The 461,373-nt window shown below is 52.6% G+C and carries 385 protein-coding genes, 9 tRNA genes, 3 rRNA genes, 1 pseudogene, 3 riboswitches and 2 other annotated features (2 of these 403 running past the window's edge); of the genes and pseudogenes, 96 read left to right on the forward strand and 302 right to left on the reverse strand.

Annotated features, from left to right (window positions below):
• Window positions 1-938: the 3' portion of an NAD(P)-dependent oxidoreductase gene (locus NSS83_RS11960; RefSeq protein ID WP_341348302.1), read on the forward strand. The gene continues 10 nt to the left of window position 1, outside the view; the window shows 938 of its 948 coding nt (coding positions 11-948); its start codon lies off the left edge, out of view; its stop codon occupies window positions 936-938.
• 71 nt (window positions 939-1,009) lie between these two features.
• Here the strand turns inward: NSS83_RS11960 and NSS83_RS11965 are convergent.
• From NSS83_RS11965 to NSS83_RS12195, 47 genes are all read right to left on the reverse strand, one after another.
• Window positions 1,010-1,088: transfer RNA gene (locus NSS83_RS11965), tRNA-Leu, on the reverse strand.
• Window positions 1,089-1,275: 187 nt separating this feature from the next.
• A tRNA-Arg gene (locus NSS83_RS11970) sits at window positions 1,276-1,352 on the reverse strand.
• A gap of 6 nt (window positions 1,353-1,358) precedes the next feature.
• Window positions 1,359-1,433 (reverse strand) — tRNA-Gly (locus NSS83_RS11975).
• Window positions 1,434-1,496: 63 nt separating this feature from the next.
• A tRNA-Asp gene (locus NSS83_RS11980) sits at window positions 1,497-1,574 on the reverse strand.
• A gap of 76 nt (window positions 1,575-1,650) precedes the next feature.
• Window positions 1,651-1,724 (reverse strand) — tRNA-Met (locus NSS83_RS11985).
• Window positions 1,725-1,764: 40 nt separating this feature from the next.
• A tRNA-Val gene (locus tag NSS83_RS11990) sits at window positions 1,765-1,840 on the reverse strand.
• A gap of 87 nt (window positions 1,841-1,927) precedes the next feature.
• Window positions 1,928-2,002, reverse strand: a tRNA-Glu gene (locus tag NSS83_RS11995).
• Between the two features lie 150 nt (window positions 2,003-2,152).
• Window positions 2,153-2,671, reverse strand: coding sequence for an AAA family ATPase (locus NSS83_RS12000; RefSeq protein ID WP_341184301.1), 519 nt, complete (start codon window positions 2,669-2,671; stop codon window positions 2,153-2,155).
• Between the two features lie 72 nt (window positions 2,672-2,743).
• Window positions 2,744-2,860: ribosomal RNA gene (gene rrf, locus NSS83_RS12005) — 5S ribosomal RNA — on the reverse strand.
• A 147-nt stretch (window positions 2,861-3,007) separates the two neighbouring features.
• Window positions 3,008-5,934 (reverse strand): 23S ribosomal RNA (locus NSS83_RS12010).
• Between the two features lie 293 nt (window positions 5,935-6,227).
• Window positions 6,228-7,788: ribosomal RNA gene (locus NSS83_RS12015) — 16S ribosomal RNA — on the reverse strand.
• Together the 16S, 23S and 5S rRNA genes form the textbook arrangement of a ribosomal RNA operon.
• A gap of 486 nt (window positions 7,789-8,274) precedes the next feature.
• Complete coding sequence (locus NSS83_RS12020) at window positions 8,275-9,804, reverse strand: LysM peptidoglycan-binding domain-containing protein (RefSeq protein WP_341184300.1); 1,530 nt, start codon at window positions 9,802-9,804, stop codon at window positions 8,275-8,277.
• A 214-nt stretch (window positions 9,805-10,018) separates the two neighbouring features.
• A complete protein-coding gene (ilvE, locus tag NSS83_RS12025) occupies window positions 10,019-10,900 on the reverse strand; it encodes a branched-chain-amino-acid transaminase (RefSeq protein WP_340752117.1) in 882 nt (293 codons plus the stop codon).
• Between the two features lie 4 nt (window positions 10,901-10,904).
• Window positions 10,905-11,792: a prephenate dehydratase gene (pheA, locus tag NSS83_RS12030; RefSeq protein WP_209877018.1), complete on the reverse strand. Its 888-nt coding sequence runs from the start codon at window positions 11,790-11,792 to the stop codon at window positions 10,905-10,907.
• On the reverse strand, window positions 11,789-12,769 hold the full coding sequence (thrB, locus tag NSS83_RS12035; protein WP_341184299.1) for a homoserine kinase: 981 nt from the start codon (window positions 12,767-12,769) through the stop codon (window positions 11,789-11,791). The genes pheA and thrB overlap by 4 nt, the downstream gene beginning before the upstream one ends.
• 64 nt (window positions 12,770-12,833) lie before the next feature.
• Window positions 12,834-14,120, reverse strand: coding sequence for a homoserine dehydrogenase (locus tag NSS83_RS12040; RefSeq protein ID WP_341184298.1), 1,287 nt, complete (start codon window positions 14,118-14,120; stop codon window positions 12,834-12,836).
• 8 nt (window positions 14,121-14,128) lie between these two features.
• A complete protein-coding gene (locus tag NSS83_RS12045; RefSeq protein ID WP_036698990.1) occupies window positions 14,129-14,566 on the reverse strand; it encodes an ACT domain-containing protein in 438 nt (145 codons plus the stop codon).
• Between the two features lie 169 nt (window positions 14,567-14,735).
• Complete coding sequence (locus tag NSS83_RS12050) at window positions 14,736-15,494, reverse strand: hypothetical protein (RefSeq protein WP_341184297.1); 759 nt, start codon at window positions 15,492-15,494, stop codon at window positions 14,736-14,738.
• A 15-nt stretch (window positions 15,495-15,509) separates the two neighbouring features.
• Window positions 15,510-16,256: a hypothetical protein gene (locus NSS83_RS12055; protein ID WP_341184296.1), complete on the reverse strand. Its 747-nt coding sequence runs from the start codon at window positions 16,254-16,256 to the stop codon at window positions 15,510-15,512.
• Window positions 16,257-16,261: 5 nt separating this feature from the next.
• On the reverse strand, window positions 16,262-17,437 hold the full coding sequence (locus NSS83_RS12060; RefSeq protein ID WP_341184295.1) for an SPFH domain-containing protein: 1,176 nt from the start codon (window positions 17,435-17,437) through the stop codon (window positions 16,262-16,264).
• Window positions 17,438-17,662: 225 nt separating this feature from the next.
• Complete coding sequence (obgE, locus tag NSS83_RS12065) at window positions 17,663-18,970, reverse strand: GTPase ObgE (protein ID WP_341017233.1); 1,308 nt, start codon at window positions 18,968-18,970, stop codon at window positions 17,663-17,665.
• A 15-nt stretch (window positions 18,971-18,985) separates the two neighbouring features.
• A complete protein-coding gene (locus NSS83_RS12070) occupies window positions 18,986-19,726 on the reverse strand; it encodes a Spo0B domain-containing protein (RefSeq protein ID WP_341184294.1) in 741 nt (246 codons plus the stop codon).
• A gap of 252 nt (window positions 19,727-19,978) precedes the next feature.
• Window positions 19,979-20,290, reverse strand: a complete 312-nt coding sequence (gene rpmA / locus NSS83_RS12075; protein WP_020429282.1) for a 50S ribosomal protein L27 — start codon at window positions 20,288-20,290, stop codon at window positions 19,979-19,981.
• A gap of 17 nt (window positions 20,291-20,307) precedes the next feature.
• Window positions 20,308-20,643: a ribosomal-processing cysteine protease Prp gene (locus NSS83_RS12080; protein ID WP_036698984.1), complete on the reverse strand. Its 336-nt coding sequence runs from the start codon at window positions 20,641-20,643 to the stop codon at window positions 20,308-20,310.
• Window positions 20,644-20,655: 12 nt separating this feature from the next.
• Window positions 20,656-20,967: a 50S ribosomal protein L21 gene (gene rplU / locus NSS83_RS12085; protein ID WP_036698983.1), complete on the reverse strand. Its 312-nt coding sequence runs from the start codon at window positions 20,965-20,967 to the stop codon at window positions 20,656-20,658.
• Between the two features lie 205 nt (window positions 20,968-21,172).
• On the reverse strand, window positions 21,173-22,414 hold the full coding sequence (locus NSS83_RS12090) for an Rne/Rng family ribonuclease (protein WP_341184293.1): 1,242 nt from the start codon (window positions 22,412-22,414) through the stop codon (window positions 21,173-21,175).
• A 34-nt stretch (window positions 22,415-22,448) separates the two neighbouring features.
• Window positions 22,449-23,291, reverse strand: coding sequence for a M50 family metallopeptidase (locus NSS83_RS12095; RefSeq protein WP_341184292.1), 843 nt, complete (start codon window positions 23,289-23,291; stop codon window positions 22,449-22,451).
• Window positions 23,284-24,150: a M23 family metallopeptidase gene (locus NSS83_RS12100; protein ID WP_341348303.1), complete on the reverse strand. Its 867-nt coding sequence runs from the start codon at window positions 24,148-24,150 to the stop codon at window positions 23,284-23,286. Before NSS83_RS12100 ends, NSS83_RS12095 begins: the two co-directional genes overlap by 8 nt.
• 165 nt (window positions 24,151-24,315) lie before the next feature.
• Window positions 24,316-25,110: a septum site-determining protein MinD gene (gene minD / locus NSS83_RS12105; RefSeq protein ID WP_076079452.1), complete on the reverse strand. Its 795-nt coding sequence runs from the start codon at window positions 25,108-25,110 to the stop codon at window positions 24,316-24,318.
• A 5-nt stretch (window positions 25,111-25,115) separates the two neighbouring features.
• The gene (minC, locus tag NSS83_RS12110) at window positions 25,116-25,775 is read right to left on the reverse strand and encodes a septum site-determining protein MinC (RefSeq protein ID WP_341184290.1); all 660 of its coding nucleotides are present in this window, start codon (window positions 25,773-25,775) and stop codon (window positions 25,116-25,118) included.
• A gap of 81 nt (window positions 25,776-25,856) precedes the next feature.
• Window positions 25,857-26,387, reverse strand: a complete 531-nt coding sequence (gene mreD, locus NSS83_RS12115) for a rod shape-determining protein MreD (protein ID WP_340752103.1) — start codon at window positions 26,385-26,387, stop codon at window positions 25,857-25,859.
• Window positions 26,387-27,256, reverse strand: coding sequence for a rod shape-determining protein MreC (gene mreC / locus NSS83_RS12120; protein ID WP_341184289.1), 870 nt, complete (start codon window positions 27,254-27,256; stop codon window positions 26,387-26,389). The genes mreD and mreC overlap by 1 nt, the downstream gene beginning before the upstream one ends.
• A 67-nt stretch (window positions 27,257-27,323) precedes the next feature.
• Complete coding sequence (locus NSS83_RS12125) at window positions 27,324-28,358, reverse strand: rod shape-determining protein (protein ID WP_036698969.1); 1,035 nt, start codon at window positions 28,356-28,358, stop codon at window positions 27,324-27,326.
• Between the two features lie 39 nt (window positions 28,359-28,397).
• Window positions 28,398-29,087 (reverse strand): DNA repair protein RadC, encoded by a 690-nt coding sequence (gene radC, locus NSS83_RS12130; protein WP_341184288.1) that lies wholly within the window; start codon window positions 29,085-29,087, stop codon window positions 28,398-28,400.
• A gap of 26 nt (window positions 29,088-29,113) precedes the next feature.
• The gene (locus tag NSS83_RS12135; RefSeq protein WP_341348304.1) at window positions 29,114-29,716 is read right to left on the reverse strand and encodes a Maf family protein; all 603 of its coding nucleotides are present in this window, start codon (window positions 29,714-29,716) and stop codon (window positions 29,114-29,116) included.
• 35 nt (window positions 29,717-29,751) lie between these two features.
• Window positions 29,752-29,997, reverse strand: coding sequence for a DUF4321 domain-containing protein (locus NSS83_RS12140; RefSeq protein ID WP_036698966.1), 246 nt, complete (start codon window positions 29,995-29,997; stop codon window positions 29,752-29,754).
• A gap of 227 nt (window positions 29,998-30,224) precedes the next feature.
• On the reverse strand, window positions 30,225-31,580 hold the full coding sequence (locus tag NSS83_RS12145) for an SPOR domain-containing protein (RefSeq protein ID WP_341348305.1): 1,356 nt from the start codon (window positions 31,578-31,580) through the stop codon (window positions 30,225-30,227).
• Window positions 31,581-31,656: 76 nt separating this feature from the next.
• Window positions 31,657-32,844: a glycosyltransferase gene (locus NSS83_RS12150; RefSeq protein WP_341348306.1), complete on the reverse strand. Its 1,188-nt coding sequence runs from the start codon at window positions 32,842-32,844 to the stop codon at window positions 31,657-31,659.
• Window positions 32,845-33,019: 175 nt separating this feature from the next.
• Window positions 33,020-34,201: a glycosyltransferase family 4 protein gene (locus NSS83_RS12155; protein ID WP_341348307.1), complete on the reverse strand. Its 1,182-nt coding sequence runs from the start codon at window positions 34,199-34,201 to the stop codon at window positions 33,020-33,022.
• A 160-nt stretch (window positions 34,202-34,361) separates the two neighbouring features.
• Window positions 34,362-35,561 (reverse strand): GGDEF domain-containing protein, encoded by a 1,200-nt coding sequence (locus NSS83_RS12160; RefSeq protein ID WP_341348308.1) that lies wholly within the window; start codon window positions 35,559-35,561, stop codon window positions 34,362-34,364.
• A gap of 55 nt (window positions 35,562-35,616) precedes the next feature.
• Window positions 35,617-36,774: a GGDEF domain-containing protein gene (locus NSS83_RS12165; protein ID WP_341348309.1), complete on the reverse strand. Its 1,158-nt coding sequence runs from the start codon at window positions 36,772-36,774 to the stop codon at window positions 35,617-35,619.
• 195 nt (window positions 36,775-36,969) lie between these two features.
• Window positions 36,970-38,346 carry a UDP-N-acetylmuramate--L-alanine ligase gene (gene murC / locus NSS83_RS12170; protein ID WP_341348310.1) on the reverse strand — a complete coding sequence of 459 codons (1,377 nt, stop codon included), beginning with the start codon at window positions 38,344-38,346 and terminating at the stop codon, window positions 36,970-36,972.
• A gap of 7 nt (window positions 38,347-38,353) precedes the next feature.
• On the reverse strand, window positions 38,354-39,730 hold the full coding sequence (locus NSS83_RS12175) for a folylpolyglutamate synthase/dihydrofolate synthase family protein (protein ID WP_341184280.1): 1,377 nt from the start codon (window positions 39,728-39,730) through the stop codon (window positions 38,354-38,356).
• 5 nt (window positions 39,731-39,735) lie between these two features.
• On the reverse strand, window positions 39,736-42,372 hold the full coding sequence (locus NSS83_RS12180) for a valine--tRNA ligase (protein ID WP_341348724.1): 2,637 nt from the start codon (window positions 42,370-42,372) through the stop codon (window positions 39,736-39,738).
• A 159-nt stretch (window positions 42,373-42,531) separates the two neighbouring features.
• Window positions 42,532-42,816 (reverse strand) — a binding site (T-box leader).
• A gap of 92 nt (window positions 42,817-42,908) precedes the next feature.
• Entirely contained in the window at window positions 42,909-43,571 is a 663-nt protein-coding gene (locus NSS83_RS12185; RefSeq protein WP_341184279.1) for a stalk domain-containing protein, read from the reverse strand.
• 201 nt (window positions 43,572-43,772) lie between these two features.
• Window positions 43,773-45,026, reverse strand: coding sequence for a LysM peptidoglycan-binding domain-containing protein (locus NSS83_RS12190; RefSeq protein ID WP_341184278.1), 1,254 nt, complete (start codon window positions 45,024-45,026; stop codon window positions 43,773-43,775).
• A gap of 138 nt (window positions 45,027-45,164) precedes the next feature.
• Window positions 45,165-46,583, reverse strand: a complete 1,419-nt coding sequence (locus NSS83_RS12195) for a glycosyltransferase family 4 protein (RefSeq protein WP_341184277.1) — start codon at window positions 46,581-46,583, stop codon at window positions 45,165-45,167.
• A 196-nt stretch (window positions 46,584-46,779) separates the two neighbouring features.
• On the opposite strand from NSS83_RS12195, the gene NSS83_RS12200 reads away from it, so the two are divergent.
• Window positions 46,780-48,021 (forward strand): GGDEF domain-containing protein, encoded by a 1,242-nt coding sequence (locus tag NSS83_RS12200; RefSeq protein WP_341348311.1) that lies wholly within the window; start codon window positions 46,780-46,782, stop codon window positions 48,019-48,021.
• Between the two features lie 349 nt (window positions 48,022-48,370).
• Here the strand turns inward: NSS83_RS12200 and NSS83_RS12205 are convergent, their stop codons facing one another.
• The 11 genes and pseudogenes from NSS83_RS12205 to hemA form a co-directional block, all read right to left on the reverse strand.
• Complete coding sequence (locus tag NSS83_RS12205; protein WP_340752088.1) at window positions 48,371-49,231, reverse strand: neutral zinc metallopeptidase; 861 nt, start codon at window positions 49,229-49,231, stop codon at window positions 48,371-48,373.
• Window positions 49,232-49,425: 194 nt separating this feature from the next.
• Window positions 49,426-49,977 (reverse strand): hypothetical protein, encoded by a 552-nt coding sequence (locus NSS83_RS12210; protein WP_340752087.1) that lies wholly within the window; start codon window positions 49,975-49,977, stop codon window positions 49,426-49,428.
• 836 nt (window positions 49,978-50,813) lie between these two features.
• A pseudogene (locus NSS83_RS12215) lies at window positions 50,814-51,533 on the reverse strand (RNA pseudouridine synthase); the annotation flags it as partial.
• 125 nt (window positions 51,534-51,658) lie between these two features.
• Window positions 51,659-52,960 carry a glutamate-1-semialdehyde 2,1-aminomutase gene (gene hemL, locus NSS83_RS12220; protein WP_341348312.1) on the reverse strand — a complete coding sequence of 434 codons (1,302 nt, stop codon included), beginning with the start codon at window positions 52,958-52,960 and terminating at the stop codon, window positions 51,659-51,661.
• 18 nt (window positions 52,961-52,978) lie between these two features.
• A complete protein-coding gene (hemB, locus tag NSS83_RS12225) occupies window positions 52,979-53,977 on the reverse strand; it encodes a porphobilinogen synthase (protein WP_036698946.1) in 999 nt (332 codons plus the stop codon).
• Window positions 53,978-54,138: 161 nt separating this feature from the next.
• On the reverse strand, window positions 54,139-55,686 hold the full coding sequence (cobA, locus tag NSS83_RS12230; RefSeq protein ID WP_341348313.1) for a uroporphyrinogen-III C-methyltransferase: 1,548 nt from the start codon (window positions 55,684-55,686) through the stop codon (window positions 54,139-54,141).
• Window positions 55,687-55,787: 101 nt separating this feature from the next.
• Window positions 55,788-56,735 carry a hydroxymethylbilane synthase gene (hemC, locus tag NSS83_RS12235; RefSeq protein WP_341184272.1) on the reverse strand — a complete coding sequence of 316 codons (948 nt, stop codon included), beginning with the start codon at window positions 56,733-56,735 and terminating at the stop codon, window positions 55,788-55,790.
• 397 nt (window positions 56,736-57,132) lie between these two features.
• Window positions 57,133-57,780 (reverse strand): NAD(P)-dependent oxidoreductase, encoded by a 648-nt coding sequence (locus tag NSS83_RS12240; RefSeq protein WP_341348314.1) that lies wholly within the window; start codon window positions 57,778-57,780, stop codon window positions 57,133-57,135.
• 81 nt (window positions 57,781-57,861) lie between these two features.
• Window positions 57,862-58,137, reverse strand: coding sequence for a hypothetical protein (locus NSS83_RS12245; RefSeq protein ID WP_341348315.1), 276 nt, complete (start codon window positions 58,135-58,137; stop codon window positions 57,862-57,864).
• A 13-nt stretch (window positions 58,138-58,150) separates the two neighbouring features.
• Window positions 58,151-58,978 (reverse strand): cytochrome c biogenesis protein CcsA, encoded by an 828-nt coding sequence (gene ccsA, locus NSS83_RS12250; protein WP_340950627.1) that lies wholly within the window; start codon window positions 58,976-58,978, stop codon window positions 58,151-58,153.
• A 5-nt stretch (window positions 58,979-58,983) separates the two neighbouring features.
• Window positions 58,984-60,375 carry a glutamyl-tRNA reductase gene (gene hemA, locus NSS83_RS12255; RefSeq protein ID WP_341184270.1) on the reverse strand — a complete coding sequence of 464 codons (1,392 nt, stop codon included), beginning with the start codon at window positions 60,373-60,375 and terminating at the stop codon, window positions 58,984-58,986.
• 331 nt (window positions 60,376-60,706) lie between these two features.
• Window positions 60,707-60,809: riboswitch (purine riboswitch) on the forward strand.
• A 124-nt stretch (window positions 60,810-60,933) separates the two neighbouring features.
• Between hemA and NSS83_RS12260 the strand changes: the two genes are divergently transcribed.
• Genes NSS83_RS12260 through hpt form a run of 3 tightly spaced genes read left to right on the forward strand, consistent with a single transcriptional unit; the run spans window position 60,934 to window position 63,599 of the window.
• Entirely contained in the window at window positions 60,934-61,494 is a 561-nt protein-coding gene (locus NSS83_RS12260; protein WP_341348316.1) for a phosphoribosyltransferase, read from the forward strand.
• A 32-nt stretch (window positions 61,495-61,526) separates the two neighbouring features.
• Window positions 61,527-63,041, forward strand: a complete 1,515-nt coding sequence (locus tag NSS83_RS12265) for an IMP dehydrogenase (protein WP_341348317.1) — start codon at window positions 61,527-61,529, stop codon at window positions 63,039-63,041.
• Between the two features lie 30 nt (window positions 63,042-63,071).
• Complete coding sequence (gene hpt, locus NSS83_RS12270; protein WP_341348318.1) at window positions 63,072-63,599, forward strand: hypoxanthine phosphoribosyltransferase; 528 nt, start codon at window positions 63,072-63,074, stop codon at window positions 63,597-63,599.
• Between the two features lie 81 nt (window positions 63,600-63,680).
• Here hpt and NSS83_RS12275 read toward each other — a convergent pair whose 3' ends face one another.
• The 5 genes from NSS83_RS12275 to NSS83_RS12295 form a co-directional block, all read right to left on the reverse strand.
• Window positions 63,681-63,947 (reverse strand): hypothetical protein, encoded by a 267-nt coding sequence (locus NSS83_RS12275; RefSeq protein ID WP_340752076.1) that lies wholly within the window; start codon window positions 63,945-63,947, stop codon window positions 63,681-63,683.
• A gap of 128 nt (window positions 63,948-64,075) precedes the next feature.
• A complete protein-coding gene (locus NSS83_RS12280) occupies window positions 64,076-64,408 on the reverse strand; it encodes a DUF3139 domain-containing protein (protein WP_341348319.1) in 333 nt (110 codons plus the stop codon).
• Between the two features lie 295 nt (window positions 64,409-64,703).
• Complete coding sequence (locus tag NSS83_RS12285; RefSeq protein ID WP_076162166.1) at window positions 64,704-65,483, reverse strand: glucose 1-dehydrogenase; 780 nt, start codon at window positions 65,481-65,483, stop codon at window positions 64,704-64,706.
• 117 nt (window positions 65,484-65,600) lie between these two features.
• Window positions 65,601-65,918 (reverse strand): hypothetical protein, encoded by a 318-nt coding sequence (locus NSS83_RS12290; RefSeq protein WP_341348320.1) that lies wholly within the window; start codon window positions 65,916-65,918, stop codon window positions 65,601-65,603.
• 783 nt (window positions 65,919-66,701) lie between these two features.
• Entirely contained in the window at window positions 66,702-67,889 is a 1,188-nt protein-coding gene (locus NSS83_RS12295; RefSeq protein ID WP_341348321.1) for a hypothetical protein, read from the reverse strand.
• Between the two features lie 204 nt (window positions 67,890-68,093).
• Between NSS83_RS12295 and NSS83_RS12300 the strand changes: the two genes are divergently transcribed.
• Complete coding sequence (locus NSS83_RS12300; RefSeq protein WP_341184254.1) at window positions 68,094-68,273, forward strand: hypothetical protein; 180 nt, start codon at window positions 68,094-68,096, stop codon at window positions 68,271-68,273.
• A 72-nt stretch (window positions 68,274-68,345) separates the two neighbouring features.
• On the opposite strand, the gene NSS83_RS12305 is transcribed toward NSS83_RS12300, so the two are convergent.
• From NSS83_RS12305 to NSS83_RS12325, 5 genes are all read right to left on the reverse strand, one after another.
• Window positions 68,346-69,242: a sugar phosphate isomerase/epimerase gene (locus tag NSS83_RS12305; protein ID WP_341348322.1), complete on the reverse strand. Its 897-nt coding sequence runs from the start codon at window positions 69,240-69,242 to the stop codon at window positions 68,346-68,348.
• A gap of 43 nt (window positions 69,243-69,285) precedes the next feature.
• Window positions 69,286-70,308 (reverse strand): LacI family DNA-binding transcriptional regulator, encoded by a 1,023-nt coding sequence (locus NSS83_RS12310; protein ID WP_341348323.1) that lies wholly within the window; start codon window positions 70,306-70,308, stop codon window positions 69,286-69,288.
• 65 nt (window positions 70,309-70,373) lie between these two features.
• Window positions 70,374-71,945, reverse strand: a complete 1,572-nt coding sequence (locus NSS83_RS12315) for a DUF3502 domain-containing protein (RefSeq protein WP_341184252.1) — start codon at window positions 71,943-71,945, stop codon at window positions 70,374-70,376.
• Between the two features lie 78 nt (window positions 71,946-72,023).
• Window positions 72,024-72,920 carry a carbohydrate ABC transporter permease gene (locus NSS83_RS12320; RefSeq protein WP_340938624.1) on the reverse strand — a complete coding sequence of 299 codons (897 nt, stop codon included), beginning with the start codon at window positions 72,918-72,920 and terminating at the stop codon, window positions 72,024-72,026.
• Window positions 72,921-72,947: 27 nt separating this feature from the next.
• Window positions 72,948-73,883 (reverse strand): ABC transporter permease subunit, encoded by a 936-nt coding sequence (locus tag NSS83_RS12325; protein ID WP_036725975.1) that lies wholly within the window; start codon window positions 73,881-73,883, stop codon window positions 72,948-72,950.
• A gap of 385 nt (window positions 73,884-74,268) precedes the next feature.
• On the opposite strand from NSS83_RS12325, the gene NSS83_RS12330 reads away from it, so the two are divergent.
• Both NSS83_RS12330 and bglX read left to right on the forward strand, forming a co-directional pair.
• A complete protein-coding gene (locus tag NSS83_RS12330; RefSeq protein WP_341348324.1) occupies window positions 74,269-77,619 on the forward strand; it encodes a cellobiose phosphorylase in 3,351 nt (1,116 codons plus the stop codon).
• Window positions 77,620-77,648: 29 nt separating this feature from the next.
• Window positions 77,649-79,814, forward strand: coding sequence for a beta-glucosidase BglX (gene bglX, locus NSS83_RS12335; protein ID WP_341184250.1), 2,166 nt, complete (start codon window positions 77,649-77,651; stop codon window positions 79,812-79,814).
• A gap of 158 nt (window positions 79,815-79,972) precedes the next feature.
• Here the strand turns inward: bglX and NSS83_RS12340 are convergent, their stop codons facing one another.
• Entirely contained in the window at window positions 79,973-80,743 is a 771-nt protein-coding gene (locus tag NSS83_RS12340) for a DeoR/GlpR family DNA-binding transcription regulator (protein WP_341184249.1), read from the reverse strand.
• A gap of 1,203 nt (window positions 80,744-81,946) precedes the next feature.
• Between NSS83_RS12340 and NSS83_RS12345 the strand changes: the two genes are divergently transcribed.
• From NSS83_RS12345 to NSS83_RS12355, 3 genes are all read left to right on the forward strand, one after another.
• A complete protein-coding gene (locus NSS83_RS12345) occupies window positions 81,947-82,915 on the forward strand; it encodes a metallophosphoesterase family protein (protein WP_341348325.1) in 969 nt (322 codons plus the stop codon).
• Window positions 82,916-82,939: 24 nt separating this feature from the next.
• The gene (locus tag NSS83_RS12350; protein ID WP_341184247.1) at window positions 82,940-83,818 is read left to right on the forward strand and encodes an EamA family transporter; all 879 of its coding nucleotides are present in this window, start codon (window positions 82,940-82,942) and stop codon (window positions 83,816-83,818) included.
• Window positions 83,819-83,887: 69 nt separating this feature from the next.
• Complete coding sequence (locus NSS83_RS12355) at window positions 83,888-87,040, forward strand: ATP-binding protein (protein ID WP_341348326.1); 3,153 nt, start codon at window positions 83,888-83,890, stop codon at window positions 87,038-87,040.
• A gap of 91 nt (window positions 87,041-87,131) precedes the next feature.
• Here NSS83_RS12355 and NSS83_RS12360 read toward each other — a convergent pair whose 3' ends face one another.
• The 31 genes from NSS83_RS12360 to lonB form a co-directional block, all read right to left on the reverse strand.
• On the reverse strand, window positions 87,132-89,321 hold the full coding sequence (locus NSS83_RS12360) for an S-layer homology domain-containing protein (RefSeq protein ID WP_341348327.1): 2,190 nt from the start codon (window positions 89,319-89,321) through the stop codon (window positions 87,132-87,134).
• Window positions 89,322-89,491: 170 nt separating this feature from the next.
• On the reverse strand, window positions 89,492-89,644 hold the full coding sequence (locus NSS83_RS12365; RefSeq protein ID WP_341348328.1) for a hypothetical protein: 153 nt from the start codon (window positions 89,642-89,644) through the stop codon (window positions 89,492-89,494).
• Between the two features lie 359 nt (window positions 89,645-90,003).
• Window positions 90,004-91,404 carry a helix-turn-helix transcriptional regulator gene (locus NSS83_RS12370; protein ID WP_341348329.1) on the reverse strand — a complete coding sequence of 467 codons (1,401 nt, stop codon included), beginning with the start codon at window positions 91,402-91,404 and terminating at the stop codon, window positions 90,004-90,006.
• A 513-nt stretch (window positions 91,405-91,917) separates the two neighbouring features.
• On the reverse strand, window positions 91,918-92,382 hold the full coding sequence (locus NSS83_RS12375; protein ID WP_341184240.1) for an immunity protein YezG family protein: 465 nt from the start codon (window positions 92,380-92,382) through the stop codon (window positions 91,918-91,920).
• A 7-nt stretch (window positions 92,383-92,389) separates the two neighbouring features.
• Window positions 92,390-96,325 (reverse strand): DNA/RNA non-specific endonuclease, encoded by a 3,936-nt coding sequence (locus NSS83_RS12380; protein ID WP_341348330.1) that lies wholly within the window; start codon window positions 96,323-96,325, stop codon window positions 92,390-92,392.
• A 380-nt stretch (window positions 96,326-96,705) separates the two neighbouring features.
• Window positions 96,706-97,353: a YdcF family protein gene (locus NSS83_RS12385; protein WP_341348331.1), complete on the reverse strand. Its 648-nt coding sequence runs from the start codon at window positions 97,351-97,353 to the stop codon at window positions 96,706-96,708.
• 3 nt (window positions 97,354-97,356) lie between these two features.
• Complete coding sequence (rfbB, locus tag NSS83_RS12390) at window positions 97,357-98,352, reverse strand: dTDP-glucose 4,6-dehydratase (protein WP_341348332.1); 996 nt, start codon at window positions 98,350-98,352, stop codon at window positions 97,357-97,359.
• A gap of 41 nt (window positions 98,353-98,393) precedes the next feature.
• Entirely contained in the window at window positions 98,394-98,954 is a 561-nt protein-coding gene (gene rfbC / locus NSS83_RS12395) for a dTDP-4-dehydrorhamnose 3,5-epimerase (protein ID WP_341348333.1), read from the reverse strand.
• Window positions 98,955-98,974: 20 nt separating this feature from the next.
• Complete coding sequence (rfbA, locus tag NSS83_RS12400; RefSeq protein ID WP_341348334.1) at window positions 98,975-99,853, reverse strand: glucose-1-phosphate thymidylyltransferase RfbA; 879 nt, start codon at window positions 99,851-99,853, stop codon at window positions 98,975-98,977.
• Window positions 99,854-99,870: 17 nt separating this feature from the next.
• Complete coding sequence (locus NSS83_RS12405; protein ID WP_341348335.1) at window positions 99,871-100,896, reverse strand: GDP-mannose 4,6-dehydratase; 1,026 nt, start codon at window positions 100,894-100,896, stop codon at window positions 99,871-99,873.
• Window positions 100,897-100,941: 45 nt separating this feature from the next.
• Window positions 100,942-102,291: a UDP-glucose/GDP-mannose dehydrogenase family protein gene (locus tag NSS83_RS12410; protein ID WP_341348336.1), complete on the reverse strand. Its 1,350-nt coding sequence runs from the start codon at window positions 102,289-102,291 to the stop codon at window positions 100,942-100,944.
• A 57-nt stretch (window positions 102,292-102,348) separates the two neighbouring features.
• The gene (locus tag NSS83_RS12415) at window positions 102,349-103,770 is read right to left on the reverse strand and encodes a hypothetical protein (protein ID WP_341348337.1); all 1,422 of its coding nucleotides are present in this window, start codon (window positions 103,768-103,770) and stop codon (window positions 102,349-102,351) included.
• Window positions 103,763-104,428 (reverse strand): CatB-related O-acetyltransferase, encoded by a 666-nt coding sequence (locus NSS83_RS12420; RefSeq protein ID WP_341348338.1) that lies wholly within the window; start codon window positions 104,426-104,428, stop codon window positions 103,763-103,765. The genes NSS83_RS12415 and NSS83_RS12420 overlap by 8 nt, the downstream gene beginning before the upstream one ends.
• Before the next feature lie 33 nt (window positions 104,429-104,461).
• Window positions 104,462-105,673 (reverse strand): O-antigen ligase family protein, encoded by a 1,212-nt coding sequence (locus NSS83_RS12425; protein WP_341348339.1) that lies wholly within the window; start codon window positions 105,671-105,673, stop codon window positions 104,462-104,464.
• A 20-nt stretch (window positions 105,674-105,693) separates the two neighbouring features.
• On the reverse strand, window positions 105,694-106,629 hold the full coding sequence (locus tag NSS83_RS12430; RefSeq protein WP_341348340.1) for a glycosyltransferase family 2 protein: 936 nt from the start codon (window positions 106,627-106,629) through the stop codon (window positions 105,694-105,696).
• Between the two features lie 39 nt (window positions 106,630-106,668).
• Window positions 106,669-107,691 (reverse strand): glycosyltransferase family 2 protein, encoded by a 1,023-nt coding sequence (locus tag NSS83_RS12435; RefSeq protein WP_341348341.1) that lies wholly within the window; start codon window positions 107,689-107,691, stop codon window positions 106,669-106,671.
• 14 nt (window positions 107,692-107,705) lie between these two features.
• Window positions 107,706-108,815 carry a glycosyltransferase family 4 protein gene (locus tag NSS83_RS12440; RefSeq protein ID WP_341348342.1) on the reverse strand — a complete coding sequence of 370 codons (1,110 nt, stop codon included), beginning with the start codon at window positions 108,813-108,815 and terminating at the stop codon, window positions 107,706-107,708.
• Between the two features lie 79 nt (window positions 108,816-108,894).
• Window positions 108,895-110,031 (reverse strand): DegT/DnrJ/EryC1/StrS family aminotransferase, encoded by a 1,137-nt coding sequence (locus tag NSS83_RS12445; RefSeq protein ID WP_341348343.1) that lies wholly within the window; start codon window positions 110,029-110,031, stop codon window positions 108,895-108,897.
• The gene (locus NSS83_RS12450; RefSeq protein ID WP_341348344.1) at window positions 110,031-110,669 is read right to left on the reverse strand and encodes an acetyltransferase; all 639 of its coding nucleotides are present in this window, start codon (window positions 110,667-110,669) and stop codon (window positions 110,031-110,033) included. Before NSS83_RS12450 ends, NSS83_RS12445 begins: the two co-directional genes overlap by 1 nt.
• A gap of 27 nt (window positions 110,670-110,696) precedes the next feature.
• The gene (locus tag NSS83_RS12455; RefSeq protein ID WP_341348345.1) at window positions 110,697-111,317 is read right to left on the reverse strand and encodes a sugar transferase; all 621 of its coding nucleotides are present in this window, start codon (window positions 111,315-111,317) and stop codon (window positions 110,697-110,699) included.
• 98 nt (window positions 111,318-111,415) lie between these two features.
• Complete coding sequence (locus tag NSS83_RS12460; RefSeq protein ID WP_341348346.1) at window positions 111,416-112,468, reverse strand: stalk domain-containing protein; 1,053 nt, start codon at window positions 112,466-112,468, stop codon at window positions 111,416-111,418.
• Window positions 112,469-112,470: 2 nt separating this feature from the next.
• Window positions 112,471-113,151: a hypothetical protein gene (locus NSS83_RS12465; protein ID WP_341348347.1), complete on the reverse strand. Its 681-nt coding sequence runs from the start codon at window positions 113,149-113,151 to the stop codon at window positions 112,471-112,473.
• A 23-nt stretch (window positions 113,152-113,174) separates the two neighbouring features.
• Window positions 113,175-115,007 carry a nucleoside-diphosphate sugar epimerase/dehydratase gene (locus NSS83_RS12470; protein ID WP_341348348.1) on the reverse strand — a complete coding sequence of 611 codons (1,833 nt, stop codon included), beginning with the start codon at window positions 115,005-115,007 and terminating at the stop codon, window positions 113,175-113,177.
• Window positions 115,008-115,048: 41 nt separating this feature from the next.
• Window positions 115,049-115,735 (reverse strand): CpsD/CapB family tyrosine-protein kinase, encoded by a 687-nt coding sequence (locus NSS83_RS12475; RefSeq protein ID WP_341348349.1) that lies wholly within the window; start codon window positions 115,733-115,735, stop codon window positions 115,049-115,051.
• Entirely contained in the window at window positions 115,716-116,492 is a 777-nt protein-coding gene (locus NSS83_RS12480; RefSeq protein ID WP_083678063.1) for a Wzz/FepE/Etk N-terminal domain-containing protein, read from the reverse strand. Before NSS83_RS12480 ends, NSS83_RS12475 begins: the two co-directional genes overlap by 20 nt.
• A gap of 93 nt (window positions 116,493-116,585) precedes the next feature.
• A complete protein-coding gene (locus NSS83_RS12485) occupies window positions 116,586-118,601 on the reverse strand; it encodes an S-layer homology domain-containing protein (RefSeq protein ID WP_341348350.1) in 2,016 nt (671 codons plus the stop codon).
• A gap of 92 nt (window positions 118,602-118,693) precedes the next feature.
• Window positions 118,694-119,476, reverse strand: a complete 783-nt coding sequence (locus NSS83_RS12490; RefSeq protein WP_341348351.1) for a CpsB/CapC family capsule biosynthesis tyrosine phosphatase — start codon at window positions 119,474-119,476, stop codon at window positions 118,694-118,696.
• A gap of 101 nt (window positions 119,477-119,577) precedes the next feature.
• Window positions 119,578-120,165: a non-ribosomal peptide synthetase module gene (locus NSS83_RS12495; protein ID WP_341348352.1), complete on the reverse strand. Its 588-nt coding sequence runs from the start codon at window positions 120,163-120,165 to the stop codon at window positions 119,578-119,580.
• A gap of 30 nt (window positions 120,166-120,195) precedes the next feature.
• A complete protein-coding gene (yihA, locus tag NSS83_RS12500) occupies window positions 120,196-120,861 on the reverse strand; it encodes a ribosome biogenesis GTP-binding protein YihA/YsxC (protein ID WP_341184217.1) in 666 nt (221 codons plus the stop codon).
• Window positions 120,862-120,873: 12 nt separating this feature from the next.
• A complete protein-coding gene (gene lon / locus NSS83_RS12505; protein ID WP_341348353.1) occupies window positions 120,874-123,267 on the reverse strand; it encodes an endopeptidase La in 2,394 nt (797 codons plus the stop codon).
• A 232-nt stretch (window positions 123,268-123,499) separates the two neighbouring features.
• The gene (gene lonB / locus NSS83_RS12510) at window positions 123,500-125,209 is read right to left on the reverse strand and encodes an ATP-dependent protease LonB (protein ID WP_341017106.1); all 1,710 of its coding nucleotides are present in this window, start codon (window positions 125,207-125,209) and stop codon (window positions 123,500-123,502) included.
• A 184-nt stretch (window positions 125,210-125,393) separates the two neighbouring features.
• Between lonB and NSS83_RS12515 the strand changes: the two genes are divergently transcribed.
• Genes NSS83_RS12515 through NSS83_RS12530 form a run of 4 tightly spaced genes read left to right on the forward strand, consistent with a single transcriptional unit; the run spans window position 125,394 to window position 129,445 of the window.
• Complete coding sequence (locus tag NSS83_RS12515; protein ID WP_341348354.1) at window positions 125,394-126,857, forward strand: spore germination protein; 1,464 nt, start codon at window positions 125,394-125,396, stop codon at window positions 126,855-126,857.
• A 40-nt stretch (window positions 126,858-126,897) separates the two neighbouring features.
• Window positions 126,898-128,103: a Ger(x)C family spore germination protein gene (locus NSS83_RS12520; RefSeq protein WP_341348355.1), complete on the forward strand. Its 1,206-nt coding sequence runs from the start codon at window positions 126,898-126,900 to the stop codon at window positions 128,101-128,103.
• Entirely contained in the window at window positions 128,100-128,309 is a 210-nt protein-coding gene (locus tag NSS83_RS12525; RefSeq protein ID WP_341348356.1) for a hypothetical protein, read from the forward strand. Before NSS83_RS12520 ends, NSS83_RS12525 begins: the two co-directional genes overlap by 4 nt.
• Window positions 128,310-128,341: 32 nt before the next feature.
• On the forward strand, window positions 128,342-129,445 hold the full coding sequence (locus tag NSS83_RS12530; RefSeq protein ID WP_341348357.1) for an endospore germination permease: 1,104 nt from the start codon (window positions 128,342-128,344) through the stop codon (window positions 129,443-129,445).
• Between the two features lie 2 nt (window positions 129,446-129,447).
• Here NSS83_RS12530 and NSS83_RS12535 read toward each other — a convergent pair whose 3' ends face one another.
• The 6 genes from NSS83_RS12535 to NSS83_RS12560 all read right to left on the reverse strand — a co-directional run bounded on the left by NSS83_RS12535 (window position 129,448) and on the right by NSS83_RS12560 (window position 136,901).
• The gene (locus tag NSS83_RS12535) at window positions 129,448-130,872 is read right to left on the reverse strand and encodes a VanZ family protein (RefSeq protein ID WP_341348358.1); all 1,425 of its coding nucleotides are present in this window, start codon (window positions 130,870-130,872) and stop codon (window positions 129,448-129,450) included.
• 233 nt (window positions 130,873-131,105) lie between these two features.
• Entirely contained in the window at window positions 131,106-132,260 is a 1,155-nt protein-coding gene (gene ispG / locus NSS83_RS12540; RefSeq protein ID WP_341348359.1) for a flavodoxin-dependent (E)-4-hydroxy-3-methylbut-2-enyl-diphosphate synthase, read from the reverse strand.
• A 130-nt stretch (window positions 132,261-132,390) separates the two neighbouring features.
• Complete coding sequence (gene clpX, locus NSS83_RS12545; protein WP_341184213.1) at window positions 132,391-133,647, reverse strand: ATP-dependent Clp protease ATP-binding subunit ClpX; 1,257 nt, start codon at window positions 133,645-133,647, stop codon at window positions 132,391-132,393.
• Between the two features lie 12 nt (window positions 133,648-133,659).
• Window positions 133,660-134,250 (reverse strand): ATP-dependent Clp endopeptidase proteolytic subunit ClpP, encoded by a 591-nt coding sequence (gene clpP, locus NSS83_RS12550; RefSeq protein ID WP_036697575.1) that lies wholly within the window; start codon window positions 134,248-134,250, stop codon window positions 133,660-133,662.
• Window positions 134,251-134,532: 282 nt separating this feature from the next.
• On the reverse strand, window positions 134,533-135,876 hold the full coding sequence (gene tig, locus NSS83_RS12555) for a trigger factor (RefSeq protein WP_341184212.1): 1,344 nt from the start codon (window positions 135,874-135,876) through the stop codon (window positions 134,533-134,535).
• 95 nt (window positions 135,877-135,971) lie between these two features.
• Window positions 135,972-136,901: a hypothetical protein gene (locus NSS83_RS12560; protein ID WP_341184211.1), complete on the reverse strand. Its 930-nt coding sequence runs from the start codon at window positions 136,899-136,901 to the stop codon at window positions 135,972-135,974.
• Between the two features lie 153 nt (window positions 136,902-137,054).
• On the opposite strand from NSS83_RS12560, the gene NSS83_RS12565 reads away from it, so the two are divergent.
• Window positions 137,055-137,128: transfer RNA gene (locus NSS83_RS12565), tRNA-Arg, on the forward strand.
• A 1,817-nt stretch (window positions 137,129-138,945) separates the two neighbouring features.
• Here the strand turns inward: NSS83_RS12565 and pstA are convergent.
• The 5 genes from pstA to NSS83_RS12590 all read right to left on the reverse strand — a co-directional run bounded on the left by pstA (window position 138,946) and on the right by NSS83_RS12590 (window position 143,821).
• On the reverse strand, window positions 138,946-139,827 hold the full coding sequence (pstA, locus tag NSS83_RS12570) for a phosphate ABC transporter permease PstA (RefSeq protein WP_341184210.1): 882 nt from the start codon (window positions 139,825-139,827) through the stop codon (window positions 138,946-138,948).
• Complete coding sequence (gene pstC / locus NSS83_RS12575; protein WP_341348360.1) at window positions 139,827-140,771, reverse strand: phosphate ABC transporter permease subunit PstC; 945 nt, start codon at window positions 140,769-140,771, stop codon at window positions 139,827-139,829. The genes pstA and pstC overlap by 1 nt, the downstream gene beginning before the upstream one ends.
• A 90-nt stretch (window positions 140,772-140,861) precedes the next feature.
• Window positions 140,862-141,725 (reverse strand): phosphate ABC transporter substrate-binding protein, encoded by an 864-nt coding sequence (locus tag NSS83_RS12580; RefSeq protein WP_341184208.1) that lies wholly within the window; start codon window positions 141,723-141,725, stop codon window positions 140,862-140,864.
• 44 nt (window positions 141,726-141,769) lie between these two features.
• Entirely contained in the window at window positions 141,770-143,206 is a 1,437-nt protein-coding gene (locus NSS83_RS12585) for a stalk domain-containing protein (RefSeq protein ID WP_341348361.1), read from the reverse strand.
• Window positions 143,207-143,377: 171 nt separating this feature from the next.
• Entirely contained in the window at window positions 143,378-143,821 is a 444-nt protein-coding gene (locus tag NSS83_RS12590; protein WP_341184206.1) for a hypothetical protein, read from the reverse strand.
• A gap of 184 nt (window positions 143,822-144,005) precedes the next feature.
• Between NSS83_RS12590 and NSS83_RS12595 the strand changes: the two genes are divergently transcribed.
• The 4 genes from NSS83_RS12595 to NSS83_RS12610 all read left to right on the forward strand — a co-directional run bounded on the left by NSS83_RS12595 (window position 144,006) and on the right by NSS83_RS12610 (window position 149,925).
• Window positions 144,006-144,737 carry an ABC transporter ATP-binding protein gene (locus NSS83_RS12595; protein WP_341184205.1) on the forward strand — a complete coding sequence of 244 codons (732 nt, stop codon included), beginning with the start codon at window positions 144,006-144,008 and terminating at the stop codon, window positions 144,735-144,737.
• Entirely contained in the window at window positions 144,734-145,771 is a 1,038-nt protein-coding gene (locus NSS83_RS12600) for an ABC transporter permease (RefSeq protein ID WP_341184204.1), read from the forward strand. Before NSS83_RS12595 ends, NSS83_RS12600 begins: the two co-directional genes overlap by 4 nt.
• Window positions 145,772-145,828: 57 nt before the next feature.
• Window positions 145,829-146,515 (forward strand): helix-turn-helix domain-containing protein, encoded by a 687-nt coding sequence (locus tag NSS83_RS12605; RefSeq protein WP_341184203.1) that lies wholly within the window; start codon window positions 145,829-145,831, stop codon window positions 146,513-146,515.
• Window positions 146,516-146,580: 65 nt separating this feature from the next.
• Window positions 146,581-149,925, forward strand: a complete 3,345-nt coding sequence (locus NSS83_RS12610; RefSeq protein ID WP_341348362.1) for an SNF2 helicase associated domain-containing protein — start codon at window positions 146,581-146,583, stop codon at window positions 149,923-149,925.
• Window positions 149,926-150,405: 480 nt separating this feature from the next.
• On the opposite strand, the gene NSS83_RS12615 is transcribed toward NSS83_RS12610, so the two are convergent.
• Window positions 150,406-150,765, reverse strand: a complete 360-nt coding sequence (locus tag NSS83_RS12615; RefSeq protein ID WP_341184201.1) for a hypothetical protein — start codon at window positions 150,763-150,765, stop codon at window positions 150,406-150,408.
• Window positions 150,766-150,958: 193 nt separating this feature from the next.
• On the opposite strand from NSS83_RS12615, the gene NSS83_RS12620 reads away from it, so the two are divergent.
• On the forward strand, window positions 150,959-151,264 hold the full coding sequence (locus tag NSS83_RS12620) for a hypothetical protein (protein WP_076086516.1): 306 nt from the start codon (window positions 150,959-150,961) through the stop codon (window positions 151,262-151,264).
• A 234-nt stretch (window positions 151,265-151,498) separates the two neighbouring features.
• Window positions 151,499-151,720: a binding site (T-box leader), on the forward strand.
• Between the two features lie 54 nt (window positions 151,721-151,774).
• Window positions 151,775-153,880, forward strand: coding sequence for an arginine--tRNA ligase (gene argS, locus NSS83_RS12625; protein ID WP_341348725.1), 2,106 nt, complete (start codon window positions 151,775-151,777; stop codon window positions 153,878-153,880).
• 745 nt (window positions 153,881-154,625) lie between these two features.
• Here the strand turns inward: argS and NSS83_RS12630 are convergent.
• Window positions 154,626-154,699 (reverse strand) — tRNA-Arg (locus NSS83_RS12630).
• 190 nt (window positions 154,700-154,889) lie between these two features.
• The gene (locus tag NSS83_RS12635; protein ID WP_076083164.1) at window positions 154,890-155,246 is read right to left on the reverse strand and encodes a hypothetical protein; all 357 of its coding nucleotides are present in this window, start codon (window positions 155,244-155,246) and stop codon (window positions 154,890-154,892) included.
• A gap of 148 nt (window positions 155,247-155,394) precedes the next feature.
• On the opposite strand from NSS83_RS12635, the gene asnB reads away from it, so the two are divergent.
• The gene (gene asnB, locus NSS83_RS12640) at window positions 155,395-157,239 is read left to right on the forward strand and encodes an asparagine synthase (glutamine-hydrolyzing) (RefSeq protein ID WP_341184199.1); all 1,845 of its coding nucleotides are present in this window, start codon (window positions 155,395-155,397) and stop codon (window positions 157,237-157,239) included.
• 192 nt (window positions 157,240-157,431) lie between these two features.
• Here asnB and NSS83_RS12645 read toward each other — a convergent pair whose 3' ends face one another.
• From NSS83_RS12645 to NSS83_RS12680, 8 genes are all read right to left on the reverse strand, one after another.
• Window positions 157,432-158,268 (reverse strand): aldo/keto reductase, encoded by an 837-nt coding sequence (locus tag NSS83_RS12645; protein ID WP_341184198.1) that lies wholly within the window; start codon window positions 158,266-158,268, stop codon window positions 157,432-157,434.
• A gap of 190 nt (window positions 158,269-158,458) precedes the next feature.
• A complete protein-coding gene (locus NSS83_RS12650; protein WP_341184197.1) occupies window positions 158,459-158,917 on the reverse strand; it encodes a cupin domain-containing protein in 459 nt (152 codons plus the stop codon).
• Window positions 158,918-159,062: 145 nt separating this feature from the next.
• Window positions 159,063-159,998, reverse strand: coding sequence for an SPFH domain-containing protein (locus tag NSS83_RS12655; RefSeq protein WP_341184196.1), 936 nt, complete (start codon window positions 159,996-159,998; stop codon window positions 159,063-159,065).
• Window positions 159,998-160,432 (reverse strand): NfeD family protein, encoded by a 435-nt coding sequence (locus NSS83_RS12660; protein ID WP_036694816.1) that lies wholly within the window; start codon window positions 160,430-160,432, stop codon window positions 159,998-160,000. The genes NSS83_RS12655 and NSS83_RS12660 overlap by 1 nt, the downstream gene beginning before the upstream one ends.
• Window positions 160,433-161,128: 696 nt before the next feature.
• Window positions 161,129-163,081 (reverse strand): glycosyl hydrolase family 18 protein, encoded by a 1,953-nt coding sequence (locus NSS83_RS12665; RefSeq protein WP_341348363.1) that lies wholly within the window; start codon window positions 163,079-163,081, stop codon window positions 161,129-161,131.
• Window positions 163,082-163,562: 481 nt separating this feature from the next.
• A complete protein-coding gene (locus NSS83_RS12670) occupies window positions 163,563-164,204 on the reverse strand; it encodes an XTP/dITP diphosphatase (RefSeq protein WP_341348364.1) in 642 nt (213 codons plus the stop codon).
• A gap of 1 nt (window position 164,205) precedes the next feature.
• Window positions 164,206-164,964 carry a ribonuclease PH gene (rph, locus tag NSS83_RS12675; protein ID WP_340938506.1) on the reverse strand — a complete coding sequence of 253 codons (759 nt, stop codon included), beginning with the start codon at window positions 164,962-164,964 and terminating at the stop codon, window positions 164,206-164,208.
• 191 nt (window positions 164,965-165,155) lie between these two features.
• On the reverse strand, window positions 165,156-166,277 hold the full coding sequence (locus NSS83_RS12680; protein WP_341348365.1) for a GerMN domain-containing protein: 1,122 nt from the start codon (window positions 166,275-166,277) through the stop codon (window positions 165,156-165,158).
• 263 nt (window positions 166,278-166,540) lie between these two features.
• Here NSS83_RS12680 and NSS83_RS12685 point away from each other — a divergent pair, with 263 nt between their 5' ends.
• Both NSS83_RS12685 and NSS83_RS12690 read left to right on the forward strand, forming a co-directional pair.
• Window positions 166,541-167,140 (forward strand): phosphatidylglycerophosphatase A, encoded by a 600-nt coding sequence (locus NSS83_RS12685; protein ID WP_036694809.1) that lies wholly within the window; start codon window positions 166,541-166,543, stop codon window positions 167,138-167,140.
• Between the two features lie 42 nt (window positions 167,141-167,182).
• Complete coding sequence (locus tag NSS83_RS12690) at window positions 167,183-168,025, forward strand: hypothetical protein (protein WP_341184192.1); 843 nt, start codon at window positions 167,183-167,185, stop codon at window positions 168,023-168,025.
• 40 nt (window positions 168,026-168,065) lie between these two features.
• On the opposite strand, the gene NSS83_RS12695 is transcribed toward NSS83_RS12690, so the two are convergent.
• Window positions 168,066-168,650 (reverse strand): TetR/AcrR family transcriptional regulator, encoded by a 585-nt coding sequence (locus tag NSS83_RS12695; protein ID WP_341184191.1) that lies wholly within the window; start codon window positions 168,648-168,650, stop codon window positions 168,066-168,068.
• A gap of 543 nt (window positions 168,651-169,193) precedes the next feature.
• Between NSS83_RS12695 and NSS83_RS12700 the strand changes: the two genes are divergently transcribed.
• Both NSS83_RS12700 and NSS83_RS12705 read left to right on the forward strand, forming a co-directional pair.
• Window positions 169,194-169,490, forward strand: a complete 297-nt coding sequence (locus tag NSS83_RS12700; protein ID WP_341346726.1) for a transposase — start codon at window positions 169,194-169,196, stop codon at window positions 169,488-169,490.
• Between the two features lie 11 nt (window positions 169,491-169,501).
• The gene (locus NSS83_RS12705) at window positions 169,502-170,359 is read left to right on the forward strand and encodes an IS3 family transposase (protein WP_341348716.1); all 858 of its coding nucleotides are present in this window, start codon (window positions 169,502-169,504) and stop codon (window positions 170,357-170,359) included.
• A gap of 703 nt (window positions 170,360-171,062) precedes the next feature.
• Here the strand turns inward: NSS83_RS12705 and NSS83_RS12710 are convergent.
• The 15 genes from NSS83_RS12710 to nifB form a co-directional block, all read right to left on the reverse strand.
• Window positions 171,063-172,058: an MBL fold metallo-hydrolase gene (locus NSS83_RS12710; protein WP_341184190.1), complete on the reverse strand. Its 996-nt coding sequence runs from the start codon at window positions 172,056-172,058 to the stop codon at window positions 171,063-171,065.
• 41 nt (window positions 172,059-172,099) lie between these two features.
• Complete coding sequence (locus NSS83_RS12715) at window positions 172,100-172,837, reverse strand: class I SAM-dependent methyltransferase (protein WP_341184189.1); 738 nt, start codon at window positions 172,835-172,837, stop codon at window positions 172,100-172,102.
• A gap of 280 nt (window positions 172,838-173,117) precedes the next feature.
• Window positions 173,118-174,824: an alpha-glucosidase gene (locus NSS83_RS12720; RefSeq protein WP_036699929.1), complete on the reverse strand. Its 1,707-nt coding sequence runs from the start codon at window positions 174,822-174,824 to the stop codon at window positions 173,118-173,120.
• A 257-nt stretch (window positions 174,825-175,081) separates the two neighbouring features.
• The gene (locus NSS83_RS12725) at window positions 175,082-176,272 is read right to left on the reverse strand and encodes a collagen-like protein (RefSeq protein WP_341348366.1); all 1,191 of its coding nucleotides are present in this window, start codon (window positions 176,270-176,272) and stop codon (window positions 175,082-175,084) included.
• 312 nt (window positions 176,273-176,584) lie between these two features.
• Entirely contained in the window at window positions 176,585-177,355 is a 771-nt protein-coding gene (locus NSS83_RS12730; protein ID WP_341348367.1) for a Cof-type HAD-IIB family hydrolase, read from the reverse strand.
• Window positions 177,356-177,623: 268 nt separating this feature from the next.
• Window positions 177,624-178,766: a homocysteine methyltransferase gene (locus tag NSS83_RS12735; RefSeq protein ID WP_341348368.1), complete on the reverse strand. Its 1,143-nt coding sequence runs from the start codon at window positions 178,764-178,766 to the stop codon at window positions 177,624-177,626.
• On the reverse strand, window positions 178,763-179,515 hold the full coding sequence (locus tag NSS83_RS12740) for a HesA/MoeB/ThiF family protein (protein WP_341348369.1): 753 nt from the start codon (window positions 179,513-179,515) through the stop codon (window positions 178,763-178,765). Before NSS83_RS12740 ends, NSS83_RS12735 begins: the two co-directional genes overlap by 4 nt.
• 36 nt (window positions 179,516-179,551) lie before the next feature.
• Window positions 179,552-180,118, reverse strand: a complete 567-nt coding sequence (locus tag NSS83_RS12745; RefSeq protein WP_341184184.1) for a DUF269 domain-containing protein — start codon at window positions 180,116-180,118, stop codon at window positions 179,552-179,554.
• Window positions 180,102-180,512 (reverse strand): nitrogen fixation protein NifX, encoded by a 411-nt coding sequence (gene nifX, locus NSS83_RS12750; protein WP_341184183.1) that lies wholly within the window; start codon window positions 180,510-180,512, stop codon window positions 180,102-180,104. Before nifX ends, NSS83_RS12745 begins: the two co-directional genes overlap by 17 nt.
• Window positions 180,487-181,815: a nitrogenase iron-molybdenum cofactor biosynthesis protein NifN gene (gene nifN / locus NSS83_RS12755; protein WP_341184182.1), complete on the reverse strand. Its 1,329-nt coding sequence runs from the start codon at window positions 181,813-181,815 to the stop codon at window positions 180,487-180,489. Before nifN ends, nifX begins: the two co-directional genes overlap by 26 nt.
• Entirely contained in the window at window positions 181,805-183,169 is a 1,365-nt protein-coding gene (nifE, locus tag NSS83_RS12760) for a nitrogenase iron-molybdenum cofactor biosynthesis protein NifE (RefSeq protein ID WP_341348370.1), read from the reverse strand. Before nifE ends, nifN begins: the two co-directional genes overlap by 11 nt.
• Window positions 183,170-183,383: 214 nt before the next feature.
• Window positions 183,384-184,943, reverse strand: coding sequence for a nitrogenase molybdenum-iron protein subunit beta (nifK, locus tag NSS83_RS12765; RefSeq protein WP_341348371.1), 1,560 nt, complete (start codon window positions 184,941-184,943; stop codon window positions 183,384-183,386).
• Window positions 184,940-186,397 (reverse strand): nitrogenase molybdenum-iron protein alpha chain, encoded by a 1,458-nt coding sequence (gene nifD, locus NSS83_RS12770; RefSeq protein WP_341348372.1) that lies wholly within the window; start codon window positions 186,395-186,397, stop codon window positions 184,940-184,942. Before nifD ends, nifK begins: the two co-directional genes overlap by 4 nt.
• 33 nt (window positions 186,398-186,430) lie before the next feature.
• Window positions 186,431-187,297 (reverse strand): nitrogenase iron protein, encoded by an 867-nt coding sequence (gene nifH, locus NSS83_RS12775; protein ID WP_036695744.1) that lies wholly within the window; start codon window positions 187,295-187,297, stop codon window positions 186,431-186,433.
• A 6-nt stretch (window positions 187,298-187,303) separates the two neighbouring features.
• Window positions 187,304-188,671, reverse strand: coding sequence for a nitrogenase cofactor biosynthesis protein NifB (nifB, locus tag NSS83_RS12780; RefSeq protein ID WP_341348373.1), 1,368 nt, complete (start codon window positions 188,669-188,671; stop codon window positions 187,304-187,306).
• A gap of 635 nt (window positions 188,672-189,306) precedes the next feature.
• Here nifB and NSS83_RS12785 point away from each other — a divergent pair.
• Entirely contained in the window at window positions 189,307-190,134 is an 828-nt protein-coding gene (locus NSS83_RS12785) for a TerC family protein (protein ID WP_341184177.1), read from the forward strand.
• A gap of 236 nt (window positions 190,135-190,370) precedes the next feature.
• Here NSS83_RS12785 and NSS83_RS12790 read toward each other — a convergent pair whose 3' ends face one another.
• From NSS83_RS12790 to NSS83_RS12800, 3 genes are read right to left on the reverse strand one after another with little or no spacing between them, the layout of a single operon-like run.
• Window positions 190,371-191,123 (reverse strand): ABC transporter permease, encoded by a 753-nt coding sequence (locus NSS83_RS12790; protein ID WP_341184176.1) that lies wholly within the window; start codon window positions 191,121-191,123, stop codon window positions 190,371-190,373.
• The gene (locus tag NSS83_RS12795; RefSeq protein ID WP_341184175.1) at window positions 191,117-191,899 is read right to left on the reverse strand and encodes an ATP-binding cassette domain-containing protein; all 783 of its coding nucleotides are present in this window, start codon (window positions 191,897-191,899) and stop codon (window positions 191,117-191,119) included. Before NSS83_RS12795 ends, NSS83_RS12790 begins: the two co-directional genes overlap by 7 nt.
• Window positions 191,880-192,851: an ABC transporter substrate-binding protein gene (locus tag NSS83_RS12800; RefSeq protein WP_341348374.1), complete on the reverse strand. Its 972-nt coding sequence runs from the start codon at window positions 192,849-192,851 to the stop codon at window positions 191,880-191,882. The genes NSS83_RS12795 and NSS83_RS12800 overlap by 20 nt, the downstream gene beginning before the upstream one ends.
• A gap of 280 nt (window positions 192,852-193,131) precedes the next feature.
• Between NSS83_RS12800 and NSS83_RS12805 the strand changes: the two genes are divergently transcribed.
• Together NSS83_RS12805 and NSS83_RS12810 are read left to right on the forward strand one after the other, a co-directional pair.
• Window positions 193,132-193,698 (forward strand): hypothetical protein, encoded by a 567-nt coding sequence (locus NSS83_RS12805; protein ID WP_341184173.1) that lies wholly within the window; start codon window positions 193,132-193,134, stop codon window positions 193,696-193,698.
• Between the two features lie 252 nt (window positions 193,699-193,950).
• Window positions 193,951-194,136, forward strand: a complete 186-nt coding sequence (locus NSS83_RS12810; protein WP_036695723.1) for a hypothetical protein — start codon at window positions 193,951-193,953, stop codon at window positions 194,134-194,136.
• A 104-nt stretch (window positions 194,137-194,240) separates the two neighbouring features.
• Here the strand turns inward: NSS83_RS12810 and NSS83_RS12815 are convergent, their stop codons facing one another.
• Genes NSS83_RS12815 through NSS83_RS12825 form a run of 3 tightly spaced genes read right to left on the reverse strand, consistent with a single transcriptional unit; the run spans window position 194,241 to window position 195,960 of the window.
• Window positions 194,241-195,077 (reverse strand): alpha/beta hydrolase family protein, encoded by an 837-nt coding sequence (locus NSS83_RS12815; RefSeq protein WP_341184172.1) that lies wholly within the window; start codon window positions 195,075-195,077, stop codon window positions 194,241-194,243.
• A gap of 52 nt (window positions 195,078-195,129) precedes the next feature.
• Complete coding sequence (locus NSS83_RS12820; RefSeq protein ID WP_341184171.1) at window positions 195,130-195,552, reverse strand: MarR family transcriptional regulator; 423 nt, start codon at window positions 195,550-195,552, stop codon at window positions 195,130-195,132.
• Window positions 195,553-195,600: 48 nt separating this feature from the next.
• A complete protein-coding gene (locus NSS83_RS12825) occupies window positions 195,601-195,960 on the reverse strand; it encodes a helix-turn-helix domain-containing protein (protein WP_341184170.1) in 360 nt (119 codons plus the stop codon).
• Window positions 195,961-196,153: 193 nt separating this feature from the next.
• On the opposite strand from NSS83_RS12825, the gene NSS83_RS12830 reads away from it, so the two are divergent.
• Window positions 196,154-196,684, forward strand: a complete 531-nt coding sequence (locus NSS83_RS12830; RefSeq protein ID WP_341184169.1) for an NAD(P)H-dependent oxidoreductase — start codon at window positions 196,154-196,156, stop codon at window positions 196,682-196,684.
• A gap of 7 nt (window positions 196,685-196,691) precedes the next feature.
• Here the strand turns inward: NSS83_RS12830 and NSS83_RS12835 are convergent, their stop codons facing one another.
• The 10 genes from NSS83_RS12835 to NSS83_RS12880 all read right to left on the reverse strand — a co-directional run bounded on the left by NSS83_RS12835 (window position 196,692) and on the right by NSS83_RS12880 (window position 208,669).
• Window positions 196,692-197,453, reverse strand: a complete 762-nt coding sequence (locus tag NSS83_RS12835) for a SagB/ThcOx family dehydrogenase (protein ID WP_341184168.1) — start codon at window positions 197,451-197,453, stop codon at window positions 196,692-196,694.
• A 246-nt stretch (window positions 197,454-197,699) separates the two neighbouring features.
• Entirely contained in the window at window positions 197,700-199,421 is a 1,722-nt protein-coding gene (locus tag NSS83_RS12840; RefSeq protein WP_341184167.1) for a beta-N-acetylglucosaminidase domain-containing protein, read from the reverse strand.
• Window positions 199,422-199,435: 14 nt separating this feature from the next.
• Window positions 199,436-201,169, reverse strand: a complete 1,734-nt coding sequence (locus NSS83_RS12845) for a family 10 glycosylhydrolase (protein ID WP_341348375.1) — start codon at window positions 201,167-201,169, stop codon at window positions 199,436-199,438.
• A 56-nt stretch (window positions 201,170-201,225) separates the two neighbouring features.
• A complete protein-coding gene (locus tag NSS83_RS12850; RefSeq protein WP_341184165.1) occupies window positions 201,226-202,860 on the reverse strand; it encodes an extracellular solute-binding protein in 1,635 nt (544 codons plus the stop codon).
• Between the two features lie 34 nt (window positions 202,861-202,894).
• Complete coding sequence (locus NSS83_RS12855) at window positions 202,895-203,785, reverse strand: carbohydrate ABC transporter permease (protein WP_341184164.1); 891 nt, start codon at window positions 203,783-203,785, stop codon at window positions 202,895-202,897.
• A gap of 94 nt (window positions 203,786-203,879) precedes the next feature.
• Complete coding sequence (locus NSS83_RS12860; protein WP_341184163.1) at window positions 203,880-204,806, reverse strand: ABC transporter permease subunit; 927 nt, start codon at window positions 204,804-204,806, stop codon at window positions 203,880-203,882.
• Between the two features lie 24 nt (window positions 204,807-204,830).
• Window positions 204,831-206,129 carry a 6-phospho-beta-glucosidase gene (locus NSS83_RS12865; RefSeq protein ID WP_341184162.1) on the reverse strand — a complete coding sequence of 433 codons (1,299 nt, stop codon included), beginning with the start codon at window positions 206,127-206,129 and terminating at the stop codon, window positions 204,831-204,833.
• On the reverse strand, window positions 206,114-207,103 hold the full coding sequence (locus tag NSS83_RS12870; protein WP_341184161.1) for a BadF/BadG/BcrA/BcrD ATPase family protein: 990 nt from the start codon (window positions 207,101-207,103) through the stop codon (window positions 206,114-206,116). The genes NSS83_RS12865 and NSS83_RS12870 overlap by 16 nt, the downstream gene beginning before the upstream one ends.
• Window positions 207,104-207,122: 19 nt before the next feature.
• On the reverse strand, window positions 207,123-208,112 hold the full coding sequence (locus NSS83_RS12875; RefSeq protein WP_341348376.1) for a LacI family DNA-binding transcriptional regulator: 990 nt from the start codon (window positions 208,110-208,112) through the stop codon (window positions 207,123-207,125).
• 332 nt (window positions 208,113-208,444) lie between these two features.
• Window positions 208,445-208,669 (reverse strand): LuxR C-terminal-related transcriptional regulator, encoded by a 225-nt coding sequence (locus NSS83_RS12880; protein WP_019908812.1) that lies wholly within the window; start codon window positions 208,667-208,669, stop codon window positions 208,445-208,447.
• 422 nt (window positions 208,670-209,091) lie between these two features.
• On the opposite strand from NSS83_RS12880, the gene NSS83_RS12885 reads away from it, so the two are divergent.
• The 5 genes from NSS83_RS12885 (at window position 209,092) to NSS83_RS12905 (ending at window position 215,121) form a co-directional block, all read left to right on the forward strand.
• Window positions 209,092-210,069 (forward strand): LacI family DNA-binding transcriptional regulator, encoded by a 978-nt coding sequence (locus tag NSS83_RS12885; protein WP_341184159.1) that lies wholly within the window; start codon window positions 209,092-209,094, stop codon window positions 210,067-210,069.
• A gap of 407 nt (window positions 210,070-210,476) precedes the next feature.
• Window positions 210,477-211,391 (forward strand): iron uptake system protein EfeO, encoded by a 915-nt coding sequence (gene efeO, locus NSS83_RS12890; protein ID WP_341184158.1) that lies wholly within the window; start codon window positions 210,477-210,479, stop codon window positions 211,389-211,391.
• A 4-nt stretch (window positions 211,392-211,395) separates the two neighbouring features.
• Window positions 211,396-212,745 (forward strand): iron uptake transporter deferrochelatase/peroxidase subunit, encoded by a 1,350-nt coding sequence (gene efeB, locus NSS83_RS12895; protein ID WP_341184157.1) that lies wholly within the window; start codon window positions 211,396-211,398, stop codon window positions 212,743-212,745.
• Between the two features lie 12 nt (window positions 212,746-212,757).
• Entirely contained in the window at window positions 212,758-213,075 is a 318-nt protein-coding gene (locus NSS83_RS12900; RefSeq protein ID WP_341348377.1) for a hypothetical protein, read from the forward strand.
• 156 nt (window positions 213,076-213,231) lie between these two features.
• Entirely contained in the window at window positions 213,232-215,121 is a 1,890-nt protein-coding gene (locus NSS83_RS12905) for an FTR1 family protein (protein WP_341348378.1), read from the forward strand.
• A gap of 284 nt (window positions 215,122-215,405) precedes the next feature.
• On the opposite strand, the gene NSS83_RS12910 is transcribed toward NSS83_RS12905, so the two are convergent.
• Window positions 215,406-215,669: a hypothetical protein gene (locus tag NSS83_RS12910; protein ID WP_341184155.1), complete on the reverse strand. Its 264-nt coding sequence runs from the start codon at window positions 215,667-215,669 to the stop codon at window positions 215,406-215,408.
• An 84-nt stretch (window positions 215,670-215,753) separates the two neighbouring features.
• On the opposite strand from NSS83_RS12910, the gene NSS83_RS12915 reads away from it, so the two are divergent.
• The 3 genes from NSS83_RS12915 to nagA are packed head-to-tail and all read left to right on the forward strand — an operon-like array spanning window position 215,754 to window position 218,541.
• Complete coding sequence (locus tag NSS83_RS12915; protein ID WP_341184154.1) at window positions 215,754-216,632, forward strand: MurR/RpiR family transcriptional regulator; 879 nt, start codon at window positions 215,754-215,756, stop codon at window positions 216,630-216,632.
• Window positions 216,632-217,360: a glucosamine-6-phosphate deaminase gene (gene nagB / locus NSS83_RS12920; RefSeq protein ID WP_341184153.1), complete on the forward strand. Its 729-nt coding sequence runs from the start codon at window positions 216,632-216,634 to the stop codon at window positions 217,358-217,360. The genes NSS83_RS12915 and nagB overlap by 1 nt, the downstream gene beginning before the upstream one ends.
• Complete coding sequence (nagA, locus tag NSS83_RS12925) at window positions 217,348-218,541, forward strand: N-acetylglucosamine-6-phosphate deacetylase (RefSeq protein WP_341184152.1); 1,194 nt, start codon at window positions 217,348-217,350, stop codon at window positions 218,539-218,541. The genes nagB and nagA overlap by 13 nt, the downstream gene beginning before the upstream one ends.
• A gap of 201 nt (window positions 218,542-218,742) precedes the next feature.
• On the opposite strand, the gene NSS83_RS12930 is transcribed toward nagA, so the two are convergent.
• The gene (locus NSS83_RS12930; RefSeq protein WP_341348379.1) at window positions 218,743-219,486 is read right to left on the reverse strand and encodes a YhcN/YlaJ family sporulation lipoprotein; all 744 of its coding nucleotides are present in this window, start codon (window positions 219,484-219,486) and stop codon (window positions 218,743-218,745) included.
• Between the two features lie 191 nt (window positions 219,487-219,677).
• On the opposite strand from NSS83_RS12930, the gene NSS83_RS12935 reads away from it, so the two are divergent.
• Window positions 219,678-220,748: a glycosyltransferase family 4 protein gene (locus NSS83_RS12935; protein WP_341184150.1), complete on the forward strand. Its 1,071-nt coding sequence runs from the start codon at window positions 219,678-219,680 to the stop codon at window positions 220,746-220,748.
• 110 nt (window positions 220,749-220,858) lie between these two features.
• Here NSS83_RS12935 and NSS83_RS12940 read toward each other — a convergent pair whose 3' ends face one another.
• From NSS83_RS12940 to NSS83_RS12990, 11 genes are all read right to left on the reverse strand, one after another.
• Window positions 220,859-221,902: a glycosyltransferase family 4 protein gene (locus NSS83_RS12940; protein ID WP_341184149.1), complete on the reverse strand. Its 1,044-nt coding sequence runs from the start codon at window positions 221,900-221,902 to the stop codon at window positions 220,859-220,861.
• Window positions 221,899-222,621 (reverse strand): glycosyltransferase, encoded by a 723-nt coding sequence (locus tag NSS83_RS12945; RefSeq protein ID WP_341184148.1) that lies wholly within the window; start codon window positions 222,619-222,621, stop codon window positions 221,899-221,901. Before NSS83_RS12945 ends, NSS83_RS12940 begins: the two co-directional genes overlap by 4 nt.
• 25 nt (window positions 222,622-222,646) lie before the next feature.
• Window positions 222,647-223,222: a class I SAM-dependent methyltransferase gene (locus tag NSS83_RS12950; protein ID WP_341184147.1), complete on the reverse strand. Its 576-nt coding sequence runs from the start codon at window positions 223,220-223,222 to the stop codon at window positions 222,647-222,649.
• A gap of 71 nt (window positions 223,223-223,293) precedes the next feature.
• Window positions 223,294-224,010, reverse strand: a complete 717-nt coding sequence (locus NSS83_RS12955) for a glycosyltransferase (RefSeq protein WP_341184146.1) — start codon at window positions 224,008-224,010, stop codon at window positions 223,294-223,296.
• Window positions 224,007-225,005: an NAD(P)-dependent oxidoreductase gene (locus tag NSS83_RS12960; RefSeq protein ID WP_341348380.1), complete on the reverse strand. Its 999-nt coding sequence runs from the start codon at window positions 225,003-225,005 to the stop codon at window positions 224,007-224,009. The genes NSS83_RS12955 and NSS83_RS12960 overlap by 4 nt, the downstream gene beginning before the upstream one ends.
• On the reverse strand, window positions 225,002-225,841 hold the full coding sequence (locus tag NSS83_RS12965; protein WP_341184144.1) for an SDR family oxidoreductase: 840 nt from the start codon (window positions 225,839-225,841) through the stop codon (window positions 225,002-225,004). Before NSS83_RS12965 ends, NSS83_RS12960 begins: the two co-directional genes overlap by 4 nt.
• Window positions 225,838-226,824: a polysaccharide biosynthesis protein gene (locus NSS83_RS12970; RefSeq protein WP_341184143.1), complete on the reverse strand. Its 987-nt coding sequence runs from the start codon at window positions 226,822-226,824 to the stop codon at window positions 225,838-225,840. The genes NSS83_RS12965 and NSS83_RS12970 overlap by 4 nt, the downstream gene beginning before the upstream one ends.
• The gene (wecB, locus tag NSS83_RS12975) at window positions 226,814-227,908 is read right to left on the reverse strand and encodes a UDP-N-acetylglucosamine 2-epimerase (non-hydrolyzing) (RefSeq protein ID WP_341348381.1); all 1,095 of its coding nucleotides are present in this window, start codon (window positions 227,906-227,908) and stop codon (window positions 226,814-226,816) included. Before wecB ends, NSS83_RS12970 begins: the two co-directional genes overlap by 11 nt.
• 51 nt (window positions 227,909-227,959) lie before the next feature.
• Entirely contained in the window at window positions 227,960-229,495 is a 1,536-nt protein-coding gene (locus NSS83_RS12980; protein WP_341184141.1) for a glycosyltransferase, read from the reverse strand.
• 196 nt (window positions 229,496-229,691) lie between these two features.
• Window positions 229,692-230,825 carry a glycosyltransferase gene (locus tag NSS83_RS12985; protein ID WP_341184140.1) on the reverse strand — a complete coding sequence of 378 codons (1,134 nt, stop codon included), beginning with the start codon at window positions 230,823-230,825 and terminating at the stop codon, window positions 229,692-229,694.
• A 32-nt stretch (window positions 230,826-230,857) separates the two neighbouring features.
• Window positions 230,858-231,946, reverse strand: a complete 1,089-nt coding sequence (locus NSS83_RS12990) for a DUF3880 domain-containing protein (RefSeq protein WP_341184139.1) — start codon at window positions 231,944-231,946, stop codon at window positions 230,858-230,860.
• A 346-nt stretch (window positions 231,947-232,292) separates the two neighbouring features.
• On the opposite strand from NSS83_RS12990, the gene NSS83_RS12995 reads away from it, so the two are divergent.
• On the forward strand, window positions 232,293-233,039 hold the full coding sequence (locus tag NSS83_RS12995) for an AAA family ATPase (RefSeq protein ID WP_341185217.1): 747 nt from the start codon (window positions 232,293-232,295) through the stop codon (window positions 233,037-233,039).
• Between the two features lie 81 nt (window positions 233,040-233,120).
• Here the strand turns inward: NSS83_RS12995 and NSS83_RS13000 are convergent, their stop codons facing one another.
• The 9 genes from NSS83_RS13000 to NSS83_RS13040 form a co-directional block, all read right to left on the reverse strand.
• Entirely contained in the window at window positions 233,121-233,294 is a 174-nt protein-coding gene (locus NSS83_RS13000; RefSeq protein WP_341017000.1) for an aspartyl-phosphate phosphatase Spo0E family protein, read from the reverse strand.
• A gap of 116 nt (window positions 233,295-233,410) precedes the next feature.
• Window positions 233,411-234,823 carry a hypothetical protein gene (locus NSS83_RS13005; protein WP_341348382.1) on the reverse strand — a complete coding sequence of 471 codons (1,413 nt, stop codon included), beginning with the start codon at window positions 234,821-234,823 and terminating at the stop codon, window positions 233,411-233,413.
• A 9-nt stretch (window positions 234,824-234,832) separates the two neighbouring features.
• Entirely contained in the window at window positions 234,833-236,734 is a 1,902-nt protein-coding gene (locus tag NSS83_RS13010; protein WP_341348383.1) for an LTA synthase family protein, read from the reverse strand.
• Between the two features lie 310 nt (window positions 236,735-237,044).
• Window positions 237,045-238,382, reverse strand: a complete 1,338-nt coding sequence (locus NSS83_RS13015) for a 5'-deoxyadenosine deaminase (protein WP_341348384.1) — start codon at window positions 238,380-238,382, stop codon at window positions 237,045-237,047.
• Between the two features lie 62 nt (window positions 238,383-238,444).
• Window positions 238,445-238,543: riboswitch (purine riboswitch) on the reverse strand.
• 156 nt (window positions 238,544-238,699) lie between these two features.
• Window positions 238,700-239,176, reverse strand: a complete 477-nt coding sequence (locus NSS83_RS13020) for a GNAT family N-acetyltransferase (protein WP_341348385.1) — start codon at window positions 239,174-239,176, stop codon at window positions 238,700-238,702.
• A gap of 247 nt (window positions 239,177-239,423) precedes the next feature.
• A complete protein-coding gene (locus NSS83_RS13025) occupies window positions 239,424-239,825 on the reverse strand; it encodes a hypothetical protein (RefSeq protein ID WP_341150401.1) in 402 nt (133 codons plus the stop codon).
• A 19-nt stretch (window positions 239,826-239,844) separates the two neighbouring features.
• Complete coding sequence (locus NSS83_RS13030; RefSeq protein WP_341184134.1) at window positions 239,845-240,132, reverse strand: hypothetical protein; 288 nt, start codon at window positions 240,130-240,132, stop codon at window positions 239,845-239,847.
• Entirely contained in the window at window positions 240,129-240,464 is a 336-nt protein-coding gene (locus tag NSS83_RS13035; protein ID WP_341184133.1) for a restriction endonuclease subunit S, read from the reverse strand. The genes NSS83_RS13030 and NSS83_RS13035 overlap by 4 nt, the downstream gene beginning before the upstream one ends.
• Before the next feature lie 33 nt (window positions 240,465-240,497).
• Complete coding sequence (locus tag NSS83_RS13040) at window positions 240,498-240,785, reverse strand: nucleoside-diphosphate sugar epimerase (RefSeq protein WP_036701568.1); 288 nt, start codon at window positions 240,783-240,785, stop codon at window positions 240,498-240,500.
• A 274-nt stretch (window positions 240,786-241,059) separates the two neighbouring features.
• Here NSS83_RS13040 and NSS83_RS13045 point away from each other — a divergent pair, with 274 nt between their 5' ends.
• On the forward strand, window positions 241,060-241,584 hold the full coding sequence (locus NSS83_RS13045; RefSeq protein WP_341184131.1) for a GNAT family N-acetyltransferase: 525 nt from the start codon (window positions 241,060-241,062) through the stop codon (window positions 241,582-241,584).
• A gap of 795 nt (window positions 241,585-242,379) precedes the next feature.
• On the opposite strand, the gene NSS83_RS13050 is transcribed toward NSS83_RS13045, so the two are convergent.
• The 5 genes from NSS83_RS13050 to NSS83_RS13070 form a co-directional block, all read right to left on the reverse strand.
• On the reverse strand, window positions 242,380-243,111 hold the full coding sequence (locus tag NSS83_RS13050; RefSeq protein WP_339220012.1) for a sugar phosphate nucleotidyltransferase: 732 nt from the start codon (window positions 243,109-243,111) through the stop codon (window positions 242,380-242,382).
• A 47-nt stretch (window positions 243,112-243,158) separates the two neighbouring features.
• On the reverse strand, window positions 243,159-243,896 hold the full coding sequence (locus NSS83_RS13055; protein ID WP_341184130.1) for a glycosyltransferase family 2 protein: 738 nt from the start codon (window positions 243,894-243,896) through the stop codon (window positions 243,159-243,161).
• Window positions 243,893-244,885 carry a glycosyltransferase family A protein gene (locus tag NSS83_RS13060; protein WP_341184129.1) on the reverse strand — a complete coding sequence of 331 codons (993 nt, stop codon included), beginning with the start codon at window positions 244,883-244,885 and terminating at the stop codon, window positions 243,893-243,895. The genes NSS83_RS13055 and NSS83_RS13060 overlap by 4 nt, the downstream gene beginning before the upstream one ends.
• A complete protein-coding gene (locus NSS83_RS13065) occupies window positions 244,882-245,727 on the reverse strand; it encodes a glycosyltransferase (protein WP_341184128.1) in 846 nt (281 codons plus the stop codon). The genes NSS83_RS13060 and NSS83_RS13065 overlap by 4 nt, the downstream gene beginning before the upstream one ends.
• Window positions 245,728-246,628: 901 nt before the next feature.
• On the reverse strand, window positions 246,629-251,563 hold the full coding sequence (locus tag NSS83_RS13070; protein WP_341348386.1) for a WIAG-tail domain: 4,935 nt from the start codon (window positions 251,561-251,563) through the stop codon (window positions 246,629-246,631).
• A gap of 220 nt (window positions 251,564-251,783) precedes the next feature.
• Here NSS83_RS13070 and NSS83_RS13075 point away from each other — a divergent pair, with 220 nt between their 5' ends.
• Window positions 251,784-252,881: a YheC/YheD family protein gene (locus tag NSS83_RS13075; protein WP_341184126.1), complete on the forward strand. Its 1,098-nt coding sequence runs from the start codon at window positions 251,784-251,786 to the stop codon at window positions 252,879-252,881.
• Window positions 252,882-252,972: 91 nt separating this feature from the next.
• The gene (gene asd / locus NSS83_RS13080; protein WP_341184125.1) at window positions 252,973-253,764 is read left to right on the forward strand and encodes an archaetidylserine decarboxylase; all 792 of its coding nucleotides are present in this window, start codon (window positions 252,973-252,975) and stop codon (window positions 253,762-253,764) included.
• A gap of 146 nt (window positions 253,765-253,910) precedes the next feature.
• On the opposite strand, the gene NSS83_RS13085 is transcribed toward asd, so the two are convergent.
• The 5 genes from NSS83_RS13085 to NSS83_RS13105 form a co-directional block, all read right to left on the reverse strand.
• Entirely contained in the window at window positions 253,911-254,417 is a 507-nt protein-coding gene (locus tag NSS83_RS13085) for a DUF2569 domain-containing protein (protein ID WP_341184124.1), read from the reverse strand.
• Between the two features lie 58 nt (window positions 254,418-254,475).
• Window positions 254,476-255,321 carry a DUF1629 domain-containing protein gene (locus tag NSS83_RS13090; RefSeq protein WP_341184123.1) on the reverse strand — a complete coding sequence of 282 codons (846 nt, stop codon included), beginning with the start codon at window positions 255,319-255,321 and terminating at the stop codon, window positions 254,476-254,478.
• A 61-nt stretch (window positions 255,322-255,382) separates the two neighbouring features.
• Window positions 255,383-256,213: a DUF1629 domain-containing protein gene (locus NSS83_RS13095; protein WP_341184122.1), complete on the reverse strand. Its 831-nt coding sequence runs from the start codon at window positions 256,211-256,213 to the stop codon at window positions 255,383-255,385.
• A gap of 149 nt (window positions 256,214-256,362) precedes the next feature.
• On the reverse strand, window positions 256,363-257,112 hold the full coding sequence (gene gpmA / locus NSS83_RS13100; RefSeq protein ID WP_341184121.1) for a 2,3-diphosphoglycerate-dependent phosphoglycerate mutase: 750 nt from the start codon (window positions 257,110-257,112) through the stop codon (window positions 256,363-256,365).
• Between the two features lie 417 nt (window positions 257,113-257,529).
• Window positions 257,530-258,315 carry an AraC family transcriptional regulator gene (locus NSS83_RS13105; protein WP_341184120.1) on the reverse strand — a complete coding sequence of 262 codons (786 nt, stop codon included), beginning with the start codon at window positions 258,313-258,315 and terminating at the stop codon, window positions 257,530-257,532.
• A gap of 223 nt (window positions 258,316-258,538) precedes the next feature.
• On the opposite strand from NSS83_RS13105, the gene NSS83_RS13110 reads away from it, so the two are divergent.
• On the forward strand, window positions 258,539-259,840 hold the full coding sequence (locus NSS83_RS13110) for an aminotransferase class I/II-fold pyridoxal phosphate-dependent enzyme (protein ID WP_341184119.1): 1,302 nt from the start codon (window positions 258,539-258,541) through the stop codon (window positions 259,838-259,840).
• Between the two features lie 155 nt (window positions 259,841-259,995).
• On the forward strand, window positions 259,996-260,109 hold the full coding sequence (locus NSS83_RS13115) for a YjcZ family sporulation protein (protein WP_209875980.1): 114 nt from the start codon (window positions 259,996-259,998) through the stop codon (window positions 260,107-260,109).
• Between the two features lie 213 nt (window positions 260,110-260,322).
• On the opposite strand, the gene NSS83_RS13120 is transcribed toward NSS83_RS13115, so the two are convergent.
• The 5 genes from NSS83_RS13120 to NSS83_RS13140 form a co-directional block, all read right to left on the reverse strand.
• On the reverse strand, window positions 260,323-261,543 hold the full coding sequence (locus NSS83_RS13120) for an ABC transporter permease (protein ID WP_341184118.1): 1,221 nt from the start codon (window positions 261,541-261,543) through the stop codon (window positions 260,323-260,325).
• Between the two features lies 1 nt (window position 261,544).
• Window positions 261,545-262,291 carry an ABC transporter ATP-binding protein gene (locus tag NSS83_RS13125; protein ID WP_036701580.1) on the reverse strand — a complete coding sequence of 249 codons (747 nt, stop codon included), beginning with the start codon at window positions 262,289-262,291 and terminating at the stop codon, window positions 261,545-261,547.
• Window positions 262,288-263,775, reverse strand: a complete 1,488-nt coding sequence (locus NSS83_RS13130) for a DEAD/DEAH box helicase (RefSeq protein ID WP_341184117.1) — start codon at window positions 263,773-263,775, stop codon at window positions 262,288-262,290. The genes NSS83_RS13125 and NSS83_RS13130 overlap by 4 nt, the downstream gene beginning before the upstream one ends.
• A 174-nt stretch (window positions 263,776-263,949) precedes the next feature.
• On the reverse strand, window positions 263,950-264,726 hold the full coding sequence (locus tag NSS83_RS13135; RefSeq protein ID WP_341348387.1) for an SDR family oxidoreductase: 777 nt from the start codon (window positions 264,724-264,726) through the stop codon (window positions 263,950-263,952).
• 28 nt (window positions 264,727-264,754) lie between these two features.
• Entirely contained in the window at window positions 264,755-265,210 is a 456-nt protein-coding gene (locus NSS83_RS13140) for a chemotaxis protein CheX (RefSeq protein ID WP_036701585.1), read from the reverse strand.
• Between the two features lie 386 nt (window positions 265,211-265,596).
• Between NSS83_RS13140 and NSS83_RS13145 the strand changes: the two genes are divergently transcribed.
• Both NSS83_RS13145 and NSS83_RS13150 read left to right on the forward strand, forming a co-directional pair.
• The gene (locus tag NSS83_RS13145) at window positions 265,597-266,499 is read left to right on the forward strand and encodes a LysR family transcriptional regulator (protein ID WP_036701586.1); all 903 of its coding nucleotides are present in this window, start codon (window positions 265,597-265,599) and stop codon (window positions 266,497-266,499) included.
• 45 nt (window positions 266,500-266,544) lie between these two features.
• Window positions 266,545-267,354 (forward strand): histidinol-phosphatase, encoded by an 810-nt coding sequence (locus NSS83_RS13150; RefSeq protein WP_341184115.1) that lies wholly within the window; start codon window positions 266,545-266,547, stop codon window positions 267,352-267,354.
• Between the two features lie 217 nt (window positions 267,355-267,571).
• On the opposite strand, the gene NSS83_RS13155 is transcribed toward NSS83_RS13150, so the two are convergent.
• The 8 genes from NSS83_RS13155 to NSS83_RS13190 form a co-directional block, all read right to left on the reverse strand.
• The gene (locus tag NSS83_RS13155) at window positions 267,572-268,312 is read right to left on the reverse strand and encodes an NADPH-dependent oxidoreductase (protein ID WP_341184114.1); all 741 of its coding nucleotides are present in this window, start codon (window positions 268,310-268,312) and stop codon (window positions 267,572-267,574) included.
• 334 nt (window positions 268,313-268,646) lie between these two features.
• Window positions 268,647-269,189 carry a GNAT family N-acetyltransferase gene (locus NSS83_RS13160; protein ID WP_341348388.1) on the reverse strand — a complete coding sequence of 181 codons (543 nt, stop codon included), beginning with the start codon at window positions 269,187-269,189 and terminating at the stop codon, window positions 268,647-268,649.
• Window positions 269,190-269,241: 52 nt separating this feature from the next.
• On the reverse strand, window positions 269,242-270,174 hold the full coding sequence (locus NSS83_RS13165) for a metallophosphoesterase (RefSeq protein ID WP_341348389.1): 933 nt from the start codon (window positions 270,172-270,174) through the stop codon (window positions 269,242-269,244).
• 37 nt (window positions 270,175-270,211) lie between these two features.
• Window positions 270,212-270,898 carry an ion channel gene (locus NSS83_RS13170; RefSeq protein ID WP_341184111.1) on the reverse strand — a complete coding sequence of 229 codons (687 nt, stop codon included), beginning with the start codon at window positions 270,896-270,898 and terminating at the stop codon, window positions 270,212-270,214.
• 99 nt (window positions 270,899-270,997) lie between these two features.
• Window positions 270,998-271,831: a DUF3891 family protein gene (locus NSS83_RS13175; RefSeq protein WP_341184110.1), complete on the reverse strand. Its 834-nt coding sequence runs from the start codon at window positions 271,829-271,831 to the stop codon at window positions 270,998-271,000.
• A 374-nt stretch (window positions 271,832-272,205) separates the two neighbouring features.
• A complete protein-coding gene (gene sdhB, locus NSS83_RS13180; RefSeq protein WP_341184109.1) occupies window positions 272,206-272,970 on the reverse strand; it encodes a succinate dehydrogenase iron-sulfur subunit in 765 nt (254 codons plus the stop codon).
• A 38-nt stretch (window positions 272,971-273,008) separates the two neighbouring features.
• Window positions 273,009-274,751, reverse strand: coding sequence for a succinate dehydrogenase flavoprotein subunit (gene sdhA / locus NSS83_RS13185; protein ID WP_036701593.1), 1,743 nt, complete (start codon window positions 274,749-274,751; stop codon window positions 273,009-273,011).
• 207 nt (window positions 274,752-274,958) lie between these two features.
• Entirely contained in the window at window positions 274,959-275,624 is a 666-nt protein-coding gene (locus tag NSS83_RS13190) for a succinate dehydrogenase cytochrome b558 subunit (RefSeq protein ID WP_036727089.1), read from the reverse strand.
• A gap of 414 nt (window positions 275,625-276,038) precedes the next feature.
• Here NSS83_RS13190 and NSS83_RS13195 point away from each other — a divergent pair, with 414 nt between their 5' ends.
• Entirely contained in the window at window positions 276,039-276,938 is a 900-nt protein-coding gene (locus NSS83_RS13195; protein WP_036701597.1) for a LysR family transcriptional regulator, read from the forward strand.
• Between the two features lie 114 nt (window positions 276,939-277,052).
• Here NSS83_RS13195 and NSS83_RS13200 read toward each other — a convergent pair whose 3' ends face one another.
• The 6 genes from NSS83_RS13200 to NSS83_RS13225 form a co-directional block, all read right to left on the reverse strand.
• Window positions 277,053-278,702 (reverse strand): ABC transporter substrate-binding protein, encoded by a 1,650-nt coding sequence (locus NSS83_RS13200; protein ID WP_341184108.1) that lies wholly within the window; start codon window positions 278,700-278,702, stop codon window positions 277,053-277,055.
• A 65-nt stretch (window positions 278,703-278,767) separates the two neighbouring features.
• Entirely contained in the window at window positions 278,768-279,667 is a 900-nt protein-coding gene (locus NSS83_RS13205) for a carbohydrate ABC transporter permease (protein ID WP_341184107.1), read from the reverse strand.
• Window positions 279,668-279,681: 14 nt separating this feature from the next.
• Complete coding sequence (locus NSS83_RS13210; RefSeq protein WP_209875949.1) at window positions 279,682-280,641, reverse strand: ABC transporter permease subunit; 960 nt, start codon at window positions 280,639-280,641, stop codon at window positions 279,682-279,684.
• 564 nt (window positions 280,642-281,205) lie between these two features.
• Window positions 281,206-283,473 (reverse strand): AraC family transcriptional regulator, encoded by a 2,268-nt coding sequence (locus NSS83_RS13215; RefSeq protein WP_341348390.1) that lies wholly within the window; start codon window positions 283,471-283,473, stop codon window positions 281,206-281,208.
• Between the two features lie 245 nt (window positions 283,474-283,718).
• Window positions 283,719-284,387: a TrkA family potassium uptake protein gene (locus NSS83_RS13220; protein ID WP_341184105.1), complete on the reverse strand. Its 669-nt coding sequence runs from the start codon at window positions 284,385-284,387 to the stop codon at window positions 283,719-283,721.
• Window positions 284,388-284,399: 12 nt separating this feature from the next.
• On the reverse strand, window positions 284,400-285,770 hold the full coding sequence (locus NSS83_RS13225; RefSeq protein WP_341348391.1) for a TrkH family potassium uptake protein: 1,371 nt from the start codon (window positions 285,768-285,770) through the stop codon (window positions 284,400-284,402).
• Between the two features lie 241 nt (window positions 285,771-286,011).
• Between NSS83_RS13225 and NSS83_RS13230 the strand changes: the two genes are divergently transcribed.
• Complete coding sequence (locus NSS83_RS13230; RefSeq protein WP_341184103.1) at window positions 286,012-287,715, forward strand: CPBP family intramembrane glutamic endopeptidase; 1,704 nt, start codon at window positions 286,012-286,014, stop codon at window positions 287,713-287,715.
• Between the two features lie 60 nt (window positions 287,716-287,775).
• Here the strand turns inward: NSS83_RS13230 and NSS83_RS13235 are convergent, their stop codons facing one another.
• The 7 genes from NSS83_RS13235 to NSS83_RS13265 all read right to left on the reverse strand — a co-directional run bounded on the left by NSS83_RS13235 (window position 287,776) and on the right by NSS83_RS13265 (window position 301,067).
• Window positions 287,776-289,545, reverse strand: coding sequence for a histidine kinase (locus NSS83_RS13235; RefSeq protein ID WP_341348392.1), 1,770 nt, complete (start codon window positions 289,543-289,545; stop codon window positions 287,776-287,778).
• Window positions 289,546-289,551: 6 nt separating this feature from the next.
• Window positions 289,552-291,108 (reverse strand): helix-turn-helix domain-containing protein, encoded by a 1,557-nt coding sequence (locus tag NSS83_RS13240; protein ID WP_341184101.1) that lies wholly within the window; start codon window positions 291,106-291,108, stop codon window positions 289,552-289,554.
• A gap of 64 nt (window positions 291,109-291,172) precedes the next feature.
• On the reverse strand, window positions 291,173-292,936 hold the full coding sequence (locus tag NSS83_RS13245; protein ID WP_341184100.1) for an extracellular solute-binding protein: 1,764 nt from the start codon (window positions 292,934-292,936) through the stop codon (window positions 291,173-291,175).
• 11 nt (window positions 292,937-292,947) lie between these two features.
• Window positions 292,948-297,516, reverse strand: a complete 4,569-nt coding sequence (locus tag NSS83_RS13250) for a discoidin domain-containing protein (RefSeq protein WP_341348393.1) — start codon at window positions 297,514-297,516, stop codon at window positions 292,948-292,950.
• 345 nt (window positions 297,517-297,861) lie between these two features.
• Window positions 297,862-299,910: an excinuclease ABC subunit UvrC gene (gene uvrC / locus NSS83_RS13255; RefSeq protein WP_341348394.1), complete on the reverse strand. Its 2,049-nt coding sequence runs from the start codon at window positions 299,908-299,910 to the stop codon at window positions 297,862-297,864.
• A 178-nt stretch (window positions 299,911-300,088) separates the two neighbouring features.
• A complete protein-coding gene (gene trxA / locus NSS83_RS13260; protein WP_036701616.1) occupies window positions 300,089-300,406 on the reverse strand; it encodes a thioredoxin in 318 nt (105 codons plus the stop codon).
• A 220-nt stretch (window positions 300,407-300,626) separates the two neighbouring features.
• Window positions 300,627-301,067, reverse strand: a complete 441-nt coding sequence (locus tag NSS83_RS13265) for a GNAT family N-acetyltransferase (RefSeq protein WP_341348395.1) — start codon at window positions 301,065-301,067, stop codon at window positions 300,627-300,629.
• Between the two features lie 185 nt (window positions 301,068-301,252).
• On the opposite strand from NSS83_RS13265, the gene NSS83_RS13270 reads away from it, so the two are divergent.
• Both NSS83_RS13270 and NSS83_RS13275 read left to right on the forward strand, forming a co-directional pair.
• Window positions 301,253-301,414 carry a YqzM family protein gene (locus NSS83_RS13270; protein ID WP_143803803.1) on the forward strand — a complete coding sequence of 54 codons (162 nt, stop codon included), beginning with the start codon at window positions 301,253-301,255 and terminating at the stop codon, window positions 301,412-301,414.
• 205 nt (window positions 301,415-301,619) lie between these two features.
• Window positions 301,620-302,993 (forward strand): glycoside hydrolase family 43 protein, encoded by a 1,374-nt coding sequence (locus tag NSS83_RS13275; protein ID WP_341348396.1) that lies wholly within the window; start codon window positions 301,620-301,622, stop codon window positions 302,991-302,993.
• A gap of 114 nt (window positions 302,994-303,107) precedes the next feature.
• Here NSS83_RS13275 and dnaI read toward each other — a convergent pair whose 3' ends face one another.
• From dnaI to NSS83_RS13290, 3 genes are all read right to left on the reverse strand, one after another.
• On the reverse strand, window positions 303,108-304,067 hold the full coding sequence (gene dnaI / locus NSS83_RS13280; protein WP_341184095.1) for a primosomal protein DnaI: 960 nt from the start codon (window positions 304,065-304,067) through the stop codon (window positions 303,108-303,110).
• 18 nt (window positions 304,068-304,085) lie between these two features.
• Window positions 304,086-305,636, reverse strand: a complete 1,551-nt coding sequence (locus NSS83_RS13285) for a helicase DnaB (RefSeq protein WP_341184094.1) — start codon at window positions 305,634-305,636, stop codon at window positions 304,086-304,088.
• A gap of 268 nt (window positions 305,637-305,904) precedes the next feature.
• The gene (locus NSS83_RS13290; protein ID WP_025707684.1) at window positions 305,905-306,201 is read right to left on the reverse strand and encodes a YuiB family protein; all 297 of its coding nucleotides are present in this window, start codon (window positions 306,199-306,201) and stop codon (window positions 305,905-305,907) included.
• A 268-nt stretch (window positions 306,202-306,469) separates the two neighbouring features.
• Between NSS83_RS13290 and hemQ the strand changes: the two genes are divergently transcribed.
• Complete coding sequence (hemQ, locus tag NSS83_RS13295; protein WP_341184093.1) at window positions 306,470-307,228, forward strand: hydrogen peroxide-dependent heme synthase; 759 nt, start codon at window positions 306,470-306,472, stop codon at window positions 307,226-307,228.
• 166 nt (window positions 307,229-307,394) lie between these two features.
• Entirely contained in the window at window positions 307,395-307,481 is an 87-nt protein-coding gene (locus NSS83_RS13300) for a putative holin-like toxin (protein WP_282705064.1), read from the forward strand.
• Between the two features lie 78 nt (window positions 307,482-307,559).
• Here NSS83_RS13300 and ltrA read toward each other — a convergent pair whose 3' ends face one another.
• The 3 genes from ltrA to NSS83_RS13315 all read right to left on the reverse strand — a co-directional run bounded on the left by ltrA (window position 307,560) and on the right by NSS83_RS13315 (window position 311,718).
• Window positions 307,560-309,365 (reverse strand): group II intron reverse transcriptase/maturase, encoded by a 1,806-nt coding sequence (ltrA, locus tag NSS83_RS13305; RefSeq protein ID WP_341184092.1) that lies wholly within the window; start codon window positions 309,363-309,365, stop codon window positions 307,560-307,562.
• Window positions 309,366-310,250: 885 nt separating this feature from the next.
• Complete coding sequence (locus NSS83_RS13310; protein ID WP_341184091.1) at window positions 310,251-310,523, reverse strand: hypothetical protein; 273 nt, start codon at window positions 310,521-310,523, stop codon at window positions 310,251-310,253.
• A 1-nt stretch (window position 310,524) separates the two neighbouring features.
• Window positions 310,525-311,718: an NAD(P)/FAD-dependent oxidoreductase gene (locus NSS83_RS13315; protein WP_341348397.1), complete on the reverse strand. Its 1,194-nt coding sequence runs from the start codon at window positions 311,716-311,718 to the stop codon at window positions 310,525-310,527.
• Between the two features lie 325 nt (window positions 311,719-312,043).
• Here NSS83_RS13315 and NSS83_RS13320 point away from each other — a divergent pair, with 325 nt between their 5' ends.
• The gene (locus tag NSS83_RS13320) at window positions 312,044-313,018 is read left to right on the forward strand and encodes an NAD(P)/FAD-dependent oxidoreductase (RefSeq protein ID WP_341348726.1); all 975 of its coding nucleotides are present in this window, start codon (window positions 312,044-312,046) and stop codon (window positions 313,016-313,018) included.
• A 132-nt stretch (window positions 313,019-313,150) separates the two neighbouring features.
• Here NSS83_RS13320 and sda read toward each other — a convergent pair whose 3' ends face one another.
• Both sda and NSS83_RS13330 read right to left on the reverse strand, forming a co-directional pair.
• Window positions 313,151-313,294 carry a sporulation histidine kinase inhibitor Sda gene (sda, locus tag NSS83_RS13325; RefSeq protein ID WP_036721967.1) on the reverse strand — a complete coding sequence of 48 codons (144 nt, stop codon included), beginning with the start codon at window positions 313,292-313,294 and terminating at the stop codon, window positions 313,151-313,153.
• A gap of 327 nt (window positions 313,295-313,621) precedes the next feature.
• Window positions 313,622-314,284, reverse strand: a complete 663-nt coding sequence (locus NSS83_RS13330; protein WP_341348398.1) for a YheC/YheD family protein — start codon at window positions 314,282-314,284, stop codon at window positions 313,622-313,624.
• A 199-nt stretch (window positions 314,285-314,483) separates the two neighbouring features.
• Here NSS83_RS13330 and NSS83_RS13335 point away from each other — a divergent pair, with 199 nt between their 5' ends.
• The 3 genes from NSS83_RS13335 to NSS83_RS13345 all read left to right on the forward strand — a co-directional run bounded on the left by NSS83_RS13335 (window position 314,484) and on the right by NSS83_RS13345 (window position 323,332).
• Window positions 314,484-314,693, forward strand: coding sequence for a hypothetical protein (locus NSS83_RS13335; protein ID WP_036701644.1), 210 nt, complete (start codon window positions 314,484-314,486; stop codon window positions 314,691-314,693).
• Between the two features lie 344 nt (window positions 314,694-315,037).
• Window positions 315,038-317,833, forward strand: coding sequence for an O-antigen ligase family protein (locus NSS83_RS13340; protein WP_341348399.1), 2,796 nt, complete (start codon window positions 315,038-315,040; stop codon window positions 317,831-317,833).
• 264 nt (window positions 317,834-318,097) lie between these two features.
• Window positions 318,098-323,332 (forward strand): bacterial Ig-like domain-containing protein, encoded by a 5,235-nt coding sequence (locus tag NSS83_RS13345; RefSeq protein WP_341348400.1) that lies wholly within the window; start codon window positions 318,098-318,100, stop codon window positions 323,330-323,332.
• A 319-nt stretch (window positions 323,333-323,651) separates the two neighbouring features.
• Here the strand turns inward: NSS83_RS13345 and NSS83_RS13350 are convergent, their stop codons facing one another.
• From NSS83_RS13350 to NSS83_RS13405, 12 genes are all read right to left on the reverse strand, one after another.
• Window positions 323,652-324,197: a GNAT family N-acetyltransferase gene (locus NSS83_RS13350; RefSeq protein WP_341184087.1), complete on the reverse strand. Its 546-nt coding sequence runs from the start codon at window positions 324,195-324,197 to the stop codon at window positions 323,652-323,654.
• Between the two features lie 23 nt (window positions 324,198-324,220).
• On the reverse strand, window positions 324,221-324,700 hold the full coding sequence (locus NSS83_RS13355; RefSeq protein WP_341348401.1) for a DinB family protein: 480 nt from the start codon (window positions 324,698-324,700) through the stop codon (window positions 324,221-324,223).
• 123 nt (window positions 324,701-324,823) lie between these two features.
• Window positions 324,824-325,600 (reverse strand): VOC family protein, encoded by a 777-nt coding sequence (locus tag NSS83_RS13360; RefSeq protein WP_341184086.1) that lies wholly within the window; start codon window positions 325,598-325,600, stop codon window positions 324,824-324,826.
• Window positions 325,600-326,409 carry a pyrroline-5-carboxylate reductase gene (locus tag NSS83_RS13365; RefSeq protein WP_341348402.1) on the reverse strand — a complete coding sequence of 270 codons (810 nt, stop codon included), beginning with the start codon at window positions 326,407-326,409 and terminating at the stop codon, window positions 325,600-325,602. The genes NSS83_RS13360 and NSS83_RS13365 overlap by 1 nt, the downstream gene beginning before the upstream one ends.
• Before the next feature lie 22 nt (window positions 326,410-326,431).
• On the reverse strand, window positions 326,432-327,265 hold the full coding sequence (locus NSS83_RS13370) for a MetQ/NlpA family ABC transporter substrate-binding protein (RefSeq protein ID WP_341184084.1): 834 nt from the start codon (window positions 327,263-327,265) through the stop codon (window positions 326,432-326,434).
• A gap of 12 nt (window positions 327,266-327,277) precedes the next feature.
• Window positions 327,278-328,297 carry a uroporphyrinogen decarboxylase family protein gene (locus NSS83_RS13375; RefSeq protein ID WP_341184083.1) on the reverse strand — a complete coding sequence of 340 codons (1,020 nt, stop codon included), beginning with the start codon at window positions 328,295-328,297 and terminating at the stop codon, window positions 327,278-327,280.
• A gap of 27 nt (window positions 328,298-328,324) precedes the next feature.
• Complete coding sequence (locus tag NSS83_RS13380; RefSeq protein ID WP_076081622.1) at window positions 328,325-328,984, reverse strand: methionine ABC transporter permease; 660 nt, start codon at window positions 328,982-328,984, stop codon at window positions 328,325-328,327.
• Window positions 328,959-330,002, reverse strand: a complete 1,044-nt coding sequence (locus NSS83_RS13385; RefSeq protein WP_341348403.1) for a methionine ABC transporter ATP-binding protein — start codon at window positions 330,000-330,002, stop codon at window positions 328,959-328,961. The genes NSS83_RS13380 and NSS83_RS13385 overlap by 26 nt, the downstream gene beginning before the upstream one ends.
• Before the next feature lie 42 nt (window positions 330,003-330,044).
• On the reverse strand, window positions 330,045-331,205 hold the full coding sequence (locus NSS83_RS13390) for an amidohydrolase (RefSeq protein WP_341348404.1): 1,161 nt from the start codon (window positions 331,203-331,205) through the stop codon (window positions 330,045-330,047).
• 21 nt (window positions 331,206-331,226) lie between these two features.
• Window positions 331,227-331,889, reverse strand: a complete 663-nt coding sequence (locus NSS83_RS13395; protein ID WP_076161480.1) for a GntR family transcriptional regulator — start codon at window positions 331,887-331,889, stop codon at window positions 331,227-331,229.
• Window positions 331,890-332,169: 280 nt separating this feature from the next.
• Window positions 332,170-332,769 (reverse strand): hypothetical protein, encoded by a 600-nt coding sequence (locus tag NSS83_RS13400; protein WP_341348405.1) that lies wholly within the window; start codon window positions 332,767-332,769, stop codon window positions 332,170-332,172.
• A 170-nt stretch (window positions 332,770-332,939) separates the two neighbouring features.
• Window positions 332,940-333,299 (reverse strand): iron-sulfur cluster assembly accessory protein, encoded by a 360-nt coding sequence (locus NSS83_RS13405; protein WP_341016897.1) that lies wholly within the window; start codon window positions 333,297-333,299, stop codon window positions 332,940-332,942.
• A gap of 399 nt (window positions 333,300-333,698) precedes the next feature.
• Between NSS83_RS13405 and mqnE the strand changes: the two genes are divergently transcribed.
• Window positions 333,699-334,805: an aminofutalosine synthase MqnE gene (gene mqnE / locus NSS83_RS13410; RefSeq protein ID WP_341348406.1), complete on the forward strand. Its 1,107-nt coding sequence runs from the start codon at window positions 333,699-333,701 to the stop codon at window positions 334,803-334,805.
• A gap of 78 nt (window positions 334,806-334,883) precedes the next feature.
• Window positions 334,884-335,945, forward strand: coding sequence for an NAD(P)/FAD-dependent oxidoreductase (locus tag NSS83_RS13415; protein ID WP_341348407.1), 1,062 nt, complete (start codon window positions 334,884-334,886; stop codon window positions 335,943-335,945).
• 26 nt (window positions 335,946-335,971) lie between these two features.
• Here NSS83_RS13415 and NSS83_RS13420 read toward each other — a convergent pair whose 3' ends face one another.
• Window positions 335,972-336,226 (reverse strand): YuzB family protein, encoded by a 255-nt coding sequence (locus NSS83_RS13420; RefSeq protein WP_341184078.1) that lies wholly within the window; start codon window positions 336,224-336,226, stop codon window positions 335,972-335,974.
• An 82-nt stretch (window positions 336,227-336,308) separates the two neighbouring features.
• On the opposite strand from NSS83_RS13420, the gene NSS83_RS13425 reads away from it, so the two are divergent.
• A complete protein-coding gene (locus NSS83_RS13425) occupies window positions 336,309-336,557 on the forward strand; it encodes a NifU family protein (protein WP_036701687.1) in 249 nt (82 codons plus the stop codon).
• Window positions 336,558-336,740: 183 nt separating this feature from the next.
• On the opposite strand, the gene NSS83_RS13430 is transcribed toward NSS83_RS13425, so the two are convergent.
• From NSS83_RS13430 to NSS83_RS13495, 14 genes are all read right to left on the reverse strand, one after another.
• A complete protein-coding gene (locus NSS83_RS13430; protein ID WP_341184077.1) occupies window positions 336,741-337,616 on the reverse strand; it encodes a MetQ/NlpA family ABC transporter substrate-binding protein in 876 nt (291 codons plus the stop codon).
• 58 nt (window positions 337,617-337,674) lie between these two features.
• Window positions 337,675-338,343: a methionine ABC transporter permease gene (locus tag NSS83_RS13435; protein WP_341184076.1), complete on the reverse strand. Its 669-nt coding sequence runs from the start codon at window positions 338,341-338,343 to the stop codon at window positions 337,675-337,677.
• On the reverse strand, window positions 338,343-339,359 hold the full coding sequence (locus NSS83_RS13440) for a methionine ABC transporter ATP-binding protein (RefSeq protein WP_341184075.1): 1,017 nt from the start codon (window positions 339,357-339,359) through the stop codon (window positions 338,343-338,345). Before NSS83_RS13440 ends, NSS83_RS13435 begins: the two co-directional genes overlap by 1 nt.
• A gap of 102 nt (window positions 339,360-339,461) precedes the next feature.
• Window positions 339,462-339,597: riboswitch (SAM riboswitch) on the reverse strand.
• A gap of 92 nt (window positions 339,598-339,689) precedes the next feature.
• Window positions 339,690-340,436 carry a Cthe_2314 family HEPN domain-containing protein gene (locus NSS83_RS13445; protein WP_341348408.1) on the reverse strand — a complete coding sequence of 249 codons (747 nt, stop codon included), beginning with the start codon at window positions 340,434-340,436 and terminating at the stop codon, window positions 339,690-339,692.
• Between the two features lie 25 nt (window positions 340,437-340,461).
• The gene (locus NSS83_RS13450) at window positions 340,462-342,234 is read right to left on the reverse strand and encodes a UbiD family decarboxylase (protein WP_341348409.1); all 1,773 of its coding nucleotides are present in this window, start codon (window positions 342,232-342,234) and stop codon (window positions 340,462-340,464) included.
• A gap of 61 nt (window positions 342,235-342,295) precedes the next feature.
• Window positions 342,296-343,231: a COX15/CtaA family protein gene (locus NSS83_RS13455; RefSeq protein WP_341184072.1), complete on the reverse strand. Its 936-nt coding sequence runs from the start codon at window positions 343,229-343,231 to the stop codon at window positions 342,296-342,298.
• Between the two features lie 109 nt (window positions 343,232-343,340).
• Window positions 343,341-343,685, reverse strand: coding sequence for a thioredoxin family protein (locus tag NSS83_RS13460; RefSeq protein WP_341184071.1), 345 nt, complete (start codon window positions 343,683-343,685; stop codon window positions 343,341-343,343).
• A gap of 114 nt (window positions 343,686-343,799) precedes the next feature.
• Window positions 343,800-345,428 (reverse strand): polysaccharide biosynthesis protein, encoded by a 1,629-nt coding sequence (locus NSS83_RS13465; RefSeq protein WP_341184070.1) that lies wholly within the window; start codon window positions 345,426-345,428, stop codon window positions 343,800-343,802.
• Window positions 345,429-345,454: 26 nt separating this feature from the next.
• The gene (locus tag NSS83_RS13470; RefSeq protein WP_341150362.1) at window positions 345,455-345,940 is read right to left on the reverse strand and encodes a DUF456 family protein; all 486 of its coding nucleotides are present in this window, start codon (window positions 345,938-345,940) and stop codon (window positions 345,455-345,457) included.
• A gap of 298 nt (window positions 345,941-346,238) precedes the next feature.
• The gene (locus NSS83_RS13475) at window positions 346,239-347,024 is read right to left on the reverse strand and encodes a Cof-type HAD-IIB family hydrolase (protein ID WP_341348410.1); all 786 of its coding nucleotides are present in this window, start codon (window positions 347,022-347,024) and stop codon (window positions 346,239-346,241) included.
• 95 nt (window positions 347,025-347,119) lie between these two features.
• Window positions 347,120-349,234, reverse strand: a complete 2,115-nt coding sequence (locus tag NSS83_RS13480) for a penicillin-binding transpeptidase domain-containing protein (RefSeq protein ID WP_341348411.1) — start codon at window positions 349,232-349,234, stop codon at window positions 347,120-347,122.
• 33 nt (window positions 349,235-349,267) lie between these two features.
• Entirely contained in the window at window positions 349,268-351,331 is a 2,064-nt protein-coding gene (locus NSS83_RS13485) for a penicillin-binding transpeptidase domain-containing protein (protein WP_341184067.1), read from the reverse strand.
• A 143-nt stretch (window positions 351,332-351,474) separates the two neighbouring features.
• Complete coding sequence (locus tag NSS83_RS13490; RefSeq protein WP_341184066.1) at window positions 351,475-352,614, reverse strand: transglutaminase domain-containing protein; 1,140 nt, start codon at window positions 352,612-352,614, stop codon at window positions 351,475-351,477.
• 51 nt (window positions 352,615-352,665) lie between these two features.
• Entirely contained in the window at window positions 352,666-353,109 is a 444-nt protein-coding gene (locus NSS83_RS13495) for a hypothetical protein (protein WP_036722049.1), read from the reverse strand.
• Between the two features lie 253 nt (window positions 353,110-353,362).
• Between NSS83_RS13495 and NSS83_RS13500 the strand changes: the two genes are divergently transcribed.
• Both NSS83_RS13500 and NSS83_RS13505 read left to right on the forward strand, forming a co-directional pair.
• A complete protein-coding gene (locus NSS83_RS13500; RefSeq protein WP_341348412.1) occupies window positions 353,363-354,541 on the forward strand; it encodes an MFS transporter in 1,179 nt (392 codons plus the stop codon).
• A gap of 110 nt (window positions 354,542-354,651) precedes the next feature.
• Entirely contained in the window at window positions 354,652-355,011 is a 360-nt protein-coding gene (locus NSS83_RS13505; RefSeq protein WP_341184064.1) for a DNA primase, read from the forward strand.
• A 108-nt stretch (window positions 355,012-355,119) separates the two neighbouring features.
• Here the strand turns inward: NSS83_RS13505 and NSS83_RS13510 are convergent, their stop codons facing one another.
• Complete coding sequence (locus NSS83_RS13510; protein WP_341184063.1) at window positions 355,120-355,737, reverse strand: SCO family protein; 618 nt, start codon at window positions 355,735-355,737, stop codon at window positions 355,120-355,122.
• A gap of 31 nt (window positions 355,738-355,768) precedes the next feature.
• Window positions 355,769-356,701 carry a heme o synthase gene (cyoE, locus tag NSS83_RS13515; RefSeq protein ID WP_341348413.1) on the reverse strand — a complete coding sequence of 311 codons (933 nt, stop codon included), beginning with the start codon at window positions 356,699-356,701 and terminating at the stop codon, window positions 355,769-355,771.
• Between the two features lie 206 nt (window positions 356,702-356,907).
• Between cyoE and NSS83_RS13520 the strand changes: the two genes are divergently transcribed.
• Window positions 356,908-357,912, forward strand: a complete 1,005-nt coding sequence (locus NSS83_RS13520; protein WP_341184061.1) for a metal-dependent hydrolase — start codon at window positions 356,908-356,910, stop codon at window positions 357,910-357,912.
• Between the two features lie 382 nt (window positions 357,913-358,294).
• Window positions 358,295-358,486, forward strand: coding sequence for a hypothetical protein (locus NSS83_RS13525; RefSeq protein ID WP_340938264.1), 192 nt, complete (start codon window positions 358,295-358,297; stop codon window positions 358,484-358,486).
• A 1-nt stretch (window position 358,487) separates the two neighbouring features.
• Here NSS83_RS13525 and trpS read toward each other — a convergent pair whose 3' ends face one another.
• Window positions 358,488-359,477, reverse strand: a complete 990-nt coding sequence (gene trpS, locus NSS83_RS13530; RefSeq protein ID WP_036722062.1) for a tryptophan--tRNA ligase — start codon at window positions 359,475-359,477, stop codon at window positions 358,488-358,490.
• 447 nt (window positions 359,478-359,924) lie between these two features.
• Here trpS and NSS83_RS13535 point away from each other — a divergent pair, with 447 nt between their 5' ends.
• The gene (locus NSS83_RS13535) at window positions 359,925-360,896 is read left to right on the forward strand and encodes an aldose 1-epimerase (RefSeq protein ID WP_341348414.1); all 972 of its coding nucleotides are present in this window, start codon (window positions 359,925-359,927) and stop codon (window positions 360,894-360,896) included.
• Window positions 360,897-360,997: 101 nt separating this feature from the next.
• Complete coding sequence (locus tag NSS83_RS13540) at window positions 360,998-361,231, forward strand: alpha/beta-type small acid-soluble spore protein (RefSeq protein ID WP_036701727.1); 234 nt, start codon at window positions 360,998-361,000, stop codon at window positions 361,229-361,231.
• A gap of 115 nt (window positions 361,232-361,346) precedes the next feature.
• Here the strand turns inward: NSS83_RS13540 and NSS83_RS13545 are convergent, their stop codons facing one another.
• Both NSS83_RS13545 and NSS83_RS13550 read right to left on the reverse strand, forming a co-directional pair.
• Window positions 361,347-361,721, reverse strand: a complete 375-nt coding sequence (locus NSS83_RS13545; RefSeq protein WP_341348727.1) for an O-methyltransferase — start codon at window positions 361,719-361,721, stop codon at window positions 361,347-361,349.
• A gap of 392 nt (window positions 361,722-362,113) precedes the next feature.
• Window positions 362,114-363,913, reverse strand: coding sequence for a M3 family oligoendopeptidase (locus NSS83_RS13550; protein WP_341348415.1), 1,800 nt, complete (start codon window positions 363,911-363,913; stop codon window positions 362,114-362,116).
• Window positions 363,914-364,018: 105 nt separating this feature from the next.
• On the opposite strand from NSS83_RS13550, the gene NSS83_RS13555 reads away from it, so the two are divergent.
• Complete coding sequence (locus NSS83_RS13555; protein WP_341348416.1) at window positions 364,019-364,210, forward strand: YycC family protein; 192 nt, start codon at window positions 364,019-364,021, stop codon at window positions 364,208-364,210.
• Window positions 364,207-364,437: a hypothetical protein gene (locus NSS83_RS13560; protein WP_340938257.1), complete on the forward strand. Its 231-nt coding sequence runs from the start codon at window positions 364,207-364,209 to the stop codon at window positions 364,435-364,437. The genes NSS83_RS13555 and NSS83_RS13560 overlap by 4 nt, the downstream gene beginning before the upstream one ends.
• A gap of 121 nt (window positions 364,438-364,558) precedes the next feature.
• Here the strand turns inward: NSS83_RS13560 and NSS83_RS13565 are convergent, their stop codons facing one another.
• Window positions 364,559-365,263 (reverse strand): DUF2225 domain-containing protein, encoded by a 705-nt coding sequence (locus tag NSS83_RS13565; protein ID WP_341348417.1) that lies wholly within the window; start codon window positions 365,261-365,263, stop codon window positions 364,559-364,561.
• Window positions 365,264-365,292: 29 nt separating this feature from the next.
• Window positions 365,293-365,676 carry a globin gene (locus tag NSS83_RS13570; RefSeq protein WP_036722077.1) on the reverse strand — a complete coding sequence of 128 codons (384 nt, stop codon included), beginning with the start codon at window positions 365,674-365,676 and terminating at the stop codon, window positions 365,293-365,295.
• Window positions 365,677-366,182: 506 nt separating this feature from the next.
• On the opposite strand from NSS83_RS13570, the gene ylbJ reads away from it, so the two are divergent.
• The 4 genes from ylbJ (at window position 366,183) to NSS83_RS13590 (ending at window position 371,225) form a co-directional block, all read left to right on the forward strand.
• Window positions 366,183-367,454 carry a sporulation integral membrane protein YlbJ gene (gene ylbJ, locus NSS83_RS13575; RefSeq protein ID WP_341184055.1) on the forward strand — a complete coding sequence of 424 codons (1,272 nt, stop codon included), beginning with the start codon at window positions 366,183-366,185 and terminating at the stop codon, window positions 367,452-367,454.
• Window positions 367,455-367,586: 132 nt separating this feature from the next.
• On the forward strand, window positions 367,587-368,384 hold the full coding sequence (locus tag NSS83_RS13580; protein WP_341184054.1) for an NAD kinase: 798 nt from the start codon (window positions 367,587-367,589) through the stop codon (window positions 368,382-368,384).
• Window positions 368,385-368,556: 172 nt separating this feature from the next.
• Entirely contained in the window at window positions 368,557-369,735 is a 1,179-nt protein-coding gene (locus NSS83_RS13585; RefSeq protein WP_341348418.1) for a stalk domain-containing protein, read from the forward strand.
• Window positions 369,736-369,770: 35 nt separating this feature from the next.
• A complete protein-coding gene (locus NSS83_RS13590) occupies window positions 369,771-371,225 on the forward strand; it encodes a S41 family peptidase (RefSeq protein ID WP_341348419.1) in 1,455 nt (484 codons plus the stop codon).
• Between the two features lie 483 nt (window positions 371,226-371,708).
• Here NSS83_RS13590 and NSS83_RS13595 read toward each other — a convergent pair whose 3' ends face one another.
• Window positions 371,709-372,446, reverse strand: a complete 738-nt coding sequence (locus NSS83_RS13595; protein WP_341184051.1) for a YutD-like domain-containing protein — start codon at window positions 372,444-372,446, stop codon at window positions 371,709-371,711.
• Window positions 372,447-372,869: 423 nt separating this feature from the next.
• Window positions 372,870-373,775: a lipoyl synthase gene (gene lipA, locus NSS83_RS13600; protein ID WP_341184050.1), complete on the reverse strand. Its 906-nt coding sequence runs from the start codon at window positions 373,773-373,775 to the stop codon at window positions 372,870-372,872.
• A 232-nt stretch (window positions 373,776-374,007) separates the two neighbouring features.
• On the opposite strand from lipA, the gene NSS83_RS13605 reads away from it, so the two are divergent.
• On the forward strand, window positions 374,008-375,123 hold the full coding sequence (locus tag NSS83_RS13605) for a M23 family metallopeptidase (protein ID WP_341184049.1): 1,116 nt from the start codon (window positions 374,008-374,010) through the stop codon (window positions 375,121-375,123).
• 60 nt (window positions 375,124-375,183) lie between these two features.
• Here NSS83_RS13605 and NSS83_RS13610 read toward each other — a convergent pair whose 3' ends face one another.
• A complete protein-coding gene (locus tag NSS83_RS13610) occupies window positions 375,184-376,884 on the reverse strand; it encodes an alpha amylase N-terminal ig-like domain-containing protein (RefSeq protein WP_341184048.1) in 1,701 nt (566 codons plus the stop codon).
• 116 nt (window positions 376,885-377,000) lie between these two features.
• On the opposite strand from NSS83_RS13610, the gene NSS83_RS13615 reads away from it, so the two are divergent.
• Window positions 377,001-378,029, forward strand: coding sequence for a LacI family DNA-binding transcriptional regulator (locus NSS83_RS13615; protein ID WP_341184047.1), 1,029 nt, complete (start codon window positions 377,001-377,003; stop codon window positions 378,027-378,029).
• 170 nt (window positions 378,030-378,199) lie between these two features.
• Here the strand turns inward: NSS83_RS13615 and NSS83_RS13620 are convergent, their stop codons facing one another.
• The 3 genes from NSS83_RS13620 to NSS83_RS13630 form a co-directional block, all read right to left on the reverse strand.
• Window positions 378,200-378,871, reverse strand: coding sequence for an alpha/beta fold hydrolase (locus tag NSS83_RS13620; protein WP_341184046.1), 672 nt, complete (start codon window positions 378,869-378,871; stop codon window positions 378,200-378,202).
• A gap of 217 nt (window positions 378,872-379,088) precedes the next feature.
• Window positions 379,089-379,667 (reverse strand): hypothetical protein, encoded by a 579-nt coding sequence (locus NSS83_RS13625; RefSeq protein WP_341184045.1) that lies wholly within the window; start codon window positions 379,665-379,667, stop codon window positions 379,089-379,091.
• Window positions 379,668-379,690: 23 nt separating this feature from the next.
• Window positions 379,691-380,227 (reverse strand): hypothetical protein, encoded by a 537-nt coding sequence (locus tag NSS83_RS13630; protein WP_076161517.1) that lies wholly within the window; start codon window positions 380,225-380,227, stop codon window positions 379,691-379,693.
• A gap of 273 nt (window positions 380,228-380,500) precedes the next feature.
• Between NSS83_RS13630 and NSS83_RS13635 the strand changes: the two genes are divergently transcribed.
• The 4 genes from NSS83_RS13635 (at window position 380,501) to NSS83_RS13650 (ending at window position 388,475) form a co-directional block, all read left to right on the forward strand.
• On the forward strand, window positions 380,501-381,844 hold the full coding sequence (locus NSS83_RS13635; protein WP_341348420.1) for a DUF6385 domain-containing protein: 1,344 nt from the start codon (window positions 380,501-380,503) through the stop codon (window positions 381,842-381,844).
• 159 nt (window positions 381,845-382,003) lie between these two features.
• Window positions 382,004-384,076 carry a glycosyltransferase gene (locus NSS83_RS13640; RefSeq protein WP_341348421.1) on the forward strand — a complete coding sequence of 691 codons (2,073 nt, stop codon included), beginning with the start codon at window positions 382,004-382,006 and terminating at the stop codon, window positions 384,074-384,076.
• On the forward strand, window positions 384,073-385,944 hold the full coding sequence (locus NSS83_RS13645; RefSeq protein ID WP_341348422.1) for a glycosyltransferase: 1,872 nt from the start codon (window positions 384,073-384,075) through the stop codon (window positions 385,942-385,944). Before NSS83_RS13640 ends, NSS83_RS13645 begins: the two co-directional genes overlap by 4 nt.
• Window positions 385,945-386,387: 443 nt before the next feature.
• Window positions 386,388-388,475 carry a glycosyltransferase gene (locus NSS83_RS13650; RefSeq protein WP_341348423.1) on the forward strand — a complete coding sequence of 696 codons (2,088 nt, stop codon included), beginning with the start codon at window positions 386,388-386,390 and terminating at the stop codon, window positions 388,473-388,475.
• 128 nt (window positions 388,476-388,603) lie between these two features.
• Here the strand turns inward: NSS83_RS13650 and NSS83_RS13655 are convergent, their stop codons facing one another.
• From NSS83_RS13655 to NSS83_RS13715, 13 genes are all read right to left on the reverse strand, one after another.
• Window positions 388,604-388,987: a hypothetical protein gene (locus NSS83_RS13655; RefSeq protein WP_341348424.1), complete on the reverse strand. Its 384-nt coding sequence runs from the start codon at window positions 388,985-388,987 to the stop codon at window positions 388,604-388,606.
• A gap of 268 nt (window positions 388,988-389,255) precedes the next feature.
• On the reverse strand, window positions 389,256-390,146 hold the full coding sequence (locus NSS83_RS13660; RefSeq protein ID WP_341348425.1) for a glycoside hydrolase family 43 protein: 891 nt from the start codon (window positions 390,144-390,146) through the stop codon (window positions 389,256-389,258).
• Window positions 390,147-390,557: 411 nt separating this feature from the next.
• A complete protein-coding gene (locus NSS83_RS13665; RefSeq protein WP_341348426.1) occupies window positions 390,558-392,414 on the reverse strand; it encodes a beta-L-arabinofuranosidase domain-containing protein in 1,857 nt (618 codons plus the stop codon).
• 18 nt (window positions 392,415-392,432) lie between these two features.
• Window positions 392,433-393,203 (reverse strand): carbohydrate ABC transporter permease, encoded by a 771-nt coding sequence (locus NSS83_RS13670; protein WP_341185215.1) that lies wholly within the window; start codon window positions 393,201-393,203, stop codon window positions 392,433-392,435.
• Between the two features lie 56 nt (window positions 393,204-393,259).
• Complete coding sequence (locus NSS83_RS13675) at window positions 393,260-394,147, reverse strand: sugar ABC transporter permease (RefSeq protein ID WP_340751821.1); 888 nt, start codon at window positions 394,145-394,147, stop codon at window positions 393,260-393,262.
• Window positions 394,148-394,160: 13 nt separating this feature from the next.
• Window positions 394,161-395,564, reverse strand: a complete 1,404-nt coding sequence (locus tag NSS83_RS13680; protein WP_341184036.1) for a sugar ABC transporter substrate-binding protein — start codon at window positions 395,562-395,564, stop codon at window positions 394,161-394,163.
• A 128-nt stretch (window positions 395,565-395,692) separates the two neighbouring features.
• A complete protein-coding gene (locus NSS83_RS13685; RefSeq protein ID WP_341348427.1) occupies window positions 395,693-397,459 on the reverse strand; it encodes a sensor histidine kinase in 1,767 nt (588 codons plus the stop codon).
• On the reverse strand, window positions 397,456-399,051 hold the full coding sequence (locus NSS83_RS13690; protein WP_341184034.1) for a response regulator: 1,596 nt from the start codon (window positions 399,049-399,051) through the stop codon (window positions 397,456-397,458). Before NSS83_RS13690 ends, NSS83_RS13685 begins: the two co-directional genes overlap by 4 nt.
• A gap of 275 nt (window positions 399,052-399,326) precedes the next feature.
• Window positions 399,327-400,163, reverse strand: coding sequence for a sporulation protein YunB (gene yunB, locus NSS83_RS13695; RefSeq protein WP_341185214.1), 837 nt, complete (start codon window positions 400,161-400,163; stop codon window positions 399,327-399,329).
• Window positions 400,164-400,752: 589 nt separating this feature from the next.
• Window positions 400,753-401,367, reverse strand: coding sequence for a VTT domain-containing protein (locus tag NSS83_RS13700; RefSeq protein ID WP_339311509.1), 615 nt, complete (start codon window positions 401,365-401,367; stop codon window positions 400,753-400,755).
• Window positions 401,368-401,587: 220 nt separating this feature from the next.
• Window positions 401,588-402,472, reverse strand: a complete 885-nt coding sequence (locus tag NSS83_RS13705; RefSeq protein WP_341184033.1) for a glycine betaine ABC transporter substrate-binding protein — start codon at window positions 402,470-402,472, stop codon at window positions 401,588-401,590.
• Between the two features lie 15 nt (window positions 402,473-402,487).
• The gene (locus tag NSS83_RS13710) at window positions 402,488-403,324 is read right to left on the reverse strand and encodes a proline/glycine betaine ABC transporter permease (RefSeq protein WP_341184032.1); all 837 of its coding nucleotides are present in this window, start codon (window positions 403,322-403,324) and stop codon (window positions 402,488-402,490) included.
• Complete coding sequence (locus NSS83_RS13715; RefSeq protein ID WP_341016834.1) at window positions 403,321-404,520, reverse strand: glycine betaine/L-proline ABC transporter ATP-binding protein; 1,200 nt, start codon at window positions 404,518-404,520, stop codon at window positions 403,321-403,323. Before NSS83_RS13715 ends, NSS83_RS13710 begins: the two co-directional genes overlap by 4 nt.
• A 256-nt stretch (window positions 404,521-404,776) precedes the next feature.
• Between NSS83_RS13715 and NSS83_RS13720 the strand changes: the two genes are divergently transcribed.
• Window positions 404,777-405,331 carry a GbsR/MarR family transcriptional regulator gene (locus NSS83_RS13720; protein ID WP_341184031.1) on the forward strand — a complete coding sequence of 185 codons (555 nt, stop codon included), beginning with the start codon at window positions 404,777-404,779 and terminating at the stop codon, window positions 405,329-405,331.
• A gap of 686 nt (window positions 405,332-406,017) precedes the next feature.
• Here the strand turns inward: NSS83_RS13720 and NSS83_RS13725 are convergent.
• Entirely contained in the window at window positions 406,018-411,201 is a 5,184-nt protein-coding gene (locus tag NSS83_RS13725) for a carbohydrate binding domain-containing protein (RefSeq protein WP_341348428.1), read from the reverse strand.
• Between the two features lie 293 nt (window positions 411,202-411,494).
• Here NSS83_RS13725 and NSS83_RS13730 point away from each other — a divergent pair, with 293 nt between their 5' ends.
• A complete protein-coding gene (locus tag NSS83_RS13730; protein WP_341184029.1) occupies window positions 411,495-412,520 on the forward strand; it encodes a LacI family DNA-binding transcriptional regulator in 1,026 nt (341 codons plus the stop codon).
• A 240-nt stretch (window positions 412,521-412,760) separates the two neighbouring features.
• Here the strand turns inward: NSS83_RS13730 and NSS83_RS13735 are convergent, their stop codons facing one another.
• Window positions 412,761-413,771: a ketoacyl-ACP synthase III gene (locus tag NSS83_RS13735; RefSeq protein WP_341184028.1), complete on the reverse strand. Its 1,011-nt coding sequence runs from the start codon at window positions 413,769-413,771 to the stop codon at window positions 412,761-412,763.
• A 203-nt stretch (window positions 413,772-413,974) separates the two neighbouring features.
• Between NSS83_RS13735 and NSS83_RS13740 the strand changes: the two genes are divergently transcribed.
• The 4 genes from NSS83_RS13740 (at window position 413,975) to NSS83_RS13755 (ending at window position 416,456) form a co-directional block, all read left to right on the forward strand.
• Window positions 413,975-414,544 (forward strand): TetR/AcrR family transcriptional regulator, encoded by a 570-nt coding sequence (locus NSS83_RS13740; RefSeq protein ID WP_341184027.1) that lies wholly within the window; start codon window positions 413,975-413,977, stop codon window positions 414,542-414,544.
• 12 nt (window positions 414,545-414,556) lie between these two features.
• The gene (locus NSS83_RS13745) at window positions 414,557-415,066 is read left to right on the forward strand and encodes a flavodoxin family protein (RefSeq protein WP_341184026.1); all 510 of its coding nucleotides are present in this window, start codon (window positions 414,557-414,559) and stop codon (window positions 415,064-415,066) included.
• Complete coding sequence (locus tag NSS83_RS13750; RefSeq protein ID WP_341184025.1) at window positions 415,063-415,701, forward strand: hypothetical protein; 639 nt, start codon at window positions 415,063-415,065, stop codon at window positions 415,699-415,701. Before NSS83_RS13745 ends, NSS83_RS13750 begins: the two co-directional genes overlap by 4 nt.
• A 335-nt stretch (window positions 415,702-416,036) precedes the next feature.
• Entirely contained in the window at window positions 416,037-416,456 is a 420-nt protein-coding gene (locus NSS83_RS13755) for a hypothetical protein (RefSeq protein ID WP_341184024.1), read from the forward strand.
• Between the two features lie 298 nt (window positions 416,457-416,754).
• On the opposite strand, the gene NSS83_RS13760 is transcribed toward NSS83_RS13755, so the two are convergent.
• The 6 genes from NSS83_RS13760 to NSS83_RS13785 form a co-directional block, all read right to left on the reverse strand.
• Entirely contained in the window at window positions 416,755-418,098 is a 1,344-nt protein-coding gene (locus NSS83_RS13760; RefSeq protein ID WP_341348429.1) for a glycoside hydrolase family 28 protein, read from the reverse strand.
• 92 nt (window positions 418,099-418,190) lie between these two features.
• Window positions 418,191-419,300 (reverse strand): glycoside hydrolase family 88 protein, encoded by a 1,110-nt coding sequence (locus NSS83_RS13765; protein ID WP_341348430.1) that lies wholly within the window; start codon window positions 419,298-419,300, stop codon window positions 418,191-418,193.
• A 68-nt stretch (window positions 419,301-419,368) separates the two neighbouring features.
• Window positions 419,369-420,244 carry a carbohydrate ABC transporter permease gene (locus NSS83_RS13770; protein ID WP_341184021.1) on the reverse strand — a complete coding sequence of 292 codons (876 nt, stop codon included), beginning with the start codon at window positions 420,242-420,244 and terminating at the stop codon, window positions 419,369-419,371.
• Between the two features lie 21 nt (window positions 420,245-420,265).
• Window positions 420,266-421,192: a sugar ABC transporter permease gene (locus tag NSS83_RS13775; RefSeq protein WP_051494095.1), complete on the reverse strand. Its 927-nt coding sequence runs from the start codon at window positions 421,190-421,192 to the stop codon at window positions 420,266-420,268.
• Between the two features lie 155 nt (window positions 421,193-421,347).
• Entirely contained in the window at window positions 421,348-422,910 is a 1,563-nt protein-coding gene (locus NSS83_RS13780) for an extracellular solute-binding protein (protein WP_341348431.1), read from the reverse strand.
• 729 nt (window positions 422,911-423,639) lie between these two features.
• The gene (locus tag NSS83_RS13785; RefSeq protein WP_341348432.1) at window positions 423,640-423,900 is read right to left on the reverse strand and encodes a hypothetical protein; all 261 of its coding nucleotides are present in this window, start codon (window positions 423,898-423,900) and stop codon (window positions 423,640-423,642) included.
• Window positions 423,901-424,065: 165 nt separating this feature from the next.
• On the opposite strand from NSS83_RS13785, the gene NSS83_RS13790 reads away from it, so the two are divergent.
• Together NSS83_RS13790 and NSS83_RS13795 are read left to right on the forward strand one after the other, a co-directional pair.
• Entirely contained in the window at window positions 424,066-424,245 is a 180-nt protein-coding gene (locus NSS83_RS13790; protein WP_341348433.1) for a ribbon-helix-helix domain-containing protein, read from the forward strand.
• Between the two features lie 141 nt (window positions 424,246-424,386).
• Window positions 424,387-424,671, forward strand: coding sequence for a DUF6809 family protein (locus NSS83_RS13795; protein ID WP_341348434.1), 285 nt, complete (start codon window positions 424,387-424,389; stop codon window positions 424,669-424,671).
• A gap of 101 nt (window positions 424,672-424,772) precedes the next feature.
• Here the strand turns inward: NSS83_RS13795 and NSS83_RS13800 are convergent, their stop codons facing one another.
• The gene (locus tag NSS83_RS13800) at window positions 424,773-425,045 is read right to left on the reverse strand and encodes a GNAT family N-acetyltransferase (protein WP_341348728.1); all 273 of its coding nucleotides are present in this window, start codon (window positions 425,043-425,045) and stop codon (window positions 424,773-424,775) included.
• A gap of 226 nt (window positions 425,046-425,271) precedes the next feature.
• Here NSS83_RS13800 and NSS83_RS13805 point away from each other — a divergent pair, with 226 nt between their 5' ends.
• On the forward strand, window positions 425,272-426,414 hold the full coding sequence (locus NSS83_RS13805; RefSeq protein WP_339251029.1) for a Fic family protein: 1,143 nt from the start codon (window positions 425,272-425,274) through the stop codon (window positions 426,412-426,414).
• A gap of 217 nt (window positions 426,415-426,631) precedes the next feature.
• Here NSS83_RS13805 and NSS83_RS13810 read toward each other — a convergent pair whose 3' ends face one another.
• The 7 genes from NSS83_RS13810 to NSS83_RS13840 form a co-directional block, all read right to left on the reverse strand.
• Window positions 426,632-427,951, reverse strand: a complete 1,320-nt coding sequence (locus NSS83_RS13810) for a helix-turn-helix transcriptional regulator (RefSeq protein WP_341348435.1) — start codon at window positions 427,949-427,951, stop codon at window positions 426,632-426,634.
• A gap of 250 nt (window positions 427,952-428,201) precedes the next feature.
• Entirely contained in the window at window positions 428,202-428,645 is a 444-nt protein-coding gene (locus NSS83_RS13815; protein ID WP_341348436.1) for a GNAT family N-acetyltransferase, read from the reverse strand.
• A gap of 343 nt (window positions 428,646-428,988) precedes the next feature.
• Complete coding sequence (locus tag NSS83_RS13820) at window positions 428,989-432,744, reverse strand: S8 family serine peptidase (RefSeq protein ID WP_341348437.1); 3,756 nt, start codon at window positions 432,742-432,744, stop codon at window positions 428,989-428,991.
• A gap of 10 nt (window positions 432,745-432,754) precedes the next feature.
• The gene (locus NSS83_RS13825) at window positions 432,755-433,681 is read right to left on the reverse strand and encodes a WG repeat-containing protein (protein WP_341348438.1); all 927 of its coding nucleotides are present in this window, start codon (window positions 433,679-433,681) and stop codon (window positions 432,755-432,757) included.
• Entirely contained in the window at window positions 433,678-434,568 is an 891-nt protein-coding gene (locus NSS83_RS13830; protein WP_341348439.1) for a hypothetical protein, read from the reverse strand. Before NSS83_RS13830 ends, NSS83_RS13825 begins: the two co-directional genes overlap by 4 nt.
• 529 nt (window positions 434,569-435,097) lie before the next feature.
• Window positions 435,098-435,421 (reverse strand): DUF3969 family protein, encoded by a 324-nt coding sequence (locus NSS83_RS13835; RefSeq protein ID WP_341348440.1) that lies wholly within the window; start codon window positions 435,419-435,421, stop codon window positions 435,098-435,100.
• A 109-nt stretch (window positions 435,422-435,530) separates the two neighbouring features.
• Window positions 435,531-437,042, reverse strand: coding sequence for an extracellular solute-binding protein (locus NSS83_RS13840; protein ID WP_341348441.1), 1,512 nt, complete (start codon window positions 437,040-437,042; stop codon window positions 435,531-435,533).
• A gap of 185 nt (window positions 437,043-437,227) precedes the next feature.
• Between NSS83_RS13840 and NSS83_RS13845 the strand changes: the two genes are divergently transcribed.
• A complete protein-coding gene (locus tag NSS83_RS13845) occupies window positions 437,228-439,567 on the forward strand; it encodes an AraC family transcriptional regulator (protein WP_341348442.1) in 2,340 nt (779 codons plus the stop codon).
• Here NSS83_RS13845 and NSS83_RS13850 read toward each other — a convergent pair.
• From NSS83_RS13850 to NSS83_RS13860, 3 genes are all read right to left on the reverse strand, one after another.
• Window positions 439,542-440,309, reverse strand: coding sequence for a hypothetical protein (locus NSS83_RS13850; RefSeq protein WP_341348443.1), 768 nt, complete (start codon window positions 440,307-440,309; stop codon window positions 439,542-439,544). The two genes, NSS83_RS13845 and NSS83_RS13850, sit on opposite strands and share 26 nt — an antisense overlap.
• A 161-nt stretch (window positions 440,310-440,470) precedes the next feature.
• The gene (locus NSS83_RS13855) at window positions 440,471-442,300 is read right to left on the reverse strand and encodes an APC family permease (protein WP_341348729.1); all 1,830 of its coding nucleotides are present in this window, start codon (window positions 442,298-442,300) and stop codon (window positions 440,471-440,473) included.
• Between the two features lie 279 nt (window positions 442,301-442,579).
• Window positions 442,580-442,996 carry a MarR family transcriptional regulator gene (locus tag NSS83_RS13860; protein ID WP_341348444.1) on the reverse strand — a complete coding sequence of 139 codons (417 nt, stop codon included), beginning with the start codon at window positions 442,994-442,996 and terminating at the stop codon, window positions 442,580-442,582.
• A 189-nt stretch (window positions 442,997-443,185) separates the two neighbouring features.
• Between NSS83_RS13860 and NSS83_RS13865 the strand changes: the two genes are divergently transcribed.
• Window positions 443,186-443,659: a DUF2798 domain-containing protein gene (locus tag NSS83_RS13865; RefSeq protein WP_341184007.1), complete on the forward strand. Its 474-nt coding sequence runs from the start codon at window positions 443,186-443,188 to the stop codon at window positions 443,657-443,659.
• 152 nt (window positions 443,660-443,811) lie between these two features.
• Here the strand turns inward: NSS83_RS13865 and NSS83_RS13870 are convergent, their stop codons facing one another.
• From NSS83_RS13870 to NSS83_RS13885, 4 genes are all read right to left on the reverse strand, one after another.
• The gene (locus NSS83_RS13870) at window positions 443,812-445,254 is read right to left on the reverse strand and encodes a glycoside hydrolase family 32 protein (protein WP_341184006.1); all 1,443 of its coding nucleotides are present in this window, start codon (window positions 445,252-445,254) and stop codon (window positions 443,812-443,814) included.
• Between the two features lie 67 nt (window positions 445,255-445,321).
• The gene (locus tag NSS83_RS13875; protein ID WP_341184005.1) at window positions 445,322-446,941 is read right to left on the reverse strand and encodes an extracellular solute-binding protein; all 1,620 of its coding nucleotides are present in this window, start codon (window positions 446,939-446,941) and stop codon (window positions 445,322-445,324) included.
• A 17-nt stretch (window positions 446,942-446,958) separates the two neighbouring features.
• A complete protein-coding gene (locus NSS83_RS13880) occupies window positions 446,959-447,840 on the reverse strand; it encodes a carbohydrate ABC transporter permease (protein ID WP_341184004.1) in 882 nt (293 codons plus the stop codon).
• 12 nt (window positions 447,841-447,852) lie between these two features.
• Window positions 447,853-448,791: an ABC transporter permease subunit gene (locus NSS83_RS13885; RefSeq protein WP_341185212.1), complete on the reverse strand. Its 939-nt coding sequence runs from the start codon at window positions 448,789-448,791 to the stop codon at window positions 447,853-447,855.
• Window positions 448,792-449,124: 333 nt separating this feature from the next.
• On the opposite strand from NSS83_RS13885, the gene NSS83_RS13890 reads away from it, so the two are divergent.
• From NSS83_RS13890 to NSS83_RS13900, 3 genes are all read left to right on the forward strand, one after another.
• Window positions 449,125-450,165: a LacI family DNA-binding transcriptional regulator gene (locus NSS83_RS13890; protein WP_341184003.1), complete on the forward strand. Its 1,041-nt coding sequence runs from the start codon at window positions 449,125-449,127 to the stop codon at window positions 450,163-450,165.
• A gap of 20 nt (window positions 450,166-450,185) precedes the next feature.
• Window positions 450,186-451,154 (forward strand): carbohydrate kinase, encoded by a 969-nt coding sequence (locus NSS83_RS13895; protein WP_341184002.1) that lies wholly within the window; start codon window positions 450,186-450,188, stop codon window positions 451,152-451,154.
• A gap of 257 nt (window positions 451,155-451,411) precedes the next feature.
• Window positions 451,412-452,110 carry a DUF6710 family protein gene (locus tag NSS83_RS13900; RefSeq protein WP_341184001.1) on the forward strand — a complete coding sequence of 233 codons (699 nt, stop codon included), beginning with the start codon at window positions 451,412-451,414 and terminating at the stop codon, window positions 452,108-452,110.
• A gap of 5 nt (window positions 452,111-452,115) precedes the next feature.
• Here the strand turns inward: NSS83_RS13900 and NSS83_RS13905 are convergent, their stop codons facing one another.
• The 6 genes from NSS83_RS13905 to NSS83_RS13930 all read right to left on the reverse strand — a co-directional run bounded on the left by NSS83_RS13905 (window position 452,116) and on the right by NSS83_RS13930 (window position 457,690).
• Window positions 452,116-454,194 (reverse strand): ABC transporter permease, encoded by a 2,079-nt coding sequence (locus tag NSS83_RS13905; protein ID WP_341348445.1) that lies wholly within the window; start codon window positions 454,192-454,194, stop codon window positions 452,116-452,118.
• On the reverse strand, window positions 454,191-454,829 hold the full coding sequence (locus tag NSS83_RS13910) for an ABC transporter ATP-binding protein (protein WP_341348446.1): 639 nt from the start codon (window positions 454,827-454,829) through the stop codon (window positions 454,191-454,193). Before NSS83_RS13910 ends, NSS83_RS13905 begins: the two co-directional genes overlap by 4 nt.
• Window positions 454,793-454,948 (reverse strand): hypothetical protein, encoded by a 156-nt coding sequence (locus NSS83_RS13915; protein WP_341348447.1) that lies wholly within the window; start codon window positions 454,946-454,948, stop codon window positions 454,793-454,795. The genes NSS83_RS13910 and NSS83_RS13915 overlap by 37 nt, the downstream gene beginning before the upstream one ends.
• A gap of 130 nt (window positions 454,949-455,078) precedes the next feature.
• Entirely contained in the window at window positions 455,079-456,062 is a 984-nt protein-coding gene (locus tag NSS83_RS13920) for a sensor histidine kinase (RefSeq protein ID WP_341183998.1), read from the reverse strand.
• Window positions 456,037-456,717: a response regulator transcription factor gene (locus NSS83_RS13925; RefSeq protein ID WP_341183997.1), complete on the reverse strand. Its 681-nt coding sequence runs from the start codon at window positions 456,715-456,717 to the stop codon at window positions 456,037-456,039. The genes NSS83_RS13920 and NSS83_RS13925 overlap by 26 nt, the downstream gene beginning before the upstream one ends.
• 1 nt (window position 456,718) lies before the next feature.
• Window positions 456,719-457,690 carry a LacI family DNA-binding transcriptional regulator gene (locus NSS83_RS13930; protein ID WP_341348448.1) on the reverse strand — a complete coding sequence of 324 codons (972 nt, stop codon included), beginning with the start codon at window positions 457,688-457,690 and terminating at the stop codon, window positions 456,719-456,721.
• 139 nt (window positions 457,691-457,829) lie between these two features.
• On the opposite strand from NSS83_RS13930, the gene NSS83_RS13935 reads away from it, so the two are divergent.
• The 3 genes from NSS83_RS13935 to NSS83_RS13945 form a co-directional block, all read left to right on the forward strand.
• Window positions 457,830-459,251 (forward strand): glycoside hydrolase family 1 protein, encoded by a 1,422-nt coding sequence (locus tag NSS83_RS13935; protein ID WP_341348449.1) that lies wholly within the window; start codon window positions 457,830-457,832, stop codon window positions 459,249-459,251.
• A 575-nt stretch (window positions 459,252-459,826) separates the two neighbouring features.
• A complete protein-coding gene (locus NSS83_RS13940) occupies window positions 459,827-461,299 on the forward strand; it encodes a hypothetical protein (protein ID WP_341348450.1) in 1,473 nt (490 codons plus the stop codon).
• Window positions 461,300-461,313: 14 nt separating this feature from the next.
• On the forward strand, window positions 461,314-461,373 hold the 5' portion of the coding sequence (locus NSS83_RS13945; RefSeq protein WP_341348451.1) for a response regulator transcription factor. It continues 627 nt past the right edge of the window; the window shows 60 of its 687 coding nt (coding positions 1-60); the start codon lies at window positions 461,314-461,316; its stop codon lies beyond the right edge, outside the window.

A 461,373-nucleotide genomic window follows, 5' to 3' on the forward strand; every position in this document is an offset into this window, starting at 1 on the left:
TCATCGTTGGTCATTTTAACGAAACTGCACAATCAAAGATTACCGGGTATTTTCCGCAAGACTGGAACGTTGTCATTGTCCCGCCCGGACAAGATATGCTGCATCACATTGAAGATTGCCAGGTTCTCATTCCTGAGCATATCAAAGTAGACTCTAGCCTGCTCGCCAGTGCCAAAAAATTAAAATTGGTACAGACGGGTGCAGGCTACGATAATGTCGATATCCCTGCCTGTACACAGCTCGGCATTTGGGTGGCCAATGCGGCAGGAGTAAATGCACAGGCCGTGGCCGAGCACGTAATGGCCCTAATGCTGGCTTATTATAAAAACATACCGTTTCTTGATCATTTCATGAAAACCCGGATGGATGAACATCAGTTGGAGTACACAGGGAGTGAACTAGAGGGCAAAACCATTGGGATTATCGGGCTGGGTGCTATCGGAAAAAAAGTGGCTGCGTTTTGCAGCGCTTTTGATATGAATGTGCTGGCTTATGCGAGAAAGACCGTAGTACAGGCTGATGGTTTGATGACAATGACGGATCTCGATAATCTTCTAAGCACATCGGACATCGTCAGTGTACATGTACCCTTGACTGAGCAGACCAAGCACCTGATCAACCAGACGGCACTTCAGAAAATGAAGAGTAGCGCTCTGTTCATCAACACGGCCCGCGGCGGGATTGTTAACCAGACAGATTTGATAGATGCCTTAAAAACCGGGGTTATTTCCGGCGCCTGCCTGGATGTGTATGAATCTGAACCGCTTCCCCTAGACAGTGAGCTCCGCACTCTAAGTAATGTGGTCCTTACTCCCCATACCGCAGGAATGCCTGACGGCCGGAAATTTCACAAAAAAAGATATGATTTCTTCATTAAGAATATACAACGTGTACAAAAAGGGGAAGAACCTGAAAGCAGGCTAAATCAGTTAGTATAGTTTCGGTGCAATAAAAATACAAAAAAAGCTTTATGACATTGTACAAAATACAATGTCATAAAGCTTTTTAATACCGGCGAGAGGACTCGAACCTCCACGGTTTCCCACTCGATTTTGAGTCGAGCGCGTCTGCCATTCCGCCACGCCGGCTTAATATTATGTATATCCACTATGGATAATTAAATTTTAGATGAAATACTCTCAATAAAATAATAATGGCGCGCCCTGAGAGATACGGATGCTACGCATCCGATTGCGAAGTTGTGCTATCGAAGCGTAGGCTCCAACGAACTCGTTCGAATCTGAAGGACACTTTGTTAAATCAGAGAAGTATTAATGGCGCGCCCTGAGAGATTCGAACTCCCGACCTTTTGATTCGTAGTCAAACGCTCTATCCAGCTGAGCTAAGGGCGCAAAATATGGAGCGGACGACGGGAATCGAACCCGCGACCCTCGCCTTGGCAAGGCGATGCTCTACCGCTGAGCCACGTCCGCACACGGTATGTATTCAACTGCTTCAATAAATCCAGGGACTTCTCATCCCTTGCACCAGTAAAATGGCGGAACCGACGGGATTCGAACCCGCGATCTCCTGCGTGACAGGCAGGCATGTTAGGCCAACTACACCACGGTTCCAAGATAAAAGGTTTTAGGGCCCCCGGAAAGTATTCGGAATATGCTACAGAGCATCTCTTCACTTTGTGGGGATTAATTGCGGGGGCAGGATTTGAACCTGCGGCCTTCGGGTTATGAGCCCGACGAGCTACCGGGCTGCTCCACCCCGCGTCAGTAATAAAATATTCTCTTCTGGCTTGCAAAGTCTGCATGGTGGAGGCTGAGGGGTTCGAACCCCCGACCCTCTGCTTGTAAGGCAGATGCTCTCCCAGCTGAGCTAAGCCTCCATCGAAGAAGCAACTTAATGATCATAACACATTTACATGAGATATACAACCATTATTTATTTCCGCTTTAGAGATTAAAGAAGTGAATGGTGACTCGTATGGGATTCGAACCCATGTTACCTCCGTGAAAGGGAGGTGTCTTAACCCCTTGACCAACGAGCCAGATCAACAAGCATTCTTTCGACAACAAAATATATTATATCAAATATATGAGAATAGTGCAACAAGAAACAACATTATTATTAAAAAACTAATGAGCCTCTAGTTCCACTTCAATGCTAACCTGAACAGACGATTCCCGCTCTCACTGTCCTAATCCTGTGTTTCTATCATAGCTATAATAACCTCAGCAACCTGTGAAATCGACTTATACTCCGTATCCACATGATGTTCGAAGACCTTGTTCTTAAGCCCTTTAAGACATCTCTGCATCTGTAGAGCAGCCCAGGAGTCTCTGCCATCTCCACGGCTCTTAAGTCTGTCAAGCAGGGTCTCAGGTGAAGCAAACAACGTAAAATGACGAACTTGCCGGCCCTCACTTCTTAGTCTACCCACTATCTCTATAAAATAATCCGGATCCACTAGAGTCATAGGTACAATAATCGTTCCTTCATACTCTGAGTCAATACATTTAAGCATCGAATAGGTAAACTCGCGCCACAGATAGTGTTTCTGGAAATCATCCTCTGCCATTTCAGCAGGAATATTATCACGGATGTAATAGCCTGCATTCTCCGGATCGAATACATAAGAATCTGGAATTCTCCGGTGGAGTTCAGCCGCCGTCTGCGTCTTTCCCGAACCAAAGGTTCCATTCAGCCAAATAATCACACCCGCACCTCCTTCATATTCAGCTTACCCATAACAAAAAACCACCATTGATAATCAACAGTGGTCTTGTGTGCTTGGCAACGTCCTACTCTCCCAGGACCCTTCGGTCCAAGTACCATCGGCGCTGGAGGGCTTAACGGTCGTGTTCGGGATGGGTACGTGTGGAACCCCTCCGCTATCGCCACCAAACGGGCATTTGAGTATCAAATGCTATTATTCAGGTCTCAGCATCGCCAAATGCTGAAAACAAATCTTCTTTACCGAGCTACTTGAGCTCCATAAATTACAATTTGATTCCTGAAAACTGAATCCGAAACGAATCTGCGTGATAGAAATTTGGATAAGCCCTCGACCGATTAGTATTGGTCAGCTCCATGCATTGCTGCACTTCCACCTCCAACCTATCTACCTCGTCGTCTTCAAGGGGTCTTACTAATTGGGAAATCTCATCTTGAGGGGGGCTTCACGCTTAGATGCTTTCAGCGCTTATCCCGTCCGTACGTAGCTACTCAGCCATGCTCCTGGCGGAACAACTGATGCACCAGCGGTACGTCCATCCCGGTCCTCTCGTACTAAGGACAGCTCCTCTCAAATTTCCTGCGCCCACGACAGATAGGGACCGAACTGTCTCACGACGTTCTGAACCCAGCTCGCGTACCGCTTTAATGGGCGAACAGCCCAACCCTTGGGACCTACTTCAGCCCCAGGATGCGATGAGCCGACATCGAGGTGCCAAACCTCCCCGTCGATGTGGACTCTTGGGGGAGATAAGCCTGTTATCCCCAGGGTAGCTTTTATCCGTTGAGCGATGGCCCTTCCATGCGGTACCACCGGATCACTAAGTCCGACTTTCGTCCCTGCTCGACTTGTAGGTCTCGCAGTCAAGCTCCCTTATGCCTTTGCACTCTGCGAATGATTTCCAACCATTCTGAGGGAACCTTTGAACGCCTCCGTTACTCTTTAGGAGGCGACCGCCCCAGTCAAACTGCCCGCCTGACACGGTCCCCGTACCCGATAAGGGCACTAGGTTAGAACCTAGATACGATCAGGGTGGTATCCCAACGGCGCCTCCGCAGAAGCTTGCGCTCCTGCCTCCACGGCTCCCACCTATCCTGTACAGATCGTACCCAAATTCAATATCAAGCTGCAGTAAAGCTCCATGGGGTCTTTCCGTCTTGTCGCGGGTAACCTGCATCTTCACAGGTATTAAAATTTCACCGGATCTCTCGTTGAGACAGCGCCCAAGTCGTTACGCCATTCGTGCGGGTCAGAATTTACCTGACAAGGAATTTCGCTACCTTAGGACCGTTATAGTTACGGCCGCCGTTTACTGGGGCTTCGGTTCACAGCTTCGGACTAAGTCCTAACCGCTCCCCTTAACCTTCCAGCACCGGGCAGGCGTCAGCCCGTATACTTCGCCTTACGGCTTCGCACAGACCTGTGTTTTTGCTAAACAGTCGCTTGGGCCTTTTCACTGCGGCCCCCTCGGGCTATTCACCCTACCGAGGCACCCCTTCTCCCGAAGTTACGGGGTCATTTTGCCGAGTTCCTTAACGAGAGTTCTTCCGCGCGCCTTAGAATTCTCTTCTCGCCTACCTGTGTCGGTTTGCGGTACGGGCACCTTCTCCTGACTAGAGGCTTTTCTTGGCAGTGTGAGATCATGACCTTCGCTACTGTAATTTTCGCTCCCCATCACAGCCCAGCCTTACGGTGTGCGGATTTGCCTACACACCAGCCTCACTGCTTAGACGGACATCCATCAGTCCGCGTCACTACCCTCCTGCGTCACCCCATCGCTCATAGCGGATTACGGTGGTACAGTAATTTCAAACTGTTGTCCTTCGACTACGCCTTTCGGCCTCGCCTTAGGTCCCGACTTACCCTGAGCGGACGAGCCTTCCTCAGGAAACCTTGGGCTTTCGGCGGATCAGATTCTCACTGATCTTTTCGTTACTCATACCGGCATTCTCACTTGTATACTCTCCAGCGCTCCTTACGGTACACCTTCAACGTATATACAACGCTCCCCTACCCCAGATACAAAGTATCTAGCCATAGCTTCGGTGGTGTGTTTAGCCCCGTTACATTTTCGGCGCAGAGTCACTCGACCAGTGAGCTATTACGCACTCTTTCAATGGTGGCTGCTTCTAAGCCAACATCCTGGTTGTCTGTGCAACTCCACATCCTTTCCCACTTAACACACACTTGGGGACCTTAGCTGATGGTCTGGGCTGTTTCCCTTTTGACAATGGATCTTAGCACTCACTGTCTGACTCCCGGCAAGAAGTAAATGGCATTCGGAGTTTGACTGAGCTTGGTAACCCTTGCGGGCCCCGCACCCAATCAGTGCTCTACCTCCACCACTCCATTCACCGAGGCTAGCCCTAAAGCTATTTCGGGGAGAACCAGCTATCTCCGAGTTCGATTGGAATTTCTCCGCTACCCCCACCTCATCCCCGCATTTTTCAACATGCGTGGGTTCGGGCCTCCAGTGCGTGTTACCGCACCTTCACCCTGGACAGGGGTAGATCACACGGTTTCGGGTCTACGTCCACATACTTAGTCGCCCTATTCAGACTCGCTTTCGCTGCGGCTCCGGCTTCTCACCTTAACCTTGCATGTTAAACGTAACTCGCCGGTTCATTCTACAAAAGGCACGCCATCACCCATAGAAAGGGCTCTGACTTTTTGTAAGCACACGGTTTCAGGTTCTATTTCACTCCCCTTCCGGGGTGCTTTTCACCTTTCCCTCACGGTACTGTTTCACTATCGGTCGCCAGGTAGTATTTAGCCTTAGCAGATGGTCCTGCTGGATTCATACGGGGTTTCACGTGCCCCGCACTACTCGGGATCCGTCTCGGAGAGAATACCATTTCGGCTACAGGGCTTTTACCTCTATCGCGGGCCTTTCCAGACCTCTTCGCCTACCATATTCCTTTGTAACTCCATGTGAGACGTCCCACAACCCCAAGAGGCAAGCCTCTTGGTTTAGGCTGTTCCGCGTTCGCTCGCCGCTACTGACGGAATCACTATTGTTTTCTCTTCCTCAGGGTACTTAGATGTTTCAGTTCCCCTGGTCTGCCTCTGCGTATCCTATGTATTCAGATACGAGTAACTGCGAATTACCACAGCTGGGTTTCCCCATTCGGACACCCCCGGATCAAAGCTTGCTTACAGCTCCCCGAGGCAGTTTCGTTGTTCGCCACGTCCTTCGTCGGCTCCTGGCGCCTAGGCATCCTCCGTGTGCTCTTAGTAGCTTAACCTCGATTTTTCCGTCAGGAAACTATCGGACAATGAATTTCTTCAACGTCTATATTTCCATCAAGATCATCGTAGCATCGCCATTAATTCAAAACTTGTTTACACAAGTTCAGCTTAAAGGAATGTTCTAAAACGCAAATTCGTTTCGGTATCCAGTTTTCAAGGATCAAAGGTAAAGATGAGAGCTTAAACTCTCAAAACTGACCAACGAGTGAGTAACAGGCCTAAACCTGATTGGTTTGGAAGTTAAACTTCCGATTTGAATGTCTTCATTGCAGAAGACGATTCTCCATAGAAAGGAGGTGATCCAGCCGCACCTTCCGATACGGCTACCTTGTTACGACTTCACCCCAATCATCTACCCCACCTTCGGCGGCTGGCTCCCTTGCGGGTTACCCCACCGACTTCGGGTGTTGTAAACTCTCGTGGTGTGACGGGCGGTGTGTACAAGACCCGGGAACGTATTCACCGCGGCATGCTGATCCGCGATTACTAGCAATTCCGACTTCATGCAGGCGAGTTGCAGCCTGCAATCCGAACTGAGACCGGCTTTGCTGGGATTGGCTCCACCTCGCGGCTTCGCTTCCCGTTGTACCGGCCATTGTAGTACGTGTGTAGCCCAGGTCATAAGGGGCATGATGATTTGACGTCATCCCCACCTTCCTCCGGTTTGTCACCGGCAGTCACTCTAGAGTGCCCAGCTCAACCTGCTGGCAACTAAAGTCAAGGGTTGCGCTCGTTGCGGGACTTAACCCAACATCTCACGACACGAGCTGACGACAACCATGCACCACCTGTCTCAACTTTCCCCGAAGGGCACCTGATGCATCTCTGCTTCGTTAGTTGGATGTCAAGACCTGGTAAGGTTCTTCGCGTTGCTTCGAATTAAACCACATACTCCACTGCTTGTGCGGGTCCCCGTCAATTCCTTTGAGTTTCAGTCTTGCGACCGTACTCCCCAGGCGGAGTGCTTACTGTGTTAACTTCGGCACCAAGGGTATCGAAACCCCTAACACCTAGCACTCATCGTTTACGGCGTGGACTACCAGGGTATCTAATCCTGTTTGCTCCCCACGCTTTCGCGCCTCAGCGTCAGTTACAGCCCAGAAAGTCGCCTTCGCCACTGGTGTTCCTCCACATATCTACGCATTTCACCGCTACACGTGGAATTCCACTTTCCTCTTCTGTACTCAAGTCACCCAGTTTCCAGTGCGACCTCAGGTTGAGCCCAAGGTTTAAACACCAGACTTAAATAACCGCCTGCGCGCGCTTTACGCCCAATAATTCCGGACAACGCTTGCCCCCTACGTATTACCGCGGCTGCTGGCACGTAGTTAGCCGGGGCTTTCTTCTCAGGTACCGTCACTCCGGTAGCAGTTACTCTACCGGACGTTCTTCCCTGGCAACAGAGCTTTACGATCCGAAAACCTTCATCACTCACGCGGCGTTGCTCCGTCAGGCTTGCGCCCATTGCGGAAGATTCCCTACTGCTGCCTCCCGTAGGAGTCTGGGCCGTGTCTCAGTCCCAGTGTGGCCGTTCACCCTCTCAGGTCGGCTACGCATCGTCGCCTTGGTGGGCCGTTACCCCACCAACTAGCTAATGCGCCGCAGGCCCATCCCCAAGCAGCAGATTGCTCCGCCTTTCATTCTCTCCTCAGGAGAAGAAAGAAATTATCCGGTATTAGCTACCGTTTCCGGTAGTTATCCCAGGCTTGAGGGCAGGTTGCCTACGTGTTACTCACCCGTCCGCCGCTAAGTTTGAAAGGAAGCAAGCTTCCTCTCAAACTCCGCTCGACTTGCATGTATTAGGCACGCCGCCAGCGTTCGTCCTGAGCCAGGATCAAACTCTCCAAATTGGTATTTAGAAAGAGCGATTGCTCATTTTGAAACATCTGACGAGAATTGTTACATTCTCATTTTTGGATCTCACCGAAGTGATTTCCGATACTCACTCGTTGTTCAGTTTTCAAAGATCAAGCTCGTTGTTAGCGCCGCTTACCGCGTCACCAGCAACTTTTATAATATAACACGTTCATCTTCTGAATGCAACACTTTTTTTTGATGAAGCGAAATCTGTATTCAGCAGAGCAACATGTCCAATCTTCTTGCAAGGCACCCGCCTTGCGACTGGATATATAATATATCATGATATGTACCTGCTATCAACCCTTAATTTTATACCATTTATGAGATAGTCCTATAGCTATGAGATAGTCCTATAGCCTTTCATAGATATCCTATACCAGCCTCTGTACCTGCATAACATTGCCCGAAAAGCACATGCCGGCCCTCATATCTAGCAGGACCTGCATGTGCCACTCTCTCCTAAGGGGACTCCTCTCTTAATTCGGAATCCACGGAGTCTGATTCTTCTTAGCTGTACTAGAACGTCCGCTTGAGTTCGAATGCGGCTTGGCGTGGGCTTTATCCTTGGCAGCAGAACCCTGGCTGGAGGTTTTCGCTTTTGCCGCTGCCGGTTTCGACTTCCCTGGTTTTGTATCCTTTGCTGCTGTGGCTTCAGTGCGCCCCTTATCCGGCAACTCCTCCGCTTCCTCCACTACAGGCTCAGGAATCTGAATCTCGGGTACGCGGTTGTGAGCGAAGTTCTCCATGCCCGGATAAGCAGGATATGGTGGAATGTTAGATACCATAGGCTGTTCATACATGGGTGACACAGCGTTAGGCATGGCATTCATTCCTCCGGCATATGGAGAAACCATCCCCATCTGCGGCGGCATGCCGTATACCGGATACCCGTTATACATCGGCTGCTCATAAGGATAGGGCTGAATCGACATTGCGCCGCACCCGCAGGAAGGCCATGGAAGGTTAACCTGCTCGCTCTGGTACTGCGGAGCAAACGCAGCATTGTCACTGACAGGACTGACTGCAGACATATTCACATTATTATAATCCGGTGCTGCATTAGGATACCACGCTCCCGGATATTGTCCAGGCGGACAAGGATTAACCGGCTGAGCATAGAAAGGCGGGCAGTCCGGCATAAACGCTGCAGGCTGAACATAACTCGGAGCGTTATTCATATTGTTCATATCCATATTGGCCATGGGCTCATATACAGGATACACGGGTGCATAATTCATAAAATACGGATTCTCGCTGAGGCCGGGATAGCCATCGGTCTTTCCCCAGGGCGAGGTTTTACCCTCATCCCAAGTGGCAGGCTGAACCTCTGTCTTATTATGATGCACTTCTTTGGACTTCTCTTCCTGTGCAGGAACAGAGATTTGCACATACAAGCTTTGTTTCTCATGGACGACTTCCTGAACCGGCTTGACTTCCGGCGCTTTGTTAGGTGCAGGGTTAGGTGCAGGAACCGCCAACGGGATAGGGACTGCTTCTGCAGCAGGTGCAGGAGCTGGCGCAGGAGCCGGCTTTTCGATGACACCGGTGTAGGTTTTACCGCCAATCGCCGTTTTATCGACCACTGCCGGTGCGGTTGACTGAGCCTGAATCGGGGTCGTATTAGCTTTTACCGGATCGATGGATTGGGCCTGGATTGGAGAAGTACTAACCTTCTTAGGGATATTCACGACTTCACCTGTCATCAGTGCGTTAGGGTTCTTAAGCTGCGGGTTGGCATCAATCATATCCTTGAGTGTAATGCCCCAAGCCTTGGAGAGCTTCCATAAGGTATCGCCTTGCTTGACTGTGTGCTTATAGTAGATATCGTTGTTGTCCGGAACAGGCAGAGCCACGGGCGCAGCCGGGATCTTAACCTTGTCTCCAACCGCAAGCACATCTGGATTGGTGATTTGCGGATTGGCCTCGATTATTTTTTGCAGCGGCACTCCATACTTCTGTGATAACGCAAACAGCGAATCACCTTGCTTAACAATGTGTATTTTCACGCAGCATTTACCTCCTAAAAGTATCTATTGATCGGCACTGCACCCCGGTTCAGGGATGATAGCCCTCCAGATTCGGTAGTTGCGGTACAGCCGCCTCCTTCGTTACTACATCTTATGCAGCCCATGGGCGAATGACATCCCTATATGCAAAAAAAATCCTTCCATGCTTGGCATGAAAGGATTTTTCTCTATTCGCTCCCGGGAAATTAATGTACTATTCCCAAACCTTATAACCGTCTTTATCAACCACATTGCGGAATTCTTCCAGCAATTGCAGGGTAATCGGCCCGGCCTGGCCGGAACCGATGACTCTGCCGTCGATCTCACGGGCAGCAATAACTTCAGCCGCTGTTCCGGTGAAGAAGACTTCATCGGCAATATAGACATCATGCATGGTGAACGGCTCTTCCTTCAGCGGCAATCCCAGCTTCTCACACAGCTCAATGATCGCCAGACGGGTGATTCCCTCCAGGGCGCCCAGGTAACAAGGTGGTGTATAGACTACGCCTCTTTTGATAATGAAGATATTATCGCCGGAGCCTTCGGTTACATAGCCCTGAGCGTTCATCATGATCGCTTCATCGGCTTCCGCCAGATTCGACTGAATCTTCACCAAAATATTGTTCAGATAGTTCAGCGATTTGATCTTAGGATTCAGGGCATCCGGGAGATTGCGGCGCTGGGAGACCGAAACGGCACGAAGTCCATTCATATAAGCCTGCTCCGGGTAGATGGCGAGCTGCTCCACAATGATGATTACACTTGCTTTGGGGCAGCGGCGCGGATCAAGACCCAGGTTGCCGGGACCGCGTGATACGATCAGCCGGATGTAACCGTCCCGCATGTCGTTCAGGCGGATTGTCTCAGCCATAGCCTCCAGCATCTCATCATAGGTCAGCGGAATGTCCAGCATAATCGACTTTGCCGAATCATACAGCCTGTCCAGATGCTCCTTACACTTGAAGATATTGCCGTTATAAATACGGATACCTTCAAAGATTCCGTCTCCATATAAAAAACCGTGATCGAATACGGACACCATTGCCTTGTCCTTCGTTACATGTTGTCCATCCAGATAGATCCATTGCTCAGCCATGAACTTACTGCACCTCCGCTTTCTCTTCCTCATAGGTGTATGTGGGATAGGACCCCAGAATCCGTACCTGACAGCCCAAGGCTTTGATCTCTTCGATCGCACCCGGGAGCAGTACCGATTCTATCGGTTCCAGCACATCAATATAGAAATAATAAGTACCCAGCTTCTTCTTCGTCGGCCGTGATTCAATACGGGACAAGTTCAGCTTACGCCAGGCAAAAGCAGCCAACACCTGATGCAGGGCACCAGGGAAATCCTCAGGCAGCGTAACAAGAATACTCGTCTTGTCTCCACTGCTCTTCTGCGGAAGCTCCAGCTTCTGCGGGCCCACCAGGACAAACCGCGTGTAATTGTTATTATGGTCTGTAATCTGGCGCTCCACAACCTCGAGTCCGTGCGTAGCGGCTCCAAGCGCGGTACCGATGGCAGCCCAGCCTTTGCCGGGATTGCCTTTTACAATCTCCACCGCTTCAGAGGTGCTTCCCACAGACTCCAGCTCAGCCCAGGGCATAGCCTTACGGATAAACTGCGTGCATTGCGCCATAGCCACCGGATGGGACAGAATCTTGACAATCTTCGTATAATCCTTGTCCCCGTTCTCCTTCGTGAATTCCTGCGGACAGCTGATCAGATTCTGTATCGACGGGAAAATCCACTCCGCCTGCATCGGCAGGTTCACTTCATTAATGAGCCAGTCGATATGCAGGCTGACCGAGCCTTCTATCGTGTTCTCAATCGGAATGACACTGTAATCGGTAACTCCGCCGGCCGTGGACAGAAAAACATCGGATATGAGCTTATGATGCTCCAGTTGAACAGGGTTACCGCCAAATAAATGCAGCAGCGCTTCATGCGAGACGGAGCCCTGGGGCAATAACGCTATTGATTTCATGGCTGTAATTCTCCTTTTATCATATCCAAAAATGATTCGTTTTGCATCCCGTTTCTTTCAAGCAGCTCTGCCGTGACACCAGTGGTGCAAGGAGGCAGCCATAAGGTACGGGCAGAGATTCCGTTCTCCTGCATGGTCTCTGTCAAAAACAGCTCCAGCTCCTGCTTCCGCTGCTCGCTGCGGTCCACCATACATAACAGAGTCGGGCCTGCACCGCTAAGCGCAATCCCCAGCGCGCCGTGGCCCGGAGCTTCAGCCAGCAGCTTCTCCATCCCCGGCACCAGCGGTGCGCGGTAAGGCTGATGCAGCCGGTCCTGCATCGCTGTGCCAATCAGGTCCAGCCGCCCTGCGGCTAACGCTGCGGTAAGCAGCGAGGTGCGGCTGATATTATGAACCGCATCGCTCATGGTAATCTCCGCAGGCAGCGCCTCTCTGGCCTTGACGGTCTCCAGCTCGAATTCAGGAATGACCACCAGGAATTCCAGCTCCTGCGGCGGCTCGATCCGGATATAATCGGCATGCTCGCCGTCCCATACGGCCGTAATAATTCCCCCGAACAGCGAGGCTCCGACATTGTCGGGATGCTTCTCTATAGCTGTAGCCATATCGAACAGCTTCGCCTGACTCAGCGGTGAACCTATCATAGCATTCGCCGCAGCCAACGCGCCAATAATGGCCGTAGCACTGCTGCCAAGCCCGCGGGTGAGCGGGATTTCCGAATACATGGAGATGGACAACTCCGGAACCTGAACCCTGGCCTCTGCAAATACCATTTGTGCAACCTTGTAGAGCAGATTGCTTTTATCCCGGGGAACTCCAGCCATCTCATCTCCATACAGATGAAACACCGTTTCAGCAGCTTCCTCCATTTCAATCCAGGCATACAGCGACAGAGCCATGCCCAGCGTATCGAAGCCCGGACCGAGATTGGCGGTACTCGCAGGGACCTTCACTCTAGACCTTCCGTAAATACTCATGGCGGGTAAATCTCCTTCGTTATATTTGCGCGCAGGGCCCTGTGTTCCAGGGAACCCGCGATATTTAGCCTTCTACACGATAATGGCTTTTGATGCGGTGAATGACATTCAGTTGCTCCAGGTGGCGCAGCACTTTGTTCATACTGGCTCTGCTGGCGTTATGCGTTACAATAATAATTTCGGCGTCCGGATTATTAGGATTGGCCTGCTGCACCACAGAATCCAGGCTGACATCATATTCGGCAAACACCTGGGTAATCTTCGCAAGGACCCCGGCCTTGTCGTCGACATGGAGCAGGAGGAAGTTTTTGTAATAAATATCCTCGTCGCTCTTCAGCTTCTTCTGCTTATACGGCACAATTTGCTTAAGCCCGTTGACACCCAGCTTCAGGTTCTTAATGACCGCCACCAGATCCGCCACAATCGAGGTTGCCGTAGGCATCGCCCCTGCCCCCGCACCGTAGAACATCGTCTCACCTACAGCTTCACCATATACATATACCGCATTAAACACGCCGTTCACGGAGGCAATCGGGTGGTTCGTACGGATCATCGTAGGCTGAACGCTAATGCTGAATTCTTCATCCTGGCGCTCAGCGATTCCGAGCAGCTTCATCTCGTACCCCAGCCGTTTGGCAAAAGCCATATCCTCCTTGCTGACGCCGGAAATCCCGCTTACACTGACGTCGCTCAGCTCCACATTGGTCCGGAAGCCCAGCGTGCCCAGAATGGCCATCTTGCGGGCCGCATCCAGTCCCTCCACATCGGAGGTCGGATCAGACTCGGCATACCCCAGCTCCTGCGCTTCCTGCAGTGCGTCCAGGTAAGACGCGCCTTCCTGGCTCATTTTGCTGAGAATGTAGTTGGTTGTCCCGTTCACAATCCCCATAATCTTCATAATCTTATCCGAGGAAAAGCCTTCGATCAGGGTGCGGATAATCGGAATGCCTCCCGCCACACTTGCCTCATAGAACACATCACACTGCTTCTCCTGCGCCTTCGCCAGAATCTCCGAGCCGTGCAGGGCCATCAGATCCTTATTGGCGGTTACGATATGCTTGCCGCGCTCCAGCGCCTCCAGAATGTATTCCTTCGTCCCCGCGATTCCGCCCATGACCTCAACAATGACATCAATCTCCGGGTCACGGATAACGGCCCACGGATCATCGGTTATCTTGGACGGGTCCACTTCAATATCACGCGGCTTCTCGGTATTCTTCACGGCAATACGTTCAATCAGGATCGGCGAGCCCACCTGGCTGCTCAAATCCTCCTGATTTCCTTCCACAATACGGACAACGCCCGTACCTACAGTTCCCAGACCCAGCAGACCTACTCTAACCGGCTTCATTCGTATTCTCACCCCTGACCAATAATTAACGCACGCTTCACACCGGGAATTGCCTTGAGACTGTCCAGCAAGTCGCCCAGCTCTTCATTCAGGTGGGAGATCTCAACAGAGATCACCACGTTGGCCCGCCCCTGCAGCGGGATACTCTGATGGATTGTCAGCACATTCGCCCCGTGGACAGCCACGGAACCGAGCACCTTGGACAGCATGCCGGATTCGTGCTCCAGATCAATCGAGATCGTCACAATGCGCTCGCGCTCCAGCTGATGAATTAAGTGTATCCCATCTTTGTATTTATAAAAAGCACTGCGGCTAAGCCCAACCTGTTCCACGCCCTCGTGTACGGTTTTGGCATCTCCTGCTTCCAGCAGCTGTTTGACCTGCATGGTCTTCAGCACCGCATCGGGCAATATGTCCTCCCGGACCAAATAATAGCGTTCTTTCACGAACGTCCTCACCCCAAAGACTTTTGTATGTACATAGTGGACATTATACGGGATTGAAGGCTTTTATGGCAATAACTTTCTGCAAACAGCGGAAAAGGCTGTTCCCCTATCATCTAGGAGGAACAGCCTTCACTACAGAAATGAAAACAGTTGTACTTGCCGCGCATGCTCAGCTGTAAGCAAGGGTTGTCCCGCAGTAATCACAGCTTGTGGACTGGTTAGGAGCTACTGTATTCTGTGCCCCGCAGCCCGGGCAGCGTACCGATTTCGGCAGTTGCTGCGGACCGCGCTGCTGATGTTGCGGTCCGCCGGCAGGCGGCGAGAACGGAGATGACGCCGCCTGGCCTCCCTGCGCCGCCGGAGCTGCTTCATCCGCCCCTTCTTGAAAGAGGAGGCCGGAGTCCAGCACCCCGTACTTCTGCAGATAGAGAAGGTCTCTGCTCACATCACCTTCACTTTGCCCGGTACGGTCCGCCAGATTCCCGGTATAGCGGACTCTCTCCACTGTGATCAGTTGTACATACTGATTGGCGAGCTGCGAGAAGCGGAATCTGGCTTTGGCTGCGCTCCTCGCAAATACGGCCGCAGGCAGAAGAGAAACCAATGCGCAGAGGATTAGCATAGTAATCAGCGTTGCCGCGTCAATCCCGTCTTCACTGAAGATGGAGTAGACGACAATTCCCATCAACTGCACGAAGCCGCCCACAAACACATGATGCATCAGACTATAATTGACTGCCTTGCGGTAATTTTTATAGTGTGTACTCAGCATGCGTACCAGCGCAAGCACAAACCCTAGCGGCATAAACAAATATCCGGCACCGATAGTTACAATATCAAAAGTAGTCCGCTCATACTTAGGCAGACTATCAGAGGGCTGCCCTTCCCGGCCCGGCAGTAGTCTGCCTGGCTGATTCCCTATCCCCATTGCTGTCTACTCCTCCTATTTAAGCCCCGCCAGCTCCAGGTTACGCCGCTGGAGCGTGCCGGCAATACTCTCGGTTAATTCCTCTGTCTCCGTGTCCCAGCTGGCCGGCAGCTCCTTCAGAACAAGCAGCAGAGCCACATGGTCATGCAGCAGAGAGATCTGCTGCCTAATGATGTCTTCGGTTGCATACAATCCGGGTCTCGATACCGGGTCACTGTAGCGGAACTTCTCCTCCAGAGCCTCAATCAGCTCCACCAGTCTGCCTGCCTCAGGATGCTTCCAGGTACCTGCAATCCCTCTGATCTCCTGAAGCTCCTGCATGTGAGTACGCAGGCTCCGCGAAGCGTCCGCAGCCCTGCGCTCCCCGGAGGCGGCATTCCAGCCATATCCCGCTGTAGCTGCAAGCACGATCACAGCCATAATCAGGATAAGCAGCTGCTCTCCAGCATACCAGAGCGGGCTCAGCTCCAGAATCCAGTCCAGCAGAATAGCCGAAGCTAGTACCGCAGCCAGATAGAAGGCTATAATTACAACTCCGCTGATGAATACTGGCGAAGTCCTGCCTGCTTCAGGAGCACGGCGCAGCCATAGCATACAATATAGGTAAACCGCAGTCTCTGCCATACCTACAGCGAGCAGAGTCACTACGAAGCGCAGCAGCGATTCCGAGAATCCAAATGTGAAGAAGGTGCCCGCAGTAACTGCCAGAACAGCAACATAAATGCCAGTGACAAGACCCGTATATGACCTCTGCCTCTGCATTCCGCTCACCCGTTAGCCGCTCTGGTACCGCACTCTGGACAGAATTTCTGTCCGGGCTTCAGCTCATGCCCGCAGCCTGCACATTTCAGGATCAGGCCTTCTCCGCAATGAGGACAGAATTTGGCACCAGGGATGACCGCCTTGCCGCAGCTAGGACATAGCTTATTCTCCGCTTCCGGCGGCGGTTGCAGACTGCGGCCGCAGCCGGTACAGAAGCGTGCATCTGCCGGATTAAGGGTTCCGCAGCCCGAGCAGGATTTAGAAGCAGCAGATGCCGGCTGGCTGCCCGTACTGCCGTCCAGGGACATGCTCCGGGTCATCCGGGTGGCTATCTCAGCCGCAGGTCCGGCCAGCCCGAAGCCCATGCCGAGCCCCAGCCCCGCATTCATCATGCCCACGCCTGCGTTGCCCGGATTGCCTGCGGCCTCCTCCATAGCATCGAAGCTACGTTCCTGCTGATAGGTGAAGCCGATAATGTCCATCTCCGCCTTTTTGGCCAGGGCTTCCTTCAGGCGCTGCGTTGCCGGATCATCATCGGGAATATTGATCGAGTCAATATAGAAATTATTAAGTTCAATACCGCTGTCCAGGAACGAGGAGGCCAAGCGCCCCTGAATATGCTTGGAGATTTCAACCACGTAGGCGTTGATCTCCAGGATGCTGATTTTTTTGTGCACCAGATAAGAAGAAATGAGTTCATTGATATTAGACATCAGCAGGCCGCGGAAATAATTAATCATCGTATCCTGATCGAAGAGCGGCAGCGTTCCTACCAGCTTCAGCAAGAATTTGCGGGGATCTTCGATCCGCACGCCAAATTGCCCGAAGGCACGTACTGCGACCATGATCTTGTATTTAGGGTCCTGTAGCTGCAGCGGTGCACTAGTCCCCCACTTCACATTCATGGAGTTCAGCTTGTTCACAAACCATATCTCTGCGGTGAACGGTGACTTGCCGCCGAACGGCAGGTTCACCACATTCGACAGAATCGGAATATTCGCTGTGCTTAAAGTGTGGCGTCCGGCTGTGAAGGAATCCAGTGCCTCTCCACCCTTGAACAGAATCGCTTCCTGGGATTCATTTACGATCAGCTGTGTCCAGGTCCCCAGCTCCTGATTCGGATACTTCCAGGCGAAGACACCCGGAGGTCCGTCATATTTGACTACTTCAATAATTGCCATCTGTCCATTCCCTCTTTCCTGACAGGTATGTATGATATACGCAGATTACACCCTTTGGATTCAACTTAACATCACTTATATAATGATTGTAGTAAATTAATCCAGATATATAAAGAAAACTTTATTAATATAAATGGCTAAACCCTCTGTGAAGCCCACCTGACTCCCATTAAAAAAGGCCGCATCCCCCTCTCGGAAGATACAGCCGGTATACTTGCTTCTCTATTAATAGTAGCTGCTGTTCTCGACAAATTCGAATTCAAAATCAGCAATGCGCACGATTGTGCCTTCGACAGCGCCGCGTCTGCGCAGCTCGGCATCCACACCCATGTGACGCAAAGTACGGGCCAGCCTAAGAATGGCATCATGTGTGCTTAGCTGCATTCTCTTAATCATCCGCTCAATGCGCGGACTGTTGACTACAAACGCCTCGTTGTCACGGGTAATCGTGAATGAGTTATCCTCTTCTGCTTCCAGCTTATACACCTTGCGCTCTTTGCCAGCCACTTCTTCAACCACCGGAGCCACAGGAATACTGTCAAGAATATCTGTAGCACGGTAGAGCAGCTCCTGAACGCCCTGACGTGTCAGGGAAGAGATCGGCATAATCTCAAGGTCCGGACGAAGCTCCGCGATACGCTCACGGAAAGAAGCCAGGTTCTCCTCGGAATCAGGCATATCCATCTTGTTCGCCGCCACGATCTGCGGACGGTCAATCAGCGCCGCATTGTATTGCTTCAGCTCATCGTTAATCAGTACCCAATCTTCAAAAGGATCGCGGCCTTCCGAGCCGGACATATCCACGACATGAATGATGATACGCGTGCGTTCAACGTGGCGCAGGAACTCATGCCCCAGGCCCACTCCTTCACTCGCGCCTTCAATCAGTCCAGGCAGATCCGCCATTACAAAGCTGCGGCCATCCCCGACATCAACTACACCCAGATTCGGGGTAATGGTGGTAAAGTGGTACGCTCCGATCTTCGGCTGGGCAGCAGATACGACCGACAGCAGCGTAGATTTACCTACGCTAGGGAAGCCTACAAGGCCTACGTCGGCCATGACCTTCAGCTCCATTACGATGTACCGCTCCTGGCCCTCTTCCCCATTCTCAGCCAGCTCCGGCGCTGTATTGTTCGCCGTCGCAAACCGGGTATTCCCCCGGCCCCCCCGGCCGCCGCGGGCCACTACAACCTGTTGTCCATGACGGGTTAAATCGGCAAGGATCTCCTGGGTATCATCATCAATCAACACGGTTCCTGGTGGAATCCGCACGATCATATGCTCGGCGTTTGCCCCGTGCTGGCTCTTGTTGCGTCCCTTAACTCCCTTATCGGCCTTGAAGTGCCGCTGATAACGGAAATCCATCAGAGTCCGCAAGCCTTCATCCACGCGGAAAATCACATCTCCCCCACGGCCGCCATCGCCGCCGGCAGGACCGCCATCCGGTACATATTTCTCCCGGCGAAACGCTACGAGACCATCTCCGCCGTCTCCGCCTTTTACATAAACCTTAGCCTTATCTACGAACATAAATGTTCACCTTCCTTACATCTCCAGCGGTAACCGCAGCTCCAAATAACCCTTGGCAGGCTGAACCTGCTCCGCCTTCATGATTTTTCCTTGTACTATATTATAAATTTGCCCCTGAAGCAGTTCGGGATTACCTTGCTCTCCCTCACCTTTGAAAGAGATCAGAATGTCCCTTCCCTCCTGTGAAAAGCTAAGCTCAAGCTTCCGCGTGTCTCCATGCTGTGTTATTCCGCTGTACTGGTACGCCCTGACCGTCTGCATAATGACCGAAGTCAGCTCAGCCCCTGCTTCAGGACTCAGCTTGTCCTCCAGCTGGAGCCCTTCCTCCACCTGTATGTCCAGCTCCAGACTGCTTCTGAACGTACGGAAGGATTGCAGGTAGAACACCAGGGAAGGTACTCCCAATTTGGCAATACGGCTGTCGAGCGCAATACGCTCCTTTATTCTTTCCACACATTGTACGGATTTATCAGGCTTGCCCAGCTGGATATATCCGTAAAGCACCTGCAGATCATTCATCCAGTCATGACGATGATGATTCAGTGTCCGGTTTGCCGCCTGCTGCAGAGTGTTCTCCTGTATACGCAGTTCCTCTTCATATTGACGCCGGTTGTAAACAAAGCTGAATGCAAGCACTGCCGCTACCCAGACTCCGAGCAGCAGGCATGTGAAAAGGGAGGTTTGCCAATACACGAGCCCTAAAGGAAACACTGCGGATAACATGACTGCCCAGACCTTACTTTTCCAGGATTTCATTCTTTCTCCCCGTCCCTTGGTTCGCAAAATTGATTCCAATGTAAGCACTGCTTATCTTGCTTCATATTCACCATTTCCCAGTATAACACAGGCTTTCTCTGCAATCACCAGAATCCCGCCACAAAGTGAGGCTTAAGCTTTGATGCTTACTCAGGTACTTTGCGGGGACCCCGAAGCATATGGACTCTTAACTTCAAAAAAAGCCCCCGGCACTGATGCCGGAGGCTTCTCATCTTCATAGGTTCCGTAAGCTTACGCTTCCAGTGCCGCTGCTACCGGAGCGACATCCACCGGATACACGCTCACTTTTTTGCGGTCGCGTCCCCAACGTTCGAACTTCACTACGCCGTCCACAAGCGCGAACAGTGTGTCATCTTTACCGATGCCCACGTTCGTGCCCGGGTGGATTTTGGTTCCGCGTTGGCGAACCAAGATGTTGCCGCCGGTTACTGCTTGACCGTCAGCCCGTTTCACGCCAAGACGCTTAGAGTGGGAATCACGTCCGTTCTTTGTGGAACCAACACCTTTTTTCGATGCGAATAATTGAAGATCCAATTTCAACATGTTGTCAACCTCCTTCTTCAAATGATGACTTCCTGTATCTGAATATATTTCCTGTAGGATTTAGCAATATCCTTGAGCATCAGCACCATGGATTCCAGCAAAAGCTGTACCTTGGCGGAGACTTCGGGATCATTCACGGGAACCAGAGTTCCGCTTAAGAATCCATCCTTCATCGAAGTATCCAGAACCACTCCGGTCAGGCTCTCAATCGCATTCACCGTTCCAACGGTAACCGTCGAAACACCCGCGCAGACGATATCCCTGCCATTCCTTGCGTATTCCGCATGCCCCTTGACGGCAAAACCGACAATGACACCCTGAGCAGAAGCCCGTGTAATCCGCACGTTAATCATTAACGCACCTTCTTACGCTTGAATCTTCTCGATAGTTACTTTGGTGTACGGTTGACGATGGCCTTGTTTCTTGTGGTAGTTCTTCTTAGGTTTGTATTTGTAAACTACAACCTTATGTCCCTTACCATGTTTCTCGACTTTGGCTGTTACAGACGCGCCGCTTACCAGCGGAGTTCCTGCAGTCAAACCACCTTCGTTAGAAACAGCCAAGACACGGTCAAACGTTACGCTTGCGCCGTCTTCAGCTTCCAGCTTCTCAATGAACAAAACATCGCCCTCTTGGACTTTGTATTGTTTACCGCCAGTTTCGATAATTGCATACATTGTACTTGCACCTCCTCATGTCTCAGACTCGCCTAGTCAAGGTGGCAATCCCCGGAGGAATCACGCTTCATCTACCCGATCGGAGCGGTTACAGCATGTGCAGGAATGGAACAACCAAACACATACTTGAAGATATTATCACACATATGGGTCCTAGTCAATATCCCCTCACAAAAATAGAGCTTTGGCTCCGCTCTTCTCTTCCCTACTCCAGCCAAGTCCCAACCTTGCCTGTACCGCCGCAGCACTGGCAGATCACCGGGGCAAACCCGGCGGAATCATGTCTCGCCTTCTTACGGGTCATCTCCAGCAGACCGAGATGGGTCCAGCCGAGAATATGCGTCTTGGTCCGGTCCCGGCTGATAATGCTCTCCAGCTTGTCCGTCACCTGCCTGCGGTGCTCTTCCCGTTCCATATCAATGAAATCAACAATAATAATACCGCCCGTATCCCGGAGCCGGACAAGGCGCCCGATCTCTTCCGCAGCCAGCAGATTGGTCCGTGTTACCGTATCTTCAAGGTTCGTCCCGCCGGTGTACTGCGCTGTGTTAACATCAATCACAGTCAGGGCTTCTGTCTCGTCCCAGATCAGCGTAGCGCCGCCCTCGAGGATGATTTTACGGCTGAAGCTCTTGTGCAGCTGATCCGTCACTCCGTAAGCAGAGAAAATGGGCTCTTGTCCCCTGTAGAATCCCACAGGCTTGTACCCTTCTGGAGCCATATCCGTCAGGAAGGCTTCCGCTTCCTTAACCGCCTTAGCCGAATCAATCATCAGCTCATCACGCTGCGGATTGAAGGCATCCCGGATGAACCGCTGGACGATGCTCAGATCACAGTGCAGCAAAGCCGGTGCCTCCACTTCCTGGGAACGCCGGGTAATCACCTCCCACTGTGCCCGCAGAAAAGCCAGATCTCCCTCCACGGCTTCCACCGGCTCATCCTCGGAGACGGTGCGCATAATGAGTCCTTCCTCACCCTGGCGCAGCCGCTCGCCGATGCCTTTAAGCCGGCTGCGCTCGGATTCCCGGCTTATTTTCTTGGAGACCCCGACATATTCGGCAAAGGGCATGTACACCATCCAGCGTCCGGGCAGCGTATAATGCGTGGTTACCCGCGCGCCCTTGCCGCCCCTCGGTTCTTTTCTCACCTGAACGACAATCTCCTGACCGGGCTGCAGCAGCGTCTCAATCGAAGGCTTGACGGCCGGCTGCTTGTCCAGATGGGGATGCAATACATCATCTACATATAGGAATGCATTCTTTTTCTGTCCGATATCTACAAAGGCCGCCTGCATACCAGGCAGCACATTCATGACCCGGCCTTTATAATAACTCCCGACCAGACCTTGCTGCTGATCGCGTTCAGCTGCATATTCCACCAGCCTCCCGTTCTCCAGAAGTGCCATGCGGGTAATATGCTGTGTACAGTGAACGATCATTTGTTTCATGGCTTCACCTCTGGTTTGAATCGTTTCTCGCTTGTTACTTTCCGAAATACGAAGCAATCAGACGCTGCTCCGGCACAACGGTAACGATATCCCCATCGTTGTTCATCACATAGATATAATGATAATGGTTACGTTTAAATAGACGCAATATCTCATCCAAAGGTTTCGCGAGCGTGGCAACTATTGGGCGGGCAATGTTCTCTGCCACTAGATACCGCTCATAAATCCGCTCACGGTTCATCAAAAAACCGACAAACCTGTACGGCAAATTACGCTGGTCCGTCCAATTAGAATAGAGCAGAAACGCTCCGATCATGAGGAGATTAAGCCGGAGACCGTCCCCGTTCCCAAGCGGAAGCAGGGCAAACCCTATCACAAGCAGGCTGGCCGCAATGCTGACTCTGCCGGTCCACAGCAGTGTGTAATAATACGGAAGCAGCAGACTCAGGGCTGCCTGAAGGATTTTGCCGCCGTCCAGCGGAAGCACCGGGAGCAGATTGAACAGAGCGATCATGGCATTGGCTCCGATAAAATAATCCAGATAGGCGATATTTCCATACTGCACCTGCTTAAGCGCCAGCGCCATCAGAATCATAATTCCGTTCTGCAGCGGACCGGCCAGGGCAATCCCGATCTCACGGACAGCTGTAAGCCGTCCATGATCCTCTATAACCGCAACGCCGCCGAATGGCAGCAGTTGGACCGATCTGACGGTAATGCCGGCCAGCAGCGCCGCACATACATGTCCAAGCTCATGAATGAATACGATCAGGAACAAGGTGAGCAGCTCCAGGAACTGTCCGGTAAACACGGAAACCATGAGAATCAGCACGAAGAGCGGATGCAGAGACAATTCAATGCCGCAGACCCTAATCAAACGATACCACTTCGGCCGGATCAATATAAGTCTTGTCTTTCATAACTGCAAAAAACAGCAACGGGACACGGGCATCCTCCGTCCCCTGAATCCAGCCTATTTCGTCTCCGCTCTGTACCCAGTCATCCACCGCGAGCCGTGTCCCGCTCAAATGACCGTATTCTGCCGTGATCTCCCCGGTATGGCGGACCGTAATACGGATGCCTCCCCGGGCTTCCTTCGACACGGCCAGGACACGGCCCGTATCTACACTTTTCACCGTGACGCTGGCACTTGAATCGTCTGCCGGTATAATTTCGACGCCATTAAGCGAAGTAGCAAAGGGACGTACAATGCTTCCTGCAAGCGGAGCGCTAAGCTCATGAGCGGCTGTCACCTTCTCCGCCGGCACCTGTTCATCTCCAAAGATCGGAATGAAGGACGGGGCTCCATTGAAATGTTCCTCGTACCACACCTGTGCCGCTGCAAAATCCATATCATTGCTAAGGATGTCTGTAACAAAGTACTGTGCCTTCACTGCCCACGGCTCCTGCACGGCAAAAATGCCCCATACAGCGCCGAAGACCAGCAGACTGGCCACCGTCCGCCGCAGCAGACCAGCACGGAAGCCCTGCCCCGGTCCCCTGCCGCCTTCATCTTCCCAGTGGTTACGCTGCTGCTTCCACATCGCCTCGGGGTCAGGCTCAAGGGAAGAGTCAAATTCATTCCTGTCCCCAGCCCCCCGTTCTCTGAATGAGGGAGGACTGCCTGGCAGACGAAACCGCTCTGGTGCTGGTGCTGCTCCGGTTGCCGGCTTCTCCTCCAGCAGATTTTCTATACGTTTCTTGCGGCGGTTCTTGGACTCTTTCGGGTATTTCATATCGATCCCTCCGGCGGGCTTGTTTTACTTCCATTTTATGAGTGGCGGAAGCCGCTTTAGAACAAGCCCTGTCCAAGTTACTGCACAACAAAAATAAGCCCGCCAGCGATTTCTCGTCAGCGGGCTCTTACGGAAGAATGCCATATATAAGTGCGTGGCCGGGATTCAGCCCATTCCAAAAAATTTCTTGAGCTTCTTGAAGGCGCCTGTCTTCTGGTCAAGCTGCATCAGCGGCACCGCGTCGCCCAGAATACGCCGGGCAATATTACGGTAGGCAATCGCAGCCAAGGAGTCCGGGTTCATCACGGTAGGCTCTCCGTTGTTCGCCGCCCGGATGACCTGTTCATCATCGGGTACAATCCCGATCAGATCGATGTTCAGCACCTGCAGAATGTCTTCAATATCAAGCATATCCCCCGACTTGATCAAGCCCTGACGAATCCGGTTGACCACCAGCTTCGGAGATTCCACTGATGACTGCTCCAAGAGACCGATAATCCGGTCTGCATCCCGCACCGCAGCATGCTCCGGAGTGGTGACTACAATTGCTTTGTCGGCACCGGCAATCGCATTGCGGAAGCCGTGCTCAATACCGGCCGGACAATCGATCAGAACATATTCGTACTCTTTCTTGAGCTCCAGAATGATATCCTTAACCTGCTCCGGTGTAACTGCTGTCTTGTCCTTGGTCTGGGCAGCGGGCAGCATGTACAGCTCATCGAAGCGCTTGTCCTTGACCAGCGCCTGATTCAGCCGGCAGCGGCCCTCCGCCACATCGACCAGATCATAGATAATCCGGTTCTCCAGCCCCATGACAACATCCAGATTCCGCAGTCCAATGTCCGTATCCACCAGACATACTTTTTTGCCCTGCAGGGCAAGTGCGGTCCCAATGTTGGCTGTTGTGGTTGTCTTGCCAACTCCGCCTTTACCTGAGGTTACGACAATCGCTTCTCCCATGGAGGCTACACCCCTTTAAACACATTTAAATCCTGACGTAACTTCACTATATTATGAATTTTGTCGATTTGCATAGCACCGCCTGATAAATAGGCAAATTCCATACTGCTCTCCCGGGTTCCCCATTCATCCGGCGGTCTGCTAATAATCTCAGCAATCCGGAGCTGGGTAGGCGCCAGGAGGGAAGCGGCAATAATGGCCTCCTGGTTACCGTTGATTCCGGCGTGTGCCATTCCTTTGAGTGCTCCAAGAATATAGATATCTCCTGAACAGGTAATCGTGCCTCCCGGATTCACATCACCGAGGAACAGCAGATTGCCCTCATGATGCAGCACCTGGCCCGAGCGGAGCATTCCGCTCATCATGAACAAGGCCTCTGGATCCTTCTCTTCAGGATCTTCAACAGCTTCAACCGAACGGATTAACAGATTCCCCTGACTCTTGAGGATCTCCAGTACCGCCTCTTTATCTTCTTCAGTAACAGCACGGTTGCCAAGCTTAATATCCACATGCACAATCGGTCCGGTCAGAATATTTTGATGGCTGTGCTCCAGCTTGTAGCGAAGCTCGCTTAAGAGATCTTCAAAGGGACACTTGTCGTCTAGCAGGAATACCAGGCCATCCTTGATGCCCTTAATCCTTACGTGCTTGGATTTAACTGTCATATGCCTGTCCCCCTATCCTCATTCATTCGTGCCGGGCCGGGCAAACTCCTTCTTTGGGCGATAAGAAAATACCGCTGCCGCTTAGGCAGCTTCCTCATCAAGTGTCTCTTTCTTCAGCAGTTCCAGCTGTCGCCGGAGCGGAATGTAGAGAAGCAGGCCTGCAGCAAAATGAATGAGCATGGTAGGCAGCATATGATGCAAGAGCGCCCAATTATATGGCTCCTGGCTTAAATTAAACACATTATAAATGGCAAAAAGAATACTGTCTTCCAGCAGACTGCCCAGTAACACCACTGTCATCATGAGCGGCAGCGGCGCGCGGGGAATCTGGAATATCAGCCCGATCAGGTACGCAGATAAGCCCATAGCGAAGGAATGAGCACCCAGTATGCGGCCGTAAAAGACCACATCATGCAGCATACCAAACGACAAGCCCAGAATAAGTGCTGTATGCCGGTGATGGTATACCGTTACGAACAGAATGACGATGAAGACGAGATTAGGAATAATCCGCATCTGCCAGCCGTCAGGAATCAGCCAGGGAAGCACTGTGCCTTCCAGAATAAATAAAATGAATAACAAAAGTACCAGGACAGGTCTGCGCATCCTCACTATTCTACACGCTCCTCCGTATAGACAACGAAGAGTTCCTTCCAGTCCTGGAATCCTGCCGCCGGCTTGATAATCGCTGTAGAGGTTAATCCGAACTGTCCGATCTTCACTTCTTCCACCGTACCGATAGTCATACCACGCGGATATCGTCCGCCAATCCCAGAGGAGATAATAACATCGTCCTTGGCAATCGGATCGCCTACGGGGATTTTGTTCATCAGCAGCATTCCGGTCTGCTGGTCATAGCTCTCAATCATTCCAAAGGTCTTGCCCTCCTTGTTAACAGCGGTTGCTGCTATAGGAGGCTGAGAGTTGGGGTCGTTGATATCCATCATCGTCATCAGCTTCACGGTAGAGGTGAAGTTACTAACATTGCTTATAACTCCTACAAGCCCCTCGATAGAAGTTACGGACATATTCAGTCTAATGCCATCTTTCGCACCCAAATCAATAACAAGTGTGTTATTGCCCGGTTCTGTCGTTACACTGACCACATTGGAGATCAGATATTCATATTTATACATGTTCTTTTGAGCTTTAGTGAATTGAAGATCCTTTTCATATTGTTCATTCTTGGCTTTAATGAAATTAAATTGCGCCTTATCCCGGGCGTACTGTGCAGCCAAAATCTTAAGCCGCTGGTTCTCTTCGGCCATTTCGCGGAGATTGCCAATATCTTCGAAGAAGCCCGCTACGTATCCAGCGGGCTTGTAGAACAATTTCTGCACGAATCCGGTCGTATCTCTGAGGAAGTTCTCCGGCCAGGACAGGGTCTTCCTCTGCCCCAGGCTGAAGCCCATCAGAACGATAAACGTAACCAGCGTAATCAGCAATATAAACAGTCGTTTATTGTTAAACAGCTTGAACAATCTCGAGCACCCTCTAATAACCGTATTTCTCCAACCTCAGGGGTTGACGTTCACAGTCCGCATGTTCCTAGCGTTTGGAGCGGAGGCCCGAACTGCTGCGGCTCTTGAACAAGTGGATATTCTCCAGCGCCTTGCCTGTGCCGATCGCAACACAGTCCAGCGGATTCTCGGCCACAATCACCGGCATTCCGGTCTCGCGCGCCAGCAGCTTGTCCAGGTTGCGCAGAAGCGCACCGCCGCCCGTAAGCACAATGCCGCGGTCCATAATATCGGCAGCCAGCTCCGGCGGACATTTCTCCAGTGTAACCTTCACGGCTTCAACAATCGCATTCACAGTATCGGACAGAGCTTCGCAGATTTCATCGGAGGTAATGGTCAGCGTCTTCGGCAGACCGGTTACCAGATCGCGTCCTCGGATCTCCATCGTCTCAGCCTTCTCAAGCGGCAGGGCGGAGCCCACATCCATCTTGAGCTGCTCGGAAGTGCGTTCACCGATCATAAGGTTATACTGGCGCTTGATGTATTGGATGATAGACTCATCCGCATCATCCCCGGCCACACGTACAGAACGGCTGGTAACAATACCGCCGAGTGAGATTACCGCAACCTCGGTAGTCCCGCCGCCGATATCTACAACCATACTGCCGGTTGGTTCCCATACCGGAAGATCTGCACCGATGGCAGCAGCAAATGGCTCCTCGATAATGTAAGCTTCCCGTGCTCCGGCCTGCTTCGTAGCATCCTCAACTGCACGCTGTTCAACGGCTGTAATTCCGGAGGGTACACACACCATGACATTCGGATGGCGCTGGAACATCGAGCGCTGCTTCTGGGCCTGGCGGATGAAATATTTGATCATAGTTGCTGTAGTATCGAAATCAGCGATGACCCCGTCCTTCATTGGACGGATGGCACGGATGTTGCCCGGCGTGCGTCCGATCATTTTTTTGGCAGATTCCCCTACGGCTTCAATCGTCTTGCTATCTGTATTAATGGCTACCACGGACGGCTCTCTGACAACGATCCCCTTACCGCGCACGTAGACAAGCGTATTCGCTGTCCCCAAGTCAATTCCTAAGTCTTTCGTAAAACCACCTAACATCTTGTTTGCTCCTTTTCCATGTGAATCTAGACAATTGTATTACATGTAGCCTTTCTCTTTCAAACTTACGTAGCTGCTGTCTCCGATCACCAGATGATCCAGCACATCAATGCCGACAATTTCGCCTGCCTGCATAAGCCTTGCGGTCAGGGAGATGTCTTCAGGGCTCGGCGTAGGATCACCGCTCGGATGATTATGTGCGCATATAATTGCTGCGCTGCTGCATTTCATGGCTGCCCGGAACACCTCGCGGGGATGCACAATGGAGGCATTAAGGCTACCCATGGACAATGTTTCCTGCGCAATAACATGATTCTTCGTATTCAGGAACAGGCAGATAAAATGCTCCTTCTGCAAGTAACGCAGCTGTTCAGTCAAAATCTCCGCCGCATCCTGGGGACTGCGGATAATGACCGGTTCGGTAAGCCGGGAATTCGCCATGCGTCTTCCCAGCTCTATGCCTGCTTTGAGTTGCACGGCCTTGGCAGGGCCGATGCCGTTGATTGTTGTCAATTCTTCAATGCTCAGATCCGCCAGTCCGCGGAGACCGCCTGCATGGCTCAAGAGCCGCTGGGCGATAAGAAGGGCTGATTCACGGTGCGCACCTGTGCGCAGCAGAATAGCCAGAAGCTCCGCTTGACTTAATGATTCCGCCCCATAATGCATCATGCGCTCTCGTGGTCGTTCTTCATGGGGGAGGTCACGCAGCATAAATGTTTGCGACTCCATCCCTAACCTTCTTTCTTCGGCTACCCTTACCGGTTCAGCACTGAAATGCCAAACCCGGACAACATACCGCTCAGCAGTGACAGCGGCAGACCGACCACGTTAAAATAGCAGCCTTCAATTTCTTCCACCAGGGTGGCGCCCAGTCCTTGTATCGCGTAAGAGCCGGCTTTGTCGGCAGGCTCCCCGGTCGCTATGTAGGCGGAGATTTCCTCTTCGCTCATTGCTCTCATAGTTACAGAGGTTACCCTATGATCTACCAGGGTACGTCCCTCTGCGGAACCGATGCAGGCCACCCCGGTGTATACCTGATGCGTCCGGCCTTGCAGCATCTCCAGCATTCTGGAGCTGTCCTGCTCATCCGCCGGCTTGCCGAGCACCATTCCGTCAAGCACAACAATCGTGTCGCTGCCGATGATAACAGCATCACGGTCTCCGGCAACAGGAATCACAGCTTCTGCCTTACGCAGAGCCAGATTCCGTACAATAGCTTCAGGACTCCATTCGGGCGGTGTACTCTCATCAGCATCGCTGGACAGCACCTCGAAAGGCAGTCCAAGCGAGGCTAACAGCTCACGCCGCCGCGGTGAACCTGAGGCCAGAATAATATGCCGTGAATTGTCATGCTCCACTGTAATTACGTCCCTTCCTGTGCTGCCAGCTAAGGCTACAGCCTGCGGTACAGCCATACGGCTGTAATAATTCCGGCAAGACTGAGCAGGCACAGTTTCAAATGGATTGTGATGTCATAGGTTATGATGTCTAAATCGGCTTGCGGCGACCACTTGAGAACAGTCGAAGCTGTAAGAAAAGACAGAGCTTGTACAGGTTCCAGCAGCTTGGCAATCCAGGCTCCGGCCAGCCAGCCCAGAATAAGAAATAACAGCAGTGTTCCTACATTTTTCTTCTTCATTCAAGTCTTCCCTCGCCATTTTTTGACACCCTATTTATTATACGGTGAAACGGAGTGCAATACAAACTCAAAATCCATCCAGGGAATGTTTACCACGATAGAAGCCTGCGGATCTTATCACACCGCATGAGTACCTCTGGAAATACAGCAATCCCCCGCCGGGCACATGCCTGGTACGGGGGATCATTTATTTAGCCTATAGTCAGCGGTTCGTTACGCCTCTGCTCTCAGCTCATGGCGGACAACAGGCTTTTCTGGCCGGTCAGGAAGCTCATCATGGCTTCCTGCACCTCCCAGAGCAGCCCCTCCGCCTTATTCTTATTGTATTCGTTCAGGGCGGCTATCCCCTGGCTCATGGATTTCTCCAGCCCGTCAGCGATTCTCTGCCCTTCCGGTGTGAGGCCCGGCTCCAGTGCCTTGACTGCCTGGGTCCACTGCATATGGAGATCGCTTACCGCTGCGCCAGCGTCCCCGCTGCTCCCCCCGCCAAGCAGGGAAGCAGACAAGCTGCTCAGCTCGCTTAACAGCTGGCTGCTGAGCGTGAAGTAGCTGTCCACCTCAGCTGCCGTTCCGGTGTAGCGGACCTGGTTCACAGCTGGCAGAGCCACTTCTCTCACGTACAGCTCGATGCCTTGCCCCTTGAGCCCATTGCTAAGCAGCTTGGCCTGCTCACGGTCAGGAGACATTCCGGCGTACACACGGTTGCCGTCTGCCGGATCAAGACCGGCGGCAAGGCCGGCGGTCAAGAGCTCCTGCCGGGCTTGTTCCGCTCCTGCCGCTGTACTGAAGACGCCATATTGCAGCAGATAATAGCTCTGTGGCGCAACCTCAACCGGAATCTGCGCGCTCACCGCTTCTCCCGTCTGCTCAGCAGGCACACCCGTTATGTCTGCTGAGTTACTGCTGGTTGTCGCCTTCTGCCCCTGGGTGATTCCCGCCTTAACCTCCGCATTGCCGGGAGCTTTAGCAGTCTCCCCCGCCCCTCCTGTGATGAACGACAAGGCTGCATATCCGAGCAGAATCCCCGTTCCCAGCGCTCCAGTTATGGACAATGCGAACTTCCACCAGTACGAGGGACGGCGGGTATGATAAGAGCCGCCGTAGCTATCCCGGTGAGCGCCGGATTGCTCATAACTGTCTGTAGCGGATTCACAGTTATCTTCATACAGCGGGTAGTAGTCATCTGCTGAATGCAGACCTTCTTCATCCGCCCCTCCATAGGAGGAATCCTCCTCCGAGTCTTCACTCTGTTCCCATAGATTCCTTGCAGAAGCAGGACGGACAACAGAATACAGCCCCAAATCATAGTTATCCTCAGGAGCTTTCGGTTTCCGGCGGCTGGCGCCCGGAGGCTTCATGTAAGCTGTCTCTAATGGCCGGGGCAACTCCACCTTCTCCAGATCCACAATATATTCATCGGCCTTGGAATAGGAGGATGTCTTAATCCCCCCGCGCTGCACCTTGTCAGTATCCTTGTCCTCCAGAACCACACCGGTTTCGTTCGCCGCCCGGAGCTCTGCCGTCTCTGTCCGCTGCCTGCCCTGGTCACCGTCGAAGCGGAATGTCATTCTTCCGTTATTCAATACCCTCACCTCGCGATCTTCAGTTCTATACTGAAAGATATGAAAGATGCGAGAGAGATATGCTATTTTAATATATTTACACCAGACTAAGCAGCTTCGCCTTAACTCCCTCTGCGGCATAATGCCTGCTGAGCGTCCTGTAGGCCTGATCCGCAATAATAGAACCAAGCTCCGGCATCGTCAGCAGCCTGATCAGATGATCGGCAGTGCCCGCCGTTGTTCCTGCCAGCAGAATATTCCGCCCCGGCTCACACATCAGCTCCTCCGAGCCCTTCAGGCTGCTGACCACCGGCGTGCGGAGGGCCCAGGCCTCCAGAATGCTGCTCTGACTGCCGCAGTCCTCACAGCATGAAGCAACCACAGCTCTGGCCTTGCGGATATAATCGGCTGTCTGCATAGCTTCTCTGATGAGTACAACAGAAGAGTCCTTCTGGGCGGCAGCTGCGACCTCTGCATGCACCTCACTGCTGATAATGCAGCAGCGGATATCCGGCACTGCCGCCCGAATCAGCGGATATACCTTCTTGAAGAACAGCAGCGCTGCATTCTTGCCGTCAGTGGAATACATGTTCCAGTGCAGAACGATGGAGTTATCCTTGGCAGTTTCTCCGGGAGCCGCATAGGGTAGGGCAGTCAGATCAATGTACGGCGGAACTACATGCACCTTGCCTGCGTCGGCAAAGGATAACGCCTTAAAGGACAGGGCCTCTTCTTCTGAAGCGGCCAGCAGGAGGCTGGCCTTGTTCATTAAGCGGCGCTCTTCCCGGCGGATCAGCGCATCGTTCAGCTTGCGGTAGCCTGTGCCGATTCCCCGCTTGCCGGCCGCCCGGCTCTGCACCCGTATGCCACCTGCACGCCGGGCGTCGGTGACGATAACAGCTCCGGGAAGCAGTGAGGCAACCAGGTCCAGTACGTTACCGAGCATGGCATACGAGACAAACACATGACTGTAGGCGTTCTGGCTGCACATCTCGCTAATTACCGCCCGCAGCGACTTGTCATTGCCGAGCATCGAGGCATCCGTGCGTAGCCTGTTCAGCGGAAACAGCAGGCTTCTGCGGGTGGACGCAGGCCGCTTCACCTGATGAACGGTCAGGGCAGGACTGCGTAGAATCTGCGTCTCGCGGCGGTGGTGGCAATACTCCAACAGATCAATATCAAACCGCTCCAGCAGCATATCAAGGAAATTCTCTGTTCTGATGTCTCCCTCCCGGTCTTCCGGCATGTGACTCCGGGCAGAAAGGAACAACATTCTCTCTCTCATGGCTATAGCTCCTTGGTTCTATGTAAATGTGAATGAATGTGTACGAAACAAAAAAGGCCGGATGACATCCAGCCCAGAAATGTGAAACTATCGATGTAGATCTATAGTAACGCAGTCCTCCTGAGAAGGTTGTCGATTTATGGGGAAAAATAATTATTTTACATTCCATATCCCTTCAGACCAGACGAAGCAGCTTATCCTTGACACTTTCCGCCTCATAATTTGCCAGCAGAACCTCGTATGCACGGTCCGCAAGCACTACTCCTCTTTCATGATCCTGAAGCAGAAGTGTCACACTATCGGCAAAGGAAACCGGGTCATCGGCAATCATAATATTCTGCGAATGCTCATAGAACAGCCCTTCTGCCCCTTTGGAACTGGATACGACAGGGGTTCTCAGCGCCCAGGCCTCCAGAATTTTCAGCCTTGTTCCGCTGCCTTCCAGGAGCGGAGCTATGACCACCTGCGCCTTGCGTATATAATCCGCCACACTGTCCACATACCCGGTAATGACGATAGAGGAATCCTTCAAGGCGAGCGCCGCTACCTCCGGATGCACGTCCCGTCCGACAATATACCACTGGATATCCGGTACGCTCGCCTTAACCAGAGGATATACCTCACGGTAGAAGTAGAGGGCTGCGTTAATGTTAGGGAAGTAGTTCATATTACCCGGAAGAATAATCCACTTCTCCTTGGGCAACTGCGTCTTGGTCCGGTAATCCTCCATGCGTATGAAATTGGGAATGACATGGACCTTCTGTGACTGGCTGGGGGCCAGTGCCTTGAAGGCCAGAGCATCCTCTTCCGAAGTGGTCAGCAGCAGATTCGTCTTGTCCATCAGCTTCAGCTCATCCTGGCGCGTCCATACAGCATTAAGGGAATAATAGACCTTGGCGATCCCCTTTTTCCCGCCTGCCAGCTGTGCAGACAATCCGCTCTCGAAATTATGCGCATCGGTAATAATCACAGTACCAGGCAGGCAGCGCTGTACAATGTCGATGCAGCAGCCCAGCAGACTATGCGAAATAAATACATGACCGTAGGAATTCCGGCTGCAGAGCTCTATAATCTTCGCCCTCATGTCCACATCAACATGGCTCATATAAGAACAATTCCGCCAGGTATACAGGGAACGGAGCAGCGCTCTGCGGTAGCTGACTGTACGCTCTACTTCATGCACCGTAAGTGACGGAAGTCCCTCCGGCGTCCCTGTCTTCCGGGGATTGGCATAGGTGATGAGCTCTACCTCATATTTGCCCTGCAGAAGCTTCAGAATATTGCCCGTTCTCAGCTTGCCCCCGCTATCCTGCGGATATGGATTCTCTGCGGAAATGAATAGCAACGGTTCCTTCATGGCCTCTTCTCCTACTCTCCATTGATCAATTGGCCCTGGACTGCCCGGGGCATCTAGGATCTATTACCCAAGTTAAGGTGGTACAGTCATACAAAAAAGCGGCTCCCCGATAATATGGAGAATCGCTGTCATGCGGCATACTATTGATAATCGGCCCTGTCTACTTCGCAAAAGAACCAGCTTCCGGCACCTTGCCCTTGTAGCTGTCACTCCTGACCACGCAGTTCCTTCCCCGCTGCTTCGCCTTATATAGAGCGTTGTCGCTCAGTTTGTACAAGGTGCCGAGCGGCACGCGTTCACCGGAGAGAATCGTAATCAGACCGATGCTGACCGTATAGGACAGCGGCATGCCTTCGACCGTCGCACCAAGCACAGAGCAGCGCAGCCGTTCCGCTATTCTCTCACCGTCTTCCTCATCCGACCGGTGCAGCAGCACCGCGAATTCCTCGCCCCCGAATCTTCCGAAGAGATCCCCGCTGCCGAGCTGACGCTCAATTCTGCGGGCGAAATCCTGCAGCACCCGGTCTCCCGTATCATGGCCATAGGTGTCATTAACCTGCTTGAAGTGGTCCACATCCAGCAGCATGAATGAGAAGGGCACCATCTCCTTGGCGGCAGCAGCAATCAGAGGCTGGGCACGCAGCACGAACGCCCTGCGGTTCAAGACGCCTGTCAGTTCATCATAAGTTGCCACACGCTCCAGCTCCGCATAGGACTGTTCCCGGGAGAGCAGCATGAAGCCCGCAGTTCCGAGGAACATCAGCAGATAGATTCCGGCGTAAAAAAAGCTCTGCAGCCACGCCGCTGCAATCGAGCCTCCCGGCGGAAGATAGAACAGGCCGCTGGCCTTACTGAGCAGAGAGAGGATCGCCACACCGTACAGCATACCCGTAATTTCCTGCAGCGGGGTCTTTCTGACCTTCCAGGATAACAGATAAGCCGGATAGAGCAGCAGAATCGCACCCGTAAGTGCAGATGCTGCGATCAGCCGGGGAACATCCGGATGCAGCAGGTAGGGCAGAAGCAGACCTAACGCAGATATCGCAGCCAGCGTGTAATACCGCTGCTTCATTCGCTGAGAATCGGCTTCCAGCTTCTTCAGCAGGGCCAGAATCTCCGCAGTTCCTGCAGCCACGCTCAAGAGAATAATACTTGGAAGCACGAATGGACAATCATGAACTCCCTCTAATAACAACAGCTGCAGAATAGCGAGCTGCAGAATTTTGGCTGTCAGGAACAATGGGGTTGTCTTTTCTTTCGGATAACTGGGCCGGTATGCCAGAATAAGCAGAACCGTAAATAGATTGCCGAAAAAAAGACAAGCCAGCAAAGTCTTCAAATCCAAGCCGGCTGTCATCATGTCCACCCCTTTGTTTAACGATATGTCTATGTATGCTATGTATTTGAGAGTCCGTTTACCCGGACCTGACCACACGGTCCCGGCCTTCCTGCTTCGCCTGATAAAGCGCCAGATCACATAGCTTGTAGAGTGCGTTCAAGCTGGTCTGCTGATCAGGCAGCACAGAGACTATACCAATACTGACCGTATACCCGCAGGGCAGGCTGTGCACAGAAGATTCTTTGAGCGTCTCCCGCAGCGCTTCTGCCTGATGGCTGCTGCTCAGCGCATCCTGCCCGTACAGCAGAATGGCGAATTCCTCACCGCCTACCCGTCCGAGCAAGTCACCGCCCGCAAGCGTACTCTCGGCAGTAAGGGCGAAATCCTGCAGCACACTGTCGCCGGTGTCATGACCGTAGGTATCATTCACTCTTTTGAAATGATCCAGATCCAGCAGCAGCAGGGAACAATATTCCCTCTTCTTGGCGGCAAGCGCCAGCTTCAGTTCGGCTTCCAGCAGGAAGGCCCGGCGGCCCAGAATCCCGGTCAGGCTGTCATAGGTGGCGATGCGCTTCAGCTTCTGGTAGGAATGCTCATTGGAGAGCAGGATGAAGGCGGCAATGCCTCCAATCAGCATCAGGAACATCCCGAGATAATACAAATACTGCGCCGGATTAGCCGTCAGCGGGCCCATATCCGGTTCCACCGCCAGAGCAACGAACGACCTGAGTAACATCACCGCTGCGATCGCATAAAATACGGCGGCGAGTATCTTCTGGAGCGGAGAGCGCTCCGGGCTCGCTGTCAAGCGGCAGCCAGGGTAGAGCACAAACAGCATGACCCATAACGAGGTCGTTGCGACCCGTATATTCGGATGGTTGAAGAACAGGGTAACGATAACAAAGCTGAGTATGCTCCCTGCCGTGATTGTCAGATAATAGAGCTTCGAACGGCGGTCCAGCATGCCCATCATCATCAGCAACGCAGCGATCTCCAGCCCTCCGCCGGCCAGAATGAGCGCATTGCTCAGAGGTACAGCGATTCTATGGGGAATATAGTCCCACAGCAGAATGGAGCTCCAGAAGATCACCTGAATCCACTTGGAGGCAATGAATAGACTGGAGGCAATGTCTTTGGGAAAGTGGTAGCGGTAAAACGTAATCATCAGCCCGGAAAATAAATTTCCCAGAATGAACAAGTATAACAGCGACTTAATATCAAGCTGAAAGCCCATCAACACACCACCGAACTATGCGGATATACCTGCTCTATCCGAACGATAACATTCACAGCTCATATCGGCAATATCATTATTATCTATCACCTCTAACTTCTTGTTCGCCGGATGCAAAAAAGGGGCGGTCCCATAAGCCATAAATGGCTAATTGGGACCGCCCCTTTTTTAAAAAGTTTAACGGTTCCTGAAATCTTAGCGGTTCTTCAGGCTGTCTGCCAGCGCATAACCGACCTTCCAGATATCGCCCGCACCCATGGTGATGACCAGGTCACCGGGAGCAATGCGGTTCTGCAGATCGGCCAGCACAGCTTCCTTCGTCGGCAGATGCCGCGCACCGGCGTTGCTGTTCTGCACAATCAGCTCTACCAGCTTGGCGGAGGTGACACCCTCTATCTGCTTCTCACCCGCAGGGGAATAGATATCGGTAATAATCACTTCGTCTGCTTCGCTGAACGCGCGGCTGAACGCATCCAGCAGGAAGAAGGTACGCGTGTAGCGCTGCGGCTGGAACACGGCGATAATGCGTTTGCCGGTTGCCTTGGCGGCGCTGATCGTAGCCTGAATCTCTGTTGGATGATGCGCGTAATCATCAATGACGAGAATCTCGTCAACCTCGCCCAGCACCTGGAAGCGCCGTTTGGCGCCGTGGAACTTCACAATCGCAGCCGCAATGGCCTCAAAGGCAATGCCCGATTTCAGACAGGAAATCACTGCAGCCATGGAGTTATACAGATTGTATTTTCCCGGAATAGAGAGCTCAATACGGCCTAGCACCTCGGTTCCATGGTTCATGGTATAAGATACCTGGCGGTCGCCGAGGACAATATCTGTTGCAATATAATCGGCCGTCTCTGATTCAATCCCGTAGCTGATTACTTTACCTTTTACCTTAGGCAGCAGGGATTTCAGGTTCTCATCATCTGCACATACGATAGCTGTTCCATCCTCGCGAAGCTGATTCATGAACTGAACATAAGCATCCTTCAGCTTACCGAAGTCGCCGCCGTAGTTCTCCAGATGGTCCGCTTCAATGTTCGTAACGATTCCCAGCCAAGGATGGTATTGCAGGAACGAGCCGTCGCTCTCATCGGCCTCTGCCACGACGAATTCCCCTTGTCCCGCTTTGGCATTCGTGCCGACATTCATAATCTCCCCGCCGATAATGTAGGTAGGGTCCACGCCGCAGTCTTCCATAACCAGAGCAATCATGGATGAGGTGGTAGTCTTACCGTGCGCTCCGGCCACCGCTACGCCCTTGCGTTCATTCAGCAGCCGGGCCAGCATCTGCGAGCGGTGAAGAACCGGAATCTTCAGGCGCTCTGCCTCCACCCATTCCACATTATCCGCGGCAAGCGCCGTGGAATAGACGACCAGATCCGCACCTTTCACCTGCTCCGCCGTATGCCCGATGAAGACCTTGGCACCTTTGGCTATCAATTTCTCCGTTAACTCCTGGGCAGCTACGTCAGAGCCTGTAACTGTATATCCCATCTCCAGCATCACCCGGGCAATCGCGCTCATACCATAGCCGCCGATCCCTATAAAATGCACACGTTCAGTAGTATCCAACAGTTCGTCACCAGCCTTTTTCAGAATCGGGTTGCCGTAAAAGCGTACTGCGCACATCAGAAATCAAATACAGCGTTCCGGACACAACTGCGAGGTCATCGTCCGCTGTGATCGTCTGCAGCTTCTGCAGCGCTTGGCCCCAATTACGTTCTACTATGATTTCCAAGTTTTCCTTGGCATATTTACTCCGCAGACTTTCTGCGATCGCCTGCAGATCTTCCGCGTCCATTTTCTTACGGAAATCCGGTTCGGTCAGGATGAGCGTATCCACTATAGGCAGTATATGCTTGAGATACGACTCGTGATGCTTATTTGCCAGCATCCCCATCAGCAAATTTAATTTACCGTAAGGCTGGAACTGCGGAAGGCTCTTCGCAAGGCTCTCAGCCCCTTCCGGGTTATGCGCGCCGTCCAGAATAATTCTGGGCGCAGTGCTCACTTCCTCCAGTCTTCCGGCCCAGAATGTGCCGCGAAAGCCCTCCAGCACATCCTCGTCCTCCAGCATGAAGGCCATATACTGCCGCAGCACCTCAAGCGCCATCATTGCTCCGGCTGCATTCTGCAGCTGGTGTTCGCCTTTCATGGCAATATCCAGCTCAAGCCCGCGGAACGGCCCGTTGAAGGTGAAGTGCTGGTAGCCGTCTCTCTGCTCTACCTTACTATAGCTGAAATCTTCTCCGGCTAAATAGAGTGTCGAACGGGTAGCCGCCGCCTTGGCTTTCAATACAGCTACAGCTTCGGGTTGGCTTACACAGCTGACTACAGGAACGCCCGGCTTAATAATCCCGGCCTTCTCGCCGGCAATCAGTTCCAGCGTATCTCCCAGCACATCGGTATGGTCATGTCCAACATTCGTAATGACCGACACCACCGGAGTAACGATATTCGTTACATCCAGCCTTCCCCCAAGCCCCGTCTCCCATACGACTACATCGGGATAACAAACTTCGCCGTAATAGAGAATCGCGAGCGCCGTCGCCACCTCGAACATGGTCGGTGAGCCCAGCTCAGTGCCCGCAATCTCCTCCACCAGCGGACGCAGCTGATTGGCAAGCGCAAGCAGCGTCTCTTCAGGAATATCCGTCCCGTTGTACTGGAACCGGTTCGTGAACTTCGTGATATAAGGAGAGGTAAAGGTCCCCACCGAATATCCGCTCTGAATAAGGGCCGAGGTTAAAAAGGCGCAGGTTGAGCCCTTGCCGTTCGTCCCCGCCACATGAATGAACTTAAGCTTCCGGTGCGGATGTCCCAGCTTCTCCATTAGAAGCTCTATCCGCTCCAGACCCGGCCGGATTCCAAAAGGAATCAGGCTGTTGATCCAGTCTACGGCTTCTGTATAAGAACTTAAGGGAGCGGCAGCGCCGCTCCGGGTGATCTCTTCCATGTCAGTTATCCTCTCAGCTCTGCAATACGGGCCAGCACTTTCTCGCGTCTGTCGGAATAATCCGCCTGCTTCGCCCGTTCCTCTTCGATGACTTTCGCCGGAGCTTTGGCTACAAAGCCCTGATTACTGAGCTTCTTCTCCACACGCTCCACTTCGCTGTTCAGGGTCTGGACTTCTTTCTCCAGACGGATAATCTCCTGATCGATATCGATCAGACCGGACAGCGGGAGAAGCAGCTCCGCTCCGGTAACCACGGCGGACATCATTTTATCCGGCGTCTGCGGCGCAAGGCCTGCTTCGAACGAAGAGGTGTTGCAGAAGCGCCCGATGTAATTGTCGTTACGGGAAATAATGTCCAGGGTGTCCTGGCTGCCGGCCTTGATAATCAGCTCGACCTTCTTGCTCATTGGCGCATTCACTTCCGCACGGATACCGCGAACAGCCCGGATGATATCCATCAGCAGGTTCATCTCTGATACCGCCTGCGGATTCTCAAGCGCCGCATCGTACTTCGGCCATTCAGCCAGCGTAATCGATTCTCCTTCATGCGGCAGATGCTGCCAGATCTCCTCGGTAATGAACGGCATGAACGGGTGAATCAGGCGCAGTGTGCGGTCCAGCACGTAAGCCAGAACAGACTGGGTCTTGGCCTTGGCGGCTGCGTCCGCTCCGTACAGCGAAAGCTTGGCGAATTCGATATACCAGTCGCACAGATCATCCCAGATGAAGTTGTAGAGCAGGCGTCCGGTCTCGCCGAACTCGTACGAGTCAATTAGACGCGTAATATCACGGGAAGTTTCGTTCAGGCGGTGCAAAATCCAGCGGTCTGCTGTGCCAAGCTCACCTGTAATGTCAATATCTTCAAAGGCTACGCCTTCCAGATTCATCAGCGCGAACCGGGAGGCATTCCAGATCTTGTTGGCAAAATTGCGCGCCTGCTCTACCTTTTCCATACGGAACCGCAGATCCTGGCCCGCTGTACTGCCGGTAGTAATCATATAACGCATGGCGTCAGCGCCGTACTGCTCGATAACATCCAGCGGATCGATGCCGTTGCCCAGAGACTTGGACATCTTGCGTCCTTCGGCATCGCGTACGAGTCCGTGCATCAGTACATCGGAGAACGGCTTCTGGCCTGTGAATTCCATGGCTGAGAAAATCATCCGCGCTACCCAGAAGTAAATGATATCGTACCCGGTAACCAGTACGTTGTTCGGATAGTAACGCTGATAGTCACTGCTCTCCCCGTCAGGCCAGCCTAATGTAGCGAACGGCCAGAGGTTGGAGCTGAACCAGGTATCCAGAACATCCTCATCCTGCTTCAGGTCGGACAGCCCGCTGATGCGGCGTGCTTCTTCTTCGTCGTGCGCAACAACAAGCTCCCCGGTAGATTCGGAGTACCAGGCCGGAATCCGGTGACCCCACCACAATTGGCGGGAGATACACCAGTCGCGGACATTCTCGATCCAGTTCAGGTACGTCTTCTCGAAGCGGTCCGGCACGAAGTGGACCCCGTCACCGTCCTTCTGTGCAGCGATGGCCGCTTCTGCCAGCGGCTGCATTTTGACGAACCACTGGGTGGACAGATAAGGCTCTACAACAGCCCCCGAACGCTCACTGTGCCCAACCTGGTGTACATGATCCTCAATGGAGATCAGCACGCCTTGCTCCTTCAGGTCGGCTACGATGGCCTTACGGCAGTCGCTGCGGTCCATTCCCTGGTAAGCGCCTGCTTCCTCATTCATCACTCCGCCTTCGTCCATTACATTGATCTGCGGAAGGTTATGGCGGACTCCCATCTCGAAGTCATTCGGATCATGCGCCGGTGTAATCTTAACCGCACCGCTGCCGAACTCCTTATCTACGTATTCATCAGCAATAACCGGAATCTCTCTGCCTATAATCGGCAGGACCAGTGTTCTGCCAATCAGATGCTTGTAACGGTCATCCTCCGGGTGTACCGCTACCGCTGTATCGCCCAGCATCGTCTCGGGCCGCGTGGTAGCCACCGTAATATGGCCGCTGCCATCCTTAAGCGGATAACGCAGATGGTACAGATGCCCGTTCACTTCCTTGTATTCAACCTCGATATCCGACAGGGCTGTACGGGCAGCCGGGTCCCAGTTAATAATCCGCTTGCCGCGATAGATCAGGCCCTTCTGGTACAGCTCCACAAATACCTTGCTTACCGCCTTCTTCATTCCATCATCAAAGGTAAAGCGTTCGCGGGAGTAATCGAGGGACAGGCCCACCTTGGCCCACTGGTCATGAATGGTCTTGGCATACTGGTCTTTCCAGTCCCATACCTGCTCCAGGAACTTCTCGCGCCCCAGATCATGGCGGGAGATCCCCTGCTGGCGCAGCTTCTGCTCTACCTTGGTCTGTGTAGCAATCCCTGCATGGTCCGTACCGGGCAGCCACAGGGTATCATATCCCTGCATCCGCTTGGTGCGGATCAGCACATCCTGAAGCGTAAAATCCAGCGCGTGTCCGATATGCAGCATTCCGGTTACATTCGGCGGCGGAATCACGATGCTGTACGGCTCCGCATCCGGCCGCTTGCCGGCTTCGAAGAAGCCCTTCTCCATCCAGTACGCATACCATTTCTTCTCTGCCGCTCCCGGATCATATGTAGTCGGCATATCGCTCTGCTTGTGATTAGCTGAAGCGGTAGCTTCTGCCGCTTCCTGCCCGTTCGGCAGCTCTGCTGCTGCATTGTTGTTATCAGCCATTGTGAACCCTCCACTGTTAAATGTATTGAGTAGCTAGCGGTTTCTGAGAATACAAAAAGGCCCTTCGTCTCAAAGGACGAAAGGCCATTCTTTCGCGGTACCACCTTTGTTTCGCGCCAATAAAAAATAAACCACTGCCTTAAGTTCCCTAACAGGTTCCTAAAGCTCAGCGCGACACTCATGCAGGGTAACGGCTGCAACCGGCCGCATCCTAACCGGTCTTCATGATGAAGACAAGCTCAGAAGGGCAACTCCGGGGCGACTTCGGGGGCTGCGTCCTGCGGGAATTCACACCAATAATAATCCCGCTCTCTGAAGGGCTGACCGCCTACTCTTCCCGTTCCCAGTCTTTATGCTAGTTATTACTTAGTTCAATAATACATTCAGTGTTATCCCTAGTCAACCAGCATATACACAAAGGGCGCGCAGCAGACGAACCTTGGCGCTTACTCCCCGCTCCAGATCACTTGAACCACGTTGAAGCCCTGGCGGCTGCCCGTTCCGGGAGCCCCGTCCACGGTAACAGCAAACGTGCTACCTGCATCAATAATCTGGAAGGCGGCTGCAGAGACCTCCTCCGATTTGGAGGTGGCTCCTTTTTGCGCGAAATAGTCCTTATACGTATTGCCCAGCGTCTCCAGCCCCTGCTTCGTGGTATAGCTGAAGGTCGCGGACGGCTTGCCGGTCGCCGAGCCTTCGATCAGATCAAAGATCTTCGCGTCCGCCGGAAGCGGGAAGTCCGCCGGCAGGCTCTTCGGCCGCTTCACAGAATCCGCTGGTGTTCCTGCGGACGAGCCGCCGGAGGAGACAGCCGGAGCAGCCCCATTACCGATGATGACCCGGCTGGTTGCAGCATCGTAAGTAACAGCGGTGTTCAGCGCTTCGCCTATGGAGCGTACAGGCAGATAAGTGATGCCGTTGTAGGTAATCGGGGCGAGGGTTTTGCCGTTGCCGTCTTTGGGCGTGTACGCCTGGCCATTCACGACGATCCCGATTTTGTTGTTCAGGAGCGCCTTGATCTCCTGCAGATTGCTGGCGGCATAGACACCGGCCGAGACTGTGAGCGTCAAGCTTAGTGCGGCCGCAGTGGCTGCCACTTTTCTCTTCATGTGAATGATCATCCTTCCAGAAGTAGTGTACCAGCGCATAGCTGCCTGAATGTGTAATGTATGTAGGCCGGTAGTGACTATTACCCCCGGCTGAACGGTTTGTAAACCAGAAGCGGAAATCATATACAGAAACAGGAACAGCCCCATCCGTAAGGCAAGGGCTGTTCCTGTTAAGCCTGAATTCTCCGCGCATCATCAATCTCAAGGGATGTATAATACCTGTCCCTCTTCTACAACCTGACCGGACAGCCGGTTATACATGGTCAGCTCCCGGGTGCTTAGCTGGTATTTCTCGGCTATGGTGTCCAGCGTCTCTTCCCGCTGTACAATGCAGAGCCTTACCTTGCGGAACAGCTCCGTTCCGCCCATGCCGCCGATGAACCGGCTCTTCCACGCTGTGTCATTGCCGGCCTCAGGAACAGCCTCCGCTACAGAGTCTAAATTGCCCGATAGCAGTTCTTCCTGCTCTCTGTTGGCGCGGCTTGCGCTGAGCAGCGAGGAGAAGGTGAGCGGCTCCCGCTCGGCGGCTCCAGGTTCTTTTTTGCTGCCAAGGGCAACCTTGAGATCCTGCTTCTCCTCAGGGGGAGCCAGAGATTCCGCAGACAGGAAGACTTCATTGTCTATGGCCTGGATCTCCTCTGCCGCCTCCCCTTCTTCGTTCCCGGCAAATAGCGCAGCAGCGTCACTGGCAGCGGAGGTTAACACCGGCTCAGGCTGCGCGGCGGCTTGAAGCTTCGCATTACCCCAATGATCCACTGTGTTCAAGGCGGCGCTGCCTGCCGAAGAAGCCGTATCCAGGCTATGGGTCCTTGCTCTGGGTTCCTTGTCCTTCAGGGGTGGGGAGAGATAGGCGGCGGGCTGGGTGTACGTAGTTTCTTCCGCATACAGAGGTTGGACTACAGCCTCAGCCGGATTAGCAGAGTTCTGATCTTCTTCAGAGCCCTCGGCCGCCCCCTCGCCATAGGTCCAGAGCGAATTCTCATACAGGGTATCATTCTCCGGACTGCGGAATTTCTCCTCAGACGTATTGCTGTCTCCTGCCTCCGGCGAATACGCTACTGTGTATTCCTCCTGCTGCCAGGCCGGCTGTGCATCTGCACTTCCGATTCCCCGCAGCGAGAGCACTCCGGTAATGTTGACGGTTCGCATCGTCAGCAGATCAATATCGAAATTCTCGATCTCCACCCCTATGTCATCAAGTGAGCTGACCCGGGTCAGCGGAACAGTGATTTCAACGGGAATTGCATGCTCCAGACGCTGTGTAAGGTCATCCTCCCCCCGGTAGAGTCCGGTGAGCAGCAGTTGTCCGTGCAGTTCAGCCCGGTCCTCCCGCTGGATGACCTGGATGTCGGGAACCAGCTCGACTTCCTCCAGCTCTGCTATTCCCGGAAGCTCTTCCGAAAGGTGAATGCGTTCATAAATATCAAACCGCAAGCCATGGGACTGGTCAAACACGGGAAATGTCCTCCTTCTTGGCATAATCTATCCCTGAGACAAGCCCAGAGTATAAGCCCAAAATGTTACTCCCCTCATGTATATGCTTCAATCAGGCAGGCATGACAACTTTGCCGCTTCAATTGCGGACAGCGCCTATTACAGGGGAGGAAGAGCCGTACGTGCATCAGGAATAGAGTAGTGCTGTGGAAGCTTCACACGCAGCGTTACGGCAAGCGGATTCCCTGGACTACACTCGTTAAGCACATCCGCCGGATGAAAAGCTGCCGGCAGCGCACCCGCGCCCGGTTCTTCCTCAAACCGGAGGTGGTCCGGAATTCCCGGACGGCCCGCCCGCAGTCTGACTGCTCTCTGGTATACATTCAGCGTACCCGCAGCCATAACATCCAGCGAACGGGTCTGCTCTGCCCACTGTTTAGCCTGGAGGCCGGTGCGTCTTCTCAGCTCCTCATCCCCCAGCAGCTGCTCGATTTGCAGGGCAAGCTTCGCGGCATCTCCGGGAGGAACAATCCAGCCCGTCTCTCCCTGCCGGACCATCTCCGGCATGCCTGCGGTTCCGGCGACAATCGGCGCGATCCCGGCAAGCTGCGCTTCCGTAACCGAGAAGGGCTGCGTGTCCTGGAGAGAGGGCTGAACATAGATGTCGGCAGCCCGGAGTGCAGCCGGAATATTGTTCAGCTTCCCGGTGAAATGGACCTTCCCTGCGATACCCAGCAGGCGGGTCTGCTCCATGAGCTCCTCCAGGAGGCTGCCGATTCCGGCCACCGCACAGATCCAGTGCTGACAGCGCTGCTGCAGAATGCCCAGCGCCTCTATCAGCACATGGACGCCTTTGATATATTCAAGACGTCCGGCATACATGATCACAGGGATTCCCGCTGCAAATTGAAGCGGCGGTGTCTCTGCGGCCCTGGCTGCGTATTGATGCAGGTCCAGCCCGTACGGCAAGGTATGGATACGGTCTTGGCTGACCCCCAGGCTCTGCGTAAGCTGTCCGATCCACTCCGAAGAGACCAGAATCTGGTCGGCCGCCTGGGCCCCCAGCCTCTCAAGCCTGCGGAAATATCTCCAGATCGGCCGCTGCTCATAGGCCTCCCGGGTCAGTCCCGGCTCAAGTCCCTTGTACTCATAGTAGGTCTCCTTGGTCAATGCCCCATGCACACTTGCGACCAGCGGAACAGGACGGCGCATGATCCGCCGCAGTGCATAGGAGGCGATAGGGTCCTGGGCATGAATGACATCGTATTCCTCCAGGCCCAGCACAGCGGCGCCGCCCTCGAACACGTAACGCCCCAGCTCAAAGCTGAAGATGCCGTGCTCCAGATGCAGCGAGGGGAAGCGGCCGATATCCAGCTGGGGCAGCAGCAGCGAGTAGAACGCTTTTTTATCAAAAGACTCTGTCCGGTTCAGCAAATACAATGTATTGTTCTCCACATGGCTGCCCATCAGTGTAACGGAATGGCCCTGCTCGCCCAGCTTGTCAGCCAGCTGCTTCATATATGTCCAAATTCCGCCCATATTGGTGAGGCCCCAGTAGGTGACTAGCAATATCTTCATGCATTCCTCTCCCCGGCTATAGATTTATTTAGACACAGGTGCAGTCTGCTCCACCTTAAATCAGAATAGTATATGTAGGCTGCGGGCAGGCGGAAAGGGATATATGGTCATTCCCTGCAAATTTCAAAAATATCTTTTAATCAAGAATCATCTTTTCGGGTATAATCGGTATAAATCCTGAAAGGAAATTTCCGACATGTCAAAAGCGAGGGTATTTGACCTTTTCCTATTCGTCGCAGCCCTGGCTATAGCCTTCATTCCCGCGCATGCTGTAGTCCTGGACGCTACCTATATAAAAGCATTACTGCTATACACTATCTTCTCAAGCATCTATTTCCAATTGCGGATTGTGACCCGGAGCGGGAACTCTACAATCGATTATGCGATCAGCTATACCTCCTCCTTCGGGATTTTTGCCGGTCCGCTCGGCACGCTCCTGTTCGAGACAGTATACCGGTTCATCGTATATTTCTATAAAAAGAAAACAAAGACCGCCGATCCCGGAGAGTTCCTGGATACCTTCTACAATATCGGTTCGTTTACACTGGGCGGCTCTGCTGCGTACTATCTGTATACGGCGCTCTCTCCTCTGGCGGACAAGCTTCCGCTCGGATACTGGCTGCTGTTCCTGCTCGTTGTCTGCGTCACCACCCTGCTGTCCTCCACCTTCCTGGTGCTGACCTTCGCCCTGTCGGGAGATATCAAGACACGCAGTGAAGCACGGAACCTGTTATTTCGAAGCCGGAATCTGCTGGACTTCAGCAAGGTGGCCCTGAGTAACGCTCTGCTGCTGCGGCTGCTGCAAATGGAGAAGTGGGAGATGCTGATCACCCTGTTCGTGCTCAATTATGTGGTCAGTATCTCGTTCTATTCCAAATCGCAGAGTGCCCAGCACAAGTATGAACGCGACAAATTCGAGCAGATGGCCTACCGCGACTTCCTCACCGGAACCTATAACCGGGCGCATATGGACAAGATGATGAAGGAGCTCAACCAGAGCGGCGAGTACATCGGAATTGTAGTGGCGGACATCGACCGGTTCAAAAAGATCAACGACACTTACAACCACGCCGTCGGCGACCGGGTCATTGTTCATTTTGCGCAGACGCTGCAGAAGCATCTGCAGGAGGGGGACATCCTATTCCGCAGCGGCGGGGAAGAGTTCACGCTGCTGCTGAGGGACAAGACCTTCGAGGAGTGCAGGACACAGATTCAGGAGATTCTGGACAGCCTTCACGATCACAGCGTAAGTGCGGAATTCGAGGAGCAGATGATCCGCGTGCCGTATTCGGCATCCTTCGGGCTCTTTTACTATAAGGCGGACCCGGACCAGAAGACTTCTATGGAAAAAGGGTACGTCTACGCCGACCAGCTCCTGCTGGAGTCCAAGAAGCTTGGCCGCAACCGTCTCTCTTACCGGAACGATGTGCAGCCATAAGCACATGTTCCCGCGCAGGGGGACGGCCTGTCAGGGCCGGGCAGACCCAGTCGAATGTATGCTGTTTTTCGCATACATTTGGACCGGGCGCCTGCGCGTCAGCACAATGTATGCTGTTTTTGGCATACATTCGGGCCGGGCGCCTGCGCGGCAGCACAATGTATGCTGTTTTTGGCATACATTCGGGCCGGACGCCTGCGCAGCAGCACAATGTATGCTGTTTTTGGCATACATCCCAGCTTCCCGACGGAGCAGAAACGGCTCCTCATACTAATATCCCCAATAACAACAAGAGCCGCCCTCCGGCAACCGGAAGAGCGGCTCTTGTTGTTCCTGATGCAGGCGGCGGCTACAGTTCAGCAGCCTTGAAAGTATCTCCGCCGGCAATCGTGCCGGAGTTGAAGCCCTTATAGAACCAGCGCTTGCGCTGTTCGGACGTTCCGTGCGTGAAGCTGTCCGGCACCACATAGCCCTGCGCCCGCTTCTGGATCGTATCATCCCCGACTGCGCTTGCCGCAGTCAGTGCCTCCTCGAGGTCCCCTTCCTCCAGCAGATTCTGGCCCTGGACATGATGCGCCCAGACCCCAGCATAATAATCGGCCTGCAGCTCGAAGCGGACCTGCACCTTGTTGAATTCGGCCTCGCTGAGGCGCTGGCGTTCTGCATTCAGCTGCTCGGAAGCGCCCAGCAGCGTCTGCACATGATGTCCCACCTCATGAGCAATCACATACGCCATGGCGAAGTCACCCGGCGCCTTGAACTGCTGCTGCAGCTCATCATAGAAGCTGAGATCGATATACAGCTTGGCGTCTCCCGGACAATAAAACGGGCCTACGGCTGAGCTTGCGGTTCCGCAGGCAGAGTTCACACTACCGCTGTAGAGCACAAGCGTCGGGTCCTGGTAAGTCATCCCCTGCTTTTTGAAGATATCGGACCAGACATCCTCGGTATCGGCCAGCACCACAGATACGAACTCGGATAGCTCCTTCTCCTGGGCACTCTGTTCATAAGGGACACTTGAGTTCGTACCCGAACCGGTTGAGGTCAGATTCCCCATAATATCGCCGATATTCCCGCCGCTCAGCAGCGTAACAATCACTATAATCACGATCCCGCTAATTCCGCCGCCGATCAGCTTGCCCCCGCCGCCCCCGCCGCGGCCTCTGCGGTCTTCCACATTAGAACTGCCTCTTCTGCCCTGCCATTTCATGGCCTTCCCCCCAGTTATGAATACTCACGAATACTGATGTCTTTGTACTTATTACTGTTATACCCATAATTGCAGGGGTGCCACTCTCTTGAACAGCGGAGCCGGTCTGGTGACAAATGGAAACCGCATAGCAAAACCCCTCCACAGCCGCAGCCATGAAGGGGTTAACATCGGTTAAATGATGGAACAGTTGTTTATTTTGCAGCCTTAGCTGCGCTTAGAATAGCCTTCAGGTAACCTTGGGTATCCACCAAAGTTGCACCGCTTACAGCATCAACGACTTGCTCTTTGCTTTTGTTAGTCAGTGTAGCTTCAAGGGATTTAATCGTTTTGCCAGTGGCGAATTTCTCGATCGCTGCCAGGTTCTTGTCATAGGCTACTGTCGATTTGGCTTCTTCCTTCATGTGCTCACTGTAGTATTTGGCATTGGTCTTCTTGGAGGCCAGCACCATGTTCGGATCTTTGTAGTTCTGGCCGAAATCCTTGTCCGAGTTCGGTACGCCAGTGGCTACATCGGTGCCCAGGAACTGATAATCATCCAGCGAAGCCGCAACGATTACGCCATTTTGTACTACAGCAACCGCTACAGTGAAGCATTTGGTGCCATGGGCAGCCGCTTCCACCCGGCCTACCTTAAGCGGTGCGCTCGCTGCCGAAGTGACATTGTTCAGGGCGCCGCTGTTCCCTACCCCGACAAGTGCCAATGAGATGCCGGCCACGAGCATTAACTTAGTAACTTTTTTCACAAATATTCCCCCAGTTCATGAAATGAGCTTCGCTTACATACTATATTTATCAATATATTGGAAGCCCGTCAGTTACAAATGTTACTAGGAATCTGCAAATATATGGATCACTTATAGATTAGCTGCAGTTTTGTTCGATTGTCACCTTGTCATTCGTAATAGCTTCAATTAATTAAGCGGAAAAAGGGCAACTATTGATCAGTAAATCTACGAATATCCAGCAATAGTTGGACAAACAACACTTATATAAGCTGAAAATAAACATATAGGGCATATTGAGAAAATTAGATGCCCTAAATCCACTTAGCGCTCCTCGGGGAGTAATGGTTCGTAAATTAAATAGCATAAATCCGCTTATTGTTCGATGTTCCGGCTGGAGGGAAGGTCGCCTGAACAACAACAAAAAAGCCAAGCCGCATCCTCCAGAGTTCAGAGAGACGCGGCCCGGCTGGGCATGACATCTATGGAGTTGTCTTAACTTCACAGGCTCCATTAGTTAATGGCTACTCCTGGTCTACGCCGCCGATTTGCCCGCGCAGACGGCGCATATCCTCCGGCCAGGGATCGGCTACTTCAATCTTGTTGCGGGTCCAGGGGTGGGCGAAAATCAGCTTCTCGCCATGCAGCGCCTGGCGGCCGGAGCTCTCCGGCTTTGCCTTGACTCCCGGCCTCAAGGGAGGAGCCGGCTGCTTGCCGGAGATTTGCAGACCAGGGGTAAGGCCTGCCTTCTCCTGCTCTTCGAACCAGGCCGTAATGGCAGATTTCACCTGACCAGGCTTCGTGCGCGGCTGCTTCTCATCATATAAAGAGGGAATACCCGCGGTATGCCAGCCCGCTCCGCCGTAGAGGTCATCCCCGAAGAGCGGATGCCCCGCGTGGCTGAGGTGGACACGAATCTGGTGCGTCCGGCCCGTCTCCAGCTCCAGCTTCACTACGGTTCCGCCGGGCAGGGCTTCGCGCCCCACAATCCGTGTTACCGCCGCCTGCCCTCCAGGGGATACCCGTCTGCGCGCCGCATGATGGCGGTCACGGCCGATGGGGGCATCAATCACTGTAAGCTCAGGCGGCACTGTGCCTTCAACAATCGCGGCATACAGGCGGGATACCTTCTTCTCACGCATATCATCATCCAGCACAAGCTGGGCGTATTCGTTCTTCGCATACAGCACAGGTCCGGTGGTATCCTTGTCCAGCCGGTGGATATGACGGACGGCAATGCCGCCGCCGGAAGCCGCATAATGCGCGGCTACAAGATGATCCAGCGTCACCTCCGTGCTGGTGCCGTCCGGATGAACTGCCATACCCGCAGGCTTGTGGACCACAAGGCAAAAGTCGTCCTCGAACAGCACCTCAGGCGCAGCTTCCTGCCATACCGGCTCTATTCCCGCTTCCCGGTGCGGGAACAGGGCCAGCCGCAGCCGGTCGCCCCTCCACTGGATGCCGTCCTCGAGGCGCAGCCGGGCATGCAGCTTCTCCGGCATGCCGGCTACGCCCAGCAGCCAGGCATCGATGGCTGCCGGTCTGTCGGCAGCCGACGTAATAACCCGGCCAGGCATGGCTTCCAGCCATTCCCCGCGCCGGGTCCACTTGCCGCCGCCCGCGAAGGGGGCGCTGGCGGTATCACTTCCGTCTTGGCCCGCGCCGCTGCCATGCTGGCCGGACAACTCCTCCGGTCCGGCCGTCATAGCGATTTCAGGGCCTGATAATGGCCCGCAATTGTATCGTCAATATCCTGCTCGCTATGCGCAGCGGATACGAACATTCCCTCGAACTGGGACGGCGGAACGCTGATGCCCTGATCCAGCATTTTGCCAAAATAACGCTTGAACAGCTCCAGGTTACTGGTCTTGGCCGTCTCGAAGTTAATGACCGGCTCCTCCGTGAAGAACGGACATACCATCGAGCCCACGCGGTTAATCGTCAGCGGAATTCCCGTCTCCTGCGCATTGCGCTTAAGTCCGGCTTCCAGCCTTGCGCCAAGCGACTCCAGATGGGTGTAGACCTCAGGGGTCAGCAGCGCAAGCGTGCTGTAGCCCGCCGCCATCGCCAGCGGATTTCCGCTGAGTGTGCCTGCCTGATAGATCGGGCCGGACGGGGCGATCTGCTCCATGATCTCTCTTTTGCCGCCATAAGCCCCTACAGGAAGCCCGCCGCCGATAACCTTGCCGAAGCAGGTCAGGTCCGGGTCCAGCCCGAACAGTCCCTGCGCACATCCCCGGTCCACACGGAAGCCGGTCATCACCTCGTCAAAAATCAGCAAAGCCCCGTACCCCGTAGTCACCTTACGAAGCCCCTCCAGGAACCCCGGAAGCGGAGGCACCACGCCCATATTTCCGGCGATCGGCTCAACGATGATAGCGGCAATCTCGTTGCCGTAACGTTCAAAAGCGGTTTTGACCCCGTCCAGGTCATTATAAGGTACCGTGATCGTATTCACCGCCACACCTTCCGGCACGCCCGGACTATCCGGCAGCCCCAACGTAGCCACCCCGGAACCGGCTTTAATCAGCAGGCTGTCGGCATGGCCGTGATAGGAGCCTTCGAATTTGAGGATTTTGCTGCGTCCGGTGTAGCCGCGGGCCAGTCTGATCGCGCTCATCGTCGCTTCCGTCCCCGAATTCACCATGCGGACAATGTCCACCGAGGCTACGCGTTCCACCACGGTTTTGGCCATTGCGGTCTCAAGCAGGGTAGGCGCGCCGAAGCTTGTCCCTCTGGCCGCAGTCTCCTGCAACGCCTTCACCACCTCAGGATGGGCATGCCCCATAATCAGCGGTCCCCACGAACATACGTAGTCAATGAAGCTGTTGCCGTCAATATCGTAGATCCGCGAGCCTTCGCCCCTCTCGACATACACCGGGGTCAATCCTACGGATTTGAATGCCCGGACCGGGCTGTTCACCCCGCCGGGAATATATTGTTTTGCCTCTTCAAAAGCGGTGCGGGAAGCCTCTTCCCGGCGGTTCAGCGGTATATTGCCCATGCTTGTTCCCTCCTGATCCTAGCCGCGCAGCCAGCGGGCTGCGTCCTTGGCGAAATAGGTAATGATTACATCTGCTCCGGCGCGCTTCATGCCGGTCAGCATCTCCAGCACAACCGCCTGCTCATCGATCCAGCCCTGCTGCGCAGCCGCCTTGACCATCGAGTACTCACCGCTGACATTGTAGGCTACGAGAGGCAAATCGAACTGGTCGCGGATCGTACGGATTACATCCAGATAAGCCAGTGCAGGCTTCACCATCAGCATATCCGCGCCTTCCAGCACATCGGAATCCGCTTCGCGGATAGCTTCCCGCAGGTTGGCCGGGTCCATCTGATACGTCTTGCGGTTGCCGAACTGGGGAGCGGAATCCGCTGCTTCGCGAAACGGGCCGTAGAAGGCGGAGGCGTATTTTACCGAATAGGACATGATCGGCACCTGCTCGAAGCCATTCGCATCGAGTCCGGCACGGATCGCCTGCACGAATCCGTCCATCATGTTGGACGGCGCGATAATATCCGCCCCTGCCCGGGCCTGTGAGACCGCCGTGCGGGTCAGCAGTTCAAGCGAAGCATCGTTGATTACATCCCCATGCACCACACCATCCACCGTATGGGTATGCACCATGCCGCAGTGGCCGTGGTCAGTGAATTCACACAGGCAGGTGTCGGCGACGACCAGCAGGTCGGGATACCATTTTTTGATCAGACGCGTGGCTTCCTGCACAATGCCATCATCTGCGAAGCCGGACGAGCCAACCGCATCCTTCGTCTCGGGGATACCGAACAGCAGTACCGCCGGAATGCCCAGGGAAGCAATCTCATCCACCTCCGCCTTAAGCGTGTCCAGCGAGAAATGATACACGCCGGGCATGGAGCTGATCTCATTCTTCACACCGGTTCCATAGGTTACAAAAATCGGCTGGATGAAATCCAGCACATTCAACACCGTCTCGCGCACCATGCCGCGAATACCGGCCGACCCGCGCAAACGGCGGTGTCTGGTTATTGGAAAGCTCATTGCTGTAAACCTCCTGTTCAGTAAGTAGTTAATAAGCAGTTAAGTAGATACGCACATCTAATCGTCTTAAGCCGTATTGAGATGTTAAAATTAACGAAGATAATAGGCCGGACCCGATTGTAACGCTCAAAGGAAGCGCTGACAGATCTGGAAGGAACAGGCTATCTCAGCCTTGTCGTTTCATTCCAGCGGCACAGCTCCTGCACCAGTCCTTCGATGGTGGCTTCCTCCGGGAGCAGTCCCGGAGTGAAGCCTGCTTCGACTGCGGTCTGTTCGGTAACCGGACCGATGCAGGCAATCTTAACGCCTGCCAGCAGCGCCAGCGGATCTTCCAGGCCCATCCGCTTCAGGATGCCGAGGAAATTGCGCACTGTAGACGAGCTGGTGAAGGTCACCGCATGAATGCGCTTCTCCTCCAGCAGCTTCACCAGTTCAATATCATCCTCGCCGGTGACCACCGTCTCATACGTATCCACTTCCGTCACTGCAAGTCCCAGCTCCCTCAGCTTGCCGGGCAGCCATTCGCGCGCCAGATCGCCGCGCGGAAGCAGCACCTTCTGCCCTGGCTTAAGCTCCGGGCCGAACGCTTCAATCAGCCCTTCCGCCTGGAAGCGGCCGGGCAATTCTTCGGAGATCAGCCCGCGCTCTGCGAGCGCTGCAGCCGTACCCGGTCCCACTGCGCATAGACGCGCCCTGTGCAGGCTGCGGATATCCAGCTTCTGTTGCGTCAGATGCCGCATGAAGAAGTCTACGCCGTTCGGACTGGTGAAGAACACCCAGTCATACGCCGCAAGCCCGCCAAGTGCCGCAGCGATCTCCGCCTGCTTGTCCGCATCCCGCTGCATCACCGTCTCAATGACCGGGAACTCATACGGCTCGCCGCCCAGCTCCTCGATCCGGTCCACCAGTTCGCTTGCCTGTGCGCGCGCCCGCGTCACTACAATCCGCTTGCCGAACAGCGGCAGCGCCTCGACCCACATCAGGTGCTCCCGCTGGAGCACAACGTCACCGACCACAATAACCGCCGGCGGCTGAAAATCGGCCGCTGTAACCTTCGCCTCAATATCGGCCAACGTGCCGGTCAGCGTCTCCTGATCTGCACGGGTCCCCCAGCGCACCAGCGCCACCGGAGTCTCCGGCGGACGGCCATGCTTCATGAGCTGGGCGCTGATGTAACCGATTTTGGCGACACCCATCAGGAATACCAGCGTGCCTGTCGCATTCGTTACTTTATCCCATTGAATGGAATGATCCAGCTTATCCGGGCTCTCATGGCCCGTAATAATCGACAGGGAAGACGACGCCTCCCGGTGGGTTACCGGAATACCGGCATACGCCGGGACGCTGATGGCTGAGGTAATGCCCGGCACAATCTCATAGTAGATGCCATTCCTGCGCAGCAGCTCTGCTTCTTCACCCACCCGGCCAAAAATCACAGGGTCCCCGCCCTTCAGCCGCACCACCGTTTTGCCCTCAAGCGCGAGATTCACCAGCAGCTGATTAATATCCTCCTGCTTCATCGTATGGCGGTCCGAGAGCTTGCCTACGTAAATTTTCTCACCGCCGGGCTTCATCCATTTCAGCAGCCTTGGACTGGCCAGTCTGTCATAGACCAGCACATCGGCCTTTTGGATACACTCCAGCCCCTTAACCGTAATCAGCTTCGCATCCCCCGGACCTGCACCTACCAGATATACCTTCCCCGCCATCTCCGTCATCCCCTTATCCCTATACACATACTATTCAGGCCTGCATAAGCTTCTCGGTAACCTGCGCTGCTCCCCTGTATAACCCGTACCCCATGTACTCCTTATTCCCTTACATCGGCCAAAATCTTCTCCGCACCTCGGGCCACCAGCTTCCGTGCAACCTCCGCACCCAGCTCCACCGGATCTTCACCGGTGCAGGTCTCCTTCAGAATGACTGTGCCGTCCGGTGTTCCGACCATTCCGGTTAACGTTATGGACGGCCTCGCAGCTGTTCCGGCTTCTGATTCAAGTACCGCATAGGCGCCAATCGGCACCTGGCAGCCCCCGTTCAGAGCGCCGAGGAAGGTCCGCTCCGCCGTAACAGTAAGCGCCGTGCGCTCATCGTTATACAGCGCCAGCAGCTTGCGCAGCTCGTTGTCGTCCTTGCGGCATTCGATGCCGAGTGCGCCCTGGCCGACAGCGGGCAGGCAGACCTCAGGCGGCAAATATGCCGTAATCCGGTCCTGCCACCCCATTCGCGACAGCCCCGCCGCTGCCAGCAGAATCGCGTCATATTCGCCGCTCTCCAGCTTCTTCAGCCGGGAGTCGATATTGCCGCGTACCGGCTCAATGAGCAGATCCGGTCTCAGCGCAGCCAGCTGGCTGGAGCGCCGCAAGCTGCTGGTGCCTACGCGCGCGCCTTCCGGCAGCTCCTCAAGGCCCGCTCCGCTGCTTGAGATCAGCACATCGCGCGGATCTTCGCGCTTCGGCACCGCTCCATTCATTAAGCCTTCCGGCAATTCGGAAGGCATATCCTTCATACTATGTACCGCCATATCAATGTCCTTGGCGAGCATCGCCTGCTCAATTTCCTTGACGAACAAACCTTTGCCGCCCACTTTCGACAGGGTCACATCGAGAATCCGGTCACCCTTGGTCACAATCTTATGCACCTCAAAAGTAAAATCAAACCCATGCGCTCCGCTAAGCCGCTCCAGATCGGCAATCACATGCCCCGTCTGCGTTAAAGCCAGCGCACTTTGTCTGCTGCCCACGATAATCTTCCGCATGCCCAATTCCCCCTGTTTAAGTCAGTCCCTTATTCCAGCCGCCGCCGTGCAACTCTCCCGTGGATAAACACGCCCGGGCCGCCTCGGTTGAATTCAAGGGTATTTATACACCTCATTCGCTCGATTGAGCCACTTTCGCTGAATTCAAGGGTATTTGTACACCTCATTCGCTCGATTGAGCCGCTTCCGCTAAATTCAAGGGTATTTATACACCTCATTTGCTCAATTGAGCCGCTTCGGCCGAATTCAAGGGTATTTATACACCTCATTTGCTCAATTGAGCCGCTTCAGCCGAATTCAAGGGTATTTATACACCTCATTTGCTCGATTGAGCCACTTTCGCTGAATTCAAGGGTATTTGTACATCTCATTCGCCCGCCTCAGCCACTTCCGCCGCCTATTCCTCCCGGTTGCGCGCCACCCAAGCCTCAATCTCCCCGCGTGTCCATGGTATAAAGGTGCCCTGCCGCAGCTCATTCAACACATCCAGCTTCCCCAGCCGCCGCAAGAGCCGCGCCCGGGTCTCTGCCGCCGGCTCCAGCTGCTTAATCGCTGTCCGCAGCTCATGCAGGAAATCCAGATACGGCTCGTATTCCTCGCCGAGCAGCCCCGCAATCTGCTGCGTAATCTCCGCAGCCGCCGACGGTCCCGCCCCGGAGGTCGAGACCGTAACCGTCAAGCGCCCGCGGCGGAGCACGCCGGGCGTAATGAACGTGCCCGCCTCTGCATGGCTGGCCACATTAACGGGCAGCCCCAGCTGCCGGGCTTCCGCGGCAACGGCCTCGTTCACCGCCCTGTTATCGCTGGCGGCATAGACCAGAACAGCTCCCTGGAGATCCCCGGGAGCATAGGGGCGGCTGATCCATTGCAGCCGCCCCTCATCAGCCATCGCAGCCAGCGTCCCGCTGAGCGAGGGGCTGATCACCGCCAGCTCCGCACCCGCTTCCAGCAGCGGAGCCGCCTTGCGCACAGCCACCGCCCCGCCGCCAACGATCACCACCCGCCGTCCTTCCACATCCAGCATAATCGGCAGATACTTTTTCATCCCACTCACTCCAGCTCCCCAGCACTTTCAACTCGCTCTCATCCATCGTCCATCCCACTGGCAAGCTATTCTCCATCCCGCTCACTCCAGCTCTCCCCAGCACTCCAACTCGCTCTCATCCATCGTCCATCCCACTGGCAAGCTACTCTCCATCCCGATAACTCCAGCTCTCCCCAGCGCTTCCAACCCACTCTCATCCATCGTCCATCCCACTGGCAAGCTACTCTCCATCCCGCTCACTCCAGCTCTCCCCAGCACTTCCAACTCGCTCTCATCCATCGTCCATCCCACTGGCAAGCTACTCTCCATCCTGCTCACTCCAGCTCTCCCCAGCGCTTCCAACTCGCTCTCATCCATCGTCCATCCCACTTCATTCCCCGCCCCAGCCATGGAACTCCGACCAGGAATTCAGCAGGAAATTAAGAATAATGAAGCCGTACCCCGCAATCGCCCAGCGGGCCATGACTGTACCGCTTCGGCGGCCGGAGAACTTCAGCACAAGGTAGACGATGTAGACGCCCAGGCCCGTAAGCGTAGTCAGGACCTTCGTATCCTGAAACAGCGGTGTCCGCCCTTCCGCTACAATCGACAGACCCGCCAGAATCAGCGAGGCCAGCAGCAGTGGTACTCCGGCCAGGATCGCCGTGTAGGAATATTTGTCCATCGTCTCCAGGCTGGGCAGCCTGCGGACGCGGTCATCCCACTTCTTATTCTTCAGCTTCGTATGCAGGAACAGATACATTATCGCAAATACCGTCCCCAGTGTCAGTGCGGCAAAGCTCAGATTCGCCAAAATGACATGCATCGCCAGCCACCCGTGCACCGCACTCCAGCTCTGCAGCGTATGATCCTCTGCCGTCAGCCATACCCGGTTCAGCAGAAATACGCTGAAGCCCGCCATGCTGAGCAGCAGCACCGTGAACTCACCGCCGCGTGTATACGTCACGGCAAACGAGGTAACCACCATGCTGAAGGAGAACCAGAACAGGAAATCATAAGGCGTGAAAATTGGCAATCCGCCCTCCTGGGAGAAGCGGATCGCAAGGCCGGTCAGCTGAAGCAGGCCTACGACAGCAAGAAGCCCTGTGCCCAGCCGCTTTCCGCCCGGATTACGCCGAAGGCAATCCGAGAAAACAAACAGCAGGCTCAGGGCATATAGCAGCAGAGCGGCATCATATATTCCGTTCAGCAGTAGCATGTGGCTCACCCGCCCAGCAAACCGGCTGGGGTAAGCACCGCTCCCGGCACACGGATCTCTCCGCCGGAGGGCCGTTCAGCAGCGCTGCGCTGAAGCGGTTCAACACTTTCACCGGCCGGACCTGCATCCAGCTGCTCCTGCAGGGCGAAGATTTGAGTGAAATATTCCAGCGCTTCATTCCCCTGCTTGCCGCCGGACATCTCCTTAATCACGTTGATCGGATCGTGCATCATCTGGTTGACGATGCTCTTGGTCAGCCGGCGGATCACCTTGCGCTGATGCTCATCCAGCTCAGGCAGCTTGTTGAACAGACTATCCATCGTTTCTTCATAAATTCCGTTTGACTTGTCCTGCAGCGCACGGATCACCGGTCTGACTCCCAGCGTCTTCAGCCATTGCTGGAATTCCTCCATCTCACCTTCAATCATAACCTCAATCTTGGCGGCTTCACTGCGGCGCATCTCCAGATTGCTCTCCACAATGCCCTCCAGATCATCAATATCATAGAGGAACACATCCGGCACACTGGCAGCGGCAGGATCAATATCCCGTGGCACAGCAATGTCGATCATGAACAGCGGCCGTGAAGGGCGGCGCTTCATGCCCTCGGCTACCTGGGCTGCCGTCAGCACATAGCCGTCCGCACCCGTGGAGCTGATCACAATATCCACTTCATCCAGAGACTTCAGCGCCTCTTCAATCGTGCGGGGTTTACCCGAGAATTTCTCGGCCAGCTCTACAGCACGGGACAAGGTACGGTTGGCGACAATGACTTCCGCCGCGCCGCTGCTGTAAAGATGCTTGACCGTCAGCTCGCTCATTTTGCCGGCGCCGAGAATGAGCACTCTTTTGCCGGTGAACATGCCGAAGATTCGCTTCCCCAGCTCCACTGCCGCATAGCTGACCGACACCGCACTCTCGCCGATCGAGGTCTCACTATGCGCACGCTTGCCGAGCGTCACCGCCTGCTTGAACAGCCGGTTGAACCAGGTTCCGGTAACCCCTTCCGCCTGAGCCGTCAGGAAGGCGCTGCGCACCTGACCCAGAATCTGTGTCTCGCCAATCACCATGGAATCCAGACCGCAGGTGACACGCATCAGATGGGCAATCGCCTGCTCGTCTTCATATATATACATATGTTGCGTAAATACATCACTTCTTACTCCGAACCACTGCTCCATGAAGCTGCGGATGAAATATCCGCACATATGAAGGCGGTCCACGACCACATAAATTTCCGTCCGGTTACAGGTGGCGACAACGACCCCTTCCAGAACGCTCTTCGTCTGCAGCAGCTGATGAAGCGCAGCAGGCAGATCTTTCTCGGCAAAAGCGAACTGTTCCCTCACCTCTACGGGAGCCGTACGGTAATTCAGGCCAACGACGACAATATGCATCGCTTGTTCACCATCCTAATCTATATTCATTGGTGTAGGCGCTGTTACTGCTTATCAGCAAATAATAGAATCAATTTCACAAGATCTCAAAACGCTGTGTTAAGTATATCACATCAAAATACGGCTTTTAACAAAACCTTTGAACTATTTATGAATTGCAGATAATAATTATTATAAATAAGTGCATAAGTAATTAAATATAACATGTTGATGAAACATTGACACACTTTATTGCGGATGATAGCATATAACAAATGATCTGAGTTAACTTTTATAACATATGTAGCAAAAACGACCTAATTCTCCTTTCCCGAGTTAACATTGTGTCAGTTATGTCCTTTCAAACCTCTCTTGTATAAGCCCGTTAATCCGGAATGGGCGTATCTACAGGCAACCGTAAATTGCCCCAGGCTACAAGAGGCCAGACCCCTGCTGGATAAATCAGTGTGAGCTTACGGGTGAAACCGGGCTTTTCTCTGCTGATGTATCCTGCTCTGGACTGCGCCTCCTTTAGCCTGGGGTTTTTAGCATCCATTATAATAGAAGGAGTGAGGGCAAATGAGTGCATCCTACGCAAGCTTAAGTGAATCGATCCGTAAGGCCAGAAATGTGAGGATCAACAAGAACAAGGACACCGCCTATGACTTCAAGCTCTACCCCTTCGGAGAACGCGGAACGTATATCGCCCCCGAGCTGATCCGTGAAATCACTCACAATCTGGCGGATGCTGTAGCGGAGCAATTTCCCGATTTTGATTACATTGTCTCCCCTGAACCCGGCGGTCATACCTGGGGTATGCTGGCTGCCTACAAGCTGATGAAGCCGATGAATATTCTGCGCCTCAGTACGGAGCTGTATGAGAATTATGAGGTTAGTGTCCGGCGCGAGACGGCGTATAATGAGAATTATATCTATTTTGACGGCTTCTCTTCCGGTGACCGCGTGCTGCTGCTGGATGATGTGATTAGTTCAGGCGCTACGATCCGCTGCATTGCTGCTCAATTGTCTGTGATGAACATCGAACTTGTCGGCGTGCAGGCAATTCTGGCCAAAGGGGAGCATTACAAGCAGCTGGAAGCGGACATTGGAGCACCCGTCAGGTTCCTGTCCCAGGTATGAATTGTCCAAAAATAGCAGGGGAGTGACAAGCCATGGCTTATTATTACGAGCAGCCTTCAAGAACCTTCAGTGAATTCCTGCTGGTACCCAGCCTGACCACCAAAGATTGCATTCCCGGAAATGTGGATCTTAGCACACCGGTAACCAAATTCCGCCGGGGAGAGACACCGGCATTGACTATGAACCTCCCCGTGACTTCGGCGGTCATGCAGGCGGTATCCGACCACAACATGGCGATTGCGCTAGCCAAAAGCGGAGGCATCTCCTTCATCTATGGTTCCCAGTCTATCGGACAGCAGGTCGAAATGGTCCGCCGGGTCAAAAAATTCAAAGCCGGATTCGTTCTCAGTGACTCGAACCTGCGCCCGGAAGATACGCTTCAGGATGTGCTGGTGTTGAAGGCGCGCAGCGGCCACTCCACCATTGCGGTTACAGACAACGGAGAACCAACGGGCAGACTGATGGGCATCGTCACCAGCCGGGATTACCGCGAGAACCGCCTCCCGCCGGATTGCCCGATTACGGAATTCATGACCCCGCTCGCTTCGCTGATCTACGCCGAAGAAGGCATCACGCTCACAGAAGCGAACGACATGATCTGGGATCATAAGCTGAACTGCCTGCCGATCGTGAATGCCAGCGGCCATCTCGTGCATCTGGTCTTCCGCAAGGATTATGACAGCCATCAGGAGTATCCGCTGGAGCTGCATGACGACAACAAACAGCTCATCGTGGGTGCAGGAATCAATTCGCGGGATTACAAGGAGCGTGTACCGGCGCTGGTGGAGGCTGGAGCAGATATCCTGTGTATCGATTCCTCTGACGGGTATTCGGAGTGGCAGGCGGAGACTATTCATTATATTAAGGAGACTTTCGGGGAGAGCGTGAAGGTCGGCGCAGGCAATGTTGTCGACAAGGAGGGCTTCCTGTATCTCGTGGAGGCAGGGGCCGATTTCATCAAAGTCGGTATCGGCGGCGGCTCCATCTGCATCACCCGCGAGCAAAAGGGCATCGGCCGGGGCCAGGCCTCCTCCGTTATCGAAGTGGCGGCGGCGCGCCAGGAATATTATGAGCAGACTGGTATCTATGTCCCCATCTGCTCGGACGGCGGAATTGTTTATGACTATCATATTGTGCTGGCGCTGGCGATGGGCGCTGACTTCGTGATGCTTGGGCGCTATTTCGCCAGATTCGATGAGAGTCCCGGACGCAAGCTGCTGGTCGGCGGGAACTTCGTGAAGGAATATTGGGGCGAAGGCTCCAGCCGGGCCCGCAACTGGCAGCGTTATGACTTCGGCAATGCCGATAAAGAGAGCAAGCTGGAATTCGAGGAGGGGGTAGATTCCTTTATCCCCTATGCCGGACGGCTGAAGGATAATCTTGATCTCAGCATCAGCAAAATCAAGTCCACCATGTGCAATTGCGGCGCGCTAACCATCCCGGAATTGCAGCAGAAGGCCAAGATTACCCTGGTCTCCTCGACAACGATCTTTGAAGGAGGCGCACATGATGTTATGCTTAAGGAAAAGGACAGATCATCTTCCTGATCCCATCCTGATCCATAAGGAGCGTCAGTCATGAGCCAAATTACCAAAGTTCTGGTCAGCAAGGACCAGCTACAGCAGCGAGTACAGGAGCTGGGCGCTGAAATATCGCGCGACTACGAAGGCAAGGAGCTTGTCCTTATCGGTATTCTTAAGGGCGGTGCTGTATTCATGTCCGACCTGATGCGGGAGATTACTTTTCCGGTTGGCATCGATTATATGTCGGTCTCCAGCTACGGTGCCAGCGCCACCTCTTCCGGTGTCATCACGATTAAGAAGGATATCGACATTGATATCCGGGGCAAGCATGTCCTGCTCGTCGAGGATCTGATCGACACCGGGCTGACACTTCAGCATCTGCAGCAGCTGTTCGCCCTGCGCGAAGCCGCCAGCGTACGCATCTGTACCATCCTCAGCAAGCCTTCCCGCCGCCTGGTCGATGTCCCCATTGACTACAGCGGGATTGACATTCCGGACGAATTCGTCGTCGGCTACGGTCTCGACTATGCCGAGCAATACCGTAATCTGCCGGAGGTCTGGATCATCAAGACTGGTGAATAGGCAGCCACCGCGCAATGAAACACCCGCAGCAGGAGATCATCTCTCCGCTTCTGCGGGTGTTGTCTTGTTCTTTATAAATAGCTAGTAAGTGCGGCTATCCTGGACATGGATATAATTTACGCCCTGCGCCGTCAATTTGGAGCCGCTCGTATCCACGACACGGACCGCTTTCTTTCCTTTGCCGCTGAGCGAGAAGCTGATGTTATTCGCCAGCTTGTTCTCAACAATCTGCTCAAGCGCACTGTGGAAGCCCCCAACCGTCACTCCCTCCAGGTTCTCCAGTACCGGTTCTTTGCCCTCTTCAATCGTCTTGAGAATTTGATAGATTAACGACTTGCTACCGTCCATCCTGTTCGCCTCCTGCATCTATTGTGAGCGTTTACAACACATCCGCCTTGCATGCAAGCTTTTCCATCCTTATGTATATTCTCTTATTCGACAGCACAGAACAATTACCTCTTACCTGGAAACAATCTTCAATAAAATGTTTCATCTATATGTCTTCCGTACATGCTGCTGACTCCGATGAGTCTGAACACTCCATTCACTTTGGCATAGGTGTAATGCTGGTCAGGTTCATCCTTATACCTTACCTCCGCTTCATAATCGCCCGATTTCAGGCTATAGACTCCCCGGACCGCTTGAATATTTGCTTCGGGATATGCTCTGGTATGAATCAGGTAGGCTTTGACCTCATTAGCGATTTGACTTCTTTTATAGGGTAACCCGGTTAGCGACAGGTAGATCCCTCCTGCTAAGACAACGAGTACCACAACAGCAATTATCGTACCCCGGTTAGTAAGCCTCATGCGGATAACCTCCATTCAAAAATAGGATTTTAGCTGAGAGTGAGAATAACATATTTTTACATATGCCAGTTCATCTTATCACACTGGTGAATGCCGGCAAACAAATTGTATCCGGTTTTTCGCATACATTTCGGACTACTCCTATACTCTTTCAGCCTGCGTCCGGTGAAATCAGATATACTCCCACTCCCTTTGCCCTTGCTTCACTCTTAACGCAAAAAAGCACCTTCAAGGTGCTTCCTGCCACTAGCCACTTTTTCCTGCCATTATCCGCTTTCCCTGCCACTCGCCATCCTTACGCGTTCTGGCGGTATATTGGTGCGCCCAGCGGAGAGCTGCCCGCTCCGCCGTCGACGGCGATATCTGCGCCCTGGATATACGACGAATCCTCGGAGGCCAGGAACAGCGCTACCTTGGCGACCTCTTCCGGCACAGCCGCGCGGCCCAGCGGAATCGAAAGAGCCATGCCTGCCTCAACCTGCTTCCAGTTATCCATCGCTGATTCTCCCCAGATCGGAGTGCGCGTTACGCCGGGCGCAATGTTGTTGACGCGGATGCCCAGCGGGGAGAGCTCGGAGGCCAGAACTTTGGTCATGCTGCTAACCGCTCCTTTGCTGGCGGCGTAGGCCGAGTTCCCGGGTCTTCCGGCCTTGGCCAGTACAGAGCCGGTCAGAATGACGGAGGCTCCGGCCTTCAGATGAGGCAGCGCAGCCTGGACGGTGAAGAAGGTACCGGTCACATTGACCCGGAGCACTTCCTCGAAGGCGGCAAGCTCTGTGCTACCCAGCGGTGTGTAGCCCGCGATTCCTGCATTCGCGTAGACCACATCCAGTCTGCCGAAAGCCTCTATCGCTGCATTCACAGCCTTCACCGCACTCTGCGGATCAGTCGCATCCCCCTGCACAGCAACCGCATACTCCGCACCCAGCTCTTCTACCGCCGCATGCAGGGATACCGGATTACGGCCGGTAATGACCACTCTGGCGCCCTCCGCCACAAATAACCTTGCGCTAGCCAGCCCAATCCCGCTATTCCCTCCAGTAATCAATGCAACCTTCCCGTCAAGCTTCCCCATCGTTACCACTCCTTATCGTTTTTATTTGAGACCAATCGTTCTAATATTGTCAAAAAAATAATTTCTTTCGTATCAGGATCTTAGCATATTCGAGAACGATCAGTAAAGTATTATTTTTTACCGGACGTTCTCGAATGTCATCAGCCACGCAAAAAGCAGAAAATATCCCCCAATCCACAATAACGCTCCTATCATGATGAAGATTCCTATGTACCCCGCCCAGCCTGGCGGTTTCCTTGTGTACTTCAACAGAAGAAGCGATGCAACAACCAAAACCGCAGAGGGGATGCCTAATATCTGCAGCAGCAATATATTTATGACATCCAGGATGAACCCTTGGCTGAACCCTGGGCTCGTCAGCAGGACAAAGAGGGCCAAGCCTACAATATTCACCACAACAGCGCTGATCCACAGTATTCTCACAGGTCTAACCATGCTTCACCCCCTATGCTATCCCATTACCCGCTCCTCCCAAGTATTACACCAAAGCTAACGTTATTCTCCACAATACCTGTCATTCTGCTGCACCACAGTAGAAACGGCTTTCCCGTCCATTTTAAAGACGGTATCGTTTCAGCCGAACACAACGCATACTGTTTTTCGCATACATTCAGGCCGGTTGCCTGCTTGTGAGCACCGAATGTAATTGAAAAACCGATTACAACGGGTCGGCAAGCGGCGCGTGGGCCGAATGTAGTCGAAAAACCGATTATAATGGGACGAGGAGCGGCACGTGGGCCAAATGTAGTCGAAAAACCGATTACAACGGGACGGCGAGCGGCGCGTGGGCCAAATGTAATCGAAAAACCGATTATAATGGGACGAGGAGCGGCACGTGGGCCAAATGTAATCGAAAAACCGATTACAACGGGACGGCGAGCGGCGCGTGGGCCAAATGTAATTGAAAAACCGATTACAAAGGAACGGCGAGCGGCGCGTGGGCCGAAAGTAGTCGAAAAACCGATTATAATGGGACGAGGAGCGGCACGTGGGCCAAATGTAATCGAAAAACCGATTACAAAGGAACGGCGAGCGGCGCGTGGGCTGAATGCTCCTATTAGAATAAGCAAGACGGGCCCGCCCCCATAGGGAGAAGACCCGTCTTTGTCCTTGACCTTCGTCATTTGTCAGTCATCTTTGTCATTCATCTTCGTCACTCTTCTTCGTCACTCTTCTTCGTCAGTCACCTTCGTCATTCATCATTACCTTAAGAACAACCTACCGCCCTGCCGTCTCAAAAGAAAACCGCGCTGTCCAGGTAGCGCCTGCATCCTTCGTCACGTAGAGGGTGGAGCTGTTCATCCCCTTCACAGCCATCCAGCCTTGGTTGGCATCAGTGAACGAGATCGTTCCTTCGAAGCCGGGAACCGTCTGCTGATTCTTCCAGCTCTGTCCGTTGTTCTTGGTGACCCCGATACCCACTTGCTCTGCTGCCGGCTGGTATCCTGCCAGGAAGGCAGTCTGTGTGCCGGTCAGCACCATATTGCCGGGGGTGCCCGAAGCGGGCCCCTTCTTCGATACGGCTGCTCCGCTGCCCGGAGCCGGACCGCCGCCCGCGGTCTCCTGGGCAATCACCCGGGTCCAGCTGCCGCCGGAATTAGAGCTTCCGTAGAGGGAATAAGAGGTCTGCGACATGCCGACGCCGCCGTACAGCAGCGCATATACCTGACTGTCCTTGGCGTAGATCTGTCCGTAATTCGCCTCTGGGGTGGAAGCGCTAAGTACCTGCTTCCAGGCTGCTCCGCCGTTAGTTGTCTTCATTACCCGATAGCCGCTGCCGGGAACAACCACCACAGCCCAGCCGTTATTCCGGCTGGTGAATTCCGCTCCGCGTGTGTTGGCAGGCGTCTTGATCAGACTCCAGCTCTCCCCGCCATCCGTCGTATAATATATAGATGCGCGGTTGTAGCCGAAGCCCTGGCTCTTGTCCAGGAACTCTATCCGTTCAAAGGTTACTGCCTGGTTCGACAGCCTTGTCCACGTAGAGCCGCCGTCTGCCGTTCTTAGCAGGTATTTAGCCTGCCCGTCCTTGACGGCAGCAAGCGCCCAGCCGTGAACATTATCCGGGAAATCAATCTGCTGGAAGCTCCACTGTCCTTCATAGATCTTCTGGAAATGGCAGCCGCCGTCCGAGGTTCCAATCAGGAAGCCGTTCCCGGCGGCGCGCCCGACATTCGCGTTCAGAAACTCCACATCCGAGAAGGTGAGCGGAATGCTGTCAGCTCCGCTATGTGCCTTTTGCAAATCCTGAAGCAGCCCGTGATCTCCAGTCCCGCAAGCCGGTGCCGCGGCCGAAGCTGCCGCCGCCTGAACCGGGGAAGCCGCCGCTCCCCAGCCTGACAGGGCAAGTAGACCTGCGGTAAGAAGAGTTACGGTTATCTGCTCTAATCTGGTCGTTCTATTCATCGGTAACACCTCCTAAATATATATTACCCTCTCTACAGAACGTCACTCCGAAGGCACATGAATATGTTACTCCATCTGAGGCCGACTATTCAGGTGTGAAATGGTACAAAACTGTAACCAATTTTGCTGTTAAAATGTCCTATCCATGTTTAATAATAAGTATAGAGATTTACAAGCAATGCATTCAAGGAGGAAGTGGACGGTATGATTAAACAGGATATTCAGCATGCACTTCTCTCCAATCTATGCCAGCGTGTGCACTTGATCAGCGGAGAAACGTATACCGGAAAATGCCAAATCGACCACTCCGCAGATAAACTGCATATTGAAACGAATAAAGGGACCTTCACCGTCCCCTATTGGACCATCAAGCGATTCATCTAATCACATCACTACAACCAAAAAGACCTCACGGCCACATCAGGAGATGTGAATCATGAGGTCTTTCTTTTACACTCATACAACCGGATTGGGTGTCATAGTGCCGCCCCGGCAATGTTTCAGGTAATTCAATGCATGAACCTGGCCTGTCATTTCCAGCTCGTCCCGGTAGACCGGATCATGCCAGCCTTCAATATCAATCGTGCCCTGATAGCCGCCCTGCCGGAGAATCGTGATAATATCCGTCCAGTTCGTATCCCCGAAGCCCGGCGTCCGGTCCCACACATAAGGCTTCGGACCATGAATTCCGTACTCCTTGACTATATCCCAGGCAATCGTCGCGTCCTTGCCATGAACATGGAAGATCTTATCCACCCATTTGCGCAGTTGCGGAACCGGATCAATCAGCGCGGTCAGCTGGTGGGCAGGCTCCCATTCAAGACCCAGGTTATCTGCTGTAACCGCGTTGAACATTTTCTCCCAAGCTGTAGGGTTATGGGCGATATTCCAATCCCCCTTCTGCCAGCTCCCGCCCATCGCACAGTTCTCAAAAGCAATCCGCAGCCCCTTATCTGCTGCCCGCTTCGACAATTCCCCGAACACCTCGGCGAATCTCGGAAGCGATTCGTCAATCGACGAGCCGGGCAGCCGTCCGGTGAAGCCGCCGATAAGGTCCGTCCCGAACAAGTGGGCGTGCTCAATCAGCTGCTCCCAGCCTGCCAAGGTGGCCTCCGTCTCAGCCTCCGGCCCGCCGCCAAGCGGATTGCCGTAGATCCCGACAGCAGAGATGACGAAGTGATGCTCCGCCGCCAGCTCCCGGACCCTGGCTGCGGTCTCCACCAGATCGATTCCGCCTGTCGTCTGCCAGAAATTCAGTTGAAAGGATTCGAAGCCATGCTCCACAATCTGCGGAATGACCTGGACGGCTTCGCCGCCGCGTACAAGCGTCCCTATTCTCAGTGAATCTTGCATGTAGTTGTCAACTCCAGTTGATTTTATAGTCAGCGCCCTGCTGTTACCGGCCCTTAATCATCTTGCAAGAGCCCCGTTTGAGCAATACCGCATCATAGACAATGTGCTGATGGGAAGAATGTTTGGTAATCAGGTCGAACAGCACGCCCACACTGGACAGTGCCATTTCAGTGCCCGGCTGGCTGATCGTATCCAGCGCAGGATGATAGTACTCAGCCATCTCAATACCGTCGAAGCCAATGATGGAAATATCATCAGGGATAGATAAGCCTGCGGTAAGCACAGCTTTGGCCGCACCGATCGCAATCGTATCGGAGGCCGCAAAGATAGCGGTTACCGTTCTGTCACGGTTAAGCAGTCTGCGTGCAGCATTGAAGCCTGAGCTTGGACTGTATTCACAATCCTCTACAAATCCCGGATTATAAGGTATGTTATGTTCTTCCAGCGCCATTTTGTAGCCAAGAAGGCGGCGGCTGCCTGTGGTGTCTTCCAGTAAGGGGGATTTGGCGAGAAAGCCGATGTTCCGATGACCAAGTGAAAGTAAATAAGAGGTCGCCTTATAGGCTTCCTTGGATTCATCGATCGTTACGCTTGAGAAGATGGACGGGTCCACTTCCTGTGAGGTAGTGATGGTCGTAAGTACGAATGGAACCGTTAACTGCTTGAATTTCTCTTCGGAGTGATTATAGGTACCGCCCATGAAAATAATTCCGCTGAGATTCTTCTCCTTCACCAGCTGAATAGCCGCATTAATCTCATCGGTGCCGTCCTCAACCTGATGGATAAGAAACGGATAGCCGCGCAGATTGACCTGACGTTCAATCTCCTTAATCATAATGGAGAAGAACGGGTTAGTGATCCCTTTGACCATGAGTGCAATATTCTTGGATTGGGTTGTTTTCAGATTTCGGGCATTGGAATTGGGAATATAGTTATATTCCTTGACGACACTCAGTACCTTCTCCCGGGTGGCATCGCTCACCAGACCCTTGTTATTAATGACTCTGGACACTGTTGAGATGCCGACACCGGATATCCTCGCGATATCCTTAATGTTTACGTCCACTCTACTCCCCCATTTACAGGTAAGGGAGCTATAAGATATAGCTCCCCTGTAACCTATACATTCTTTTAGTTAACAGGTGTAAATTCTGCCAATTGTTTCTCTACTTCGGCAATGACCTTGTCAACTCCTGCTTTTTTCAGCTGATCGCGGTATTCAGCTACAGCCGTTTTTGGATCTTTGTTTGTTTTACCCAGCATGAGCTGGATACCAAGCTGTGCATTCACGTTAGAGATCGAAGCAATTTCAGTAGTTACATTAGCCGGGTCGAAGCTGAAGCCGTTGTACGGATCATCGATCGCTTCTTTATCCCATGCAGCGAACAGTTCTTTACGGACCGGGTTCTCAGTATCACTAGGGATCACGAACTTATCGTTTCTGAGCGACCAAGCCGAGAAGCCGCCGCCATCTGTTTTCTCATTGAAGCCTGGAGGCTGTTTCTTCACGCCGTCTTCAATGATATAGTGCTTGCCTTCAATACCGTACTGCATCAGATCGTAGTAGCTCTTATCTGTCATGAACTTCTCAATAACCATCAGAGAGCGCTCTGGATTATTGGAATTGGCGCTGATAACGGTTGAGTTGTCTACACCCATTTTACGTTTGATTTTCTTGTTGGCTTCAGCAAAAGTATAGAAAGCTGTAGGAGCATCAGGCAGCGCCTTGATATCTCCGCCATACTGGCCGATCCAGTCCTGGGCATGAGTCAGATAACCTGCAGAGTTCGCGGCTCTGAAGTTGTCTTTGCTGCCGAGGGAAGCAGACAGAACATCTTTACCCCAGTAGCCCTTGTCGCCCCACTCACGCATTTTCACAGCCCAATCCTCGAATTCCTGGGTGAAGGCCGGATGGAATACAGTCTTGTAATCCTCTGGGCTCTTAGTGACCAGGTTCAATTCATTGAGTGAGATACCAGGTGCGTTCAGCCACATGCCTGTAGTATCAACGAGCATTCTGTACATGTTCTGTGCATCCTCAGCCTTACCGTTAATTGGCGGGAAGGATTCATTGGCAACCACATTATCCATGTATTTAACCATATCATCAACAGACTTAATGTCAGTCATGCCGTATTTCTTCAGCAGATCGGTACGGTAGGCATAACCGGCAGGCGTATATTCACTGAAAAGACTCGGTACGCCGTAGATTTTGCCGTCCACCTTGGTGTTCTGCCAGGAGGATTCTGGAACCTCAGCCTTCAGCTTAGGCGCTACCTTATCCAGCATGTCGGTAATGTCAGTCAGCGCACCTTCAGTAGCCAGGGTGTAGTAAGACACAGGAGCACCCGGAGATGCATGCGACAGATCGAACGATTCGCCGGAAGCGAACAACAGCGGATACTTGGTTGCTACGTCTCCCCAGTCAATATATTTGATTTCAAGCGTAGTATTCAGATCAGCCTTAAGCTTCTTGTTAATCTCAGCCAGAATGTCTTTATTGGTAACTCCCTCACTGCCCCACAGGTAGTACGTCAGCTTCGCTTCCTTAGAAGTGTCTACGCCTCCGGAATTAGTGGAAGAGGATGGAGTATTCGACGAACCCGTATTTCCATTTGCATTATTGCTTGACGAACAAGCGGATAGCACTCCAGTAAGCATGAGGACAGCAGCTAGAGAAGAAGCAATCTTTTTACCTTTCATTCGGTAAGCCTCCCTTTTCTTTTCTATATTGGATCTTGCATCTATAACAAACACCCTTCAAATTGAAGCAGGCGTCCATTAACCCTTAACAGCACCGATGGTAAGACCGGTTACGAAGTAACGCTGAATGAATGGATACAGGAGAATGATCGGGCCTGTGGCCAGCACGGCTGTAGCCATTTTGATCGATTGGGTCGGCAGATCGGCTGTATTAATGACCGCCCCCGAGTTGATGAGACTGCCCATATTCGCCTGATTGATCATGCGCTGCAGGAAGTACTGGAGCGGGAATTTGCTCTGAGTGTCCATGTACAGCATCCCGTTGTACCACTCATTCCAGAAGCCCAGTGCCGAGAACAGACCAATCGTTGCCAGTGACGGAACCGCCAGCGGCATGAAGATCCGCCAGTAGATGCGGAAATCGCCTGCGCCGTCAATCGTCGCTGATTCATACAGGGAATCCGGGATTGCCTTCATGAAGTTACGCATCAGGAAGATCGACCACGCCCCTACCACCGCCGGCAGGATCATGGCGAACAGGTTGTCCTTGAGGTGCAGATGCTTAACCATCAGGATGTAAGTCGGAATCAATCCTCCGCTGAACAAGGTGGTGAAATAGATCAGGAAGGAGAAGAAGTTACGGTATTTGAAATCCTTGCGGTTCAGGACAAATCCGGCCATGGACATCATGAACAGCCCGAGCACCGTACCGACGACTGTGATAAAGATCGTTACCTGATAAGCATCCACCAGTTTGGAGGAGTTACTGAGCAACAATTCATAGGCCTTGAAAGAGACCTCATTCGGTATCAGCTTGTACCCCTCGCGGATAATCTCCTGCTCATTCATGAAGGAGGAAGAAATCATCAGCGCAAAAGGAAACACACAGAACAGGGCAAATACGGAGATGCAAATGTAGCTGATCACCTTAATGAAAATGCTGCCTGAATCCTGTTTAATAGTATTACTTGCCATATTAACACCCCTGTTTCTTATCTTGTCTTAGAACAACGCACTATCCGGCTCAACCTTGCGCACAATAAAGTTAACGACAAGCACCAGCACCAGACCGAATAAGGATTGGTAGAAGCCTACTGCAGCACCCATGGAGAAGTTAAATTGTCCCACGAGCGACCGGAAGACATACGTATCTATAATATCCGTCTGCGGATACAGCACGGAGTTTGTTCCAATCAAATTGTAGAAGAGGTCGAAGGAGCCTTTGAGAATTCCGCCCATACCGAACAGGAGGAGCAGAATGAAGGTTGGCTTCAGAATCGGCAGAGTCATATAACGGATACGCTGCCAGGTAGTGGCGCCATCCATATACGCTGCTTCGTAGAGATCATGGTTAATCCCCGTAATGGCTGCCAGATAGACAATCATACCGTAACCGGTACTTGCCCAGATCTTGAACGCTACAATGATGTATTTCCAGATTCCAGCGTCGGAGTAGAACTCAATCTTGTCTAAGCCCGTACTGGTAAGCATCGTATTGATAAACCCGGAGTTGAAATTGAACAGGTTATACGCGAACACGCCGACGATAACCATCGAGATGAAGTTCGGAAGCAGAATAACCGACTGGGAGATCTTCTTGAACCACTTGCCTGCAATCTCCGACAGCATGATGGCAAATACAATCTGGATGATGTTACCTAGTGCAAGGAACACCAGATTGTAGAGCAAAGTATTCTTGGTGATATTCCAGAGGTCTCCGTTCTGAATCAGGAACTCGAAATTCTTGAGTCCGATAAAGTCACTGCCGAAGATCCCTTTGTTGAGCTTGTAATCTACGAATGCAACGTAAGCGCCAGGCATTACCGCATAATGAAACACAGCAAAATACACAATGACAGGCAGCAGCATGAGATACAACACTTTGTTCTTCAATAATTCCCGGACAACATTTCCGCCCGATTGTACAAATCTTGCCAATGAACCCACCTCCAAATTAAACATTGCATTCCACTGCAACTAATTAACCCTTTTCGACCATATAGAAACGTTTCCATTATTTCTTTGTGTTTCCCCTTGCTCAGAGCATACTCCTTCCTTGTATACGCTGTCAAACATTTTTTATTTTTAAATAACAAGTAATAAAATTACATTTCGCTGTACATAATAGATGAAAAGGCGTTTTTTTTATAGATAATTGACTTTTTTCAGTCAAAAGTCTAAACTCGAAATGTATCGCCTATGGAAACGTTTCTATTTATTCTTTACATGGACATGTCAGCCCTTTTTGTGACATCTGATGATGAATTCCCCCGTTCTGATCGATTTCATGTCCTAACTTAAGCACTGGAAAGCGAGGCACGATATGATATTCAAACAACAAATGAACATGATTACCTTAACCCGGGATGACCTGTCGTATACATTCCTGCCTACAGGAGATATTTTTGAATTCACGCAGGGCTCCACTCTAATTAATCTGTTCCAGGGTAATCCGGCAGATGGCTCTTCCAATAATATCTATCTGCGCGTATATAAGGAGCAAGGAATCCAGAGCTATCCGCTGCTGGGTATTAAGGCGGGCTCCAAGCTGTCACGTACCGACGACAACCTGATTTTTGAAGGTTCTATAGAAGCAATCAGCTACCGCGTTACCTTCGCACCGGCCAAGGATGGCATCTGGTTCTGGCAGCTTCAGCTCTCCGGCAGCGGTGAGACTGTAGATGTAGTGTATGGCCAGGATGTCGGCATTGCAGACAAAGGCGGCATTCTCGCCAATGAGCTCTACATGAGCCAGTATCTGGATCACAGCATCTGGGAAGGCCCGCAGGGCTACGCCGTCTGCTCGCGCCAGAACCAGCCGCAGGGAACAGACTTCCCGTATCTCCAGCAAGGTGTAGTCGGCTCACGGGCTGTAGGCTATTCCACGGATGGTATGCAGTTCTTCGGCATTTCCTATAAAGGCAATTATGTGCCTGAAGCGCTTAACGGCAATCTGCAGAACCGTAATTATCAATACGAGCTGGCTTATACCGCTCTCCAGACCGAGACTATGGTCCTGTCGGCTCCGGTAGAATTCGCCTTCTACGGCCTATTCCGTCCGAATCATCCCGCTGCTGTAACTGAGCTTGAATTCCAGGCTGAGCTGCAGGCAGCTTACGCAGAGATCGACTGGAGCGGCAAGGAAGCCGTGCCAAACCGGGATGTCCCTGTACTGAGTGACGATATCGGCAAGCCTTATGTCTCCGCGCAGTGGTCACAGGCCGAGATCGATGCTGCCTTCCCTAACCGGAAGCTTGAGGAGATGGAGAACGGCCAGCTGCTCTCCTTCTTCACAGACGGGCATGTCCATGTGGTTCTGCAGCCTAAGGAGCTGCTGGTGGAACGTCCGCATGGCCATATCATCACCTCGCTGCTGGGCGACAAGCAGGTAGACAACAACCTGATCTCATCCACTAACTATATGTACGGTATTTTCAATGGGCAGACTGTGGTGGGGAATACCTCTTTCCATAAAGGGCTCTCCACGCCGCGCGGCCTGCTGAATATTCAGCGGAACAGCGGTCAGCGGATCTACGTCCGCATGGACGGGGTCTACCGGATTCTTACGCTGCCTGCGGCTTACGAGATGGGCGTGAATTTTGCGAAATGGCACTATCAGCTTGAGGATGATGTACTGACCGTTACCTCAATCGCCGCAGCGGGTCAGCCGGATGTTGCCCTTCAGGTTCAGTCGAAGCTGGGCAGATCCTATGATTATCTGATCACGAACCAGCTGGTCATGGGCGAGCATGAATTCCAGCATCCAGTACGGGTAGAAGAGAAGGACGGCATCCTGCAGTTGCTTCCTGATGAAGCATTACTTCAGAAGCTTCCTTATCCGGGCCTGCATTTCGATATCCAGCTGCCGGAAACTTCCTATACGTATAGTGACGACCGGATGTTCTATGCCGACAAACAGCCGCGCAACGGCACTCTGCTTACCTTGTCGGTAACGCAGTCCTCCGGCTTCCAGCTCGTGCTTCAGGGCAGACTTACAGCAGCAGAGGCTCTTCCGCTGACTGCCCCTTACACACTGGAGAAGGAGCAGGCACAGTATAACGAATTCTACGCTTCGTTCACTTCCGGCTTCCAGCTTGAACTGGATGGAGCCGAGCAGTCACGGATCGATATTCTGAATGAGACCGCATGGTGGTACACCCATAATGCGATGACCCACTTCATCATGCCGCATGGTCTTGAACAGCCGGGCGGAGCAGCCTGGGGTACACGCGATGTCTGCCAGGGCCCAATGGAATACTTCCTGATGACCCAGCATTATGAGCTGGCCCGCAATGTTCTGCTGAAGATCTATTCGCATCAGCTGTGGGAGAGCAAGGAATGGCCGCAATGGTTCATGTTCGACCAGCACCCGGTCCAGGCCCATGAATGGCATGGCGACGTAGTGCTCTGGCCGCTGAAATGCATCAGCGATTACATCATGGCTACCGGAGACTACGCGATTCTTAACGAAGAGATCGGCTATCACCATCTGGCTGACGCTCAGCCAAGCCAGCAGACTGAGACTGTCCTTGCCCACGTGAAGGCTGCCGTAGAGACCATCCGTGAACGCTTCATCCCGGGCACGGCCCTGATCAACTATGCCGGCGGCGACTGGGATGATACCCTGCAGCCTGCCAATGAGGCGCTTAAGACCAAGCTGGTCAGCGCCTGGACAGTAGCACTCGCCTTCCAGGTGATCCGCAATCTGTCCCAGGTGACTTCCGCCGATGCTGAATTCTCCTCCAGCCTGGCAACTATGGCCGAAGAGATGAAGGAATCATTCCGTACCCTCTTGATTAAAGACGGCGTGATCGCCGGCTTCGCTTACTTCCAGGAGGACGGCAGCATTGACTACATGCTTCATCCGCTGGATCAGCAGACCGGCATTCAATACCGGTTATTGCCGATGACCCGCAGCATCATTGCCGAGCTGGTTACACCGGAGCAGGCCGCAGCCAATCTGCGCCTGATCGATGAACACCTGAACTGCCCGGACGGCGTGCGCCTGATGGACCGTCCTGCCCGCTATGAAGGCGGCGTAAGCACCATCTTCCGCCGTGCGGAGCAAGCAGCCAGCGTCGGCCGTGAGATCAGCCTGCAATATGTACATGCCCATATCCGCTATATTGAAGCTTCAGCCAAGCTGGGCGAAGCGAAGCGGGCCTGGGACGGCCTGTTCCAGATCAACCCGATCAACATCCGGCAGAGCGTGCCTAATGCCCAGCTGCGCCAGAGTAACATGTACTTCAGCAGCTCGGACGGCGACTTCCCTGACCGTTACAGCTATCAGGAGAACTTCGACCAGCTGCGTGACGGCAGCGTTGAGGTGAAGGGCGGCTGGCGGCTGTATTCCAGCGGTCCGGGGATCTATCTCAATCAGCTGATCTCAGCCGTGCTGGGTATCCGCTTCAGTGAAGAAGAGCTGATTATCGATCCGGTCCTTCCGGCCAGCCTTGACGGTCTGCGCTTCACTTATGAGTGCTTCGGCAAGAAGATGACCTTCGTCTATCACATCAGCGCAGGTGAGGCCCGCACCCCGGAAGTGCAGGCAGCAGGCGTTGCTGTTACCGGCCAGGTTCTGCCGAATCCATACCGCCCGGGCGCGGTAAGCATTGCCAAGAATCACCTGCTGAGCCTGCCCGGCGATGAGCTGCATATCTATGTAACACAATAACTTTCAGTACGCTTACGAAGGAGTTAGCCATGACTAAACCGTTTATCCAGGATCTCGTGAACGATATGACACTAGACGAGAAGTTAGCCCAGCTTACCCAGCTTGGTCCGTACTATTGGGGTCTGGATGATACCGTGGATTTGACGGGTCCATTCAAAGAACTTAATATCGAGCCGCAGGTGATCAAAAGCATCGGAAGCGTTCTGAACGGCATCGGCGCACGGAACGTCATTGAGCTGCAGACCCGGCATCTGGAATCCAGCCGCCTGAAGATCCCGCTGATCTTCATGGCCGATGTCATTCACGGCTACCGGACCATTCTGCCGATTCCGCTCGCCATGGGCTGTTCCTTCGATCTCGATGCCTGCGAGCAGTTCGCTGAGGTAGCTGCGCGGGAGAGCGCTGCCGCCGGCATTCACCTCACCTTCTCTCCGATGACCGACCTCGTGCGCGATCCGCGCTGGGGCCGGGTCATGGAGACCTCTGGTGAGGACCCTTACCTGAACGCCCGGGTGACCGAGAGCATGGTCCGGGGCTACCAGGGCAAGGACCTGAAGGAGCCGGGGCGGATCGCTGCCTGCGTGAAGCATTTCGCCGGCTACGGCGCGCCGGAAGGCGGCCGTGAATATAACACGGTGGACATGTCCACCGGCGTACTCCGCGAGTTCTATCTGCCAGCCTATAAGGCGGCAGTAGATGCCGGTGTCGCTATGGTGATGGCTGCGTTCAATACCATTGACCGCATTCCCTCCAGCGGCAACAGCAAGCTCCTGCGCGGCATTCTCCGCGAAGAATGGGGCTTCGATGGCGTAACCATCGCCGACTTCAACTCCGTGAATGAGCTGGTGCCCCACGGCGCAGCGCAAGACGGACGTGAAGCAGCGCTGAAGAGTCTGGTAGCCGGACTCGATATCGAAATGATGTCCACCCACTATCTGAACCACGCTGCCTCGCTGGTTGAGGAAGGTCTTCTCGACCTCCGCCTCATCGACGAAGCGGTTACGCGGGTACTGGAGCTTAAGGATGCCCTCGGCCTGTTCGACAATCCGTTCAAGGATGCAGACCCTGTAGCTGATGAAGCCGATAAGCCAAGTCCCGAGCATCTTCAGGCAGCACGCGAGCTGGGCGCCCGCTCGATCGTTCTGCTGAAGAACGAAGGCGGAATCCTGCCGCTTACGCGCGGCATGAAAATCGGCCTCGCCGGTCCTTTCGCTACCTCAATTAATGTTCTTGGCGGCTGGGCCGGTACCGAGAAAGACCCGGCGGTCTCCCTCTACGAGGGCATCACCGGCAAAATCCCGGCAGCGGACCTGCTCACAGCAATGACCGGCGAGCTGGGAAGCATGCTGGAGGGTGTATTCGATGTGGAGGATGCTTGCGAAGCGGCTTACGAGCAGCTGAAGGACTGTGATGTGATTCTTGCTGCAGTCGGCGAGAATCAGCAGGATACCGGGGAAGGCGGCAGTAAAGCCAGCCTGCGGCTGTCCGCCAATCAGGAGAAGCTGATCCACCGTCTCAAGGCAACTGGCAAGCCGGTGGTCACCATTGTGTTCAGCGGCCGTCCGCTGGAGCTTGCGCCAGTGCTTGCGTCAAGTGACGCGCTGGTACAGGCCTGGTTCCTCGGCACCGAGTCAGGGAATTCCATTGCAGACGTGCTATTCGGCGACTATAACCCGTCCGGACGCCTCTCCATGAGCTTCCCTTACTCCGTGGGACAGATTCCGGTGTACTATAACGCTTATCAGACAGGACGCCCTTATGATCCCCAGTATCCGAATGTGCGTTATGTAACCCGCTATCTGGATATTCCGAATGATCCGCTGTTCTGCTTCGGCTACGGCCTGAGCTATTCTACCTTTGCTTACAGCGGCTTCACGGTAGAAGCTGCGGCAGACGGCAAGGTGCTCGCTTCCATCCAGGTGGAGAACACCTCAGAGGTTACTGGCAAGGAGACTGTTCAGCTCTATATCCGCGATGTTACCGCAAGTGTGGTCCGTCCCGGCAAGGAGCTGAAGGGCTTCAAGCAGATTACCCTTGCCCCGCATGAGCAGCAGACGGTATCCTTCGAGATCACCAGAGACATGCTCATGTTCTACGGCCAGGATGATCAGCTCGTGTTCGAGCCTGGAGACTTCGATATCATGCTCGGTGCAAGCTCCGGCGACCATAGCACGCAGCGGATCTGGATCGGCTGATCCTAGTTTTCGCTCCATGGGAAGCTACCCGATAGACATAAGTAGAAACGGCTTTGCCTTCCTTTTGAAGGGCGGCCACCCGTTTCAACAAGAAATAGCGCCAATCCTCCACTTCACAAGTGTAAGGATTGGCGCTATTTATAATGTGCAGCTCTGTGTTACGCCCCGGTCAGCAGCTCGATATCCAGCCGGGCAAAGGTATCTTTCCATTCCGCCGAGCAGCCGCTGTCGGTCAGCACCATGGAGATATGCTCGAGCGGAGCGATCTGGGCAAAGGTAGTCATGCCGAATTTAGAATGATCCGCGACCAGAATAGATTCCTCGGCCCGTTCCATCATTTTGCGGGAGATGAGGGCTTCTTCCAGGTGGTAGTCAGTAATGCCCTCCGAGAGCGAGATCCCTCCGGCAGAGATGAACGCCTTATTCACCTTGAACTGCCCCAGCAGATCATGCGCGGTGCCCCCTACTGCCGCCTGATACCCTGCATTCACCTCGCCCCCGGCAAAAATAACCTTCCCCGCAAACTGCTCCAGCGCACAATTCAGCACGGGAACAGAGTTCGTAATCACCGTCACCTGTGTACGGTCCTTCAGCGCGCGCATAATCTCAAGGGTCGTTGTCCCGTTGTCGAGGATGACCGTCTCGCCGTCTTGAATGAGTGAGGCGGCCAGCCCGCCGATAGCCTGCTTGTCTTGGAGATGTGTCTGGGCGCGCTTCATGAACGCAGGCTCATGGTTCTCCGAGCGGATTCGTACCGCTCCCCCGTACACCTTGCGCAGCCGCCCTTCCTTCTCCAGCCGGTCCAGATCGCGCCGGATCGTCTCCGTCGTCACCCCGAACCGCTCCGCGAGAAAATGCACCTGCACCTTCCCCGCAAGCTCCAGCTGGGCGAGAATCGTGTGCTTGCGTTCTTCATAGGTCAGCGACATCCATGCTTCCTCCAGTTCGTTGTGGATTTTATATAGATTGTACTTGAAATTTGTTCTGTATTGGGATGGCCGTGTCTCCAGAGAGCCGTGTCTCCAGAGAATAGTTGGCCCTCCAGCCACTTTTGTCCCAGATTCCCATGATTCAGCCACTTTTCGCGGGAGAAATCCGGTGACGGCTGCTGCACGAGGTAGACAGGGCAAATGTATGCGAAAAACAGCATACAACCTGCATACGCGAAGGTATCAGGCCTAATGTATGTTAAAAACAGCATACGATCCGTCTACGCGAAGGTAAGCAGGCCCAATGTATGCGAAAAACAGCATGCAATCTGCTGCACGAACTAGTAGAGCATCCGATTAAAAAGGATGGATGAGCATGTTAAACCCTATCCACCCAAAATCTAACGGACCGGAGAGATCTTATCCCCGCGAAAACGCCACTTTTTGCAGCTTAACGGACTCAGGCGACCTTATAGTCTCTCTATAAGACGTTTCGGAGCTGACGTGCAAAGAATAAGGCCTGTGGAGTCCGTTACTCGCCCAATTGGCGACTTTCTTCCCAAATAAGAGTACCTCAGTCCGGTACGCTAAGCCAAACGCCCTTAAGAACAAGGCCCGCTCGGAAAAAAGATGTAATTTGAAGAGGAATTGCGTCTGCTCCACTATTTTCGGTACTATTAGTAAATTCATTTTTTGGTTGCGTCTTCCAAAATGTTGTTTCTAGTGTATTGATGTTGTTTTCACCAGTATATGAATCTGAATTCCACTTGTCAATGCGAGACCCCTGCTACAGAAACATCCTTGGTAGATATGTGAGTTGATATGTGAGTTGATACATGGGTATGGCACACATTGTATTTTATACAGCAGATTACTCCAAAATCGTCCGAAAGGTAGCGCCTGCTGCACTTTGTACACTAGAATTCTGCTAAGAAGAGGTTTTGAAGCTATATTAGTAAAAACTATTGTATGAACTACAGCAGAATGAGTTTTTGCCTAATCTCGCGCTAATTCTATTGCAGAGAATACAATCAGCCATAAAGGAAGCTTGACAGAATAACCAAACGAGCCTAAAATCAACATGAAACAACACAAAGAGACACGAATCAACAACACATCAAGTCGACAACTCTGCACTATTAGATCACCACACGTATTACTGCCATACCCATAATCGGATTGAAAAGAGAGGGGATTTCCCGCATGAACAGTAAATTATCATTTCGGCCAGACGGTACCTTCACCATCGTACAGTTCACCGACCTTCACTGGATGGATGGAAGAGCAGAGGATCAGCAGACCCGGGAGCTGATGGAGCTGGTGCTGAAGGCGGAGCAGCCGGATCTGGTTATTTTCACAGGGGATACGATCTATACGGGTCCGGTCCGTGAAGGCGAGCTGCCTTGCCAAGACCCCAAGCAGGCCTTCCGCGATGCTGTGGCTGCTGTTGTGAATTCCGGTGTGCCGTGGGCGTTCGTATTCGGCAACCACGACACGGAGAACGGAGTGACCTACAGCGAGCTGATGGAGATTGCGCAAGAGTCTCCCCAGTGTCTGGCAGAGGCTGGTCCGGCGGAACTTGCCGGTTCAAGCAATTACGTCCTGGAGATTGAGGGCGCGGGCAACCATGCGGGAGCCATCCTCTATATGCTCGATACGGGTGCCTACTCTCCGCTGGAGCAGATTCCCGGGTATAGCTGGGTCCGGCGCAACCAGATGGATTGGTTGGCAGAGCAGTCTGCGCGGCTGAATCCCGGAGAAGATCAACCGAAGCGGCCTGCACTGGCGTTCTTCCATATCCCGCTGCCCGAATATGACGAGATGTGGAACACGAAGGTTTGTTACGGACACAAGTATGAACGGGTCTGCGCTCCGGTTCTGAATTCAGGGTTATTCGCTGCGCTCGTAGAGATGGGCGATGTGGCAGGCACTTTTTGCGGACATGACCATATCAATGATTTCACCGGCACACTGCATGGCATCCGTCTCAGCTATGGCCGGGCAACGGGCTATAACACTTACGGGCACGACAACCTCAAGCGGGGCGCACGCGTCATCCGTCTAGAGCAGGACCATCCGTCCTTCGATACCTGGCTCCGGCTGGCAGACGGCTCCCGTTGCACAGAACAGCCTGCCCATACACCTACCCCTACTGCCGATTCACAACACTAACTACTCTTGAGGGGCTGACAATCCATGCTGCTGCCAATTCTTTTGGTGCTGGCTTCCGGAATGTGCCACGCGGTGTGGAGCATGTTCACCAAAAGAAGCCTGAATAAAAGCATCTTCCTGTGGTCGATCATGATGGTCTCCACGGTGCTGCTGCTGCCGGTGCTGCTTATCGAGCTGTGGACACAGCCGCTGGCCGCCGGCGCTTACGCTCTGCTGCTGCTGTCTGTAGCGCTGCAGGCCTTGTATTCCTGGCTTTTATCCATAACCTATGAGATGGGCGATCTGTCCCAGATCTACCCGGTGATGCGGGGGACAAGCACGCTGCTTATCCCGCTGATCGGGGTTATTTTCCTGAAGGAATCATTGTCTGTCTATGGCTGGATCGGGATCTGCTGCATGCTCGGCGGCTTCGCTGTCCTCAGTGGAATAGGCGCAAGAAAAAGCCTCCCGGCTTCCTCTGGCTCCGGCCCCGGCACCGCCTTAGGCTACTACACACCGATACTCATGGCCCTCTGCGTGGGATTATGCACTACCTGCTACGTGTTCGTCGATAAGCTGAACCTTCAGCATATGTCGCCGCTTGCGCTGCTTGAGGTGACCAATATCGGCTTCGTTGCCGGACTGACCCCAGCGGTCCTGAGATCGCGGAAGCTGCTTGAAGAGTGGCGCCGGGGCACATTTACCATCCTGCTGGGCAGCGTGCTGAATCCGGGCTCCTATCTGCTGTTCCTGTTCGCGCTTCAGCAGGCACCGCTTGCCCACATCAGCCCGCTGCGGGAGATCGGAACCATATTCGCTACGCTCCTCGGTGTGCTGCTCTTGAAGGAGCGGCAGGGCCTGCGGCGGATGATATGCTCGGTTGTCATTTTTTGCGGAATTTTGCTAATTGGCATCTGGGGGTAAGCAGGATAAGGATCACAGATGTCGAATTGAAACCGTATGATGAAGATAACCTCGATGAGTACACACCTAATGAAGGCACGAGCCAGATTCAACCCCAAGCAGGCTCTATTGCTGCTTTTCTATCTAATGATTCTAATCAGTCTGCGCTATCTGTGGTTCAATGCCAATACCGCGTCTGAGCATCCCGAAGCACAGCAAGGTGTGCTGGATATGCGGGGCTGGGATTTCATGAATTCCCCGTCCATCCAGCTGGATGGAGAGTGGGAGTTCTATCCCGGCCAGCTCCTGGGCTATGAGGATTCCGCCCTACTTGCTGCGGGCACACCGCATGTGGTCCAGGTTCCCGGTGACTGGAGCAGCGGCTTCCCCGAAGGAGAGCAATCCTCTCTGGGCTATGGTACATACAAGCTGCGTATACTCGTAGACCCGTCACAGACCGAGTCTTACGGCTTCTGGATTCAGCGGATTCAGGCCGCCTCCAGCATTGATATTAACGAGCAGAGAGAGACCAGCTTCGGGAAGCTGGCGGTGAATAGCGGGGACTATATTCCTAAGGCGGTCTCTTACACCGCAGCCTACGAGAACCCGGGAAGGCAGGAGATTGTTCTCCTCGTCCGGGCAGCCAACTACGACCATCCGCTGGAGGGCGGGATTGTGAGGTCGATCCGCTTCGGCTCCCAGGCCGCGGTGGATAGCGAAAGGATGTATTCACTCGGCTTCCAGCTGGTGGCGTTCATGATCATGCTGCTGCATGCGCTGTATGCTGGGATTTTATTCTTTTTTAACCGGAAGCAACGGGCGTTCCTGCTCTTCTTCCTTCTGTTGATGGCAGTAGCAACCACCATTGTAGCCGATAACGATACGATTCTGCTGATCTGGTTCCCCATTAACTATACCTGGGCACTGAAGCTCAAAATGCTGGCCTATCCTGCGTTGTCTCTATTCATGTTGATGCTGACGCGCAGCTTCTCTGCCTACGAGCGCCCGGGCCGATTGTTCAAAATCTATCTGCTGGGTCTCCTGCTCTATACCGCCTATGTCCTGATCTTACCGGCACATTACGTGGTCTATGCCAGACTGTTCTTTTCCGTCTTCTACCTGCTTCCGGTAGCCGGAGTCATCTTCTATATTGGCCGGATGGTGATGCGGCAGGAACAGGATTCCTTCTTCCTGCTGTTTGCTGCCGCCGCTATCGGCTCCAGCGTTATTGGCGGGGCTATGGAATCCAATGCCAAGGGAAGTATCCTGTATTATCCTGTAGATGTCATTGCAGCCATCATTGGCTTCTCCTCCTACTGGTTCAAGCGGTACTTCCGCAATGCGGAGGAGAACCGGCTGCTCAACCTGCAGCTGAAGGAGAGCGACCGGAAGAAGGACGAATTCCTGGCGAATACCTCCCATGAGCTGCGGACACCGCTGCACGGTATTATCAGCATTGCCCAGACTGTAGCCTCCAAGGAACAACACATGCTGGACGAACAAAGCTATAAGGATCTGGAGCTGCTCATTACGATCAGCCGCAGAATGTCCCTGATGCTTAACGATCTGCTCGATGTGACCCGTCTGCAGGAGAAGCGGATTGTGCTGCAGCGTGAGCCGCTGGCCATGGGTTCACTGGTCTCGGGCGTACTGGGGATGTTCGAATTCATGATCGAAGGCAAACGCCTGCAGCTGCGTAATGAGCTGCCCGCTTCATTGCCACCGGTCTGGGGTGATGAGAAGCGGATTGTGCAGATTCTGTATAACCTGCTGCACAATGCCATCAAATACACGCAGGCCGGAACAGTCACCGTCTCCGCCGTTAACGACGGCAAGCTTGCTTGGATTAGTGTAGCCGATACCGGGGCAGGGATCGACAAGGAGACGCAGGCGCGGATCTTCTCGCCCTATGAACAGGGCAGCAAAGGCATCATTGACGGAGGCGGCATCGGTCTGGGCTTAAGCATCAGCAAGCAGCTGACGGAGCTGCACGGAGGAGACCTTACACTAGACTCTGAGCCGGGAAAAGGGTCCGTGTTCACCTTCACTCTTCCGCTGGCCTCCTCTGCTGGGGCCCGGGAGAGGACGGGTCAGGATACAGCCGCCGGGCAACCGGACAATCCTGATCTGCAGGGGCTGCTGCTTGAGGAGAGCCGGCTGCTATTACAACAGTCCGATATCCGCAATCTCACAGTCCCTATAGAGTTAACGGCTCCGCCGCAGATACAGGACGCCTCTCAGTCGGCCAAGTCTCTGATCCTGGCTGTCGATGATGATCCGGTCAATCTGAAGGTGCTCTCCAGCATGCTCTCGGCAGAGCATTATCAATTGGTCACCGCCACCAGCGCCGGGGAAGCCTTGGAGCTGCTTGGCACCGAGCCGTGGGATCTGCTGATCGCCGATGTGATGATGCCGTATATGTCCGGCTATGAATTAACACGGATAGTCCGGCAGCGCTTCTCCCTCTCGGAGCTGCCGATCCTGCTGCTCACCGCCCGCAACCAGCCGGCGGACATCTACACCGGCTTCCTGGCCGGAGCCAACGATTATGTCGCCAAGCCGGTGGACGCGCTGGAGCTGAAGTACCGGGTCCGCTCGCTGACCGGACTGAAGCAGTCCATCAACCAGAGCCTGCGGATGGAGGCAGCTTACCTGCAGGCTCAGATTCAGCCGCACTTCCTGTTCAACACGCTGAACGCGCTGATGGCGCTGAGTGAATTCGACCAGCCGAAGATGCGCGATCTCGGAGAAGCCTTCTCCTCCTACCTGCGCATCAGCTTCGATTATATGAACTCGCAGCAGCTCGTCGGATTATCCCATGAGCTGGAGCTGGTAGAATCCTATCTCTTCATTGAGAAGGCCCGCTTCGAGGAACGTCTGCAGATCGAATGGGAGGTTGATCCCGGCATCGAGCTCCTGCTTCCTCCGCTCACCCTACAGCCGCTGGTGGAGAACGCGGTCAGACACGGCCTGCTGAGCCGCAAAGCCGGAGGCAAGCTCCAGGTCCGCATTCGCCGCCAGAAGGGATACACCTCCTTCGAAGTGGAGGATAACGGCAAGGGCATGAGCGGGGAACAGGTGGCCCGTCTGCTCGACGACACCTTCCGGGCCCACCGCGGCATCGGCCTGCTGAACACCAATCGCCGCCTGACTCAGCTCTACGGCGAAGGCCTCGTCATCCGCAGCCAGCCCGAAGTTGGCACTACGGTATCCTTTGTGATTCCTGAGCGGAGGCGGGAGTGATCCGCCCGCCTGCTCTATAACGGCAGCACGAATAACCCGCAGTTCAGGAGAAGACTCCAGAGCTGCGGGTTATTGTTGTGAGCCTTATAATCTACTCTTTGTCAGGTTCCGGCGTATAAACCACCGTCTTCTCAACCGTAACCACCTTGCCGAAGCTGTTGGTCACCTTGAATACAAATGTATTGCTGCCCTCAGTCAATATCACCGACTCATAGAAGCTGCCATAGCTGCTGATCAGTTTGTCATTCAGATAGATTTTGGGGCTGCTGTCGTTCGCATCCGTGGCTTTCCCGGTTAAGGTTAGCTGCTTTGACTTGGTCGTCTCAGGAATGTAATCCAGAACCAGCACAGGCTCACTGACATTGAACGTAATGGTCTTGGTTACAGGCTCCGAGCTTTTGCCCAAGCTGTTCACAGCCTTGAAGGTGAAGGTATTCACTCCCTCTTTGAGGGTTACCGACTCCCTGAAGGGCCCGTAGCTACTCACCAGTACATCGTTCATGTAAATCTTCGGGCTGCTGTCATTCTTGTCGGTGGCCTTTCCGCTCAGTGTAACTGTCTGGCTGCTGCTGGTCTCCGGGATCAGATCAAGCGTCAGTACCGGGCCGTCTACTTTAAAAGTAATTGTCTTGGTGATCGCCTCCGAGCTTTTGCCCAGGCTGTTCACAGCCTTGAAGGTAAATGTATTCACTCCCTCTTTGAGGGTTACCGTCTCTCTAAAGGGCCCGTAGCTGCTCACCAGCTCATCGTTCATGTATATCTTCGGGCTGCTGTCATTCTTGTCCGTCGCCTTCCCGCTGAGGGTAATCGTCTGGCTGCTGCTGGTCTCCGGGATTAGATCCAGAGTCAGCACAGGGCCGCCCACATTGAACATGATCGTCTTGGTGATGACGGAGCTTTTGCCCAGACTGTTAGTCGCCTTGAAGGTGAACGTATTCACTCCTTCTTTGAGGGTTACCGTCTCTCTAAAGGGCCCGTAGCTGCTCACCAGCTCATCGTTCATGTAAATCTTCGGGCTGCTGTCATTCTTATCCGTCGCCTTCCCGCTGAGGGTAATCGTCTGACTGCTGCTGGTCTCCGGGATCAGATCAAGCGTCAGCACCGGTCCGCCCAGGGTAACAGTTATCTGCTTCTCGACTACCGCTTTTTTATCATTTTTATTGACTGCGGTCACGACAATCTTGTTAACGCCTTCCTTCAGCGTCACATCCGCACTGAATTCTCCATTATAAGATACGTAGGCCGTCTTATCATTAACTGTAACCTGCGGATTCGTGTCACCGCTGTCCTTCACCTTACCGGTAATCTTAGCTGTAAGCTGATTTGACGTCTCAGGAGCCTGCACCGTAAGCTGTGGCCCGGAGATCTGATAGGTCACCTGCTTCGTAACTGTATTCGAGCGTCCGTTCGGCAGAACCGCCTTGAAGACGAATTCGTAGACCTTCTCTCCCCCATCCAGATCATATGCCTCGGCAAAAGAGCCATCCACATTTTCTACTTCTTCATCGTTGATGTACACCTTGGCATCCGCATTCACTTTGCCCGTAAGCTTAACCGTTCTGTCCGACACCTGCGCCGGCACCTGTACGTCCAGCTTCACATCCTGTGTAGCGGTAGTATAGGAGGACTTCAATACACGGTACAGCAACGTAGCTACAGAAGCCCGGTTAATCGGACTCGTCGGTCCGAAGGTTCCATCCGGAAAGCCCTGAATCAGCTTATTCTCCACAGCAACCGCTACTTCCTTCGCCAGCTGAGGGGTCACATCCTCATAGTCATCGAATCTGTACCGCAGAATATTGTCCGCGTCTACACCATCCGTCTCCAGCCCCATCGCACGTACCAAGGCAACCGCCACATCTTCACGTGTAGCACTCGCCTGAGGATCGAAGAACGGCTTGCCCTTCATTGGAAAATATCCGGTGAGATAGTCTTTGGACGCTTCTACATATTTATAAGCCCAGGAGGAGGGAGCCACATCCGAGAATGTCTGCGTTCCATCCGAGACCAAATCAAGTCCAAAGGTCAATGTAATCAGCTTGGCTAGCTGCTCTCTGGTAATTGCCGCTTCAGGCTTAAAGGACCCGTCCGGGTTCCCCGTAATAATGCCTTGATTCGCCATACTTTGTATCGCTTCATTGGCCCAGTATGTGGTCTTCACATCCACGAATACATAAGATGACGTCTGTTGTACAACTGTTGCCGCACTAGCCACTCCCCCGAACAGCATACTCAGCAGCATCACCCATGCCGATACTACTCTCCATCTTCTCGCCTTCACACTCATCGCCCCCAACCATAGTAAGCAGCCCCGGCCGTCAACTCTTCTATTACTATACTAAGAGAACAGCCTGCTAGACTCGCAGAGACAATTATACCTCAATTAGTACCAAGGTAATAGTTCCTAAGACATAAACATTTTCCCATGAAAAAAGAGACCCTCAGGTCTCTTCAACTCTCCGTATTCTCCGCTTCGGAGCTTCTTACCAGCTGCCGCCGCTGCTTCCCCTTCTTGATCCACAGCCGGTCCTGGTCATCCCGGTAGAATCTGATCCCGAACAAGCGTAACGGGGTCCACACTTCCCTAAAATAATAATTAGGCATGGTCCATTTCTCCCAGACTATAAATAGATTTGCTCCTAATTATAGACCGGGATACCTGGTTTGTTTGTCGCATTGTGGAAGGAGAGCCTTAAGGTTACCGCCTATTTCCCAAAATCGCCTTATCTGCGGAACCAGCACATGATCTGCTCCAGCGAACCCTTCGCTTCAAATCAAAATAACGCTCCCGATATACCGGGAACGTCATTTACTCTGTATACTTACTTGAAATCATACCTTTACTGCCCGGTAAGCATCAACCACCACCGAAACCGTGCCCCATAGTTTGAATAAAAGATTGAATGCTGATGTTTGCTACAGGCTCAGCAGTACCAACAGTTATAATAATTGCAATAGCCAGACTACAGGAAGCTAGGAGTTTGAACAATTTTCTTTTCATGTGAGTCCTGCACCTCTCTAATTAGAAGTTTGTATTGCTCTTTCTCTTCTTCATCTGCCAGATGCCGATGCTGTTCGAATAGATCAACACATTTAATGATATTGCTCTCATCATTGATTCTAGCAGACGATTCCAAACTTTGCAGGATGAATCTAATACCTTCTTTACGCTCACTATGTAAATAATAGGCTGCTATTTCAGCGAGGAATTGAGTGTGTTGGTCTAACATGACCTGCCGGTTATAATCGCCGAATTCTGTAGAATATGTCCGGTAAGGAATATAGGAAGCAAATCGCTCCAGAATAGAATCAACATTCCAGTCATAGCGGTTAGCCGACGAGATAATATTGTATAATGCTATAAATATCTCATCTGACCGGTGGGAGATATAGTCAACATATTCAGAGAGCGACTCGTATTCTCCTCCCATCACCCGATAGAGCATTCTATTCGCAGTACCCCATTCCTGGAACTGAGCTACAGTCCGCTTTACTTCTTCATTGTCTTCCTGTATCCAACTTCCATCCATATAGAGGGACACCCAATCTAATGCCGAATTGTAGTCTCCTAATTCCTCGCATACAGTTGAACGGATAAGCTGTGCGTACAGGATATAGAAGTAAAGAGGTTTCTCGGTTTTTTTCTCGTTACTCTCTCTGCGGCCCGACTGGCGCTGGAGATTATAACGAAGAGTCGCTAATTGCTGCATTTGCTTCGCCAGTTCATCCACCTTATGCCACCGATGCATTGTAGCATAGACATGAGCAAGATGCTTCAATCCTTCCAATTGATCCGCTTCATCCAGCCGGTCGAGATAACATTCGAAGAGATGTGCCGCCTGTAAATTCCGCGTCTGGTCGTCACCAATGGCGATACGGAACAGACGGTATTGGCATACCGCAAGTCTCTCGGAATTCTGATACTTCTCACTGACACTCACATTCTTATACAGCAACTCGGCAGCTTGCCACACCCCCTCTTGAAACAGTCCTTCAGCCACTTCGAACAGCATGGGGGCATAGACCAGATTCTCCAGCAGATTCTGAACCACCTGTTCAACGCAATCCAGACGGCCCAGCTCAGCTGAGCGCACAAGAAAAGGCCGCAGACGCCGCCAGGTAGGTGACGAGAAATAGAAACATTCATCCACGTATAAGCTGTAGAAATGATCCTCCGGCAGATCCATTGCCTTGGTAATTCGCTCCAGATGGTTCATAGCAATGGGCTGGTGACCACTAAGTATCCGGCTGAGCGTTCCTGAATTAATTCCGGATTGTCCCGAGAATTGATTAATAGGCATTCCCTTCTGCGACAAATACAACGCTAATTGATCGCGAATCATAGTTCTAGTAGTAGGGACCACGCAAACACCACCTAACTGGAATCCAATATAATTTCTTTTATAGTTGTAATAATATGTCACATTATACCAATGGTCAATAACATAGAGTACTACAGATTAGTCTAATCCGTGAACTACAGGCAACCCGTTTGCCATATGAGGGCAAAAAAATAGAGACTCTAGTAGTCTCATAAGGTCTCTGTCGTCCCGATATCACATTTGCGAAGCCGCTGTCTCTGCTGCTGTCTCTGATGTTCCCCCCGCTTCACCTACTGCCGATCCGCAATATTCCGCTAGAACCGATCTGTATCCATCACGAAGGTGTCGTGCCTTATCGGCGGAACCAGCGCTTAACAGCTATAAAATAGCAGAGTAAAAATCTATTTAGAAGACTTTTCGCTCTGCCTTATTTTTAAATTAAGTGCTACTGGAAACCAAACAAAATTTACAAGACACTTAATTATATATCTCATACAACAAACAGGAGGTGTCCCGTTCAGCTTTATTATAGCTAAACGGGACACCTCTGAAGGATTAATCTGTTTTTCTTTTGAGATATTCATCTAAATACGATTGGGCAAATTCGTCCGTAGGATGTAGCCCTAAATTTTCATACTTCCAAATTGTAAATTGTTCAGCAGGGGAGAACTGAACTTCATCGTAACTATAATCAATATTAAATTTTCCGGATTGATCTAAATACATTGTAAGATTCGTCCAAGGTTCAGGAGAACTTTTAAGTGATTCTTGATTTAGCTCAACGAAATATTCTACCAACTCTCTGTCCAACCTATTATATATTTGATCGTCTACCCCATATATCTCAGGAATAGATTGACCAAATATCAACTCGTTTCGAGTGGTAGAATTGTAATAAAAATAGACTATTCTTGATCCTGGCAATATCTCAGCATAGAGATAAATTTTATCCCATTCATCAGGAATTATTCCTACGAGCTTATTCCCTATACGCTGATACAATTCTTCAATCTTATTCACAGATAGGTTAACCTCCAACTTGATTTAAGATTGTTACTTTAGGATATGCAACATTATTAATCTTATATATAACTTCAAAAGAAGATGGTCTTTGTGATATAGCAGAATAAATTGGCATTATTTTAACATTAACACTCCCATTTGATTGTAGCGCTTTCCTCCAATCTTCCTCCATTTTGTACCACTTTCCTGATGCTCCATTAATTTGTGCATTCATAGCAACCAGATTATCCAATTCACCAGATCCATTAAATGAAGAAGCTATTAAATGCCCTCCTACATCAGGATTATCCAGTTCTCGTACACGATCTTGTCTGCCCACTATACCTTGGGCATATTCATTTCTTGGCGCTGCTTTTAGTACAAGATCTCCTTCTACTTTAGCAATTCTACCAAGATTATCAGTGGAATAAGTATATCCATTTACTTTATAAGTTGTACTCGCTTTAAGCACTTTGATTCTACCACTCTTCGTAAAATGCTGTCCAGTCATTGCATCTTCATAAGTTGTATTAATTTGTGGAGTTGTTTCAGCCCATTTTGTCTCTAAGAAGTTTTTATATCTAGCCTGTGCAACTTCATTAGTTCCTTCAATTAATTGAGCTTGATTAAAATTCATTCGTCCAACGTCAGCGAACTCAAGTTCTATTCTTCCATTATACCCTGAGTAAACATTAGTGATTAATGAATTCAAGTCACTTGACGTATTTTTTATGGCCGACTTTAAATTACTTATCGAGCTTCCTGCTTTTTGTAGAATCGTATTCACTTTTGTTGAGTTATAAACTCTTAGTATAGCGCTTCCTGCATAGTTGGTGAATTTCCCAATGACTGGACCAGCAGCAGTAAAACCAGCCGCAAGAGCAGCATCTTTTGTGTTTCCTGATACGAAACTAATGATTATACTTCCACTTCCCGCAACAACACCAACTAATGGAAAAACAGAAATTAAATCAAGACTTTTCTGAAGATCTCTTAACGCATCTGAATTGGTATAAGCAAGATATTCTGTTTCCCACAAGGGGCCCATGGAATTTATAAAAGTATTGATATCAACCGAACTACCATTTCTATTACCACCAAAAACGTTAAATTGCGACATACCATCTACCTTATAGAAAGTCCCTGACGATTCAGCCCCCCATTGTCTTACATAGATACCACTATTCTTCTTCTTTTCAAAGTATTTTGCTAATGCTGCTTTAATACTCTGCGGGGTAGCAAAATATCCTGCTTTGTATAGAGTCATCTCCATAGGTATTGTGATATCTTCATAGGTTTTCCCTGTGAAAGTATTATTAATCCAAGCTCTTATAGTAAGCTGATTGTTTCCGACAAATTGAACTTGTCCCCAACCATTTTTAAATCTATTGATTGAGAGATACGTTCTGATGTGTACCATTCCTGCTGGAGCTTGCTGAGTTGATGTCTTTTTTCCCGTCGTATCTGTTTTCATATGTTTCGCAGACATTTCGATATTATCATAAGGGTTAATTGTTGCACCCATAGGAGTGATAGTATTTAATGAGTTAAAAGTTGCAGCCTGGGTTTGTGATGTAAACATTGGCTCATTATCTATTCTTTTTAATTCTCCATTATCTAAAGCTCGTAATACTTCGTCACGCAGCACAGGCATATAAAAGATAGATAACGGTAAAGGTTTACCATTCAAACTATTTACATATTTAAGCCCAATCATTCTTCCTGCAAAGTTATTATATAAATCCATTATTTTCTGATCTTCAGGATTATTAGGTTCTCCCAACTCATGGGCTGTGCCCCATCTACCTGCCCAATTGTAGTTAGTTTCTACTACCATTAGAGCTCCCCAAAAAGCATGCCTAAATGCATCTCCATTGCCGTCAGTTAATTCATTTTTATCAAACTCACTTAGAGAATAAGCGTATGCCCAAAAACCTGCCCATATAGATCCGGATGCATTATCATAGTTATCATTCATTAGAGCCAATTCTTGAGGGTTTAACTGAGGATCAAATTCATCAGGGTCATAGCTACCGGATGATGAAATACTCTCTGTATTAAATGAACCTGCGTTCATTTCAACATCTTCATTTATCTCTGTAATTTTTGATCTAGAGTTTTCTTTCGCCAAAATAGATTCATAATATTCTTGCACCTGTTCCATTTTGAAATCGGGATGTTCATCCAAATAGGCATACATTTTCTTGACTTTATCGATATCATCGAACGTGGAGACACTTGTCAAAGAATAAACACTTTCAGAGACGCTTGTAATATTATAAACGTTTTTGGTAACAGATAATGAATTCACTTTATCCATAGGTGCAACTGGTTTTGAAGTAAATACTACTTTGTCACCTGTTACAGTTACATTCATCCGTTGTGATAAATAATTTGTCGAGTACCAGTAATCCGTACCTTCTTTAATGTAATCATTACCTTCAACTAAAACATCGACATCACCTGATAAGCCAGAAATCATTACAAATGTTTTACCGTTCTGGTAGGTTCTCGCGTTATAAGGCCCCTCATTAGTTAAGAGACCATTCTCAATAACCTCTATACTTTTGTTAATATAACCATCAGTCGTGACTTGAAGTACTTCACTAGTATGTGATCTATTCCCTAGGAGGTCAAATGCAGTTACTGCATAGGAATAGGTTGAAGAACTTTTCAAATCATTGATGGTGTATTTAGGTTCAGTTGATATGTATGCTTTGCCTGTCTTTTGATCATGAATTATATATTTACTAATTCCCGAACTATCAGTTGATGGTGTCCAATATAATGTAACACTATTTAACTTAACATCTCTATAAGCTAAATTGGTCGGTGTAGTTGGACGCGTGGTGTCGCTAAAATCAATAATACTGATATTACTTGCCAAAGATATATTATTTGCTTCATCAACTGCCTTTACCTTGAATCTGTTGATAGATGGCACACTAATGTTAGGGACTAAAAAATTCGTATTTGGTGTCACCCCAATCAATGAGTCACCATTGTAAATGTTATACTGCTTTATACCTACATTGTCTGTCGCTGCATTCCAAGATAGGTAAACGTTAGTATAATCAAAGGTTTCTGACACTAATCCCGTTGGAGCACTTGGAGCTTCTGTGTCTCCATAAGAAGTATTTAAAGTTATAAGTTTCTCATGACGATTCCAATCACTAGTACTATCTGCATACCACACCTGCTGAATTGTGTATATAGTGTTAGGCTTCAAGTCATATATTTCATAAAATCCGCTAGAAACGCTCCAACTCTTACCTATATCAGACCAAGTATTTGTACTATGGTCAAGTAGAAATAACCCATTTCCGTGCTGATTTGGTATGGGATAATTAACGAAAACAATTAATGAAGTTGAACTAGAACGCATTACAATTAATTCTGGAGCAATAGTCTTAGTTTTTGCGTAAGCAAAATTCTCTTGTCTAGTCCAAGAGTGTGTGTCATCTGTATACCAATACATCTGTGCAGCATAGGATCTTCCTGGGATAAGACCTGTAACCTTATATGTACCTGTTTTGGCATAATAAGAACCATAAACATCTTTCCATTCCATTGTGGTTTGATCTTGAATTGCCAATCCATTTCCGAACTGACCATCAATTGGATATGTTACATTAATATTAAGGGAGTACTCTGTTACATCACTTACACTTATTGTTGGGGTGGATTGTAAAGTAGACACTCCTTTTAAAGACATTTTTTTCACAATATTCTTCGGTTTAACTGGAGCACTCAATGGCGCAGCCGTTTCAACCTTTTTTTTCGCTTCCTGTTCAGCTTTTTTTAGTCCATCAAGAATTTCTTTTGGATACTCAGGGAGGCCTGAAGTGGGGAGGTCCGAGGACGCATTTGCCAAGTTCGGAACAATAAGCATAAATACCAGGTTCAATACTAAAAGTACTTTTAATAATTTAAAATTTCTATTACCTTTTTTAAATTCCATTTACAATCTCCTTTTATATGTTTTTAACAAATCAAAAGTCAATAGTTAATTACTCACTAATATCTCCTCCTTTAGTATCCATTAGGCCAACTTTTCCAATATACAGCATAGTATAATTTTTAGTAAAGAGTTTTTTTACATATCTTTTGTATAATTTCTTTGATAATTAATAGTATTTATATTAATCATTCGTCTTTTGTAAATCCAAACCAAGCTAACATGGTGGCAAAAAAATAGAGACCAAGTGGTCTCGTAAGTATCCATCGTCTTGATATTACGTTTGCGAAGCCGCTGTCTCTGCTATTTCCCCCGCTTCACCCAACGCTGATCCGCAACTTCCCGCTAGAACCATCCAGACTTCTTTTGTTGTCAGAACTACCTTACCTGCGGAACCAGCGCTTAATCTGCTCCAGCGAACCCTTCGCTTCCGGGCCATTATAGCCGAAGGCATTGCCAATCATCTTAATATATTCGTTAAAAGTCGTCTCCCGGCTATACCGGTCACTCCACCACGCCTTCGCGTTATAGCCCGAGTCCGCCCCGATATAAGTCAGCTCAATCCCCGACTTCTTATACACATGATCAAATATAAACTTCACCCGCCGCATATGAAAATCCGACGACACCACGATCGCCGACTTAAAGCCATGCTGCTTCATGATCGGGAGCGTAAGCTGGGCGTTCTGGTAAGTACTCTCGGCAGCGTCTTCCGTCAGAATAGCGGATTCCGGGATGCCCAAGGAAAGGGCTGTTTCACGCATGTCACCTGCGGGGCCGGTGATCTCTTTAGCGTTAGACAGCAGGAGCTGCGGCGCATAGCCTTCTTTATACAGCTTAACCCCTTGCTCCACCCGCCCTCCCCCGCCGCTGAGGATGATGATAACATCTGCTTGCTTCGGAGACTCGGATACGGGAAGGAAACGCCCGGCGCACAGGAGCAGCAAGACGATTAACAGAAGGGGCAAGTACAGAAAGAGAATTCTTTTTCTGCGCTTGCCCATCTTAGTTCTATTTAGGTTACGGCTCATAAGCTACTTCCGGTACTCGCCGCTAAGAATCTGTTCCCACCACTGTGCATTCTCCGTATACCACAGGATGGTCTGGGCAATTCCGGTCTCGAACGTATACGTAGGCTTCCAGCCCAATCTCTCCAGCTTAGCCGGATCAATCGCATAACGTTTATCATGACCCAGCCGGTCGGCAACGAATTCAATCAAATCCTCAGATTTCCCCAAGGTATGAATAATCGTCTTCACAACCTCAAGATTGGTGCGTTCATTATGCCCGCCTACGTTGTACACCTCACCGCTTACGCCCTCATGCAGCACCAGGTCAATCGCAGCACAATGATCCCACACATGCAGCCAATCGCGGATATTCGCGCCATCTCCATAGACAGGAACCTTCTGTTCATTCAGGACCTTAGAGATCGTAAGGGGAATGAGCTTCTCCGGGAAGTGGTACGGGCCATAATTATTGGAGCAACGGGTAATGTTCATCGGCAAGCCAAAGGTCTCGTGATACGCACGGACTAACAGATCGGACGACGCTTTGCTTGCGCTATAAGGGCTGTTAGGCTGCAGCGGGGTCTCCTCCGTGAAGAATACAGCAGGGTCCCAGTCCAGTTCGCCATACACCTCATCCGTAGACACATGAACGAACTTGGTCACTCCAATCGCACGGGAAGCATCCAGCAGCACCTGGGTTCCCATCACATTCGTTCGGACGAATACCGCCGGATCGGTAATAGAGCGGTCCACATGACTCTCGGCTGCGAAATGGACCACATAATCAAAGCGCTCTTGTTCAAAAAGAGACTGAACAGCCTCACGGTCAGCAATATCCGCCTGGATGAAGTGGTAGTTATCCCGATCTTCAATCTCCTTGTGCTTGGAGAGGTCACCCGCATAGGTCAACAGATCCAGGTTATAGACATCGTAATCAGAGTACTTATCGATCATGTACTGTACGAAATTCCCGCCAATGAAACCGGCACCTCCGGTAACCAGCAATTTCTTTCTATTCATCAATTACACCTCAGAATCATTCAATTTGATTTCGACCTGCTTCAGGGAGTGTAGGTAAAATTCAGAACAGCGTCTTGCAGCAACGGAGCCTGCTCATCTTTGCCAGAGAGAACGGGTGTAACGTGAAGGGGCCAGTCAATCCCGATAGCCGGATCATTCCAGAGAATGCCGCCATCACAGTCTGGAGCATACAGCTCATCACACTTATACTGAACTTCAACATCCTCGGTCAGCGTCATGAACCCGTGGGCGAACCCTTTGGGAATCAGCAGCTGCTTCTTATTCTCTGCGCTTAGTTCAACACCGAACCACTTGCCGTAAGCGGGACTGCCTGCTCTGACATCCACGGCCACATCAAAGATGACTCCACGGGTGCAACGCACCAGTTTGGTCTGAGCTTTGGGATTGAGCTGATAATGCAGGCCGCGCAAGGTACCCTTAACCGCAGAATAGGACTGATTATCCTGTACAAAAGCAATATCGATACCCTGCTCTCTGAACTTCGCATCACTGAACGTCTCCATGAACCATCCCCGGTGGTCCCCGAATACCGCAGGTTCAACTATATACACGCCTGGAAGCGCTGTTTCTGTTAACTTCATATCCTCTACACCTCTACTGCTTAATATTGAATTTTCCCGGTAGCAACCTTGATCAGGTACTGGCCGTAGCCCGTCTTGCTTAGCTTCTGCCCGCAACTGTGCAGGTGCTCCTTCGTAATCCATCCGTTAATATATGCAATCTCTTCAAGCGCGGCAATCTTAATCCCCTGATGATCTTCAATCGTCCGGACAAAATTAGTGGCATCCACCAGACTCTGATGAGTCCCCGTATCCAGCCAGGTAAAGCCGCGGCCCAGGAGTTCCACATCCAGTTCTCCCATCTTAAGATATGCTTCATTAATAGAAGTGATCTCAAGTTCCCCCCGGGAAGAAGGCTGCACGTTCTTGGCAATCTCCACAACACGGTTATCATAGAAGTAGAGACCCGTAATCGCATAATTAGACTTAGGCTGTACCGGCTTCTCTTCCACACTCAGTACCTTGCCTTCATCATTGAACTCCACCACACCGAACCGTTCCGGATCATGGACATGATACCCAAACACAGTCGCCCCCTGCGCCTTCCCGGAAGCACGTTGAAGCATCTTACGAATGCCATTCCCATAATAAATATTATCGCCAAGAATCATTGCCACAGCATCATTCCCAATGAACGATTCGCCCAAAATAAAAGCCTGAGCCAAACCGTCAGGACTGGGTTGTACTATGTATTGTAGAGATATCCCGAACTGAGAACCGTCCCCCAAAAGACTCTCAAACCTCGGAGTATCCTCAGGTGTAGAGATGATAAGGATATCTTTGATTCCCGCAAGCATTAGAGTGGATAACGGGTAGTAGATCATGGGCTTGTCGTAAACGGGTAGGAGCTGCTTACTGGTGACCATGGTTAACGGATAGAGCCGGGTGCCGGAGCCACCGGCTAGGATTATGCCTTTCATAAGGTTCACCTCACTTATTATTTGGCTTCATAATATTTAACATACCAGTCAGTAAATTTCTGCAATCCTTCTTCAATAGATGTGCTCGGCTTAAACCCCACCGCGGCTTGCAATAGCTCAGTAGATGCATAGGTTGCTGGTACATCTCCAGGTTTGATGGGTTCAAATATTTTATTAAATTCAACCTCTCTGCCCAGACTCTTCCCTAAACACTTCTCTAAGGTCTCTATGAAGAACATCAGCTTCTCAGGATTGTTATTACCTATGTTAAAAATCTTATGTGGTACAGCATCCTCAGGAGCCTTACTCAGAATTCTGCGAATCCCTTCAACAATATCATCAATGTATGTAAAGTCACGATACAAATCATGGTTGAAATCTCCGTTATTAAATATTCTTATCGGTTCTCCATTAAAGTATTTCTGGGTAAATCCGAAGTAAGCCATATCCGGTCTCCCTAATGGACCATAGACAGTAAAAAAGCGCAGGGCTGTTGTTGGTATTTTATAGAGGTGACTATAGGTATACGCCATTAATTCATTCGATTTCTTAGTAGCAGCATATAAAGATTCTGGATGATCTACTACATCCGTTTCTTCAAACGGGACCTTCTCATTCGAACCATAAATAGAACTGGATGAGGCGTATACCAGATGATTGACGGGATTATATCTACAAGCTTCAAGGATATTAAAAAAACCTACAACGTTACTCTGAATGTATACATCCGGATTATCTATGGAATGTCTAACTCCAGCTTGAGCTGCCAGATTAATGACAATGTTGGGCTTATGCTCTTCAAATAGACTTAATATCAATTCTTTATCAGCAATATCACCTTTAATAAAGCTAAAATCCTCATAAGGTGTAAGTTGCTCAAGCCGTGTGTACTTTAGATTGATATCATAATAATCATTGATATTATCGATACCAATGACCTGACACCCGTGTTCAAGAAGTTTCTTAGCTAAACTTGATCCTATAAAACCTGCTACTCCGGTTACTAAGTATTTCTTTCCTGTATCTAAAGGAATATAGTCCAACTAACTCGTCTCCTCTATATTTATATGGATTCATGCAAAGGCTGATTACCTCCCGATAGAGTAGTATTCAATACCTGCTTCTTTCATCTCATCAACATTGTAAATGTTTCTGCCATCATAAAGCAGTGGTGTTCTCATCAGCTTTTTAAACTCTCCAGGTGGAACAGCCTTAATTGATGCCCATTCGGTCATAATGAAGCAGACATTGGCACCATCAAGTGCTTCATCAATATTCTCGACATAGTGGATCTTTCCAATTCCATGGCTACCTTCAGGATATTGTTGAGCAAAATTATCTTTCCCCACAGGGTCATATGCATAAATATCTGCACCTTGTTCTAGCAATAAGGGGATATTCTCTAATGAAGCAGCCTCTCTTAAATCATCTGTTCCTGGTTTAAAGGTAAGTCCCAGCACTGCCACTTTTAGGCCATTAAAGGTAATCAGCCTTTTAGATGCCTTCTTAAATAGAACGGTTTTTTGACTAGTATTCACATCTATAGCAGCCTTGACTGTCTTAAGCTCATACCCATGTTGCCGGGCAAGATACTCCAGAGCCTTCGTGTCCTTAGGAAAGCAGCTTCCCCCGTATCCGATGCCCGCATTTAAGAACTTGCTGCCGATGCGCTCATCAAAAGACATACCTCTGGCAACATCCTGAATATCGGCACCTACTAACTCACAGAGATTGGCGATATCATTCATGTAAGATATTTTCAATGCCAAAAAGTCGTTAGACGCATACTTGATCATCTCTGCCGATCTACGTCTTACAGGAACAATAGGGATATTGAATGGCTCATAAATGCGCATTAAAATATCTTCTGCCCATTTACTTTCAGTTCCAATAATAATCCTTGCAGCTTGTAGGGTATCCTTGACCGCTGTACCTTGAGCAAGAAATTCAGGATTAGAGGCCACTTCTACTCTGATCTTCTGTCCAATTCCATTACCAATCAGTTCTTCACCATTATGTGGCAGGAAGTCATGAATGAATTGCTCTACCTTATCATTAGTTCCAACAGGAACTGTAGATTTCACTACAACCAAACAATCCTTCTCTATGGTTTCTGCAATTTGTCTGGCAACAGTTGCTATGTATGATAGATTGGCTGATCCATCCGGTTGCTCAGGCGTACCTACACCTATAAAAATAGCATCTGCATTTTTATATGCTTCAGCATAATTAGTAGTGTAATCGATTCTTCCAGCAGCGTAATTCTTCTGCATAAGTTCTTCGAGATCAGCTTCATATATGGGCGAAACTCCAGATTTCATAAGCTGAACCTTATCTTCATCAATATCTACACATACGACTTGATGGCCCACTTCTGCGAAGCATACGCCGGCTACTAAGCCGACATAGCCAGTTCCGGCTACTGCTATTTTGTACATGACTTATTCCTCTCTTTAGTAACAATCTTTTCCCTATTATTTTCTGCTATTAAACTATCAGTTTGAGTTAAACTGAGACTTTAGTAGGATTAACAATTTATTTATATCCTTCTTTTTTAAGAGCATATAAATTGTGTAAATAATAACATATACAAAAAATCCGCTAATACTGTTTAAAATCCAGCCAACAAGCATAAAAGTAATAGTCATAAATAATTCTAAGACAATATCTTTTTCTACTGATATTTTTAAGTATCTTGCTAATAATATCTCCGAAACAATGCATCTAAATGCGAGTAAAAAAACAATTGAAATAACAGTAGTTGTTAAATCATTTAGTAGACCTATTGTTATCGCGATTGATACCACTGTTAAGATTAACGTATAGATATTTGCTTTTAGAATTAACTTTTCTTTACGTAAGGTCTTTAGATAAGTGTTAATTAGTAATGCCACTTTACTCTCAAAGATACACATAGGAAAAAGTAATGCCATGTATTTTAGACTTTCAGCATAATGAGGCAACCAGTTTGTAAGAATTTCCTTCATAGGATAGTACAATACAAAAAGCGAGAATAAAGGAATCATCAACATGTCTCGCATAGTTTTATACATTTTTGGTAGTTTTCCCTCAGGTATTTGTCTTAACAAGGGGAACATAATAATTCCAGCAGCATTAATAAAAACCATAAATAGATTAGATATACTCATAGTTAGAGAGATTTTTCCAAAAGTTTCAATATTCCAATTTCTTTCTATCCCTAACCGCACTAAACCAATAATAAAAAGACCAACTAAATTTGCAATTAGCAACTTAATTCCAACCTTTATATTATCAAAAGTTTCTCTCAAACCTTGTTGCAATGAAACAAATTTCAAATTAATAATTTCTTTACATATTATTAATGAGATAATAGTAGTAATTATTTTTGAGATAAGATCTATATAGATCAAGCTTTTATAATTGACAAAGTTAAAAGCAAATGCTAGTACTAAAAATAGACAATAGAGTAATCGATCTAAGATCATTATTTTAGAAAACTTTTTTATTTCATTTGTAGCTTGTAAAACAAACAATAAAAACCCTCTTGGTACAGTCAATAAAATATAGATAGAAACCATATACATTATAAATTTCTTATCGAAATTATCCATCCTAGCATATATATAAAGAACTAAAATCAAGCTAATTACTGCAATATAAATTGTAAAATACCAAAATTGTGTGCTAAAGATTCTTTTATTTAGATCGGAGTATTTTAATCCGCCATATTTTAAATACACTCCCTCAACCCAACCTATATTAAACAAACCTACATAGGATGTATAAAAAATAAATAATTGCCAGTAACTATAATCTCCTAAATTTATTATTTTCGGAATAAACAATACCATTAATACTGATATAAGCATAGAAATAAGATTAGAAGTAAGTGTGTATGAAAAATTTTTAATTATCTTGCTAATTCTATTATTCATATTTCTCATACTCTTTCATATACTTTTGCAACCTAGGGTCTTTCAATTTTTCATCATCTAAATTACTATAAAATAAGTCTTTATTTTCAATCACAAAGTTAAAATCTAATTTCGAGAAATCAAATTTAATTAATTGTTTAATTATTTCAGTTGAGAATCTATATTTTATGATCCTATTTGTGGCGTAAACAGCATAAGGAGGAACATCTTTAACAACTGTACTTCCGGCAGCTATAATAGCACCTTGACCAATATTAACACCTGATAGTATCATACAACCTGCTCCAATCCAAACATCATCAGAAATAACTATTGGCCCTTTTGTAGCCTTATCTTCTAGTGGATTATTTTCTGATGATGAGAAAAGCATAAAAGGATAATTCGAAATAAATAATGGGTGATGTTCTCCTCCCAATATAAAAGTCACATCATCTGCAATAGAACAATAATTCCCTATTATCAATTTCTCAGAAGGATTACCATAATGCTTTATCTTTAAAGCGCCATATGTAAAATTCCCAACATTCACAGTATTAATAGGGAAAATATTAATGGCTTTAGTATAATTATGTTTATTTTTTGATCTCCATTTATATTTATGAACATAACTTTGTATTACATAGTTTAATTTACTCCATAGCATTTTTAATAACGACATTTTGCCTCCTAGGTACAAATAAAATTAGTTCTCTTATCTTTTGTTAAGGGCTAACAGAAAAAAATACAACGATGTTAATTGTGTTACTGAAAAAATTGCAGCTCCAAACATATTTATTATAAGTGCTACTGTCGTAATAAACGTGAAAAAATACACTTTTTTCTCTAAATCATCTTTTTCCTCTCGGAATAAACGGAACCTTGTAATTAGCAAATAGAACAAAAGAATTAAAAATAATAAAAAAACCAGAACTCCTGACTCCATTAATAACTTCCCATATTGGTTATCAATCGAACTATATGCATCATTTTCTGGTCCTACACCCATTAAAGGATTTTTCACAAAAAAATCCAAAGCCCCTTGTGTCATATTAATTCGTCCTACAAAATTCACTTTAATATTTTCATAATTAAAAAATCTTGTATTCAAATTACTAAATGTCAAGGTATCTAAATTTGTTGTTAACAAAAAAGAAGTTAAGAAGACACTTGCTATTATTAAAAAGAATATACTTAAGTTTTTCAAACTGATACTTTTCTTTTCATTTAAGAAAAAAGATATAAATAAGACTAAAACACTTAAGAAAACAAACGATATTAAAGCACTTCTTGATCCACTTATATTAATTAAATATATAATCACAAATAGATATAATAAATGTGAAATTTTTTTCTTTTTTTCATTTAATAATTTTATAATTACAAATGAACCAATAACCGAAAAAAACACTCCGAAAAAATTAGGATTTGAAAAAGTTCCTGAAAATCGCTGATATGTACTACCAATAATAGCTGTTTTAGATGTTTCGAATAAAACATTAAAGATATTAAAGAGACTTTCATTCATATAAGATAACAACGAAATAGCTATATTTAATATAATAATTAAACTAAAACAGTTAAATATACGTTTTTTATCAAGATTATTATTTTTTAGTATATTTACGATAACTACATATAATAAAAAATATAGTAACCAATTAAACTGTTCTTTAACATCTATTTGAAATCCAAAATATAATCTTATCCATAACAACTGGGATAAGAATATTAAAGTCAATAACATCCATGCGACTTTATTCAAATTATACCTGAACTTCATATTAACAAAACCCATAACTATAAGACTAAGGAATATAAATATCTCTGTAATTGTATTAGCCCATTGATCTCCTATAAAACTACGTGGGGTAAATTTAAAAACCATAAGAAAAAATATTAAAATCAGAAAATTTTCATTGATCAATCTCTTACTAAGAATATTTATCACCTATCTTTTTTAATAATATATAAAGTGATCATTAACATGCTATAAATGGAATACTTATTAAGCTGAAAATTTTTAATAAAGAACTTTTTATTTGATAGATATAATCCTTTAATATATTCACGATTTTTATTTTTTGTAATGTCACCTTTCAACCATATCCAAAAAAACCTTTTTCTCAATTTATTATTTTTCTCATTTTGATTTAGCAACCAATAGAGGGAAGGTATTTTAGACAATTCGCTCTTGTTGGTGTTTGTCTTAAAAGTAGAGTTTTTATCATAATTAATAAATATAGTATCTTTAGAATAATAAAAAACTTCAGTTATTAAATAAATACTCATAAAAAAAAGCCAATCTTCAAAAAGTGGTTCATTTTGATCAAATCGTGCATTCTTAATACATTTCACTGAAAGAACTGCAGACCCACTTCCTCCAAATGGAAAATTATTTTCTTCAGCAAATAGTTCTTTCTCTCTTATTTTATAAAAATCCGTCTCTAGTTCATCAATATTACCTGTTAAATGTGGGCTTGGTTTTAATACTTTCCCATAATAATTTCTTGTTAATAAAATATAATGAGCTCCATATTTTTCTATAAAAACATTTATACTTTTGAATAGATTTTCATCACTAATTTCATCATCAGCATCTAAAAAAAATATGTAATCTCCATTTGCTATTTCAATTCCTTTATTTCTTGTATAACTTACGCCTTTATTAATTTCATTTTGATATACTTTAAATGAGCTATCTCTAGCTTTCCCTGATTGCTGAACTTGACATGCTTTTAGGTATCCATTATCAGTACTCATATCATCAATTATAATAATTTCATAATGTTTATACGTTTGATTCAAAATACTCATTATAGTTTTTTCTATATATTTTTCTTTATTATAAAGCGGTATAATCACGGTTATAAAATTCCCCATACAAACCCTCCCTATAAGCAACAAATAAAAAAATTAACCTTAAACGTTAACTTTTTTGGTTAATTCCATCTTTACCTCATTAAATTCTTTATTATCAACAAATTTCTTATTCAAGTTACCTTTATAATATTCATATAACATCTTTTTAAGTTTATTATTATAAATTGTATTATTGTATTTTTTCTCCAACCTCTTAAAAAGAACAAATTTAATATACAACCTCGACAGCCCCTCCCATATCTTAGCTACTAAATAACCTTCATTAGATACTGTAAGAATATATTTATTTCTCATGCTATTGTACACGTAGATGAGATCTCTTATATTGTGACTTGATCCATTTCCATCCATTATTTTAACTTTATGATATATTTTCGAATCAGGTACAAACTTTAGCCTATAGCCGAATTTAGTCAATTTAATACTATAATCATATTCTTCAGTCCCAAAGAAGTATCTTTCATTTAAAAGTTGAATATTAATTAATGCTTCCCTTTTAAACATTACATAACATCCAGAAAGAAACCTAGTATTTTGTTTTTTTAAGTTTAATTCATTATAATTTTTTCCATAATGGTAATGAACCCCTTTTGCTCTTAGTCTAGAAATATGACCTCCTGCGTACCAAACTTTTGATTTTGTTGAATTTTCAATTATTAATCCTGATGCAGCACCGACATTTTCCTCAGAAAATCCTTTCAACAATTCAGTAATACTATTTTTCTCTAAAATGGTATCATTATTAAGAAGAAGATAGTAATCTACTTCAAAATACTCTTCGGCAAATCTGATGGCTTTGTTATTCCCTGCAGCAAAACCTATATTTAAATTACTTTTCAATAAAAAATATTTACTTTTTTCATCAAAGATATCTGGGTGATATTTTTGGTTTTCTTTTAAATAATTTTCTAAATTGATAATATTTTCATTTTTGCTATTATTGTCTATAACAACGACTTTTAAGTTAATACCACTATGATCAGTTTTTTCTATGCTTTCTATACAATCTATTGTATCCTCAGTACCATTGTAATTTAGAAGAACTAAACAAATAGTTACCATAGTTTTTCACTCCATTATTTCGAAATCGCAGTTCCACTAATTTTATCAATTAATTCCACATATTCTTTAATTACAATTTCCCTATCAAAATCTCGCTCAACCCTTTGTCTTCCAGCTAACCCCATTTTCATTTTTGAATTAGAATCTAATTCCAAAAACATTTCTATTTTCATTATCAAATCATTGCTGTTTTTTTCTTCAATTATATATCCACTTACCCCCGGATCTACAATTTCTTTACAACCTGCTCTATTTGTAGTTATTACAGGTTTTCCACAAGCAGCACTTTCAAGCAAAACATTTGACATCCCTTCCGGATAATACGTAGGATGAATGGTACAATGAGATATTTTATGAAATTCTAAAATATCACTTTGCATACCATGATATAAAATAACCCCCTTATCCTGCATCTCCTTAAGTTTCCTTTCATAATCTTCTTCGCAAAAGCCTAACACATGAAAAACAGTGTTAGGATATTTACCTTTTATGTATTCTGCTGCTTTTAAATACTCGTCTATCCCCTTCTCTTTCATTATTCGAGCTATAAATAAAAAGTTCACTTTCTTATCATATGATGGATATTCTAAAATTCGAAATTGATTTAAATTCACTCCAGATCCCGGGATAACCTTGTAATTTTTTGAAACAATTTTGTTTTTCACAAAGAAATCCTTATTCTCATTATTTTGAAAAAACACACATTCGGCTCTTTTTAATGAGATTCTATAAAGAAATAATGTGATTTTTTTAATGAAACTTTCGTTTTCTATTGCTGAACCTAGACCAGTTATATTAGGTATAAAAGGAATTTTTCTGAGTCTACATCCGATTCCTCCATATACATTAGGTTTAATAGTGTAAGATAGCACAACATCAGGCTTAATTTTTTTAAGCATACGTCCATATTTTAAAAATAATTTCAGATCATCTAGAGGGTTGATTCCTCTTCTATTGACAGGAGTATCAATAAAATTGCACCCCATCTTTTTTAATGACGAAATATTATTTCCATCTGGTAAAGAAATGTATACTTGATGAGTTTGAAGTAATTTTTGAATTAACTCTTTTCTGAAATTATATAAACCAATATCACTATTTGCCAAAATTAAAACAGTAGCCATAACGAATCTCCTTAATTAAAATCATAAAAATCGTATTTAATTAAAACTTCATAATATTTATAATGTTCAATAAAATCCATTAACTTCCTAACTCTTCTGAAATAAGTTTAGTAATTAAATTCAGTTGTACTTCGTTCAGAGTACTTCCAGATGGCAGACAAACTCCAAGTTTGAATAGCCTTTCTCCTACAAACTCTTTTTCTGAGTGAGAAAAAAATCCACTTTCGTTAAACAACGGTTGAAGACTCATTGGTTTCCAAACAGGTCTTGATTCTATATTCCCCTCTTCTAGTTTCCCAATAATATCAAAGGGTTTAACAGTTGCGTTTGATCTTAACAACATTACTGTCAGCCAGTAGTTAGAATCGCTGTTATCAGGAATAGGAATAAACTCTATTGGAAAATCCTTGAGTGAATTAATGTAAAAATCTCTAATCTTCTTTTTCGATTCAATGCGCATGTTTAAATTCTCCAGCTGCCCCCGCCCAATCCCAGCACAAATATTAGACATCCGGTAATTGTATCCTACCTCTTTATGCTCATAATGCTTCGCTGGCTCTCTAGACTGTGTCGCCCAGAAGCGCATCTTTTTAATAGCCTCTTCGTCATTAGAAACAATCATTCCACCGCCAGAGGTAGTGATAATCTTGTTCCCATTAAATGAAAAGATACCAATGTGACCAAATGAGCCGCATTTCTTTCCTTTATATGAAGCTCCAAGTGCTTCTGCTGCATCCTCTATTACGGGCACACCATAATGCTCACAGATCGGAAGTAATGCATCATAATCTGCGCTTTGACCATATAAATCTACTATAATAACTGCCTTCGGCATTTTATTTTCGTTTTTGGCCCATTCAAATGCTTTTTCTAAAGCTGTGGGTGACATATTCCAAGTTTCCGGTTCGGAATCAATGAATACCGGATTCGCATACTGGTAAAGAATCGGATTACAGCTTCCTGCAAAAGTTAAATCTGAACAGAATACATAATCACCAGGACCTACCCCAAAGTATTTCAGTGCCAGGTGAATTCCTGCTGTACCTGATGACAAGGCAAGCCCATGCTCCATGCCAACATAGTCACAAATCTCTTCTTCGAACTTATCAACGTTAGTACCTAAAGGGGCTATCCAGTTACTATCGAATGCCTCCTGTATGTATTTCATTTCATTTCCACTCATATGTGGAGGTGACAAATAAATACGTTCCTGCATTACGATTCATCTCCAAAGCATTTTTTTGTTTGTGCTGGTACGCCTGCTACCATTACACTATCAGGAATATCATTAATTACTACAGCGCCAGCGGCAACAATCACATTGGAGCCTATAGTGATATTATTTACAATTTTCGACCCTACACCTAGCCAAGAGAAATCATTAATTGTAACTGTTCCGCTAATATTGGTGCCAGGAGAAATATGTACCCCATTCCCTATCACACAATCATGATCAATAGTACTTGAAGTATTAAGGATGCATCCCTTTGCGATCCTAGCGTTTGCATTGACCACAACACCCGCGAGAACTACAGTACCGGACTCAATTTCACAGAATCCACTTAATATGCTGGAGGGATGAATTATTACAGGGATTTTGTAGCCTGCTTGTTCAAGTGTAGTAAGCCAAGTCAACCTATTGTGATTATTCCCGATGGCAACGATCGCATTAGAATATGTCTCTTTATGGTTATGATAAGTATCGAAAGTTCCAATAACAGGAATCCCTATCACCCTATTAAGAGTACTATCATTGTCCAAAAAAGCTATCTCGTCCCATAGACCAGTAAGCATAGCTGTTTCTGCGACAACCTTACCATGTCCTCCAGCCCCCAAGATCAATAACTTTCCCAATGAAATCACCTGGCCTTGATAGAATAATCAACTTTCAAATGTCTTGCCACCAGTAAAGACTGGCATCGTATCTGTCTGAGAATTGTTAACCCCTTCTCTAATCAAAACATTCTTAACCGTTTTCCAGAAAATTTTCATATCGAGCTTTAAATTAATATGATCAACATACCAAACATCATAATCAAACTTTTCTTCCCAGCTGATTGTGTTTCTTCCATTCACTTGAGCCCATCCTGATATCCCTGGTGTAACTTCATGTCTACGGTTTTGTTCAGGCGTATAATATTCAAGATATTTGACTAGCAGAGGACGCGGTCCTATGAAGCTCATATCCCCCTTAAGAATGTTAAACAACTGGGGCAGTTCGTCAATGCTCGTCTTACGCAAAAAAGAACCTACCTTAGTCATTCTTTGAATATCGGGCAAAAGCTCTCCGAGCTCATCCGTCTCTAAAGACATTGTCCTAAACTTGTAAACCGTGAAGATTTTGCAGTTTTTCCCTGGGCGTTTTTGCTTAAACAAGACAGGCCCCTTAGAGCTAATCTTCACAGCTATAATTGCTGCTATCATAAAGGGGGAACTTAATACAACAAGCACACATGCAATGAGCCAATCAACAACCCTTTTTACTACTACGTATGGCCTCATTCACTATCAACCTCTGTTTTCAGATAATGAAAATAGCGGATGTTAACCCGCCATCTTCTAGACAATGCCTCTTTTTTGTTAAAGCTTTTCAACGCCTATTATTTCCCCAAACCCTCAGCCGCAGCTCTTCCATTATCCAATTCAGCCTCAAAAGCTGCTCTATACTGAGCAATAATAGCTGTGCTATATCCATTAGTGTTTAGTTTTTGTTCAGCGTCAGCGATTATACTGTTAAATGAGGCTTTAAAAGAAGCTAGTTGCTCTATCCCTTTGGCCTTGATACTTTGCTTAGTTGCAGCATCTGTAGCATTCACATATTCCAAAGCAATTCCAAACAAAGTAGAAGTACTTTGTGATTTTAGCGCATTTAACTTCGCCTCAGTCTCACTAGTGATACTCTCATAAGAAACCTTACCCGACCCTGTTCCTGCCGCTCCTGAACCGCCTGCTGCTCCACCTGGTTCAGCCGCTGGGGTTGCTGCTGGTGCCGGTGTTGCACTTGCAGATGGACTAGTTCCCTTGTCGGTTGGTTTCGCAGAAGCTGTATTTTCTTCGTAGTTCTTGGAATTTGCAGTGATGGTTTTTGTTTTCGAATTCCAGCTAATGGAATTTCCTGCAGATTCCGATAAGAATCTTAGGGGGACATAGATGGAGCCGTTCAACAGGTAACTGGACTGTCCTTTGGGTAACGCCTTGGTGCTCCCGCTAAATACATAACTTGCATTAACGTTGTTGAGGGTAATATTCTTAGCTGCAAAAGAAGGACTGGAAGTCGCATTCATCAGGTATTCCTTGATGACTACCATCTCTGAGCTGCTTGGCTCAGCTACGGTTACCTTCAGATTCTTGGCATCCCAGCTCACGCTCTTCTGCAAGGCATAAGACATGAAGCGCAAAGGAACATAGGTAGTGTTATTGTACATGAACACATGTTGTCCAGCTGGCGGCTGTAGTGCAACACCATCGAATAGCATGGTTACATCCACATTCTGAACTTTGATAGAATTGGATGCTTTGATAGGCGCTGCTGTTGTAGTTGCTACAGGGGTAGCAGCTGCTACGGTGGTAACTGGAGCCGATGCTGTCAGAGGCTCACAGCCCATTAAGGCTACGCTCAGAAGTGCTGCTGCGGGAATCTTGATCTTGAACATGCCTATTCACTTCCTTTTTCTTGGGCTTTGAGTTGTTCTTCTTCAGCTAAGATCTGATCCCGGGTCTTGCCTTGGCTGACGCCATACTTCTTGGCAATCTGAGCAAGCTCGTTATACTGCTCTTCTGAGACCTTACCGAGGAGAATACTGCGGGCTTCCCGCTTCTCTTCTGTTGTTAGACCGCCTTGTGCTAGCTCTTGCAGTCTCTTGATATCTGATACACTCAGCTGCTTGGCTACGATGGCTGCCACATTCGCTTTATCTGTGATCGTTACGTTCTCTTGAACTTCCTTGGCCTTGTCCGTTGAAATATGGGCTAATCCATCCACACCCGCAGGGGTTGGCGCAGGAGTGCTTGCAGGCTTGTCCTTACTTCCCGGATTGTCCGTGCTGGCGGCTGCCGGCTTGGCGTCATTATCGGATGCAGTTGTACTCTCTGGTGCAGCACTTGTAGCCGGGGTAACAGAAGCTGCTGGCTCCGCAGACGGGTCGCTATCTGCTACCGCAGGCTCAATCACTTGTCCCTGAGGTACAGGGGACGTATTACCGGCTTCCACATCGAAACCTCCTGCCATGGAGTTCATCAGCTTATCGACAGCATAATTGGCCGCGAATGCTCCGCCAACACCCAACACCACGATGACCGACAGCGTCCAGATCAATACTTTTTTCCATCTTTTCAATTCAGGTACCTCCAACTCTCTATTTAGCTAATGGCTGCCTGGATGACTGGCTGCATCGGTACGATCTGGTTGATCACTTCACGGATGGCTTCCGCATCTTCAGTGACCACCCGTTCTAACCGTTTGAATTCAAGCTCCATCTGGCTCCGGGTGAAGACATTAGGTCTGCCGATGAAGATCCGGTCATGCTGAGTAGAACCCAGGTTCTCCTCATCGGTCAGCAGTTCTTCATACAGCTTCTCGCCTTCACGAATGCCTGAGAAGGTGATGTCGATGTCCTTGTAAGGCTCATAACCGGACAGTGTGATTAAGTCCTCGGCCAGAGCGAGGATCTTAACCGGTGCTCCCATATCCAGGACAAATACTTCTCCGCCATTCGCGAAGGAGCCGGACTGGATCACCAGTTGAACCGCCTCAGGAATAGTCATGAAGTAACGGACCATCTCTGGATGCGTGACGGTGACAGGTCCACCGGCGGCAATCTGCTGCTTGAAGGCGGGAATGACACTGCCCCGGCTGCCTAATACGTTACCGAAGCGTACCGCAGAGAACTTGGTAGGGCTTGCTACATTGAGACTCTGCACATACATCTCGGCAATCCGCTTCGTAGCCCCCATAACGCTGGTAGGGTTCACGGCCTTGTCAGACGAGATCATCACGAAGCGCTCTGCACCATACATGTCTGCACAGTCGGCTACATTGCGTGTCCCGAAGACATTATTCTTGATCGCTTCGGAAGGATTGCGCTCCATCAGAGGAACGTGCTTATGTGCTGCCGCATGAAAGACCACCTGCGGCTTGTAGCTCTGGAATACATCCATTAACCGGGTTCGGTCCTGAACGTCAGCAATCACGGTCACGATCTCCAGGTAAGGGAAGCTCTTGCGCAGCTCCATCTCAATCGTATAGATACTGTTCTCACCGTGCCCTAGAATCATCAGCTTGTCCGGTGCAAAAGGAGCGATCTGGCGGCATAGCTCTGATCCGATCGAACCGCCCGCGCCCGTAACCAGCACGGTCTTGTTATGAACATAGCCTAGAATACTGTTCATATCTGCAACAATCGGCTCACGGCCCAGAAGATCCTCTACGCTGACATCGCGGAGCTTCTTGACAGAGATCTTGCCTGCGATCAGGTCATTCAGAGCCGGGATAATCTTCAGCTTCGCGCCTGTAGCCTTAGCCAGATTAATAATCTCGGATATTTGGGTTCTGGAGACCGAGGGCATGGCGATAATAATCTCGTGAATCTCCTTGTCCTTCACAAGCCGCGGAATGTCATAACGGTTACCCAGTACGGGTACACCCAGAATGGACAGGTGATATTTATCTGCGCTGTCATCAATGAATCCAACCAGCCGGGTGCTTGCGAAGGACGGACCCATCATCTCTTTGGCAATTAGAATTCCGCAATCTCCGGCCCCTACAATAAGTGTATGAGTCTCCGTGTCCTTATTGTTGCTCCGGTCATTGCGGAAGACTCTCCAGAAGAACCGGGCTCCCCCAACCAGTAACAGAATCGTCTCCATCGACCTTATTTGTATACTGAAGGGTACACGCTCCGGCAGAATGATATAGGCTGCTGCAAAAGATAGTACTGAGCCTACCACAATAGCTTTGAGGACGGATATAATCTCGTTAATACTGGCATATTGCCACATTCTGCGGTACAGCCCGAAGTAGACCAGGCTCCCACCGATAGCCGCTGTTGAGATCATTCCGAAGACGATCATCTGCACCACGTAGTCCGGTGGAATCTCATTGTAGAACCGGAACAGGTAAGACGTCACGATGCTGAACCATATGATCGCAATATCGATCATGAATAAGACCAACACTCTGGTTTTTGCTGTCATTTTCAGTGCCTCCAAAAATAACATTTTATCTATTAAACAATTCAATTGCCATAGTAGTAATAGTAGTAGCCCTCACTGGCCTTGCGCTTCACGTTGTTAAGGACCACGCCCAGCATCTTAGCCCCGACCCGGTCCAGATTGTCCTTGGCCTTCGCTGCAATATCGCGCTTCACTTTACCGTAGCTGACCACCATGATTACGCCATCACTCTTGGACGCAACAATCTGTGCATCTGTAACAGCCAATAGCGGCGGAGTATCAATAAGAATTACATCAAATAACTGGCGCAGCTCCTGAAGCACCGCACTCATCCGGTTGGAGGCCATCATCTCCGCAGGGTTCGGAGGAATCGGGCCGGAGGTCATCAGTGAGAGGTTGTTCACACCGGATTCCTGAATCACCTCGGACAGATTCGCCTGCTGCGAGAGCAGGGAGGACAACCCGTACCGGTTACTCAGAGAAAAAGTCTTATGCGCCGTTGGCTTACGCAAGTCACCGTCAATCAGCAGCACCTTCTTATCGGCCTGCGCGTATGCAGCCGCCAGGTTAGCAGTAACGGTTGATTTTCCTTCCTCCGGTCCGGAAGAAGTGACCATAATAATCTGGATCTGTTCATCTACAGAGGAGAAATCAATGTTCGTACGCAGTGCCCGAAAGGCCTCAGATACCGGCGAACGCGGGTTGGTCACGGTGATCAGATGGCGCTGTTTATTTGGCTGCTGTGACATGCTCTAGTTCCCCCGCCTTTCTGCTCTGTGTCTGAGCCTGCTGCCCGGTAGTCTTGGTTTCTTCCTGGCCCAGCCGGGTAATCATAGCTATAGTCGGAAGTCCAAGGTATTTCTTAATGTCGTCTTCTGTCTTCAGCGTATCATCGAGATACTCCAGCAGGAAGGCAATCCCCAGGCCGATCATCAGGGATACGATAAAAGCAATCGCGAGGTTCATGACCACATTCGGCTCTACCGGTCCGGGTGCGACTGGCGGATTAAGCTTGGCTTCGTTGAGGATGGACACATTCTGTACGTTGAACAAGGACGGAATCTCCTGCTTAAATACAAGTGATATGGCATTCACGATCTCTGCGGCTCTCTGGTATGAATTATCTCGAACGACAAGTGTCATCACCTGCGTATTATTTACAGAACTCACGTTAACCTTCTTCAGCATTTCCTCTGCCGTAATCCCGAATTGCGGATAGTTCTTGGCCACAACATCGAGGATCGCCGGAGTCTTGATAATTTCCTTGTACGTATTGATCAGCTGAATGTTGGTATTAATCTGATTCAGATCCAGCTGCGCCGCCGTAGCTTGGGTAGGCGTCTGATTAACAATGATCTTCGTTGAAGCTTCATAGACCGGATTCTTGATATATAAGCTGTAGATCCCGGCAAGAACACAAGCCACGATAACAATGCTGATAATCATCCACAGTCTCTTCCTGACAATCTGGAAATAATCGCGCAAATCCAATTCTTGTGCTGACAAGTGCATTTCCCTCCAAGCTGTAAATTCTTATATTCTCCAAAAAAGTGCCCCCTCTCTAAACGACGAGAGGAGGCTCTCCACAATACTATTTACTTACTTGAAGTTGATGGTGCGGTAGATAATCACTGCAGCTTCAGCACGTGTAGCTGTGTTGTTAGGGTTGAACTTGCCGGCGTTGCCGATAACCAGGTTATTGCTGGCAGCAAAGGCTACTCCGTCTTTCAGGGAAGCAGCGATCTTGCCTGCATCGGAGAACTGGCTCAGGGAGCTGACACTAGTTGCAGCATCTGGCTTCTGCGACTTCACGGCACGGGCAATCATTGTTGCCATTTCTGCGCGCGTAATCGTTGCACTAGGATCGAACTGGGCTGCACTGCGTCCAGTAATGATGCCCTTCTCAGCAGCAACAGCTACATAAGGAGCATACCAGGCAGTGGAGCTTACATCGCCGAAGCTCTGCTTCGCGGAGTTGTTCTCCAGGTTCAGTGCGCGGATCAGCATCTTGGCGAATTCTGCACGGGTTACATTGCTCTTCGGAGCAAAGTTACCGTTGCCTACGCCTTCAATAGCGCCCTTAGCTGCTACAACCGAGATCTGTCTTCCAGCCCAGGCTTGAACACTTGCAACATCCTTGAAGCTGACTTTGTTCTCCAGTACAGCGTAGGAGGAGAAGCCGTCACGCGGTTCAGTGATGTAATCACCATCTACAACACCGCCCTGGTATTGCAGTTCTTTGTAGACTACCTTCGCAACGGACAGCAATTCTTTGTCAAGGCCTTCTGTATTCTTAAGCGGCAGCTTGATGATGATTGGCTGCTTGAAGGTGGATGTAACCACACCGCCCACAGTCAATTCGAAATCATACACGCTGGATGCCAGCTTCATGCTGGACAGGGAAGTTACGGTTGTATCTGCTACAGTGGAAGTAGTCAGTGTAATAGCTTCACTGAACTGTCCTACTGGAATCGTTACGGTCAAGCCGTTGAAGGTAATTGCAATGTTGGCAATGCCTTTGGCCTTGGCTGCTTCGATGATTGCTTTGGACAATGGTACTTCTACTGTTGCCGCATTCACTGTACCCAGGTTCAGGGTCAGTGTAAGACCTGTCTTACCGGCATTAGCTGCAACCAGTGCATCAAAGGCTTTCAGTACGTCAGCATCTACGAGCTTCAGGGTTGCTTTGTCGCCAACAATCGTTACCAGCTTGGATACATCGTATACTCCTGGTGTAGCTGTAGGGTTCGTAACTGGAGTTGTTACTGTGCCGTTGCCGCCGCTAGTATTACCACCAGGGGTTCCCGGCTCAGTAGTTCCGCCACTAGTCGGGTAAGCTCTCAGATAAGCTAAAGCAAGGGCCTTCACAGCAGGCGTAGTTGTTGGAACTGTATCCTTCAGGTTCTTCAGACTGCGCTTAATATCAGCAGGAGTAATATTCAAGTTGTATACCACTTGACTTACTGTTAGTCCACCCTCAACTGTGTTATGGTTCAGAACTTTGGTGATGGCTTCATCCAGCAATGCATTGAAAGCCTCATTAGTGCTGGAAGCATTCGCAAGCAGGTTCACCAATTCGGCACCGGACTTATTGCTAATCAATGTACGAAGTTCAGCTTCAACACCTTTGTCGCCGAACAGGAATTCAGTGAAGTCTTCAGCTGTAAGATTCTTTACGCCAGCCTTATCTGCAATCTTCTTCAGCAAGGTAACGTTGTCCACATTGTAGCGGATTTCCTTAATTGCAGTGTAATCCTTGTCATACACATCATAAACTACACTGGATACGCTCGTGAACGCTTTATGGGCAGTTGCTAGATCAGCAGTATCCAAGGCAAGCTTGGAAAGCACTGGTTGGAAAATCTGTTCAAAAACTTCAGCGCTGATATTGCCTGCTTCCTTCTCGTATGCAAGAAGATCTTGTCTCTCTTTTTCTGTCAGCTGAGCATAAATCTTCTCAACCTTCGCCTTCACATCTGCCTGCGATACTGCTGCTGCGGAAGCTGTACTCACTCCAAAATGTTCAGCCAGCCCCTTGCTGCTGAACGGGAATCCGGCAACGGATGCCGCTGCCATGCTTACTGCTAGTGTAGATACTGCTAGTTTTTTCTTCAAAGTCACTTGTCATCCACCTCTTATTATGTATTTGTATTAATACTAGTGCAAGAATCCAGTAATACCCATTCTACCATTAATGACACAGCAGGTCACCCTTTACGAGAAAAAAATCCGAACAATCTATGAAGTTTGCTGTTAGATTGAATAGAATTAACTCGATTAATCTCCTTATTTGCAAGGATATCGCGCGAATTTTGTAGAAAAAAGTCGACTGACTCTGCTCCTAATTCCCGCCGCACCACCTCGTAAGCCTGGCTTAATCCAAAGGGACGGTTCACAGAATCATGCGCATCGGATGCAATAATATGCACGGCTTGCTGCCGACATAATTCGAGCGACAGCTTCTGCAGCTTACTCCCGAAGACGCCGGCTATACTCTGTGCAGTGACCTGTCCCATGGCACCGAGCTCTATTAACCGCAGCAGCTTGGACGGATCGGCAGCAATCTCCGCGTTACGTTCAGGGTGGGCGATAACCGGCACCATTCCCTGGATGACCAGCTCATGGCAGGTCTCTTCCATCGTGCGGGGCACCCGGGAAGAGGGCATCTCCAGCAAAATATACCGGGAACCGGCAAGCGCCAGCAGTTGTCCGCGCTCCAGATCATCGAGCAGTTCTCCGTAAAGGCGGATCTCCTGCCCCGGCAACACCACCAGCGGATTGCCTGCCTCCTGCAGCTTCGCATTCAGCACCTTCACCGCCGCTTCAATCTCTGAAGCCGGATTCATATAGACTCCGTTCGCATGGTGGGGGGTAGCTACTACAGTTGTAATACCATCGTTATGGGCGTCAAGCGCCATGGCGAGAGCGGCGTCGTAATCAGCGGCTCCGTCATCCATGAAGGGTAGAATGTGGCTATGGATATCTATCATATGTTGTTTATCGGTCCTTTCGTAGAGGATATGTATAGTTTTCGCAAAAAAATACAACCATTCCACTAGGAAATGATTGCCATATTTTAAAACAATATCACCTACGCTTCCAGTCGGAACAGCCGGCCGGCCGCCTCTGCAAGTCTCTCATCTACTTCATTAATCACTGCCTGTTGTTGGCTACGGTTGCGCAAATCGAGCAGTCTATTAATCTCTTGACGGAGCTGCTCAATCTCACCTTCTACCCTCTGACGCTTGAAGACAGCCAGCATCTCTGCCACTGAATATTTATGCTGATAGATCAGCTTGATGCCTTCCGGCCTCACTTCCGAGATCCGGCGCACCGAGCCGCCTTCATAGTAATACATCATCGTTAGATCCTTATAAATGCGGTTTACGGTTCCCGTGCCCTTATACATGAAGAATAATTTGCGGACTGCATTAATCAGATGAGGATTCACCACCCTGCAGGACAAGGAACCCATATAGATGCCGCCTTTGCGTTCAAAAGACAGATGGACCTCCTCGCCTCCGGCCTCCTCCAGCACAATCTCCTGTTCGCCCGCGCCAAGTACCTTGACACGGTGACTGATATAGCTGGTATCGGCGGTCAGCAGGAACTGGTTCAGCTGAAATTCGGTCATTTGCATCGTTGCATTCACATATTCCATCGCCAGACGCTGAGCCATAAACATCCCTCAATTCTTAATGACAAACCCTTAAGTCTCGGAAGGCGCTTCGTGCTGCGGTTCATCCCCGGAATTCGGATCATCCGGTTCTGCCGGAAGCTCTTCTTCGGTGGGTAGAGTATGTCTATCTATAAGTTCCCATAATTCGTCTTTGCCAAGTCCAATCTCTGATGAATACGCAATGAAGCTGTCTCCCGGCAGCACACCGAGCTCCTGCTTCATTACCTTGATATGCTTCGGCCAGCGGGTCTTCGGAATTTTGTCCGCTTTGGTAGCCACTACGCAGAGCGGCAGATCATAGTGCTTCAGCCAGTCAAACATCATTTTGTCATTGGCCGTCGGCGGGTGGCGCAGATCCACGATCAGCAGGACCATCTTCAGCGTCTCGCGCTCCGCCATGTACTTCTCGACCATTTTGCCCCAGGAGGCGCGCTGTGTCTTCGAGACCTTGGCATAGCCATAGCCCGGGAAGTCAACGAAATACATGCTCTCATTCACACGATAATAGTTCATATGCTGCGTCTTGCCCGGTGTAGAACTGGTACGGGCCAGATTCTTGCGGTTAATCATCCGGTTGATCAGAGAGGACTTCCCTACATTGGAGCGCCCTGCCAGAGCAATCTCCGGCAAGGCATCCACAGGGTATTGGTCAGGGCCTACGGCACTGATAATAAATTCGGAGCTAATAACTTTCATAGGACTTCCTTTCTAATGCACACTACTCGGCGCTTCAATGCTTATTTCTGTATCTGAGTCTGAATCGGTATCGATGCCTTCTTCATGATCTACGAGCGCGTGCTTCAGCACCTGGTCCATATGGGATACCGGCACGAACTCGACATCACTCCGAACACTCTCAGGAATATCCTTGAGGTCGCGTTCATTGTCCTTCGGGATCAGAATCTTCTTGTAGCCTGCACGGTGGGCTGCCAGCGATTTCTCCTTAAGGCCACCGATAGGCAATACGCGTCCGCGCAGCGTGATCTCGCCGGTCATGGCCACATGCTTGGAGACATAACGCTTGGTGAGCGCAGAGATCAGCGCCGTGGCGATTGTAATCCCTGCGGACGGGCCGTCCTTGGGAATCGCACCTTCGGGAATATGGATGTGAATATCGTTCTTCTCGTGAAAATCAGGGGCAAGCCCTAGCTCCTCCGCCTTAGAGCGGGTATAGCTGAAGGCGGCCTGCGCCGACTCCTTCATCACATCGCCGAGCTGTCCGGTCAGCGTCAGCTTCCCGGTGCCCTGGACTACCGTTACTTCAATCAGCAGCGTATCGCCGCCAACCTCTGTCCAGGCCAGCCCGGTAACGGTCCCGATCTGATCCTCCAGCTCTGCCATTCCATAGCGGAACTTGGAGGCTCCCAGGTAATCCTTGATCTCCTCCGGAAGAATGCTGACGCGTTCCTTCTCTTCGGAGACAATCTGCTTCGCCGCCTTGCGGCAGAGAGCAGCAATCTGCTGCTCCAGATTCCGCACACCGGATTCGCGGGTGTACTCGCGGACAATCTTCAGCAGCGTATCGTCGCCGATGGACAGCTGTTCTTCCGCAAGGCCGTGGCTCTTACGCTGCTTCGGCAGCAGATAACGGCTGGCAATCTGAAGCTTCTCCAGTTCCGTATAGCCGGGAATGAACAGCATCTCCATCCGGTCCAGCAGCGGACGCGGAATGTTGTGTACGGCATTCGCCGTAGTGACGAACATGACGTTCGACAGGTCGAACGGCAGCTCTACGAAGTGATCGCTGAACGTATTGTTCTGTTCCGGGTCCAGCACCTCCAGCAGGGCCGCCGACGGATCGCCGCGGAAGTCCGCCGCCATCTTGTCGATCTCATCCAGCAGGAAGACCGGGTTGATGCTGCCTGCCGTCTTCATCCCCTGGATGATCCGGCCCGGCATTGCGCCGACATATGTCCGGCGGTGACCCCGGATCTCCGCTTCATCCCGCACGCCGCCCAGCGAGATGCGGACGAACTTGCGGTTCAGGGAGCGGGCGATGGAGCGGGCGAGCGAGGTTTTTCCGACACCCGGAGGACCTACCAGACACAGAATCGGCCCCTTCAGCCCCTTGACCAGCTTCTGCACGGCCAGGTATTCCAGCACCCGTTCCTTCGGCTTCTCCAGACCATAGTGGTCAGCGTCCAGCACCTCTTCGGCCTTGCGGATATCCAGATCATCTTCCGTGGCTTCGCTCCAGGGCAGACCAAGCAGCCAATCCACGTAGTTGCGGATGACGCTGCCTTCGGCCGAGCTTGCCGGCATTTTCTCCAGACGGTCGATCTCCTTCAGAATCTTCTCCTGCACCCGCTCCGGCAGATTCTTCTCTTCCATCTGGGTGCGCAGCTCATCGGCTTCACCGGCCCGGCCTTCCTTCTCGCCAAGCTCCTTCTGGATCGCCTTCATCTGCTCGCGCAGGTAATATTCCTTCTGGGTCTTCTCCATCTGCTTCTTCACGCGCTGGCTGATCTTGCGCTCGAGCTCCAGCACTTCGCGCTCATTATTGAGGATATCGAGCAGCTTCTCCAGACGCTTGCTGACGTCAATGGTCTCCAGAATCTCCTGTTTGTCCTTGATCTTCAGCGCCAGATGACTGGTGATAACATCGGCCAGCCGCCCGGGCTCCTCTATATCAGAGACTGCAGCGAGTGTCTCTGGCGTTACTTTTTTGGACAAAGTGATGTAGTGTTCGAACTGGCTCAGCACGCTGCGCATCAGGGCATCGCTCTCCTGGTCCACATCCTCCTGCTCCGGCAGCTCACGCGCCATCACCTCATAGTACTCCTCGTTGTCCGTATAATGAATAATCTCGGCCCGCTCTACGCCCTCCACCAGCACACGAATCGTACCGTTGGGAAGCTTCAGCATCTGCCGCACATTCGCCACCGTACCCACGCGGAATATATCCTCTTGCCCCGGCTCCTCAATATTAACTTCCGACTGGGAGCAGAGGAGAATCAAATTATCTTCAACCATAGCTTTCTCTAATGCCCGGACGGACTTCTCACGGCCTACATCCAGATGCAGAACCATACTGGGATATACAAGAAGACCTCTAAGCGGTAATAAAGGAAAACGACGACCTTTGGATTTACTTTGTATCATCGCTTTCGCACCTCCCATGGTTCATAAGTAGTGTCATATGCATTCATTCTAACAAAAGCCGCATGAAAACACCAACAACCGTGTCCGCAATTGGCGTTATTGGCACGCTCACCCATCGGTAGGTAGTATTCGCTGAACAATCCTGTCCTATGCCGCTGCTCCTCCCTCCTCCTCCACTAAAAAAATCCCCCGGCAGCTGCCCGCCAGGGGATTCCTTCATACCATGCCTGTCTTAACCGGGCAACCCCTCGCCCGAAGCGTCCGCCTTCAGCAATGAAGGCGCTGAAGAGAAGGTCTCGCCGGATACGGCGGGCATTCTGATGTCTGCCGTATCGGTGCCGAACAGGTGGCGGAAGACCTCCTCCACCGTGTCCACCGGGATCACCCGCAGCGCACCGAGATCGGCGAACAGCGACTGCCAATTCTCCTTCGGGATCAGCACGGTCGTTGCTCCCGCCTGAAAGGCCGCCTCCACCTTAGCGACCACGCCGCCGACCGGCTTCACCCGCCCATGGATGCCAACCTCCCCGGTGATTGCCACCGTGTTGTCCACCGGCAGCTGCCGGATGGCCGACACGATGGCCACCGCCATAGCCACCCCGGCGGACGGCCCGTCAATCGGCGTCCCGCCGGGGAAGTTAATATGCAGATCATACTTGTCCGGCTCCAGCTTCATGGAGCGCAGGACGGTCAGCACATTCTCAATCGAGCCCCGGGCCATGCTCTTGCGGCGCACAGTCCGCGAGCCGCCGCGCGTCTCCTCTTCATCGACTACCCCGGTGATATTCAGCCTGCCCGGTCCGTTAAGGGCAGGTGCAGCCGAGACCTCGATCTCCAGCAGCGTGCCCATGCCGGGTCCGTAGACGGCAAGGCCGTTGACCAGCCCGACCTGCGGGGCGGAAGGGATCTTGCGCTCGGTCCGCAGCGGCAGCTGGCTGCTGCTGGCGACCCATTCCACTTCCGCAGCGCTCAGCGTGTCCCGGCCTTCGGTCAGCGCAAGACCCGCCGCCAGCTGAATCATATTCACCGCCTCGCGGCCGTTCGTAGCATACTGCTGCACGACCTCGACCGCTTCCGGGCTTGGCTTCAGCCCGATCTTCTGAACGGCATCCCGGCCAATCACGGCAATCTCCTCCGGCAGCAGCGGACGGAAATAGATCTCCATGCAGCGCGAACGCAGCGCTGGCGAGATCTCGTCCGGTGATCGTGTCGTGGCTCCTACCAGCCGGAAATCGGCAGGCAGGCCATTTTGGAAGATATCATGGATATATGCTGGTGTATTGCTGTCCTCTGAGTTGTAATAGGCGCTCTCCAGCAGCACCTTGCGGTCTTCCAGCACCTTCAGCAGCTTGTTCATCTGAATGGGATGCAGCTCACCAATCTCATCGAGGAACAGAATTCCGCCATGCGCTTTGGTCACCGCTCCCGGCTTCGGCTGCGGGACTCCGGCCACGCCCATGGCCCCTGCTCCCTGATAGATCGGATCATGCACGGAGCCGATCAGCGGATCGGCAATTCCGCGCTCGTCGAAGCGTGCCGTAGTGGCATCGATCTCGGTGAATTTGGCGTCACGCTTGAACGGCGACAAGGCATTCTTCTTCGCTTCCTCCATAACCACCCGCGCCGCTGCCGTCTTGCCCACACCCGGCGGCCCGTAGATAATCACATGCTGCGGATTGGCGCTGCATAGCGCGGCCTTCAAGGCGCGCAGCCCGTCCTTCTGTCCGACGATATCGTCGATGGAGGCGGGGCGTGTCTTTTCTGAGAGCGGCTTGGTCAGTGAGATCATCCGCATCTTCCGCAGCTTATCCAGCTCCTTGCGCGATTCCCGGTCCACCGCCGTCTTGTTCGTCTTCTGTCCCCGCAGCAGATTCCAAAAATAAACGCCGATGACCAGCGCGAAAAAAAGCTGCACGACCATCAGCAATATACTTAGTTCCATAGGTCACCCTCCTGTATCCTTCCGTCTATCTGTTCTGAGCTACTACTAGGTAGTATAGCCTTTTCAACCATTCGTAAACTCCGGCGGCAAAAAAACAGAACCCGCACCGCCCTGCCGGGCAGTCTATTGCATATGATTTTCCACAACCGGAGAGACTATACGCGATGACAGGAGGCGAATTCATATGACACAACTAGAGAACGCAGGCTCGCCGCAGGAGAAATTGCCGGACTCTCTGTCCGCTTTTATAGAGGGAATCAAAGTCCGTCTGGGTACAAGCACAGATATCATCTACCGGTTCATTACACTGGGGACCTTGTCCGCAGTAGTTATCTATATTGAAGGAATGGCTGATCCGCAAGCCCTGATGATGGCCATTCATGAAGATGCCGGCTATTTCAATGCCCTCAGCGAACCTCAGCCGGAGGTCTGCCTGAAGCTGCTGCAGGAACGAACACTCTCCCTAGGCAAGGTTGGGGGGATCACGAATTATACGGAGATCGAGACGGAGCTCCTGGCCGGCAACTCTATCGTATACATTAACGGAAATGCGCAGGCGCTGTCTGCCGGTACAGAAGCGCTGAAGCAGCGTGCAGTGGAGGATGCCGTCTCGCAATCCGTAGTACGGGGCCCTCGTGAAGGATTCACCGAATCTCTCCGGGAGAACAGCGCTCTGATCCGCCGGAGAATCCAGAACCCCAAGCTGCGGGTAGAACAGCGGAAGCTTGGAACGCAGACCCAGACCAACGTCGCGGTGATGTATATCGAAGGCAATGCCGATCCCGAAGTGCTCCAGGAGCTGCGCAGACGGCTCGATGAGGCGAAGCTCGACAGCGTGCTGGAGAGTAACTACGTTGAAGAGATGATTCAGGACCGGCGCTATAGCCCCTTCCCAACCGTTTATAATACAGAACGCCCGGACGCTACCGCCTCCGCACTGCTGGAAGGCCGGATCGCCATTCTGGTAGAGGGCACCCCATTTGTCCTGGTGGTTCCAGCACTAATGGTTCAGTTCTTTCAGTCCAGTGAGGATTATTACCAGCGGAGTGATTTTGCCAGTCTGGTCCGGCTGCTCCGGTTCTTCTGCTTTGCCGTCGCTCTGCTGACCCCTTCCTTCTATATTGCGATCACCACCTTCCACCAGGAGATGATTCCCACCACCCTGCTGATCAGTCTGATCGGACAGCGCGAGGGGATTCCTTTTCCCGCCTTCCTGGAAGCCTTCATCATGGAGATTACGTTCGAGATTCTGCGTGAGGCCGGCATCCGTCTGCCCAAATCCATCGGCCAGTCTGTGTCCATCGTAGGAACACTGGTAATCGGTCAAGCGGCGGTGGATGCCGGACTCGTCTCGGCGGCCATGGTCATTGTCGTATCCATTACAGCAATTGCCAATTTCGCCCTGCCTGCCTTCAATGTAGGAATCTCCGTGCGGATGCTGCGATTTGTCCTGATGGTGATTGCGGCCTCTTTCGGCTTGTTCGGGATGATTATTGCGCTCATTATTCTGGCCTTACATCTGTGCAGCCTTGAATCTATGGGCATTCCTTATATGACCTCCTTCGCCCCGATCCGCTGGCAGAGCCAGAAGGATACGTTCATCCGCTTGTCCCGGCGCACTATGAAGAAGTATTTCGGGCAGAATTAGCAGGGTGACATGAACTCTCTTAACGAAAGGAGTGCTGGCCATGTGGAGAAGATTCCTGTGTATCCTTCTGATCATAAGTCTTATCCCGCTCAGCGGATGCTGGAGCCGTAAAGAACTGAACGATCTGGCCCTCGTCATGGCACTCGGCATTGATCTCGTGCCGGAAGGCTATGCCGTGACTGTTCAGGTTATGAATCCCGGGGAGAGCGGCAACCAGAAGGGCGGTGCCTCCGGGGGGATGCCCGTTGTTACGTACCAGGCTATGGGCAGAACCGTTCCCGATGCGCTGCAGCGTATGCTAAGCGTGACTCCGCGTATACTGTATCTGGCTCATATCCGTGTGTTGGTTATCGGGGAAGCGCTGGCCCGCAGCGGGGTCAGTGATGCGCTGGACTTCATCTCACGGGACCATCAGCTGCGTACAGATTTCTTCCTGCTGGTCGCCAAGGATTCCAAAGCTTCGAAGATACTGGAAATCATCACTCCCTTCGAGCATATTCCTGCGAACTCCCTGTATTCTTCTATATTGGCCTCCCACAAGAAATGGGCTGCTACCGGAAAGGTTACTCTACAGCAGTTCATTACCGAGCTGGAACGTGGCGGCTCCAACCCCGTGATGTCCGGCGTGCAGTTGAATGGGGACTTGCAGGACGGAGGCTCCGTGAACAATGTGGATAGCATCCGCCCGAAGACTCTGGTCCAGCATGCGGGAATCGCTGTATTCAAAAAAGACAAGCTGGTCGGCTGGCTGGGCGAATCCGTCAGCAAGACGGTCAACTATGTTCTGGATGAGGTGGACTCTACCGTCAGCAATGCCCCCAGCCCCGGAGGCGGGCTTGCAGGCTTCATACTGACCGGATCAGACAGTACGCTGGATGTCCGGATTAATGCACAGGGCAAGCCTGAATTTACGGTGAAGCTCAATATGCAAGCCAATCTGACCACGATTCAGGGCAGGCTTGATATGAACAATCCGGCCAGCATCGAAGACCTCCAGAAGAGTATAGAGCAGCGCTTCGACCTCAGGCTTACACAGAATATCCGGGAAGTTCAACAGAAGTACGGTACTGACATCTTCGGCTTCGGCGAAGCCCTGCACCGGAAGTACCCCCGGCTGTGGCGGACGTACCGGGAGCATTGGGATGACAGCTTCAGAACCGCCAAGGTTAATGTACGCTCTAACGTTGTGATCCAGCGCATTGGTTCGGTCATCCAACCTATGAAACGGGAGATGGAGGAGAAATGAACTGGAACCTGATTCTGCTGTTCTTCCTGTTGTTTGTATTGATCCTGAAGACACCTGCTGTAATTAAGCTACGTTCACCGCGGGATGCGGCTGCTTTCTATGGCGTCTGGAGCCTTACTGTTGCGGTGACCATACTTGACATGGCAGACCTGCCCCAGTTCAGGCCGCTCGACTGGGTACGCAGCCTTATGCAGCTTCTGACCTGAATAACTTCAACAAGAGAGGGAGTGCATCATCAGTGAAAGATCGTTCGGGGATTTCCTTACGGCAGTTCTATATCATGACCTTTGGACTCACCATCGGGACCTCCATTCTGGTTATCCCGAGCGGACTTGCGCATACCGCCAGAGAGGATGCCTGGATCGCCGCACTTTGCAGCCTCCTGATCAATCTGGTTATGGTCGTACTGTATCTCGCGGTAGCCCGGCTGTATCCCGGCAAAAACCTCTATGAAATGCTTGAAGCCGGCTTCGGCCGGTGGCTTGGCAAACTCATCTCGCTGCTGTATCTGTTCTATTTCCTGATTCTCACCGGCACACTGCTCGGCGACCTCGGGTTCTTCATGACCAGCGAGATTCTGCCTGAAACCCCGGTTGAGGCGATTCAGATCGTCTTCCTGACCGCTGCCGTAGTGTGTGCCAGCCTGGGGATCGTCGTGCTTGCCAGAGTAGGGGAATTACTATTTCCGTGGGTGCTGTTTCTGTTCCTGATTCTTGTACTGGCCCTGATCCCGAAGATCGAATGGAATCATATCAAGCCTGTCCTGGAAGGGGGCTTCCGCCCCGTGCTCCTGGCCGCCTATCAATCCTCCATGTATCAGGAGCTTATTGTGCTTTTGACATTCCTCCCCCTAGTCAAGAAGCCGCGAAGCGGAGAGCGGGCCTTTCTGCTCGGTACGTTCGGAGGCGGCGTGATCCTTACCGTCATCGTGCTGCTCAGCCTGCTTATTCTTGGTATTGAACAGACGGAGAATAGCACCTTCCCCGCCTATGCACTCGCCAAAACGATTAATATCGGGAATATTCTGCAGCGGGTTGAAGGGATTCTGATTACGATTTGGGTGCTGACCTTTTTTATCAAAATCTCTTTGCTCTACCTCTCGATCCTGAAAGGACTGCAATCCGTCTTCCATCTGAAGAAGCAGGACTATCTAATCTATCCCCTGGCTGTATTGTTCGTCATCATCGCCTGGAACACCTATATCAACACCGTGTATGTCAACGAAATCATTGCAAAGGTATGGGGGAATTTCGCATTCATCTACCTCGTATTTTTCCCGCTGCTGGTATATGGGATTGCGCTGATCCGGCGCAAGCTGGCTGCCTCCGCAGCCAAATCATAACGTTACATAGCCGGGATTTGAGTACCCCACTGCTCTCCGTTCACCGTTCCGGTGAAGTTGTAGACCGGCTGGTAATATCCTTTCGAGTCATAGGTGTACGCGAGATCAACTTGTTCAATGCGCAGCACATCGCCTTTCTTCAGATCCATATACATGTTGAAGTTCCCCTGAAGGACTTCCTCATAAGCCTGTGCGGGGCTGATTAACTCCACTTTACGTACATACTTATTCTCGTTTACAGCATAGAACAGATCCAGAGGAGCCTGCTGACCCTCAGAAGGCGGAACCAGCATGATCATTCCCTTCGCAAAATCCTTCGCGTTCTGCGCGATCCCCGCCACAGGCTGACTAAGCTCCCATCTCAGCGTATTCCCGTTCTGTATGCTGAAAACGGCATCCGCCGGAAGAATATGGTTGGACAGCATCCAATCTTCATAGAATTCTTTATGCTTCGCAGCTTCTTCTTCACTCAATGTGGAATTCCGATCGCCCTCGCTATACAACTGCCATCCGCCGTCCATTAAGTTATAGTTGAAGGTGTATGGAATTCCGTCACGGTCCACGAATGACCAGATCCGGTTCATTCCATCTATTCGATTCCCCTCCTTGCGCTGCAGATCAAAAGACCGCTCGACAAGTGCCGCTATCTCCTGTCCATACGCCAAATCATAGATCCTTTCACTGACATAAAGGGATGCTGGCTCAACCTCTTTCGGAAGCCCGGCACTAAGTTCCACCTCAACACCGCGCATATCCTGCTTAATGGCCGGACGAATAGATAGATTTCCAAGCTCCTTGGACTGATAAACGGCCAGCGCACTGGTGAACAATAGAACAAATATCAGTGGAATACATAGCGCAAGTCCTGCCGAACGAAAAGCCAGCTTTCGCTGCTCCACACTGTCTATTATCGCGTTCATTATCAAGTAGCCTGCTATACTGCCGATTGTGTTGTGCAGGATATCATCCAGCTCAAATATACCTCTGCGGCTAATCATTTGGATAAGTTCAATCCCGATGGTAACCGCCAGAGAAGTCAGAAGCACAGGCATAAAACGCCGGGTTCTCTTCCCGAGAAGCGGAATTAGAAATCCAAGCGGCAAGAACATCAGCATATTAAAAATAATGAGTTGAAACTCGCTTAGCGACCATTGATGCCAGGCGCTCAGGTAACCGCTGAACAGCCGCAAATTAATCCAGCCCTCAAAGTTCTGTCCCCTGCTGAAGGTGGTCAACACCATTACGATGCCAAACCACATGATGAGCAATAGAACCGTTATGCCCTTCTTTAGCGGGAGTTTTCTTTTTCCGCCTTTCTTGCGATATATAGCATAAGAGAGACCAAATGCTCCTATAACCGCTAGCCCGATCATCAATACCTTGGACAGGATCGGCAGCAGCGCGCTAGTTATACCTTGAAAATCCATGTTATATTACCTCCATCTTTGCGTAGGACTGGTCGTATGAGATTCTTCATTAAGAAACCTACTATATAAAAGACAGAGATAACTCGGATTATGTATCATTCTTTGAATGAATTTTTAGCACATAAAAAAGCGCCCCTTATGCAGACAGTCAAATAGAGCTGACTTCTGCGTAGAGGCGCTTCGTCTATACGGGAGCGCAGGTATTATTAGAAATTAGGCCGGAATGTGATAGATCAGTTCGGTTCCTTACCGCTCTCTGAATTCCCTGCGGTTACTGCCGGAGCCAGTCCGGCGTGGCTGCGGCCGGGAATCTCGCCGGTCGCCTCGAAATGCTCGACAATAATGTCAATCTCCTTCTTCAGCTCGGAGACGAGCTCTGCCTCAGGCACCTTGCGGATCATCTTGCCGTAACGGAACAACAGCCCTTCTCCGCGCGCACCGGCGATGCCGATATCTGCTTCTCTGGCTTCCCCCGGACCATTCACCGCACAGCCGAGAACGGATACCTTAATCGGCACCTTCAGCTTGGAGATATACTCCTCCACTTCATTCGCAATCGAGAAGAGATCAATATCCAGGCGTCCACAAGTCGGGCAGGAGATCAGGGTAGCGGCATTCGAGATCAGACCGAAGGTCTTCAGCAGCTCGCGAGCTACCTTCACTTCCTCTACCGGATCGGCACTCAGGGAGATGCGCACGGTACTGCCGATCCCCATAGAGAGCAGCGCGCCGATCCCGGCGGAGCTCTTCACTGTTCCGGCGAATAGAGTACCGGACTCGGTAATCCCCAGATGCAGCGGATAAGGAATCACTTCTGCCGCTTGACGGTAAGCCTCGATGGCCATCGGTACATCGGATGCCTTCAGTGACACGATGATATCGTGGAAGTCCAGCTCTTCGAGAATGCCGATATGGTACAATGCACTCTCAACCATAGCCTCCGGTGTAGGATAACCGTATTTCTCCAGCAGGTGATTCTCCAGTGAACCGGCATTCACGCCGATCCGGATCGGTATCCCCTTGTCCTTACAGGCCTTAACGACAGCTTCCACCTTATCACGGCGTCCGATATTGCCGGGATTGATCCGCACCTTGTCGATGCCGTTCTCAATCGCCAGCAGAGCCAGCTTATAATTGAAATGAATATCCGCTACGAGCGGGATATGAATCTGCTTCTTGATTTCCTTAATCGCTGCTGCCGCTTCTTCATTGTTGACCGTTACGCGCACGAGCTGACAGCCGGCTTCCTCCAGCCGCAGAATCTCGGCTACGGTTGCCTCCACATCGGCGGTCTTGGTCGTACACATGCTTTGAATTGCAACCTCGTTGTTACCCCCGATAATCACTCCGCCAACATTGACGGGACGGGTCTGGTGTCTCAGGAACATGATTTTTCTCCCCCATAACGATCAAAGCTCCACCCTCTCCGCCCCCGCAGGTCATGCGGGATGTGCGGGAGAAAGTGGAGACCCTGAGCTGTATTGTTAAGCCGGGTCAGGCCGGGTAATGAAGCCTGACTTACGCGCTTTCTTCTTTTTTCTTATCCTTCTTGAGACTAAGCTCCGGCAGGGACTTCTCGTTAACAACCTGCTCAGTAATGACACAATCCTTTATGTCATCACGTGAAGGCACCTCGTACATCACATCAAGCATAATGCTCTCAATGATGGCACGCAGTCCGCGGGCACCGGTGTTGCGCTTGATCGCTTCCTTGGCAATTGCTTCAAGAGCAAGCGGCTCGAACTTCAATGCTACATTATCCATCTCCAGCAGCTTCACATACTGCTTCACGAGCGCATTCTTAGGCTCGGAGAGAATACGCACCAGTGTTGCCTCATCAAGCGGCTCCAAGGTCGAGATAACCGGCAGACGGCCAACGAACTCTGGGATAAGGCCGAACTTCAGGAGATCCTCAGGCAATACCATGGACAGGTATTCACCCGCCTTAAGATCCTTCTGTCCTTCAACCGCAGCGTTGAAGCCGATGACTTTTTTGCCGATACGGCGCTTGATCATTTGCTCCAGGCCGTCGAAGGCACCGCCCACGATGAACAGGATGTTCGTTGTATCGATCTGGATGAATTCCTGATGAGGATGCTTGCGTCCGCCTTGCGGTGGAACCGAAGCAACCGTACCTTCCAGAATCTTCAGCAGCGCCTGCTGAACGCCTTCACCGGATACGTCACGGGTGATGGACGGGTTCTCGGATTTACGCGCTACCTTATCAATTTCGTCTATATAGATAATGCCGCGTTCGGCTTTCTCCACATCATAATCAGCCGCTTGAATCAGCTTCAGGAGAATGTTCTCGACGTCTTCACCCACATAACCGGCTTCCGTCAGGGAAGTGGCATCTGCAATGGCAAAAGGCACGTTGATAATCTTCGCCATCGTCTGCGCCAGCAGGGTCTTACCTGAGCCTGTAGGTCCGAGCAGCAGAATGTTGCTCTTCGTCAGCTCCACATCTTCAATCTTGCTCTGGCTGTTCACACGCTTGTAGTGATTGTATACAGCAACGGAGAGCGATTTCTTCGCTTGCTCCTGGCCGATCACGTATTGATCCAGAATATCGCGGATTTCCTTCGGTTTCGGAATATCCTTCATATCCAGCTCTTCTTCGTGGCCCAGCTCCTCTTCCACAATCTCCGTGCACAGCTCGATGCATTCGTCACATATATAAACGCCAGGTCCCGCTACGAGCTTACGAACCTGCTCTTGTGATTTGCCGCAAAAGGAACATTTCAACTGCCCTTTTTCATCATTAAATTTAAACATCTTACCACCCCTTTAAGATATGATCGGTGAAGAGAGAACCTGGTCAATGAGCCCGTATTCCTTCGCTTCTTCCGCGCTCATGAAGTTATCGCGGTCTGTATCCCGTTCGATTTTGTCAAGGGGCTGACCTGTGCGCTCTACATAAATCTGATTCAGCTTCTGCTTCGTCTTGAGAATCCAGTCGGTGTGAATCCAGATGTCGGACGCCTGCCCCTGAACGCCGCCGAGCGGCTGATGAATCATGACCTCGCTGTTGGTCAGCGCATATCTCTTGCCGGGCGCTCCGGCTGTCAGGAGCAATGATCCCATACTGGCTGCCATCCCTACGCAAATCGTTGAAACATCCGGTTTGATATATTGCATCGTATCATATATACCCATGCCGGCTGTAACAGAACCACCGGGCGAGTTGAGGTACAAGTGAATGTCTTTTTCGGGGTCATCTGCTGCCAGGAACAGCAACTGCGCAATAACCAGATTGGCGACATCATCGTCAATCGCACTGCTCAGGAAGATGATGCGATCCTTGAGCAATCTGGAATAGATATCGTATGAGCGTTCTCCCCGGCTTGTCGTTTCCACAACCATTGGTACCAGACTCATGCCACCAACCTCTTTTCTCTATACAGATTAGTCTTTCCGTTTCAGAAATATTTTAACACGTTCAAAGCGGGATGTCATTTATTCACTGTGCCATTAAACCGCATTGCTCATGTGCATGCCATTATAACGCAATTCCGCGGACAATGCCAATTGAAGGGTTCATGATATGTACTGATAAACGCCCGGCCCCCGATAAAAATAAGGCACGTAACAAAAACTTACGTGCCTTATCAAATCTCTATGGAGGCTAATGGATAGCCGTTCTAGGTAAAGGAATGAAGCTTACTCAGCCTTTGCTTCTTCTGCTGCCGCTTCTTCTGCAGGTGCTGCCGGTGCTTCAACTTCCACGCTGTTGCTAACGAGGAAATCGATTGTCTTGCGCAGGGAGATCTCATCATTCAGGCTGCTCAGGGAACCATTGGCTGCCAGGATGCTGCGGATTTCTTCAGGAGTACGCTTGTAAGCTTCAGCCATAGTAGCCAGCTCTTGCGTAACTTCTTCTTCCGACACTTCGATGTTCTCTTCCTTGGCAATAACTTCCAGAACAAGATTGTTACGAACGCGCTTCTCAGCATCGCCCTTCATTTGTCCCTGCAGGTCTTCACGGGTCTGGCCGGAGAAGCTGAGGAACATGTCCATGTTCATGCCCTGCTGGCGGAGACGGGTATCGAAGTCACGAACCATGTTCTCCACTTCGCTGGCGATCATCGCCTCAGGAATTTCCACTTCAGCATTTGCTGCTGCTGCGTCAACTACTGCGGATTCACGAACGCTCTTCAGTTCTTCCTGCTTGCGGGATTCGAGCTGTGCCTTCAGGTCTGCTTTGTATTCTTCCAGTGTATCGAATTCACTAACGTCCTTGGCGAATTCATCATCCAGCTCAGGAAGCTGTTTGCGCTTGATTTCATGCAGCTTCACTTTGAATACAGCAGCTTTGCCTGCCAGTTCAGCAGCGTGGTAAGTCTCAGGGAAGGTTACTTCAACATCCTTGAAGTCTCCAGTGGACATGCCCACTACCTGCTCTTCAAATCCTGGAATGAAGGAATTGCTGCCCAGCTCCAGGGAATGACGCTCAGCCTGTCCGCCTTCGAATGGAACGCCGTCAACCGAACCGTCAAAATCAATGATAGTGATGTCGCCGTTCGCTGCTGCTCCTTCTTCGATAACAACTAGCTCAGCGTGACGCTCTTGCAGACGCTTCAGTTCGGCATTCAGCTCTTCGTCAGTTACTTCTGCCTTCTGTACTGGTACTTCCAGACCTTTGTACTCGCCCAGCTTCACTTCCGGCTTAACTGTGATCTTCGCTTTGAAGATGAACGGCTGGCCCTTGGCGAATTGCTCGATGTCCACTTCCGGACGGTCTACAGGGAAGATGTCAGTCTGTTCAACGGCTTCGCCGTAAGCTTCAGGAAGAAGAATGTCGATAGCATCCTGATACAGGCTTTCAACACCGAAACGGGATTCAAAAATCGGCCGTGGCACTTTACCTTTACGAAATCCAGGAACGTTTGCTTTCTTTACCACTTTATTAAAGGCTTTGTCGAGTGCTGCAGCTACGCGTTCCGCTTCAACTTCGACTTCAAGAACTCCGAGGTTCTTCTCTATTTTTTCCCAAGTTGCTTTCATAATATACTTTTCCCTCCAAAAATAGGTTACATGTTTACTTAAATAGTCCAACATTTCACGCACAGAATAACCACTATATTATATACAACATTACTTTATTTATCAAGTAGAGAACTCTTCACGAATCCCCTGAGCGAACGGTAAGCTCCCTCAAATTGGAAGCGCATGCTATCGGTGATGCCGTACATACCCCGTGTTTCCTCTTCTTTGCGGTCCCCGTTCAGGCTCTCCGACACCATCTGATGCAGGGCTCCCGCCCAAATATCCAGCTGCGAATACTCCCCGTCCAGCAGCTTGCGGTAATCCGCCGTCCCGTAGATGGACATGACGAACTGCCCCCACAGCTCCTGGGCAAAATAATACAGCGTCGGCTCATGCACCTCCGCCTGCTCGGCCACCCGTTCCAGCACCTGGCTGATCTGCGGCGGGAACTCGTCGTTCTGCAGCGGCACGGTCTCGATCTCCACCTCAGCGGCCTCATGGCCCCGGCTCAGCCTGATTGCCCCCTGCGCCCCTCTGCGCCGCAGTGTCTGCAGTGTACGGAATTGCAGCAGCGGATGCACCTCGGCCTGCTGGAGCCACCCGGTCAGCGCTTCATCTACCCCGCTCCCCTCCAGGTAGGAGAGCTGCTCCAGCGCCAGCACCGTCGCTTCGGACAGTGGTTCATTCATGACCCGCTTCAGCAGCTTATCCGGGTACTCCGCATCCTCCTCCAGCTTGGATCTGGCCAGAATCCGGGCCATATCCTCTTCCCCCAGATCCATCTCCTCCGCATCCGGGGCAACGTTCCCTTCCCCGCCCTGCGCCGCGTGAGGGAAGGCCGCCACCAGCCATTCCAGCAGCGACCGCCATTCCTCGTAGTGCCGCTCTTCCTGTCCCTGGCACTGCAGCAAAAAACGCAGCAGCTCCATCGCTTCCCCGTAGCGTTCACTCTCCAGCATAACTGTGAGCTGAATCTGATAGTAATCCAGGGTCTTGGGAAACAGCACGATGTTCTCTTTGGCGGGGGAATTGAATTGATTCATGAGGGCACCTCCTTTTCTCCGAACTGTAATCGCTTCTGAACCTTAATCAATTGTAGATTATAGCATATCCCTGCACGGTTTCAAAAAAACAAGTTGAAAAAGTTAACTATGTATGATAACATAATTTTTGCTTGCTTTTCAGTCAGTCTTCATGTCCCGGTAGCTCAGTTGGATAGAGCATGCGCCTTCTAAGCGCACGGTCGGGGGTTCGAATCCCTTCCGGGACGTCAAAGAAACAGCCTTCCTTCGGGAGGGCTGTTTTGTTGTCCGGAGGATGAGAACCCGGCGCGTCAGCGAGGGGACGTTGGAGCATACACTTCGACAGCATTACTTCGCAATCAGCCCGAATGGGCTGCATCCCTTCCGGGACGTATACGAAACAGCCTTCCTTCGGGAGGGCTGTTTTGTCGTTCGGGGTGGATTTTTTTGAGTACGATCCACTTGGGCGCTTGGGTGGACGCTGCGCGAACGGACCGTTGTTCCAATCGCTGTGTTTTCCAGATTTTTTTCATTCCCCTTAGCGGTGAAAATCCGGAAACCAAGGCGAACGCTATCGCTTTTACACAATCGTTCCATCCTCTCCGCTGTTTGAGCGGGAAATGAATTTCCAAAGAAACCACTACTCTCTTAGTAGTGGAAGAGTGGAACCGTGCACGTACAATGCGGACTGGAAATCCCTTATTCCGGCGGATCACTCCTGTCCGCAGGGTCATGCGGACTCAGGGGCCGTTAAGTAACCCGATTCTTCGCTTTTTCTGCTCGACTGCACAGTTTAACGCCCTCTGAGTCCGCTAAAGACAGAAAAGTTGGTTTTTTCGACGAATAGCGTATCCTCAGTCCGGATAGCTCTGCTGGTGGCTACATTCTATCCGTTCACCTTGTCGTCCACGTTGAATCGGCTACCTGGGAAGGATGTCCGAGTAACAGCGAACCCTGCACGAACCCTGCACGTACTATGCGGACTGGAGATCCCTTATTTCGGCGGAGCACGCCTGTCCGCAGGTTCATGCGGACTCAGGGGCCGTTAAGTAACCCGTTTCTCCGCTTTTTCTGCTCGAATGAACACTTTAACGTCCTCTGAGTCCGTTTAAGAACGAAAAGTTGGTTTTTTCGACGAATAGCGTATCCTCAGTCCGCATGCCTCAGCTGGGGCTACATTCTATTCGTTCACCTTGTCGTCCACATTGAACCGGCTACCTGGGAAGGATGTCCGAGTAACAGCGAACCCTGCACGAACCCTGCACGTACTATGCGGACTGGAAATCCCTTATTCCGGCGGATCACGCCTGTCCGCAGGGTCATGCGGACTCAGGGGCCGTTAAGTAACACGTTTCTCCGCTTTTTCTGCTCGAATGCACACTTTAACGTTCTCGGAGTCCGTTTAAGAAAGAAAAGTTGGTTTTTTCGACGAATAGCGTACCCTCAGTCCGGATAGCTCTGCTGGTGGCTATATTCTATCCGTTCACCTTGAACCGGCTCAAGTCACGCTATTAAGCGTCTGCGCCTCAGTATTTGCTGCAGCATTTTTTGAACTTTTTCCCGCTTCCGCAGGGGCAGGGGTTGTTATTACATAATGTGTAGTTCAAGCAGCTTCTTCTCCTTCGAGCCCTTCAGGATTTTGGCCAGAAGCGTACGTCCCCCTTGCGCGATAATCTCATCGGCTGCCTGCAAAATGGCTAGCATCTCCGGCCTTGGCAGCGGGGTATTCAATGGATACGCGGTCATCTGCTTCCGGTTCGGCGACGGTTCGGCTTACGGCGGTTCGGCTTACGGCGGTTAGTCTTCTGCGTGCTCACAGCGTTCTGCTTCCTTGGTCTTATAATTAAGATACAGGCTAGTCCAACATGCACCTATTTAGTAAAATCATAACATATCAGGGCCGGGAAACAGGAAATTCAGAGGTGAGTTACAGCGCTTCCCTGAGCACTCCGAAGCTCCCTCCATTACACAGCAAACAGGCTGCACGCCATGGATTGTCCATAGCAGAGCAGCCTGTTCTTACAGGGTTATAGCGATAGCGTGAATCCGCGCATCCGTATCCGTCTCAGCGCCCCCGGCGGCGGTTGCCCAGCCACAGCGGGAAGCGGAACATAAAGTTGATCAGCAGCACGACAAAGACCAGTACGGCGGCGGACTTATCCGCGATTTGCCGCGCATCCTCGACAATGGCCTCAGACTGCACGTACCACAGATGAACAGCCAGAGTCTCACCCGGTGAGAACAGGTTGAAGTCCCACATCTCGCCGGAGGTGCTGAGTCCGGCGGTCAGGATAATGACCGCCGACTCCCCGAAGGCGCGTCCGGCCACCAGGCAGACGCCTGTGACGATGGCCGGAAGGGCTACCGGCACGACAACCTTGCGGATGACATGGAACTTCGTCATGCCGAGGGCATAGCCGGCTTCACGGATCTCGCCGGGCACCGCGCGCACCGCCTCCTCTGTGACGCGGGCCAGCATCGGCAGATTCAGCAGCGCCAGGCTGACACCCCCGCCGAGGATCGTCAGGCCGACGCCGAAATATTCGGCGAAGATCGCCAGGCCGAGCAGGCCGAACACGATGGACGGCACCGAGGACAGGGATTCCACGCAGATGCGCAGCGCACCCGTGAAGGCATTATCCGGCGCATACTCCGCCATATAGATTCCTGCCCCGATCCCGATCGGAACCGAGATCAGCAGGGAGATGAACAGGATATAGAAGGAGTTGAACAGGACGGGACCAATCCCGCCGCCGGCATCGATCTCCTCCGGCTGCTTCAGCAGGAAGTCAGGACGGAGTGACGGCAAGCCTTTGCTCAGAATGGTGAACAGCAGCCAGAAGATCAGCAGCATGACCAGAGCGCCCAGCGTATAGAAGCCGATAGTCGCGAGTTTATTGCGCCGCTGGGCTCTGGCCGTATGACGTGTGCGTGTAAATCCGTTCATCAGGCATCCCTCCGTTTGCGGCCCAGGAGCCGGATAATCAGAATCAGTACAAACGAGATCAGCAGCAGCAGGAAGGCCATCATGTGCAGGGCATAGTTCCAGGTGGAGTCGAACTCCACGTTGGAAATCTGCATCACGATATTACTGGTCAGCACCGAGGTGGGTGCGAACAGGCTCTTCGCCAGCTGCGGCGTATTGCCGATAACCATCACCACCGCCATGGTCTCCCCGACTGCGCGGGTCATGCCAAGAATCACTGCCGAGATAATGCCCCGGCTGGCAGCGGGCAGCACGACGCGCATAATGACCTGAAGGCGGGTGGAGCCGAGCGCATAGGCAGCGTCGCGGTATTTGCGCGGAACAGCAACGATGGCATCATCACTGATCCGGCAGATGGTCGGCAGTACCATCAATGCCAGCACGAGTGCGGCGGCAAGCAGTCCGTCCCCAAGACCTTCCCCGCTGATTCTGCGCAGGAAGGGCAGCAGTACGGTCAAACCTAGATAGCCGTATACAATAGAAGGAATACCGACCAGCAGATCCAGCACCGGACGGATGAAGCTCTTCAGCCACTTCGGCGCAATCTCCGCACAGAGCACAGCCATCCCGACTGAGATAGGCACGGCAATGACCAGGGTCAGTGCCGTGAGCGATAATGTATTTACAATGAAGGCTGCTGCCCCGAACATCTCCTCTTCCGGCGACCAGTTGAACGAGAAGAAGAAGTCCATAGGCGAGATTTGGCTGAAGAGCAGCAGCGCCGTTTTGCCGATGAATACAATAACTAGTCCCAGCACAAGACAGAGCGCAAGGATGCTGAATAAAAAATAATAACGGGAGATGCTGTTGCCGAGCAGATGTCTGCGGTGCCGCTTGGTGTTACGTTTAACTTCCTCCAGGCTTGTCTGTGCCTTAACGCTCAGGCCATGAACCGGTGCCCCCATACTTTCCCTCCTGTAAGAGGCCAACCCCGAATATCCCGGAGCTGGCCGCTGTTACCTATCAATCTATTGTGCTTGCTTCGTTCAAAGATCTTACGATTGCATAGCAGAGATTGGAATGAACTTAAGCTTCTTAAGCGAGCCCTGCTGGAACTTCTTGCTCTGTACATATTCGATGAATTCTTTGGTCGCACCGGTCGGCTGGCCCTTTGTCATATAGTAGCCGTAAGCCCAGATCTTGTACGAGCCGTTGATTACGTTATCCGTGTTAGCTTCCACACCGTTGAACTTCACAGCCTTGATATCGCCGCCCGTTACATAGACAAGGTCGATGTATCCGATAGCGTTAGGCGTTGTACCTACAGCTGTTTTCATGTCGCCGCTGGAGCCGGTTTCCTTGTAGTTTTTCTCTTTCTTCACGATATCTCCGCCGCCCAGCGCCTTGGCCTGATAGTTAACGCGGGTACCGGAGCCGAAGGCACGGGTGATCACTACGATATTCGCATCTGACCCGCCGACCTCTTTCCAGTTGGTGATTTTACCGGCGTAGATGCCTTTGAGCTGCTCTGTAGTCAGGTTGTCGACTCCGACATTCTTATTAACGATGGTTGCAAAAGGAATCACAGCGACCTTATTCGCCACCTGTCCGTCAAAGGCCTTGAAGCCCGGAACATCGATGCTGGCATCCCAGTCGCAGGCTCCGATATCGGCAATCCCCTTCTTCACGGCCTGTGGTCCGGTCACGGAACCCTTACCGGAAGCGGCGATCTTCACTTTAGGGTGAAGCTTCTGGAATTCCTTAGCGGCCTGCAGCGTCAGCGGAAGCAGGGCCGTAGAACCGTTAACGGTGATTTTACCCTTGAGGCTGTCCGCTGCTGCGGCTACCCCTGCAAAGGATGCGGTAACCGCGATCACCGCGGTGAGTGCTGTAACTGTGAATTTTTTGAATAGCTTCATATCTGAATTCTCCTCCCGGCGGTGTGCGCCGATAAATGTTGTAATTAATTTGCTACTTCCGGTGAGCCTGACAGTTGCAGCGCTTTGCCGTTCTGAATGACCAATACCTTGCCGTCGCTGATGATCGCCAGCTTGCTCCCGTCTGCCGATACTGCTACTTCCGATACGTCTTCGGCTGTCCGGTACAGTTCAGCCGGAGCTGCGCTGCCCGCAATAGAATAGATTACCGTGCTGCCATCCGCTGTAGTTCCGGAGACTACAAGGCCCGTGCTAACTCCTGTGGACCAATTCACCTCAGCACCGAGGGCAACATCTGTGCTTTTACCGTCTGCTGTGATCAGCTTCAGCGTGTTAGCCGCATTGCCGTCTGCATCCGCACTCAGGTAGGACACGCTGCCGCCAGCCAGAATCTCTGGATACAGCTTGTTGTCAGGTGTAGTAGTCAAGGCGACTGGCTTAGCACCTTTGGTGGTAAGATCCAGCTTATAGAGCTGTTCTCCGGCCTTGCTGAAGTCTACGGTAAGTGAATCTTCTGTGCTATCGGCATCATTCTTCGCAGTACCGGTGATGTTGACAATGTACACTGCGCTTTTGCCGTCTGCCGATATGCGGAGCTCCGACTTGTTCTCTACTTTATCTTCAAGCAGAGCCTTAACCTCTCCGGTCTCTACTGAAATCTGTGCCAGCTTCTCCTGCTTGTCGCCCTGGACGAAATAGAGCGTCTTGCCGTCACTGGACCACACGATATCTGTCTTCACGCTGGTATCCTTGCCGAGCGGACTGATTAGGCCGGTGGACAGGTTGATCAGCTTCAGCTGGCCGGTCTCATCGCTGAATGCGCCCCATTGCTGGTCGGCGGAGACTGCGAAATCCACCGCACCTTCGCTGGAAGAGAACAGATCATAGTTACCTGGAGTCAGGGTGAATTTATAGAGCAGGGTGGATTCAGCGTCGCTCTGATTCGCAATCAGACCGCCGTCGGCACTCCAGTGAAGGGTATCGAATGAACCGGCCGGCCGGGCGAAGCTCAGGATCGTGTGGGCATCGGGCTCCAGCTCACCGCCAAGCGCGGTAACCAGCTTCGTCAGCTCCACATACGTTTTGCTGTTACGCACGACGGGGGCCACTGTGAATTCCAGGGTTTTGCCATCCGCCTGATAGCTTTTCACGCCTGCCTGGATTTGCACATTATGTAGACCTTTGCTGTCATTTAGCTGGATTCCGCTGCTGCTATGCACAAGACCTGCTCCCAGCTCTGCGGCTACCTGGCTCAATGAATAGAGCTTGTACCCGCCGCTGTTGATTGTGCTGAGTGTAACCGGCGTACCGTTGATGCTCCAGGACATGCTGCCCTCTACAGCTGCTGCTGTGTTGACTGCTGCGGCACTTACTTGGCTGCTTGTCGCCAGAACACTAACAGCCCCGCCTGTTACGAGAAGTGCAGAAGCCAGAGCCGCGCCGATCCATTTACTATTCTTCAATTAGATTCACCCTTTTCCTATAGGTAACTGCTAATGTTATTTTCGTCTACGAGTGTCAATTCTGTTGCGCAGGAATGTTATGGAAATATTAACTGTAAAAATAATTACAAGCCCAAACCAAAGAAGACCCGCCCGGGAACCCTCCCGGACCGGCCTATTGTAAACCCTCTGTTAATTCACAATCCACGTCACGATAATCTCATTCCCGCCGCGCTCTGAATCCGAGGGGCTGCCAATAATAGAATACGAATAAGAGCCATTCACTTTGCCGTTAATCAGCAGGTTGCGGCTGTCCATTATCTCTGTCCCGCGTTCCAGCTCCTTCTCTCGTACATACTTCTGATATGTAGTTCCAAGAGCGGCCATACTCTCCTTCGTCTGATAGATCAGCATCGAAGATTTCTTCCCCTCTGACTGTTCACCTTGGGTAAAAGTAATACCTGCCCCTTCAGGAATCGGCAGATCCTCCGGCAGATATTGTTTTGCCTCCGTCTTCTCGTCCGCCAAGGTATGAAACCGTCCGCCACCAGCTGAATGGTCTGCACCGCCGCAGCCGCTAAGTCCAGCCGCTGCCAGCAGCACGCCTAGAGGAAGGAGCAGCTTATGTCCTGCCATAATTTCACCGCCTTTAGTGAATTGGGTCTCAGGATGCCGGTTCACATAGGATGTCCCTTTTATTACCCGGATCTGGAGTGGAAGTAACGGATAATCCTTATAATTTTATTTACTTTGGAGCAAGGAATCATTAGTATAATGAGTGAGCACTCACTCATTATGAGGAAAAACGGAGGAGATTACTATGGATGAGGGGAAGCCAGTCATTGCGGTTACTCGTGTGAACCGGGCTTTTGGCAATAAAACAGTGTTGAAGGATATTACGCTTCAGGTGAATCAGGCAGAGACCTTCGGGATTCTGGGTCCATCCGGCTCCGGCAAAACCACGCTGGTCAAGCTGCTTACGGGTATAGACGAGGTAACCTCCGGTGAGGTCACCGTGCTCGGGGTGCGGATGCCGAAGCTTGCCATGCTCCAGCACATCGGATATATGGCCCAGTCGGATGCCTTGTATACCGAGCTTAGCGCCAAGGAGAATCTGGAGTTCTTTGCTGCGCTCTACGGACTGAAGGGCGGTAACCGCACACGGCGGATCGGGGATGTGATGGAGCTGGTGAACCTGCAGGAGCATCTGCGTAGACGGGTGGATCAATATTCCGGCGGCATGAAGCGCCGTCTGTCCCTGGCGATCGCCCTGCTGCACGAGCCGCCGCTGCTGCTGCTGGATGAACCGACTGTCGGCATCGATCCGGTGCTGCGCCAGTCCATCTGGAAGGAACTGAAGGCGCTGAACCGTAAGGGAACAACGATTGTCCTGACCACGCATGTGATGGATGAGGCGGAGAAATGTGACCGGCTGGCAATGATCCGGGACGGCGTGCTGCTGGCGGCCGATACTCCGGCTGGACTGCTTCAGGCTACCGGCAGCGCCAGCATTGAGGAAGCCTTTCTCTATTATGGAGGTGCACGCCGATGAGAATCCGGGCCATTACCCTGAGAATTCTGCAGCAGTTCATCCATGACCGGAGAACCATGGCACTGATGTTCATCGCTCCCCTACTGGTGCTTAGTCTGATGAGCCTGGTGTTCGGCAGCGATGCCTATGAGCCTAAGATCGGTGTCTCCGGTGGCGCAGCAGTGTTCAGTTCAGCGCTGGAAGCCCAGCAGGCTGAGGTTACCGGCTATGCCGATGAATCAACAGGTCAGGCCGCCCTGAAGGCGGGAGACATTGATGCTCTCCTTACAATGAAGGGGGACGTACCCGCTGTTGTCCTTGAAGGCAGCAATCCGGCGGCTAACCGCGCTGTGATCATGGCGCTCCAGGAAGCTGCGCAGAGCCTCCGGCCGCAAGCGCCGGGCGGCGGGCAGCTCCAGCCGCAGATCAGCTATCTCTACGGCGCGGAGGATATGAAGACGATTGACCGCTTCGGCCCGATTATGATCGGGGTGTTCGTGTTCTTCTTTGTCTTCCTGATTGCCGGGGTCTCCTTCCTGCGCGAACGGACCACGGGCACGCTGGAGCGTCTGCTCTCCACCCCGCTGAAGCGCTGGGAGATCGTCACCGGATATGTCTGCGGCTTCGGCATCTTCACCGTCTTCCAGGCCCTGTTGATCTCCTGGTTCTCGATCCAGGTGCTGGGGATTATGATGACAGGCAGCTTCGGCTACGTGCTGCTGATGACGCTGCTGCTGTCGATGTCGGCGCTGACCCTCGGCACCCTGCTCTCGGCATTCGCTGCCAATGAACTGCAGATGATCCAGTTCATCCCCCTGGTCATTGTGCCGCAGATCTTCCTGAGCGGATTATTTCCGCTGGATACCCTTCCCCTCTGGCTCCAGCGCATTGGACTCGCCACTCCGATGTACTACGGTTCACAGGCACTGATGGATATCATGGTACGCGGCAGAGGCTGGAGCGATATCGCCGGGGATGTGTTCATGCTGATCGGCTTCTCCCTGCTGTTCATGCTGCTGAATGTGCTGGCTCTGCGCAAGCACCGCAGAATGTGAAGGGTGAACGGGCTATGGTACACTAGGAGGAACTGCAAGAGTCTGGAGGTTCTATTGATGGAGAATAACCCTGCTGCCGATCAGGAGCAGCTGGAGCAAGACCAGTGGGTTCAGGAGTTGCTGGATCTCAGCGAGAAGGAGCAGGTCACACCCAAGCAGCTGTCCATTCTGCGGGCGGCGATAGATGTTTTTGCAGAGAAGGGCTTCTCGGCGGCTGCCACCAGTGAGATCGCCCAGAAGGCGGGCGTGGCCGAAGGCACGATCTTCCGTTATTACCGGACCAAAAAAGATCTGCTGCTCGCCATCATGGTCCCCACCATGAGCCGGATGATCGCCCCGTTCGTGCTGCGCAACTTCAGCGGTGTGCTGGATGTGCCGTTCGGGAGCTATGAGGATTTCCTTAAGGCCTTCATGGTGAACCGGCTGGAGTTCGTCCGCAGGAATCTGAAAATCGTCAAAATTCTCATTCAGGAGATCCCCTTTCAGCCTGCGCTGAAGGAGCAGCTGACCGAGAATATCTTCGAGCAGGTCCTGGCCCGCGTCACTGCAATTACTGAGCACTTCAAAGCGGAAGGTGAAGTGATTGATGCGCCCACACCTGCAATTATCCGCTTCACGATCTCGGCGATTATCGGATACCTGCTGACGCGGCTGGTGCTGATGCCGGAGCAGGACTGGAATGATGAGGCTGAGATTGAACAGACTATAAGCTTCATTCTGCACGGGATCGGCGGGAACAAATAATCTTTAAGTACGGTATTCCCCGAAGGGGCGGCTTAGACAGAAGCAATAAAAGGAAGTGAGTATAGGTGGGTTATCAGGTGCCGGAACGGGTAATCAAGCTGCTGTGCGGCAATGCCGCTTTTGATCAGGGAACGGCTTATTATCATGCCCATAAGGTGGACCTAGTCTACACGGAGCATAATGAGGAAGAGGAATATTCCAAATACCGCGCTGAGGTTCATGGGCTGGACAGCCATGAGATTGCGCTGATTATCGACAGTGACGGGGATGTGCAGGGGGAATGCACCTGCCCGGCTTACTACCGCGGCGGACCCTTCTGCAAGCATATTGCAGCTGCGCTGGTGGCGGTCCTCTACCGCAGCCGGGCGGCCGGAGCTGAACAGGCTGAAGATAGGCAGGCAGATGCGGAGGAGGCTTACCCCGCAAGGGACGGCAGTTTGCTGCTGGCACAAGGCAGCTCCGGCCCCTCCGGGGCGGAGCCCAGGGAGCGCAGCGGAGACCGGCAGCTGGTGAGCAGCATGCTCGGGATATTCACCGGAGGACGGCAGCGGCCAAGCGGTGCGGGCATGTACATCGATCTGCGGACACCGCTCCAGGTCGAGTTCATCTGCCGGCCCTTCAACTTCAGCTACGGTAGTACCATGCTTGGGATGGAAGTGAAGCTTGGTCCTAAGCGCCTTTATATCGTGCAGAAGATCAGACCTTTTTTGGAGCAGGTGCACCGGGGTGAGCCTTTTGAATTCACGGCGCATTTCAGCTATGATCCTGCCCTGCATAGCTTCTCCAAGGAGGATAATGAGGTCCTGCAGAAGCTGATTGAGATCATGCTCAATGAGAAGGTCTACAATAGTCTCACCAGCCCGTATGGTTCCCGCACTAACCCTACCGGGAATGACCGGCTGCTGCCGGTTGCCCCTTTTTTCTGGGAAAGTCTGTATCCCCTGCTAGAAGCAGCGCCTGCCGTTCGCCTTCAGCATGGACAGCTTCTGATGGAACGCTTGTCCCTCTCGGAGGAGCTGCTGCCGCTCAGCTTCCAGTTCGACCAGGCACAGGAGGACGGCTACCGGCTGGATGTCCGGGGACTTGAGCAGCTTACGATTCTGGAGAGCTACGGGATGGTCTTGACCGAGGGCAGGCTGCTGAAGCTTCCGGCGCAGGAATGCGGGCGGCTCTCCGAGCTGAAGCGGATGCTCAGCGGCAGCCGGCGGGATAGCCTGGCGATTGCGCCTGAGCAGATGGAGCCCTTCATGGAAACCGTCATTCCCGGGCTGAAGAAGCTGGGCAGGGTGAGCATTGCCGACACCATTGCGGACCGGATTGTCCAGACCCAGCTTCACGCGAGACTCTATCTGGACCGGGTAAGGGACCGGCTGCTCGCCGGGCTTGAATTCCAGTATGGCGGGATTGTCATCAATCCGCTGGAAGAGAAGGCGCATGAGCGGAGCAGCGAGGTCATTCTGATGCGGGACGGAAAAGCCGAGCGGCGGATTCTGGACCTGATGGCCCATGAGTCCTTCTCGCGGACGGAGAGCGGATATATCATGCGTGACGAGGACGGGGAATTCGACTTCCTGCATCATACCATCCCGCTGCTGGAGCCGCTGCTTCAGGTCTATGCGACCACTGCGGTCAAGGATCGGGTGCTTACGGAGCATGCAGCGCCCAAGGTCAGCCTGAGCTGGAACGAGAAGACTGACTGGCTGGACTTCAAGTTCGCCATGGAGGGCATCACGGAGAAGGACATTACCCAGGTCCTTAAGTCCCTCCAGGAAAAGCGGAAATATCACCGGCTCAAGGACGGAGCCCTGCTCCCGCTGGACACCGCAGAGTTTCAGGAAATTATCGCGCTGATGAACGAGCTCGGCGTCCGCAGCGTGGATATCCGGAGTACGGAGTTCTCCCTGCCGCTGGTCCGCGCTCTCCATCTCCATGCAGGCACCTTCCAGGGTCAGACCATCGAGACCGGCCGCTCCTTCCGGCGGCTGCTGGCCAATATGGCGAGTCCCGAGAATCTGGACTTCCCGCTGCCGGAGAGTCTTGCTCCTGTGCTGCGGGACTACCAGCAATACGGCTTCCAGTGGATGAGGACGCTGGCCCATTACCGCTTCGGCGGAATTCTGGCGGACGATATGGGCCTTGGCAAAACACTGCAGAGCATCACCTTCCTGCTCTCGATGCGGGAAGACATCCGGCAGAGCGGTGTGCCTGCCCTTATTGTGGCACCGGCCTCCCTGCTCTATAACTGGCTTAACGAGCTGAAGCGCTTCGCGCCGGAGCTGCAAGCGGTCATTGCCGACGGCAACGCCGGTGAGCGCAGCCGGGCCCTGCGGAACACGGCCGGGCATGATGTCATCATCACCTCATATCCGCTGCTGCGCAGAGATGTGGATGAGTATGCCAAGCGGTCGTTCCATACGCTCATTCTGGATGAAGCGCAGATGATTAAGAATCATGAGACTATGACTTCACAGGCGGTCAGACTGCTTCAGGCCCGCTACCGCTTTGCGCTGACCGGAACACCGGTGGAGAACGCGCTGGAGGACCTGTGGTCGATCTTCAGCGTCGTCTTCCCCGGCTTGTTCCCCGGGAAGAAGGCCTTCCATGACCTTCCCCGGGAGACGGTCGCCAGGCGCGCCCGCCCCTTCCTGCTGCGCCGCCTGAAGAGCGATGTGCTGAAGGAGCTGCCGGACAAAATCGAGTCCCTCCAGGCCTCCGAGCTGCTGCCGGAGCAGAAACGGCTCTATGTCGCCTATCTGGCCCGCCTGCGCAAAGAGGCGCTCAAGCATCTGGACAGCGACAGCTTCGGTAATGGCCGGATCAAGGTGCTGGCCGGACTGACCCGGCTGCGCCAGCTATGCTGCCATCCGGCCCTGTTCGTAGACGGATATACCGGAGGCTCCGGCAAATTCGAGCAGCTGCTGGAGATTATCGATGAGTGCCGCAGCTCCGGCAAACGGATGCTGATCTTCTCGCAGTTCACACAGATGCTCGGTATGATAGGGCGCGAGCTGGCGCTGCTTGGGATTCCTCATTTCTATCTGGACGGACAGACTCCTGCCTCCCAGCGGGTTGAGCTATGCAGCCGTTTCAATGAAGGCGAGCGCGAGCTGTTCCTGATCTCGCTGAAGGCTGGCGGCACCGGCCTCAACCTGACCGGTGCCGATACGGTCATTCTTTACGACCTGTGGTGGAATCCTGCTGTCGAGCAGCAGGCCGCCGACCGCGCCCACCGGATCGGGCAGAAAAAAATCGTTCAGGTTATCCGCCTGGTAGCCCAGGGTACCGTGGAGGATAAGATGTACGAGCTGCAGCAGAAGAAGAAAAACCTGATTGACGAGGTGATCCAGCCGGGGCAGGAGGCGTTGTCGAGCCTGAGCGAGCAGGACATCCGCGAGATCCTCTCCATCTGAGGCATCTGCGATAATGCCAGCCCCAGGCCTGGGAGATTTTCTGCTGTTCTGCTATTCTGCTGTTCTGCTGTTCTGCTGTACTTTGTACACTAGAATAAGGCCATATTGGCTGAGAAATCGGATCTGCTGCACTTTGTACACTAAATTCTTACGTATCTGCTGTTTTGAAGCAGAAATTCAAAAATCAAATGTATGAAATGCAGTAGAATGGTTTTTTGCGCCCAAAAGTGCAGTTTCTATTGCACAGAATACATTTACCAGGAAACTGCGTGCGTTGAAGACGGGACAAGGTCCTGAAGCGGAACCTGGTTGGGAAGCATCCGGCAAGTCCGGTATATTCTAAGGGAGGGCACTGGATGCCCGCCGAGGTTTGCGATTTGGTATAACCCCAATTCAAAACAGGGACCTTCTGAGCGAGTAGCGCTCTAAGGTCCCTGTTTCATTTTACATCCGGGAAGTCCAATTTATTACCCTGCCACTCTATACGTCGGAACTTAATTTCTCATGCGTCACTACACGGTGTGCATTCACCAGCTGGCCGGTTGATGTCTTGCCCCACACGGATATTCCAATCTCATCTTCGTCTACTTCTCCAGTGATGAACACAAATTCATAGGCATTCAGATCGGCAAAAAAATTCCGGGTTACCACCTGATTTGGAGCAACATCAATTACCTCACTGACATACAGCGTTCTGGTAGCACCCAGCACGTATCCCTGAATACTAATAGAGGCGCTCCCTGGGGCACTCCGCTTGACAATTCTTACCGTCACCGTCTGCGTAGGTCTGACTCCCGAAACGGCATTGTTCTCTATCGGTCCTGTTGACAAAATCGCCATCCTGTCTCGTCCTCCCTTGAAGTTCTAGTGTCAAAGTACGATATATTCATATTCGGACTTTCCTGTAACGGTGTGGACACAGGCCTGAGCCTATTCACCAATGACTGCAGGCACGCATATCCTTGAATAAGGAAAGACCGCCCATGCGCTGCGCTTTTACGCATACGAACGCCGAACGGAAGAAGGGACTCCCATGCCCCCTCCAGGAAAAGGAAAGAAGCCCGCCGCCAAAAAAACACCGTCCAGCTCCAAAACCCAGACTCCTAAAGGGCTTGAATTTGCCGTAGCTGCCCTTCTGTTGACCGGCAAGCTGAAAGTAGACTCTATCCAGATGTACACGGACGCGTCGATGTTCGTCAGTCTGGTAGGCAAATATAAAACCTTAAGCGAGCTAAGTAGTGACAACGTCGATAAGCTGGTCAGCTTCCTCGATGACAACAGCAGCCTGACGCTGAACGAGATCATGGCCGCTCTAAAAAAGAAAGCCGAAAACACATGAACACATGCGAAAAGTGAAAGTGAGGTACAAGGCTATGGACAGTTTTGACGGAGAAGGGTTTGCCGGCGGAATTCTGCTGGTCATTGTAATTATGCTGCTGATTTATGGTTCAACGGACATCAAGAACCTGACAGGGGCGCCCAATGACGAGTAACTCTTAACGGTTGGACTCCTGCTGCACGGTAATCCGCTCTTGCTTTCTCGCAGAAATTCGCTATACTGATACAAATCCATATTCAATCGATGACCGGGAGAGTAATGGTCTTATATCTAGTCCCCAGCGAGCCGGGAAAGTGGAAGCCGGTACAGATTAGAACCATGAAGCGCACCCGTGAGATGGACTTCTGAACCCTGTAGTAGGAAGCCCCGGCCGAGGACCGTTAACCTGTAAGGTGGCTGAACCGTAAGGCTCAGCAACGAGAGTGGTACCGCGAGCGCACAAGCCTCGTCTCTTAGGAGATGAAGGCTTTTTTTGTCGTTATTTTATTCAGGAGGTTGTTATTCATGCCAATGCTAAGTGAGCTAATCCAAGAGAGCTTGAAGCAGTCTGTTCACAAAATCGTGCTAACCCTGGGCGTGCCCGCCATCGCTGAAGTAAATGTTGCCCTGGAGCAGCCGGCGAGTGCCGACCACGGGGATTATTCAAGCAATATCGCCATGCAGCTGGCCCGCCCCTTGCGCAAAGCTCCACTGGCTATCGCCGCACTGATCGTCAACGAGCTCGAAGCTTCGGGCTCTGTTCACGGACTGGTGCTGAGAACCGAGGTTGCCGGTCCGGGGTTCATTAATATGTATCTGGATTGGCAGGCCTGGGCACGGGCGAAGGGGAATTTCACGCTGCCTCAGCATACAGAAGGGTCGAAGGTGATCGTGGAGCATACCTCCGTCAACCCCAATAAAAGTATGCATATCGGTCACCTGAGAAACTCCTGTATCGGGGACGCGCTGGTGAGAGTACTGCGGGCAACCGGCCATACCGTTGAGGTACACAACTATGTGGATGATCTCGGCAATCAGCTGGCAGATACCGTAGCCGGTCTGCTGAATGTTCCGCTGGCGGGAGAACATGTCCGGTTCGGGGATTACTGCTGGGATATTTATGCCGAGATCAACAAAACGTACGCGCAGCAGCCGGAGATGGTGCAGAAGCGGACCGAGATCCTTCATGCGCTGGAGGAAGGCCATGGTAATACTGCCTGGATTGGCAACCTCGTCGCCGGGCAGATCGTGAAAGAGCATGTGGAGGAGATGCGGGGGTTCGGCATTGACTACGATCTGCTGGTGTGGGAGAGCAGTATTTTGAAGGAGGGCTTCTGGGCCTCGGCGTTTGAGCTGCTGTCGCAGACGGAGATCTTCGTGCAGGAGACCGAAGGCAAGCTGGCAGGCTGCTGGATTTTGAAGCAACCCGCTGAAGACGACGCACCGGACACACAGGAGGAGCATCAGAAGGATAAGGTGCTGGTGCGCTCGAACGGAATTTTGACCTATACCGCCAAGGATATCGCCTATCATCTGTGGAAGTTCGGACTGCTGGAGAAGGATTTCAGCTACAGCGAATTTCAGAGCGGGCTGTGGACGACCGGCTTGAGGGGACAGGCTCTGCCTTTTGGACGGGCGGACCAGGTCGTGAACGTCATCGATTACCGGCAGGAATATCCGCAGCTGATGGTCAAGCAGGCGCTCAAGGCACTGGGATTCGGTGCGCAGGCAGACGCGCTTCATCATGTCAGCTATGGGGTGGTCTCGCTGAGTCCCGCTTCTGCGGCCGGTCTGGGCATTGATACCTCCAGCGGCAAAAGCTCCTACGCCATGTCCGGGCGTCAGGGAATCGGCATTAAGGTGACCGAGCTGGTCCGGCTCATGGAAGACATGATTGAATCCACCCGTTCGGACAAAAACGGCCTGTCCAGCCGGCTCATCGCCACCGCTGCCATCCGTTACTACCTGCTGCGCTTCAATCTGGGCACCGAGATTGTGTTCGACTTCAAGCAGGCGATGGAAATCTCCGGCAACACCGGCGTCTACCTGATGTACGCCTACGCCCGGGCGCAGCGCGTGCTTAGTAAGGCCGCGGCGGCGGGTGATGTGAGCAGCGTGAACGCGGCTGGCGCTAGCGGGTCCGGCGTGGGCGCGGCTGGCGATAGTGAGTCTGGCGTGGGTGCGGCTGGCGTTAGCGAGTCTGGCGTGGGCGCGGCTGGCGTTAGCAAGTCTGGCGTGGGTGCGGCTGGCGTTAGCGAGTCTGGCGTGGGCGCGGCTGGCGTTAGCAAGTCCGGCGTGGGCGCGAATGGCGCTAGCGGGTCCGGCGTGGGTGGCTCCGGCGCTGGCGGGGTGCCGCTGTTCCCGGCGCAGCTCGAAGCGGCTGAGCTTGCCTTGCTGAGACAGCTCAGCTTGTGGCAAGACACACTCTATACAGCAAGCCGGGAGCTTACGCCGAATACGATTTGTAACTATGCCTATTCCCTGGCCTCGTTGTTCAGTAACTTCTACTCGGCTTGTCCGATTCTCAAAGGCGGGGAAGCCAGCATCACCTTCCGCCTGTGGCTAACCCGCAGCTTCACCTATACGCTGGGCGAAGCGCTCGATGTACTCGGTCTGCCTAAGCCGGAGCGGATGTAGGCAATAGTGTGTTATGCGGACACAGAGGATCTTATTCGCCGAAAAAGCCTGATTTTCTCCACGCTGCGGACTCAGAGGACACTAATTGGTACGGTCGAGCTCAAAATGAGGAGTGATGGGTTACTTAACGGATTCTCAGTCCGCCCAGCCTGCCAACAGGTCGGAATCCGCCGAAATAACGGATCTACAGTCCGCGAGGTTCGTGCTAGGTCACCCATATGTATCGAAGCGATGCTCCAACGCCCCCGGCTGGCGCCTAGGGTTCTCATCCCCCGGAAATCAAAACAGCCTTCCCGAAGGAAGGCTGCTGTTTTGACGTCCCGGAAGGGATACAGCCCATTCGGGCTGATTGCGAAGTAATGCTATCGAAGCTTATGCTCCAACGTCCCCGGCTGGCGCCTAGGGTTCTCATCCCCCGGAAATCAAAACAGCCTTCCCGAAGGAAGGCTGCTGTTTTGACGTCCCGGAAGGGATACAGCCCATTCGGGCTGATTGCGAAGTAATGCTATCGAAGCTTATGCTCCAACGTCCCCGGCTGACGCCAAGGGTTCTCATCCTCCGGACATCAAAACAGCCCTCCCGAAGGAAGGCTGCTGTTTTGACGTCCCGGAAGGGATACAGCCCTTTCGGGCTGATTGCGAAGTAGTCCTATCGAAGCTTATGCTCCAACGTCCCCGGCTGACGCCAAGGGTTCTCATCCTCCGGAAATCAAAACAGCCCTCCCGAAGGAAGGCTGCTGTTTTGACGTCCCGGAAGGGATTCGAACCCCCGACCGTGCGCTTAGAAGGCGCATGCTCTATCCAACTGAGCTACCGGGACATGTAGGATAACGTTGTATCATTTGAATCTTTTGAAGAGTTATGTATTAACGCAACGTTATTTATTATACCTGATTCACCAGAATTAGCAAGACCAAACTCTTCCAGTTAAGAAGCTTCCCGTAACCGCCGTCACGGAAAGCCTCCTGCTCTATAGTCAAGCCTGGATATGACCTGCGGAAGATGTGAGCTCAGGGAACCTGCCGGAAATGCTCGCCCAGCTGCCGCTTCAGATCGCCGAAGATGAGCAGTTCGCGCTGGAACTTGGAGCGTTCATCCTCCGGGGTCATCACGGTGCTGCCGGTGAAGCCGCTGACCGTAACGTCCTGGAAGGCATCATGCAGATTATTGTCGAACCAGTCGGTGGCCGTATCCGCATCATTCGTCAGAATCCGGACAATTTCATAGCCCTCCTCGCGCTGATCCTCAACAATATACACCAGCAGCGCGGAATCGCCCACAGCTCCGGGCAATACGCCAACCTCTGCGCAAGGCGCACCGTCGTAATCAGTCATTCTGCGGATTTTGGCGTCTTTAATGTAATACACTTGTCATCATCCCTCCTGGCAATTTTCCCTCTCCCCTAGTGTTCGGATAAGGACATACATTTTATCCCTTCAATCGGCATATATCTGTATTACTTGGCAAAAAAGAAAGGACAGACAACAATCGCACAAAAGAGAGGATGAATCAGACATGTGCGGAATAACCGGATTTGTCCAGTGGCGCGGTGATCTTACAGGGCACTCGCAACTGCTCGTCAGAATGACCGAAACGTTAGCCAACCGCGGACCGGATGCAGCCGGAACCTGGATTTCAGGACCTATTGCCTTCGGTCACCGCCGACTCAGCGTCATCGATCCTGAGAACGGTGCACAGCCGATGATTGCCCGCCATGAAGATAAGTTGTACGCAATAGTATATAACGGCGAGCTATATAATGCCCCTGAGCTGAAAAAAGAGCTGAAGCAGCGCGGGCATCATTTTCTCACGGAATGCGATACCGAGGTTCTGCTGCATGCCTACATCGAATGGGGGCCGGATTGCACGGAGAAGCTCAATGGCATCTTTGCCTTTGCCGTGTGGGACAGCTTGCGCGATCAGGTATTCCTGGCCCGCGACCGCCTGGGCGTGAAGCCGCTGTTCTATAGCCAAGTCGATGACGTTTTCGTCTTCGGGTCCGAGCCCAAGGCGCTGCTGCAGCATCCCCTCGTCCAGCCGAAGGTCGGTCCGGAGGGTCTGGCTGAGATTTTCATTATCGGTCCGGCACGGACTCCGGGACAAGGGGTATATAAAGATATATTCGAGCTTCGCCCCGGTCATGCCATGATTTACAGCCGCAGCGGAATCCGCAGCTATGCTTACTGGAAGCTGGAGAGTGTCCGGCATACCGATAACGTGGATGAGACGGCAGCACGGGTGCGTGAATTGCTTCAGGATACGCTGGAGCGCCAGCTGGTCTCCGATGTCCCGGTCTGCTCGCTGCTCTCCGGCGGACTCGATTCCAGCGCCCTGACCGCGCTTGCCGTAGATTATTACAAACGGACCGGCCAGGGCCGGGTCGATACCTTCTCGGTCGATTATGTAGACAACGATAAGCATTTCAAAAGCCATACCTTCCAGCCCGGAGCCGACGGTCCCTGGATTCAGCGGATGGTCGACGAGCTGGAGACGAATCATCACTTTATCGCTTTTGACACACCGGAGCTGGTAGCCGCACTCGATAATGCCCTGTACTCCCGTGATTTGCCGGGGATGACCGACGTGGATTCCTCACTCTATTTGTTCTGCCAGGAGATCAAAAAGAAGGCCACAGTAGCCATCTCAGGCGAAGCAGCCGACGAAATATTCGGCGGCTATCCCTGGTTCCACCGCGAGGAGATGTTATCTTCCGGTACCTTCCCCTGGTCGGTGGCCCCCAACATGCGTGCCGGATTATTATCGCCGGAAATCCGGGAGTGGATACGTCCGCTGGAATATTTAGGTGACCGTTACAGCGACGCGGTGGCCGAGGTGCCGAGGCTTGACGGTGAGACCGGCAAACAGTCGCAGATGCGTGTGATGTCCTATCTCAACATTACCCGCTTCATGCCGACCCTGCTGGACCGCAAGGACCGGATGAGCATGGGCGTGGGACTTGAGGTACGCGTTCCGTATTGTGACCACCGGCTGGTGCAATATGTTTTTAACATTCCATGGGAGATTAAAATGGTAGGCAACCGGGAGAAAGGCATCCTGCGTAAGGCGCTGGAGGGCGTACTGCCGGACGATGTGCTCTACCGCAAAAAAAGTCCGTACCCCAAAACGCATAACCCCGCCTATCTGAACAAGGTGCGCTCACAGGTGCTGAGCATTCTGGACGATCCTTCTTCCCCCATCCTCCCGCTCATTGATCATGCCAAAATCAGAGAAATCGCCGCATCGCCAGAGTCCTCGACCAATCTGCCATGGTTCGGCCAGCTGATGTCCGGCCCGCAATTATTCGCTTATCTGGCCCAGGTCAACCTGTGGCTGAAGACATACAATGTGTCGATCGGCTGAGTTCAAATCAAGTAGAAACGGCTTTGCCGTCCTTTTAAAGGACGGTACCGTTTCAGCGGGAAATAGAGGGATAATTTATAGAGTGAAACATATAAATTCTATATTTCAAAAAGGGTGCCCGCCCAGAATGTAAAGCACACATTCTGGAGGGCACCTTTTGTATAGCAATAGATTCATCAATCTATCTTAACTCTAGAAATTGAAATTATCCGGGTCCGGGCCGAAGCGGTGATTCTGATTCAGGTCCTCAATGGCCTTAACATCCTCATCGCTGAGTGTGAAGTCGAAGAAGCCGGCGTTCTCGATAATCCGCTCCTGATGGACCGACTTCGGAATGGTGATGACGCCCTGCTGCAGATCCCAGCGCAAGACAATCTGCGCTACCGTCTTGCCGTACCGCTCCGCCAGTTCCTTCAGCAGCGGCAGATCCAGATTACCCTGCATGAGCGGACTCCAGGCTTCCAGCTGGATATCATGCTTCCGCGCATATTTCAGCAATTCACGCTGGGTCAGCAGCGGATGGAATTCCACCTGGTCTACCACTGGCACCACGCCGCTGTCCTCGATGATATCCTCCAGATGATGCGGCTGGAAGTTGCTCACCCCGATGGATTTGACCAGCCCTTCCTTTTGCAGATGGATCAGCGCTTTCCAGGTTTCTTTATATTTGCCGGCCACCGGCCAGTGAATCAAGTACAAATCTACCTGCTCCAGACCCAGCTTCTTGCGGCTGACTTCAAAAGCCTTCAATGTCGATTCATACCCCTGATCCGGGTTGCGGACCTTGGTGGTAATAAACAGCTCTTCCCGGGGAACTCCGCATTCACGGATCGCCTGCCCCACACCCTCTTCATTGTTATAGCCGGCAGCTGTATCAATACTGCGATACCCCGTCTCCACCGCAGACTTCACCGCACGGATAACCTCTTCGCCATCCTTGGTCTGCCATACGCCAAGACCCAGCCACGGCATCGTTACTCCATCGTTCAAGGTAGGCCCGCCTGTAAATGGTGCGTTCATTTCACTCATATCGATACCCTCCAAGCCTAATTTGAATTCAACAAGCTTCCTTAACCGTATTACCGCTCTCATAATCATCCAATTGCGAAATCAGTGAACCGGATAGCCCATAGGTTGCCAATATGTGACGATTGTATGCCCCGTATGTATCAAAAATGGAGCACAGCCCCTTCCCGGCCGCACTCCATTACAAACCTGCTTATTTCTTGTCAATCAGCTTGAAATCGTCAAAATGGAACTCCGGAGACACGATGCAGGAGACGAGTGACGGTTCTTCGCCTAACGGACGTGCAGCCTGCCATACACCGGGAGGAATCACTACCTGCGGCTGCTGGCCCGCAGCGATATCCAGACCCAGAATAACCTCCGTTACGTTCTCCGGCTCTGCGCCGTTGCCTCCCAGGCTAAGCACGATCGGGCTGCCGGAATGATACAGCCAGATTTCGGAGGACAGCACAGTGTGCCAATCCGAAGTCTCGTCAGCATGAAGCAGGAAATAGATCGATGAAGCTGAAGCGCGCGGGCCCGAGTATGCCTCGCCCAGCGTGTCCTTAGGAATCTCAAACGGAGAATTCCACAGTCTCTTGTACCATCCGCCTTCCACGTGGGGCTGCAGCCCCAAGGTTTCTACGAGCGGGGAAATTTCTTTTTGCGTCATGGGTTCTTCTCCTTCAAGTCTTGCACAGCGGCAAAACAGTCTTCATAAGCAAAGGCTTAAGAGGTACAAGCGTACCTGCTAAGCCTCGGCCTGATTGTGCTATTAACTGTAACGGATACTGCAGCAATTGTAAATTGTCTTACTCTTATTTGCCTTCTTTGCCAGCCTTGAATACTTCGGCAATGGCTCCCAGGCTGCCCAGTGTTTCCACCGCACTGGTCGGCAGGAATATTTTGTTCGCTGGTCCCTTAGACATGTCAGTCAGAGCTTCAAAGGATTGATAAGCCAGCACTCTTTCATCCAGTCCTGCGCTGGCGATCATGGCAATCCGTGCTTTCTCCGCCATCGCCACTGCTTCGATCGCCTTGGCCTGGCCGAGGGCTTCCAGCTCCTGCGCCTGACCGAGACCTTCCGCCTGACGGATGCGGGCTTCCTTATCCCCTTCCGCCTTCAGGATCTTGCTCTGCTTATCCCCTTCGGCACGGAGGATCATATCCTGCTTGGCGGCTTCCGCCTCCAGGACAATCGCACGCTTGCTGCGTTCTGCCTTCATCTGTTTGTCCATGGCTTCCTGAATATCGAGCGGCGGCTTGATGTCGATAACTTCGACACGCTCAATGCGCACGCCCCACTTCTCTGTCGCTTCATCCAGCGCGAGACGGATGTCGGAGGAGATTTTTTCACGGCCGGACAAGGTTTCATCCAGCTCCAGCTTACCGATAATCTGACGCATGGTGGCTGTGGAGATATTCCGCACCCCATACACATAATCGGAGATACCGTACGTTGCTTCTTCCGGACCCACTACCTGATAGAAGATAATCGTATCGATCTGCACCTGTACGTTATCCTTCGTGATTACCGTCTGCGGCGGTACATTCGCCTGTTGAATCCGCAGGTCATGATAGACCCGCACCTGATCAATTACCGGAATGAGAATATTCAGACCTGGTGTAAGCAGACGGTGGAATTTACCCAGACGCTCTACAACTCCAACTCTTTGCTGCGGGACAATCTTGATCGTCATTGCGATAAATACTACGACAACAACAATAATAATTCCGATAATTATCAATTCCATTAGTACATATCCCCCCATCGTTCTACTTCAATAATGGTCGTGCTTCTTCTTACTACAATTACCTGCTGACCCTTGCCCAGTGCCACTGTAGAGGTTGCACTCCATGTATCGCCGCCAATCTTGACCTGCCCATAACGGCCAGGCTCAATCGGTTCAACGACCAGACCTTGCCTGCCGATAATCTCGGTACCCGTATCCTTGAAGCCCCGCGCATTGCGCAGCCGCTCAGATAATGGCTTGGTGAAGAACGTCAGGGCCAGGGCTAACAGCGAACCCGCTACGACCTGCAGCAGCCATGCATCCGGCAGCACAAGCGCAACCAGTCCGGCAGCCAAGGCTCCCAGGCTAAGCCATAACAAATAGAATGTAAACGTAAACATCTCTACTACAAACAAGACGCCAGCGGCAATTAACCACAATACCCACATACTCATTGGTGAACCCACCACCTTCCGCTATATACTACTATAACGAAATAATCGGCATCACGTTTCACAAATTTTTAGAGGCCGGGGCAGCCGCCTGTCTGTTCATTATATTTCAGCCTGTGGAAGCTTATGAACCTTAAGCGGGATACAGGACGGCTAAATTGTATTTAAACATAAATATATCCAATCGAAGCGTAAAAAACTCACTAAGCGGAATTTCCGTACCCGGAAATCCTGCTTCCAAAACCTCCAAGGCACAGAATTAGCTATAAATATGGTGCAAACCACCATATTGGGACGGGAAATCTGAGATTCTGCGGGGAGTGGAGCTCGGCGGATGAAGCAGGTGGATATTGTACATCTAATTCGGGGTCATCGTGGCACATATAGAAATTAGTTGGAAAAACAACACTTAATCGGTCCGTTTTTTCGTGAATCGAGAGAGTCCGGCTGATTAACTGTACTTTTTCCAACTGCTTCCTACAAGGACCGCGTTTCAGCGAAATTAAATGCCTTTTTTCCAACTATGTCCGCTCACTAATCATAATAGCAAGCAGATTAAATAAGCAGGATCGCTCGCAGCAACGTATCATTCAGAAAAGCACTAAAAAACGGTGCCAGCTTAAAGCCGGCACCGCTCATTGTTCTATACTTAGGCTTACTATTCCCTATGGCTGGATTTCCGCGCTATCTGCTCCGCCTTTAGTTCAGCTTCCAGAGCGCAGGAGTGACATTCGGCTCCCAGCCGGCAAGTGAGGTATGGGCTTGCAGGCAGGTGTAGGATTGCCCGTTGTAAGTCACGATACTGCCGGTACTATAAGCAGTGCCCGCTTTCCAGGCAGCAGCACCTGGGGTAGCCGAAGGGACTGGCGTCACTACAGGAGTAGAAGTTGGCGCTATCGTCGGCGTAGCTGAAGGGCTTACTGTCGGTAGTGGCGTAGCTGTCGGCTGCGGGGTAGTGTTACCGCAGGTACCGGTCACCCGCCACACCCCGAAGGCACCGCTGAGATCCGGCCGGTCTCCCTGCGTCCACCACTGGGCCTGATAGATCAGCCCGCCATAGGAGACTTGCTGTCCCTGTGTGTAGACAGCGGTGGAACTCCAGGCTGCCGTAGAGCATTGCCCCGGCGTCGCCGTCGGTGCCACTGTCGCAGTCGGCGTGGCTGATGGCTTCACCGTTGCCGTCGGCGCTACCGTCGCCGTTGGTGCCACTGTCGCGGTCGGCGTGGCCGATGGCTTCACCGTTGCGGTCGGCGTGGCTGATGGCTTCACCGTCGCCGTCGGCACCGGCGTTGCTGTAGGTGTCACCACCCCGCCGCCCAGCTCTGCACTGAGCTTGGTCTGCAGCGTCTTATTGCGGTCTCCGCTGGTCTCCCAGAACATGGCTCCGGCAAGACCCTTGGATTTCAAGTAGCTGGCTTTGTAGCCGATGGATTCGGCATCATCATAGCTGATGAAGGTCTGGTTGGACGGGTTATAGAGATAAGGGACCTTGGAGGTATTGTTCCAGTAACGGGTATAACCGTTCTTATTGATATAATTGGCTTCCAGATCACTGAAATCGTAGTTGCCCTTCTCCCAGGTTCCGGTCTGGGAGATCCCGGCGGACACCTGATATTGTCCGTTGCCCGCAGCAGGGGCACCGCCCCAGCCCCGGCCGTAGAACGGCATGCCGAGCACCAGCTTATTCGCCGGTACGCCTGCACTCAGATAGCTGGTCACTGCCTTGTCGATATTATAGTTCGCCGGCTCGGTCAATCCTGATGAAGCGGCTGCCGGGTCATAATACAGCGGTGCATTGTGGCCGGTAGTAGGGTTCCAGCTGCCGTTGAAGTCATAGGTCATAATGTTGATCCAGTCCACCACGGAGGCGATTCCGCTGAGATTGTTATTCTGAATGTAAGTCGGACCTGCACCCGAGGCAATGGTCAGGAGATACGTTTTGCCGTCAGCAGCCCCGGCGGCATTCAGCTTTTCCCGGATCTTTTGGAGCAGCAGGATGTAGTTCTGCCTATCCTCAGGGCGGTAGCTGTTGCCCGCAAGTCCGCCGCTGACCGGATATTCCCAGTCCAGATCGACACCGTCCATCTTGTATTTGCGGATGAAATCCACGGAGGAGCTCGCGAACACCTCACGGGTTGCCGCTGTGGCAGCCACATCCGAGAAACGGTTGGACCAGGTCCAGCCCCCGACGGAGATCATCGTCTTCAGATTCGGATTCTTGTCCTTCAGCTTCCAGAGCTGCTTCAGATTCCCCTTGATCGGGTCATCCCATTTGTCATCGCCGAAGCTTTTCTGGGCATCGATCCAGGGATCGCCCAGCACTACAGTGCCATTGGGAACGCTGATCGCCTGCCCCTGCTCGTTCTGGCAGGACCAGGTGACCGGATTCGGTCCGGTCGGATCGGAATTGCCGTGTATTCCGTTCCAGCAGATGTCAGCAAAGGCATAGTTGATGACATTCATTTTGCCAGGATCGATATCCGTTACATTATAAGCCCGCCCATAGGCGGCCCATGAAGCATAATAGCCGACAATCTTGTAGTCACCGGCTGCCTGAACAGTTCTGTTATTTGCACCAAAAGCCGAAAAAAGAGTAAGGAAAAGGACTGCCGCCAAGCCAAGCACAAAGGATTTTCTTTTGATAAAGGCCATTTCGTAATTACCTCCCCGGTTCAATGCGTAGCCTGTAAAGCCTGCTTCATGGACATCCATGCGCCTCTGCCATCAAGGATATTAAGTGACCGTTCTTCCCTTGCTGCGAATGAGAAAGCTCAGCGTTCACCTCCCGGACCCGATTGGCCTTGACCTTCACCCTCTGAAACTATTAAATTCCTGGCAGTTTGACTGGTAGACTAGCATTAGACAGCTCAAAAAGCGCAGCTCAGCAGCATACGGATTACTCGCTCCACTGCGGCCTACGTTGTTGTCTGGTAAAGTTCAGGTGGGTAGAATGCGGCGATTTGCGGGAGGATGCAGGATCTGCGAAGGGGTGAAGTCAACTCTTATTCTCATACAAAGCCGGAGGATATGCTAGGGATAAATTTCCATAATCAGGGGGGATTATTATCTAAAAAAACAGGAAGCAGCCCCAAGCATAGTCTGCTTAAGGGCTGCTTCCAGGGCTCCAAATCTTCTATTGACCGCTGCTCTGCGCGGCAGCAAGCTTCTCGGTCAGACGCCGCAGCGCCGTTCCGCGGTGGCTGATCGCCTGCTTTTCCTCAAGCGTCAGCTCAGCCATCGTCTTCTCGTATTCGGGGAGATAGAACAGCGGGTCATAGCCGAAACCGCCGCCACCCGCAGGCTCCGAGGTAATCCAGCCTCCAACCGTACCCTCAGCCGTCCATTCCCGGCCGTCCGCCGGATCGTAGAGCGACAGGGCACAGACGAACCGGGCGGGACTCAGCAGCGGTTGTCCAGTATCCTCACCCTGCTTCAGCCGTTCCAGCTCGCTCATCAGCTTCAGATTATTCGCTTCATCATCCGCCGCCTCACCGGCATAGCGGGCCGAGTACACGCCGGGATTTCCGTCCAGCGCCTCTACACAGAGACCGGAATCGTCTGCCAGCACCGGCAGTCCAAGAGCGTCCCCTACAGCACGGGATTTTTTGAAGGCATTCTCGGCAAAAGTGGCCCCATCCTCAACCACATCCGGCAGATCCGGGTAGTCGTACATGCTTTTGACTGTAAGTCCCAGGGGAGCAAAGGCATGCTGGAACTCCCGCACCTTGCCTTTGTTCTTCGTCGCGACAATCAGAACTCCGCTGCCGGACTTCATCCTACACCTCTTGGCCGGTCTGGCCGGCAGGGATTTTGAGCGCGATGGCGCCAAGAACTTCTTTTTGCACAGCGATCAGCTCGTAGATCCCCTTCTCTCCGAGACCTAGCAGCTGATCCAGCTCCTGGCGGGTGAACGGCCGCTCTTCGCCCGTGCCCTGAACCTCAACGAAAGCGCCGCTGCCCGTCATGACCACGTTCATATCCACCTTCGCCTTGGAATCCTCTTCATAATTCAGGTCGAGCAGCGTCTTGTCGCCGACGACACCCACACTGATAGCCGCCAGGTAGTCTGTAATCGGGAAGACCGTCAGCTTATTCTGGAGGGCAAGCTTGTTCATGGCGAAGGCCATCGCTACAAAAGCGCCCGTGATCGAAGCCGTCCGCGTCCCCCCGTCTGCCTGAATCACATCACAGTCCAGCGTAATGCTGCGTTCGCCGAGCGCCTGCAAATTCACCACGGAGCGCAAGGCCCGTCCGATCAGACGCTGGATTTCCATGGTCCGACCGGTCAGCTTGCCGCGCGCCGCTTCACGCTGGTTGCGGGTCTGGGTCGCGCGGGGAAGCATCGAATATTCGGCGGTTACCCAGCCCTTGCCTTGTCCTTTCAGAAACGGCGGGACCTTCTCGTCCACGGTTGCCGTACAAATGACCTTGGTATCTCCCATCTCAATGATGACGGAGCCTTCTGCATATTTGTTGGTCTGGGTCGTTATCGTTATTGGCCGGAGCTGATCTTCGTTGCGTCCGTTTGATCTCATCTTTTCTGCCTCCTACATCGTATAGCGCAAAGTTTGTGTATATATTCATCCGTATCTTATACGCAGAAACGGGTGCCGCCCCCTATGGAAGAGAACGGCACCGCTGCTCCTGACCGTTATTCGGATGAACAATACTTTATTCTATCAAAGAGTAGGCACAAAAGCATCTTTTTAAGCCGGGAGGATCCGCTCTAAAGCGGCAGCTCGTTCACATATTCCGGCGCGGAGACCGGCTGTCCGTAATCGACATTATTGGTGCCCGTAACCGTATCCTTGCCGTTCAGGCGGATCTGTACCAGAGAATCATCTGTATTCTGGGCCACCGTCAGCACGACCGACTCCAGCATCTCCTCAGGAATGCTTGTGCTGCCATCGAACATATCATCGGTCAGCGATACGGTGACCACTCCGTTCTGCCCTGCTTTTACAGAATCTACTACCGTCCCCTGCGTCATGACCATCTCCAGACCATTCTCGGACTGCGGTCCGGCAATCAGCTCGCTCAGCGCCGCCTTCACCGTATCCCCGCCAGCGGGTACAAACCGGGTAACCGGAACATAATACTGGTGGCCGCCATCCGGTGAAGCCGCTGCGAAGTAGACTGTAACTGCGCTGGAATTCATCATCAGTGAGTTGTTCTTCGGCAGGTTAATCCCCATCGTACGGGACAGGGGGCGATCCAGCGGTGTGCCTTGCAGCGGCATTTCGTTCAGCTTTTTGCCATCGACCCAGAGCTGTACTCCCTTGATGTCATCCTGACCGGTCAGTGTCCAGGTAAGCGCCTCAAGGATTTTGCGTTCATCCGAAGGCTCATAGTCGTTAAACGCCGAGTTGAATTCAACAATAGCGACATGGTCCTGGCCGACAGATACACTGTTTACTTTCGTCCCTGCGGGCAGTACGCCCTGGAAGCCCTTAGGCAGTGCAGAGGCATAATCCCCCTTGCTGACCAGAGCCGTGAGGGAATTCTTCAGCATGGCCGTGTCCTCGCTTTTCGGAAAAGACAGAGCCACCGGAGCCAGCAGACCGTTCTGATCCTCCAGATACACAGTGGTCCGCTCCCCGGCTACAGCAGGCGCACCGGTATCCTTCACCCCGGCGGACAGATTCGTCTCATCCAGAGAGGCCGGCCCGAATACACCAGTATCCAGCGTATCTTCCCCGCTCACTTGCAGCATTTGAGCTTCTACGGCGGCGGGCGGCGGGTCTACAGCAGCGGATTCGGAACCAAACAGACTGCAGCCGGAGAGCACAAGCGGAACGGCCAGCAGGCAAGCCGCAGACGCCCCGCGGAGGTGTTTCACTGGTTTCATCAATCTTCATTACCCCTTTCTAGCGTTAAGATCAGTTTGTACTGCTATGTATACGAGCCCTGTGTCCAAAAAATAACAACAGCTTATCCTAAATTACAGAAGTTCTGCCGGAACCCCTGCTTGGGGGCGGACACTGCTATGTTCATCCAAGCTCAACCTGCCTGCGGGATACAAATCCGGACGTTTCTGGACATCGGTCTGCCGCTTGCGTACAATTTAGTACATACCCACATCACACCCGACTCACGAATGGAGGACTTCCTATGACTGATGCCAAAATTCCTTACAGCCTCAACAGCAAAGCCGTTGCCGAAGCAACCCGGTACTGGCTGCACAAGCGCGGGGTCACCCTGGAGGAGATTGCCGAGCTTGTCATGATGCTGCAAAAGAAATACTATCCGGGCCTGACCATGGAGGAATGTATTCATAACGTTGAGATGGTACTCAGCAAGCGTGAGGTGCAAAATGCGGTGCTGACCGGCATCCAGCTCGACGTACTGGCGGAGGAGGGCAAGCTGTTCTCGCCGCTCCAGGATATGATTGAGAACGATGAAGGATTGTACGGGGTAGACGAGATTCTCGCCTTCTCGATCGTTAATGTATATGGCAGTATCGGGTTCACCAACTATGGTTACGTGGACAAACTCAAGCCCGGCGTACTGGAGAGGCTGAATGACAAAACCACCGGCCAGATCCATACCTATCTGGATGATATCGTAGGGGCTGTAGCCGCAGCGGCCAGCAGCCGTATTGCCCACCGCAAGCAGGCGGAACGCGAGCAGGAGCTGGGTCTGCCCCATGCCCCGGAGGACGCGGAAGAGGCTGCACGGCGCAGCCGGCTGGAGGAGACGTTGCCGGAATAAGCCGAGAGCAATTATTTATAACAGGAAAGGTGCGAAGTGTGCATGACCTATTCGTTCGTAGTGGAGCCGCTGGCTGTCCAGGAGTTCGAGAGTGAGGATGAGCGGATTGAGCGGTGCAAGGAATGGAATCTTCTGCCCGGGTCAGCCACCCGGGTCAAGACTTATCTGTACAAGCGGCAGGGCCTGACCCTGCCTTGTGAAATCGTAGGGTTTGTGGATAATCAGACGGTGGTGGTCCAGTTCGAGAATAAGCAGCAGCATTGTATCCACCCGGCGTACCTCAAAGAAATGCAGACCGGAAGCTTCGGCCAGCGCGCGCAAGCGGCGGCGGATGCACGGTCCGAGGACCCGGCAGAAGCTGCCGGAGAAGCCGAGCTGCTGGAGAACCAGCCGGTTGAGGGTGATCCGGAGGTTCGCGGTGAGGCTGATGCGGAGGGTCCGGGAAATGCTGGTGCTGCGGAGGGCGATACTGCTGAGCGTGCAGAGAGTGGGAGTGCTGCGGAAGGTAAGAGCGCTGCGGAGACAACGGCTCCTGCAGAGAAGCCGCGTAAGCCAGCCGCCTCCAAAAAGAAGCCTGCCCTGCAGCTGCCGGAAGACAAGCTTAAGGTTACAGCGGTTGTCAAAGAATTCACGACCGTTCCCAACCATTTCTCGGATAACGATGATGAAGTGATTATCTATGACAATGTAGTGATAGAAGGGCATGAGCTGGCCATTGACGAAGTCTGGTCAAGCCACAGTGCCACGCTGAAGAAGCTGGAGCTCAAGGAGGGCGACCCCGTTTCTTTTGAAGCGAAGATTGTAGCCAAGAAGCTCTCCCAGCATCCGGTCAAATACAAAATCAACAACCCGTCCAAGATGAAGGTGATTCAGCCGGATTCTTAAGAATGGGAATAACCGCAGGCCGCTGGACGGCACAGGTAACTTATTGTCTAGGCAGAGCCTCCAGCGGCTGCGGTCCCATCTGATTGCGTTCGAGGAGGATAGTGATATCCTCTATCAGCTTTTTGGCCGAAATAGGCAGCGAGTGTGTAATCCACCATTCCATGACTCCCACAGCAGCAGAGGCCATAAAATGCAGCAGCATCTCCTTGTTCATCCCCTGGTTCACACCATCCATATCGATCTGCTCCGCCAGTCCTTCCATCAGCATTGCATGCAGACGGCTTCTTAAGGCAGGAATGCCGCTGTTATTAATTAATGTAATGAAGACGGTGGCATGCTGCTCCACATATTCAGCCGTACGCAGCAGAGGACCGGAAGAGGTGAAATCCAGATTCTCCTGGACGCCCATACAGCGGTCACGCAGCTCCGTCATTTCCTTCTCAACACACTGATCCAGCAGATCATATTTGTCTACAAAATGCAGATAGATAGTCCCTCTGCTGACATTAGCCCGCTCCGCAATCTCATGTACCGTAATCTGCTCAAAGCCCTTCTCTTCCATCAGACTAAGAAACGCCTTAAAAATAGCATCCCGCGTCTTCCCGATCCGCCTGTCCACCGCCATCTCTCTTACATCTCCTTCGCCTGAGCACTTAGTTGCATTTATTATATTTAACAGTTGTCAAAAAAACAACAGGTGTGCAGAATTCAGGTGCACTTTCGGCTAATTCAGGTGCACTTGTGCTCTTCATTTTCGCTTCCCGCCGACTTTTGGCTAATTCAAATGTATTTGTGCTCTTCATTCACGCTTCCCGTCCGCTTTCGGCTAATTCAGGTGCACTTGTGCTCTTCATTCACGCTTCCCGCCCGCTTTTGGCTAATTCAGGTGCACTTGTGCTCTTCATTCACGCTTCCCGCCCGCTTTCGGCTAATTCAGGTGCACTTGTGCTCTTCATTCACGCTCCCCGGCCACTTTCGGCTAATTCAGGTGCACTTGTGCTCTTCATTTTCGCCTTTAGCCGACTTTTGACTAATTCAGGTGCACTTGTGCTCTTCATTCACGCTTCCCGCCCGCTTTCGGCTAATTCAGGTGCACTTTGCTGTTAGTGTTAACCGTGGACACCCGTTAAGAGAATAGAGATAATTAGTTTAACGAGGAGGTGTCCCCATGAGTGGAACACGGAGAAGCTACAATGAAGAATACAAAAGACAGACCGTCAAGTACATCCAGGAGCAGACGAAAACGGTAGCGGAATTGGCCCTGGAGCTGGACATCCCCGCCAAAACGTTGCATAAATGGCTAGGACAGTATCGGCAGTTTGAGAATGAGCCCATCATTACTCCAGACAAATACAGAGAGCTGGAACGTCAACTGAAGGAGAGGGAGCGAGAGCTCGCAGACCTGACCGAAGAGATGGCCATCCTAAAAAAAGCAGTGCACATCTTCAGCAACCCAAAGAACTGAGATTTCAGCTTATTGAAGATCATCGCTCCGAGTTCCCTGTGGAGAAGATGTGCCGTGTCTTTCAGGTGTCCCGGAGCGGTTATTACAAATGGAGAACAGCAGAACCTAGCCCCCAAGCCACCCGCAAAGCGTTGCTATTAAAGCGGATAGCCTATCATTTCCATGACTCTAAGGGTCGCTATGGCAGTCCCAAAATCAAGGTTCTCCTCGAACGTGAAGGGCACCGGGTCAGTGAACGCACCGTAGGAAAGTATATGAAGGAACTCGGTCTGCGCTCTTGTGTCGCGAAACGATTTCGGGTATGCACCACCGACTCCAACCATCCGTTACCCATTGCCCCCAACCTGTTGAACCAGCAATTTCACACGGAAAAGCCGAACCAGACGTGGGTGGCGGATATCACCTACATTCCCTGCCGGGAAGGACGGATGTACTTGGCGAGCGTACTGGACCTGTGTACCCGGGAGATTGTCGGCTGGCGGCTTAGCGACCGGATGACCACTGACCTCGTACAAGGCGCTCTGGACGCTGCTTATCAGGCCAAACGCCCCGGGAAGGGCTTGATTCATCATTCGGATCGGGGCTCCCAGTACGCCTCTGCAGACTACCGGGAACGCCTAAAGTCGTACCAGATGACTGCAAGCATGAGCCGCAAAGGAAACTGTTATGATAACGCCTGTATCGAATCGTTTCACAGCCTCTTAAAAAAAGAGTTGGTGTACTGGAATCGATTTAAAACGAAGCAACAGGCGTATGATGCCATCTTCCAGTACATTGAATTTTTCTACAACCGCAAACGAATCCATGGGGCGCTGGGTTACGTTTCTCCGGTTCAGTTTGCAGCCACATTTAAGCGAAAAACGATGTAGTTGTTGTCTACTTTCTTGACAGGAGTCCACTTGTGCTCTTCATTTTCGCTTCCCGCCGACTTTCGGCTAATTCAGGTGCACTTGTGCTCTTCATTCACGCTCCCCGGCCACTTTCAGCTAGATCAAAGGGATTTATCCCTCTGATTATCACATCTCACCACTTACAGATAACTTTGGAGGAGGAATGAGTAGTGTTGTTGACAGGCTGCAAACTTCACCAATAAATTAGTCATTTCTTTCAGGTGTTCCAATAGTCGAGGTTTCCAGAAGAGTGTGAGGGCAACAATAGGTTAATGAGCGGTTTTCGGTCAGCAGGTTGTGTGCAGCGGGGGCATCAGCAGCGGGTATAAGCGGAGGGTTATGAGCATTGAATTAGGGCTACGTATTGTGAGCTGTGAGTTGCATGTTATGGGCTACGTTTCGTAAGTTGCGTGTGATGAGCTATGTGTGATGAGCTACGTGTGATGAGCTACGTGTGATGAGCTACGTGTAATGAGCTACATGTAATGAACTACGTGTAATGAGCTACGTGTAATGAGCTACGTTTGATGAGCTACGTGTAATGAGCTACGTGTGATGAACTGCGTGTTATGAGCCACGTGCATGTGTGATCAACTACATGTGATGAAATGCAGGTTAGTGGCAGCAGAGTACAATATCTTGTAATCTGCTGCCAGCAGCCTGCACCGTTTCCTGCGCCGGCTTACTCCACAGCCGTGAAAAACAGGCTGCCGCCAGGCCCAGCCTCCGTTTCGGCTGCCCGCCCCCGGCGCACCAGCTCGGCCAGGTGGGCCAGCGCCTCGCTCATGGCGAACCGCATCTGGTGCGCTGTCGCGACCCGGCTGCGGAACAGCCCCTCGCAGACCGCGAACCCGCTCTGCGGTCCGCCTGCGAGCAGCGCGGCTGTAGTATCCAGCCGCTCCTCATGATGCCGGAGCAGGCTGTCCGCCCGCGCCGTGAACCCCGGGAACGGTTCCCGGTGGCCCGGGAACGCCAGCGTAACCCGCAGGCTGCGCAGCTCCTGCAGCCCCTCCAGAAACGTCAGCAGCGGCTGCGGATCGCTGCCCGGCTGCAGGCCGACATTGGGCGAGATCTGCGGCAGCACAGCATCGCCGCAGAGGATCTGCCCGCTGCCGCCGTGGTAGAACGACACATGCCCCGGCGCATGCCCGCCTGTGATAATGGGCTGCCATTTCCGGCTGCCCATCACAAACGGCTCCGCGTCATTGATATAGGTGACCTCCGGCTGCGGGGTCACCTCAGGCAGGAAGCTATCCAGATGCTCCCGGATACCCGCAAGCCACTCCTCCGGCATCCCATACCGCCGGAAAAAGAGCGGCAGCGCCTCATTCAGAGTCGCCGCTTCCCCCCAGGCCAGACCGGCCTCGGCATGCGCCCGTTCGCTCATCCATACCCGCGCTCCGCTGCGGGACTGCATCCAGCCCGCCAGCCCGTAATGGTCGGGATGATGGTGGGTCACCACGATATCCCGCACCTGCGTCCAGGTAAGGCTCAGTGCCTCAAGCACCCCCTGCCAGGCAAGCTCGGCAGCCGGTGTATGCGGGCCTGGATCAATGACCGTAACCCTGCCGTCCTTATCCGGCAGCAGATAGCTGTTAACCTGGCGCAGCGGCAGCCCCATTGGCACCGATACCTGAAGAACTCCGCCGTCCCAAGCTTGAATAATCTCCTTGTTCAACCTTCCTCCGCCTCCTCTAAGCCCTCTCCCTGATGCCATCTCTAAGGTCTACCTCCCATGAAGATCATGCGGGCCGAGGATTCAGCGTTATATTCCTCTTCATCGTAGCCGCCGTGAACAGTATCCAGCCGCAGCCCGGCAGCGGCAAGCATTCTGCGGAAATCCTCCAGCGTGTAGAGCTTTACCCGTTCCTGGCACTTGCGGGCCGGAGCGTTCCCGGCCTTCGAGGTCAGCAGGATATCCTTTTTCACATACCCCTCCTCGATCCGGCGGGTCTCGTCAATCCGAACATCTCCGTCCTCCCGGACCGAATGGGGCACCAGATGGCGGATGACGTAAGCCGGGTTCAGGAAATCAATGATGAACCGGCCCCCCGGCTTCAGCATCCGGCAAATCTCCTTAAGCACCTTAATCTGCTCCTCATCCTCTTCAAAATACCCGAAGGAAGTGAACAAATTGACCACAGCATCGAAGCCGCCCGCAAGCGGAAGCTCCCGCATATCCGATTGCAGCCAGGTTACCTGCTCTGCCCCAGCCTGCGCACACGCCTCACGCAGCAGCACCTTCGACAGATCCACACCTGTTACTTCATAGCCAGCCTGCGACAGAGCCAGTGAATGGCGGCCCATGCCGCAGCAGAGGTCCAGCACCTTCGCGCCCCGGGGCAGGCCAAGCCACTGGATCATGCTCTCCACCTCATGACGCGCACCGCTGAAATCCCTGTGTCTGTATACAATCAGATAGTCCTCGCCAAAACATTTCTCATACCACTCACTCATCTCTCTCCTAGCTCCCTCCATACTCCGCTTCACCGCACGGGCTTATCCCTGTCTCTAATAACGCCTATTGTACCGCCTTTTACTGTAGAAGCCCAGCGAAGTCACAGACCTGCAACACATAATCATTTATTTATAATTAAAGGAACAGGATCACTGTGCGGATAAAAAACGTATGATCTCGCAGCGTATATGTATTCGGTTTTACGCATAACAAACAGCAGTCCCGGTACTTCCGCCGGGACTGCTGCACATCTCCAGATCCGGTTGTAGGTTCGTTCGCTTAAGCAGAACCCTGATCTAACCGCTGCAGATACACGCGCGCTTCATAAGGGCGTAGCTTCAACTGCTGGAGATCTTCCTCCTTGGCAGGCTCATAATTGGAGATCAGCAGCTCCAGCTTCGCGGCAGTCTGGAATTCCTCCGGCAGCTCGAAGACCGGCTCATGTCCGAAGAAATTCAGAATCACGAGCAGGCGCTGATCCTCCAGCGTCCGGGTATAGGCATAGATTTCGGGATGCTCCTCCAGCAAGAGTCCGTATTCACCATAGACGATGACCTGATGTTTTTTGCGGAGCTGGATGAGCTTCTTATAATAGTTGTAAATAGAGTCCGGGTCCTTGACGCTGCTGGCCGCGTTAATCTCCCGGGAGTTCGAGTTGACCCTGATCCAGGGCGTACCTGTGGTGAACCCGCCTTCCTCGCCATCATCCCATTGCATCGGAGTCCGGGCATTGTCACGGCTCTTGGTATGAATCGCAGCCATGATGTCGGCTTCGGGAACACCGGCGTTGCGCTTTTCCTCATAATAGTTCAAGGTCTCCACATCCCGGTAATCATCGATCGACTCGAAGGCCACATTGGTCATGCCGATCTCCTCACCCTGATAAATATACGGCGTGCCTTCAAGCATATGAATGAAGGTGGCGAGCATCTTGGCCGACGGCACCCGGTAGTACAGGTCATCGCCGAACCGCGAGACTGAGCGCGGCTGGTCATGGTTACACAGATAGTTGGCATTCCAGCCCCGGTTATGCAGGACGGTCTGCCAATCGCTGATGATCGCCTTAAGATCTGTCAGCTTCCAAGGCACCACATCCCACTTCCCGCTGCCCGGCGAGGCAGCATCCAGATTCATATGCTCGAACTGAAAGGTCATATTCAGCTCACGGCGTCCGTCACCGACATAATCCAGCGCCTGCTCCGGCCCAAGCCCCGAGGTCTCCCCTACCGTCATGATATCGTAGTAATAGAGCACCTGATCGTGCAGATTCTGCAGCAGGGTATGCACATGATTCAGGTTCGAGAACATGTCATAGGCGCGGACCGTCGGAGTACCGCCAGGATTCAGGGCATCCGGATAGCCCTCTGCCTTCACAATATGGGCAATGGCATCGAAGCGGAAGCCGTCCACCCCCTTCTTCAGCCACCACTGCACCATCTCGTGCAGCTTATCGATGACCGCCGGATTCTCCCAGTTGAGATCGGGCTGGAACCGGGAGTACAGGTGCAGATAATATTCATCCGTCCGGGGGTCCAGCTCCCAGACCGAGCCGCTGAAGTAGGATTCCCAGTTGTTCGGGGGGCCGCCGTTTTTGCCTTTGCGCCAGATATAATAGTCCCGCTTGGGATTGTCCTTCGAGCTTCTCGATTCCACGAACCACGGATGTTCATGCGAGGTATGATTCAGCACCAGGTCCATCATCAGCTTCATGCCGCGGGAATGCATCTCACGCAGCAGTTCATCGAAATCCGCCATCGTTCCGAATTCCTTCATAATGTCGCAGTAGTCACTGATATCATAGCCATTGTCATGGTTCGGGGATTTATAAATCGGGCAGACCCAGATCACATCCACGCCGAGCTCCTGCAAGTAATCAAGCTTCGACAAGATCCCGCGCAGATCTCCAATTCCGTCGCCGTTACTGTCCATGAAGCTGATCGGATAAATCTGGTAGACTACGCTCTCTTTCCACCATTTAGGGTTCAATTCAGACGCCTCCGCTCTTGATTCCTGTTGTATAAGACATTTAATATATCTTAACCATACTCACTGAAGTGAATAACAATTTATTTTAAAAGACATGCGCCGCTCCCTTCGCCATCAAGCTGAGAAGAGCCGTCTTTCATTGAGGGATTTCCAACCTTTTGGATCATTGCTGCAAAAAAATGCGGGGTACCCGATCGGGTACCCCGTTCCTTTACCAAACCGCTCTCTATCCAAGCAGTTTGGTCTGTTTTAACCTGCTATGCAAGCTGTTTAATTACAATCGAAGCATTCACATTGGCTTGCGTCCCTCCAGCCAGCGTCTGCAATGTGACAGCAGCAGCCGAGCTGTGGTTCCGAAGCGTCAGTACATCTCCAGAGGACAAGGCAAGGATAGCTTGCCCAGTGTTCTGCTGGGTTCCTGCACCTGAACCGTAGACTGTTCCCGGAACCTGCGCCCCGTTCACGAATAAGGCAAATTGGCTGGGCTCCACTCCGGACACGGAGAAATTAACCTCATAACTCCCTGCATTAGTTACCGAAATTGTAGTTGTACCAGGGGCATGTGTAATCCCGGGGGTCAGCAGTCCGTTCGTATCAAAAGACACATCTGCCTCAATCGGCACTACCTGCGCACCGAGGTTATAGACGTAGCCGAACTGGGCAATTCCGCCAGCCGCTCCTGTGGCACCGGTTGCCCCGGCCGGTCCGGCGGCTCCAGTTGCTCCAGTTGCACCTGCAGGCCCTGCTGTGCCCGTAGCACCGGTTGCCCCCGCTGGCCCGGCAGCTCCCGTTGCACCGGCTGGTCCCGCTGGGCCTATAGCTCCTGCTGCTCCGGCGGGCCCCGCCGGGCCTATAGCTCCTGCTGCTCCGGCGGGCCCCGCCGGGCCTATTGCTCCCGCTGCTCCGGCAGGTCCCGCCGGGCCTGCCGGACCGATGCCGCCTAGCGCCCCGGCGGCTCCTAGCGCTCCGGCTGTGCCCGCTGCTCCCAGTGCGCCTTGTGCTCCGGCGGCTCCCAGCGCTCCCGCTGCTCCCAGCGCTCCCGCTGCTCCGGCTGCCCCCAGAAGCCCGGCAGCTCCACGGGCACCTGCTGCTCCGGCCGCTCCGCCTGCTCCCGCTGCTCCAGCCGCTCCCAGCGCTCCCGCTGCTCCGGCTGCTCCCAGCGCTCCCGCTGCTCCGGCCGCTCCCAGCGCTCCGGCGGCTCCCGCTGCCCCCGCTGATCCCAAGGCCTCTACTGCTCCAGCCGCCTCCAAGGCTCCTGCTGCTCCAGCCGCTCCCAAAGCACCTAATGGAATATTAACGCGGACAATTTGCTTTTTGACAATAATCTTCTTGCAGTTGCATTTGTTGTCCTTCCGTTTTCTCGCAGGACGTTTCGCTCTTGGCAGAGGGCATCCCGTAAGCTCCTCTTTGCAGCTCCGCTTTTTCTTCTTTTGTTCCATACTCCCCATATCCCTCACCTCCTATAGACTCTATGTATCCTACTCCATTTACCCAAGAGGGGCATGGACATTTATCCCGTAGGCATATATTTATTTTGGGTAAACCGGCCTGCGATTGCCCCAGTGATCATATTTGATCGCAGTTCGACTACTTCTGCTGTATGGAGTGAAACCCGTTCAAAATGCAAAAAAAAGTATTCGATTGCATAAACTGCAACCGAATACCCGTCTAAGCCTTACTGCTCCGGGCAACGCCCCTGGAGGTAAGCATATCCTCTCGTAAGTTTAATGAAATGAGACACAGCAACCGGGTTCTCCTGCCTACAGCAGCCCGACCATCTTCAAGCCTTCATAGATGCCGTCCTCACGGACAGACTTCGTAATGAAGGAGGCGGCCTCCTTCGCTGCCTTCTCGCCGTTGCCCATGGCAATGCCATACCCGACATACCCCAACATCTCTACATCGTTCAGGCCATCGCCAAAAGCATAGACTTCTTCCTTCTCCACCCCGATCACCTTCAGCATCTCCGCGATCCCGTTCGCTTTGGAGCCGTTGCCGGGCAGCACATCCATACACAGCGGGTGCCAGCGGATGAAATTCAGCTCAGGGTACCGCCCGGCATATACCACCTGGCTCTCCTGCGGACAGAAGATCATCGCCTGGTAAATGTCATTTTTCAGAAAATATCCCGCATCATGCGTCGGAAATACCAGCTTCAGCGAACCAACGCTCGTATTAATGTACTCATGATCGGCCACATTCACTCTCATGCCCGCCGTATCCGTATACGCAACAGGGTGATCCAGCTTCTCCGCGAACAAGGTCAGCTCCTCCAGCACGCTGGTCGCAATCGGGTTCTTGTACACCGGCTTCCCTTCATAGACCACATATTGCCCGTTCAGCGAGACATACGAGTCAATCCCCAGCTCCTCGCGCAGCCCCTCGAACATATAATCCGCTCTTCCGGTAGCAATTGCTACATGGTGCCCGCGTCTCTTCAGCTCCGCTATCGCTTCTCTGGTGGAAGCTGGAATATTCTTGTCTTCATCATAGATCGTACCGTCAATATCGAAAAATACCGTTTTCTTCAAAGTGATGCCTTCCCTTCTCCATACGCTCTGCCTATTTACAGCCTGCTCAAATTGTAACAAAATCCTCCGTCAAAGTGGAGTCTATTCTCCCCGCCGCCCTGCCAGACCAGGATATCATCAGCCATTGTATTCCAAAAAAAAAGCTGCGCTGCACTCCACATGGAGAACAGCCCAGCTTAAGCATCAACATATATAAAACGCTATCGCTCCTACAGCTCCAAATTTCCCCTCCGCTTCTTTTTGCTTTTTGTTATCTATAGTGCGTTGCCTACACCGCATTCTGCGCGCGCTGCTGTTCTTCCATCAGCCACTGCAGCAGCATGACTTCCGGCACAGTGCCCTTGCGGGCCTCAGCGTAGGCCCGGACCTTCTCCAGCAGACGGCCGGCCGTCTCGGCGCTGACCGCAAGTCCCAGCTGCTCCAGCACATGAGCCACGCCGCCGCTGCCTGAATGCTTGCCCAGCACGAAGCGGTGCGCCCGTCCAACCACCGCCGGATCGAAGAACTGATACGTCTCCTGCTCCTTCATCAGCCCGTCCACATGAATCCCGGATTCATGGGTGAAGGCGAGCTGCCCCACGACCGGCTTCGCATCACCGACACTGCGGCCGGATGCGGCAATGACCTTGTCTGCGAGGCCCTGGAGCCCCTCCAGCCGGACCGCACATTCCCCGCCGTACAAATAGCGCCAGGCCATGGCAACTTCCTCCATGGCCGCATTGCCGGTCCTCTCGCCAATCCCGGCCACCGTCGTACTGGCCCACACCGCTCCGGCCGCTATGCCGCTGAGCGTGTTCGCGCAGGCCAGCCCGAAGTCATTGTGGCAGTGTACCTCCAGCTCCACATCCCCAGGCACTTCTCCCAGCAGCCGGCTTACCCGCTCTGCCATCTGGCCCGGATGATGGGCCGAGACGGTATCTGCATACCTGAACCTGCGGATGCCTTCCTTGTATAAGGTATTCACCACTTCAATCAGGAAGCTCAACTCCGCCCTGGAGGAATCCTCCATGCCTGCCGATACGGTCATACCCTGCCGCAGCCCGTACTCCACGGTACGCAGCAGCTTGTTCAGACCTTCCCGGGGCGTCAGCCCCAGCTTGCCCTGCAGCTGAATCTCCGACACTGGAATGGAGATATGGCTCCAGTTCAAGCCGGTAGCCTTGGCCTTGTCAATATCTGCGGGGACCGAGCGGTTCCATGTCATTAGCTTCATGGGTAATCCCAGCTCAGCAACAGCGGCAATATCCTCCTGCTCCCGCTTGCCCATGGCAGGAATGCCTACCTCTGCCTGCTCTACTCCGCTCTCCGACAGCAACTTTGCGATTTCCAGCTTTTCCGCCCTCGTGAATGAAACTCCAGCCGCCTGTTCACCATCCCTGAGTGTCGTGTCACATAGCTTGAGACGTTTCACGGTTTACCTCCCTCTCCGCAGCAAGCGCAATTCGGATTACGGGCAATACGGACGCTATAACAGGCGAAGTCGAGTGAGCTGAAGCGATGCATTACGCCCGCGTAAGTTGTCCCTACCCCTGTAATCCATTTTACGGCCTCCAGCGCTGCCAGACAACCGGCAATCCCGGAGGTGGCGCCCAGAACCGGGAAGCCGAGCGGCTCCCACTGCGGCGGCAACTCCGGATACAGGCATTCGAGGCAAGGCGTAAGTCCGGGAATCACTGTAGTGAGCGATATTTCAAAGCCATACATGGCCGCCTCCACCATCGGTGTATTCGTATCCACACACAGCCGGTTCAGCGCATAACGCTCCGGGAAGTCGTAGCGGGCATCGATTACAATATCGGCTGCTTCTACCCAAGGCCATGCCGCAGGATATTCAATTCTGGAATTATAGCCTTCAATCTCAACATGCGGATTCAGCTGCTTCAGCCGGGCAATCGCCGTACTCATCCGCTCCTGGCCCAGATGCTCACTGCCCATCAGAATCTGCCGGTTCAGATCCGGGGCCACAATCACCCCCTCATGAGCCAGAATAAGCCGGCCCACGCCAGCCGCCGCCAAATAGAGTGCAGCCGTTCCGCCAAGCCCGCCGATTCCGGCCACCATAACTGTCGCTTCCTTCAGCGCCTTCTGCCCGTCTTCCCCGAGCAGCCTCAGCTGCCGGGTGTACCGTTCCAGCTCCAAACCTCCGGCAAGCTGCTCCATTCCTGACTCCCCCTGTGACTGAATTCATATTACTCCCTAGCCCTCCAGGCTAAGCAGGCCATGCGCTGAAGTCATCTCCGTATATTTCTCCAGAAAAGCCATTCCTTCTTCAATACACTCCACCCCGTACGAAATCGTCTTCTCAGCCGAAGTGAACGGGAAGGGAAAGCCGGCCCTCAGGCTCTTAAGCACCACAATGACTCTGCCGCTGTAGAGCAGCCCCCGGCCGAAGCCCTCGCCGTTAATCTCTGCTGTACTCTGGATCATAAGGCCGCATCTCTCCTCCATAACGCCTGCCATGGCCTGGAACAGCAGCGGCACCTGCTGGCGGACCTTGGACGACACCGCACAATTGAATTCCGATTGATCCTTATCCCCGGCAGATGCCAGGAACAGCTTCGCGATCTTCTCCAGCGGAGGAAGACTGCTGTTACGTCCGAAGAAGTCCCCGGCGTCCAGCAGATGACACAGACGCCGGATCAGGGCATCTGCGGTCTCCGGATTCAGCTCCTTACGTGCTCTGGGACTGCGCTGCCTCGCCGCCGCAGCTCCCGGAATCACCATACCCTGCAGCGCCGCACGCTCATTAGCCATGGGTTCCATTCGCTTCTCCTCCTTCATTCTCTTCCGCTTCCTCTGCCCGCAGCACCTTGGCCAGCCACATCGGCGGCTTGCCCTGAAGCATCTCGACCAGCCGCTTCAGCTGCTCCTCGATAGGGCTGCCCATCGGAACCTTCACCGGCATAATCTTCCGGCGTGTTACCCGCGCAGCAGCCGATGCGCCGATCTGCATGATGAAGATCAGAGTACAGTCGCCTACAGAATCCAGGCGGCTTTCGATTTTGCCAGCTTCATCCTGGTGCGGTACGGCAGACAGTCTGCGCAGCTCCACCAGCTCGGCCCCGGCTTTCGTTACATTATATACAGCGAACATCGGACTCTGTCCGAAATGCGCATTCACACGGCTTCCATCATCTGTGGCGAACGCTACTTTCACGGCTGCCTGCCTCCCTTTGCATTAACAGATTCCCTGCTTTATTACTCCATTCCATGGCTCCCCGGTACCCGGCCGAGACGGACATGTAAGCGCCAAGCTCATTCCAGACCGGGAACCCGGCCGGCATGAAGGCGGCACCCGTCCGCTGTGCCCCGGCAATCCCGTGGGAATTGCTGATCCAGAGATCAGCCCCCTTGCCCAGCACCTCGGCATCATCCAAATCGCCCACCCACACCTCGCGCTCCATTCCGGCAATGAGCGGGGTCTCAAACGAAGTGATCAGCGCCTTCTGCTCTACGCCCAGCTCCTCCAGCCACCCCGAGACCGAATGCAGATGATCCGGTTCCAGTGCGGCAAGCACCGACATTCCGGCAAATTGAAAATGCGCGTCCAGCATGCTGTCGAGCAGATTCTCCCGCTGCCAGCAATACCGCAGCGGCACCGGCTCCCCGCTGATCTGATGCAGGAAATGCAGCAGTTCATCGGTTGCTTTAAGCCCCATCGCCCCCTCGAATACCTTATACGGGGTACCTATGGCATTATGCAGCCGTCTGGCCGGACGCTCCATACTGCCGCCCACGGCAATCGTCAAAGCGGACTGCAGGCTCTGGAGCATAGAGTCCAGCGGAACCCCGCCGCGTGTCAGCGGCGAGAAGCCGGTAAGCAGATGGCCGGACAAGGAAGTCGAGATATCCGGCAGCGCAATCACCTCGAAGCCGAAGGAGGAGATGATCTCCTTCAGCTCCATCACATCGGCCGGGGTTAAGAACGAGCCCGGCAGCAGGGTAATCTGCCGGGTGTTCACGCTTCTTTGCCCCCGGTGTCCTACCTGCTGGATCATCTCGTCAATCATAGACTCCACCGTAGAGCTGAAGCCCGATTCCAGCGATCCGCGAAAATCTGGCAGAACCACAGAGAAGGCGAGACCTCCGCGCATATTCCGCTCTCTTTTATACGTCTTAAGCATGTTCTGATAATCCACACCGGCTACATCCGTCAATTCCGTCCCAATAATGCCGATGATATCCGGGCGGTGCTTGCTCAGCACCAGATTCAGCGCCTCCTCCAGATTGCGGTTGGCATCGAAGATGACATCCATCTCCTGCAGCGCCGAGGTCTGCACGGCAATCGGTTCCCGGAAATGACGGGTCAGGAGCGCCTTCGGAAAAGCGGAGCAGCCCTGGGAGCCGTGAATCAGCGGCATGGCCCGGTAGCAGCCCTGCAAGGCCAGTACGGCACCCAGCGACTGCCCGATCTTCATCGGGTTGACTGATGCGGGCTTTTTTCTCCGGTTAACGGTCATAGGGCGGCGCCTCCTTATCCCAGGGAGCAGGGCTTGCCGCCAGCTTCCAGATCGGGTTCGCAAGTGAATAGGTCAGCTCTTTGGCCAGCCGCAGCAGCCCTTCATATCCGGCATACGCTTTGTGGCGCTCCTGATTAATATCAATGAAGGGAATCTGCTCTTTCATCGCCACATACATATTGCGGCCGCCCGCAATCATAATATCCGCCTTGCGCTCTCTTACCGTCTTGATAATCCGGCTGGCCCCGCCCTCGGGAATGTATTCCGTATCATCTCCTACGCGGTCGGCAATCCGCCGCACATCATCCTCCGTGCTTTTGTTCGTGCCTACCCCGACGACCTGAACGCCCAGCTCCTTCAGGGCCGAGATGACGGACCAGCTTTTGACCCCGCCCGTATAGAGTACAGCCCGTTTCCCCCTCAGCAGCTTGCGGTAAGGCCGCAGCTCCTGGCTTAACCTGGCTTCCTCCCGCTCGGTGAGCCGGTCCACACGCCGCTCCATCTCCCGGTCATTCATCAGATAGGCCATCTGGCGCAGCGAATAGGTCGTCTCCTTCGCACCATAGAACGAGCCTTCGAAATACGGGATACCGTATCTCGACTCCATCTCCTTGGCAAGGCCGAGCAGCGCCCGGCTGCAGACCACCATATTCACTCTCGCCCGGTGCGCCCACGTAATCTCCTTATAGCGGGCATCCCCCGTAATCCGCGAGGTTACGGCGATCCCGGCGCTGTTCATCAGCTTCTCAATATCCCACATCTCACCGGCGATATTGTACTCCCCGATCAGATTCACCCCGAGATCCGTCTCCGGCTCCGGCTCTCCCGTCCCGATGACATACTGCAGCAGCGCATCCCCCGCCAGCCGGTTCCCGAGATTCTTGCTCCCGACGAAGCCGGGGCTGTTCACCGGGATCACAGGAATCCCGATCCGGTCCGCCGCCTCCTTGCAGACCGCATCCATATCTTCGCCGATCAGCGCGGTCACGCAGGTTGAATATACAAATATTGCCGGAGGCGCAAAGCGCCCGGCAATATAATCAATGCTGTCCTTCAATTTCTTCTCGCCGCCAAAAATAATATCAGAATCCGTAAGATCCGTAGCGAAGCCATATTGGGACAGGGAGGGGCCGCTGGATAACGCGCCTCTGCTCTCCCAGCTGTTACCGGCGCAGGCAATCGGTCCATGAACCAGATGTGCAGCATCCATAATCGGCAGCAGCGTGATCTGGGCTCCGTCGAAGGAGCAGCCCCCAGCAGCTTCGCCCGGCTTGGGCCTTGGACAGGGCTTCGCCTTAGGGGCCATGCTCCCGCAAGCCTGGGAATCAAATTCATCTTGCCGTAAAGGGTCCATCGGCTCTTCATCTCCTTCGCTTAAGAGGCTTGTGTTCCACACGAATCTTGCGCACTCCCTGATGAGGCAGGTGCCCATGATGGCAAGAATCCCGGCCCTTCGCCGCCCCTACCGGATGAACTGCAGCCGCAACAACCGCTGCCGCATATTCCGGGGGGAGGAGAAGGCCAGGTTAGCAATCCAATCCTCTTATAATGGCTACAGACAAACGGCTCTAGCGCACCAGCTCAAAATTAAAGCCGGAGTTATGATCATCAAGCTGCTGCAGAATCGTGTTCACGATCAGGCTGAGCAGATTAAGTGTTCCCTGATACCCGATAATCGGATAACGGTGCATGTGATGGCGGTCGAAGATCGGGAAGCCGACCCGCACCAGCGGCACCTCCGCATCCTTGGCGGCAAATTTCAGATGGGAGCTGCCAATCGCCAGATCCACCTTGTCATTCAGCAGCAGCGAGCGCATATGCCACAGGTCTTTGCCGACATGCACAGTAGCTTCGGTGCCATACGGACTTGCTGCCAGCAGCGCTTCGGCCTCATCCTTGAACTTCACTTCATTGAAGTCCACATCACCGTTCGAGCAGATAATATGCACCGGCTCCATCCCGGTCTCCAGGCAGAACCCGATCAGGCCAATAAGCAGATCCGGGTCGCCTACCAGCGCTACCCGCTTGCCGTGCAGGTAAGGGTGACTGTCCATCAGCGCATCCACGACACGGCCGCGTTCTTCCGTAAGCACTGCTGGAATCGGGAGGCCGGTCAGCTCACTGATCGTAGCCAGCAGAGTATCTGTGCCCTTAATGCCCAGCGGCGTGGATAACGCTGCCAGCTGCTGGTTCCAGGTACCGCTGATATATTCCTGGGTCTTCTTCAGCGTATACTTTTGCAGAGAGAGGGTTGCAAGCGCATTGGCTGCCTGCGGAACATCCGCAAGCTTCGTACCGCCGTAGTAGTATTCATACTCTCCGGTTGCCGGTGAATCGTAGTTCCCGCTGTGGTCTCCAAGTAGGGTGTACTTGGTATCGAAGGCTCCCAGAATCTTGCGCAGCTCTGCAAAATTGCCGGTGTACGGCTCAAAGCCCAGCATCACATTCAGCTTCTCTCCGCTCTCCGCGCCGCTTCCCGGCTTGCTCTCTATACCCGAACGGGTATAGAGGTAGCTCAGGATACCCTTGATCATGGCATCGTAGCCAGTGATATGTGAGCCGACGAAGCTCGGGGTGTTGCAGTAGGCCACCGGATATTCCTCACTGATCACCCCTTTAATGCGGGCATTGCCGATAAAAGAGTTCAGGTCATCCCCGATGACCTCAGCCATACAGGTGGTACAAATCGCAACCATCTCCGGTTTGTACAAGGCGACACTGTTCTCCAAACCGTCAATCAGGTTGTTCATCCCGCCGAATACGGCTGCATCCTCCGTCATGGACGTGGACACGGACGGCGTAGGCTCCTTGAAGTGACGGCTGAGATGACTGCGGAAGTAGGCGTTGCAGCCCTGCGATCCGTGTACGAACGGCAGCGTCTTCTCGAACCCGAGTGCGGCCATGACCGAACCCAGCGGCTGGCACGCTTTATGCGGATTGATCACCACATTCTGGCGGCTGAAATTCTTCTCCATATATTCGGCAGACTTGGAGTACGCGAGTGCTTCGGCGGTCTCCTTCTCGCTGCAGGGAGCTTCGAACTGCTTCTTGTTCTCCCGCTGCTGCACATAACGCTCTTCCTTGAACAAGCTGGTATTATCTTTAATGTTCAGTTCATCCCTGCTCATACGCCCGCCTCCTTCGGCTCCATTGTTCCTTTTCTGCTCACCAGATCCCATACCGGGCTGTTCACAGTCATATCCATATCCTTCGCAAATACCTTAAATCCGTCGAAGCCGTGATACGGGCCGCTATAATCCCAGGAATGCATCTGACGGAACGGCACACCCATCTTGTGATAGACATATTTCTCCTTCACGCCTGAGCCTACCAGATCAATGTTCATCTTCTTCGTAATTTCTTCCAGCTCGTAAGCTGTGGGATCATCCATGACAATGGTTCCCTCGGCAAGCATCGGGAGCATCTTCTCATAGTCATCCTTGTGGGCGAATTCATAACCGGAGGCTACGATATCCATCCCCAGATCTTCATAAGCGCCGATGGTATGGCGGGAACGCAGGCCCCCGATCATCAGCATGACGGTTTTATTTTCCAGACGCGGTCTGTATTTGCGGATCACTGCATCCATAACCGGCTTATATCTGGCGATCATCTGCTCGCAATTCTCCTGAATCGTAGCATCGAAAAGCGCTGCAATCGCCCGCAGGCTCTCATACGTCTTCGTTGGCCCGAAGAAATTGTATTCCAGCCAAGGGATGCCGTAGGCCTTCTCCATATGGTCCACCATATAGTTCATGGAGCGGTGGCAGTGGATCAGGTTCAGCTTCGCCTTGTGGGCTATCTCCAGCTCGTTCAAAGAGCCGTCACCGGACCACTGGGCAATAACGCGCAGGCCCATCTCTTCAAGCAGGATACGTGAGGCCCAGGCGTCGCCGCCAATGTTATAGTCGCCGATGATATTCACATCGTAGGGACCGGTCTCCGCCAGCTCGGCACGGCCCATCACGAAGTCACGGATCGCATCGTTCGCAATATGATGGCCCAGCGACTGGCTGACCCCGCGGAAGCCTTCGCAGCGTACCGGAACAATCGGCATCGCAAGCTCCTTGGACATCTTCTTCGACACCGCTTCGATATCATCGCCGATCAGGCCGACCGGACATTCCGACTGGACAGAGATCCCCTTTGCCAGCGGGAACATCTCGGTAATCTCACGCATAATGACGGCCAGCTTCTTATCCCCGCCGAACACGATATCCGTCTCCTGAAAATCACTGGTAATCTGCATCGCCGTAAAGTTATCGATGCCAAGCGTCCCATTCGCAAAGTTACGGCGTGAGCCCCAGCTATACTGTCCGCAGCCCACCGGCCCGTGACTGATATGGACCATATCCTTGATCGGACCCCAGACCACCCCTTTGGAGCCGGCATAGGCGCAGCCGCGCGGGGTCATCACACCCGGACGGGATTTAATATTGGACTTCACCGCACACGTGCTGCAATCAATGGCCTTTTCATCCGCCACCTGAAAATGCTTCTCGCGGTCCTTCCGCGCCTTTTTGGGATAGGCTTCCAGAATCTCCTCAACCAGCTTCTGATTCTCTTCAATACTCAGTCCCATGATTTGACCCTCCTTTTCTCTTCGCCTCAGAGTTTATTGCCCGGAAGCCTGGAGCTTCTTGATCGCAGCTTCTTCATCTTCAATGATGCCGAATTCCATCAGCAGCTCTTCCAGCTCTTCCATCGAGATCGGGGTGGGGATCGTCAGCATTTTGTTATTGAGAATCTTCTCGGCCAGGATTTCATATTCTTTCGCCTGCTGGTGCTCAGGGTTATATTGGGCTACGGTCATTCTGCGCAGCTCGGCATGCTGAACGATGTTATCGCGGGGAACAAAGTGAATCATCTGTGTGTTCAGGCGGCGGGCCAGCTCCATGATCAGCTCATCCTCACGGTCAGTATTCCGGCTGTTACAGATCAGGCCGCCGAGTCTTACGCCGCCGCTGGTCGCATATTTCAGGATACCGCGGGCGATATTGTTGGCTGCGTACATCGCCATCATCTCGCCGGAGCAGACGATATAGATCTCCTGGGCCTTGCCCTCACGGATCGGCATGGCGAATCCGCCGCATACCACGTCACCCAGTACGTCATAGGAGACGAAATCCAGATCCTGATAGGCGCCCTCCTGCTCCAGGAAGTTAATCGCAGTGATAATCCCGCGCCCTGCGCAGCCTACCCCCGGTTCCGGCCCGCCGCACTCTACGTTGATAATGTCGCCGAATCCTGTCTGCAGCACATCCTCAAGCTCCAGATCCTCTACGGAGCCAAGCTCAGCCGCCAGCTCCAGCACGGAGTTCTGGGCTTTGGTATTCAGGATCAGACGGGTGGAATCCGCCTTCGGGTCACAGCCTACGATCATGACTCTTTGTTCAAATTTGGTGGCCAGCTGAGCCAGGGTGTTTTGTGAAGTTGTCGATTTGCCGATACCGCCTTTACCGTAGAAAGCTATTTGTCTCATTGTTCATCATCCCTTCGAAATGTTTATATTTTCAAAATAAGAGCTGTACTTCACACTTTCGAGAATGGCTTCCTGAATGCCGCCTTTGCGGACAAGAGGCAGGACACCGATTTTGTTCAGGCTGGCCCTTGGGGCCTCGCCGATGCCGGAGCAGAGAAGAATGCGGCAGTCACTTAGAATCGATATAATTTCTTGCAGCGTAGCTGCTTTGTCACCGTTACAATCGGCCTTCCCATGGCAGTAGGCCTGGATCTTGCGGACACCCAGGAGCTGTACATCCGTTCCGTCGGTGTCATAGACCAGGAACTCAGTGGCATGACCGAAATGCTGATTCACCTTGTCGCCGCCTCTGGTGGCAACCGCAACCCGTGTCTTCGGCCCTCCGGTCTGAATGCGTCTGGCCTGTTTGGCTAAGACATGCTCGCGGATTTTGGTGTCCAGCTCACTCTGGAACATCGCCCGGGCTTCTTCATTAATGACCGGCTCGGCCTCCATCGCTTCCAGCGGAAAATCGGGATTGCGGTCCTGGCCCAGCAGCCCGATCGCATCGGCCCGGCATTGCCGGCAGTGACGCATAACCTTCATCCCCCCGCGGCCCAGCTGCTCCTGCAAATTAAGCAGTTCCTTCGGACGGGGCGCCTTGCGGCCATCCGCTTCATACTGGCTGCCCGGTGCGATAATAAGAGGTGTTACATTGTGCAGTGTAGCCCCGAGCTCTTTTACCCGCGCTGACACGGCAGTCAGATGATGATCGTTAACCCCCGGAATCATAATGGAATTCACTTTGACCAGAATCCCCAGCTTGGCCAGCATTTCAAGTCCCAGTAATTGACGGCTGATCAGCAGCCCGGCTGCCTCTCTGCCTTCGTACCGGACCCCTTCATCGAACACCCACGGATAAATCGCCTGGCCTACATCAGGGTCGATCGCGTTGATGGTGATCGTGACATGACGGATGCCCAGCTCCATAATCTCATCCACATGCCGGTACAGCGTAAGTCCGTTAGTGCTGAGACAGAGGGAGATATCAGGCACATGTTTCCTGACCCGGGCGAAGGTATCGAAGGTCTGCTCCGGGTTCGCCAGCGGATCTCCCGGTCCGGCTACACCCACTACCGAGAGCTGCATCAGTTGGGCCGCAACTCCCCGTACCTTGCGTTCCGCCTGCTCCGGAGTAAGCACCTCACTAACCACGCCCGGCCTGCTCTCATTTACACAGTCGAACTTGCGGTTACAGTAATTGCACTGGATGTTACAGGCGGGAGCAACCGGGATGTGCATCCGGGCATAAAACCGGTGAGCCTCCTCGCTGTAGCAAGGGTGGCGGCTAATTTCCTCCTCCGCTTCACTTGATAGACATGACGGCTGCATCATTTCCCACCTCCTGAAAGTTTTGTAAGCTAAGCTTCTCTGCGCATTCTGCGTACAAAACTCGCTTCGGAAGCATTAACTTAAGTTTTGCGGTTCAAATGGCCTTTGTTTGGTTAATGTTATTTTATCTAACATTTCACTTCACTTGGCCGCTTTAATTAGTCTCATCATATTTTCATTACCGGGGATCGTCAATTAGCCCAACGTTTATTTCGCCCTTTATTTCCTTTTGTTTGCAGTTTCGCCATATGATATGTCAACTTATATGACTCATACTTACCATGTTTCCGTTTTCAGGCCTGTCATTTTCTATTGATATTTGTTCTCAAAAGGCATTGACAATGCCTCTTAACTCGGATATGATACTTTTAGCCAGAAACGAATCACCTAAAATTTCATATAATCCCGTAAAGGGGAGTAGCTGTTAGATAAAATCGTCAATACGAGAGTATGAGGATATTCTCCGGTTTTATCGGCAATAGATTATTGTTAGCGAGACCTTTACCAACCAGGTTACCTTTATTCCAAAGGCTAATCTGTTTGGTAAAGGTCTTTTTTATATATATTTTTGGTTAAACTAATGGTATCACCGTTAGTTTCGCAAAAAAGCAGCTAAACCACTTGAGGAGGAAACAGCAATGGATTGGGGACTATTATTAGAATACGGATGGGTATTGCTCGTTCTCGTAGCACTGGAAGGGCTGCTTGCCGCAGACAACGCACTTGTACTAGCGATTATGGTTAAACATCTTCCTGATGAGGAACGTAAAAAGGCATTGTTCTACGGATTGGCCGGAGCTTTTGTGTTCCGGTTCGGATCGTTGTTCGTCATCTCCTACCTGGTAGACATCTGGCAGGTACAAGCCATCGGTGCGCTATATCTGTTATTTATCGCGGGGAATCACATCTTCCGAAAGGTCTTATTCGCTAAGCCGGTCACGGAAGAAGCCGCTGAGAGCGGAAGTCCTGGAGCTGTAAACAAGAAGAAAGCCAGCTTCTGGTTCACTGTACTTAAGGTTGAAGTAGCAGATATTGCCTTTGCCGTAGACTCCATCCTCGCAGCCGTAGCCCTGGCCGTTGCGCTTCCGGCAAGTGGTATCCGCAACATCGGCGGCCTCGACGGCGGACAGTTCCTTGTAATCTTCGCAGGCGGCTTCATCGGTCTCGTCATTATGCGGTTCGCTGCCTCCTTCTTCGTTAAGCTGCTTCACACCCGTCCGGGTCTTGAGGTTGCTGCCTTCTTCATCGTCGGCTGGGTTGGGGTTAAGCTCGCAGTTATCACCTTGGCCCACCCTGCTCTGGGTGTATTGTCCGAAGACTTCGCACACAGCACCTGGTGGAAACTGACCTTCTATGTCGTTCTGATCATTATTGCGGCCACAGGCTGGTTCATGAGCAGTGTCAAAACCGAAGAGAATGCCTCTGAGAATCCGGTCAAGGAAGTCGACAAGCAGCTCGGAAAGTAAGACCTCCGGCCATTTGAATAAGTCAGATTCTTAAATTTTTCAAAAGCTTTAAATGTTAAAAAAGCAGCGACTCTCCCGTTATTGGAGACTCGCTGCTTTCTGTTGTTGGTCCATGGACTATTGAATATACAAAGAAATCGATCCTTTTTGAAGTGGTTGGGCGGTACCTCCATTTTACCAAAGGACGGTTTCTTTTTGTTTTTGAAAAAAGTGTTTTTCGTTTCCCGCTTAAACAGCTATCTCCGCCACTTCATGAATCTGTAATCCAGCACATCCACCAGCAGGAACAGCACGAACCCCACCAGACTGAACAGCATAATTCCGGCGTACATCTCAGGGTAGTCCAGCCGCAGCCAGGCATCCATGATAAAGAAGCCCATGCCGTGCTCCGTACCGTAGATTTCGGTGAAAAAGAGTACGGAAATCGCTGTACCCAGCGATATGCGAATCGTACTAAGGATCACCGACAAAGCGCCGGGAAGCGTCACATTCCAGAATTTCTGCATCGTGCTGGCACCTATACTCGTCAGGACATCATAGGTACTCTCAGGGATGGCCTTCACACCATCGCGTACCGAGATAATGACCTGGAACAGCAGGATCAGCATAATCATCAGCACCTTGGAGGTTTCTCCTAGGCCGAAGAAGAGCATGACTACCGGCAACAGCGCAATTTTGGGAATGGGATAGGTCAGATAAACGACCGGGTCCAGTACCCGGTTCCAGAAGGGAGAGCGGCCCATCAGCAGACCGGCCAGCAGACCGAGCAGCAAAGCCAGCAGCACACCTTCAAAGATCCGCATCAGACTGTAGCCGACATTCAGTGCCACATCATGGGCCCCCAGCTGAAACATTGACTTATAGACCGCACCCGGGCTAGGCAGAATCGCGTGATTCATGAGCAGATAAGCGACATACCAGAGCGCATTCATTCCGGCAAAAACGAGCAGCAGACGCAGCAGGTGAATAATATGCCGTCGTTTTACCATTTCTCCATCATTACCTTTCGGATTCTCTTGGACTGCATGAAGTATTCATCGCTCTCCCGCTTCTCGGAATGCTTCATGGCAAATACAGCAGCATTATCAAGAATCTCCGGCGGCTCCTGCTGTCCCGGCAGCATGATGATAATCTTCTGTCCCAGGAGAATGGCCTCCTCCACATCGTGGGTGACGAACAGCGTGGTCGCCGGATGCGCCTGCCAGTTGTCGATAAAAATCTGCTGCAGCCCTTCCCGCGTAATGGCATCCAGTGCCGAGAACGGCTCATCCAGCAGCAGAAGGGTCGGCAGAATGGCAAAGGCGCGGGCAATGGCTACCCGCTGCTGCTGACCGCCGCTCAACGAGAGCGGAAACCGGCCGGCGAGCTGGGCGATCCCCATGGCTTCGAGCCAATGCATAATTTGCCGGTCCTGCTCCTGTCTTGTATGGCCCGCCGCGCCGGGACGGGCGATCCGCATCGCAATCCGGATGTTGTCCCGGACCGTCTTCCAGGGCAGCAATCCGTAATTCTGCGGCACCAGCCCGATTAGCGTCTCCTTCTCATGAACAGATCTGCCATTGAACAGCAGCTCTCCTTCGTATCCGGACAGCAGTCCGGCAATGGCCCGCAGCAGCGTGGATTTGCCGCTTCCCGAGGGGCCGATTACCGTATAAATCCCGTGCTCCGGCAGGGTCAGGCTCATCTCACCCAGAGCCAGCTGCCCGTTCTGATAAGCTACATGCAGCTGATGAATGCGGAGACCGCTATTTTTTAAACTGGACATCGGAGATCACATCTTCAGCCGCCAGATCTTTGGTCAGCAGTCCTTTTTCACGGGCCCAGGCAAAAGCAGCCTCCACTTCCTTCACATCCACCTGATTCGCAGGCAGATACTCCGGCACCTTAATCTCATTCTTCAGCGTGTCCGGATAACCCACTTCCTTAATAATCAGGTCGATATATTCCGACTGGTCGTGCGTTTTCATATAATCTACAGCCTCATCATAAGCGGCGTACATATCGCGGATTCCCTGGCCCTTGGCATCAATGGCACTCTGCGGAAAAGCCAGCACAAACGGATTGACACCCGCGCTGTGGGTGGAGCTGAGAACGCGCAGACCGGCAGAGCGGCCCATCGTTACAAAAGGCTCCGGCAAAACAGCCGCATCCGCCTTATTATTCTTAAGCAGCTCCAGACGAGTTGGAATCTGCGGCACTTCCGTTACGGTAATATCGGCTTCTGTCAGGCCTGCCTGCTTCAGCATCATGGCGACAGTATACTGGGTGGAGGTATTCTTGGACAGGATGACGGTCTTCCCCTTAAGGTCCTTAACCTCTTTCACTTCATCATTTCCGGTCAGCAGGTCGAATTCACCTGTGGTCGTGCTGGTGATTTTGACATCGAGTCCTGCTTCGTTATAGATCGAGATCGCCACCAGATCTGCACTGAGGCCATCTACTTTGCCCGCCTGAAAAGCCACATCACGATCCTTCGCGCTCTTGAAGGTTTGGATATCCAGGTTCACCTGATGCTTCTGATCAAATCCCTGCTCATGAGCAATAATAAAAGGAATCGCATCGATGGATGGCAGCAGTCCCAGCGATATCGTAACAGCCTCAGCAGGTGCAGCTGCAGCAGCTCCTGTATTTGCATTCTTGGCATTTCCTGCCTGATTTGCGCTACCGCATCCGGCAGCTGTCACGCTGACAGCAGCAGTCAGTACGACTAGCTTCATAAGGTGTTTCCAGTTTCTTGTCTTCATGAATCTTAATTCCCCCATCTCTTATCGGTTACGCTTCATGCGAATTTATTCACATACATAGTACACCCATTGTCCTATTTTGTATATTTATAAATTTAAATATCAGTCTTCTAATGTCCAATATGTTCATGGAATTCTTTTTACAGCAGCACCCAATAATGACGCAAATATGCTATAATGACCTGTACCTATTCCGCAGGTATCCCCCTTCAAGCGGCAGTCCTACTCCAACCTCTCTAAGGAGCTGTGCCCTATGAGCGATGTAATTCTCCAGCAGATTCTTGCCGAGCTGCAAGGAGTGAAGTCTGAAATTACAGAATTAAAATCGGAGATTTCAGTAGTTAAATTCCAAGTTACAGGAATGAAGTCCGAAATCACAGAATTAAAATCCGAAATTTCAGGAGTTAAATCCGAAGTTACAGGAATGAAGTCTGAAATCACAGGGATCAAATCCGAGATTTCTGGATTGAAGGCCGATGTTAAAAATCTTCAGACAGAATTCACTTCATTCAAGACTGAAATTACGGCCGAGCTGGTGATCATCAAGGATGAAATTGAAAACATCAAGTCAGACATCTTTACCATCAAGGATGATATCGTTACCGTCAAGGCTGATATCGAAAGCATCAAGGAAGATACGAAGCTAATTCCGCTGATTCAACAGGCGGTGTCCAAGGTCAACACTGAAGTCGTTGCTGGCCGGGATTCTCTGGAGCGGATCGACCGGAGCCTGCGAGGACATGACGCAACGCTGGATATACTGGCACGGCGTTCTATAGATCAGGAAGCTGAATTGAAACGTTTAGCAGCTTCTGCATAACATCCTGCCCCGAAGCGACCGCCCTCCCGGCTGCCGCTTTTTTTGTTGCCCGTATGTAGTCCATCCCACACGGACATTATTCTCTTAGACAAATACAAACCCAGGTATCACAACATTATTCCTTATTTATTTGTCTTTTAGAGGCGGACATCACATTGATTTATTGATTATCCATGTTATAATGAAAGCGTAACCAGGATAGATGTCCCAGAGGTTCATTACCGTATTTCATCGCCAAGGAGGATGAATGCAATGCTGGCAGGAATTAAGGAACTGAAGAATTGGGTAACCGGGATGTGGCAGCCGGGCATGGCTTCCGGAGAAGAAGATTACCGGAAGATGGAATATAGTGCACATCGCCATCTGCACACACCGCCAACCCCAAGTCCGCTTACTTACGAACAGGAATCACGCATCAAGACCGTCAAATTTCACTAATTTTCAATTAGATGTATATATAGAACACCCTCCACCTATCAGGTTAAGGCCGCTAAGGAACGGGAGCATCCCGGTTCAGGCGGCCTTTTATTTGTGACACTACATTATCTCGCCAACCACCGCAGGATCGTCTGTGCCGCTTCCACATAGCGCTGTCCTACAAGCAGGCCGGTATGGGTGGTGCCCCAAAGACCTGCATAGGTTGCACGGAAATACGCTGCATTGGCTCTGCCCCGGCGCTCTTCCTCATCACTGTTAACCGCATGGATCACCAGACAAGGGCAAGTAATGGACCCGCTGTCTACAGGTACCCCTTCTGCCCCGAAGTGATAAGAGAAGGTTTGAAACGCCTTGGCAGACTCCATCGTCAGGTATTTCCGCTGAAACGCTATGTCCTCTGCCGTCTCATCCAGGCTGGTCTCGTCTTCGCGAACCGGAGCGGGCACTACATTACCTGGTACCGTTCTGACGATATCCGTATATGGAACCTCCTCATGTACCTCTCTGCATAGACTTGAATCCATCAACACAAGACCGGCCAGCCCGGCCCTCTCCGCCACCTTCTGGCTAAGAATTCCGCCCATACTGAACCCGATCAGGACAGGAGTAACTCCGCATTCAGCCTGGATCACCTGCACTACTTCATGGATATCCCCCAAGTAATCTTCAAAGGTAATCTGCGTCATATCCAGCACCCGGCTCCGGTAATGACTTCTCAGATTCATCACATAACACGTCCAGCCTTCACGGATGAAATGGGGAATGTACTTGCTCCACATCCAGCTTCCGGTATACGCACCGTGTACAAACAGCAGGGGTACCTTATCTTCCTGTTCTTGGTTTTCCAAAGACTCTTCTCCCTTGTAAATCTCCAGATACAGATCATGCTCACCGACATATCTCTCTGTATGCGGCGGTAACTCATCAGTGTAGTCTCTCATTGTAATGTCCTTCCCGTAATTAGTTTGATATCAAACTATAACACAAATTTTTTTAGAAATTATGATTGATTTTCATTAAAATCGTCAGTAAAGTCTTCTGCTCTTCTTCCGTGATATCGCGGTAGAACTGCTTCAGCATGGCAGAAGAGACCGATTCAAATACCGGCTCCAGCTCCTTCCCCTTCCCGGTTAGAGTAACATATACGTACCGGGTGTCCTCCTGATCCCTCTCCTTCGTAACCAGTCCCAGCCGGACCAGCTTATCCACAAGTGCTGTAACTGTAGATTTGTCCTTATGAATATATGCCGAGATCTCGGCCATGGTGAGTCTGTGCTTAGACAGCAGCGCATACAGAATATCCCCGTGTGAGGTGGCAATGCCGTTTACTCCCTGCTTCGCCATCTCTTGTACGATGAACCGGTTAACCTTCTCGCGGATCTTTGATATAAGTGAAATAGCATCTCTGGTTTCCATAAATGAATTATAGTTTGATATCAAACTAATGTCAATAGATCAGTTCTTCTACTCTTCGGAGTCCTCATCAAGCAGCATGATTTCCTCGCCCCGCTGCTGGCGGATCGCAATATTGGTTCTCCCCCAGGAGCACATCAGGTCAATGATCTCATTGGCTGTGATCCCATACTCGGTGATGTAATATTCCACCTTGGGCGGCATTTGGCTATAGACCAACCTGCCGATGATCCCATCCCGTTCCAGCTCGCGGAGCTGTTGAATCAGAACCTTTTGCGAGATGCCCGGAATACTGCGCTGCAGTTCACTCGTCCGCTTGGTCCCCGACATCAGTATACATATGATCAGCGACTTCCACTTCCCGCCGATAATCTCAAGCGTCGCCTCAATCCCTAAATGATATTGCTTCATCCCGGCACCTCCTCAGCAGTCATAACAATGCGCTGATCTAATGATTACTATTCTGCCACATCCGGCACTCTATTCCAATGCACACCTTGAGGTAACCTTGTTACTTCATTGTGTGTATTTACATTTTCAGGAACTTACAAAATAATAGAAGCAGCTGCACAACATAAATTATACACCGGAAAGGTGATCCCTAATGACAACCCTGGTAATCCTGGCACACCCCGATATAGAGGCTTCAAGAGTGAACCGGAGATGGAGACAAGAGCTGCTGCTGCATCCTGAGGACGTTACGGTCCACGAGCTCTACAAGGAGTACCCGGACTGGAGCATCGATGTTCCGCGGGAGCAGCGTTTATTGGAGGCGCATGACCTGATTATTTTCCAATTCCCCTTATACTGGTACAGCTACCCCCCGCTGCTGAAAAAGTGGCTGGACGATGTGTTCACTCACGGCTGGGCTTACGGCTCGAGCGGCAACAAACTGAGGGGTAAGAAACTGGGCATAGCTATGACCATTGGCGATAAAAAGGAAAACTACCTGCCAGCCGGGTCCGTTTCTTTCACTGTAGATGAGATCATCGCCCCGTTCCAGGCCAGTGCCATCCATGTCGGCGCAACCGCCCTGCCGTACTTCGCCGTGTTCGGCGCTTCCTTCCAGGCGAGTGATGATGAAATCAACCAGAGCGCTGAGGAGTATCTGGCGTATATCAATCAGAACCGGTAATGTGCTGCTAGTCCCGCTTCTTCCCGACCGCGCCAAGGTAGATTACAAATTCATCATCGCCATCCAGTTCGAGCACCTCATCAATCAGCTGCTGATCATAGATTCCGATGGCACAAGCTCCGGCCCCGATGGATTCACTGGCCAGGTACAGATTCTGGCAGACATGCCCGGCATCAATGAGAATTTTTTTGTGCGCGGAGATATCATATTTCCATTCGGACCGGTATGGGGTGGTGCTCCAGGCGAACAGAACGGCAGCCTTCCTGGCGAAGTTGGGGACAAAGGGCTGATCCAGCGTAATCGCATCAATCTTCTGCTCCAGCTGGTCTAATTCAAACATAAATAACAGCTTGTGCTCCACAGGAAGGTACCGGTAGATGCCCTGCGGTATGCCTACCACCCGCATAATCAGCAGATAGGTCTCAAACGTATGGGTCGCCCCGCTACAGGGTACCGTCCGCAGAGTCAGTCCATTCTTGCTCATTCCCGTAATGCCCTGGGTGGCCCATAGTAGATAGGATAGCTCTTCCAGACTTAGCATGTCAGCGGAATAGAATCTTGTACTCCTTCTTTGGCCAATGCAATTCACAATATTGTTCTGACTCACAACGTCCCGGCTGACCTCAGGCAATTCAATGATCCGCGATCCTTCATCATAGGGCTTCACAATCGGCGGCTGCGCGATGCCCTTCATCTTATCTGTTTTGATCTGCTTGAATTCATGAAAATTGGATTTCAGCAGTTGTCTTTGTTGTTCGTATCTTGTCATAAAAGTACCTCCCGAATTAAAAGAGCATAGCTTCAATGTACCACTCCCTCAAAAAAAGATTGTGATTTCATTCACTTTTACTCTTATCAGTTAACAAAAACCAAACCTTCCCTCCCCAACAGGGAAAGGAAGGCCTACATACGATACTCTGAAGCACGGCAGCTAAATTCTCAGCTCTCCAAGCCTATTCCGTTAGGAATACCTGTTGCGAACGGCCTATACGTCAGCTGTACAGTATTGTGCTGCTTAGATTTCCTTCTCAGCTTCCAAAATCAGCCGGTAGCCTTTCTTGCCCTCCCGGACAGCAAATCCCCAAGCCTCAGCGGCTGTCCAGGCCGGATCACTGCCCAGCCGGACCTCGAAGGCCTGACAGACTGCGGCCCGCCCGCGTAATTCTTCATCGGCTCCGGGTTCCGTCGTCCCGGCAGCCTTCCGCCGCAAGGCTCTCCACAGCTCTACATCCGCAAGCGCTCTGTGCAGCCAGGGTCCTGCTTCTTGCTTGAACTTGGAATTCTCCATTTCAAGCAACCGGTAAGAGACGCTCTCCAGGCGGTCGAAATACGCGTCAAGCCTGCGGATATCTTTGCTGCGCACAGCCTCATTCAGTTCCTCATATCCGCCGCTATAGAGCTGGCTGTTCAGATTCTGGCTACAGAAGAACATCATGTCGTCTGCCAGTTCTCCGGCGAATTCCCGGACCGACAGCTCCCAGGACAGCTCCGGCATATAACGCTCACTGTTCCACATATAGTCGGCCATGGTGTTCAGTGTAATCTTGGAGCATTCCCACTGAACCATCGGATTCGCTACCACGGCCTGATGTCCGGTCTGGCCAAGCTGGGAATAACGTCCGCGAACCGGGTCCAGAAACAGCCGGTCGTAGTCGGCATCATTGACAGGGATGTTGTCCCACAGCCACAGCTGATGTCCGTAATAGGTGTAATTATCCCGTGCCTGCCTGCTCCCGACCTGCCGGGCAAAGACGGCCGAGCCGGTCCAGAATACCTTGATATCCGTATGCAGCTGCTCACGGATATCCCGCTTATATTCGCTATCCCGGCAGGACCAATACTCGGAGGGGCACATCACCAGGCTGACCTTCTGCAATTGACGGCTTAAATAGTCATAGACACGGTTAGCCACATAAGCATGCGCCAGCCCGGAGCGCTCCAGGTAATGAAGGTTCTCCCCTGACAAGGCGTAGTCGATGTCGTCCATCAGCAAGGCGAAATGCCGCACCCCGATGGCGATCATCGCTCCCAGCTTCGCTTCCAGACTGGCAAAATCATCCTCACTACGAAACTGCAGATCATTCCCCGGACTAATGCAATAATAGAAGTCCACCAGCTGCGTATCGCATTCCTGCTTCAGCTCGCGAATCTGCTCGAACATAGCCTCTGGATAAGGCTCACGCCACAGCTCACGGTGATAGGGATCATCCTTGGGAGCATGCATGAAGGTGTTCATTCGATGAGCTGCCAGATAACGCACAGCATCGATCCGGTCAGCCCAGCTCCACGGCGTGCCATAGAAGCCTTCAATAATGCCGCGAACCGGAAAAGAGGGTTCATCGTGAATGGCAGCCACGGGCAATCGGCACTTGCCTTCCTCTACCCTCAGCAGCCGGTGCAAGGCGTCCATCCCATATCTGATTCCTCTCTTATTGGAGGCAGCAATGTTAATTTTGCCGTCCTTACCGATGTCCAGCCGATAACCATCGGCCTTAAGCGATCCCTCATATTCAAGCTCCAGCCTGATATTGCCCGGCTCGGGTGATTCTTCTCCTTCTCCAGGCGGTTCAATGATCATAATCGGGCCATCTGCAGCAAGCGGGCCTTCATATTTCTGAATCATGGAGAACGTTGAAGACAGCTCAATTCTCAGCTGCTGCCCTTCCAGCAACAGCTCTTCGCCCTGATCGTAGTAATCCCGGAAGAAATACTGGCGTTCCTGTAGCGGCATAGTCATATGCATCTCTCCCCTTAATCCGTAACCTTCACATTTCCAAACACAGCTTTGTTCCGCGAATCATTCCCGGGATTACTGAGGGCAATCCCGATATACACTTTATGCTTCATGGGGATCTGAATGGTTCCGACCGTCTGCCAACTGCTTCCGTTGGCCGATATAGACCCTTTGAACGTATTGCCGTTTCTCGTCAGCTTCAGCCATTTCGGAACCGAGGCAGCTGCGGTATGGTCGGCCATACTGCCCGCAGTTTCTGTTCGATACTGGAAGGTGGCCCCATTCGCAGGGGTTAGCATCATATCCGCGTGCCTGGAATTATGACTCAGCGACTCCCGGATCATAATACCAGCCTTGGCCCAGCCGTCCAGCCAGCTGGCGGACTGCACCTTGACCACGATCTCCGCATTGCCGCTCACGGGTTGATAGATATAATTCAGCTGATCCCCATTGCCCCAAATATCCGTTGAGCTGCTGCTGAGTGTAAATTGCTTATTGGAAGCATTGTAGGTGGCGTTCCCCGGCATGGAACCGATATTCCGCGCCTTCCATACCGCAGGCAGCTGGGCCGGATAATTCTGCTCTACCGGAGCCGTCCAGCCTGGCGTCGGCCAGGTCTCCCGTTCATGGATGTTCGCCAGTTCCTCTTCCGGCCAGGCCCCGTAGGCAAAGAACGACAGGCGCTTCACGCCCGGATAATTCTCACGGATGCCTTTGTACACCTCCTGATATTGATCATCGGTCCAGTCATTATCCAGGGTAGCTACAATGTCCACATTACTGCCGCTGATCCGGTCACTCGTATCCTTCAGGATGCCGTAGGAGGTACTGTATACCCAATCACTGTTGAATTCCCAGTCATCGAAGTACGCCATCGGTGCAACGAAGTCGATCTCATCCTTGAACTTGGCAACATTCTGTCCAACCTCTGTGAATTCCGGCGGCAAAATATACACACTGAGCGGCACATCCGGATTCGCGGACTGGGAAATATCCTCACGGATATCGCCTACATACTGTCCAATTTGTTCGGTTCTCCATTCATTCCACTGCTGGCGCTGCGGTGAATCCGTATCAAAGTCAATGCTGAGCGGCGAATATCCGAACTGAGCCTGATACTTCGCAACTGTGTAATCACTGACGTCCATGTTGTAATTGTCGAAGCGGATCCAGTCCAGCACAACACCGTCCACATCATAATTCCCGATCACTTCCTGAATGATGGAACGCTCATACTGCTGAACCTCATGGTGAACCGGATTGACGAAATATTCGTTGCCGTTAGAGCCTGTAAACGGAGTCTGAACCCCGTCCACAAGCGCCTGCATCTGCCATTCATCGTGAGCGAGGAAGGCCTGCTGGTCGTGGAACTGGGGAATCCAGGCATGAACCTTGATTCCTGCGGCATGGGCCGCCGTAATGACAGCCTGCAGAGCATCGAAATTCTGGTAACCCTGGGCGATGGGAGCGATATCACTCTGATAAAATACACTGCCGGACGGAACCTCATCATCTTCATCCTGCTTCACGTTCATGCTGATGACATCGACGCCGTAGGTTGTGGACAGCGCGATGAAGTTCTGGACATCCGCCAGGTTCTTGAACTGGTTCACGGTCCGTACAATCACTTCCGTCTCAAAAGGGGGATTACTCTCATCCTCGGCCATCACCGGAACAGAACCACCCGCTACCGAAGAAACCAACACCAAGCTTAACACTGCCATAAACCTTGATCTCAGCGTAAATGCCATAATCTCGCCTCCACATCATAGTCGTATTTAACTCAGTGCTTCCTAGATGACAAGAATTATTTCGTAGCGTTGATCTTCTTAACATTCTCCTGCCATTTCTCGGTTCTGAACGCCAGCAGCTTATCCAGTCCGGCCTTTTCGGTGTTTTTTCTGGCGGTATCCAGTGCTGCCAGCACCTCTTCGTCCGACTTCGCCTGAACCATCTGGGCGTAGGCAAGGGTGTAAATATCCGCAATATTCTGGGCGATGATGCCGGTCTCCGTGTCGGGAAGCGGATCGGTATTTACGAATTGTGTAATGTCCAGCGCGGTTTTCCAGGTCACTGTGGACTGCGCCACGGTCTCCCAGGATTTCTGGTTCGCGGAGAGCAGCGCCTCGAGGCTCATTTTCGCCGTATCAATGAAGGTCGTATTCCCGGCCCAGTTAAAATCCTCGAATTTCCGCATCGTATCCGTACGCTCGTTGGCAGGCGTTGTCTTGTATTTCTCGTTCGGAATCGGCGCTCCGGCCGCATCCTCTTCATCCCAGTATAAGCCCTTAGGGCCGAAGAACAGCACCTTCTGTCCCTCCGGACCCGTAATCCAGTCAAAGTATGCGAAGATCGCCTCCGGGTCCTTGGCTTGCTTGGTAATGACACTGACGTTCCAGCCCAGCGTCTCAAAGCCGCTTACAAATACTTTGGTCTTGTCTATTCCCGCTTTGTGGACCGGCCAGATAATTTCATAACCGCTGTCCGGATTGCTGGCTGTCAGTGCCCGGTGTCCCTCGGCTCCGTAGGTGGTGATATTGGATTCAACCATGACGGCTACCCGTCCGGTGTTGACCTTTTCCTTGACCGCATCCTGGGTTTGCTGAAGTGCGTCCTGCGTAATCAGCCGTTCACGGTACAGCTTATTGATGTACAGCACCATCTCCTCGTAAGCAGGATCATCCAGAATCGATGACAGCTTGTCGCCGTCCGGGTAGCCCATAAGTGTAACGAACTTGCTGGTAGAGTTCTCCTTGAAGCCGCCATACATAATTTCCAGACCGGCCCCCTTCTCCCCAACCTCCAGAGGGACTACATCCGGGTACTTCTCTTGCACCTTTAGCAAATATTGATATAAGTCATCGAAGGTCTCCAGCGCCGGCCGGCCGAGTGCGTTATAAATATCCTTATTCACCATCCACCCGCCGTTGCCGAATTGACCCGAGGTGTACCAGTTCGGGATTTGATAGATTTTCCCGTCATCGGAACGGAGCAGATTCAGCGTCGATTCCTTCACATATTTCTTGAAGTTCGGATACTTCTCATAGTAATCATCCAGGGCAACGAGCTGCCCCGCCTGCACCAGCCGTTCCACGGAGGACCCCCGGTCTGTAAAAATGACATCCGGCAAATCGCCGCCGACGATCATCGTGTTCAACTTTTCTCCGGCCGCTCCTCCCGACTGGATCGGTTCAACCGTAACCTTGCGGTTCTCCTGAATCCACTTCGTCGCCTCATTCTCCCCCCATGGTGATGTCGTAAGCCAGTCGTAGTTCCCATAGAAGCTGAAGGTCACGGGCTTGATCCCGCTGCCGTCATCTGTAGCGCCCCCGGTATCCAGATTGGTCTGTGAAGTGTCGGAATTCCCCCCTCCGCTACAGGCAGCGAGCAGAAGCACCAGCGAAGTCAGCAACAGAGCTACCCATGTCAGGCGTTTGCGCATTCTTTTTCCTTCTTTCTACGTAAGATGGAGACTGCTATTCTTTCAATGAACCGACCATTACACCCTTAACAAAGTACTTCTGGAGAAAAGGGTAGGTCAGGATAATCGGAATCGTAGCGATCATCATCGTAGCCATAGTCAGTGACTTCGTGGTAATCGTCCGATTCCGGTTCATATGATCCAGTGCGATCGCATTCGAGGAGCCAATCTGGGTCATGATGTTGGAGTTCATCACCTGCCGCAGCAGGGTCTGTATAGGAAGCAAGTGATCCTCAGTAATATAGATCGCTCCCGTAAACCAGTCGTTCCAATACCCTACTGCGGTGAACAAAGCTATCGTAGCCAGTACCGGGCCGGAGACGGGAATCACGATCCGGAAGAAAATGCCGTAGTTGCTGCTGCCGTCGATTTTGGCGGATTCCTCCAGCCCCTCCGGCAAAGCGCTAAAGAAGGTGCGGATGACAATCATGTTCCAGACGCTGATGATGCCGGGGATAATCAACACCCAAAAGGTATCCAGCATCCCCAAAGAACGGATGAGTAAATAACTGGGGATAAGCCCTCCGCTGAAGAACATCGTGATCATGAAGAACACCATGTATTGTTTGCGGAATACCAAGGTCTTCTTGGACATTCCGTAAGCTAACAGAGCCGTGAAGAAGACGGATAATGCCGTGCCGCAGAGCGTTCTGAGAATGGTGATCCAAAAAGAATTCAGCAGGCGGTCATCCTGAAACACAATATAATAATTTTCCAGCGTAAATGCTCTCGGCCACAGGGTCACACCACCGAGCGCCGTATCGCTCCCCAGATTAAGGGAGATGACAAGCGCATTCCAAAACGGGTATAGCATAAGCAGCGACAGCAGGACCAAAAGGATATAAATACTCCGCTGCATCACTTTGTCGCCCAGGCTTAGTCTCATTGTTCACCCCTCCTAAAAAGGTTTATGGAGTATTACTTACAGCCGGTACCTCGCAATAAAACTTGCACCCGTAAGCATTCGCTATGAGCAGCGGCTACCAGAGACTGACGTCTGCCCGGCGGGCGATTTTGTTGGCTGTCACCAGCAGAATGACGCTGATCACCGCTTTGAACAGCCCTACCGCTGTCGCATAAGAGAATCTGGCATTGAGTATCCCAACACGGTACACATAGGTGTCGATCACATCGGAGTAAGGGCGCAGCACCGGATTGGTTGCGAGCAGCAGAATGTCCTCGAAGCCCGCACTGAGCAGACCGCCGATGGCAAGAATCATAAAGATGACGATAATGGGGGTAATGCTGGGGAGTGTAATCAGGTGAATTTGTTTAAACCGGCTTGCTCCGTCTATGGATGCAGCCTCATACAGGGTCGGATCAATGCCGGCAATCGCAGCCAGATAGACAATGCTTCCGAAGCCGACCTCCTTCCACACATTTACACTTACCAGAATGGACCAGAAGTATCTGGGTACCGCCAGGAAGTTAACCGGCTCCTGGACCAGATTGAACCGCTCCAGCAGATAGTTCACCGTTCCGTTATCAACGGACAACAGCGAGAATACGAAACCGGATACAATAACCCAGGACAGGAAATACGGCAAGTAGCTGACGGTCTGGATCACGCGCTTGAAGCCCATATGCCCGACTTCATTCAGCATCAGCGCAAGCAGAATCGGGGCAGGAAAGCAGATAATCAATTTAAGCAGGCTAATCACAAGGGTATTGCGCATCACATTCCAGAACTCCGGCGCCTCGAAGAACATGCTGAATTGCCTCAGTCCAACCCAGGGGCTGTTCATCATGCCGCCGAAAATATCGTATTGCTGGAACGCCATAACCACGCCATACATCGGAATGTAACTGAAAATGAAGACAAAAATAATTCCCGGCCAAACCATAGACTGCAAATCCAGTTGACTGTTAAATTCCTTCCACCTGCTCGGTTTCTTGGCCGTATTCATCCGCTTGGCCTCCTCTGGACGATTCTATTGAAATAACGGCAAAAACGGTTTGTTCTTCTCCAGCATGACATCCAGCAGCTGTTCTGCCACGGTAACCGAAGGCATGAGCGGATGATGAACCATTGCCTGCAGGGCTACATCCCGGTCTCCGTGCACCGCCGCCTCAATGGTCAGGCTCTCATATTGCTTGACGGCAGCCAGCAGGCCTCTCATAGACTGGGGGACTTTGCGGAGCGGAATGGGCAGCGGACCCTGCTTGGTGACTATACAGTTCACCTCAATAGAGGCATCATCCGGCAAGAAATCAATAATCCCGTTATTCCTTACATTCAGGGTCTGAATATCGCGGGAATCATTATGAATGGAACGCATCAGCAGCACTGCCGCCTCCGAGTAATAGGCTCCGCCACGCTGCTCCAGCTGCTCCGGCTTCTCCTTCAGCTCTACGTTCCGGTACAGCTCAAACAGCTCCTCTTCCACCTTCTTCACGACTTCGGCGCGCGAGCCGGTTGTTGCCGCTGCTTCCTTCTGTTCCGCAAGCATCGCATCCGTCATATAGTAATAGCTCAAATAATAGGAAGGGATCGCCTGTAAACCATTCAGAAACCGGTGGTCCCAGGCGTCAAACGGCACATTGCTTGCCTTGTAGCTCTGGGGATAATCTATGAGCTCCTGCAGCCTGCTTTTTCCGTCAATCACAACATCGGATACCCAGTGCAGATGATTAATGCCGACAAACTCCGCATAGATCTTCTCCATGGAAAGTCCGAAGAACCCGGAGAGCCACTTTTGAAACCCGATGGGCGAGTTGCACAGGCCTACACTTTTTACCGATGAATATTTGTGAACAGCTTCAGTCACCATACCGGCCGGATTCGTAAAATTCAGCAGCCAGGCATCGGGGGCCAGCTCCTCCATATCCTTGCAAATATCCAGAATAACCGGGATCGTCCGCAGGCCCTTCATCATTCCTCCGGGACCTGTCGTCTCCTGACCGATGACACCGTACTCAAGCGGAAGGAGTTCATCCCATTTGCGCGCTTCCAGCATGCCTACCCGGATTTGTGTGCAGACGAAGTCGGCTCCGGCAATGGCCTCCCGGCGATCAAGCGTCTGCGTAACGGTAATCGGCAGCCCGGACTCTGCAATCATGCGCTTGCTCAGTTCCGTTATCGTATGTAGCTTCTCTCTCCCCTCTTCAATATCCACCAGCCATATTTCGCAGACAGGAAGCTCCTGGTGATGCAGGATGATCCCTTCAATTAATTCAGGCGTATACGATGACCCCGCTCCGATCACAACCAGCTTCAATGTGTTCTCCATGAATATTGCTCCTCCTTACCCTGTGATAGTTGATCAAGTACCTTGCGATTCACATGCAGCCCGCTGCTTTCCATCGCCAGAACGACCGACCCTACCACCGGCTCCCGGGTTAAAATCCTTAATGTGCCGTTCGGAGCCGCCTGCTTCACTCTTTCCTCAATCGCCCGCCGGATGATGCCCGGGCGGTCTCCCTTGGTCAGCAGGCTGCCGGCAAGCACGATGTCGAAGGACTCCTCCTCCATGCCCAACCGGCGGATGGCCGATGCCGCCGCCAGCCCCAGCTCCTCGCCTTGCTTGACCAGCAGCCCGTTGGCTACCGCGTCCCCTTCCTCTGCCGCCTGAAACAGCAGCTCCGCAATTTGCGGAGGCAGATCTCTGAAATGATCCAGGTAATCCTCCCTCAGCTCCGGGACGTTGGAGTAGCCCAGCAGCTCAGTTAGACGCTCGCTCAGGACCGTCTTCTCTCCTCTGCCGTCATCCGCCCTGAGGACACTGCGGAAGACCTCCATACTTAAGTCATAGCCGCCGCCGAAATCCCCGAACCGGTAGCCGAATCCGCCGCATTGATAAGTCGCACCCACCGGATTTTTGCCGCTGCAGTTCACGCCCGAGCCGCAAATCAGCACGATTCCGTAACTCTTCTCTGTCCCTGAACGCAAGGCGTTCCAGGTATCGCAGGAAATCTCAGTCCGGGGAAGGCCGAGACGGCTGATGATGGGCCGCAGGATTCGGAAATCGGCTTCCCTGTCCGCTCCCGCCAGGCCGAACCAGGCGTGATCCAGCTGGTCCCTGGTCAGGCCGGAGGCCATAAGGGCTTCCGATACAGCCTGCTGCAAGCTGTTCTCCGCCTGCTCACGGTTCAGCTGATGATTCCCGTTCCCGCCCTTGCCTGCACCGAGAATCTTCCCCTGTTCATCTGCAATCATTGCGTAGGTCTTACTGCCCCCTGCATCCACTCCCAAAAAATACTTCACAGATCATTCACTCCTAATCTCAAGTTAATCGAACAGAGGCGGTGGATTCACGAATGAGAAGCTGTGGAGCAAGCTTCGTTACCGCAGGCGGCATCACCTCCCCATGAATCAGCTTCAGCAGGATGTCAACGCCGATATTGCCCATCTGTGCCTCAGGCTGCCGGACTGTCGTGAGCCGCGGGTAGAATTCACCGACAAACTGCTGATCGTCAAAACCCACCACCGAGATATCCTGAGGCACCCGAATCCCCTCCTCCCGCAGAGCTTGAACAACCCCAAGCGCAATAAAGTCGTCTCCGCAAAAAATGGCCGTCGGCAGCTTATCTTCACGAATCCATCTCTGGGCCATCTCATAACCGCTGCTTACCGTAAATCCGCAGTATTCCGTGGCAAAGGGCGATAGTCCCGCATCATCCAGCGCCTGGACGTACCCCCGTTTGCGCTCCGTTACACTGAGGAACTCGGGCGGGCCGCCGATATAGGCGATCCGGGTGTGTCCAAGGCTGATCAGGTGCCCGGCAGCTTCATACCCCCCTTGATAGTTATCAACGAGCACACTTGGAACATCTTCATGCTCGAACTGGTTATCCAGCAGGACCACCGGAATGTTCTTGCGCTTCAGCTCCTCCACGTATTCCTTCTCCTCCAGCGGAGACAACAGGATAATCCCGTCCACGCGGTCCTTCTGGAACAGGAAGTTGACCCCATCATCGTCATTCTCGGCGATCGACAGGGCCAGGAAATAACCCTGCTCTGCCAGCTTCCGGTTCACTACGCGAATCACACGGTCATAGAAAGAGTCGTTAAAATTGGTAATCGACATCCCGATGACTCCGGTCTTGCCGCGCACAAGGCTCCGCGCCGCTGAATTGGGATGATAGTTCAGCTCCTCCATCGCTTGCAGCACTTTCCGCCTGTTGCCTTCACGTACAGAAGGTGAATTGTTAAGGACTCTGGATACGGTCACTACAGAGAGTCCCGACTTCTTGGCTACATCATGAATATTCATCTAAATATCTATGCCTCCACGCTCAAAAGTTTAAACGATTTAACTTTTGAAGAAATAAAAAAGATTTACTCAGCATGCTACAACTTACAGCCTGACTGAAAAATCGAACATTGGACGTCAGCTTCCATTTTACTAAAAGTATCGAAATCCCCTCAAAAGTTTAAAGGTTTATACTTTACACAGATTTTACAACCAATCGCCCCATCCGTCAATCTGTAAATTGCAAAAAGCTTAATATTCACGGACTACAATCACCTGCAAACAACAAAAAACCTCCCCTCATCCCGAAGGATAAAGGAAGGCTTAAACGCATCACCTCTGAAGCAGGGCAGCTATATTTTCAGCTCCCCAAGCTTGATCAGCTCGACAACCGCTTGCGAACGGCCTTTTACGTTTAATTTTTGCATTACATTGGAAATGTGATTGCGGACGGTTTTTTCGCTAATGAATAGCAGTCCGGCAATATCCCGTGTAGTTTTGTCCTGCACAAGAAGCTCGAATACTTCGCGTTCACGATGCGTCAACAAAAATTTGCTATGATGTTCATTCCCCTTCAATGGTGTCACCCCTCCTTGCCCTGGGTTTGTTTGGTATAACAAGGTAAAGGGATACAGTCAAACCATACTATGTGGGGAGGCAGTTAATGGTGCTGTCGCAGCATTAAATTGGGCGGGGGCAGGAGCGGAGTCTGGACAATCCCGGCATATTGCAGCCAGGGCGCAGCAAAAACAGCCGCAGCTCCTTATACATTGAGGGCGGCAGCCGGCAGGCAAATGTTATAGAATTCGGTTACAGCAACAAGCTGTACCGGTCCGTCACGCCCTTGCGGTCACGCCGGTTTCTCCGGTAGAGCTGTTGTTGCACCCCCAGTGTAATGTATGAAATGGATTCCATAGCAAGCTTTTTATCGGCCGAAAAGCGGTTCATTTCTATGTTAGAATAAGGTCATACCAGTCTCACACAGGAGGCGCAGACGAGCGTGGCTAATATTAAAGAAATTGCCCGGATGGCCGGAGTATCTGTAACGACCGTCTCACGGGTGCTGAATAATCATCCGTATGTCAGCAAGGACAAAAGAGCCGCTGTACTGCAAACGATTGAGCAGCTCGACTATACCCGCAATATGAACGCCGTTCATCTGATTACCGGACGTACCGGTGCGGTGGCGGTGATACTGCCGTATATTCATGCTTTTTATTTCTCGATTATTATGAATGGCATTGCCCGCGAGGCGCTGCTCTCGCAATACCGGCTGATTCTGTGCCAGAGCAATTATCTGGAGGAAGAAGAAATCAAAGTGCTAGAGATGCTGCGCCATAAAGAAATTGACGGTGTCGTGATTGTCTCTACTGCGCTGAAGCCGGACATTATCGAGGAGTATACGGCCTACGGTCCGGTTGTCACTTGCCAGGACAACGGAGCGCGGCGCTACTCTTCTGTCTATATTGAGCATTATGCAGCTTTCAAGGAAGGTCTGGCGTACTTGACCGGCAAAGGTTACCGCTCCATCGGATATTGCGAAGGACGCAGTAATGGCAGCAGCGCCGTGATCCGTCAGGCTGCTTACCGCGAATTCATTGCTGAGCATAAGCTGGCTTTTGAAGAGGAATGGATGATCTATGACTGTACAACGGAGGAAGACGGCGCTGCCGTTGCACAGTCCCTGCTGAAGATGCCACAGCGGCCGGAAGCCATGATTATTACGGGAGACCATGTAGCGGCCGGGCTGATTATTGAAGCGCGCAGAGCCGGCCTTAGCATCCCTCATGACCTCGCAGTTATGGGCTTCGACAACCAGCCGATCGGACGGCTGCTTCAGATCACCACCATGGACAACCACCTGTATGAGATGGGGGCCGCCGCCTTCCGCATTATCCATGAACAGATTCACTCGAAGCACCTGGGGCCTGTCTACCGCAAGCTGGACTACCGGATTATTGAACGGTCCACGGTGTAGTTACAGATCGGGCGGTTGAGCTATGATAGGATTTCAGGAGTTTCCGGGATTACACATTGTTGTAGGTATTACAACTTTGATTCAATAATAGCCGGATGTCCGAGAGGAATGTTGTATAAAAAACAGGAATTTACAAGACTCTCTCCTAAAAACAGAGAAATTGCTGTCTTTTCTACAACAAAACTTGATTTGGACCATGGTTATGAGTAGAGTGTTGCATTTTGTACAGGAATTCAGATAATATCTGCGTCTTCTGGTTAGCCGGAGGCGTTTTTTGTTATTTCATTTGTGCGAATCGGCATGAATATGATAATTATCACATTTTCATTGACAGGTAAAGGTTCGAGAATTATGATAAGTCCATTATTGATAATGATTATCATTAACAGAAGGAGTGTCCATAATCCATGAAGATTAGTCATGCCGTACCTGCGGGTCTGCTTGCAGCGTCCCTCCTGTTCGCCGGATGTGCGGGCAAGGACAACAGTAATAACAATGGCAACGGCGGGAATAACTCCGGAAATAATGCCGCAGCTGGGACCGGGGGCGGGGCCGCCGGCACACCTTCAGCCACCACAGCCCCGGACGGAACAGCGGCCGACTTCACCACTGCCATCGACGAATACCGCAAATACGTCATTGAACAATGCGATGCGTTCGTCAAGCAGACCGAAGGCTTCACGGATGCCGTCAAGGCGGGCAAGCTGGAAGAAGCCAAGGCGCTGTATGCTCCGGCACGTATGCATTATGAGCGGATCGAGCCGATCGCCGAAGCGCTCGGAGATCTGGACCCGAACATTGATGCCCGTGAGAATGATGTAGATGCCGCGCAGTGGCGCGGTTTTCATAAGATTGAACAGGCACTCTGGCAGAATCATACAACGGAGGGCATGATGGATGTCGCGGACCGCCTGCTGAAGGATGCACAGCTGCTGCGTGCCAAGGTGGAAACGGCCGGAATCGATGCCAATCTGCTCGTTACCGGGGCGGTTGAGCTGCTGAATGAGGTCTCCTCCTCCAAAGTAACGGGGGAAGAGGAGCGTTATTCCCATACGGATTTGTATGATTTTGTGGCGAATGTGGAGGGGGCCCAGAAGATCTATGAGCTGCTGAAGCCGGAGCTGGCCAAAAAAGACCCTGCCCTTGAGCAAACCATCGGCGAGCGGTTCACCGCCTTAATGAATGAGCTGGCGCCGTTCAAATCAGGAGAAGGTTACGTCTCTTACGAAACGCTCAAACCGGAGGAGGTCCGCAGGTTAAGCCAGAACCTCGACGCCTTGGCTGAGCCGCTATCCAACATGGGAACGATTCTGGGAGTGTGACGATATGAACAAGAAAGATAAGAATTCCCGGAATCAGGCTGACGCGGAACACGGGATTCCTGCACCGGAGACTAAGCTGTTCAACACCAAATTCAGCCGCCGCGATATGCTGCGGCTGACCGGTGCCTCGGGTCTCGGGCTGCTGCTGGGCGGAGGCGGTGTAGGCGGCATTATGGCGGCACGCCAGGCAGCAGGGCGGGCGGTCCCTGCCGCCGCAGCCTTTGGGCAGAATGAAGAACAAGCGGATACGATCCCTTTCTACGGCAAGCACCAGGCGGGGATTCTTACGCCTGCACAGAATTTTCTGTGCTTCGCTTCATTTGATGTGACGACGACCAGCTTCGGTGATGTACAGAAGCTTATGCAGGCCTGGACTACAGCTGCTGCCGCGCTTACTTCCGGTACGATGATCGGCTCAACGAACGACAAGCCCAATCTCCCGCCTACCGATACCGGCGAGGCGGATGGCCTCACCCCCTCTAAGTGTACCCTTACCTTCGGGGCTGGTCCGGCCCTGTTCGACAGCCGGTTCGGGCTGGCCGGGAAGCGGCCCGCTTCCTTCACTGAGCTTCCGTCCTTCCCAGGAGACAGCCTGGAGCCGCAGTGGTGCGGCGGTGATCTCTGTGTTCAGGCCTGTGCGGACGATATGCAGGTGGCGTTCCATGCCATCCGCAATCTGGCCCGCATCGCCCGGGGTACGGCGGTGCTGCGCTGGACCCAGGAAGGCTTCCAGCGCAGCGGCAGCGCCGATCCGTCAGGCGGCACCCCGCGTAATCTGCTTGGCTTCAAGGATGGAACGGGGAATCCGGACGTCACCGATGGCGCGCAGATGCGGAATATTGTCTGGAGCGGCAGCGCCGATGGCCCGGCCTGGATGAACGGGGGCACGTATCTTGCGGTGCGGCGCGTACGGTTCCGTATTGAGGTCTGGGACCGCTCCTCGCTGAGCGATCAGGAAGCCACCTTCGGGCGGCACCGGCAGAGCGGCGCACCGATCGGAGCGCGGGATGAATTCGCCGAGCTGAATCTGGAGGCAGCCGATGCCGCCGGCAAGCCGCTTATTCCGCCGGATTCCCATTCCGCTCTCGCCCACGGGGACGGCTCGGTCAAAATGCTGCGCCGCTCCTACTCCTATTCCAGCGGTATGGATCTCAAGACCGGACAGCTGGATGCCGGACTGGTATTCATCAGCTTCCAGAAGGACCTGATGAAGCAGTTCGTCAGCATCCAGCAGCGCCTCTCCAAAAATGACCGGCTGAATGAATATATGGTTCACACCGGCAGCGCTGTGTTCGCCTGCTTCCCGGGTGTACGCGAAGGCGGCTATATCGGGGAGCTGCTGCTCGAGGGATGAAATGCCTAGGCTGTGGCAGATAACGCTGAGGTAGCAGGAGTTCTGAGGCCGGAAGCGCAGCGGCGTTTCGGGCACCGGTGCTGCGGCGTTTCGGTGGACCGGAGCTGCGGCGTTTCGGGCACCGGTGCTGCGGCGTTTCGGGCACCGGAGCTGCGGCGTTTCGGGCACCGGAGCTGCGGCGTTTCGGGCACCGGAGCTGCGGCGTTTCGGGCACCGGAGCTGCGGCGTTTCGGAGACCGGAGCTGCGGCGATTCGGGGACCGGAGCTGCGGCGATTCGGGGACCGGAGCTGCGGCGTTTCGGTGGACCGGAGAGGACGACAGGTAGCTGATCGTTGCGGACTGAGAGGCCTTTATTTTCTCTTTTCGAGCATATTCAGCTACACGAGCGGACTGCACGGCGCTTATTTCCGCTACGGCGGGCGTTTTCCTCCCAATTATTTGTACATAAGCTCCACTGAGTCCGTTCAACTTGCAGAAACGTTAATATGGCTAAAATAAGCGCAGCTGAGTCCGTTGCAAGTGACCCCTCCTCGCTAAACTTGAAGGGAATGATCCCGATGATGATCACGGTTACACAGAGTCTATGGCAGCAGATCAGGTCAGCGCTGCTGTTCCTCTGCCTGCTTGTGCTGCTGCCCGGCGCGCCGGCTTCTGCGTCAGGCGCGCCGCTGGATGAGCTGCTGCCGCCTGTAGGCAGCGCGCTTGTCGAGGCCGGCCAGAGCCGCTGGGAGGCGGCGGCGGCCGATGTTGAAGCGTTCGCGGCGCTGTGGCGCAGCGCGAACGAGAGCAAGCCGGACCCGGCACTCGCCGGTCCGGCTGCCGAGGTGGACGCCGCGCTGGCCGCTGCGGCGGAAGCCCTGGCGGGCGGCGGCGGAGCGCCCGCCAAGGCGGCCCTGTCCACGCTCGCCCGCAGCGTGGACGCTTATGTTACCGCCGCCGCAGGCGAAGGCGGCGGTGAGACGGGCGCCGCCGGACGCGCAGCGGCGGCGAAGCTGCTGCCCGCGGCGGAGCGCACGCGGGATGCGGCGCGCAGCGCCGACTGGGCCGCGGCGGCGGAAGCCTACCGCGCCGTGGTCAACGGCTGGACGCCGGCGGAACGCAGCATCCGGGCGGACAATCCCGCCGTCTACGGCTTGCTGGAGACGAAGATGAGCCTGCTGCGCATTGCGCTGCAGGCAGAGCCGGTCCGCGGAGAGGCCGCGCAGGCGGAAGCGGAAGCACTGGTGACGCTGCTGTCCGGCTACAGTGAAGGCAAAGCCGTCGATACCGGTGGCGCGCCAGCGGAGCCGGCTTCCATTGAAGGGCTGATCCGCTATCTGGAGCAAGCTTCCGCTGCCGGTCAGGCCGGCGACAGCGCAGCAGCCGCTGATATCATGGAGCAGTTCATCACTGCCTGGCCTTCGGCCGAAGGCCAGGTCCAGTTGGCCTCCCCCAAGGTCTATGCCAGCATCGAGAATGAGAGCACCGCCGTCACCGGTTATCTGCTCTCCAGCCCTCCGAAGCTGGACCAGGCGCTATCGCTTATGGACATGATGCTCTCTGAGCTGACGCCGCTGTCCGGGGAACGGACATACACCGCGTGGGATGCGGCACTCATTCTGCTGCGCGAGGGGCTGGAGGCGATTCTTGTACTCGCCGCCCTGCTTGCCTATCTGCGCCGTGAAGCAGTACCGGCGGCCCGCCGCTGGGTATGGTCCGGCGCGGCGGCAGGTCTGGCGGCAAGCATCGGCCTCGCCGTATTACTGACCTATTCCCTCTCCCAAGCCGCCTCCGGCGGCGCGCGCGAGCTGATTGAAGGCATCACCGGCCTCGTCGCCGTGGTGATGATGCTCACCGTCGGCCGCTGGCTGCACGGGAGATCCAGCACGGCAGCCTGGAATAAATATGTGGACACCCAGATGCAGGGCGCCCTGGCCAAAGGCAATCTGTGGTATCTGTTCTTCATCGCTGCGCTGGCCATTTTGCGCGAAGGGGCCGAGACTACGATTTTCTATGCAGGGATGGCACCGGCCATTGACACTTCTCAGCTGCTGCTCGGGATTGGCAGTGCCCTGGTGGTTCTGATCATCCTCGGCTATGCCATGATTGTACTGAGTGCCAAATTGCCGGTTGCCGCCTTCTTCCGCGCTGCTACAGTGCTGATCTACTATCTGGTGTTCCGCTTCCTCGGTGAGAGCCTTCACGCCTTGCAGATCGCCGGCAAGCTGCCCGCCCATAACGGGCACAGTCTGCCTTCCATCGGCTGGCTTGGCATGTATCCGACCTGGGAGACCACCATCCCGCAGCTGCTGATGCTCGCCTTCATCCTATGGGAGCTGCTGCGCGGCAGACGTACTGCCAACAGAACGAAGGCCGCAAACGGGATCACTAAGTAAACATATTAATTATGTAAAAGCTGCAATCTGTGCGTGTGCCCTTAAACACGCAGATTGCAGCTTTTTGTATCTCCTGCCACTTGGTTGGCTGTATTCCCTCCGCCAATGCATGAAGCAGAAATGAATAGATGGATAAACGTCACTTACTAAAAGAGTAGAATCCTTTTTATGGATGATAGATGGAAAAACAGCATTTATTTTTGCCGCAATCAGCTTAAAATGGAATTTGAGCAAAACTAAGCAGCAAAAATCCAATTATTTTTCACAAAAAACTGAATGATGAGTTAACAATTAACAAAAATCCAACTGTTTCCTCTTACAATAATCCTTCCTCCATTCCCCCACTCCCCTGCTGCAAATCCGCCACCTCCATCTTCCTTAATTCTGCCCCAGACCAGCCTTAAACCAAACTGCCTATTGCAACCTTCCGCAATTTGTTTTATCCTAATTATGAAAATAATTTTCTTTATTAACGTAAATATTATGTAAAATAATTTCAAAAGCGGCTTAGGCCAAAACTTAATTAGGCCAAAACTTAACCTGTCCATTTCCGCATGTCCATTTCTACATTTTCATTCGGGTAAGTAGAGAAAGCTACATGAATCTGAATCTATAGTAAAGAAGGTGAGCGCTTGTCTCCCATTCTGCATGTTCTGGAGCATGACAAGCCCAAGCTGTCGCAAATGGAACGCAAGCTGGCTGAGCGCATTCTGGCCTCGCCCGGGGAAATTGTCCATATGGGCATCACGGAGCTGGCGGAGGAATGCGGCATCAGCACGGCGACGATTACGCGGTTCTGCAAAGCGCTGCACTTCAAGGGTTATCCCGATTTCAAGCTCAAGCTGGCAGCTGAGCTGGCGCATAGCGACGGCTCGCCGGAGACCGGCAGCTCCTCTTATCAGGACATCGTGGCCGGCAATCCGCTGCAATTCATTGTAGAGGCCATGCAGGCCAACCACCTGGCCTCGATCCGGGACACTACCTCGCTGCTGGATCTGGGACGGCTGCAGCAGGTCATTGATCTGCTGTGCCGGGCGCGGCGGGTCGATCTGTACGGGATGGCTACGTCGTCCATCGTGGCCCAGGATTTCTATCAGAAGCTGATCCGCATTGGCGTGAACTGCACCGCTTTTGCCGATTCCCATATGCAGATCACTTCCGCTTCCTCGCTCTCTTCCGGCGATGTGGCCTTCGCAGTCTCTTATTCGGGGGAGACCCCGGAGACGGTCGATGCCTTAACCTGTGCAGCCGCAAGCGGCGCAGCTACGGTGTCGTTAACCTCATACGGAAGCAGTACTTTGGCTACACTCGCTGATTTTCCGCTGTTCTCCTCGTCTCTTGAGCAGGGCATGCGGCGCGGCGATATGGCGTCACGGATCGCACAGCTGCATATTATCGATATTCTGTTCACCGGCATGGTCAGTACCCGGTTCGGGGATTTCATCCCCAAGCTTGAGCAATCTTATCGGAACGTCCAACATTACCGTCATAAACGGGGAGGTCAAATCTAATGAATATTTTGAAATTTCAGCATGAAGAAGATTTCGCAGCCACAGGAGCTAACCTGATCGCCAGTCTGCTGCAGAGTAATCCCAGAGCCGTTCTTGGTCTGGCTACCGGAAGCTCGCCTGTCGGGGTGTACGAGAAGCTGGTGGAGATGCACCGCAAGGGCAATGTCAGCTTCGCCAAAGCCTCTTCCTTCAACCTGGACGAATATGTCGGACTGCCGGTGGACCATCCTCAGAGCTACCGGAGCTTCATGAATGAGCATCTGTTCAATCATATCGATATCGACCTGGCCCGCACCCATGTACCTAACGGAAATGCTCCCGACCTTGCGGCCGAATGCCGTGCGTATGACAAGCTGCTGGAGGATAACGGTCCGGTGGATCTGCAGATCCTCGGCATCGGCAGCAACGGCCATATCGGCTTCAACGAGCCGGATGCCAGCCTGAGCAGCGGAACCCATGTGGTCGATCTGCTGGAAGAGACCCTGGAAGCCAATGCCCGCTTCTTCGACCGTGTAGAGGATGTTCCGCGTCAGGCGGTAACGATGGGCATCGGCGGGATTCTCAAAGCGAAGCAGATTGTACTGCTTGTCCGCGGGGAAGAGAAGGCGGAAGCGGTTAAAAATGCGCTGGAGGGTCCAATCACCACCCAGTGTCCCGCCTCGCTGCTGCAGAGCCATCCGAATGTGGTCGTCCTGCTGGATGAAGGAGCTGCCAAATGGCTGAAATAAACGGTACGCGCGGAGAATTGTTGTACGGCAAAGTGCTGACTCCTGACGGAATTATTGAGCAGGGTGTAGTTGCCGTAGCGGAAGGCTTGATCCAATATGCCGGAGAAGCTTCCTGGCTGCCCGCAGCTTATGAGGGCTGGCAGACAACCACCCGGGAGGCGCAAGGTCTGCTGATCCCCGGATTCGTCGATGTGCATGTGCACGGCGGAGCCGGACATGACTTCATGTACAGCGATGCAGATGCTCTTGACACCATCACACGGTTCCACGCCTCACACGGGACGACCTCTATGCTGGCTACAACCATGACGGCTGCCAAGGCAGACATCGATCAGGTGCTGGCTGAGGTGGATGCTTATCGTTCCCGTGAAGGCGGCATGCCTTATGCAAGGCTGGCAGGTGTACATCTGGAGGGACCGTTCATCAGCGTACGATGGCCTGGAGCGCAGAATCCTGAGCATATCGTGCCAGCTAATATAGAGTGGCTGGAGGAATGGGAGGGCAAGTATCCGGGAATGATCCGTCAGGTCACCCTGGCTCCCGAGCGTGAAGCTGCCCTGGAAGCGATCCAGTGGCTGCGCAAGCATGGCATTACGGCTGCGCTTGGCCACACAGATGCCACATTCGAGCAGGTGATTACCGCTGCCGATGCCGGCCTGAACCAGGCAGTGCACATGTTCAATGCCATGACACCGCTGCATCACCGCAAGCCGGGAACGGCCGGTGCCGTCCTGTTCGATCCCCGGATCAGAGCCGAGGTCATTGCCGACGGAATCCATGTTCATCCGGCAGCCATCAGCCTGATTACCCGGCTCAAGAACAATCACAATCTGCTGCTGATCACAGATGCCATGTCAGCAACCGGACTCAGCGACGGAGAATATGCGATCGGTGATCTGCCTGTGATTGTCAAGGACGGCATAGCCACGCTGAAGGAGCATCCTGAATCACTGGCCGGCAGCACACTGACGATGATTAGCGGGTTCCGTTATCTGGTGCAGGAGGTCGGTCTCAGCCTGCTGGAAGCCTCACAGGCTGCCAGCCTTAATCCGGCGCTGTCACTCGGCATGCAGCGGTCTATCGGAACGCTTGAAGCAGGGAAGCGCGGCGATATTCTGCAGCTGGACCAAGATCTGAATCTGCGCGGCGTATGGATCGGCGGACGCAAGCTGGAAGCCTAACTCCAGGGCAGTAAGCCACATTTTCATTATCCCTATAAACGCAAACAATGCAGTCACCGTACCCGGCCTTCGGGGTGCGGCGGCTGCATTGTTTGCGTCTGTCTTCATTTACTGGTGTCCGCCCTGTGCCCTTCATCTGAATAAGCCTCATATTCCTCTGGAATACTATCTTCATTCAAGGCACTATGCAGCAGCGTCTGCTTACTGTCCGCTGCGGGCAGGGAAAATCCGTTCCGCCATGATACGGAATTCATTCGCGAAGCCTCTGAGCGGGTGCCCAGCACGGAATTCCCGGGCATAATAATCGGCCCGTTCCACGAAATCCGGGTTCGCCGAGACATACACATTTCCGACGTATGTGTTGCCTTTTTTAACCTCTGCGGCGATTTTATTCTTGATTCCCCCGGGAAGCGTGTCTGTATCATCCCCCATATTGCTTCTGGACATAATCCCGTTATTGCCGTTCCCCGGATAATCATCGGGAGCCGCCATGCCTGTACCGCCAACGGTTCCGGTGCCTGTCAGACTTCCCGGAATGCCCGCCATGGAGCCTCCTGTCCCTGTCATCCCGGGAACACCCGCAGCAGTTCCTCTTCCTGTATCTTTCCCGCGGGTGGTACTCCGGGTGTGTACCCCGCCCGAAACATTCTCCAGCATTACAGCGACATATGCGCTTCGGCCGACCATAATAACGTTAGCGGAACGGACTTCCGGCATGGCCGCTACACGGTCAGCCAATTCCTTGCTCATCTCCATGCTGCCGAAGTCATCGTCACGCTTCATGTCCCGTGTGGAGTTCACGTGGATTCGCCCGTCTGTCCCCCGCACACTTTTCGTCTGCATATTGCCATTATCTGACGAATGGCCGGCACTGCAGCCGGTCATACTTAAGGCGCCGGCCAGCAAGGCAGCAGACACGGACAAGCCGAATTTCGATCGCAACATTCCTTCATCTCCCTTCACAGAATAATGTAGTGCAGCGTAACAAGCCTTAGCATGGCTCCTCCGCTGCCGGGCTATCCAGAAAGGATTTGGCAATGCCGCCCCCCACAGTCACACGCAAGAGAAATCAGGCGTATCTTATATAACAGCAGACTGTGTTTCTCCGCAGGCAGTCCAGATCAGGAGGGGTAAGCTTGAAAATTCTATTTACGTTTTATGTACCAAGCGGCGGGGTGGAGACCCTGAACAGGCTGCGGTGTGAGAGTCTTCAAAAGAACGGCATCGAATGCCATGTACTCTATCTCATGCCGGGGTCCGGCACCAACAATAGTGTAAGCTTCCCGGTATTTATCACTTCGCAGGATGAAGATATCAGGGCTATACTGAATACTAATCATTATGACGCCATCATCGTAACCTCCGATTACCTGCTGCTGGAACGTCTGCGCCGGCTGGGGTATGGCGGTATCCTGATCTATGAATCCCAGGGTTTGGGAACACGAAGCGAAGCCCGAAATATAATTATTGAATCCGTGCCTTATCTGCAATCCTTCTGCAATGCCGTGCTGATTCCCCCCACCGATCATTTACTGGAGCTGTTTATCGAGATCTGCCCCTGGCTCCAGCGCTATATTATTCCGAACCTTGTGGATGTACAAGAATTCAGGTATATCCCCGCCGAGGCGCCCGTTGATCCTGTCATCGCCTGGGTAGGGCGGCTGGAATCCAACAAGAACTGGAGCGAGTACCTGAAGATTGCCCACCATATCCGCAAAGCGAAACCTAACCTGCATCTCTGGATGTTCCATGATCCGGCCCTGGCCTCCGATGACCAAAAGGAGGCGTTCAATGCTGAGCTGCATTCCCTTGGCCTGAATGACCGGCTGATTGTGTTCACGAATGTGCCTAACCAGATGATGCCTGTCTATTATTCATCGATTGCCGCTTCAGGAGGCTTCCTGCTGTCCAGCTCTGTCACAGAAGGCTTCGGATATGCCGTAGCTGAGGCTGTCTGCTGCTCCTGTCCTGTACTCAGTACGGATTCCGACGGGGTCAGATCCTTCATTACCCATAATATTACCGGCAAATTCTATCCGCTTGGCAATGTGGAGGCTGCTGTGAACGAAGGACTGGAGCTGATGAATAACATCCCGCTGCGCGAAGCCATCTGCTATCAGGGCCGCCAGCACATGGTTACGCATTTCGGATTCGATCAGTATGCGCATTCCTTCCGCGAGATGATGAATTCCTTCTCTATCTTCTAACTATTGCTAGCTTCTTATCCCCCTGTCTTCCGGCAAAAAAACCTTCAATTCCAGACGTTAACCTGGGTTGAAGGTTTCTGTGTTTTGTTTTGGCGCTCTGCCCGGAGGCATCACATCCCTTGTCTGGACACCATCTCAAACAGCTCAGCCTGGAAAATCTGCACGCTTCTCTCCCATGTAAACTTCAGGGAATCCTGCTCTCCCCTGGCGGCCAGACGCCGGCGAAGCTCCCCGTCGTTAATGAGCGTCACAATATCCGCAGCAAGACGGTTCTCATGACGGTATGACATCAGGCAGTTCTGCCCGTGTGCACAGTATTCGAGGTTCCCCCCTGAATACACGGTAACCAGAGCAGCACCGCAGCGCATCGCTTCCAGCCCCGGCAGTGAACCGGCATCATTGGTACTTGCGCTGACAAAAATATCCGTCTCATTGTAATGATAAGCCAGTTCATCATCATTGGCGGGTGTCCGCAGCTGATAGCGCCCGGAGCTAAGTAAGGCCTGCAGACTCCTTGAAGCGGCATATTCAGCAGGGGGAGTCATGATATAGATCTCCACCTCAGGATGAAGCCGCTTGACCATATCAAGCTGTTGAATCAGGTATTCCTGTTCCCTGTGGCCGGAGAATCCGCCTTCTGGGCGCCGCATAATAGCCGAGACGATCAGCGGCTTGCCTGGATTGTCGCGAAAATGCGTATTATGGAAATCCGGGTCAACACCGACCGGAACAATTCTCCCTTTAATACCATGATTGATCCGTATGACCTCCTGCTGCCAGCGCGACAGTACAAGCAGGTTGCGGGTAATGCCATAGGAGGCGAACGACTGATTATTATCCGGCAGGAAATTCGGCTCATAGCATAAGGCCAGCCGGATATGCAGTCCTTTGCCCAGACGGCTGGCCCGTTCGGCAACCGGAACGGTTGTATAATAATTGGAGATAATGACATCCCCGTAAGGGAAATGATCTTCCCTAAGGACCGGAGCGGGCACAGGGATAATCGGACATTTCATCTCATATTCCACAACACCTAAGCTGGGCATAAGAATAACGACCTCATGCCCTATTAAAGTCAGGGCGTTCGCAAGCTCTGCTATCATCCGCTGCGCACCGCCTCTGGATAAGGTCAGAACCGGAAAGGTCAGTCTCAATTCCTTCTCTCCTTTCTCAGCAGCTCCGTCAATTCACCCCTGTGCATGAACTGCACCTTGGCAATTTCCCGGTTCTGCGCTTCGTTGTGCAGGACCGAGCCCATCTCATTATGAATGCGGTAATACAGCATCGGCTCTTCTATATAAGACCACTCATAGTGAGGCAGAATCCGCAGCCACATATCATAATCCTGTGTATACAGGAGCGTCTCATTAAACATACCGACCCTGGAGAGGATCTCCATATCTAAGAGCACCGTACTGCCGTTCACCGGACAGCCGGACATCATGGTCTGTATGAGGGCCGGCCTGCTCAAGGCCGGCATCCGGACAATATCCTGAATCCGTTGCCCGTACTCATTAATATAGTAGTAAGCCGTATGATTGAAGGAGGTTCCTGAGCTGCGGATGGCTTCTATCTGCCGTCTGATTTTATCGGGATGAAACAGATCATCCGCGCTTAACCAGGCAAAATAAGCTCCGCTTGCCACCTCGATTCCTTTATTGAGGGCCGAGCCGGTCCCTCCGTTGGTTTTGCGGACATATATAATCCGGCTTCTATAGGCGTCAAGCTTCTCCGTATGGAGCGTTGAACCGTCATCCACCACGATCAGTTCAATATCTGTATAGCTCTGGGCCAGCACGCTTTCGACCGCCAGATGTACGTATGGGCAATTATAGAACGGAATTACCACCGAGACCTTGGTCTTCTGATTCATGCCCCGGCCTCCTCCCTGAGTTCATTTATACAGTCTTGCAGGCGAGCAGGGCGTCCAGCGGAGCGTGATTCTCACCGAAAGCTTCCCGGAATGAAGGATTCTCCGCATGGTGAAAGCCCTTCAGTACAGTTACAGCGTAGCCCAGCTTCAGAAAGTCCTCAGGCTCCCAGCCGCTCCAGTGTTTCTGGTAATACTCTCCATGCAGATTGAAATGGTCCTTCCCCTCCTGCGGGAAGAAACCCCGCGGTGTAAATACAACGACACGGTTCGCAGCGATGAGCTCCGCCTTACGCAGCAGCTCCATGCCTTCACTCATCGAGAAATGCTCCAGCGAATCGATCAGAGTAACCGCAGAGAAGGTTCCCGGCAGGAACAGCTTATCGATATGACCGGCATCGGCATGAACCGGAATGATATGGGGGGCCTTGTATTTGCGGTGCAGCAGATAAGGCCTGTGGATATCCAGCCCCAGCACCACAGTGGCTTCATACCGCTCCAGCAGCGTACCGGTACCGCTGCCGATATCCAGTATACTTTCGGAGAATTTCAGCTGCTCCAGCAGGACCGGCAGGAAGTCTTTCACTTCGATTTCCCGGTACATATGCTCTCCCTCCTAAGCGTTAATTGCCTGACCTTGGGCTGTGCTGCAGTGCCGGCTGTGCGCTCCGGCAGTTAGCCGCCCATGGAGGCAATCAGGGCACTTAACGGAGCGTGATAACGGGCACTGGTTGCTGCTGCTTCAGCCATAATGACATCGTAGTGTCTAAGCGTGCCCATTCCCTCATGCCGGCGGTAAGCCGTCAAGGACTGGTTCAGCATCACCGGTGCATAACCGTTCAGAATCGCCCGGTACCACAGATCATAATCATGGGTATACGGAAGGGCTTCATCGAACATCCCGATGGCACCGAAGATCTCCCGCTTGAACATCACCGTACAGCCGTTGATGGGATTGCCGTACAGGAAGCAGCGCAGATATTCAAGCTGGTTCGGGAATACGGCCGCAGCATTCAGCTCCATAGCCTGCGAGTTTCCGTTAATGTAGTTGAAGTTGGTGTACGAGATCAGCAAACGGTTCTGTTCCATGAACAGAACCTGATTATTGATCTTGTCACGATAGAACATATCATCCGAGCTGAGCCAGACTACATAATCTCCCGTGGCATGCGCAATACCATGGTTAAGTGCCGAAGCGGTGCCGCCGTTGGCCTTGCCCAGATAGTGAATGTAGGGCAGATAAGGGGTAATCCGCTCTGCATGCATAGTTGAACCGTCATCTACTACGATAATCTCATAGGGCTGCCAGGATTGAGATATGGCGCTCTGCAGTGCCTGCTCAATATAAGGACAATTGTAAAAAGGAATAACTACGGATACTCTGGGCTTCATAACAACTCTCCTTCCTTACCGGCTCTTGTATAGCGGATAATATCCGCCAGTGAACGGTCCAGCGCAATCTCCGGCTTCCAGCCGGAAATAGCAGCATAGTCCCCCGATTCTTCAGGCGTTCCCTTAGTATCAGCAGATTCAAATGAAGGCTTCGCCGGAACGGCAGATGACAGGGAAGGATTGCCCCGGCTGTGCTCCTCCTGCGGGCCCCAGTCCACCCTTACCGGAGCCGCAGCATGAGTCAGCAGCTTCGCTGCAATCTCTCCCAGTTCCCGCTCCGTCCCGGAATCGATACGGTAGATCCTGCCGGTCTCTCCCGAATCCAGAATGAAGCCATACGCCCTGACCGCATCACGCACATCCAGAAAATCACGCAGCGCATGGCGTGAGGAGAGCCGAAAGGCAGCAGGTGCAGCCGATCCGGTTACGGCGGCTGCTTCACTGCGCACAATATGCTGTGCCAGCAGGGAACAGAAGCCGGTAGACGGACCAGGCCCAATCAGGTTCGAGGGCTCCGCCATCAGCACAGGCTGTGCAAACAACCTTCCCCAAGCCAGCGATACCAGCTCTTCCAGCGTCTTACTGAGGCTGTAGGGGTGAGGCGGGTCTGCCGCACCCGGTCTGTACTTAAGCCGGGAGCCGGCCACCAGAATACGGCTGGCCGGCTGGACACGCAGCGCCTCAAGCAAATATAGAGTAGCCATTACATTGGTTTCCATATAGAGCAGCGGGTCCCGCCAGGACTCCGGGACCGAATTCTTGCCTGCCAGGTGCAGCACCTGATCCGGCTTCACCGCTCTAATCATTGCCGCTACAGCCCTACGGTCCCCCAGGTCACAGACGACCTGCTGAACCCCCTCCGGGAACAACTCCGCTTCTGGCTTGCGGCGGACTACAGCAGTCACCTCCGCTCCTCCGGCGGCAAAATAGGCCACGGCATGCCTGCCGGTAAAGCCGGAAGCTCCGGTAATAAGGAGACGCCGCCGCCCGCTCATGTCGGCAGCTCTGAGCTGCGCATAAAATCGGCAAGCTCGCTAAGCATCCGGGGATAGGACGGCAGCTCAATCGTAACATCGCTTCTCGTACTGATCAGCGTCCGGTCTTGAACTGGCGTCTGCTGCGGGATGATCTCAACATCCTCTTTATGAAATGCCGTCTGCATCATCTGCAGTAGCTGATATTTGCTTACGGGCTGCGGGTGGGCCAGATGAATCAGCCCGGAGAGATCCGAGTCCAGCAAGGAGTCAACGGCTTTGGCCAGCTCCAGGGTAGTGACTCCATTCCACATCACGCATTCATATCCGGTTACCCGGCCCTTCTGGGCCAGGAACCATTCCATGAGGCCGATTCCGCCAGAACGGATCTCAGGCCCGATAATGGAGGTGCGGATCGTAAGATGTCCGGGATCACGCACTTCTCCAAGACTCTTGGTAAGGGCGTAGACCGAGGTTCCATCCGCGGCATCCTCCTCGGTGTATCCGCCGCGTGTTCCTTCGAACACGCAGTCGGAGCTGATGTGGATGAGCCGGGCATGAATCTGGTCCGCTGCCCGCCGCAGGCGGTGGGGCAGGAATCCGTTGACATGATACGCGCCAATCCGGTCCCGTTCGGCGAATTGATTGAGTACCCCCATCGCATTAATAATGCAATGGGGGGAGACGATTTCAACCAGCTTTTCTACACCGGCGATGTCGTCGGCGTCTACATACAACCCTCCAAGATCCTTCTTATCCCGGGTTGTATGGAAGATGTGGTGCTTGCCCTGGCGGCGAAAATACTCCGCCAGCATATGACCTGCCATACCATTTCCGCCGAGAATAAGGAGCTTCACTGGAGGAACCCTCCCCGGATCAGAATATCCTTGATTTCAGCCTGCTCCATCAGATGATTCTCCGAGCTGAAGCTGCTGAAGGACACATGGGGGTAATGACGGTAATGCTCCTTCAGCTCCGGCATATCGAGCGTAGGCAGAATAACCAGGTACTGCTCATCGTAGACCACCGTAGTCAGGCTCTCGAAATCGCTCATCAGGATCTCATGGATTTTCTCACCCGGGCGGATGCCGGTCTCAATCATACTGACATCCGTCCGCCCGGAAGCTTCGATCAGCACATCGGCCAAATCCACGATCCGGCAGGTCGGCATGGTCATGACGAAGATTTCGCCGCCGATACTGACATCGGAAGCCTTGAACAGCAGGGTAATGGCATCGCGCAGGGTGAAAAAGAACCGGGTCATGTTCATGTCTGTAATCTTTACCTGTCCCTTGTCCTTGATCTGCTTCATGAACAGGTGGACCACACTGCCGTTCGTCCCCAGCACATTGCCTCCGCGCACGGTAACAAACTTGGTGCCTGAGCCGATCAGATTGGCATAGACGAACAGCTTCTCGCCGATGGCCTTGGTCATGCCATAGAAGTTCGACGGATTAGCTGCCTTGTCGGTAGAGATGTAGATCGCCTTCTCCACATTGTTGGCAATCGCCGCTTCAATGACATTTTGTGTGCCGACCACATTCGTCTTGAGTGCCTCGTACGGCTGGTCTTCGCAGACAGGCACGTGCTTGAGTGCAGCCAGATGGAAGACATAATCCACACCGCGGCAGGCAGCCACCAGCGCATCCTTGTCACGGATATCACCGATGATGAAGCTGAGACGCTGATCTTCAAATTCACGGCTCATGGCTACCTGTGCAGACTCACTGCGGGAGAATACGATGATTTCTTTGGGATGCTGCGGCAGCAGCTGCCGGATCAGCTCATGCCCCCAGGAACCGGTACCGCCTGTAACCAGAATCCGTTTATTATTGAACATGCAGGTTCCCTCCAAGCAGAAATTTAACTACCTTTACCGAGACACCTTGGGCCAGATACCCTTCCGGCGCCTCCCAATCAGGCTTAAGCGACGTCATCAGCACGGTGCAGCGCAGAATGCTGTTCTGTTCTACCCCGGACACTACATTACTTCCGCAATCGACGGTCTCCGGGCGTTCTGTTGTCCGGCGTATGGTCACCGTAGGTACTCCCATCAGGCAACATTCTTCTTGAACGGTGCCGCTGTCGGTAATGGCGCACAGGGCATAACGTTCCAGATGAACAAAGTCAAAAAATCCGAAGGGTTCGTGAAACTCCACCAGCGGGTTCATAGTCAGCGGGAACTGCTCCGTAAGCTTGGAGCGTGTACGGGGATGAATGCTGCAGATCAGGCGGAGCCCCAACTGCTCAGCCACCAGGTTCAGCCCGGACATAATCTGGAGCAGTGACTCCGGATCATCGACATTCTCGGCCCGGTGGGCAGTCACCAGCAGATACCGGCCGGCTTCAAGCTTCAGCCGGGACAGGATGTCGCTGGCAGCGATTTGCTCTTCGTAATGCGTAATTACCTCATGGATGGGATTACCGGTTAGCACGATACGCTGGCTGGGGAACCCTTCGCTAAGCAGATGTCTTTTACTCTGCTGGGTATACGGCATATTTATGGTGGAGACGGCATCTATGACACGGCGGTTTTTCTCCTCCGGCACTTTCAGATCGTAACAGCGGTTGCCTGCTTCCATATGCACCACAGGGATGCCCATCCGCTCGGCCAGAATGGCACACAGCGCACTGTTGGTATCACCCAGCAGCAGCACGCGGTCCGGCTGCTCCTGAAGCAGAATGCTCTCCAGGCTGCCGAACATAGCGGCCAGCTGGCCCCCGAGTCCGGCCTGCTTATCCTGCAGCACGTAGTCCGGTGCGCGGAGTCCCAGCTCGGCGAAGAATACCCCGCTGAGGCTGGCCGTGAAATTCTGTCCCGTATGCACCAGCACATGCCGATCCGCATGCCGGTCCAGCAGCGGAATGATGACGCTAAGGCGGATGATCTCGGGCCGTGTGCCCAAAATCGTCATGATCTTCATGGGTTCACTCCCCTTTGATTATGTCCTGCCTTCAGGAACCGGGCAGGCTGCTCAAGATGCCTTACGCCGCCGCTTGCTCCGGCGGCTTCCGGCATGGCCCGCGCGGCGCTTCTTGCCGCCGCTGGCCCGCCTGCGCGCGGAGCTTGCCGCGCGCTTCTTGCGGCGCGGGCTCTTTCCCGCCGCGCTGCTCCGGGACTTGGCGCGGCGCAGCCTGCCGCGCCGCAGCTTCGCGGCCCGCAGCCGTGCGGCGCGGCGCCCGGACTTCCCCCGCGTCGGCGCTGCCGCGGGGGCGCTCTTCCCGCCCGCCGGCGCAGCTGCGGGCAGGGCTTCCAAGCCGCCGCTGAGCTGCGGCGGCTGGAGGCAGTAGCGGAGATGCCACCTCTCCGCTAAGCCTTGCAGCCGGGCGCGGTAAGCCGCCGGGCCGTAGACGGCCTCGATATGCTCCCGCGCCTGCCGGCCAATGCCGGCCGCCATCGCCTGGTCGGCCAGCAGCGCGTTCACCCGTGCGGCCAGCGCATCGATGTCTCCCGCTGGCACGAGCAGCTCGCCGCAGCCTGCGGCGTTCAGGATCTCCCGCAGGCCGCCGGAATCATAAGCGACGACCGGCTTGCTGAAGGCATAGCCCTCCAGGGCCGTCATGCCGAAGCCTTCCCGGATCAGGCTGGGGACAACGAGCAGATCCATCGCGCAGTAAGCGGCCGGCAGACATTCTTCATATCCGACAAACCGGAAGCGTGAGGTCAGTCCCTCCAGCTTCACCTTGCGGACACAGCGCTCATAGTAGCTTTTATCCCCGGGAGTCCCCACTACGAGGTAGCGGGCAGCCGGATGCTGCTCATGCACCAGAACCGCCATCTTGACGAAATGCTCCAGCCCCTTCTCCTTATTAATGAAGGAAGAGACATAGCCGATCAGCGGGTCCCCCGGAGCAATCTTCAGCTCACTCCGCCGTTCCCCGCGCAGCTTGCTCCAAGCCTCGAACATCAAATCCCCGTCACTCCATGACGGAGGCAGCTGGGTCACCTTGCTATCGCGGATCTCCTCGGGGAAGCACGCTGCCGCTGTCTGTGAAATCGCCAGAATCTCATCGCTGTGGTTGTGGATCAGCTCTACGCTGACCGGGGTGAACTCGTTGTCTGTGATGGTCTCCGAGATCTTCCAGATCACCGGTATGCCCAGTGTCTTCGCCGCGATTGGCGGCAGGGCATGCACACAGGTGCTGGTGATCACGAACGACGGACGGAGCTCCGCAAGCCAGTGCGTCAGCTCGTGATACTCCCGGCCCTCCTGCAGCTTGCGGATATCTGCCGGAAGACCGGCATAAGGGGTATACACTCCATAGACCAGCGGAATAGACATCAGCCGGACCTGAAGGCCGTAGCTCCGGGCCAGCTGTGTCAGCTTCCCGTCCTGCGGAGCTACGAGGATACAATTGAAGTAAGGAGACAACTCCCGGCTGAAGAATAACAGCAGCTTCTCCGCACCCGTAATACTGCGCGTGTTGGAGACATGGGAAAAGAGGACGATCGTCGCTTTGTCGGCCATGGTGTCTCGGCGCTCCCCTGCGAAGGGCTGTGGAGCAGCCATTCACCTCCTAATTTTGAATGCACACAATCTGCTATCACTCAGCAGTGCTCCTGCTTGGGACGGGTATATTAGCTGACAGGCTAACATCTCTGCCCGGTACTCCAGTATATTGAGGGGGCACAGATGCCGGCACGACACCTGTCCCCTGTGATACGCACATTTTGCTGACAGCCTGTTCTACGATTGCCCTGCTGCCTTACCCGTAAATAATAGTGAGCAGCTGACCCAGACGTCTGGCATACGTATGATCCCTCAGCGTGCGTTCGAAGGCGCGGAGAGACATCTCCCGGCGCTCTTCCTCGTGCGTCAGATAGTACTGGATTTTGTCCATCAGCTCGCGGGGGCTGGAGTAGGTGTCGATCTCTTCGCCCACCTTGTAGAAGGAGCCGAGATCGTCACGGGCATCGCAGAGCTGCAGCGTGCCGCTGGCAGCAATCTCGAACGTACGCGGATTCGGCGATACGGCCGGAATATACAGCGTGTTATTGTTGACGGCATCGTCGATATGCGAGCGGTGAAGGTTGATCACAATTTTCGAGCCGCTGTAAGTTACAGCCGTCTCCTGAGGGGACATCCACTTGCCGATCTCAATCCGGTCGCCATAGAGCGGAGCTTCCGGCAACCGGTCCCACCAGATTCCGTTAATGACCGTGTTGTAGCTCATCAGCTCCGGCATAATATCGCGGAAGAAATTAATCCGGTTCCAGTACGCGGACCCGATGAAGCTGACATCCCGGCTGACCGGCGACCGACCGGTAGTCGGACGGTAATGCTCACGGTGCGCGGCAAAAGGCAGATAGTGGACCTCCGTGCAGCCCAGGCCGCGGTAGATCTCTACGCAATTACGCTCCAGTGTGAATACAAAGTCATAGTGGGCCACAATCTTCATTGTGAAGTCCGTGTAATACGGATCATCGGTCAGCCAGATTGCGGTCTTGATGCCCTGGCCGCGCAGAATAGCCACCTGCTCCAGCGGCAAATCCAGACCATCCAGCACCAGCACGAGATCCGGACGCTGGGCGGCTGCCAGCTCCACCAGATTCTGGCGCACATCGGTAATCGTGACCTGGACCGTCTGCCGCTGCAGAGCGAAGAGCACTGCATCATCCAGCGGAGAATACGGGTATCCCTTGCCTGAAGCCACGTACATCACATGGATATTCCTTACCGGCTGCGGCTCCTCCGGGCGTCCGTCCAGCACAGCCAGCCGTCCCCGAAGATAGCCTTCGTCATAACCGCCTTTGAAGCCGGTCAGGCGGCCCCGCAGCTTCTCTTCCTCCGCAGGGGTTCTCGGCAATGGCGGGGCAGGCATAATAAATTCATTGTTCATGAGTATTCGCTCCTTTTGATCCATAATGAAATTCACCCTCTTGAAGTAAGAACACCCAGTAAATGAGGCAGACGCGAAGTAAAGGTATGCCGGCGCAGCGTGGTCTGCAGTGCCCGCAACGCATACCCGCGGCGCTCCTTCTCGTGCTTCAGGTAATAATCAATTTTGCGCTTCAGCTCATCGGCAGAAGCGAAGGTCTCCAGATCGCGGCCCGGCTTGTAGTGGATATCCAGATCCTGCCGGATATCGGTCAGCTGCATCGTCCCGCAGGCGCTGATCTCATAGGTCCGGGGATTAATGGAGAGGGACGGCAGCTGGAACGTATTCCGGTTGTCCATCCCTCCTTCCCAGGGCCGGTGGATATTGATGACCAGCTTGGCGCCGCTGTAATAATTGGCGGTCTCCTCCGGCGGGATGAAGCCCTCTCTGATGTACGGAGACAGCTCCTCGAAGTGGGCTAGCCGCTCCCAGAACCCCCCGGCGATCAGCACCTTCTTCCCCCGCAGGAAGGGGACCAGCTCATCGAACAGCTCCGTACGGTTGCGGAAGGCATTGCCGATGAACACGACATCATAGTGATATTGCGGTCCGGTGTGGCGCGGATAGAACATCTGGGGGTTGACGCACAGCGGAAGGTAGTGCACAGACGCCGTCCCCAGCGAACGGTAGAATTCCACACAGCCCAGCTCATGCGTGAATACATAATCGTAATGCCGGCAGATGACGGATGTGTCCTCGGTGAAATAAGGATCATCCACGAACCAGATCGCCGCCGGGATACCCAGCTGCCGTATTGCCGTAATTTGCTCCAAATGATTCTCCGGAAATACATGCAGCCCGTTCATCACCAGCACCGCCTCCGGCAATTCGCGCGCTGCCACCTCCAGCATAGTTTCCGGAGGACAGATGATCAGCTCGCTTACCAGCAGCCGCAGTGCTTCTGCGACTCCCGCATCGATAGCCTGAAACCCCTGGGGAACATACATCAGTTTTAACGGCTGGCGTTCCCCCACTTCAGGGGTATTCAGGCGCTTCACGGCTTCGCACAGGCCGAGATGGTACCCTTGCAGATAACCATCCCGGTAATCCCGTGGAAGCCCGCCTCTCTTTTTTGTTTTCACGGCCTTCACCCTGCCCCGTTAGATTCTCAAGACAGTAGTACTATATGCGGAGTCAGCATCCGCCTCATGGACATCTGTCTGTGTCGCGGCGAAATTGGCATATGCCCCCCGTCTTTCGCCCGCTTGGCCCGAACCTCTGCAGATTCCGTCCACTCTTGTCCATGCAGAGGCAGGGTCTGCACACCGGCGCCTATTCAAATCCTTTGCGGGGGCCCCATAACAGCCCCACAAAGTGAGGCCATACTCTGAAGCTTACTCAAGTACTTTGCGGGGGCCCCAAGAATCATCTACAATTAGGGAAAACCTACTGAGGAGGCACTAAGATATGAGTTCAATCTATGGCCCTATGCTGTATCTGCGCCATGTCGAGCTGCTGCGGGATGCAGTCCCTTCCTTCGGGAGCTATCCGTTTCATCTGCCGGTGGTACGAACCTTGGAACGGCTTGCTTTTCAGAAACAGGTCACTTTTCTTGTGGGGGAGAACGGTAGCGGGAAGTCTACCTTGCTGGAAGGCATTGCTGCTGCCTGGGGGTTCAATCCGGAAGGGGGGACGCTGAATTTCTCATTCCATACCCGTGCCTCGCATTCAAGCCTTCATGAATACCTGCGGATTGCCAGAGGGGTACGGCGGCCGAAGGACGGCTTTTTCCTGCGTGCGGAGAGCTATTACAATGTGGCTTCTTATATCGATAAGCTGGATGAGGAGCCGGGCATGGGGAACCGGATTAAAGATTCTTATGGAGGAAGCTCGCTGCATGAGCAGTCGCATGGAGAATCCTTCTTCTCCACGTTCGTTCACCGCTTCAGCGGGCAGGGCATCTATATTCTGGACGAGCCCGAGGCCGCTTTGTCTCCCCTGCGGCAGATGTCACTGCTGGCGCGGATGCATGAGCTGGCGGAGCAGAATTCCCAGTTCATCATCGCCACCCACTCCCCAATCCTGATGTCCTATCCGGGTGCGGATATTCTCCTGCTGCAGGGAGAGAGCATCACGCCTGTTGCGCTGGAGGACACAGAGCATTACACGGTCACCCGCGCCTTCATGATGAACCGGGAGAAGATGCTCCGCGAGCTGCTGGGCGATGATTTTTGACCCCTGAATATTAAAAAAAGACACTCCGCGGCGTTAACCGTCAAAGTGTCTCTTGTATTGGTATAGCTGCTCAGTAATTCTCTAATAAAGCTGATCATCCTTCTCCGTATTACAATCACTGTATTCATTCAGGAGCGCATCCAGCTTCACCGATTGGCGGAGTACCCGGACATCCTGCATCCCGTACTCCAAGGCTAGTTTGTTCAGTTCCTGTCTTGCCTGTTCAATCTTATCCTTATATTCTTCATTCCCCATAGCGGCCCCCTTGTAGGATGAGGCTGTATCAAGCCATTTCCACTCTTTTACTAAAGTTCCAAACACATTGTATTCTATAATCCGCTAGGGGTCAATTAAGGGTTTGACATGACAGGTTATTTCAGCAGCCTCGTCAGCTTATGCAGCGTCCAGCCCAGCATCGCCACCGCCATCATATCGAAGCAGACATTGAACAGGAACAGATGCTTGCCGATATCCGCACGGCCGTCACCGAGGATCGGAACCAGGAACGAGAACAGCCCGATCAGTCCCAGCAGCATCATCATTTCTCCGGCGATCCGCCCCGCTACCTCCTTCGTACGGAAGTATTGATAGAACACTCCGGCGTAATACACTAGATAGAAAATAGCCAGGAATCCGAGAGAATGAGGCAGATGCTTGTTCTTAAGCTCGCTCCACCCGCTGTACATTCCTGCTACCGCGCCCGCAGGCTTACCCTCGCTTTTCTCATAGCTTCCGAGGTAGTAGGGACGGATGGACATGCTGTTAGCAGCCGCATACTTCATATTCTCTATTAACCGGCCGGGATGTTTCATATAAAAGAAAAGCACATCCTTATGCGATACACGGTCATAGAAATCCGGAACCAGCGATGGATCATCCTGCTTGATCGCCGTATCTGTCTGGAAATAGTTGGTCCCCGCCAGTACCTCCAGGCGCTCCGGCAGCCCCAGGTCGCGCAGATCACCGCGCACATCCGGTGATTCATTCAGAATGCCGAAGAACACCGTCTGATACAGGTTGATATGCTTAAGCTCCTTCGGCGCTGTCACGTACATAATCACTGATACCAGCGCTGTAGCCACCCCAAGCCCAAGTGCCAGCTTGCGCCAGTTGCCTGTTCCATGCAGCGTCCGCAGGCGCAGGAAGATCAGCGCAAAAGCGAGGCCGACGGGGGCATTCTGGATTTTGGAGCAGATCAGGAACAGCACGGCCACGAAGAACAGCGTAAGTCCTTTGGAGGACGGCTGCTCCTGGAAGATAAGCCTCAGGCCCAGCGCGAACGTGAGCAGCATGAAGACCATCGACACGGGTTCGCCGAACAGGGAGTTGAAATAAGCCAGATAGCCGATATCGTAGAACACAAACAGCATTCCCGCGCCCAGCAGCAGGCCCGTGGCATAGGAGCTTTTCACGCCCAGCTTGACGATCATCCACGTGGCAGCCAGCAGCAGTACTCCATATACAATTGCCAGAAGACGGATATCGAAGTAACTGCCGTGAAATAAGCCCGCAAGCAGCCTTGGCACCAGCACCAGCAGAATTTGCGAGGACGGGTAGAAGCCCTTGAACAGATCATCATAGGCAAATTTAGAATGACTATAGCTGAAGAAACGGTCAGCATAATCCTCCCCGGCATCAAAATAATTCAGTCCGACCGTATTCATCATCCGCAGGAAATCGCCGTTATCGGCAACGCCGGTGAAGGGCCGCACGAACAGCAGATAGAGGATCAGCACAGCACCGGCCAGCGAGATGAGAACCTCGGGTTTCCATAGTCTTTTCATAACATCCTCCTAACGCTGCGGAAGCAGCTTCACATATTCATCAGATAAGCCCATCAGCTTCAGGATGTAGTCATAATCGCTCTGATAGGCACTGAAATCCTTAACCGGCTCATGCGTATCCAGCGAGACCGCCTCACCATCCGCGAAGCTTTTACCGGGGACGAACAACACTTCATCATTGAAAAAAGAGCCTGTCGGCAAATAATAGCGCATGCCCACCACGTTGCGGTCCACATTCAGCAGATCATGCCCGAATGCCGTGAACCCCTCATCCTTCAGCGATACCCCGAGCAGATTGGCTACCGTCGGCAGCACATCCAGCTGTCCGCCGGTCCGCTCCACAACCTGTCCCTGCTTCATGCCGGGCACGTGGATCACGAGCGGAATGTTGAACCGGCTGATCCGGTCGTCATATTTGATGCCAAGCGTCTCCTCCACCTGCTCCGCCGGCACATCCTTCGGCTGCAGGCCGAAATGGTCGCCGTACAGCACCAGCACAGTATCCTCCCACATGCCCTGCTGCTTCAATCCGTCAATCAGCGTGCCTATCGCATAATCCGTATAGTTCACCGCGCTCAGATAATCACCCAGCATCGTGCCCTGGAGCTTGTCCGGTATCTGAATGCGGCGGAAGCTGTCCGGCACCTTGAACGGATGATGGCTGGAGGCCGTCACCAGTTGGGCATAGAAAGGCGTGCCCTTCTGATGCAGCACCGCCAGCTTCTCCACGGCAGTAGCATAGAGCTGCTCATCGGAGGCTCCGAAGGAATTAAAATGGTCATTCTTGAAGGAGCCCTTGTCATAGTAGCCGTTGAAGCCAAGCGCAGGATAGAGCTCATTCCGGTTCCAGAAGCCCACCTTGTTCACATGGAACGTGTAAGCCTCATACCCCTTATCCCGCAAAAGCCGCGGCAGTCCCGGCAGCTCCCGGTCCCCGAAGCCTGTGGACATGGCAAGCGAAGCGATCGGATAGATCGAGGTGTTGCTCATGAATTCCGCATCCGAGGTATTGCCCGGACCTACCTGCTGATACACATGCGGGAAATAGAAGCCCTCTGCGGCCAGGCCATTCAGCACCGGGGTCAGCTCCTGACCCTCCAGTGACTGATGCAGCGGGAAATTCTGAAACGCCTCCAGTTGGATGATGATGACGTTTTTCCCCTTTTGCGATCCGAAATGCTCCGGCTGTCCGCCAGTCACAGTCTTGTATGGATAGCTGGCCTCCAGTGCCTGCACCTTGGCTATCGTCTCGTGAATATCGCCGGTCCCGATCAGGCCGTTATCTTCCCGGGCCTTGATCGTTGCCACCACCTCATAATTCAGGAATCCGGCCGTCTCCGCCTGGACCAGCTCATTGGTAATTCCCCTAGCCGAATGAATCGAGTACGCTGACAGCGAGCCGCCGCCAATGATTGCCACCAGCAGCATCACCCGATAGATGCTCCGGGAGCTGCGTGCAGGCTGACTGTCCCTCTGCCACCGTTGTTCAGGCCCTCTCTTCCATCTGCGGAAGAGCGAATAGATCATCACTATCAGCAGATCGGCAAAAAACAGATAATCGACCCACTCAATCGTAGATTCTACACTCTCTTTTACCTGAAATACCTGGTTCAGCTCATAGAGCGCCAGATAGGTAGGCACCGACCCAAAGTGATTGAAGTACACACTGGCCGCGAACAGCAGCAGCGACAATAGGCCATTGAAGCTCCAGAAGACCGCTTTCCTCATCCGCTCAGGCGTAATTACAGCCAGCACACCGAGCAGCAGGAGCACCGGCGCCAGATCCGCAGCGATCCACTCCCAGGCAATCCGGTCAAAGAACAGCCCTCTCAGCAGCAGCAGCTTCAGCCACAGCAATCCCGCCACGATATAGAAATGAGCCTGCGCAGACGCAGGTTTGCCCTCTCTCATTGCAATCCCCTCTTACTCTCTTCATTAATAGTGGTGTAAAATTAATTCCTTGTTTCTGTAAAAAGCTCACGTTGCTCTAGTATAGCAATACTTGTAGAGGGAATCAAAAGAGGGCCACCCTATTAAACAACTGGGCAAGAGAAAAGGTTCATTACATTCATTATCCCTCCAGGGACAAAAAAAGCAGAGGCGCAAAGTCCCCTGCAAGGCTACAATTTAAATCTAACATGCTTCTGGTTCGGGCCGCAATCATGCCTCCGGTCACTATAGTCAGTTTGTCTGGGACAACTGGCGTTGAAGCCTCTTCCGCTTAGGATAGCCGCGCGCTGCCCAGCAGTCTTTTGATGGAATGGTTCGCTTCATGAAGCACGACTTCCTTGTCAATGGTCTTCAGCTGCCCTGTGTGCATGAGTATCTCACCGTCAACCATCGTCGTCTCCACATCGGCACGGGTGGCCGAGTAGACGATCCGCGAGATCGGGTCTACGTCATAGGAGGGAAAGGTATGGAAATTATAGAGATTAAGGATGGCCAGATCCGCCTTCTTGCCGACCTCGATGCTGCCGATCTGATCCTCCATCCCCACCGCCTTCGCGCCTCCGATGGTTGCCATCCGAAAGACGCTCCGGGCATCCATCGTAGTCGGGCCATGCACGGGCTTCTGGATGACTGCCGCCAGGCGCATCTCATTGAACATATCCAGATTATTGTTGCAGGGCGCGCCGTCTGCACCCAGGCTGAGATGAATATGGTCATGAAGCATGCCCGGCGTATCGGCGATGCCGGAGGCCAGCTTGAGATTCGAGCCCGGGCAATGGCTGACATGAACCCCGCGGTCCCGCAAAATCCGCTTCTCCTGCTCATCCAGCCAGACACAGTGAGCCAGAATCAGACGTTCGTTAGCCAGCCCCAGGTGATCCAGATAGACGACATTGCGCATACCGGTCATCGCCTGCACAAGCTCGATCTCGCCCAGATTCTCGGAAGCATGGGTATGCACCTTCACCCCGTAACGGGCCGAGAGGCTCTCCACCTCCCGCAGCAGCTGCTCCGTACAAGAAATAACAAACCGCGGGGAAAAAGCATACTGAATCCGGCCGTTCGCATACCCGTTCCATTTCTCCAGCAGATCCACACTCTCCTGCAGCGAAGCCGCCGTCTCCTCCTGCAGGGCCGCCGGTGCATCCGGGTTCTTCCGGTCCATCATAACCTTCCCTGACAAGGCGCGGATACCGCTCTTCGCAATCGCCTGAAAGGCATAATCCGTATGATGTACTGTCTCCATATCCACGATGGTCGTTGTGCCGCTGGTGATTAATTCCCCAATGCCGAGCATGGCTGAATAGTACAGGGACTCCTCGTCATGCGCCGCCTCCAGCGGCCAGATCCGTTTGCGCAGCCAGTCCATCAGCTCCAGATCATCCCCTTTGCCGCGGAACAGTGTTTGGCACAGATGAATATGCGTCTGGATGAAGCCGGGGATAACCGTCCGGTTCTTGGCGTCGATGACAAGCTCAGCCCCCTTCACTTCAAGGCCGGTGCCAATCTCCACAATCAGATCACCCTGGATGCGGATATCACCGTATATAATGTCTTCCTGCTTGTTCATTGTAATAATCTCCGCATGCTTAATCAGGATATTCGCCATTGTCTTCTCCCCCTAATCTTGTTGATGTCCGGCTGATCACTAACACAAAAAGGCCACAAAAATATGCCTCAGCATATTTTCGTAGCCAGAAATTTACGGTTCCCGGTAGAGACCCTTAAACCAATTATTAAGGATATACGAAAAGGACTATTCCATTGCTTATGAATAGTCCCATCATAGTTCAAAGACAGCTTTTATGTCAACAATAGTTATTAAAGTTAACATGATAATTTGTAAAAGTGAGTTTCGGGCACCACCCAACATTTCCACACTAGAAAATCAGGATAAAATGTAATGTTTCCTCACTTCAATAGAAATTAGCTCTCCATATTCTCTGTCAGCACCTTCTCAAACACCGGAAAAGCGGCGGTACGGCCAGGAAAACGAATCTCGCCTCTCTGCACATACCCGAGTGAAGGATACAGCTTAAGCGCCCTGTCATTCTTCGCATATGTATCGAGCCGGATGCTTCTATACCCGCTGCTGCGGGCGAATTCCTCGGCAAAGGCGTTCAACCGCCTGGCAATCCCTCTGCCCTGAATCTCGGGATGTACCGCAAGCCGGTGCATAATCAGATGAGGCCCCTGCTGCTGTTCCCATTCAATGCCTGCATATTGCTCCGCCTGGTTCTCATCCAGCACAAGAATTCCGGCAATCGCCTCATGCTCCAGGCAGACAAATAAGGTTCCCTTACCGATATCTTCACTAATGACTTCACGGTTAGGGTACCCTTCATCCCATTGATCGCTTCCGCCTGCCTGCATAACTTGTACACATTTGGCAATCAGATTCATGATCTCCTGGACCTCCTCACTCCGCGCTCTTCGTATCTCATTCCTCATCATGTGCGTTCCCCGCTTTCCTGCCCGAATAGTGAACCTGGTAAAGATTCTGTTAAGAAGTCTACCATATCCGGCCGGAAATTCCGATAGCCTGCCTTATCCAAAGTTCCCCATGTGCTATAGCTATAGGGGCGGCGCAATATGCGCCAGCCCCTGTAGCCGCTGTATCGGCCTGCACGCTGCTATGCCTGCGGCTCTGTCAGCCAAGCTCCAGCTTATGCCCGTCCTCGAAGCCCTTGGCGAAACCTGCGTCGAACCCCACGTTGTATGCTTCGGTGTAGCCCTGCTGATAGGCGTCTCCCGGCGGCAGTTCCGGCGGGACGCCCAGATCCGGGGGGAGCGGAATCACCTGAGGCTCTAGAGGGGGCTCGATAGCCGGGATGACCTGTACCGGCCTAACCACTCGGGATTTGCGGAGCAGCCGTCTGCGTAGTCTTCTTTTTCTGCGCAGCTGCAGGGATTTCTTCCCCGGCTTGCCAAGCAGCCCCTTGCGCGATTTGCGGCCGGGACCTTTGCGTATCCGTGTCTTCCGCGACAGCAGCGGTCTGCGTCTGCGTCCCTTGCCCGTGGAACCAAGCTTGCCCTGTCTCTTTCTCTTCATCTTCTACGCCTCCTGTACTTCATCTACTCCTGGCGGTCCCCTCTGAGCAGTCCTTGCTCAGCCAGGGGGCTGCAGGCACTCCTTCTTTGGGCTCATGCAGTGAAATACCGGATATCATCCGGCACATTGAACTCTGGTACCCGCTAAGAATCCTGATATTGTCGCTCAGCTTGCGGGCTGTCAGCTCCGATTGCCCCGTCACTTCAGCAATACTCTCGAGGATGGCTGCGAGCGCTGCCTGGCTGCGGGCGATCGAGCGGATCATCTCCAGCTTGACGGCATGTTCGGAGAGCAGCCCGCCGCTCATTTGCTGTCGTCCCCGAAGCTGAAGCCCTCGCCATCCCCGCCGAAATCGCCGCCCTCGTCTTCTCCGCTGCCCAGCACCGCCTTCAGGTTGCTGTACAGCCCGTTCTCCAGCTTCGTCAGCCCCTCTACCATCTCTACGATTACCTCATGAATAGAGATGGATTCCTTCAGCTGGTCTTCGTGGGAGTCGAATGCTCTAGCGTGGATGTGATGATGGGTCCACTGCTTCACTTTTTCCGCTTCCACCGCTTTGGCCTCGAGAATCATCGCGATGTTCCACTGGATGACAGCGGTCGACTCCAGCATTTGCAGATATGCCTTTTCTCTGCTCATCCTCCGCCTCCTTGCTCAGGTTACACGTTATCCTTACTCTTCTTCCTGACCGTTTAATTCCTTGATGACCCTGCCCACTCCCTCCGCCATCGCCTCTTCGAGATCGGCAAGTGCATTGAGGTAAGCAATGATGTTTTTGTTGACTTGGCCTGAGCTTTCCACCAGCCCACTGAATCCGCCGAAATCAGGGTCCGCATCCGGCAGATCGTGAACTATTTGCGACATACGGACGGCTACGTGGCGTTCGGCGTCAAGAATCCGTGCCATTTGTTCGTGCGTATGGGCCATGTGCTGCAGGACTTTTGTAATTTTACTCTGCACCTTCATGTCTCCTTTGCTCAAACGCCCTGCTACAGCATATGCGGCATCCGCCTTGACGGTGCCGGAGAAGCGCCGCAAGTTGGGCTGGAACATGTCGTAAGATGACCATTAATTTCAACGTTCAAATCCCCGTGTCCGCTTCCGCTTCAAGGTATGGGGAAGGCTGCCAGCTGGAGCATATTGACAAGAAACGTAACAGCAGACTATGCTTGGCTGAAAATACATCCAAATGATGTATGTCCGCTTATGTACCGATTAGAACTGGAGGTAATCTATGAAACTAACAGGCGAACACCTGGACCTATCCCCCTTGGGCGCTTCAGAGCTGGCGTTAGCCTTAGCTGATTATGCCGGGCTGGAGCAGGCGCTGGGCTTGAACGTGACGGCAACCGCAACCCTGCTTGACGATGAAGAGATGCGCTATGCGATGCGGGTCAGGCACGCCAAGGTGCTTCAGGATGAAGAGAACTACTGCTGGCTGACCATGTGGGCCATCATCCACCGTGAACAACAGCAGCTCATCGGCTTCCTGATTCTCAAAGGCCGCCCGAACGAACACGGGGAAGTCATCGTTGGTTATGTCCTGGACGAGAGATACCGGGGGCAAGGCTATGCCACAGAAGCGCTGCGGCAGATCACAGCCTGGATCTTCAGCCATCCCGGCGCATACTGGATCATTGCAGATACCGAAAAGGATAACTTCGCCTCCCACCGCGTCCTGCAACATTTGGGTGCGGAACTGTACCGCGAGACCGAGGATTTGTTCTGGTGGAGAATCGCCCGGCCAGCTAATGGCTGATGGCGATGAACTGAAGGCGTTGAGCTGAGGGCGTTGAGTTGAAGGTTGCTAGCTGGGGCGATATGCTGCGAACGATATGCTGGTGGCTGCATGCTGGGGAGATAAGTTGAAGACGTTAAGCTGAAGCTGCTAGCTTGGGCGATGAGCTGGCTGCTGTACTGCCCATCGGGGCAGCTCGAACGACTTTGGACCCTTGCGCCCGCTTGCGGCTGAATTCAGGGGCATTTGTGCCCCTCATTTCCGCCCAACCCCGACTTTCGCCGCATTCAAGTGTATTTGTACACTTCATTTCAGCCGTCAGCCCATCCCCGGCAAATTCTAAGGGATTTATCCCCTTCATTCCAGCCGCCAGCCCACTTCCGGCGAATTCAGAGGGATTTATCCCTTTCATTCCAGCCTCCAGCCCACTTCCAGCGAATTCAGAGGGATTTATCCCTCTCATTTCAGCCTCCAGCCCACTTCCAGCGAATTCAGAGGGATTTATCCCTCTCATTTCAGCCTCCAGCCCACTTTTGGCGAATTCTAAGGGATTTATCCCTTTAGTTACCTTTGACCACTCAAGTTTCCTACCCTCCTCAGTCTCTTCCTATGTAGACCAACTAATTACTCTTCCTCCCTCCCCCTTCTCTCTCTACCTCGCCTTCCCCACCTCTCCGCCGCCCTACATTAATCGCCCCCACCAAGCGGGGACGGCTTTGCCGCCTTGTAAATGACGGTACCGGTTCGGCGAAAAATAGAAAGATAATGTATAGTGTGAAACATATAAATTCTTCTATTTCAAAAAAACGCCGCCCCTCAGGGCAGCGTATCTCTCAGCTTATCTCCGGCTTCGCGCAGAGACTGGAAGGTTCCCGCGTCACTCCACCAGCCTTGCAGCACATCATAGCTCAGCTTGCGCTCTACGGCATACAGGTTGTTCACATCGGTAATCTCCAGCTCGCCCCTTCTGGAAGGCGAAATCCGGCGGATGATATCGAATACAGCTTCATCGTACATATATATGCCTGTAACACAGAATTTCGTCTTCGGCTGCTCCGGCTTCTCTTCAATGTAAGCAATCAGGGAGGCATCGGCGCTGTCAAACACCGGAACCCCGTATCTGCGCGCATCCTCGACAGGCTTCAGAAGCACCTTCGCGGTCCCCGCCGGCTGCTGCAGATAACTCTTCACATAAGGCTCCAGACTATCCATGAACAAATTATCCCCCAGCAGCACGACAAACCGTTCCCCCGGCAGGATGAATCCTTCCGCCAGCTCCAGCGCTTCCGCGATGCCGCCTGCCGCCTCCTGGATTTTGTAAGTCAGGGAGACGCCGAATTCCGCGCCGCTGCCCAAAAAGTCAGTGTACTGTCCTGCGGACTGTTTGCTGATGACCAGGAGAATATCGGTGATCCCCCCCTGGCGCAGCCGCTCAATCCCGTAGCACACCATAGGGTATTTGCCGACCGGAAGCAAATGTTTGTTCATCAGCCGGGTGAGCGGGTATAGCCTTGTTCCTGTTCCGCCTGCCAGTATGACTCCTTTCACTTACGTTCCTCCTCTTTCTCTACGTCTTTTGCCTTCGGCCAGGGGCCTCAGATGAACTGCGACGGGTCCACTTGCCATTTCTCCATAAAAATCCTGCGGTTGCGCTCCACCAGCTCCTGCAATGAGGCGGAATAGACCTCCTTGAAGCTGGCGCTGCCTTCATGATGAACCAGGCAATCTCCGGCAATCAGCAGCCGGTATCCCTGCAGCCGGGCGCGGTAGCAGTAATCGTCATCCTCATAATGGCCCGGCGAGAAGCGTTCATCGAGCAGGCCGATCGCGTCCATAAGCTGTCTTTTGAATAAAAAGCACAGACCTACAAGCCTTCGGGTCTCCTGCCACTTCGCGGCATCCGGGATATTGGTCCGGAGCGCCTCAGCATGGAAGCCTGCAATATCGGCATAGCCGGTCTGTACCTGCTGCCGTCCGCTGGCATAATTCGTCACCGGTCCGACAATTCCTATATCAGGGGCACTGTACAAGGCGCTCTTCAGATTATCCAGCCAGCCATGCGACACAATGACGTCATTGTTCAGCAGCAGCAGCTCCTCCCCCGCAGCCAGCTGCAGCCCGATATTGCAGGCCAGCGGAAAACCGCGGTTCTCCGGGAGGGAGATGAACTTCAGCTTGCTGGCGCGGCAGTAGGCTTCGGTACCATCATCCGAGGCATTGTCCACTACAATAATCTCAAAGGCAGACCGGGTATGCGCTCTGATCGATTCGACGCAGGAGCGCAGCAGCCCGAGCCTGTTATACGTAGGAATAATAATGCTCGTCATTGTCATAGCGCGTTCCTCCAGGCGGCAATCTGCCGGCGGTGCTCCAGCAGGTTCTCGGCCGAGAGCTGTCCGCTGCTCTGCTGGTGGGCAATCACGCAGACCAGAGCTTCCGCATGATCACCGGCAATCAGCTGCTCCATGGCATTGCCGGCTCCCGTGTTGCCCTGACGCAGCCGGTTCTGCTTAATTACATTCACCCCTCCGGCCTTCTCCACCCGCAGGCGGCCCATTATGGAGAGCGCCAGCGCCCGGGGCGGCACCATCAGCTCGCGGTAGCCGATTCTCTCCAGCGCCCGGCGGGATAAGGCATGCGGAACGGCTGTCATGGAGCTTGCTCCAAGATCCGGGCGGCCAAGAACCTGATTCAGGTAAAGCTTGCAGCGGGTAACCGCATCACTTAACCCGAATGGAGGGAGCAGCGGATCAAGGTCGTTGAGCGCCACATCCACCCCCCGGTCCACCGCAGCCACAAAGGAAGACAGCTGCCCGGCGGAGATTACCATATCACCATCCAGAAACAACAGGATATCTCCCCGGCTGAGCTTGGCGCCCAGCGAACGTCCCACATCATGTCCGGCAGACTCCGGAATGTACACTATGCTCGCCTGAGCGCATAACCGGGTCCGCTGAAAACTGCGGTCGCTGCAGCCGTTCAGCACCACAATAATCTCCTGCGGCTTCAGGCGTTCCACCTGCTCCAGCAGCTTCGGCAATGTCTGCTCCTCATTCCGGGCCGAGATAATCACTGACAGTGAGCCCTTTGGTGCCGGCAGCGGCAGGACCCGCCGCCCGGAAGCGGGCTTCCGCTTGGAGCGGGAGCGGCCCAGCCCAGCCCCCGCAGACTTGCTGCGGCGCTGCGCAGACCGCTGCTTAGCTGCGCCTTTCCGCACTGCTGTGCCGCGTCCGGAGCTGCGCCCTTTAGAGCCGCTGCTTCCGGTTGCAGTCCGCCCCGCCGAAGACCGGCCGCTGACGGATACTTCCTGCCGTTCCATCATCTCACCATCTCCCTTCGCCGGGTGCCGTCCCCGAAGCCCGCCCGGCCGCCCTTGCGTTCCAGCACCAGGGCTACAGCATCCAGGTGGTCTCTGAGGATAGCCTCCTGCAAAGGATCGCTGCCGCTATGCTTCCGGCGGACCGCGTTCATCCTGCCTACAGGCACGTTATGCACCGCCGTCACAACCAGACCCTCCAGCACCGCCTGCGCATGGGCGAGCGGCGGTCTCGACAGCAGGCCGCTGCCCAGGACCTCCAGCGCCCTCCGGCTAATCGCATGAGGAACGGCAGTCAAGGAGCAGCCCTTCAGCTCAGACCTTCCAAGCAGAAGATTCAGCACATGCTTGGATAACACCACCGGATGCGGAACTCTGCTGCGGACCGGACCGGAATAATCATTCAGGGCCAGATCCGCTCCACCGCTGACCGCGGTCACGAAGGGACGCAGCTGCGAGGCGGGGATTACCAGATCCCCATCCGTGAACAGCAGAATCGTTCCCTTCGCCGCCGCAGCACCCACGCTTCGCCCGACATCATGCCCGAGCGGCTGTTCATATACCATTACGTTCGCTCCGCAGGAGCGCGCAATCTCTGCGGTCTGATCCGCAGAACCGTTAACAATCACAATAACCTCACAGCGGGGATGAACGCCTCTGGCTCCGGCGATTACCGCAGCAATCGTCGCCGCCTCATTCATAGCCGGAATAATGACCGACACCTCAGGCTGCGGATGATTCACCGCAGGCGGCGGTATAGCAGGCCGCACCGGCCGTGCCTCCGGCCGCCGTGCTGTCCGGGTTGCCCGCCGCCCCGTGCGGCGGGCAGATGTTCCTTTTCTTTTCATGCTCATCCACCTTCCTTCACAGGGCTGCTCCCGGGCTGAGGGTTACACCATAGTCTATGTATCCCGCCACCCCCGGTAACGGCAAGTGTCTCCCCGAGCGCAGATAATTGGACAAATGCCGCTATGCGCCTCCACCCGGTAATAAGCCGATAAGGGAGCGTATGCACGAGCTGGAATACATCCGTCCACCAGCAAATCGAATATATCAGTCGCTTCAGAGTTGGTCGGAACAGATCCGCACAGAGCAGCTACAATGCCCCCCAGGTTTCCCTGCTTGTCCCATCCATCAGCAGATTCCGCCACCTGCCTCGGAGGAAGGGCAAGCTAAACCAGTACAGCATCAGAGTTAATATTATGAATATGATCATTATCGGACCTTAACGAGCCAGCGCCTCATTCCCACAGCAGTCACTTGGATGCTGTAAGCGCCGGAACGATAGCAACTGCATTTTGTACAATAGAAGGCGGCAAAAACGGCTTCGAAATAGAATCTACTGTATTCCGTACAATTGAATGTTGAACAAAGGCCATTTTCCATCCAAAACACAACATTCCACTGTATGAAGTACAATAGAATCTAATTTTGCAGTCGGATATGCGTTTTCTATTGCAGGAAATACAATCAAACTGCTTCATAAACCGATGATTGGCGCAGTTATGCGCCTTTTTCCAACTCCACCTGTCCTTCCTCTCACAACTACTGCTCCACAGACAAATAGAGATAGCAGCCGTTTCAGCGAGAAATAGAAGGATAATGTATAGCGTAAAACTTATAAATTCTTATATTACAAGGAAAGACGCAGCCAACGGCTGCGCCTCATACACTTCCAACCTGTCTACGATCTGAGCTTTTGTTACATCAATGAGGATTCGTGTTCCCAATACCCGATTAAAGTCTGAATCAATCAAAAGCACGATGCTCCACAGCAGGTTTGAGAAGCGGAGTGCCGAGCGCAATCCACGACAGCACGCCATAGAAATGCTGAGTCTCGCGCAGCCGTACGACCTCAATGGTTGCTCCTCCGCCCGTTCTGTTCTTCAGCGAAGCATGGAAGTACGGCTGGTTAGCCATGGCAACCAGCACATAGCCGGTATGACCGAAGCTCTCGTCAAAAGAAACCGTCACCTCTACACTCTCCGCCTCACCATTGAACATAAACGCCGTCATCCCGAACTGCTGCAAAACATCGCGGTTCCCGACACTCTGCACCGGATGGAAGGACAGATGCTCCGCATTGACTGATCCGGGAGCCAGATGCTCCCCGTTCACTGCACCCTGAGCAATATGATGGCTCTGGATGCTGTCTTCTTCCAGATGCCGGGACTGGACGGCAAAGGGAGCGATTTTCGAAGCCTTAACCGCCTCATCCTGCAGTTCAGTACTGCCTACCGCTCCTTCAGCCAGATGCCCGGTACCGATGCTGTGAAGAGCAAGCTTCTCTCCGTTTACACTATGGTCCGGGAGCAGCTCCGAGGTCAGCGTGCCCTCAGCCAGATGCTCACGCTGGATGCTGCCCTCACGGAGATGGCTGCTATCTACTGATCCGGGAGCCAGATGATCCCCGTTCACTGCACCCTGAGCAATATGATGGCTCTGGATGCTGTCTTCTTCCAGATGCCGGGACTGGACGGCAAAGGGAGCGATTTTCGAAGCCTTAACCGCTTCATCCTGCAGTTCAGTGCTGCCTACCGCTCCTCCAGCCAGATGGCCGGTGCCGACACTGTGAATCGCAAGCTTCGCTCCGTTCACACTATGGTCCGGGAGCAGCTCCGCGGTCAGCGCATCCCCGGCCAGATGCTCCAGGCCGATGCTGCCGGGACGGATATGGCGCCCGTCAACGATTCCGGGAGACAGATGGCCTCCGTAGATGCTGCCCGGAGCGAGATGATTAGGCCCCACTGCTCCTGGTGCCAGCTTGCTGCCGTCTATGCTGCCTTCTCCCAGCAGCTCAGAGGTCAGCGTCCCCTCGGCCAGATGCTCACGCTGGATGCTGCCCGCGCGGAGATGGCTGCTATCCACTGAATCAGGGGCCAGATGATCCCCGCTCACCGCATTCTGAACAATGTGGTAGCTCTGCACGCTGTCTTCTTCCAAATGCCGGGACTGGATGGCAAAGGAAGAGATTTTGGCGCCATCCACCGCTTCATCTTGAAGCTCTGAGCTTCCCACTGCGCCTTCCGCCAGTTGCCTGGTTCCAATGCTGTGAGGAGCAACCTTCCCCCCTGTAATACTGCCGTCCTGCAAAAGCTCGGCGGTCCGGGCATCCTGAGCCAGATGCTCCAGGCTGATGCTGCCGGGACGGATATGACAGCTATCCACCGCTTCAGGCGCGAGGTGACCTCCATAAATGCTGCCGGAAGCCAGATGGATAGAGCCCACAGAACCCGCTGCCAGTTTGCTTCCTCTAATACTGCCATCCGGCAGGAGCTCCGCACTTCTCGTTTCCTCTGCCAGATGCGCCAGCCGGATAATCCCTGAGCTTAAATGACGCTCTTGAATTACTCCACCTGCAAGATGTTCTGCGTCAACGCTCTGCGGCTGGAGATGCTGCGAACCCACTGCGCCTTCGGCCAGCTTGCTTCCACCTATACTGCCATCCGGCAGCAGCTCTGCACTTCTCGTTTCCTCTGCCAGATGCGCCAGCCGGATAATTCCCGACCCCAAATGATGCTCCTGGATCACTCTACCTGCAAGATGCTCTCCGTTCACGCTCTGCGGCTGGAGATGCTGCGAATGCACTGCGCCTTCGGCCAGCTTGCTTCCGCCTATGCTCCCGTCCGGCAGCAGCTCCGCACTTCTCGTTTCCTCTGCCAGATGCGCCAGCCGGATAATTCCTGAGCCCAAATGACGTTCTTGAATCACTCCGCCCGCAAGATGCTCTGTTTCCACGCTCTGCGGCTGAAGATGCTGCGAATCCACTGCGCCTTCGGCCAGCTTGCTTCCACCTATACTGCCGTCCGGCAGCAGGTCTGCACTTCTCGTCTCCTCTGCCAGATGCGCCAGCCGGATAATTCCTGAGCCCAAATGACGTTCTTGAATCACTCCGCCCGCAAGATGCTCTGTTTTCACGCTCTGCGGCTGGAGATGCTGCGAATCCACTGCGCCTTCGGCCAGCTTGCTTCCACCTATGCTGCCATCCGGCAGCAGGTCCGTGCCCCGCGTATCGGGAGCCAGATGACTGAGCTGAATGCTGCCGGCGCGGATATGCCGGCTGCTTACTGCATCCGCAGCCAGATGGCCGCCATACACACTGCCCGCAGCCAGATGGAAGGCCCCTACCACTCCTGCCCCCAGCTTGCTGCCTGCGATGCTGCCATCCGGGAGAAGATCCGCACTGCGCGTCTCCTTGGCCAGATGGGCCAGCGTAATCTCCCCGGCACCAATATGCCGGGCTTCCACCGCTGCCTGGGCCAAATGAACACCCTGAACACTCGCTTCAGCCAAATGAACCGATTCTACAGCACCCGCTGCCAGCTTCTCCGCGCCAATGCTGCTGTCGGGCAGAAGCTCCGCACTGCGGACCTCCTCTGCCAGATGCGCCAGACGAATACCGCCATCTGCGAGATGCCGCCCTTCCACTGAGGCCTCAGCCAGCTGGATTCCGCCCACACTGCCGGGAGTGAGATGGCGGGAAGCCACCGCTTCCTCGGCCAGCTTCGTGCCGCTGATACTGCCATCCTGAATCTGGATGGAGGAGACAGAGCTTGGAATAAGATGCCCGTTGCCAACCGACATCGGCCGGATATGTGCACCGCCTACGCTGCCCGCTGCCAGATGTCTGCCTTGCACAGAGGCATCCTTAAGCGAATCCGGGCCGACTGCGCCTTCCGACAGATGCTCGCTCTGCACTGCTGAGGCTGCCAGCTTCTCCGCACTCACACTGCCGTCAGCCAGCTTAATGGAAGTGACAGCCAGATCACCGAGCTTATCCGTTGAGACACTCTCCGGCGATAGCTTCAGTGAAGTGACGGCATAGTCAGCCAAATGATGCGGCTGCACAATCGCCGCAGTCAGATGGGCCTCCTTGACGGCACCGGAGGACAGCTTATCTGCCGTTACTGAACCGGATTGCAGCGCGGATGAAGTCACACTGCTGTCTCCCAGATGCCGGCGTTCGATAGCGCCGGATGCCAGATGACCAGCATCAACAGCCTCTTCCTGCAGCACCCGTCCGCTGATGCTGCCGTCCGCCAGATGCTTCTCCTCCACGGCGCAGACCGCAATATGCTCTCCGCTGACCGCTTCTTTTGCAAGAATCGTACCTCCGACCGCGCCCATGGCCAGCTTGGCGGTAATGATGCTGCCGTCCGCCAGCTTGGCTGCGGTAATACTCTGGGGGCTAATATGTTCTCCTGTAACGGATTCATACCCCAGTTGTTCTTCCGTAACTGCCCCTTTGGCCAGATGGCCGGTCAGGACGGAATGCTCCTGCAGCTGGGCAGAGCCTACAGATTCTGCGGCCAGATGAGAATTATCCACGGCTTCGCGCTGCAGATGAGCCGAAGTGACCGCCTGCGTGGCAATCTGCGCACTGCGCACTGCAGATTTCGCAATATGGCGCGTCATTACGGCTTCATCGGCCAGCTTATGGGCGAGAATGCTCTGATCCGCGATTTTGGAAGAGGTGACCGCCTGCTCAATCAGCTGTGTAGTTCCTACCGCGCCGTCCGCCAGCTTCACAAAAGAAATGCTGCGGTCTGCCAGATGACGGCTGCCAACCTCACCTTCGGCGATATGGTCCGCATGGATGCTATCCGGGTTAATATGCTGGCTGCGGACAGCCTTCGCCGCGATCTGCCGGGACCCGGCAGCCCCATCTGCAAGATGCCCGCTCTCAATAATACCGGGCTGAAGCTGCTCCTTGCCGATCAGGCGCGCCGCCAGCTGTTCCCGTCCAATGGCACCCGGTGCCAGATGCTTCGCGGTAATGACGCCTTCCCCCACATGCCGGCTCTCGATCACCGCATCGCCCAGCTTGACACCGCTGATCTCGCCATCGGCAATTTTATCAGCGGACACCGCTTCGTCAGCCAGCTTAGAGCGGTCAATACTGCCGTTGCTGAGATGGCGGCTGTCAATGCTGCTGCTGAGAATCTTCTCACCGGTCACCGCCCCATCGTCCAGCAGCTCAGCCGTGATAATGAACTCACTAAGATGCCTGCTGCTGATCGCACCATCGGCAATATGTCCGCCACTGATCATCCGGTCTGCCAGCTTCTCGGGACCAATGCTGCCATCCTTCAGCTTCTCGCCGCCGATAGAGTGATCCAGCAGCTTGCCCCCGCTGATACTGCTCTCCGCCAGATGCTCACCGGTAACGGACTCCGGCGCTATCTTCGAGGAGGTAACCGCCCGGTCCGCAAGGTTGATGCTCTGCACCGCATAGTCCTGCAGCCAGGGTGTGCCAATGATGCCATGCTTTAGCCTGGACCCGTCAATGGTGCGTGGAGCAATCTTGGCACCGGTGACGGCGCCATCAGACAGATCATCGGTGTATACGGGCTGCAGGCGTTCTTTTTCCAGGGGAGCCGTTACCTCAGCTTCAAGCAGGACAGCACGATCCTCCTGCACGCGTACCACTTCCGTCACCGTTCCTTGATTCCCCTCCAGTGCAGGTACAGTCTGCCGAGGCGTCGCGGTCAATTCCAGCATCTCCACCCCGCTCACCTGCAGGGTAATATCTTCTGCCTCTGCCGATTCCACCGCTGCCGATTGTTGGGTTTTCTGTGTTTTGGGACTGCTGTCCAGCATGCTAAGTTCAGTCGTATCGGGATTATCCACGTAATAGAGCGGTCTTTTGGTACTGCGCTGCTGTTTTCGTTTGGGACCCTTCACAAGCAGTCTCCTCCTTCCATCTAATGTATCTTCTAGGCATCATATGCAGCAGCATAGGCGGATGACACCCTTCTCCTTACCAGTCATCCAATCTTCTCCTTTCAAAAAAGGGCATCTGCCGCCGCGCATCCGTCCAACCCTTACGGGCACGTACATACATACAATGACAGGAGACATAAAAACAGCCGGGAAGTACTTCAAGATAACAGGAGGAACGAACATGGGGCAAAAGCTTGTTGGGATACTGCTAAATGCCGCTATGCACGGGGGCGTTCCCCGGTTAAAAACCGGACAGGAATCTCTGGCCAACTACGAAGAGGCCGCCGCCGCATACGGATTAACCCCTTGCTTTGTGAAGCTGTCCGACATCGACGCGGCGTCCGGCTTCAGCAGTGTCTATATGAAGAAAGGTCCGCAAGGATACCGCAAACAAATCATTCCTACGCCGGAGGTCATCCACAACCGGGCAATCTATGATCCTGGCAGCACTGGCGTCGAGCGCCTGCTGCGGCAGGGAATTCAGGTCTATAACAGCTGCAACCGCTACGGCAAGGATCAGATTCACGGCCTGCTGGAGCGCAGCCGCGAACTGCAAGCATATCTGCCGGTCACTGCAAGCGGACTCTCCGGCCTGAGGGAGATGATGAGCCGCTACCCGGATTTGATCCTCAAGCCTTGCCGGGGCAGCGTGGGTAACGGTGTGATGCGGCTCACCCGCAGCGGTGAAGGGCGCTGGCTCTGGAGCTACTCTCTCTCCGGCTCAAGACGCAAGATTAGCAGAGCCGTTAATCCAGACGCCCTTCCCCGGGTCCTCCGCGCCCGGCTCTCTTCTGTGCCCTATCTGGTCCAGGAACGGATTCCGCTGGCCGAGATTAACGGACGCCCTTTTGACCTGCGTGTCACGGTACAGCGGGGCTGGGGCGGAGCGTGGCAGGTCACCGGCCTGTTCGCCAAGCTGGCTGCGCCCGGCGGTTTTGTATCGAACATTGCCAGAGGGGGCGAAGCCCTCAAGTCCTCTTTTGCCCTGGAGCAGGTATTCCCCGGAGATGAGGCAGCCAGAATCCGTATGTCCGTCCTCTCCCTCAGTCTCGCCATCGCCCGTGAACTGGAGAAGAGTCTGCCGGGGCTGGCCGATATCGGTCTGGACATCGGTGTCACGAAGCACGGACATCTGTATTTCATTGAATGCAACGGACGCGACCAGCGTTACGGCTTCCAAAAGGCTGGACTGCGCGGCGTATGGAAAGACAGCTACCGCCAGCCTATGGGCTATGCCAGATATCTGTACGAAGAAGCATTAAGAATGAACTCTTATTGATTTGTCTCCTATTCTATGTCAATATAATGCAGAGCGGGTGGAGTCCCTTGGCACGGGATTTTTACTGCTGCATGATGGAAGGGAGATGGGCATGGTTAAACAATTGCTGCGGCTGATGACCGAGCTATCCTCGCACAGATGGCTTTCCAGGTTGATGGGGGCTTTATCCCACAGCAGACTCAGCCGCCTTATGATTCCGGTATTTATTCGTTCCTATCAGATTCCTGCCGCCGAGGCGGAGAAGGCTGCCGGAGAATACCGTACACTGAATGAATTCTTCAGCCGCCGCCTGAAGCCGGGAATGCGCCCGGTGGCCAGCGGTGAGCATGCCGTAGCCAGTCCTGTAGACGCTATGATTACGGCAATGGGCGAAATCAACTGCGGCACAATAATGAATGTGAAGGGGCAGGATTATACGCTGGAGGATTTGCTTAATCACTCGCCACACCTCGAACTGTACAAGAAAGGCTATTATTTTGTCCTCTACTTAAGCCCTACCGATTATCACCGGATTCACTCCCCGTTAACCGGACAGCTGAGGGAGAGCGATTATATCCGCGGACGGGCTTATCCCGTGAATGATTTCGGCATGCGCCATATGAAGAGTGTCCTGAGCCGTAACGAACGGCTGATTACCTATATAGCCGGCAGCTATGGCGAGACCGCCGTGGTTAAGGTAGGCGCAATGAATGTGAGCAGTATCCGCTACACCGATGAGGCGGCCAAAGAATGGCAGCGCGGCGACGACCTGGCTTATTTCGAATTCGGTTCCACGGTAGTCCTGCTGCTGGAGAGCGGCACCTTCACCCCGCGCCCGGGGCTTACCCCGGACACGAAGGTGAAGATGGGCGAGCTGCTGGGAGAGATGCGGCGGCCGGTGTAACATTAGGCGCTTCCGGCCTGCGTAACAAGATTAATCTGCAGAATAACCCCCGCCCAAGGACACGAAGCCGCGTACCTTGGGCGGGGGTTATTTGCACTGTAATGAGGCTTCCGGGCGGGCTTAGACCCTGCGTTCGCCGGAGCTTTTTAACGGATAAAGGTGTACCTTACGCGCTCTGATTTCCGGAAGTAAGCTGTCCATATCGCACAGGTGAATAATGCTCTAATCAGATCACGCATACTGCTTCCATCCTGCAGCTCATTGGCAACAGGAATATTCATCACAAGCACATAATCAATGATCCCGATCAGCAGGTTGACGGAATACAGCAGGATCATCATGCGCGGCAGAAGTGCCTTTTTTTGATAAAACAAAATCAAAGTAAATATAGTAAGCAATAGCAGCACTCCGTTCGCAGCGGCTTCAAATATAATGGCCGGCGCCCAGAGCGGATGATACATCTTCCCTTGCGGGGATGCCAGAAGATCCCAATACTCCCGGCTGAAGCTTGGAATATTGTAGTTCACCAGCTGATACGATACTTGAATTAATGTTGCGAATAATCCGATCTGCACCAGCACCAGCCAGCCTCCGAGACCTGACGGGCGTAACGGTGGATATACATGTGGTTCTTTTTCAACCTCTGCTTCCAACTTTATTCCCCCTCTAATGCGGTGAAGAAGATATGAGGGCCGCTTTAACGAGTACATTTCATTCTTCCGGAAGCTTCGATTTTATTTGAGTGTAGTCAACTTCATGCCATAGGTAGCCTAGCAGGATGGGTGGAATATATGCAGGTCTACCCCATTCGTATTTCAAATCCACCATAAGTTCTCCCAGCCATAATTCCCCCTTTTCATCATATAGCATTCTCCATTTTCCACTGGCAACCGCTTTTCCCTGCTCCATAAGAATACGAGCCTCTTCATAAGAAAACTCTGTCCCTTTGCTATGCTCAATGGCTTGTAGTGCGGCTTCATATTTACGTTGTTGTACTTGCTCCATTTCTTCTGTGAACTCTGAATCATATACAACTGAGAAGTCCAAGCCTGGCAATTGATGTTCTTCAATAAGCTCTTTAAATAATTCTGTTACATATACTTTAGAGGTTGCTTGCTCTTTAATTTTGAATAAATAGGTCTGTTCAGGGATTTTAGTATAATCAAACACCAATTTATCAAAACCCATAAAATACTTTTCTTGTAGCCATTTTGCCTTTGACTTCTGCCAATCCACACAATCTAAAATATTGATTACATTAATCATAAAGATATCAAGCTCATCGTGAATGAGGGGTAGGAACTCAACCTCGGTGGATATATAAGGCATAAGTATATTCATCGCTTTATACGATACTATTGGTTTTTCATCTATGAGATATGGGAACTCATTAAATTTTCTTTTTTTATAAGTTTGAATTTTGACAGGCTCCCATTTCCCTAATAGCTTTTGACCTTGAAAGTCTTCACGAATAGTATGCAATGATAGTTCATTATAATTTTCTAAAAACAATGTTGTGGTAGTGGAATGCTTAACCTTCAGATCATAAACCTTCATTTTATGCACCTCATTATTTCAATTTTTCATCCGATTATTTGAAATAACAGATCATTTATACCTATGTATGCTTCATTTGGGTAAAACCAACCTCATGCCATGCGCAGCCAAAGAAGATTGGTGGAATATATACAGGTCTACCCCATTCGTGTTTCAAATCCGGCATAAGTTCTCCCAGCCATAATTCCCCCTTTTCATCATATAGCATTCTCCATTTTCCACTGGCAACCGCTTTTCCCTGCTCCATAAGAATACGAGCCTCTTCATAAGAAAACTCCGTCCCTTTGCTATGCTCAATGGCATCAAGGGCTGCTTGATAATTCTGTTTCTGTTCTTCTTCTTTTTCTGCAGTAAAAGCTGAATCGTAAACCTCTGAGAAATCCAAGCCCTTAAGGCCGTGGAGCTCCACTAGGTCTTTAAATGCTTCAGTTACAAACTCACAAACCTTAGCCGTTTCTTTAATTTTAAAAATATAGGTATTGTCCGGTATTTGGGAAAAATCAAAAACAAGTTTGTTAAATCCAGCAAAAGTGCCTAAACTTGTTAATTTGATTACAGATCTGTTGTAATCCACGCAATCAAGAATATTAGTTACATTAATCATTGAGAGCTCTAAAGATGGGTGAATCAATGGTAGAAATTCAACTTCTTTTTCAAGATAAGGTCCCAATATCCCCTTCGCCTTTCCTGATATTACTCGTTGACCACTTAAGTAACTAGGAAAGTCACTCTTCTTCTTCTTTTTTTTATTTGTAAACATGAGGGGTGGGGTCCAGAATAGTAGTTTGGATTCACCAGTGAAGTTAGTTTCAATTGGGTGCTCTGAATCAGTGGATTTATCAAGTGTTAAATCTAGATAGTTATCTGCACATCTTATTCTATATACTTTCATTTCGTCCTCCTATTTCAAAGCTATTTACTATATTGTATAAAATCCCCATAGCTGCTGGCTATTACATTTCCACTCTCCCTTAACACTCACACAAAACGCCAAGAAGCCCTGCAGCAAATTCTGCAGGGCTTATATCATATATAGCTAAACTACTCCGTAACCTTACTCTGGTTCGCCACCTCACGCGCCTTCTGCTGCACCTCTTCGGGTTCGCCGAGGTAGAAGCGGCTGAGCGGCTTCACATCGTCGTCGAGCTTGTAGACCAGCGGAACGCCGGTCGGGATATTGAGATCCAGCAGCGCGGTCTCGTCGATATCCTCCATGTACTTAATCAGGGCCCGCAGCGTATTGCCGTGCGCCGAGATCAGCACCCGCTCCTTCTTGCGGATCAGCGGGACAATCCGGTTGGCCCAGAAGTCGCCGACCCGGTGTACGGTATCCTCCAGGCTCTCCCCATGCGGAATGTCGCCCGGCCGCACTTCCTTGTAGCGGACATCGTGTCTCGCATACCGTGGATCATCCGACTCCAGCTGCGGAGGCCGGACCGAGAGGCTGCGCCGCCAGATATGGAGCTGTTCCTCACCGTATTTCAGGGCAGTCTCGCTCTTACTGAGGCCCTGCAGCGCCCCGTAATGGCGCTCATTCAGCTTCCATGACTTCTGCACCGGAATCCACAGCAGGTCCATCTCATCCAGAATATAGTTCAGCGTCTTGATCGAACGCTTCAGCACCGAAGCGAATGCAAGATCGAAGGTGTATCCGTTCTCCTTCAGCAGCCGGCCCGCTTTCTTGGCCTCCTCCACACCCTTCTCCGTCAGATCGGGATCACTCCAGCCCGTAAACAGATTCTGCCGGTTGTATTCACTCTCACCATGCCGTATCAGAACGATTTCGTACATAAGTATTCTCCTTCTCCCGTGTATGATTGGCTTCTCTTGCTTCTATTCTGTCACAGAGCAGTGTCCGCTTCAACTTCAGGCCTATCTTGCGGACTGGGGGGCCGCTATTTCAGCTATTCTGCCAGATCACGCAGGGCAAGCGGACTCAGATGTTCTTAAGTTTGCCTATTCCCCTCTATTTCAGCCCCAATCAGTCAGATAACGGCCCAAGAGTCCGCAACGGGAGGAATAAGTACCATTTTCGCAAAATAAGGCCCTTACGGTCCGCATGGCACACACAGCACACATAGCACGCATAGCACACATAGCACACATAGCACACATAGCACACATGGCACATCAAGCACACAAAGCATACACAGCACATCTAGCACCCGAGGTACCTATACTACACTCAGCACGATACTCCCCGCCGCTTCAGCGGATCTCCGAAGGGCTTTTCCCGGTATGCTGCTTGAATTGGCGGCTGAAAAAGAAGATGTCCCGGTAGCCAAGCGCATCCGCCACCTCCGTGACATTCATACCTGCGTACAGCAGCAGATGCTGGGCACGTTCGATCCGTGCGCGGATCACATAGGACTGGACCGAGGAGCCGGTGATCTCCTTGAACTTGATTGAGAAGTAACGCGGGGACAACCCCGCCCGGGCGGCCAGGTCTTCTACCCGGTGCGCTGCCCCGGGATGCTGGCTGACATAGTTGGCGACCTCGTGGATCACCTCCGCCAGCTGGTTGCTGACATGGCGCTCGACCGGCCTCGCCTGATCCTGCCGCAGCAGATGAATCATGAGCTGCTTCAGAATCAGACGGCCCTCCTCCTCCGCCGCATAGGTCTGCACCAGGAACAGCCGGACATAACGGGCGAGCAGATGCTCGAACTCCACCGTCTCGGTCAGCTCATGGTAAGGGGCCGGCAGCTCCGTGATCTCCTCCGTCACATCGAAGTGAATATATGTAATGACAAGCGGTTTCTGCGGATTATGTGTGGCACTGGTATAATCCCCCGGCCGGAACAGGAAGCAGCTTCCCTTCCCCACCTGATAGGGCACGCCGTTACGCACAACCGTACCCTCTCCACTCCAGACATAGAACAAGTCATAGTTTTGCAGCGGCTTCTCTCTTTTCTGCCATTTCCAGCCCGGTTCACAGACAATCTTCGCCAGGGCCGGGAGGATGACAAAAGAGGATGGCGATGCATGAAGCATATCGTTCCCTCCTATAGATGTAGCGTTAGCTTACTTTTCATAATACCTTGTCCGGTTCCTGTTTGTACATCTTCTGCATGCCGCAACGGAGCAGACCGCCGCCGGATTCCAAAACTATTTATCAAATCACCGCATTACTCAGTGACGGCGGCAATCCACGGTGTTATAATGTTAGGCAATGTTAACGTATATATCCCAGAAGAATACCGGAAGGATGAAACTGATGAATCCACTGGCTGGACAATTGAATGACAGCATCAAGGCAGGCAATGAACATGTATACGATATGCTCTCGAGTCTCGGTAAAGCGATCTATTTTCCCAAAGAGGGGATTCTGAGCCAATCCGCAGAGGCAACGGCTCATGCTAAAAAGTATAACGCCACCATCGGGATTGCTACCGAGAACGGGTTGCCGATGCACCTTGGCGTAATCCAGGATAAGCTCTCCGCCTACAGTCCCAAAGACCTGTACGGCTATGCGCCTCCAGCAGGCAAGCCGGAGCTTCGCTCCGTCTGGCGGGAGAAGATGCTGCGTGAGAATCCGTCGCTTGAAGGCAAGTCTTTCAGTAATCCAATCGTCACGAATGCGCTGACCCACGGGCTTAGCATCGTTGCCGATCTGTTCGCAGAGCAAGGGGATGCCGTCATTTATCCGGACAAAAACTGGGAGAACTACGAGCTGACCTTCGGCATCCGCCGGCTGACCGAAACCGTGAATTACCCGCTCTTCACGGAGGACATGAGCTTCAACAGCGAAGGGCTGCTGGATGCCCTGCTGGCCCAGAAGGACCGCGGCAAAGCCATCGTCCTGCTTAACTTCCCGAATAATCCAACCGGATATACGCCCGGCCTTGCAGAAGGCGAGGCTATTGTTGCCGCTATCCTGCGTGCCGCCGAAGCAGGCGTTAATGTGGTAGTGGTCAGCGATGATGCTTATTTCGGACTCTTTTTCGAGGATTCGCTTAAGGAATCACTGTTCGGCAAGCTGGCGAATCTGCATCCGCGCGTGCTGGCGGTCAAGATTGACGGAGCCACCAAGGAAGAATTCGTCTGGGGCTTCCGCGTCGGCTTCATCACCTACGCTTCGGAGGACAAGGAGCTGCTGGCTGCGCTGGAACAAAAAACGCTCGGCATTATCCGGGCTACCATCTCCAGCGGCGCGCATCCATCGCAGACCTTCGTGCTCGACGCGCTGAAGGCACCGGAATTCGCTGCACAGAAGGAAGAGAAGTTCCAGATCATGAAAGGCCGGGCCAACAAAGTGAAGGCGCTGCTGGACAGCGGTAAATACGGCGATGATGTGTGGACCTATTATCCGTTCAACTCCGGGTACTTCATGTGCCTGAAGCTCTTCACCGTCTCTGCGGAAGATCTGCGGCTTCACCTGATTCACACCTACGGCCTGGGCACCATCGCCCTTGGCGAGAGCGACCTGCGCATTGCCTTCTCCTGTATCGAGGAGGATCAGCTGGAGGATCTGTTCGATCTCGTCTATGCAGGCATCCGTGATTTGGAGAAGGCCTGATCATCCGCCTTAGCATAACTGTGTCAGCCCCTGAAGGCGGGGGCTGATTTTTTTTGCCCGGTGCTATGGCATTGGCCTATACACGTTCTTCCCTCCGCACATACAATACGATGTACTCAAGTACAACACACTCACACGCGAAAGGGGAATGAACAATGAGCGAAGAAGTTAGAGGCGGATACGGATACGGCGGCGGGTTCACAAGCACTGGAGCCATTCTGGTTCTCTTTATCCTGCTGGTTATCATCAGCCGTTCACTCTTTGTCTAACAGGGAGTGAGTCCCCTGGAGGGAGCTGCGCGCTCTCTCCGATCCACGTGTTATAGCATTCCCTGCACCACCTGAGATGAAGAGGGAATTCCCTATTATACATTCTTTTCTTCTGAAAATGGCCTCAGACTCCGCATCCGCGAGAGCCTGAGGCCATTTGTTATAAGCACACCCGGCTTGCGGGTGACGCCTTGTCTGCTGCTGCAATCCGTTCTACAGGTCGTCTTCATCCGCACGCGCTTCCTTGCGGGTGGAGCTTACCTTGAACAGATACGCCAGCAGGAATCCGCAGGCGAAGGTAGACAGTACTTCCAGCGGCCGCTGCCCGGCCTGAAGCAGGAGCGGCAATCCGGTCAGCAGCGCCAGGACCAGATGGGCCCGGAAGACAAACTGGATCGTTCCCTTGCTCTTGCTGCCCTCCGGCAGCGGGTAGACGGTCAGCCAGAACGATTCGCTGTGCAGCTTGCGCAGCGCCGTCAGCTGAATGCCCATCAGAAAGAGGAAGAATATATAGATGCCGATGCCGAGATAGCTATCCTTCATCATCCACACCAGGAACATATCCAGCACCGCCATCCGCAGGACGATGCCGAAGACGTCACCACGGGCAAAGCTTTTGGTCAGGAGGAACCGGTAGGCGGAATCCCGCTGCCAGCTGAGCCCGCTGCCCCAACGCGTCAGATAACGGCGGGCATAGACCCGCTGCTCGCGTCCCGGAACATCGACGAACCAGCCGAGGACCATCAGCGCCCGGGTTCCCTGGTTCTTCTCCATAGTGATCAGGCGTTCCCACGGAACAGCATGCCGTCCGGGAACAGCCAGTGCGGCCACATAGGCTGCGGCCAGAATCAGGATGAAGATCAGGGCGCGCAGGGACGGCTGCCATAGCCATGCCCCAACCATTAGACCGCCGACCGCCCAGCGCAGCAGGTTATAGCCTGCCGCAGCGGGGCGGGAGAGCATCGCCGTCTCCCGCCATAACCCGTAGCTGGATAACAGCTTGACCAGAATGAGTACCAGCAGGGTAGCCAGCAGTCCCCGGGGTGACTCCTCGGTGCGTATGTACAGCGGCCATAATGTAATGAGGATAAAGGCCAGGCGCAGAATCTTCCATACATTGCCGCTGACCCAGGACGGGGCGAAATACTCCCTCATCCGGTGGCCCTGCGGCAGCAGGAAGATCGTATCCGGAGTCTGCAGATACGTCCGGAAGCTGCTGTGCACCGCCGCAGGCACCAACAGGACGAACATAATCCAGCGGATCGGTATGCCGGGCGGAATATCGCGCAGCAGCGCTGTGTACCAGGCGGAGAACATAATCAACACCAGCAGGAACACCATGGCTACCCCGCTCTGAATGATATATCCGGCATAAGGGATCAGGCTGCCTGTGAACCGGCTGCGCCGCTGCCGGCGCAGCTCCTTCAAATCCATATCATTTCCCTCCTTGAACCAGCTCATAGAACAGCTGCTCCAAATTCAAGCCCTGCCGCCCTGCCTTCGCGGTCATCTCGGCGAGGGTCCCTTCGGCAATCACCTTACCGCCGTGCAGCACGATGAACCGGTCACAATAGTTCTCAATCGTGGAGAGAATATGCGAGCTGAGCAGAATCGAAGCTCCGGACTTCTTCAGGTCCAGCATGAAATCGAGCAGCGAGCGGATACCCAGCGGGTCGAGGCCAAGGAACGGCTCGTCGATGACATACAGGGCCGGACGCGCTACGAACGCGCACATGATCATCACCTTCTGCTTCATGCCCTTGGACAGATGGGAGGACAAGGTATCCATCTTGTCCTCCATATTGAAGAGTGCTGCCAGCTGGCTGGTGCGTGATTCATAATCACTGCGTTCCACACCATACGCTCTGGCTGTGAATTCCACATGCTCACGAACCGTCATTTCCTCATAGAGGAGAGGGGATTCCGGCACGAAGGACAGCGCACTGTGGTAGCTCTCCGGATCGCTGCTGCGCGTCTTCCCCTGTACCGTGATCTCACCCTTATGCGGGGACATCAGCCCCAGGATATGCTTCATTGTGGTGCTCTTGCCCGCACCATTCAGTCCGATTAACCCAACCATCTCACCGGGCTGCACCTGCAGGCCGATGTCATGCAGCACCGGCTTGTTCAGGCTGTAGCCTCCGCTGAGGCCCGTAATTTCCAATACGGGAGCTGTATTCATTGACCGTCACCTCTCGGGGTTTTGTTCTTAAGCCATTTCGGGGCTCCCTTATTCTTGCGGTTCTTGTCCCGCTCCGCCTGGCTGCGGGCCTTGCCCCCGGGCCCCGCCGCACTGCGCGTGCCGGCGCTCACTCCCGGCCGGTGCTGCTCGCGCCGCACCGTAAGGCCACTGCCGCCAGCCGCTGTGCCCGGCTGCCCTGCCGGCGCGTCGCCGCCCGTCCCTCCGGCTGCTGTTCCAGCCGCCGAGGTCCGCACCTGCGGCTTGCCGGTGCGCGCTGCAATGCCGCCGCGCGGTTCAGCCCCTTCGCGGCGCTCCTTCGCGCCGCCGCTGCGCAGCTCGGCGCGTCCGCCTTCCGCCAGCGCCTTGCCGAAGGCCATCTCCCGCTCGTCCAGCTGGATATCCAGCTCGCGGGCGAATTTGCGCATGATGAACGTCTGCTGCTCCGTAACGATCGTTACGGATAAGCCGCGTTTACCCATGCGCCCGGTCCGTCCGGCACGGTGGACATAGTGCTCGGAGTCAAAGGCCGGATCGAAGCTGACGACAAGCGTCAGATTCTCAATGTCCAGGCCCCGCGCCGCTACGTCACTGGCGACCAGGACCTTAAGCTTGCCGTCCCGGAAGCGGGTCAGCACGTTTGCGCGCGTCACCTTGTCGGCGTCGCCGTACAGTGCTGCGGCTGGGAGCCCCAGGTGGTTTAGCTTCGCTGTCACCTCAGCGATGTCGTCCGTAGCGTTCACGAACACAATGGCCCGGTCCGGCTTATAGTGGCGGATGACCCGGCGCAGCATATCGATCTTGTTCCGCTCCTCGCACACCACATAGTGATGTTCCAGGCTCTGGGCAGTCATCATGCCGGGGTCGATGCCGACCTCCGCCGGATTCTTCATCTCCCGGTTCGCCAACAGACGGGTCTCCGGTCCAATCGTAGCCGACAGCATGACCAGCTGCCGCGTACGCAGCGCACTGCTGACGATCTTCGTCACTTCGCCCGCACCGCTAAGCTGGAACATCTGATCTGCCTCATCAAGAATAATTGTGCTCACCTCATGCATCTTGAGCTTGCGCAGCCCGATCAGCTCACGTATGCGTCCCGGGGTGCCTACCACCAGCTGCGGATGCTCCCGCAGCTTGTCAATCTGGCGCTTGATCGCCGCCCCGCCGATCAGCCCTATAGCCCGGATGCCACGGTGTGCCCCGTAGCGCTCCGCTTCACGCAGGATCTGCATCGCCAGCTCCTGCGTTGGGGCCAGCACCAGCTTTTGCACCGATTTCGAGTCCGGGTTAATCCCTTGCAGCAGCGGCAGCAGATAAGCCAGTGTCTTGCCTGTTCCTGTCTGGGATGCGGCCAGAACATCTCTTCCTTCCAGCAGAAGCGGAATCGTCTGCTCCTGTACAGGGGATGGTTCGGTGATGCCGAATTCAGACAATCGGGCAGCAAGGTCTTCCTGGATGCCGATAGCCGCAAAAGAAGCTTTATTCATAATAGGGTTTCATCCTTTTCACTTAAGATAATATGTTCATTATATGCCAAAAAGGCCTCTCCACCAAATGGAAGGCCATAAAATCTAAGTTGGGGCCGTATTTAAACGGTCATACCATCCTGTATACCAAAGGGGGACAAGTCGTTCACGCCACACATCAAAACTACAATTTATTCATTTTCTGTTCATCAGGTTATAGGTCAGCTTGTCTGCCAGCCGCGGGAACAGGCCATAGAGCCGGATGCCGAAGCCTGCCAGACCGGGCAGGTCCACTTCCTCTTTACCCTTATCCATCAGCTTAACGATCTTCGCGGACACATGCTGCGGCGTCATCATGATCCGGCTTACGCTTCGTTCATAGTTACCGGAAGGGTCGGCGGTCTTGAAGAATTCGGTGGCGATGGGTCCGGGGTTCACAGCCGAGACAATAATACCGCTCTTCCGCAGCTCCTGGCGGAGCGCATTGGTGAAGCCGAGAACGGCATGCTTGGTGGCCGTGTAGGACACTGAGCGTGCGGTTCCGATTTTGCCGGCCATGGAAGCCACGTTCACGATCTGACCGCTGCCGCGCGTAAGCATATGAGGAACGACAGCCTTGGTGCAGCGCACAATTCCCATATAGTTAACATCCATCATATCAGCGAACTCTTCAGACTCCATCTCTGTAAAAGCCGCAAACTTGCCGTAACCGGCATTATTAAGCAGAATGTCAATTCTGCCGTATTGCTCCAGGATCTCCGCAAAGGTATGCTTCACCGCCGCCTCATCGGTCACATCACAGATGAACAGCCCATGCTCCCCCTGGATGCCCGCCGCAACAGCCTGCAGCTTGTCTCTGGACCGGGCCAGAAGAACGGGAACCGCCCCTAGCCCGCTGAGCATCTGCGCCGTAAGCGCGCCAATTCCGCTCGAAGCTCCTGTAATTACCACAATCTTGCCTTGTAATGCCATGGAATAGATTCAACTCCCGATTATCCGCCTAAGAGATCATTACCTGAATATCAAGCTCCCCGATGCCTTCCATCACAAGAGGAATACTCAGCGCTTTGCGCGGCAGTATAGACATGCTCTCGGACTTCATCAGCTTCGGCGGGGTAATGTCTACCGACACCCCCTGATTGGAGAGAATAGTACTGGCATTGCCGCTGATCATATTGCCCAGCTCGGAAATGGCGCTCTGGCCCATCTCATCCATCTCTGTTATCACATAACCGCCCATCATGGCCGACACCATCTTAAGTGCTACCGGTTCGGCAATCCCGAAGATAATATTCCCGCTGAGCTGACCTGTCATTCCCACTTGAATCCATATATGATTATCGATCAGTTCAATATCCTTAATCCCCAGCATACCGGTGGACGGCGAGACTTGGATCACCTGTTCAATTACAATGCGCGCAGACTCTAAAAACGGATTGATTACTTCTGCTTTCATGAAAGTGCTGTCCCCCTCGACCAGTCTTTAGTCATATACCAAAAGTCCTAAGCAATAAAATTTATTATACTTCATATATCGGCATTATTCACCAAAAATTAATGGTCTTGTCGAATGATTTCTGAAGATAGTTTGGAGCCCAACATTGCCCTCCCGGGAGGAATCTCCTATAATTTAATCAATAAACGTAAGATCTGCGGCGTCACACCCTCCGAGTGCAGCACTCACAGCGACCCTTGTACCTATCTACTTTGTCAGAATCCGCGGCTTGCAGACTCTAATTCTGGAAGCTTGCATGTGCACATACGCCCTCCGGAAAGCTGCGGCTTTCCCTGTTTGTACAAATATACGGCGGCACCATCCGGTAGCCATAAGGGGGACAGTCCATGAATATCAGCCAGCTCGAAACACTGATCACCATCTCCAAAACCATGAGCTTCCGCAAGGCGGGAGAGCTGCTCAACCTGACGCAGCCGGCGGTCTCGGCCCAGATCAAAAGCCTGGAGGAAGAGTTCAAAACCCAGCTTGTTGACCGGAATCAGCCGGTGACGCTGACGGACAGGGGCAAGGTCTTCCTCGCCCACGCGGAACAGATTGTCGGAATCGTAGATGAGCTTAAGCAGCGCCTTGCCGATCTCGAAGAGAATCCCCAAGGGCATATTATTCTCGGTACGACCACCTCCATCGCCATCCAGATTCTCCCCCGGGTGCTCTCCTATTTCCAGGATCAGTTCCCTCATATCAAAACCTCGATCTCATCCATGTCCTCCTCCCAGATCTACCAGCAAGTCGAGAACGGGATTGTGGATGTCGGCATCGGCTACCTGATCGGCCGCAATCCGGGAATGACGACCTCGGTCCTGTATTATGATACTTTCGAACTGGTTGTCTCCCCCCGCCATCCGCTGGCCCAGGTCAAAACAGCCGGGATCGAGGCACTGGGCACCATCCCGCTCATCCTGCTCTCACCGGATACGGTCGGCCGGAAATTTGTCGACGAGGTGCTGGCGAGACACGGTATTCAGCCGCTGGTAATTATGGAGCTGACCAGCAGTGAGGAAGTGAAGCGGATGGTCGAGCTTGATCTGGGAGCGGCGGTCATCTCCAAGCAGTCTGTCACTGCCGAGGTCAGAAGCGGAACCCTGCGCATCGTCCCGATCATCGAGCTTGAGGTTACCCATCCTGTAGGTGTCATTACCAAGTCCGGCAAGTATGTCAACTCTGCGATGAGGCAGTTCCTGAGCGACCTCAAGGGAATGCCCGAGACCCAGTTCATCGGCTCAGAGTAACCTGCACCCTATTTAGCCATATTAGCCTAAGGAGATGTTCCCATTATGAAGTTCGACCTGCATACCCATCATTTCCGCTGCGGCCATGCTGACGGTACGATCCGGGATTATATTGAAGCCGGAATAGCGGCGGGGCTGGATGTTATCGGTATTTCCGATCATTCGCCTTACTTCGGAAGCCCGTCTGAGCAGGCTTTTCCGCGCATTGCCATGGCCAAGTCTGAGCTGGTCCACTATGTGGAGGAAGTATTGTCGCTGCAAAAAGAATACGAAGGCCGTATTGATGTCCTGCTCGGCATGGAATCCGACTTCTTTCCGGAGCATGCGGAGTTGTACCGCAAGACCTACGCCGCCTACCCGTTCGATTATGTAATCGGCTCCGTGCATCATGTTGAGGAGGTCAGTATCTTCAACCAGGGACGCTGGAAGGGGCTTGACCCCGCGCAGAGGCTTGCCTCCAAAAGCGAGTACTACCGGCTGATTGCCGAATCCGCACGCAGCGGCATCTTCCAGATTCTCGGCCATATCGATGCCATGAAGGGCAACTATCCGCCCTTCTCCGAGATCGCTGCTCCCAAGGAGATTGACGAAGCCTTGCGCGTGATCGGCGAATGCGGCCCGGCCATCGAGATCAACACCTCCGGCGGCACCAAGCTGTGCGGCGGCTGGTACCCATCCGATGAGATTCTGGAGCGGGCCCTGCACTTCGGCGTGGAGGTCAGCTTCGGTTCCGATGCCCATCTACCTGCACGTGTTGCCGACCAGCGTAATCAGGTGGCTGCGCGGCTGAAAGAGATTGGCTTCGAATACTGGGTCTATTACAAGCGCCGCGAGAAGGTTAAGGTTGCGTTGTAGGCAGACGCATAATTCATTTCAAAAACCCCGCCTTGCCAAAGTCTGCACCAGACTTGCAAGGCGGGGTTTCTATTGGGCTAAGTCGATACTATTAGAGAAGCGGACTACAAACTGTTAGCTGCTACCTTCCAACTCTTCACTAACATCTAACAGCTGCCTGCCCACCGACTGAGCCGCAGATCCCGGGAGGATCTGCATTCCTCCAGATGTTAACTAGTTACTCCTTATTCAGATTCTCACAGGTGAAGCCCTGCTGCTTCAGCGTACGCTGTGAGTCCCCATACTGCGGATTCAGAGCGTAGAAGCGGGCAATCATGCTGGTCCAGCTCCGCTCCGTCAGCCCCTGGGACTTGAGCAGCTCCCGGTGGGTCTCATTATATTCTTCGATCAAGTGTTGCTGATCAGGGTTATAGACCTCTTCATGGTATACAGCTGCTATAGGCAGGCGTGAACTCTTCGGCTGTTCTCCCGCCGGATAGCCAATGCAGAGACCGACCACAGGAAATACATACTCTGGCAGCTGCAACAGTTCAATCACTCCTGCCGTGTTGCGGCGCACGCCCCCGATCGGGATAATCCCCAGCCCCAGCGACTCGGCGGCAGCCACTGCGTTCGCTAGCGCAATGCCGGCATCCGTAGCTCCAACCAGCAGCGCGTCTACATCCGCAGCCGTTTCGAACGGCTGGCCTTCCAGCTCCGCCGCAAGCTTGGCCCGGTGAAAGTCCATGCAGAACACCAGGAAGACCGGCGCTGCCGCCACGTGCTTCTGGTTGCCGCACAGCACCGACAGCTGCTGCCTGCGTTCCTCACTGCGTACCGCAATCATCGATACCTGCTGGCCGTTCACCCAAGACGGTGCCGCCTGAGCTGCCTCAATAATCGTCTTCAGCTTCCAAGGCTCCACCGCCTGCCCGCTGTAGTTCCGGAACGAACGGTGGTTCATAAGTAATCTAATCACATCATTCAAAGGTTCATTTCCTCTCCCATCTATATTTGTCCATGTACCATCTACACTATCATAGCCCAATCCCCTTGGAGACTGCCAGCACACAATGTTTAATACCGCAAATATGGTGGCTGCAAATTCAGGGGCACTAATGCCCCTCATTCACTCCTCCAGCCCACTTCTGGCCGATCCAAAGGGATTTATCCCTTTCATCTCGGGCCCCTACCCGCACACGCCCAAAAAAAATGGACCCGAATCATCGGGTCCCAACAGCAGTTATATTTTCAAAAGGGGGTCATGTACTTAGTTTAACCGCTGACTGTTAGAGTTTGATAACGGCATTATTTCATTTGTGTGACAATGTGAATACTTTCATTACATCGCCCGAGCCGTCTGCCATCGGCAGGGTCCGCTCCAGGGTCAGGCCGTTCCTTAGCATGACCTGGGCGGACCGGTAATTATCCCCCCGGCAGCGTCCCTCGACCCTCTTCAGTCCAAGTTCGCTGAAACCGTAGGCCAGCAGCAATCCCAGTGCCTCAGTCGCATATCCGCGCCCCCACCATGAAGGATTCAGCATATAGCCCAGTACCGCCTGGCCCTCCTGCCGGTTCCAATTCTGCAAGGAGATTGATCCGATCAGCTCCGGCTGGTCTAAGATATAGATTCCTGCATGCAGCGCGCCGGGATCGTAGCCATGCAGCATCCGGGTCACCAGCTTATCCAGCACGCCCTGCCTTGAAGTCGATGCATGACGCAGCTGAATATGCGGCTGTACCTCCGGATGGGAGAGGAGCGACTTCAGCAGCGCTCCGTCGCCAGACGCCATATTCTTCAGTTCCACCATAGAGCCTTGCAGCGACATCCCCATGATCATCTCATAAGTGCTCATGAACTTCTCCCTCTTCTTCTCCCGCCTATGGCGCCCCTCTCTTGCAGTCCGGCTACCCCCGGCGCAGAGTCAGCACGGTAAGCTCCGGGCGGCACAGGAAGCGCAGCGGCATCATTGTCTCGCCGAAGCCCCTGTTCACATACACCGGCATCGCCTTATTCTCTGTATAATACAAGCCGTCTATGTATTTCTTAGATCCGTAAGGCGTGAACGGCGCTCCGACCAGCGGCAGACGAATCTGACCGCCATGACTATGACCTGAGAGCTGAAGATGAAAAGGATAGGCTTCCGCCACCTCGGCGTAATCCGGCTCATGCATCAGCAGCACCGTGAAGATGCCTTCTGGAATATCCAGGACAGCTGCCTCCGGGTCCGGCTTGCCGTGCAGCATGTCATCCAGTCCTGCTACGGCAATCGTCGCTCCGCCTTGCTTGATCAGATAAGACTCGTTCCGCAGGACGCGGAATCCGGCCTCCGTCAGCAGACGGGTCAGCAGCTCCGTATTCTTGTAATCATGGTTCCCGAGGATGGCATACTTCCCAAGCGGGGCCTGCAGCTCCGCCAGCAGAGGGACTGCATCGGTCAGATCTTCAGCATAGCTGTCTACGATATCCCCGGTGAAGCAGATCAGATCCGGCTGTTCTTCCTTGATATGCTTCGTCAGCCGGGCCAGATCCTTCGCATCCTTGTTGAAGCCCAGATGCACATCGCTGAAATGGACCAGCCGGGTCCCTGCGAACGCGGACGGCAGCTCGGCAAGCGGCAGCTCCCGGCGGGTCACCTCTAACCAGTTCGGCTCTCCCTGCCAGGCATAGCCGCCGGCGAGGAGGCCTGCGCCGACTACCGCGCCTGCCCCCCGGGCCAGGAACTGTCGGCGGGTCATCTTGCGGCCGCCCCGGCCTTCCGGCTTCGGGGGGCCAGTTCCCGCGCCGTCCGCCGCAGCGGAAACTGTACGTTCGGGAGAGCCTCCGAACGATTTTTTCATAGGGAGATTCTCCTCTCTGTCTTGAATTCTAATCGGGTTATTGTCGATCCTCTACGGCTTCATCCACCTTGTCATCAATATCTACTTCAATGGCTGCCTCAACCTCTTCCTCTGTGGTATTTCCCCCAAGAATCTTGCGGAACAAGCCCAGCATGGATAGCGCATAAGCGACCGTAATGAAGCTGAAGCAAATCTGCATAACTACAACCAGCCTTGAGGTATTGTCTATGGGAGCTATATCCCCGTAACCGACTGTCGTAAAAGTAGCCACGCTGAAATAGAGGAACGTAATGAACTGGCTAAGCAGATCCTCGCCCAACCCTTTTCCCTGGAACGAGGACTGTCCAAACAACTTATATATCGATGTATATACGACTGTAAAAAAAATAATACAGGTGAATGCAGCGATGCTGATCCGGACCAGCGTCTGCTGCAGCCTGACCTCCTTGCTGTTGGAATCCCTGATTTCATGGAAAATAAACAGAATATAGAACAAGACTGAAGCCAGGACAAAAAACAGAATCAGTCCGCGCAGTCCCCGGTTGCCAGGTACAATCGTACCCAGATCGATTAGGTTCAGCAGATCCTCCACTGAGATCAGCGCATAGATGAGAATAGGAGCGAGCAGCACGCCTCGGCCTATCCAGCTCAGCTTCAACCGGGCAAACCTCACTACCAGGAATACAATGACAATGATATTGAAAGCCCAGATCCACCATGCCATGGCCTTTACACTCCTGTTCTATGCTCCCGGCTTCCCGCCGGGAAGGTCCTTATCCGGTCCTGCTTATACTCGCAGAGCAGCGGCTTGCCCGGACTTATACTACCCCTTAGTGCGCTGACCGGCTCCGGTCTTAGCCCGCGAGTCCTCCTCCGGTCCGCTAATGACCTTGATCCGGCATTCTTCCTCAGGAGCCTCGCGGTAGGCGCGGGCAATTCCCTTATCCTTAATGTCCGCCCGGCTGACCCGCCGCTGCTTGAAGCTCACTTCAACCTCCTGCGTGAACGGAAACGGAGTCAGGGTCAGCGTAGCGCTGTCCTGCCACTCCGCCTCAATGGCACGGCCGGAGGTGAAGCTGAACTCCTCGCTGCCGGAGAAGCCGTCTACGAACCAGGGGTGCTTCTCGGATTCGGCGCTGCCCGGCTTGCTCAGCGCCAGGAACAGCGACAGATCGTCGCAGAATTGCAGCAGTCTGGCGTCATAATACAGCTCGCCTTCTTCAAGCGGCTTGCTCTGCTCCAGCGCCCGGTGGATACGGGCGCGGCGGTCCGCTTCACCCTCCAGATATTGTGTCAGCTCCGGGCATTCCTCACCCGACACCTCAATTAACCGTTCAAAATGCGAGCTGCACAGCAGCGCCCCGTATGGGGTCTTCGCTTCCACCTCATCAATTCCCCGTCTATAAAAGGTCAGCTTCGGCACAACCGGGAAATCAAGGAAGCTGTAAGGCAGCCCCTCCGCATCATTCCAGAACGGTGTCTCATCCAGATCAATCCAGCCCCGGTCATGGTTGCTTACTGCCCACAGCACCTCAGCCCGGCGGCCTTCCGCAGGCGTATGCTCTTCCTTGAACCACTTAGCAAATTCTCCGGCCAGCAGCCCGTGCTCATGCTGCTTCGTCATTACAAGCGTTCCATCCTGTTCACGGCAAATCACAGTCATTCCTCCCCCTTATCCGCTACGCTGGCGGCTATCTTCAAAATATAAGAATTTATAGGTTTTACGCTATAAATTATCCTTCTATTTCTCGCTGAAACGATACCGTCCTTAAAAGGACGGCAAAGCCGTTTCCACTTGGCTATGTAGATTATAACATATCCACCTATATTTATCGGAACCTGCGGACGTATGGCTATTCTATGCAGCTTCAGGCTCTTCATTACAGGCTGTCTACACATGTACCCCTTTTCCAGCCGGCCAGAAACATCCGTACCTGTAACAATGCCGGGCGCAGCCAAACAGGCCACCCAGTAATGACATCTGAATGGCCTGCTACGATTCTGTTTATAGACGAATGGTCTGAAAAATGCTCAGACTCCCAGCCAACGCTTGAACATATGCTTGGTTGTCTGCTTGTTGATCTCGGCAATGGAGGTCGTGAGCGGAATGCCCTTCGGGCAGGCACGCACACAGTTCTGCGAGTTGCCGCAGCCATCGATGCCGCCGTCATCCATGAGCGCATCCAGGCGCTCTTCAGCGTTCATCTCACCTGTCGGGTGAGCGTTGAACAGGCGCACCTGGGAGATGGCTGCCGGCCCGATGAAGTTAGTCTTCTCATTAACATTCGGGCAAGCCTCCAGACAGACGCCGCAGGTCATGCATTTGGACAGCTCATACGCCCATTGGCGCTTCTTCTCCGGCATACGCGGTCCCGGACCGAGATCATACGTGCCGTCAATCGGAATCCAGGCTTTGACCCGCTTCAGGGCATTGAACATCCGGCTGCGGTCAATGACCAGGTCGCGCACGACCGGGAAGGTCTTCATCGGCTCAATGCGCACCGGCTGCTCCAGATTGTCGATCAGCGCTGCGCACGCCTGACGGGGCTTGCCGTTGATGACCATGGAGCAGGCGCCGCAGACCTCCTCCAGACAGTTGGATTCCCAGCATACAGGAACCGTATTATCGCCTTTCGCATTCACCGGATTCCGCTGAATCTCCATCAGCGCACTGATTACGTTCATCCCCGGACGGTAGGCAAGCTCGAACTCCTCCGTATAGGGGCTGGTCTCCGGTTCATCCTGGCGGGTAATAATAAATTTCACATTTTTGGGAGCTGCTGCTGTTTCCGCCATGTCAGTTACCTCCTAGAAAGTTTGGTTAGTCTAACCGGTCAGTCCTTCGAGTAATCCCGCACGCGCGGAGGAATCAGCGACACATCGACTTCCTCGTAGGAGATCTGCGGGCCGTCTGCTGTCCAGGCGGCTTTGGTGGTCTTGAGGAATTCCTCATCATTACGCGTCGGGAATTCCGGCTTGTAATGCGCGCCCCGGCTCTCGTTGCGCAGCAGGGCTCCAAGTGTCATCGCCTCCGACAGCTCCAGCATGTTCCAAAGCTGGCGGGTGAAGGCTACCCCCTGGTTGCTCCAGCGCGAAGTGTCGCTCATATTGATATTCTTGTAGCGTTCCTTCAGTTCTTTGATTTTGCCGATGGTGGCTTCCAGCTTCTTATTCTCACGCACCACAGTCATGTTCGCCGTCATCCACTCGCCAAGCTCCTTATGGATCACGTAAGCATTCTCTGTGCCAGTCATCCCGAGCAGCGACTCATATTTATCGGTCTGAGTCTTGTGGAAGCTGTCGAACACCGTGGAGGAAATATCCTGCACCGATTTCTTGAGGCCTTTGATATACTCCACGGCCTTCGGTCCGGAGACCATCCCGCCATAAATGGCAGAGACCAGGGAATTCGCTCCCAGACGGTTGGCCCCGTGGTATTGATATTCACATTCCCCTGCCGCGAACAAGCCGGGAATATTCGTCATTTGATTATAGTCGACCCACATGCCGCCCATTGAATAATGCACAGCCGGGAAGATTTTCATCGGAATTTTGCGGGGATCATCCCCCATGAACTTCTCGTAGATCTCGATAATCCCGCCCAGCTTGACGTCAAGCTCCTTCGGGTCTTTATGCGACAGATCCAGGTAGACCATGTTCTCGCCGTTAATGCCCAGCCCCTGATCCACACACACATTGAAAATCTCACGGGTAGCAATATCGCGCGGCACCAGGTTACCGTACGATGGATATTTCTCTTCGAGGAAGTACCACGGCTTACCGTCCTTATAGGTCCAGATCCGTCCGCCTTCGCCGCGTGCCGATTCCGACATCAGCCGCAGCTTGTCATCGCCGGGAATCGCCGTCGGGTGAATCTGAATGAATTCCCCGTTCGCATAGTGCACACCCTGTTGATACACGGCGCTTGCGGCGGTTCCTGTGTTGATGACCGAATTCGTCGTTTTGCCAAAAATAATCCCCGGACCGCCGCTGGCCAGAATGACCGCGTCCGCCGGGAAGGTCTGAATCTCCATCGTCTTGAGATTCTGGGCGCTGATACCGCGGCAGACCCGCTCGTCATCCAGAATCACCGAGAGGAATTCCCAGTTCTCACTCTTGGTAACCAGGCCTTCCGCTTCCCAGCGGCGTACCTGCTCATCCAGCGCATACAGCAACTGTTGCCCGGTAGTCGCACCTGCGAAGGCTGTGCGGTGGCGCTTCGTTCCGCCGAACCGGCGGAAGTCGAGCAGCCCCTCCGGCGTACGGTTGAACATTACGCCCATCCGGTCCATCAGGTGAATAATGCCCGGTGCTGCTTCGCACATGGCCTTAACCGGCGGCTGGTTGGCCAGGAAGTCGCCGCCGTAGACAGTATCGTCGAAATGCTCCCAAGGCGAGTCGCCCTCGCCCTTGGTATTCACGGCGCCATTGATGCCGCCTTGCGCGCAGACGGAATGTGATCTTTTGACAGGGACCAGTGAGAATAGATGTACATGCGCGCCGGACTCAGCGGCCTTAATGGTAGCCATCAGGCCGGCCAGACCGCCGCCCACGATGATGATATCGGCTGATGCCATGATTGTTCCCCTCCTAAAAAGTTTTGCGGAAGATCCGCTTCTTCGAGATAGCTGAGCAGCAAAACTTGCTTCGGAAGCATAGGCTTAAGTTTTGTCAGCGTCTGCTTCCTGATTCCTCATCGTACAAAACTTGCCTCGGAAGCATACGCTTTGGTTTTGTGAGTGTGTCCCAGCAAAAGTTAACCGCTTCCACTCACCTGTATATCCTTAAATGAAACTGCGCACTGACTGCATCGCCGTAGCGGCAGTTTGGAATTCATCGTTACGGAAGGTAACCAGCGACAGGACGAACATGAAAGTAACGATAACGAAAATACCGAGGCAAAGTACCGACGATACTCTCTGCGAACGCGGACCCACCGTGATTCCCCAGCTGATCAGGAACGACCACAGACCGTTGGAGAAGTGGAAGCAGGCAGCCACGATTCCGACAATATAGAGAGTCATCAGCAGCGGCTGGGTCACAATGTTATGCATCACTCCGCCAAGCTGATCATGCTCCACCTTGCCGAGCGCTACCTGGACGCGTGTGTCCCACAGATGCCAGACAATGAAGATGAAGGTGACAACTCCGGTGATCCGCTGCAGCGTATAACGCCAGTTGCGCTCTAGATTGTAGCGGTTCAGGTTCGGCTTCGACTGGTACGCGATGTACAGGCCGTAGACTCCATGGTACAGCAGCGGCAGCCAGATGCCGAACAATTCCAGGAAGAAGACAAGCGGCAGGCTGTTCAGCCACAGCACACTGTCTGTGAAACCAGAAGCGCCACCCTCTACTGCTGCGAAGTTCGTCAGCATGTGCTCAAGGAAGAATGCCCCGAGCGGGATAACGCCGAGCAAGGAATGAATCTTTCTGGAATAAAATCCTCTCATGCAAAGTGTCCCCTTTCCATATAAAACAGCGTTTTCACAAGTCTTTTTAAAGAGCATACACCGCCGGGAGTACAGTTGAAACAGGGCAGCGGCAGTCTTGATTTACCGGCTAATAGTCTGTTTTCACCACTATCCATTGTTTTCCCGGACTTTGCTGAATAATTCACAATATGTGAATATCTTGTGTCACTTTTCATGTTACTCTTTTTTTGCTTATAAGGGAATTGCAATCTAATTATTAATCGTTATACAATAATTGCATAAGAATATTTTTAATATGATAATAATTCTCATTTAGCTTCATCAATAACTTACAATTTAGGGTTGTCTTCCTGCACATCAGGAGAACCTTGACACATCGGCTATGCCTTTTATCACAGTTGTATGGGATTTGTAAGAGAGGAGCACTATGAAATGTATGATGATTTAGATGCTTTTGCTGCGGTGGTGGAGCATTCCAGCCTGAACCGGGCCTCGCGCCAGCTCAACCTGTCCCAGCCGGCCCTCTCCCGCAAAATCTCCAAGCTGGAGGAGCGGCTCGGCGTCGCCCTGTTCAACCGCTTCGGTAAGCGCCTGGAGCTTACAGAGGTCGGCCGCCTTACCTACACTTATGCGCTGGAGCAGCGTCAGCAGCGTTCCAAGTTTCTGGAAGCGTTATCGAAGTTCAAGGAGGGAGAGCCGCAGCTCGTAACCCTGGGCGCCAGCCTTACCACACTGCAGACAACCCTGCCCCCTCTGGTAAAAGCGTACACAGAGAAGTATCCGGCAGCCGAGCTGAAGCTCATCACCGGGAAGACTCATGAAATGGTCACCGCTGTCAGCGAAGGCAAATGCGATGTCGCCATCATCGCCTCCCAGGTCCAGGAGCCGGGGCTGCGCTGCATCCCGCTGTTCGAGGACCAGCTCCGGCTGGTCGTCTCCGAGCAGCATCCGCTGACCCTGACGCCGCGGCTCACCATGGAGCATCTCTCCCGGCTGCCGATGATTCTTTTCTCCAAGGGAACCTGGTACCGCCGGACGACAGATGATCTGTTCCAGCGCTGCGGGGTTGATCCCGATGTACGGATGGAGATCGACTCCTTCGAGGCCATCGTCCGCCTGCTGCCGACGATCAAGGCTGCGGCCCTGCTGCCGAACTCTTACTTGCGTCCGGAGCTGCTGAACGGCGGGGGGCTGGTCTCCCTGCACATCAAGGAGCTGGAGCAGACGCAGCGGACCACTTGCCTCATCTACCAGAGCAGCGGCGGACTCAGCACAGCAGCGCGCTGCCTGGTGCAGGTCACGGAGGATGTCTTTCTGAACAGCCGCGAGTAGCGGCGGGGAACACAGCAATCACCCGGCAAGCTTCCGTAATGCTACGGATCAGCCTGCCGGGTGAGGATACTGCCGGGTAATTCTTTTGCTATACTAAACCAGACTTACACCGGATTAACGGAATTTGCCTGCATCAATTGCCGCCTGCTTCTCATCGAGAATCTCCTGGTAGCCTGCCTCCAGATACGTCTTCTTGGCGGCTTCATACGTAGCATCGAATTCAGCCTCCGGAGCGAGCACCACCTTCACGTACAGCTCCTGGAACAGCGTGTTCAGATCGGCCTTGTATTCGTTCACCTTCTCCAGCACCACATTGAACAGGGCATCCGGTGTACGGAATTCGGCAACCTCGTCATAATATTTCACCAGATCATCCGCAAGCGGCTCATAACCGGCCGGTGCCCAGTTCCGCAGGTTGGCCTTGCGGGTCTTGGCTTCATCCGGGTACTGGGCAATTTCCGTCACCAGACCCCAGTAGTCCTTGTTATTGTTCTGTGCCAGCACCGCTTCGCCCTTATAATCCGGGTTCTTCAGCGCAATGCCGTCTGCGTCAAGCGTATAGTTCTCCCCTTCGATCCCGTTCTGGAACTTGAACAGGTTCTCCGGCTGGCTGAGCCATTCCAGATACATCCACACGGCTGCGCGTTCTTCCGGCGTGGATTCATAGTTAATGCCCATAATGAAGCCGAACGGCCAGTAAGCGCGTCCCTGAGGCTTCTTGCCTTCCGGAACCCCTGCATACGGAGGCACCACCGCAAACTCAGCATCGGGGTTATTCTGCAGCGTAGCCGCAAAAACATCGGTGTTGTTCGCCAGATAGAAGCCGAAGTTGCCGGTTTTGCCTGCCACGAATTCCGCCTTAATCTTCGGCTCATCGTTGCGCAGGTAGAATTCTTTATCAATCAGGCCATTGTTATACTGATAATTGAGGTTTCGCAGGTAAGCCTCTGTCTCCTTCGTAGTCAGATCGGCAACGCTGAGATCGGAATACAGCGCACGATACTTCGCATCCACGGGCCATTCACGGAACGGATAGTTGAAGTTGAAGAAGTTCTGCAGCAGATTGCCGCCGCTCACCCCGAGTCCGGCTTCCTTCCACTTGGCAAGCATCTCGTTATACTTTTCGAGCGAGGTGAGATCCTCCACCTTCATGCCTACCTTTTCCACCCAATCCTTGCGGATAATGTTGACGAAGTTGTCGGCTTCCGGGCGTGCAGCGAAGAAGAAGGTCTTCTGCTCATCCACGGTACCATACTGTTCAATCGTTTCACCCATGTTCTTCCAGTAGGTCGGCGCATAATTCTGGATCTCTGCATAGTCGAGCGGCTGCATCACATCCTCGCCATAATAAGTAAGCGCTTGCGGCATATCATAATGGAAAATAATATCCGGTGCCTTGTGCGAAGCCAGAAGCTGCTCGAAATCCGTTACTTCCTTGGAGCGGGTAATCGGCACATAGTTAACCTCTATATTATATTTGTCGCCGAACTCCGCCTGTACCCAGCGGGTATAGTAGTTATCGGACACGTTCCAGCCTTCATAGGCACGCTCATAGACCGGAATGTCCAGCGAGACTTTTTTCTCGAAGCCCTTGGAATAATCAGGATAGGCTCCTTCGGCCTGGTTCGTAGCAGCGGCTGTCTCGGCCGGCTTATTGCTGGATTCGGCTGTATTCTTGGTGTTATTTCCCCCGGAGCATCCGGCCAGCAGGCCGGCCGTCATGACGGATGCCATCATTAACGAATACACGCTTCTTTTACTCATCGCAATTCCCCCATTTTTTGAATTTTCGTAATTCCAAAGAATGAATATATACCAGGGACGCAGGATTACTCCTTAACGGCTCCGAGCATAACACCTTGAACGAAGTACTTTTGGACGAACGGATACACACAGAGGATAGGCAAGGTAGCGAATACAACGACTGACGCCTTCAGTACTTCGGGATTGCTGAGCTGCACCTGGCTGGCTTCCAGCTGGAAGCTTTCACTCGCCTGAATGACCAGATAATACAGCTTGAGCTGAAGCGGCCGGAGGGAGGTCTCATGCTTGATATAGAACAATGCGTCCTGATAAGCATTCCAGCGGCCCACCGCATAGAAAAGGGCAAGTGTCGCCATAATCGGCTTGGATAAAGGCAGCACAATGCTGAACAGAATCCGGAAATGCCCCGCGCCGTCGATCCGTGCTGACTCTTCCAGACTTACGGGAATCCCGTGCGTTAGAGAAGTCTTCATAATCAGCAGATTGAAGGCACTGAAGGAGAGCGGCAGCACCAGTGACCAGATCGTATCCATCAGTCCCAGATTGTTGATGTTCATATAGTCGGGGATAATGCCCCCGCTGAAGTACATGGTGAACAGGAAAATGAAGGTGATCACTCTGCGGCCCTTGAACTGGGTTCTGGACAGCGGATAGGCGGCGCAGATGGTCAGGATCATGCCCAGAATGGTGAACAGCACCGTCACGATGACCGAGATGTACAGGGAACGGAGGATGCTGGCATCCGCGAAGATTTTGTTATACGCTTCAATGGTGAAGCCCTGCGGCCACAGAAAGACTTTGTTGGCAATGACGAAGGAGTCAGAACTAAGGGATTTCGATACGACATGAATAAACGGCAGCAGGCAGATTAATGAAATGATGACGATAACGAGGCGGATCAGTGTTTCCCAGATATCTATGCGTGCTTTGTGGGGTGCGGCAGTGCCTCCGGCTATGGCTTTCATGGTTCCTCTCCTTTCTACAAAATCCCATCCTCGCCAAGCTTCTTGGCTACGCGGTCCGCGGAAATGACCAAAATAATTCCGATGACGGACTGGAATAATCCGATGGCGGTCGCCCTGCTGAAATTGCCGCTCTCGATCCCCCAGCGGTATACGAGGACCGGTATGGTGGTGGTGAACTCGGTGGTCGCTTTATTTTGCAGCGCATAGATCCGCTCGAAGGAGCCGTCCATTACTTTGCCCAGCGCCATAATCAAGAGCGTCACAATCGTTGCCCGGATCGATGGAAGGGTGATATTCCAGACCTTTCTCCAGCGGCCTGCCCCGTCTACCGTAGCCGCTTCGTACATCTCGGGGTTGATCCCGCTCATCGCCGCCAGATAGATAATCGTACCCCAGCCCATGCTCTGCCAGACCCCGATCACGAGATAGCTGATCAGCCAATTCGTATCCTGCTGCAGGAATGGAATCCGGGTGCCTCCCATCAGTTCTATGAGGTTATTGACAACACCGCCCCCCTCGCTGAGGAGCTGATAGGCGATGGCTCCGATAATGACCCAGGACAGGAAGTGGGGCAAATACAGCACCGTCTGATTGATTCTTTTGAACCGTACGCTCTTGATCTCGTTCAGCAGCAGAGCCAGCACAATCGGCATCGTGAAGCTGAAGCAGAGGTCAAGCACGTTCAGCAGCAGGGTGTTGCGGACGGCCCGGATGAAATCAGGCTTGGCAAACAGGTCCTGGAAAACCTGTAATCCCGCCCATTCACTGCCCCAGAAGCCTCTGGCAATCTTATAGTCTTTGAAGGCGATTACAAGTCCGGTCATTGGCAAATATTTGAATACGATGACAAAGGCCAGCGGAAGCATCACCAGCAGATAGAGCTGCCAATCCCGCTGTAAATAATAGCTGAACCCCTGTTTCCTTCTTAATAAAGGACTGTGATTCGTTTGTGAAGCGCTTGCAGCTTTCAACATATTCACCTCCTGCCTTGAATTCTTCTTACCGGCTGCCGGCTCATGGTCTCCGGCCTGACTTCTATGCTATCGCCTTTGCCGGGGCTTGAATATCATGAGTATTGATGATCACCTATCACAATTGATTCACAAATGATTGTTGCCCGGCACACCAAGCTTCAGACGAAAGTGCATTATCAAAACTGATAGGCATTCCCAAAAATAATAAAGCGCTTTCATTTATGGTGTCAGGTACAAGGTGGATAAAAATTGGATGGTGAGGGAGGGGGGTTGTGCTCTTCATTCGCTCGTTTAGCCAACTTTCTCGGGATTCAGGTGCACTTGTGCTCTTCATCTACTCACTTTCAGCTCCATCAGAGGGATTTATCCCTTTCATTTCCCTATCCCGCCCATTTTCGGCTCCATCAGAGGGATTTTTCCCTTTCTTTCCCGCCGCCTACCCACTTTCCGCAGACAAGCCGAAACAATATGGTCCCTGAAAGGAGCTACCGTTCCGCCGGGGAGGGCTTTAATGGGCTCCTAAGGGCTTTTATTTTACAGGATTTTATGACCATCTATGAACTTCTAAGAACTCTTGCTCTTCGCTGACTTGTAGCCGCTTGGCGGCATGCCTTCATACTTGCGGAAAAAGCGGTTGAAGCTCTGCACATTGGCATAACCGACCTCAGCGGCAATCTGCTTGATCGTCAGCCCCGAATCCAGCAGCAGCTCCTTGGCCTGCTCAATCCTTAGCTGGTTGACGAAGTCAATCATGCTGCTGCCGGTCTGCTCATATACAAGCTTGCGCATATAGGAGTAGCTGATGCCTATCTGCTTGGCCATATCCTCGAAGACGATCTCTTCCCGGTAGTGCTGCTTCAGGTACTCCGTGATCCGCTGCGCATAATTGGTCTCATGGGCGCTGCGGTCCAGGCTCTGAACAATCTCGCAGTAGAAATCATACAGGTACTCCTCCAGCTCATCCAGCGTATCCATGGCGGCGAGAATCGAATACACGTTACCCCGGCCCATAATCATCCGTCCGGTCCCGAGGTGATTCTCGCGCAGATGCTTGATCGTCGCGCCCATCAGCTGATGATAGATGAACATAATATTATCGTAGGAGATATTGTCCTCTGCGGAGATCTGGCTGCGGATGCTCTGCAGCTCCTTGAAGATACCCGCCAGGTCGCCGGCATCCAGGAAATTCAGGATTCGCCGCTCGCTGCTCTCAGAGTCAACATACTTGCGGCTGTTATCCTCCCCGTCATGCCAGTACATGATGCTTCCGGCCCCCTTGATCATCCGGCGCTTGATCACCTCCATCGCTTCGAACAGCCGCAGCGCCACCCTCTCCGGAGCATCCGTCCGCTCACTTACCCCAATCGTGACCGAATGCTCCAGCAGCTCAAGCGACTGGTCACGGATCTCCTCCAGTGCCTGCTGGATCAGACCCCCGTCCGCCTCCCCCTCCTCCGGGGCAAAGTTCAGTACAATCACTGTACAGCCCTCATTATGGTAGACACAACGAGCTACCAGCGCTTCTGGGAAAACACTCTCATATTTGGCACTCAGCAAATACCGGTGATAGCTGCGCGTCTCGACATTGGTATGTCCAACGTATCTTCTATATTGGTCGATGGAGACCACCACCACTCTGTAGCAGGCATGCGGAAAAACCTCCGTGATCCGCGGCGGAATCTCACCGCGCAGCAGACGGTGTACGGCCAGACTGCGGGTATCCTGTTCACGCTCCTGCAACAGCTGGAACAGGCTTTCTTCCTCCTCCTGCATCCGTTTGAAGGCCAGATCCAGGAAGGCCAGCTCATTCTTGTTCACTACGCCCACATCAATCTTCGAGCGTATCGTCTGCACCAGCTGCCTCAGGGGCCTGGACAGCCAGGTGGCAAGGAAGATGGCCAGCAGCGTTCCGAGTACAATGATCGCCCCCGTCAGCAGAATGATATTTCCCTGCATCTCTCTCGATTTGGTCATCAGCTCATCCATGGAGCTCCAGCTTACATTCCACCACCCGGACAAGGAGGAACGGCTCCAGGCATACACCGTCCGTTTACCCTCCAGCTTACGGAAGGTGTAGCCTTCACTGGCTTCCTGATTCAGAATCTCCTGTAAGAACGGCAGCTTACGGCTGTCGGAGAGCAGCATGGACTGGTCATTGAAGGAAATCACCGTACCCGCAGCGTCCAGCAGGAGGTAGTTGCTGTCACCCACCTCGGTAGCATGCAGATATTTGCCGATCTGGCTCTCCTTCATATTGACGACGATTACTCCCCGGGTGGTAGTAGACAAGCGGTTGAGCGGGTACACATAAGACACCACGTTCTCGCCCGACGCAAGCTTACGGGGCACCCATACCCCGCTGATCCCCCTGCGTCCCTTAAGCGCTTCTGTAATCCATCCGATAGGCTCATAGCGGGCAAGCGTCGTGATGCTGCTGTCGGTAGAGAAGACATAATCCGAATCCTCCAGGACAAAGAATGAAGAATACACACCATCCACCCGGCGGTTCAGGTTCAGCAGCTCCTTAGTCACGGACAGCGCCAGACTTACATTATTATAGTTGGCGTTAATCTCATCGTAGGTCTCGAAGCTGCGGATGCGGTCAAAAATATTCGTCGCCGCCAGACGTGACGTATCCTGGGCCAGATTGGCCAGCGCGTTCTCATTCAGCCTGCGGTTGGCATTAAGCCCGGCCAGCGTAGATTCCCCGATAGCTGCTTCAGAATTCTGTATAATCTGTGACCCGCTGTACCAGGTCAGGACTGCTGTAGGAATAGCCATAATGCAGAATAGAATCAACGCCAGCTGCAGGATCATCGGTGTTTTTTTCATCACATATCCCCCTAAGGATTTCAATGTTACCGCTTTCAATATTTTTATTTTATCATTTCAGGATACATTTTACATATGTGTATAGGAAAATTTTTCAGTCTCCGCACAGCATGTCACAGGCTGGTGTCCATTGCTCTGATATGCGGATGCAGGCTTACGCAGAAACAGCAAAAACGCCTGGATGCATAGCTATCCGGGCGTTTATAGCTTTCTTTTATCGGGATAGGCTGGCTGGCAGGAAATGCTTACTCCGCATTCACCGCTTCATCCTCGAACTCCTCGATGCTGTCGTTGGAGCCGATCACCACCATGATATCCCCCTGATGCACATAATCATGTGCGGTCGGGGCTACGATGATGCCATCCTCGCGGTTCAGGGCAATGATGCTGCAGCCGTATTTGGCGCGGGTATTCAGCTCGGAGAGGCTTTTACCGTTCATGCAGGCGGGCACCGTCAGCTCAACGACCTTGTAATCCTTGGAAATCTCGATATAATCAAGCAGATTCGGCGTCACCAGCTGGTGAGCCACGCGGATACCCATATCACGCTCCGGGAAAATCACCCGGTCCACCCCCAGCTTCGACAGCGCGCGGCCGTGCAGAATGGAGATCGCTTTGCCGACCACCTGCTTGACGCCCAGCTCCTTCAGCAGAATCGCAGCCAGAATACTCCGCTCCATATTATCCCCGATCGCCACAATGCCGCAGTCGAAATTACGCACCCCGAGTGAGCGCATAATCCCTTCATCCGTAGCATCCGCCATGACCGCATGCGTCAGCCGGCCGCTCATTTCCTCCACCCGCTCCTCCTGGTGGTCAATGCCAAGCACCTCGTAGCCCATGGACATCAGCTCCAGCGCCAGACTTGAGCCGAAGCGGCCCAGGCCGATTACAACAAACTGCTGTGGTTTCATGACTTGATTCCCCTATCCAATTATCATTTTGCCTTCCGGATATTTATATAATGGTTTGCCCTGTCTCGGACCAAGCGCATACGCCAGCGTAAGCAGTCCTAGCCTTCCGGCGAACATGGTCAGGCAGATCAGGATCTTGCCGACCTGCGTCAGCTCCGGGGTCAAACCCAGACTTAGTCCGACATTGGCAAACGCCGAGATCGTCTCGAACAGAATCATCAGATACGGCAGCCCCTCTGTAGTCGAGAGCATCATTGAGACCGTCACGATCAGCAGCAGCGCCAGCAGCGTAATCGTCAGTGCCTTGAACACGCGCTCCTGAGCCAGCCGGTAACGGAAGAGCACGATGTCTTCGCGGCCGCGCAGCATGGAGATAACTGCACCGATCATCAGCGTGAAGGTCGTGGTCTTGATGCCGCCGCCGGTAGAGCCCGGGGATGCCCCGATGAACATCAGAATCACGATGAAGAACTGCGTGGCCTGACGCAGGCCCGTGATATCCAGGGTGTTGGCTCCTGCCGTACGCGGTGCCACGGATTGGAACAGGGAGGCCCACAGCTTGCTCCCGAGGTTCAGCGGTCCCAGGGTCCGCGAATTGGTGAACTCGAAGATGAAGATGACCACCATTCCGGTCACAATCAGTCCGGCCGTCATCGACAGCACCACCTTGCTGTGCAGCGACAGCCGCCGGGTGCGGCGGAAGTCGGCCAGATCGGAGATGACGATGAAGCCGATCCCCCCGGAGATGATCAGGAACATAACAACCAGGTTAATGACAGGGTCTCCGACATAGCTGATTAAGCTGTGATCATGCCCGCCGAACAGATCGAATCCGGCGTTATTAAACATCGACACCGCATGGAATACCCCGTAGTAGACTGCGCGGCCTAACGGCATATCTACCGCCCAGCGGATAGACAGGAGAAGCGCTCCCGCAGCTTCAATGACCAGAGAATAGAGCAGCACCTTGCGGATCAGCCGCACAATCCCTTCCATCGAGCTCTGATTCATGGCTTCCTGAAGAATCAGCCGGTCACGCAGGGAGATTCTGCGCCTGAGCACCAGGGCAAACAGCGTGGCCATGGTCATGAACCCGAGCCCGCCAATCTGGATCAGCACCAGAATGACCGCTTGTCCGAAGCCGGTAAGATGGGTCCCGGTATCCACTACAGCCAGACCGGTCACACAGGCGGCGGAGGTGGCCGTGAACAGCGCATCCATGAAGCGGAGCGGCTGACCGGGTACACTGGATACCGGAAGCATAAGCAGCAATGTGCCGATGAGGATGACCGCAGCGAAGCTCAGCACCAGGATTTGCGGAGGAGCCAGCTTCAGGAATCGGAAGCCGGTGATCTTGGAAGACGGTGACGCCAAACTTCTCATCCTTTCAGGGTTCCTTATTTAGAAGTTACGAATCAGTCAGTATCAGATAAGCATACAAAATTATATACGTTATTGCCTAACTTCACAAAGACTCATTTTGACAAGCAGATAAAATAACATGCCTTTAAGCATAAGCCTGGACTTTTCCACGTAAAAGGATAATAAGGCATTTCTTTGTACCTGCCTGGTAAGTAATACTATAATGGATGGATAAGAGTATTATATTTCAAGGAGGCGTTCCATGAATCCCGTCGGCCAGCCCCTGCACCAGCGGCCCCTTACTATCAAACTTATCCTTGCCGGAATTCTCGGACTCATTCTATTTGTCATGTTCCAGATCGCTCCCCAGCTCATCTCCAGTTCAGATGGGGATACAACCATTCTCAGCAAAAGTGAAATCCGGGAGAAAGCCGCCGCGTTTGCCGCCGGGCAGCTCGGCTACGAAGCCGCAGCCGGAGATGAATGGGTGATCCTGTACAAGACGGACTCTTCCTTCTACGGCTATATGTCCCGTGAGAAGCTGCTCCCGGACTATTCCAAGAATAAGCTGGATCAACGCTATCCATTCGATGTGTACCATGCGGTGCTCTATACGTCCGGAGAGGCTGCAGCCCGGCTGGCAGTCGACCTCAATATGTATAACGGCGAGCCCGTGGCTTTTGCCGTTGGTGCCGATGCCGATGCAGCGGCCGGACTGAATTACGGCGAGCGGCCCGCAGCAGCAACCAAACGTACCGGTACTGCCAATCCTGCAAGCAGCCTACCGGATCTGAGCCTGGAGGCAAAAGAGAGGCTCGCACTTCCCTGGCTGAAGCTCTGGGGGGCCAATCCCGCCAAGCTGAAGATTGAGGCTAACCTTGATGGCTACGGGCTTGTCTATTCCGACAGCTCCGTCACCATAGGTGAATTACCGCTTAGATACCAATTCAATTATCTGAACGGCGAGGTCTCGTACTTCCGCGCCGGATTCTCGGCCCCTGCCTGGCATGATGCCTACGTGGATGGTCAAACTTCGCTGGCCAAGAAGCTAACTTTGTTCGGATACGGTCTGCCGACCCTGCTGCTGGGCCTCCTGGCACTGATCTACGGCATTCTGCGCAGGAAGCATACTTCCTGGAAGCGCGGAATCTTCCTGAGCTCCGTCCATTTCCTGATCATGATGGTCAGCAGCTACAATGTGGTGTCTGAATCCGGCAGCGGCAGCGCTGAGGCAAGAGTTACAGCCGTAGTCATGTTCGTCATCTACGTACTGTACAGTCTGCTGATGTCGCTCCTGCTCTATTTCTCTCTGGTCGGAGGGGACGGCTTGTGGCGTTCCGAGGAGAAGCTGAATCCTTGGCCCCGGGCCTCCGAGCCCGGCTACGGCCACTATGTACTGAAGAGTATCCAGGCAGGTTATATCTGGGCCTTCATTCTGCTCGGCGTACAGACCGTCATGTTCATTATTCTGTCCTATACGCTGGATAACTGGTCCACCACTGACGCCAGCCAGTCGCCTTACAATATGAAATATGCCTGGCTGCTGCCGATTGTAGCCTGGCTGGCCGGCCTCTCGGAAGAGGCGGTCTACCGGCTGTTTGGTATCCGCATGCTGAAGAAGCTGGTTAAGAATACGCTCATTGCTTCGCTGATCACGACCCTGATCTGGGCGCTCGGACATACGCTCTACCCGATCTATCCGGTCATCTCACGGCCGATTGAGCTGACGGTGATCGGTCTGCTGTTCAGCTATATTTTCATCCGGTACGGTTTCATCGCGGTGATGTTCAGCCATGTGGTATTTGACAGCATCCTGATGGGGGCGACGCTGATCTTCATGAAGGATACGGTGAATATCGGAGCTGGTATCGTCACGATCGTTCTGCCGTTCATCGTAGGTTACCTGGTCTACCGCTTCAACCCTCCACGTAAGCCTGATCCGGCGGAGCCGGTCCGTATTCAATAAAAACATGCAGCGGCTGCGTCTCCTGATCCGGGATAGCGCAGCCGCTGCTGCTGTAAAGAGCTATAATTGCTGTGCCTCTTCCGGCACAGAATGATACAGACGATAAGGAAAGCGGAGCCGGATCAGCGTTCCTTCGCCAAGCGAGCTGTGAATTGACACACCATACGGTCTGCCGTACTGCAGCTTGATCCGCTGATCCACGTTGCGGATGCCGTAGCCGATGCCCTGACCCGCAGGCTCAAGGATCTGCCCGATCAGCTCCTCCTTCATCCCGAGCCCGTTATCCTCCACTTCAAAGACTACATCCCCCTCTTCCAGATAAGCACGGATCATCAGTGTAATTTCATCGTCATACCAAGCATGTTCTAAAGCATTCTCTACAAACGGCTGCAGAATAAATTTCACGCTCGCACTCTCTAGCACCTCTGGCGCAATAACATAGACTACATGGATACGGTCTGCATTCTTGATCCGCTGAATATCGAGATACGACTTTGCAATCTGCAGCTCCTGTTCCACGGGAATAATCATCTCACCCCGGTGCAGCGTCAGCCGGTAGAACCGGGCTAGCGAACGGATGACCTCATGCAGCTTATCAATCTCCCCCAGCTTGGCCATCCGGCTGATGGAAGAGAAGGTGTTATACAGAAAATGCGGGTTCATCTGGGAATGCAGCACCTGCAGCTCCGTCTCCTTTTTCTCCAGACTGACGACATAGACCTCATCAATTAACCGCTGAATCGTGGAAGCCATATCATTAAAAGCACTGCCGATCTCCGCAAACTCATCATTGCCCTTAACCGGCATCCGTTTGTGGAAGTCCCCTTCCTGAAAAGACTTCAGGGAAGCGACCAGCTTCTGGAAGCTCCGCGAGAAATACTGGGACATCGCCAGACTGATCAGAACAAGCAGTACCAGAGTGACCAGACAGATGCCGATGGTCACATTACGGACCTGCTGCGAATTCTTTTGCAGGGAAGCATAGGGAATCCAGGCTACTATACTGGCCGGCATATTCGTAACCGGCTGTTTAATCTGCATATAAGATTTGGGCTGCTTCATATAACCGGAAGCGGCTGAAGACAGCAGATCAGGAATAAGCCCGTTCCGGGAGCTGGTGAAAAGCAGGCGGTTGCCCTCATCCACAACGAACAGGATGCTGTCCTCGCCCAGTTGCCCCGAGACGGCATCCGAGAAGATGTACTTCATATTCGCTGTCATTTGGATCAGACCGTTCAGTTCCAGGGTATCGTAGTTGATCAAGGGCCGCAGGTAAGAGATGCTGCCATTCACATTGTCATTCCCCACCTGCCGCCACTCCCTTGAGCTGTAATGCAGATTGAGCCTTCTGTACCAGTCCTCCTCCTCAATGCGGTCCATGTGAAATAAAGAATACTTCCGGACATCACCTGCTGCATGATCGTTGTAATAGAATTCACCGACATCAGGATTGCTTACATACACGGCCAGCCCGACCTCCGGGTCCGGCAGATTGGCAGCATTCTTCAGGCTGGGCAGAATATACTGCGACATAATGCTGTATTTCTCCCAGCCGGAATGATAGCCTGCCAGATAACGCGCCAGGGTCTGGTCCGCGTACAGCTCATCGGTGCTGCGGACCATATCCTTCAGCCGGAAATCCACATTACTGGCTATTTGCTTGACGGCCACCTCCAGATTGCTTCTTGCATGCTCCTCCGTGGAGCGCACAGATGACAGGTAAGCATAGCTTCCAAGGGCAATAATCGGTGCCAGCACCAGCACCAGATAAGAAATAAGCAGCTTGTAGCTTAAAGGCATGTATAATGATTTCGCACGCTTCATCTGCATGGCGGATCAGCTCTGCTTTCTGTAATCGGCTGCGGTCATATGGAAATATTCCCGAAACTGCCTGCTGAAATAAGCGATATTCTTGTAGCCAACCCTATCAGCCACCTCATAGATTTTGTATTGGGGCTGATCAAGCAGAAGAATCGCCTTCTCCATCCGCAGCCGCACAAGATACTCATTGAAGCTCTCCCCGGTATGCTCTTTGAACAGCACTCCAAGATGATTCGGCGAATAAGCGAAATGGCCCGCCACCACCCGCAGGGTAAGATTCTCCGTCAGCCTCTCCCGGATATAGGCTTCAATGCTCTCCATCAGCCGGCGGTTCTTGTGCCGCTTCTTCATGAACAGCAGCTCGGAAATCTCAAATAGGGTACGCCGGAGCCAGCGTTTGATATCGTCAACGGTCTCCAGATGATGAATGGCGTCCAATTGCTGCAGACTCTCGTAGGTTTCGTTGAGTGTCCCCAGATACGCCTCCAGCCGGGTAACAATATGAATAGAGAAATGATAGACCTTCACCGGATGCTCGAACAGGGCAGCCATCTCAAATAACTCGTCGATACAGTCGCAAATATCTGCCAGCCTATAAGCAGCCATGGCCCCGAACATCCCCTCCAGGACCACGCTCAGCTCCTTGATATCCTGGATCATGCCCGGCTTGTTCATCACCGGCGGAATCACCCGGTTCTTGCCGATGAACATCTTGCCATTCATATAGGCCTTAGCCTGCGAAAAGGAGGCGGTCAGCTCTTCGAGAGACCACACCTCTGCTCCATAACTCACTGTGATCGTGTAATCCGTGTGCTCACGGACCTTCAGCACCAGCTGCTCCAGCCACTCTTCCAGCATCCGGCGCTGCCCGGTATAGGCGAAACCGAGCTGTGAACGGTTCAGCCGGCACCATTTCCCGGCAGCAGAGATGCTAATCTCTGACCCGATGTATTGAAACAGCCTGTCCAGACCGGCATAGACATCCTCCGGCTGCTCCTGCACCCGCATCAGAACATCATCGGCTTCAATCAGCACGGCAGAGGCACTGGTGAAGGCCAAATCCAGCGGATACCGGGCCAGGAATGCGCCCAGCGTAGCCCCGTCAATACTGCCTTCCAGCAGATGCTGCAGCACATCATTCTTGATGAAATCGAAGGAAGCGATCATGCCGCCATCTTCTGGAACTCTGCTCCGTTCAAGCTTCAGCTCGGCGGTAGCTGTGCGCAGCACACTGATCAGCTCCTCATCATCAACCGGCTTAAGAATGTATGCATGGGCCTTCAAATCTAGCGCCTGCTTCGCATAATGAAATTCCTGGTATCCGCTGATGAACACAATTTTGAGCCCCGGATTCAGCTCCAGCGCCACGCGGGACAGCTCCATACCGGAAACCGCCGGCATCTTGATATCCGTAATCAGCAGATCAATCTCATGATTCTCGATATATTGGAGAGCGGCCAGCGGATTGCTCTCGCTGCAGGCCACCTCAATCCCAAGCTCACTCCAGGGAATCAGGCAGCGCAGCCCCTCCAAGTCATAATTCTCATCATCCACCAAGACAGCTCTGTACATCGCAATCAGCGCTCCTTCATGCGGAAAAGAGGGTACATGACGTATCCCTCTTCTCTCCAAACGTTTATTGTTCCGGTGAATAATCCCTTATCTTCTTAAGATTGCCCCGCCACACTTCAGTCTTCCAGGCAAGCAGCCTGTCATACCCTATGTCCGTCGCTTCCTTGTCTGCTTCCTTCAGCAGCTCCAGAAGCTCTTCATCACTTGCCGCAAAAATCATCCGGGGAATCACCTGCGCATATTGATCCCTCAGCCTTTGCAGGATAAGCCCCTCTTCCGAGGCGGGCGCCGGATCGAGATTGGAGAATTCGGTAAGGTTCATCGAAGTCCGGAACGTTATATTCGCTTGTCCAAGGGTGGTCCAGTCCCGGGCCCCGGCAGGCAGCAGCTTCTCGCGTCTTGCTTTGGCAGCATCAATATAAGAGGTATTGCCGTACCAGTTGAATTCTCCGATCTTCAGATCATCATACCTCTTCAAATCACGTCCAATATAGGCATCATTTGGAATGGGGATTTCATCCTTCACTGTATCATAAAACAATCCCTCCGGCCCGAAGAAAAGAATACGCTGTCCCTCGGGACTCGTCGCCCAATTCATATAGGAGAAGGTGGCTTCCGGATCGCTGGCTGAGGTTGTAATCACATTGACATTCCAGCCCAGCGTATTGTACCCGGAGGGGTAGACCTTACCTGGATCGACGCCTTCCCGGTGCACCGGCCAGATGAGCTCATAGCCGTCCAGCGGGTCCTTGGCAGAGAGCTGATTATTGGCTTCCCGGCCGATCCCTTCCACGACAGCGTCATAAGCGCCAAATACGGCAATCCGGCCGCTCTTGAGCTTCTCCAGCACCTGATCCCGTGTCCCGGTCAACAGATCCGGAGAGGTCAGCCCCTGACGGACCAGCCGTCCTGCCAGCAGCAGCGTCTCCCGGAACGCCGGGTCCCGGTACACAGAAGTCAACCGTGAGCCGGCGGGCACACCGAAGATCTGGCCTGAACCGGGAGCGATGAAAGTGGGCGTCCGGTTCTCCGCCGCCCCGCTGTAGAGCATACCTATCATCTGTATGTCCACGCTGTCACGAGTCTCCCCGAAATCGATCGGCACAACATCCGGGTAATTCTTCTGCACTTGCTTCAGATACGCTTCGAGATCGTCCCAGGTCTCAAGCCGGGGGGAGCCAAGTGCGCGGTGTATCTTCTTCTCCACCAGGTAACCCGCATTGCCGCTGCCGCCGCTGCCGTTAATATACCAGTTCGGAATCTGGTACAGCCTGCCGTCTTCACTGCGCAGCATGTTCAGCGTATCCTCGCCGATCATTCGGGCAAATTCAGGATAGCTCTCCAGATAAGGGTCCAGCGCCACCAGCTTGCCTGCCTTTTGCAGCCGTTCCACATCTTTGCCGCGATCCATAACCAGTACATCGGGAAGCTGATCCGAGACAATCATCGCGTTCAGCTTCTGGGCGGCAGCCCCGCCTGAGGGTACCGGTAGAAGTGTAACCTTCAGATGATCGGTGATCCAGCGGCTGTGCGGGCTGCTCTTCCAGTCCGGCGCCGTATACCAGTCATAGTTCACAAAGGCGGTGAACCGGACCGGCTTCACCTTGGCAGCCAGCTCCGAGAGGGGGGCGGCTGGAGGATGGCCCGCAGGCAGCGTATTGCCGGAACCGCTGCTGTCTGCGGCATCACTGGGGTTAGCGGTATCCGCTTTACCGGTGCCGGTGGTACTGGCATTAACGGTGCTGCTTACCGTATGGGGAGCGGCCTCCGGGTGTCTGTCTGAGCAGGCACTCAGGCTGCACAGAACCAGTAAGATCAGCAAAGTCACTGCCCTGTTCATTAATAGACTGACATTTCCCATAAAGAATAACCGTATTGTGTGCCGCGCTCCGTCCCGTTCACCTTCACATACCGCGCGCTGACCGGAGTGAAGCTAATATCGTCGACGTCCCCGTCCCCGCTTGTTGTGGAATACGCCGTTGTCCAGTTCGTACCGTCTGCAGACGTCTCGATCGTGTAGGCTTTGGCGTATGCCCCCTCCCAGTTCAGCAGGACACGGCTGACCGTCTGGGCAGAGCCCAGATCCACCTGAATCCACTGCGGATCACTGAAGTCCGATTCCCAGCGGGTACCCGCATTTCCGTCCACAGCGAGGGCAGCGGGCTGCTTCGGATTCTCTGAAGCGGTAACCGCCTTGTTCCGCGCAAGATTCACAGACGGTGTTGTTCCGCCAGTGATCACTTGCTGCACCGAAGTATCGGTATATCCGCCTGCGGTTACTGTAACCGTGTAAGTCTTCGCTGTGGGGAACAGCGCAGTGTTCAGTGTGATTTTACCGGCTGCCACGGTATAATTTGCTGCCGTTACTGTCACTCCATCCACCTTCACCGCAGTGATTGCATTTCTCCAGGCCGCATTCTCCGTGAACGTCAGCTCAATCGGCTGACCAGCTGCGTTCCCGGTGGTATCGGCTGCAAGGGCAGGTGGAGTAAACGTTGCCCCGCTGCTGCCGTACACTTCCAGTTCCCATAAAGAATACCCGTACTGCGTGCCTCGCTCTGTGCCGCTCACCTTCACATACCGCGCGGTAACCGGAGTGAAGCTAATGTCATTGATGGCCCCGTCTCCGGTTGTTGTAGAATACACCGTTGCCCAGTTCGTACCGTCTGCTGATGTCTCGATTGCGTAGGTTTTGGCGTATGCTCCCTCCCAATTCAGCAGGACACGGCTGACCGTCTGGGCAGAGCCCAGATCCACCTGAATCCACTGCGGATCACTGAAGTCCGACTCCCAGCGGGTGCCCGCATTTCCGTCCACAGCGCCGGCAGCAGGCTGCTTCGGATTCTCCGAAGCGGTAACCGCCTTATTCAGAGCCAGGTTCCCTGCCGGCTGAGTTCCGCCAGTGATCACCTGCTGCACCGAAGTATCGGTATATCCGCCTGCGGTTACTGTAACCGTGTAAGTCTTCGCTGCGGGGAACAGCGCGGTGTTCAGTGTGATTTTACCGGCTGCTATGGTATAATTCGCCGCTGCCGCTACAGTTCCATCCACCTTCACCGCAGTGACTGCATTTCTCCAGGCCGCATTCTCCGTGAACGTCAGCTCAATCGGCTGACCGGCTGCGTTCCCGGTGGTATCGGCTGTCAGGGCAGGCGGAGTAAGCAGCGTATCCGTGGTCACCTTCGTCGGATCCACCTTCACCAGCTTCCCGGGTGGAACCAAAGCTGAGCCTGTAACCCCTCCGCTATTGCGGAACGTAACGGTTATGGCCGCTTTCGTCGGATTCCAGACCAGCGCGCGGTAGGCCGAGCCTTTTTTATACACCGTTGCACTGTATCCATTCTCCGCCCAAATGTCCTTGGTGCGTGATCCGAGTGTTTCCATATTGTGCACGAACCAGTACGTGTTGAACAATTCGTTCTGCTGCGGCAGTGCCGGATTCCATTTATTCAGCACAGCCTGCGGATCGCTCAGTGCCTGAATCGGCCAGACAATATGGTACCAGTCCGGTTCCGGCCCGCCGTTATCGGCCACAAAGCCATTGTATAATCCGGCCACCTTGGCCGTATCGAATCCGTAGCTGGTCAAATATTCTGCTGTAGGCAGCCAGTGAATGCCATAGACATACACCGGATTCCCGTTGAAAAAGGTGCCGAAGAAATTCGAGCTTCCGTAGATCTGCCCTACTGTTTTATGCGTATAGCCCGGCAGCCAGTTATCCTGGTCATAGTTGAACCAGTATTGCTGCACTGCTCTAAGCTCCGTCGTGAAGCCCATAATGGACGCATCCCTGAAAGCCGTGTTGCCGGTCAGTGTGCTCCACATATATTGGCCGACCCAGCCGAACAGCGATTCTCCGGCTGCTTCCTGGTTATTGCCGCTGTCATTGTCGGCATAACCGCCGGCCCATGAATGGCCTTCATACAGGTCGAAGTTACGGAAGTAAGGATACTTCGGATCGGTCTTCGACGGATTGGCATAATCCCGGATCAGTTCATCGACCATCCCGCTGAATTTGTTCCTGAAGTCGGTATCATAGGTGGCAAGCACAGCGGAAGCAAAGACATAATATCCGTATGTGAAATGATGGTCCGTGATGCCGGAGTTCGCGCCGAACTCACTGTTTTTATAAATCAATGTTCCCCAGTCGGAGTTGTAGTCAAAATAATAATCGGTTTCCCCCGAGGTGTACGTATACCAGTCTGTAAGCACCATCTTCATCCGGGACAGGAATAGATTCTTGTAGCTCTCATTGCCGATCTGATCGGCGATCAGCACGCCCATAGCCAGCGGATGCAGCTTCTTGCCCTGCCAGTACGCATCGGCCTGCATCAGATTGGTGGCGGTGTCCGTATCGAGCAGCGCCAGATAATTAAGCAGATCCTGACGGGAATAGGTGGAATCTCCCGGCTCGGTGAACTGTGGCACAATGCCGTAGAATTTATCGGTGGTGGCGAACGAATTCCCTTCCGTCACCTTCATCGTTCCACGGATGGACGGGAAGGAGACAGCAGTCAGCGGTGTTGTGGTAACCTTCCACTGGTGGGGAAGCTGGGCCATCAGCGTGGTATTCGGGAAGCCTGAACGCTTAAGCTCTGTTACTGCATTGAAGGTGGTCGTGACACCCGAGGTCGTCTCGTTGAAGGTATAGGCCACCTTCGTGTCTGTCACGAAGGCATACCCGTGCTGGTAGAAATAATTCAGATTGGACGGTGCCGGAAGAGCGGACAAGCTCAGGTAGTTCTGGCCTCCGCCGAGCTGGATTTTGAGCTTGGCGCCGACCCGCTTGAAGGTTGTACCGGCCGGAGCATACAGCCCATAGTGTCTAGTCACCATTTCAGGTGTTGGCGCCCCATTGGTATTGGTGACCGCAATGCCGATATGGTCTGCAGTCACTGTGGCTCCGTCTGCGGCGAGAATCGTAGTATTGCTGCCGTCGAAGAAACGGGCCCCGGCCGGCAGATACACCTCAGGACTGGACGGATCGCTGAATTGCGAATAAAGATAAGGCGAGCCTTTGACGAACGTTGTCTTCAGCTTCTCAGCAGCGCCATCGCTTAATACGGCAGTCGCCGACCAGTCGCCGTAACCGGTAATCCGGTTCGACATTCCCGAAGTATTAATGTTGCTGGCCATCAGGAACAGGTCCGGGCTTCCCGCAGCTTCCTGTGCCTTGCCGTCAGCGCTTAAATAGCCTGCGCCCGGATTCAGAATGCTTAGACCCTGCTTAGTATACTTTGATTTGAGCGGAAGGGTGATAATGCCGTTGCCGAGCTGATTGATCATAATGGACTGCCACCAGTCATTGGAAGGCAGCGGCGCAGTCAGTGCATCCGATTTATACAGCGGATATTTGGGCTGAGGAACCGAGAGGTCATTCGCCGCATGGCTGCCTTGGCCTACGGGCACTGTGGTCAGCTGCGGCAAGGCCGGAATGTTATAGACCGGCTTCGGATCCCCTGCCACATAATCATAGGCCTGGAATTCAAAAATCGAATAACCAAAGGAGGTCGCTCTGCTGATGCCCTTCATCCGCAGGTAACGGCCGCTGGCATAGACGGGAAGATTAAGGGTGCCGCCGTCGCCGTGAAGCTCCCGGTATACTGTAGTCCATGAGCTTCCGTTATCCGAAACCTGAATATCATAGATCCGGCCGGCGGCTGCCTCCCAGTTGATGATCACCCGGCCCAGCGTGCGTATGCTGCCAAGGTCAACGCTCAGCCATTCATTATCGGTAGCATTGGAAGACCAGCGTGTGTTCAGGTTGCCGTCCACCGCCAGCTCCGGCAGGGTAGAGCCGACAGGCAGATAATCGGCCACCTGATAGGATGAAGCCGTCACGGGCTTGTTCAAGGCCACATTCGGCCCTAGAACCACCGGAGGAGGATTAACACCGCCAGTGCCGTATACCTCGAACTCATAGAGGGAGATGCCGTATTGCGTCAGGTTCCGCTCAGTGGCGAATACCCGTACATACCGGCCAGTGCCACTGAGCGTGAGCTCATCTACACCGCCATCACCTGTAGTTGTGGAGTAGACATCACTCCAGTTCAATTCGTCAGGGGATACCTGGATTTTGTAAGCTTTGGCGTAAGCTCCTTCCCAGCGGAGCACCACGCGGTCTATGGCCGCATTTGCCCCGAGATCAACATAAATCCAGTTCGGGTCCTTTCCCCATGAGCTGCTCCACCGGGAACCCGTATTGCCGTCCACCGCCAGATCCGGGGTGTTATTGCCCTCGGTGCCCGAGGCATACGCCGGCCGCTCTTTGGAGAGCAGATATGAGTCCGCCGCATGAGCCCGCCCGGGCGGAAGCGTGAGTACGAGACTCAGCAGCATGATGATGCTCAGACAAAGAGCGGTCCCGTTCATCCCCTTCTTGCGTCTTACTCTTTTTGAATATGCCATTCCTTCATCCTCCTCTTTACGATTGGATTGCAGCTTCCCCCTTACCCTGATTCTGGAAGTCTGCATCTTTCATTCAAACGCTTTCAAAGATTCATACTAAGCGTACCCTTTACCGAAACCGGTTGCAATTGCACAAATCAACGATTTTATGCAGAAAGTAAAGATTAAGTTAATTATGCAGCACCTCATAGTGTTCGGTCTCCTATGTACATTCGGCGCGCGCCCCCGTAACTCCCGATGTATTCGGTTTTTCACACACATTCCCTTTATCCCGACCTTGACTGAATCCCAAAAAAAGCCGGCCCACACAGGGCCGGCTTCCGTTCCGCTACCGTTCAAACCTATTTATATTGATGGCTCCTCATCATTGAGCGCCTCCAGAATCTGCCCGGCCAGCTTCTCGCCGATGGACAGCACCTTGAAATCCTCGATAGAGGCTTCCTTGATCTTCTTAAGCGACCCGAAATGCTTCAGCAGCAGCTTCCGGCGCTTATCCCCAATGCCCGGAATCGAATCCAGCTTCGAGGTAACCATCGACTTGCCGCGCTGCTCCCGGTGGAACGTAATGGCAAACCGGTGAACCTCATCCTGGATACGCTGCAGCAGGTAGAACTCCTGGCTGTCCCGCGCGAGCGAGACCGGCTCAGCAGAGTCGCCGACCAGCAGCTGGGCGGTTCTGTGCTTGTCATCCTTGACCAGACCGCAGACGGGAATGAACAATCCCAGCTCATTCTGCAAAATATCAATCGCAGAAGAGATCTGGCCCTTGCCTCCATCGACTACGATCAGATCCGGCTGCGGCAGATTCTCCTTCAGCACCCGTTCATAACGCCGCCGGATCACCTCGCGCATCGTCTCATAATCATCCGGCCCCTGTACGGTGCGGACCTTATACTTACGGTACTCTTTGCGGGCAGGCTTACCGTCGATGAAGACCACCATGGCCGAGACCGGATTGGCCCCCTGAATATTCGAGTTATCGAACGCTTCGATCCGGTTCAGCGAGTCCAGCCCCAGGCTCTGCCCCAAACTGCTGGCCGCCCCGGAGGTACGCTCTTCGTCCCGCTCGATCAGGCGGAATTTCTCATTCAGCGCAACCCGGCTGTTCTGGCAGGCCATGCCGATCATCTGCTTCTTCAGCCCGCGCTGCGGCACCAGTACCTTGATGCCCAGCCACTCCTGCAGAGCGGCTGCGCCTCCGGCCGCATCCACGGTCCCTTCAGCTGCCGCCTCCTGCTCCGTCTGCCCCTGTACAGCTTCATCAGCCGCTGCCGGAGCACCCGCAAGACCCTCACCTGCTATTCCTGTCTCACCGGTCTGCTCCCCGGCCTCCGACTCATCCTCTGCGCCCAAGGCCGCCATCAGCGCTTGACCGCTCGGCATCACACCGGCTGCCTGCACACCGCTTTCCTGGCCAGACACGCCTCCCCCTTCCGGCGGAAGCATTCCGGCGCTTGCCATATCCGGCAGCAGGATTTCCTGCGGCAGTGCGGGATTGTCGCTGTAATACTGCGTGACATAAGACATGAAGTCACCGTACGCCTCCCCGTAGAACGGAAAAGCCGACGAGTGGCGCTGAATCATTTTCCCCTGCCGCATGTACAGGATCTGCACACACATCCAGCCCTTGTCCACCGCATAACCGAACACGTCACGGTCCTTGGTGTCAGCCGTATTGATCTTCTGCTTCTCCATGACGGCGTCGATGTGCTGAATCTGGTCGCGCAGCTCCTTGGCCCGCTCGAAATACAGCTCCTCGGCCGCCTCCTGCATCTTCTTCTGCAGATCCTTCTTCACCGCATCATGTCCGCCCCCGAGGAAGGAAGAGATATTCTGAATAATCTCCTCATAGGCCGACTTCGGCACTTCCTTCTCGCACGGCGCAAGGCACTGGCCCATGTGATAGTACAGGCAGACCTCCTTCGGCATCACCCCGCATTTGCGCAGCGGATACATCCGGTCGAGCAGCTTCTTGGTCTGCTGGGCAGCGTAGCTGTTCGGATACGGCCCGAAATATTTAGCTTTATCTTTCAGCACCCGGCGGGTAACCTCCAGGCGCGGATGGGCTTCGTTCGTGATTTTCAGATAAGGAAAGGTCTTATCATCCTTCAGCAGCACATTGTAACGCGGCATATGCTTCTTGATCAGATTGCACTCCAGAATGAGTGCCTCCATATTGCTCGATGTCACGATATATTCGAAATCAACAATATTGGCGACCAGCCGCTGCGTCTTCCCGTTGTGACTGCCGGTAAAATAAGAGCGTACACGGTTCTTCAGCACTTTGGCCTTGCCGACATAGATGATCGTGCCCTCTTGATTCTTCATCAGATAGCAGCCAGGCAGATCAGGCAGCAGCGCAAGCTTGTTGCGGATATTATCCATATAATCCATAAGTTCTCCCCCACCTGTTACTACACGGTTATAAGGTAAGTTTAGAATAGAATGTACTATACATTCAAGCCTTAATATAGAACACCCGTTTCTATTGACAGACAAAGCGCCTTCGGAGTACCGAAGGCGCTTTGTCTTGAGGGGCCGCATGGCCCCGGTTACAGCAGGTTATAATCAATTATTGATGCTTAGCTACGATATTCTTAAGGGAATCCTTGGAGTTCAGTCCTACGACTTTGTCCACAGGCTGGCCGTCTTTGAAGAAGATCAGAGTAGGAATACTCATTACTCCAAAACGGGAAGCTGTCTCAGGATTCTCATCCACATTCAATTTAGCGATCTTCACATCGTCACCCAGCTCGGTGGACAATTCCTCGAGAATAGGGGCAAGCATTTTGCAAGGGCCGCACCAAGGTGCCCAGAAATCTACTACTACAGTACCTTGACCTTCCACTTCATTCACGAAGGATTGGTCAGACACGTTTACGATAGCCATGATATTGTTCCTCCTTAGATAAGTTTTGTGAGCTTAAGCTGTACGAAATAACTTCCGCTTCTATAGCCTGAGCCAAGTCCGCAGAATTTACTCCGAGATCATAGCGGGATAAAATGCTTCATGTAATATGATAACCAGATTATCATTTACCGACACATCCTCAGTATAACATAAATACAATGCATTTGTTATATATTTTAAGAAATTATATTGTATAAAATTAATTTGTAATATCCAGCTTCATCGTCCAGGAGGTTCCAGAAATTCCGTGAAACTGAAACCCGAGTCTGTCATATAACCGGACGGCCGCCTGGTTCTGCGGGTCAACGCTGAGAGAAAGGGCGGTGTACCCCTGGGATACAGCCTGCTGAGTGATGGCCTGCATGAGTCTGATTCCTACACCCCGCTGCCTATATTCAGACCGTATAGCCACACCTAATTCCGGCGTCTGCGCATCCACAAATCCGTAGCCCTGGTTCGACTCGTCGAATAGCCTGTACCAGGCAGCACCTGCAGGGATATTGTCAATAAGGGCAATCAGAGCCATATCGCCTTGTCTGCCCCAATTCTCGTTGTACTTCACCATCCCCGGGGAATTCAGCAGCTCACTTCTGGGAGGCTTCCCTTGTTCGATATGAATGGACTCATAATGCATATCCATAAGAAAATCATACTCCTGCGGTTCCATAGGTCTTATATGTATCATTAAATCACCCTTATTATCTTTACATCTACCCTGCATCTTCGTATACTTGAAGAAAGCGCATTAATTGTCAATGACTTCTCTCACATGTATAACTGTAACCCACTTCATGCAGTCATGCAACAGCAAGGAGGAAGAAGCGAATGGACGTCAATGTCAACGCACAGGTCCGTGACCCGCGGGAGCATATCAATGAGGAGCCCCGCAACGATCTTGGTGATCTTATGGCCGGTTTCTTCGGAATGACCGGCTTCATGACCGTGGTCTTCTTCGGAATGGTGATTATCAAGTATTTGTCCGAATAGCTGCTTAAGCGCAGTGTCCGGTATTCTTCGCCCGCGTCAGGGCAGGATGCCGGATTTTTTTGCGTCCAGGTTGCATTCTATCACGGATCATTAATAATAACATAAATTTACAATTTAATAAAAAGAAAACACATTTTTGTTTCACAGGAGCCGTGTTACTCTGTATGCGAAAGCGCTCTTATACCTATTTTGAGGAGGAAAAAGAATGAAAAAGCTTGTCAGCCTTGCTGCTGCAGGCTTGTTGGCATCGGCGCTGTATTCCCCGGTATCGTTCGCTGACAACCCTGTTGTACAGACCATCTACACGGCAGACCCGGCCCCGCTTGTATACAATGATACGGTCTACCTGTACACCGGACATGACGAAGACAACTCGACCTACTATACGATGAATGATTGGAGGGTCTACTCTTCCAAGGACATGGCGAACTGGACAGATCACGGGTCACCGTTATCCTACAAGGCGTTCAGCTGGTCGAGCGGAGAAGCTTGGGCCAGCCAGGTCATTGAGCGCAACGGCAAATTCTACTTTTATGTCACGGCAAAAAGCACTTCGCTCGGACGGCCCGCCATCGGCGTCGCCGTCTCAAACAGCCCGACCGGCCCGTTCGTGGACGCTATCGGCAAACCGCTCGTCTCCAGCAGCTGGGGCGACATTGATCCGACGGTATATGTGGACAGTGACGGCCAGGCTTATCTCTACTGGGGGAACCCGACACTAAAATATGTGAAGCTGAACCCGGATATGATCTCCTACAACCAGAGCACAGGTATTGTGCAGGTGCCTATGACCACAGACAGCTTCGGTGTACGAAACGGCAATGCCGATAGACCAACCCTCTACGAAGAAGGACCCTGGTTCTACAAGCGCGGCAGCTTATACTACATGGTCTACGCCGCAAGCGGCATTCCTGAGAATATCGCTTATTCCACCAGCTCGTCGCCGACCGGACCGTGGAAGTACAGAGGGATCATTATGCCCACCCAAGGCGGCAGCTTCACGAATCATCCCGGCATCATCGATTTCAAAGGGCGCTCCTATTTCTTTTATCATAATGGGGCCTTGCCTGGAGGGGGCGGCTTCACCCGGTCAGTGGGGGTAGAGCAATTCACCTACAACGCGGACGGAAGCTTCCCGGTCATCAACATGACCACCTCCGGACCGCAGCCCATCGCCACCCTTAACCCCTATGTCAGAACACAAGCCGAGACCAGCGCATGGGCGGCCGGGGTAGAGAACGAGACCACCTCGGATACGGACGGGGGAATGAATGTCGGCTTCATCGATCACGGCGATTATCTCAAAATCAAAAATGTGAACTTCGGCGCCGGAGCCGCAGCCTTCGAGGCGCGGGTAGCGTCAGCAGGCAGCGGCGGCAATATTGAGCTACGGCTGGACAGTCCGACTGGAACACTGGCCGGCACCTGTGCGGTGCAGAATACCGGGGGCTGGCAGAACTGGGTGACCAAGACCTGCACGGTCAGTGGAGCCAGCGGCACTCACGACCTCTACCTGAAATTCACGGGCGGCAGCGGCTACCTGTTCAATATCAATTGGTGGAAATTCAGCGCCAGCTGAATCTAAGCATAGCAAAAAGGGGACCCCGCCAAATGACGGCGCGGTCCCCTCTTTGTGTGGAGCACAAATTATCCTGCCCTATGCTTATATTGCTTATTGCTGCAACTGTGCGTCTTAGTCTCTGGCCTTGCCCCGCTGGTTCTCCCCATGCAGCGGAATCACGTCTACGAACGGAGCAATCCGGTCCATCAGCCGCTGGCCCTTGTAGACCTCTTCCCCGTCCTTGCTGGTGATGCTGAGATGCTTCTCCAGCCCGTCCAGCGGATAATTCGAGGTGTAGAAGGTCGGCTTGCGGTTCATCCGGTAGTTCAGGATCGCTCCGAGCACATGGTCACGCGCCCAGGGATTGAGATTCTCGGCTCCGATGTCGTCGAAGATGAGCAGATCACAGTTCTTCATCGTATCGACCATTTCCTTCAGCTTCTGGTTATCCATCATGATCAGCTTCAGTTCCTCGATGAAATCCGGCATGTAGACAATCACGCCGCTGTAGCCCGAGATCGCCAGCTCATGGAGCAGATAGCACATGAGGAAGGTTTTGCCGGTCCCGAAGCTGCCCTGCAGATAAATGCCCCGCGAAGTCAGGCCTTCTGCCCGCACAGCTCCTATATAGTCAAATATCTTGTTCACGGCTGAGGCCCGCCGGGGGTCCTTGCCCATAATATCCATCTCATCATATCCGCCGTTCAGTACCCGCTCATCCACATAGAAGCTGCGGATCCGTTTGCGGACATTATCCTGATTATCCTGCGCAATCTTCAGCTTGCACGGCGTCTTGCGTTCATACAGATCCGTTACACCGTTCACTGTCTCCACCGACAGCTTGCTGTAATGCCCCTGGAAATCATTCGGGCAATTCGCCAGGCCGGGGCAGTTCTTACAATGCCGGTCCTCCTCGACATACTGGTACAGACGGCTCAAGTGCAGCCGCAGCCGGGACTCGTCCAGCTCAGGGTGCTCCGCCTGAAGCTCCTTGACCAGGGGATGGTTCAGCAGGGTCTGCTCCAGGTCACGGGAGCGCTGGCGCAGAGCAGGGTTGTTCATCGAACGCAGCACTTCGCCCATAGACTCCATCGCTGCACCTCACTTTCTTCAGGGCGTTCTCAGAACGCCTTTTTTCTTGCTGGCCTTGATCTCGGCCGCTTTCTTCATCATCGCCGCGAATTCCTCTTCCGATACGGTTCCGGCGCTGCCGTCATCAAGCACAATCGGAATTTCCTGTTTGCCGGAACGGCCGCCGCTCTTCGTATACGAACGCTGGCGGGTTCCCGCGTTGCCTGTGCCGGAGGTGGCGGAAGCCGCCCCCTTGCCCTTCACCTTCGACTGGTCGCGGATATAGCGCACAGCCTTCTCGTAAGTATTCACCTGCTTCACCAGCATATTGGAGGCAATCGCCTCCACGAAGTTGCGGTTCATCCGCTGATCGCCGCCGGAAGCCACCATCGTCATCAGATAATGAATCAGTACATTGATCACTTCGCCGCTGAGCTTATAGTTCAAATCAATCTTCTCGAAGATATCCATCAGCTGGCCCGGAACCGCCCCCGGGAAGAATGTCTGTAACAGCCGTGTATAAGGCTCGTTGCGCAGCATCATATTATATTGGTGAATGTCGCATTTGGACAGAAATTGCGGAGGCACTTCTACATAGAACTCCATTTCGACAGCCTGCTCCACCGGCACTGCAGAAGGATCACTCTCTTCCTCAGCGGCGGAGCGCAGCGACACCACCTTGGCGGCGGCAATCTCTCTTTTCTCCTGGCGCTTCCTATCCTGACGAAAATGCTGGCTCGCCTTGTACTGCAGCGTATCCAGAATCACCTCTCCGTCCGGCGTGAAGACATCATCCTCATCCAGCAGGCGGCATACATCCTGCGGGCCAAGCTCGTATTTGCGGGCCACATAATTAATGACACCCATCTGATTATGGTCAAAACGCAGCTTCTCGACATGCGCACGGTTCACCGATTCACGCGGGAAGCGCAGGATAATATCGCTGTAGGCTATATTCGGCTCAGCGTCTTGGGTGGTGCCGGGCTGACGAACGGAAGCTACCTCTGCCAGGGCCTGCTCCAGCTCATAGTCGATGACATGGGTATTCAGCTCAAAAATATCATAAAAGGGCAGTGAAATATTCTCTTTTCCCATCGACCGCCCGCTCCATTCCTCGGGTTCCCGGTGCCAGAACTGCTCGCGCAGCGACAGCACAGCGAACTTGCCGATCTTATCCCGGAGCAGCAGCGTCAGATGCTGGGTTGCAAAAAAATCAGCCGGCGACAGCGGCGGCATTAATTCGTACTCGTACATATAATCATCGTTCTCCGCGGCATACAGCCGGCAGGTCTGCAGCAGTCCCACCGCTTCCAGCCGGGAAGCCTGGTCTACCATATATTTACGGCCCTTCTCGTTTGGTTCAACGCCCAGGGTCATAAAGAGCCTGCGCTGCTGCTCCACACCGGAATAACCGATAGATTCAGCCGGAATATGCTCGAACAGCAATCTGTACAGGCTGATGGCGAACGCGCCTACCATTGGCTGATAGACTGAGCCCAGCATACGGCCGTCCAGCTGGCTTAGACCGAATTCGCGGGAAACGCAGTACCGATGATGTTCAGTGAAATGATGCAGGTTGCTCATACGCATCTGCGGATACCTCCCCCTCTTCTATACGATATACGAATTCATATAGATTTCTATTCTATCACAAAACACCCGGCCGGAAATGTAAAATAAAGATGAACCCTTGCTCTTTTTGGCGAAAAATAACCCCACAAAGTGGGGCTTTAGCGTAGGTGATGACTCAGGTACTTTGCGGGGACCCCAAAACATATAAATTCTTATCTATAAAAAAAACGGCTTCTCCCCGGTAGGAGATTAGCCGTTTCTTGTTGTACCGCCCTTCAGGCAGCGCTTAGAACATCTTGTATCCGCCCAGCCGCAGCTTCTGAATGGTCCAGCCGCTCAGCACCGCTCCGGCAAGACCAGCGATCCCGGTAAGATAATCCACGATGTGGAAGGTAGAGAGATGCTCCCATAGGGACATCGCGCTCCGGTCCCAGATGGAATAGACCACCACCGGAAGAATGACAATGACGAACAGATAGGCAGGGAACCAGGTAGTCTTCATCAGCATGTTAAGAATGAAGCCAATCCCGAACATCATCACAAAGAATAAAACGGCCAGAACAAACACCGGAATAAATCCCATCGTACCGCCATCCCCTCTCTCTATAAAGAACCGCACACCCAAGCTTATATAATAGTAAGTTTACTAGAAAAAATGTAGCGAAGCAATGAACATTATCGCGCTAAATACCGGAATAGGCGTGAATGGGGGGCCCGGCGTTTGCTCTCTGCCGCCCGCTGCGCTACAATGCAAATAGCACCCGACCTATGTTCATACATAATTAAGGTATGCGGACAAAGAAGATTTTACGCGAGGATATTCCACCGATAAACGATAAGGAGTGAACAACTTGAACGAAGCCGCTTTGACACTGGAAGGCTGGTATGCGCTACATGACTTCCGCTCGCTGAACTGGACAGCCTGGACGGCAGCAGATGACGAGGAACGGGCAGTTGCCCTGGAGGAGCTGCATGCCTTCATGCAGGAGTGGGGACCTGTCGAGGAAGCGAAGGAAGGCAGCACTGCAGTCTATTCCATCGTGGGCCAGAAGGCTGATTTCGTGATGATGTTTCTGAGAGAGAGTCTGGAGGCGCTGAATGCGCTGGAGACCGCTTTTAACAAAATTGCCTTTGCCCAATATACAACGAAGGCCTACTCCTACGTAAGCATCGTTGAGCTCAGCAACTATGCCGCAGGAGGAAGTGCCGGAGACGGCAGCGACCCGATGCAGAACCCGCATGTGGCTGCCCGGCTGAAGCCTGTACTGCCGCAAATGAAGCATATCTGCTTCTACCCGATGAACAAGAAGCGTGAGCTTGCCGACAACTGGTACATGCTGGATATGGACAAACGCCGGGAGCTGATGTATTCGCACGGCCTGATCGGCCGCAGCTATGCCGGCAAGGTGAAGCAGATCATCACCGGCTCCGTCGGCTTCGATGACTGGGAGTGGGGCGTAACCCTGTTCGCCGAGGATGCGCTGCAGTTCAAGAAGCTCGTCTACGAGATGCGCTTCGATGAAGTCAGCGCCCGCTATGGCGAGTTCGGCCCCTTCTATGTCGGCAACCTGCTGAACGAGGAATCGTTCGAGGAGATGCTGAAGCTGTAGCATCATAATGTATACAAAAGGAAGGTGACCTGTTCAGGAAACCTTCCTTTTGTATTTCCAATATTGTTAAACCTATCCATACAGGCTAATCAAATGGTATAATCGTAGAAGCAATGGAAGGCTTACAAGGGCGGTCGGCTAATCTCCCGGAAGGGAGGTGAGGCTCATGGAGGTTTATCAAGCGTTGTCATTGATGTTCATGTTTGGCATGTTCATTATTGCTTTGCTGAATTACCTCAATAGGAATAGGTAAGACTTTGAAATTATCTCCGTCTTTTCCCCTCCTCCACACCGTGCTTGCGACTTTCACCGCACACGGCGTTCCATCTTCTTAATTCAATATATCAATAAGTTCCAAGTTGCACTTTTTACGATATAGGTTTAATGATTTCATCATTTCAGATGATAAATCCAATCGGGTTTTGAGTTCAACAATCGTTTTTTCAGTCGTTGCATGTATGAGCCTGTGCACATCACGATGTAAAATACGGAGGTTGCTGAATTTATCGCTCCCTCCATTTTTCATCTGCTGGTAGTGGTGGCAATGGACTTCCTCTGCGTATAAGAACAATCCTGTAACTTCGCATCTGCCCATCTTCATACTGTATCTACTAATACGATTATCCATATATTCCACACTGCGACCATGTATGTTGGATTTCATGAGTTTAGAGATTTCTCTGAGAATATCCGGACTTAGCTCTTTGTGGATGATCCTTCTTCCTTCTTCGGTAAATGGACTAATGGACTGGTCGAAATTTGTGCTGATCTTCCATCTGATATCCGGAAGTGGAAAAAGGTAGACTCCGCATATCCTAAACGTTTTATAATTCTTACTATAAAATTTCGAGTAGGTTGGTGGCGGGATACACGGATATTCGTAAGTCGCGACTGAATTCAGACGATTAAAGGTGAACCGGCGTAGATCATGAGCAAGTCGTGAGAATTCGATGCTAACTTGCGTAGCTCGGCTAAAGTAGTTATGAATACCCAGGACGTAACTATTGAATAAGAGCGCATTTTGAGCAGTAGGTGACTGACGTATTTTCACGATACGCACTTTCGCTTCTTTCTTTATCTGCTGTTTTTTCCTGTCGCTTAGGCCCGTACGAGCAACTCTCTTAGGTCCTTTCGTTATCGCACGAATAGTAAATCCAAGAAATTCGGACGCTCGCCTTCTGAGGTTTACAATTTGCGATTTTTCCGGTGAGATTTCTAGTTTCAGACGGTCATATAGATAAAGCTTTACGGCATGAAACCACTTTTGGGCAGTTTTCCAGTCTCTACAAAGGATTTTAAAATCGTCGGCGTAACGGACAATGTACCCTTCCTTGAGATTGGTCCTTTTTAGGGCTGCACACTTCCCATCATTCCGTGCATATTTATGTCTAGAAGGAAACGTATCCCATTGCCCCGATACCCATTGATCCAGATCATGCAAAACAATGTTTGACAGGAGTGGCGATAATATCCCGCCTTGTGGTGTTCCCTTTTCAGGTATACCTTCGCCTTCAATCTCGGCTTTAAGCATTTTTCCTATGATCCGTAAAACTTTGCGATCTTGTATCCCCATATTCCATAGTTGTTTGATAAGTCTGGTATGGTTAACGTTATCAAAGAAACCTTTAATATCAATGTCCACAATAAAGTGAAAACGATTGAAATTAATAAGGTGTTGTACCCGGGCTACAGCGTGGTGGGTAGTACGCATCGGTCTGAATCCGTAGCTGTGTTTATAGAATTGGGCTTCAGCAATGGGTTCAAGTATCTGTTTGAAGCATTGCTGGATGATTCGGTCAACTATACTCGGAATACCTAATGGTCTTTGTTTGCCGTTTGGTTTGGGGATGAAGACTCTTCTCACTTTCTTAGGACGATAGTTCAATAGTTTCCCAGTGATAAGCTCTACTAATTCTTCTTCGGATGCCGTTTTAATATCGTCAATAGTTCTGCCGTCTGTACCTGCTGTTTTGGAACCTTTATTTGATTTAACTGTGCGGTAGGCCAGAAGAATATTTTCCCTAGAAGTGATCATATCGTAGAGATTCGTGAATATTTCCTTGTTTTGTGCTCTTCCATACAGTTCACTAAAGATTCCGGTCATGCCGTAATAATCCCAGTATCGTACCGCCGACATTGTGGTATCCCTCCCAACGGAGTAATATTCCCACGTTCTTACCCGATCGATGTCGTTCACTTTTGGAAAATTGAATTTGAATTAATAAGACTTGGGGCTGTTCCTCCAAACCCATTACAGGTGCTTCATTGGTCGTGCCCCTACTCTCACAGGGGTAAATACATTTCGAATAAGAACCCTTATAGTAACCGTCTTGGTTGGCAGACCATGAGACAACGCCCCCTGCTTTCCTTGTTCCTAGTGGCCTAGCTATCCATTCAAAACCTTAGGTGCTGCCTTTAAGCCTGCGAGTTCGATACTGCCATAGTTCAGTATAGCGAGTTTCCTATCTTTTATATTGTACTCTTCGCCGCTCACCTAGTATTTACTAGCCCACCAGTTTCCTAGCGGTCCTATTATAGACCTGTACATTCGGCAGTTCGTCAGACATGCGTGTCATTCTCACCATAGCTTGTTTTTCAGCCATCCGGCATATCGGCTAACATACCTTCTCTTGCGAGTGGCTCTAGTTCTCCTTCTGCCGCCTTCACCTGGCTCCATACGGTATATGCTGCCTAATACCGCATGCAGGAGTATTAATGAGGTCGTTTTGGGATACATGGTTCCCTCATTCCAACCTTCGGTCACTAAGTTAGATGCTTTGCATCCTTACGTTTCCCACACATGATGGTTATAGTAAAACAAGTCGCACAAAAGAAATAGACCGCCCTCACCAAGGAATCGGTCTATTTCTTAACTGATATTCCGAAAGCCACCGCCCTTAAAAGCGGCTATTGCACCCGAGAGCCGTGTTGCAAGCACGGCTCTCTTTGCATTGTACGTCTTTTCTACCTCCACTATACCACAAGTGGATTTAATAAATAAATATCTACAGCTTAAAATCACTTATGCCGAAGGTTCCTTATCATCCTCGTCCGCTTCATCCTCATCCCGCAGGCTCTCCAGATATTCCGCTGTCGCCTGGTCACGGGCGCGGCTCTTCTCCTTCAGGCGCTCGATGGCCGGGAGGATCAGCAGGTCGATCTCCTTCTGGACAGGGTAGGCCAGATCGTACCGGGTCTGATCCTCCAGATAGGTGCCTACCTCAATCAGAGCATTGTAGCGGTCCAGCTCCTCGCGCGTCAGCAGTCCGCGTACTTGCACGCTGCAGTGGCGCATCTTAGAGGAATCTTCCTTTTTTGAGCACGAGTGGAATGCCGCCGATAATGAGCAGGTAGCGCATATCGACAACCTTCTTCAGCTGCGCTGCCTTCCAGCCTTTGTATGTCTTATCGCCGACTACGGCAATTCCCTGGCCCTTACCCAGTGAAGCTACGGTTCCCTTGTTGCTGAAGGCGAATTTCTTCGGCTGCTGGCTGCGGATGGCCGCTACGAGATTATGCGCACAGCATTCCCCCTGCTGCATAGCAATCTGTGCTGTCGGCGGGTATGGACGGCCTTCCGGATTAATCATGAGGGAGCCGTCTCCAATGATGAAGATGTTCTCATGTCCCGGAGCCCGCAGATATTCGTCTACCTTCACTCGTCCGCGCATCGCTTCGAAGCCGGCCGCTTCAATCAGACGGTTCCCGCGGATACCGCCGGTCCATACGATCGTGGAGGCTTTGATCTCTTCACCCGTGGCCAGAATTACACCGCCAGGCAGGCATTCCTTGATCGCTACGCCCATCTTGAAGGTCACACCCTTCTTGGTGAGCACCGTCATGGCGTGCTCCACCAGCTCAGGCGCGAACCCTGGCAGAGCCGTAGGCGCAGCTTCTATATTATAGATGTTGACCATGCTTGGATCGACATCAAATTCTTTGCATAGGGCAGGAATCCGGTCAGCCAGCTCCGCTACAAATTCAATCCCGCTGAAGCCCGCGCCGCCAATGACGAAGTTGATATGCTCCTGTGCATTATTCTCATTCTTGTATTTGGCGAACTGGTACTGGATATGCTCCCGGATCAGCCGCACAGAGTTGATGCTGCGGATGGTCAGCGCATATTTGTCGAGTCCCGGAATCCCGAACGTTTCAGGCTCACCGCCAAGGGCAATCACGAGGTAATCATACGAGAGCGTTCCATCCTCCAGAATAACCTTCTTCTGCTGGGTGCGAATCTCCTGCACCGAGGATTTGACGAGATCGATCTTGAACTCATCGATTAATTTGGAAATAGATACGCGCGTATGCTCGATGCTGTCCGTGCCCGCTGCAGGCATATGCAGATGGGTCGTGAAATAGTGATATTCATGGCGGTTAACCAGGGTTACATCGGCTTCATTATAATTCAAAGCTTTCTGCAGCCGCTGGGCGGTCAAAATCCCTCCATATCCCGCGCCTAGAATAACGATTTTGGGAATACTGCTCATGTTCCGGCTCCTTCCAACAGGTGAATCTGTCTATGTGTTATTTTTTGTTAAAAAATCAGGTTTCTTTTGTGAATTTATACACTTAAATTCAGAAGAATTTCCAATAAAACTTAAAGGATTTCTAAAATAACCATATCCATTGTAAACCTTAGTATCGTTTTAATCAAATATAATCATACAACAAAATGTCACATTTTTCTTTGAAATCAAAGCCTTTGCAAGGCAGGTGAGACTATGTTTATAATGAGTAGGTACGCTTGTATGGCAAATTGAAACTATCAACTCGGAGGTGTAATATTACGTGACACTAGAGCAAACCGTTCCTATGAGCGATCTGCTGATTATAGGCGGAGGACCAGCCGGTATGTTTGCCGCTTTTTACGGCGGCATGCGCCAGGCTTCAGTAACACTTATTGAGAGTATGCCCCAACTTGGAGGGCAGCTTGCTGCTCTGTATCCTGAGAAATATATTTACGACGTCGCGGGCTTCCCTAAGGTCACCGGACAAGAGCTGGTGGATAATCTTACCCGGCAGATGGAGCTGTTCCAGTCCGATATCCGTCTGGAGGAGAAGGTCGTATCGGTTGTGAAGCAGGCTGAACGCCATTTCACTGTCACCACCGACAAGGCAGAATATCACACCAAAGCTATCATCATTACGGCAGGCGTAGGTGCCTTCGAGCCGCGGCGTCTGGAGGTACCGGATGCACAGCGCTTCGAGAAAGCCAACCTGCATTATTTCGTCAGCGATCTGAATGCTTATAAGGATAAGAAGGTGCTGATCAGCGGCGGCGGCGATTCTGCCGTGGACTGGGCGCTTATGCTGGAGCCCATTGCCGAGCAGGTCACACTGATTCACAGACGGGATAAATTCCGTGCGCATGAGCATAGTGTAGAGAATCTGATGGCCTCTAAGGTTAATGTGATTACGCCATCCGAGATCACCGGGCTGCATGGCGAAGAATTCATTACCAAGGTCACCTTGTCCCATATCAAGACCAAGGAAACTCAGGAAATCGAAGTGGACAGCGTTATTGTCAATTTCGGCTTTGTCTCCTCCCTGGGACCGATTGCCGAGTGGGGAATCGAGATTGAGGGCAACTCCATTGTGGTTGACTCCCGCATGGAGACCAGCATTCCGGGAATCTTCGCCGCCGGCGATATCACGACCTATCCGGGCAAGCTGAAGCTGATTGCTGTCGGATTCGGAGAAGCGCCGACAGCAGTGAATAACGCCAAGGTGTATATTGATCCGGATGCGAAGCTGTCTCCAGGACACAGCAGTAATCTTAAGCTCTAGGTTGTCTATAACCTTATAACCATAATAAAAGGGTATCCTTTCAGGTTGATTCCACCTCAACTTGAAAAGATACCCTATTCCTTGATGCTTGCGGTTTAATGAAGTCCTATGCTGCAGGGTGTGCTCTGATCTTTAATGAAGAACCGCATGGTCTGGAGAGTGTAAGTTCCGTTTGCGAATTTCAGCGAGAAGTAGGGCGATGAAATCATGCTCTAAATGCAGCTCTATCGCTCTGTGATAAGAGTCAAGCAGCATCTCATCCGACAATTCAACCATAACGTTCACCTACCTTTCCTTTATTTGGATCTGAATCTATCATAGCAAACTATCATTTTTCGAACAAGCGTTCTCATTATCCACAAGCTGCTGTGGAGATCCTGTGTATAATATGTTAGTAAGGGTTATATTGTCAGGAATTCCGCAGTGGACTATGGGGATAACAGTTATACACAGGGCTGAAACCTGACATCTCCACACAAAAACTTTTTTAGAATGTTCATAATTGGCTGGGATATTTCTTGTTGTATTACCTCGGATTTCAAACAACTAAACGCAATATTAGCCTATTACTGTATTTATCGTCAAATATAAAAATTTTATTAATTATTTTGGTCTTGTATTTACTTCCAAAATCCAAATCTTCCCCCGATGATCCACGGCATAATCGAAGCCCAGTTCACCGATCCCCGGAAAATGACGCTCCAGCAGCTCGATACAGACTATAGTCAGCCTGCGCATCTCCGCCTTCTTGGAAGACGTCCCCACTCTCGGCAGTGATCTTCGCAGTCCCTGACGGCAGCTAAGCATTGTACCCCCTTTGCAGAGATTCGTAACGAACAATCCCGGCCGGGCTACTCTCCCTACCATAGAGCGGAACTCCCAGTGATCGCCGACCTTCACCACCTTGACCCGGTAATCAATCGGGCGCCCGGAGATCCGTGCAAGGGAGATCCCCTGCTGAATCAAATATTTCCGTTTCACCTTGAATCTGTCCAGTGCCTGGCGCATGGAAGTGAAGTCTCCATAGATCCGTGTGCTCTTCATATACGTGAAGCCGTACCCCCTCTGATCCCGGAACACCTTAATGACACCATATCCTCCTCCGCCTACAACCGGCTTGATGACAACATTGCCGTATCTGCCAAGCATCGCGGACAATCCGGCAGCACTATATTCCCGCGTTCTCGGAATGTAACCGGCAACCCGTGAATCGCTAAGCAGCGCCGCCGTCTTCAGCAGCTTGCTTGCCAGTTCTCTCCCCGCCATTATTTGCCCTCTCCTTTCGCATTCCCAGCCTACCCTATAGATTACTCACGAAAGGCCGTGCCCTCCTGTATGATTGTCCGTGGTATAGCAGTCCACAGCAAAAAAGGGCATATGGCTGCGGGGCCTTATGTCCCTGATTCATTTGACTGGAAAATCATTAAAATTCGTTGTATTATTGCCTGAAAGGGAGGGTTTCCTAATGGCAGAGTTTTTTGAAATCCTGTATTGGTTTGCAATGATCGGTATGTCTGTTGTACTGGCAGGAACGACAATACTCGTCTGTGCGCTTGGCTTCAAATTCATCAAAGACCGGCGCAGAGTGCTCGGTGCCGGCTGCATCGCCTTTTCCCTGGGGGCCTCCGCCCTGATCGTATTCATGATTAACCTGAAATTTATTATCCCCGCCTGAAGCTTGCTCCCGGCAGCAGTGGCCCAGGACGCGTATCGCCTAACTCCTGCCGCCACTGCTGCTGCCTCCGGGTGGAACTCTTAATCGTCCATGATTACATGATTCATAGATTCGCCCCGTTTCATTATTCTATGAAAACTGCGGCAGGCTGGCCTGTGCAGACAGACTGCTTCATTCGCTGAGCAGGTTCCGGCCTATTCCCCATTTTTTTGCTCCTCCCCTCTTCTGCAAGACACTCCAATCTTTGAAATTTCCATTCAGACAACAACTTTTTCACTTTATATCCGTAATATGTATGTGCAATAAATTGGAAGACCCAATATTTTGAAAAAGGAGATTCTATTGTGTCGAAACCTGTGTACGGAAAACAAGCAGCTTCTGTCCAAGCTACGGACAAGCTCTCAGGGGCAGCTTGGACGCTTTGCGCTGCGTTCCTGCTGTTTTTTGGCTGGGCCGCTTTTCAGATCGGATTGTTCAACGGAATGACGGCGGAGTTCGAGAAGCCCATCTATGTTGCCGCATTATTAAGCTGTCTGCTCCTGCTGGCCGCTGCCGTCTTCTACTTCAGAACCTTCCGGCTTGAGGGACAGCGTGACTTGCTCATCGTAGCAGCCATTCTGCTTCCCTTAACCTATGCGCTGTCGCTATTCGGCGCTGCTTCGCGGTATATGGCGATGAACATGCTGTTCACCCAGTTCACCTATGCCGCAGTCTTCATCGTCAGCATCCTTCTGCTCCGGCAAAGGCGGCTCAATTCCGCCGTCCAGCATGGCGTGCTTACCCTCGCTTACCTGATTGTCGGGTTTGGACTGCTCAACTGGCTCGGAAGCTGGAAGCTGGCCGGCAGCCTGGTGGGCTGGTTCTCAAAAGCAGTATTTAACAGCAGGTATAGCGAAGCGGTAATGACCGACTCGAACGGTCTGCGCCTGACTTCCGTTTTTCAGTATGCCAATACATATGCAGCCTTCCTGATGGCTTTTCTGTTCGTGGCCGTCTTCGCGCTGATCCGCTCCCGGAAGCGAGCCGGACAGCTGCTGCACGGCTTCATGCTGGTGCCAATTATCGTCTCGCTGCTGCTTACCTTATCCCGCGGCGGACTGGTGCTGCTGCCGGTGGTCTTCATTCTCCTGCTGCTCTTCCTGAAGCCTGTGCAGCAGATTCTGTGGATTGTCCATCTCGCCATTGCCGGCCTATGCTCTCTGCTGATCACAAGCCCGGTCACGCAGCTGGGGCTGGAGCTGAATGCGGAGTTCAACTCATCCGCTGCCCTTAAAGGCTGGGGATATCTGCTGGGAGCATCCGCCTGTGCAGGCGTGCTCTGTCTGGTAGTCCAGCGTTATCTGGCGCCTTGGCTGAGCCGTAAGCTCAGCAAACTGGAGTCCCGGCGCATGAGCGGATTATGGATTCCTGCCGTATCTGTGGCTGGCGTCGTAATCATTGCCTTCCTGTTCATCGGCACGAGCGCACGTAATATTCTCCCGGCGAATATCGGAACACGGCTGGAGAATATCAACTTCAGGCAGCACAGTGTCCTGGAGCGTTTTACCTTTTACAAGGATGCCATGAAGGTCGTCAAGGATTATCCGGTACTGGGCGCGGGCGGCGGCGGCTGGGCCACACTCTATGAGCATTATCAGAACAACCCTTACCTGAGCCGCCAGGTGCATAATTTTTTCCTGCAATATCTGATTGAGGTGGGCATTGTAGGCTTCCTGGTGTTCATGGGCTTCATCCTGTTTATCTTCTACAAATTCAGCAGACAGTACCTGAAACGGGAGACCGATGACTATAACAACGGATTCTTCTATCTTATTATCGCCTTGTCGATTCTCGTTCACAGCCTGCTGGATTTCAACCTCAGTTTTGCCTTCATAGGAATGCTCGTCTTCCTCGCTCTGGGCGGAATGGCTGTGGCCATGGAGAGCAAGCCGCTCCGTCTTCAGTGGAACAAACTGTGGATCAGAGCAGGTTATTTCACAGTACTTGGAATCGGAACGGCCTACCTGCTCTTCCTGTCTCTGAGTTACATTCGTTCCAGCTCTGAAGCCGGTGCAGGCAAGAAGCTGATCCAGGTGAGCCAGTCGTATGAGGAGATCAAGGCTCCTTTCGTAAAAGCACTCAACATCCGACCCTACCATCCGGAATCGGCTGTGTACCTGTCCATACTGGACCAGAAGGTGTATGAGCAGACGAAGAACGAGCAGTTCCTGGAAGAGGGCTATGCAGTTTTGACCCGTGCGCTGAAGAATGAGCCGTCCAACAAAGAGCTGCTCACCCAGCTCGCAAGCTACTATGATCTGAAGGGCGAGAGCGATGCAGCCTATCATGTCTATCTGGACAATGCAGACAAGTTCATGTGGGATATCAACTGGTATGCCGGTCTGATTAGCCGGGCCGCTCTCCTTGGACAGCAAGCTTATTCCAAGCAGGATGAAGCCGGGCAACAGACGTATTTCGCTTCCGCACTTGCTGCCTACAGACATGTAACGGACGGTATTGCACATTTGAAAAGCCTCCCTCCCGAGCAGATGCAGGGCCGTGAATTCTTCGCTACACCTACGATTGGCCTAAGCGCAGGGAGAGTACAATTCCTGTCCGGGGACAAGGACGCGGCTGCCGCAGCTGTGAAGCAGGGCTTCGTGAACGGATACGAGGATCTGACGGACAGCGCAAGCCTGTGGACGACTGCCTGGTACAGCGGAGTTATAGCCCGTTCGCAGGAGCTGGGCGCCGCAGCCTTGAAGCGGTCGCAGGAAGCTGCGGCTGAGGGCAAGCTGGAGATCAAGGACCAGGAGACGCTTAACAAGCAGCGGTATTTCAAAACCGGCTTGGATACTTATACCTACGCGTCCGCAGACCGGGATGCACAGCAGCAGGGAGTCACTGTGACACCGGAACTGCTGCTGAACACCGGGAAGATCCAGTACATGTCGCAGGACATGCAAGCCGCAGAAGCCACACTGAAGCAAGGCCTCAGTGAGGACTACAGCAACCCTGTCAACCGCGAGGTTGCCCGGTGGCTGCTTGCCGTACAGCAGCGGATGCAGAGCGCCCAGGATCAGGCGGTCTATCAAAAGCTGACCGCCGCCGACCCGGAAGAAGCATCAAGAATAAATGAGATAGCGGGTATGCAGTTGTAACCTTACAGTGTCACTTATCCCTCAAATAACAGCAAAGAGAGCGCCTGCCTGCGGCAGTGCGCTCTTTGCTGTGCGGGGCCATGCCGCCGTCATCCCTTCGTAAACCAAGTGTCATTAACTCATATCTTCGCTCATTCGTCCAATATATGGAAGGTTGTGAAGGATTGATTATAGCTGTACTTTTCTCGGGCAACGTATACTTTCAGTGATCAGACTTAAGGTTTGATCCAAATCGGTCCCACATAAGGAGAGGTTGTAATCATTGTGAAGAAACTACAACGCTTGTTATCTGTGTTCGTAACCGTTCTGCTCCTATCCTCATCCATTCCCATATCCTTATCTGCAGAAGCAGCAGGGACTTCCGGACAAGCAGAGCCGGGTCCTTGGACCTTCAGCGCGTTCGGAGGTAATACTTCTCAGGGCAAGAACCCCGAGCCTGCCATAGAGAATTCTTCCACCGTAACGCTGACTACTTATGGAGGCAAGATTTCAGGCACCGATGAGGGGCTCTCTTTTTATTACCGGGAGCTTCCGGCCAGCACGAACTTTGAGCTCAGAGCCAGGGCTACCGTTATTGCCTTTAACAGCAATTCCGGCGTCAGTACGCCTAATCAGAAATCCTTTGGCCTGATGTTAAGGGATACGGTTAATCCTCATGGAAGTTCAAGTACCACCACTTCCAATTATGCTGCGGCTGGTGCGTTGGATTTGGTGATGAAGGGTTTTTATAAAAAAACGGCACAGGTCAAGCTGAATCCGTTCGCCGGGCTAAGCGCTCCTGCTGCGGGCGAAGTCTACGATCTCAGTATCCGGAAATCGGGTGATACCTATCTGCTGAGTGTTAACGGCCAGACCGAAATCGTAACCTTGGAGGACACTTTTTCCGAAACGATGTTTGCCGGGATTTACGTCTCCAGAGATGCAACCGTAGCCTTCAGTGAGCTGGACCTTCAGATCGAGACCAAACATGTAACAAGCTTGTCTGCCGACACCAGCGGAATGACGAAGACCTCGTATCTGGTGGGTGAACCGCTGGATCTGACCGGGCTTATCGTGAAGGCTGTATTCTCCGATCACAGTGAAGCCACTCTGTCTTCTGAGGAGTATATTGTAACCGGATTTGACAGCAGCACAGCCGGGGAGAATCGAATCCAGATTAACTATAACGGCGCCTCTGTAAGTATTCCGCTGCAAATCATCCCGCTGACCGTCAGCTCATTATCTGTCAAATACGAGCCTGTCAAAACCGTCTATTATCCAGGCGATTCCTTTGATCCGCAGGGGCTTGTTGTTGCTGCCCATTATAATAACGGCTACCTGATCAAGGAACTTGCCCATGATCTGTACACCCTCTCCATTAACGGCCAACCGGTAACAGAACAGCTTCCGTATACTTTTGCCGGGCCGGGCTCCTATGAAGTATTGATCGCTTCCACAGAGACTCCGTCTGTCACCACAGCATTGCAGCTTGAGGTCATGGATGCTACCCTGTCCGATTTAGAAATAAGACATATGCCTAAACAAACCGTCTATTATATCGGTGACACCCTTCAGTTGGAGGGACTCTCCCTCTACGCCCATTATTCAGACCTTACTGAGGTCAGGCTGGCCAAGGATGAATATACCGTCTCCCCCCTAGACACCCTGACTCCAGGAGATAAGGAGATCAAGGTAACCTACAAGGAATTAACGGCAAGCTTCACAGTTAAAGTCAAAATCAAAGAGCTGACCGGCATCGAGATAACCCGCTATCCGGTAACCACGTTCTTTGTAAACGAACCCTTTGACAGCAGCGGTCTGACCGTATCGAAGGTGTACGACAACGCTGACCGGGAGGTCCTAAGCGGGTTCACGCTGGACCACTCTGCATTCGACAACCGGCAATCCGGAGTATATAAGGTTCAGATCATCCCGGATGATTCTTCCATACAACCCATTACGTATACTGTCACGGTAAAAGAAAAAACCACGCCCGTCTGGCACAGTATCACCTTCGGCCAGTCTACGTCTGCTGCGAATAACAAAGTCGTCGCTCAGGACGACGGAACGCTCCGGGTGATCGCCTTGGAAGGCGGCGGTAAGGTCACAGAAGACCACGATGGCATAACGTTCTACTACACAGAGCTTAATGCCCTGGAAGATAACTTCGTGCTATCTGCAGATATTGAGGTGCTGAACTTTGCCAAAACCCCTTATGACGGGCAAGAATCCTTCGGAATCATGGCGCGGGATGCAATTGGAACACCCGGAACTTCGAGTGTATTTGCTTCGAATATCGCTGCCATAGGCGGCTACAGCGGCGGAACAAGAAGCGCTCTGGGTACCCAGCTGTTCGTCCGTTCCGGCATCGAGAAGCCGGATGGAACCGGAAGCAAAGGCATTAAGACAATTATGCTCAAAAATGAACGGCCTGCACCCGGCAACACGGCCCCTGCTGCACCATACCGCTTAACGTTGTCCAAGACGAACAGCGGCTTCACAGGCCGGATCAATTCGGAGCGGGAGGCTATCCATTTCGAGCCGGATATTCTTAGCGTACAGGATTCCACGATGTATGTCGGCTTCTATGCGGCCCGTCTGGCTACGATAGATATCCGCAATATCCAGTTGACAGTGACAAGCGCTGCTACTGATGCGCCTAAGGTGGAGCCACCCGCGGCTCCTGTAACACCAGATTTGAGCATACTGTCCCGAAGCAAAGCATCTACACCCGAATATGAAGTGATCGTCCGCCCTAACGTGAACGGAACCGTAACGGTGAAGCAGGGCTCCAGGATTATCGCACAGGATGTAGCGGCAACAGCCGATAAGCGTCTGGCGGTTCCTGCGGTACTCAGCGGACATGGGGATACGAACTTCAGTGTTGTTTTTTGGCCGGAGGATACCCAGTACTTGACTTCTTACGATACAATTGTCCGCAACTTCACTGTTAATATGAACAGCTATGGCAACGGGGAAGACATCTATGTATCGCCTGCCGGAACAAGTGCCGGGGACGGGACAATGGCTCTCCCACTGGATCTTGATACCGCGATTGATTATGTGAAGCCGGGACAGCATATCCTTATGCTTGACGGGCATTACGTGCGGAAATCACCGCTGGTCATTCAGAAGTATAACAATGGTACCGAAGCTGCCAGAAAGGTTCTGGAAGCGGCACCCGGTGCAAGGCCCATTATCGATTTTGACAAAAAGACAGAAGGGGTGCTGCTCAGCGGGGACTACTGGCATGTAAAGGGGCTCGATTTCACCCGCTCGGCGGCCAATACAAAGGGATTCACGGTTGGCGGTAACCATAACATTGTTGAGAATAGCCGCTTCTATGCTAACGGTGACACCGGCCTGCAAATCAGCCGCACAGACGGAACTGCAAAGGACATCACAGAATGGCCGTCCTACAATCTAATTCTGAACAGCACCTCCTTCGATAACCGCGATCCGTCTGACAATAACGCAGATGGTTTTGCGGCCAAGCTAACCTCCGGTACCGGGAATATTTTCAGAGGATGCCTGGCGCATAATAACATTGACGATGGCTGGGATCTGTACACCAAAGCAGGCTCGGGTGCCATCGGTCCGGTACTCATCGAGAACAGCGCCGCCTTCAACAACGGGTATTTAACGGACGGAACCGTTGGGGCCGGTGATAAAAACGGATTCAAGCTCGGCGGAGAAGGCATTCATGTCGCGCATATCATCCGTAATTCGGTCGCCTTCGGCAACGGTGCCTACGGGTTCACCAGCAACAGTAATCCTGGAGTCATTGCGGTCAACAATATCGGCTATAACAACACCCGCGGCAACCTGAGCTTCACCACATATGGTCAGATTACTCCAGACTTTAAGATTGACGGCTTTGTATCCTACCAGTCGGGCAGCATCGGCAAGGATCAATATCCGGCTTCCTTAGCAGCGGAGAATAACTTCATGTACAATGGTACCGCGTCAGTCAACAAATCAGGCAAGCAGCTGACCGATGCCAATTTCGTAAGTCTGCAGCCGGTGACCTCTTATCTGCGGGATGCAGAGGGGAATATCATCTGGGGGGAATTTCTGAAGTTTATTCCTTTTGAGAATCAAGTACAGGAGCCAGAGCCGGAACCGGAGCCGGAGCCGGGAACCCAGCCAGAGCCAGAACCTCAGCCAGAGCCAGAGACCCAGCCGGAGCCAGAGACCCAGCCGGAGCCAGAGCGGGGGACCCAGCCGTCACCAAGTCCTTCCGCTGCGCCTGTTTCTTCTGCCACACCAAGTCCAATTTCTGCACCTAACACTAACAGCACTGGCACAGGATCTGCCGCCAACAATTCTATTCCGGCGGTTCTCTTGCTGGACGGCAGTGTTAGCATTGATTTACCCGTAAGTCATACCACAGGAAAAGCTTTAGCCCGGTTAAGCGAATCCGCATTGCATCAGATCGTTACTGTAGCCAGAGCCGATGCCACGGGTACCAAGACTCTGCGGATTCAACTCACTGCTGATCCTGACCAGGATATGAAGGAAGTGGAGCTAAGCCTTCCTGCTGCAGCATTTCGTTCAGGAGATGGTCTCCTCAAGCTTGAGATCCGTTCTTCCTTAGCGGCCGTTGGATTACCTCACAGTATCTTCGCAGCGGAGACGCTTGACGGCGTAAAGACTATTACTTTATCGCTAAGAAGTATGACTCCCGGCGGGCAGCTGCAAGCCAAGCTGGGGGACCGTCCGCTTATCGGATACGGGCTTCAATTGGATGGGGCGGCATTGCAGCCTGACCGGTTGCAATCGGCTATAGAGATCGGAATTCCCCATCCGCCAGCAGTTCCTGCAGCGGACAATGCTTTTATTGTTGTGTGGGGCATCCAAGAACAGGGAATCGTTCAGCCCGTGATACACGGGAAGTACAACGCAGAGAAGCAGCAGGCCATTTTCTCAACAAACGGAATCTCCGGCCAATATACGGCGGTCTACAATCACAAGACCTTCCAGGATATCGACTCACCCCATTGGGCCAAGTCCGCAGTGGAAGTACTCGCTTCCAAAGGGGTCATTCAAGGCATCTCGGCAGCGGAGTTCAGACCGGAGCAGCCTGTTACCCGCGCAGAATTTGCACTTCTCTTAGTCCGGGGAATGGAGCTTACAGCGTCAGAAGGGCCCAGCTTCATGGATGTGTCACCGGGGGATGATTATTACAAGGAGCTTATGGCTGCCCGAAAGCTTGGCCTCATTACAGGTCTGCCGGGAGGTCTATTCCAGCCGGATGTACCGGTATCCAGGCAAGAAATGTTCGTTATGGCAGCTAGAGCATTGCGCGCAGTAGAGCGCATGAATCCAGGGGAGAATACTTCTTCTGTATTAAAAGGTTTTACCGATCACCAGCAAATTGCAAGCTATGCGGCAGATGATATTGCCGCCCTGGCCGCAGCCGGTCTCGTTAAAGGAGATGCACAGCAGCAGCTAATGCCCGCTGCCTCCTCGACACGTGCCGAAGCAGCTATGCTGATCTATCGAATGCTTGCGCTATAGTTAAGGGCTTAATAAATACAGCCTCTTACGCTTGAAGCGGGCTGAGAGAGGTATTCAAAGGGATTTATCCCTTTGGTTCAGCCCAGAGTCGGCTGGAGGGGGCATTTAAAGGGATTTACCCCTTTAATTCAGCCCGAAGTCCGCTGGAGGGGGCATTCAAAGGGATTTATCCCTTTAATTCAGCCCAGAGTCGGCTGGAGGGGGTATTCAAAGGGATTTATCCCTTTAATTCAGCCCAGAGTCGGCTGGAGGGGGTATTCAAAGGGATTTATCCCTTTAATTCAGCCCGAGAGTCGGCTGGAGGAGCGGCTTGGGCAACTTATTTGCTCCCGTGGTTGTTCCTGTACTCATCCTCCAGAATCGAATATTGATAGGAGTCCATCCACTTCTCTTTATGATACATATGTCCTCTAATATGCCCTTCGTATGTCATGCCTAGCTTCTGCATCACACGGGCGGAACCGGTATTCCCGGGACGGCAGGTCGCATAGATCCGGTGAAGCTCCAGCTTATGAAAGCCTAAGTCCAGCAGTACAGCGGCAGCCTCAGTAGCATAACCCTGTCCCCAGTACAGCCTATTGTAGCAATAGCCTATCTCTCCCTGCCCTGTTCCGGTAATATGCAGGCCACAGCCGCCGATCAGCCGCCCGTTCTCCTTCAGCACCACCGCATACTCGAAGCCCTGGCGCGGCTCCTCCTGCTGCAATGTCAGCGTATGGCGGATATATTCGCGGGTATCCTCCAGTGAATTCGGCCCCCAGATTGAATGTGTTACTACTGCCGGATCGGACGCATATTCATGTACCTGCCCTACATCTTCCTCTGTGAATTCCCTAATCCACAGCCGTTCTGTCTCAAATTCCATATCTCTGCGGCCTCCCTGCTCTTTCATTTGTCAAATAACCCTCTACCCACCAAATTAGCCGTCACCGGCGGCCGGCCAATCTCCCGTGACCATACGGAGAGCTGGCCGATATGGTGGATCTCATGGGCAATCACGTGCCGCATCACTTCTCCGTAGGGGTGAGGCTCGTGCTCCCCTTCATCTGTAATATCCACCATAATCCGCTCTTCCAGCTCCTCCGACCAGCCATACACAAACGGAGCCAGCTCTGCATGGCAGCGGGCAGAGAAATCCCGCACAAGCTCCAGACTTGCCACTTCCCCGAACGAAGGGATGTCAATGGCTCTCTCCTGAATCCCTCCGCAGATCCAGCCGTATTCAACAGCAACAATGTGATACAACGTGGGCAGGATATACCCGATGCCGCCGGTGCGCGGCTTCATCAGCTCTTCCTTGTCCACCCCGCTGCACCAGCGGAACCAATCCTCGCGCACTTGCCAGTTATACTCAAATAGCTTCTGCATCTGCTGCCTCCTATTCTCCATAAATCTCCTCACTTCATTATTGTGTCACACTTTAACACAAACAGGACAGGCCCGCTACCGCTAATTGCGGCAACCAGCCTGTCCCCTATACTTGTCCTGCATTTATTCAAAAACATACTCGCCTTCACCAACAGTCAGAGTCTGTCCCTTCAGCTGGGGTGAATCGGTCCGAAGAATGACCCGGCTGAACTGGTTCTCCGTGCCCTGCACGAAATTGAAGGTCTGCTGATCTCCTGCCTTAAGACTGTAGCTGCCGTCCACACCATCCGCAGGCCCGCTCACCGGGAGGCCGAACAGCTCACTCCAATGGCTGGCGGCAGCGGCAGGCTCGGAGACACGGAAGACCGCACCCGCCATGTCTACCTTCCCGGCAGGATGGGGCTGATTGATTCTGGCTGCGTTCAGACTGTCCAGCCGCTCCTCATCCGATTGACTCCACTGGATAATGAACGGATAGACCAGTCCCTGAAAATCGCCGTCAATGGTCATCATCCGCCACTCAATTAACCTGCCCTGGTTGTCCAGACGGCGGCCGTCAATGATGGGCGACAGGGCTAATCCCGCAGCCTTCAATTTACCCTCTACTGCCTCAATATCATCTGTGCGCAGCACCACTCTGCTTAATACCTCATGCTCCGGCAGAACGGTAACGGCATCCCGCACAACCACATTATGCTTGGTCGCACGCGCCAGCTCCAGGTTCTCAATCCCGAGGAACTCCAGGTAGGTGAGCCCGAAATAGCTCAAGGCGTTATACGTTCCCCAATCCTTATGCGATCCGCCCCGGAAGGCCGTCAGGCCATGCTCCGCGAAGAGCTTCACCGGCTGGTCCAGATCGTTGACATAGTGCACCAGATGATCCCATTTGAGCAGGGTCATTACTTCTTCACTCCCAGCTCTGTCGTCCGCTTCACAGCCGCCAATACGCTCCGCTGCAATCCGGCCGCGAAGTCACTATTATTCAGCTCGTACAGCCCGTGCATCCCAACCCCGCCAGGCGAGTTGTTGATATCCAGCAGCTGTCTCGGGTGGAGGCCGGTCTGCTGCAGCATCGCTACCGCTCCCAGCATATTCTCCAGCGCCACCTTCCAGGCTTGCTCCCGCGACAGTCCGGCGAGAACTCCGGCATCTGTGAACGACTCAATGAAATAATAGATATAGTTCGGTCCGGCAACGCCGAAGCCGGTGAAGATATCAATGTAGGACTCGTCCAGAACCTGCACCTTGCCGAAGCCGAGCAGGAATGCTTCTACCTGCTCCAGCGAAGCGGCTGCATTCAGGGCTACACCGCTGTATCCGTAACCGGTATCGGTCAAGGTATTCGGAATTACCCGGACAATCGGGCGCTTCGCTCCGAAATAATCTCCGAGCTGGGCAATCGTAACCCCGGCCACAATGGATACAATAACTGCAGACGGTGCAGCATACTCGCGAACCTGTGCTCCAAGTGCAGCCAGATCATCCTGCGGCCGGACAGCAATCACGATCAACTCTGCGCCGGACAGCGCATCTTCCTGCGCGCTCTCCGTGTCTACGTTATATTTGCTTTTTAGTAGCTGAAGCCGTCCTTCATGAATATCCGCTACACTGATCTGTCCGGCAGCCAGCGTGTCGCCTGCCAGACAGGCCCGGATGATCGCTTCCGCCATCTGTCCGCCGCCAATGAAATGAATCTTGCCTTTTGACACTTCCATTCACTCCCTGATTAGATTAGTTATTAGCCCAAGCCTCCGGCAGAATGAACCCGGCATATTTCTCTTGTCCGAGGATGTATTCCTCAAACTCCTTGGATTCATATGCAGCCTTCAGATCCTTGGCCCACTGGGTATCCTGGTCCTTCTTGTTCACCGATACGATGATTCTATGCTGCATAGGCGTATTCTCAATCTTCAGCGCATCTGTAATCTTGCGGTCGGGAGCGTTAGCGATATAATTCCCGTTCACCACACCATAGTCAACATCCTGCAGCGAGACCAGAATCTGCGCCGGGTCCAGCACCTTCAGGTCAATCTTGAACTTGTCCGGCTCCACGCTGTTCACATTGAAGTCCGCTACCCCGGCGCCCTCTTTGATCTTGACCCAACCCAGCTCCTCCAGAATCCGCAGCGCACGCTCCTGATTAACCGGATCGTTCGGAATCGCGACGGTAGTGCCGTCCTTCACATCGTCAAGGGTCGTATGATTAACGGAATACAGCCCCTGCGGAGCGCCTGGAACATAGGCAATCCCCACCATATCGGCACCAATTTCCTTATTGATCGCATCCATATAAGCCGTGCTCTGGAAGATGCTCGCGTCAATCGAGCCTTCCTTCATCGCCGGGTTGACCTGCATATTCTGCGAGAAGGTTTTGATATCTACAGTATACCCTTTTCCTTCCAGGATCGGGAGAATGGATTGCCGGAACTGCTCCTCATACGTGCCTACGCCGAATCCGACTGTGATTTCCTTCTTGTCCCCGGAGCTTGCCGCTTCCTTATTGTTACCGCAAGCCGCCAGCACCGCCATCGAACTAATCAGTAGAATTGCCAGTAATTTTTTCATCACTCTCATCCCCTATCCTAATACTGTGTTTTTAAAATGCACTAATGCCTCGTCTGTAACCGTCAGCGGAATGGCGCAATTGGGCGACAGAATAAACGGCTGACCCTTCATTTTGGACAAAGCTTCCTTCGCCTGCTGTTCAATCTGGTTCAGATCATTTCCGGCAAACAGCCCGTGATCCACTCCGCCCACCTTCGTGGCCTTGAGATCGGCTTCCAGCCCAGGATTGCCTTCGGCTACCGTATCCCAGCTGATCCCGTCAATCCGGTAATCATTGAATTTCACAGGCTGGGCATGAGCACCGCAGGTATGTAAAATATTCTTGCCATAGCTCGCCGCCTCCAGCACGATAGAATCATAGGGTCTGGACAGCTCATCGAACATCGCTTCATCGAATAATCCGGGGTGGGCTGTGCCTGTCACCGCATAGAACAGACCATCTGATCCTGCCTGCCGCAGCTCCTGCACATAATCGGCCAAGGTTAAGGCAATCGCATGCAGGGCATGATGCGCGGCGGCACGATGTTCCTTGAAGAGCGATTCCAGCGTCACCGGCTGCCCGATCCCGAATACGGTCTCCGTAACATAAGCAGAACGTCCTACGATGAACAGCAATACCGTGAGCGGGGAGAAGACCGTCTGAATCAGCGGTGTATCCGGCAAGCCCTGACGAATCTTCCTTACCGCCTCCAGATGCTCCAGCAGCGAAGGGGTTTGCGCGGCTTTTTTCACCTCAAGATCCCAGAGATTCGCGGCAGCCGGAACAGCAGTAGTCAGTTGTCTCGGGAATACCGTCCGGTAATCTGCGAAGTTATACTCATTTCCCCAGGCTTCCGCCAGATAGGTCGCTCTCGGGTTGATTTTGACCCAGTCCCAATTATATTTGTCCGTAAAAGAAATCGTAGACGACGCCAAGTCCTCCGCATTCTGCTCCTTGTCAATAAAGTGGCGCCATCCGCTGATAATCGGCCGGTCGGCAAGTTCCCCGGATAAGATCGCCTGAAAACGCTCCTGCTTGCTCCATACACTCATCTGCCTATCCCCTTTGTCTTGTATTCTCTAGTAACGGCGAATCTTCCGCGCCAAGGTGTTGCCCAAGGACTGAATACCCTGCACCAGAATAATCAGAATAATGACCGTCGCGAACATGACGACCTCGTCAAAACGCTGATACCCGTACACGATTGCCAAGTCGCCGACCCCTCCTCCGCCTACTGCCCCGGCCATTGCCGTAGCCCCGATCAGCCCGATCGTCGCTGTAGTCAGGGAGAGAATTAACGAGCCCACCGCTTCCGGCAGCAGAAAATACCAGATGACCTGCAGCGGAGTTGCGCCCATCGCTTCCGCAGCTTCGAGAATGCCCGGATTCACTTCCAGCAGCGAATTCTCGACCAGCCGTGCGATATAGGGGGCGATATAGATAATCAGCGGAACAATTGCGGCACTGGTCCCAATCGATGTATGAACAATTGCTCTTGTTAGCGGAATAATGGCAAACAGCAGAATAATAAACGGAACCGAACGGATGACATTAATTAAGGGATTCAGTAAGGTATACAGCCACTTGCTCTCCAGGACGCCGCCCGGACGGGTAATGACCAGCAGGATGCCCAGCGGAATACCCAGCAGCGAGCCGATGAATAGCGATACACCCACCATCTGAATCGTTTCAATAATCGCCTTCAGGAATTGCTCACTTGTGATCGATGTCGAGAACATAGGACTTCACCTCCTCTATGCGGACCTCATGCTGCTTCATATAATTCAAGGCTGCTTCCATCTGGGCCGGTTCACCTTGCAGCTGTACGATAATCATGCCGAGCGTCGTCTCTTGAATCTCTGTCGTATTCGCAAACAGAATGTTGACCTTGACCCCGTAGGTACGGATAATCTCGTACAGCACAGGCTCAGAAGCGCTCTCCCCGGCAAAATTCAGCTTATACACCTGGCTCCCCTGCTCAGTCTTCAGCGTTCTGCGGACGCTTGTAGTCATGCTGTTCTGAATAACAGTCTTGACGAAATTCTGTGTCGTCTGATGCTTCGGTGCTCCGAACACATCCAGCACGCTGCCCTGCTCGATAATCCGTCCCTCTTCCATTACGGCTACCTTGTTGCAGATCTCCTGAATCACCGACATCTCATGCGTGATGATCATCACCGTGATGTTGTATTCCGCGTTGATCCGCTTGAGCAGCTGCAGGATGGACTGTGTCGTCTGCGGGTCCAGAGCAGAAGTGGCTTCATCGCACAATAGTATCGAAGGGTTCGAGGCAAGTGCCCGGGCAATCCCGACCCGCTGCTTCTGTCCGCCTGACAGCTCGCTCGGATAGCTTCCAGCCTTATCGCTTAGCCCGACGAATTCGAGCAGCTCCTCTACCCGCTTGCGGATTTCCGCCTTGCTCTTTTTCAGCAGGATGAGTGGAATAGCCACATTGTCGAACACCTTTTTGGACTCCAGCAGATTAAAATGCTGAAAAATCATGCCGATGTTTTTCTTGGCTGCCCGCAGCTCTTTGTCGCTGTACGCACCCAGATCGTACCCGTCCACCAGCACCTGGCCCTCAGACGGACGTTCCAGGTAATTGACCAGGCGGATTAACGTGCTTTTTCCGGCTCCGCTGTAGCCGATGACTCCGAAGATATCGCCCTTTTCCACCTTCAGGCTGATCCCCTTGAGCGCTTCAATCTTCACCTCTTTGCGGGTGAACGTCTTGTACACATTCCGTAGTTCAATCATAGTTGTTCCCCTCAATCATCTGGTAAATTTAGGATTCAGGATTCAAGCCTGCTGCTTCAGCTTCGCCAGCGCCTCTTCTGCCAGGAGAGCGAAATACTTGGCTGCCGGCAGGATGGCCGCCTCATCGACATCGAAGCGGGGATGATGCAGCGCATGGTTCGGGCCGGTGCCGATATTCACAAAAGCACCCGGGAACTGCTGCAAATAATAGGCGAAATCCTCTCCGCCCATCTGCGGCGGAATATCGTGTACCTCATAGCCTGATTGTGCCGCGACCTCTTTGGTGAAGTCTGTCCATGCTCCGTGATTGACCGTAGCGGGCGGGCCGGGATACCAGTGCAGCTTCGCCTCTGCTCCGGCTGCGGCTGCAATCCCTTCTATGATCCGCGTCATTTGGGCTGGGATGCTGCTGCGGATCTCTTCGTTATACGTACGTACTGTACCTTCCAGCTCCACCTTCTCCGGCAGCACATTCCAGGTGAAGCCCCCGTTGATCCGGGTCACACTGAGCACGACCGGCTCCTGCGTGTTATTCAGGCGGCTGACTACGGTTTGCAGCATCGTAATGATCTGCGCGGCGGTCACAATGGTGTCTACCCCTTTCTCCGGTGTAGCTGCGTGAGCGCCAACCCCTTTTACCGTAATCTCAAAGCGGTCAACGCCAGCCGTTAAAGCTCCCGTTCTTGTACCGAACGCCCCGTTAGGCAGATCCGGTGAATTATGTAATCCGAATATCGCGTCAACCCCGCTTAGCCCGCCGGATGCCAGTACATCCTCCGCACCATGCCCCGTCTCTTCTGCCGGCTGGAACAGGATTCTGACCTTGCCCGGCAGTTCATGCTCACGCTGCTTCAGCAGGCTGGCCGCGCCCAGGATCACAGCGGTGTGGAAATCATGGCCGCAGGCATGCATGGCTCCCGGAATCTCTGATGCGAACGGCAGGCCCGTCTGCTCCTCAATCGGCAGGGCATCGATATCGCAACGAATCGCTACAATGCTGCCATCACCTTGTCCCACCTCAGCGATCAGCCCGGTCTTCAGAGGAAGATCCAGCACCCGTATCCCCGCTTCACTCAGCCACCCGCGCAGCTTCTCTGTCGTTCTGAACTCTTCATTACTCAGCTCAGGCTCGCGGTGCAGGTTCCTCCGCACTCCGGTTAGCCGGGCTGCCAGTGCTTCTTCCGTCTCATGCTGTGGTCTCATAGGCTTGTTCTTCCCCCTTCATTACGTATGCTCAATTCCTCTGATCCGCTCCAGTGCAGTCGCAAGGCTGCTTAGGATATGCTCCCGCATTGCCCGCTCCGCCCCCTCTTCATCCCTGGCTATGATTCTCTGCAGAATCACAAGATGCTCCTCATCCGCCTGCGTATTCCAGTCCCCATGTAGCGAGACATAACGGCAATACCGGAGGGAACGGTCTCTTAACTGGTTCAGCACCTTCTCAAAAGTCTTCAGCGCGCTGATCTCCCACAAGTAATCATGGAATTCGAAGCCATAGGATACAACATCCTGCTGATCCCCCATCTGGAAGGATTGCTTCAGCTTCTCCAGAATGAGCGTTAACTGCTGAATATCCTTGATAGTAGCGTTTCTGGCGGCGCTTCTGGCGATATGACCTTCAAGCATGCTGCGGATCTGGAAGATCTCCTCGACCTCCTTAATCGTTAAAGGGGCTACCCGCAGCCTGCCGTTGGGCTGGCGCACCAGGAAATCCTCATTCTCCAGCCGCTGAATCGCTTCCCGTAGCGGAGTCCGGCTGACCCCGAGCAGTGCCGCCAGGCTTTCTTCGTTAACCGCCTGATCCGGCTCCAGCTCGCTATCTATTATTTTTTGCTTAAGTGCATAGTAGGTATTATCCTTCGACAATCTTCGTGAACGCATTTCCATAGATTTCATTGCTCCTCGCTATTCATTTGCGGGTCGCCCGGCTAACTGTATAATTGTATCCATTTATTAAAGATGAGAGATATCCAAGATATTATGAAAGCTTCGGTTGAAAATCTCTCTGTGCCATCAAGCTTTTTTCATACTATAATCCCATTATCCCCACTAGTCAAGTATGTTTTATAGGGGAATCAACATTCGACACTAATTTGACAATTAAAGTCGTATTTTCACAAAAAATAACCCTCCACCACCTATTAGGTGTGAAGGGCTATTCACCTTACTAAAGTTCAAATACTATCTCATCACTTGCCTCACTATTCTTGAAAGGGAAACTGTATTCTTTGAACCTAAATTGAATTCCCGAAATCTCATCAGGTAATGGCGGAGAAATCACGTATTTATAAGCTGCATGATCAGATCTGCTCCCACCATTAATCATTCGGCAATCATATTGGTCATTAATATCTAGTTCGTAATGGCTATGCTGATGAGATTTGGAGTCAATATCCTGCTTATTGTCCCAATCTATATTAAGTGTTAATACACTTGCATTGGTGTATTGCTTCATAGAAGTTAGAGTATAGAACCGGTCACCTATCACGGCTGACTTCAGAATTGCGATGTATTGTCTAAAACCGGCTGGTTCGATCATGGGTTTAAATTGTTTTTCATTCATCATACTTGCGAATAATGAGTTCAGGAAATCTTCATAGAGTTCGAAGGTCTCTGACCATTTAGAAATATACTCAAGCGGAGGAAATCCTGGATTATTATCCGAGACTTCCTTTCTCTTCTTGATCAAAGAGCAAATGTCTTGATCGATATCAATAATTCGTTCATCATAATGCTCTGTTGGGCGTTCAAATGGCATTCGTATCATTGTTACCCTCCTCGCAGATCCATTAATTATTTCATCACCATATTTTAACATATAATGGTTTGAGTCAACATAAAAAACCTCCTAATAAGTACAGTTTGCACCATACAAATTAAGAGGTTTTGAAATCCGCAATCCACGCTTACTTTATCAGTCATTCAGCATTTGCAGGCTTAGCAAGGCTCCGCCGCCGGATTCCCCGCCTCTTCCTTCGTGCGGAATGAGGAACCGCAGCCACACGTAGCGCTGGCGTTGGGGTTGTTGATGGTGAAGCCGCCGGTCATGCCGGATTCCTCGAAGTCGATCGTAAGGCCGTTCAAGTAACGGATGTCGTCTTTGCTGACGACTACCTTCAGACCTTCAACGTCCATGTAGACGTCCTGCTCACTCTCGGTATCGTCGAAGCCCATTGCGTACGAGAATCCGCTGCAGCCCCCGGCGGTGACGCCCAGACGGAGAAACATATCCGGCACTTCCTGCTCCGCAAGCATAGCCTTCAATTGGCCTGCCGCTGTCTCACTTATGCTAATCATAATTACAACCTCCTTAGAATTCACTGTATTGGAATCAAGCAGCCTTCTGGCTGTGTGTAATGAAATCAAAGCCTTGCGCGGGAAAAGAATGAGTATGATGTATATCATTTTCATTGGCTCTTGAAATCAGTATACTCCACTATTCTTCTGCCCTCAAGTCGCAAACTCTCCGCTGATATGCAATTTATACCGGAAGTCCTACGGTTTCTGGCGGTTGCTCCCCCTCAAGTAGAGGTTTATAATAAGAAAAGCGATAACCAAGAGTATTTTCAAAAAAATTCGAAAAATTGTCACGGGGGTTGCAGTTAACCTCTATTTATAATGCCGGCTGTTGCCGGATATTCTCAGGTACACGATTATGCGATGCAACCGCCTCGCCAACCTTCAGGAGGAACTTATATGTCTACCCTAATTACACCCCACACGGATGCCCGGATGGCGAACATCATTGAGAAGGTTCGCGGCGGAGAACGATTGAATTTGGAAGATGGCGTTTATTTATATGAGAGTAACGATCTCTTAACGATCGGACAGCTGGCCAATGAGGTCAATCTGCGAAAGAACGGGAATAAAGTCTATTTTATCGAGAACATGAGTCTATATTTCACCAATGTCTGCGAATCCCGCTGTGCCTTCTGCAATTTCCGCAAGGATGAAGGCGAGGAAGGGGCCTACACCCTCTCCGGCCAGGAGATGGTGGAGTATGTGAAGCAGCATATTCATCCCGGCGTGCGTGAGTTCCATATTGTAGGCGGCCATAATGATAATGTGCCCTTCCAGTACTACGTTGATTCGCTGCGGGCCCTGAACGAGCATTTCCCCGAGGTGACTCTCAAGGCCTATACAGCGGCAGAGATCGATTTCTTCACCCGTATCAGCGGACTCAGTATCCGTGAGGTGCTGGAGCAGCTGCGCGCTGCCGGACTGAAGACCCTTACCGGAGGAGGGGCAGAGATTCTGTCTGACCATTACCGCAAAAAAATGCGCGTCGATAAAGCCAATGTCGAGGAATATCTCGAGGTGCACCGCACCGCCCATCACCTTGGCATGAAGACCCATACCACGATGCTGTACGGGTCGATTGAGTCCCGTGAGGACCGCATCCGCCATATGCTGCAAATTCGTGACCTGCAGGACGAGACCGGCGGCTTCATGGTATTCATTCCGCTGTCCATGCAGCCCAAGAATAAGAATGCCGGCATTATGCGCCGCAACTCCGCGAATGAGGATCTGAAGACCATTGCGGTCAGCCGCCTGATGCTGGACAATTTCGATCATATCAAGGCTTACTTCATTAATATCGGACCCCAGCTGACCCAGGTTGCCCTGAACTTCGGCGCTTCCGATGTGCACGGAACGATCCTGAAGGAACGAATCAGCCATGCTGCCGGCGCGCTGACACCGGAAGGGCTGACCCGCGATGAGCTGATCTGGCTCGTGAAGGGTGCGGGACGGATTCCTGTAGAACGGGATACCTTCTATAACGAGATCAAGGTATACGAATAAGAACAGAACAAGCTTACCTCAGCCAGTGAACGCAGAACGGCCTTGTCCATTACGTACCCGAAAGGAAGATCAGTTCGCATGAGAACCTTACTTGTCCTGGGCGGCGGCTACGGCGGTCTTGCCCTCATTCAGCAGCTGCTGGATCATCATCTCCCTTCTGATGTGGAAATCATTCTGGTGGACCGGATGCCGTATCAGGGGATCAAGACCGAATATTATGCACTGGCCGCAGGCACCGTCACCGATTACCATCTGCGGATTCAATTCCCGGTACACCCCCGCCTGACCGTTCGTTACGGGCAGGTGGGTTCCATTGATCTGGAGAGCAGGCTGGTCCTGCTCGATTCCGGGGAGCCGGTAGCCTATGATATCCTCGCGATTGCCCTGGGCTGTACGGATAATTACCATAACATTCCTGGAGCTGAGGAATACACCTGCAGTATTCAGAGCTTCGCCGGAACCCGCGAAACTTACCGCAGGCTGAACGATGTGAAGCCTTATGGAACCGTCAACATTGTCGGCGGGGGACTCAGCGGCGTAGAGATTGCCTCGGAGCTGCGGGAGAGCCGGCCGGATCTGAATATCTCGCTGATGGACCGGGGAGAACGTATTTTATCTTCTTTTCCGGCCAAGCTGTCCAGGTATGTTGAGGAATGGTTCAGTGAGCATCAGGTGGAGACGATTGGCGGAGTGTCGGTCTCTCATGTCGAAAAGGATGCCATCTTCAATGGCACCCAGGCTATTCCGGCGGATGTTACGGTATGGACTGCCGGCATTCAGCCGGTGAAGGTCGTACAGCAGCTTGAGCTTCCGAAGGACCGCGGAGGCAGGCTCATTGTGGGGGAGTATTACAATATAGCTGAATACCCGGAGGTCTATGTGATCGGGGACTGTGCCAGCCTGCCCTTCGCCCCCAGTGCACAGGCGGCAGGTGCCCAGGGCGAGCAGGTGGGCCAGATTATGCAGGCGCTATGGCGGGGAGAAACCCCGAAGCTGCATAAGATTAAGCTGAAGGGAACCCTCGGTTCACTCGGCAAAAATGCCGGCTTCGGCCTGATGGGCCGCCGCTCTGTCATGGGCCGGGTTCCTCGCCTGCTGAAGAGCGGCGTGCTGTGGATGTCTAAACGCCATTTCGGCTGATGAAGCCCGGCTTGAACCCAGGCGGTTTAGTCAATCTCCAGGTTGTCCCAGGCTTCTGCCTCTTTTATGGCGGCTTCTATGGCCTCTTCCAGAGCAGCAGGGGAATCGGCCTCAATGATCTCCCCGTCCACCATGGCGAACGGCTGGAGATAACACTCTCCGCAGTTGTTCAGACAGCCGTACTCCACTACATCATATTCAGGGTTTTGTTCCAGCTTAAGCTTGAGCGGTTCAGTACCGTGGCCGATGTTGCTGGCACAGAATTCTATAATTGGTCTCATGATGATCTCCCTATTCTGCCTTAACCATTTTATTTTTTAACTTTTTGTACTATAATAAACATACGAAAGGAGTGATTGAGAAATGAGTGAGAATGTACAAAGCGCAACCATGTACGATGAAGTACTGGAAGTCCTTGATAAACTTCGTCCGTTCCTGCAGCGCGATGGCGGTGACGTGGAACTGATTGATGTTGAAGACGGCATCGTTAAGCTGAAGCTTATGGGTGCATGCGGCAGTTGCCCAAGCTCCACGATCACGCTAAAAGCCGGGATCGAACGCGCCCTGATTGAAGAAGTAGAAGGCGTGGAAGAAGTCGTTCAGGTATTCTAATCCCGTTTCATAAACCATCCCGGCCTCCGCTAAGAGGCCGGGATTTTTTTTATTATAGAGGATTTCGTCTGAAGGATCAACCACCTGGCTGTGCAAAAAACCAGAAGCCGCTCCGCCAGCCATTTCTGGCTACCGGGCTGCTTCTGGTCTCATTAGGATTATTCAGCTTACCTAAGCTTAAGCTTAGAATGCTGGAATAATCGCTCCGTCGTATTGCTTTTCGATGAATGCCTTCGCTTCCGGGGAAGTCAGCGCTGCCGCCAGCTTCTGAATGGCATCCGAATCCTTGTTGTCAGGACGGGCTACCAGCAGGTTGGCATACGGGGAATCTCCGCCTTCAATGAACAACGCATCCTTCGTAGGAGACAGCTTGGCATCCAGGGCAAAGTTAGTGTTGATCAGCGCCAGGTCTACTTCATCCAGCTGACGGGGCAGCATGGCTGCATCCAGCTCAATGATATCCAGCTTCTTGGTGTTCTCAGTGATATCCGCTTTGGTAGAGGCAATATTGGTGTCATCCTTCAGCTTGATCAGACCGTTCTTCGCCAGCAGAATCAAGGCGCGGCCTCCGTTCGTTGCATCATTCGGAATCGCAACCTTTGCACCCTCTGCCAATTCGTCTATCGATTTGATTTTCTTGGAATAGGCGCCAAATGGCTCTACATGAACAGCGGTTACAGCTACGAGATCTGTGCCGTTCTTGGTGTTCTGATCATCCAGGTAAGGCTTGTGCTGGAAGAAGTTCGCATCGAGCTGCTTCTCGGCAAGCTGTGTATTCGGCAGGATATAATCCGAGAATTCTTTGATCTCCAGCTTAATGCCTTGGGCTTCAAGCTGCGGGGCAATCGCTTTGAGGATTTCCGCATGCGGTACAGCAGAGGCACCAATCACTAGAGTTACCGGTTCTGCCGCAGGCTCTGTAGTCGCTTCTGCACCAGCGGCTTCCGTAGGTGCCGTTGTCGCAGCAGAATTCGCGGCGTTATTCGCCTTGTTGTTTCCGCAAGCGGCAAGTACCAATACCAAGGTCAGGCTGAATAATGTAAGCAGTACTTTTTTCATCTGTAAATCCCCCTCTAATCCATATGTTTTATTGAATAAGGCTATATGTGGACGTACCTTATTTCCGTGTAAAATGTCTTACCAGCCGGTCGCCAGCCATTTGCAGCAGCTGCACCAGAATGACCATCAGTGCTACCGAGATAATCATAACTTCCTTCTCATAACGGTAATATCCGTAGCGGATGGCCAGGTCACCCAGACCACCGCCGCCGATCATGCCGGACATCGCGGTATACGAGACAAGGGTCACTACAGTAATTGTTACTCCGGCCAGCAGACCCGGACGAGCCTCCGGAAGCAGCACGCGCATAACGATCTGCCCGGTGGACGCTCCCATGCCCTGCGCCGCTTCAATGATTCCCCGGTCAACCTCCCGCAGTGCCGTCTCCACTAGTCTGGCAAAGAAGGGCGCCGCGCCGATCACCAGTGCCGGGATCGTTCCAAGCACACCTATCGAGGTTCCCATAATCGTCTTGCTTAATGGAATCAGGGCAACCATCAGGATGATAAAAGGGACCGACCTTAGGATATTCACAATAAAGGATAATACCGAGTAAACAACCCTGATAATAACGTTATTTGACTTGCCCCATAAATATAACACAATTCCGAGCGGTAAACCAAGGATTATTGTGAATATTCCTGAAATTGCGATCATTTTGAGTGTAGCAATCGTAGCTTCCAGCATCTCTTCCCAATTGATTGTGCTAAAATCCAATCCGCCCATTACGAAATCACCTCCACATCAAGACCCTGCGCTACTAACTCCGTGAGCGTGGCTTCAACCGCATCAGCAAGTCCTTCGAACCGTACAATCAGCTGCCCGTAAGGAACATCCTTAATCGTAGAGATGGTGCCATGGAGAATGGCGAAGTGGACCCCGGTTCCTTGAACCACCTGGGAGAGCGTGGACCCGTAAGTCTTTTGCCCGAGAAAAGTGATTTTGACCGACTTCGTGAAGCCTGAGTGCACAGCATCAATCGCTTGCCGGAGCGGTCCGTCCGACTGGGTCTCACTGCGGATGAATTCCTTGGTGACCTCATGCTTCGGCTTCAGAAAGACCTCGGCCACTTCCCCCTGCTCCACAATACCGCCGCCATGGATCACGGCAACGCGGTCGCAGATGCTCTGAATCACATGCATCTCATGGGTAATCAGCACGATGGTCAGATGGAATTTGCTGTTGATATCCATCAGCAGGCGCAGAATGGAGTCAGTCGTCTGCGGATCAAGCGCCGAGGTCGCCTCATCGCATAACAGAACGTCCGGATCACTCGCCAGCGCCCGGGCGATTCCGACACGCTGCTTCTGTCCGCCGGACAGCTGAGCCGGGTACTTATTCCAGTGCTCCTCCAGCCCGACCAGAGCGAGCAGATCTTTAACCTTTTGTTCAATCTCGTTCCTTCCGGCTCCGATCAGCCGCAGCGGAAAGGCGATATTATCATAGACTGTTGCCGATGAGAGCAGATTGAAATGCTGAAAAATCATCCCGATCTTGCGCCGCTGCTCCTGCAGCTGTCCCTGGCTGAGCGCTGTCAGTTCGACACCGTCCACCCACACCTCGCCCGCAGTCGGGCGCTCCAGCAGATTAATGCAGCGGATCAGCGTGCTTTTACCGGCCCCGGAGTGACCGATCACCCCGAAGATTTCCCCCTTCTTAATCGACAGGCTCAGCGCAGAGAGTGCAGTTGCCTGCTTACTGCCTTTGCCATACACCTTGGTTATATCCTTCAATTCTATCAACCGCTGCGTCCCCCTTCTGTTCTAGCTTCCATCATTGCAATAAAAAGACCCCTTACGATCCATGCAGATCGCAAGAGGCCCTGTGTGTATAATGACAATGCCTTCTCATCTGCCAAATACCCCGAAACCGGCGGCATTGTAGGAATTAGCACCATGACATTTGGATGCAGCGCTTCGCTGTATTCAAACCGGTTGCCGGGCTTCATCGGGCCTATCCCTCCGCCGCTCTCGATAAGATAATAGTATGAGGTTATATATTCCGTATCCTGTCAGAAGCTAATGTATGCTTAAGTATAGTTCAGTTTCGAGTTTTTTGTCAAAGGTAAGTTTTTACGTACGTTCATGTCCGGATTTCAGGCCGGGGGCCGCTTTATTCTTGTGCCATTGTTCATTCCCGTACCTGTATGCTGCGGCCAGGGCTTGGCATACCATTTCCAGACTCTGCTTCAAATCCTCCAGATGGCTGTCCAGATCCTCCAGACGGATTTTGTCATGCAGCCCCTGGTGGCGCTGCCAGAGATCATCGGTCATCTCCGCGTTCATGTAATGGATCTCGGCATTACGCCGCTTGCGCAGATTCTCCACCGGCTCCCGGTAGGAATTCCTGATCCGCTCCAGTTCGTCCGCAAGCGGATGATGCGGGTGCAGCAGCTGAAATTGCCTCAGCACCGTAAAATAGGAGAAATGCGTCTTCACCTTGCCTGTATTGAGATTGTACAGATTATTCAGCACCGTACCCAGCTTGTCCAGCAGTGAGAAGACACGGATGAAGCCATCCTTGTAGAAATACACATATCTGGCGTACTCCCCCTGCTCGGTGGACGACATATCATCCATATAACCGGCAATCACTGACTTCCGGAAAAAGGCGGCTGCGAACCAGCTCTGCTCCAGCTCATCCAGAGAGGAGATCAGGCCCCGTGTCCAGATTTCCAGCTTGCGGTATTCATGGTCATGGTCTTCATGTGCCGCCATCTCCTTGCGCAGCATGGAGGCAGCCTTCGCCATGGACTCCATAGCTTCAGCCAGCACACCGCTGTTCACGCGGGGCGGCTCTCCCAGTAATGTCCGCAGCATCTTTGACCCTCCTTAAAGTTCACTTCTACGCTAAAGGAAAATAATGGTTCCAGTTGCGCGCTACCCGCTTCGCAATATCCTCGCTCGGAGCCAGCTCCTCCGGGTATCCCGGCTTCATCCGGGCATCTACAATGATCGGCAGCGTATAGCTGACACTGCCCCGGTGTACCCCGGCCGCCGAATAAATATCATCCGCCGGATTGAAGCGGGTGAATACAGACCACAGGAATGAGGTCTGCGTGCTTACCGCCTCTTCCGCCTGATCGACCAGCACAATCAGCGGCCAGGCGGTCTCCCTCTCCTTGAAGGCAGCCACCAGCCGCTCCGGCAACTCCGGGTCCTCTTCATAGGATGCACCGGAAACGGCTAAACATCCTCCGCAATAAGGCACAGCGGCGGTGATTGATGGAAGCTGGCCCTCTGTATAAGTCCTTGGCAGCTGACGGACCGGGCTTCCGATGCCCGCCATCACCGCCTTACTGCCATGGTTCAGCTTGCGTCCGGTATAATCCAGCGTATCCATGGAGGTATTGGCAAAGATCGTCAGATCCGTGTGCGGGTTGAAGCGCTCAAGTACCGTTTCCAGCAGCTTGGGGAAATCGGTAAGCTCCACCTGAACATTAGTCAGCAGCAGGAATTTGGTTAAGGAGAGCTGGCCCTCCCCTAAGATACGAAACGCTGACACCATATACTCACGCGGATAACTCTCCCTCACGACCGCTGAGGTCAATGAATGCGAACCGGATTCGGAATAGGACCATAGCGCTTTGACCGAAGGGATCAGCAGAGGATAGGCTGGAGCGAGCAGCCGCTGCAAATAATCCTTCAGATAATAATCCTCCTGGCGCGGCTTGCCGGTGATGGTCGCCGGGTAGATAGCATCCTTGCGGTGCCACATCCGCTGAACATGCATAACCGGGAAATCATGCTGCATGGAATAGTAGCCGGACTGGCTGCCATACGGTCCTTCTGCTCTCCGCTCCAGCGGAGACACGCGTCCCCGGATGGAGAATTCGGCCTCTGCCGGAATCCGGTGACCGCCCAAGGGGTCCTGCACCATAGGAAGCTTGCCGCCCAGCATCAGCGACGCAAGCAGCAGCTCCGGAATCCATTCCGGGACTGGAGCCACTGCCGCAGCAATCAGGGCCGGAGGCCCGCCGATGAAGACAGACACCGGCAGGGTCTCGCCGAGATGCTCTGCCTGCGAATGATGGAAGCCGCCACCCTTGTGAATCTGCCAGTGAATGCCTGTGGTGCTATCATCATACATCTGAATCCGGTACATTCCGAGGTTATGATCCTTGGGGTTGGTGATATTCTCCGTATAGACCAGAGGGAGCGTGAGGAATGCCCCGCCATCCTTAGGCCAGGCTGTGATCCGGGGCAGCTCCTTCAGCGGATCACTGCTGCTGCAGACACCGAGCACCGGAGCCTCTCCTTGCGGTATGTTCTTGGTTCCTGCCCTCAGCAGCTCAAGCAGCACCGTCCTCTCCCGCCATAAGCCGGCGGCTGAAGGCGGAATCAGCTGCTCCATCGCCGTTGTCAGCGACTTAAGCAGCTGCTCCGGTCTTGTCCCAAAGGCCTTGTTGACGCGCCGGACTGTCCCGAACAGATTCGTAGCGACCGGGAACGGTGTTCCTTGCACGTTCGTGAACAGCAGTGCCGGGCCTTCCTCCTCCACCACCCGGCGGTGAATTTCGGCAAGCTCCAGATAAGGATCAACAGGTGTATCTATCACTGCCAGATCCTTATCCCTGCGGAGCTGCTCGATCCATTGTCGTAAATTACTGTATCGCACTATAGCGTTCCTCCTCAAACAGGACCTTATGCTTATCCCGTCCACCGTTGCCGTATGCTTATTACTTGCTGCCCCTGCCAGCTCCGCTTAACTGCCAGACTCTTACACTCATGTAACACAGAACCCCGAAGAGTCCGGAGATCAGCACAATATGAGACATTGCAGCAAATATGTACAATCTTTCATTATTCAGTGTGTATACTACAGCCGCTCCGCTGAATACCTGCATCAGGCATAACAGGACTGCTGCTACTCCCAGAGCCCTCAGCTCCGGCAGCTCCTTATACTTCCAGAAGGCCAGATGCCCAAGTATAGCCGTAAGCAGGAACAGAATCGCCGCCGCAATCCGGTGGACGAATACGATCCCTACTCCGCCGCTCATCTCCGGAATCCATTGTCCGTTACACAGCGGCCAGCCGGAGCACCCGCCCTGGGAACTGGTGTGGCTTACGTAGGCCCCAATGTAGACAACGATATATGAATATACTGCAGTAACCCAGGTTAAGTTGCGGAAGGCCGGGCGGACTTTGGGACTTCCTGTGCTGAATTCCGCTCCTGGAGCGAAGGTCCGTCTGGTCCCAAGCGCCAGCATCAGGGAACCTGCGAAGGCGATCAGCGAGAACCCCATATGCAGGGCCATGACCGCAGCTGACTGCGACTTCACTACTGCAAGCGCTCCCATCCCGCCTTGAACGATGACGAAGATCAGGGTCAGGAGGGCACAGGCCAGCAGATCCTTGCGGTGCCTGGCATAACGCCAGAAGGCAACCATGGAAGCCAGTGATAACAGGCCTGCCAGGCCGCTGAACAAGCGGTGGGTATATTCAATCAGAGAGCCGATGGTGTAGGCCGGAATCAGCTTCCCGTGGCACAGTGGCCACTCATTCCCGCATTCCAGTCCCGAGCCGGTTTTCGTCACCACAACCCCGCCGAACAGTGCCATGAACATAATGAGACAGGTCAGATAGCTGAGCCATTTTAATTGAAGTGTCGTCAATAGTATCACCCGTATTGTATAGGAATGAGTATGAAGCATATAAATTCTTATATTTATTAGAAAAAAGCACCGCTTCTGCTCAAAATAGGGCGAAAGCGGTGCTGCGTAATTACTTGTGAATGCTGAGATAAACGTCCAGCGCCGTATCAAGAAACTTCTCGATTTCCTCCCGGGACTTGCGGAGCTTGTTCACGAACCGGACCAGTTCCCGTCCATCGGTATACGCGACAAAGCTTGGAATGCCCAGTATATTCTGTTCCTGGCTGACATCGCCTACGGCATCGACATCCACTTCGACCAGGGTAAGGCGCTCTGCATATTTTTGTTCCACATCCGGCATGAACGGATCAATGAATTTGCAATCCACACACCAATCTGCCTTGAAGACTGCCACCGTCAGGCGCGAAGACTGAATTGCCACCTGGAACTGGGCAGGGGAGCTGATTTTGTCCATCAATTGACCATTCCCTTCTATCAGAAAGTTCCACACGAAGCTTGCTCTTTAAGTGAATCAAAATGTACGGAATAAGTCAAACAATAATGACAAATCAAGACAATAGTCATATCATTATTCACCAGCACGCACACGGGCAGGCTGCAGTTTCATCAAAGGACCCAGCACCTTACGCAGCGGACGGGGATAACCGGCAATCTCCTGGCTGCTGAGTACGCCCAGAATGATCAGGAGAACCAAATAGACAATTACGACTGCCGCTCCAACCACCAGACAGGTAATCAGGAAGGCCAGACGGGCCGGCATAAGCTGCGTCATCAATATACCTGCTTCATTCAAGCCATAGCCGATACCTGCCGAGGCCAGGACCGCAATAGAGAAGCCTCCCCAGCGTTTGCCGAGAATGGTGAAGGGGACGATTTTTTTGAGCATCCGCAGATTAAGCATTGTAATCACTATGAAGCACAGTGCCGTAGAACCGATAATGCCATAAATGCCAAACCACTGGCTGAACAGGAAATTGGAGCCGAACTTCACGAGGATACCCACAAGCACGTAATACATGGATATCCGGGATTTGCCCATTCCGAGCAGGATCGAGTTCGTAGTCATCATCGTTATCTGGAAAATAGTACCGAGTGTCAGCATCGCCACAATACCGCTGCCGTCAAGCGATTTGAACAGCAGGCCGTTAACCGAGTAGGCAGCCACAACAAGTGAGACTACAACCGGTGTGCCTGTAAGAATGGAGACCCGCATGGCGAGTGTGACCTGACGTTGCAGGTGCTGTTCATCTTTGCGGGCGAAGGCGGCAGATATAATCGGAATCAGCGATGCACTTAGGGCGATCGACAATACCGGAGGAATTCCGGCCACACTCTGTGCCCGGCTGCCGAAGATCCCCAGCGTCCACGTAGCTTCCTTCAAGCCGATTTGCCCGCTAAGCAACGGCACAATAAAGGTAGTATCAATGAAGTTCACTACAGGCACCGTAACGGAAGACAATACAATCGGTATGGACAGCTTGAAAATATCCTTGTAAATCTTAAGCAGCGGGATACGGGCTTCATTCGAGTCATACAAAGCGACCTTCTCCTCGCTGCGGCGCAGCTTCATCGCATAATACAGCATCACGCCGAAGGCGCCGATACTGCCGAGTACACTGCCGAAGGATGCGCCTGCGGCCATCCAGGTGTTGCTGTAGCCCTGGCGCAGCAGAATAAAGGCAAGCAGAATAGCTGTGGATACCCGGGCAATCTGCTCGACAATCTGTGAGATGCCCCCGGCCATCATATTGTTACGGCCCTGGAAATACCCGCGCATCATCGCGATTGCGGGGAACAGCAGCAGCGCCGGGGCAATCGCCCGGATGGCCAGTGTGCTCTCGGGAACCTTACTGGATTCCGCGTAATAAGGAGCAGCTATGTAGAGCGCTACGCTCATAATCACACCAACCACAGCCGCAAAAATCAGCGCCGCACGATACACCTGCTGTGCTTCCTGCGGACGGTTCAGCGCATAGCGCTCGGACACCATTTTACTAAGCGTGCTGGGAATACCGGCTGTCGCCAGAGGCAGCAGCAGCAGATACACATTGTTGGCTTGTGTAAACGCAGCGTTACCGACTTCATTGAATAAATGCTCCAGCGGCACCCGCTGGGCAAGCCCGAGGACACGGGCTACCAGTGCGGCTGCCGCCAGAATTAGCGTGCCTTTGACAAAGGATTCTTTCTTGGTGGACAAGCTGTTTCGCCTTCTTCACAATAAATTTAATAGCGTCCGATCCAGATAAAGAAGAGGACGATCATAACAATCTGCAGAATAATCTTGACGACTGTGCTGCTGAACAGCCCGAGCAGAGCGCCGAAGCTGACCTTCACCGCTTTACCGGCCTTCTCGCCGGCAATCAGCTCGCCGATGAAGGCACCCAGGAACGGGCCGATCAGCAGGCCGAACGCCGGAATCAGAAACGGGCCGATAATCAGACCGATGGTGCTGCCGATCACGGAGGCGCGGGAGCCGCCGAACTTCTTGACGCCCCAGGCCCCGACCACATAGTCGGCAATGAACAGCACCACGACGATCAGCGTCTGGGCAATCCAGAACCAGGGACCGAAGGAGCCGAAGGAAAAGAACCAGCCATATACAAAGAATGCCAGGTAAATCGCAAGCGCCCCCGGCAGGATCGGATATACCGCCCCTGCCATCCCGATTGCGAACAAAGCAATGATCAGAATCCAGCCCAGAATTGTCAATTCCCTCAACTCCTTATGTTTAGATAGCTAGAAATGAAGTCCAAAAGGTGCGGGTCGTAACTGCGGTGAATTTTGGCTTCCAGCCGCTGTTGTCACCAGATTTCTTGATTCAAACCGCTATTAGCGGTGAAAATCCGGTGACTGCTAATGCTTCCGAAGCTAGCTTTCCTACGGAAAGCTTTCAGGCGGTCGCTACCGCTCCTCCAGCTCAAACTTCCCCTCCGTTACTCCCACCAATTGTTGTCTTTCAGATCAAGCTATATAAAATTCAACAATCCGAAACTCATCGCAACATCTACTAAGCCTGCTTGGATATGCGTGCAGCCGAGATTCCGGTTTCGGCCTCTGTCAGGATGTACTTCTGAATCACTTCCGCGATTCCGTCTTCGTTGTTCGTAGCTACTACTGCATCCGCTTCCTGCTTAACAGCTTCCTGGGCGTTGCCCATAGCCACTCCGAAGCCGGACTGCTGGATAGCTGCCAGATCGTTGAGGCTGTCGCCTACGGCAACAACCTGGGACATGTTAATGCCCAGCAGCTTGCAGACTTCAAGAATGCCTGAAGCCTTATTGACGCCCAGCGGATTAATCTCCAGGTTGAATGGCGAGGAGTTGGTGATCTCCAGCCCGCCCAGCTCCTGCAGCCGCATCAGCAGCTTGTGGCGGATATCGTTATCCTCGGTGGAATAGCCGAATTTCAGCCATTCTCTGCTGTCAATCTCACCGTCCCAGCTATCCCGGTTGTACACTTCATCTACGGAGTAAGCCCAGAACCAGATATCGAATTCCTCAGCAATTTTGTGCATCTCTTTGACCAGCTCCACATCCATCAAGGAGCGGCGGTACAGCTCATTAGGCGCACGCCAGACTTCACTTCCGTTCACCATAATCATTGGAGTGTTCAGGCCAAGCTGTTCAGCATAAGGCATTGCACTGCGCGAAGAGCGCCCGGTAGACAGGCAGACATGTACGCCGGCCTCCATCGCTTTTTTGATCCATTCCACCGTAAGCGGGGTAATCTTCTGTTCGTCGTTCAGTAGGGTTCCATCCATATCCAATGCAAGCAGGCGGTATTTGGCAGTCATTTGCCACCCCTCCATTCTTGGTCGCTCTTTCGTTTGAAGGCAACCGTATATTTGGTATTTCTCGCAGATCCATCTCCATCATGGCTATAATATCATCAGTTTGTTGCGGCAGTATTATCGGAACTTTCACCGGAAGCAGCTCCGTCATTCGGGTTCGCTGTTTTCAGGCTTTTCTTAGGCACGCCATCCAGCCCGTATTCCCAGTCGTAAGCGTCGAAAATTTTACGTGCAACCGGAGCCGCACTGTTGGAGCCGAATCCCCCTTCGGGGATGACTACAGCAACAGCCAACTTAGGATTATTACGCGGGGCGAAGGCAATAAATACCCCGTTATCGCGCAATTGCCCTTTACCAAGCTGCTGTGAGGTCCCTGTCTTACGGGCAAAATCATAAGGGAAATCTGCGAATGCTGAGACCTTACTGTTCATACCCTTTTTAATTTCTCTCCAAAAGGACTTGTCAAAGGTCGTCACTTCATCCAGCACCTCGCGCTCAAATTTCTTGACCACCTTGCCCGATGAATCCGTAATCTTGCTGACAAGCTGCGGCTTGATCCGCACCCCTTCATTGGCAAGCGTAGAAGCATACTGAGCTAACTGCAGCACCGTATAGCGGCCCTGCTGTCCGAAGGAGGCATAGACCAATGCGGCTTGCGCACTGCCCGCTGCCTTAGTATCCGTGTAGTTGATCTGTCCCAGGTATTCATTAGGGAGACCGCTCTGCGTGGATACGCCAAGGCCGAATTCCTTCATATATTTATCCCAGACTCCAATTCCCTCGCCTTTATATTGCTCATAGAGCTTCTTGCCGATCATATCTACCATGAACACATTGGAGGAATCCTCAATCGCCTTAGCCGGACCCATCCGGCCGTATACGTGCCCCGAGGAATTGCGGACGGAGGATTTATCATCCTTACCGAAATAAGCAATCCCTTTGTCTGTGTACGTATAGGAAGTGCTGAAAAAGCCTTCATTCAGACCGATCAACACCGTCAGCGGCTTAATGGTGGAACCGAGCAGTACGGTGGAACCAAATCCATGGCCGGACAGGCCGGAAGAATAAGGAGTGATCGTCCCGTTCTGGTAGTTGCCCATGATCTTATTCCAGGTATCCGAATCCAGCTTCTCCGCTGTCCAGACATTGGTATCGTAATCCGGCATGCTGGCCATGGCTACGATATTGCCGGTATCGACTTCCATCGCCACCGCATAGCCTGTCTTGGCGTCAGGATGAGTCTTGCCTTGTACAGCGTTGCGGTGCAGCCAATTGATCTGTTCGGTGATAGCCTGCTCCGTCTTAAGCTGAACATTCTTGTCAATCGTCATCCAGATATCATTACCCTTGACAGGCGGCACTACCTCTTCCACCTTCTCGGCCATATTCTGCGGATTCACCGAGATGACCTGATAGCCGTTCTTGCCGCGCAGCTCCCGCTGATATTGCAGCTCCAGGCCGTCGAAGCCGACGAATTCATCGTCTTTATAATTCAGGCCGGGATCTGCGCCGATCTTCTTCATGGCGCTCTGAATATTCTTGTAGATGTTGAGCGTATTGGAGGATTTGAAGGGCTTGATATACCCGACCGTCTGCACGGCTACGGTATCCTTGTCGTAATGACGTACGCCTTCTTCCACGATCTCAAGGCCCGGGAATTCGCTTTTGTGCTCCATGAAATAAGCGATTTCCTTGGTGGTCAGACCGGATTTGATCTTGCGGGCCATATAGCCCGAATATTTCTTGAAATATAAATCCAGAGAATTAATTACTTCATTAACAGTCAGCTTCTCGCCGTTCGGGTCGCCATATTCATCAAATTTCGCAACCAGATTATTTGCCAGCGCATACGCATTGGCTCTTGCCTCCGGCTTAAGCGAGCTGATTCCCGTTTCCTTATCCACCACTTTAGCTGTATATTCCTTCGTTAGCGTAACATACAGCGTTTGAACAGAGGTGGAGTAAGCAATTTGCTCGCCTGCGGCTGCGCGGATACCTCCACGGATCGAGGCGAGTGGTACACTTTTGGTATCCCGGCTGGCCTCCACCTCCGTCAGTGTCGGTCCTTCCACAAATTGAATAACTGCGAGACGGATAATAATCACACAAAAAATAACAAACGTGCTGAAGAAAAACACGTTAAGCCGCAGGCCAAGCGAGCTCTTGCTGTCCTTCTCTTCCGGGGGGGAGGCCTGCTTTCGGAAAACACCCACAGTTTTTCACTCCTCTACATCAAAATAAACCGTTTAGTTCACCCTTGACTCGGGCACATTTTTCTTAGGGACTCCATCCAATCCGTATTCCTGGTCATAGGCTTCAAAGATCCGGCGGGCTACCGGTGCTGCACTGTTCGCTCCAAAGCCGCCTTCTGGAATGATCACGGCCACTGCAAGCTTAGGATGCTCACGCGGAGCATAAGCAATGAATACCCCGTTGTCACGGGTGGCCCCGAACGCTTCCATCTCAGAGGTTCCTGTCTTGCGGGCGAAGTCATATGGGAATCCGTCAAACGCCTTAACCTTAGTATTCATCCCGCGCTTGATCTCTTTCCAGTAAGAAGGGTGAAACGAGATGCTGTCCAGGACTTCCCGTCCAAATTGCTTAACCGTCTTCCCTTCGGGATCTGTAATCTTACTGACGAGCTGGGGCTTAATCCGCACGCCTTCATTCGCAAGTGTTGCCGTATACTGGGCAAGCTGCAATGCGGTGTATTTCCCCTTCTGGCCGAAGGAGGCAAGTACCAGCGCCGCTTGGGCAGAGCCAGCCTTCTTCGGATCAAGATAATCGGCAACTCCGGCACTTTCACCGGGAAGCCCGCTTTGCGTAGACACCCCAAGCCCGAATGCCTTCATATATTTGTCCCATACGGCAATCCCTTCTCCCGCATACTTCTTGTACAGTGCATTACCGACCCACTCTACCATAAAAGCATTGGAGGACTCCTGAATAGCCTTCGCCGGACTAAGCGGGCCCAGGACATGGCCGGAGGAATTCCTGACCGAGGAGCTGTTATCCTTACCAAAATAAGCAATCCCTTTATCCATGTAAGTATCACCGGTAGTGAATAAGCCCTCTTCCAGACCGATCAGGACACTTAACGGCTTAATCGTGGAACCCAGGAAGATCAATGACTTCAGCCCGTTGCCGGAGACACCGGAGGTAATATCGTTAATTGTCCCGTTCTGATTGTTGTTTTGTATTTTCTCATACACTTCTGGCGGCAGCCTCTCGGCATTCCAGACATTCGTATCGTAATCCGGCATACTCGCCATTGCCACCACATTCCCTGTATCTACTTCCATGGCAACGGCATAGCCGGTGAGCGCATCCTTATGAAGCTTCCCTTGTACAGGATTCCGGTGCAGCCAGTTAAGCTGATCCATGATCGCCTGCTCTGTGCTCATCTGCACCTTTTTGTTAATCGTCATCCAGATATCGTTGCCCTTGACGGGCGGGACCAAAGCAATAACCTTCTCGGCCATATTCTGGGCGTTGACTGAGATCGTCTGATACCCGTTCTTCCCTCTAAGCTCGCGCTGGTATTGCTGTTCAAGACCATAGATACCGACGAACTCATCTTCCCTGTAGCTAAGTCCCGGGTCCGCACCCGTCTGTTTCATGGCGCTGCGGATATTTTTGTACAAATCATAATCCTCTGTAGACCGGAACTGCTTCATATAACCAACCGTTTGGACGGCCACCGTGTCCTTGTCATAATGGCGGATACTCTCCTCCACAACAGACACCCCGGGATAACGCTGCCTGTTCTCCATCAGATGGGCGACTTCCTTCATCGTAAGACCGGTCTTGATCTTACGCGGGACATACCCCAGTGACTTCTTATATTCAAGATCAAGCAGCAGCAGGATATCCTCCTTAAGCAGCTTCTTCGCAGAAGGATCACCATACTGTTCAAAAACGGATGACAGTCCCGCCACCAGCGCCTTCGTATTCTCCTTGGCTTCAGCGGTAGGTTCATATAAGCCGGTCTTCTTATTCTTGACCTTCGCAGTGTATTCTTGGGTTAACGTAACGAATAAGGACTGAATCGGTGTGGAATGGGCAATGTCTTCCCCGCCCGCCGCGTGAATAGTCCCACGGATCGCCGCAAGCGGAACATCCTTGGTCTCCCGGCTGGCCTCCACCTCGCTAAGCTCGGGGCTCTCTACAAACTGCAGTCCCGCAAGCCGGATCATAATGATCACAAAAATAAAAAAAGTGCCGAAGAAAAACAGATTTATGCGTAAGCTCAGGTAGTTGCGGGTCTCTCCATCACCCGGGCCGGAGCCCGGCTTACCGAACCATCTCACAAGCAAGTCCTCTCCTTATGTTGCATACGATAACTTATCCTTCTATTTCTCGCTGAAACGGTACCGTCCTTTGAAAAGACGGCACAGCCGTTTCCACTTGCCCGCTGTTATTGTACCATAGATATAAGAGCGTCCGCTCCTTCTCAGAGGATGTTTTCCTTGATATGCGTAGAGTCGAAATCCTGCGGATTGAACCAGTCGCCGCTGCTGGCCCAGGTGGAATCAAGCGGAATCCAGGCTGCACTGCTGCTAATATAGACCTCATTCCAGGCATGCGGGCCATAACCGCCTTGACCGTCATAGCCTTTGCCGGTGACGACACGCACCTGAAGGCCTTGCGAGCGGGCCATCATGGCGTAGAGCCGCGCGTAATCAATGCATACGCCAAGCCGCGTATCCATCGTATCCTGCGGGGTCTGCTCATGCCAGATCCGCTTCTCTTCATAATTCTTCGCCTTGGTATAGTCGTAAGCAATACGCGAGCCTACCCAATCATAGAGCAGTCTGGCCTTCTCTTCATCCCCGCTGGCTTGTCCGGCAATCTCTGCAGCTGCACCGGCAATATCCGCCGAAATATCGTGGTCAATCACCTCATATTTGCGCCGGAGAATATCACTCATCTCGGCAGCTACCGCCTTGGTCAGCACCGGGAGCTTTCCCCTCACCTGTTCACCGGCCAGCGGCTCAAATACCGCTTCTGCACTCTGGCTGTAGACCGGTGATGATTGCACATAGCGGCTGAAGCCGCTGTCCGGGTTCAAGGCGACGCTAATGAACAGGACAAAGACCAGCACCAAGGCGCGGGTAAGCCCTGCGGCGGTGCCAAGCACTGCCCCGACGAGGCGGCTGGCGCCTGTGATCCGCCCCGAACCCCTCCCGGACTGGCGCGGCAGGCGGAACGGCAGCAGCAGGAACAGCAGACCCAGCAGCAGACGAATCAAGCTATAGCACAGCAAGAGCAGCAGCAGAAACCGCACTACTGGTGAATTCGCCAGTACAGAGGCGCCGGTATAATATAGCTGCTGCCATTGGCTTAGCTTGTCATCCTGCGGGGTAACGCCGGAAGCCCAGCTTCCGGCAGCAGGCGAGAGGTATACGGCTGCCGGAATCGCCATCACCAGCGAAGCTGCCGCAAGCACGCCAGATCCGAGCATGCCGAACAGCCCTCCGGCTGCTCTGCGGAAGCCCCGGCCCCAGCCCTGCAGCGCAGAGAAGAGGACCACCAGCAGCAGAACAATGGAGATGATATTCGCTTCCCGAAGACTTTCTATCCAGCTGTCCAATGAATCACTCCTCCTTCTGCTGCAGCAGGCCACCCTGCGCCAGCTGCACTGTTACTTGCCCGCCTGCTTCCGGGCTTCATCGATAAAGGTCTTGGTTGTATCCGTAACACTCCACTTCCCGAGGCTGACTCCGCGGAAGACCACTTCCACCTTATCCTCTGCCGCAGAGCCTTTCACCTCCAGATTAGGAGTGGTAATGGTGAAGGTGCCGTCACCGCCGGAGGTATAGACCGCTTCCTGCGCTTCTTTGAGCATGACCTCCTGCGCCTCATTCTTCAGCGTGCTGACTGTACCGTCTGCTACTTTGTTAACGGCATTACCGATCTGGTCCATAGTTACTCCGCTATAAATGAATAACCCCACCACAATAACCACGACGATAGCCCATTTCAGCATAGTCTTAACGATGTTAACGACTGCGAACAGCAGGACAAGCGCAATAACGATAACAAGCCAATTCTCTCTGATAAACTGTGACCACACTTCCGGATTCATCAATTTCACAACACCCCAATCGCAAATTTCGCCACTCCGGGACGCTGTCCCGTCAGACATTTCATTAATATTAATTATTATACATGAATGACCCTTATAATTCATGGTTGCCGGAATGCAGAACTGCATACAAGGGCTGGCCAAGAAAATGGTATAAGCCCCCGCTGCCTCACGTAAAGTACAAGTAGGCTGTTCCCTCTGCTGGAATCCGTTCCGTCATCAGCGGCTGGCCGCTAATCTGGAGGTGTTATCCGTGAAAACTGCAATGTGGCTGTACCTCTTCATGTTCCTGGCGTTCTTCGATTTGCATGCCCAGTATCCTATCCTGACCCCCTTTGCCATGTCACTGGGAGCGGGCCCGGCCTTCATCGGCTGGATGATGGGGATGTATTCACTGACCCACCTCCCGGGCAATCTGCTGGCAGGTGTGCTTGTAGACCGCAACGGCAGCCGCCGCTATATTGTATTCGCCCTAACCGTAGCAGGACTGATCCTGCTCTTGCAGGCGCATGCCCAGCTGCCCTGGCATCTGCTCCTGCTGCGGGCGGCAAGCGGGTTCGCCCTGGCGTTCCTCTCCCCTGCCTGTATGACCCTCTTGGCCTCGCTCTCGTCTGACCCGGCGACCCAGGGCAAATACATGTCAGGCAACGGAATTATTCACACGCTGGCTTCAGTGGTCTCCCCTGCCGCCGGAGCCTTCATCGTAGCCAAAGCTGGCTACTCCGGCACGTTCAGTACATTGGGTTGGCTCCTGATCTTCACCGGTGTGATGGCCTTCTTCAGTGTGCCGAAGCATAATCCGGCCCTGGCACTGCATAAGCCTGTACTCCCGTTGAAGGAGAATCTACAGCCAGGGGCGGCCGCTGCCGCTCAGCCTACTGTCTCCAGGCGATATTATCTGCTGCCCTTCTTCGTATCCTGCTCCCAGGGCGTACTGTTCTTCGAGCTTCCCTTATCACAAGGACAGGACGGAATGGTCTCTACCGGAATTCTGCTCTCTCTGCTCAGCCTTGGGGCGCTCGCGACCCTCTGCCTGTTCTTCCTGAACCGCATCTCGCCGGGCATCCGCATTGCCGCTGCCTTATTGGGAATGGCTCTCTGCTTCTTCGCTCTGGCTGCCTTCCGCAGCATTCCGGCCGGAGTGGTTCTCTTCGTGCTCGGGTCTGCAAAAGGAGTATTGTTTCCGGCTATGGCCTCCCTCTTCATCAGTCTGGGCGGCGCAGGACGGCTGGGCCGGACCTTCTCGCTGCAATCCATCGCCATGTCCCTCGGGGCCTTCGCCGGACCTGTAGCCGCCGGACAGCTTAGAGAGTATGTCTCCCCTTACTTCATCGCCTTCGTCCTGCTGATGACCGCACTTATGCTGCTGCCTCCGGGCAGATCCGGCCGTCTCTCTTCCTACGCCCCCGGCTGGAATAGCCCTGCCGCCTGAATGCGACATTTCCCGGGGAATGAATACATATTGTTCCGCCACGCTGTTAAAAACAGCGCAGCTTAGGTACAATATCGTCATAACAACTAAGATCCGGGGGCTGATTGCATATGTCCATCACCATTATTGTCGAAGGCAAGAACGACCGCAGCAGACTGAGGCGGCTGCTTAAACCAGAGGTCGACATTCTGTGCACCTTCGGTACGCTGAATACCCTGAAGCTGGAATCCCTGCGAAATACCATCCGGGACGGAGAAGTCTACCTGTATATGGACAATGACAGCTCCGGCAAAAAAATCCGTGCTGTCCTTCGCGACGCCTTCCCCGATGCCGTGCATATGTATACGCGCAAGGGCTATGCCGGAGTGGAAGGCACTCCCGATGAATATAACATCACCCAGCTGGAGAAGGCCGGACTTGAAGATTTCATTATTTACCCCCAGCCGTATCTCCAGGGGATAGAAGGATAATTCATCGCATGAAGCATATACATTCTTAACCTTTCACCACAAAATGAGGGTGTCCTGTGCAGCAGCTCCACTGCTCCACGGGACACCCTCGTTTATTGCGTTCCTGTGCTATTCACGGGCCAGCTTCTTAACCGTTCTGGCCAGAAACTCCGGCGTTACATTCTCCGTATCCCCGGCATCGTATAATCCCCGGAGCTGGTTGTTCTTGTCCACCAGACCAATGAGGTTCGCATGGGCGAAATCATCCTTGCTCGTGCCGTAGATCAGCACCTTAAAGGATTCCGCTGCCAGCTTGCGTACCTGCTCCTGATCCCCCCGCAGGAAGTACCATCCGCTGTAATCGGCATGGAACTTGTCAGCGAAGGCTTTGATCGCTTCCCTTGTATCATTCTTCGGATCGAAAGAGATCGAGACGAATTCAACGTCTTTGCCGAAGCTGCCGTCTTTAACCAGTATATTCTGCGTCTCTGACAGCATATAGGTGGTAATCGGACACACATCGGGACAGACGGTGAAGAAGAAATAGACCAGCCTTGCCTTACCTGCCGTATCCGCCAGACTGATCTGCTTTCCGTCCACATTCTCCAGGGAGAAGTCCTGTACCTGACCGATGACCGGCAGCTTCTCACCTCCGAAATCAAACGATTTGACTGCCAGATAGACCGCCATAATTACTGCGAGCAGCAGCAACAGCCAGGTCCATTTGTAACGTTTCAAGGTCTGCACAGGACACCTTCCCTCTCTATCCTAAGATTGCTTACACATGAATGGTATTCAGCACCAGGGCAATCAGGCTTAAGGTCAGATAGTTAATGGAGAAGAGGAAGCTTTTCTTCGCCCAGATCTCATCATCCTTGGCCTTGAATCCGATGAGGGTTAAGTAGAGCCAGCCAACCGACAAGGCCAGTGATACAATAAGATAATAAATACCTGCGTAGTCATAGACATACATCAGCACAGGCACGGGGAGCAGCAGCGCGACATAAGGAATCATCTGGAACTTGGTGCGCCGCGTCCCCTTCACAACCGGAAGGAGCGGAAAGCCTGCTGCTCTGTACTCCTCCTTGCGGCGGATGCCAAGTGCCCAGAAATGGGGCGGCTGCCACAGAAAGAGCATTGCGAACAGCAGCCAGGCTCCAAGATCCACTGTACCTGTAACCGCCACATAGCCGATGACAGGAGGCATAGCCCCCGAGATCGCACCTACGGAGGTGCTCCAGGTAGAGGTTCTTTTGAGCCAAAGGGTGTACACTACAACATAGACGAACATGCCGACTATACCGAACAATCCGGCCAGTACACCGCAGAATGCGAACAGCACGATCAACCCGGCAATGCCGAGTCCGATGCCATAGATAAGCACCGTGGTCGGCTTCAGCCTTCCTGTAGGCAGTCCGCGTTCGCGGGTCCGTTCCATCTTCATATCCAAATCGCGGTCAAAATAATTATTGAAGACACAGGCTGAAGCCATGACCAGCATGGTGCCGAGCAAAGTCAGAATCAGGCGGCCATACTGTACATCCCAGCCTGATGCCACCCAATAGCCTGCGAATGCCGCAATCAGATTGGAGCGGATAATGCCGGGCTTCGTAACGGTAATAAAGTCGCGCCAGCTTGCACCTTCCGGTGGAGACTTGGCAGACATTGATGCGGAATCAGAAGAAGCTTGATATCTCAATTGATTGTCCACGTATCGGGTTCCTCCTTCTAGGGAACTTCTTACACTCCGCTATTAACTTTATCATAGCAAACCAGGAAAGGCTTTGACAATCATTGACCAAGATGTTCATTAATTCGACAATTACGTGACGATATTTATTTCCCCGTCCTTAAATAACTTAGCCCAATAATGGGTAGTTATTAATAGAGAACTTCCGTACAAAGGAGATCTGACTAATGGATACTGCCACACATTTTGTTATGGGACTTGGACTTGCAGGTCTGTCCTTCGTCGATCCGCTCGTCGCTTCTAATGGAACGCTTGCCGGAGCGGTGATGGTAGCTACTGTACTGGCTTCTCAGGCACCGGATGCCGATACCGCCCTGCGTCTGAAGGATAACGCGGTATATATCCGCAATCACAGGGGAATCACCCATTCACTGCCCTTTTTACTGCTGTGGCCGGCATTGATCACAGTGGTCATCGGGCCGCTCTTTGGCTTCACGGACCTCGGCACCTTAAGCCATGTTGCGCTCTGGAGCTTCATCGGCGTTGCCGTCCATGTATTCTCCGATCTGTTCAACACTTACGGGACTCAGGCCGCCCGCCCGTTCACCGAGAAATGGATCGCCTGGAATATCATCCATATCTTCGATCCGTTTATCTTCGGCAGCCATGCAGCGGCGATTATTCTCTGGATCAGCGGAATGGTACCGCCCGCTCCACTATTCATTACCTTGTACGCCTGCATCGTCTTGTACTACATCTGGCGGACCCTTGTTCATGCCCGCATTACACGCAGCATCAAGAACAAGGATGTTCACCACCATGCAGGTGACCGATATTATGTGATCCCCACCATTTCGCCAACGCGGTGGAACGTGGTCAAAGCCAAGCCGGACGGCAGCTACAATGTCGGGCTGCTGAACAGCGGGCGGCTGGAATGGTTCAAGCATGCGGTGTGCTCCACTCACCCCGCTGTCGAGCATTCCAAATCCCATCCGGATATTCAGGCCTTCCTGTACTTCACCTCTTACGCTGTCGCGGAGGTGGAGGAGCTGCCCTCTGGTTATATTGTACGCTGGGGAGATGTCCGTTATTTACACCGTAAGCAATTCCCGTTCGTGGCTGTCCTGGTAATGGATCATGAGTATAAACCGCTGAATACTTATGTCGGATGGCTAAGCAGCGAGAAGCTCGATGAACGCTTCGCCATTGACCCGGGAACCGTCAAGCTGTAGGAAGTTTTTTTGAAGACAGGTGGCATCTGCAGGGGCAGGTGCCATTTTTTTAATTGTGCGGTCAAAGGTCACGCCGAGATGTTGTAAATATTGCAACTTTGAATAAGGGGTATAAGGATCACTGTATGGATTGTTGCAGGAAATGCAGGAATTTCCCCGCTCCGCCGTTTGGGGAGGAAGATACGTTATAGACTATATTTACCGGGGATCTATTCTCTTGCCTCCCCCTTGACGTCCGGGACGGCATAAGGCACAATCAACAACAAAAGCGGTTACAGTTCAAAGCCTATATACGCTCACTTTACGCAAAATCCCGGCATGCTGCGAGGCACACCGGGATTCACTTGTACACTATTTGAAGCAGAAAGGAAGGCTGGAACATATGGGTAAAGGTCTGTCACTGTGGTTCGCCTGCTCTTCAATTCTACTCCTCACAGCAGCTTCCATCTCGATCAGCTATAACATTTGGCTGGCACTGCTGCTCGGCGCGCTATGCGTGCTTAACATCGGCTGGGGCTTCATCGTCAAGGCCAGGCTGAGACGCAAGGCGGAGAGCAACCAGCCTGCCCCTTAACTTAACGGGTAGGCAGGAAGCCCATCCGTTCCTTCACGCCCTCCAGGGTCCGGGCAGCACTGATCCGTGCACTTTCGGCACCCTGAGCCAGAATATCACTCAGCATCCCTGAGCTGCGGATGTCCTGATATCTTTGCTGGATCGGCTCCAGCAGGGCTACGACCACTTCAGCCAGCTCTTTTTTGAAGCCGCCGTACATTTGGCCTTCATATTTGTCGGCAATCTGCTGCAGGCTCATTCCCGAGCACTCGGCATAGATGCTCATCAGATTGCTGATCTCCGGCTTAGCTGCCGGGTCGAAGATAACCTCACGGCCGGAATCGGTTGTGGCCCGGCTGATCTTTTTGCGGATCACATCAGGCGGGTCCAGAAGTCCGATTCTGCTGCCGGGGTTGGGATCGCTTTTGCTCATCTTCTTGGTGCCGTCATCCAGGGACATAATCCGCGCTCCGACCTCCGGAATGTAAGGCTCAGGGACGGTGAAGAAGTCACCGAACCGGTGATTGAAGCGTCCCGCCAGGTCACGGGTCAGCTCCAGATGCTGCTTCTGGTCTTCGCCTACCGGCACAAGATCCGCATTATAGACCAGAATATCGGCGGCCATCAGCGACGGATAGACGAACAGGCCTGCGCCCACGGATTCTTTGCCGGCCGACTTATCCTTGAACTGTGTCATCCGCTCCAGCTCACCCATGGCAGTGAGCGTAGTCAGAATCCATCCAAGCTCGGCATGCTGCGGCACATGGGACTGCATATAGACATGTGCAATGGACGGATCGATGCCTGCAGCGAGATACAGCGCGGCAACTGATTCGGAATTCTCACGCAGAGCTGCGGGGTCCTGGGCTACCGTAATGGCATGCAGATCGACCACCATGAAGTAACATTCGTATTCCTTTTGAAGCTTGACGAAATTCTTGATTGCCCCGATATAATTACCGAGTGTGAGTGAACCGCTGGGCTGTATGCCCGACAATACTTTTTTAGCCATTCTCTTATCCTCCATCATCATAATTAATGTCCGCTGGCGCATAGAACGCAAAAAGGCCCCACATCCGCAAGGGACGTGAGACCGTGGTACCACCCTTATTCGCTGCCTGGAGTCCCCGCAGGGATCTATGCAAACAGCCTTGGCTTCCGTTAACGGGGAAGAGGCGGCCGGTCTACTTAAGGCTTATGCAGCCTGTTCGAGCGCGGCGCTCAAGGGTCCATTCAGTCAGAGGTGCACCACCGGTTCACATCAGCCACCGGCTTTCTGGAGGTACAGTCCATGCTTACTTGTCCCTGTCATCGCGTTACCTGTGTTACTTGATGCCTCCATCATAGATCGGCCCGGAGAAGTTGTCAAATCCCTAACCTCCTCCGGATAAATCTGGTATGATAAAGATATTCGTGTGTATGTAATCTGATTACAGCTTATCAAAGGAGCATATCTCTTATGAAACAGGTGACCAAAGGGCAGTGGAACGGTTATGATACGTATATTTTGCATAGCCGGGAACTGGAAGTCACGCTTCTGCCCCGGCTGGGTAATAACGTAATTTCATTATGGGACCGCACCATGGAGCGGCAGATCCTCCGTCAGCCTGAAGAAAGCGACTTGGCATCATATATGCAGAAACCTTATCACTTCGGCCTGCCCCTCCTGGTGCCGCCTGGACGGATACGCGGCGGAAGCTTCCAGTTCGAGGGCACAAGCTACCAGTTCGACCGCAATGCGGGAGAACATCATATTCACGGACTGCACCGCACCCAGGCCTGGTGTGTCAGTGACATTGAAGAAGACGAGGACGGCTGCGCGGTCACCACTGAATTCCTTACCATGGATGATCCGGAGTGGATCAGACAATTTCCCGAGCCGCTGAAGCTTGAAATGACCTTCCGGCTTCAGGATGACCGGCTCCAGCAGACGCTCAGGGTCACTCATCTCGGCAGCAAAAGTGTTCCTTTTGGCGCAGGCTACCACACCTGGTTCATGCTGGACGGAACACCTTCCCGCTGGAATGTTACCCTTCCTGCCGGGGCTGTCTATGAGCTGAGTGAGGATCTCCTGCCTACTGGACAGCTATTGCCGCTCGGGGAGCTTACGAGCCTGCACACCCGGCTGAATCTTCAAGGTGCGGACCTGGATACCGTCCTGCGTATAGCAGAGGGCCAGCCTGCCGAGGCCGTATTGATGCGGGATGATGGATATGGGCTGCGTTACTCAGCCGATCCTGACTTCTTCTGCCACTGGATTCTCTATACCAAAGGCGAAGCCGACCAGTTCCTGTGCATTGAACCGCTCACCTGGCTCCCGGATGCACCTAATCTCCAGCAGGACGCCTCCGTTACCGGGCTGATCACGCTTGAACCCGGACAGACGCTCGTTCTGGGGGGCACGCTGCAGATGATTTATCCGGAGCGGTAAATTTCATATAATTACCATCCTATAAACCTTCAAAATCCGTGCATGAATTCTCCCTCCCGCGCTCATACTATCTTCACAACGGGCGAAGGAGGTGAGCACACATGGGTCAAGCAGGTCAACAAAGTCGTGGTAGCCGTTCTAACAACCTGGTCGTTCCTCAAGCGAATGCAGCGCTGCAGCAGTTGAAATATGAAGCAGCACAAGAGCTTGGAGTAACTATTCCGGCTGACGGTTATTATGGGAACTATACTTCCCGCGAAACTGGTTCTTTGGGAGGATATATCACCAAACGTCTGGTGCAACTGGCAGAGCAACAACTGTCTGGTCGTTCGTAATCGCTACCTCATCTTTACAAACCGTCTAAGCCGTGAGGCATAGACCAAAGCAGCTTCACAGCCCTCCCGCGCTTCTCGTCGAAGCGCAGGGGGGCTTTTCTATATGTATATAGAATCAGCCGAAGGATTGATCCGAGGCCTCACCGTGACTGCTGCGCGGATAACGGATCATCAGGTTCGCCATATTGTAGTTGGACTCCAGTGTGGCGTCCACCACCACCATTCCCTGACGTACAGCAAATTCGTAGCTGATCTCTCCATGCGTCCACCGTTTCTTATACTTCAGGCTCTCCAGTGCCATGACGCGGAATGAGAATTGCTGCCTAGAAGTCAGCCCCTCCTGTTCGGCTGCGAAGCTTCCGCTGCGTCCGGCGAGCGGATTGTGGCGGACCCCGAACTTGCCGATAATATTATTCCTGATCTGTACAAATACGGTCCCTGAATTCAATCCTGACAATTCCTCCTGCAGCTCATGAAATACCAGATCCATCTGTCTTGCAAGCGATAATTGTTCCGTCCTCACATGCATTTCCTCCTAAAAGTCTTGTGGGTGATGCAGCCTCATGGCTCTGCCTCACACAACACTTGCTTCGTAAGCAGTTGTTTGAATTTCGTGGGTCTAGCAGCGCTTATATAAGGCTTTAGGCTCATTATAGGGTACTATTTAAACACCCACAACATTATTCAACATAATTGGGTTATAATCCCTATAAATGCGCAAATTATTTAGTATTTATAGCAAAATACATACTTTTTTCGCCATTTATCGACAAATAAACAACATAAAAAGACCCCGAAACCGGGGCCTTTGCACATTCACACCATATTCTACAGTCATCATTTCACTGCAAAAAATCAATTCTTCTCATTTTCGACAAATTCTTAGGCGCGTTGTTCCGTCATTTCCAGGAATTCATTAATATCGGCAATGATTAAATCCGCCGCCCCCTGCCAGAAATCCGGCTTGGACAAATCAACGCCCAGATGCTTCGACACCAGATCCTCCAGCGTCATCACTCCGGTATCCTGCAGCAGGCTGTCATACTTATCGGCAAAGGAAGCCCCTTCTTGCAGTGCAAGCCGGTATAGACCGGTGCTGAACATATACCCTACCGTATACGGGAAGTTGTAGAACGGCACATCCGTGATATAGAAATGAAGCTTCGACGCCCAAAAATGCGGATGATATTCGGAGAGAACCCCGCAGAAGGCTTCCTTCTGGGCTTCCTCCATCAGCGCGGACAATTCCTCACTGCTTACCAGACCTGCCTTGCGCTTCTCATAGAAGCGGGTCTCGAACAGGAAGCGGGCATGGATATTCATGAAGAACGCCACACTGTTCTGGATCTTCGCTTCAAGCAGTGCCAGCTTCTCATCACTGTCCGCCGCAGATTTCACCTGTGCATCCGACACAATGACCTCCGCAAAGGTAGAAGCGGTCTCCGCCACGTTCATTGCATAGTTCTGGTTGAACAGCGGCTGGTCCTCCAGCAGGAAGGAATGATAGGCATGGCCCAGCTCATGCGCAAGTGTGGATACATTGGACGGCGTACCGCTGTAAGTCATGAAGATACGGGATTCCTTGCTCTCCGGGAAGGAGACGCAGAAGCCGCCCGGACGCTTCGCGGCCCGGTCTTCAACCTCAATCCAATCCTTGTCGAAGGCGCGCTCGGCGAAATCCGCCAGCTTCGGACTGAATTTGCGGAACTGGGTCACGATGTCGGCGGCTGCCTGTTCATAGGGAATTTTGCCGGAGGACTTGCCGACAGGCGCATCCACATCGACCCAGGCGAGTGACTCCAGACCCAGAATCTCCGCCTTGCGCTTCAGATAGGATACCAGTGCGGGCTTACTCTTCGTGATCACGTCCCACATGACATCCAGAGTCTCACGGGACATGCGGTTGATGCCCAGCGGCTCCTTCAGCACATCCTCCCAGCCGCGGCCCTTGTACAGCTTCAGGCGGAAGCCTGCCAGATGATTCAAGGTATCTGCACAATAGTCGGCCGCCCCGCCCCAGGCTTCTTCCCATTTGCGGAACATCGTACGGCGGACCTCAGGATTCTCGTCCGTCAGCTTGTTGAAGGCTTGACCGGCAGAGAGCAGCTTCTCTTCCCCGTCTTCTTCACAAGGAATCTGGATCTGTCCGACAATGGTCTCATAATGCTCGCTCCAGCCATGATAACCGTCAACTGCAAGCTCAAGTGCCAGGCTCTCCAGCTCCGGGCTCATCTTCTCACGGGCCAGACTCCGGCTCTCACTGAGCACGAAATTCAGCGGGGCAATCTCCGGCCGGGCCATCCACTCCCCCCATACCGCATCAGAGGTCTGGCGCAGCACGTTATCGAAGGCAGAGCTGATGCCCTCATAACTGGCGCGCAGTCCCGTTACCTTGGAGGACAGTCTCACCGCCCCTTTGTCGAGCTGATTCTGTGCACCCAGACAACCGGCGAATTCCGAGGCCTGTGTAAGACGTCCGGCACAGCTCTGCAGCAGCTCAATGACCGGGTCCAGCCCCTTCGTTGAAGCCGCATCAGCCGGTGCAGCAGCGGCAGCCACCTGCGCGCGCAGACGTTCAATATCGGATTCGAGCACGCTCAGGAAGCTCTCGAACTGCGGAGAGGCAGAGCCTCCCGGAAAAATCGATTCCAGTTCCCATGTCAGTGATAACGGTTGTTTCATATAGACTCACCATTCCTTTGTTATAGAGTAGTTTTCTTTGTAATTGAGGTAGAGCCATGGTAAAGTGAATCATGATACTCCACTAATTGTAAGGAGGGCCTCCTAATGAAGCCACTGCAAATATCGCCGGAGACGGCCATCACCTTATCGAAAAAACTCGGCGTTCCGCTGGAACACCTGATGCATATGCCCCAACATATCCTGCTGCAAAAGATCGCTGAATTATCCAAGAAGCCCGGAAGCGAGACCACTGAGGACAGCGCACCTGCTCCCTCCAGTGAGAAGGATAAGCAATGATCCCCTTCAGCCATACCTGGCCTTATGACATTATTCTTGGCGACATGTACGTGCAATACTGCCCCTTCTGCGACCATGAGAATGTTCTTCTGCCGATGAAGCCTAAGGAGCTGCAGCACGTGCGTGACGGCAAAAAAAAGCTGCTGGTCTTTCCCTGCTGCAGTGCAAGTCCCACCGTCATTGATAATGACAATGACTACCTGTTGTTTGACCGGGCGGTCCGCTAAGCTCGGATGACCGGCAGTTCGCCCCGCTTAAGCGGGCAGAGGCGTAGAAGAGGCATTCCTTCTACGCCTTTTTTGCGTTCCGGTATAACGGATAGACGCTTTAACACCCGCACCAAGCCTTCTATGTACCTGCCGGAAGTCCGTCCGGATCAACGTCCAGCCCGCGCATCTGCTCACGCAGAATGGCCCATTGCTCGCGTGAAGCCCGGATCATGGCCGCGTCCGTAATCCGCTGGTCATTAATGACCCTTGAGAACCACCGCACAGCGGCGGCGAACTCCCCGATCCGGCGGTTCAACTCACCAATCAGATACATCAGCCGCGCATCATTACCGCCGGAGGAATCATTCTCAAACACCTTCACATACTCATCCAGCGAATAGGTCAGGAAGCGCTGCTCCTGCACCGTATCCCCTTGATACCGGTAGAGCCAGGCAATATGGTGCAGCAGGCTTGCGATAATACGTTCCTTGTCTTTAATGCTCTGTGCGCAGATCAGCGCCAGCTTGTACGTCTCCAGCGCTTCCTCCCAGTTACGTTTCTCTCCGAAGCTGCGGGCCTGCCACCGTCTTCCTACCTGGGCATCGAAGGATTTCCGCTGCCAGTCAGCCAGCTTGTCCGCAGAATTCTCCGTGGAGGCAAAGCCGCACTTCGGACAGACCCGAACCACATAATAATCGGGATTCTCCGCCTTGTAATAGGAGCAGAAGTCCGCATCGCGGCGGATAGCCTTTTTGAGGCTGGGACGTACTCTTGAGGTAGAAAATTCATGTTCACAGTTACAGCAGGTAACCTTAATCGAGTACAGCGGTATTAATTCCGGCACGGGTGCCCTCATCCTTTCACAACTACACTTTATTCATGGGGCATATTGACAAAATGATGGGCGGGACCAGCCAGCCGGCTCAGAACAAAGGTCCGGAGAGACTCTTCCACACCAATCTCCTCAAGCGCTGCCTTCATGCAGGCGAGCCAATCCTCCGCCAGAGCAGGAGTGATGGGGACATGCATATGTCTGGCTCTCATCATGGGATGGCCATGCTGCTCGGAGAACAGAGCAGGGCCTCCAAAGAATTGGCTCAAGAACTGATATTGCTTCTCCAGCACCGGAGTAATATCTTCAGGGAATAGCGGGCTGAGCTGCGGGTGAAGCTGCACCTTGGCATAGAATACAGTTACCAGACGGTGAATTCCCTCAGCACCTCCCAGGCTGTCATACAGGCTCTCTTTCGGATTCATTGGAGGTATCGCCTTCTTCCATATTTAATCTGATAAGCAGTTGCTTCTCATTATACCAAAAAACCCGCTGCACGGTTATCCCTGCCTTAAGACATCCCCTTATTCCAGGACAAGAAGACCAGTAAGCTGCCCGTGTGCAACAGAAAGCCCAGATTATTTCAAATTCCAGACAAAATAACACCAGAAAATTCAGACAAAAAAAGGCGCCAAACCGGAGTTCAGCGCTCGTAAGCTAATCAGTATGTTCTAAAATCTTCATCACCAGGCGGGACAAGGGAGACCCGGATCACATATACAAAAGCACAAACGAGCACTCCGGCAACTACACTCATCACCATCACTCCATCCCTGAAAATCTAACTCAACAAGATGTGCATTAATTAAGTTTATAATACCATAATTTCAGTGAAAAAGCACCGGTAAATGTAACCGTTTTCCTCGTTTTTTTGTGCTGTTTGTCCACCTTTCGGCATACAACTAAGCATAGAACTGGAGGCGAGAAACCGATGACTCTGAACAAAATCGCAAGCCCGCTGCTCGGGATCGTGCTGGCGGGCTGTATGCTGCTGATGCTGGTGCATCCCGCAAGCGCTCTGGATGCGGCGCTGCGCGGGCTCGCTGTCTGGTGGGATGTGCTGTTTCCCTCACTGTTTCCGTTCTTCGTCATCTCTGAAATTATGCTGGGCTTCGGCATTGTCCATCTGTTCGGCGCCCTGCTTGATCCGCTGATGCGCCCGCTCTTCAATCTACCCGGCAGCGGCGGCTTCGCCCTAGCAATGGGATATGTATCAGGATACCCTGTCGGTGCGAAATTAACCGCCAAGCTGCGCGAGCAGGGAATGATTACCAGAATTGAGGGCGAGCGGCTCGTCGCCTTTACGACCTCCTCGGACCCGATTTTTCTGCTGGGCGCGGTCTCTGTGGGCTTCTTTCATGACGCTTCTCTTGGGCTTGTGCTTGCCCTTGCCCATTACGGGGGAGGACTCATCGTAGGTCTGCTGATGTCCTTCCATGGCCGGGGCAGGCCGGAAGAAGCAGCTACGCCCCTCCCCCTCCCCCATTCAGGCAGCTCTTCTGCGTCTCCGGAAGGACAAGGCCCCGGAAGGCTTCGGGCAGCACTGAACGCGATGGCAAATGCCCGCCGGGTAGATGGAAGAAGTCTCGGCGAGCTGCTGAAGAGTGCCGTCACCTCCTCGCTCCAGCTCATCATCGTTGTCGGCGGCCTGGTTGTCTTCTTCAATGTGCTGATGGAGCTGCTCGCCCGTGCCGGTGTAATGTCCGCCCTGTTCAGCATGACCGGACGGCTGCTGTCGCTGGCCGGCTTCCCGCCTGGGCTCTCTGCCGCCCTGGTCAGCGGCTTATTCGAAGTGACGCTTGGCGCCAGGTCGGCGGGTGAAGCTGCCGGAGGCGTTCCGCTGCAGTTCAAGGCTGCGGCGGCAGCGTTCATTCTCTCCTGGGGCGGCCTGTCAGTTCATGCGCAGGTCGCCAGTATCCTGAATGGTACCGGACTGCGCTATCTCCCGTTCATGGCCGCCCGCCTGGCGCACGCTCTGCTCTCAGCGGTTCTGCTTCTCCTGCTATGGAAGCCGGTAGTCAGCTCGGGACTGGCCGGTCAGTGGTCCGCACAGCCCGCCGCCTCCGGGCTGGCCGGTCCAGAAGCCGCCCTAATCAGCAGCATCAGCCTGCTCTGCCTTCTGCTCGCAGTTATGCTGGCCCTGTCGCTGGTGGTCTTTCTGCTGGGGAAGCTGTGGCGGCAGCCCTATGCGCGCCGAAGATAATTCAATATGCCACGGATCTCCCGCTGCAGCACTGTAGCGGATTCCGGCTTTTCACAGCGCTAATATTGTGTTCCGGGTCAAGATTGATTATGATCGGTGTATGACTGAATTAGACAAAGGAGCCTGTACATCTTGAGATATTATGTTCTGGACCGCGGAGATGAATTATCCATCCAACTAGCGGAGCAATTTCACAAGCTGGCGCAAGGCCGGAATCTGGAGCTGGATGCCAAGTCACCGGAAATCGTGATCTCTATTGGCGGTGACGGCACGATGCTGCACGCTTTTCATACGTTTACCGATCAGATCCCGAACCTCGCTTTTGTTGGCGTGCATACCGGCCATTTGGGCTTCTATGCGGACTGGCAGGCCGAAGAGCTGCCGTCCCTGATTGATTATATGTGCGGAGAAGTTGGGCCGCATAAACCCCGTATCGTTCAGTACCCGCTGCTCGAACTGGAAATACATAAGAAATCCGGCTCCAGCAAGCACATTGCCCTGAATGAATTCACCCTTAAGGGGGTGGACGGGACGGTTGTAATCCAGGTGGATATTAATGATGTAACCTTTGAGATGTTCCGCGGGGACGGCCTGTGTGTGTCCACACCTTCCGGCAGTACCGCTTATAACAAAAGTCTGGGAGGCGCTATGGTGCACCCCTCGATCGAGGCGCTGCAGATTGCTGAAATTGCCTCCATTAATAACCGGGTATTCCGGACCATGGGATCGCCGCTGCTGCTGCCTAAGCATCATCACTGCGATATCTTCTCGCGCAAGGATCAGCGCCTGCTGCTGACCATTGACCATAATAACATTCCGGTGGATGATCTGATTTCGGTACGTGCTCAGGTTGCGGACCACAAAATCAGCTTCGCCCGTTACCGCCCTTTCCCGTTCTGGAACCGTGTCCGGGAGGCCTTCTTAGTCTAATTAATATTTGCCGATAAAGCCGGAGATGCCCCCGATCTCCGGCTTTATCATGCCGGCTGACGGGAACCCTACTGAGTCTGGCAGCAGCACGCAGAATAAATAGACAGACCGAATTTCCAAATGGTATAATGGTTCTATTTTACAAAGTTTTCTATTTGAAGGAGCGAATCTATTGAAGAAATTAGTATCCCTGCTAAGCATCAGCCTGCTGGCCCTTGTGCTGGCGGTTCCTGCTTTTGCCGCAGACAAACCCATTAAGGTGTATATTAACGGCAGTAACCTTGCCTTCACAGCAGGGACTCCTTATTTGAAGAATAATACAGTGCTTGTGCCTTTCCGAGTTGTGTTTGAGAAGCTTGGCCTGCAGGTACTGTGGGACTCCAAGACGGACACCGTAACCGGCACCGGAACAGGCCTTACTATCAGCCTTAAGGTAGGCAGCAAGCGGGCCAGCGTCAATGGAACCGTCAAGCAGCTCACAGTCGCTCCTGTCTCTAACGCCGGGACCACCTACATACCCTTGCGCTTCATCGCCGAAGCCACCGGGGGCACAGCGACCTGGGATTCGGCCAGCCGCAGCGTGAAGATTACCGTATCGCCGTCCTCCGCCTCCAGTGAGCAGGAGATCAAGGCAATCATTCAATTGGCTAACCAATATTATAATGAAGAGAAGGCCAGCAGCTTCTATTCGCTTGTTGATGCAGGGGCAGACCAAACGGAAGCTGTAAGCGATATGAATTCCCAGTTCGAGCTATATGACATCAAGAATACGATCGAGAGTCTTAAAGTGCTCAGTCTAACGGGCAACGAAGCTACAGTCCATTCTGTCGAAAAAGCAGTACGGACCGGCGGGTATTATACACCGGATGAGCAGTACGAATACTTATATACGCTGGTCCGTCAAAACGGCGCCTGGAGGATCTCTGCCATGGATCTGCAGGAATCCTCAGTGCTGCTGACGCGCGAACAAGGTATGAAGCCCGCTGTGCTTCCACAGGGTGATCAGACCGGAATTAAGGATACGCTCAGCAAATACTACCAAGGTATGAATGCCCGCAATGCAGATGCAGTCCTTGCCGTGATGACCTCGTACGATAAGGAGGAGGATGACTCTTACAAAGAGGAGCTGCGTGATTATTTCAAAACCTATGATCTAAGCTATGCGGTGTCTTCCTCCAATGTCTTCTATTACACAGACTATGAAGCTGCAGTCTATGCGGAAGTGGTCATTACGGACGGTGAATCGAAGGAGACCTATACCCAGTCTCTGATCCTCCTGCTCTCGAAGCCGGAGAGCGGTGCCTGGACGATTGACACCACTTATCATATCGGCTTCGACGCGCAGTCCTAAATTTTAAAAATTCATCTAAAGGATGTCATGAACTCATGAAATCAGCCAAAATTGTTACCGCACTTTTGAGCAGCTGTCTGGCTCTATCCATCGCCTTAGCTCCTGCTGCTTCAGCAGCAGACGCTGCCGCCGCCGCCACCGACACGGCGCAAGCCTCCAAGACGGAGATTATCAATGAAATTATGCAATATCTGGAGTATTACAACGTCGAGGGTGTAGATCAGGATACGCTTATCCGCGGTGCGATTGACGGTATGGTCAATACACTGGACGATCCTTACAGCCAATACTTTACGAAGGAGGAAGCTGCAGACTTCGGTCATCAGGTCGATCTGCAATATGTCGGCATCGGCGTCCGGCTGATGTATTCGGGCAAAGAGCTATACATTGAAGAGGTCATGAGCGGCTCCCCGGCCGAGGCCGCGGGACTAAAGCGCGGCGACTCCATCCTCAAGATCGACGGGGTGCGGGTGGCTGATACGAATGGCGACGAGCTGAGCGGCAAAGCGGGCACGAAGGTCTCTTTGCTGATTCAGAGAAACGGGGCTAACAGATCCTATACGGTTACCCGCAGCGAGATTGCTACAAGCTCCGTAACCAGCAAGATGCTTAGCTCCAAGATCGCTTACATCTCCATCAACGGCTTCACCCAGACTGCCGATGAGGAATTCTCCGCAGCGCTGGACAAAATGCGTTCAGGCGGCATGAAATCACTCGTACTGGATCTGCGCGATAATACAGGCGGTTATATGGACAGCGCCCAGAATATCGTCTCCAAGTTCATGGATGCCGGTATTATGATGTACACCTCCGACCAGACCGGTACACTGAAGCCGGTCGCAATTACGAACGGCAGCAAGATCGGCGTGCCTGTGGTCGTATTGACCAATGAATATACGGCCAGCGCCTCCGAAGCCTTGACCGGGGCACTTCGTGACAACAAGCTGGCTACAGTTGTAGGCACGCGCTCTTACGGAAAGGCACGGATTCAGAGCCTGATTCCCATGTCCGGCGGCGGCGAGCTGAAGCTGACCACCATGAAGTATCTGACTCCGAACAAGGAGGACTTCAATCATATCGGACTTGCGCCTGATATCGAGGTCAAGGGCAAAACTGCCCAGTTGATTACCGCTCTGCAAATCGCCGGGATGAAGGAGATTGTCGCCTCTGGTGACCGTCATATTCTGGATATCAACGGCACTGCTTTTGCCGGAAATGTTGGTCTGATCCAGCAGGGCGATAAGGTGTATGCCGCCTCCCGTGTCCTCTCCGCGCTGGTGGAGAATGAGGTCTCCTGGGATGCCAAGAACAAAAAGGTGCTGCTGACCAACGGTTCCGGTAACGTATCCGGGTTCACCCTGGCCTCCAAGGAGGCGCTGTACCAGGACGGCGAGACCTTCATCGAGCTGAATGCCTTCAAGAAAAAGTTCCCTGCACTTGTATGGAGCTACAATGATTCACTGAAACAGCTCAAATTAGCTGTGAAATAGAATTAGCCCGGCGACAACAAGGGCTGTCCCAAAAGCCATGGAATGGTTGATTGGGACAGCTCTTTATTGTGGAGTAGAATTTACGTGAGCATTTGGGTGGACGCTCCGCAAACGGAATGTTGTTCCAATCGCTTGTCCGCGGATTGTTCTGTCCGCTCCGCTGTTTAAGCGAGAATTGACTCTTTCAGGCTTACGGCTTAGTTTGTTCCCTACACGGTAGGCGTCAGAACAATGTATGCTGTTTTTCGCATACATTCGAGCCATACGCCTGCGCGCCGGCACAATGTATGCTGTTTTTCGTATACATTTGGGCCACACGCCTGCGCGCCGGCACAATGTATGCTGTTTTTCGTATACATTCGGGAGTACCCGCTATTCACGTCAGCTCATAGTAGAAAAAGCCTCTTCAGCTATTTCCTGAAGAGGCTTTTTGAGTTCCATTTTAGAAACAGGGGGTGTCATGCTGTCCCCTTGGCTATCGTTCTAGTTGTCCTGCTTGTTCTGGTTATTGTCTTGTCTGTCCTGCTTGTTCTGGTTGTTATCCTGTCTATCCTGTCTGTTCTGGTTGTCCTGCTTCTCCGGTCTATCCTGCTTATTCTGATTCGCTTGCTTGTTAGACCGGTTGTCTTTGTGTTCTCTGTTCTGCTTGGCATTATTCGGCTGGCCTTGCTGGCCTCTGCCCTGGAACTCTTTATGGTTCTTCTTGCCCTGGCCTTCTTTGTTGCGGTGATTGCGGCTCTGGTGCTCACGCACGGGTCTGTCCTTGGTTGCATGCTCCCGGCCGGAGCCGCCTGCGGCATCCCTGTCCCGGCCTGCACCCTTCGTCTGCGGCTCCCGGTGTTCTTTTACCGTTACCACCTGTTCAGCTTCCTGCTCCAGATCCTCGTCCAGCCCGGGCTCCGGGACTTCCTTGATCAGAATATCCTTGAAGGTTCCCTCCTGCGGGGACTCCTTCAGCTTATGCAGCACAAAATACGCACAGCCAAAGTTACAGTATTCGTTAATATAATCCACCATGCCTGAGATGGCTGTGTCCCGGTTCACTTTAGGGTGATTATCCCGGTAAAAGCCTTTGAGGCGCAATTGGCTGTAGCCCCAGTCGCCGATGATATAATCGTACCGGTCCAGCACTTCGCTGTATCTTCCGCGAAAAGCCTCCGGGTTCCAGCCGTCCTTATGATCGAGCATCAGCTCGTAACCTTTTCCACCTATAACGATCAAGCGTGTGTCGCCTGCCTTTCAATTGAGAAAATAGGGGCGCGTTGATAAGCCGTCATTGCGCGGGATTTTGAATTTCCGGCCGCTGTTGTGGTCTGATTTCTTCCATTTAACCGCTATGCGGTGAAATCAGACCACAAAGGCGGACGCTGCCGCTCCTACAATTTCAAAATCCCTCTCCATGACTCCATCAACGCGAAGGGGGTGCAACCGCCACCCAAGAACCTCGCCTCTCTTGCGGCATTGGTACTTTAAGCCTTTCAAACCCCTTTTAAAAACCTAACACCTAAAAACCTTAAAACAAAAACCTTAAACAAAAAACTGCCTGTGACTTCGTCATGCGGGGAATTTGCCCTAGCAAATTCTAAATAAAAAACCAAGGCTTCGGCAACTGCGCTGCATGGCGCTACGCTGCCGGTTGGTTATCTATGCCTGCGAAACAGAACGCGCCTCACGGGCCACCGCAGCAGACTTCACCTGCTCATGGGCACGGTAAGAGCTGCGCACCAGCGGGCCGGCCTCCACATGGCTGAAGCCGCGCTTCAGGCCCTCTTCCTTCAGCACCGCAAACTCCTCGGGCGGATAGTATTTCTCCACATTCAGATGCTTCGGCGAAGGCTGAAGATATTGTCCTAATGTCAATATATCACAATCTACGGCTCTAAGGTCATCCATCGCCTGCAGAATCTCATCCCACTGCTCACCGACGCCAAGCATAATACTCGATTTGGTCGGAATCTCCGGCTTCATCTCCTTGGCCCGGCGCAGCAGCTCTAGGGAACGGCGGTATTTGGCCCGGGCCCGGACACGGTCTGACATCCGTTCCACAGTCTCAATATTGTGGTTCAGGATATCCGGACGGCTGTTCATCACGGTCTCCAGGCTCTCGCGGTCCCCCAGGAAATCAGGAATCAGCACTTCAATGCTGCATAGAGGAAGGCGCTTACGGATCGCAGACACAGTCTCGGCAAAAATCGCCGCCCCCCCATCCTTCAGATCATCGCGGGCGACGCTTGTAACCACACAATGCTTAAGCTGCATGCCTTCAGCAGCCTCTGCCACACGTTCCGGCTCCAGCAGATCCAGCTCGGTCGGCAGGCCTGTATTCACCGCACAGAAGCGGCAAGCGCGTGTACAGATATCCCCCAGAATCATGAAGGTTGCCGTACGGTTAGCCCAGCATTCATAAATATTCGGGCAGCGTGCTTCCTCGCATACGGTATGTAACGTCTTAGAGCGCATCATACCCTTGATTTCCTGATATTCCTCACCGGTGGTTAACTTGATTTTGATCCAGTCTGGCTTGGGCTGTTTGGCTGTTCGATTAGTCAAAGTGATGAGACCCCGCTTTCGATCTGAATGTCAATGTCCATTTCTTTCACAGTCAAAAGTTGCTGCCTAATATTATAGCATGCGAAGTAAGGCTTTGCCTGTTTTTGTGAACCTTGGAGCGGTCATGGATAAAAAAAGTCCTTTTGCTTCAATCTAAAGAAAAGCACCTGACGGGTGCCACTTCCGCAATAATGTATGCAACTAATGCGCCCAAACGCAGGAGGATGAGATCATGCTGGCCTTATTAAAGAGCCCCTACACCCGCAGAACCTTAATGTGCATGTCTGCCGCCGCCCTGCTCTGGAGCGGCAGTCCTGCCGAAAGTGCCCAAGCTGCCCGTTATTATCAAATTCCCGAACTGAGCTCAGGCAGTCCTGCTCCTGCTCCCGCAGACAGCAAAGAGACTGCCGCCGCTGACCGCAAGCAGCTCTTTGAGCAGATGGGCGCAGCAACCGGCATTCCCTGGTACCGCTTCGCTGCCATCGACCAGTACGAACGGTCCATTGCCAGGAAGAGCAAAAAAACAGCCGCCGCAGAAAACCCTTCTGCAGCGGCTAAGCCACGGCTTACCGGAATTATAATTCCGGCGCCCGTATGGTCCGGTCCGCTGAACCCGGATCAGGACGACAAGCAGCCGGATTCGATCCGCTTCTTCGGCGGCTTCGGGCTGGATGGCTCGGGGGACGGCATCGCCGATCCCGAGAGCGATGCCGACGTGCTCTACAGCATGGCCCGCCACTTGCTAAAATACGGGGATTCCGCTACGGACTTCAATATCGGGATCTGGGAGTACTACCACAACGGGCGGGCCGCACAGCGCGTCTCCCAGTTCGCCAAGCTATATGAGCATTTTGGACGGCTGGACTTGTCCGGCAGTGCATTTCCGCTGCCGATAGGGACCAATTATGCCTACCGCAGCACCTGGGGAACCGGCCGGAGCTGGGGTGGCGCGCGCATTCACGAAGGCACGGATCTGTTCGCCCCGCATGGCTTGACGGTGCGCAGCACCTGCTTCGGCATCGTTGAGACCAAGGGCTGGAACCGCTACGGCGGATGGCGCATTGGTATCCGCGATATTGAGAACCGCTACCATTATTATGCCCACCTGATGGGGTATGAGAAGTCCCTGCTGCGGGGGGATATTGTCACTCCGGGACAGACCATCGGCTGGGTCGGCAGTTCCGGCTACGGCAGCCCGGGCACACAGGGCAAGTTCCCGCCCCACCTGCATTATGGCATCTACCGTGACCGCGGCATTACGGAATGGGCCTTCGATCCTTACCCGCTGCTCAAGCAATGGGAGAACCAGGAATTCCGGCAGCTGCGGCAAAACAAAAAGAAGAAATAACACCTGCAGGCTGCCCCTCGCAGAGTCCTTTACTCTTTTGCCCGGGACAAAGGTTACAGGTTAGTGCAGCATCAGACAGCCAAACGGCTCGATCTCCACAAGAAGCTTGCTTGAGCTGCGGATGGTCAGTCCGCTTAACAGCTCGGTCAGCACTTTGGTGTCCGAACGGTAGGCAGGCAGCTCCAGATGGTAGCGGTTGGGGGAGTTATTGATAATTAGCCCCATCCGATCCTGCCCGCTGCGCCGGACATACCCAAGGATACCCCGCGTCTCATCTGTGAACCAGGGGCGGAAGGCCCCCCGGCGCAGCACCTCATGCTCTGTTCTCAGCGAGATCAGCCGCTTGTACCAGTCCAGCAGTCCGGTATGCTGTTCCTGCTCCTCCCAGAGCATCGGCCGCCGGCAATGCGGGTCTGTAGCGCCTTCCATTCCAACCTCATCCCCGTAATATATCATCGGCAGGCCTATATAGGTCATCTGAAAAAAGACAGCCAGCCGCATCCGGCTCATCGCCGTAGCTTCCCGGTCCCAACCCCGGCCCCCCTCCTTGCAGGCGGTCAGGAAACGCAGTGTATCGTGGCTGCCCAGCAGCTGGAACATCGCCGAGTTGGCCTGATCATTGTACAAGGCCTCCTGATGCAGCAGTTGCTCCATGAACCGGGCGGGGCCAGCGGTCTGTGCCGCAAAAAACTCCAGCACCGCATCCCGCAGCAGGTAATTCATGCCGCCGTCGAACTGGTCTCCCCGCAGCCAAGGCCCGGAAGCATGCATAATCTCGCCGATCAGCAGCAGGTCCGGGAATTCCGCCTTCAGCTCCCGCCGCAGTCTTGTCCAGAAGGCCGGAGTCACCTCGTTGGCCACATCCAGCCTCCAGCCGTCGATCCCCGCTTCCCGCACCCAATACCTGGCTACGTTCATCATATAATCCGCTACCTCGGGATGATCCATATTCAGCTTAGGCATACTCGTCTCCGCCTTGGCGAAGGTCTCATAGCCGGGAGCCGGCGTAGTACTGACCGGGAAGGAATGGATGAAGAACCAGTCCTTGTAGCGCGAGGCTTCTCCATGCTCCAGGACATCCCGGAAGGCAAAAAAGGTATCGCCGGAATGGTTAAAGACCGCATCCAGCAGAACCTTCATCCCCAGCCGGTGTGCAGTCCCGACCAGCGTCTTCAGATCCTCAAGCGTCCCGAATCCGGGGTCTACCTTATAGTAATCGGAAGTATTGTACTTATGCCCGGAAGGCGATTCAAAGATAGGCGTCATATAAATAGCAGTTACGCCAAGCTCCTGCAAGTATGTAAGCTTGTCAGTAATGCCTTGAAGCGTCCCCTGATGGTAGCTCTCGGGATAAATCTGGTAGACTACAGCATCTGAACTCCAGGCAGGCAGCGCGATGGCGTGCGGGCGGTGAATATAGGCATACTGAAAGGCACCCGCCTGCTCTCTGTTCTCTGAGCTTCCCCGCTCCCCGTACCACATGTATTCGCCTGCCGGATTCCCGATGTGGAACAGATACCGGCATTTGCCAGTCCCGGCCGGAACCAGGGCTTCATGTATGTCATACGCTCCGGCACAGCCGACCCGCTCCATCTCCTGCGGAAGCTCATGACCGGGTGAATCGTAACGGTCAGCGTGGACAACCGTACAGGACAGGGACTGTCCGCTCTGCACGAATAGTCTGAGTTTAAGCAGGCGGGGGCCTGCCGGGAAGGCGAAGGGGTCCTCCGCTGTGTGATATACGAATAACCGGTTAAGCATACTGTATAGTCTCCTTTTATGCCGCATAGAGCAGCTTCAGCAACTGTGTTATTATGACAGGTAGAACAAAGTTCGCCATTAGGGCGCACCATACCGTAAGGACGGGAGGGAAAGCTATGAAAGTTACCATTAAGGATATCGCCCAGGCAGCAGGTGTCGCGAAATCCACTGTATCCAAGGTCATGAACGACTCTCCCAAAATATCCGAGGAAACGAAGGCCCGGGTCCGGGACATCATCAAGCAGATGAACTATACCCCGAGCAGCATCGCCACCGGACTTGCCAGACAGAGCAGCAATACGATAGCTATCCTGATAGATATGTCCAAGGAAAGCGAGTTTCTCAATCAGTTCTTTTATAACATTATCGGCGGGGTGGAAAGCATCATTGGTCCTCTGAAATATGAGCTGACCATTGCCAATATCCAGCATGACCATGCGGAGGGGCACTTCCTGCAAAGGCTGGTGCTGAATAAGCGGGTGGACGGCATTATCGCCAACACCTCGGTGCTGACTCCTGATCTGTGCGCGGAGCTGAACCGGCTTCAGTTCCCCTATATCTCCATCGGTGAGATCAACGCTCCGGGAATCTGGGTCGATTGCGACAATGAGCTGGGCGGATTCATGCTGACCCGGCATCTGCTGGACCAGGGCTACCCGTCTGTGGCCTTCATCGGCGGTGAGAAGGATGAGCCCCTCTTCCTGCGCCGTGCAGCCGGCTACCAGCGGGCACTCGGCGAGGCGGGAATGGCTGTGGATAGCGGCTGGATCATCAATGGCCGGGCGGCCCAGGAGGATGGCTATCAGGCAGCCAAGCAGTTGCTGCAAAGTGCGAATCCCCCCGGCTCCATCGTCTGCATGAGCAACTTTTCTGCTTACGGTGTGCTGCAGGCGGCCCGGGAATTGAATATCTCCATTCCTTCACAGCTGGGCATTGCCACGTTCGATGAATACCCCTTGTCTCCCTACACCACTCCTCCGCTGACTTCACTCGATATGGATACCTTCCAGCTCGGCGCATCCGCAGGACGGCTATTGATGGACAAACTGGATAACAAAGAAGCTGCCGTGAGCGGACAACTGCTGGAGCCGGAGTTGATTCCCCGGTTATCTTCCAAGCGAAGCGGCGGAGCTGCTGCGGAATAACTAACGAAATAACGGAATAGTAGACTAGCGGGAGGAAGGTACTCATCCCCTTTTAGGGGAAACCGGTTTCCTTAAGCTGAAAATACCACGCCCCCTCCTCAATGTCAATGTATATCATAGACGCAGAGACAGACAGAAGAACCCTTTCCAGCCCTGGAAGGGTTCTTTGCTTACCCGGACTCGCCCGAGCGGCAGATAAACTGGAGCACTTCATCCATCATCGCGGGACTCTCGCCGCTGTGGCAGACCATATGCCCGCTTTGCTCCATAATCAGCACCTGTTTGCGTTCCGAGGGAATCGTCTGCCGGAGATAGTCCGCACTTTTGAATCTCACCAGATGATCCCGCCTGCCCTGTACAATCAAGGTCGGCACCTCCAGCTGCGGATAGACCTCGAAGCTCTCACGAACCAGCCGCTGGAACTCCCGCGTGGCCCTCATGGGTGTAGAACCCCATTTGCTGAGATAATTCCGCAGCATCTCCGGACGGACCAGCGTGCGCAGAATCTCGGCCGGATTGAGCGGATACACCGGGGTAGACAACAAGGTGAGCGACTGAATCCGGGAAGAATACTGAACGGACAGCCGCGACGCAATCAGCGCTCCGGTAGAGAAACCGATCAGATGTACTTTGTCGGAGCTTGAGAATAGCTGCCTGAGCTCCTCCTCAGCGCTTAGCTGCCAGTCTCCCCGGCTTGAATGAAGCAACTCTCTTCTGCCGCCTCCATGCCCATGCAGGGTAAACATTCTGGACACATAACCGCTGCGCTCCAGAAACTGCGCAAGCGGAGAAATCTCGTATTCACCTCCGGTGAAGCCGTGTATAAATAGACAAGTCTCCATGTTTCCTCCTCCCCAATCCTCTAATCCATCCATTTATAGAAAAATAAACCTTAACTATCCTGAAGTCAAGTGGGCACGGCTCTGACGGCTTTTTCGCGATGGTAGCGTTTCAGCGGGAAATAGAGGGATAACGCATAGCGTGAATATACCCACCCTTACAATTTCAAGCTCTACTCTCTGGGAGCTGCTATAGAGATACTACTGAAGCACCTGTCTGCTATCTCTCCCACCAGTTCAGGCTTAAAGCAGATATAATTGTCCCGACTGCCGCGCTTGAGGAGCTTACGCTGATGCTGATGACATTGTTCGGAGGGACGATAATGCTGCCGGTAAAAGCCGGACTGAACACTCCCGGCGCAATCTGAACATTCGCCAGCACAGTGCCCCCGGAAATAGCTGCGGTGGAGGACTGGACCGTCATGGAACTGGCTGCTGGGCTGGCCAGATTATTATTCACCGGAGTCACCGTGGACGGCGAGGATATCGTCCCTCCTTTGACAAGGGTAAAGCTGCCTGAGATCGAGGTCAGCACCGAGGTGCCGCCGATACTGCCGCTGATCCGGGACAGATACAAGGTCCGGCCGCTGCCCGCAGGATTACTGATGCGGACCGAAATGACAGCCGAGAGGAGCGACAGCACGATCGTTGCCGAGTTCGAGGCGTTCGCCGAGAATAAGACGGCTGCCTGCGAAGCGCTGATCTCCGGCGGGGCGCTGATGTCCGGTGCACGGAAGGTGTTCGTCATTTCCACATAGACCGGCTGGTCATTGTCATTGATTACATAGTTATTGGGCATGGTTCATCCTCTCCCCTTCCACTCTAGAATTCCCACCAGCTGATATTTCCCGTTGCCGCAGTACTCCCGGATGCAATCGTTACCGATAGCGTGAGCGAGTTGCCGGGAGGCAGAATAAGCCTGCCGTCCATATTAAGGATGACCGGACCTAGGGCCAGCAGCATTGACATTAATGTCGCCGGAGAACCTGTAGGCGCAGCCGTTGCGGTCCGGGCAGTACTGACGCTAGTGACCGAACTCCCGAAGTTATAGTTAACCGGAGTAACAGTAGAGCCCCCCACCGTCGCATTACGCAGTAGTGTTAAAGTGACCGACGCTGTGCCCGTGCTTGCGATAATGCGGGAGATATATAAGGTACGTCCGCTGCCGCCGGGATTAGCTACCTGCATGACAAGCGGGGTGGAAGTACCCACCGTGGAGGCAAACGGAATTCCAAACAATAAACCTGACATCGCGGCTCCCGCTTCAGGCAGAGTATCAATCCCGGGTGCAATATAGGTGTTAACCTGCTCGGTATACAGCGGCTGGCTGTTCTGGTTAAATACAGTCTCATTCGGCATATTCTCACTCCTTCTGTCGGTCTAGCATATTTTCATAGTATGCGGGGCTGTCCGGCAGGTTGTTTGGCGGCTGCGTATTTTTGCAGAGTTAACCCAGTCATTCTCTTAAAAAGCTCCATATCCTAATATCACACCATTCGAATGGTTCCTGCCTAGCTACACGTTCCTCCCTCTATGAACCGGCAGCCTATACATGCTTAAGGACCCAGACGACGGTTTGGGTCTTTTCATGAGCAGGCTGACGGCAGAAATTGCCCACAGAAAGGATGACTCATGTTGCCAAATTTCAGTTCATTTCAGGCTAATCCGGACAATCTGCGCACACTTATTTTCGGCCGGGACCCTTCAACTCTGATCGACCGCCCGCTCACCACCGATGCCAGCGGGAACCTGACCACCGTCATCTTGAACGGTACGATTACTAGCGTGCTTGGTGCAACTATCACTGCTGGTACTCTATCATCCGCTGGTACTGTGACGAACCTGCTAGACGGTACGATTACTAGTGTGCTTGGCGCGACTATCACTGCCGGTACATTAACATCTGCTGGTACAGTGACTAACCTGCTAGACGGTACGATTACTAGTGTGCTTGGCGCGACTATCACCGCCGGTACATTAACATCTGCTGGTACAGTGACGAACCTGCTAGACGGTACGATTACTAGTGTGCTTGGTGCAACTATCACTGCTGGTACTCTATCATCCGCTGGTACTGTGACCAACCTGCTAGACGGTACGATTACTAGCGTGCTTGGTGCAACTATCACTGCTGGTACTCTATCATCCGCTGGTACTGTGACGAACCTGCTAGACGGTACGATTACTAGTGTGCTTGGTGCGACTATCACTGCCGGTACTCTATCATCCGCTGGTACAGTGACTAACCTGCTAGACGGTACGATTACTAGTGTGCTTGGTGCGACTATCACTGCCGGTACATTAACATCTGCTGGTACAGTGACGAACCTGCTAGACGGTACGATTACTAGTGTGCTTGGTGCAACTATCACTGCTGGTACTCTATCATCCGCTGGTACTGTGACCAACCTGCTAGACGGTACGATTACTAGCGTGCTTGGTGCAACTATCACTGCTGGTACTCTATCATCCGCTGGTACTGTGACGAACCTGCTAGACGGTACGATTACTAGTGTGCTTGGTGCGACTATCACTGCCGGTACTCTATCATCCGCTGGTACAGTGACTAACCTGCTAGACGGTACGATTACTAGTGTGCTTGGTGCGACTATCACTGCTGGTACGCTGAGCAGCGTAACCTCTATCTCTCAGCGCAGCTTCGTTGAGCTGCCTACAACGGCAATTGCCACTTCGGATACCTATACACCGCTGCCTGCCAACAATACCAGTGTCCTTGGGACCTACTCCTACTTCATTGTGAACACCGGAGCCAATCCGGTGAATACACGGGTCGAGATCAGTGCAGACGGAACCAACTATTTCGTCGATACGACTGGAGACAACCCGCTGGCAGCAGGCTCTGTAGACGTAATTGTGCCTGCCCGCTTCCTGAAATACACCCGACTCTCTTATCAATCCGCGACGCCGGGTGCAGCTTCTACGCTTAATGTTATTTTTGATGCACAAGGAACGTAAGCCTAGTTTCCGTCATACGATGCAGAAGCCAAGAGTGCATGGGTACCCATGTACTCTTTCCTGTGCGGTATTCCGCATCTACATAAGACGGCAGCGCTTATACATGCTTATTTTTGCAGAATACCCGGAGGAACTAAGGCCCGCGAAGGAGGAACAATCTTGAATCTATCTGCCAAACCTACACTCGGAGTGCAGCTCATTGTCAACAATGAAGCCGAGCTGCTCCCCCGTTGTCTAGCCAGCTTGCAGGGCGCTGATGAAATCATCGTTGTCGATACCGGCTCAACCGACCCGTCCGTGGAGATCGCCCGCAGATACGGGGCAACGGTCATCGAAGCCCAGTGGAACTATCATTTCTCAGAAGCAAGAAATACCGGTCTCTCTCATGCAACGAGCAATTGGATATTGGTCTTGGATGCGGATGAAATCCTTCAGACCTCCATAGAGTCAATCAAGGAGATTCTCAAGGACAGCACAGCCGAAGCCTACACGGTACGCATAGAGAACCTGCTGGGTAACAGGCCCGAAGATCGTCTGTATCACCATCCTGTGCGGCTGTTCCGGGGTGGGCGGGGCTATCTTTTCAGCGGAAGAATTCATGAAAGTGTTGAGTCCTCTATTCTTACAAAATATGGGTCCGCCGCCATCGGGGCCAGTCCAATAGAGATTCTTCACTTCGGCTACCTGCCCCCGGTCATGAGCGCCAAGCATAAAATCAGCCGCAACGGGCAACTGCTGCGTCTTGCGCTTGCAGAAGAGCCTGACGATGTGTTCACCCGTTATAATCTGGCGGTCAACTGCTGTCAGGACGGACGGCTGGAGGAAGCCGGAGAACTGCTGCGCCAGAGTCTTATCCTCGCTCCGCTTCAGGCCTCTTACCGTCCCTCGATCGTTCGTGATCTGTGTACAATGGATCTGGAGAGCGGTCATGTAAAAGCGGTCGACAGCCTGCTAACCCGTGAGCTGACACGTTATGGAGATTATCCCGACCTGCATTACATGCAGGGCCAGTCCTGGGAGAGCCAAGGATTCTATGAACGCGCCGTCCAGTCTTACCAGCACGCCATAGATACCTCGTCTGCCCCGGCTCCGCGCAGAGCATACGTCACTGAACAGGGCATGGACAGCTTCCGCCCGCTGCACCGGATGGGGGCCATTTTCCAGCAGCTCGGGAAGCAGAAGGAAGCCGCGCAGCTGTACCATCGTGCGCTACAGCAGCACTCCCTGTATCTCCCCGCTCTGGAGGGGATCGCCTCTGCTTTTCAGGAGCTGGAGGTGCCGGATGGAGAGATTGCCGCACTCTTGATACAGCTAACCGGTACAGCGCAGCGTGCTGCAAGAACTGCAATTATCGGAACATTGTATCGGCTGGACGCTTATACGGCGATTGCAGAGCTGCCGCCCGCCGTCTGCCCGCTGGAAGAGGACACCTTGCTGTTCCTGCTGTCTTCCTGGATCATTACCGGAAAATATCATATGTTCAGGAAGACCGCCGCCCAGCTGCGGGCTAACCCCACCCAGCTGTCACCCGAAGGCCTAAATGCGGAGACTATACGGCAGCTCTGCCTGCTTGAGGCCGTCTTAACCTGGGAGCTGGGCGGGAAGCTGCAGGAGGAGCTGTGGCTGCAAACACCTGTGGAATTGCGTTCCGCAATGCTTGAGATCGAGAAGGAGTTGTCTCTTGATTCGTCTGAGCCGCAGGCAAAAACCGCTCCCTCCGGGGACTCCCAACTGCTGGCCGAGGTCATAAGGCTCGCTGTAAAGCACCAGTTCATCGCACTGGGCAAGCGGCTGGTTGAACGGTACCCGGCACATACACGCACTCTGGCAGAGGCACTTTATGAGGAAGGCTGGCGTGCAGAGGCGGGGGAACTATTCATCAACCTTGCAGGCAGCAAGGAAGCTTCAGGCGCAACCCTGCGGTATCTCGGAGAGCTGCTCATAGATAAAGGACATTATGCGGAGGCTGCGGGCTGGTACCGGCTTGCCTTGGGGGAATCCCCTGCAGACGATGCCGTCAGCACCGGACTGGCGCTCTGTTATCTGTATCTGGCAGAGCAGCGGCTCGCAGAAGCTGTAGAACGTCTCCAGGCGGCGGGACAGCAGGCTCAGGGTCCGCTTCAGGAGGACAGGGCAGCGGTTGCCCAATCCATCGCGGTGCTGCGCTGCACCCCCTGGCATACGAAGTGGAATTACACCCAGCGGCAGAGAGGAGCGGATCTGAGCTTATGACCACGAAACCACAGCAACCGCTGATTTCCTTGTGCATGATCGTCAAAAATGAAGCCGACAACCTGGCCCGCTGTCTCCGGAGTGTGCGCGGGACTGTGGATGAAATCATCATTGTGGACACCGGTTCAACCGATGCCACCCGCCAGATTGCCCGCAGCTTCGGTGCCCGGATTATCAATTACCCGTGGAACGGGGATTTTGCCGCCGCACGCAACGCCGGTCTGGCCCTGGCGCAGGGCACCTGGATTCTGGTGCTGGATGCAGACGAAGAGCTGGAGCCGGGCAGCCGGGAGGAGCTGCTGGTGTGCGCGAAGCATACGGAGTATGAGGCTTTTTTTGTGCGGATTCATAATCATCAGGGGACGGAGCGCGCTTCGCAGACACTTACGGTCAACCCGATCCTCCGGATGTTCAAGAACCGCCCGAATTATCGCTTCAGCGGCATTATTCATGAGCAGATTGCGGCTGTCATTGTGCAGGAGACCCCAGATGCCACGATGCATATGGGCACCGTCATTGTCCATCACTACGGCTATGCCGACGGGGTCGTGGAGCGGAAAGACAAAATCAGCCGTAATCTCGGATTGCTGAAGCAGCAGCTGGAGGAGAGTCCCGGAGATGCTTTTCAGCATTTCAATCTGGCGGTTGAATATATGCGGCTGGGCGATTACGGGCAGGCGCTGGAGCATATCGGCACCTCGCTGAACCTGGCCAAGCCGGGTACCAGCTATGTTCACCTGCTCTATAAATACAAAGTCCGCTGCCTGGCGGTAACCGGTGATTACCCGGGGGCGCTGGAGGCCTGCGGGCAGGGAAGCACGCTTTTCCCGGATTACTCCGATCTTCACCACCTCAAAGGTGCGCTGCTGCTACAGGTGTCTGCCTTAGCCGAAGCCAAGACCGCGCTGTGCCGGGCACTGGAGATTGGAGCCTCCCCTCCCCTCTACCATACGGAATCCGGGTTAGGCACCTATCTCACCCACACGCTGCTGGGGCAGGTCTGCCAGCAGATCGGCGAAGCGCATGAAGCGGCAGCCTGCTTCACCAGAGCAGCCCAGCTCCAGCCGGACCCCTGGCCGCTGATCCCGCGGCTCACGCGCCTGTTCAAATGCACGTTCCGCGAGCCAGAGCTCCACGGCTGGCTGGCCGGGCAGCTGCCCGGCATCCTGACAGAGCAGCGTCAGGATCTATTGCGCCTGCTGGTATCGGATGGCTGCTATACAGCGGCGGCTGATATGCTTGGGGGCGGGATCGCCGGTGCGGGTGAGATGGACGGTACGGCGCAGAGTGTGGGAGTGATGGAAGCGGCGGTGCGGGATGCCGGTGAGACGGACGATACGGCGCAGAGTGCGGGAGTGATGGAAGCGGCGGTGCGGGATGCGGGAGAGGTGGATGGTACGGCGCAGAGTGCGGGAGTGATGGAAGCGCCGGTGCAGGATGCGGGTGAGATGGATGGTACGGCGCAGAGTGCGGGAGTGATGGAAGCGCCGGTGCGGGATGCGGGAGAGGTGGATGGTACGGCGCAGAGTGCGGGAGTGATGGAAGCGGCGGTGCGGGATGCGGGAGAGGTGGATGGTGCAGGGCCGGAGGTGCCGCCTACCGCTGATTTGTTGGAGCTGATGCAGCGGGCGGAAGCAGCTTCCGCAGCGGAGCTGGGCTACGATGATATTACCGGGCTGCTTAATCATCCTGCAGTTGTCCTAGCAGACCGGAACACCTCACTCCCCTTATCTGCTATTGCTGCGGCTGTGCGGCCCTGGATTCTTTTGGCTGACAAGGTTCTGGCTGGACTCGCAACCTCAGCCCTATATTCACCGGCGGCTGCGGCAGCCCGTCTCACACTACCACTTCCCAGACCAGCCGATTAGAATGTCATCAGATGACCGTACATTTAAACATCCGCCGGTTCTTCCTTCTCCCCTTTTTGGGCAGATTTAGTTGTACAGACTACAGCTATCTAATGAAAGTGTGCTTTATCGCGGGTTTTAGGTGTACGCTCTGCAACTACCTCTTTCTAGTCCATTTTATCAGGAGAGTGCCGGTGTGACTGGTCGCTGGCGGACTGAGGATCGTTTATTTTGGAGAAAACGCATGATTCGGAAGAGTTGCGGACTCCACGGCGCTTAAAGACGGATCTGCTGCCCAAAATCATCGGTTAGAGAGACAATAGGGCCCTCTCAGTCCGCCACTCTGTAAAAAGTACTGTTTTTGGGGAAATAACGGCTCCCCAGTCCGGCAGGAATATACCCGCTCCGCTTCTGTGCACTCCCGCTTTTTCAATCAAATACTGTTAGAAAGGAGCTTACAGACCATGGATACTCCCGGAATCTCGCTCTGCATGATCGTCAGGAATGAAGCGCAGCATCTGGAGCAATGCCTGCAGTCGGTTCAGGGTTTGGTCTCGGAGATCATTATCGCAGATACCGGATCAGAGGATAACAGTATGGCTATCGCCCACAGGTTCAGTGCCCGGGTGATCCGGCTGCCCTGGGAGCACGATTTCTCCAAAGCCCGTAATCAGACCCTACAGCTGGCCTCCTACGGCTGGATTCTGGTGCTGGATGCAGATGAAGCCCTTGCTGACTGGAAGGCGGAGGAGTTAGTGTGTCTGCTGGAATCGGAGTGTGCAGACGGGTATTTCCTGCCTTTTATCCATTATGTGGGAGAGGGCTCCGGGCGCGAATACGTGACAGACAATGTGTGCCGGCTTTTCCGTAATGATTCACGTATTTGTTTTCGCGGCAGCATTCATGAAGAGGTGGCCTCCAGCATCTGGAGCCTCCCCGGCGGACATATCGCTTATGCCCATCTGCCTGTGCACCATTACGGCTATTTGGATGATGAGCTTCAGCGCAAAAATAAAGCCAGCCGCAATCTGGAGCTGATCCACACCGCTCTGCGGCTTGAACCGGACAGCGTTCCTCTGAGGTACGCACTGGGCACGGAATATTACCAGCAGGGACAATATCAGGCAGCGGCAGATCTTCTCCTGCCACTGTTAGAGGAAGCCCCGCCAGACTCCGGGTATACCGCTGACCTGTATCTTAAGACAGCCTTTGCCCTCCAAGCGGGCGGGCGGCCTGCGGACGCGGAGCCTGTCTATCAGGCGGGGATTGGGCTGTACGCAGATTTCACCGATTTGCTGGAGAGCTATGCGGGGCTGCTCATGGAGCAAGGGCAGGCATGGCAAGCTTACCCTCTGCTTCAGCAGGCGCTGGACAGCGGGGATACCGCGCACAAATACCCCTCCTCCTCCGGCAGCGGAACCTACCGTACCCGCCTATTCGCCGGGCGGGTCTGCGAGCGGCTCTTCCTCTACGAGGAAGCGCTGGAGCATTACAGGCAGGCGATCGGCTACTCGCCTGACGATCTTGCCGCCTGGGAGCAGCTGGCCACGCTGTGCCTGCTGTCCGGGCAAGCGGACCAGCTGACGGTGTTCACGCGTCAGCTGCTCCCTGCCCTGCCCCGGCGAGTGCTGAGCAGGCTGGTGCCTGCCGCACTCAATGCCCGCGCCGCCCCGTGGCTGGCGGCGCTTCACGCAGCACCGCATCTGCCGGAGGATATCCGGCAGGTGCTTGAGGTGCTGCTGCGGACGCTGTTCCGGGACCCGGAACAGCCCGGGGCCGCATCCGCCGGGCTTGCGCGGATGCGGGGGGATGCGCCGGATAACCCTTGGGTATCCGGCTATCTGTGGGCCTTGTCCTGCCGCAGCGGCGGAATCACCGCGGCAGGACAAGGCTTGGGGCGGCTGGCGGAGCTGCCGCCCGGGCTCGCTGCCGCGCATCGCCGGCTCGCGCAGCAGCAGGCCAGCCCGGCGGAGCATGGTGCCGATGCGCAATCAATCTCTTCATCTCCAGCAGGGGGCTCCATTCATCCCCCCGTTATCAGTAGCTTCGCCGATTCGGAACACCGTGCAGACACACCGCTTAGCTTTGCAGATTTTTCTTACGCAGCACAACTGCTCCTTCAGGCAGGTGCTTGGGATACATTACTCCTGCTTGGCAGGCCCACTAGCGCTTCACGCTTTCTCTGGAGCAGACTTCCCCTGCCACTGCTGCGGGGACTGCTGGATGCACCTGTTTCTTTTAAAATGCAATGGTGTGCGGATTACATCCGGCAATCACAACACCATAGCCTTCCTGGTGATGTTGCGGAATGGCTGCTCTATGCAGCCATCGCCCAGTCTTGCGGGCAGGTGCCGCAGCTTACGTCCACCGATGAACAGACACTGCTGCAATCCGGCAGCGCTGCCGCAATCACTGGCCTCAGCTATCACATGCTCCTTCTTGCGGCGGAGGTTCACCCACAGGGCAACATCTCCGCTACAGGCAGCATTCCGTGGCTGCTGCTTGTAAAGTCGGCGCTTCAGAGTGGGGATGACAGAGATAACAATGTCTGAAGCTACAATTGACTTCAGCGCTCACGGAATCTTTTACAATATTTAGTTTACTCATTCTCTTAAAACACTCATAGAAACGAAAAACCCTGAGGGATAGCTCCCTCAAGGTCAACTTTAAAACTTTCTGCTCAGTTATAAATATTATACTCCTTAGCAATTACCCACCCATTAAGACCATATGAAGCGGAGATCACATAATAGTTGTAATTCTCATGCAGTAAATATTCAAGCAAATCCTCACTTTTTTCATAATACATCGGCCAAGCGGAGTCTTTTTGCTTCTCTAACAACTCCTTGTTATCTTTGACAAATGAATTTATTTCAAATTGGCTAATATCAAGAAGAATACTCCCTGGCAACTGCGTTTCAAACATATGCGCCAAGACATCAATGAACTCAATCATGACGGAAACTGAATTGTCTTTGCCGCCCAATTTCATTATCATGAATACTTTGCACCCCCGTACCTCCCAGTGAAAATCCTGCTCAAAATACAACATTCCCTTGCTCATCCCGGCTATATTCCAATATTGTTGCATAAAAATCAGGATTTCTCATCCTCCAAACGCTTAGCGGGGGTAATTCTTGCATTTTATACAACAACCCTATCAAATCCCCGGATATCCAGGTCGCCGGGTTGCATTATGTACAACATTTTGGGAATACAGCGATGAAAAATATTAGTTAATTGACGCGTTCCTCCAGCACCACGGCAAAAGAGGCCCTGCCATAAGCCAAGGCCTCATTCCTCCTGTATTCACCTACGATAAGTCGACATCCTTACCATCTATCCGTCATCCTTACCGGCTTGATAACGCCTGCACCGAATTCCAGCCGGTCAATACATAACATGCGGTTGCCCGGCTCAGGATCGCCGATGATCCGGCGGTGGTAGACGATCAGCCATTCATCCCGCTCGGGCAGATGCAGATATCCGTGATGGCCGGGGCCTTCCGCCACCGGCTCCTGTCTCTCCAGGATCGTCCCATGGTTCGCGAAAGGTCCCAGCGGACTTGCGCTTACACCATAAGCGACCCGGTAGGTCCCGTTGGTCCACCCGCCCATTGACCACATCAGGTAATAAAGGCCGTCCTTCTTAAGCATACACGGCCCCTCCACATAACCGGGCGGAGTAACGGAACGGATGACCTCTCCGTCCGGGAACGGAACAAACCCCGTCATGTCTTCATTCATCCGGCCCACATTGCAGTGTCCCCACCCGCCGTAATACAGATAGACTGCGCCGTCTTCATCCTTGAACAGATGAGCGTCAATCGGCTGCGCGCCATGGATGAACCGGCCGATCAGCGGCCGGTGGAGATACCCCCGGTAAGGGCCTTCAGGGGTATCCGCCACGGCAATCTCCAGTCCCCCGGCTTCGCCGTCCTGCTGAATATCATTCGAGGCAAAGACCAGATAATGACGGCCGCCCTGCTCAAGCTGGGTCGGGGCCCAGACCGCTCTCCAGATCCAGGGGAAATCCTCCATGGCGATAATGCTCTCATGCTTCTGCCAGTGAATCAGGTCATCCGAACTGAAGGCATCCAGATTCATCTGCCGTGTATATTCTGTGAATGATCTGGTGGCATAAATATAATGCCTGCCCCCATAAGTTCTGGCCTCAGGGTCAGCATACCAGCCTGAGATCACCGGGTTCGTAATTCCGCGCAAGCGAATCTCCTCCTTTGCTCTGCACTCGTACGTACAAGCAGCTGATTGTATTTCCTGCAATAGAAATCGCATAGCTGACCGTAAAATAAGATTCTATTGTATTTCATACAGTGGAATGTTGGATTTTGGGTGAAAAATGGCCATTTTTCAATATTCAATTGTACCGAATACAATAGATTCTATTTTAAAGTCTTTTTTGCAGTATTCTAGTGTACATAATGCAGTTGCTACCGTTCCAGCGCCTACAGTATCCCGATGACTGCTGCGGAACGAGGCACTGAGTAGCTGCGTTCATAGCGAATAATCAGAGATACACGTATCCTTCGCACCCTAATCAAGCACAACACCCCTCCGCAAGCGATAAGTTAAATTAATTATGACACGTTTAAAGCTGATGTTGCACCAGCGGATTCAAAATCTATACAATCCGCGATCCTCCTGCTCCCGAATCCAGACCTGCATGAAGCCGGGCTCCCGGTTATCCCACGAGTAATAGGGGATGAACCTGAGCGGCCTGCCATCTTCATCCCGGCTATGCAGCACCGTTACCCCGCCCAGCAGCTCCGGCAGGTGCTCCACCCGGAACTTAGCCCCGGCCGGAATGGAGAAGGTATCATAGGAACGCCCGGGGTGATCCGTCTGCTCCAGGCAATAGACCACCGGTCCCCGCTGAACGGCGACCCGGCCCCGGTCTGCCTCGACCTCCGGCTTGGCCCGCACCCGGTTCACAGACATCTCCAGCTCAAGCACTACAGTATCTCCCGGCGACCAGGTGCGGTTCAGCACAAGATAGCCTTGGTCGATGCACTCTTCCGCCCGGGCGGTATCGGCGGTACCCTCGCCTCCTGCCTTCACCTCCAGCCGGTATCCCCTGCACCAACCCGGCACACGCAGCCGGATACTGAACCGGGCATTTGCGGCAGGATTCACTTCAAGCACCATCCGGCCCTGCCAGGGATACCGGGTGCTTAGCTTCAGCCTGACGCCCAGCCCGCTGGCAAGCACAAGCTCCGCTTCGCTGTTCATATATTGATTCACCGCCAGGCCATCTTCTGTTACAGCATAGGCGTATTGGCCCAGGGAAGGCAGAAAGCGGGCCAGATTGGTCGGACAGCAGGAGGTTTCGAACCAGGGCACACGATGATGCCCGCCCTGGGAAGCCAGCGGATTCTCATAGAAATACTGATCCCCGGACAGGGAGATGCCCGACAAAGCGCCATTATACATTTCACGTTCTACGACATCGGCATATTTGCCGTCCCCGAACGTCAGATTCATCCGGTGATTCCAGAACACCATGGCAATAGCGGCGCAGGTCTCGCAATAGGCTGTCTCATTGGGCAGGTCATAATCGGAGGTGAAGCCTTCATTGTGCCTGGACGGCCCGATGCCGCCCGTTACGTACATATTGCGCTCCACCGTATGTGTCCAGACCCGGTGCAGAGCCTCCGCATAGGCGGAATCGCCGGAAGCATGGACAATATCCGCCATGGCCGTATACAGATATACCGCCCGGACGGCATGGCCGGTGACCTGCTTAATCTCGCGGACGGGAACATCGTCCTGGCAATAGGCCGGTCCCCACTCCGGGTTGTCCCAGATCGCGCCCGAGCCGTGCCCATGGCCGCGCTCCTCCAGCAGCCATAAGGCCAGCTTCCAGTAGCGCTCGGTCTGTGTGGCGCGGTACAGCTTCACCAGCGCCAGCTCGATCTCCTCATGCCCTTCCACCCAGTGCCGCTTGCCGGGGCCGAACACCCCGTCAACATGATCGGCCAGACGGCAGGCCACCTCCAGCAGCGCACGCTTGCCGGTGGCTTCATAGTAGGCAACTGCCGCTTCGATCAGATGGCCGCCGTTGTACATCTCGTGCTTCTCCATGTCCGTCCACTTGCCCTGCGGATTCTCCAGGGTAAAGTAAGCACATAGATAGCCGTCTTCTTCCTGCGCAGCCGAGATGAGCCCGATGATCCGGTCCGCCTCAGCCTCCAGCGCCGCATCCCGCTCTGACATCAGCGCATAGGCAACACCTTCAAGCACCTTGTAGACATCTGAGTCATTATAGTATTTGCCTTCGTAATGCCCTTCCAGCAGTCCTGCGGCTTTGGCGAAGTTCCTGATGCGGCCGGTCTCCTCACACTTGGACAGGCAGTCCGGCAGTGTGGTCTGCCGGAGCACCTTCAGGCGCGGCAGCCAGAACTGATCATCTATGGTGACTCTAGTAAAAGACACGCCCTGCCAGGCATGAATCCTTGCTTGTTGCTCAGCCATTTCCGTTCCCCGCCTCCTTTATCCTTTTAGTCCCGTTAAAGTGATGCCCTCCAGGAAATAACGCTGTCCGGCCAGAAACACAATGACACAGGGCAGAACGACGGTCGCCGAGGCCGCCATCAGCAGATCCCACTGCGCGGTATAGGTGCCCTGGAACATTTGCAGGCCCAGCGCGAGGGTGAACCATTTGTCGCTTTTGAGATAGATCAGCGGGCCCATGAAGTCATTCCACGACGCCAGAAAGCTGAACAGGGCCACCACGATAATCGCCGAACGGCTCAAAGGAAAAATAATCCGGGTATAGATCTGCCAATAATTCGCCCCGTCTACATAGGCAGCTTCATCGAAATCACGCGGAATGCTCAGATAGAATTGCCGGAGGAGGAAGATGTTGAAGATTCCCCCGCCGAAGTAAGCGGGCACAATCAGCGGATACAGCGTATCGTAGAATCCGATCGCCTGCCAGCCGAGAAAGCTCGGGATCATCGTGACGGCCGCCGGCAGCATCATGCTGGTCATCAGGACCGCGAACACCGCATCCCTGCCCTTCCACGGAATCCGCGAGAACCCGAAGGCTCCAATGCTGCTCGTGATTACGGTCCCAACCAGTACAGTAACCACGATAATCAGAGTGTTCTTGAAGAAGATATCAAACGGCAGCACCGTAAGCGCCTTATGGAAATTGCCCCATTGAAACGGCTTCGGTATCCATTCGGGGGGCATGGTGAATATCTGTGATAAATTCATCAGCGAGCTGCGGATCAGCCAGACAAACGGAATGATGAACATACCGGAGATCAGGATCAGTGCCCCGTAGCCTGCGGTAAGTGAAAGCTTCGATGGCCTCAAGCCCGGTCCCCCCCTTCGTAATACACCCATGACTTCGAGGTTCGGAAGACGATGAAGGTGAAGAACAGAATAATGACGAACAAGATCCAGGCCAGCGCGGACGCATAGCCCATTTCGGCATCCCGGAAGCCCGTTCTCCACAGATAAAAGACATAGAAGAGACTCTGGTTATTCGGTCCGCCTTGCGTCAGAATATAAGCTTCATTGAACACCTGAAAGGACCCGATAATGGTCATGATGGTATTGAAAAAGATCGTGGGGGTGACCATCGGCACCGTCACATGGCTCAGCTTGCGGAACCAGCCGCCCCCGTCCACCTCAATCGCTTCGTAATACTGCCGGGGGATGCCGGAAAGTCCGGCGAGGAAAATAATCACCGTGCTGCCGATTCCCCATAGCGTGGTAAGTACGACCGAGGGGATAACGCTGCCTTCCCCGTACAGCCAGTTGCTGGTTGGCAGATGTAAGCGGCTCAGCAGCGAATTGATGAGGCCAAGATCGGGGTTCAGCAGCCACATCCAGATCATGGCCGAGGCCACCGCCGGAACAATGCTCGGCAGGTAGATAATCGTACGGAAGATAGCCCTTCCCTTCACATTGAGATTCAGCAGCAGCGCGATCCCGAAGGAGAGGAGAATTACCGCAGGCACACGCAGCACGACGAAATAGAAGGTTATCCCCAGTGATTTATAGAACAGCTCATCCTCACCTGAGAACAGCCGCATATAATTATCCAGACCGGTGAAAGCGGTCTGCTCTTTGAACACATTATAGTTGGTCAGGCTAAGCACCAGGCTTGCGATCATTGGACCCAGCGTGAAGATGGCAAACCCGAGGATGGCGGGGGCCGTGAACAGCAGCCCGTAGAACATTCCTTTTCGCATACTGGCCTCCAGTCTATTCCTTGATATCGCGGCGTCCCTTAATCTGGGCCTGGACCTTTGCCGCGATGGAGTCCATCGCTTCCTGGGCCGTCTGCTGGCCGAGCCACACCTTATCCAGCGCCGGGTTGACCAGGTCCATAATATTGTTGAAATTCTTCACATAGCCGGTCGGGGTCTGATGCCCTTTGGTCAGAATCACATCGACAACGGCTTCCTTATAGCCGGACGGTCTGGCGTCCAGATTCTCCGTCCATTTGGCCAACAGCGCAGGATCGGTATACCAGTCCTTGGGAGACGGCATCCAGGTTCCGGCGGTAAGCATGTCAATGGATGCTTCAGGGTCAAGCAGCGCCTTCAGCAGCTCCCAGGCCTCCTGGGGATGCTTGGAGGATTTGAAGATGGAGAACATGCCGCAGACCACCGTGGTAACCGGCTCTTTCATCACCGGCATGACCCCGACATTGAAATTGAACTTGGATTGGGCGAGGCCTGCACTTGCCCATTGCCCATCGACCGTCATCGCTACCTTTTTGGTCTGGAGCGCCACATTGGTCGCCGGAATGTTCTTGGACTGTACTGGTGAAGGGGATACATGATGCACATTCATCAGATCGGATATTTTCTGGAGCGCCTCCACCGCCTCCGGCTGGTTCAGCCCGAAGGTTTTGCCGTCTGCAGAGATGAAATCCCCGCCATTGGAATAGATGAAGTTGCTGTACACCCCCCACCAGGTGGAGATGTTTGCTCCATATTGCTTGATTTTTTTGGGATCGAAGTCCGGGTCTGCCGCTGTTTTTCCATTGGTATCCATCGTCAGCTTCTTGGCTACCTCCACGAATTCATCCCAGGTCCAGGCATCCGCCACATTCGACGGAGGAGGTTCAATGCCGGCGTCCTTGAAGATATCCTCATTGTAGAACAAGGCGAAGGATTCCGGTCCGGGGCCGATTCCGATCACATTGCCCGGCTCCAGGGAATAGGTAATATTGGGAACCAGCGTATCGGGACTAATCTCGGTATCCGTATCCAGGAATTCCTGAAGATTATAGAATTTGCCCTGCTCCGCCATTGGAAAAGCAATAGTGCCCGATTCCATCATGGCAATGTCCGGAACATCATTCCCGGCGACCATAGTCGTCAGCTTGGTATCATAATCAGCGGCAATATGCTGAAGCTCGACCTTAACGTTCGGATGCTTAGCCTCGAAATTTTGAATCGCTTTTTTATAAGGAGCCACTTCCTCCGGTGAGCCCCAGACCGTCATCCGCAGCTTAATATTCTCCTTCGATCCGGAATTTCCGGAAGACGCGGATGTGTCAGGGCTTGGTGTACCCGAGTTCGAGCACGCAGACAGCACAGCAGCAAGCATCAGAACCAGAGCCAATGTGATGAAGACTGATTTCCTGGGTTGCGACATATTCGGAAGCCCCTCTCGATTTCTAAGTTCAACGGGTTCATAGCTGCAGTCTATGATGCCTTTATTATAAAATATAAGATAGCGCTTACATAACCCTAATCTCTTTGGATTGGTGGACCAGGATTGGCTTATAGCGGCAAAGTAATCACTACCTTCGTGCCTGTTCCCGGAGTTGAGAAGATAGCTATCCCGTACTCGCCGCCGTAGGTCATCTGAATGCGGTCAATAGTATTTTTGATGCCCACAGAGGACGATTTCTCATACAGAATTGTGTGTACCGTCTCCGCACTCATGCCCCGGCCGTTGTCGGCCACCTCATAATGCCGGGTTCTGCCGTCAATCCAGCCGCGGATTCCAATGAGTCCGCCAGAGCCGGTCTGATCGAAGCCGTGAAGAATCGCATTCTCCACAAAGGGCTGGAACAGCAGTCTCGGCACATCGTACGCCAATAACTGCGGGTCCATATCATACTCCACGGTGAACTTGTCCTCGAAGCGGATCGACATAATATAGAAGTAATTACTCATCCAGCTCATCTCTTCGGACAACGGTACGGCGTCCCATGTCTTCCGGGAGGTATAATGCAGCATGTTGGACAGGCAGACAAGCATCCTGCTAAGCTCCTGCTGATCATTCTCAATTGCTGTCCAGTTCATCACATTCAGCGTATTGTACAGGAAGTGCGGATGCATCTGCATGTTCAGCGCCTGGATCTCGGCCTCCTTCTCCTTCAGCTTGATCTCGTAATTCTCCGTCACCAGCAGGTGAATCCGGTCATTCATCCGGTTGAAGCGCTGCGTCAGCACGCCGAACTCGTCATGGCTTACCACATCCACGCGGGTCTGGAAATCGCCCTCGCCCACCGATCTCATCGCGCTAAGCAGCCGCTTGATGGGCTTAGTGATTTTACCCGCAATGAAGTAAGCGAAGATCAGGGCCACAATCCCCATCACCACGGCCAGTACGGTAATAGACGTCCGGATCACCGGCACCAGGCTGCTCACCAGCCCTGCCTCCGGTATCCACACCACAGACATCCAGCCGGTCACCTCCGATCGGTCGTAGCAGACGATTACCGCTTCGCCGTCCAGCTTCATTCGCCGTGCCCCGCTGTTCTCCTGCTGCAGCTTGTCCAGCCCTGCTTCCTTATAGATCTGTGCAACCTGACCCGGCTCACTGCTGGCGACCACCCTGTCCTGCGGATCAAGCACCATGTAGCGCGAGTTCCCCGGAAGGCTGTCTGCATACAAGGATTTAAGCACCTCGGATTTGAAGCTTATGGCAAGTACGGGGCGTTCCACTCCGGCATCCATTTTGGCAAGCTTCGTATTGCTGAGATAGGTGAAATCCAGCAGGCGTGTAGCCGAGAAGAGATAACGGAACTCCAGATTTCCGCCTTGCAGATAGGGCTGGCTGAACATGGACGCGAACTCATAAGTCGGTATCCACACCAGCTTCCCTCCCGCCTGCCGGGCCATACGGTATATTTCCGATTGCGTCGGCTCTCCTTGAGGCAAGGGTTGTCCGAAGGTGAAGTAGGAGGTCCATAGCTGGTAGGCAAAGATATCCTGGTTCTGGGAAAAGGTTTTGCCGAGTACAGCCGTCACCTGCCGGTCGGCTGCGAACAGCTCCGCTTCATTCCTCGGGTCCAGCTGGCTGAAGATGCGGAACAGATCCTTGTCGAGGAACAGGGACATGCTGTTCTGGTCCACAATCCGCAGCTTGGTGTCCATAACTTCATTATTCTTCCTGACAATCTCATACACATTCTTCTGCGCCTGCTCTGTGATAATCTTCAGGCTGGTCCGGTAGAACAAAGCCCCCAGAACGAGCAGGGGAATGGCAATCAGCAGAATATAGCTGGCCAGCAGCCGGTAACGGAAGGTGATCTTCATGCCTCACGTTTCCTTTGCGATAGCACGTGCTTATAGGCTTTGGGCGACATGCCGTAATACTTCTTGAATACGCGGCAAAAATATTTCGTATCCTGAAATCCGCATTCCAAGGACACCTCATATATTCTGAGCGGCTCCCCGGCGAGCAGCACCTTGGCCCGCTTCATCCGGGCCGCCGTCACATGCTCAGAGAACGTTTTTCCCGTCCTGTTCTTGATCAGTGTACTGAAATAGGAGGGGTTAAAATGGAAATGCTCAGCCGCCCGCTCCAGTGTAAGCTCCTCCTTCATATGCTGCTGTATCCAGCTTAGGCATTCAGCGATCATGCTCTCCCCCTGATCCTGCCGGGATACGGTTAAGGCCAAATGCGTTTCCCGGAGTGCCTGCCCTAAATGGGCCACCAGCTCCGGGTACGAGCGGCATGAGCGGATAATCAGCGTAGCCGTACCGGTCAGCTTCTGCTGCGCCCTCTTATCCAGAATGTCCTGATGCTCATTCCGGATCTGCAGCAGCATAAGCGATGCCTGCTCCTTCAGCAGCATAGGGCTGGCATGTCCACCGTCCGCAAGCTGGCAGAGGGCTTCCACACAAGCTTTCAGTGCAAGCGCAGCATCATCCATTATCAAAGCCTCATAGACCTTGCTCCAGTCAGGAACAACCTCACGGGAAGAAGACCTGATCTCATCTGAAAACAGCAGCCCCTGCCGGAAATCATAGAAGTTGTAACTGTTGGCCATTCTGGCCGCCAGATAGGACTGCGGCGCTTCCTCCCGGAGAGAACGGCATTCCGGGCCGATCCCATGGGTGAGCTGTCCCGCATACGCCCAATCCGCCGCCAAAGAATGGGCGATGGACCGGGCCTCTTCCCGCTTGTCCCGGGTAAGGCCTTCCAAGGTAATCAAGGTAACTGCGGCAAGAGGACCATCCTCCTTCATACCGCTCAAGGGAATCGTGATGGCTTCCCCCCACCTGCTCCAGGCCTGCTCCAGAGCACGGATGAACACGCCGCTGTCCTGCCTCTCCCTGCTGTCCTGGCAGGAGTTCAGCTCCGAATACACAGCGACACCGCTCTCCCGCAGCCCATCATAACCGTCCAGCTCGTTCAGCTCGGCCAAGGACGCACTGCCGTTCAGCCAGGACAGCATGAGCCGGTTCAGGTAGGCGGAAGAAGCGAGCTTAAGCCGGTGCTGCATCTCTTCCTCTTCACGGCGCTGCCTCTGTTCCGCCGTCAGCAGAAGGTCGATCCGGCTTAGGACATCCGCAACCTGGTCAATCTCCACCGGCTTCAGCAGGTAATCATAAGCCCCATAATGGACTGCCTTCTGCGCATACTCGAACAGATTGTAAGCGGATACCATTACAACCCTGGTCCGGATAGCTTCAAGCTTAAGCCGCTCCAGAAATTCAAGCCCATCCATTCCGGGCATGCGGATATCCGTCAATATGGCTTCCGGGCGGTGGGCTCTCACCATTTCCATAGCCGACAAGCCATCCTTCACCGCAACCACCTGATCCTCCGGCCGAAGGCGTCCGATCAGATTGACCATCCCCCTCAGATGCCTGGGTTCATCATCCACAATCAATATTCTCATTCGTCTCAGCCTCCCAAGATCGCCTTACAGCCCCTGTCAGCCGCAGCGTTGCCCTTATTATAGAAGCCATTCCGGTTCATTCCTAGTGGATTCATATTGGAAAGGTGGATTTGAATACTTCCCTCATCATCCTCATCGCACCAGCAGCCTGCCAACTAATTCCTCCCTTTATCCGCAAAAGCCCATATTAACCCGTACCCACAATAAAAAGGACTCCCATTCAGCCATTAAATGACCACAGGGGCCCTTACCCCGACCTTATCCCCGCTTCTCCCCTACTCCGCCCCTTCCCCAGCATTCCCGCCTTCCCCGGACGTATCCGGCGCATTATTGCCGCCTGCGGCTGGCTGGGGGCTCTCCCCGCTGCCCGCATGTCCGCCTGATCCGCCGGAGCCCGAGCTGCTGTTACCGCCGCCTGCTGGTGTGCTGTCCGTGCCGGTGCTGTTATTCTCAGTACTCAGCGAAGGAGCCGGAATAGCGATGCCCGGGGCGCTGCTGCCGTTCTCGCCGACCGGCTTGCCCTGATTGTCATAGTAATACATCGGAACGTCACCGACTACCATCAGGTAGGAGACGGGGATCTCTGTATCCACCACCTGCGGCTCCATATCAAATGGAATGACGACGGCAACCTCAGTAACAATATGAATAAAGACTTCAACGAGAATCATATTGATTCCGGCATTCTGCTGCCGTGTGTTCAGCTCGACCTTCACTGCCCCCTGAGGCTCCACCTTGATCGGAATATCCGGCCCATAGGAGGCAATCAGCGGACTGCCGAGCGCCTGCCCGAGCGGAATATATTCCGTCCGGTTATGCAGCTCCTGCAGTGTGGACTGGATGACCTCGGCGGCCTGTGAGGTAATCCGCATATGCTCCTTGTAGTTGAGCATGAAGCCCGAGATTTTGCCGTTCTTGTCCGTCTTCCAGTCAATCAGCGCTTCTGCGTTCCCGCCATCTGCCACCTGGGACGTAATCGCCTTGTTAATCGATTCCGTGGCGATCTGCTTCACCCGGATCTGTGCCAGATGGAGAATCGGCGGCTTCAGATGCTGCTCCACATAACGCAGCCCCTGCAGCACCGCCAGAAGCAGCAGCAGGCTCAGAACGATCCAGAATCTGCCCCGTCTGCGCTTGCGCGGCTTCTGCCCCTTGCCCCCGGCCGCTTCCTGATGCTTCCCGTCCCTGCTGCCGAACAAGCGGAAGCCGCCGCCCCCGCGCCCGGACTTGCGCCAGACCCGCTGGCCCGGAGCGCCCGCTGCTCTCCCGGACGGCTTCGCTGCCTTGTAATCCGCTCCGCTCCCGTCCAGCCGCACGCCGGACCTGGAGGGCTTCGCCACGAAGCCCCCGCTCCGTCCCCAGCCCCGGCCAGGCAGGCCCGCGCCGGGTCTTGACGGCTTCGCTTCGAACCTTGCTCCCGAACCCTCGCCCGGCGGCCGGATTCCCGTTCTGGACGGTTTGGCCTTGAAGGCCTGGCGGCGCCCGCCCGGCCTCCTCAGGCCGCTTCCGCTGAAGTCCGGCAGACGCAGACGCCCGAAGAGCGGTACGCCTGCGCTCCGTTTCCCCCATTTTCTGATTCTGCCCATGCCCTGCAGTCCCTCCCGACATTCCTGCGGTCAAGCCGCTCCCTGTACTAATAGGCTATTCGGCGCACACGCAAAATAACCCCACAAAAGTGAGGTTAGCCTTGAAGTGAAGAACCTAATGTCCCGCCCGCTTGCGCTTATCCTCCTGGAGATGCCCCCAGTGCAGCCGGACAAAGATAGCGAGCAGAATCAGCATGAATACGCCATACCACAACAGAAAACCGTTCCAGTCCTCACGCGGGACAATGAGCGAGGAGCTGAGTGTACCGAACAGCCAGATGAAAGACAGATTGCCGAGCACCGTCCCCCAGACAAAAGCCGCCGGCTTCATCGGAGACACGGCTGACATCAGGTTAATGATATTGCTGGGCACAATCGGAATCGTACGCAGCAGCACCAGGGTCCAAATGCCGTAACGGTCCAGATAGGTCTGCCATTTCTCATACTTCTTGAGCTTGTAGCCCCATTTGCGGTCGAACCAGTCGAAGAGATAACGCCGGAAGAGAAAATAGACGACTACCGCACCCAGGTTACAGGCCAGCCAGCTGACAGCCATACCGCCAATTACTTCGAATACAGAGACATGAAGCACAATCAGAATCGCCAGGGGGAAAAATCCGAACAAGCTTTGCAGCACGGCGAGCGGAAAGGTCGCGAAAACAATATACGGGCCGCTAAGTCCAAGACTCTGCAGCAGCCAGTCAATCCAGGCATTGATGATTTCGGTCATAGAGCGCTCTCCTTTCCTGACTCCTAGCAGCATGTAAAGGAACCGCTCATTAATGAAGGTTGAATTGGTGAAGAAAAACACCCCTTGCGGGGTGTTTTTTAAACATCTGCCTATATATTCTGCGACATCAGTGTACAAGTTACAGAATTGTTGCTTATTTTCTCTCATCATAGCACACATCGGTCATCGCCGCCAGATCACTGAACCTTTCCGTTTTCAACTATGCAGAGATACCAGCCGTCCACTCATTCACCTTGGCTTCATTGCTCTCTACCCATTCCTTGGCGGCTTCTTCAGGCGACTGTCCGCCTTGAATTTTGACCATAACCTGCTCCATATCCTCTGCGGTCCACTTGAATTGGCTCAGGAACTTGTGCACATCCGGCATATCCTCCTGGAGCCCCTTGCGGGCCATGGTGTGAATCTGCTCGGCTCCGCCGTATACATTCTGCGGATCATCCAGATACTTCAGGTCCATGTTAGCGAACATCCAGTGCGGAGTCCAGCCGGTGACCACGATCGGTTCATTCTTGTCAAAAGCCTTCTGCAGCTCCTGTGCCATCGCCGCAGACGAGCTCTCCAGCAGCGTATAGTCGCTCAAGCCGTAGGCTTCGAGCGCTTTTTCCGTAGCCGTCATAATTCCGGCCCCCGGCTCAATCCCGATAATCGTCTGATTCAGGGAAGAGGCTACATCGGCATTCTTCAGGTCATCGATGGAGTTAATGTCCATATAGGCGGGAACGGCAAGCCCCGTCTTCGTACCCTCCAGATTAACCCCTACATCTTCAATATCCTTGCCGTATTTCTCCAGATAAGAGGCATGGGTGCTTGGCAGCCAGGCGGCTACCATAGCGTCCGCGCTGCCGTCAGCAATCCCTGCCCACATCGGTCCGGCATCGACCTGCAGCATCTCCACCTTCACGCCGAGCTTCGTTTCCAGCACTTCCTTGACTACGTTAGTACTGGCGATCTCGGAATCCCAGGCCACATAAGCCAGCTTCACCGTACTGTTATTATTAGACGAACAACCAGCTACCAGAATTACTGCCAGCAGCAGCATGATTATCATTAGCGGTCTGCGCTTCATCGAATGAGTTCTTTTCATATTAATTATACACTCCTATTCTTGTGGTTTGGATTTGAACAGCTTTTGGGTCAGACGATCCAGCAGTATCGCGATAATGACAATGGCAATCCCCGCCTCGAAGCCCGCACCAGTCTTGGCCTGTGATACCGCACGGTATACATAAGCCCCGACCCCCTGGGCACCGATCATGGACGAGATGACCACCATGGACAGCGACAGCATAATCGTCTGGTTAATACCGGCCATAATGGTCGGCATGGCGATGGGCAGCTGTAGCTTGAACAGCTTCTGCCCTGCCGTAGAACCGAAGGCATCCGCCGCCTCCACTAGCTCTGGCGAGACCTGACGAATACCCAGGTTAGTGAGCCGGATGGTTGGCGGAATCGCGAATATAATAGAAGCAATTACGCCGGGAACTACCCCCAGTGAAAAGAACGACACGGCTGGAAGCAGATATACGAACGCCGGCATCGTCTGCATGAAGTCCAGAATCGGGGTAGCAATGTTCTGGAAGGTCCGGCTCTGTGCACACAGCACTCCGAGCGGAACCCCGATCACTACAGCCAGCAGAGAGGCTGTCAGTACCAGGGCCAGCGACTGCATCGACGGCCCCCATAATCCAAGATTGTCAATCAGGAGCAGTCCGACCACCGCAAACAGCGCCATCCGCCATTTGCCGATCCAGTAGGCCAGAGCGGCGATCAGAAGGGTCAGCACAAGAGCCGGCAGGAAATTCAGTGCCGCATCAATTCCGCTGACCATTCCGCCGATCACCGCATGAATGAAGTCAAATATCGGGCCGAAATAGGCAGTGAGCCAATCTTCGATCCATTCTACGCCCTTTCCGAGCGGGATTTTGGGTAAATTCATGAATGAAGCCCTCCTTCCGGAACTGCGTTACCGGCCAGGGCAGACAACACAGCCCCCTTGATCACAATCCCCTTCAGCTTCTCGCCTTCCCCGACTACCGCCACCGGCAGATGCGTCTCCGACATCAGCTCGAACAGATCATTCAGCAGGGTGTCCGGCTGGACACGGGGAATCTCACGCTGCATGACTTCAAGGATACTGCGGTTCTCCTTCAAAGCCTGAGAGGCGTTATCTGCTGTCAGCAGACCTTGCAGCCGCATCTCATTATCCGCCACATACAGGCTGGATACCCCGCTGTCCCGCATAAGCTGCAGGGCTACCCGGGGGCCGCGTTCCGGGCGGATCATCTCCGGCTGACGCATCACGTGGGAAGCCGTCAGCACCTTGGACAGATCCACATCCTCCACGAAGCGTTCTACATATTTATTCGCAGGCTGAATCAGAATTTCTTCCGGCGATCCGATCTGGACAATGACCCCGTCCTTCATCAGGGCAATACGGTCCCCGATCCGCAGCGCTTCATCCAGATCATGCGTGATGAAGACAATCGTCTTCTTCACTCTGGATTGCAGCTCCAGTAGTTCCTGCTGCATATCCTTGCGGATCAGCGGATCAAGCGCACTGAAGGCTTCATCCATCAGCAGAATGTCAGGATCATTGGCCAGACCGCGCGCCAGGCCGACACGCTGCTGCATGCCTCCGCTGAGCTGATCCGGACGGTGATTCTCCCAGCCCTTCAGCCCTACAAGCTCAAGAGCCTCCATGGCCAGCCGGGTTCGTTTGCTTTTCTCCACACCCTGGACTTCCAGTCCGTACTCTGCGTTAGCGAGCACACTGCGGTGCGGGAACAGCGCGAACTTTTGAAAGACCATACCGATATTCTTCCGCCGGAATTCCCGAAGCTGCTCCGGATTCATCTTGACAACATCCTTACCCTTGAACAGCACCTGTCCTCCGGTCGGCTCAATCAGCCGGTTCAATAGACGGACGAGCGTGGACTTACCACTGCCCGACAAGCCCATAATGACAAATATTTCTCCCTCTTCAATGCTGAATTCGGCTTTATTCACACCGACCGTCAGCTTGGCTTCCTTGGCGATTCTTTCTTTGGACCAGCCTTGTTCTAATAATGGAAGCGCCCGTGCTGCATCATGACCGAAAACTTTGGTTAACTGTTTCACCTCTATAATTGCCATGGTGACCTCCTTCTCTATCTCTGTTTATCGCTTTGATGCTACTGACCTAGTGTAACGGACTTACGAAAAAATAAGCAAAGCGCATATTCGGTTAAAATTTAGTGTACAGTTTTAACTTTACAAACTTTACGTATAGAATACTCTGTTTAACGCCAAATTCCGTTCCGCATGAATTCTTTACTTCTGGATGGGGATTTGATTACAATACAGTAGGAGAGGCATGCAGCCTGTCAGCCTAATCCTCAGGAGGGACATCATGAACGATTTAGAGGGGCTTTCGCCCGAGCAAATAGAGAAAATCAGCAAGGCCCGTGAACGGGTTATCGACTCTATCGGTAAAAATATGGATTTATACGGCATCACCTTGTCCATCGGGCATTTATACGGTTATATGTACTTTAATGAGGGCCCGGTTACACTGGATGAGCTGAGCCGCACCATGGGCATGAGCAAGACCTCCATGAGTACTGGAGTCCGTACACTGCTTGATTTGAAGATGATTGATAAAGTCTGGGGCAAGGGCACCCGCAAGGATCTGTTCGAGGTGGTTCCCGACTGGCATCAGAACTTCAGCGATTACTTCTCTATTAAATGGAGAAAAGCGGTGGAAGGGAATATGATTGCCCTGAACAAATCGCTTGCCGAAATCCGGCAGATGCAAACCGATTATGCGGACGAGCCCGACCTGTCGCGCCTGCTTCACACCGACGAGATTAAGATTGAGGAAGCCATTAAATATTACCGCTGGCTGCTGAAGCTGATCGAAGCGCTGGAGACCGGCAAGATCTTTGAATTAATCCCTAAAGAATAATATCAGCTGTAGGCGTTCAAACTATTCTGCTCATGCTGAAAAGGCTGTCACCAAAAGCCATGTTATGGCGCTTGGGACAGCTTTTTGTTTTGGAGTAGGAGGAATTGAGGAGTAGGATTAACGTGGGCACTTGGGTGAACGCTGCGTGAACGGACCGTTGTTACAATCGCTGTGCTCGTAAGAATTTTTTTCATTCCCCTATTCGGTGAAAATCCGGAGACCAAGGCGACCACTATCGCTTCTCCGCGGGTCGTTTTGTCCTCTCCACTGTTTAAGCGGGAAATGGAACTACCCAAAGACTTCAAGGGAACCTAGCCTCGCATACATTCGGCCATCGCCTGCGTTTGAGCATAATGTATACTGTTTTCCGCATACATTCGGGCCATCGCCTGCGTTTGAGCACAATGTATGTTGTTTTCCGCATACATTCGGGCCATCTCCTGTGTTTGAGCGCAATGTATGTTGTTTTCCACATACATTCGGGCCATCGCCTACGTTTGAAAGCAATGTATGCTGTTTTCCACATACATTCCGGCCATTCGATGTTCTACCAGGGGAACTATAGTTTCCCTACAAGCATCAAAACGGCCGCGATCCTTGAATGCAAGGATTGCGGCCGTTCTCGCATGCTGACGTGCTGTCGCTGGTTGTTATAACACCGCTAAGTCACGCCATATCTCGTTAGCTTACGGGTTCTCGACCAGACTGACATCATCAATATAGATATGATTGCCCGCTTCGATAGCGGCATTCGTCTCTGGACTGTTGCCGGGATTCAGCCCCAGCAGGAAGACCAGATGAGCACCTGCATCCGTTCCGCCGTTCATGGTGAAGGTGTAGCTGAAGCTCTGCTTTTCGCCTGTTAATGCAGCGGCGGTTGTCTGCAGATATTTCGTGTACTCCCCTCCGAAATGCTCGACTGCTACTTCAATCACCCGGTTGATATCCGAACGGGCGCTGAAGTTCAAGGTGTAGCTTTTACCCTGAATCAGCTTCAGATCCCTGTAATCTACCTGGGCGGCGTAGTTGGCTGATCCCGTGAAGGCCAGTGACACCTCAAGCTCCCCATTCTGGACTGCGGCATTTCCGGCGCCCTCGAAGTACTGGGTCCAGCCCTTAAGAGCCGGCTGGGCATCGAATGTGCCGTTATCCAGTGTGCCGCTGGCAGGTTCAGTCCCCTGTCCATCCGTTACCTTCCTAAGCACGATATCGTCAAAAGAAATCGTATGCGCCGTATGGTTAGCCGTCTTATCCTCACCCAGCGTGGCGCCGATCAGATAATTCAGCTTCAGCGGATTGTCATTGGTTACACTGAACTGTGTGCTGTAAGTCGCCCACGTAGCTGTAATATCGAACTTCGCCTGCGCCGCCTGGGCAGAGGTTCCGCTGTACTCTACGACAATCTGCCGGGGAACGGTAGACTTCGCTCTGAAGCTCAGCTCATAGGTTGCGCCGGCTTCCAGCGGGATTTTCTCCTGATAGAGCTGGGTGTGCCAGGCTTGTGACCCGGCCGCCGTAATCAGCACCTCCACTGCTCCGTCCACCACTTGGAAGGACGAGGCTCCGCCTTCGCCGGACCAGGTGGACCAGCCTGAGCTGCCGCCGGTGAATGATCCGTTGACGACCAGATTGTTATCATTCGCCAGTATGGTCTGCACCACACTAGCGTTAACATAACCTTCAGCTTCCACGGTAATGGTATAGCTTCCCTCTGCCGGGAAGGCGGCAGCCTGGATTATAATTGCTCCCGGATGTACATCGTACAGCTCCTCCGCAAGTGTTACGCCATTCACTTTAACGGACTTAATGCTGCCCGACCATTCTGCTTTCTGGATGAAGGTCAGCTCAATCGGCTGTGATACCCGGTTGGCTGTGGAATCTGCGAGCAGCTCCTGCGGCTTCGCCGGGGCGTCCTTGATCTCGAATCGCACATTGTCGATGATGATGTCATGACTCTGCGGAACACTCACCCCACCCACCTTGCCGAGCAGGAATTTCAATGATAGCGTATCATTCGTACCCTGCCGGAATTCGAACCGGTAATGCTTCATCTCCGGCACCAGCTCCACTGTCTTATCGATGGAAGGGGAATAGCTCGCATTCTCTGCCTTCACACCCATCTGCCGCGCCACGCTGGCACTGGCATCGAATTCAACCACGTAATCCAAGCCCGCCGCAGCCTTGAGGTTATTCTGGAAAAGCATCACCGAATACGCCTGGTTACCGGTGTTCGTAATGCTGAATTTCGCTGCCCCGTCCACTGCTGCCGCAGTGCTCTGGCCGCCGTCTTCTGTCAGCAGCCGCTCCCAGCTCGTAAGCCCGAAGCTGAAATCCCCGTTCAAGAGCGGGTAATAGGTCAGATCAGGGTCATAATAGGAGCTGGTGCGTACCAGTACGAATTGATCCAGCAGCACCGTTCCGGTGCCCCCGCTAAGGCTCAGGACGAATTGTCCAAGGCGGTCGCTGGCCCCCGGGAAGTTCTTGAACACCGCTTCAACTTGCTGATGTCCCGCACTCAACTGAACCGGCTGGGAAGCATAGACAACGCCGTCATAACCGCTCAGTTCAACTACTGCTGTCCGTGCGGAGGAGCTATCTGCCTCGAAGGTCAGCTTGTAATCCTGGTTTTGCACCAAGAAGATCCCCTTCTGTTGCAGCGTAACCCCGCTGCCGCCAGAGTCCACGCCTGTAATGTCCAGCTTCAGGCGGCCTTCAGTGTCAACCTGCGGATTAACCTCCGCACCTCCGGAAGTGCCGATATGCCAATAGCTCATCCGGTCCGGCTCGCCCAGATCGAAGCTGCCGTTGTAGAGATGGTTGCCGCTGCCGAGTGGCGTCTTGGCGCTATCATGATCGAAGGGAATACTGCCGATTTCTTCAAGCCGAGCATTGCCAAGCCAGACCGGAGAAGCATTGGTCCCCAGATTGAACTCAATCCGCGCGGCATTGTCCGAGCTCTCCTTCATCTGGAACATGGTCTCGTAATGCTGAAGCTGCGGGGTCAGCACCGCCTTGAACGCCGGAGAATAGGACGGGAAGCCCAGCGGTGCGCCGCCGGTCAGCCGGGCTGTGAACTCCCTCGCCGTATCCGTTCTGGCGTCGAAGCTTAGCTTGTAGAATCTTCCCTTCGCCAGCGAGACAATAGCTTGCGGCTGGATCGAATAAGTATTACCGCCCGGCTTCAAGATGTTTACTTTCAGGAAGTTCTTGCCGTCTACGGGCTCCAGGGACAGCGCTGCATCCGCGCCTTCATCCTTATACATTACCCAGTGGGCTGTATTCGGGATGCCCATCCCGGGATCTCCCTCTACCTGCTCTGTGAAACCGCTATTATAAATGAAGTTCCCGTCCGCAAGCGGCAGCTTAGCCCCTTCCAGATAAGGCTCCTTCTCCAGCTCCACCGGTACCGGCTGCCGGTATTCGCGTCCGGTCAGCTCATAGATTCTGACATAGTCAATCTCCATGGAACTCGGGAATACCGTTTCTTCCGTAGGATTACCGTCAAAGTTGCCGCCGACTGCCAGATTCATCAACAGGTGGAACTTCTGGTTGAACGGTGCCGGATAAGCATTGATAGCCGGCTGGCCGCTGCTTTTGCTGTACCAGTCATTCTTGGTAGAGAACAGTACCCCGTCCACATACCAGCGGATCTCTCCCGGCTCCCATTCTATGGAGTAGGTGTGGAATTCTTCAATGGTGGAACCGCCCGGCAGTACATATTCCTTGCCGGAATAGACATTGTCCGGCCACTGGGAACCATAATGGATCGTTCCGGCAACTACATTCGGACGGCTGCCCCAGCCTTCCATAATATCCAGCTCCCCGGAGGCCGCCCAATTGCCGTACACATAATTCTCCGGCAGCATCCAGATCGCGGGCCACAGCCCCTTGCCTGCCGGTGCCTTCGCCCGAATTTCGAATTTGCCGTACATTTTGCTGTACAATCCATTGGTCTTGATTCTGGTAGAAGTGTACGGCTTCCCGCCCTTTGCCTCTTTATGTGCGGTAATGACCAGCTTGCCGTCTTGCTCCTTCACATTCTTCGGATCATTTGTGTAATACTCCAGCTCATTATTGCCCCAGCCCGGATTCCCGACAACGGTGCCATCTCCGAGATCATAGGTCCACTTCGCCGGATCAATGACATTGTCATCGAATTCATCATTCCACACCAGACTCCACGGATCACTGGTCGGCGCTGGGGTCGGCGTCGGACTCGGTGTTGGCGTTGGCTCCGGCGTAACCACTGGGGTCGGTGTTGGCGTTGGCTCCGGCGTAACCACTGGTGTCGGCGTCGGACTCAGTGTTGGCGTTGGCTCCGGCGTAACCACTGGGGTCGGTGTTGGCGTTGGCTCCGGCGTAACCACTGGTGTTGGTGTTGGCGTTGACTCAGGCGTAACCTCTGGCGTTGGTGTTGGCGTCGGCTCCGGCGTTGCCGTGACAGCCGGTGTAGCTGTCGCCGTCTCTCCGCCCCCCGCAGCAACAGGCGGCTGGCTGGCCTGCGGCGAGGCCAGATTCAGATTGCTGCGGCTGCCCGGCTTGAGCACGATGCCGCCGGCTGTTACAGCCTCGGCCTGATTCAGCACGGTGCCGAAGCTGCCGCTGCCCGTAATCGTAGTGCCCCGGGCACCAGCTGTAAGAAGCAACTCCGCCACCTGCGCTTGATTCATCAGCACCAGCTTGCCGGGCGTGCCCCAGATCAGCTTGGATAGCTTGCCTGACAAGCTCAGCGTAAGGTTGCCTCCGGCAGCATCAGCGGTGGATACAACCCCATAATTGCCAATAAGAGTGACCGCCCTCTCCCCTGCCGGGAGTACAACATTGGCGAAGCCCTCCCCGGTAAGCGCGCCTTCTTCCAGAATAGCACCGGAATCAAGGTACACTGTTCCAGTGGTTGTCGTTCCGCTGGCAACGATGCGGACGCTGCCCTTCGGCTTCGCCACCTGAACAGGCCCAAGAGTACTGTTCACCAGGCTCACGCTATGTTCACCGCCGCCGCGGATATAGGTGGTGCCCTTCACCTGCACTCCCTCCAGCCGGAGCTCTCCCTCCCCGATCCCCTCGGTAAGATAGAGATTCCCTTCAATAATGCTGTCGCTAAGTGTAATATCCTCATGGCTCAGCACCACATTGCCCTTCACCTTGCCCAGCTTCACTTCCCCGGCTGCGGAGCGCAGCTCCGGCACCAGTGAATCCGCCAGCTTCGCCAGCTCGGCCCGGGTGATCCTCCCGTCCGGCTTGAATAAGCCTCCGGCATAGCCCTGCATATAACCTGCTGCCGTAAAAGCATCCGCCGCTGCGCTTACTGCGCTGCCGGCTCCCGCCAGGTCGCTATACATGCCCTTCGCTTGACGTTCTGTCTCCAGCCTCAGTATCCGCTGCAGGGCAAGGACCGCCTCCCCGCGCTTCAGCGGAGCCGCAGGTTCAATTCGCTGATCTGCGTCTGCAAGGAGATACCCTGCTGCTACCGCTTTGGCAATATCGTTCTTATACCAGGCCCCCGCCGGGACATCTGCCGGAAGCACAGCCGCCAAGTCCTTATAGCCGAAGATTCGGTTGACGATTGCCGTAAATTCTGCCCGGGTTACCTGCTGCTCCGGCCTGAAGCTGCCATCTCCGTAGCCGGAGATCACCCCGCTACGGCTCCAGCGCATCACAGCTTGAGCCGCCCAGCTGCCCTCTTTTACATCGGTAAACGCTTTCAAATCACTGGCACCTAAGCTTCCGCCCTGCAAGGCGGCCGTTGTCTCCGAAGGTGCTGTCAGCCTGCTCAGAGCAGACTTCGCCTCAGCCCCGCCGCTCCCCAGCGGCGATAGAAGTCCGGTAACCATTACAGCGGCTGCTAACAACGCCGGTATATTCTTTTTCATTCCGTGTAAACCTCCTCTGAATTAGAGTCTTAACTTAGCGCATTAACATCGTCCCGTTACTCTCCTGTTATCTTCGAGCTCCGGACCGAAATCGGTTTCGATTATCTCCATGCCATTCCTCTGAATGCAATTAACCTTTGACTTGTTTCGGCAAGTTGAATAGACTCTAGAAAGGACTGCTGTTTGACAGCAGAGAGTGTCCAAGTGAACGGTCAGTAGCCTTGAGAAACCCTGGCATACCCGTCTTTTGGCCCTGTTATAACTATGAAGCGGGGGTGAGCATAGCCATGCAAATGAATATCAAAAAAATTGCTGAAATGGCCGGGGTCTCTGTATCGACTGTGTCCAAAATCATGAATAATTACAGCGATGTTTCCGAAAAAACGAAACGAAGAGTGCTTGAAATCATCGAACAAACCGGATATACCCCCTCAAGCTCCGCCAAGACGCTGGCTACCAAGAAGTCGAATCTGATCGGGGTTATTTTTGCCGGTGAGCTGAATGTGGAATTTACCCATCCTTTTTTTGTAGAGGTGCTGAATTCGTTCAAGAAGCAGATGGGGGTGCTGGGGTACGACCTGATCTTCTTCTCGAATGAGAAGTTCATTAACAGCGGTGATTATTACTCGCGTTGCCTGCATTTCCATGTGGACGGCTGTGTCATTATCTCGGGAGAGCAGATGGAGCCTGCCATACAGGAGCTGGACCGGAGCCCTATTCCCTGCATCGGGGTAGACCTGGAGCTGACCGGCAAGAAGTCCGGCTATGTCATGTCAGACAATTACCAGATTGCCTCCAAGGTGGTGGAGCACTTCTACCTGCTCGGACACCGGGAGCTTGGCTTCATAGGCAGTACAGCGGATTCAGACATCTCTAACCTGCGGGAAGCAGGGTATGTCAGAGCCATTGCCGGCTTCGGCCTGGTCATGAATCCTAACTGGTTCGTGCATGGCAACGATTTCTTTGAGCCCAGCGGTTATGCGGCAATGAATTCGTTAATTGCATTGGGAGATTTGCCAAAAGCGGTCTTCGCCGCCTCCGATCTCCTCGCCCTCGGCGCTGTCCGCGCCTTGAAGGAGCAGGGTCTGCGTGTTCCCGAGGATGTGGCTATCATCGGCTGTGACGATATCGAGGCCTGCAAGTATACCAGCCCTACGCTGACTACCATCCGCCAGAACAAGGAACGCCTGGGTGTGCTCGCCGCCCATATGCTGTTCGATCTCATCAATAACCAGTCTGAAGGCGGCTCGTTTGTCGTTGAACCGGCGCTGATCGTCCGTGAATCCTGCGGCAGCGGGCTGAAACAATTGAACCACTGAACGCCTATACCACCGGATCGCCGTAATGATGAACTTCTGCCTCTCCGGACCTGCCCTGCGATCCCTCCCCTCCAGCTCAGAACTTCGCTTGGCTGCACTATGCACCCACCCGAAAACGCTTTCGATACTATAATCGCTCATTTAGCGGGCTGCTTCAAGGCACCGTTTTTCTGATTTTGGGGACCATTTTTCGGCTTGGCCCCCACATTGGCCTGTCCTTGCTTCTTTAGCCTCAATCCATCACAGCGAGGCAGGCTCAGCTACCTGAGGGTCCAGCGACAGCCTGACCAGTTGACCTGCATGACTAAGACCCGCACCGAATCCGTACAACAGCACCTGCTGGCCGCTGCGCACCTTCCCTTCGCGGATACCCAGATCAAGCGCAAGCGGAATACTGGCCGCCGAGGTATTGCCGAAGGCTTCTAGACTGTATAGTGCCTGCTCCAGCGGATAATTCAGCCGTTCACAGATGGGTTCAATCATCCGCAGATTGGCGCTGTGCGGGATGAACCAGTCTACTTCCGCAAGACCTGCTCCGGCGTTCTTCAGCACCTGCTGTACTCCCTGCGGAACCGTACGGACCGCCCACTTGAACACTTCCCGGCCATTCTGCACCAGCAGCCCTGTCGCGGAGAGTTCCACTCCGTTCACCTTCTCAGCCAGCCCTGTGCGGTAGACATGCTGCGCTCCGCTTCCGTCACTGCCGAGGTGGTATCCCATGAAGTCATCCTTCGCCCCGCCGCTCTCCACCAGCACAGCCCCTGCACCATCCCCGAACAGAATACAGGTACTGCGGTCCGTATAATCTGTGATCTTGGACAGCGTATCGGCACCAATGACCAGCACCTTATGATGCAGTCCCGAAGACACCAGCGCATGAGCCGTATGCAGAGCATACACGAATCCGGCGCAGGCAGCGCTCAGATCTATCGCTCCCGCAGTCAGCGGAATGCCAAGGGTATTTTGTACAATCGAGGCCACAGATGGAAAAGAAAAATCAGGGGTACTGGTCGCCACAAGCACCATATCGACATCCTGTACGCTTTTACCATATCGCTTCATCATGTCCAAGGCGGCGGCTGCACACAGATCACTGGTATATTCATCCTCGCGGCTGATTCTGCGCTCCCGGATCCCGGTCCGCTGCACAATCCACTCATCATTAGTATCCACCATCTGCTCCAGATCCTGATTCGTAAGTCTGCGGGCCGGCACGTAAGAGCCGATCGCTGTTATTTTTGCACCTGTCATATGATCCACCTCAGCTTTTGATTTATTAGTATCTGATATTAGTACTTGGTACTAATTATAACCTGCTCCTGACTATTTTGCAAAATGTATACCCGGAATCGCCTTGCGGCAATCACATCTTAACATTGTAAAGATCACAAACGCATGCTACAATCTTTACGTCGTTAAGATATCAGTCAAGAATGAAAGGAAGAACAGAACCTTTGAAGGATAAACCCTACCATCACGGCAATCTGCGCAATCAGCTTATAGAAGCGGGTATCAAGCTAATTAACTCGGACGGCATCAGCAGCTTTTCCCTGCGGAAGGTTGCCGCCGAATGTGAAGTCAGCCACACTGCCCCCTACAGCCATTTCAAAAATATAGATGAACTGGTAGCTGCCATGGGGGAACATGTTACCGGGCAATTTATGGATTCGCTGCGTATCTCCATCCAAGGCCAGGAAGGTAAGTTTGAAGCGGTCTCCCGGCTTGGGCAGGCCTATATTGATTTTTTCGTAGAGCATCCACAGTATTTCCAGTTTCTGTTCTACCATTCCGGCATAACCATTGATCTGGACAATTATGATACTGACAGTTATCCGCCATTCGTCCTGTTCAGGACTACAGCCTTTGAAGTGTTCCGCAGCAACGGTCTGCCGGAGACCGAGTTCACCCCTCAGCTAATCACACTCTGGTCCATGGTGCATGGAATTACGGCATTGCTGACCAATAACGGGGTTAAGTATTCGGGCAACTGGCGCGATCTGCTGGAGCTTAAATCTATTTTTTAGGGAGATGGAATCTTGAGAACGATCATACACGATCTGCAGGAGCAAGAATTCAAGGGCTGGCTGGGGGATATGGCACAAGAGGAAGTAACGGTCATCTCGGATAGCGGTGCAATTCATTCATGCATGGGCTGCTTCGGCTGCTGGACCCGGACTCCCGGGACATGCGTCATTAAGAGAGATGGCTACGACAATCTGGGCGAGCTGTTCTCGCGCAGTGATGAACTTACGATCATCAGTAAATGTATGTACGGCAGCTATAGCCCCTTTGTGCTGAATGTGCTGAACCGGAGCATTTCCTACGTCCTTCCCTATTTTGTAACCAAAGATGGAGCCACCCGTCACCGCAGCCGCTATGATCACCAGTTCACACTCTCGGTACATTTCTACGGCAACGATATTACGGAGGCTGAGCAGGATACAGCGAGAAGGCTCGTTGCAGCTAATAGCATGAATCTGTATTCGGCAGGCAACAACGTATTTTTCCATACCAGTCCGCAGAGCATTAAGGAGGTCCTGCAATGAACATTGCCATGATTAACGGCAGCCCCAAGCCTGCCGGCAGCAACTCAGGCCTTCTGCTGGGGATGCTGGAGCCGCTGATTGCGGACGGGAACGAACTGCACGCCTATACTCCGAATAAAAGACCGCTCACTCCTGAACAGTACAGTGAGCTATGCCGCATGGATGTGCTGGTCCTGGCCTTCCCGCTCTATAATGACGGTATCCCCTCGCATCTGTTCCAGCTCCTGGTTACCCTCGAAGGATACCTAAAGGCAGAGCGCGAACGGGAGATATACGTCTACGCACTGATTAACAACGGCTTTTATGAGGGGGAGCAGAACCAGATAGTGCTGGATATCCTCAGACACTGGTGCACGCGTGCCGGTGTTCACTTCGGGCAAGGCATCGGCCACGGCGCCGGTGAAATGCTGGGTTCTCTGGGGAAGGTACCGCTTGGCCGGGGCCCGCTGAAGAATCTGGGCCGCGCCATGCACAGCCTGGCCGGGAACATCCAGTCCCGGAATTCCGGGGAATCTCTGTTGATCAACCCCAACTTCCCGCGCTTCGCTTGGAAATTCAATGCCACGCACTTCTTCTGGCACGGGACGGCCCGGAAGAACGGGTTGAAGCCGAAGGATCTGCTGCGGCGGATGTAGCGAATACTGTAACTAATCGCATACTGGCGGGGTTCCGTACCAGATTTAATGTACAAGTGGAGGACTTAATTTAGGACTTAATTGTACTTTGTACATCTAAATCACCTGATATTCCCGCGATGATACGGTTAGTTGTATTTCGTACACCTAAATTCCACCGATACCGGACTCCTCCCCCATTTGGGCGAATTTAGTTGTACAAACTACAGTTAGAAGCGGGAAACCTTCCTTTTCACTGTTTTTAAATGTATGGAATACAACTATCTCCTTTATTTGTTTTTTACAATCATAGTATAGAATACCTGCTACATAGTCTTCCGCAAAAGGAGGTTCCTATGAACAGGATAGGAATGTTATTATTAGCACTAATACTTATAGTGATGATCACTGGGTGTAGTAAGCTTAGCTCTATGCCTTTACCCGAAATGAGCGCTACTTTGGATACCGGTGAAGTTGTTCCTGTGGAGATTAGTACATATAGTTGGGGTGCCAAAGAATTATACGGTGGTCCATGGGAAGCTATGGAGGAGAAAGAAGCGGAAATTATTCCTGCTGGAGCTGAAATTCAAATCAAATTCGATATATCGCCGGATTCAATGCTTGTAAGAGAACACTTTAGTAAGTATAAATTCAAAGATGTTACTGACTTGAATCAATTCAATGTACCGGGTAGTGCCGGCACCTATATCTACGGGGTAATGGCCACCTGGAAGAAAGGTACTGCTGTTTATGCCTTGAAAATCCAAGTTAAATAGAACAAAATTTATAAGCCTTAATCATGATTACTTTTAAGTGCTTATATGAGTTCAAAGTGCGTACTATTCAAATACGCTTACCTCTCTCACTCTAAACTTAGCACAATTAATAACACTTTTATCATTCAATTTCAAGCCTGTCCACACCAGCACCTGCCGGATTTCTCACAAAGAGCCCGGTCCCCAACAGGACCAGGCTCTTTCAATTCCAACTTCTATTCGAACGCCTAGCGGAATGACTCCTCTTGATCTCGCCAGCTCTCACCTGGTCTCGCCGGATCTCACCAGCCCCAAGGCTTTATTTTTCCGCCAGCACCACCCTAACCTGCTCCACCAGCTTCTCCGGCTTGGCCGTGTTCCTGGAGCGGCAGTGCAGGAACTCCACTTCTTCCCCATTCTCCACATAGAAGGCCGGGCCGTCGTGGTTCTCAATAGTGACCTGCTGGAACTGCACCTCGCGGACATTGCCGAGGAAGAAGCCACGGCGCTGCATGTCCTCAAGCCCTGCCATCATGTCCGGCTGGCCGGGCACCGCATGCTCCGCCATCGAGATATCGATGTTGGTGAAGGTGATTTCCGAGACGGCCTGCTCCGCCAGCCCGTACAGGAATCCCGCCGCCGCATGGACATTGCGGGCGGTAATGTTGGCGTAATGAATCCGCCGGAACTGCGGCGTCTCCTCCGTTACCGGATAAGGATTCTTGTCCCAGACATATTTCTCTTTGCCCCGTGGGCCGCAGAAGTAATAGAGATTCAGCGTGAAGGGACAGATGACATCCTCCATCACAATATTGCTGATCCGGATATCCTCAATAATCCCGCCCCGCCCGCGCCGTGACTTCATGCGGATGCCTCGGTCCGTCTGCTTGAACACACAATTGCTGATTGTCACATTGCGGATATCGCCGCTCATCTCACTGCCCAGCACCACCGCGCCATGGCCGTGAACCATCACGCAGTTCGTAATCGTGATATTCTCGCAGGGAATCCGCTCCCGGGTATCCTCCGTCCCGGCCTTGATGGCAATGCAATCATCGCCGACATCGATATGACAGTTACTGATGCGCACATCCCGGCACGACTCGGGATTGATGCCATCCGTATTCGGTGAATCGGCCGGATTCAGGATCGATAGATTATCAATCATCACATTGCTGCAATGGATCGGATTCACCGTCCAGCTTGGGGAATTCACCAGCGTCAGATCGCGGAGAGTCACGCGGCTGCAATCGTCGAAGCCAATCAGTCTCGGGCGCGGATACTCCAGCTCTTCCGGGCGGCTCCGGTGCTTCTCCCACCAGGGTTCTCCATTCCCGTCAATGGTTCCGCTCCCGGTAATCGAGACATTCCTCAGGCCCGCCCCGTAGATGCAGGGCATATGGACTTCCTGCTTGACCCCTTCCCACCGTGATTCCACGACAGTATAATCCGCCGGATCGGTACTGAAGGACAATACCGCACCGGGACTTACATGCAGCTCAATGTTACTACGAAGGCGCACCGCTCCGGTCAGGAAAGTGCCAGCCGGAATATACACTGTACCTCCGCCGTCACGGTCCGCCGCTGCAATAGCATCCGCAATCGCTTGCGTTGCCGATACTCCGCTGTCCCGCTGCGCTCCGTAATCCACTATGTTATACACTGTCTGCCTCCTCCTCTCATCCGCTGCCGGTCTATGCAGCTCCAGCTCTATTGCGCCAATGCCTGAACCGGCAGCTTCCAACTCCACTCTGCTTATGCCTTATACAAATCCTGCATCTCCACACAGGCCATTACCAGCGCTCCCACGCCGTGCAGATCATTGCTGGCCTTCGGGCGGGTAACATAGTTCCGGTAATCTCCCGCCGAGGTTCCGATGCAGATATCCGGCAGCAGCAGCCGGCCCTGCTCATCCCACTGGAGCACCTGAATTAAGCCTTCGTAGCCTTTACGCGCTGCTTCCGCCGCTTCATTCATAACTTCAGCCGGAAGGATACCCAGCTTCACTGCTCTGGCAATCGTGTAGACGAACAGACAGGAGCCGGAGGTCTCCAGCCAGTTGTCGGGCTCATGTCCCTTATCCACGACCTGATACCACAGGCCGCTCTGCGGGTCCTGATAGCGGATTAACGCCTGTACGAATCCGCTCAGCTCGGCAGCAAGCTCCGCCCGGCCCGGATCAGTCTCCGGCAGTTCATCCAGGAACTGCGAGACGGCAAGTCCGTACCAGCCAAGCGAACGGCTCCAGAACTCCGGCGAGCAGCCGGTGGCGGGATTCGCCCATGGCATGCGGCGGCTCTCATCCCAGGCATGGTAGAGCAGGCCGGTCGCCTCGTCCTTCATATATTTGCGCATCAGCCGCTCCTGGTGCAGGACCTCGGCCCGCAAGCCATCGTCTCTATAAGTATTCGCGTACTTCAGCGAGAACACCCCGGCCATGTACAGCCCGTCCAGCCACATCTGGTTCGGATATTTGTCCTTATGCCAGTATCCGCCCTCGGAGGTGCGGTTCAGTGTCAGCAGCAAATGGCGAAGCTTGACTGCCGCCTCCCGGTATTTCCGCTTGCCGGTCCGTTCATACAGCGTGAAGAGCAGCAGCCCCGCCTGTACGGCATCCAGCTCATCCCGGGCAAAGTCGAAGTTCCCCTGCTCATCCACCAGATCATCCACATACTGCTTAATATAATCGATATAACGATCCTCCCGGAGCGTCTTCCACAGCAGCTCCATTCCGCACAGGAACACGCCCTGATGATAATGCCAGCGGTGCGCAGGCGGGAGCTCTCCCGCCTCATACGTATCCATCAGTGAATCACAGGCCTTTTGCGCCCATTCGATCGGTGTTTGCGGCAGACTGCCAATCATCGTTATTCCCCTTTCAATAATTCAGAATGTCCGGTCTTCGCTTAGCATCAGCGATTCCCCCGTCAGCATCAGCCCTTCATCGAGCCCAGCATCGCACCCTTGGCAAAATGCTTCTGCAGGAACGGATACACCATCAGAATCGGCAGCGTAGCGACCACGATAACGGCCATCTTGATCGTCTGATCCGGCGGCGGAACCGTACCGTCCAGTGTCGCACTGTGATCCATCCCGCTAGCCAGCACGACAATCTGCCGCAGCAGGACCTGAATCGGCCATTTGGCGCTGTTATCCAGATAGAGAATGGCGCTCATATAAGTGTTCCAGTACGTCACGGCGTAGAACAGAGAGATCGTGGCGATCGCCGGCAGCGACAGCGGCAGTACGATTTTGAACAGAATTCCGAAGTCATTGCAGCCGTCAATCTTGGCCGATTCCTCCAGCCCCTCAGGAATGTTCTGGAAAAAGTTCTTAAGGATAATCATATTGAACGCACTGATCGCAGACGGAAGAATCAGCGCCGCATACGAATCGATCAGCCCCAGCTCCTTCACTACAAGGAACGTAGGAATCATTCCCCCGTGGAACAGCATCGTGAACACCACCAGGAAGTTGAACACCCGGCGGCCGTCCAGATCCTTGCGGGAGAGACCGTAGGCCATCAGCGCCGTGATGAACATACTGAACAGCGTGCCTATCAATGTGACTCCAATCGATACCCCCAAGGCTCTGAAGATCGTGTTCGTGGAGAAAATAAATTTATACGCCTCCAGGCTCCACACCTTCGGAATCAGCACAAACTTGTTGGCAGCCAGCTCAGCACTTGTTGTGAAGGAGCCTGCCACCACGTGGACGAACGGCAGCACCGTTACCAGCGCGATCAGGGCGAGCAGTATAAAGTTGACGGCAGAGAATAGTCTGCCGCTGAATGTGCGGTCTTCTACCATTTGAATTCCTCCTGCGGCATTTTAATAAACGCCTTCTTCTCCTATTTTCTTGGACACCTTGTTGACGGTCATGACCATAATCAGGCCCACAATCGACTTGAAGAAGCCGATGGCTGTACTGTAGCTGAACTGCCCTTGCCGCAGACCGGCGGTGTAGACATACGTATCGATAATTTCCGCAACCTCGCGGTTCATGGAGTTGAGCAGCAGGTAGACATGCTCGAAGCCCAGGTCGAGAACGGAACCGATTTTCAGAATAAACAGGGTAATAATTACTCCCCGGATGGCCGGAAGCGTAATATGCCAGACCTGTCTGAGCCGTCCGGCTCCGTCCATACGCGAAGCTTCATAGAGCCCCGGATCAATAGCCGCAATGGAAGCCAGATAGATAATCGTGCCCCAGCCTGCTTCCCGCCAGATGACCTGAAGGATATACATCGGCCGGAACCAGCCCGGACTCAGCAGGAAATTGATCTTGGCGAATCCGAAGTAAGCCAGCAGCTCGTTGATAATCCCCCCGTCCATCGTCACCATGACGAAGGAGATCGAGACGACGATAACCCAAGACATGAAGTGCGGCAGATACACCAGGGTCTGGAAGAATCTTTTGAAGAAGGTGCCTCTGAGTTCATTAAGCATCAGGGCCAGAATAATCGGAATCGGAAAATAAATCAGAATATTCATACCGAACAGAATCAGCGTATTCGCCAAAATGTTCAGGAAATCAGGCTCGGTGAACAGCCGGCTGAAATGCTTCATGCCCACCCATTCGCTGCCGGTAATTCCTTGGTAAGGCTTGTAATCCTGGAAGGAAATAATCAGTCCGTACATCGGCAAATATTTGAAGATAATGAAATACAGCACGCCGGGGATCAGCATGACATAGAGCAATTTGTTACGCCACAGCCGCTTCTTCAGCTCACTGCTGCTCTTATATTTCTTCGGCATGGGTTCGGGAACTACGCGGGGCGGGGCGGTTACTTCCTGCATGATTCTCTTCCTTTCTCTGTAAATTATTCGCTGGTTGAAAAAAGGCTGCCGGAGCGCTAACCCGGGGCAGCCCACTTCCTGTTCAGTCCGCTGCTATAGCGGCTGTGCTGTGCTTATTTTTTATACGCGGCATTATATTCTTCGATGATCTTCGCCCCGCCCCGGCTCTTCCAGTTCTCCACTTCCTTCTCGAATCCGGCCTTATCCAGCTGACCATACATGTACTTGTAAGTCGCATCCGCAATAATCTGCTGAAGCTCTACGCCCTTAGACGTATAGGTTGCCGAGTCGAGCGCCGCCGTAGGATCTGCGACCCCGTATTTCACGTTCTCCAGTACCAGCTCCTCCGCATGAATCCGGCCCGGCAGCACGTTCAAGCTCTGGTACATGCCGTTCGTTTCATATTCGCCGATGACGCTGTCCTTGAAGCCTTTGACCTCACGTTCGATCAGCTCTTTATTGTCGGTCGCTTTGGCCTTGCCGTCCACGACGGTGTAGTGTGTGCCTTCAATACCCCAGTACATCAGATTGGCTACCTCAGGGGTCATCATCGCGTCGAAGAACTTCAGAATCTTCTTCAGTTCCGCCTCATCCTTGACTGCCGATTTCGGGAACAGCACTACGTTGTTATAGCCGGGAATCATCCACTGGGCGAATTTGCCGTCAGGTCCAGCCACCATGCTATGCGTATCCAGTACGGCATCCGGCACGTTCTTGATCAAGTCCTTGTTCAGGGAATCGATGTCCTGCATCGAGCCGCCGATATACAGCCCGGCCTTGCCGCTGGTGAACATATTGACCGCATCCGTCTTACTGGTTGCCGCGAAGTCCTGGTTCATATAACCGCCTTCACGCAGCTTCCGGAAGAAATCCATCGTGTCGATGTATTGCGGAAAAGTGAACTCCGGCGCAAGCTGGCCGTCCTTCTCGGCCCAGTTGTTCGGCGTGCCGAACCAGGAGGAGACCGTCTTGAACGCACCGTACACCAGCTCATTGCGGTCTACAACGCCGATGGTATCCTTTTTCCCGTTGCCGTCCGGGTCCTTCTCGGTGAAGGCTTGGGCCATGGCGAACAGCTCCTCGGTATTGGCCGGTGCTTTCAGACCCAGCTTATCCGCCCAGTCCTTGCGGTAGATGATGCCCTGACGTGCCAGCGGACGGCCGATGTACAGGGTATACAGCTTGCCGTCTACCTTGGTGTTATTCAGGATCTCCGGCTTCAGCTTGTTCAGGTTCGGGAATTCGCTGAGCAGCGGCCCGATCTCCCAGAACTGTCCGTCCTTGATCGCTTCCTTCATCTGCAGGAAGGTCGTCTGGTTCTTCAGGTACGTCACCTGCGGCAGGGAACCGGTGGCGAACGAGGAGTTCAGCTTCTCTTCATACGTGTCAGCCGGGAAGAACTGATAAGTCAGCTTTGTATTCGTCAATTTCTCCACTTCATTCTTGATCGTATCCGGTGGAGTATCTGTCGTATTCAGCGGTAGCATAATCTTGATCTCTGTCGGCTTCTCAGGCTCTGCGGTGGCCGGGTCCGTAGTTGCGGTTGTGTTGGTCCCGGTGCTGGCGCCCGGGTCTTTCGTAGCTGCCGCCTCTTTGTTGTTGTTACCGCCGCAAGCGGACAACATGCTGAGTGTCAGCAGCGAGCTTAGGAGCAGGGTGAAGGATTTTTTCGTCATTCCTTTTTGACCTCCGTTTAACTTGTATTGGTTACAAGCCTCACATTACGCTCTGCACTGGATTACGAAAACAATCATTTGCTCATAAAAGCGGGCGGGGCGCGGGGGTGTGGGTTAATGATTATCGTGTGATGGGGGGGATAGGCATTGAAAGCTTAGTGTGTCGGAACGGTGGTCGGGCAGCAATAGGCGGGATTGCGTTGCAGCGGCGGGGGGCGGGGGGCTGAGGTGGAGCGGGACTGCGCTGGCAGGATGGGAGCTACGGCGGGCGGGACTGCGTGAGCTTTGGACTTCCGGCCGCTGTTAGGTTTGGATTTCCTGATTTGGACCGCTAGTTGCGGTAGAAATCCAAACCTAAAGGCGGACGCTCCCACTCCTCCAGTTCCAAACCTCCCTCCGTCCCTTTCTGCCGCTCCAGGAGTGGGCCCTTTCAATGCATATCCTTAAAAGGGGGGCAAAGGGAATAGCCCCGCCGCTTCGCGCGGCGGGGCTTTGTTGAAAGAGAAGGCTGATTAGTCTGCTATTACTCAAAAATCCTGCACAAATTACAACATTCCTCTCATGAAACTAACCATAATTAAAAAATGTTGCAGAAAAAGCAGCATTCCTTCTCTTCTATGCCGCCCAAAGAGAAAATTCCTGCATTTCGTGCAACATTCCTATGTAGTAAGCTGATATGGGTACTCAGTGATGCATTATTTGCAACATTTTAGCGTATCTCCAGGAGAACTATTTTCCTCTTACAGCATTCTTTATATAACTCTTCGCTTCAGCCAAGGTTAACTGAGTAGATACAATGGATACGTTTATTTCTTCTTGAGTTGCTTCATTGTATAGTGTTTTTTCACCCAATGAATCAAGATCTCCAATTAATTTGTTTAATAAGGAAGGGAGTTTACTTTGAACCTCAATGATTGAGAAATAATTTTCTTCAGTTTGTACAGCAAAGAAACCTAACCGACTATACTCCATATAGACTTGACCTCTCATTGACCGACTCCTTCCCCTTTACCACTATGCTTAACTTGTTTTGTATTTCCATCAGCGTTAGCTTCATTCTTCGGCTGAAAAGATAGATCAATCGTGAACGGTCTCATTGACTTTATGTAGCCACACAAATATACTTATTATGGACACAAAAAGTGGGGTGAGGCGATGTCGTCCAAAAAGATGGGGCGTCCACCATCTGACAATCCCAAAAGCGATTTGATTCGGGTACGTGTCGATCAAGAGATTTTGAACAAGCTTGATGCCTGCACCGAGAAGCTCCAAACGACCCGTTCCGATATTATCCGCAAAGGAATTGAAAAGGTGTTTGACGAGCTCCAAAAATAAAAAAAGGAAGCAGCGTAAGTCCCACGAAGAACACGCTGCTTCCTAACCACACATCCGCTTGGATAAGCAGACTGCATAAATATCCTACCATGTGCAGGAAGCTCATTCAAGCGATGCGATGAACATAATGGGAGGACAAACATGAAAACAATTTTAGAAGCCCTGTACCATGGGAAGCTTCAACCCAGTGAGACCATTGTGCCATCACATCCAGAATATCGTTCCGCATGCAAACTGGTAGCAGCAGAGACACAGCAATGGCGCGAACGGTTGGGCGAGGAAGTGTTTAGAGAGCTGGAGGAATATTTGGACTTGTGCGACAGCGTGAACAACATGCATGTAGAAGCTGCCTTTCGTCATGGGTTCAAGTTGGGGGCAAACTTATTAATTGAAGTTACAGGTGATCGGGAAGCACTATTACCTTAAGGGGCATCCATCTATTCACGGACAATCCGGTCATAGACCGGATTGCCCCGGATTCGATATATAATCGACTGGCCCGTATCATTCCCGGGAGAAGTGCGGCATTAGACCAACTCTGAAATAAACATAGGCGTAGCTCCATGCTCACTCGAAAATCCACACTTATAATAAAATTCCACTGCACTCGGATAAGAAATTAGCACTTTATTTTTATATTCTTTATATCGATCGAGCATAGTGGTCATCATTTCTCTACCTACTCCTTTCCCCTGGTAACTGGGATTGATAAGCATATAATGGAAATACACTGTTAAAACACCATCAGACAGAGCATTTACCAGACCAACAAGCTTATCCCCGTCCCAAGCCGCTACAATCGAATGAGAGTATTAACATTGAACAGATATAAAGATAATGGAACGTTTGAAGAAATATTTGTACTAATCAGCATAGTTCTAAAGAGTGCCTTCGCGCGGCGGGGACTTAGTGTAGACTGGTTTAACAATATAAAACCATGTACATAATAGATGTAATCGAATACAATAAAATTAGCTTTAAACCCTTGATATTATTGAGTATCAAAGTGTAAAAGGTGGTGTAATAGTGACTTACGTATTTGCATATAAACATTTCGACAACGCAAAAGACAGGTTAGTGTATCAGCCGAACATAAATCCTTTTGATTACGAGATTCAGCAGCTTATTTTAGAAGCGGAGAGGAATATAGGTGCATTAGCAAGACTCGGCTTAAAAAGCCATCCTTTAACGCCCACTATTTTACGTAACTCTTTGGTTAAGACAGCACATTTCACTACCAAAATCGAACAGAATAAACTGGAATTCAAAGAGGTTGAACAGCTTTATCAAAATTACAAAAAAAATCCAATGACGATTAAACAAAAAGCTCAAATCGAAGTTAAAAACGTTTTTGAAACTTATGAGTACCTGTACACCTTAAATCCAACCCTTGACTTTTCAGATATGGATGAGTCTGTACTAAAGAAAATACAATATATTTTAATGAAAGAATTGACCGGTTATCCCGAAGGATATAGAAATATTCCCGTAGCTCTTCATGATGGTGATGGACATGTCAGTTATCAACCGCCAGCCTTTAATGAGGTCCCGCGTCTCATGCAGGCTTACTTCGCTTGGCTATATACCAGCGTAACCGGATACAGTAACCCGTATGATACTGCAAATGCTGATTTTAATAAAAAGCTCCATCCACTCATCATTTCTGGAATAACTCATCATTTAATTGGCTACATCCATCCTTTTCCTGACGGTAATGGAAGAACCGCTCGTGCATTTTCTACCTTGGTCGGGTTGATTCATAGTGATTTAGCCACCATTAAGGATGCATTTAGTGTTGAGGAATTCTTCGATAAAAGAATTGAAGATTACTATGATACGCTGATGGAGGCCACACAAGGTAATTTAAAACCATTCATTGTTTTTTATCTGGAGTGCGTAAACGCATCACTTACGAAGGTTCTTAGACAACTGCAGCGTTACGATAAAATCAAACATACTCGTGAATTGCTGGGTAAAGGACATGCCAAAACGATGTTTGAGTGGATTAGCAGGATGGAGGATGGAGAAGTTTTCCATAGACAATTATTTGATAATACACTGGATGCCTCGTCCTCAAGTATTGCGAAGAATATTTCAAAACTTAAAGAACTGGGCGTAATTAAATCAGGCAAGGGCCGCGGAGAATACATCGTCTGTATCACGGATTAGTCCCATATCTAGGCCCCACCGCTGAAGCGGCGGGGCTGCTTTTGCATCAACAGCTTCATTCTGGAGATGAGGATACTTCTGCAAATCGTTCAGGTGTGTGCTTGAAGTCTGGTGCGAGTGGGCGACAACGGTGATTGGATGAATTTTTGAATGAAGATCAGCAGTGTAGAGGTAATGGTTCGATTGAGGATTGTAGGAGAAATAGCTTGTTCAACTGTTAACCAGTACTGCTTCTGGATTGCTTAAGGATGTTGGTCAGAACGCCCAGAATCTTATGCTTCTCATCATTGATCAACTGATACTGCTGAACCGACTTCGTTAGAAATTCTAGGCCGCTGTGATATTCTCCTCTGTCTAGTAGGTACTTAGCCAGTTCCAGCAGTAAATTAGCTTGACGGTCTAGAACTAATTTACGCGAATATCTCACCTGGACCAGATCAATAACACTCTTCTCTAGGTCCTGCTTAAATTGTTGTAAGATAGCGTTGATATTAAAGTTGTATTTATTAGCAGCCTTAAGCATATACAACAACCCGGTAATTCTCTCCTCTTGATGTGCATTAAGGTAGGCAGAATACTGCTCAATTACAGTGGAATCTCCACTTACCAGCTTTGTCAAAAGAATATTAGCTTTGGACCACTCCATGAACAAACTTTTCCAACGCTCGACCTCATCTCCTTGCTCTCTAACCCAGCTCAAATCAGCATAACTTCTTATAAAACCCAAAGCTCCCTCATAATCACCCAGCTCATCGCAGACATTTCCGCGCAGCAAATTACTGTACGCAATGTAAAAGAACAGCGGTCTGCCGGGAAGCTTGACCGGTTCCGATGCTCTGTGTTCGTCCCGGACCTTCAGGTCATATTGAATTCTGGCCTTATGGCCCATCTTAGCGGCGTATTCCTCAACCTTGTCCCAGCGCTGTAGGGAGCGGTATGTATTGGCAAGCTCTTTGAGTGCATCAAGCTGATCAACTTCATCTAACCGTTCGACAAAAGGCTCGAACCGGTTCGCAGCCCACAGGTTTCGGTTCTGATCGTCACTGAGCGAAATAATAAACAGCCTGAACTGGCATAACGCCAGCCGTTCTGAATGCTGATAGCGTTCGGCTTCAGCAACAATCTCGTAGATTGCAGCAGCAGCTTCCTTTTTCCCGGCCATAAATAATTCTTCCGCCGTCTCAAACAGCAAGGGTGCGTACATCAGATTGTCCATAATATGGCGGGCCAGGCGCTGAATACTGTCCAGTTTGTTCAGTTCAGCACAGCGGAGCAATAGCGGTCCAATCCTTCTCCAGTCTGAGGAGCCACGGATAATATAGTCATCGATATACAAGTCATAAAAGTGCCCTTCCTCCTGTCCCATGGCCTCGGTAATCCGATCCAACTGCTGCATCGCAATAGGCCGGTGCCCACGAAGGATATTGCTGAGTGTCCCCGAATGAAGCTTAGAACGCTTGGCGAATTCCGTAATCGACAATCCCTTCTCCTGCAAATACTCCTCCAGTTCCGATAAAATCGTAGTCGTTGCCTGCAAGTCCTAACCACCCTTCCTCTTCAATTTGTGATTTATAGAATAAAATTCCTTTTACATTACACAAAATATACCAACTGCTGATTCATTAATCAAGCACTAATTTATGTATTTTTCCTTAACTTTAATAATTTGGCATTATAATTGCCACTATTGGTATAATGGCCATCCCCTCACTTTTATGAATAGAGTAATGCACAGTTTCGGACGCAAAAAAAGACCTTGAGGATTCACTCAAGGTCTAAGAAAATGCTCACATCGTATAACCCAAAATAATATCCCCGTTGTCTTCAAACTCCCCAGTCTCGATGAATCCTACACTCTTATAGAGCTTATTGGCCGTTAGATTATGCGGAACATGCGATACCCTAATCTGTGTGCAGTCCTCGCGGCTGATAAGCATCTTAATGACCTCTTTAATTGCTGCTTTCCCATACCCCTTGCCCTGAAATCTTCCGTCAATCATGAATCTCAGAATCCAATAGTAACCGTCCGTATATCTTTCATTATCAAATAGGATAAATCCGACCATCTCTTCCTCATTAAAAATACCGTAGGGTACAGAGGTAGGTTCATTGGTCGCATGTACGAGAGAGTCGGCATTACTTGCCACCAAGCCCAGTTGCCCGGCACTCACGCTCAATTGTGTACATTCATGTTCAAGCTCTTCGGTAATCTTATGTAGTGTAATAGCCAAGGTGTAATCAGTCCTCCATTATGAAATAAAATTATCTTACCACAGTTCGCCCTCACTCCTCCTCCTCCCCGTAACCCTGAATAATCAAACTGCCACCGCTGGTGTGCCATTTCTCCACCTCGCTGGAGAAGCTGGCGGGGTCGAGACGTTCTTTTCGTCATAGAGAAATTCCGTTTCAGACAGTCTGTGAGCGATTCAGAGTTGCCTAAATGAGATTGGGGATTTTTTATATGGATTTTTGCTCGTTTATAGATATAATTTTTTTTGTCTTTGCTTATTTTGATTGGACAACATAAAAAATAAGTCCCGAGAGTTTCTCAGGACTTTTAAATTTATACAACTATTATGTTATGCCTCCCTTTGCACCAACATAAACTTTAAGTGTAACTGTATTGGAGCGATTTCCTGAAGTATCAACAGCAGTCACATATACATAAGTCAACAAACCAGTATCCGGTTTAGACGCTGTATTTGTAATAATGTAGGTATCCTTAGATACCTGCTTTAATTTCCCTTGATTAATATTAACTTCATAGTGACTAATAGCAACATTGTCACTAGCATTTAAGGTGAATCTTGTTTGGCTAAAACTAAGAGTTTCATACCCGGAAATATATGGATCACTTGGAGGTATACGGTCTGGAGCAACTATAGACGCTTCTGAAATATTTTCTGCAAAATCATGCGCTTCAACTGCTAAAGAAGTTGCACTTAAAGGAACAGTGATAGTTAGTGTAGTGTTACTTGTTGAAGAAATTAGTTTCTTCACTCCTCCATCCGTAACGTAAATATTATAGTAGGCAATTCCCACATTATCAGAACAAGTCCAAGATAATGAGCCATTTGTTGAAGTATTAAAATTAATACTAAGATCCGAAGGAATATTAGGTGCAGTTTTATCAATTCTAACTAAAGCCTCTGTATAATTTGCTGAATCAAAAACATTGAGCGTTTTGGCATAAAGATTATAACTTCCTTCATTGCTCAGAGTTATCTCGCCACCGTAATAACTAGTCCAGCTATTCCCTTCACCCACTTTATAATAAAGTCTATCCCGTTCAATATCTTCTCCTTTCTTGATATTAAACGTTATATTTTTATTGGACCATTGAGTATTACTTAGTGTAATAATAGGTGCCAGTGGTGTAGGAATTATGAATTCAGTTTTTACGTTCAAAGGAAGACTCATACTGGATACATTATTGCCTGAATACGCTTGTATGGTGTAACTGTAAGACTGATTCTCTGCTAAATTTGCATCATAAAAACTAGTATAACTTGTATTTCCTACTTCAATCCCATTTCTAAAAATCTTATAGCCACTTATTTGTGAGGTATTGTCCCCATTCCACTCAAGAAAGATATTATTTTCTATTGCTTTAGAAAGAGTTATGGTGGGTGCACTAACAGGCTTAGGACCTTTAGCAGTTATTAAATTATATTCTCCTCTTTCAAAAGTGGGGCTACCAACTGATAGATAATATGTTTGCCCCGCCACCAAATTGTATTCAATATTGAATCCTGCTGAGGATTCTAAAATAGCATCGTCATTTGATGCTAATTCAACAAAACTAGAATTAAACAATGTTGCTTCAGTATCCAAATTACCAGTAGAAGAAAAACTATAAACACCACTAGAATTTGGAATGAATTTAAAAGTATCTGTATCTTCTGGATAATTAATTTTACCCGACAATGATCCAACTGAGATAACATTGTTATTTCCAATGTAATCATCACTTTGAGGTGCAACTGTTATATTATAGTTTCCCATGCTATTTCCCACAGAATGAACAACTAAGTAATATACCTGATTTGCCAATAATTCTTGTCCGAAATAAAAGTTTAGATTTGAAGCACTAATATCTGTTCCAGAATTAATTATTTCAAAATTCTTATCGTATACATCAGCATCTAAATCAAAATTGGCACTACTTTCAAAATAATAAGTCCCATTTGCTGGGGGAACAAATTTGAAGTAATCTATATCTGTAATATTATCTATACTGGAATTTATACTGGAGTATAAAACTGTTGCAGAAGTAAAATCATCATTTGTAAATACAGTTTTGGTTGCAATGTCGCTTGCTCCAGTTTCATTCCTTGCGGCTACTCCAACACCATAGGAACGATCTACTTGAAGATTGTTAAAGGTATATCTAGTTACATTTCTCACATTTGTTAGGTAAACGTTGTCTAAGTACAAATCATAGCTAATAGCTGTATCTACATTACTCCAAGCTAATTCTATTTTTGTTCCACTTGGTACAGCTTCACTTATAACAGGAATCTTAGGCTTCTCATTCTTTAAAGTTAAAATGTCGACACTTCCTGAATTTCCAAATAGATTTGATGAGTTTTTTGCCTTTACATAAACTGTATAAATAGTATTTGGATTTAATCCTGTAATTGTGAGTGAAGTTTGACCAGAACTAACTGTTACCTCTTTATTGAAGTATGTTATTTGGTAGCCAGTAGCATTAGGAACTGCATTCCAAGAAATAACCGCGCTTGATGAAGTCACTGTTCCTTTTACAACAGTAGGCGTTTGCAAGTACGGAGTAACATGTATTGCAAACAAATCTTCTGGATCAGTGTTGTTATAATAAAATTTAATTTTATAAGTTCCAACTGCATTGGTTTTTAAAGAACTCCAAGTGAATGTAACGATATCACCTGCATTTTTATTGTAAAATGAATTAGAAGCAATTTTTGTTATGCCGTCTGGGGCGAATACACCTACAGATATTGTGGCTTTGCTTGCTGATAATTTTACAGAAACAGAAACTGCATCACCAGCCATAATAATCTGCCCATCGCCAGTTTTCACCGAAGAAATTCCAACTTCTCCATAAGTACCTGTTGACGGATCAGGATCAACAATAGGAACTTCTTGGACTGGAAACTCTGGACTAATTGCATCATTTGAAATTCCTAAAGCCTTCAGAAGGTTTACTATTCCTGAGCCATAGTCATGAGTTTCTCCTAAAGGAGTTGCTGTTGATAACAATAAATGTTTAATGTCTTCTGCAGAGTAATCAGGATGAATAGACCAAAGTACAGAGGCCGCACCAGCAACAAATGGAACAGCCATTGAGGTTCCTGATTTACTGCTAAATTTATTGTTTATATCAGTTGTGTAAATATTCGTTCCTGGAGCAACCAGATCAAGCTGACTTCCAGTGCTTGAGAAATTAGGTCTATAAAATTGTTCATTCACTGCACCTACGCTAATTACCTCTGGAAATAGCGCAGGATATGTCTCAGTCTCACTTCCCTGCCCATTATTCCCCGCAGATGCAAGCACTAAAATCCCTTGATCAGTTGCTTTTTTTATTGTGTTATGTAATAACTGGCTATAATCATTTCCTCCAAAACTCATGGTTATAATATTCATTTTATTTTCAATAGCCCAATCTATTCCTTTGATTACATCACTATAATAACCTTCACCAGAAGTATTAAGAACTTTTACTGCATAGATGTTTGATTGTGGGGACATGCCATCTACGCCTTTTTCATCATGCTTAGCAGCTATAATACCTGTTACCTGAGTTCCATGACCATTTCCATCAAGATAATCCATTTCTCCATCAACGAAAGAAACGCCTCCCATTATACTATATTCTTCATGAGGAGATACCCCTGTATCGAGAATAGCGACATTAATACCTTTGCCTGGATTTGTCCCTAAGTTTGTTCTACTTCCAGCTACTGCTTTTAATCCCCAAGATAATTGATTATGAGAAACCTCATGAACATCAGATAATGACATTGAAGAATCCGGTTCAACAAACTCAATATTACCTTCAGTTAACAAATTAGATAATTCTTCATTAGAAAGTTCTAACACGTAAGTATTTTCTGCAAGCTTATCAACTGAATAAACATTTGTACTAACTGTTGCAGCAGACAGTTGACTGAATGTATTCATTGCATAAACTGAATCACTCACCTTTAAAACTTCAGAATTACCTTCAACATCTTTATACTTTACAATATACCTTTTTTTTTCAACTTCATTTCCATGAATTCGTTGAAGTGGAATAAAATTAATAACAAAAACTATTGTTAATAGTATAGATATTATTTTTTTCATGCTTTCTCTCCTATTCTAATATAGCTGATATTATTCCTTTGTACGGATAATCTACATACCTACATTGAGGGTAGCTCTTTATTTCACCATCTTCTTTTAACAACCCTAATTTATTATCAAAAACTATACGACTGTAACCATTCACAAATCTAGTAGCCATGTCAAATTTAGGTTCAATGACAAAATCACCGTTTAAATTGATAATTCCCCATTTATTTTTTAATTTAACTGGTGCTAAACCATTAGAAAATTGGTCAGTTTCATCGTACAATGCAGGAAGTATCACCTCGCCCTTACCATTTAAAAATCCGTATTTTTTCCCCTTTTTAAAAAACAAGCGATCTTCTGCATATTGACCTAATTCACTGTATATTGCAGGAATGACTAATTCACCTCTTAAATTAATACAACCAAATTTATAATTTTGTTGCATTACTAAAGCCAAGCCGTTTACAAAAGACAAGGCAGCCTCCCAAATAACTGGAAGTACAATCTCTCCTTCTTTGTTTAGATACCCGCACTTCGAGTCTACTTCCACTACAGCAAACTCTTGAGAGAATGGATCAATACGTGTGTAGGTAGGATTTAATATTTTTTCACCATTACTGTTTATTATTCCATACAATCCATCTTTAGAATAAACGGCCAAGCCCTCATCTGAAAATCTTGAAAATCCATCATATTTTAGAAAGATCATTTGCTCATGGTTATAATTCAAAAAACCTTTTTGCCCTTCAAAAGTTTCAAACCCTGCCCATCCAGAATAAAATCTTGTTAACCATTTATATTTTTGATAAGGGCTTAAGAACTGAAGATTTAAGTGATTAAAACCATTTTCAGTCTGTACTAATGCATAATCTTCATAAAAACGATCTGCTATAATATAATCAGCAGTATGAATTATTTCTCCATCTAAGTTAATGTATCCTTTTATCATTTGTTCACCCCATAATATCCAGCAAACCAGGTTGTGAATTCCTGATGCTTTGTTTTAGGCAAAGGGACTAAATTAGAATAAACGTTTGTTCCACCAAATTCTATAGGTACAATATGATGTATTTCCCAACCATCCCAAGGTGATTTAAAAGAATTAAAAAGTCCTCCAAAAAAACTATTACTGTAATTTGGAGGCTGTCCACCGCCATATGTTTGCTCCCACCATGTCCTATATGGTTTTTTTACTCTATTATCAAAATCAGATCGCATTTGTGTGGCAGCCGCTGTTGATGTTTTACTTAACAAGGTGCTCACAGGCATTGCTATCAATTGGTTAGTTCCTGGATCAACCTGTTTTGGATAAGCTCTTCCCATTCTATTAATCAGCACAGGCCCAGCATGATTTTTCTCATTTTTATTAAATCCCCCCTCTAAGCGATATGTAGTGGAAACATCAAAATTCCAGAACCAAGTTTTATCAAGTTTAATTTTTTTAGTTTGAATGGCTCCCACCCTTGGATCAGGGGAAATACTTATGGGAGCAATTGGGACAAAAACACCATTTGCTGTTGTCCCTTTTGAAGGAGTAATAGTAACATTAATATATGTTGGTTTTGAAGTATAAAAATCAACCATCATACCTACATCCATTGTTTTCTTCCCAGGATTGCCGTGTGCTATTAAAGATACAATTACATATTCAGTCTTAATTGTACCATTTGGAACATGACCGTTCCCACCTTGGTTATATTTGTTATCATCAATAATTTTAAAAGTACCAATAACATCATCTTCAATACCATCTGCCTTAACAACAAAAAAACTACTGAGACTATAATTAAACAAAAATCCAAATAAAAACAAAATAATTAGCAACTTCTTTTTCAAAGATATAGCACTTCCTTTTCAATATTTTTTAAGTGATATTTAAAATAACTCCTCCCTTCAAGACCTCCTCTACCTCAAAGTATGGAAATTATACGTTAAGATTCGCCCGATAGTAAAAGGGAAATTTTGTTGTTTAATGTCGTTTTTTGGAGTATTGCATTTAATGTGTGACAAACAAAAAAACTTTTATTTTTTCAAAAAAACTAGAGAACCAGAACAATACCTTTAATTCATATATTCACCAAATAATTAATATTGCACCTATTTTTTTTATATAGATACGAATAAATGATGTGATGTATTTAGAAAATATAGTAGATACTCTTTTCACCAATTTGTCTCCGAATCAGCATAAGTCACTATTGCCTGAAAACTAATCAACCATATTTCCCCTTCTTCTAGTTAACACTTCATGTTGATAAAAAAAAGAGACATTTTCCCATTACAGGATTGTCTCTTACATTGAAATGATAATTTTTTATATAAAATAAATTTTCTGAATAACAAACTAATCGTCAAAATAATTGAGCTAATACCCCAATTTTTCTCTTTTGAGTAAGTATTCAAGTAAATTTAATGTTTCTTGCTTTTTCAGCTTAAGTGTATCTTGCAGTTTTTCAGGAACTATATCCCGTATATCCTCCAACATACAGCATTCTTCAAACAATTTAACTACTTCCTTATTGGCATTATTTTGTGCTAGTAGTTGTGCTACATACGGACGATAGAGATACGCATATGCGTCCTCAAGTGTTAATGCCCCATTAAGCAAGGCATCAAGTATTCCAACATTTAATATACATAAAAACTTTTGAATTTCATCTGGATGCTTCAAATCAATTTGTAAATTCAATAGGCCACTCCATTTCAAGGCACTTTTTATAGAAATATTATACTGGCTAATGAGGGTTAATTTCTTTCGGAACTTGCCGTCCAATTTCATCCGATACTGGGTAAGAGCTTCACTCCTCCCCCGCCTCCCCGTACTCCTGAATAATCAGGCTGCCGCCGCTGGTCCGCCATTTCTCGACCTCCCCGGCGAAGCCGGCGGCGTCGATGTTGCCGAGAATATAATTGTAGGTGGCATCCACGATGATCGCGGACAGCTCGGCGTTCTTCTCGTCATAGGTCGGCGAGGTTAGCGAGACGGTAGGGTCATCGACCAGAAACTGCTCGTTATCCCGGCTGAGCTGGTCGGCCAGGGCGGTGAGCTGCTCCTTTTGTGCGACCTCCTTGATATGGGTATTGCCTACATCGGCGATCATCAGGGAATTGAGCGGATTGACCTCATACACCCGAAGCTGGGATGTCTCTTCCGGAAGAATCACTTTGCCTTCCCCGTCCAGCTTATAGTGGCGGCCCTCGAAGCCGTAGGCCATCAGGTTGGCTACATCCTCATCCATCGTGCGGTCGAAGAATCCCAGCACCTGCTTCAGTTCCTGCTCGGTAGCAATGGCTTTACGTGAAAAGAGGTACAAGCCGTTATACTTGGGTATGGACCATACCTTATATCCATCCGGCCCCTTAATGCGGTTAATCAGCGTCAGCTCTGCTTTGGGGTTGATCGCCTTGGCCTCAATGGAGAGCCGCTGCACATCCGTCATGCTCCCGATGAAGATCCCGGCCGTTCCCCGGATGAATTTGTCCCGCTGCACTTCCTTGCTGGTCAGGGCGAAATCCTGGTTAATGATCCCTTCCTTGTATAATTTGCGCATGAAGTTCATCGTGTCCATATATTCAGGGGTGGCGAATTCCGGGATGAACTGTCCATCCTCGATCTTCCAGTTATTCGGCGTGCCGAAATAGGAGCTTAACGTCTTGAATACCCCGTACACCAGATCGTTACGGTCCACCAGTCCGAGGGTGTCTGCCTTGCCGTTGCCGTCCGGGTCATTCGTGGTGAACTGCTTCATCACCTCATAGAGTTCCTCCAGCGTTCCGGGTGGACTGAGATGCAGCTTCTCCAGCCAGTCCTTGCGGATAATAATGCCCTGCCGGGAAGCCGGTCTTTCTGTATAGAGACCATAGATTCCCCCGTCCACCGAAGTCTGCTTAAGAATCGCCGCATTCAATTGACTGAGATTCGGAAATTCCGCCAGATAGGGACCAATCTCCCAAAAAGCGCCCGAGCGGATCATATTCTTGACCGGATTATAATCGGTGAATTTCACGAACGTTACTTTGCCGAGGGAGCCGGTGGTCAGTGCGGTATTCATTTTGTCCGTGTAGACGCCTTCCGGCACCCAGGTAATATCGAGCTGAGTCCCGGTCAGTCTCTCAATCTCGGCAATCAGCTCCGCTGAAGGCGTCTGCGGAAAATGCAGCGGTGCCAGAATCGAGATCGGTGCCGCTGCCCCCGCTGAATCGGAACGCCCAGACTCATCCCCGCTGCAAGCGCTTAATATAATGAACAATAAGAACAGGATGAAGCACCCTGCAAGAGTTCTCTTCCTGCCCGTTAACCGGTTGAACATTCCATAACCCCCTGAAGCGTAATATTTATCTGCCTTAGAAGCCTATCTATTGAATAATGCAGCTTATGTATGAATGATTAGAGAAAATGATTATTGCGGTACCAGATGATTATTGTTATTATCCTTCGTGATGCATACACTTAAGACAGTGATTTCCATATTTCATGCAAAGGTGCTGAACGCTGTTGAAACGTCTTAGCTTTCTCAGTAAATTAACTATGTTCGCGTTCGCCATCAGCATCCTGCCGGTGCTGTTCATTGGTTCTTTTTCCTACTTCACATCCTCCAGCGAAATTCAAAAAAATGTTAACGAAAGCAAAAAGGAACTCATTTTACAAATCACCTCAAATGTAGAACATAAGCTGAATACTGTCAACCAGACCTTGAACCAGGTCGTGAACTCTTCGGTGCTGAAGAAAGCGATGAACAACCCTCTAAATGAAAACGATTTCATTTTATATAACGACATCCGCAATGAGATCCGTAATATGCAGTCCTTCGACACGCGGCTGGAGGATGTCATCCTGCTCAATCAGCGCCAGAACTGGATGATCAAGAATTCCGGGCTCTACCGGTTAAATGAATACCGCAATTATGAGCAGCTCACGAATCTGCTGAATGTAGAAGGCAGCTCCTCCTGGGTGCTGAACCCCTCCTCCCTGTTCTACAGTGAAGAGAGCATTAACGTGACCGGCTGCAAGTACAGCATCAGTCTGATTAAGAAGCTGCCGACGACCAAGCTGCAGAAATACGGACTGGCTCTGGCCAATATTCCGGCATGCAGTCTTCAGGACTTCATTAATCCTGATATGCAGCCGCTGGACAGTATTATGGTGCTGGATAAAAGCGGGCGGATTCTGCTGCATCCGGACCGCAAGCTGATCGGAGAGCCTGCCACAGCGGCCGGATTCACAGGCTTCGAGCAGATCGCCACTGCCGCCGAGCCGTCGGGACAGTTCAAGAGCAAGCTTAATGAAGCCGATTACTCGATCACCTATATGCGTTCCCAGCTGAACGGCTGGATCTATCTGTCGGCCACCTCCATCAAGAGTCTGACCCGCGAATCCGGCAAAATCGGCACCTACACGGTATTCGTCTGCACGTTCATGCTGCTGTTGTCTGTGCTGCTGGCGTGGCTGGGCTCCAGGCGCATGTATACACCTATTGAACGGCTGCTCACACAGATTGGACTGCGCCGTCCCGGACTGCGGGCAGGGCGTACGGATGAATTCCAGCTCATCGGCGAGCAGGTGCATTCCCTGTTCCAATCGAAGTCACAGCTGGAGAAGGAGGTCAGCCAGCATCTCGGACAGGTGCGGACCTTCTTTCTGATTCAGGCGTTCGGAGGCAATCTGAGAAGACGCGAGCTGATGGAGGAGCTGGAGCAATACGGGTACGGCAAGCAAGTCGAGGAATGGAAGACGATGGCTGTCATTACGCTGAGCATCGACTTCTCCGAAGAGAACAGCTATGAGAAAAAGGATCTCAATCTGCTGTTATTCGCAGCGCATAATATGACTCAGGAGCTGGTCTCTGCGCAGCACAGGCTAACCCCTGTGATGATGGGCCATGCCCTGACTGTCGTCATCGGCAGTGAGGATGAGAGTACGGAAGCTTTTCACCGGATGCTCTACGCGCTTACGGAGAAGCTCCAGCAGGAGATTAACAAGGTCCTGAAGCTGCAGGTCAGCATTGGGCTGAGCCTGCCGTTTCATTCGTTTGACAAAATGTCCATTGCCTACCGGGAGAGCCTGGAAGCACTAAAGCACCGGATTACTCTGGGCAAAGGTATCATTATCCAGTACGAGAATATTAACTCCGGCAAGCATTATCTTAATCTGAACTATCCGACCCATACGGAAAATGACCTGATGGACGCCATCAAGCTGGCGGACAGCGATAAGGCGAAAGAGCTGCTGCATAAGCTGTTCAAGTGTATTTTTGCGCTGGGACTGTCGCCGCAGGAATATCAGATTCCGCTGACCCGGCTGCTGAACAATACGCTCATTATGATGCAGGAATCGGGAATTACGCTGAATCAGATCTACCACGCGGGCGGTTCCCTGTTCGAGGAGCTGACCGATCTGCATATCGTGGCCGAGATTGAAGACTGGTTCTGGACCATCGTGATCCAGCCGGTTATCGTCATCTTCCACAGCAGGCAGAACGCCCAGTATCATAATATCTCCGAGAAGCTGATCGATATCGTCCAGCATGAGTACGACCAGGATCTGACGCTGGAGGAGTGCGCTTCGCGGCTGCATTATAATGCCAACTACATCAGCAGTGTGTTCCGCAAGGAAACGCAGTATTATTTCAGTGATTACCTGACTATGTACCGGTTCAAAATGGCCAAAAAATGGCTGGAGGAGACCGATATGCCCGTGAAGGATATCGCCTCCCGCCTGAGATACAACAATTCACAGAATTTCATCCGTTCCTTCCGCAAGCAGGAGGGGATGACCCCCGGCCAGTACCGGGACAGCTTCCACACGAAGCCTAGGGCTGTCCGGGAGGCGGATTGATCGCAGGGCCTTCAGGCGGAGCTTTGGGCTTGCTGCGGGATTGTTTTCTTCGGATAAAATACGTAATGAGTACAGCTATAATCAGCAGGAGGCCGCCCCCTGCAATCGCAATATTCCTGATATCCGGTACATAGACTGCCAGCCGGATAGGCTCGGAATCTGCCAGCGATACATGCCAGGTCAGCGTGTTGCCGTCCTGTTCAGCCGCATTATTCTCACCGTATAGGTCATAAGGAATCGTTAATTTGAAATCCACGGAGAAGCTGCCCATCAGCAGGCGCACCAGTGACTTAGGGACATTCAAGCTGCCAAGGCCGTCAATAATCTCATCGGAGTAAGCGGTCAGTTTAGGCTGGGCCACCACGTCGTATTTGGTATACAGCCACCTGTGCGTCTGTCCCACCTCAGCCTCCGCAATATCGAAGCCGCTGCTGCTGTTCTTCAATTCCTCCATGGAGGCGTAGGATTTCTGAAATTGGTATTCGGTGGATTTGCCGCTTGCTGTCTTCTTCAGCTCTATGCCGGCATCCGCCAGCCGCTCCGAGAGCAGATCCTCCACCTTGCCGCTGACCAGCTTCTCTGCCCGGGCATCCAGCATAAGACTGAAGGCCAGATTAAGGGAGCCGTCCTTCTTCACGGTTACATGGGCCGTGCCTTGCGCGCAGCCTGTAAGCAGCAGGACAAGCATAAGCATAATCAATATTGCCTTCATTCGAGTACCGTTCAACCTGCGTTTCTTCAACCTCTGTCCCTCCATCCGCTGACTGTTGCTACTAGCTTAACCGAACCTTGAAGAAGCGAATCTGCGCTTATGGAGTCAAGCTTATCACATGCCGGGGAGGTACAGAAAGCCCCCAGCCTGCGGATATCCGTAAGCTGGAGGCTTCCCTGCGCATAATCTTGTTATTTTTTCAAATGATAAGGGACGGTAGTGATAATTACATTGCGCCGGTACAGCAGATGCGCGCGGATCAGCAGACTGGACTGGTTATGCAGAATGTTATGCCAGCCCTTCTTCGGTATGAATTGAGGAACGATGACGGTCACCTGATAATTCGACTCGCTCGCCTTGCGCTGAACCGTATCAATGAACTTGCTCAAAGGATGAATGATGCTGCGGTAAGGTGAATACAGCGTGACCAGCCGTACCTCCGGATGAAACTTCTTCCACTTCTCTTCGAAAATAGCGTCATCCTCCCGCTCGAACGGGATGTGGACGGCAATAATCTGTTCTGCGCCCAGCGACTTGGCATACCGCAAGGAATTCTCTACCACATGGGTAATACCGGCCACCGGCAGGATGATGATATTTCCTTCAATCGCCAGCGGCGGCTCCCCGCAGGTGGCTACCCGCAATTGATCGGCGACCGATTCATAATGCTTGTAGATGCGGTAGAAGAACAGGATAATCAGCGGCAGGAAGACCAGCACCGGCCAGACCTGCGTGAATTTGGTCAGGAAGAACATCATTGTAACAATGAAGCTGATCAGCGCCCCAATTGCATTAATGATCAGCTTGGGCAGCCAGCCCTCCGGCTTGTGCCGGAGCCATTTGACGATCATGCCCGTCTGCGACAGGGTGAACGGGATGAAGACCCCGACTGCATACAGCGGAATTAGATGCTCCGTCCGCCCCTTAAAGGCAATAATCAGGATAATCGACAAGATACCCAGGCTGAGAATTCCGTTCGAGTAGCCCAGCCGGTCTCCGCGTACGGTGAACATCCGGGGAATGAATTTATCCTTCGCCAGATTCACAGCCAGCAGCGGAAACGCGGAATATCCGGTGTTCGCCGCGAGAACCAGAATTAGGGCCGTTGTTCCCTGCACGACATAATACATGAAGTTGCGGCCAAAGACATGCTCGGCAATATCGGAGACCACCGTAACCTTTTCACGCGGAGCGATGCCATAATAATAGGCCAGGAAGACGATGCCTGAGAATAATAGCGCGAGCAGAATTCCCATCGCCGCCAACGTTTTGGCTGCATTATTCGGTGCCGGCGCCTTGAAATTGGGGATCGCATTCGATATCGCCTCTACCCCCGTCAGCGCCGAGCTGCCCGAGGAGAACGCCCGCAGCAGCAGGAACAGGCTGATTCCGGCCACCGGTGTTCCCAGTGAGGTATGAAGCTCTGCCGGTACTCTCCCGGTCAGCACGTTGAACAGTCCCAGCCCGATCATAATGAACATCGCCAGGACGAACAGATAGACCGGATAAGCCAAGAAAGATGCCGACTCGGTGACCCCGCGCAGATTGAGTGTCGTGATCAGCAGTACGAAGATGATGGCAATGATCACATTATAAGGATGCAGGCTCGGAAAAGCTGAAGTGATCGCATCCGTTCCCGCAGAGACACTCACCGCTACGGTAAGTATATAATCGACAAGCAAGGAGCCCCCGGCAATCAGCCCCGGATACTTGCCCAGATTCTCCTTGGATACAACATAAGCCCCGCCGCCCTGGGGATAGGCGAAGATGATTTGCCTATAGGAGAGTATCAGGGCCAGCAGCAGCACCAGTACCCCGCCTGCAATCGGAATGGAGTACCAGAATGCGGCTGTGCTAACCGTGATCAGCACCAGCAGAATCTGCTCCGGGCCATAGGCCACAGAGGACAAGGCATCCGAGGACAAAATGGCCAGGGCCTTGGTTTTATTAAGCTTCTGTTCTCCCAGCTGATCGGACTTCAGCGGCCGTCCGATCAGGAACCTTTTTACCGAAGACATCATCATCACTCACCGACTTTTTTAAAGTTATATTACCCCTGGTGCACAAATAAAATCTGACCTATAACTGGATACAGACACTATTTTTGCTGCCCGTTCGATACTACATTAATTCTTTTATCACCATCTGTATATATGCAGATATCCTAGACAAACTCCAAACCATGAATAATAAATGTAATTCGCCGAAAGACACAGCAAAAAGGACCAAGCAGGCTTTCCGCTCCGTCCCGTTTGCTTATTTCAGCTTTTTTTGCTATATTCAGCCATTTTCAGGATGTCTTAGAGCCAGTCCTGTGTTAGCAGCGTCCGCAGCAGCTCCACCTGCTCCTTACCGATCCGGGCCGTGATTTCGGCTTCAATATTCTGCTTGATCTCCAGCATACTCCGGCAAGCCGCTGTCCCCTTCGCAGTGAGCACGATTGGCTTGTCCCGGCTGTTGCCTTCCTTAGCAGCAGTATCTACATAACCTTCGGCCAGCAGATTGTTGATCGTCTTTTGTGTCCCCTGGCGGGAAATGCTGATCAGTCTGCTGATCTCCGAGATGGACAGAACGCCGTGCTGCTCCAGCATCGCCAGAATATGCGTCTCCGTCTTATTCAGCGGCTCTCCGCTCATCTCGTTCACCTTATCCCGCAGCACCTTATGCTTCTCGCTGATCATATCGACCAGATTTAACCCGCTCATATATTCCTTCATTTACAAGTCCTCCATTGTAGAAATGCAGTTACGGTACCCGCTTCGGGCTTAATCCATAATTTGTTGGAAGAAAGGCCAGCACAGACGGACAATCATACCGTTCTAATTGTCAACTAGGTTGACAATAATCCCTCCCACTGCTACTATAAGTGAAGTTTGACAAACTTACATTTAAGGGAGTTCGGAAACATGGGCAGCAACAAAAAAGAAGCTTTAATTTTCACCAGTATGATGTGTTTTTGCATGGTCGTCTTTATGTCTTTTTACAATGTGATTATAGCGAACGGATTCAACAGCAGGCTGTTCACGGATGTGGCTGTGGGCTTACTCCCGGCACTTGCCGTTGCCCTGTTCTGCGATATTGTGGTGGTTAGCAGAATTGCCAAAGGACTGGCCTTCAAAATAGTGAAGCCGTCCACACCCCCTATCCGCAAAATACTGGCGATCTCATGCTTCATGGTCTGCGGCATGGTCATCCTCATGTCTCTATACGGCACACTAGCACACTTCGGATTCGGGGACAACTTCTTCCGTCATTACTTCTCCATCCTGGGGCTTAATTTCATCTGCGCCCTGCCGCTCCAGCTGCTGGTAGCCGGTCCGCTGACCCGCTTCCTGTTCAGCCGTATGTTTCCGGTCCGTACGGCAGCACCGGGCGTCTAGGCCTGGCTGAAACCAGCTCTCCACGTTCCCGAATACGTGCATGTCCGCAAGCCATGGCTGCGGGTTCCCGCCACACCAAAAAGGGTGTTCAGCCAGCCATGATCTCATGGCTGTGCGGAACACCCTTGTCCGGGCTTCATCCTATTGACTATTTATTCCATGAAAGACAAGCGTCCATCCCGCAGCCGTACACTGCCGCCCTTAGCATAGAAACTTAGGCCGGAGCAGATGCCTCCGGGGAAGATCAGGCTGGTGATGGCGGTGAGGCCGTCATTTGCGAATACCTCCACCGAACAGGCATCCAGCAGGATACGCAGGTTCTTCAGGCTGCCCATACCCTCCGTGCTCTGGAGATCGGGGAATATCTCGGAGAAGCCGGTCTCGCCGGACTGATCTCTGCGCAGAGTAAGAGTGCCGCCGGCAGCAGAGTAGACAAGTTCGGTATACTCGGTAGCGGTATGATGAATAATAAGACCGAATTCTTCAGCTTCGTTGTCCGCAAGCTCAAGCCGCAGCTCCAGGGCTGAATCCTTGCACTTGATATCCTGGCGCTCGCCCGGTATCAGCAGCATCTCCGGCAATGTCCCGGACTCTGCCGCAAAGTAACGGTCTAGCTCCGCTACCGGCTGCTGGCGGATCAAGGTGCGGCCTTCTGCCTCATGCAGCGTCAGTACCCGCGGAATCGTCATTGCTCCGCGCCAGCCCTGGCTTGGAATCTGATTGGCATAGCGCCAGTTGTTCATCCAGCCGATGAAGATCCGCCGCCCGTCCGCTGCCGGAATACCCGAGAAGCTGACCCCGGCATAATTGTCTTTGCCATAATCCAGCCAGCGGATATCGCCATGCTCCGGCGTGAAGACAGAGCCGTCGAACCCGCCGACGAAATATTGCGTCCGCGAGCCGTATCTCGCCCCGCTGTTATCACCGATGCTGACCAGCAGCACCCACTTGCTGTCTCCTGTCCCCTCCACCGGGAGCTGGAACAGATCCGGGCATTCCCATACGGCATCATGAGAGCCTGCGCCCTCGCCGAACTCACTCTCCAGGCTCCACTCCCGCAGATTCAGGGAGGAGTAGAACGTGATCGTCTGATCCGTCGCCAGCACCATAATCCATTTCCCGTGAACTTCGGACCAGAATACCTTCGGATCACGGAAGTCCGCCTTGGAAGGATGCGCCAGCACCGGGTTTCCTGCATATTTGCTCCAGGTCCGGCCATTATCATGGCTGTAGGCCAAGCTCTGTCTCTGCACGGAAGGCGACGTCTCCGTAGGCTCCAGATGGCTCGTATAGATCGCAACGATACCCGGCTTCTCGGGGAACAGTCCGCTGGTATTGTTCCAGTCTACGACTGCGCTGCCGGAGAACGCATAGCCGTGTTCGTCCGGATACAGCGCAATGTCCAGCTCCTCCCAGGCAATCAAGTCTTTACTGACGGCATGGCCCCAGTGCATCGGCCCCCAGATGGAGGAATGCGGATGATACTGATAGAACAGATGATATTCGCCTTCAAAATAAACCAGCCCATTCGGATCATTCAGCCAATGCTGCCCCGGCGTAAAATGCAGCGCCGGCCTGTGTTTGGTTCTCCCCATAATTTCCACTCCATTACCACCTTTATCTGTTTATATGTTGAGCCCTGTGCAGCAGCCCATTTAAGCCTCAGCCTTTGTTCTTAAGGTAGCTGTCATATCCTCTTTGCTTGATCTCCAGCCATTTATCCAGCCCGAGTCTGGACAGCTCTGCCTGATAATCCTTCCATTCCGCTTCCACTTTCCCGGTCTTGGTCCACTCCGCACGCTTGCGGTTGACATAAGCGAACAGGTCGGTCTCAATGGCGGTCAATTCCTTCTGGTCCTCCAGCGAATAGAAGACACGCGGGAAGTTGTTGTCGGCCTTCATATAAGGAACCAGCTTCTCCTTCATGAGGTCCAGACGCCAAGCGGCATCATCAGGCTTCGTGGTCACCTTACCGTAGTATTCATCCAGGATCGCGAGCGGTCCGCCGATGCTGGTCTTCTGGCGCAATTCAACCGGAGCCGCGCCTTCCAGCGGGAGATGCTTCAGCATTTTGGCCGATTCATCGTATTCAAAAATATTCTGCTGCGTCTCATCCCCATACGTTCCCCAGTTATCTTCAACCGACTGCTGCGGCTCATAGAGCTGGTCAATCCACTTGGCGGTAAGCTCCAGATTCTTATTCGATCCGGTAATCACCATCCGTCCACGGTCAAATCCGAAGTTGTTCGTGCGGGCCACATTGACCTCTCCAGTGGGTCCGGCAAGCGGCTGCATCAGATCGTATTTATCGTTGAAGCCGGTAATATTGGCTTTATCCCACTGGAAGTAGAGGCCGTAGCGTTCACTCTGCCCTTTGGCCAGATACGTATTGTAGTCCTGTTCGAACGCCTCTTCGTCAATCAGATTCAGCGCGTATAGCTCATTCAGATACTTGATGCCCTCTTTGTATCCGTCCTGGCCCGCAGTGAATACTACCTTGCCGTCATTGGTAACCACGGTGTGGTCGCCGTTATCTCCCAGGCCGAACGAGCCGAACAGGAAGTTCATATCCTCATTGCCGTTATTCAGCACAAAAGACAGCGGAATCTCATCCTTCTGGCCGTTCCCGTTCGGATCATCATTCTTGAAGGCGACCAGCACCTTCTTCAGTTCCTCCGTCGTAGTTGGCATAGCCAGTCCGAGCTTCTTCAGCCACTCCACATTGATCCACGGCATCCCGTTGACCGAATGAATGCTCTCCTTGCCGGAGCCCAGCTCCTCTATCCAAGGAAAAGCATAGATATGCCCGTCCTGCGCGGTCATCATTGATTTGTACTCCGGCGCGGCGGCCAGCACCTTCTGCAGATTCGGCATGTATTTCTCAATCAGCTCCTCCAGCGGAACGATTGTCCCGTCCTTGCCCAGGGTCAGCAGATCGTAGTCCGAGTAGGCGGCATCGATAATCGCATCCGGCAGGTCGCCGCTGGCTACCGCCAGGTTTCTTTTCTCAATAAAAGCGTCGTTCGTGTAATTGGTGAAATCGATGTGCACACCAGACTTCTCCTCCAGCCGCTTGTAGATCAGCTTCTCGTTCGGGTCGGCAGGCGCCAGCGCGGAGCTCTGGGACATGAAGTGCAGCGATACCTTCTCTTTAAGCGGCAGCGTCACATTCTCCAGCTTGTAATCCTCGGAGGCCGAGGAATTGCTGTTTCCTCCGCCGCAGCCCGCAAGCACGGAAGCCGAGAGTGCCAGCACAGACAGGGTTTGCAATGATTTTTTCATATAAATTCCCCCTAGTATTATTTAATGGAGCCGACCATGGCACCCTTCTCGAAGTACTTCTGGAAGAACGGGTACATCACGATCAGCGGCAGGCTGGAGATAACGATGGATGAGTACTTGATCATTTCAGACAGCTTCTTCAGCTCCGCCTGGGCCAGTGCATCGGCAATCATGCCGGGCTGCACCTGATTCTGAATCAGGATCGAACGCAGCACCAATTGCAATGGGAACAGCCGCGAATCGTCCAGATAAATCATGGCATCGAAGTAAGAGTTCCACTGTCCCACGAAGGCATACAAGGCCAGCACGAAGATAATGGGCTTCGACAGCGGCAGCACAATCCGGAAGAAAATGCCCAGATCAGAGGCCCCGTCGATACTCGCCGCCTGAAACAGCTCTTTGGGCAGGCCCTGGAAATAGGTCTTCGCCAGAATAATATTGAACACGCTGATCGCCCCCGGCAGAATGACCGCCCACACCGTATTCAGCATCCCGAGATCCTTCACGACCAGATAAGTCGGAATCAGACCGCCGCCGAAGAACATCGTAATCAGGAAGAAGATCATCACCGGCCGCTTCCCGGCCAGCCCCTCAATGGACAGCGGATACGCCGCGAAGACGGAGAAGAAGACCGTAGCCAGCGCGAAGGCGGCAGAGTAGAACAAGGCGTTGAAGAAGCCGCGGATCATCGCGTCGTTGCTGAGAATTTTGACGTAACCTGTAATCGTCCAGTCCGACGGCGCAATAGCCAGCCCCTTGGTAATGAGCACATTCGGGGTTAAGAAGGAGGCCAGCACGACATACACCAGCGGAAACAGAATGACCAGAATGAACAGACCGAGCAATATATACGTGATAACAACCAGAATCCGGTCCTTCCCGGAATATTGAATATCCATACTTACCTCCTTTTAATACAGTCCTTCCCCTTCGTTCAGCCGCTTGACAACCGTATTGACGAAGACCAGCAGGATTACGTTAATGACCGAATTGAATAATCCGATAGCGGTGGAATAGGCATAATCGCCTGCCTGCAGACCCACCTTGTAGACATAGGTCGCAATAATCTCCGAGGTCGGGGTATTGAGCGCCGTCTGCATCAGGAAAGCCTTCTCATATCCGATCGACATGATGCCGCCTGCGGCAAGGATGAACAGCACGGCCATCACCGGCCTGAGCGCGGGCAGATCGATATGGCGGATGCGCTTCAGCAGGGAAGCCCCGTCAATCGTTGCCGCATCATGAAGCTGCGGATCGACACCCGCCAACGTAGCCACATAGATAATCGAGGACCAGCCTGCCGTCTGCCAGATGCCTGACAGAATATACACGGACCGGAAGTAAGCAGGATCACTCATGAAGGACACCGGCTTCCCTGTAAAAGCAGTAATGAGCGCGTTCACCACCCCTGTCGGCGACAGAAAGACAAACAGCATCCCTGCCACAACCACGACCGAAATAAAGTTAGGCGCATACACAATCAGCTGGATGTTCTTCTTCAGCTTCGCGCTGCGGATCAGGTTCAGCATAAGCGCCAGCACAATCGGCACCGGAAAACCAAGAATCAGCCCGTAGGCGCTTAATTTAAGCGTGTTCATTAAAATATCGTAGAAATTCGGCGAGGTGAGAAACCGCTGGAAGTGCTCGAAACCCACCCATGCGCTGCCCATGATGCCCTTGCGCGGGCTGAAATCCTTGAATGCAATCATCGCGCCGTACATCGGAACGTATTTGAATATAACCGTGAGAATTACAGCTGGAGCCAAGAATAAATACAGGATATAATTCCGGCGCATGTAGCTTAGCCACGACCTGTGCTTGGTGAGGCTTGTTCTCCCGGGTTGAGCCATCGGATTTGCCAATCTTCTTCCCCCTTCTTATTTTTGCATTCGCCCCTAATGAATAGGTTTACATTTTTACATTTGACCATGTTTTGCATTTACAATTTATCAGAGAATCTGGCAAGAAGTCAATGCATTTTGTGCAAAAAAATAAATAAATTCGTGCATTATACGGTGCAAATGTAACAAATACATATAAAACAAGCACTAATCCGTTACTTTTCACTTGAATATGTAAATCATATTTGTGCATTTGTAAAATTTCGTTGTCAATTTTGCTGATATGCTATATATTAGGTAACAGAGACAACAAATATGGGGAAATAAAGGTGGAACACAGTGATGAAGAAAGCCAAGGTCACCATTCAAGACATTGCCGATGCCCTGGGAATCTCCAGAAACACGGCCTCCAAGGCATTGAACGGCGCAGAGAGCGTTCCTCCCGAGACCCGGGAGAAGGTACTCAGCAAGGCCGCCGAGCTTAAATATAAACAATTCTCTTATATGGAGACCGCAGGCAGCAGCTCCGATCAGCAGGGCAATATCGCCCTCCTGACCAGCAACCTGCCTAACAGCTCCCACTTCGGCTCCCAGCTGCTCAGCGGACTGGAGAAGCGCATCAGTACAGAGGGCTACACCCTGTCCATTTATTTTGTCCGGGAGAACGATATTAACGCCATGGCTCTGCCCGGTAATTTCGAGCCTTCTAATGTTGACGGGATTATCTGTATTGAAATGTTCAACAAGGAGTACAGCGGACTGATTACCGGTCTCGGCATTCCGACGATCTTCATCGACTGCGCGGCGGACATTGTCTACCCTGAGCTGAAGGCGGACCTGCTGCTTATGGAGAATGAACACAGCGTGTATGCGATGACCCGTAAGCTGATGGACCACGGTGTGCAGAGCTTCGGATTCGTCGGCGATTACAACCATTGCCGCAGCTTCCATGAACGGTGGACAGGCTTCAACAGAGCGCTCTCTGCAGCCGGTATCCCGCTGATTCCCGAATCCTGCATTGTCGGCCAGGACAAGGATTACCTGCTGGAGGCGGACTGGATGGACCAGCAGCTGGAGGCGCTCGGCCAGTGGCCCTCCGCCTTCATCTGTGCGAATGACTTCATTGCCATCAGCGTGATGAAATCGCTTAAGAACAGAGGGGTCAAGGTACCGGAGCAGGTAGCGGTCTGCGGCTTCGATGACGCTTCGGAATCGCGGGTCATCGAGCCTCATCTCTCGACCGTACATATCTACAGCAGCCATATGGGGATTGTCTCGGCAGAGATGCTGCTCTCCAGAATCAAGGACCCGGCCCGGCCGTATCAGGTGACGCATGTCGCCACTGACGTTCTATTCAGAGACTCTACTCCCGTACCGAACTAATTCCGCAGGAGGTTACTATCGTGCAATCCAAGAATACAGTCCTTTGCGTGGGCGAGCTGCTCATCGATTTCTTCTGCACCGAGGCGGACGTCAGCCTGACTGAAGGCCGGCATTTCGCCAAGCAGGCCGGCGGGGCACCGGCGAACGTAAGTGCAGCCATCGCCCGGCTCGGGGGACGCTCCGCCTTCCTCGGCAAGGTCGGAGCCGATCCCTTCGGCCTCTTCCTGAAGCAGACGCTGGAAGAACAGCACGTAGACACCTCGATGCTGCTGCTTGATCCCGCAGCACCGACCACGCTGGCCTTCGTCTCGCGTTCAGCAAACGGAGAGCGCGACTTCGTGTTCCACCGTGGGGCTGACCGGCTGCTAAGGCTGGAGGAGCTTGACCGGGCAGCTATCCGGGAGACTTCCATGATTCATTTCGGGTCGGCGACTGCCCTGCTGGCCGAGCCCTTCCGCGAAGTGTATATAACGATGATGGATGAAGCGAAGACGAATGGGCATTTCATCTCCTTCGACCCTAATTACCGGGGCGACCTGTGGACCGGGCGACAGGATGAATTCATCGCGCTGTCCAGAGGCGGTATCTCCAAGGCCGATCTGGTGAAGGTCAGCGACGAGGAGCTGCAGATTATTACTGGCGAAGCGGACCGCGATGCCGCCCTTGATCTGCTGCATGAATGGGGAGCGGGAACCGTTGCCGTGACTCTGGGCAAAGACGGCACCCTGATCTCCTCCCCGGATTCCCGCATGCTGATTCCGAGCATTACCGTAGAGTCCATCGATTCCACCGGTGCCGGCGATGCTTTTATCGGGGCTCTGCTCTGCCGGATCAGCCAGCTGGCGCATCCGGCAGACTTTACCCGCAGCGCAGAGCAGCAGAGGGACTTCGTTACCTTCGCCAACCGGGTGGGGGCCATTGTCTGCACCAAGATCGGGGCGATTGCTGCGCTGCCGACACTGGACGAGGTGCGGGCTTTTGCCGGGTAAGCTGCAGAGCGTGATAGTATAGGCATCAAGTCCTGATGCCTGAGTAGTGCAAAAGGTGTTCCTTAGCCGTCTGATTGCAGACGGCCAGGGAACACCTTTTTGTATAGGGAGCTTTATTGCTGCCAGAACCGATGACGGAGAACCGCTGTGGAGCCGCTGCTGAACCAATCATTACCTGCTGTTTTCATCACAGACACAGGAGCGTGGCACGTAATATGATAAGCACAATATCATACGACTGAAGGAGCAGCTTGTGCATGAAAATGAAACAAGAATTCGATCATCTCATGGCGTTTGCCAAGGATTTAATTAATGAGAATCTCGGCTTTTATTACGATATTAATTATGGTTACTTCCAGCCGGAGACCCACCCGATTATAGACTTCATCCGGCTGATCGGCAGACGTATCCAGAGCCAGCTCATGCTGATGCCCGCGCTCTACGGGGAGGTCGATCAGCTGGAGCGGATGTTCTCGGACAACCTCTTCTTTGATGAATGGGCCGAGGTTACGCTCGACGGACGGAGCTTCCACTTCCTGATGCGGCAGATCGACAATAGCAGCAGAATCATCAACCTGGCACGTGACCTCGTCTTCCCCTCCCCCTGGATTCCCCGCAAGCTGCGCGACAGTCTGATCCGCATCGGTGAAGGTACTCTGAACGGAAGCTGGCGGCAGGATAAGGATCATCAGGTTACCTTGTGGCTTCCGATGGGCATCTCCTTCGTTGAAGGCTCAGGACATCATTCCATCACGGCGGGGATCGCCAAGGGTGAAGGGGAGCTCTACCCTACCTCGGTCTATGACATCAGTCTCATCTACGATCACGTATATACCGACGGCAAGTACTACTACAGAACGCATGACCGTTCGATCATCTCCGAGGTTCATTTCGTGGAATGCGCCGCCATCTTTGAGATCGGCCGGATTATGGCGGAGCAGAAGATTATTTTCTGAGGGACCTACAGCATCCCCAGCTCAGCGAAATACTTTCTGCGGCTGGTGAAATAGAAGGCGGTCTGCATGATGAAGAATATACCCGCTATGAGAGAGGCCCGGCCAAGCGGTCCTGCAAGCCCGTAGGTGCCGCTGAGCAGCACGAAGAAATAGTACAGCCCCAACCCAAGACCGCCTGCAGCCGGCAGCATAAAGACGATGGCCAACTCCTTGGAGACGAGCTGGCGCAGCTCCTTCGGGGTTACCCCCAGCCGTTTCAGCGAGACCATGGTTTCCTTCTGCACATCCATCTCGGACCATACTTTGTGATACAGCACCAGACCGGCAGCAATCATGAACAAAGCTCCGAGGAACATAATGATGAAGAATTTGGCTCCGTTTGCCTCCAGCTCACGGGTGAGCAGCTCCCCGCGGAAGACCGGCTGCAGCTCCTCATGCTCTGCCCGCGTCCGGTCCCCGGCATTATGATTCGGCTGGTCAGGTGTCGTCCAGTAAGTCGCATCATAACCGTTGCGTATCCGCAGGTTGTCCACCAGTGCCGCCAAGCCGGCATCACTAAGGTCGCCGCTGAGCAGGTGGACCTTCTTCACCTGACCAGCCTGAGCGGCGAGCGCCGCTGCCTTGAGCCGTTCAAAGACAGTGTCGTCCACAACCATGGCTTCCCCGAAAGCGGAGGAAGCCGTTTCAACCGAATTAATAAACGGTTCCGTGACCTCAACGATATCATCAGCATGATATTCCTGAATCACAGCGCCCTGCATAGCCCGCAGCAGCGGCTCCTTTTCTCCGCCCGCCTCCCGTATCTTCTTCTCCGCTTGTTCCGGCGTTATCGTTGCCAGAATCGTATCCGGTATATTAACTTTCTTATGCACCTGGCGCACCCTGGCATTCAGCGACTGTGTCTCCCCAAGCTCATAGGCTGTTCCGAGCAGCCGGTTGAATGCGCTCTCCCCGATGACCATCGACTGTGTATCCCACAGCTCCCAGGCCCCTTTATCCTGCCGGAATTCGGGTATTGCCACGTACTCAAGCGTCTCATTTCGTTCCAGCCTGTCCCCGCTGCCCTTGAACAATGCTGCGATTTCTTCTTCCCCGATGACATTGACCGGACCACTCTCTACGAAGAGAACATCATAGGGGGTGTTCCGCTGAATAGTTTCCCTGGTTGTGGCGTACATGGTATATGTTAATCCGATGAAGAACATGGCCCCGGCAATCAGCAGAGTGACGATGTACAGCGTAGTTGTATAGGAAGCCATGCGGTGACTTAAGTTCGCCATGACCAACAGGTTGTTATTATAAAGCCGTCTGAACCGCTTCATAACCGACTTGGCGGTGCTCACTCCCGTGCCGATCATTACATAAGGACAGACCATAGTAAGTACGATGAAGACCACGCAGAGTGCAGTGCTTCGGCCAAACCCGTTGCTCAGCAAGGTTGCCGGCAGCATGACTGCAGAGACAGCAAATATGATCAGCGCAAGCAGGCCCCATCCCGGGCTGTGTTCACCGGCTTCCCGGACATGAGCCGACTTCAGAATCCGCACAACCGGCATTTTACGGATATAGATGAGGTTGAATCCGGCATTTAGAAGGGCAATAACCAGGAAGATCCCGCTCCCTAGGAGCAGACTGCCCGCACTAAGCCCGAACTGCAGCTTGTTCTCCGGCAGAATCTGATTGATGCCCATATAAAATAGCTTGCCGAACACCACACCAGACACCAGTCCGCTAACCAGAGAGACGGCGGCGACGCCCAGATTTTCCAGCAAGAGCAGCTTCGACAGGTCTCTGGTCGTCATGCCGAGCGTGATGTACGTACCGAATTCCCTGCCCCTGTATTTCAGGAAAGAAAAGTTGCTGTAGGTAACAAACACTACCGAGAACAGCACAACTCCGATCAGGGAGAGACGCACAATATCATAGAGTGTGGAATCCCCTACCTGACGCAGAATATCGGGATTATAGAGCAGGCTGCCGAACATGAACAGAATGGCGACAATTAGCGTATTTACGAAATAGAGAGAGACATATTTTTTAACGTTGAACAGGAAGTTCTTGCGGATAATGGCGCGGAACGTCATAACGGCTTCCCTCCGAGCACACTTTGCGCCTCCAGAATTTTATCGAAGAACGGCTTCCGCTCTCCGGCCGTCCGGATCTCGAATTCAAGCTGCCCGTCCCTGATAAAAATCACCCTCCGGCAAAATGACGCCGCAAACGGATCATGCGTCACCATCAAAATGGTGCTTCCCAGCCGTTCATTGAGAGAGGTCAGCATCTCCATCAGTTGATGGGCGGATCGGGAGTCCAGATTCCCCGTAGGCTCATCCGCCAGAATCACCGCCGGATCATTCACTACCGCCCGGGCGGCTGCGGCTCTCTGCTTCTGCCCGCCGGAGAGATGGTAAGGGTACTTGTCCTTCAGCTCCGCAATGCTGAGCAGCGCCATCAGCGGACCCAGCCTGTGCTCAATCTCCTCCGGGCTTCGGCGGTCCAGAATCAGCGGCAGCGAGATATTCTCCTGAAGGGTCAGACTGTCCAGCAGGTTGAAATCCTGAAACACATAACCGAGCCGCTCCCGCCTGAATAGAGCCATCTGATCGTTCGACAGCTTCGTAATGTCCTGCCCGTCAATGATGACTTCGCCGGAGGTAGCCCGGTCTATGCCGGACAGAATATTCAGCAGAGTGGTTTTGCCGCTGCCGCTGGGTCCCATAATCCCGACGAAATCTCCCTGTTCCACAGCGAAGCTGAGCGAATCGAGAGCGGAGACTCCCGTACCGCCTTGAAGGCGTTATGCACTTTGACTAGCTGATTAATGGTGATGACATCCATTTTTCGTATCCTCCCCTTTACAATCTTATGTTCTAAATAAAGTATAAAGGGGAGCCCCCGGTGCTTGAATGCATTTACCTTTCAGAAGCTTACATTTACGTAAGGTGAATCGTATGTACCCTATACAGTCTTATATTGTGGGGAAAGTAAAGGTGAACTCCGTCCCTATCCCCCGCTTCGAATCCAGCTTGACGGTATGGCCAAGCTTGTCTGCGGTATACTTCACCATGTAGAGGCCGATACCGGTAGCAGAGCGGTACTTCCTTCCATTCTTGCCTGTAAAAAAGGGCTCAAACACCCGCGGCACATCCTCAGGGTCTATGCCTATGCCTTCGTCCCTCACGGTAAGCAACGTTCCGCCCTCCTTGACCAGACCGGTTACAGTTACCGTCCCGCCCTTCAGACTATACTTCACGGCGTTGCTGAGGACCTGCTCCAGCATGAAGCTGCACCATTTCTCATCCGTATAGACCTCCAGATGCTCGTCCACAGCAATCTTCGGATACACTCCCGAATAGATAAACTCCCGTTTGTGCGCATTGACCGATTTCGTCACCACCCTGTGCAGGTTCACCTTCTCCGGTCTGTAATCGCGCGGGAACTCCTCCAGCCGCAGCATATTCAGGCACTCCTCCAGGCTCCGCGTCAGCTTCCCGTTCTCTTCCCGGATATCCTGCAGGGCCTCTTCAGACCCGCTCTCCGCCGCCAGATCAATGACGGACACCGAGACCTTCATATTGTGAATCCACTGGGAGAACAAGCGGTTCCGCTCCTTGGCCGAGCTGCCGAGCCGGTAGATCCGTTTGTTATACTCCTCATGAATTTCATTGATAGTGCCAAAAATAAGCCTGTCCGCCACATCCGCAGCATTGATCTCAAGATGCGGGCTGAGCCGTGAATCGGCAAGCTTATCCGTGAATTTGTACAACCGCAGGACAGCAACGGACAGATAGACCACAAGCAGAAACAAGCTTACACCGAGCGGATACAGAATATCATCCACACCATAAAAAACATAAGAAAACAGGATAAGAATCACTGTATTCAGGAGATAGAGCAGAACCATGCCTTTTTTGAGCTGCAGCAGTTCAAAGGTCTGCGTGATCCAAGACATAACCCACTCCCCTTTTGGTCGTAATCAACTGATGGAGCCCGTACTGGCTCAGCTTCTTTTTGATCCGGGTAATATTGACGGTTAGGGTATTGTCATCCACGAAGGTCTGCTCATCCCACAGTGCCTCCAGCAGCTCTTCCCGCGAGAGAATGCCGCCGGCATTCTTCATGAACATCTGCATCAGCAGGAATTCATTCTTGCTTAGCTCAATAACCTGCTCCTTATACTCCAGCTTCATCGTATCGGTATGCAGCTTAAGTCCGCCAACTGTACACGCATTGTGTTCTTCCCGACGGTAGGCCCGGCGCAACACTGCGTTGATCTTGGCGAGCAGAATGCCGATCTTGAAGGGCTTGGTCACATAATCATCCGCCCCGTATTCCATCCCGCGGATCTGTTCACTCTCATCGCTGCGTGCGGAGAGGATGATAATCGGCACCTGCATGGTTTTGCGCAGCACCTTCAGGTAATAGAAGCCGTCGAGGGTCGGCAGATTAATGTCCAGCAGAATCAGCTGCGGCCTGCTTCTCTCCGCCTGTTCGATAATCCGGCTGAAATCACTCACCGTATCCACCGCGAAATGATACGCCAGCAGGTATTCCTGAATGTACTTCTGCAGCTTCAGGTCATCCTCGATAATCAGTATTTTATCCATCTTACGTCGTCTCCCTCGGCACCAGCTGAAACCCCAGCGGCTCCTGCTCTGCCTCTATCCCCTTCAGCTTGCCGAGAATCAGATGCAGCGCGTTCTGTGCCTGGGCGGCAATCGGATTATTAATTGAGGTGATCCCCAGCGTATGGGCGAGCTCCGTGTTGTCGAAGCCGACCACTGCCAGCTCCTCCGGCACCTTCACCTTCAGTCTGCGGGCTTCGCTCAGTACCCCTGCCGCGACCATATCATTGGCGCAGAGGATGGCGTTCGGATGCCCCCCGGGACTCATCAGCAGCCTGCGGATCAGCTCCTCGCCCTGCCGGATGGAGTGAATGCCCGTCTGCGACCATTCCGGGTTCACCTCCAGCTGATAGCTGCGGGCAGCATCCCGGTACGCCTGTATCCGCCCGGAGGTATTCATGCTGGTTGGCCGGCCCCAGGCATTGGCAATCCGCGTATAACCCTTTTCAATCAGATGTTCAAGCCCGAGCATATATCCGTCATATTGATTCATGGCTACACTCTGAATCTCAGGAAGCTCCATCCGCTGCCAGGAGACAATCGGCCCGTATTTGCAAAAGGAGCCCAGGAGCGTCTGATCGTTAACGCAGGTACTGATGACCAGCGCATCGACTCTTTTGCGCCGCATATCCTCGAAGGCTTGCAGCTCTTTGGCCGGATCTCCCCCGGAGGTATAGATAATCGTCTGATATCCGTGCCGGCTCGCAGTCTCCACGAAGCTGTTCAGAAAAGGCAGCATCACCTCGTTGATCCCCTCCGTCACCATCCCGATCTGCATGGTCTCCCCTCTGGACAAGGAGATGGCATTGCCGTTCGGCACATAGTCCAGCTCTTCCATGATCTTCAGGATGATCTCCCGCGTTGCCTGGCTCACATGGGGAGAACGATTCAGTACTCTCGATACCGTAGCTTTGGAGAATCCCGACAGTTTAGCGATTTGATCCAGATTCGACATGATGGCTCTCCTTACATATTTTTTCATCTTTATAATAATACTTGACATGTAACGCGTTACAACATTTAGCATGGAATTATAGGACCTATGAACAGCTTACCATATCTGAATCCATAACTAATAAAAGGCGGGATTATCGATGAATACACCATTTCCTGAAGGCTTCCTGTGGGGCGGCGCAGTTGCTGCGAACCAGCTCGAAGGCGCATACAACGAGGACGGCAAAGGCCTGTCCACCCAGGACGTAGCTCCGCAAGGAATCAAGGGCCCCATCACCGAGGTGCCTACCGAAGATAATATGAAGCTGGTCGGCATCGACTTTTACCACCGGTACAAGGAAGATATCAAGCTTTTTGCCGAAATGGGCTTCAAGGTCTTCCGCACCTCGATCGCCTGGTCCCGGATCTTCCCGAACGGTGACGAGCTGGAGCCTAATGAGCAAGGCCTGCAATTCTACGACGACCTGTTCGATGAATGTCACAAATACGGCATCGAGCCGCTCGTGACCCTCTCCCACTACGAAACTCCGCTGCACTTGTCCAAGCAGTATGACGGCTGGGTGAACCGGCAATTAGTCGACTTCTATGAACGGTATGCCAGAACGGTATTCACCCGCTACAAGAATAAAGTGAAGTATTGGCTGACCTTCAACGAGATCAACTCCATCCTGCACGAGCCGTTCATGAGCGGCGGGATCTATACACCGAAGGAGCAGCTCAGCAAGCAGGATCTGTATCAGGCCATTCATCACGAGCTGGTCGCAAGTGCCACAGCAGTCAAAATCGGACATGAGATCAATCCGCAGGCCCAGATCGGCTGCATGATCCTAAGCATGCCAACGTATCCGCTAACGCCTAACCCGGACGATGTCATTGCGGCTATGAAGTCTGAGCATATGAACTACTTCTTCGGGGATGTACATGCGAGAGGTGTATACCCTGGATATATGAAACGTTACTTCAGAGAGAACGGCATTGAGATCCACATGGAGCCTGGAGATGCGGACATCCTCAAGCATACCGTTGACTTTATCTCATTCAGCTACTATGTGAGCATCTGTGAGACTGGAGACCCCAGCAAACGCACACAGGAAGGCAACCTGTTCAGCGGTGCGGCCAATCCATACCTGAAGGCCTCCGAATGGGGCTGGCAGATTGACCCGCAGGGTCTGCGCTATGTGCTCAATATGTTCTATGACCGTTACCAGAAGCCGCTGTTTATTGTGGAGAATGGACTCGGGGCCAAGGATGAGCTGATTACCGGCGAAGACGGCCTGCCGACCGTTAATGACGACTACCGGATTGAATATCTGAATGACCATCTGGTGCAGGTAGGCGAAGCCTTGGAGGATGGTGTTGAGATTATGGGCTACACTTCATGGGGCTGCATTGACCTGGTCAGCGCCTCCACCGCACAGCTCAGTAAGCGCTATGGCTTCATCTACGTAGACCGCCACGACGATAATACCGGAACCCTGGAGCGCTACCGTAAGAAGTCGTTCCACTGGTACAAGGATGTTATTGCTACCAATGGACAGAGCCTGCGGCGCTCAGGCGAATAGAATAGCCCACAATACAGGTTGTCCCGAAAAGTCTTAAAAAGGCTGATTGGGACAGCCTTTTTTGCATATGGGAAGATAACATCTTGCGTTCTTCATGGCTTCAGATACAGGCTGCAAGGCCCATTCCGCCCAGCCTGGATTAGACTGTAGGAATGGTAGCGACAGCGGCCCATTCCGCCGGTCTTTGCCTGCCCCTCCCCCGATAACTGAAGATATCAATTTCAGTTGAATACGCCATTAACAAAAAGCGGGAAGGAGCGGAGGGGAAATTTGGAACTGTAGGAGCGATAGCGTCCGCCTTTGTATACGGATTTCAACCGCAAACAGCGGCTTGAATCAAGAAATCTGTATACAACAGCGGCCGAAAGTCCAAATGTTCACCGCAGTCGACGAGTTTAAGCTTTGCGTTTCTGTCATTTCATCTCATATTTCATCTCATATTCCATCTCATATTCCATCTCATATCCCATCTCATATTTATATCTTCACTTATCCCCCTTTACCATTTTGAAACTAATTGCCCGAAAGGTTAAGATATACTAGCCACAGATGAATCCTAAGGAGCGTAACTTGTAATGAACAAATATACCTTCGGCCTCAGCAGCCTCTTATTCTTAAGCCTGATCGCTTCCGGCTGTGGCACCATGAAGACGCCGAGCGATCTGCTTCAAGCCCCGTCACAGGGGAATAGCGACGGCAATCTTACCGGAATCGTCCGCTCTTTTCTACCGGCCAACGCGCATTTAACGGTACCCATCCACTCGGAATCCGGCAGTGCGATTCAATTACAGGACCTGGACAAGGACGGGCAGGAAGAACTCCTGGCCTTCTACAAGACAGACAAAACCGATTACGAAATCAACACCCTCCTCCTCTCACAGCAGAACGGCAATTGGACCAAGCTGGCTAACCTTACCGGGGTCGGCAGCGAATTGAATGAAGTGTCCTTCACAGATGTTACCGGTGACGGAGCGGAGGAACTGCTGCTCGGATACGGCGGCGGGGAGGGATTAAGCAAAGAGCTGGCAGTCTATAGCCTAAGCAGCGGCCAGCTGACCGAACTGCTCAAGCAGCCTTACGACCAGCTGGTCCTTGGCGACCTGACCGGGAGCGGGCATACGGACATTGCCTTGCTTCAGAGCACCTACACCACGGATAACATACGTGAGACCCATCTTCTATTACTCCGGCTCAAGGACGGTACGCTGCAGACCTTATCCGACCAGAAGCTGGACGGTAATGTGATCGAAGCCCAGTTCGGCAAGGCGTCCCCTACACAGGATGCAATCGTCATCGATGCCGCCATTGGCGCACATGCTTCCTATACTTCATTGCTAACTTGGGAAAAAGACAGATTTACTGATATACTGGCAACAGATGATTATCAGCGCACCGCGCTCGCTGCCAGCAAGGATCTGGTGCTGTCTCCGCCGGCTGTCTCTCCTGATCTGCTTGGCAGCAGCAGTATTGCAGTTAAGGACTACCCGCAGTCCAGCCTGGATGTGAACAATGACGGGATCTTGGAGTTCGGCTTCCTGGTACCGCCTGCCGGTACGGAGGGCATGGCTCCCTTGGCGACCCCATTCATCACCAAATATTATCAGTGGGACGGACAGTCCGGCCTGACCTTCGTGCAGGAGCAGTTCGACCGCTGGGGCTTCAACTTCCGTATTCCCAAGTCTTGGGCGGGCCAGACCCTGCTGGAAGTTCCGGGAGAATCACCGCAGCCCTGGGAGAAGCTCCAGTTCAGCTACAAGAATGCCGGATCTGCTGTGAAGGCTCCGCTGCTGGAGCTTCGCCTGCTGACGAAGAAGGCCTGGGCTGCCGCAGAGGTCCAGCTGAAGGCTGAGAATAGAGAGTATAAGCTGCTGTATGAGCAAGGGAACTCTAACAATGACACGGAGCCTACCCTGTTCGTTGCCGTAATGCCCGCAGCGGATGCCGCCGGCAAGCTGCAGGGGGCCGATCTGCAGAATTATAATCAGCTGAAGCTGACACTGGATGAAGTCGTTCAGCTGGCCGGCACCCCCCAGAAGCCCCGGCAATAAAAGGAGAGCTGTTCATGAAAGTGCTGATACTGGAAGATGAGAAGCCGATCCGTGATCTGCTGTGCATCAACCTT

Source organism: Paenibacillus sp. FSL H3-0469 (assembly GCF_038051945.1).
In the GTDB taxonomy this organism is placed as follows: Bacteria; Bacillota; Bacilli; order Paenibacillales; family Paenibacillaceae; genus Paenibacillus_AQ.

Coding starts and splice junctions, on each gene's coding strand:
- NSS83_RS12185 (WP_341184279.1), bottom strand. CDS start 43,571: ATGAAGAGAAAAGTGGCAGCCACTGCGGCCGCACTAAGCTTGACGCTC.
- NSS83_RS12125 (WP_036698969.1), bottom strand. CDS start 28,358: ATGTTAGGTGGTTTTACGAAAGACTTAGGAATTGACTTGGGGACAGCG.
- nifE (WP_341348370.1), bottom strand. CDS start 183,169: ATGGACCCTTTACGGCAAGATGAATTTGATTCCCAGGCTTGCGGGAGC.
- NSS83_RS13320 (WP_341348726.1), top strand. CDS start 312,044: ATGAGCGATCTGCTGATTATAGGCGGAGGACCAGCCGGTATGTTTGCC.
- cobA (WP_341348313.1), bottom strand. CDS start 55,686: ATGGCGGGGAAGGTATATCTGGTAGGTGCAGGTCCGGGGGATGCGAAG.
- NSS83_RS12850 (WP_341184165.1), bottom strand. CDS start 202,860: ATGCGCAAACGCCTGACATGGGTAGCTCTGTTGCTGACTTCGCTGGTG.
- NSS83_RS12380 (WP_341348330.1), bottom strand. CDS start 96,325: ATGGAATTTAAAAAAGGTAATAGAAATTTTAAATTATTAAAAGTACTT.
- NSS83_RS13090 (WP_341184123.1), bottom strand. CDS start 255,321: ATGAAGGTTTATGATCTGAAGGTTAAGCATTCCACTACCACAACATTG.
- NSS83_RS12655 (WP_341184196.1), bottom strand. CDS start 159,998: ATGGAATTGATAATTATCGGAATTATTATTGTTGTTGTCGTAGTATTT.
- NSS83_RS13285 (WP_341184094.1), bottom strand. CDS start 305,636: ATGCGTATGAGCAACCTGCATCATTTCACTGAACATCATCGGTACTGC.
- NSS83_RS12315 (WP_341184252.1), bottom strand. CDS start 71,945: ATGAAAGGTAAAAAGATTGCTTCTTCTCTAGCTGCTGTCCTCATGCTT.
- sdhB (WP_341184109.1), bottom strand. CDS start 272,970: ATGGCGGAAACAGCAGCAGCTCCCAAAAATGTGAAATTTATTATTACC.
- NSS83_RS13535 (WP_341348414.1), top strand. CDS start 359,925: ATGAAACAGGTGACCAAAGGGCAGTGGAACGGTTATGATACGTATATT.
- NSS83_RS13685 (WP_341348427.1), bottom strand. CDS start 397,459: ATGAAGATCACCTTCCGTTACCGGCTGCTGGCCAGCTATATTCTGCTG.
- NSS83_RS13710 (WP_341184032.1), bottom strand. CDS start 403,324: ATGAATTTACCCAAAATCCCGCTCGGAAAGGGCGTAGAATGGATCGAA.
- NSS83_RS12285 (WP_076162166.1), bottom strand. CDS start 65,483: ATGGGGAAGCTTGACGGGAAGGTTGCATTGATTACTGGAGGGAATAGC.
- NSS83_RS13115 (WP_209875980.1), top strand. CDS start 259,996: ATGAGCGAAGAAGTTAGAGGCGGATACGGATACGGCGGCGGGTTCACA.
- NSS83_RS12365 (WP_341348328.1), bottom strand. CDS start 89,644: ATGCCTAATTATTATTTTAGGGAAGTGTGGACCCCGTTACGCTTGTTC.
- NSS83_RS13060 (WP_341184129.1), bottom strand. CDS start 244,885: ATGATGGAACGGCAGGAAGTATCCGTCAGCGGCCGGTCTTCGGCGGGG.
- NSS83_RS13775 (WP_051494095.1), bottom strand. CDS start 421,192: ATGCCGAAGAAATATAAGAGCAGCAGTGAGCTGAAGAAGCGGCTGTGG.
- NSS83_RS13540 (WP_036701727.1), top strand. CDS start 360,998: ATGGGTCAAGCAGGTCAACAAAGTCGTGGTAGCCGTTCTAACAACCTG.
- NSS83_RS12970 (WP_341184143.1), bottom strand. CDS start 226,824: ATGTTCAATAATAAACGGATTCTGGTTACAGGCGGTACCGGTTCCTGG.
- NSS83_RS12415 (WP_341348337.1), bottom strand. CDS start 103,770: ATGAATAATAGAATTAGCAAGATAATTAAAAATTTTTCATACACACTT.
- asd (WP_341184125.1), top strand. CDS start 252,973: ATGGTTAAACAATTGCTGCGGCTGATGACCGAGCTATCCTCGCACAGA.
- NSS83_RS13770 (WP_341184021.1), bottom strand. CDS start 420,244: ATGGTAGAAGACCGCACATTCAGCGGCAGACTATTCTCTGCCGTCAAC.
- ispG (WP_341348359.1), bottom strand. CDS start 132,260: ATGTTCCTGAGACACCAGACCCGTCCCGTCAATGTTGGCGGAGTGATT.
- pstA (WP_341184210.1), bottom strand. CDS start 139,827: ATGAACGGATTTACACGCACACGTCATACGGCCAGAGCCCAGCGGCGC.
- NSS83_RS12460 (WP_341348346.1), bottom strand. CDS start 112,468: ATGTTCAAGATCAAGATTCCCGCAGCAGCACTTCTGAGCGTAGCCTTA.
- NSS83_RS12815 (WP_341184172.1), bottom strand. CDS start 195,077: ATGAGAGACTACACTGATGAGTTACCGCCGCATACAGAGAGATATGTC.
- NSS83_RS13550 (WP_341348415.1), bottom strand. CDS start 363,913: ATGAAACAACCGTTATCACTGACATGGGAACTGGAATCGATTTTTCCG.
- NSS83_RS12830 (WP_341184169.1), top strand. CDS start 196,154: ATGACAACCCTGGTAATCCTGGCACACCCCGATATAGAGGCTTCAAGA.
- NSS83_RS12055 (WP_341184296.1), bottom strand. CDS start 16,256: ATGCAGAGGCAGAGGTCATATACGGGTCTTGTCACTGGCATTTATGTT.
- NSS83_RS13820 (WP_341348437.1), bottom strand. CDS start 432,744: ATGAAAAAAATAATATCTATACTATTAACAATAGTTTTTGTTATTAAT.
- NSS83_RS12430 (WP_341348340.1), bottom strand. CDS start 106,629: ATGGGGAATTTTATAACCGTGATTATACCGCTTTATAATAAAGAAAAA.
- NSS83_RS13435 (WP_341184076.1), bottom strand. CDS start 338,343: ATGGGCGGATTGGATTTTAGCACAATCAATTGGGAAGAGATGCTGGAA.
- NSS83_RS13265 (WP_341348395.1), bottom strand. CDS start 301,067: ATGGATATGCATTATGAGTCCATTCATATCGAACAAGGGAAGCCTCCC.
- NSS83_RS13065 (WP_341184128.1), bottom strand. CDS start 245,727: ATGAAAAGAAAAGGAACATCTGCCCGCCGCACGGGGCGGCGGGCAACC.
- NSS83_RS13625 (WP_341184045.1), bottom strand. CDS start 379,667: ATGCCCAATAACTATGTAATCAATGACAATGACCAGCCGGTCTATGTG.
- NSS83_RS12455 (WP_341348345.1), bottom strand. CDS start 111,317: ATGAGGCCATACGTAGTAGTAAAAAGGGTTGTTGATTGGCTCATTGCA.
- NSS83_RS12860 (WP_341184163.1), bottom strand. CDS start 204,806: ATGAATACGGCCAAGAAACCGAGCAGGTGGAAGGAATTTAACAGTCAA.
- NSS83_RS13670 (WP_341185215.1), bottom strand. CDS start 393,203: ATGTTCATCATTCCGTTTGTCTGGCTGATCCGCAGCTCGCTGATGAAT.
- NSS83_RS12785 (WP_341184177.1), top strand. CDS start 189,307: ATGGATTGGGGACTATTATTAGAATACGGATGGGTATTGCTCGTTCTC.
- NSS83_RS13525 (WP_340938264.1), top strand. CDS start 358,295: ATGGGTAAAGGTCTGTCACTGTGGTTCGCCTGCTCTTCAATTCTACTC.
- NSS83_RS13900 (WP_341184001.1), top strand. CDS start 451,412: ATGAAAATGAAACAAGAATTCGATCATCTCATGGCGTTTGCCAAGGAT.
- NSS83_RS12840 (WP_341184167.1), bottom strand. CDS start 199,421: ATGACTATGCCGCTACAGGAACGCCAGTATTTCTTCCGGGATTACTAC.
- NSS83_RS12470 (WP_341348348.1), bottom strand. CDS start 115,007: ATGACAGCAAAAACCAGAGTGTTGGTCTTATTCATGATCGATATTGCG.
- NSS83_RS13385 (WP_341348403.1), bottom strand. CDS start 330,002: ATGATTGAACTACGGAATGTGTACAAGACGTTCACCCGCAAAGAGGTG.
- nifH (WP_036695744.1), bottom strand. CDS start 187,297: ATGAGACAAATAGCTTTCTACGGTAAAGGCGGTATCGGCAAATCGACA.
- NSS83_RS13045 (WP_341184131.1), top strand. CDS start 241,060: ATGAAACTAACAGGCGAACACCTGGACCTATCCCCCTTGGGCGCTTCA.
- radC (WP_341184288.1), bottom strand. CDS start 29,087: ATGGAGTCGCAAACATTTATGCTGCGTGACCTCCCCCATGAAGAACGA.
- NSS83_RS12525 (WP_341348356.1), top strand. CDS start 128,100: ATGAACTGGAACCTGATTCTGCTGTTCTTCCTGTTGTTTGTATTGATC.
- NSS83_RS13170 (WP_341184111.1), bottom strand. CDS start 270,898: ATGGCATGGTGGATCTGGGCTTTCAATATCATTGTCATTGTATTCCTG.
- NSS83_RS13905 (WP_341348445.1), bottom strand. CDS start 454,194: ATGACGTTCCGCGCCATTATCCGCAAGAACTTCCTGTTCAACGTTAAA.
- NSS83_RS13220 (WP_341184105.1), bottom strand. CDS start 284,387: ATGAAACCACAGCAGTTTGTTGTAATCGGCCTGGGCCGCTTCGGCTCA.
- NSS83_RS12700 (WP_341346726.1), top strand. CDS start 169,194: ATGAGTGGAACACGGAGAAGCTACAATGAAGAATACAAAAGACAGACC.
- NSS83_RS13865 (WP_341184007.1), top strand. CDS start 443,186: ATGGGCAGCAACAAAAAAGAAGCTTTAATTTTCACCAGTATGATGTGT.
- NSS83_RS12910 (WP_341184155.1), bottom strand. CDS start 215,669: ATGGACAGGTTAAGTTTTGGCCTAATTAAGTTTTGGCCTAAGCCGCTT.
- NSS83_RS13025 (WP_341150401.1), bottom strand. CDS start 239,825: ATGAAGAGAAAGAGACAGGGCAAGCTTGGTTCCACGGGCAAGGGACGC.
- NSS83_RS13240 (WP_341184101.1), bottom strand. CDS start 291,108: ATGTACAGAGCTGTCTTGGTGGATGATGAGAATTATGACTTGGAGGGG.
- NSS83_RS12435 (WP_341348341.1), bottom strand. CDS start 107,691: ATGGTAACTATTTGTTTAGTTCTTCTAAATTACAATGGTACTGAGGAT.
- NSS83_RS13780 (WP_341348431.1), bottom strand. CDS start 422,910: ATGACGAAAAAATCCTTCACCCTGCTCCTAAGCTCGCTGCTGACACTC.
- NSS83_RS12805 (WP_341184173.1), top strand. CDS start 193,132: ATGAGCGATGTAATTCTCCAGCAGATTCTTGCCGAGCTGCAAGGAGTG.
- NSS83_RS13545 (WP_341348727.1), bottom strand. CDS start 361,721: ATGGATCTGGTATTTCATGAGCTGCAGGAGGAATTGTCAGGATTGAAT.
- NSS83_RS13035 (WP_341184133.1), bottom strand. CDS start 240,464: ATGAGCAGAGAAAAGGCATATCTGCAAATGCTGGAGTCGACCGCTGTC.
- NSS83_RS12445 (WP_341348343.1), bottom strand. CDS start 110,031: ATGCAGGAACGTATTTATTTGTCACCTCCACATATGAGTGGAAATGAA.
- NSS83_RS13330 (WP_341348398.1), bottom strand. CDS start 314,284: ATGGCGGGGAGAGAACTGGCAAGCAAGCTGCTGAAGACGGCGGCGCTG.
- NSS83_RS12845 (WP_341348375.1), bottom strand. CDS start 201,169: ATGGCATTTACGCTGAGATCAAGGTTTATGGCAGTGTTAAGCTTGGTG.
- thrB (WP_341184299.1), bottom strand. CDS start 12,769: ATGAGTATTTACGGAAGGTCTAGAGTGAAGGTCCCTGCGAGTACCGCC.
- hemA (WP_341184270.1), bottom strand. CDS start 60,375: ATGCATATTGTCGTCGTTGGCCTGAATTACCGTACGGCTCCCGTAGAG.
- NSS83_RS12290 (WP_341348320.1), bottom strand. CDS start 65,918: ATGGTTAGACCTGTGAGAATACTGTGGATCAGCGCTGTTGTGGTGAAT.
- NSS83_RS12490 (WP_341348351.1), bottom strand. CDS start 119,476: ATGATAGATATCCATAGCCACATTCTACCCTTCATGGATGACGGAGCC.
- NSS83_RS12715 (WP_341184189.1), bottom strand. CDS start 172,837: ATGAGTGAGTGGTATGAGAAATGTTTTGGCGAGGACTATCTGATTGTA.
- argS (WP_341348725.1), top strand. CDS start 151,775: ATGCTAAGTGAGCTAATCCAAGAGAGCTTGAAGCAGTCTGTTCACAAA.
- NSS83_RS13460 (WP_341184071.1), bottom strand. CDS start 343,685: ATGGACAAAATCAGCTCCCCTGCCCAGTTCCAGGTGGCAATTCAGTCT.
- NSS83_RS12865 (WP_341184162.1), bottom strand. CDS start 206,129: ATGGAGAACACATTGAAGCTGGTTGTGATCGGAGCGGGGTCATCGTAT.
- ltrA (WP_341184092.1), bottom strand. CDS start 309,365: ATGTCGGCGGTACGATACTGGGATTATTACGGCATGACCGGAATCTTT.
- NSS83_RS12825 (WP_341184170.1), bottom strand. CDS start 195,960: ATGAAGCAATATCATTTAGGGATTGAGGCGACGCTTGAGATTATCGGC.
- NSS83_RS13095 (WP_341184122.1), bottom strand. CDS start 256,213: ATGAAAGTATATAGAATAAGATGTGCAGATAACTATCTAGATTTAACA.
- NSS83_RS13750 (WP_341184025.1), top strand. CDS start 415,063: ATGAACATTGCCATGATTAACGGCAGCCCCAAGCCTGCCGGCAGCAAC.
- pstC (WP_341348360.1), bottom strand. CDS start 140,771: ATGGGGGCACCGGTTCATGGCCTGAGCGTTAAGGCACAGACAAGCCTG.
- NSS83_RS13055 (WP_341184130.1), bottom strand. CDS start 243,896: ATGACAATGACGAGCATTATTATTCCTACGTATAACAGGCTCGGGCTG.
- NSS83_RS13380 (WP_076081622.1), bottom strand. CDS start 328,984: ATGTTCTCGACATCGATCACAAGTGAGCAATTCCTGAAGGCGATTATT.
- NSS83_RS13445 (WP_341348408.1), bottom strand. CDS start 340,436: ATGCTGCGGACATTACTGGGAGAGCCGCCCCGCGTGAACAGCGGTGTG.
- NSS83_RS12150 (WP_341348306.1), bottom strand. CDS start 32,844: ATGAGAGAGAGAATGTTGTTCCTTTCTGCCCGGAGTCACATGCCGGAA.
- obgE (WP_341017233.1), bottom strand. CDS start 18,970: ATGTTCGTAGATAAGGCTAAGGTTTATGTAAAAGGCGGAGACGGCGGA.
- minD (WP_076079452.1), bottom strand. CDS start 25,110: ATGGGAGAAGCGATTGTCGTAACCTCAGGTAAAGGCGGAGTTGGCAAG.
- NSS83_RS13925 (WP_341183997.1), bottom strand. CDS start 456,717: ATGGATAAAATACTGATTATCGAGGATGACCTGAAGCTGCAGAAGTAC.
- hemL (WP_341348312.1), bottom strand. CDS start 52,960: ATGGGCAATATACCGCTGAACCGCCGGGAAGAGGCTTCCCGCACCGCT.
- NSS83_RS12260 (WP_341348316.1), top strand. CDS start 60,934: ATGAGTGCATCCTACGCAAGCTTAAGTGAATCGATCCGTAAGGCCAGA.
- NSS83_RS13230 (WP_341184103.1), top strand. CDS start 286,012: ATGAATCCCGTCGGCCAGCCCCTGCACCAGCGGCCCCTTACTATCAAA.
- clpX (WP_341184213.1), bottom strand. CDS start 133,647: ATGTTTAAATTTAATGATGAAAAAGGGCAGTTGAAATGTTCCTTTTGC.
- NSS83_RS13125 (WP_036701580.1), bottom strand. CDS start 262,291: ATGAATACAGCTCCCGTATTGGAAATTACGGGCCTCAGCGGAGGCTAC.
- NSS83_RS13195 (WP_036701597.1), top strand. CDS start 276,039: ATGTATGATGATTTAGATGCTTTTGCTGCGGTGGTGGAGCATTCCAGC.
- NSS83_RS12945 (WP_341184148.1), bottom strand. CDS start 222,621: ATGAATCAGAAGACCAAGGTCTCGGTGGTAATTCCGTTCTATAATTGC.
- NSS83_RS13350 (WP_341184087.1), bottom strand. CDS start 324,197: ATGGAATTTGAGACAGAACGGCTGTGGATTAGGGAATTCACAGAGGAA.
- NSS83_RS13570 (WP_036722077.1), bottom strand. CDS start 365,676: ATGAATCCGAAAGAGAGCCTGTATGACAGCCTGGGAGGTGCTGAGGGA.
- NSS83_RS13200 (WP_341184108.1), bottom strand. CDS start 278,702: ATGAGTAAAAGAAGCGTGTATTCGTTAATGATGGCATCCGTCATGACG.
- NSS83_RS12685 (WP_036694809.1), top strand. CDS start 166,541: ATGACTGATGCCAAAATTCCTTACAGCCTCAACAGCAAAGCCGTTGCC.
- trpS (WP_036722062.1), bottom strand. CDS start 359,477: ATGGCTAAAAAAGTATTGTCGGGCATACAGCCCAGCGGTTCACTCACA.
- NSS83_RS12795 (WP_341184175.1), bottom strand. CDS start 191,899: ATGTCCAGTTTAAAAAATAGCGGTCTCCGCATTCATCAGCTGCATGTA.
- NSS83_RS12060 (WP_341184295.1), bottom strand. CDS start 17,437: ATGGCAATTATTGAAGTAGTCAAATATGACGGACCTCCGGGTGTCTTC.
- NSS83_RS12725 (WP_341348366.1), bottom strand. CDS start 176,272: ATGGGGAGTATGGAACAAAAGAAGAAAAAGCGGAGCTGCAAAGAGGAG.
- NSS83_RS13825 (WP_341348438.1), bottom strand. CDS start 433,681: ATGATAAAAGGATACATTAACTTAGATGGAGAAATAATTCATACTGCT.
- NSS83_RS12385 (WP_341348331.1), bottom strand. CDS start 97,353: ATGAGCCGTAACCTAAATAGAACTAAGATGGGCAAGCGCAGAAAAAGA.
- nagB (WP_341184153.1), top strand. CDS start 216,632: ATGAATATTTTGAAATTTCAGCATGAAGAAGATTTCGCAGCCACAGGA.
- NSS83_RS13360 (WP_341184086.1), bottom strand. CDS start 325,600: ATGACCCTGCTCAAATGGGATCATCTGGTGCACTATGTCAACGATCTG.
- rfbC (WP_341348333.1), bottom strand. CDS start 98,954: ATGAAGTTAACAGAAACAGCGCTTCCAGGCGTGTATATAGTTGAACCT.
- NSS83_RS12820 (WP_341184171.1), bottom strand. CDS start 195,552: ATGGAAACCAGAGATGCTATTTCACTTATATCAAAGATCCGCGAGAAG.
- NSS83_RS13915 (WP_341348447.1), bottom strand. CDS start 454,948: ATGGATGTCATCACCATTAATCAGCTAGTCAAAGTGCATAACGCCTTC.
- NSS83_RS12695 (WP_341184191.1), bottom strand. CDS start 168,650: ATGGCGGTGGACAGGCGGATCGGGAAGACGCGGGATGCTATTTTTAAG.
- NSS83_RS13215 (WP_341348390.1), bottom strand. CDS start 283,473: ATGAAAAAAACACCGATGATCCTGCAGCTGGCGTTGATTCTATTCTGC.
- NSS83_RS12665 (WP_341348363.1), bottom strand. CDS start 163,081: ATGGCCTTTATCAAAAGAAAATCCTTTGTGCTTGGCTTGGCGGCAGTC.
- NSS83_RS13880 (WP_341184004.1), bottom strand. CDS start 447,840: ATGGATATTCAATATTCCGGGAAGGACCGGATTCTGGTTGTTATCACG.
- NSS83_RS13655 (WP_341348424.1), bottom strand. CDS start 388,987: ATGAGCAAGGGAATGTTGTATTTTGAGCAGGATTTTCACTGGGAGGTA.
- NSS83_RS13650 (WP_341348423.1), top strand. CDS start 386,388: ATGGATACTCCCGGAATCTCGCTCTGCATGATCGTCAGGAATGAAGCG.
- NSS83_RS13140 (WP_036701585.1), bottom strand. CDS start 265,210: ATGAAAGCAGAAGTAATCAATCCGTTTTTAGAGTCTGCGCGCATTGTA.
- NSS83_RS12475 (WP_341348349.1), bottom strand. CDS start 115,735: ATGTCACAGCAGCCAAATAAACAGCGCCATCTGATCACCGTGACCAAC.
- dnaI (WP_341184095.1), bottom strand. CDS start 304,067: ATGGAGTCTATGGGCGAAGTGCTGCGTTCGATGAACAACCCTGCTCTG.
- mqnE (WP_341348406.1), top strand. CDS start 333,699: ATGTCTACCCTAATTACACCCCACACGGATGCCCGGATGGCGAACATC.
- rfbB (WP_341348332.1), bottom strand. CDS start 98,352: ATGAATAGAAAGAAATTGCTGGTTACCGGAGGTGCCGGTTTCATTGGC.
- NSS83_RS12200 (WP_341348311.1), top strand. CDS start 46,780: ATGTCAAAAGCGAGGGTATTTGACCTTTTCCTATTCGTCGCAGCCCTG.
- NSS83_RS13205 (WP_341184107.1), bottom strand. CDS start 279,667: ATGAAAGCCATAGCCGGAGGCACTGCCGCACCCCACAAAGCACGCATA.
- NSS83_RS13875 (WP_341184005.1), bottom strand. CDS start 446,941: ATGAAAAAATCATTGCAAACCCTGTCTGTGCTGGCACTCTCGGCTTCC.
- NSS83_RS13225 (WP_341348391.1), bottom strand. CDS start 285,770: ATGAGAAGTTTGGCGTCACCGTCTTCCAAGATCACCGGCTTCCGATTC.
- NSS83_RS13000 (WP_341017000.1), bottom strand. CDS start 233,294: ATGGGGAATGAAGAATATAAGGATAAGATTGAACAGGCAAGACAGGAA.
- NSS83_RS13130 (WP_341184117.1), bottom strand. CDS start 263,775: ATGAATAAAGCTTCTTTTGCGGCTATCGGCATCCAGGAAGACCTTGCT.
- NSS83_RS12960 (WP_341348380.1), bottom strand. CDS start 225,005: ATGAGCGGGCGGCGGCGTCTCCTTATTACCGGAGCTTCCGGCTTTACC.
- pheA (WP_209877018.1), bottom strand. CDS start 11,792: ATGAAATCAATAGCGTTATTGCCCCAGGGCTCCGTCTCGCATGAAGCG.
- NSS83_RS13920 (WP_341183998.1), bottom strand. CDS start 456,062: ATGTCTTGGATCACGCAGACCTTTGAACTGCTGCAGCTCAAAAAAGGC.
- NSS83_RS13250 (WP_341348393.1), bottom strand. CDS start 297,516: ATGGCATATTCAAAAAGAGTAAGACGCAAGAAGGGGATGAACGGGACC.
- NSS83_RS12790 (WP_341184176.1), bottom strand. CDS start 191,123: ATGGTAAAACGACGGCATATTATTCACCTGCTGCGTCTGCTGCTCGTT.
- NSS83_RS13015 (WP_341348384.1), bottom strand. CDS start 238,382: ATGGCGAATATCCTGATTAAGCATGCGGAGATTATTACAATGAACAAG.
- NSS83_RS13120 (WP_341184118.1), bottom strand. CDS start 261,543: ATGGATTTGAAGGAGCTGCGCCGGCAGCGGCGCAGCCGGTTCACAGGC.
- NSS83_RS13715 (WP_341016834.1), bottom strand. CDS start 404,520: ATGGCAATTATAGAGGTGAAACAGTTAACCAAAGTTTTCGGTCATGAT.
- NSS83_RS13390 (WP_341348404.1), bottom strand. CDS start 331,205: ATGAGACCACAGCATGAGACGGAAGAAGCACTGGCAGCCCGGCTAACC.
- NSS83_RS12985 (WP_341184140.1), bottom strand. CDS start 230,825: ATGAACAATGAATTTATTATGCCTGCCCCGCCATTGCCGAGAACCCCT.
- rplU (WP_036698983.1), bottom strand. CDS start 20,967: ATGTATGCAATTATCGAAACTGGCGGTAAACAATACAAAGTCCAAGAG.
- NSS83_RS13790 (WP_341348433.1), top strand. CDS start 424,066: ATGTCGTCCAAAAAGATGGGGCGTCCACCATCTGACAATCCCAAAAGC.
- tig (WP_341184212.1), bottom strand. CDS start 135,876: ATGAAAGCAACTTGGGAAAAAATAGAGAAGAACCTCGGAGTTCTTGAA.
- NSS83_RS13150 (WP_341184115.1), top strand. CDS start 266,545: ATGAAGTTCGACCTGCATACCCATCATTTCCGCTGCGGCCATGCTGAC.
- NSS83_RS12605 (WP_341184203.1), top strand. CDS start 145,829: ATGGAGAATAACCCTGCTGCCGATCAGGAGCAGCTGGAGCAAGACCAG.
- nifN (WP_341184182.1), bottom strand. CDS start 181,815: ATGACCGTTAACCGGAGAAAAAAGCCCGCATCAGTCAACCCGATGAAG.
- NSS83_RS13635 (WP_341348420.1), top strand. CDS start 380,501: ATGTTGCCAAATTTCAGTTCATTTCAGGCTAATCCGGACAATCTGCGC.
- NSS83_RS13335 (WP_036701644.1), top strand. CDS start 314,484: ATGGCAGAGTTTTTTGAAATCCTGTATTGGTTTGCAATGATCGGTATG.
- NSS83_RS12265 (WP_341348317.1), top strand. CDS start 61,527: ATGGCTTATTATTACGAGCAGCCTTCAAGAACCTTCAGTGAATTCCTG.
- NSS83_RS12280 (WP_341348319.1), bottom strand. CDS start 64,408: ATGAGGCTTACTAACCGGGGTACGATAATTGCTGTTGTGGTACTCGTT.
- ylbJ (WP_341184055.1), top strand. CDS start 366,183: ATGACTCTGAACAAAATCGCAAGCCCGCTGCTCGGGATCGTGCTGGCG.
- NSS83_RS12590 (WP_341184206.1), bottom strand. CDS start 143,821: ATGGCAGGACATAAGCTGCTCCTTCCTCTAGGCGTGCTGCTGGCAGCG.
- NSS83_RS13940 (WP_341348450.1), top strand. CDS start 459,827: ATGAACAAATATACCTTCGGCCTCAGCAGCCTCTTATTCTTAAGCCTG.
- NSS83_RS12690 (WP_341184192.1), top strand. CDS start 167,183: ATGACCTATTCGTTCGTAGTGGAGCCGCTGGCTGTCCAGGAGTTCGAG.
- sdhA (WP_036701593.1), bottom strand. CDS start 274,751: ATGGCATCAGCCGATATCATCATCGTGGGCGGCGGTCTGGCCGGCCTG.
- yihA (WP_341184217.1), bottom strand. CDS start 120,861: ATGAAAGTTATTAGCTCCGAATTTATTATCAGTGCCGTAGGCCCTGAC.
- NSS83_RS13730 (WP_341184029.1), top strand. CDS start 411,495: ATGAATATCAAAAAAATTGCTGAAATGGCCGGGGTCTCTGTATCGACT.
- NSS83_RS12955 (WP_341184146.1), bottom strand. CDS start 224,010: ATGAAGCCCAGAGTATCCGTAGTTATTCCTTTTTACAATTGTCCTTAT.
- efeO (WP_341184158.1), top strand. CDS start 210,477: ATGAAGATTAGTCATGCCGTACCTGCGGGTCTGCTTGCAGCGTCCCTC.
- nifB (WP_341348373.1), bottom strand. CDS start 188,671: ATGATGCAGCCGTCATGTCTATCAAGTGAAGCGGAGGAGGAAATTAGC.
- NSS83_RS13855 (WP_341348729.1), bottom strand. CDS start 442,300: ATGATGTCTTCGGTAAAAAGGTTCCTGATCGGACGGCCGCTGAAGTCC.
- NSS83_RS12560 (WP_341184211.1), bottom strand. CDS start 136,901: ATGAATCAATTCAATTCCCCCGCCAAAGAGAACATCGTGCTGTTTCCC.
- NSS83_RS12155 (WP_341348307.1), bottom strand. CDS start 34,201: ATGAAGGAACCGTTGCTATTCATTTCCGCAGAGAATCCATATCCGCAG.
- lon (WP_341348353.1), bottom strand. CDS start 123,267: ATGATACAAAGTAAATCCAAAGGTCGTCGTTTTCCTTTATTACCGCTT.
- NSS83_RS13605 (WP_341184049.1), top strand. CDS start 374,008: ATGCTGGCCTTATTAAAGAGCCCCTACACCCGCAGAACCTTAATGTGC.
- nifK (WP_341348371.1), bottom strand. CDS start 184,943: ATGAGCAGGGATGAACTGAACATTAAAGATAATACCAGCTTGTTCAAG.
- NSS83_RS13010 (WP_341348383.1), bottom strand. CDS start 236,734: ATGAGAGAGGGCAAACCTGCGTCTGCGCAGGCTCATTTCTATATCGTG.
- NSS83_RS12175 (WP_341184280.1), bottom strand. CDS start 39,730: ATGGAAGAGATCACCCGGAGCGGCGCTGCCGCTCCCTTAAGTTCTTAT.
- NSS83_RS12520 (WP_341348355.1), top strand. CDS start 126,898: ATGTGGAGAAGATTCCTGTGTATCCTTCTGATCATAAGTCTTATCCCG.
- NSS83_RS13890 (WP_341184003.1), top strand. CDS start 449,125: ATGAAGAAAGCCAAGGTCACCATTCAAGACATTGCCGATGCCCTGGGA.
- NSS83_RS12650 (WP_341184197.1), bottom strand. CDS start 158,917: ATGACGCAAAAAGAAATTTCCCCGCTCGTAGAAACCTTGGGGCTGCAG.
- NSS83_RS12420 (WP_341348338.1), bottom strand. CDS start 104,428: ATGTCGTTATTAAAAATGCTATGGAGTAAATTAAACTATGTAATACAA.
- NSS83_RS13765 (WP_341348430.1), bottom strand. CDS start 419,300: ATGATTGGCAGTCTGCCGCAAACACCGATCGAATGGGCGCAAAAGGCC.
- NSS83_RS12305 (WP_341348322.1), bottom strand. CDS start 69,242: ATGCAAGATTCACTGAGAATAGGGACGCTTGTACGCGGCGGCGAAGCC.
- NSS83_RS13720 (WP_341184031.1), top strand. CDS start 404,777: ATGAACGATTTAGAGGGGCTTTCGCCCGAGCAAATAGAGAAAATCAGC.
- NSS83_RS13555 (WP_341348416.1), top strand. CDS start 364,019: ATGAAGCCACTGCAAATATCGCCGGAGACGGCCATCACCTTATCGAAA.
- NSS83_RS12440 (WP_341348342.1), bottom strand. CDS start 108,815: ATGGCTACTGTTTTAATTTTGGCAAATAGTGATATTGGTTTATATAAT.
- asnB (WP_341184199.1), top strand. CDS start 155,395: ATGTGCGGAATAACCGGATTTGTCCAGTGGCGCGGTGATCTTACAGGG.
- NSS83_RS12855 (WP_341184164.1), bottom strand. CDS start 203,785: ATGAGACTAAGCCTGGGCGACAAAGTGATGCAGCGGAGTATTTATATC.
- NSS83_RS13375 (WP_341184083.1), bottom strand. CDS start 328,297: ATGAGTGTATGGAGCAAGCAGGAGCGTTTTCAGGCGATCTTATCCGGG.
- NSS83_RS13520 (WP_341184061.1), top strand. CDS start 356,908: ATGGATACTGCCACACATTTTGTTATGGGACTTGGACTTGCAGGTCTG.
- NSS83_RS12345 (WP_341348325.1), top strand. CDS start 81,947: ATGAACAGTAAATTATCATTTCGGCCAGACGGTACCTTCACCATCGTA.
- bglX (WP_341184250.1), top strand. CDS start 77,649: ATGACTAAACCGTTTATCCAGGATCTCGTGAACGATATGACACTAGAC.
- NSS83_RS13405 (WP_341016897.1), bottom strand. CDS start 333,299: ATGATTAGCATAAGTGAGACAGCGGCAGGCCAATTGAAGGCTATGCTT.
- NSS83_RS13400 (WP_341348405.1), bottom strand. CDS start 332,769: ATGATACGAATGCCATTTGAACGCCCAACAGAGCATTATGATGAACGA.
- NSS83_RS13690 (WP_341184034.1), bottom strand. CDS start 399,051: ATGAGAATATTGATTGTGGATGATGAACCCAGGCATCTGAGGGGGATG.
- NSS83_RS12620 (WP_076086516.1), top strand. CDS start 150,959: ATGCCCCCTCCAGGAAAAGGAAAGAAGCCCGCCGCCAAAAAAACACCG.
- NSS83_RS13840 (WP_341348441.1), bottom strand. CDS start 437,042: ATGTTCAACCGGTTAACGGGCAGGAAGAGAACTCTTGCAGGGTGCTTC.
- NSS83_RS13425 (WP_036701687.1), top strand. CDS start 336,309: ATGAGTGAGAATGTACAAAGCGCAACCATGTACGATGAAGTACTGGAA.
- NSS83_RS13700 (WP_339311509.1), bottom strand. CDS start 401,367: ATGACCGAAATCATCAATGCCTGGATTGACTGGCTGCTGCAGAGTCTT.
- NSS83_RS12295 (WP_341348321.1), bottom strand. CDS start 67,889: ATGAATAGAACGACCAGATTAGAGCAGATAACCGTAACTCTTCTTACC.
- NSS83_RS13860 (WP_341348444.1), bottom strand. CDS start 442,996: ATGAAGGAATATATGAGCGGGTTAAATCTGGTCGATATGATCAGCGAG.
- NSS83_RS12645 (WP_341184198.1), bottom strand. CDS start 158,268: ATGAGTGAAATGAACGCACCATTTACAGGCGGGCCTACCTTGAACGAT.
- NSS83_RS13615 (WP_341184047.1), top strand. CDS start 377,001: ATGAAAGTTACCATTAAGGATATCGCCCAGGCAGCAGGTGTCGCGAAA.
- NSS83_RS12615 (WP_341184201.1), bottom strand. CDS start 150,765: ATGGCGATTTTGTCAACAGGACCGATAGAGAACAATGCCGTTTCGGGA.
- NSS83_RS12040 (WP_341184298.1), bottom strand. CDS start 14,120: ATGAAGCCGGTTAGAGTAGGTCTGCTGGGTCTGGGAACTGTAGGTACG.
- NSS83_RS13300 (WP_282705064.1), top strand. CDS start 307,395: ATGGAGGTTTATCAAGCGTTGTCATTGATGTTCATGTTTGGCATGTTC.
- NSS83_RS12745 (WP_341184184.1), bottom strand. CDS start 180,118: ATGGAACCCATGGCTAATGAGCGTGCGGCGCTGCAGGGTATGGTGATT.
- NSS83_RS13190 (WP_036727089.1), bottom strand. CDS start 275,624: ATGAGAGGATTTTATTCCAGAAAGATTCATTCCTTGCTCGGCGTTATC.
- gpmA (WP_341184121.1), bottom strand. CDS start 257,112: ATGTACGAAATCGTTCTGATACGGCATGGTGAGAGTGAATACAACCGG.
- NSS83_RS13645 (WP_341348422.1), top strand. CDS start 384,073: ATGACCACGAAACCACAGCAACCGCTGATTTCCTTGTGCATGATCGTC.
- hemB (WP_036698946.1), bottom strand. CDS start 53,977: ATGAGCTTTCCAATAACCAGACACCGCCGTTTGCGCGGGTCGGCCGGT.
- NSS83_RS13725 (WP_341348428.1), bottom strand. CDS start 411,201: ATGAAAAAGAATATACCGGCGTTGTTAGCAGCCGCTGTAATGGTTACC.
- NSS83_RS12300 (WP_341184254.1), top strand. CDS start 68,094: ATGATTAAACAGGATATTCAGCATGCACTTCTCTCCAATCTATGCCAG.
- wecB (WP_341348381.1), bottom strand. CDS start 227,908: ATGAAGATCATGACGATTTTGGGCACACGGCCCGAGATCATCCGCCTT.
- NSS83_RS12160 (WP_341348308.1), bottom strand. CDS start 35,561: ATGATGACAGCCGGCTTGGATTTGAAGACTTTGCTGGCTTGTCTTTTT.
- NSS83_RS12875 (WP_341348376.1), bottom strand. CDS start 208,112: ATGAATATTCATGATGTAGCCAAGAAGTCGGGACTCTCTGTAGTGACC.
- NSS83_RS13680 (WP_341184036.1), bottom strand. CDS start 395,564: ATGTCGCAACCCAGGAAATCAGTCTTCATCACATTGGCTCTGGTTCTG.
- NSS83_RS12070 (WP_341184294.1), bottom strand. CDS start 19,726: ATGAAATCCTGGAAAAGTAAGGTCTGGGCAGTCATGTTATCCGCAGTG.
- NSS83_RS13870 (WP_341184006.1), bottom strand. CDS start 445,254: ATGGGGAGAACCAAACACAGGCCGGCGCTGCATTTTACGCCGGGGCAG.
- NSS83_RS12980 (WP_341184141.1), bottom strand. CDS start 229,495: ATGGCTGCTCCACAGCCCTTCGCAGGGGAGCGCCGAGACACCATGGCC.
- hemC (WP_341184272.1), bottom strand. CDS start 56,735: ATGCGGAAGATTATCGTGGGCAGCAGACAAAGTGCGCTGGCTTTAACG.
- NSS83_RS12410 (WP_341348336.1), bottom strand. CDS start 102,291: ATGTACAAAATAGCAGTAGCCGGAACTGGCTATGTCGGCTTAGTAGCC.
- NSS83_RS12165 (WP_341348309.1), bottom strand. CDS start 36,774: ATGGGCTTTCAGCTTGATATTAAGTCGCTGTTATACTTGTTCATTCTG.
- NSS83_RS12835 (WP_341184168.1), bottom strand. CDS start 197,453: ATGACAAGATACGAACAACAAAGACAACTGCTGAAATCCAATTTTCAT.
- NSS83_RS13430 (WP_341184077.1), bottom strand. CDS start 337,616: ATGAAAAAAGTACTGCTTACATTATTCAGCCTGACCTTGGTATTGGTA.
- NSS83_RS12800 (WP_341348374.1), bottom strand. CDS start 192,851: ATGAAGCTAGTCGTACTGACTGCTGCTGTCAGCGTGACAGCTGCCGGA.
- NSS83_RS13675 (WP_340751821.1), bottom strand. CDS start 394,147: ATGCGAAAAGGAATGTTCTACGGGCTGCTGTTCACGGCCCCCGCCATC.
- NSS83_RS13610 (WP_341184048.1), bottom strand. CDS start 376,884: ATGCTTAACCGGTTATTCGTATATCACACAGCGGAGGACCCCTTCGCC.
- NSS83_RS13910 (WP_341348446.1), bottom strand. CDS start 454,829: ATGGGACCCAGCGGCAGCGGCAAAACCACTCTGCTGAATATTCTGTCC.
- clpP (WP_036697575.1), bottom strand. CDS start 134,250: ATGAGTCTGGTACCAATGGTTGTGGAAACGACAAGCCGGGGAGAACGC.
- NSS83_RS12205 (WP_340752088.1), bottom strand. CDS start 49,231: ATGAAATGGCAGGGCAGAAGAGGCAGTTCTAATGTGGAAGACCGCAGA.
- NSS83_RS13370 (WP_341184084.1), bottom strand. CDS start 327,265: ATGAAAAAATTACTGGCAATTCTACTGATTAGTTCGATGGCGGTGCTG.
- NSS83_RS13795 (WP_341348434.1), top strand. CDS start 424,387: ATGAAAACAATTTTAGAAGCCCTGTACCATGGGAAGCTTCAACCCAGT.
- NSS83_RS13275 (WP_341348396.1), top strand. CDS start 301,620: ATGAAAAAGCTTGTCAGCCTTGCTGCTGCAGGCTTGTTGGCATCGGCG.
- NSS83_RS12950 (WP_341184147.1), bottom strand. CDS start 223,222: ATGTACCGGGAAATCGAAGTGAAAGACTTCCTGCCGGTCCTGCTGGAG.
- ccsA (WP_340950627.1), bottom strand. CDS start 58,978: ATGCTACTGCTGAACGGAATATATGATGCCGCTCTGCTGCTATATGCC.
- NSS83_RS12600 (WP_341184204.1), top strand. CDS start 144,734: ATGAGAATCCGGGCCATTACCCTGAGAATTCTGCAGCAGTTCATCCAT.
- ilvE (WP_340752117.1), bottom strand. CDS start 10,900: ATGGCTGAGCAATGGATCTATCTGGATGGACAACATGTAACGAAGGAC.
- NSS83_RS12180 (WP_341348724.1), bottom strand. CDS start 42,372: ATGCCGACTACATATGATCCGGGAGCGGCAGAGAAGAAATGGTATGCG.
- uvrC (WP_341348394.1), bottom strand. CDS start 299,910: ATGGATTATATGGATAATATCCGCAACAAGCTTGCGCTGCTGCCTGAT.
- nifD (WP_341348372.1), bottom strand. CDS start 186,397: ATGGGACTGAGTATTGAAGAGAATCAGAAGCTGGTTGAGGAGATTCTG.
- NSS83_RS13505 (WP_341184064.1), top strand. CDS start 354,652: ATGTCCATCACCATTATTGTCGAAGGCAAGAACGACCGCAGCAGACTG.
- NSS83_RS13135 (WP_341348387.1), bottom strand. CDS start 264,726: ATGGCATTACAAGGCAAGATTGTGGTAATTACAGGAGCTTCGAGCGGA.
- NSS83_RS13105 (WP_341184120.1), bottom strand. CDS start 258,315: ATGCTTCATGCATCGCCATCCTCTTTTGTCATCCTCCCGGCCCTGGCG.
- NSS83_RS13270 (WP_143803803.1), top strand. CDS start 301,253: ATGGACGTCAATGTCAACGCACAGGTCCGTGACCCGCGGGAGCATATC.
- NSS83_RS13885 (WP_341185212.1), bottom strand. CDS start 448,791: ATGGCTCAACCCGGGAGAACAAGCCTCACCAAGCACAGGTCGTGGCTA.
- NSS83_RS13020 (WP_341348385.1), bottom strand. CDS start 239,176: ATGAATCTGATTGCCAAATGTGTACAAGTTATGCAGGCAGGCGGAAGC.
- NSS83_RS13590 (WP_341348419.1), top strand. CDS start 369,771: ATGAAATCAGCCAAAATTGTTACCGCACTTTTGAGCAGCTGTCTGGCT.
- NSS83_RS13110 (WP_341184119.1), top strand. CDS start 258,539: ATGAATCCACTGGCTGGACAATTGAATGACAGCATCAAGGCAGGCAAT.
- NSS83_RS13145 (WP_036701586.1), top strand. CDS start 265,597: ATGAATATCAGCCAGCTCGAAACACTGATCACCATCTCCAAAACCATG.
- NSS83_RS12355 (WP_341348326.1), top strand. CDS start 83,888: ATGAAGGCACGAGCCAGATTCAACCCCAAGCAGGCTCTATTGCTGCTT.
- rph (WP_340938506.1), bottom strand. CDS start 164,964: ATGAGATCAAACGGACGCAACGAAGATCAGCTCCGGCCAATAACGATA.
- NSS83_RS13735 (WP_341184028.1), bottom strand. CDS start 413,771: ATGACAGGTGCAAAAATAACAGCGATCGGCTCTTACGTGCCGGCCCGC.
- NSS83_RS13630 (WP_076161517.1), bottom strand. CDS start 380,227: ATGCCGAATGAGACTGTATTTAACCAGAACAGCCAGCCGCTGTATACC.
- NSS83_RS12100 (WP_341348303.1), bottom strand. CDS start 24,150: ATGAAATACCCGAAAGAGTCCAAGAACCGCCGCAAGAAACGTATAGAA.
- NSS83_RS13075 (WP_341184126.1), top strand. CDS start 251,784: ATGGGGCAAAAGCTTGTTGGGATACTGCTAAATGCCGCTATGCACGGG.
- NSS83_RS13475 (WP_341348410.1), bottom strand. CDS start 347,024: ATGACTGCCAAATACCGCCTGCTTGCATTGGATATGGATGGAACCCTA.
- NSS83_RS13030 (WP_341184134.1), bottom strand. CDS start 240,132: ATGAGCGGCGGGCTGCTCTCCGAACATGCCGTCAAGCTGGAGATGATC.
- NSS83_RS12680 (WP_341348365.1), bottom strand. CDS start 166,277: ATGAAACCAGTGAAACACCTCCGCGGGGCGTCTGCGGCTTGCCTGCTG.
- NSS83_RS13355 (WP_341348401.1), bottom strand. CDS start 324,700: ATGCAGAAGCTATTTGAGTATAACTGGCAAGTGCGCGAGGATTGGTTC.
- NSS83_RS12275 (WP_340752076.1), bottom strand. CDS start 63,947: ATGGACGGTAGCAAGTCGTTAATCTATCAAATTCTCAAGACGATTGAA.
- NSS83_RS13420 (WP_341184078.1), bottom strand. CDS start 336,226: ATGAGACCAATTATAGAATTCTGTGCCAGCAACATCGGCCACGGTACT.
- NSS83_RS12050 (WP_341184297.1), bottom strand. CDS start 15,494: ATGGGGATAGGGAATCAGCCAGGCAGACTACTGCCGGGCCGGGAAGGG.
- NSS83_RS12350 (WP_341184247.1), top strand. CDS start 82,940: ATGCTGCTGCCAATTCTTTTGGTGCTGGCTTCCGGAATGTGCCACGCG.
- NSS83_RS13310 (WP_341184091.1), bottom strand. CDS start 310,523: ATGCGCCACTGCAGCGTGCAAGTACGCGGACTGCTGACGCGCGAGGAG.
- NSS83_RS13705 (WP_341184033.1), bottom strand. CDS start 402,472: ATGAAAAGAACTCATTCGATGAAGCGCAGACCGCTAATGATAATCATG.
- sda (WP_036721967.1), bottom strand. CDS start 313,294: ATGGTTGAATTGTCGGATGAGATGCTGCTTGACTCTTATCACAGAGCG.
- NSS83_RS12595 (WP_341184205.1), top strand. CDS start 144,006: ATGGATGAGGGGAAGCCAGTCATTGCGGTTACTCGTGTGAACCGGGCT.
- lonB (WP_341017106.1), bottom strand. CDS start 125,209: ATGGAACTAAGTATATTGCTGATGGTCGTGCAGCTTTTTTTCGCGCTG.
- NSS83_RS13620 (WP_341184046.1), bottom strand. CDS start 378,871: ATGGAGACTTGTCTATTTATACACGGCTTCACCGGAGGTGAATACGAG.
- NSS83_RS12245 (WP_341348315.1), bottom strand. CDS start 58,137: ATGGATGAGAGCGAGTTGGAAGCGCTGGGGAGAGCTGGAGTGAGCAGG.
- NSS83_RS12140 (WP_036698966.1), bottom strand. CDS start 29,997: ATGAAGAAGAAAAATGTAGGAACACTGCTGTTATTTCTTATTCTGGGC.
- NSS83_RS12995 (WP_341185217.1), top strand. CDS start 232,293: ATGCTGTATCTGCGCCATGTCGAGCTGCTGCGGGATGCAGTCCCTTCC.
- NSS83_RS13290 (WP_025707684.1), bottom strand. CDS start 306,201: ATGGGATTTATTCCGGTGTTTGTTCTGGCCGTTTTATTCTTTGTGATG.
- NSS83_RS13165 (WP_341348389.1), bottom strand. CDS start 270,174: ATGAAAAAATCGTTCGGAGGCTCTCCCGAACGTACAGTTTCCGCTGCG.
- NSS83_RS12195 (WP_341184277.1), bottom strand. CDS start 46,583: ATGAAGATATTGCTAGTCACCTACTGGGGCCTCACCAATATGGGCGGA.
- NSS83_RS13235 (WP_341348392.1), bottom strand. CDS start 289,545: ATGCAGATGAAGCGTGCGAAATCATTATACATGCCTTTAAGCTACAAG.
- NSS83_RS12810 (WP_036695723.1), top strand. CDS start 193,951: ATGCTGGCAGGAATTAAGGAACTGAAGAATTGGGTAACCGGGATGTGG.
- minC (WP_341184290.1), bottom strand. CDS start 25,775: ATGACAGTTAAATCCAAGCACGTAAGGATTAAGGGCATCAAGGATGGC.
- NSS83_RS13665 (WP_341348426.1), bottom strand. CDS start 392,414: ATGGCTGAGCAACAAGCAAGGATTCATGCCTGGCAGGGCGTGTCTTTT.
- NSS83_RS12340 (WP_341184249.1), bottom strand. CDS start 80,743: ATGTCGCTGACCTATGAAGAACGCAAGCACACGATTCTCGCCCAGCTG.
- NSS83_RS13415 (WP_341348407.1), top strand. CDS start 334,884: ATGAGAACCTTACTTGTCCTGGGCGGCGGCTACGGCGGTCTTGCCCTC.
- NSS83_RS12320 (WP_340938624.1), bottom strand. CDS start 72,920: ATGGCAAGTAATACTATTAAACAGGATTCAGGCAGCATTTTCATTAAG.
- trxA (WP_036701616.1), bottom strand. CDS start 300,406: ATGGCTATCGTAAACGTGTCTGACCAATCCTTCGTGAATGAAGTGGAA.
- NSS83_RS12535 (WP_341348358.1), bottom strand. CDS start 130,872: ATGGATTTTCAAGGTATAACTAGCGCGCTGCTGCCGATCCTGTCCAAG.
- efeB (WP_341184157.1), top strand. CDS start 211,396: ATGAACAAGAAAGATAAGAATTCCCGGAATCAGGCTGACGCGGAACAC.
- NSS83_RS13560 (WP_340938257.1), top strand. CDS start 364,207: ATGATCCCCTTCAGCCATACCTGGCCTTATGACATTATTCTTGGCGAC.
- NSS83_RS12495 (WP_341348352.1), bottom strand. CDS start 120,165: ATGGCTCAGCGTCTGGCGATGGAATATGTGAATGCAACGATGCAAATG.
- NSS83_RS12515 (WP_341348354.1), top strand. CDS start 125,394: ATGACACAACTAGAGAACGCAGGCTCGCCGCAGGAGAAATTGCCGGAC.
- NSS83_RS13785 (WP_341348432.1), bottom strand. CDS start 423,900: ATGAGAGGTCAAGTCTATATGGAGTATAGTCGGTTAGGTTTCTTTGCT.
- NSS83_RS13210 (WP_209875949.1), bottom strand. CDS start 280,641: ATGTTGAAAGCTGCAAGCGCTTCACAAACGAATCACAGTCCTTTATTA.
- NSS83_RS12670 (WP_341348364.1), bottom strand. CDS start 164,204: ATGAAGTCCGGCAGCGGAGTTCTGATTGTCGCGACGAAGAACAAAGGC.
- NSS83_RS13395 (WP_076161480.1), bottom strand. CDS start 331,889: ATGGAAATGCGTTCACGAAGATTGTCGAAGGATAATACCTACTATGCA.
- NSS83_RS13930 (WP_341348448.1), bottom strand. CDS start 457,690: ATGTCGAATCTGGATCAAATCGCTAAACTGTCGGGATTCTCCAAAGCT.
- NSS83_RS13755 (WP_341184024.1), top strand. CDS start 416,037: ATGAACAGGATAGGAATGTTATTATTAGCACTAATACTTATAGTGATG.
- NSS83_RS13315 (WP_341348397.1), bottom strand. CDS start 311,718: ATGAGCAGTATTCCCAAAATCGTTATTCTAGGCGCGGGATATGGAGGG.
- NSS83_RS12090 (WP_341184293.1), bottom strand. CDS start 22,414: ATGAAACAAATGATCGTTCACTGTACACAGCATATTACCCGCATGGCA.
- NSS83_RS12740 (WP_341348369.1), bottom strand. CDS start 179,515: ATGGAGCAGCTTGCCGGAGGTTTGGAGCTGGAACGGTACACCCGGCAG.
- rfbA (WP_341348334.1), bottom strand. CDS start 99,853: ATGAAAGGCATAATCCTAGCCGGTGGCTCCGGCACCCGGCTCTATCCG.
- NSS83_RS13495 (WP_036722049.1), bottom strand. CDS start 353,109: ATGAATCCGGAAGTGTGGTCACAGTTTATCAGAGAGAATTGGCTTGTT.
- NSS83_RS13935 (WP_341348449.1), top strand. CDS start 457,830: ATGAATACACCATTTCCTGAAGGCTTCCTGTGGGGCGGCGCAGTTGCT.
- NSS83_RS12080 (WP_036698984.1), bottom strand. CDS start 20,643: ATGATTAACGTGCGGATTACACGGGCTTCTGCTCAGGGTGTCATTGTC.
- NSS83_RS12930 (WP_341348379.1), bottom strand. CDS start 219,486: ATGTTGCGATCGAAATTCGGCTTGTCCGTGTCTGCTGCCTTGCTGGCC.
- NSS83_RS12905 (WP_341348378.1), top strand. CDS start 213,232: ATGGCTAAAATAAGCGCAGCTGAGTCCGTTGCAAGTGACCCCTCCTCG.
- NSS83_RS12240 (WP_341348314.1), bottom strand. CDS start 57,780: ATGAAAAAGTATCTGCCGATTATGCTGGATGTGGAAGGACGGCGGGTG.
- NSS83_RS13005 (WP_341348382.1), bottom strand. CDS start 234,823: ATGAAAAGACTATGGAAACCCGAGGTTCTCATCTCGCTGGCCGGTGCT.
- NSS83_RS12660 (WP_036694816.1), bottom strand. CDS start 160,432: ATGAGTATGTGGGTATTGTGGTTAATTGCCGCTGGCGTCTTGTTTGTA.
- nagA (WP_341184152.1), top strand. CDS start 217,348: ATGGCTGAAATAAACGGTACGCGCGGAGAATTGTTGTACGGCAAAGTG.
- rpmA (WP_020429282.1), bottom strand. CDS start 20,290: ATGTTGAAATTGGATCTTCAATTATTCGCATCGAAAAAAGGTGTTGGT.
- NSS83_RS12330 (WP_341348324.1), top strand. CDS start 74,269: ATGATATTCAAACAACAAATGAACATGATTACCTTAACCCGGGATGAC.
- hpt (WP_341348318.1), top strand. CDS start 63,072: ATGAGCCAAATTACCAAAGTTCTGGTCAGCAAGGACCAGCTACAGCAG.
- NSS83_RS13160 (WP_341348388.1), bottom strand. CDS start 269,189: ATGAGCACTTATGAGATGATCATGGGGATGTCGCTGCAAGGCTCTATG.
- NSS83_RS12580 (WP_341184208.1), bottom strand. CDS start 141,725: ATGAAGCTATTCAAAAAATTCACAGTTACAGCACTCACCGCGGTGATC.